Genomic DNA, 461,373 nt, shown 5'->3' with positions numbered 1-461,373 from the left:
TCTATGTTTTTTTCTGCTTGAACTTGTGCGTCTTCAGCTATGACAGCTGAGCTGCTAAATGCAAGTCCTACGGCGATAGCCAATGTATTTAAACGAAGTATTGTCATGTGTGTTGTTCGACCCTGTTGACTCTTCACCTGTTTACTCGATTGCAGTAATAAACAAGTAAATTCATAAAAGTTATAATTAGTGTAATGCAGCGTCATTTACATAATGACGCCTTGACGAACATCCTAGCAACATACACATATAAAAAGAAACATATTTAACTGCGACAATGGTCGATATATGCAAAAATTAGCTAAATTTTCTTCTATTTCATGTTTTTGATTGAATTTTAAACAAAAAAAAGCATGATTATTCAAATCATGCTGGTTGTTAAAACTATGTTTTCTAGCCTTCTTCTTCCCACAAAGCCAGTTTTTCATCTTCTAGCATCAATGCCATGGATGCAATGCCAGTAAGACTTTCATCTAATCCGGTATACAGTAGCGCAAAGCCTTCACTAAGTACCGCAGGTTCTGGATGCTCTTTGAGCGAATCTGGCCACATCGCAAAAGTGGCTAGTAAATTAAGCGTCGCTTCAAAGTTATCAATAAATAACTGTCCATCCGCCTGATTCTCAACGACCTGTTTATCAGCACTGAGTAAAAAGTTAAAGTCATGCTGCCATACTTCTTGATTCACCATATAAGCAGCTAAATAGCCTACACACCATTGTTGTAGTTGCTCACTCGGCGCTTTAGCATCTTTACCATGAGGATAAATACTTGCCAGTATATGCTGCTGCGCTACCTGAGCTTCGGTCACATTATCCAGCAGCGTGATCATTGCGTCATGCTCCGCTGAGCTTGTCATTAATTGGGTATAAATAGGGTCATTTTTATCAGCAATATAATTGGCAATTTCTGACTCGCCATAAAATTCCGAGCACGCCAATAACCCACTGATAAAACCAATCACGCTGTCAGTACTCACCACTTTTAGTTCAGGGTGCTGACTTAGATAATCCCTAAGAACCAATTCACTTTTTTCATTAAGCATTATTCACCCTCAAGTTATTATAAAATTCATACCTACACTAACCAACAATTGGCTAATTTAAAAGCAAATTATTACTTAACCTAACTCTGGTTAAATAGTTTTTGCCTGAGTTAAGGTCGCTCACTCAACACTGGAAATATACATCGCACACATGTACCTATATTTACGGTGCTCTCAATTTCAATTTTTCCCTGATGATCATTAACCATAGTGTACACTAATGGCATGCCCATACCGGTCCCCCTGCCAACTGGTTTAGTAGTAAAAAATGGATCAAAAACTTTTGCAAGCACTTGCTCACTCATGCCACAACCATTGTCATTAACACTAATAATTATTTGCTGGTCGTCGCTATCAACTTGCACGTGAATATGTGCTTGTCTATCAATTAATGCTTCGCAACTATGTGAAGCATTAATAAGTATGTTAACCATTATTTGATTGATGGTTGCCAAATCACAATAACTCAGCGGCAATGTCGTTATTGATGTGGTTAACTGACAACCTTTTAATTGGTTTTTAAGCAATTTAAGCGCATTTTTCACAGCATCTGTCATATCAGCCAATTGTTTCTTGTTAGTTGTTGGTCGCGCAAAATTAAGCAAATTACTCACGATTTGATTAATGCGCCTTAAGCCTTCTGCACTATCGGCCACTAGTTGATGAATATCTTGCTGCAGTTCAGCAAATGATTGCTGCTCACTAAGTGATGCTAACTGTTGTTGAAAATTTGTTTCACTAATCCTCTTGGCTAAATATTGCTGGTTTAAATCAAGTAACTCACAAAAGCCATGCATGCTCTGTTGCAAACTTTCTACATTACTCATTGCATAAGCTAAGGGATTATTAATTTCATGGGCAACCCCGGCACATAAGGTACCTAAAGTGGCCATTTTTTCTGCTTGAATAAATAACTGCTGTTGATACTCAAGATCAGCTACTTTTTTTATTAACTCTTCATTTAGTGCATATAAAACGCGACTTTTATCTTCAATCAGCTGCTCAGCCTTTAAACGCGCGGTACGTTCACGAAAATAAGCTTGCTTGTAGTCTTCATCTATCGCATCCATCTTAATTAACCAGCAATTAAAAACGATTATCTTGTCATTAAAATTAGCACAATTGATGCCAATGACACGGTTTAATTAGAAAAACCATAGCAGACAGGCTATGGTTAATAATATTGTTTATCCATAGGTACAATCGTGAGTCAATCAGCAGACCTACCAACCATGCAAGTATTATGCGTTGACGATGATGAGATTGTACTACGTTCTTTATCGCGGCTGTTCAAAACGCAGCAACTTACGGTACTTACCAGTGATTCACCTATAGATGCACTAAAATTAATCAAACAGTATGAATTTGATGTAATTATTAGCGATATGCGGATGCCAAAAATGAATGGCGCTGAATTTTTTCAACAAGCGCAAAAATTAGCACCTGATACTCAGCGTATTTTACTTACTGGTTATGCAGATATCGAAATCACCTTAGCAGCTGTTAATCAAGGCAAGATCCATGGCTATATCCAAAAACCATGGCAAAATGACTTATTACTACGTTCCATCACCGACAGTATTGAAAAATATCAACTTAAAAAACAAAACCTGAAACTCCAACAACAAATTAATCGCCATAATGAAGTCCTCAAAGAACTTAATAGTTCCCTTGAACAGCGCGTTGAAAAAAGAACCAAACAAATAAAACAAGTACTTAAAAAACTCGAAATTGCCAACGCCCATGAAAAACACGAACATAGTTCAACAGTTGAGTTGCTCTATAATTTCATTAATGCCAATCCATATTTAGATGGCACCAAAGCGCAGAACATTGCCAATACCTGTACGCAAATAGCAAAACAGTTGCAGCTACCGCCAAAAAATATAGAAATGGCGGCAATGGCTGGTTACTTAGCTCAGATAGGGCTGTTAGCAATGGATCCCGCACTTTATGAAAAACCCGTGCATGCGCTTAATGAACAGCAACGCAAAAGTTATTATACGCATCCAAGTACAGCACAATTGATGTTAATGCCTGCGACTCATCTGCATGAAGTGTCTGACGCCATTTATCACCAGTACGAACGCTATAACGGTAATGGCCTACCTAAAGGATTAAAAGGTAATGATATTCCTCTTAGTGCAATGATACTCGCGCTTGCACGTGACTATTGGGATGCATTTGAACAAAGTAATTTAAAAGATGAAGAAAAGCACCAACATGCACTCGAAACAGTAAAAATGTACAGCGGTAACTTTTACCATCCTAAATTAGTGCAAGCTTTGGAGGCTTGCCGAGTTAAATGTATTAAGCAGCAAGCAAAAGTAGGCTCGATGAAAATAATAACGGCCAAAGAGCTAGCCATCAATATGGTACTTAGCCATGCACTGCATAGTCACACGGGTATTATGTTGCTACCAAAGGGGCATATATTTAGTGCTAAATCCATTGAAAAGTTACAGCAACTAGAAGCTAAAAAACCGACTCCATTTAGGATCATGATCAAATCATTGTAAATCAGTGATCCTATTTACCCTTTCATTCGTTACAATAAGCTATTAATATTAATAGCATATATTCCATAACCGTCTATTTTGCTTTAGGAGCATTGCGTGTCGCGATTTTCAGCCGTTACCGATAACCCTCATGATCAGCGTTTTAATCAAAAAACAGGGATTTTACTGACCAACTTAGGCAGCCCCGATGCCCCAACAGCAAGTGCATTGCGTATTTACTTACGTGAGTTTTTGTCAGATCCTCGTATCGTAGAAATACCGCGTATTGTGTGGATGATCATCCTGCATGGCATCATTTTGCGTATTCGCCCAAAACGCTCAGCTAAACTATATAAAAGTATCTGGACTGAAAATGGCTCGCCACTGACCCATATTACACGCCAGCAAAGCCTTAAATTAAATGCCTTATTAAAACAGCATGGCTATACCAATACCGAAGTGGTTATGGCGATGCGCTACGGTAATCCATCAATCGAAGCGGGCCTTGAAGAGCTCAGAGATAAAGGCTTAACCCGCATTATTGTGTTGCCACTTTACCCACAATATTCAAGCCCAACGACAGGCTCAACATTTGATGCCGTGGCGAATGTATTAAAAAAATGGCGCTGGGTGCCAGAGCTTCACTTTATAAATGGGTATCACAAAAACCCAACCTACCTAGAGTCACTCGCTAACAGCATTAGCGAAGATTTAGAAAAACACGGTATGCCACAAAAAATGGTGTTTTCGTACCACGGTATGCCTAAACAGTTTTTAGATAATGGCGATCCCTATCACTGCCTATGCCAACAAACCACCCGTTTAGTGGTAGAAAAGCTAGGCCTAGACAAAGACAAAGTGATCACCACTTTCCAAAGCCGTTTTGGTAAAGCTGAGTGGTTAAAACCTTACACAGATGCAACCCTTGAGAGCTTACCAAGCGAAGGGATTAAAGACGTGGCTATTATCAGCCCTGCATTTAGCGCTGATTGCCTTGAGACACTTGAAGAATTAGAAGGTGAAAACCGAGAGATTTTTGAACAAGCTGGCGGTGAAAAATACCGTTATATAGCTGCGCTTAATGATAGAGACGATCATATTAACGCGTTATTTGAGGTGCTTAAACCAAACTTATAAATTAAACTTTAACACTGCCGCGCAGCGCTTTGGTATTACCATGTTTGGTTTTCTTATCCATGCGTCTGCGCTGTGAATTACGTGTTGGCTTAGTAGCACGACGAGCACGTTCAACCTTAGTGGCTGATAAAATAAGCTGTTTTAGTCGCTTTAACGCATCTTCCCTGTTTAGCTCTTGAGTTCGATGACTTTGCGCTTTGAGAACAATCACACCTTCTTTAGTGATACGACTATCATTGAACGCCAACAACCGCTCTTTATAAAACTCTGGTAACTTTGAGCGATTAATATCAAAGCGAAGGTGGATCGCACTGGCCACTTTATTAACATTTTGACCACCCGCTCCTTGTGAACGAATAGCTGACAGCTCGACTTCCCATTCATCGATTGTTACGGTATTTGAAATAATTAACATGAGGTTCAGCTACATCAGGCAAAAATGTAGTATATCATCTGATGTTAACAGACTAAAACCCTCTTTAATTTATAGCGGTTATCTAATTAATAGTCTTTAATGCAACTAACAATTGAATAAAGGTGCTCAACATGAAAAAAATAATTTTATCTCTTAGTTTGTTAGCAATGAGTTTTTCAAGCCTTGCGGCAGATATCACAGAAAAAGATTTACAAGGTTATATGAAAGCATTACCCGCGGTTGTTGATTGGTCACAAAGTCAAGATTCATTAAAAAGCATGGATTTGGGTAGTATGTTAGGTGGCTCTGAAGGGGGCTCGACTGCAATGGCATTAGGCGCCCTTGGTACAATCAAAGATAATGATTTATACAAAGAGTTTGCAGCCCTTACCAATAAATATGGTTTCACCCCTGAACAACTAATTACTATGGGTTCTGAAGTCTCAATGGCTTACCTTGAAAACATCAAAGGTAATTTATCGCCAGAAAACAAAGATAAAGTAAATCAGTTAATGGGCGGTTTGCAAAGTATGGGCGGCTCGAAAAATAACAGCGCTAGTTCAATGATGGGCACACTTGGTAACTCAGCTAATGCTGCTAATACAGGTGCGCCGGTTGTTAGCGAAAGTAATTTAAAACTAATTAAAGAATATATGCCGCAACTACAAAAACTGTTTGCCAAAGTGCAATAGGTTTTTATAAAAAAGCGACCTTTGGGTCGCTTTTTTATTGGTTGTAACTCCCCCAGCTGAAACTTATACTGGCTGCAATCATTAGCGACTTTAATTATTGATTTTATGCCATTAAGTACTTTGCCGCCCGCCACAACTGATAACGACCAAAAACAACTGTGTGTATTACTTGCACTGATAATAAGTGGCTCATCGCATGGCTATGAGAACTCTGTTCAACAGCTCACTAAACGTCTTTATAGTCACATTAAAAATGGCTATTCATTTTCTCAAGCTGAAGTCGCTAAATACACTAAACAACTCGAATCTAAAGATTTAATTTGGAAGCTCCCCTACGGACCAAACTTTCGTATATCAGTTAGCGCAGTTGCTTATGTAGCTATTAATGCGATAAAACATCAGCCAGTTTTATTGCATGCTTTCTTAACCGAAGCTACAAAAAGCTATTATTACCACGATAAAGCAGTGCACTTTCTGCACCTGCTATTTAATGATCTTGACCGCGCAAAAAGCGGAAAAAAACCGCTCCCTGGTGATTTATCACTTGAGCTTGATAGCGGCTTTGTTAATTTGCTCGCGCAATCACCATACAGCGAGCAACTGTGGCAATGCCTACCTGAGCAATGGCAACAGCTTTGCTTAGATAACTTTATCCGCGGTCAATTTTTCAATCTCACCAGTGAGCGTGCATGGCCGACTCTGATTGCCAAAGCGCTCCCAACAACAGAGCTGAGAAAACGTATTTATCTGAATGAGAATTTAGCCATATTATTACAAGAAGATAATTTTGCTGAATTGCTAGATGATAAAAGAGACCGTGTTTTAGCCACTTTTTATGAAGCAAATACCAATGCCATCAAGGGTGAGTTTATTGATATTGCTTTGATACAGTATAAAAGCGCTTTAACAGCGTTTAGAAAAAACTTTGGCAAAGGCATCTATCCGACCGAGATCACCGGATTACTTTACACTATATGCCTATTTATCAGTGCAACCGCAGCAGATATTAAACAACTAAATACCTGTCGAAAATGGTATCAAAAAAATCTTGGGGAATTAAGCCACCCAAGCCAAGCGATTGATTATTTGCTGGAAGAGGATTTAGCTAACTATCAAAACCATCGTTTAAGCAACAGCTTAAGTCATCTACTTGGTAACCCGAATGCATTAGCGCCATTATTTTGCTTATTACTGGCAATTATTAAAAACGCCACAGACGAACAGGTAAATCATCTAAGGGGTGATACTGAACTGTTAGAACAGCTCAATAGCGCAATTAATGCGCATCAACACTGGTTAGCTGAGCAATGCCAGCACTTAGTTAATTGGCTTAGCGATGACACACCATTACCCAATACTGGTTTATTACAGCACTTTACCCGCGTCCCACAATGGCAGCGTTGGCTTAATGATATTAGCCAAATTGATACGCCCACTGCGCAGCAACGAATTATATGGCAACTGGATTTAACCCATTTAGATTTACCGCTCATACAAGCCAAAGTACAGCAACTCAATGCCAAAGGCGAATGGACCAAAGGTCGTAAAGTAAACGCCCAAGAACTTGCTTATAACCAGTATCAAGATGCATTAACCAGCGCCGATCATAACTTAGTACAAGTGCTCAACAACCATGCCGGTTTTGGTTATCACGAGATACACGCAACGGCCGCGGTATTACAAGCATTAATAGGGTTTAAAGGGCTTGAAGATCACAATGGACAGCCACTTACGCTGATCAAAGGCGAGTTTGTCATTGAAATTGCACAAGACAGCAATGATTGCTATCGCCTGGTAATGCAACCGAGTATCAGCGATCCGGACTGTGACTTTTTACTTATCCACAGTCACGCAAATTGTTACCAAGTATTCGCCATTGATGACAAACAGCTCAAATTACTGCAATTATTTGAGCAACAACCCAATAATTTAACCGAAGAAAAACTGCCACAACTAAATGCCGCATTACAAGTACTGGCTAACGAGCATCATATTAGCAGCCAGCGTACCGAGTTTGCTCATATCAACAACGTACGCCAAGGCTTGTGTGAATTTGCCGCAGTGATCGCTCTTACCCAATTAGGTATCAACATTAACTTTTATGCCATGCCAAATGGCGTAGATGGCCCTTGGGTTGAGCCCGGCATTGGTGCTTTGACACTCGCACATACTGATGATGAGCAAACCGACAGCATTGTTATTAAACGTGATTTAAAAGCAGAGCAAAAAGCGTTTAGAAATTTACTGAAAAATATGGCCGGATTATTTGCTGATCGGCAATCACCGCAACATAATCAAATTCAACAGCAGTTTTATTTACCTGAAGATATTAGCCAAGCAATTGAGTTACTTGAAGCTGCGCAAAAAGCACAGTCTCTGGTATTAAGTTGGGACGAAACGAGCCAAGGCATGAAAGTTGCGAAAAGCCAGCACCTTTCTCTTAACTTAAATGATGATAACGATTGGTTAAGCGTCAGTGGTAAAATCTCACTCCCTAGCGGCCAAATATACGAATTACAAACCCTGCTTAAAGCCCCGCGCCGTGGCAGCATTTTAGAGTTTTCGGAAGGCAATTCATTATTATTGGATCAGCGTTTAACTAACTTATTAAATCGCTTAGAAGGGATGCAAAATATTGATAAGCACAACCCAAGTGATGAACTACGGATTGCCAACGCGCGTGCATTGCCTTTACACCAAAGCATTGCCGACTTAGGTGATGTCACATTTGGTGACAGCTGGAAAACGCGTTTAGCTAAATTTGAGCAAACTATCGACCCTACCTTACCTGCACATTTAGTCCATATTTTACGAGACTATCAAGTAGTCGGGGTTAAATGGCTAATGCAACTGGCCAACTGGGGACTCAATGCTTGTTTAGCCGATGACATGGGGCTAGGTAAAACCTTACAAACCTTAACCGTGTTACAAATGCGCAGTAGTTTAGGTGCCAGTGTAGTGGTTGCGCCAAAATCTGTGTGTCATAACTGGCAAGTTGAAACCGAGCGATTCGCGCCGGCTTTGCATGTAAAAATCATTGAAAACGCCACTGCATGCGCTGATATTCTGGCAACGGCTGGTAAACACGATTTAGTGATCGTCAGTTATGGTTTACTGCCACTAATTGGTGAACAACTGGCGCAATTTTCTTTTGCTAATATTGTCTTTGACGAAGCACAAGCAATTAAAAACCCCTTGAGTTTAAGAGCTAAAGCCGCATTTGCACTCAATGGTCAATTTAAAATTGCCCTGTCAGGCACGCCAATCGAAAACCATTTAGGTGAACTGTGGAGCTTGTTTAACTTTTTAATGCCAGGCTTTTTACATACCCTGCCAGTATTTAAAAAGCGCTTTGGTAACGCCGATAAAAACCAACAACAAGCCGATACCCTGAAAACCCTCATTGCTCCATTTATCCTGCGTCGGACCAAACAAACGGTATTGACCGAGTTACCTGAAAAAACCGAAATAAACTTAACCTTTGCATTAAGTGAAAAAGAGCAAGCACTGTACGAAGCAACTCGTTTAAACGCACTTGAACAAGCAAATCAGGAAGACAGCCAATACATTACTATCTTGGCGTCATTAACTAAATTACGCCGCGCTTGTATTGCCCCGCAGTTGTTACTGGAAAATAGTAAGTTGCCATCGAGTAAACTCGACACCGCAGAAGCAATTATTGAAGAATTACTAGAAAACAACCACCAAGCGCTGATCTTCAGCCAATTTGTCGATGTGTTAAAACTGGTTGAAAAGCGCTTACAAAAACGCGGCATCGATTATTGTTATCTTGACGGCAGCATGAGTACTAACAAACGCAAACAACAAGTTGATAAATTTCAAGCAGGTCATGCACCACTGTTTTTGATCAGCTTAAAAGCAGGCGGCACGGGGCTTAATTTAACGGCGGCTGATTATGTACTGCATCTCGATCCGTGGTGGAATCCCGCGGTTGAACAACAAGCATCAGATCGCGCGCATCGCCTAGGGCAAACACGCCCCGTTACTGTGTACCGACTGATAGCACAAAATACCATTGAAGAAAAAATCCTGCAATTGCACGAACATAAACAAGCACTCGCAGATAAAGTACTCGCCGGCAGTGGTGATGCTGGGCAAATGTCTAAAGATCAACTACTGGCGCTGTTAAGTAACAGCGAAATGTAGCTCAGACCTGTTTATCTTTCGAGATTATTACAGTAGCCCATGTGGTTTTTAGGCAGGTCTATGTAGCGCGGTTATTCTTGGTGTGCCAAAGTAACCGCAAAGGCACTGGCATCTTCTAATGTCGAAATCATCGCTGGAGTAGGCAGACAGATATCCTGAACAAAATGCAGTACATGGGGCTGTGGCTCACCAAAAAGAATATCCAGCGCTAAGCGGTCTTTACCGTATAAACCACGGTGGATCATATTTGCCGAGAAAATTAATAAATCCCCTGCTTGCATTTCTATCACATGGCCGGTGGCTAAATCATCGCTGGTGTTGTTGTGATCAATAGCCAACCGAGTTGCCAGCTCATCAGGGGTATCCCAACGTCGATGCGTACCTGGTACTAACTCAATACCTGGCTCATCCTCAAGCGCAACCCGACAATGTATCACTTCAGGACCCGATAGCGCAGCTTGCTGCTCCGCCAAGCTTAAATGGTATTGCATATCACGATGCCAATAATTTTCTTGCTCAGGATTAACCGGATTAAAAAACAACTGGGTATTCATAAAGGCCGCTGATTCAAGTATCGAATCAACTTGAGCCATTAACTTATGGCTGGCAATAAACTTAAATAATACTAAGCGCTGGGCCTCATCTAAATAGGTATTTGCAGTTAAATAGGCACTATTAACCGCCTTGGTTTGATAAAACTGTTGATTATCTGCGATCCATTGCTGATGAAAACAATTGATCACTTCGCGCTCATGCACAAGTTCACGTTCAGTGTAAAAACCTTTTACATGAAAAAAACCATACTGCTCAAATTGGGTATTGATCATCAAACTAATCATCCTCACATTGCAAAATTGCTTGAATAGTTTGCGCCAACTGTGGCACCACATCACGCTCAAACCAAGGGTTTTTAGTTAGCCAAATATTATTACGCGGACTCGGGTGCGGCAATGGCAAAACATCTGGCCAATACTCACGCCATGATTTTACTAACTCAGTGAGGGGTAAATGTTTTGTGTGTGGTAAATGGTACGCTTGGGCATATTTACCCAGCACTATGGTTAACTTAATATTGGGCAGTGCCGCTAAAAGCTGGGAACGCCATGCAGGTGCGCATTCTTTACGCGGCGCTAAATCGCCTGACTTACCTTTACCTGGATAACAAAAGCCCATCGGCAAAATAGCAACCTTAGTTACATCATAAAAATCGCATGGCTTAAGCCCTAACCACTCGCGCAGCCGCTTACCACTGGCATCATCAAATGGAATGCCACTTTGGTGTACTTTAAGCCCCGGCGCTTGCCCTGCAATTAAAATACGCGCACTGGGATTAAATTGCAGCACCGGACGTGCCCCAAGCGCCAGCTCAGATTCACAGATCACGCATTGACTAACTTGCTTTAACAAGGTGCTAGCCATCATCACTGCTTTGCCCTATTCGCCACAGCACACCACTTGGATCATAAATAACAAAATCAATCATTTGCCACGCTTGCAAGCTTGGCTCAGTAATTTTTATATTATATTTTTGCGCCAACCCCACATCTGTTAATTTATCATGCCATGCTGTCACATCTGCAACTAATAAGTGCATCATAAAATTTTTAGCGTGCTCTGGATTATAAAAATTTTGCAGTAAAAAACTACAGTCTCCGTGGTAAAAGTACGCCATATCTGGGGTTTCCCACGCGATTTGAAAGCCCATATGCTGATAAAACGCACAACTAAGCGCAAAATCTTTTGCTGGTACAAATGCTTTAATTTCTTCGCAACTCAAATCTGTCATTCAATTCATTTCCTTGAGTTAGTAAAATTATGATCTATTTTTGCGTTCAATTATGTTCTGACCACACTGCAAATTCATTGCCACTGGGCTCGGTAAAATGGAATCGGCAGCCCCCTGGAAAATCAAAAATTGGTTTTATAATACTCCCGCCATATTGCTCTACTTTAGCCTGTGTTTGCGCAATATTCTCGCTATAAAATACTAACAAAGCTGCGCCATGTTGCGTTAATGAGCTAAGTGGAGCTTGATAAAAACCGCCATCAAGCCCAGCTGTATCAGCACTAAATGACGTATATTCAGGGCCATAATCAATAAACTGCCAATCAAAAACCGCACTAAAAAATGCCTTAGTGGCGATTAAATCTGCTGCGGCAAATTCAACATAATTAAGTTTTTTGTGTGCTGACATAGTACTCCCTAAAAAATTAATGTAACGGCTTATAGCCTTCCAATCACTAAGCATACAAGCAGTTGAAAAATTTGCGAACTTTTCAATTAAAACAGCAAATGATAAAAGCAGATCATCATTTTACTAAGTAAATATACTGAGTATTATTGCGCTGTCGTCGCGACAAACAACAAAGAAAATACGAATCACTATCTTTTCTGTATCTAGAATATATAATACCCCCTTTATTCGCCCCCATTTGGGACTTTGAGGGATCATCATGCACGCTCAATCTATCAAAAACAGCCAAACACTCTCTATAAGATCTAAATTAAGCCAAGCTTATCAAGCCCATGCTTACCGTTTTGCTGTTATCTCACGCTTTTTTGCCGCCATTGTTGGTGGTTATACCTTTACTGCCGTGTTTACCGCGTTACTGAGTATTATTTTACCGCTGAAAAAATCAGATGCTGTACTGCTTAGTATCAGCCTGACTATTTTAGTGTACAGCTGCGTGTTTATTTGGGTGTTTGCAGTTAAGTCATTACCTAAAATATGGATCACTATTTTACTAACTACTTCAGGGTGTGCTCTGATCTTATCATTACTAAAGGGTTGGCTATGAAAGAGAGTTTTTTCCGCTCCATGACCTGGATGCATACCTGGGTTGGATTATTAGTATGCTGGCTACTCTATTTAATATTTTTTGCCGGCACGGTGAGTTTTTTTCGGGACGAAATAACGCTATGGAATCAACCAGCACTGCACAATGTACAAGCGCCTGAACAGCGTGTAGCGCAACAGCGTAGCCAAATTATCAGTGGTATTAATTACCTACAAAATGCAGGCCCGGAGTCTACGCGTTGGGGAATTTACTTGCCCACAGAGCGAAAACCGCAGCTTAACTATGCTTATGAAAAGCCTCGTCCTGAAGGGAAGCGTTTTGGTGGTTGGCAAGAGCACAATATCAACCCACAAACAGGCGACGAAATAGCACAAACAAGAGACACCAGAGGTGGTAACTTTTTTTATCGACTGCATTTTGACCTACATTACATTGATGTACGCACAGCCCGTTGGATTGTCTGCTTTGCGAGCTTATTTATGTTGGTAGCGCTGATATCTGGGGTGGTGATCCACAAACGTATTTTTAAAGATATGTTTAGCTTTCGTGCCAATAAAGGCAGCCGCAGTTGGTTAGATGGTCATAATGTATCGTCAGTATTGGCGTTACCTTTTCATATTATGATCACCTATACAGGCCTAATCACGCTAATATTTATGTTATTCCCCTATCCAGCAATGACCGCATACGAAGATGGTATTCGTGGTTTATTTAACGATGTGTCACCCACTAATGTGCGCACCAAAACTAGCCCAGATAGCGCCCCATTAATAGCCATCGATACTATTTTAGATCAAGTTTATACTAACTGGCCTGATGCTGACTTAACACAAATATCAATTCGTGATCCAAATAAAGCCTCAGCCACAATTACAGTCCGTGCAGATACCGCTAGCCTAGTTCGCGACCAAACACCCACCTTATTATTTAACGGTGTAGATGGCAGCTTAATAGCTAAAACTGCTGCCCAATTAACCAATACTGAAGTGTTCTATGACTCGCTAACAGCCCTACACACAGGCCGTTTAGCTAACCCATTATTACGCTGGTTATACTTTTTATGCGGCGTAGCTGGCTGTGTAATGATAGCAACTGGCTGTATTATGTGGGCTAAGCGTATTCGCGAACGCATGAAAAAAGACCAACCTGCTACAATTGGCTTAAAGTTGGTAGAAGGGTTAAACCTTGCCACATTAATGGGCTTACCACTTGCAACCTGCGCATTTTTTATTGCCAACCGGTTACTGCCTATGACAACCCCTGAGCGCGCTGATAAAGAAATACTTGCATTCTTTGTGACTTGGCTAGCCGTTGCTTTGTTTGCGCTATTTAAACGCGCAAGGCCGCAGTGGATTTTACTCGCGTGGATAAACGGTATCGCCTGTCTCAGCGTGCCTGTTATTAATGCTCTTACCACCAATGGCAATCTAATAAGCTACTTGCTAAACGGCCAATGGGCGTTGTTTAGTTTTGATTTAATGTGCTTAATATTTGCAGCCTTATTTGTAATTCAGGCCAAAAAAATACCAACTCACACTCCGGCTAAAACACCGCAACAACGGGCGCGCCGTTCAGCAAAAACTAAGTTACAGGAGCAACCATAATGCATGAATTACTGCAATTGAGCCTATGTTTACTGGCATTTAATTGTTTTGCTTTGGCTAAATTTAATCATTACCGTGATGTATTTAAAACCCGCCCTAGCGACAAACTCAGTAAACAGTTTTTGATCGCTGCTTGGATCAGTATTTTACTAAGCTTAGTACTGAGTGTTGTACAACATAACGGCTACGGCGCTTTACTATTTTGTGGTTACATGGCGCTAAGTGTCTTAATATTAATGATTTTTTATAGCTTCAAAGCATCTTGGGTAAAAATAATGACTGCTTTAAATATCACCGTTGTAATGCTCAGTGGGCTGTTTTTAACTGTTTTTTAAGCTTAGTTAGTAAAAATATGATCTGAGCAAAAAAAAAGGCAAACTAACTTAGTTTGCCTATATCCAAATGATTTGGTTATAAATAGTAGGGGGATACTCATGTCACAAATAGCTTGATTGAAGCTATTGCCAATCAATCTATGTGGAATATGATATCCCTCTAATGTGTCATATTTATTACCTAGTAATTACTTTTTAATATAAAACATATCAAACCTATTACTGTGTAGCAGTAGACCAATCTAATTGCATGTCCCACACATAACGGTTTTGTTCTTCAAGTGGTGCTTGTGAGTCGTCAACTGTTTGCAGTACATTTTTAGCTTTTAATAGTGTTGCATCGCGGCCAAATAAGTAGCTCTGCTCTTTCATGATCGTAAAGTAGGCTTTATTAAGCTTAGTTGCGCGTTCTTTAGAGGGCGTAATTAACTCATATAAATTTTTTGCCTGCTTCACTCTTTGCTTATTCACAGTGCCATCTTGATTAAACCAACGCATGAGCATTTCTTGATTTTGACGAAATTCATCCCCGCCACCAACACGTTCAAAATAAGTTAAAAACTCCCCTTGCTGCTCACCTTTATTTGGTACATCGGTCATGGCTTTTAAATCAATATAACCCCAGCCATCACGCCCTTGTACTTTACGCGGAAATGAAAAGCTTTGATCATAAGTTGATCCCACCGTTTTATGACAGCCATTACAAAATGCCAGCTCTTGTTTATGTTGAGGCCTCAGATCACCTTGAGCATCTTCGATATAACCGTTTATAGTCCAACCAAACATATTGTTTATGCCTTTATCGCCTAGATAACGAGTTTGTGGCAGATTTTCAAAGTGCTTTTCTTTCGCTTCTTTATAATACGAGGAGGCCAGCAATTGCTTAGATTTAAAGCGATGCTTTTTCATGTAGCGGACTTCTTTCATGCGTGGTGCATTGTAGACTTGACCATCCTCATCGACACCAATGTAACGTACCGTATGTAAAAACTCAGTATCTTGTGGGTATAACTGATAACTTAACTCTATGTCTTTTGCATCCCCTACATAATTGGGCTGCTTAGTTATATTACTTACCAATGCCGATAACCTGCCATCGTTATTTAGATCCTGACCAATACGCCGCTCTGAAATATCTGGTGTACTTATCTGCGCTAAATCTTTTATCGCCATTTCAACCAGACTTAAGTTAGCGATATAAACATCCTGATTGTAGATGCCGTCACGCTCACGAAATTCTTTTCCAAGGCGGATCATTACATCACCGGTTGAACCGTTGGTTGGCCAAAAAGTACTTGGAAAAGGTTTATAGTTAAAGGCAACCCAATGGCTGCCATCTTTAGCAAAACCTTTTTCATCAAATGCCTGAGCTGGATAAGCTAAATTTTTAACTTCAGCTATTTCTCCTTGCCAATCAGGATTAGCTTTGAGTTTTTTAATAAAGCTGCCGTAATTATCTTGGTTTACCCAACTATTTATTTGAGCGTCTGAAATACCCGCAATTAAATCGGTTCTATCAATGAAAAGATTCTTCCAGTGGTTTTTAAGTCCAAGATCTGAAAACTCGTACACACCTTGTAAATGCCCATCATTCATTGTATTTGGGCGATTTTTATCTTGCTTGTCTGTTTGATGGCAGGCATAACAAGGATTATTTTTGCCCTGGGTTTTGGTATAACACTGCGGTGGAATAACCGATTCCGGATTATATTCTTCATCATATTGCATATACGCAAGCGCGGGAATATCATCGCCCTCTTTATAAGGCGCTGAATATAGTGAGGTAGATGATGAGGTTTGTTGAACATACGTAACGTCGCTCATTGGCATCTCATTATCAAAACACCCAGTGAGTAAAACAACGTTCAGTAATATAAAGGGGGTTAAATACTTCATTTTTATGACTCTATTTTTTTCTAAAAAATGGGTAAACACAGGGTTTACCCACCTAAAAACGCTTTATCTAACGCTTAAATTACTTAGACTGTGGATCGTACATCCACAACGTATTGTTTTCTTGGAAGCCATCTTCACCAATAATGATACGACCATCACGCATAACAATCACATTGTCTGGTTGTGAAAGTTGTTCAACATCACAACGCTCAGCGCCAGTCAGGCTTGAACGATATGTACCGCCCATAATCACCGGTTCAATGCGAGTTAAGCTGTAACTTGTATCAATGTGCGCACGGTATACACCACCGCAGTCTTTTACTCGTCTTGATAGTTGAATATCGCCTTCGTCATCAACCATGGTGTTATCGAGATCTGAAATACCGATATACATGTACGCTTTTGTAACAACTTCATTTGCAATAACATCTTGCCCAGTGATCGCTTCGAGTACACGATCATGATTGATGCTAATACCTTCAAGCTTACGCCATTCGGCGGTAGCACCTTTCATTTTAGCCGCTTGGCGAGACTCTAAAAATGCTGCACGGTTATCCATCGGTTTGCCTGCTGTAACAGGGCTACCACCTTCGGCCTCGCTAGGGTATGTCGCTTTACCATCTGCCCATGCTTGTACATCAGCCAGTGACATATAACTTGTTTTACCGGCAACATAATCGCTGGTATTAATACCATCGTATTGTGCAATCCAGGTTTCAATATCAACATTGCTGCCACTGGCAAGCTCAACCCACTGCACATCAAAACCAGTGACAGTTGGCTCGTTTAAGCCGGCATCTTGGGTTAGTTTTGCACCATATAAAGTACCTGCGGATAAATCTTCTGGTTGGTCGGCAATAAATTTAAATAATACCCCACCGGTATCATCTTGTGATGAATATACGGTACGACGATCTGGCATAACTACCGAGTTTTCATGCTCATAACGACCAATGGTGTAATGCTTTACCACTTCTGGCGCATCGGTCATTGGTTTTTGAATTTCCGCGATATAACCATAACGGTAAGGATTTGGGAAATCAGGAGTAACAAGTGCTTCGATACCATCTGTACCTGTATCACTCGGATCATTCCATGATGCATCTGTGGTTGAGTTAACCGTTGAATTAACGATCCACTCTTCTGAAGTTAGCGGGGTGCCCCACGGAGAAACTGACCCAAAACAGTTAGCAGCCGTCCCCTTCACTGCGTCAAAGTTGATCATCATAGCATCGGTCACAGACCAAGCACCTTCTGCACTTTTTGACATTTTTAATCGGCTTACGCCACCAGGGTAAGATTCCCAGTTAGTAAAGAGGTAGCCTTCGTTTTCGCCTGCAGCAATAAAACCATTAAAATCTGGATTATTATTTTCGATGATTTTTTGATTATTATTAATACCGTAGTGCACACCTAAACCACCAGCCAGACCACTGTCACCTAACTCAGCATAAGTATCACCGGTTTGACCAAGAATTTGATATTCACCAAGCGCTGCAATCACAGTTTGGCGTTCAAACTCACTTTCTGGTACTGGCGAATTGATAATATTACGCGGTAAATTATTAAAGTTTACCCCACGTAATACGCCAACAGTGCCTCGATCAATAACTTTACCATTAACTGAATCTTTTGCCGTATTCGTGTCTGACGGATGCTGAACGTTGAAAAACAAGTCACCGCCATCACTTAAAAAAATGCCTGTGACTTCAGCCCCCGCTGGCACAGTCGCTAACCGTGTTAAGCCACTGCCACCATTTTTTCCATCAACACCATTAGCACCATCAACACCATTTGTGCCATCGCTGCCATTCGTGCCGTTAGCTCCATCCGAACCATTCACACCGTTGCTGCCATCTACACCAGCTTCACCGACAGGACCTTGTGAACCGGTCTCGCCCTGTTTTCCGTCGTCTCCGTTACACGCTGTTAATGCTAAAGTGACGGCTCCAGCAATTAAAGATAATGCTACACGCTTCATTACTTACTCCTTGAAATTGGCCTGTTAAAAGTTTCAACCGAGCCTGATTATTGTTAGAAAAATTTCAAGAATAAGTGTGACCAGAAGTTGTTTCAGTTCTCTTACATATAAATGATGTTTTAGGGACGTAACTTTGACTAATGAATTACATCTTCTTAGTTATATTTACTAAAAAGGCGTATGAATTGTTGAAAGCTAAAAAATGGCACCCTTTAGTGCCATCGATTCACTGTAAAGGGGATTTACAGTCATGGTGTACTGTTCTGTTTAACCATAATCAGGTTGTCAGTATCAAAGCCTTTTTGCTGCGCAAGCACTTTAAAGTCAGCTAAGCGTTGCTCACTCACAGTGGGGGTACGCGATAATAGCCACAAATAATCGTTATTGTAGCCAGATACGTACGCATATTGGTAATTTTGTTGGTCTAACTTAAATACAATATAAGAGCTGTAAAAAGGACCAAAAAACGATACTTTTAAATGACCAACATCATTGCTATCAACAAATTTCGCAGTACCTTGAGCCTCACTCCATTTGTTTTCCTCGCTATTAAAACCACGGTTTAGCACAGTTACAGAGCCATCATCGTTAATTGTATAATCCGCTGTTATATTATCTAAACCCCGCTCAAAAGAGTGATCTAATCGGGCTATTTCATACCACTTACCTTGGTACTGTTCGATGGAAAAAGGACTCACTGGTGCAACCTTATCGGGCATGCCAGTACAGCCAAGCAGTAAACTACTGACGAACAGAGTAAGAGTGATAAATAATTGATTTTTCATCGTTGATTCCTTGATAGTTAATTAGGCCACCAACGCAGTAAAGCATAAAAAGTTCACTTAATACTAGTTGTTCTAAAAGCCTTAGGTTAGGATCATTTTTTTACTAACTATTAGAAGTTAACAATGAAGATATGGGTTGATGCTGACGCCTGTCCAGTGGTGATCAAAGAAATTTTGTTTCGTGCCGCAGAGCGTACGCAAACTGAAACAATTTTAGTCGCTAATCATGCAATGCGTATTCCGCCTTCAAAATACATTAGCCGGTTGCAGGTCTCATCAGGATTTGATGTGGCTGATGACGAAATAGTCAAACGTATTGCAGCCAATGATTTAGTGATCACCGGTGATATTCCGCTAGCATCAGAAGTAATCGATAATGGCGGCCAAGCGCTAAATCCTCGCGGCGAACTGTATACCAGTGAAAATATTCGCTCGTTACTAAATGTGCGCGATTTTATGGATACTATGCGTTCAAGTGGCGTTGAAATGAACGGCGGACCGCCACCGCTTAGCCAAAGTGATCGTCAAAACTTTGCTAATAATCTAGACCGCATTCTAGCTAAAAATAAATGAGTAAGGCTGCAAGTAATATAGGCTTTGGTGACCCAGCTTTTACAGTCGCTGTGTATGTAGCGAATGTACCACCGATGCCACAGTACACCAACCTAAGTACAGTGACTTCATGTGTGGATGGACAAATTGCCAGCATCAACCAAGCCTGTGGTAATGGCTGGCGTAAAGTATTTAATGTATATGCTAAAGTGTTATTTGCACTGCCTAGCGAGTATTACCAATTCGCCAAACTCGCCCCGACTTGGCAACACTATCGTGATGAACAACTGCTGCAGCTTAATAGTCAAACTGCCTTACTTTTTAGCCCTCCGGTTTTAAATAACAATAATACCTTGCATATTATTGCCGGACGCACCTATGCTAAAGCGCTGCTGCAGCAAGGACACTTACAGTGCCAATTACAGTGGTTAGATGAAGAATTTGCTATCGATAAAGTAAACAAGTTGATTGTGTGTCCATACTTTGATTACCGCCAACTTAGCAATATAAAAATAGCGCGACTTAGTCAGCTAGTTGCCCAGTGTTTTGTGGCAGAGTAAGACTTTGTTAACTAACCTTAAGGTAATTTGAATATTATGGACAATTTAACTTTATGAAAATCCTCGTCGTTGACGATATGCCTTTGATGCGCCATGTATTAATAAATATGTTAAGAAAACTAAATTATCACGATATTGTTGAAGCGACTGATGGAATACAAGCATTAAGTTTATTACAAAACCAAGGCTATGATTTAGTTATCACCGACTTGCATATGCCAAAAATGGATGGCAAAACTTTACTCAATCGTATTCGTGATGACCAAGAGTTAGCCGAAATCCCGGTGTTAATGATCACCTGCGAAGACAGCTCCACAGCAATCAAAGAAATTATCGCCGCGAAAGTGTCAGGCTTTATTGTAAAACCATTTAATTTAAATGTGTTAGATAGCCAGTTAAAGAAAGTTATGAAGTTATGAAGTTATGAAGTTATGAAGTTAGAAAGTTAGAAAGTTAGAAAGTTAGAAAGTTAGAAAGTTAGAAAGTTAGTCAATCTCAACGCTATATTACTTTAAACATTGTTTAAGTGCGTCATCATCTTGCTGAAATCTAGATAATAACCAAGCTTGAAAAGCGATTACCTTTGGCCAATTAAAATGCTCCTTAGGGCCCACTAAATAATATTTATAGTGGCAGTTATATTCAAAATTTGGGTAAACTTCTAACTGCCCGAATTTGATATGGGACTCAATTAAACGTCGCCTCACTAACGCAATTCCTTGACCTGCCAATAAGCTGATCACCAATATTCAGCAAGCAATCGCAGAGCAGCCCTGCTTACAAGGTGAAATTGTATCGCTCGGTAATTAATTTGCGCAGCCAAACTCTGCTATTAAATCGCCACTGTCAGTTTGCTTTGCTTCACACCACAACCAGGTTTCACTCATCAGACAACTCATACAAGCCGCACACAAGTTTATTAACTAATTCGCTTTTGCGTGATCGCTACTGTAGTATCATAAATGAGGAATTTATAACCAATACAGATTTTTTACCATGTTCATAAATGCTAAATTACACAATGCGAACAGCTAAACGATTACGTAATATATGCAACGCGAGTCTGTTACTACTGTTGTGTGTAAGTAACGCCACTAAAGCAGTACCGACAGCGCGAAGTATTGACTCAACGACAATTCAACTTAGCGCAGGTGAATGGCCGCCTTTTCTCAGTGAATCGCTGCCCTACCAAGGTGTAGTAGCGCATTTAATTCGCGATATATTTGCTGAAGCAGGCATTACCGTTAACTTTACATTTTTACCTTGGTCACGTGCATATCACGATACCGAAAATAACAAATATGCCGCTACTGCGGTATGGATGTTCAGTGACGAAAGAGCAACGGCTTACTTATATAGCGAACCGGTACTCAGTGAACGATTTGTGTTTTTTTATCAAAAGCAGCGCCATTTTGATTGGCAAAATATTGCAGATTTAAAAGGCCTATTGCTCGGTGGTGGGCTTGGCTATAGTTATGGCCCAGAGTTTGATAAAGCCCTTGCCGAAGGCTCTTTTGAAATGTCGCGGGTAGGTAATACCGAGCAAAACTTCCGCCGTTTAGCACTAGGGCGTATCGACGCCTTTGCCGAAGAGCAAAGTGTTGGCTACTTTACCCTCAAACACCAACTACCCGATCTTGTTAATGTTATTAGCCACCACCCCAAACCCCTGTTAATTAATAAAAGCTTCTTACTATTTCCAAAAAATAGCAGCGAAAGTGAAAAACTGCTTAACACCTTTAATCAGTACTTATTACAGTTTAAGCAAAACGGCCGTTATCAAGCTTACTTTAGAGGTTTAGAGCAAGGTGATTATCAGCCCCAAGCCAAGCTACAGCAACGAGTTAACCCGTAGTTCATGCTTTACGTGACAATAAGCCTAACCTAACCCGGCGTTTACTTAGAGCGACCTTTTGCACTTTAATCAGATGCTGGCGTTGAAAATATTATTCGCCTCATTAGATGAGTTAGAAAGAGTTAAGTTGGCGGGCTAACAGAGAGAAGCTGTAAAATGCACTACCGCTGAAATTTAAATAATCGCCCTTCGTAGCAGCGATTTTATATCGCGACTTGTTTTGCACTTAATCTTTAAACCAGCGGTAAGCGCCAAAAACGCCCATAAAGGCAAGACAACCAACAGCCACTAATTGCCAAACTTTGTAGTTATAGCCTTCTTTTTCCAAAGCAACTGTATTCAAACGGGTATCAGCTTTTGACACTGGGATTAGCGTCATCGAATGTGTAATTGTGGGTATTGCAGTAGTGTTTTGTTGAGATAAAACAACCGTTGGCTGTTTAACATTCGCGCTTGCTTTGCTTGGTGCTTGCCACTGGGCTTCAAATTTTGCACGCTGCTCAGCTCGATTTTCACTGCACCAAACAAAGTCAGTTTGTTGCATTTCTTTAGCACGGCAGCGCTCAGGGTATTGGTAAAAACTACTCCACGCGAGTCGTTTGCTATCACTGTCGTATGTTTTACTATAGACCGTTGAATCATGAACTTTTTTATTTAATAAATCATTAGCAGATGAGCGAGTATAAGTTCGTGAACCTGAACTGTGGCTCCTCCCATTAGTTGGGCTTATGCAGTGACGACCCAATATTTCAAACAACTCAGTTGAGCGCCTGCGTAAACGCTCACCTTCAGCTGCCTTATACCCTGCCCTCATTCTATCCTGAACTTTTTCTCGCTCGGCTTTAATAACATCACACCGTGATTGCGAATACTGCTCTGCGGCCAATGTGCTATTGCTTGAAATCACGCAGATAGCCAATAAAATCCTTTTAATCATATATACATCACTGTCGTTAAATTAGGGATAGCGTAGCATTTTTTACGCTAGCAGCAAGACTTTCAGTTTAAAATATCAGCCTCTCGCTTTATTCGCCTCATTAGATGAGTTTTCAAGTTGCGACGGCCCCGTAACAGTGATTTTATATTGCGTCTAAACTCATAGAGTATAGCTCTCAACCTCCGCAATTATTCTTGTTGCTTGAGCCTGTTCAGACTAAGGCATTTGGCTTGCGACAGTAAATTATCGATACCAGCATATCGGCCATCATCACCTCGGCCTGTTTGTGTATTTAACTTAAAAAAATTACAAATAATGGGGTTGTCTTCTAAACTGTCAATAAACACTTAAGCTTCAGAAGTCATCGTTAATCACCTGAGTTTTATTGCTTTTACCCTGTCTTGCATTATAACCCCCCACATCCGCGGCTAGCTCGTTAATTTCATCCAGCAACGAGCCTTGCAATTGAAGAATAACGAGAGCTTCAAACAATATATCGCTTTTTACTACCTCACCTTCTTCAAGCTTTTGTACCGTGTAGCGAGATACACCAACCATCTTAGCGAACGTGCTTTGGGTATAAAGTAAAGTACGATGCTGGCGCGATTTGATATAGCATTCCTCTAAAGCGCAGCGCCTCTTAATCTCTGTGGTGAATACATCACTTAAAACCATGTTTGCACAAAGAGAAGACAATGAGGGTAAATAAGAATACAACGCAACGGGCTTTGAGCTACGGGCTGCGAGCTGGTGCAAACCCTAGTGTTACCAGCAATGCAAAAATGATCCACTTCAACAATTGAAATCTGATCCAGTTAACTTAACACTGGTGCTTTTGGATAAGCACCATGATTTCAAAAGAAGAGTTCATGAAAATAAAAGTCTTAGCCATGCAAGGCATGTCTCAACGAGCCATCGCTAAACAATTGGGCATATCGCGCAACACCGTTAAAAAATACCTTCAAGGTGACTTTGACGAGCCGCATTATGCTACTCGTAAAACGGGTATTTCAAAATTAGAGGCATTTAAACCGTATTTACATTCTCGATTAGCTAAAGCCGCTCCAATACATTTATCAGCCGTTGTTTTACTCAGAGAAATTAAAGAGCAAGGCTATACCGGAGAAATATCGTTACTACGCCAGTACTTGTATCAATATCGAGGTAGCGTTGAACCCCAACCCATTATTCGCTTTGAAACAGAAGCGGGCAAACAAATGCAAGTTGATTGGGGCCAAATGCGAGGTGGGAAATCACCACTGCACGCCTTTGTCGCTGTTTTAGGCTTCAGCCGTGCATTGTTTGTCGCAATCACTGATAACATGCGCTATGAAACACTCGAAGCGTGTCATCGCCAAGCCTTTGAGTATTTCCAAGGCATTCCACAGCAAGTGTGGTATGACAATATGAAAACAGTGGTAATAGAGCGTGATGCTTACGGTGAAGGCAAACATCGCTTTAATCAATGCTTTTATCAATTTAGTAAAGAAATGGGGTTCATTCCAAAGCTCTGTAAACCCTACCGCCCACAAACAAAAGGGAAAGTAGAGCGAATGGTGCGCTATGTGCGCGATAACTTTTATCAGCCATTAGCCACTAAATTATTTGCCCTTGAACTTACTTTGGACGTTGAAACAGCCAATGTTGAAGTCATTAACTGGTTGAACACAGTGGCTAACCAGCGCATTCACGACACAATAAAAGTAAAGCCCGCAGATAGATTAAAAGAAGAGCAAGCGTACCTACAACCTTTACCCCCGCTCCAACCTGTTGCACCACCACAGCCGGCAGAAGTGGCTATACCTGTATTTGATATGTCCTTCGAGACTCACCCGTTACATCATGACTTAAACATTTACGCGCAATTCTCGGAGGCACTATGAACTTGCAACTCGCACGCTTACATGAACTAACGGAGGAGCTGCAACTCGCCGGTGTTGAAACAAATGCAACAGCGCTAGCGCAGCAAGCAGCAAAAGAGGAATGGGATTATTTACAGTTCTTAGAGCGCGTACTGCAAGGTGAGCAGGCGTACCGGCACCAACGTAAACAGGTTATGTTTACGCGTATGGCTGGATTTGCGTCATTAAAATCGCTTGAGGAGTTTGACTTTACGTTTGCCACCGGTGTGCCCAAAAAACAAGTTAACGAGCTTGCCACACTCTCGTTTATTGAACGAAAAGAAAACGTCGTTCTGCTCGGGCCATCAGGTGTAGGCAAAACACATATTGCCAGTGCGCTAGGTTACAAGGCAGTGCAAGCAGGCTTAAAAACCCGCTTTATTAGCGCGTCTGATTTAATATTGCAATTAACCACAGCGCAACGTCAAGATAAGTATAAACAAGTGATGCAGCGCTCAGTTCTGGCACCCAGGCTACTAATAATTGATGAAATAGGCTATTTACCGTTTAGTGCTCAGGAATCTAAATTATTGTTTGATGTCATTGCAAAGCGTTATGAAAAAGGAGCGGTCATACTCACCAGTAACCTCCCATTTGGACAATGGGGGAGCATTTTTGCGAATGACACAGCGTTAACATCAGCGATGTTAGATAGAATTTTACACCACTCACATATTGTTCAAATTAAGGGGGAAAGTTATAGGATCAAAGAAAAGAAACAAGCCGGATTAATGGAAAACCTTAATAAATAGTGGATCATTATTCAAATGGTGGAGTGGATCACTTTTCGGTTGTTGTTGACATTTGGATAATCAAGCTACTTTAAAACCCATAACTGATCAAATAAGCGAAGTCTGCGGTATTAAATTTTAAATTCCCTTGTCAGCGACTAGACTGTTTATTATAGTCTCTGATACGTTCATGTGGTCACAAGTCTAATGCCAGCAAAGATTTTTTCTAATGCAAAAATACTTATAGTTGAAGAGCAGCCTCTTGCTCAAAGCTATATGAAACAGTCGCTCGAAAAACTTGGCTTTCGACAGCTGCGCTTTGCTGAACATGCAAATTCAGCGAAAGAGCAGTGCACCAGTGAACAGTTTGATCTGATTGTTTGCTCTTTTAATTTGAGTAAGCACCAAGATGGCTATCAGCTATATGAAGAGTTACGCGTTAAGCGTTTAATAAAAAACTCTACAGGATTCATTTTTATTTCAGCTGAAACCAGTGGTTCTTTGGTACACAGCGTGCTTGAACTACAACCCGATGACTTTTTGGTCAAGCCATTCACAATACATGACCTTAAAACGCGTATAGAACGAATTTTACTGCGTAAAAATCATTTACAAGCAATATATAATTTCATTGACGATGGTAATGATTCTAAAGCACTAAAAGCAATCAATGCCGCGCTTGATAAAAAAGGCAATGCTTATAGTGCAATATTATTGCGTTTAAAAGGTGACGCCCTACTTCGCTTAAAACGAGTAGATACTGCAAAAGCATTCTTTAAATCAGTTCTTGATATTCAAAAATTCACATGGGCAAAGGTAGGTTTAGTTGAAGCATTAATTGCTAATAATGAGCATATTCTTGCGCAAAGAATGCTGAAAACGATGCTGCAACGTCATGAAACACGATTAGTCGCACTCGATTTACTTGGTAAACTGGAGATTAAATTAAACCAATTTGAATTAGCGCAAGATTTTTTAAGCCAAGCTGTTGATATTGCTCCACGCAATATCGAACGCCAAAAATCACTTAGCCATGTATCGCTGGTAAATCATGATTATGAAAAAAATTATCTAACACAAAAAGATATCGCCAACTTTGCCAAACATTCGATTCACGATCATCCTGACGTATATTTAAATGCTGCACGTGCTGGTATCGATTTTGCTTTAACAACAGATCAGAGCGATCAGATTCAAAGGATTTCAAGACAAACTAATCAATACTTAACTGATTTAAAAAGCCAATTTCCAAATAGTCACAATCAGGCGCAAATAGATGTTTTAAATGCCCGTCTACACTATCTAAAAGACGAACATCAAAAAGCGAAAAAGTTGATTGAGCAGCTCGACGATGACGATAGCCATATTCGCTCTGTAGACGGCGCACTTGATAAAGCAAAGGCATTTCATGAGCTAGGGTTTCATCACAAAGCACAATCGTTATTTAACCAAATTATCAGTCATTGTGAACGTCATCCAACAGTCAGTGATGCTGTTTATTTACGTTATATTCAACAACAACAAAGTGAACGCCGTGATATAAAAATGGGCCCTAAAGAGCTGAATAACCATGCAGTTACACAGTTTAATCGTGGTCAATTAAATACCGCTCTTGAAGCATTCACACAAGCATTTAGAGTAATGCCTCGTAATCCTAGTATTGCTTTAAATTTATTGCAGTGTCTATTTGATAATTCCAAGCAAAATGGCCAAACCTTAAACCTAATGATGGCAAAAAAATGCTATGCGTTACTCAATACGACACCATTAGACAACGAGCAGCAACAACGCTTTAATAAAATAGTACAACAAGCAACGAGTATGGGGCTAACACTTGCTAATCTAGAAGAGCCTGGCAAAACCAAATAGAATAATAAATATTATTCAGCAAAGAGCAGGCTAAATAAATAGTTTAGATAAGGTGTTGTTTATAAGAATGAGGAATACGAAATTAAAAATATCGCTGATAAGCGGTGATATGACTTTTAAAATCCAGCCTTACTGGAATCGTATCATGTAAATTCAGTAAGGCATTGGTTATTGTCAATTACGAGCTAATAAATTACACCTTCTTCAATGAGACCGCGTTTATACAATAACGCAAACCACTTGGCATTGGCCCATCAGGGAATACATGACCTAAGTGTGCATCACATACATTACACACAGTTTCTATTCTTTGCATACCATGGGTCTTGTCACCATTATAAGCAATCGAGTTTAGTTGCGCGGGTTGAGTAAATGATGGCCAGCCAGTGCCACTATCAAATTTTTCATCACCATCAAATAATAAGTTATCACAACATACACAGGCGTACTTACCAGGTTCAAACAAGGTGCAGCTATCTGAGCTGTGCGGGCGCTCTGTGCCTTTATTACGAGTCACATAAAAGGCTTCTTCGGTTAATTGTTCACGCCATTGCTGCTCGGTTTTTACTACTTTACGGCTCGGCTCAGGATTGCCTTTATTGGCAAAGTTTAGAATATCATTCCAATTCAACATAACTGACCTCATTGAGTAAGATAGGTTAATTTACTGCTATCCACATTATCATGGTATCGCGCTAATAACATTGTCAGCTCTGGATTTATCCGCACTGCACAAAATGGTTTTGTAGGGGTTGAAAAATAATAATTTCGATACTGGCTAGGGGAATGTTTAAACTCACTGGCTAATAATATTTGCGTAATCAAAGCTAAATCTTATCGCTTCAGTACACTAATGGCAGCTCACTCCTAAGCCTATTTGCTGTTGCATACTATATTTCATACCCACTATGCTTTTTAAGGCGCTGACATATATACCGTGTTGCTCACTATTTAGTTTCATTCAATTGTAATTAATTTCTTTTCATTTTTAGTCAATAGTGCATTAAAGTATTGTATTAGCTCCGCTTTAGTTGCCGGTAAGCCTATTGAGCATTGATGCTGCTCGCTGAAGATAATTAAAAATTGGTCATCATGACACTGTATTTTCTTGATACTATTTATAGGCAGCCATTGCGGGCCGTGAGTGCGGTCAAAAAAACCTGAAAGGGAAAATAACAAAAGGTGCTGTTGTTCGCGTCGAATAAACTTATCTAGGCCATTACGTGCTTTAAATAGTGGTGTTAGCCGATAACAGCATGAGCTAAATACAAATAGCCACAGAGCAATTAGAAATACAAACCACGCTTGCTGAAATAACATGGTAAATACACTCAACAATAATAACACGATACCGAAACAGCCGACTATCAGCGCCAGTAATTGATTAATTTTACGCATCAAAGACTCCTTGCAACGTTAACCTAAATTACTTACTTGAACTTTTTTCATCGGTTTCAGGATCGGGCCAATCATTAAAAAACACCGTTAAATAACGACTTTTTGCTAAATATAATAATACCCACAATACCGTCACCATTTGCAGCGCTAAAAACATCGAAAACTGATAATAACTATGGGCGGCTTGAATAATCAGCCAGCTTAAATCTATCGCTGCACATACTAATAATGGCCAACGCATAAAACGCCACACTCGCGCTAACCATGCTGCACTGTCTGCGCTTTTTTGTGGCCTGCGCAAACAAAAAATTACGGCAGGAATAATGGCTATTGCACCAATAGCCAACGCACTGAAAAAGTCAGCTTTAGATCTAAACACTAATGACATTAAATCAAGCTCAGGACGCCTGCTCAGTGCCGCAATGATCCAAATAAAGTAGGCACGAAGTAATACCAATAAACTCAAATGAAACGCGATTGGAGTGCGATAGGTGCCATATTTGTCCCAATACTCTGGTCCATAACGCTTCATAACTGGTTTTTCCTCTCGGCTACTACGCCAAGTAATATAAATGCAGCCACGGCTGTAACACCTAACCAGCGCACACCAAAAAACATCAGTAACTGGCTTAGTAATGGAGTGACAAATACTACTAATAAGCCAAAACCAAACCCGGTTACTAGTACAAATGCACATACTCTGAGTATAAAGTGGCGCCTTGCTACAAAGCGTTTCGTGGTTTTAATAATCTCATTTGCATACAAAGACACCAAACACACCACCAGTAACAATGCGATATTATATAAGTAAGGCTTTAGCCACTGACCAAAGGTCAGTGCTAAATCCTGAAAAAGCGTAATAATGCTATCCATTATGTTGCGCCAGTAATGCAATTAAATCATCTTCGGTCAGTATTTCAATGCCTAAATCTTGTGCTTTTGTGAGCTTAGAACCGGCTTTTTCACCCGCTATTAACGCATCGGTTTTAGCTGATACACTACCTGAAACTTTCGCCCCTAACTGCTGCAAGCGTGCTTTTGCATCATTTCGATTAAGCTCGTTCAAAGTACCCGTTAACACATAGGTTAAGCCTGCTAACGGTTGTGAGTCTTCACTTGGCGGCGTGAGTTCTGGCCAATGAATACCCTGCTCCAGCAAGGCAGTTACGACATCTAAATTATGTTGCTCAGCAAAAAAACCACGCACATGCTTGGCTACAATTTCCCCAACATCACTAACTTCGACTAACGCTTCAGTTGTTGCCGCAGTTACTTTATCTAGCGTTAAAAAGTGATTAGCTAAATTTTGCGCCGTCGCTTCACCGACTTCACGAATACCTAATGAGTATAAAAACTTAGCCAACGTCGTTTGTTTTGCATCATCAAGTGCAGCTACTAGGTTTTTCGCCGATTTTGGCCCCATGCGCTCAAGCGATTCAAAATGTCCTTGTTTAAGTATGAATAAGTCTGCTGGCGTTTTAATGAGCTCTCTGTCCACCAGCTGTTCAACAATTTTATCGCCAAGGCCATCGATATCGAGTGCTTTGCGTGAAGCAAAGTGTTTGATCGCTTCTTTACGCTGTGCTTGGCACACCAGGCCTCCTGTACAGCGCGCTACGGCTTCACCTTCAATGCGTTCAACATGGGAGTCACAAATTGGACAAGTAGCCGGAAACTCAATCTCTTTGGCATCTGTTGGACGGCGCTCTAATACCACTTGAGTAATCTGTGGGATCACATCACCAGCACGGCGAATGATCACAGTATCGCCAATTTTTACACCCAAACGCTCTATTTCATCACGATTGTGTAACGTTGCATTTGAAACCGTGACACCACCAACAAATACCGGCTCTAAACGAGCCACAGGGGTAATTGCGCCAGTGCGCCCTACCTGAAATTCAACATCCAGTAGCTGAGTGATTTCTTCTTGCGCAGGAAACTTATACGCAATCGCCCAACGCGGAGCTCGCGCTACAAAACCTAACCGCTCTTGTAGTGCTTTGTTATTTATTTTGATCACCACACCATCAATTTCATACTTCAAGCTGCTGCGGCGCTCAAGTATATCTTGATAGTAATCCAAAGCAGCTTGCTGACCTTCGACTAACTTTGTTTCCGGGCAAAGTGGTAACCCCCAGTCAGTTAGCTTAGCCAATTGCTGGTAATGATCACTTGGTAATTCGCCATTTGTAACAACACCAATACTGTAGGCATAAAACATCAAAGGTCGCTTGGCGGTGATTTTTGAATCGAGTTGACGCAAGCTGCCTGCGGCTGCATTACGTGGATTAACAAATACTTTGTCGCCACGCTTTTCGGCTTCAGCATTAAGTTTGTCAAATCCGGCGCTATCCATGAACACTTCACCACGAATTTCAATTTCCTCAGGAAAGTCATCGCCACGTAATTTAAGCGGTATATTACGAATCGTTTTAACGTTAGTGGTAATATTTTCGCCGGTGTGCCCGTCGCCACGTGTTGCCGCCTGCACTAACACACCATTACGGTATAAAATCGACACCGCTAAACCGTCAAGTTTTGGTTCACAGCAAAAGGTCAGCTCATTGTTATCCATCAAACGTTCTTTAATGCGGCGATTAAAAGCGCTGAACTCTTCTTCACTGAAAGCGTTATCAAGTGACAACATCGGCACTTGATGAGTGACTTGCTCAAACTTAGCAAGCGCCGCACCACCTACTTTCTGGGTCGGTGAATCAGTACTCAAGTACTCAGGGTTTGCTACCTCAAGCGCACTTAATTGTTGTAATAAACGATCATACTCTGCATCAGGAATACTTGGGTTATCAAGTACATAATAATTATGATTGTGATCTTCTAACTGCTGACGAAGTTGCGTTATTTGCGCTAACACTAAAGTGGACATACTGACCTCAAAAAACATAAAAAAGCCACTTAAACGAGTTATCGCCAAGTGGCTTATAAAATTCTTAATTAATTAACTGTATATTGCAGGTGATTAAGCTGAAAAGCGTCTCACTTTTTCAACATAATTACGCACACTGTCAACGGTCATTTCTTCTCGTTGTGAGTCTAAAATAACGGCGCCAAATTCATCTGCTAATTTTTTAGCCGCACTGTGCAACATGTTAAATGCAGCAAGCCCGTCACCATCGCACGGCAAGGTCATAAACAAGCTAATCCCACCTGTACTAAATTGTTCCATATTATCTATATCGAAAGTACCAGGGTTGTACATGTTCACTAACCGAAACAGCACTGGACCATGGCCAGCTGGATCTAAATGACGATTAAAAAAGCCTTCTTCAGAGTACTTAAAGCCAAGTGTATTTACTGCTGGCAATAATTTGCTGCCTTCCATATTCAAGCCTTCAGGCATTTGAATATGCACAATGATAAAGTCACTTGCAGCTGGTTGCTCAGCTTCATCCTCTTCGCTTGCATCTGTTGCAGTAGTCACATCATCAACCTCAGCGGCAAGTTCGTCATCTGACGCTGCAAAAGTGTGTGGATGTTTTTCATCAGCACTAAAGCTTAAATCCCCAAACTGCGGTTCATCACGCTCAGTAAGAGATGCTGGCTCAGCTTCGCTTTGACGCTCAGTAAACGCCTGATCTGCAGGCTCAACCCGCTCATCATTAGTCGCAACGGGTGCGTCTTTTTTACGAACTGACCATAGGCCATGTATTAATAATCCACCAATGACAATTACACTGATAATGATTAAAACCCATCTTAATTGTTCGGCCATCCCCTCACCTTTATTATTTATCTACTCAAATATTAATATTTATGCATGTGCCATTTGCACCGCTTGTTCAATATCTACAGCGACCACACGCGAAACGCCCGGTTCAGCCATTGTTACACCCGTCAACCTGCCAGCCATTTCCATGGCAATTTTATTATGACTGATATAAATAAATTGCACCGATTGTGACATTTCTTCCACTAATCGGCAAAATCGCCCAACATTCGCATCATCCAATGGTGCATCAACTTCATCCAGCATACAGAACGGAGCTGGATTGAGCCTGAATATTGAAAATACCAATGATAATGCGGTCAGCGCTTTTTCTCCACCACTTAAAAGGTGAATTGTTGAATTTTTCTTGCCCGGTGGGCGTGCCATTATACTAACACCACTTTCCAGTAAGTCATCACTGGTTAATTCAAGATATGCACTGCCGCCGCCAAATACTTTAGGAAATAACTGACCAAAATCGAGATTCACTTGATCAAAAGTCATTTTAAAACGCGTTTTGGTTTCGCGATCAATTTTTCCAATTGCACCTTCAAGTGTCGTTAATGCTTTGCTTAAATCCTCGACTTGACGATCTAAATACTGGCTACGCTGCTGCGCTTGTTCAAACTCATCAATCGCCGCTAAGTTTACCGCGCCCAAGTCACTTAAACTTTGTCCTACTTTATTAAGCTGTCCTTGATAAGTGTTTATATTGGCGTTTTCAGGGAGCTGTGCCAATACTTCTTTCAAGTTTTGCTGTAACTCACCCAGAGGTTCAAGAGCTGCCTGTGCTTTAATTAATAAGCTCTGCTCTTCGAGGGCAAGTTGTTGTAATTGTTCTTGTAAAAGTACCAGCTCCCCCTGCGACGCTTTAAGCGTTGTTTGTTTATCTACAAAAGCTGTTTTAGCTTCCGTCAATGCACTTTGCAAATTTTTGAGTTCAATGTCACTTTGTTGATGTTGCTCCAACAATAATATTATTTGCTCTGCGACCTCTTCTAATGGGATCACCAACTCTTCAATTTGCGCGGTTAACTCACTGACAGCTTCACTGGCGGTTTCGCTGGCGGTCGTTGCATGCTGTAATTTAGTGTCACTGAGTTGGCATTCACTGCGCGCTTTTTGCTCACTTAGCGTCGCCTGATGGGCAAGCGTTTTATACTGTTCAAGCTGAGCGTTTGCCTGTTTATATTGCTCATCAGTGTGTTGCTGCTGCACTTGAGCATCATTAAGCGCAACACTTATTTCATCACGCTGTTTTACCACACTTGCTATATGTTGCTGTTGTTCAGCCACTTTATTCTCTATGCTCGTGTGTTCAACGTTTAACTGCTGTAGCTTTGCTTGTAATTTATGTTGTTGATTCTGAAACTGCTGTAATTGCTCTTTGAGCATATCGCGACGAGTGCTTCCTGAGGCCACTTGTTGAGCAAGCTGATGTACCGCTGCTTTTAACTCTTCGCTTTGTGCCTTCAATTGCTCACAGACTTGCTGTTGTTCTGTAAGCTTCTTGCTTTGTATAGCTAGTTCGTCACTGAGTTGAGATGCTAACTGGGTTGCTTCGGCCAACTGTTTATGTTTGATCAGCAACGAATTTTCCGCACTTTTACTGGCTTGTTGATACCAATTGCGGCCCTGAATATTACCTTGGCGATCAATCACTGCAAGCCAATACTCATCCGCTAAATCGTTATGAGCAAAATCATTTTTATACTTAATGCGATGTAATAAATCAGGGTAAACCCCTTGCTCTATAAACACCGCTAATGAGCTTTGCGGTGCGGTGTCGGTAGTTGGCCATACTCCGTTAGGTGTTGCTGTAGATGTCACATTTAATTGTTCAAGCCCTTGTAATGCTTGTTCAACCACATGCTCAAATCCAGTACGTACAACTAACTGTGCCAAAACATCGCCACTACTTTGCGCTGGAGTATCTGCGAGTATTGTATTCAAGCCTGCTATTTTGGCTTTATTCTCGTTTTGTTGTTGTGCTAGTGTTTGATGTGCATCTTGGCAGGTGCGTAACACGGTTTGAGCTTGTTGATGATTACTATTTACTTTGTTTAAGGCAGTTTGTTTTGCTGCTAACTCTTGCGTTAGTGACGGCATTAACTGCTGCTGCTGCGCTACTTGTTCAGCAATTGGATTTTCTGCCAGCTCTATTAATTCGCTTTCTAATGCCGTTTGCTGGTTTTTAATATAGTGCAAATTTTGCAGCTGTTGTTCGGCTATATTTTGTTGCTTGCTATATTGCGTATTAATAGCCTGAAACTGCTCATTAACTCGTTGCCAATCCGAAGCACTGCGCTGCTTGGCACTTTGCAACTGTGCCGCCGCGTCGGCCATCTCAGTGACTTGCTCTGTACATATTAAAGTATGTTCAATTGCCTCTTGTAACGCATTTTGTAACTCATCAGTATGGTCTTTTTGTTGTTGTTGCAGCTGCTGATTTTGTAACTGCAACTGTTGTTGTTTGATCAGGTTGTGACTAAACGCTTGTTGTTGTTGTTTTAAGTTTATTTGCTGTTGCTCAGCACGAGTCAATTCAGTGTGCGTTTGGTGCTGGGCTTGCTGCGCATCATTGAGTTTTTCAAGTTGCAATTGCACTTGGTTTTCAAGACTTGCTAGTACATCGTCATGACCTGAATGAGCGGTTTTAAAAAAACTAATTTGCTCATTCAGCTTGGCCATTTTGTCGGCTTTAGTCACTTGTTGCTGATGTAGCTTTTGCCATTTTAAGACCGCTAGTTGCCCTTTTAAAGTGCGCTCTTGGGTTTTTAACTCGCGGTATTTTTTTGCTTCAACTGACTGTACTGCCAGTTTATCAACTTGTGCTTGCAGCTCTTGGCGAACATCGAGTAAGCGTTCAAGGTTTTCGCGGGTACTTTTGATCCGGGTTTGCGTTTCACGACGGCGCTCTTTGTATTTTGAAACGCCTGCAGCTTCTTCTAAAAACACCCGTAAATCTGCCGGTTTACTCTCAATTAAACGCGAGATCATGCCCTGCTCGATAATCGCATAACTACGCGGACCAAGACCTGTGCCTAAAAATATATCGGTAATATCTCGTTTGCGGCATTTACTGCCATTGAGAAAATACAGCGATTGCCCGTCGCGTGTTACCAAACGTTTAATTGCCACTTGGTTTCGATCGGCAAAAGTATTCGGTAAGTGCCCTTGGGTATTATCAAAAATCAACTCTACCGACGCTTGAGAAATAGGTTTGCGATTGGTTGAGCCATTAAAAATAACATCGATCATGGCATCGCCACGCAGATTTTTAGCAGAGCTTTCGCCAAGCACCCAACGCACAGCATCGATGACATTAGACTTACCGCAGCCGTTTGGGCCAACGACACAGGTCATTTGATCTGGGAATGGAATTTTAGTGGGCTCTACAAAAGATTTAAAACCCGCTAATTTTATGGTGCTCAAACGCATCTAATTGGTTTACCGATTGTTATTGTTATAGCTTGAGTATTTAATTTAACCGTTCTTGACGATAAAAGTAAGTACAGAGATTAAGCTTGGCGTTTAAAATTATCTAAAATAATACCCGTTGCCATGGCTACATTGAGAGATTCTGCACCACCAAAAGCGGGGATGGTTATCTTATCTGTTACCAATGCTGCGCAAGCTTGACGTATTCCATGAGACTCACTACCCATTAACAAAACACCTTGACCTGTAAATTGAGTTTTATGCACGCTTTTTCCATCTAAAAAAGCGCCATAAATAGGTAAGTTTAAACCACTTAAATACGCAGGCAACTCAACTTGGCTCACTGAGACTCTAACAAACGAGCCCATAGTGGCGCTAATAGTTTTAGGGTTGTAAGCATCGGCACTATCTGTGCTGGTGACAATATGCTTGATCCCATACCAATCAGCTACTCTGATAATGGTACCTAAATTGCCCGGATCAGATACACCATCAAGGGCTAAGATTAAACCGCTTGCCTGCGGTGCACTCGCTGTTGGCATGTCAACTATAGCTATAGCGGCATTATTACTCACTAAAGTACTTGCTTTAGTTAACACATCTTCATCCGCTGCAATTAAGTTAACGTGTTGATACTTATCTTGATAGCTATCGATGAAGCTTTGCGTTGCAAAAACGTCTTTGGCTTTTAATGGACTATTTAGTAACTCTAATACGTTTTTTTCACCTTGAACAAGATATTGACTATATTGTTTACGGTACTTTTTTTGGCCAAGCTGGCGAATAAGTTTGAGTTGGTTTTTTGAAATCATAATAGCCCCATTAAATTATCTGCTCAGTATACCAGAGATGATTTAAAGTGCAGCCCTACAAACATTAAAACCAATAAAATCACACTACAAACAACAAGCTAGGATAATGATAAAGATTGTTTTCATTACCAAAAAAAGGTAAATTTACAAAAAACAGCATGGATATATTTTTTAATGGAATCAACACACCCAACCCCAGACGAGCCTAACAAAACAAACACCCAAAGTGCATCGCCAATTTTTAGCGGGAAAGTACAATTTAAGGGTAAAGCTGCTGAGTATTTTGGTATTTGGATTGTCAATATTTTACTCAGCGTTATTACACTCGGTATTTACTCAGCATGGGCAAAAGTACGCACATACCGCTACTTTTATGGTCACACACGTATAGACGGACACGGCTTTGACTACTTAGCAACACCGATGCAAATTTTAAAAGGCCGTATTTTAGCGGTGGCGGTTTTTTTAATTTATACCTTTGCCACCAGCTTCTTACCTATTATTGGTTTATTGTTTGCTATTGGATTTCTATTTCTAATGCCATGGATTATTAACCAAGGCCTACGGTTTAATATGCGTATGACTCGCCACCGAAATGTGTGTTTTTCGTTTCAAGGTAATTATGGCGAAGCCTTTGTTAACTTTATCCTACTGCCGATTGCAAGCATATTTACTTTATATTTATTAATGCCTTATGTTTTAAAGCGTATCGACAGCTATATTCACAGTAACATTAGCTACGGCGACAAACCACTGACGGTGAACTTAAAAGGTGAAACCTATTACCTCACAGCACTTATTTGTTTTGTAGTTAGTTCTATCACTATGGTGATATTTATGGCCATTTTAGGTTTTTTTGGTCTCGATTTACTAAACGCAGAAAACCAACAAAATATACAAGACCCATCTGCGATGATAATTATGTTTGCTGCTTTAATGGCCGCTTATGTGTTTATGATTACTATAGTAACTGCTGTGTGGAAAGCTGCTATCCGTAACCATATTATTGATAATAGCCAGTTTGAAGGTGTAGCAACGTTTAAGTCAGAACTAAAACCTGTACCTTTTGCTATGTTACTTTTAACAAACATGCTCGCTATTGTATTTTCTTTAGGACTTGCTTACCCGTGGACAAAAGTACGTACATCAAAAATGCTCGCTGATGTAACTACGGTGAATATTTATTCTGGCGCATTAAACTTAATCGATACTCAACAAGCACAGCAATCATCTTTCGCTGAAGAAGCTGCAAATGTATTTGATATAGACCTTTCATTAACTTAAGAGCTCATCATGCATGTAAAAGGACATTACTTTCCTAAGGCATCGAGTAATTATCAAGAGTGTGTCGCAAGTATTAGCGACACACATATTGACATAAAACACGATGAATACATTATAACTCGCCACGCCATTACTGAACTTAATTTAAATTCAGGTATGGCTGGTCTTGCCGACGAGTTAAGCTTTACCGATGGCAGTCGATTTATTCCACTAGATGTAAATTACAGGTGGCCATTTAAATCAAATAATCATCAGATAATGGAACGCCTAGAAAAAAGTAAATGGGCTATTTTAGCTGCCGTTATACTTACACCAATGTTTATGTGGCTAGCGCTTTACAAAGCAGTGCCAGCAATTGCGGTTTATAGCATAGATACACTGCCGCATAATGTGATTAATCAAATGGGTGAACAAAGCTTTACGGTGATTAAAAAGTTAGCGCTCGATGATAGCGAATTGCCGGTTGAACAACAAACTAAGATACAACAACATTTTAATACCATGCTTGAGCAACTATCACTTGATAAATCGATATATCGATTATCTTTTTATAAATCTGAACATTTTGGCGCTAATGCATTTGCACTACCGCATGGACGTATTGTGATAACAGATGAGCTTGTTAATTTACTTGTCGATCAACCCAATGCCCTAAAAGCAGTATTACTACACGAAATAGGCCATATAGTACACCAGCATAGTGTGCGCATTACTGCGCAATCAGCTGCAAGTACAATTGTATTAGCGGTAATATTTGGTGACTTAGAAGGTATTGCAGAAGTTGCTCTGGGGACTGGCGCGTCATTTGCACAGCAAGGTTTTTCAAGGGATATGGAACGCGAGGCCGACAGTTTTGCGTTAACGCAATTGGAGTATTTAGGGTACTCAAGTAACGACTTTGCCGATGCAATAGAGACACTCCAATATAGCCATACCAGTGAAAACGAGCACCTTAAAAAAGTGAATAATTTACTCGAGTATTTATCTAGCCACCCAAGTGCACAAGAGCGAATAGATAATGCCAGAGAATAACCTACTTTATATGCAACTTGCCCGCGGTGTAGTAGCATTAACATGGATATATCATGGTTTTTTCCCAAAGCTTTATCATATAGCGCCTCTTGAAAAGCTTATGACCGGCAGTGCGGGTTTTTCAACTGAGGTGTCTGATTTTATTACCCGCTCAGCAGGTGTTGGAGAAATTATTTTTGGCCTGTGTTTAGCTTTATTTTATAAAAATAAATACTTAGTTATTTTAAACATTTTAGCGCTTAGTGGACTCTTGCTTGCTGTGATAATAATGCAACCACAACTACTTATTGAAGCGTTTAACCCTGTTACAACTAACGTACCACTTATTGTGTTAAGTATTATTTGGTTAAAAGAAATAACTATTACAAATAATACGAGCCTGTAAAACAAAAGGGTATGCGTTGGCATACCCTTTGTTGTAAAACTCTATTTATAACATCAATACTTATGCTTTAATGCCCACAAATGCAGTAGCTCACTAGCAATAGTGGCTGCAGCAATCGCAGTAAGCTCACTTTGGTCGTACGAAGGTGATACTTCAACAACATCCATACCAATCATATTAATGCCTTTAAGGGCACGTAATATCTTAAGTACTTTATCTGATGTTAATCCACCACATACCGGTGTTCCAGTACCAGGGGCAAACGCCGGATCTAAGCAATCAATGTCAAAAGTGATATACACAGGTAAATCACCTACTCTCGCTTTAATCTGCTCAGCAATCGTTTGCGCCGATAAATCATTGGCGGCCATCGCATCAATCACTGCAAACTCGTGTTTGCTTTGATCAAAATCAGTACGAATACCAATTTGGATACTATGATCAACATCAATCAGCCCTTCCATCGGCGCATGGTAAAACATGGTGCCGTGGTCGTAGCGTGAGCCATTACTATAAGTATCAGTATGGGCATCAAAATGCACCAACGCCATTTTACCAAAGCGCTTAGCGTGAGCACGTAACAACGGTAAAGTTACAAAGTGATCGCCCCCTAAACCTAAAATTGCTTTACCTTGGCTTAAAATACCCGTCGCAGCTTGTTCAAGCTTAGCGGTAAAGTATTCAGCGTCACCGACAGGGTAAGTAAAATCTCCAGCATCAGCCAGTTTTAGGCGTTCGAACAATTTGAACGTCCATGGGTATTTTGTTTCTTCCCATGCTAAATGCACTGATGCACGACGAATCGCATCAGGGCCTAAACGCGCACCTGGACGTCCTGAGGTTGCCATATCAAATGGCAAACCTAAGACCACAACATCAGCATTGATGTCAGTAATATTTTGTACCATTGGCTGACGTAAGAACGTCATGCCATTGGAATACAATGAGTGATCTGGATGATCAAACAAAGTGGTCATATTAAAGCTCTTCTAAATAAGTATAACCGTCTAAACCTGCTTGCAATTCATCAAGCACACTTTGCTGCTCATCTGCTGGTAATTTTGCAGCCACTAGCTGTGCGTACGATGATTGAAAACCTTCTACATCAAGATGAACATAGCGCATCATGTCAGCTACAGTGTCACCTTGGTTTATTTCTACAATGCTTGCGTCGCCTTGCTCATCCATGTGTACCATTGCACTGTGGGTGTCGCCAAATAGGTTATGCATGTCACCTAAAATTTCTTGGTATGCCCCCACTAAGAAAAAGCCCATTAAATAGGGTTTTTCAGCACTAAATGCCGGCACTGGTAAGGTACTCTCAATGCCTTGCCCATCAACGTAATGATCTAGTGCACCGTCAGAGTCACAGGTAATATCTAACAATACTGCGCGTCTTTGTGGTGCCTCAGTTAAGCCACTTAATGGCAATACCGGAAATACTTGGTCGATTCCCCACGCATCAGGCAATGACTGAAACAATGAGAAATTAACAAAAAACTTATCCGCTAAACGGGCATTAAGTTCATCTATTATCGGGCGATGAAAACGGTTTTTGTTATCCATGTGTTTATTAAGCTCATAACACACACGTAAATTTATTTGCTCAGCCCAGGCGCGTTGAGTTAAATCTAATAATCCCATCGCAAACTGGTTATGTGCTTCAGCTAAATCACCTTGGCTATCATGATATATCTCTATTAATGCACGGTCGTCTGTCAGCACATGAAGTTGCTGCCACGACAGCCACATGTTATTGAGCAATAATGGCGCGTCATCTGCTGGCGCTTGAATTTCTTCAGGCTCATAACTTTCAGTGCCAATCACATTAGAGATAAGCACTGCATGATGCGCTGTTAATGCACGCCCAGACTCAGAAATAATAGTCGGGAATGGTTGCTCGTACTGCTTACAAATATCACCAATGGTGTAGACAATATTATTTGCATACTCAGCTAAGCTATAGTTCATCGAGTTGTGAGACTGGCTCCGTGTACCGTCGTAATCAACCGCTAAACCGCCACCGACATCTAAACATTCAATTTGTGCACCGAGTTTGCGTAGTTCACAATAAAAACGCGCCGCTTCGCTAACACCTAAACGCACATCGCGAATATTCGCCATTTGCGAGCCTAAGTGAAAATGCACCAACTGAACTAAATCAAGTTGATCAGTCTCTTTTAAACGATTAACAACATGTAATACTTGTGAAGCGGATAAACCAAATTTTGATTTTTCACCGCCGCTAGCTTGCCATTTTCCTTTACCCTGCGACGCTAAGCGCACGCGAATACCAATACGCGGTTTTACGTTCAGCTCTTTAGCTTGGCTTAGTACCATGTCCAGCTCAGACAGTTTCTCAAGTACGATGTACACTTTATGGCCTAACTTTTCGCCAATTAATGCTAAGCGCACATATTCTTTGTCTTTGTAGCCATTACACACAATCACTGCACTGGTTTTTTCAGCTAATGCCAATACTGTTAATAGCTCAGGCTTACTGCCCGCCTCTAAACCGAGTTGTTTCTTTTCTACGTTCGCTTGGCTTGCAACAATTTCTTCGACCACTTCGCGCTGTTGGTTTACTTTAATTGGATAAACAAGCAAGTAATCTTTTGGATAACCATAGCTTTCAATCGCAGTATTAAATGCAGCACATAAGCTGTGCACGCGGTGATGCAAAATTTGTGGAAAACGAACCAACGCAGGTAAACTCAAGCCTTTATCTTCAAGTTGTTTTGCAATATCAATAAGTGCGATGGTTTGCTCTGGGGCATCAGCCTTGGGCGCAACATACACATCACCTTGATCATTAATACCAAAAAAACCTTGGCTCCAATGACGAACATTGTAACTCGTGCGAGCTTGTTCTAGTGATGTTGTCTCTTTCATTTATCTTTCTCTTTTATTTGATGAATGCCTTGCGGCTGTTGCGCGCATTAAAGGAAAAATAGCTTATCAAGTCCAACAAGTATTTTTGCTCGTAACGAGTGAGTTTTAGTGTTGATAACAACGGCCCTTTTATTTGTTGGGCACTGGAGTATTTAGTATAAAAAATAGAAGGCTTAAAAGGGAATATATATATAAAAGTTAGCCGAAAACGTGACTCTCAATGATAAAAGTGGCGCTGACCAAGGCCATTTAAGCATATAAATGTCGACTTATATCCGTGTATAAGCCGTAGTTGTGTAGGAGATTAAATCGATGAAGTACTCAAAAACTAAAACACAAAGCGTAGACAGTTTCTAGCCACTAATCAGCCTTATTGACTGAGCCCTAACTCCATAAACAAGCTATGTGGATTATCGGTATAATTACCAAAACTTGCACAGCGTTTAAAACCTAAATTTTCATACAGACTAATCGATTCAGCCTGTTTCGGGCCTGTTTCTAACCGGATCAAAGGGATCTCTTCTTCGCCAGCATGATGCAATAAAATTTGCATTATACGCCGAGACAAGCCTTTACCACGATGACTTGGTTTGACATATAGACGGCGTATTTCACCATAAGGTACTGTGTCGAACTGTCTGACAATCGCACCACATGCAACAATACCCTCCTCGCTTTTTAAGCCAATGGCGTACACATTAGCTTGACCAAGCTCACTCACCGACAGCGATTGCGCCGTGGCTACTGGGTACAGAGAATTTATAAGCCTATCGATATCAGAAAAAACATTAATCACATCCGGATCATCAGGGGTTAAGTCGACTAACTGCATAAAAGCTCTAATTATATTTATTGTTTGATAACAAACTATACCGAATTGTTGCAAATGAACAACCCAGAACTATGGATTTTTCATTTATTTGCTGTCTTATTAGTCACGACTTTGTCGTATGTCAAAATAACAGCATTTAGCTATTTTCTAAAAAGTAGCAAACACGTCAAGATAATAGTTTGCTGTGGTGTTAAACGTTAGCGACTTTTATAAAAATACGGGTTAAAAAATAAATTAACGACTAAAGCTTTAACGCCCTGCGTCGATAAATAGCTAAGTTAACGTTAAAGGAATAACAATGAAACTCCCCAATCTTGGTCAAGCGCAGCAAATAGCTTTGCAAACGGTGTCGGCCAATCGCGCCACGGAGTTTAAAGCCGCCGCTTCTCTTGTCGAACCACAAGATCACTTTTCAACGCTCGAAGACGCAGCAATTACGCCCCTTTATGATCCATTTAAAGGCCGCAAACTTAATCAAGATTACACCCCCTCTTCTTATATTGGTATGAACCGTTATAGAGTCACCTCTAGCACCACCATTAACATAGGTGAACCGATTAAAGAGCCGACCTATCGCTATGGTGACTTTACAGATCCCGATGATATAAATGCTTTTTTAGATCAAGTAGACCGACTTGAAGGTGAACATAAATTTATGTTCCAACACCTAAAACCAACACAAGAACTACTTGATTTGGTGCAAAAAATGAGTGATGAAGAGCTTGCTGTATTTAGTCAATTTGTTGTTACAACATCTAGCTATCACTTTGGCACAGAAAACAACAACAACAGTGCACAGTTAATTTCATCTTTAAGCAAACTGTCAGATGATGCCTTGAGCAGTACCCTCGCAACAATGGATAAATTATTACAACAAGGGAATGATTATAAGAAGCCGGTGTCACCATTAGGTGAAAATGAGCATGGTAATGAAAGAGTCGAAATGATCAGTATGCCTGAAACCATAAACTGGTTTAAATCAAACTATAAGGCTAACAGTGCAAAATATGAATTGGCAAATGACTACACCAATTTATTAATAGAAAAAAACCTCAGCGAAGATCAACTTATGCAGTTAAATGACCACTTATCTGACAGTACGCTTACACAAAGCAGTGGTATCATCGACATGATGAGCTTAGTTAAAAACCATCAAACGGATGATGTATTGGCAATGCTCAATGAAGTTGATAAAGACCGTGAACCTAACTTATTTAGTTACCTTGCACAGCAAACTAATTATCAAGCCAATAAGCAGTATTACCAAATGGATAATGGTAAGTTTGTTGCACAGCAAGATAATATTAGCTCTGACTCTAATAGACGTGAGCTTTATAGCAATATCTTAAACGCCTATAACGACATTGGCATGGGCTGGATAAACGATACGCTAGAGCAATTCACAGGGAGTCCAGCACAGATCCAAAACGAATTATGGCAAACACTACTTGATGATAAAGAAAAAATGCCAGAGCAGTTTACTCGCTCAGATTCGGTTGAGGCATGGGCAATAAATAATATTGATCGGATAGAAGGTGCATTTCACGTAAAACAAATGAATAAAATTTATGATTATAATAGCGAGCGACTAGTTCCTAATTTAATCGCCAAACTCAGTTTTTTTAGTAGTGGTAATATTCACAGTTCAGCTGATAGTAAAGAGCCCAAAACTGACTAATTCTAAATCAATCAACTGTAGTCAAAGAACTTGCGATGCTCTGCTCCGGCTAAGTTGGCATTCACCTTATTAGGGTGTTTATACTCACGCCAGTTTGCCACATTACGGCCAACATTTAATTTCGCAAAGTCAGTATCGCCCTCAGGCGACATTCCCAAAAACTGTTTTAGCTTCAACAGGCCGCCAGGTTCGCTCACATCAAGAGATAAAAAATCATCACGGCCTTTGAAATAATGAAACACTGCGTGTTGATGTTTAGTATAACAATCGGCTAACTCGCGCTCACTCAACGGGTAAATAGAGGGAAACGTTTGATGAAAGCTGCGCTTTAGAACCGGACTAAAGTGCCCTGTTTTAAGATCAAGATGTGGCGCCATTTTTTCAAGCAGCATCGTGATGGATGGCAACCATGCTTTTAGGTCTCGGTTTAAATAAATAAACTTAGCACCAGGAAATAACCCATCTAAATGCATATAGTCACTAAAACACGGTGCGTCAGATATAGCATCAGCCATTTCAAACGCTTTTTTAGTAAACGCGGTATGCGCAACCAACAAACCCATTTCTAACAACGCAACACTGATGCTCGTGGTGCCGGTTCGAGGTAGACCGATAATAAAAATCTTAGACATCCAACGTTACTCATTTTTAAAAGGCCGCTAGTATATACCAAGCGTGTTAGGATTCAGACATTGATACAGACTATTCATCCATAAAATACAATTTCATTCGTCTTTACTAAATAAATATAATTGTAGGATGGGAATGAGGTCTATTATTAATTTAGTAACTGCATCGTATGTTTGATTTAATAGTACCCAACCATCTGTGCCCATAATTTCAATTGATATTATAGTTAGTGCATTAACATTTAAAGTATCCCATAAACCTGAAATACGAAAAATCCCAAACTCGGTATCTATACGAGTAATGTTAAATGATTCCAAAATACCCTCTTTTATAAATGCATTAAAATCAGAAAATGACATTTCCTGAATGTTTTACTTACAAGGCGAGCATAGCTGAGTCATTATTCTGATTCAATTAGTTAATACATCATTGCTAACTGTTGTTCTTAGTCCTCAATTAACCTCCTTAACTGTCGCACTTCTCTTGAAAAGCTTCAAATATTAAACACTTTGTTACGCAAAAATACTGTTCAAAATATCTGAGCAATTTATACTGAGGGCAATGTCGATATGATCAGAGGTTTTAGCGTGCAGTTTACACAAGGTATGGAATATTTTTTTTCGGGCTTCAAATTAATTACCCAAAAAGGCTTGAAGCGATTTGTATTTATTCCTTTATTAATCAATATAGTGCTTTTTGGTAGCTCATTATTCTTTTTATATGGCTGGCTTACCGATGGGTTTGCTTATTTAAATGATCTATTACCAACGTGGTTAAGTTGGCTGGAGTGGCTGATGTGGCCTATTGCAGTATTAGTGATTTTATTTAGCTACAGTATGCTGTTTTCGGTGATCACTAATTTCATTGCCGCGCCCTTTAATGGCTTACTCAGTGAAAAAGTAGAGCTGCACTTAACGGGGCAAAAAATTAATGATGATGGCTTAGCGGAGATAGTGAAAGATGTGCCACGAATGCTTGGCCGCGAGTGGACTAAGTTGTGCTATTACCTACCACGTGCCATTGGCTTTTTTATCTTGCTATGGATATTACCTGTTATCGGCCAAGTGTTATGGGTGATGTTTACCTGTTGGATGTATGCAGTGCAATACAAAGATTATCCGTTTGATAATCACAAAATTTGCTTTAAAGAAATGAAAGAAGACTTAAAACAAAAACAAACTCTCTCGTATGGATTCGGCTTAGCAGTATTGTTGCTTACAGCCATTCCTATCGTGAATTTAATTGTTATGCCTGTCGCTGTGTGCGGCGCAACTCGCTTATGGGTTGATCAATACCGCCCTAACTACCGCGAATAAAAAGCTCAGAGGGGACGACAATATAAGCCATTATTAAGTCCCCTATTTGCAGCACTATTTACACTAAAACTTGCCGTGTATTAGCAATGAAATGATGCACTTCGCGCTCAATTTTAGGATCAACTGGCTGCTCTGGAGCGCGATCATTTGGGCATGGCATCCTTGGAGTTGTGCCAAACAAACGACAAATTAATGGCCGTTCATCATATACAGTGCATCCCTTTGGACCTAAGTGTACACAATTAAATTCATTTAATGCCGCTTCGTGCTCTGCATCGCTTTTTACCGGTAATCGCGACATTTCTTCAGATGATGTTGTCACTGGACCGCAGCAATCATGGCAACCTTCAACACATTCAAACGATGGAATGTTAGCGCGTAATCGCAAGATTACTTTTTGGTTTTTGTACATTTATATTTACCTTTTATTATGCTGTGCATTCATGCCGCAACTTAACTAATTCTCCATAAACCCTATATTACGCGTTATGTGCAGTAACTTGCAATGCTATGTTAGTGTAGACTTACGCCATAACGTAAAAAGCACAGCTAATGCTGTGCTTTTATATATCTAAACTTTACAAGCTTATTAACTATATAGACTTTGTGGCACTTTCGTGACGTTCAAATGAACAGTTACTTCTTCCCTATCGTGATAAAGATGCTTAGCTTGTAATTCATAGCTTATACCGTATTTATTAAGCTCTTCTTTGATCATCGTTAAGCACTCATAAACACTGTCAAAGCGCTTTTTCATTGGCAGCTTTAAGTTAAAGATAAGTTCTTTCGCGTATGCGTTGACCGCCCAATCAATCATAAGACTGGTTACTTTGGTTGGTTTTTCTACCATATCGCATACTAACCAAGTAATATTTCTTTTCTCAGGGCGGTATTTAAAACCATCAACACGAAAGTGCTTAACTTGACCTGTTTGCATTAAATCATCATTCATTGGGCCGTTATCAATGGCGCTAACAAACATACCGCGACGCACTAGTTGATACGTCCAACCACCTGGGCAGGCACCTAAGTCAACACTGCGCATACCGGCTTGAACTCGCGCTTCACGATCTTTTTCCGCAATAAACACATTAAACGCTTCATCCAGTTTTAAGGTCGAGCGACTCGGTGCATCACTTGGCATTCTTAGTCGTAATATTCCCATAAAAAATGGGGAATTATTATAACTATATGAATGACCAACAAACGCGGTGTTATTAGTTAAAAACATGATGTGCATTACGGGGCGATTGGCTTTAGGTTCGCGTAACACGGTGTTTTGTTTCTCTAAAGCCTTTTTAAGTGGGGTAGAGATTTTTTTGCAGAAAGTTAACAGCTCCTTGCCTTCATTGGTATCAGGTGTTTCTACCCGTAGCTCTGAGCAAAGTGGAAAATCGACCGCTGCTTTTACTATTTCGCCAACACGGTCTTCGACGGGCATGTTTTCAAGTAAAGTGCCGGCAAACCACTGACGGGCAAATACCATATTTTTGAAATCAACCTTTTTGATGATTTCATCACTATGCTGCGCTTCAAAACATTCGTAAATAACATAGCCGGTATTTGGCTTTGCTTTTACATACCCAGCAAAACCTTGCTCTGCGGCATGAAATGTTATTTCTGCAGCTGCATCATTTTCAAAACCACTACGGCAGTAAATCACTACACTTGACATAAAAACCCTTTAATTGCTCTTTTGAGCGATATTCTCTATTAAAATTTAAACCGTGCTACTTGCACTAATAAAATAGTCCAACCAATAATAAAACATAAACCACCAACGGGTGTGATGGGGCCAAGCCACTTATAACCGGTGATTGCTAATAAATATAAACTGCCACTAAACAACAAAATACCAGCAATAATAAACCAACCAGCCGATGTGAGATTAATTCCCCATTTTATTAAAATGGCAATCGCAATTAACGCAAGGCCATGCACCATCTGATACTCTGCCGCAGTTTTAAATACGCCAATAGCATATTCAGAAACACGGCTTTTTAAACCATGAGCCGCAAAGGCGCCCAACACCACTGATAGCATGCAAAATAAACTGCCAGTCATTAAAAATAGTTTAATCATGATTTTTTTCCTGCTAAAGATGCCTTTAAATATGCTGTTTGATAAAACTAGCCGCGTGCTCAGCGGCAGTTTGCACATTACCTAACTCTGTAAAGCCACTGCGTTTGCGTGGTTTTAAGGAATGATCGCCATCAGCTAGCCACACAAACTCTGGGCGTTTATCCAGTTGTAGCTGTGTTAATTCGTCACGGGTACCAAATGTATCGCGCTCGCCTTGGAGCACCATAAACGGGCATGGTATTTTACCAAAATGATCAATGCGTAATTTATCAGGCTTGCCTGGTGGATGAAATGGATAGCCAAATGCCAATACGCCTGAAATTGTTGGCATTGTTACTCGCTCTTCACTGACAAGCATTGATGCCATCCGCCCGCCCATTGACTTGCCACCAATAAATAACGGTAAGCTTGGCTGTACAAAGGTTAATATATGCTCAAAGTATTGCAGTAATTTAGGCGCACGATCTGGCGGGCGACGCTTATTGGTTTGCTTGGCTATTTGCATATATTTAAAGTCAAATAAGCCAACATCAATACCTTGCTCTGCCAGCAAGCTTGCCATTTTCTGCATAAATTCTGAATCACTAGCGGCTCCAGCACCATGGGCAAAAATAAATTGTGCCAAAGCGGGTTGTTGGTCACTTTTAATCCATTCGATAGTCATATTAATACTCTTGCTCTTGTTCGACTAAACTCAGCATCCACTGCTTAAACGATACTATTTTGCCTAATTCAGATTGCGTTTCACGACTTACTAAATAGTACGCATTTTTACTTTCTAAACTGTGGTTAAACGGAATAACTAAACGTCCTGCATCAATATCAGGTTTAGCAAGCACACTGTTACCAATAGCAACCCCTTGACCATGCACAGCTGCTTGCAGCACCATTGATGAGTGACTGAATATTGGTCCTTGGTTTACTTGCACATTACGTACACCGGCGGTTTTCATCCACGTTTTCCAGTTCTTACGGGTGGTATCGTGTAATAAAGTATGGTTTGCCAAATCACTTGGCTGATCCAGCGGCTTTGGCCCTGTTAATAGCATAGGGCTACACAAAGGTACTAAGTATTCGGTATGCAGTTTATGCGTTTGCACGCCACTCCAATGACCACGGCCATAATAAATAGCCACATCAACATCATCGGTGAGTGAGTTTTCGTCTTGATCTTGGGCTTTTATTCGTACATCTATCTCAGGGTGCAGTTCGTTAAATAAGCTCAAGCGTGGCACTAACCATTGAATAGCAAAGCTGGGCGTTAAACTCACGGTTAATGAGCCTTTTGCACCACGGGCTAATAGCTTTTCGGTAGCATCAATTAGCTGAGTAAATATTTCTTTAATATCTAAAAAGTAACCTTGGCCTTCTTCGGTGAGTAATAAAGAACGGTTTTTTCGCAAAAATAGTTTTAAGCCAAGATGCTCTTCTAAAGTTTTTATTTGATGACTTACCGCCGCCTGTGTGACGTATAACTCTTCAGCCGCTTTAGTAAAACTCAAATGGCGAGCAGCAGCTTCAAATGCTTTTAATGCGTTTAGTGGCGGAACACGTCGAGACATAGTGATCAAACTTAGAATTAGTTTTTCTTATGGATAAGATTATATACACATGCCAAGGAAGTGTATATTCAAGACATAAAAAAAGCGACTTTCGTCGCTTTTCTTATCACGCTTTGCGATTACAAGTCGCTGGCGCTGGTATCCAATGGGCCAAAGCTTTTAACTAAATCATCCACGGCTTTCATTTGACTTAAATAACCTTCCAACTTACTTAATGCAAGTGCACATGGGCCATCACATTTAGCTTCATTAGGATTAGGATGCGCTTCAATAAATAAACCCGCTAACCCTAATGCCATGCCGCTGCGAGCAAGTTCTGCCGCTTGTGCACGACGACCATCGGCAGAATCACTGCGCCCACCTGGACGTTGTAAAGCATGAGTGGCATCAAAAATAACCGGAGCCATTGGTTTCATGTCATCCATACCCAGCATATCAACGACTAAGTTATTATAACCAAAGCTTGAGCCACGCTCGCACAATACAACATTGTTATTACCCGCTTCATTAAATTTAGTAATGATGTGGCGCATTTCGTGCGGGGCTAAAAATTGTGGCTTTTTAACATTAATAATTGCGCCCGTTTTCGCCATTGCGACCACTAAATCTGTTTGGCGCGCCAAAAATGCTGGTAATTGGATCACATCAACCACTTCTGCCACAGGCGCTGCTTGATGCGGCTCATGGACGTCAGTGATCAAAGGAACATTAAACGTTTTTTTAATTTCTTCAAAAATCCTTAAGCCTTCTTCCATGCCAGGACCACGGTATGAATTAATTGATGAACGGTTTGCTTTATCAAATGACGCTTTAAACACATAAGGAATATTAAGCTTAGTGGTCACTTCTACATAATGCTCGGCGATACGCATTGCTAAATCACGAGACTCAAGTACATTCATGCCACCGAACAATACAAACGGTTTTTCGTTTGCCAGTTCAATATCATTAATTTTAATTAAATGGTTGTTCATTTTTATTCCTTAAGGTGCAACTGCTTGCATCATTAAACCACAAATATATGCCATATACGTGCCTACGCCATAGCCCAGAACGGCTAATAATACCCCAACTGGCGCAAGCGATGGGTGAAATGCCGAAGCAACCACAGGTGCCGATGCCGCACCGCCCACATTCGCTTGTGAGCCAACGGCCATATAAAATAGCGGCGCTTTAATTATTTTTGCCACAATTAACATTAAACTGGCGTGGGTAAGCATCCAAATTAAGCCAATGACGAAATACATAGGCGATTCAAATATAGCCGTAATATTCATATGAAGGCCAATTGATGCTACTAAAATATACAAAAAGCTGGAGGCTACTTTAGATGCGCCAAAGGCTTCAATATGACGTACTTTAGTAAACGACAATGCAATACCTATGGTCGTCGAAATAACAATTAACCAAAAGAACTTGCTGTTTAAGCTATATTCTTGTGCCCATGGAAAATTAGCGCCAAAGTAAGGTCCTAAAAAGTCTGCACAAAAATGCGCAAGACCGGTAATACCAAATGCAATTGCAATGATCAGCATATAATCATTGAGTGTTGGCAGACGTGCGTGCTCGGCTTGGTATTTTTCAACGCGATTTTTTAACTCTTCAATCGCGCTAGTATCCGCGCCTGTTTTCGCATCAATGGCTTTATGGTTGGCAGCCATTAACAGTAATACTGCCATCCATAAATTAGCGACAATCACATCTACCGTAACCATTGCTGAGAATATATCTCCGCCAACTTCAAACATTTCTTTCATCGATGCTTGGTTTGCACCACCACCAATCCAGCTTCCAGCAATCGTGGTCATGCCACGCCATACTGCATCAGGGCCATGACCACCGACTGCTTCTGGATACACTGCGCTCATGATCAAAATGGCCAACGGGCCGCCGATCACAATACCCGCAGTACCAGTTAAAAACATAATTAATGCTTTCGGACCAAGATTAATAATGGCACGTAAATCAATACTAATGGTCAGTAAAATTAAGCACGCCGGAAGCAAGTAACGTGATGCTACAAAGTACACATTAGATGAATGACCATCAACAATGCCAAAAGTATTCAATAGTGAAGGTAAAAAATAGCACAGTAATAATGCTGGGACATATTTGTAAAACTTTTTCAGTGCGCTATTTTGACTGTTCGATGTTTTAAAAATAAAGCCTAATATTACTGCTAATAAACCAAAGACAACCGCGTCATTGGTGATCAGGGCAGTATGGGCGTCAGCCATGTAAATTCCTTAAAAGTTAATGGTGAGTTTTGTGATTATCTTCAAGTTCTTCAAGTTGATGCTGAATAATATCAATTGCAGGATCATCTGGACACTCATCGATAAAAAATTGTAAGTCGTCACGTGCCATTTTCGGACAATCAAGCTGGTTAAGTAAATAGCCTCTGTCGCGTCTTTCGTACGGGTCATCGCCTATTAGCTCCATCAGCATCTCAACACAGCTCAAAGCATGACCAAATTTATTACTGCTAATAAAGGCCCACTTTTGTTGTGCTAGATAAAGCTTATACACTTCTTCGTCAAAAATGAGCTCAAGCGGCTCTTGCTCATCACCATTTTCTTCACTGGCGTTTTCAGGAATAATATACCAACTTTGTTGACCTGAACTCGGCTCAAGTAAATAACCTTCCTCATCGCTAATAGCAACATGGACATTTATTTCACTATTATTAATCGTTACATTTGCATCAAAACCAGCATGGTTCAGCAAATGGCATAATAAAATACCCAGTGTTATTTCAGAACCACTGCGCATACTCAGCATATAGCTAAAGCTATTTAAGGTGTATTCTGGGACTTTTAAACTGGATACGCTAAATAACCACTGAGTAAAAAACATATCAACTAACGCATCAAACCGTTCGTGAATATCAGGGTATTGTTGGCATAGTTCGGTGACTTGATTTTCAAAGTCGCTCAGTGTGGCAAAGCTATCACTTAAATCAGCTTGAGGATCCCACTTCGCTTCAGCGCTTATACAACGATACAACGCTTGGGGAACGAATGTGTCAAAAGCCTCATCTTGATAGGATTCATTTTGATCTTCAAACCAAGGGGTGGTCATTAATACGGCAACATCTTTAATAGAAAATGAATGACTAGTTTACCTATTTTTTTACACAGATACCAACGTAGCACGTTAGATTAACGTTCAAAGACTGTTTAGTGCAGCCTTTGAACACCTTTAGTTACAAAATAAACGCTGTTTTGGCAACCGCTAGCTTACCAATGAAGGCAATGACCACAGTCGTAACAACTAAAAACACAATTTTTATACTGGTTTTTTGCTGTTTACTGGCAATAATACCCAGTGCAATATACGCCACTACAAGAATAATCTTTTCAAGCAGCCAAGTTTGTTCTAGTGGATTAATTTTTGCAATAGCCATCAGCGCGAAGGCTGAAATAAGTAAAAACGTATCGGTTGCGTGACTACCAATAAATACCAATTTATTTTTAGCGATTGCACCACTGCCGAGGCGAGAAAATGAACGTACATAAAATAGAACAATGCTTAAAACTGCAATTGCCATGTGTGTGTGTTTGACTGCTAAATAATCCATATGCCCCTAACTACTCATTAATGTTAAAAAAGAAATTGTACCAATGTTATTAAACATGCCTATTCTAATGCGTTAAATAACTCACCAGTTCAATGCACTGGGTATTATTTTTTAATCTGGAAAACGCGTTAAAATTTCTTCAAGCTCCGCTAGGTTGTCGTTAAATGCATCGACTAGTTTAGGCTCAAAGTGTTTGCCTTTTTGCTGATTGATTTCATTAACGACATCATCAAGCGTCCACGCTTCTTTGTAACAGCGTTTATGGCGCAGCGCATCGTACACATCTGCAAGCGCCACTATACGGCCAAAAATATGAATGTCTTCTCCTTGGATCCCTTGTGGGTAACCTGAACCATCCCATTTTTCATGGTGATCACGTGCAATTTGAGCACCCGCATTAACGATTTCACGACGAGAACCTTGTAATATAAGGTAACCTTTTTGAGTGTGCGTTTTCATGATTTCCCACTCTTCGCAGGTCAATTTACCCGGCTTATTTAAAATAGCGTCAGGAATACCGACCTTACCAACATCATGAAGTGGCGACGCTAAACGAACTAAGTCAGCCTCACGTTTCGATAAACCATACGCCAGTGCTAAAGTATTACATATATGCGAGACCCGCTTAACATGATTGCCCGTTTCGGTTGAACGCTGCTCCAGAGCTTCGCTTAAACGAAGCACTAACTCTTGCTGAGTTGCTTCGACCTCTGATTGTAATTGCACATTCTCATACGCTAACTGTACATTTTGCGAAAATATTTCAATCAAATGGCGCTGTGTATCCGATAAGTCGTGCGGAATACCGGATATAAAAAGCATTGAATTATGATTATGTTCGCTGCAACAGTATGCAAACAAATAATTGTCTTTATAAACAATGTTTTTATCTCTAAATGCTTGTTTACATGCTGATAGCTGCTCGGTATTCAAGACCTCTTCAATTGCTTTACCTTCGCTGCGTTCAAAATCGCCTCGCCCAGAAAACACCACTAATTTATGCTGATTATCTTGTGGGTTACCTGCCACTAAACTGGTGGCGTACATTGCTTGATCAACAGTGCCGAGCAACGATGTTAATTGTTGCATCACCCCTTCAATGAAATGATCAAGTGAGTGCGCTGAAAAAATATCTCGAGATGCTTTAATGATTTTTTCAAGCCCTTGACGAGATTGTTCAATCGATAAAATATCGCGATAAGAACGTAAGCTCGACATCACTACAGTAAATAGTTTTTGTGCGGTAAGTTCAGTTTTTGATTTGTAGTCATTGATATCATAATTAACAATAACTTGGCGCTCTGGCGCTTGGCCGGGTTGACCTGTACGAAGGATAATACGGATATGATTATTTTTAGCGACTTCACGAATATATTGCGCGACTTTTAAGCCTGCATCGTCGGTTTCCATCACTACATCGAGCAGTACGATTGCAGCATCGGGATTATTATCTATTTGTACTTTAGCCTCAGCCCCTGAGTATGCACTAATAAACTCTAAACGTTTGTCTTGAAACTCAAAATCACTTAATGCCAGTTTCGTGACAGCATGAACCTCAGGCTCATCATCAACAATGATGACTTTCCATGTCCCCTTAACTACTTCACTTTCTACTTCTTGTGGTTCATCCGAAAACAAAAAATCATCCATCATACTGAGTCCTCAAAGGCGTTTATTTTGCTCTCGCACTGTAATTTTTATAATTATCCCGGCCACTGTGCGAGCGTTACACGATCGTTATTTGCTAAGTCTTTAACTGTAAGTATATTTGTATACGCCATTTGTGCAAAAAAACTATGCACTTTAGTACTTTGTTGATAACCATGCTCAATGACAAGGTAACCATTTGACGTTAAAAAATTGCGTGCTTGAGTAATAATATACTTTATATCAGCCATACCGTCATCATCGGCAACTAACGCAGAAAGTGGTTCAAAACGTACGTCACCTTGATGTAAGTGAATATCATCATATTCGATATACGGCGGATTACTAACTATTAGATCAAACTGTTGTGCTGTAACTTGGCTAAACCAATCACTTTGCACAAAGTCTACATTAATAAAGCCTAACCGCTGCTTATTTGTATTCGCAAGCGCCACAGCATCAGCAACCCTATCAACCCCTGTGATTTGCCAAAGTGGCATTTCGCTGGCAAGTGCAAGCGCAATTGCACCAGTCCCAGTGCCTAAATCAAGCACTTTAGCGGCCACAGGTAAAGGCAAACTGAGCGTATATTCAACCAGTGTTTCGGTATCTGGACGGGGGATCAGCGTAGTGGGATTAACCTGCAGTGGCAAACTCCAAAATTCACGCGTGCCCGTTATATGAGCCACTGGCTCACCTGTTAAGCGACGTTGGCAATAACTTTCAAAGAGCTGTTGTTGTTGCGGTGTTAACTTTTGTTCTGGCCAGCTAAATAAGTAGCTACGTGGTTTTTGTAATACGTCGAGCAATAATACTTGAGCGTCTAATTTGGCACTATCGCTGCTACTTTGCAGCAGCAAAGTAGCACGCGAAACAGCACTTTCAATCGTGTCGGTCACGATTACTCATCACCCATAGCGGCTAGTAAATCAGCCTGATGCTCTTGCATTAGCGGCTCAATCACACAACCTAAGTCGCCGGCAACTACCTCATTTAAACGGTATAAAGTGAGATTGATACGGTGATCTGTAATACGTCCTTGCGGATAGTTATAAGTACGAATACGTTCTGAACGGTCACCGCTACCGACTAAGTTACGACGCTCTGATGCTTCAGCCGCGTGACGTTTTTCATCTTCCGCTTGTTGTAAACGTGCAGCAAGCACTGACATCGCTTTCGCGCGATTTTTATGCTGTGAACGTTCATCTTGGCACTCAACCACTACACCTGTTGGTAAGTGGGTAATACGAATTGCCGAGTCAGTTTTATTAACGTGCTGACCACCGGCACCTGAGGCACGGAACGTATCAACTTTAATATCAGCGGTATTAATTTGAATCGCTTCAGCTTCTGGCACTTCAGCCATTACCGCAACAGTACACGCAGAGGTATGTACTCGTCCTTGCGATTCAGTTTCTGGCACACGTTGTACCCGGTGAGCACCAGATTCAAACTTCAATTGCCCGTACACGCCTTCACCACTAATGTTAGCAATGACTTCTTTGTAACCACCGTGCTCACCTTCATTGGTGCTCACAATCTCTACTTTCCACTTTTTAGTTTCAGCATAACGGGTATACATACGGAATAAATCACCAGCAAAAATGGCTGCTTCATCGCCCCCCGTGCCGGCACGTACTTCTAAAAACACATTATTATTGTCGCGCGGATCTTTTGGTAGCATCAACACTTGTATTTGATCTTCGATAGCAAGGATTTGCGCTTTGGCTTCTTTGTATTCTTCTTGCGCCATCTCACGCATATCAGGATCCGAATCCTTTAGCATTTCTTCTGCTGTAGCAACATCATCTTGTGTTTGCTGATAGCCTAAAAATGCTTTAACAATTTCTTCCAACTCAGAATATTCTTTTGAAAGCGCACGAAAACGATTTTGGTCGCTAATAACTGACGGATCACTTAGCAGCGCTTGTACTTCTTCATAACGCTCTACTAAGGTTTCTAACTTACGATAAACGGACTCTTTCATGTAACTGCTATTCCTGATCAATACCTAACATTTTCTTTAATTGGCTTAACTGAGCAACTTCACCTTTTTTAGCCGCATCTTGAATTGCACGGGTAGGCGCGTGCATTAGGCGGTTGGTTAACTTGTTGGCCAGCTCTAAAATAATTTTTTCTGCGTCTTTACCGGTGTTTAATTGGCTTATTGCCTTATCAACCAGCTCAGACTTAATATCGTGTACATCTTGGCGATAAGAGCGGATCAGATCGACAGAGTCGAGTGAACGCATCCACATCACAAATTCCGCACAGCGCTGGGTAATAATCACTTGCGCTTCATCGGCGGCTTGTTCTCTTGAAGCGATATTTTCGCTTACTATTGCCTGTAAGTCATCAACCGAATACAAATAGGCCGCATCTAATTCACCTACTTGGCTTTCAATATCGCGCGGTACTGCAATATCAATAAATAACATTGGCTTATTACGGCGTTGTTTTAGCGCTTGTTCAACTACCCCTTTACCAATAATTGGCAAAGTACTTGCTGTCGAACTGATCACTATATCCGCCTGATGTAAGCGTTCAGGTAACTGCGCTAACGCAATAACGTCGGCATTAACATCTTCTGCCAGAAGGCGTGCACGCTCTATGGTGCGATTCGCCACGGTGATCTGTTGTGGTTCATTTTGATATAAATGTTTCGCTACCAGCTCAATTGTTTCCCCGGCACCAATTAATAGCACTTTGGTTTTATCTAACTTGCCATATATATGTTTAGCTAAATTAACCGCAGCATAAGCAACAGACACCGCACTGGCGCCTATATCGGTTTCCGTTCTTACTTGTTTTGCTACCGAAAAGGTTTTTTGAAATAACCGGTCAAATACCACACTCACCGAATTGTGATTTTTGGCGCTATTATAAGCTTGCTTTATTTGACCAAGAATTTGCGGTTCACCTAGCACCAAAGAATCTAGGCCACATGACACACGCATTAAATGATTGATAGCATCATTATCTTGATGACAATATACATTACTGCTCAGTTCGTATTCATCCAAACCGTGGAAACTAGCTAACCATTGCAACAGTATTTGGGAATTTTGCTGAGCGAGGCTACAATAGATTTCTGTTCGGTTACATGTGGACACAATAACCGCTTCATTAAACTGATCGTGATCGCTCAGTTGCTGTAATGCTTCTGACAATTGCTCAGGCGAAAAGGCAACCTTTTCGCGTAATTCTACAGATGCGGTTTTATGATTAATACCAAGTGCTACTATGGTCATATGTGCCAAATATTGCTAAGCCGTGCTCGAAAGACGATAATTTTACCAAAAATCAGCGGAATATGGAAAGTAAGGAACGACATTTGATTCGACTATATTTGATTTTACTCATATTTTTTTTATTTTTAAGTGGTTGTGCGCAGCAAATTAGCCCTCAAACAGCTCTTTATGACGATTGGAAGTCGCAATTATCACAACAAACCAATTGGCAAGTTGAAGGAAAACTGGCTTTTATTAGTCCAGATGAACGCCAATCAGCAAACTTAAATTGGCAACAACAAGAACAGTTAAACCAACTTATTTTAACGAGTTTTATCGGTACCCGTGTTTTAGCATTAACACAAAATACTAACGGCGCTGAACTTGAATACGATGATCACATTTACCATGACATTAATGCATCGCGCCTGCTTGCTAGGCTCACTGGTTTTAATATACCGATGGACAGCGCCGATAATTGGTTAAAAGGCACTGTTGACGATCCAAGTTTGCAAGTTGATGAACTAGGCCGAGCGAAAAATGTAACTTGGCACGCACCCGATGGCGATCAATGGCAAATAAGCTACGCTGATTACCAACAATACGCCGGATTTTGGTTACCTAAAAAGCTCACGTTAAAACACCAAGATATTAAAATAAAAATTCAACTTTACGAGTGGCACTTTAACTAACATGACTACGCACACTATGACTTCATTTTCGTTATTGGCTCCTGCCAAGCTCAATTTATTTTTACACATTAATGGCCGTCGTGAAGATGGCTATCATGAACTGGAAACCTTATTTACTTTTTTAAATTATGGCGATCAACTCACATTTACTTTGACTGAAACAACTGAAATTGAAGTCACTGGTGACACCACCGATATCCCCCTAAAAGATAATTTGATCTATAAAGCGGCCGTTTTATTACAAAAACACACAAATTCCCTTTTTGGCGCAAAAATAAATTTAACTAAAATATTACCCATGGGAGGCGGCGTTGGTGGTGGTTCTTCAGATGCGGCCAGCACACTTTTAGCGCTTAATAAATTATGGCAATGCCAGTTATCACTGTCTGAATTAGCAGCGCTTGGCGTGCAGTTAGGCGCAGATGTGCCGGTGTTCATTAACGGCAAAAGCGCCCTAGCTCAAGGCATTGGCGAGAAGTTAGTGAATGTAGAGCTGCCGTCAAAATGGTATTGTGTAGTGCATCCAAGTGAACATGTCAGCACCGCGAAAATTTTTACTCACCCAGATTTAAAACGCAATACACCGAAGCTAAAAGGCCACTGGCAGCAACAAACATTAGCCAACGATTGCGAGCCTTTAGTTAAAAAGCTCTGCCCTGAGGTTGAAAAGACCCTCCAGTGGTTGCTAAAATACGCTCCGTCGAAGATGACTGGCACAGGTTCATGCTGTTTTGTTGAATTTGCCACGCAAAAAGAAGCGCAACATGTTCTTGAAAATCTCCCCCATAACTGGGACGGTTTTATTGCCAGCAGCGTTAATATCTCTCCTGCTCATACGCAGTTGGACGCTATACATTGAAGCAATGAAGTAACGTACAAGTAAATAAAGTTTAAGTTAATAAGCTATACTTTTTTTATCGCTTATTAGTCCAAAAATTCAGTGCCTGAGGAACCCTACCGTGCCTGACATGAAGCTCTTCGCTGGTAACGCAACACCTGAGTTAGCTCAAAAAGTTGCAAAACGTTTATATATTGAAGTTGGCGATGCTGTTGTTGGCCGTTTTAGCGACGGTGAGATCAGTGTTCAAATTAATGAAAATGTTCGTGGCTCGGATGTTTTTATTGTGCAATCAACCTGTGCCCCTACTAACGATAACTTGATGGAGCTTATTGTAATGGTTGATGCCTTACGTCGTGCATCTGCAGGTCGTATAACAGCCGTCATTCCTTATTTTGGTTATGCACGTCAAGATCGCCGCGTGCGCTCTGCTCGCGTACCAATCACAGCAAAAGTTGTTGCCGATTTCTTATCAAGTGTAGGTGTTGACCGAGTTCTAACGGTTGATTTACACGCTGAGCAAATCCAAGGCTTCTTTGATGTACCAGTTGATAATGTGTTCGGTAGCCCAGTGCTACTTGAAGATATGAAAGAGCGTCAATTTGATGATGTTGTTGTTGTATCACCTGATATCGGCGGTGTAGTTCGTGCCCGTGCTATTGCTAAGTTATTAAACGATACCGATCTTGCCATTATTGATAAGCGTCGCCCACAAGCGAATGTTTCTCAAGTAATGCACATTATTGGTGACGTTGAAGGCCGTGACTGTATCATCGTTGATGATATGATCGATACTGGCGGTACCTTATGTAAAGCAGCTGAAGCACTTAAAGAACACGGTGCTAAGCGAGTATTCGCTTACGCTACTCACCCTGTACTTTCTGGCCAAGCATTAGAAAACATTCGTAACTCAGTAATTGATGAAGTGATTGTAACTGACTCAATTCCACTGTCTGCTGAATTAAAAGCAATTGATAAAATTAAAGTGTTAACACTTGCAGACATGCTAGCTGAAACAATTCGCCGTATCAGCAATGAAGAATCTATTTCAGCGATGTTCGAACACTAAACTTGGTTTAGTTAAAATATCCTGATGTAATAAAGCGCCTCGTTGGCGCTTTTTTTATGTATCGTGTTTCTTTTAATTAGTCGCGGTGGTATGATAGCGCGCCTTTTGGCTAGGGACCTTGGTCGCAAAGGCCCTACACTATTTAATTATTGGAGACATCATGTCTAACGAAACATATACATTTAATGCAGAATTACGCACAGCTACGGGTACAGGTGCGAGCCGCCGCCTACGTCGTGAAGATAAAATCCCTGCGATCCTTTACGGTGCTGACAAAGAAGCTGCATCACTTACTTTTGAACACAAAGATATTATCAAAGCACAAGAAAGTGAAGGTTTTTACACTCACATCCTTACTCTTGATATCGCTGGTGAAAAAGTTGAAGCTATCCTTAAAGATATCCAACGTCACCCGTTCAAGCCTAAAATCACTCACCTTGATTTCCAACGTGTAGATGCTACTCACAAACTTAACACTAAAGTACCAGTTCACTTCATCGGTGAAGAAGCGGTAACTAAAGCGGGTAACACTGTAGTTCACCAATTAACAGAAATCGAAATCACGTGTCTTCCTAAGTCACTTCCTGAATTCGTAGAAGTTGACGTAGCTGGCCTAGTTGCTGGTGACTCAATACACATCTCTGACGTTAAACTTCCAGCAGGTGTTTCATCTGTTGATTTAGCGAAAGGTGCTGATCACGACCAGTCTATCGTAACTATCAAAGCTAACAAAGCTGCGCCAGTTGAAGACGAAGCTGCAGAATAATTTTTAAGGTTTGCACCTTGAATTCTATTCAAATGCTTGTGGGCCTGGCTAATCCAGGCCCCGAATACGCAAACACACGCCACAATGCAGGTGCTTGGTTCATCGAGCAACTCGCTGCACGCTACAACTGTACGCTAAAACACGATCCTAAGTATCACGGCCTTACCGGCAAAGTGATCATCCAAGGTCAAGAATTCAAATTACTGATCCCTACTACTTATATGAATTTAAGTGGTAAAGCTGTCGGTAGTTTAGCCAACTTTTTCAAAATTCCCGTTGAGAGCATTCTAGTTGCCCATGACGAAATGGATTTAGAACCCGGTGTTGCCAAATTAAAAAAAGGTGGCGGACACGGTGGCCATAATGGTTTAAAAGACATTATTGCAAAGATGGCAAATCAAAAAGATTTCATGCGTTTGCGCGTTGGCATAGGTCATCCAGGACACCGTGAAATGGTGACCGGATGGGTGCTTGGAAAAGCAGCCAAAGAAGACCAAGAGAAAATGGATGCCGCAGTAGATGAAGCAGTTCGTTGTATGGAAATACTTGCAAAAGACGGTGTGTTAAAAGCACAAAACAGACTACATTCGTTTAAGCCATAATTGGTTAAGCGGATCTAAACAAGGTATCTTAACTATGGGTTTCAAATGTGGCATCGTCGGTTTGCCTAATGTTGGTAAATCAACACTTTTCAATGCATTAACCAAAGCGGGTATTGAAGCCGCTAACTTTCCTTTTTGTACCATCGAGCCAAATACGGGCGTGGTACCGGTGCCAGATCCTCGTCTAGACGAACTTGCAAAGATTGTAAAACCACAACGTATTCTTACAACGAGTATGGAATTTGTGGATATTGCGGGTCTTGTAAAAGGCGCATCGAAAGGGGAAGGTCTTGGTAACCAGTTTTTAGCTAACATTCGTGAAACCGATGCAATTGGCCACGTAGTGCGCTGCTTTGAAGATGACAACATCATTCACGTTGCAGGTACCATTGATCCTGCTGATGATATTGATGTGATCAACACCGAGTTAGTACTTGCTGATATGGATAGCGCTGAAAAAGCCCTTTTCCGTAACGCGAAAAAAGCCAAAGGTGGCGATAAAGACGCAAAAGAACAAAATGCCGTACTTGAAAAAGTAAAAGTACACCTTGATGAAGGCTTAACTTTACGTTCTTTAGCATTAACTAAAGAAGAAAAAGCGGCTATTAGCTCTGTTAACTTCTTAACAATCAAACCAACTATGTATATTGCTAACGTAGCTGAAGATGGTTTTGAAAATAACCCATATCTTGACCGTGTACGCGAAATTGCTGCTGCTGAAGATGCTGTTGTTGTGCCTGTATGTGCCGCGATTGAATCTGAGCTTTCGGAACTAGATGAAGAAGATAAACTTGAGTTTATGGCCGATCTTGGTCTGGATGAGCCAGGTTTGAATCTAGTGATCCGTGGTGGTTATGAGTTACTTCATTTACAAACCTACTTTACTGCAGGTGTAAAAGAAGTACGTGCATGGACAATCCCAGTAGGTGCAACTGCGCCACAAGCTGCTGGTAAAATCCACACTGACTTTGAGCGCGGCTTTATCCGTGCACAGACCATCGCTTTTGATGACTACATCGCCTATAAAGGTGAAAGTGGTGCAAAAGAAGCAGGTAAGATGCGCCAAGAAGGCAAAGAATACATAGTTAAAGATGGCGATGTAATGAACTTCTTGTTCAATGTTTAACACCATCCCAGTGTGACCTATCACCTTTAGTGATTTTTAAAGGCTCGTTTTTACGAGCCTTTTTTATTTTTGCACTATCATTAAATATCAGCTGTTGTGAATAAGTCACAATAAAGCAGTTAAAAAAACACCATTTTTATTAAAATTTAGCCTGTTAGCCTATTTTTCCCGCAAACAAACCAAGATACGTGTTTTTTTGCAAAAAAGGTGTTGACGGATTTGGGTCATATCAGCATAATACGCCCCGCACTCAGCGATGAAGTGCTAACAAAAAAGATGGCTAAGTAGCTCAGCTGGTTAGAGCACATCACTCATAATGATGGGGTCACAGGTTCAAATCCCGTCTTAGCCACCATTATTTTTTGTTGCTCAATGAAGAGTTTAAAATAACTACCTAGTGTTTTATTACACAACGTATGCGGGAGTGGCGGAATTGGTAGACGCGCTGGATTTAGGTTCCAGTATCTTAGGATGTGAGAGTTCAAGTCTCTCCTTCCGCACCATGTTCTTGATAAGAATTAAAATTATCAATTGTTATTGTTGGGATATCGCCAAGCGGTAAGGCACCAGGTTTTGATCCTGGCATTCCCAGGTTCAAATCCTGGTATCCCAGCCAACAATGGCTAAGTAGCTCAGCTGGTTAGAGCACATCACTCATAATGATGGGGTCACAGGTTCAAATCCCGTCTTAGCCACCATTTATTTTGAAATGGCTCTGTAGGAGTATAAACTACACTCAATAAAGAGTTTAAAATAACTACCTAGTGTTTTATTACACAAAGTATGCAGGAGTAGCGGAATTAGCAGTTGTCTTGAATTAGGCGCTGGATTTAGGTTCCAATACATTGTTACCTGTATGTTCGATGCGGGAGTGGCGGAATTGGTAGACGCGCTGGATTTAGGTTCCAGTATCTTAGGATGTGAGAGTTCAAGTCTCTCCTTCCGCACCATGTTCTTGATAAGAACTAAAACTATCAATTGATTCTTTGTTGGGATATCGCCAAGCGGTAAGGCACCAGGTTTTGATCCTGGCATTCCCAGGTTCAAATCCTGGTATCCCAGCCAACTTCTTCTACCAAAGAATGTTGTTAAAGAATAACTCTAGCTACGAGTATAAACAGCAAAAACGTATATAATTATACGAACTATGCGGGAGTGGCGGAATTGGTAGACGCGCTGGATTTAGGTTCCAGTATCTTAGGATGTGAGAGTTCAAGTCTCTCCTTCCGCACCATGATTCTTGATAAGAATCAAAACTATCAACTGTTTCTTTGTTGGGATATCGCCAAGCGGTAAGGCACCAGGTTTTGATCCTGGCATTCCCAGGTTCAAATCCTGGTATCCCAGCCAACTTCTTTTACCAAAGAATGTTGTTAAAGAATAACTCTAGCTACGAGTATAAACAGCAAAAACGTATATAATTATACAGACTATGCGGGAGTGGCGGAATTGGTAGACGCGCTGGATTTAGGTTCCAGTATCTTAGGATGTGAGAGTTCAAGTCTCTCCTTCCGCACCATGTTCTTACCTAGAACTAAAACTAATAAAATTTAAAGTTGGGATATCGCCAAGCGGTAAGGCACCAGGTTTTGATCCTGGCATTCCCAGGTTCAAATCCTGGTATCCCAGCCAATTTTATAAGTACCCTTCTCTATCTTTTATCTTTTATCTTTTATCTTTTATCTTTTATCTTTTATCTTTTATCTTTTATCAAAAAATTATATGAGTGAGCTTTCGCCCACCCTAGCCATTCTATTAATACCAATCACATTAAATTAGTTAGCTATTTAATTCGCTATGATAATCATATTTTTAATAAAATGAGAATTCTTAACTGATTTCACCGCTAATCGCATATTTTAATACCCAATGCTTTACCGGTCCGGTTTTATTTGCCATTTTCAAAAACTGACTGCGTGCCCACTGCAATGGAGTTAGTTGATTAGAAAAACCAAAATAACAAGCGTCCATCATACTCATCATTAACAAATTTGCTTTGCGTCTAGTTTGCTCATATTGTTTAAGATATTGTGCAGCACCTATATCGTCTGCATTTTTTAATATATCAGCAAGCGCTACGACATCTTGAAAACCTAAGTTAACCCCTTGCCCAGCGAGCGGATTAATCGTATGCGCTGCATCACCAACCAACACGATACGGCCATCTGAATAGCTGTTGGCATGTTGGCGGGCTAACGGAAAAACAGCATGCTCTATGATATCAAAGTCCCCAGCTAAGGGCGGGAAATGTGCAAGCAGTTGCTGTTTTAATTCGCTTGCTGAGAGTTGCTGCCATTGCTTTAACTGCTTTGCATCGTGGTAACAAATTAAATTGGCGTATGGCGCCTGCATAGGTAAAAAAGCTACCGGACCTGTGGGCTTAAACTGCTGCCATGTTTTTACTTGTTGCGCAGCGTCTAGTTTTATTAATACTCCCATACAATGCTGACCATATTGCCAACCCGTAACACCAATACCTGCCTGTTGACGTAATAACGATTGCCCACCATCTGCAGCAACAACTAAATCAGCTGTATATTGCTGCTCACCATAATGCAATGTCACTTGCTGTTCGCTTTGCTCAATTGCGGACAATGATTGAGGTGTTTCAATCACTTCGATATTGTGCTGTGCAAACTGTTGCCAGATACTCGCTTGAATTAAATTATTTTCAATTAAGTGGCCTAAATGAGTGGTATTAATATCGTGACAATCAAACAAAAGGTTATCGCCCGTTCGTTCAAACGCTTCGAGCTGTTGATATGGGGCATGTCGATGCACTCGTAAAATAGGCATAGCGCCTAAGTCATCTAATAAGTTTTCTGAAAAACGATTGATAGCAGATACACGAATATCAACTTTTTCACTTGCCAATACAGCATCAGCATCAATTATCTGCTGCTCAATCACTGTTACTTGGCATCCTTGTTTAGCGAGTTTAACTGCTGTAGCTGCACCAACCATGCCGCCGCCAACAACAATAACCTTGTTTTTCATCATTTTTAGTCACTAATTTGGTTATTTTCAGTGCGCTTGATTGTATCGTACTTCTGTTTACAAGTGCGAGTGAGTTTCATCTTAATCAACCATAAAACGCACTTTGTTTGACTTCAATTCACAAACATAAAAACTATACTTGGATCTAGACGGGTATCCAGCTAAAATACGCGTCCTTTAAGTAAGCGAAAGTGCCGCTTATCCTGTTTAGCGCACAACCGTGCCACTACCGAATTGAAAACGAGGCTATATTTCAATGAGTAAAAAGCTGCATATTAAAACCTGGGGTTGTCAGATGAATGAATACGACTCTCAGAAAATGGCTGATCTTCTCGATGCAACCAACGGCTACCAGTTAACTGATGAAGCTGGGGATGCAGATGTTATCCTACTCAATACCTGTTCAATTCGCGAAAAAGCGCAGGAAAAAGTATTCCATCAACTAGGCCGTTGGAAATTACTCAAAGATGACAAACCCGATCTGATCATCGGTGTTGGTGGCTGTGTTGCGTCACAAGAAGGCGATTCAATTCGCCAACGCGCACCATTTGTTGACGTTATTTTTGGCCCTCAAACATTGCACCGTTTACCTGAAATGATCAAACAAGTGCAAGGTAACAAAGGCAGCTCTGTGGTTGATATTTCATTCCCAGAGATTGAAAAGTTTGACCGTTTACCAGAGCCAAAAGCAGGCGGTCCTTCTGCATTTGTATCTATTATGGAAGGGTGCTCTAAATACTGTACCTTCTGCGTAGTACCTTACACGCGCGGTGAAGAAGTCAGCCGCCCGCTTGATGATGTATTATTAGAAATTGCTCAACTTGCAGAGCAAAATGTTCGTGAAGTAAACCTACTAGGTCAAAACGTAAATGCTTATCGCGGCGAAACTCACGATGGTGAAATTTGTTACTTCTCAGATTTAATTCGTTATGTTGCAGCTATCGACGGGATTGACCGTATTCGCTACACCACGTCGCACCCGGTAGAGTTTACACCAGACATCATTGACGCTTATGCCGACGTACCTGAATTAGTCGATCACTTACATTTACCAGTACAAAGCGGTTCGGATCGTATTCTTAATTTAATGAAACGTGGTCACACTGCTATTGAGTACAAATCAACGATTCGTAAATTACGTAAAATTCGCCCTAATTTAAGTATGTCGTCAGATTTTATTATTGGTTTCCCAGGTGAAAGCGCCGCTGACTTTGAAGCGACGATGAACCTTATCAATGATATTGGTTTCGATATGAGCTTTAGCTTTATCTACAGCGCACGCCCGGGTACGCCAGCGGCTGATTTGCCTGATGATGTCAGCGAGCAAGAAAAGAAAGAGCGTTTATACCTACTACAAAACCGTATTACTCAAATGGCGCAACAGATCAGTCGTCAAATGTTTGATACTGAACAACGCATCCTAGTTGAAGGTCCATCCAAGAAAAATCCGATGGAGCTACGTGGCCGTACTGAAAACAACCGCGTAGTAAACTTTATTGGCCCACACACAGTGATCGGTCAGTTTGTTGATGTACGTATAACTGAGGCACTGCCAAACTCTTTACGCGGTGACTTAATTCGTACAGAATCCCAAATGAACTTACGCCGTGCGGTTGCTCCTGCTGATATTTTAAGTAAAGCAGCACAACCAGAGCCGCAAGCCACCCCTGATGAATTAGGTGTTGCAACTTTCGTTCCTTAGGCGAAACTTACTGTGCCAGCCTCGCTGGCACATCAAAACAGGAAGCAATTTTGAGTAATCAATTAAAAAAATTAGAGATTTATTTAGAACCCTCCGACAACAAACGTCTTTCATCTTTATGTGGCCCGTTTGACGAAAACATCAAACACATTGAACGCCGCTTAGGTGTTGAAATTACTCATCGCGATAACTATTTTAAAATCACCGGTAAAACCACCAGCGCGTTTGCAGCGATGGAAATCCTCAAAGACTTATATGTCGAAACTCAGCCAGTACGCGGTGTTATTACTGAAATTGAAGCAAATACCGTACATTTAGCCATTAGTGAGTCAAATGCATTAGAGCAAGATGAGCTAAACGAATATGGCAAAGAGGTGATGATCAAAACTCGTCGTGGCGTAATAAAACCACGTAACGACAATCAAGGTCATTATGTATCGAATATATTTCGTCACGATATCACCTTTGGTATAGGGCCTGCTGGCACAGGTAAAACCTACCTAGCTGTCGCCGCAGCAGTTGATGCTTTAGAGCGTCAAGAAATACGGCGTATTTTATTGACCCGCCCTGCTGTTGAAGCCGGTGAAAAACTGGGTTTTTTACCAGGTGATTTAAGTCAGAAAATCGACCCATACCTGCGCCCATTGTACGATGCCTTATTTGAAATGCTCGGCTTTGAAAAAGTCGAAAAGCTGATGGAACAAAATGTCATTGAAGTCGCTCCACTTGCCTTTATGCGTGGTCGCACACTTAACGATGCCTTTATTATTTTAGATGAAAGCCAAAATACCACGGTTGAACAAATGAAAATGTTCTTAACCCGAATTGGTTTTAATTCAAAAGCAGTGATCACTGGCGACATTACCCAAGTAGATTTACCCCGTGGTGCGCGCTCAGGGCTTCGTCACGCCATTGAAGTACTTAGCGATGTAGACGAAATAAGCTTTAACTTCTTCCAATCACAGGACGTGGTACGCCACCCTGTCGTGGCACGTATTGTTGAAGCCTACGAACGTAACGATGAAGCAGAACGACTCAAACGCGCGGAAAAACAACGTGCTAAAGACTTGCTCGCAAACCAAGAGCAAGCGCAACCTTCGACTAAAGAGTGATGCCGTGAACACTGAACTTGATTTACAAATAGCCTGCGAGTTTGATAACTTGCCTAGTCTTGAGCAGTTTGCGCTGTGGGCTAATAAAGTGCTTAGTCAATACCGTGATGAATCAGAGCTGAGTATTGTTATTGCTGATGAAGAGCAAAGCCAACAACTCAATAATGACTACCGTGGTAAAGATAAACCAACCAATGTGTTGTCGTTTGAATTTGAAGCGCCAGCAGGTATAGAGCTACCTTTGGTGGGTGATTTAGTTATTTGCCCAGCCATAGTGTTAGCTGAATCAATAGAGCAAGAAAAGTCATTTCATGACCACTTTGCCCATATGGTGATCCACGGATGCTTGCATTTACTTGGATTTGACCATATAAAGGATGAAGATGCGACAGAAATGGAAAGCATTGAAAAGCAATTGCTTGCCGAATTAGGCATAGCAGACCCATATCGGGACGATATTTAAATTTACGGAGCAAGTAGACGCAATGAGCGACGATAACTCGCAGACTAGCCAGGGTTCTTCTGGCAAGACCTGGTTGGGTAGAATTACCCAAATGTTGCAAGGGGAACCCCAGAATAGAGAAGAGCTGGCTGAAGTAATTGCCGATGCGCAAGTTCGGGATGTCATTGATCCTGAAACCAAAGAGATGATCGAAGGTGTGCTCGGTGTGTCAGAGTTAAAAGTGCGAGATATTATGATCCCGCGCTCACAAATGATCACGCTCGAAGTGGAAGCGCCACTAGAAGAACTCATTCCAATGATGGTCGATTCAACGCATTCACGTTTTCCAGTGGTGTGTGAAGATAAAGACCACATTGAAGGCATTTTACTAGCAAAAGATCTATTACCACTGATCCTCAATAAAGATGATCTACTGCCATCATTACGTGATTATTTACGCCCAGCCGTTGTTGTGCCTGAAAGTAAGCGTGTTGATACGCTACTTAATGAGTTTCGCCAACAGCGTTACCATATGGCGTTAGTAATTGATGAATACGGCGGTGTATCTGGCTTAGTAACCATAGAAGATATTCTTGAGCTCATCGTCGGTGAAATTGAAGATGAACACGACGAAGAAGAGCAACTAGATATTCGTCAACTTGCAAAGCATGTGTTTGTTGTTCAAGCACTTACTCCTGTTGATGATTTTAACGAATATTTTAAAACTGGCTACAGCACGCAAGACGCTGATACCATCGGTGGTACTGTTTTACACGCCTTTGGGCATATGCCTGGCCGTGGTGAAATAATTGATATAGATGGCTTACAATTTAAAGTAACCAATGCCGATAATCGTCGATTATTGCAATTACAGGTTACAGTGCCAAAGGCTGATGATAACGACAGTGAAGACACTTCTGACTAACTGCCTGCATTTAGCAAAAGATAAAAAAGCATGGCTCGCACTGGTTGCGGGCCTCTTTTTAACCTTGTGTTATGCCCCTTTTGAGATTTGGCCCCTCACGTTCGCCTGTTTAGCATTAGCGATATACAGTACCCACACACATAATTCTGGGCAGCAATATGGCAAACTAGCCAGTAAACGCGCCGCCAAATATGGTTTTATATTTGGCCTCGGTTGGTTTGGCGCAGGTATCAGTTGGGTGCATGTCTCCATTGCCACCTTCGGCGGTATGCCACTGGTAGCCTCAGTGTTACTGATGGTGCTGTTATGTGCTTATTTAGCTATCTACCCGGCTTTAGCCTTTATGTTTGCCACACGCTTTGCCAGCGGCCCTAGTAGCTACGGTTTATTATTACTCTCAGGCTTTGCTGTCACCGAATACTTACGCGGTGTGGTACTCACCGGCTTCCCTTGGCTAAGCTTTGGTTATACTCAAACCGATAGCCCACTTAACTTTTTAGCGCCGCTGATCGGTGAATTTGGCTTAACGTTAGTGTGCATAGCCATCGCATTTGCACTCTATAGGCTTATTATTGCAAAAGACTTTAAACTAACGATAGCAACCGCAGCTATCATCGCTGTTATCAGCGGTATGGGTGTTGTTAGCCGCAGCAATCAATACAGCGAAACAACCATTAGTGCTTTATTAGTGCAAGGTAATATCAAACAAAGCCTGCGTTTTGAGCCTAGTGAGTTTTGGACCACTATGAGTAAATATCAAGACATGACTCGCCCCCACTGGGATGCAGACTTGATCGTCTGGCCCGAGGCAGCTATTCCTGAAATTGAAGCCCTCGCCGACAGCTTTTTGGCCGGCCTCGATAGCGCAGCGTCATTTAACAACACCGCACTTATCACCGGTATTGTTGATTACCAACTCGACACCAAAACTATTTTTAACACCCTTATTGTACTTGGCAATAAAGAGCACAGCGACGAGCACGGTCATTATCAATACTTAGGTAAAAATCGTTATCAAAAACATCAATTACTACCCATTGGTGAGTTTGTGCCATTCGAAGATATATTGCGCCCAATCGCGCCATTATTTGACCTACCCATGTCATCGTTCACTCGCGGCGACCAAGTTCAAAATAACTTACGTGCTAATGGCTTAAATATATTACCGGCCATTTGCTACGAAATCGCTTTTGCTGATTTAGTGCGTGGTAATTACCACAATGATTCGGATATTTTATTTACTGTAAGTAATGATGCCTGGTTTGGTGCCTCCCACGGTCCCCACCAGCACATGCAAATAGCCCGTATGCGTGCCCTTGAATTACAACGCCCGCTTATTCGTGTGACCAACAATGGCATCAGCGGCGTATACGACCCAATCAGCCAAATCCAAGTCAGCATGCCTCAGTTTGAAGCTGACACCCTTAAAGTTAATATCAAGCTCATTCAAGGCGATAGCATTTATAGCCAATATGGTAATTTGCCAGTGTGGATTGTAGTGGTGTTGATGGGAGTTATGGGGATTGCTATAAGTCGTAAGCGGTAAGCGGTAAGCGGTAACGAGTTTATTCGTAGGTTGGGTTGAGTGCAACGAAACCCAACAATTTAAGAATAGATTTATTTTGAGCAGGTCATTTATACTACCCATGATTATTAAAAGTGTATAAGTATTTTAGCTACGATTCAAAAGGCTATTACTTCATGCTTATAGCTCGTTCAACTACTTTTAATGCATCTTTTTTTATCCCATCAAAACCTTCTGTACTCATAGTAGGCTTTCTCTCCGCCAATTTATTTAAACACGCACTAACATCATTAAAGTCCGTGTTTTCAAATAATATTTTCGTTACATTAAGTGTTTCATTACTAAGATTTAAAATCAGATCTAACACCTCAGCAGTATCTACTGTAAATAAATTTAATAAAATAGCTACGCTGAGTGGGTCTTCAGAATTTACCAAACGCATAACAAAACAGTTCATTGGAGTTTTATATTTGACTGTTGAACTTCCGAAACGGCCAAATGAACTAAATTTGCTATAAATATGTAAAAGCGCAAATAAAGTTCCATAAGTAAAGGCATGACGCTCATTAAACATGTCTTCAATTATTTCATCTGAAAAAAGATAAGCCATCAATATGCTATCTTCCTTTATTGAATAATCCCTAGGGGAAAATCCTACCATTAGTTCTAATGATGCCCTTGAGTTGTTTAAATTTACTGCATTTTTAAATAACGACTTTACAGTCTTTTGAGATCTAATTTCATTATAAAACATGCTCCAACCATAGAGCTTTATAGCATCAAGCCAAAATTTAGACGTTTCTTGGTTTTTTACTGCATTACATAGCTCTATAATTGCACTTTCATCACCTAAAACGATTTTGTTTAGATTATTAAAAACATCCCTTTGCCTAAATCTCTCGTTCGTAAGCCTTCCCTCAATTATAGAATTCAAAATATGCGGATATGTATTGAAAGATAAAACATGTTCAGATAATAGATCTTTAGATATTTCTATACTTTGACCTGAGCGTTCTTTATCAGATGAAAATACTCTGCTGCTGATAAAGCCGAAATACCGTAAGCTTTCTTCTACGATATGTTTTTCAAAATCAGAACTCTCTAAAAAGTTGCTTTCAAAAAAATCAACAAAAAGCTGACTCTTAAAACTTGTATCATGAAATAATTTTATCAATACATCATAAATATAAGGATAATTACCTTTTAATGCTTCAAGTAACATTAAATCATACAATAAAACCTCCCCGTTTAAATACTTCCAAACAGCTTTAACCTGTATTTCAAAGGTATTAAATGCTCTAAACGAAGGTAATAATTTATCTATCAGGGTTTGGCACTGCGGTAAATCATCTCTAACTAGTACTTTTTTATAATATTCCTTTGTGTCACTATCTAATAATTTAATTTCTAACTGATTAATCTCACTGAATAAATTTGGCACAGAGAAATCAAAACGTATTGGGCAAATTCGTAAAAGAGTAGCTGAAAAATCAGTTGTATTTTCGCCTGCAAAAATATAATCAATACCTTTTAACTTCTCTAACCTATCAAGGAGACCTGCAAGAGCGTGAAGGCTGTCTACCGCCTTTTGATTACGGTCGAGATCTTGTATTGTTATTAATAATCTCAAGTTTGCTGCACTAATTACATCACTTAAGTTTTTTAAAAGTGCATCTGGGGAAGTTGGTTTATGTACAAACGCAGCAAATATTTTAAAAGGTGTGTTACCAGCATTCATAGCTGAAATGTAATGTGAAGGCAAAGAACGGAATTTACACATATCGACTTCTGTACCCAAGGCTATTAATACTTCATCTAATACATATTGGATAATAGATTCTGTCTCAACACCCCATAGGTCAATATTGCAATGAATAAATTTTGGTAGCCCTTTTTTATTTTTTAGTTTATCTACTGCTAAATTTATAGCTGTTGTTTTCCCTACACCAAACTTGCCAAGAACGGCTATTCGTATGCTGTTATTATCAGAGTTAGTACTTGAAAGGGCTTTTTCAATTTCAGTAGCTACATGTTTAGTTGAGCTGTGCCAATCGTGTTCATTGATAGGTGTATTAACATTACGGCTTATAATGATATTTTTTAATGTGTGGAGTAGTGGCAAAAAAGAAAAACCAATTAAAAGCCATAAATTTGCTAGGAGAAAGTCAAAAGGATTTTGCCGCCCACCATCAAAATTGAGTATTGTCCAAAATACAATTACAAATATGACTGAGAGCATTAGAGATGGATAGCGATAATTAAACTGCCAAGGCCTTTTTTCATGATAAATTGAAAAATCACTAGCAATTTTAGTTATCATAACCCCTGTTATAAAAAGTAAAATTGAATAACCTGAAAACAAAAAATTATCATTGCCATTGTGAGCATCAAATACTTTGAGTAGATGCTGGGACCACCAATTCCATAGCTTTTCAAAGGTGGTTAGAGTCGTAAGAAATGAAAAAAGAAGATAAGTAACAACACTGTAAACTGCTAATGACATATAACGAGAAAAATTTATAAACTTCATCCGTGATCCAAATTAGTATTTCTTGATAGTTTCTGATGACTTTTTTAAGCTCATATTTTATTCATTAGCTTGAAAAGCTTACTTAGACTAAAACACATAACCTTATAACAATACATGTTATTTAATGCGCGATGACAACTTTTTATACACTGCATCTTTATCTCGTTTGCCGATAGCGAGTACATATACTACAACTTCATCATCAATCACTTCATAGGCAAGCCTGTAGCCTGCTGTGCGCAATTTTATTTTATATACACTATCAAAACCCCTCAGTTTCGATGCTGGTACATGAGGATTTTCTAGACGCTCTATGAGTTTCTTTTTAAACTGACTTTTTATAGGAGGAGCAAGCTTGTTCCACTCTTTTTGCGCTGCGGGTAAAAATTTGAGCTTATAAGTCATCAATATTAACTTCAACAGCCTCTGATAAGTCTGCTCTGCGACTTTCGACAATTTTTGCTAATTCAATATCGTCGATCAGTTCCATTAGGAACTCATACGTTTGCGCAGGTACTAAATAAGCTGCTGGTTTATTGTGATTTAAAATAGCTATCGCTGAACCATCAGCTTCATTTAATAACGCTGTCGGATTTTTCTTTAATTCTGAAATACTTGCTGAACAGTCTGCTAATATTTGTCTCATAACTCACCAAAAAGACCATAAATATGAGCTAACTTTAGACCTTTTTTAGTTTTATAGCTAGCGATTTTTGTAGCCTTTTATTTCCTATACACACTATTTAGTAAATAACTTTTCAAACAATCGTTCTGCGTGTTTTAAGCCATCATCCGTAAGGATGACTGATTTGGCTTTACCTACCGGGTCGCCTATTAGGCCTTTTTCATGCAGCCGATTGGTTACGTCCCAATCAATTTGTTTCCATACACGGCAATGGTCGTGCAAGGTTAAATACATCAGCGCTAATGCGGCTTCATCTATTTTATCTTCATCGATTTGAGTTTCAGTACTCATAATCAGCTCCTAATTTGATAGTTTTATTAAGCTTATAGATAACTCTATATTTTTCAATCAAAGCGCTCTTTCGCCATAAATGGCGACCTACAACTTATCGTCATAGACCATGCTTTAATCAAAGCAGAACTAAAATACTCACTAAAGTGGTTTTTAACTTATTCCTTAATCGCGTCTTCTATCGTTTGCGTAGTAACAGGCTGATTTAAGCTACCTTTAATAACCACAGTTGCTGAGATTTTATCTTGAATGGCTTGGCGGTTCGGATCCCAATAAACTTGTAAAAAACCTAGTAACCCAGTTGCAAACCCTGCGCCGTAGCCACCGTATCGGCCAAACGCATCCCATAAACTTAAATCTTCGCCACTAAGTGCGACAACACGGATATTGCATACTTTTTTACCCGGTGTTTGGCCACGCCAAAGCAGCGAAAATAATGTAAAATATACAGCAGCCCAACCAAAGCCAAGACCTAAATCTTGAATGATTCCTTTGCCCCACTGTAAAATACTATTCACAGGTGCAGCTTTAACAGGTGCGTCTTCAGGTGCAGCAGTCTGCTCATCAGCTTCAACCATTACTTTCAATAATAATCGGGCAACCTGATCGTTATCAAATTCATCTATTTCAGCCAATTGTGGCACTTGAGTAACTAAATTAGCAAGCGCATTGCTTTGACAAGCCTGATCGCAATTTTGACTTGGTGCTGTTTGCATTAAATAAGTATTTATCTGTTGTTTTTCCTCTGCATTTAATGGTGTTTCACGCTTAATTCTTATCCCTTGAATCGCGGTATCCTCCTCAAAAAAATCGATTGCGATTGCAAGCACTGAGAGTGAACTTATAAATAATATACTAGTAGCTGTTATTTTTAATACTCTTCGCCAAACAGTCGACATTGTTGGTAAGTATTTTTGCGCTGTGCCTTTATAAAAAGCCATTGCAGCTACAAATGCGATTACAGCAGCACTGATCTTAGCCGCGAGAAAAATTAGCGCTACATCGATTACCATCGCGAGCGCGCGGCGAGTCGGTGAAGCAAGTGGTAGTCCCAATAACGCTTGATCTATTTTAAATGCATAGGGCGTAATAACTTCCTTAGTTTCAGCAGCTGTTAATGCTAATTGTTCTATCTGTTTCGCTTTCATTTACGCCTTTATCCTTAAAATTAAATAAGCATCTTTATTTAGATTGTTATTGAGAGCAGCTTATAGCTCAAACCATCAAGGCTAGATTATCTATAAATGGTTTATTTTCTTCATTTATCACACGAATTATTTCTTTGTGTAAACGTTTTTTGTGCTCAGCAAAAATGGCGCGCTTTTTATCAAATGTAGCGGCAAACGCCATTGCGTCCGCTAATAGGCTATCTTGGTCTGTTGAGGCTTTTTCTATAATGTGATCAATTGCAAGCTCTGATCCAGAAACGCGACGCCCTGTCAGTTTCATTTCGTTAAAGCGATAGTAAGGGATCGCTTTTTTCACAAAGGCGATCATGCCAGGTAAAAATGGGATTGATAAATCCACTTCAGGGAAGCAAAAAAAGCCGCGATCGCCGCGCATAAATCTAAAGTCACACGCGCACGCTAAAATTGCACCGTTACCAAAAGCATGACCATTAATGGCAGCGATCACTGGCATAGGAAAAAGCAGTAAGGTTTTAAATACATCGTCCATGTCGTACATAAAACCACGTATTTCATCGGCCTTTTTTGCTTGCATAGCAGGTAACAACCAATCAGTATCAATGCCTAAACTCCAACACTTATCATCATTTGAGGTGATGACTAGCGCTTTGTGGTTTTGGTTTTCAACAACCTCTGCTAACGCTTGTTTTAGTTGATGTGCAAAATGTGGATTTTGGCGGTTTTCGCCGTTTGTTAAGGTTAACACCGCAACTGTATTGTGGGTGGCTAACGTCATCATTGTCATCAGGAGGCCTTTCATTGTAGAGAGTCACGGTGCGCACTTTGTATTATTTTTTTACAACGTGATAAATAAGTTAAATATATAATGCCATGCTTAGCGCTTAAATAACTAGAATAACTGTTTAAAAAATAAGTATTACTATTAATCTTGTGTTCTTTGTTATGAATAATCTAAAAGGTTGTTATACAAGTAACGATCCATAACAATGGTTACAACATACTTTGGCTATTTGCTAGGGCTATCAAAGGAGAATGTATGAGTAATGTAGCTATTGTTGTCGGTGCAACTGGCTTAGTGGGCAGTCACTTAGTTGAAGAATTAATTGTGGCAACTCATATCAGTAAAGTTATCACCCTAACGCGTCGCCCTATTAGTTATAACAGTGACAAAGTCGTTAATCATGTAGTGGACTTTAACCATTTAGCTCAACACGCTGCGCTTTTTAAAGCGGATATATTATTTTCATGTTTAGGCACGACAAAAAAAGCAGCTGGCTCTATAGCCGCTCAGCGTAAGGTTGATTTTTATTATCAGTTAAAAGTCGCTGAACTTGCTGCAAAACACGAAGTACACCATTACTTGCTAGTATCCTCCAGTGGTGCAAATGCCAATAGTGGTAACGCATATTTACAAATGAAAGGTGAACTTGAAAATACTGTCAAAGAACTGCCATTTAAACGCATTAGTATTATTCAGCCATCGTTATTACTTGGCGAGCGTAATAACGAATTTCGTATTGGTGAAAAGCTTGGCAGTGTATTGTTACCAATTTTATGTATGCTGCCTGGTTTAAGAAAGTATCGCCCTATCACGGGCAAACAAGTTGCCATAAAAATGTGTAATATCAGTAAACAATCAGGTGATGGTGTTGAATATTTTAGATTAGATGAACTATTTAACAGTTAAAATTCAGTACGTATCTTATACGTTCCTTTTCACCATAAATGGCGACCGACAAATTTAAATACGAACTTCAGCGCAAAAAGCTATAAAAAAGCCAGCAAATGCTGGCTCAGTTTTTAATACCTATTAACCTTACTACTTACCAAACTCTGTTGGAGCTGGCGGCACAATCAAGGGTTTTTTCGGGTTTGCCTTAAGCTCTTTTAACAGCTCTTTTACGGCACGCTCAATCGACGGATCTTGCCCAGCTTGAATAAGCTCTGGACGGTCAATCACTTCGATATCTGGGCTTACGCCTTCATTTTCGATGATCCAGTTACCGTCATTGTCGAGTATTCTAAAGGTGGCAGCAATAACTGAACCACCATCCACAAGCCCTGGGTTACCAGAGATACCTATTAACCCACCCCAAGTGCGAGTGCCAATTAGTTTACCTAAACCTGCTTGGCGGAAGTAATACGGTAGTGCGTCACCACCTGAACTGGAGTAGCCGTTGATCAGCATGGCTTTTGGTCCATCATGGGCAAACTGTGGTGTTTTAGTTGGCTCAACGCCACGACGCTTCCAGTAGTTAAGCGGTTTACGTGCCAGCCAAGTGATCATATGCTCTGGGATAAAACCACCGCCATTGTAGCGATCATCTATGATCATTGCTTCTTTGCTAGTTTGCGGTAAAAAGTTTTTAAATAACGAACGATTACCTTCGTAATGTGTGTTTGGCAAATGTACATAACCAATACGACCGTCGGATAGTTTATTTACATATTCAGCACGGCTATGCGTCCATTGTAAATAACGTAAGCCGGTTTCACTTGCGATTGGTTTAACTGTTACCTTCCAACTTTTTTTCAGGCTCGGGGATTTACTAAGCAATAACTCAACCGATTTACCTTGGGTGTTTTCAAGTAATTCATAAAAGTTAACCACATCTTTTACTGAACGACCATTTACCTCAACAATATAGTCACCAACGCTTGCGTTAACGCCCGGCTCGTTGAGTGGTGAGCGGAAGTTCTCGTGCCAGTTTTCGCCTTTAAAGATATTTTCGATTTTTACAAAACCGGATTTATGCGCGCTAATTTCTACGCCTAATAAACCATGCTGTAAACGTGTTGCAGTTGGCATATCGCCAGAGTTGACATAAATATGCCCGGAGTTAATCTCGCCGGCAATTTCGCTTAGCACATAGTCAAGGTCGGCGCGATGTGCGATTGCATCAGCCATTGGTTGGTAGCGTTTTAAAATAGCATCCCAATCTTGGCCGTGGTGATTTTCATCGTAGAACCAATCACGTAATGTCCGCCAGCCTTCACGATACATTTGCGCCCACTCTATTTGCGGGTCAATTTTTAGTATCATATTTTGCAAGTCTAACTGGGTGGCTTTTAAATCTTGCTCAGCGGCTGGCTTAATTACACTGTAATTATCACCTGAGCGAGCAATGATATGCTGCGCATTCGCTGATATTTTATAGCTATTAACCCCCTTCGCTACGGTGGCAATTTCGCCATCGACGGCAATAGGTATTAATTTTAGCTCACCCGCAGAGAGTGTTAATACGCCATCTTTTACAGCAGTTAAAGCACTGTAATTTCCGGCCAGAGCATTTAGAGCGACAACGCGATCCATAAAACCATCACTTTCAATATAAGTGCTTAACGGTTTAGCTGACTTGTCATCGTCTTTATCCGCTTTCGAGTCAACAATACTTATTTCATCAGTCAGTGGCGTATTCAGCGGTTTGATTTTGCTATTGACAGCAACAGCATAAATTCGCGTGGCATTATTAAACATGTAGTCAAATTCATAACTACTAAAAGTTAAGTTAAAGTCGCGCTCTGAAGTAAAATACAATTGCTGACCATCAGGAGAAAACGCCGGATTTCGTTCACTGCTCATATCGTCGGTCAGACGTGTAACTTGTTTATCTTTTAAATTATAATGCCATAATGAGGCATAACGATTTTCGTTATTTTTAACAAATACAACATCTTCACTATTAGGTGACCAAATATACGTAGTTAAGCCGTCTTCTTCATACTTGGCGGTATCAATTTTATGCTGCTTGCCGGTTTTTATATCAAGCCACCATAAGGTGTGATTTAGATCTGCAAACAATAGCTTTTTATTGTCCGGAGACCAAACAGGGTCAAAACGCCAAATAGTGCCATTAGTTGTCAGTTGTTTAACCTTGTTGTTATTAGCTCGGTCTTGGATATAAATTTCGTACTCACCACTTTCATCACTCATATACGCAATATATCGGCCATTTGGTGACCACGAAGCGGCAATTTCACGCCCTTTAGGCGTATAGCTTAAATTGCGTGTTGGGCCATTTTTAACGGGTACTGAAAACAGCTCTCCACGGGCACTAAAAACCACGCGCTTACCATCATGGGATACATCCATCGAATCAATAAAACCAGCCACATTTTTGCTATAAGGCATGGTATATTCACGATTTCCCTGTACGTTAATAGTCAGCTTTTCTTCACGCTGCGTTGCATCGTCAAAACGGTATAAATAACCACCATTCTCATACACTATGGCATCTGGGCCTGCCGATGGCCAAAGCACATCAAAATCCGTGTGATTGGTCACTTTCACTGGTGCTTTGCCGTCTTGATGCTTATATAAGTTTAAGGTGTATGCTCTGTCTGACACATAATAAATATTGTCATGCACCCAAGTAGGCTGCTGATCAGTGGCTCTATCGGTAGTTAACTGCGTAGACTTGTTGTGCTCTAAATCATAGATCCATACATCTTGTGCGCGGCCCCCTCGCGTGCGCTTCCAGGTACGAAACTCGCGATCAATTGGTGTATATACGTATTGCTTACCATCAGGCGATAACATGCCGCCACCCGTTTCAGGTATGGCCAATGGCTGCTCTAAGCCACCATCGGCAGGGACCATGTAAGGACGTCCCACACGCTTACCATAAGGTGTACGGTTTGCTCGAAACACTATATGTTTACCATCAGGCGTCCAATCAAGGACACGATAATCATAGCCACCACGAGGCGGCATCACACCAACATCGTTATAGTAAGTCAGCTGCTTTAGATCACTGCCATCGCGATTCATTACATATATTTGGCGGCTACCATTGTACTGTGCTGAAAAAGCGATTCTTTTCCCATCTGGAGAAAACTTAGGGAATGTTTCAAAACCAATGTGATCTGTTAAGCGCGTGCTTTTACCCGTTTTGATATTTGCTATATAAATATCACCGGCATAAACAAAAGTAACCGACTCTTTATGAATATCAGGGAAACGCAATAATCGCGTATCTTGAGTATCATAAGCCGCGGCCATGGGTGAGAATGTAGGCGCAACCGCAACCGCAATCGCTATTGCGGTTAAAAAAGTACGTAATTTCAACTTAACCATCCTTATGTTGTTATTTTATATCATCATAACAACATAAAAATGGATTGCAGCTTTGTTCGGCGAATAACTGTAACAGAGTGTAAATAATCACCACAATAATAGACTAAACATTTATATATTTGCCATGAACTTAAAAATGATTGAACAATTCTCTCAACCACACGTATTAAATAGCCTATCGTTAAAGTTTTAAGGAATACACGTGAAAATAACCCATATTGCATCCGCTGTAGCAGTTAGTTTGTTGTTACCTTCAGGTTTGCTTAACGCCGCGCAAAGTTGGTACATCATTAATGACTCAGTAATGGGCGGTTTATCGACCAGCCAAGCTTATGAGAAGGACAATAGCTTAATTTTTACAGGCAACGTTTCTCTTGAAAATAATGGAGGCTTTGCTTCAATACGCACAACAATAAACACTAATAAAGAAAACGCCAATCTCATATCTTTACGGTTCAAAGGAGATGGTAAAACGTATCAACTTCGCTTAAGAACGAGTCAGTACCTAGACGGACCAGCGTATACAACCTCATTTGAAACGATAAAAGATCAATGGCAAGTCGTTACATTCTCACCAACTGACTTTAGTCTCACTTACCGTGGTAAAACCTTAGAGCAGCAACCAGAGTTAACGTTCAAAGATGTACAACAATTGGGCCTTATGATCGCCAAAAAGCAGCAAGGTAATTTTAAACTTGAATTAGCGCATATTAAATTTGAGCATAAATAGCGTAAATTAAGGGCTATATTGGAAATATTAAAATTATTTTTTAAAATCATATTCTTCGTTATCTCGCTTTTTAAGCTCTGTGATAACCATTTCTATCATCTGTTTCTTTATTTCTGCGTGGTTGGACTTTAGCTCATTAAGTTGCTGAACTAATATATCAATTTGCTCTTGCTGTTGAGAATCTCGGTATTTTTTCGCACCAGTATGCTCAGGATCTATTTTTAAATTTTGCGCTTCGGTATTTTTTTCCAGCTGTATAAAGTTGCTATTGTGGCTTTCAAGCTTGAGATTTCGCTGAATTGGATCTTGTTTTAATTTATTAATTTGTTCTTGTAGCACGATGATCTTTTGAGCGAAATCTTCATACACTTTTTGTAAATTGTTATACTGTTCAGCAAAATTCACATCATCTTCGCTATACTCTTGCGCTTTAGCATCTAAAAACTCAGACAAAATATATTCAGGCTGTTCTGTTTGCGCTGCTTGTTCTTCAAGTCGTTTTTCGTATTTACTTTGAAACCCATGAGCTTCAGGAATAGTAATAACAGGTAAGATCTTCATATTTCATCCTTAAAATTATCCTGGTAATAATATCGGCACAAAATAATAAGACTTTAGCTTTCTTTTGCAAAAACATTACCCTTGGTTATTACCCAAAGGCTAGGAAGCTACTAATGGTTAAGCACCTAAGCGCCGGTATTAAACTCACTGGCAAAGGAGTTTTACCGTTAGATTCCAAGCAACAATTAAACACACTTGCTTTGCAAACTGTAAATTAGCTTTTGCTATACTATTGCTCCATGAAAACCCAGCGGTAAATGATAGGGTAATTGCATTGAAGCCAACGGCCCTTGACCTATTTTCTCCGCATCAAAAACAGCAACACCACTTTTAGCCGATCCATAATCCAACCACGTATTAATGATATAACCTTGCCCTTCTCTATTACTATTTGTTTTGGCTACAAATAAAGGCTCTTCAACATGGGCTGTATCACCAAAACTATAACTTTGACTTTGGCCTGATTGCGTGTTCAATCTTGTGATTGCATTAAACTCTTTATGTGGATTATTTTTGCTTATTCCTACGCCATACTGCAAAGCCGATGACTTAGCAGCGAAACGCTTATCAAATTGCAAAAATTCCATATATGGTTCAGCCCAGTTAATCGATACCTTGTTAGTAACAAGATTAAGCCTAAGCTGCGCTGCTTTAGCTGGTTCATGCGCAATACGATTTTGGTGATTGTCTATATTAGCCATTACATCAGTCATTACAGTTGCATCTGGATACAGACATAAGTTAACAACTAGTTCATTATTTTGTTGCCAACTATTTCCAAAATGAAAAACAAATCCAGCTTCAAGCTCCATCTGGTTAACTACTTGCAAACTATGCTTATCAACCACTAATACCCGACTGCCTAATTGTTTTTGCCATTTAAATCGTTCTATATAAGTTTCTCCCAGTTGCTGTAACATGGGTGGCAAATAAAATATTAAATACTGCTCTGTCACTGCAAAATCATGAATATAACTATGATGTGGCAGTGGTAAAAGTTTATAGCGTTTTATGCCTCCTTGCGCCGTCAGTTGATACACTACAATGCAAGGTTTACCTGTAAAAGAAATATCACCAAAGTTCCAAATCGTACCATCGGTATCAGCATGAGGATGAGCTGAAAAAGGAACCCCATTTAATTCAGACCCAAAATCAACCTGTCCTTTGGTTGCGAGTGTTTCTTGATCAAGGCGATACGGCGTACCCGCTTCCCACATAGCCCAAAGCTCACCGGCCATTGGTAACAATGCCGTATTTGCAGTATTGAATACTTGGGTATTTTTTGCCGGTTTTGCATTAGTAATTATTGAGCCTGCACCATTATATAAAAACCTTCCTGCTTTACTCTCTTCGACAAACTTCTGTGTTTGTGTAAATTTTCCTTGATGAGTGACACCGTGCTGTGAAAATTTAAATTGATTAACAAACCCATCGCCATCAAACCAATGGCTGTAACGCTGCCCTGCCCGCTCTTGCATACCCGGGCCATTGCGGAAAAATGTTATACCTTGTAACTGAACGGGTAGCTCACCTTGCCAAGGTTCAAAATGTGGATCAATATTATCCGTTACCCCTTGCCAACCTAAAAAAGAAGACTGTATATCAGAAGAATGACTTGGCTGTGGCTTTGCATTTGCTCCAAATACCGCAGGGCATTGGCTAGCGATGATTGCGCATGTGCTTAAGTATGTTGATTTTTTTAAAAATTCACGACGTAACATAGCAATATCCTTAATCAATCGAAATTTGAATAGTGTGATCAACATCACCGACAGCAAAGCGTAATTTGTCAAAACTTGGCGGCCCCATTAAACGAGGATTATTACTAAAACCATATGGCTCATTAGGAATACCAATCATATTACGATTGAGCTTTTGATTATTATCTAAATCTTGGTAAGCCAAAATGGCGTAATCACCGGCGCTTAAATCGCTAAATGTTACTGTAGTCTGTAACTTAGTCACGGCCCCTTTATATGCTAGCGTGGCTTTATTTGACTCCATAGCAGAGACTGAGTCATAAAGCACCACATATATATCACCTTCAAGCTGTGTGATCCCCGCAATATCGACCGTTAATTCGGCAGCTTGTGCAGCTAAGCTACTGATTGCAAATGCACTGGTAAAAACTAATTTTTTAAACATAACAAGCTCTTTCTAATGTGGCTTAACACCTATTGCTAAGCTGATGTAGCTACTGTAGAAAAGTCCCACATATAATACAGGTGCCAAAAGTCATGTTTTTTGAAATTAGTTTGTTTATGTCTTAGTATTAAGCAAATTTATTAACATCGCGTTTAAAAACCCGCATACTGTTTTATTGATTTAAATTAATGAGTCATTGCGGTTTTATTGCTATTTAAAGACAAGCTAACGTAAACTAAAGCACTTTGTTTTTTTGCTGGAAGCGAAATGCAGTCGCCCTCTTTATTGACACTAAAAAAACCTATTAACTGGCAACTAACATTAGCGGGCTTACTAGGCTGCGCCACAGTTATGGCGCTTACTTTAGTAACTAGTCAAGCCACATCGCTATTAAGCAGTTTTCTCGCTTATATGCTGTATATACTAAGCTTTTTAGTGATTACACTGACAAATGGTGTAAACCAAAATCCTCGCAGTTTAAGCTGTTTTATATTTTTACAAATACTGGCAACTTTAATATTAGGCTGGATATTACACACCCCATTAATTTATATTTTATTGGTGATTATAGCAGGGCAACTGCCTTTCATTTTTAGCTCGAGATACGCTTTAGTCCCGATGGTTGCTGCTCATAGCTCACTTGTGCTGGTGCTCTTTTTTAGTAAAGAAAATGCTATTTCTCTGTGGCATGAATTAACACTAAGTAGTGTCTACTTGGCTTTTGAGATTTTTTCGTTTGCCGCCAGTAAAGTTGCCGTCAAAGAAGCTGCAACAAATAAAGCATTAACACTGATGAATGCACACCTTGCTTCTACACGAAGTTTACTAACCGATAGTATTCGTCATGGTGAGCGCCTTGAGATCAGTCGTGACCTGCATGATATTTGTGGCCATCAACTTACCGCATTAATTTTAAATTTAGAGTTTGCCGCACAGCAAACAGCCAACTCAAATGATGACTCTTCTCATGCTACATTGATCCAATCACGCGACTTAGCAAAAGCATTACTGAGTGAGATCCGCAACATGGTTCGCAGTATTCGTACCGACGGTGATATTGATATAAAAACAGCACTCAATGAAATTGCAGATCGGTTACCTGGTTACAATTTTGCTGTTAACATCGACAATGCGCTGCAGATCCATTCCCATAAGCAAGCCGAATGTATATTAAGAGTGTGTCAAGAAGCAATTACCAATGCGATTAAGCATAGCCAATTTAAACACATTGAAGTGCGACTATCACAGACCAACAAAATGTTAGCCTTAGATATTATTAATCAGCAATCCCAACAAAGTGATTTGAATTTCGGCTGTGGTTTAAACTCAATCAAAGAGCGGGTAAGTGAATATCAAGGCTGTATGGAAATCAAGCAAACGCCAGAGCGTTTTTGCTTACATGTCACCCTCCCCCTTAAGGACACATTATGATCAGACTAGCCATTGCCGACGACCAAGCACTGATCCGCGAGGGGATCGCCAATTTACTCTCTTTAGCGGACGAATTTACCGTCTGTTGGCAACTCGACTCAGGCATCAAAGTATGCGAGCAGCTATCCTCTGATCCCATTGATGTACTATTAATGGATATTAGGATGCCTGGCGTCAATGGTATCGAAGCACTAACCCAACTTCGCAAACAGCATTTTGATTGCAAGGTAATTATCTTAACAACTTTTGATGATCCGCAGTTATTTGTCGATGCAATGCAAGCAGGAGCTAATGGATTCTTACTCAAAGATGTCGACACCGAAAAGCTTCATCATGCAGTCCATCGTGTGTACAACGGACAAACCTTAGCAGAGCCAGTGTTATTAAATCAGCTAAATGCAGCACAGCTGTCGACCTTTGGGGATAATGAAATTGAACCGCTGAGTGAACGCGAAACTGATATTTTAAAACTGATCGCAGCTGGACTATCTAATAAAGAAATAGCTCAAGCCATTTTTTTAGCTGAAGGAACCGTTAAGAATCATGTATCAAGCTTACTGGCAAAGCTCAATACCCGCGATAGAACCCGCGCAGTACTTAAAGCATTGAGCGCGAAAATTATATGAATTATCTTACACAAGCTTTTTAAGTACATGTTTATTTTACAGTATTACCAATAAACAAACGATATAACTTATATTTCTACTTTAGATATAACATCTACAAACTCAGCCATTCAATCAAAATACTAAATCTGCGCTCAGGTTACTTTAGCTTCCTAGCCTTTGTTATTACCCAAAGGCTAGGAAGCTACTAATGGTTAAACGGCCAGTTGATGGATTACTAGATAGTCCTAAATCAGGATTAATATTACCAGAATGCAAGGCATTACTTGGATATACAATAAGCCTATTCGGTTTCGCCTCTAGTGAGGCTATTTGCTCAAACAATGTTGTATCACTGGAAATATAACTAGGACGTTCGTGGAGCCTTTGAGCAATGGCTTGCTGTTTGATCATTGCACGATACGGTGCGAGTCGCTGCTGTGTTATACGTTCAAAGCCAGATGCTTTATGCCGATACAAGGACGTTCCACCATATGCTTTTGCACATAAAAAATGCACAGCAGCAAGCTGGTTAACACTAGGAGTATCAAAGTGAGGCAACATTTGAATGGGCCTTAATTTTGTTACCGGTGTTGTGGCAATTGAAAACGCAGAAAAAACCACTTTCATGCCATTGCTATCGATAAAATTGAACGACGATTTTAAGATAGGGAGTAACTCTTTAAGTTGCTCACTATAGTTAGCCGGTGATGGTTTGCGAACCCCTGGGTATAAATCTCCATTAGATGCAGTAAATGCCGAGCTATGATTAACGTTTTCACAAGCACAGGCGATGAGTTCATTATAGTTTAAACTTAAATCATCAATCACTAAAACAGGTATGCGCTCATTACCAACAACTAAGCGTGTAACTTTCATTGCCGGGTTTAAAAAAGTAGCACTAGTCATGTACACTAACTAACTGCTGATTTTTACGTTCAATAAGTGGATACAGTTGACCCAATGAATTGATCATCGTGTAGATTGGTTTAAGCTGTTGTGCTTTATGTAAACGCCCTATTTGTTCAGGACCTAGTGCCGCTACTTTCTCTTCACTTACCGTATATAGACCGTTTAAACGTGAACTTTGCTTATTGCAAAAGGTAACGTCAAGGGAAAGAGGCTGCACTAAATTAAGTGCTAACAATGTGTCGATCAGTGCTTTATTTTCTATTTCGCCTTGCAATAAATACCCTAAGCATTGTTTCATTTTAACAAAATAATCACTATCTTCACCGCTGTCAGTAAATAATACCTGGATGTCATTGACGTTATTTTGCGCTGAGTCGCGAACTATCGATGGGCTGTCTAAGTTTATACAAACCGCATAATCTCCCGCTTCTTCAGCTTGTATATCACCGACAAAAAATGGCTGCCTTTGTAACTGTAATGGTATGTAAACTCCTTGCCATTGACCGTCTTTCGAAAATAAATTTTCATGTTGCTCAAAACCTAATAATGCCGTTAAGGTAAATTCGCCTGTTTCACCACTCTTTGCAAGTACGATCGGATGTTGCACAGATACTTGGCTAAATTCAGCAACCACAACGGGAAGCATATTTTGCGTGGCACTGTGTTCTTGAGTTTTCGCGGTATCAATTTTTAAATGTTTGTGAGCACTGTAATTAATTGCAACTAAATTAGTCATATTGTTCTCTTTATTCTTTATATTTCACAGCACAATTAAATTGCACTAAGCCCATGCAGCTTAATTTTATCAAGTAACTCTCTGTTACTAGGTAATGTTGAAACTGCTTGCTGAATCATATGTTTATTTTTAGCAAATTGACTCTGTGCAAATGTTTTATCATTTAATAAGTGAGGTGAGTTGCTGTAATCACTTTTAAAGCCCATTCCATACAAGACATACTGATAGCTTGCAGCAGGAAACACTTCATTATTACTCGCAAAATCATAATCAGCAGGAGCGCGATATTGCCAAAGTTGCATTAAATCTTGCAAGCTTTGTGGGATCGTTTGTGGATCGCGATTATCTATCCAAAACGCATTATCGGTGCGCTTACTCAAAATATAGTGCAGCTTTAAAAAGTCGATTATTTTCCCCCAGCGGTAGAGAAATGTATCGTTAAAGCGTTTCGCTGTAATGTCCATTACCTCGCGAGTCGGTGGCAATTGCTCGCTAATCATTTGCGCTGACATCTCAACTAACACAAGAGCAGACGCTTCAAGTGGCTCTAAAAAGCCAGCAGACAATCCAACAGCAACACAATTATTTTGCCAAAAGTGACTGCGATGGCCACTTTCTATCGGAATTTTTCTGATTGTCAGTGAATCAATCTTATCGCCTATATAGTCGGCAAGTCTTGCCCTTGCTTGCGATTCAGTACTGTGTTTGCTCGAATACACATAACCAACACCACGGCGATGTTGTAAACCTATGTCCCAGATCCAACCTGCTTCTTGCGCCGTCGAGATGGTATGTGAAGCGATTGGGCTACTGTCATTTTCATAGGGTACCTGTACTGCTAAAGCCGTATCTATGAATAAAACATCACGATAGGATTTGAACGGCACTTGATAATGACCTCCGAGCAATAACGATGAAAAACCACTGCAATCAACAAATAAATCGCCACTTATATTTCCGGCCTGCTTTGTTGTTAGACTACCTATATCACCATTTTCGATGCTGTTAACTTTAGTAACATCAGCTAAAATATGGGTTACACCTAAATTTTCGATGCAGTGTTTTTGTAAAAACACTGCAAATTTAGCTGAATCTAGATGATAAGCGTAATTGGCGACAGCGCCATATTCAGGCGTTCTGATCGTCTTTGGCGCAAGACCTTGCTCGCAAAGTGCTTCTTGAAAACATACCGCATTAGAAAACGATGATGATTGCTCGCCATCGTTTAACCAATATCCTGCCATATCTGTTTTAGTGAATCCTTGCGGTAAAACCAATGGGTGATAATAATAATCATCTTCGCCACCATCCACCCATTGTGCAAACTTAGCACCTTGTTTAAAACTAGCGTCACACTCACGGATAAAGTCGGTTTCACTAATACCCAAAGCGATTAAAGTGCTGCGCATTGTTGGCCAAGTACCTTCACCAACGCCAATAATTGGTACGTTTGGCGATTCGACTAACGTGACCTTGACGCCAACGTCCGTATTACTCTTATGCTCTGCAGCCAATCGCCCCGCAGTTAACCAACCCGCAATACCACCACCCACGACAATCACTGTGTTTATGCTTTTTTCTTGTTGTTTCATTTTAATACTCGCGTGGATTACAATTAAAAGTGACTTTTAATCAATACATAAAAGTCACTTTATTTACCCGATTAATACCTAGAAATTACCGCGAATACCGAACATGAAACGTCGACCGCTGTCTTCAATTTGTAGCATTTGATTAGCAAAACGACTTCGTTTGTGAACATACTCTTGAGTTAGATTAATGCCTTCAATAAAGACTGTGACGTGTTCTGTTAAATCATAACTAATGTTCGCATCAAGCTGTGCATAGTCTTCTACAATAGTTACACCATCACCATTAAGTTGACTTAACGATTGCACAAAGCTGTCTCGCCAGTTGTAAGCTAAGCGAGCTTGAAAAGAATCATTTTCATAAAAACCTACCACATTATATGAATCACTTAAGCCTGTAAGAGCAAACACTTGAGTAATATCTGCAGCATCTAACTCTTTGTTACTATCTACAATAGTGGCATTAACCATAAAACCAAAGCCACTGTCGAAAGTATGCTGTAGAGCAACCTCCCACCCATCAACAATTGCTGATTCACTGTTATTTGGTATGGTATTGGTAAACACCGCCGTGGTGTCTGCTGGATCTGGACTATCAACATCATTACCTGTGGAAGGATCAGTAAGTAGACCGCCACCGGGCAGTTCAAAGGTTAAGTCTTCAGTGGTATTGATAATAAAATTAGCAACATTTTTTCTAAAATAACCTGCCGATACATAACTTGCATTGCCGTAGTACCATTCAAGAGATAGATCTAAGTTATCAGAAGTAAAAGGAGCTAACGCTGGATTACCAGAGCTGGATGTTAAATTGCCACCTTGCCGCGTTGTTTCTATCACTGTTACCGGTGACATACTATCGAGCGTCGGCCGAGTGATTGTTTGTGATACCGCAGCACGGGCAATTAAGTCATCATTGATTTCGAGCTTAAGACTAAAATTAGGTAAAATGGCTTCATAGTCAGAATTAGCTGAAATAGATTGAACATTGCCATAATTAGCTAACATTTCTGTTTTATCTAAAATTGACAATGAGTTAACTGGTTCATCGCTTCCGTTCACTTCAACATCAGTCGTTTCATACCTAAACCCAGCTGAGGCAAACAAGGGCATACCCGCAAGCTCTGATTCAAAATCAAATTCGCTATACAAAGCAATTGTGTCTTCTGTTATTTCAAATGACTTATTACGCTTTACTGCATCAAAGCTAATTGGCTGCCCATTTGCAGCGGCATATTGCTCAAGATAAGCAAAGTTTGCTTCACCATCATGTGCAAGCCAAGATGTTGGCATACGACCACTGCCACTGACGTTATCTAAAAAGTCATCGCCGGCATCAAATACAAACTGTGCGAGTCCGTCCATACTAGGCATATCTGGGTAACCACAGAAAGTACAATGTATACCTACACCTTCATTATCCCAACGTTCAAGACTTTTAGTTTCGGATGAATACATTGCGCCAAATTTTACGGCTACAAGACCCGTATAACCATCGTTGTACCATGTACTATCCCAACGAAATTGATCAACGGTATCTTCGACCGCCCAGCCACGACGCAACATAACATGAGCTCGGCTATTTGCCGGATCTAAATGATTTGAGACCCCATCAGGGCTAATTGCCGGGTTATATGCGCTGCCATCTAGCTCCTGTTGACCACTGTAAATACTGTCATCAGCCGATGCAAACTCACTCGCATAAGGTAAGATCCCTTGATCAACTTGAAAGCGCACACGGTTTGCATAACCAATCAAAGATAACTGATCACCTCGGCCATTATTTGCTTCACGCTCAGCCTTTGAATGGCTTAAATCAAAATTCATTTTTAAATTATCGTTTACGTGCCATTGTAAATTAAGCCCAAGCGCACTGGAGTTTGTTAAACGATCGAATTTTTTAGCGTGCATATCCGTTGCAAGCCCGACTTCTTGATAAAGATCAATCACCGTGCCATTTTCGTCAACAGTTGGTCCATCAGCATTACCAAACCCTTCTAAATTGGGTGCAGTAAACCAGTGTCCATAAGACGTTGTATCGGCTTCAACATCAAAATCAGAATACAGTGCATCGCCAGTAATCACTACATCATCAGACGGGGCATATTGAATAACTAAATTAGCATTGGTGCGAGTGCGCGTCTCTGTGGTTACTTTATGATCATAATTACGGGGAGAAAAAATATTGCCAGTATAAGCTTGTCCGCTTTGTGTTTGCGGCTTAGGCACGCCAACATTTTCTAACCAGCCATCTACTTGTGCTTGATTTAACCGGGTTCTACGTTCTTGACGTGAAACAGCGAATAACAAACCTAGGGTATCGTCATTAAATGTATTACTAATTAATCCTGATACCTCTGGCGTTGTTTCTTCACTATTGTCGTCATAAATACCTTTTATGCTGCCGGCTACTTTAAAGCCATTAATAGCAAATGGACGAGCGGTATTTACATTGATTGTTGAGCCTATACCGCCTGACTGCTTTGTTGCGGTTGATGTTTTAAATACATCTAAACTCTTTACCAGCTCCGACGCGATAGTATCAAAACTAAATGCTCGGCTTTGGTTTTCAGATGCCATTTGGCGGCCATTGACTAACACGGTATTAAATTGCGGGCCGAATCCCCGTACCGTGATTAATTGCCCTTCCCCGCCGGAACGGTCAATCGAAACACCGGTGATACGTTGCAATGACTCAGCTAAGTTAGTATCTGGGAATTTACCAATATCTTCTGCTGAAATAGAATCGACGACTCCACCCGCTTCACGTTTAGCATCCATTGCGCGTCCAAGTGATCCTCTTATTCCTCTTACTTCAATTATTTCAGGTCCTTGTTCTGCGGTATCGGCTACTGCAGGTAGTGTAACGCTACTAAGCACTGCGAGTACGGCACTCGCCACCCCGTTTTTTTTATAATTAGTCATGTTGTCATTTCTCTCGAAGCGTGGATCTATCGAAATAGATATTTGCCCATCTTCGCTGACATGTGATTGCAAGCCTGTCCCTGCAAGTAAACTATTTAATGCAGTTATTATTGAATACTCACCAGTAATATTATTAGTCTGCAACTGTTGGATTTTATCCAACGGAAACAACAAGGTAATATCAGCTTGCTCTGCAAAATTAATCAGCGATAGATCAGCCCTTTGTCTTGGAATATCAAACATAATCTTGCCATTTTTGGTATTTGCTTGAGCCTCTGTATTAAACAAAGTAAAAACCAAAACCAGTACACAAAAATGAAGCTGAGATGTTTGATATTTCATGTGCATGGTTTTTCGCCATACACAAAACAAAGACGAGTGAGTTTTTATTTTCCCCCATAAATATTTTCGATTATTTACAAATAATATATATTTTTGACTAGTCATACTGAAAATTGCTAAGCCTTTTTGTTTTTATTATTACTAAAATACAACGGCGAAATATTCAATTTTGAATAATGTTTCGCTTGCAAAGTAATTGCTGTTTTTATCCGCTAAACCCATTTCTAAAATTGCTGCATATCGTCAATTAGAACAAGTAATTAAAAAGTTTAAATCGTATTTAAAGTATCTATTTGGGTGTAAATATCTAAGTACTTAGTGATGTAAATTAAGATAATTTTTACGCTGTTTTTTTAACAACCAAAGAAGCACCATACGATGCTAAGTAGCTTAGCGCCTAGACCCGAACTCTTGATTGCTAAAAACTGTAGTACAATTAACACTATAATTACAAGCTTTAAGCAAAACGAGAAATGGACCGGTAAAGGGCAATGGGTAACGTTATATTAAAAAAATGCGATTAAATAGTTTTTGCCTAGTGGATTTTTTTATCTCAATCGTCTTACTAAGTATTGGCATAAAAATAATAACAGCAGAGCTAAATCCGATGAGAAAACGTTAATGACGAAAGACACACTACTTCACAAGGCTTATTTAGTCTCAAGAAAAAGCATTTCACGAGTTGTGGCTAAAATTGTGCCACCTCATGAAATTGAAGATATTGTGCAAGAAACGTATGTGCGCATATGCAAAATTGAAAACAGCGACAATATTAACTCTCCCAAGTCATTTATCTATAAAACTGCGCGTAATTTAGCATTAGATTATCAAAAACAGGCCAAGATACGCTTGGTCGACGGTATTGATAATATGGAAGCGCTTGAGCAACTTCTGTGTGAACAATACAAAGATGAGATGTATGAGAGCACACTTACCGATAATGAATTTTCGAATTTTTGTGAAGCCGTAAGATTGCTTCCGATACAGTGTCGAAAAGTATTTGTATTAAAAAAAGTGTATGGCTATTCGCAACGTGAAATAGCTGCACAATTGGAGCTTAGTGAAAGTACCGTGGAAAAGCATATTGCAACAGGCATGAAAAGATGTACGCTGTTTATGCGTCAATCAAATAAAAGCACCTATAATGAGCCAGCCCCTTCAGCAAACCTCAGTGCAGGAGGCAAATATGAGTAACATTCATCAGATCCATCAATCTTCCCAAGATAGTAATCAAGTTGAAGATGAACGCTTAGATCAAGCGAGTGAGTGGCTAGCCAAACTTGACCGAAACCTTAGCAGCGATGAAAAAGAAGCACTTAAAGCTTGGCTTGGAGATTCTTACAAAAATGTTGAGGTTCTGCTAGAAGTTGCACAATTGTGGGATAAAATGAGTGAGTTAAGTCGTTTATCAGACTTATTTCCACAAGCATCAAAACAACAACAAAAACTCCCTGTGTGGTTAGGCGCAATAGCAGCATCCATTTTATTGGCTGTTGCGCTTAGCTTTTTTCAAGAAACATTTAATTTTTCGCTGTTTAACCAAGCGAATAAATCTGCGGTAGTAGCAAAACAATTAAACTTTCAAACTGCGATTGGAGAAAGTAAAGATATTATTTTGCCTGACCAAAGTAAAATAACACTCAATACAAATAGTTTTGTCCATATTAAATACACTCCATCAGCCCGAGTAATCAATCTTCTTCGTGGTGAGATCCATATTGATGTCGCACATGATACCTCACGGCCTTTGAGTGTCGTCACTGGTAATAAAATAATCCAAGCCGTTGGAACTGCGTTTAATGTAGAGGTAAACAATAAACAAATAGAACTTATTGTTACCGATGGAAAAGTATTAGTTGCTCAGCAGTATACAACCGCTGTACCTAACCTCTCAAATAATGGCACTTCTAGAGTTGCAAAAGATGTATCGCTGCATTCCACGCCGGTATCAAAGGGTGAGAAACTCAATTTAGACTTTAAGGGTGAAATTACCAAAAAAGTTGAAAAAATTGACGCGATTGATGTGGCAGCAAACTTATCTTGGCGTCAAGGGAGTATCATTTTCAGAGGCGAATCACTTAGCGACGCAATGACCGAAATTAGCCGCTATACCAATATTAACTTTGAGCTTGCTGATGACGAACGTTTGAAGCAAGTACACGTTGCAGGCATGTTCAAAACTGGCGACGTTAAAGGTCTACTCGAAGTGCTTAATAATAACTTTAATATTAGTTATGAAAGAGTCAGCCCCGATAAAATCATGTTAAAATATGCGTCGCCTCACACTACTATATAATTCGTTACAACAATAACCAGGTATATCACCATGACAACACCTTTATCGTCGGGCAAGATTAATAGCCCGAATCACTCTTTATCAACAAACACCGATTCTCTACTTTACGTTATATTTATATCTGGCGTTGCAGCAATTGGTGGCTTTTTATTTGGCTTTGACTCCGGGGTTATCAACGGAACTGTGTCGGCGCTTGGCAAAACATTTAACTCAAGCAGCGTCGCAACAGGGTTTAATGTTGCGTCGGTTTTACTGGGTTGTGCTCTTGGTGCGCTGATTGCGGGCCCGCTTGCTGATAAATTTGGCCGCCGCTCAATTATGATCATCACTGCAGTAATATTTGCCATTAGCGCGTTTGGTTCAGGCATTGCAGACAGCTCCGCTGAATTTATTTTTTATCGTCTATTTGGTGGTCTCGGTATTGGCGCTGCATCTGTATTGGCACCCGCTTACATTGCTGAAGTCGCACCTGCGGCTTTGCGTGGACGATTAGCAACACTGCAACAATTAGCGATTGTACTTGGCTTATTTGCTGCTTTTTTAAGTAACTACCTGATCGCTTCGGCGGCAAACGGCGCTGAAGGTATTTTTATTCTTGAGCTGGCGGCTTGGCGCTGGATGTTTTGGGCAGAACTTGTACCTGCAGGATTATTTCTGTTGGGAGTATTATTTATACCAGAGTCGCCGCGTTATTTAGTTGCCCAAGGCCAATTAGAAAAAGCCAAAGCTGTATTTAAAAAAATATCTAATGATGATGCCCAATCACAAATAAACGATGTTAAGCAGTCACTTCATGGCGATAAAAAACCAAGTATTCGTGACTTATTTATTGACGGTAAAAAGAAAATACACCCAATTGTATGGGTTGGTATCGCTTTGTCTGTTTTTCAGCAATTTGTAGGCATTAATGTGGTCTTTTATTACGGCTCTGAGCTTTGGCAAGCAGCGGGTTTTGATGAATCACAATCTTTATTCATCAATGTATTAGCGGGTACTACCAATATTTTATCTACTTTTATAGCAATTGCGCTTATCGATAAAGTAGGCAGAAAACCATTATTACTAGTAGGTAGTATTGGTATGTTTATTAGTTTAAGTGCATTAACTTATACCTTTGGTAGCGCAGGCCTCGATGCGGCAGGTAAACTTGCATTAACTGACAGTATGGGCACGTTTGCACTTATCATGGCTAATCTCTTTGTGGTATTTTTTGGCTTAAGCTGGGGACCTGTTGTATGGGTACTATTAGGCGAAATGTTCAATAATCGTATTCGAGGGGCTGCTTTAGCTGTTGCAGCAAGTGCGCAATGGCTTGCCAACTTTACAATTACCATGACCTTCCCGATTATGCTCGGTAGTATTGGTTTAGCTGGTGCCTATGGGTTTTATGCTATTTCGGCCTTTATTAGCGTATTTTTTATTGTTAAATATATAAAAGAAACACGTGGTATCAAGCTAGAAGCCATGTAAAAGTTGTTTAAAATGGCGAATGTATTTATTTCGCCATTTTTTCAACTAAGACTCTACTTTAAGTAATTCAACTTCAAATATAAGTAAAGAGGCTGGAGGAATACTGCCAACACGTTTTTCACCGTAAGCTAATTGATGAGGGATATAAAAGGTGTATTTATCGCCTTCACTCATCAGTTGCAAGCCTTCAGTCCAGCCTTTTATTACCTGATTTAAACCAAAACTGATTGGGCTATTACGCTCAACAGAACTGTCAAATACACTGCCATCTAGCAAAGTACCGTGATAATGCACATTCACCATGCTAGTTGGGCTTGGTCTTGCCTCACTACCACTGCTGCTAACAACTTTATATTGCAGACCAGATGCGGTCTCAATAACCCCTTCAACCTTGCTGTTTGCCACTAAAAAGTCGGCTTCGATTTGCGCATTAGCGACCGCTTGTTGCTTTACTTTTTTGCTATTTTGAAAAATCAAAAAGCATAAAATGGCGATGATAATCGCCAAAATAATGTTGATCATGATTATTCTTTCTCGTGTTCTTTTTCGTCGTTATCGCCATTAACGATATCTGCAATTTCACTTAAACGGGCTAAGGCAATGCCGTTAACTGAGTTTTCAGGATATTGCCCGTCGCTCAACTCGCCTGCTGCAATATCCATCAGTAAATTAAGCGCTTGGTCAACCGTTTCAACTGCATAAATATGAAACTTGCCAAGCTCTACTGCATTGAGGATCTCGTCATCAAGCACTAAGTTTACTTGATTTGATTTAGGAATTATTACTCCTTGCGCAGACGTTAAACCACGCATTTTGCAAAGCTTAAAAAACCCTTCAATTTTTTCGTTTACACCGCCAATGGCTTGCACGTCACCGTGCTGGTTAATTGAACCAGTCAGTGCAATTGACTGGCTAATAGGTAAGCTAGTAATTGCAGAAATAAGCGCACACAACTCAGCTAATGACGCACTGTCGCCATCAATGTAGCCATAACTTTGTTCAATGGCGATATTAGCACTGAGCGTTAAACTAAATTGCTGCGCATATTTATTACCTAAATAGCCAGTCAGTAGCATGACACCTTTGGAGTGAATGGCTTTACCCAGCTCAGCTTCGCGCTCAACGTCAATTACCCCATCCGCACCAGCGTAAACCGTGGCGGTGATCCGTGCCGGAGTACCAAAAGAAGTATCGCCAATGTGTAATACTGTTAAACCGTTTACTTTACCTACAGCATGACCGTCGGTGGCAATTAAGGTATGCCCTTCTTTGATATCGCTGAGCATATTTTCGCTAATTTGCCCAGTACGATATTGCTTGCCTTCAATCGCTTCATCAATATGATGGGCATCAATTAAAGTTAAGTTATCTTGCTTGGTATAAAAGCTGGCTTCTGCCACTAGCTCTAACACATCAGCAAAACGAGCTGAAAGCTTATTGTGATGTTCTGCTTGGCGGTAGCTAAATTTCAGTAATCGTGCCATCGCTGACTCAGTTAGACTACACTTTAGCGTCTGCTCACAGTACTCAATCACTTTAGTGATAAATTGATACTGTAATTTATCACTGCTTGGCAGGTAATAATCAAAATCGGCTAACACTCTAAACAGCTCAGCAAACTCTTCGTCATATTCACCGATGGTGTAATACAACTCACGCGAGCCGAGTAAAATAATTTTTACATCAAGCGGGATCAACTGTGGACGCAAGGTAAAGCTACTGCCAACAGCACTATCTTGATACGGTAAATCATTTTTGATTTGATGAGTTTTTAATGACAGCTTTAAACCATCCCACACTTGTGGATTAGCCATCACTTTTTCAGCGTCCATAATCAAATAACCACCGTTAGCGCGATGCAGTGCCCCCGGCTGAATCGATCGATAACTGGTGATCAATGAGCCTTGTGAAGTAGCATATTCAATTTTGCCAAAAATATTACCAAAGGTAGGATTTGGCTCATACACCACAGGGGCAGCATCACCTTCTTTAAATTCAACTAAAATATTAGGTGCAAAAAAGTCGGTAAGCATCCCTTTACGGTCAAAATCTTCTTTGTTTTCGTCGCTAACATCTTCATCATCGAGCCACTCAAGTACCGCATCAATAATTTCCACGCGGATGTCTTTTAGATAGCGTAATACTCCAATGTGCGCAGCATATTTATGTTCAAGATCTTTTAGTAATGGCTTAGTAGCCAGCTCTGCGGTGGATTTTTTTAAATTACGGAGTTTTTCAGATGATTCACGTTTCCAACGAGGCAACTCAATCAGTGCCTCAATTAGTGCATCTTCGAGTTTTTCAATTACTTCATAAAATTGTTCACGCAATTCATCATCAAGCTCAGCAAATTCAGCATCGCTTAGTTGTTTGCCATCAATCAGCGGGGCAAATCCAACCACACTTTTTTCTTCAATTAAGGCAACACTTTGCTCAAGCGCGGCAATTTCCACAGCAGTAATTGCGCTATCGTAAGCGTCGTTAAATTCACGGTCGATTTTTTTCTTTTTACGCTGGTACGCTGGGTTATCAAACGCTGCAGGAAAGGTGTCGAGTACTTCATCAATAAATGAGTCAATATCATCAGCTAACTGTTTACTTTGACCTGCTTGTAAAAACATTGCGATAGGCTCGCGGTGGTCGTCATAATTATTAACGTATAACCACTCATTTGGTGTTGGCCGGCCTTTGCTGTGTGCTTGAAGTTTATCTTTGACTAAGGTAAACCGACCATGCGCGGCCTCCCCCATTACATACACATTGTAACCAGGTAATTCCATCCCTAACGAGAAATCAAGCGCACTTTGCGCCCGCTGTTGACCGATGAAAGTCAAGGTTTCAGGGTATGGATTGTTCATGCACGTTTGTACATGATTAAGTGAAATTGTCGGCGCAAGGGCCGACACAGATAAAGGCAGCAGTTTCTTCGTCATTCTAACTTCTTTTTATACCAACATATTCGTTGATTTTGTAAGGTGGCATCAGTGCACTAAAAGGCACTGTTCACTAACTATTTAAGGTTGTAGTGCCTTGCGGCTAAAGTAGATACCATCACATTGCGAACACGCTGTAATTTGCGTAGCGTGGTAAATATCATAACTATATTGGCAATTCTTACATACTAATGTGCCCATGGCTATCCATTCGCCTTGGTGATATACCCCATTGTGCTTAAAATCTTGATTTAATGCTTGCCACTCAAGTTGAGTTTTGTCTTCGATATGTGAAAGTTCAAACCACAAAGACTCTTTAAGCTCTTGCCATGCAAGGGAACCATAGTGTTGATCGTGCTCTTGGATGTGCTCAATATCGCGCTTTAAATATTCACTGTATAAAGTTAATTTTTCTTGTCCTAAATCTTTTAGCGCTTGTTCAGATTCAATAAACTTATCCATCGCATCTTTTAGCTCATGATCTTTTACGTCTTTTAACCATGTGCTCAAATCTGTTAACCACATCTTATAATCAGCCATTGTTTACTCCTTCAGAACTGTGTTTAGCGAACCTATACCTTACACAAGTATAGGTTAACCTGCCCTGAAAACTAATTTCATATAAAATCCACTGATTTGACGCTGTGATTAGTGCTTTTTTTGGGGTATCCTAAAGGCAATTTTTTATTAGTTTGCAAGAAGTCTGGAACCGTAGATGCAAGAGCAATATAACCCGCAAGACATAGAGTCAAAAGTCCAAGCCTACTGGGAAGAAAACCAAGTATTTAAAGCCACTGAAGACGAGAGCAAAGAAAAGTATTATTGCCTTTCTATGTTCCCTTACCCAAGCGGCCGACTCCACATGGGTCATGTGCGTAACTACACGATTGGTGATGTTGTTTCTCGTTTCCAACGCTTGCAAGGCAAAAACGTAATGCAACCTATGGGTTGGGACGCGTTTGGTCTACCGGCTGAAAATGCGGCAATTAAAAATAAAACTGCGCCAGCAAAATGGACCTACGAGAACATCGATTACATGCGTACCCAACTTAAGCAATTAGGTTTTGGTTATGACTGGGATCGTGAGATCGCAACTTGCCATCCAGAATATTACAAATGGGAACAGTGGTTCTTCACTAAGCTTTACGAAAAAGGCCTAGTGTACAAAAAAATGTCAACGGTAAACTGGGATCCAGTAGACCAAACAGTACTTGCTAACGAGCAAGTTATTGATGGTCGCGGTTGGCGTTCAGGTGCTGTAGTTGAACAAAAAGAAATTCCACAGTGGTTTATTAAAATCACTGACTACGCGCAAGAGCTACTTGACGACTTAGACAAGTTAGAAGATTGGCCAGAGCAAGTTAAAACCATGCAGCGCAACTGGATTGGTCGCTCTGAAGGGTTAGATATTGAGTTTAAACGCACCGATAACAACGAAACATTCAGCGTTTATACCACTCGCCCTGATACCTTTATGGGTGTGACTTATGTTGCTGTTGCAGGCGGACACCCTATCGCACAAGAAGCAGCTAAAAATAGCGACGCTGTGGCACGCTTTGTTGATGAATGCAAAAACACCAAAGTAGCTGAAGCTGATATGGCGACGATGGAGAAAAAAGGCATCGCAACGGGCTTTTTTGCTACTCACCCACTTACCGGTGAGCAAGTACCAATTTGGGTTGCCAACTTTGTATTAATGCATTATGGCTCAGGTGCTGTAATGGCCGTACCCGCGCACGACCAACGGGACTTTGAATTTGCTACCGCTTACGGTTTAGACATCAAACAAGTCATTGCACCTGTCGCAGGTTCAGATCTTGAAGTAAACCTAAATGAAGCGGCATTCACTGAAAAAGGTGTGCTGGTAAATTCAGCTGAATTTGATGGCCTTGATTTTGATGGCGCATTTAAGGCTATTGCTGACAAACTTGAAGCACTGGGTGTTGGTGAGCGTAAAGTAAACTTCCGTTTACGTGATTGGGGTGTTAGCCGTCAGCGTTATTGGGGTTCACCAATCCCAATGTTAAGCGATGAAAACGGTAACGAACTTGCTGCGACTGAAGATATGCTGCCGGTGCGCTTACCAGAAGACGTGGTAATGAACGGTGTAACATCGCCAATCAAAGCAGATCCACAATGGGCTAAAACCACAGTTAATGGCGCACCTGCGTTTCATGAAACTGACACTTTTGATACGTTTATGGAATCATCTTGGTACTACGCACGTTACTGTAGTCCACGCCATGACAAAGGTATGCTAGATCCAGCTGCGGCAAACTACTGGTTACCAGTAAACCAATACATTGGTGGTATTGAGCACGCTATTTTACATTTATTGTATTCGCGCTTTTTCCATAAATTATTACGTGATTTTGGCTTAGTTAATTCAGATGAGCCATTTGACCGCTTATTATGCCAAGGCATGGTACTTGCCGAAACATTTTATCGTAAAGATGAAAAAGGTGGCGACATTTGGATTTCCCCTAGTGATGTAAATACTGAAACAGACGACAAAGGCCGCGTGACTAAAGCATGGCATAAAGTTGACGGCGAGCCAGTATTCTCATCAGGCATGAGCAAAATGTCTAAATCAAAAAATAACGGTATCGACCCGCAACAAGTTATCGCTCAATACGGCGCTGATACGGTACGTTTATTTATGATGTTTACCGCACCGCCAGAGCAAACGCTTGAATGGTCTGATTCAGGTGTTGAAGGGGCACATCGTTTCATTAAACGTGTATGGAAATATGCGGTTGATGTAAACACTGTTGGTTTCCAAGCATTAGACAAATCAGCATTAAATAACGAGCAAAAAGTGCTTCGTCGTGAGCTGCACAAAGCAATTGCAAAAGTGACTGATGATGTTGAACGTCGTCAAACATTCAACACTGCCATTGCGGCAATCATGGAAATCTCAAACAAATTGTTAAAAGCACCTTTAGCTGACAAACAAGATGTAGCGATTGCCAACGAAGCGCTTGAAGCGCTGCTAATTATGCTTGCACCAATTACGCCGCATTTGTCACATCAATTGTGGCAAGAACTGGGTAAAGAAGGCGATATTTTAGATGCGTCTTGGCCCGTGGTTGATGAGTCTGCCCTTGTTGAAGATGAAAAACTGATCATCGTGCAAGTTAACGGTAAACTACGCGCAAAATTAACGGTGCCAGCTGATGCTACTAAAGAGCAAGTAGAAGCACTAGCATTTGCTGAACCTAACGTATCTAAGTTCACAGATGGCGTAACAATCCGTAAGGTTATTTACGTACCTGGTAAACTACTTAACGTGGTTGCTAACTAATTATGGCTGCTATTCATGCCATTAAAAACGGACTAGCCTTAGCGCTAGTCTGTTTTTTGTTATCTAGCTGCGGCTTTCACCTTAAAAAAGCCTCAAGTCTGCCTGATGACTTGGCCACCTTAACTTTAAACGGTGATGATGAAAAATCAGCGTTATTTGCGATGCTTGGCAAAGAACTCACATTGAGCAAAGTTGAGTTACTCGACACGCCTAAGAAAAACGTCGCTCAGCTGTATTTATATAAAGATCGTCTTGAACGCCAAACCTTATCATTATTTAAAAATGGTCAGGTTGCCGAGTACGAGTTAGCTTATAGTGTTCGCTACTTACTCAAGCGCCCAGGCAAAGAAGCAATTGAACAACGTTTTGAGCTTTATCGTAATTATCAAGACGACCCAGATAACGCTTTAGCAAAAGCAAAAGAGTTAGAGTTGCTACTGAATGAAATTCGCATGCAAGCTAGTCGTCGTATTGTTAGAGAGCTGTCGCAACTATAATGCGCTGTTATGCGAATCAATTACCCAATGAATTAAAAAAAGGCTTACAGCCTTTTTATTTAGTATTTGGTGAAGAACCCTTTCAAGTAGCACAATGCGCTCAACAAATTCGTCAGATTGCGAAACAGCAAGGTTTTGATGAGGTTGTTAAATTTACCTTAATGCCCGGTTTTGATTGGCAAGAGCTAATAGCGCAATATCAAAGTATGTCGTTATTTAGTGCTCGCACTTTAATCGAGCTAGATCTTAATTTTCAAAAGCCAGGTATTGTTGGTAGCCAAACGTTTAAACAGCTCGTAGCACTAAATAACCCCGACACGGTACTTATTGTAAAAGGGGCCAAGGCCAGTCAAGATATTCAGCGCAGTGCTTGGTTTAAGTCGTTAGATAAACTGGGCGTATTTGTACCCTGCTACCCCCTGACCGGCAATCATTTAAGCCGTTGGCTTGATGAGCAGTGCCAGCGCTTAAAAATCAATATGCAAGCAGATGCCAAACGCACCCTAATTGATGCTACTGAAGGTAATTTGTTAGCGTGTTTTCAAGAGCTCGAAAAACTGTCGTTATTGCATGGCACTGCTATGATCGATCAACAGCAGGTTTTACAAGGCCTACTTAATCAAGCCAAGTTTGATATTTTTGATTTAAGTGATGCACTGCTACAAGGTAATAGTCGCCAAGCAATTAAAGTATTAAATAAACTCGCTGGCGATAACACTGAAGCTGTGAGTATCTTATGGACCATTACTAAAGAAGCAAATACCTTACTAAGCCTACAATTAGGCTTACAACAAGGTGAACAACTGGCAACGCTATTTAAACAAAAAGCCATCTGGAAAAATCAGCAAGGGCCGATTCAACAAGCACTTAATCGTTTGTCGATACATACTTTAGAGCAAATCACCCAGTTGCTCGCACAATTTGATGCCAGCTATAAACAAGGTAACTTAATCAAGCCTTATCAAGCTTTGGCACATATTTGTTTGGTGTTTTGTCAGCCATTGGTGATCCCACTGCCTGCGCACCCACTTAACTAATTATTAGGCGTTTATAATGATTGCACTGTTTGGTGGCACCTTCGACCCCGTTCACTTAGGCCATATAAATATGGCGAAGCACTGTGTAAAACACTTTAATTTAGCGACTTTATACTTTATGCCTTGTGCTATTCCAGCTCATAAGACTGCACCTGGGATAAGTACGCAGCATCGCATCGCAATGCTCAATGCAGCGATTGCACCTTACCCATATTTTCAACTCGATTTACGCGAACTCAATCGCAGTGGCCCGTCATATTCATTATTAAGCCTGCAAGAGATCCGCACACAATTTCCAGATCAACCATTATTATTTTTAATTGGCATGGATTCGTTTAATAACTTAGATAAATGGTTTGAGTGGCAAACAATTACTCAGCTTTGTCATATTGTGGTATTTCAACGCCCGGGCCTAAAATGCACTGCCCATGGCGAGTTACTCGCATACCAACAAGCCGCAGAATGTAGTAATAGCGCAGAGCTTACAACGCAAGCTGGTGGAAAATTATATTTTTTAGCTGGCGAAGAAATGGCTATTGCCTCAAGCGATATTCGCAAGGCGATTAAAAATGCCATAGATTACAATGAACTTCTTCCTACTGGCGTGAGTCAGTATATTCAATCACAGCAACTTTATCTAAGTGATGAATAAATACCAGTTGCGTGATAAAATAACAGCTATTCACTTTTAAATGAGATAACACCTTGGATACGAAACAACTACTCGCCTTTGCAATAGACAAAATTGACGATATGAAAGCACGTGATGTGGTTAATATTGATGTAAGCGCAAGCTCAGACATCACCGATTTTATGGTCGTGTGCTCTGGAACTTCGAAACGTCATGTATTGTCAATTGCTGATCATTTAGCAAAAGAAGCTCGTCACGCAGGTCAAGAGCCTCTAGGTTATGAAGGCCAAAGCGATGGTGAATGGGCACTGGTTGATTTAGGCGATGTAATCGTACACGTAATGCAAGATCAAGCACGTAGCTATTACGACCTCGAAAAACTATGGAGCTAATTGCTCACTAATTTTACTAGAGCTTGGATGTAACACGTGAAAATACAGATGATTGCCGTAGGCACCAAAATGCCAGCGTGGGTAGAAACGGGTTTTGCACAATATCAGCGCCGCTTTCCAAAAGATATGGCGCTGGAGTTAATTGAAATTCCCGCAGGTAAACGTGGTAAAAATACAGATATTAAACGTATTTTGCATATTGAAGGCGAAAAAACCTTAGCCGCTATCCCTAAAGGCAATCGTATTGTTACGCTTGAGGTAACAGGCAAAGCGCTTGATACTCACCAATTAGCAAAAGACATGGAGAAGTGGCAACTGGATGGCCGCGATGTAAGTTTGCTAATTGGCGGCCCTGAAGGCTTAGCACCAGAATGTATTGCTGCCTCAGAGCAAAAATGGTCATTATCAAATTTGACCCTACCACATCCATTGGTGCGTATTATTGTTGCTGAAAGTCTATATAGAGGCTGGAGCTTAAACAATAACCACCCGTATCATCGCGAGTAACATTTACTCATGCGCAAACACAGACCCACAATTAGAGACCACTCAGCAGAAGCTAACCTATTTGCTCGTCGCGCCTTTGTGGGGTTTGTATTTGTTACTATTTTAGTCGCGGTTTTACTTTCCAATTTATATACCATTCAAGTTGATGATCACCAAGATTATCAAACACGTTCTAACGACAATCGCATTAAAGTTATTCCTATTGCTCCTAACCGAGGCCTTATTTATGACCGCAATGGTGTGTTGCTTGCTGAAAATAAACCGGTTTATAATTTAGAAGTCATTCCTGAAGAAGTTGACGATCTTGATGCATCACTGTCAGCACTGACACAATTTATTGATATCTCAGAGCAACAAAAAAACGATTTTCTTGATGATATAAAGCATAACCGTCGCTTTAAGAGCCAAGTATTAAAAGCACGTTTAAACGAACAAGAAGTAGCGCGTTTTTCAGTTAATCAGTATAAATTCCCTGGGTTTAGTATCGAAGCACGTTTGGCACGCTACTACCCGTTTGCAGACACCCTAACTCATTCGTTAGGTTACGTCGCTAAACTCAATAAAAAAGAACTGGCTCAGCTCGAATCACAAGAGCAAGGTACTAATTACCGTGCAACCCATGATATTGGTAAACTCGGTATTGAGAAATATTATGAACAACTGCTGCATGGCCAAGTAGGCTCGCAGCGGGTTGAAGTCAATAATCGTGGTCGTGTCATTCGTACCTTAAGCATGACTCCTCCGCAACCAGGTAATGATTTAGTGCTCACCCTTGATGTTGGCTTGCAGCAGATTGCCCAACATGCACTTAAAGATATGCGTGGCGCTGTAGTCGTCATGGACGCTAAAGACGGTGGCGTGTTAGCGCTGTATTCTAATCCCAGTTATGATCCGAACTTATTTGTTCACGGTATTAGCAGTAAAAACTATAAAGCCCTATTAAACCCTGACCGACCTCTTATAAATAGAACCACACAAGGACGTTATGCACCAGCATCGACGGTAAAACCTCACATGGCAGTTCTTGCTCTTGAAGAAGGTCTCGTTACCGAGCAAACGTCAATGTGGGATCCTGGCTTCTTTCAAATTCCGAATGTTGATCATAAATGGCGAGATTGGAAACGTTGGGGCCATGGTCATGTTGATGTTTACAAAGCCATTGAAGAGTCGTGCGATACCTACTTTTATGATGTCTCTTATCGATTAGGGATCACAAAAATCAGTGATTTTATGGCACAGTTTGGCTACGGTGATTTAACCGGCATTGATATTCATGAAGAAACCACGGCTATTTTGCCCTCAAAAGAATGGAAAGAAGGCCGTTTTAAAGAATCATGGTGGCGTGGCGATACAATCTCAGTTGGCATTGGCCAAGGTTATTGGACCGCAACCCCCCTACAAATCGCAAACGCGATGAATATATTAGTGAACCGTGGAATTAACCACCCACCACACTTAGTACAAGTTGTGAAAAAAGACGATGAAGTTACACAAATCAATAATGAAGAAAAACCCCCGATTTTTTTAAAAGAACCTCACCATTGGCAAATCGCTTTAGATGCTATGCATAACACAGTACAAAAAGCCTCTGGTACCGCTCACAAAGCATTTAAAGGAACAAATTACGATTCAGCAGGTAAAACAGGCACCGCACAAATAGTCAGTATTGCTCAAGGTGAACGCTACGATGCAAAATCCCTCAAAGAGCGTCAACGTGATAACACTATCTATGTAGGCTTTGCACCTTATGAGGATCCCAGAATCGTTGTTTCTGTTGTTCTAGAAAACAATCATGGCGGTGTGCAAATTGCTCGCCAACTAATGGATTACTACTTTGCTGCAAATCCCGTTAATCTTGCCAGGAATAACACACCATGACTACTCTACATGATGGTCGTTCAATCTGGGTGCGTATGCATCTTGACTTGCCGCTACTACTGGCATTGCTATTAATGATGGCAGGCAGTGTAACCGTTGTTTATAGCGCCAGTGGTCAAGACCCGGCAATGATGATCCGCCATATTACCAGGATGGGCGGCGCAATTTTAGGCATGCTTATTTTGGCGCAATTTTCACCAGCGACCTTAAAGCGTTTAGTTATTCCTTTATATTGTGCTGGGTTACTGATGCTAGTTGCGGTGCTGTTATTTGGCGTCAGCTCCAAAGGCGCTCAGCGCTGGTTAGATTTAGGTATTACCCGTTTTCAACCTGCTGAATTAATGAAAATAGCCGTGCCTATGATGGTGGCTTGGTATATTGGCCGTAATCATTTACCGCCTAGAGCACTACACTTAGTTGTTGGTTTTACCATTGTTATGGTTCCCACACTCCTGATCAAAGAGCAGCCCGACTTAGGCACATCTATCTTAATCGCCAGTTCAGGGATATTTGTATTATTTTTGTCTGGTCTAAGCTGGCGATTAATCGGCTTTTTGAGCGCTTTGGTTGCTTTAGCTGCGTGGCCTTTTTGGCATTACGGTATGCATGACTATCAAAAACAGCGGGTACTAACTTTGTTCAATCCAGAAAGCGATCCTCTTGGCTCTGGTTACCATATTATTCAATCAAAAATAGCAATTGGCTCCGGTGGTATTGAAGGTAAAGGTTGGTTGCAAGGCACCCAATCACAATTAGAATTTTTACCCGAACGCCATACTGATTTTATCTTCTCTGTACTTAGTGAGGAGTTTGGTCTTTTTGGTGTATGTGTTTTATTATGCATGTATCTATTCATCATTGGTCGCGGTTTATATATCGCGGTTAATGCCCAAGATGCATTTGGTAAATTACTGGCAGGTGCACTGACCCTGACTTTTTTTGTTTATGTATTTGTAAATATTGGCATGGTATCAGGGTTACTGCCTGTAGTGGGTGTACCATTGCCATTAATAAGTTATGGCGGTACATCGATGGTTACCTTAATGGCTGGATTTGGCATTATTATGTCTATCGCAACTGATAAAAGGATGCTATTAAAGTAATGCGTTACTGTCTAAAGTTGTTCAGTTGTTCATGGTTAATGATTGTTTTAAGCGCTTGTAGTTCCTCAGGCATAAATCACAGTGACCGGTATAGTATGCGCCACGATTCTGCACCACTTCGCGCGCCAACTGAATTAGAAATGCAAGATGCCATAGTCACTAAAGTTACCAAAAGTGCCAGTGCTGGCCGCGCTTACACCGTTAATGGCAAAAACTATACTCCGATGCTGGATGAAACTGGCTATAGCGAAGAAGGTATCGCCTCATGGTATGGGCGCAAATTTCATGGTTACCACACCTCAAATGGCGAAATATATGATATGTTCGCGATGACTGCCGCTCATAAAACGTTACCCTTACCAAGCTTTGTAAAAGTAACCAACACCAGTAATGGCAAGTCTGTGATTGTCCGTGTAAATGATCGTGGCCCATTTCATGATGACCGCTTAATCGATTTATCCTATGCAGCAGCGTATAAACTTGGTTACTATCATCATGGTACAGCCAAGGTTAAGCTTGAGGCTATCACAATGCCCGATTCGACTGCGCGTTTGAGTTATATTCAAGTCGCTGCAGGCAGTACCTTAGAAAATATTGAAGCATTAGCGTACACCCTACGCCAGCAATATCAATTACCCACTAATATTGTGGAAAAAGATGCTATTTATAGGCTGCGTTTAGGGCCAATTAAAAATGCTGAGCAAGCTCAGCAAGTACTTGAAAAATTAAAACAGGATCAATTTCAAAACGCGTTCTTGCTTTATAGTGAATAACACCTTTAGAATGAGGTAAACGCGAATCTTTAACTTTAACCATTAATGAGTATGATGAAATCTATTAAATCCAAAATTATTAGCGGTGTGTGTAGCGTTGTTTGCTCTGCTGCCGTTTTTTCTGCGACCGCCCAAATCATCCCAGCCCCACCTCAAGTTAATGCAAAAGGTTATTTTCTTGTTGATTTTACTACAGGTAAAATTATAGCTGAAGGTGAACCTGATACTCGCCTAGCACCTGCCAGTTTAACTAAAATGATGACCAGCTATGTCATTGGTACCGAAATCAAAGCGGGTAACATTGCCCCAACCGATATGGTCACAGTGAGCGAAAAAGCGTGGGCTAAAAACTTTCCTGAATCATCAAAAATGTTTATCGAAGTCGGTAAGCAGGTCACTGTCGATGATTTAAACCACGGTATAATTATTCAATCAGGTAATGATGCCTGTGTGGCTATGGCAGAACATATTGCCGGTAGCGAAAGCGCATTTGCAGACTTAATGAATGCCCATGCTGAGAAATTAGGTATGAGTAACAGCCACTTCATTAACAGCCATGGCTTAGATACCAACGAACACTTCACAACCCCTCGAGATATGGCCACCTTAGGTGCAGCACTTATTCGTGATGTGCCTGACGAGTATGCAGTTTACGCACAAAAATCATTTACTTTTAACGGCATTAAGCAATACAACCGTAACTCACTGTTATGGGATGAAAGCTTAAACGTTGATGGTATAAAAACCGGTCATACATCGGAAGCCGGTTACAGCTTAGTAAGTTCAGCGACTAAAGATGATATGCGTTTAATCGCCGTGGTTATGGGTACTTCGAGTGAACGTGCACGTAAAGTAGAAAGTAAAAAATTACTTAACTATGGTTTTCGTTTTTTTGAAACAATCACACCTTACAAAGCCGGCGACAGTTTTGCCGAGCAACGTATTTGGATGGGTAACAAAGAAAATGTATCGTTAGGCATTTTAGTTGATACGCCGATCACTATTCCGCGTGGCCAACGTAAAAATTTAAAAGCCGACTTTAAACTTGATAAAGTTTTAGAGGCGCCATTAGCGAAAGGCTCTACCGTAGGTACTTTATCTTTACAACTTGAAGGCGAAGTAATTGCTCAGTATCCTCTGGTAACGCTTGAAGAAGTTGAAGAAGGTAGCTTCTTTAGTAAAATTTATGATTACCTACGTTTACAAATAATGTAAAACGCTACCAAATAATATAAGCGCCTTGCAAAGCAAGGCGTTTTTTTTTGCTTTAAAGATGGTAGAATGCGCCCCATATCTAACCCGCAAATAACCAGAATACCAATTGTCTTACGTAAGCGATTAATTCAATTGCTATAAAGGTCGAGAACAGGTTATCTAATCGGTTTATTGTTTAGTAAAATAGTACTAAACGCACATAAGTATGAGGAGTCAACGTCGTGGCTACACCGGTAAAAAATACTAAATTTGATGAATATTTAGAATACCCTTGCCCTTTTACATTTAGAGTAATGGGGTTGGCAAACGTCAACTTAACTGACCAAATTCTAACTAAGTTACAACCTATTGCCCCTGGCGATTACGCGCCAAAAGTTAAACCTAGCAGCAAAGGTAATTATGAGTCAGTTAGCTTAGTCGTTACCGTGACCAGCGGCACTCATATTGAAGAAATTTATAACGTGATAAGTGCGATTGATGACGTACGACACATGCTTTAAACGCTAAGCGGAGTAAGCTGTGAGCGAAAATACCTTAATCGTCCGTCAACTTGGTAAACAGCGTTACATGCCAATTTGGCAACAAATGCAAAACTATACTGATGTTCGAACTGAGCATGATGCGGATGAAATATGGCTCGTTGAACATGAGCCAGTATTCACGCAAGGCCAAGCAGGTAAAGATGAACACCTACTTGCCCCTGGCGACATTGAAGTGATCAAGGTTGACCGAGGTGGTCAAGTAACCTATCACGGACCGGGCCAGCAAATGATGTACGTATTATTTAACTTACGTCGCTTGAAAATTGGCGTACGAGAATTGGTCACATGGCTTGAAGAGTGTATTATCGATACACTCAATGATTACGGTATTAAAGCCTACGCAAAAGCAGATGCCCCAGGGGTTTATGTTAACGATAGCAAAATAGCATCATTAGGACTTCGTGTTCGCCGTGGCTGCTCTTTTCATGGTCTAGCATTGAATGTAAACATGGACATGAGTCCGTTTTTACGTATCAACCCATGTGGTTACGCCGGTATGAACATGGTGCAAACAACCGACTTGAACGGCCCAGAAAACCTTGCGCAAGCAGGTGCTGGTCTCGTAAAACATATGATTAAAAAACTTAATGCGACACAGGTTAAGTATACTGAAGGGTTTGAAAACGAATGAATAAACCAGTCAAGATGGAACCAGGGGTAAAACTACGCGACGCTGAAAAAATGGCGTTGATCCCAGTAAAAGTATTACCCACTGAAAAAAACGAAATGTTACGCAAGCCAGAGTGGCTAAAAATTCGCTTACCTAAATCAACCGAGCGGATCGACGGCATTAAACAAGCCATGCGTAAGCACGGACTGCATTCAGTGTGTGAAGAAGCCTCTTGCCCTAACTTATCAGAATGCTTTAATCACGGTACAGCAACTTTTATGATTTTAGGCGCAATTTGTACTCGTCGTTGCCCATTTTGTGATGTTGCCCATGGCCGTCCGTTAACACCAGACGCCGCAGAGCCTGAAAAGTTGGCTCTTACTATTCGCGATATGAAATTAAGCTATGTAGTGATCACCTCAGTGGATCGAGATGATTTACGTGATGGCGGCGCACAACATTTTGCTGATTGTATTCGTGAAATTCGTAAGTATAACCCAAAAATCACCATCGAAATTTTAGTGCCTGATTTTCGTGGTCGCATGGACCGAGCGCTTGAAATCTTAATAGAAACGCCACCAGATGTATTCAATCATAACCTTGAAACTGCACCGCGTTTATATAAACTTGCGCGCCCAGGTGCTGACTACAAATGGTCATTAGAATTACTGCGTCGCTTTAAAGAAGCACACCCTGAAGTGAAAACTAAATCAGGTCTAATGGTTGGTCTTGGCGAAGAAATTAGCGAAATCGAAGAAGTACTGCGTGATTTACGCGCGCATAATGTCGATATGCTAACGGTTGGCCAATACCTACAGCCATCAAAGCATCACTTACCTGTAAAACGCTACGTGCCACCAGCAGAGTTTGACGCGCTTAAAGAGTACGCTGATGAAATTGGCTTTACTCATGCCGCATCAGGTCCATTTGTTCGTTCAAGCTACCATGCTGATCAACAAGCTGCGGGTAAAGAAGTGAAGTAATCATTTTTACAAAATTGAAAAAGCCGTTAGTAATGGATTAAATCACTAACGGCTTTTTGTTTTCTTAATCACGTGCAATTTATATCGATACCGACACTCATCTCGCATGTCTTTAATTACTAAAGCTAGGATTATATTGATAAACGGCTTGTGATTTAGTCAGCCCCCCTGTGAGGTTCCAACTACTTAAACTATTCATACCATCGAACGCAATCAAAGCTCGTTGCACTACTTTTTGCGTATAATTAGCCATGAAGTCTTCATATTTAAACGATGGCTGCGCGATGATTAGCTGTTGACCAGCCGAGGGAATACCGCTGTACCATAGTGTTACACTGACTTGTGCATCAATTGAGCCTAAGTCAATTTGTGCTCCTTTATAAACACGCTCGTAAATAGTTAAGTTGCCGACTTGTGCCAGCATCAAATTATCATTAAAACTAAACTCTGATTCAAAGCCAGAGTCATGCGTATTTATATCTTTAAAGTCATTGATTGTACGAGTATTTGGTGCTTTAGTTGAATGACTATAAACTACTTGGTAATCAGAATTGGTTATTCCTCAGTCAGCCTCTAGCTTAGTCTTGGTGCCGTTAGTCGCTGATGATAAATCTTCGAAATTAGCGATATAGCGATCCCGACTGCGAAATTTCAATGTCACTTCTGAATTACCATTTTCGATTGGTTCACGAAACGAATAACCTAAATTTTGCAGCTGACAGCTACCTAGAGTATCGAAAAACTTAACTGTACGGTTCTTATCAAGTGATAATGAGCCATTTACATCGTAAGATTGCCGCCTCTACTATGGCTTTAAATGCACTAAAATAACTGTCTACGTTAGCCGACTCATTACTATAAGTTAGTTTGCTAGGCTCGAGTAAACCCTTATACTATCGAGAAATCACATCAGGATTATCGGCACTAACAGCGCTACAAATTAATAATAATGACAAACCACTGACAAATTCGCTTTTATGTTTCATCACTAACCTTTATAAATTGTAATAAAAAAAGCCGACGTGAATCGGCTTGAATTCATTATGATTATTGAATAGGTGATAAATCCAGACCATCAACTATATACAAGGTATTACCATCAACGACAGTATTATTAGTATCTAAATACTTTTGCCCTAACGGCCCTCCAATAGTGGCTTCAGACCAAGTAGCAAAGTCATCATCATTAATCACCCCCAAACGCGTATTATCGATAAGCCATAAACCTTCCATCTTGTCATGTGGGTAAGAAACTTCGTTAACCATATCAACAACTGGCGATGTGCTTTTTGTCACTGGTAAGATATTCTTTGCAGCTAGTTCAGCCCAACCTGCATCATAATCAACTGCATCATTTATAACTTGCTCTATTGTTTTACCTGCAATGATTAAACCTAAATTGCTATTTTGTTCAATATCCCCCATTGCTGCAACTGCTTCTAAATCGGTCGCACCGCTGATATCAATCTTATAAACATGCTTTTGTGCTGTCTCATCACCTTTGTTATAAAAAGCACCGTCACGTTCAAGTACTAAGAAGCTCGTGTTGCTCAGCGCTTTAATTGCTGAGTTAGAATTCGACCCTTTAACCTGTCGATACAAATATTGCGAAATATTGCCAGTTTCTAAATCAACAGTGACAATACGAGTTAAATCTGTACGGTTTTTACTCGGATTATCCAAGCTTGATTGCATAATGCCGACTAATGTTTTCTGATCAGGTGTGATCGCTAACCCCTCCATACCACGGTTAGCCCATCGATTAGCAAACTCTGCTGGTAAGTTAATCTTCAAACCGTAATCAGTATTAATAGCATCTGTACGTATGTCTGCGGTAAATGCATTAATACGGCCAATTTCTTTACCGTTAGCATCATAATGCACCATGTGTGGACCATACTCATCGCTAACCCAGAAAGTACCATCTTTTAAAGCAGCTAAACCTTCGGCATCCAAACCATAATCATCATAAACTGCAGGGTTAGTAACTTCGTCATACGGCTGCGTCATATCTGCGCGAATAACTTCGCCATCAGTCGTATACGGTACTTCACCTGTTCCACCTAATGCAGCTGAATTTGGTAGGCCACTAATATTGTTACCATCACGATCTTTGAGCAAAATATCTTTAATCTTAGCGATATCACCCGTTGACTGAACTGCAAATAAACCAATACGCGGCGTGTAGTCAGGTGTTGGGAACTTCTTACCATTACCGTGAGGTGCGCCCTCTTGAGAGGTTCGATAATTAGAATTAGGACCACGATCAGTTAAAGCATAAAATTGTGTCGTATTCATCGGGTGACCATCCATATCAGAGCCGTAACCACCATTGCGTACCTCAAAAGTAGATCCTGGGTAATAATAATTTTCTAGTTCGTTGCGCATTACGGTATAAGATAGACGCTCACCGGTAGTCCCAAAATTATCAGGGTTACAAAGAAAGGACGTACTTGTAACCTCTGTTGTGGCTAAAGCACCATTGCGGTCGGCATCCAAACCCGAATCAATTTTTATGCCGCCCATCCAACAGTTGCTATCGCCCATATTCAACTCTGTTTGCATAACTAAGCTGTTTAATCCAACAGCACCGTCTATACCGCCATTACCATTCGTGCCATCTGTCCCATTAGCACCGTCTTTACCATCACTACATGCGCCTAGTAATACTGTTACTAAAACGAACGATAGGTTTAGTTTAAATTTTTTCACAACAACTCCATTTATACTTTTTATAATTAGAGTGGTCATAGTAAGCAGTAAAAATGACAGCAATTAATGCCTAATAATTACTAACTTGAACTTTCAATGAAACTTGCATGACAAATTCATAGTTGATTATGAATAAACATCAAATAAAGAGGCTCTTCAATCGATTACAAGTAACTAACGGACTTATTTAAGCGCTGAGCAGCTTAAGCACATTCGCTTCCTCACGCTGCATTGCCTGACGTTCATGGGCATACAACTGCGCTAATTTAATCTCTGACAATGGCGTTTTAGCACTTACCAGAGTTAGCTCTAAATTAGGCTGCACATGACTAAATACATAATGAACTCGCGCAATATGAAATTCTGAACTGACTAAAATGGCCGCGGTTATATGTTCCGCTATAAGTATTGGCTTAGTGAGTAACACATCCTCAAAGGTAAAGCGGCTTAGTGCCACCGGTAAAAAAGCAGATTCGGGTATGCCAAGTTCAATTAAGTAACTTTTAGTATATTCACCATGGGCGTGGTTAGTGGTATTAAAATGTGCGCCAAACCCGCCGGTGCACAATACCTTAACAGAGGGGTTTGCTTGGTATATTTGATAAGCTCGCTGACAACGGCTTTTTGCTATTACTGATAAACTACCATCGTTGTTATTTGGCCCACCTAAAACAATCAGTGCCGTTTTAATTTCGCTATTCGTCGCTGCTCTCATTACGCGATTCTCAATTGTTTTTTATTCTTTGGCTATCAGCTTAAAACTATTTTTGCGGTTTGCAATTAATCATTAGGTCAAACGGCTTTTCCTTGAGACAATCCACACTGTTATTTTTAAAACATGGTTCTTTATGAAACTATTAGTTAGAAACTTATCACGTACTATCACTGAACATGAGATCCGCGTACTTTTTACTGAACACGGTAAAGTAGCCGATTGTAATTTAGTACTAGATAAAGAAACCGGCCAATCGAAAGGCTTTGCCTTTGTAGAAATGCCAAACGATGCAGAAGCTGCTGTAGCAATAAAAGCATTGAATCAAAGTACTGTTGATAAAAGCAAGATCCGCGTAAAGAAAGCTGACGCTTAAACGTGTTATTTTGTTGCAAAAGGCCAGCACTCTTCGCTGGCTTTTAGCTTTTCCCCACACAACTTCTGCGCCAGTCCCTTTCACCCAACGAAATTTAATTCAATCACTAAATCATAGTACCCAAAATCAACTAATTGTATTTTATAAAAATATCTGCGCTTCATGGCAAAAAACTAGACAGCAAAACCGACACCCCATATAGTCACAGTATGTATCCTTAAAAACCTGCAATTATGTCTCCTCTTTTTAAATCGCTCAGTATAACTTTATTATTGGGCTTAATTGGCTGTTCAGAGCCTGCTCAAGAACAGGCAACGCTTGACAATACAACCAGTGTAAATTTAAGCAATATTAAACAACATATTAAAACCCTTGCCTCAGACGAATTTGAAGGACGCGGTCCATTAACGCGCGGTGAAGTAAAAACTGTGGGTTACTTAAGTGACCAATACCAAGCGCTTGGATTAACTGGCGCATATAATAATAAGTTTTTACAGCCGGTAAAAATGGCGATGGTAACCGCTGATCAAAACATGCAATTAAAAATTGGCGACTTGAGCTTTACCGCTGGAAAAGATTTTACGGCGCGAACGAAACAATTACAGCCACTTATTGATGTTCGTAATTCAGAGGTAGTATTTGTTGGTTATGGCATTAATGCGCCCGAGTATAATTGGAATGATTATAAAAATATTGATGTAACGGGTAAAACGGTTGTTGTGTTAGTAAATGATCCTGGGTTTGCTACGCAAAACGATGCGCTATTTACCGGCAACGCCATGACCTACTACGGTCGCTGGACTTACAAATACGAAGAAGCCGCTCGCCAAGGCGCAGCCGCAGTATTTATTGTGCACGAAACAGCGCCAGCTGCATATCCTTGGGGCGTAGTTGAAAGCTCAAATACAGGCACAAAATATACCTTGATGGATAACAACCTAAACGCATCAGAACTACCGGTAATGGGTTGGCTAACACTCGATGCAACCGAGCAGCTATTTAAATCAGCAAACTTGAGCTATCAACAATTAAAGCAACAAGCACTTAACGACGACTTTAAAGCTACTGCGCTTAATTTAACAGCAAACCTTGCATTTAAAAACGAAGTGTCACACGCTAAATCACACAATGTTGTTGCGCAATTAACGGGCAGTGAAGCGCCTGATGAATATATTGTGGTCAGCGCACATTGGGACCATTTTGGCACTAAGCAAACTGATAGCGGGCCAAAAATTTATAATGGTGCAGTTGATAATGCCTCAGGCAGTGCTGCCACAATTGAAATCGCTCGTATATTAAGTAACATGCATAAACAAAAACCGTTTAAGCGCTCGATTATTTTTGCAAACTTTACCGCCGAAGAAACAGGGTTAATTGGCTCAGAGCAATTTGCCAGTGGCGAACTTATCCCTACCAAGCAGATGGTCGCTCTGTTAAATATTGATGGTATGAATGTGCTAGATGGCACCGATTACATACTGCAATACGGTAAAGGTTTATCACAAATGGAAGACTACCTTAGCAAAGCCGCAAGCAAACAAGGCCGTCATGTAAAAATGGATCCCGTGCCACAAAACGGCCTATTCTTCCGATCAGATCACTTCTCACTAGCTAAACAAGGCGTACCTGGTTTACTGTTTATGAGTTTAGGTGATACAGATCCAGATTATATTGCTCATAAATACCATAAAGAAGCTGATGATTACTCTGCTCAGTGGTCATTAGGTGGTGTAAAACAAGACATCGAGTTAATTGTTGATATCGCATCACAACTGGCAAACAACGGTGATTGGCCAAAATGGCAAGCAGATTCAGATTTTAAAACTCGTCGCGCCCAAGACCGCGCAGAATAAATTAAGTTGAGTTGGGGTAGGCATTCATCGCCTACCCCATTTTTATTAATGCCCTTTCTTATTGCGTTGTGCGCTCAATAATAAGGTTTCGGCTTTTGCCCCTAAATACACATAAATAGCCAACGCAATCAATAGCCCTACAACCGCCAACATCATATAAATTGCCGGTAATAAATACTGCAACTGCCCCAGCGCTGCCTTAAACATCGTTAATAACGCTTCAATAGACACTGCAATTAAAATAGTTGAAATAAACCGTGTGATAGTGCGCCGCGTTGAACTGTGCCTAAAGATATCTTTATGCATTAAAATTTCTTCTTCGAGAATCGTTTTACCTAAATCAAATATTGCTAACGCGAGGGTGATAAAAATGATGATCGTAAACGGTTCGAGCGGATCATTTTCTATAGAGCGGACAAACAGTAAGCTATAAATATCACCAAACACCCTACCAAGTAAAAATAACACTAAGATAAATAAGCAACTGACAATAATGCCATAACCCGCTTTAAAAAATGGCGTCATCGTGGCGCGAGTACGATCCCCCATAATAAATTCGATTAATTGCGTTAGACATACATCAATCACTAAATAGCGATTTTCGCCATATGAAGCATGTAACGATTTTATTGCTGAAATACATAAGTGATTGGTCGCGATCGAAATATAGGGCGGCGTAAAACGAGTATGTTGCTGCTGTTGGATACCTTGAAAATACGGCCGTTCACTCAAATCCTGTGAATCGCCACGATTATTTAAGGTTTTCATATACTGACGTTTAAAGCAGACATTATTACCTAGCTGCACGCCATTTTTATCTAAACAGTATTGTAATTCTAAAAATGGGTATTGAGCGATTAAGTAACGATTATCTTGTTGTTTTTTAACACCGTCTTCTAAGCTTGCTAGCACTGAGTCAAGTAAGTCGTGGATCACGGTTTGGTATTCTTGGTAACGTTCGACGCTACTGATATAACTCATTCTTGCCATGTGTTTGCTCCTAACTGCATAATTAAAAGTAATAGCAATTACAGAACCAACTTTACAAAAACTTATAAATCAATTAGTTGTATTATTTAAATAAAATAAATAATCTATTTCGCACCAACCAGGTGCAAAATAAAGTGCTGGACTTACTTTTTTGCAAGCACAAAAAATGGGCTACTTAGCCCATTTTTTCATTAAATCAATTACTTTTAAATTTCATCATCAGAGTCTTGCACTTGACGTTGTGCAGCTCTAGCAATGATTTCAACATAAAACGACTCTAAGCCTTGTTTTTCAATTTCGCTGATTGAGTTGCTAATTTCAGCAACGTGCACCACTTGGGCATCTTCAGCAGTGTTACCAAATTTACAATCAAATGCCCAGTAATCAGCATCAATTGGCAACGTTTTGTTACGCTCTCTTTTCAAATACTTTTTTACTTCATGCTTTGCAGCATCTACCATGCGAGGGTATTTGATTTTCTCGTGATTCAGCGTGAATGTTTTCTTCATTACGTTCCTAATTACCTTGATTTAATGATGATGGCAATAATACCAAGTAAATTGGAAATGCCATTTGGGGTCATTATAGCAATTGCATTTAGTTTGTGGATGCTTTTTTTACACTAAAATAAATAAAATATTTTTACCGATAATTATTACAGCTTAATATCACGCTTGGGCAAGGTGTAAGGGTTGATGAAGCTCAGCATTATTAAGGCTATCGTAAAATGCAGCCGCATCCATTTGCGGATGATCCAGCTGTGTTTCTTTATCTAAATGACGCTTTCGCACGACAAGTTCGCAATTATCAATCACCATTAGTGGAATATGGTTTTTATCATCTCTGATCACTAATGGTTCCGGCGCAAGGCACGAGCGTAAACGAATATCTGCCATGCTGCCTTGTTGTAATAGCTGTGCATTATGTTGGCCAATGAGCATATCAAATTCATCTGGAGCCAATGCTTGCTCAGGCCCTGCCCCTAATTGTTCACGTAATTGCGCTTCAGTTGGTGTTGAAGCATGTGCATCAAATGGGGTTTTAGGGAGATGAAATTGACTAAAATCTAACACGTCATGAGAAAGCATTGCCAATAATAATGCAAACTCGCCACGACGGTGTTCTGAGACACTTTTGGCAAGACGATTGTTAAGTTGACTCTCTGTGATTAACAAATCATCGATTGGCATAGACTTTAGCCGATTGCAGTTAGTAATAGATATTTATCGGCTTTATTTAATATTTCTTTAGCTTTTTTCTTTACTTAAATGCTCACTTTGCTATTATCAGCGCCGTTGCATTGGAGGGGTTCCCGAGCGGCCAAAGGGATCAGACTGTAAATCTGACGGCTCAGCCTTCGCTGGTTCGAATCCAGCTCCCTCCACCACTTTTCTTACCGCTAAGTTAAGTGGGGCCAAATGCGACAAAATTAGTGTGGAGGGGTTCCCGAGCGGCCAAAGGGATCAGACTGTAAATCTGACGGCTCAGCCTTCGCTGGTTCGAATCCAGCTCCCTCCACCACTTTTCTTATCTATCAGCAAAACTTCATTCTTCGAACTTTATTCTCGCTAACTTTATTCTCGCTAACTTTATTCTCGCTAACTTTATTCTCGGTAACTTTATCCTCGGTAACTTTATCCTCGGTAACTTTATCCTCGCTAACTTTATCCTCGCTAACTTTACCCTCGCTAACTTTACCCTCGGTAACTTTATCCTCGCTAACTTTATCCTCGGTAACTTTATCCTCGGTAACTTTATCCTCGCTAACTTTACCCTCGCTAACTTTACCCTCGGTAACTTTATCCTCGCTAACTCATTCGACTACCCATTGTAAACTCGCACCGTGTTGCCTTAACCATTTTGTTGCTTGCTTATAATCAGGATAAAACTCACTGACGCGCTGCCAAAATGCGGCACTGTGATTTAAATATTTCAAGTGAGCTAGTTCATGCACAATTACATAATCAATAATACTCTGCGGCGCACTGGCTAATAACAAATTAAAGGTCAATTCTCGTCGTCGATTACAACTGCCCCAACGACGCTTATAAGTATGAATGCGAATACTGCTAGGTAAAGCCTCTGCCATTTTTAGGCAATAAGCATGTACACGCATTTCAATATAATTTTCTAATTGCTCATGTAAAAAACTTTCGAGCAAGGTTTGGTACATTGGCTGCTGATGCTTAACCCGTCCAGAAAGATTTAGCTGTAACACATTCCCCAGCTGATTTTTTACTAGCTGCCATGCGCTGCGCGAGCTGACACCATAAGTCAGTATCATAGGTTGTGAAAAAACCAGTACGCGATTATCTTGTAATGGGTATTGGCGAGTATCAAGCATTTGACTTTGCTTATTAATTTGCGCATTGATCCAGTCAGTTTTACTTAGCAGCCAGCTTTCAAGTTCCTTTTTAGCAACCCCAACAGGCGCATAAACTGTGACACTTTGTTGCTGGACTTTGATAGCGACAGTTTTGCGGCGGCGACTACGTTTTAATGTATATTCAAACAAACCTAACTCTTGTAATTGACCGACAGTCATTGAACTAATTAACAGGTCACTATAATACCTTGCAAAATAACTGCTAATCTATAACTAAGTAGAATTAAATAAAGCGATATCAAACATGCCTGATAAGCCTTGTTGTCGTTATACCTCTCCCGATGGCCATCATTGTCAAGAAACAGACATGGGCTCAGGTTTTTGTTTTTGGCATGATGCCAAATTTGATAAGTCAGGCTTAGATCTGACCCAAAAATTAGAGCGCTATGCAAAAAAGGGAGGATTATTACAGGGATTGCAATTAAAACGCGCTAACCTCAATGGGCTTAATTTGATAAAACAAGATGATGAGGATGGTTTTGATTTATCTTACAGTAATTTTTATCGTGCAACGCTCACCAACGCTCACCTGTTTAATAATAAAATAGCCCACAGTTCACTGATGAAAGCCAACTTGCACGAAGCAAGCCTGCATTACTGCAACCTACAAGATACAAATTTATTGGGTATAAAACTAAACAACACCCGTATTGATAACATTGAGCTAGGCGCTGAACTATTACAGGAAAAACAAGCTAAAGCAGCGCTTAAACATACAGATAAAAGCGCAGCCCTTGACTTATTTGAACAATCAGAAGAAATATTTCGCAATTTACGTAAAGCATCAGAACAACAAGGCTTATTTGAACTGGCGGGTAATTTCACGTACAAAGAACTGCGGATGCGTCACGCACAATATCCACGGGGTTCAAAAAAACGATTAGCCTCGAGCTGTATTGATATGTTGTGCGGGTATGGTGAAAAGCCTGAAAATGTGATCCGTTTTAGTTTGTCACTGATCATCTGCTGCGCCCTGTGTTATTTTATTTTTGGGGTGATGGATGCTGGTCGTATTATGCAGTTCAATCCGGCGGCAACATTAAGTGATAATTTATTAGCCCTACTTAATAGCTTCTATTTTAGCGTGGTTACTTTTACAACCTTAGGATATGGCGATATTACTCCGGTTGGTTTCTCCCGATTCGTTGCTGCAGTTGAAGCGTTTTGCGGGAGTTTCTCTCTGGCACTATTCGTAGTCGTATTTGTCAAACGTATGACCCGATAATTACCGATTACTTTATCTGCGAAAATAAATAGTTCAGCTAAATACCTGCTATAAAACTGGTTATAAATGATGCTATCATTACGCACAATGAAACTTAGCGAATTGATTTTAAAAAGTTTTTGATTTTGTTAAATTTTGCAGCTAAATATGTAAACAAATAACAGGCATTTGCGCAAAATTAATTAATTGTCTTAACATATATTTCAGGTGATATTAGTTATTACTGAAATAACAGTGTATTGAGCCGTTATGCTTACCGCTTTTTTTATTACCGATCACGATCCGAGCCTTCTTATTAATGGTGTTTATGACCCATTTTTAGTCGCTCTGTCTGTTTTAACGGCTATTTTCTCTGCATTTTTTGCAACTTACATGATCGATCTGGCCAAAGAAACACGCTTCAAAAGTTATCAAAAATTAGCCAACTCAACGGCTTCCTTGGTACTTTCTGGCGGTATTTGGAGTATGCATTTTATTGGTATGTTGGCATTTTCACTGTGTACAAATATCAGCTACGACCCAACACTCACCTTTTTATCTTTCATTCCAGCATTTTTAGCCTGCCTAACTGGCGTGTCATTATTAGTAAAAAATAACGCCACTATTTTCAGTTTAATACTGCCCTCGGTACTACTCGGCGCAGGTATCGGCACTATGCATTACAGTGGTATGGCAGCAATGGAATTGAGCCCGCTGCTACGCTACGATCCATTGATGTTTGGGTTGTCAATTATCGTTGCCGTTGTACTGGCGTTTATATCTTTATATGCTCGCTTTAATATTAAAAAGCACCTCCCAACACTAAATTCTTTGCAGACGCGGTTGATCAGCGCAATCATTTTGGGTTTTGCTGTTGCAGGTATGCATTACATGGGAATGGCGGCAACACGGTTTGTTGCAACCTCGCCATTAATTGGTAATGACAGCGCCAGCTCAGAACTTACATTTGTTGCTATTAGCGTAGTGTTCGCCACCATTATTCTAACCGCGATAGTTGCTATCATTAACGGTATGGTACGCTATCGCATGTTACTTGAAGAAAAAACAGGGAATGAATCTCGCTTAGAGGCTATTTTATCGACCGCTATAGATGGCATAGTAACAATTAACAATCGCGGTATTATCTTAAGCTTTAATAACGCTGCAGAGAATATTTTCGGCTGGCATAGCACTGATGTAAAGGGTAAAAACATAAAAATGCTGATGGCAGATGATATCGCAGCCGAGCATGATGAATATCTATTAAAGGCACATCACATCGATTTAGGTAAAGTTATTGGCGTCAATCGTGATGTTCTTGCTAAACATAAACAAGGTCACCTATTTCCTATTCGCTTAGGTATTGGTGAAGCAAACCAGCCAGGACAAGAGTCAATATTTGTTGGCTTTATTACTGACTTGACTGAGCAACGCAAACTACAACAAAACCTCATAGCGAAAGAACAACAATACCGCTCGCTGATGAATAATATGCCTGGCGTGGTATTTCGCTGCCAGTTGGATAAAAGCTGGAGCATGATTTTTATTAGCCCTAGCATTAATGAAGTAACTGGCTATGTCCCATCGGAATTTATCAATCAGCATATTCAGTTTAGTGATTTGATTTTTAAAGATGATAACAAACGCATCAATAAATCGGTCGAGCAAGCGATCGCTGCTAAATCGCAATACTCAATTGAATACCGACTACGTCATCGAAGTGGCAAGCTAATTTGGGTGCTTGAGAAAGGTAGCTTTGAGTTCAACAAGCAAGGTGAAGCGATTTGGATCGACGGCGTTATTATCGATATTAGTGAACGTCGTGAATACGAAGATAAATTAAAGTTGGCGAAAATAGCCGCCGAAGATGCAGCTCAAGCCAAACAGTCATTTATGGCGAATATGAGTCACGAAATTCGCACACCGATGAATTCGATTATTGGCTTTAGTGATTTATTGATGGATACCCCACTTGATCAAGACCAACAAAAGCACTTAATTATCGTAAATAATGCGGCTCGCTCGCTGTTACGGCTATTAAATGAAATATTGGATTCTGCAAAACTTGAAAAAGGTAAGCTGACCATTGAATTAGTGCATTTTAATCTTCAAGCGGTGCTTGATAGTATTATTTCTACATTTTGGTTAGAAGCAAAAAAGAAAGATCTAGAACTAACACTTACCATCAAAGAGTCTGTTCACCCTACTTATTACGGTGATCCAGACCGAATTCGCCAAGTTTTAACAAATTTAATTGGTAATGCAGTTAAATTTACAGCTCAGGGCTCAGTGAATGTCACTGTCAGTACGACACAAAATAATTACTTATTTTTTGAAGTACAAGATACCGGTATTGGTATTGCTAAAGATCGTCTTAAAGCGGTATTTCAGCCTTTTGAACAAGCTGACGGGACTACTACACGTCGTTTTGGTGGCACTGGACTTGGTACTACTATCAGTAAGCAACTCGTTGAGCTGATGGGTGGCATAATCAACGTAGTCAGTGAAGAAGATAAAGGCAGCTGCTTTTATTTTTCATTGCCTTTAGAGGTCGGTGATGAAACCCAAGTCAATTACTTTGATAAGTTGCATACGCAATTACCTAAGCTGCGCATTTTAGTCGTTGATGACATAGCACAAAATGTTGAGCTACTACAGTTATTATTGTCGCGAGATCAGCATACGATTAGCTCTGCAAGCAACGGCTTAGAAGCGATCGCTATTTTTGAAAAACAAGATTTTGATGTCATTTTAATGGATATCCATATGCCTGAATGTGACGGTATTGCCGCGACCGAAAAAATTCGTGAAATTGAGCAACAACGACAGCTAAAAAAGACTCCGATCATTGCGCTCACCGCCAGTGTCTTACAGCAAGATAAATTAACGGCTAAAAAAGCGGGTATGAATGGCTTCGCCAATAAGCCTGTTGATATCAATCAATTGAATCAAGAGATTGCGCAAGTGCTTGGCTTTGGTTTAAATATAGAAACGCAAATTGCTCACATTGATCCCGCAGCACAGCATATTGATTTTAAAAAAGGACAGCAACTTTGGGGCAGTAAGTGTAAACAGCTGAGCGAAATACACCGTTTTTTTAAAGAGCAGCAGGCTACATGTGACATTATCTTTAATGATGGACTAAATGCCTTAAAAGATATTAATGGCACATTACATACCCTTAAAGGCTTATCTGGTAATTTAGGTTTACCGACTATGATGGCTCTGCTTTCAACCTTAGAAAACAGCCAAGCCCCTGAGCAGCAGGCGCAAATAATTCAGCAATTGCAGATAGAGTTTAATGCGGTCAATGAGTTGTTAGCTAGAAAAACGAGCAGCTGTATAGCAGTGCAAAGCAGCGAAAAAAATACCCAAGTACTATCGCTCAGCGAATTTAAAATACTGTGTGAACAACTGCGTAAAGACGCAGAAAATGCAGAGCTCAATGATGAGTTGTTAGCAACATTAGCAGACAATGCCCCCGCTACTTATCAAAGTGATGTGGATGCATTAATCGAATATTTCGACCAGTTTGACTTTGACAATGCCCAGAGTACTCTTATTGCATTAATAGAGCTGCTCAATCAGGCAGCAAATTTGGAAACACACTGATGGACTTAATAACCGAACGCCCACGAATTCTTATTGTTGATGATGAACCCGCCAACCTTAAAGTCATGCGCGAAGTATTAGGGAATCAATATCGCCTCTCTTTTGCTAAATCGGGTGATGCCGCGCTCGCGTTAGTTGAAAAAGAGCCACCCAAACTCATTCTACTCGATATTATGATGCCAAATATGAGTGGTTTTGAAGTATGTCAGCTGCTTAAACAAAACCCTGCTACTGAGCATATTCCAGTCATTTTTGTGACTGCACTTGCGGATGAAAGTGATGAGTTTAAAGGTTTTGAAATTGGCGCGGTAGATTACATAACCAAGCCTATTAGTCCTGCAATCGTAAGAGCGCGTGTTAAAACTCATTTATCCCTAGTTCAGGCTGAGCAGCTAAAGTTGGCTCACGTTGATTTAGTCCATCGTTTAGGGTGCGCAGCCGAGTATAAAGACACCGATACTGGCGAGCATATTGTGCGCATGAGTAAATACAGTAAAATTTTAGCACTAGCCTATGGAATGAATGAACAACATGCTGAGCTTCTCAAACAAGCAGCGCCGATGCATGACATTGGTAAAATCGGCATTCCCGATGCAATCTTGCTTAAACCAGGGAAATTAACAGCCGAAGAATTTGAACACATGAAACAGCATGCCAAAATCGGCGCTAAAATTTTAGCAAACTCGTCATCGCCGTTATTGCAGCTCGCCTATATACTTGCGATGGAGCATCATGAAAAATGGGATGGATCAGGTTATCCAAACGGTCTTAAAGGTGAGGAAATTTCGATTGAAGGACGTATTGTGGCAATCGCCGATGTATTCGATGCACTTACCTCTAAACGTCCCTATAAGCAAGCTTGGAGCGTTGATGAAGCCATAAGTCATATGCGCGAGCAAGCTGGTAAACACTTTGATCCTCAGCTTATCGCACTTTTTGAAGGCCAGCTAGATGCTGTTTTAGCTGTGTACTCTGCCTACCAAGGCTAACCATATGCTAGATGTTGGCCGAGATATATGCATAGTCATGAGAGGTGATTTCATGACTATTACCACTTAAATCCTGAAAATAAACAGAGTATGTAACTTTGTGATCAGCAACCACGGTTTTAATATTTAAGTCAGCCAAATGCTTAAGCCAAGCGATAAACTGCTCTCCAGATGCGCCAAATGCAATCCCTTTACTACTGCCCTCTCGCTCAAATAACGCTAAGCGAATAGTTGCCGCAGGATCTTCTAGTGTTAAAGGCCCAGTACCCTCATCCCAAAAAGCAAGCTCTGGCACAATATTAAATCCAAGGACTGTTTTGTACCACGTGACGGCTTGCGCAAGGTTAGTCACATTTAAATGGCAATGATCGACACCAGATAAAGTAGGCATTGCCATTAGCCAATCTCCGACTTAAGTTGTTCAATAAATACCTGCATATATTCAGTACGACGCACCGCTTCTGCTTTTGCTGAAGGTGTATTCATACTCTGTGCAATATGTAATAGCTTGATGAAGAAGTGATCTAATGTATACAAGCTGTCATCCGGGCTGCGGTGGGCGCAAAATGGATCGTCAGGGTGATATAAATTGCGTCCGATTGAGCCCCCTACTTTCATACAGCGGCTGACACCAATTGCTCCTAAGGCATCCATACGATCAGCATCTTGAACGATTTGTGCTTCCACACTTTCAATTGCAATGTTAGCGCTAAAACTATGGGCTACAATAGCATGATGAATGGCATCAAAATATTGCGCGTCATACCCTATTGACGCTAAAAATGAAATTGCTTTATCTGCGGCCATTGTTGAAGCTTTAGCGCGATCCGGGTGGTTTTTAGCCACTGCAACACAGTCATGCAACCATGCTGCGGGTAACACCACGTCCATCGAAGCATCTTCAGCAAAGCAGAGCTGTTTTGCAACACGCACGACTCGTTCAATATGGGTAATATCGTGGGCGACATCAGCACTCACTAACGACAAAATAAAAGCACGGCAATGATTTTCTAGCTGTTGCAACGGCTCAGATAATACTAAAACGGGCAAACGTTGTTCCATAAATCCTGTAATTTCAAATTAATGCATTGAATTACTGTTACTTTACCGCGGTTATAGGCTGTTGTGCAAAACATTCATTGTATGTTCGAGCCTGCTTCACTAAAATACGCTCTTAATTTATCCGTAATGAGAAGCCTAATGTCATCTGTCGTATACCTAGAAGCTGGTCGTGAAAAATCACTAAAAAGAAAACACCCATGGTTGTTTTCAAAAGCCATCAAAAAAATAAAAGGTAAGCCAGGTTTAGGTGACACAGTGACCATTCACGATAGTAATGGTAAATTTTTAGCTACAGCGGCTTACAGTCCGCACTCACAGATCCGCGCGCGTGTTTGGAGCTTTGATGAAACAGAAATCATCGACCAAGCTTTTTTTGAACGTCGCTTACGTCGTGCCTTTGCGGCACGCGAGCAAGTAATTACTGAAGGTGGCTTAACGGGATTTCGGTTATGTGCCGCCGAGTCTGATTTTTTACCAGGTGTAACCATTGATAAATTTGACAACTTTTTAGTGTGTCAGTTATTAAGTGCCGGTGCTGAGCGCCATAAAGGTGAAATAGTTGGCGCTTTAATCGCTATTTTCCCAGGCTGTAACGTGTATGAGCGCTCTGATGTCGATGTGCGCACCAAAGAAGGCTTAGAGCCGACTATGGGCGTGTTATGGGGTAATAAGCCTGAGCAGCCAGTATTAATTGAAGAAAATGGTTTTAAAATTGAAGTAGACATTCTCGAAGGTCATAAAACCGGTTTCTACCTTGATCAACGTGATAGCCGTGCTGCATTAGAGCGTTTTTCAAAAGATAAAAGAGTACTTAACTGTTTTAGCTACACAGGTACCTTTTCATTGTATGCACTGCGTGGCGGCTGCGAGCATGTTACTAACGTTGACGTATCGCAACCCGCGCTTGATACCGCAAAACGTAATGTCGAGCACAATAATCTTGATTTAGATAAAGTTGACTTCATAAAACAAGATGTATTTAAATTACTACGCCAATACCGTGAAGATGGGGTGTTATTCGATACTATCGTTATGGACCCACCTAAATTTGCTGATAACAAAGCACAACTAACGGGTGCGTGTCGTGGCTATAAAGATATCAATATGATTGCCATGCAAATTCTTAAACCAGGTGGTACGTTGCTTACGTTCTCATGTTCAGGTTTAATGGAGCAAAATTTATTTCAAAAAGTGGTTGCTGATGCAGCCCTTGATGCTGGTAAGGATTTGTTGATCATGGAGCGTTTAAACCAAGCTGCTGATCATCCAATCGCAGGCAGTTACCCTGAAGGTTTTTACCTAAAAGGCCTGATCTGTAAAGTTTACTAAACTGACTGCAACTAATTAACCTGAGTTCATCAGGTTAATTAAACTGCATTATTTCTAGCCCAGCGGTTACCGTGCCATCACTTTCTTTGCTGGCACGAACGACTTTTGCTGTTGCATCAAGTGGTGCAATGGCAGGGCTGGTCGAATCAATATTCACCTTCACAATGGTGCCCAGTTCAAGTAATTCATCCAACTGCAGTGACAACCCAGTTGCACTTAAATCGACACATACAGCATCAAAATGTTGATCAGCGACTGGCTCAAGTGTGGTTAATTTTGCCTGTGCATTTAATTGCATACGTCTAAAATTACGTTTATCTTCATTTAGCATAATAACTCCTAAACAACCGTATTGATTTTTTCTAATAACCCCACGACCGAAAAAGGCTTCACCACATAGGCATCGCAACCGGCATCAAAACCAGCTTGTTGTTCCTGTACGGATTCTAAGCCTGACACCATAACAACAGGAATATTACGAGTTTCAGGGGTGTTCTTCAACATTCGACACGTGTCGTAACCATCTAGGCCGGGCATACATACATCGAGTAAAATCGCATCCGGTGGATTTGCAATAGCCGACGATAAACAGCTCTTACCTGATTCAGCATAACTGAGCTCAAAATCCGCTGATAAAGCGACTTTGAGCATTTCAAAATTAAAGTACTCGTCATCTACAACTAGTAAACGCGGGTGTGTATTAGCGGATGAGCGCATGGTTAATATCAGTTCCTTCTCATCTAACAAATATTTCCTTCCAAGGTATTCGATGTTTACTAAATACCAAACTCAATCAATTTCTTTCAGAGCATTCAATACACGCTTAGCTGAAATCGGATACGGTGTCCCTAACGTTTGCGCAAACAAGGATACTCTAAGCTCTTGTTGCATCCAAAAAATATCCTGCAATTGTTGCGGAGCAGGCATTCCAGGCGGCACTTTTTTCAGCTGTTTTTGATACTCTTGAGCAACCTTTTCTAACTCAAGTACACATAATCTGTCACGATTTGGATCAACTGGCAACTTTTCTAAGCGTTTTTCTATTGCTTTTAAGTAACGAATTAAATCACTAAGTTTGTCTGCGCCATGATTTGAAACAAAGCCTTTGAATACCAAAGATCCCAGTTGGCTTTTTATATCTCCATGTGCAGTGATCATGGTTAAATCAACTCGCCCTTTCATTTTTTTATGTAACGCATGCGCAATACTCAACACTTGCTCAACTTGGGTTGCAATAGCAACAACCGCATCGCCGAGCTCACCGCGCACGTGCTCTTTTACTTGCTCAAACGCTTGTTCGGTGCGTACATCGCCTAATTTTACCAATAAACTGTCAACGCCTGCGGCAATACAGTCATCAATTAAATCAGCAACCTTACCAAACGGATTAAAATATAGACCTAATTTAGCCTTATTGGGTAAGTTTTGTTGCAAATATTTTATCGGCGAAGGTACATTCAGTAATACCAAACGGCGTAACCCCTGCTGATGGGCAGTTTGCGCTTTAACTTCGTTATCAAATAGCTCCACTGCCGCCGATGATTTTTTATCTACCAGCGCAGGGTACGCTTTGATTTCATACTGGCCTTGTTTTTTCACATAGGATACCGGTAACTTGCCAAAATCCCATTGCAATAGGTCAGCTTTTTCAATGCCTTTATCTGCCACTTTAGACAGCGTTTGCGTCACTTTACCCTGCAATTGCGCTTTGAGTTTCGCTAAATCCATACCTCGGGCAAGTACATTATCTTTTTCATCACGAACTTCAAACTGCAGTCTTAAGTGAGTCGCAAGGGTGGTTAAATCCCAGGCCTCTGGATCAACTTTTACACCTGTCATACGTAATAAACGCGTACTGAGTGCCTCAATGAAGTTACCTTGCATAGGCTCGATTGCTGCAAGAACCGCATCTGCGTAATTTGGCGCAGGCACAAAATTACGACGTAGTGATTTAGGTAAAGATTTAATTAAACCGGTGATCAACTCATGACGAAATGCCGGAATATGCCAGTCAAAGCCAGCCTCTTTTACTTGGTTTAGTAAGGCCACCGGAATATGCACTGCAACCCCATCGACCGCTTGGCCTGGATCAAAATGATAGCTCAACGGCAACATTAAATTGCCTTGTTGCCATACATCGGGGTAATCAAACTCAGTAACACTATCAGCACCGTGTTGCATTAAATCATCACGTGTCATTTGCAAGTAATGTTTATCCTGCTGCTTTTGCGTTTTATACCATTTATTAAATGCTGCACGACTGTTTATTTGAGCAGGAATTTTCTTATCGTAAAACTCATATAAGGTTTGCTCATCAACTAAAATATCACGACGGCGGCTTTTATTTTCTAGAGTTTGAATATCTTCAATCAGTTCGCGATTAAACTGCAAAAACCCTTCATTTTGACCTAAATCTTGCTCTACTAAGGCACTGCGAATAAACAACTGGCGGCTAACTTTCGGGTCAATGTTACTGTACACACAGCGACGCTTTGACACTATGATCAGCCCGTATAATACCTGCTGTTCGAAAGCGATCACTGCGCCGGGCTTTTTCTCCCAATGCGGCTCACTGTAACTGCGTTTTACTAAGTGTTGTGCTAATGGTTCAACCCAATCGATGTTAATTTTGGCATTAATACGTGCATATAATTTACTGGTTTCAACCAGCTCTGCCGACATCAACCATTTTGGGCTTTTCTTAAATAATCCAGAGCCTGGGAATACATGAAACTGACTGTTGCGAGCGCCTTTATATACTTGCTTTTCATCTTTAAAACCAATGTGACTGAGCATGCCACTCAATAGCGCTTGATGGATTTTATCGCCATCGGCAACATTGCTGGTCGCTTTCATGCCCATTTCATTGCACACAGTACTGAGCTGATAAACGATATCTTGCCACTCACGAATTCGCATATAAGCGAGCATATCCTTTTGGCACAGCTTTCTGAATTGGCTGTTACTTAGCTCACTTTGCTGCTCTTCTAAGTAATTCCATAAATTTAAAAAGGCGATGAAATCTGAATCAGGATCGTCAAAACGGCCATGCTTTTCGTTTGCAGCAGCGCGTTTTTCTTGCGGGCGCTCGCGTGGATCTTGAATCGATAACGCCGCCACAATAATAATCACTTCACGCAGCGCACCCAGCTTTTGTGCTGTTAGTACCATTTTAGCTAAACGCGGGTCAACCGGTAAGCGGCTCAGTTCAATACCCGATTTAGTAAGCTGTGTATTGCTATTATGACGAGTGGGTTTAACCGCTTCAAGTTCCTCTAGTAACGTTAAGCCATCGTTGATATTACGGCTATCTGGTGCTTGTACAAATGGGAACTCGGCCATATCGCCCAACCCTAAGCCAAGCATTTTTAAAATAACGGAGGCTAAGTTAGTACGTAGTATTTCTGGATCAGTAAACTCTGGGCGCGAATTAAAATCATCTTCAGCATATAAACGAATACAAATACCCGCTTCCACACGGCCACAGCGGCCTTTTCGCTGATTGGCACTGGCTTGTGATATTGGCTCAATCGGTAAACGCTGCACTTTAGTACGATAACTATAACGGCTAATGCGCGCGGTACCAGGATCAATAACGTATCGAATACCCGGCACAGTAAGTGAGGTTTCAGCAACGTTGGTCGATAAAATAATATGACGACGACTATGGGGAGCAAAAATACGGTTTTGTTCTGCGTTAGAAAGGCGCGAATACAAAGGTAAAACATCCGCTCCTTTTAAATTACGTTTACTAAGGGCATCAGCAGTATCGCGTATTTCCCGTTCACCATTTAAGAAGATTAAAATATCGCCTGGGCCTTCTTGGCACAGCTCATCAACGGCATCAAAAATACCTTGCAGCTGGTCGCCTTCAGCCTCCATATCATTTTTATCAATTTCAACCAAAGGACGATAACGCACATCCACCGGAAATGTTCGTCCTGACACTTCAATAATCGGTGCATCATTAAAATGCTTTGAGAATCGCTCTGGATCAATGGTCGCAGAGGTAATAATTATTTTTAAATCAGGACGCTTTGGTAATAGGTTTTTCAAATAACCTAAAATAAAATCAATGTTTAAACTACGTTCATGAGCTTCATCAATAATAATGGTGTCATACTGGTTTAAAAATCGGTCTTGTTGAATTTCCGCCAGTAAAATACCGTCAGTCATCAACTTTATATAGCTGTTATTTGATACTTGATCGCTAAAACGAATTTTAAAACCCACTTGCTGGCCAAGTTCACATTGCATTTCATGAGCAATCCGATCCGCGACACTGCGCGCAGCCAAACGTCTTGGTTGGGTGTGACCGATATAACCATCAACGCCACGGCCAAGTTCTAAACACATTTTAGGAATTTGCGTGGTTTTACCTGAGCCGGTTTCACCCGCGATAATAACCACTTGGTTATTGGCGATAGCCTCTTTAATGTCGTCTTTTTTCTGACTGACGGGGAGCTGCTCAGGGTAAGTTACTTTAGGTAACTGAGCTAAGCGCACCTCTCGCAATTGTTGGCTACGTGCTATATCTGCAGTGATTTTTTCAATCACGGCTGCTTGTTTTGTTTCATCGGTTATTTTTTTTATGCCGTGAAGGCGTTTTTTAAAGATGAATTGATCTTTTCTTAAACACGTTTTTAGTTCACCAAACAATTGACCTAGGTTAACCACCCGCGACTACCTTATAAAATTTGAGTAAAGACGAGCGATTGTAGCAAACTTCGCCGCAGGGGTTAACTTTGCTGCGATATAAAATGTAATAACCAAAGCTTAAAACAATAAAAAAGGCGCTAATTAAGCGCCTTTCATGTTCTTTGGGCAGAACAATTGCTGTGTTTTATTTATAGAGCAGCGAAAACTTCATCTGTTTTGGCAGCGCAAATAAAATCATTTTTGTGTAAGCCTTTAATTGAATGGCTCCACCACGTTACCGTTACTTTGCCCCACTCTGTTAGCAAGCCCGGGTGATGGCCTTCATCTTCAGCCATATCACCTACTTTATTAGTAAAAGCGATGGCTTGTTTAAAGTTTTTAAATTTATAAACACGCTCTAATTGCATAATACCGTCGCGTACTTCAGGCACCCAATCTGGGATCATTTTAATTAATTCAGCTAACTCGATATCTGATACTTGTGGAGCGTCTACGTGACAGGCTTCACATTTTTGTGCGCTTAATGATGACATCTTAAATCCTTAACTTGCTAATTTTTCTTTAGGAGGAAATTTTGGGTCATGTAACCCTAATTCTTTTGCTTGCGCAACTAACGCCATAATATCCAGCTGTGAAATATCAAATAAATCATGGATAGAATTAATGGTGTAGTACAAAGGCTGCATAATATCAATTCGGTACGGCGTGCGTAATACATCCAATACATTCATCGGGTTGATCTCGGGCTTATCTGAATACACGTATTGTGTTTCACCTGGACTTGATAAAATACCGCCACCATAAATACGCAGGCCATCATCTGTTTGCATTAGGCCAAACTCAACCGTAAACCAATACATACGGGCAAGGTAAACCCGATCTTTTTTCTCGGCAGCGTAACCTAACTGGCCATATTTATGCGTAAACTTGGCAAAATCAGGATTAGTAAGCATTGCACAATGACCAAATATTTCATGAAAAATATCAGGTTCTTGCAGGTAATCAAACTCTTCACGGCTACGAATAAAGGTTGCGACTGGAAATTGCTTATTTGCTAATAAACGAAAGAATTCATCAAAGTCGATTAAAGCTGGCACAGGCGTAACTTGCCAGCCGGTAGTCGCTAGTAATACTTCATTAAGCTCACTTAACTGCGGAATACGGTCATGAGGCAGGTTTATTTTTTCAAGCCCTTCCATGTATTCATTGCAAGCTTTGCCTGCAATACATTTTAGTTGGCGTGCGACTAGTTCTGACCATATTTTATTTTCTGCTTCGCTCCAATGGATAACGCCATTTTCATCTGGTGTCTTGGAGGTGTATTTACTTGCTTTAGCCATAATAACCTTCTTAGTGTTAAACCGATATCGGTGTCAACCTGTTAAGGAGATACTAAGCAAATGTAAGGCAAAGTTTAATAGCTGAGACAATATCAGCTATTAGCACCAAACCGCCTTTTGTACACCAAACATTACACTTTAAGATCAAAAAGTTTACAGTGCTATTTTTAAAGGGCTAGAAGCAATGTAAATTGTAAGGTTAAATTTACAGCCTATACAATAAAAGTAAAAGCGCGGTTAAGGTCGTTAATTATATCGTTAACATCTTCAAGGCCAACAGATAGTCTGATCAGACCATCGCTAATACCCGCAGCTGCTCTTTCTTCGGGTGAATACGGTGAATGAGTCATCGATGCCGGATGTTGAATGAGTGTTTCGGCGTCTCCTAAACTCACGGCGAGTGTGCACAATTGGGTATTATTAATAAACTGCTCGCCATCTTTTAGGCTGCCTTTTAATTCAAAGGCAATAACGCCACCAGCCGCTTTCATTTGCTTACCGATAAACTTAAACCCTGGGTGAGATGCAAGTCCGGGGTAATAAACGGTATTAACTTGGGGATGCTGCTCTAAAAATTCAGCAATAATTTGCGCACTTTCACAATGACGCTGCATTCGTATCGCTAAGGTTTTTAAACCACGATTAATAAGCCATGCATCGTGTGGACTGATTGTTGCACCAATATCTTTAAGTACGGTCATTTTAATTAATGTAATGTGCTCTTGACTGCCACACACCAAACCAGCCACAACATCACCGTGACCATTTAAATATTTAGTAGCACTGTGAACAATTAAATCAATGCCATAATCAATTGGCTTTTGCAGTAACGGCGTGAGAAAGGTGTTATCTATTACACTGATCAAATTGTGTTGTTTTGCCACTTGTCCTATTAACGCTAAATCAATTACCGCCATAGTTGGATTAACTGGGGTTTCGGCAAAAATCATTTTTGAATTTGGTTTAATTGCATCGCGTAATTGCTGCTCATCGGTCATATCTACAAACGTCACTTCAATCCCCCAACGCGGCAACATATGTGCGAAGAAAGCAAACGTACAGCCATACAAAGCGCTTGATGCGACTAAATGATCGCCTTGCGATAAAAAACTTAATACCGATGCAGAAACCGCGCCCATTCCTGTGGCTGTTGCTGCAGCGGCTTCGCAACTTTCAAGTTGTGCGACTTTTTGTTCAAGCTCTGTCGTCGTCGGGTTACCTAAACGGGTATAAATATAGCCCGGTTCTTCACCAGCAAAACGTGCTGCACCTTGCGCGGCACTGCTAAAATGAAACGTTGAAGTTTGGTATAAAGGAGCAGTAAGTGCACCATGCGGATCATTGGCTTTTTCTGGTCCATGGATACATTGGCTGTCGATGTGGAGTTTGTTCATTGTCTGATCTTTTTTGATTATTATTGATTTCATAATCAAAACGTATCGCAGGATAAAGCACAAGCATGCCAGATGCTCAGATGGCTATAAATTTGGATGTAGTTAGTACAGTGGCCGTTCACCACTGTACAGATTTATTGTCAGCTCGTTTCTTTCGTGCCAGCTCCTGACGGCGAAGCTTTGCGGCTCATAATTTTGCTGGCAATCAATTGCGCAGTACCTTTAAGCAAGCTGCGCTTATGCTCAAGTCGTGGTAAAGGACGGCTTAGTTCCATCGCTTTATAACCAATGCGTGCGGTAAATATACCCGCGCTTAAGCCTTGTGCTGCACGTCCTGATAATTTACCTAGTAATTCAGCACTGAGCGCTGTAGCAGCTAAATCCGATACTAACTCAGCACTGCCAACAAACATCACTTGCTTGATCAACATACGATAGAGCTTGATCCGGCTAGCATAACCAAATCCGATACCGTAAATCTTACCTATTTGCTCAATCAGTTTTGTGCCCCGCCAAAGCACTGCCATCATATCCACCAGCGCTAATGGACTTAATGCCACTAACAAGCCTGATTCAGTGGCAAAACGGTTGATCAGCTTTTTAGCTTGAGTATCTTGTTTCACTAACAAACTATCGGCGTACAAGGTCATGATCTCTTTATCGCTATGATGGCTATCAATGCTTGCTTTAAACTCATCAAAGCCGGTTAACTGCTGATGTTTATTGAGTTTTTCAAGCCAAGGTAGTGCCCCACCAACCTGTTCGCTATTGAGCAAGCGATCCGCTTCATGACGATGTAATTGATTGCGCTTTAAGCTGCGCAACATTCTATATTCGCGCCATAACAAGCGCCCCAATAACAACACGCCACTGAGCACTGCAATTAAATATACGCTGCCTAAGATGATGGATTGCTGAAATGTCACAACCATAGAAAATATAAATTCAGCTAACACTAAAGTTATAAAGCTAATCGCAAACACCCCTTTCAAAGTTTGCCATTTTGACTTTTTATAAACAGGGGTTAAATCAATCTCTTCATCTTGGGGCTCATCGATAACGTGCTCATATTCATACTCCCCTTGATCGATCACTTTAGCTGGGGTCAAGGTAAGTTCATTGTCTATTGGCTGTTCACTAGTATCAATACGTCTGCCGGCTTGAAAGCCTGAAGCGGTCTTGCTCATGTTAGTTTGTCTCCTAAAAGGTACTGCATGACATGATCTAAACGAATGTGTTTTAGTTGCTTGTCTGGACTTGGCATTGGTGCAAACGATAAAAACTCAAAACCATGGCTTGGCCACTCATCTTTATTGAGCATGCGCATTGGTGGCTGCGGTGGTAAGTAGGTCAACCATTGCGACTCTGATAACGGCTTACCATAAATACAATTGAGGGTTTTACCTTGCTCAACCACTTGTTTTGGCATGGTTGCCGTAATAGATGACATCGCCATAGTTTCTATTTTAACGCCATCAAATTTTAAGTGATTACTTTGCTCGTGCACTAATGAGTCCAACAACAGCGCTAAATCTTTATGGTGTGCACTACTAATATGATCTGACTTATTCGCAGCAAACAATAGTTTATCTATATTGGGTTTAAACAAGCGTTTTAAAAAGCCAGTTTCGCCATAGTTAAAATGCGCAAGTAATTGTTTGATCACATCTCCTTGCTCTTGCAGCGTCTCAGGCCCTTCATTGAGCGCACTGAGCACATCAACAAGCACTATTTGCCGATCAAAGTTGCGAAAGTGTTGTGTATAAAATGGCTTAACCACTTCTTTCACATAAGCATTAAAGCGCTTTTGCAAGTGCGCCAAGTTAGACCCTGCAACCATCTCATCATTAGCCTGCGCAACTGGGAAAAACAGTAATAACGGTGCACCTTGTAATTCACCTGGCATCAGCATGCGTCCAGGTTGTAGCATCGCCAATTTAGTGTCTTTTTTAAGACTCACTAACAGTGTTTGATAGTGCGTAGCAATCGCGCTTAGCGCACTTTCATCTACTGGTGCTGTTAAATCAAGCTCGCTCAGTGCAGTTAAAAATGCCTGCGACTTTTCAACCCGAGGCGAGCGTTGTAGTAATGCATATTGCTGCTCACTCCACTGTTGATAGCTTTGCTCTAGCATGGGTAAATCAAGCAGCCACTCACCGGGGTAATCAATAATGTCTAAATACAAGGTTGATTGCGGTGCAAAGTGACCACGTAAGCCTGCGTCACTCCGGTATTTAATTGCTAGACGTAAAGTATTTATGCGCTCGGTTGATGCAGGCCAGTGTGGTTGCCCTTCAAGCGGCAATAAAGCACTCAGGGCTTTAGGGTAATCAAATGTAGGAATGGTCAGCGCTTGTTGTGGCACTATTTTTGTGGCGATATGGCGCTGTTGCTGCATAACATCAAAAAACGGTAAGTTTTTGTCTGTTGCTTGGCTGGTTAAATGCTTTACTAAAGCGGTAATAAAAGCGGTTTTACCACTGCCACTGAGGCCAGTTACCGCTAATTTTACGTGTTGATCTAAACTACGGTGAACAGCTTTTTCAGCCTTACCTTTGAGTTTATTAAAGGCGTTTTTTGCAGATGAAGTGTTTATCATAATGAGCTAGCACTTCAGCGCCATTATAAATTAGGTGGCTAAAGTGCTATTAAGTCCTTTACAGCTTATTGATTTCACGGCTAACCGTAAACTCGGTTGAAGTAACATAACGTTCCATATCTTGTAAACGTATATCAACACGTCCCAAACGGTCTTTTAAATCTTGTAAAGCACGACGTGGTGGCTCACCTTTTTGCCATACTTTAAATTTTACTTCAAGAGGATCTTCGTGTTTTGCCGCATCAGTTTTGCTTTGTGCATTGGCAGGTTTTTTATCTAAAATAAACCACGCTGCGATGTAAGCCACAACAAACAACGGGCCACCAGCTAGTAACACTGCCGTTACTACGATAATACGTACTAACCACAATTCCATATTGAAATAATCACTGAGCCCTGCACATACACCGGCTATTTTACCACGTGCTGGATCTCTTAGCAGTTCACGTTTAGCACTCATACCTTACGCCTCCACTGTGGGGCCTCTTGATCAAGTAGTGCTTCTAAAGTTTCTACTCGGTCAGCCATTTTATCTGCTTTTTGAGCAAGCTCAAGTAACTGGCGGTGTTCGTGTTCGCTCAAGCCTTGGCTTACTTGCTTTTTACTTCGGTAATGTAAAATTAACCAAAGGGGTGCTACCACAACCATAAAAATGATAATTGGAGCAACAAACACTTCTGCATCAAACATAACCCTCTCCTACACATCCATTAATTTATCAAGCATAGGGGGATGACTCCCCCTTTATTTATTATCTTTATTTATCAGCAAGCTTCTTTTTAAGTGCTGCTAATTCATCATCGATTTTTTCGTTTTGCTGTAACTCAGCAATTTCATCAGCCAATGACTTTTTGCCTAAGTCGTACGATTCTACTTGTGATTCTAGTCCATCAATCTTAGTTTCGTAGCGCTCAAAGCGATTTAATGCATCTTCAACTTTAGAGCTGTCTAATGCTTTTTTCACCTCTAGGCGTGACTCAGCTGAGCGTTGACGTAAAATAATCGCTTTTTGACGTGCTTTTGCATCCGCTAACTTGTCTTGTAGCGTACTTACTTCCTGTTGCAGCTTATCAATGTGAGATTCTATGTGACTGAGTTCATCTTCAACAGCAGCAACCGCTTGTGCTGACTTTTGCTTTTCAAGCAATGCAGCACGGGCTAGATCATCACGGTCTTTGCTCAATGCCAGCTCGGCTTTATCTTGCCATTGAGCGACTTGCTCTTTTAATGTATCGACACGACGTACTAATTCTTTTTTCTCTGCTAATGTTTTCGCAGAGGTTGAACGTACTTCAACTAATGTGTCTTCCATCTCTTGGATGATCAGACGTACCATTTTTTCAGGATCTTCTGCTTTATCTAAAATGGCATTGATATTAGAATTAACAATATCTGCAAAACGCGAAAAAATTCCCATAACATTTACCTCTGTAGTGTTTAACTTAATTGGTCTGCTGTTACTGTTACAATATGCTTGCCAACTTTATAAAACATAAAATACAGTAATATTTTCATAATGTTAAACTAAAAATACAAATTCCTTTAGTTCTCCCTAATTATGAAATACACTAACTGTTAGTAAAAATGACTAAGAGTTAGGGAATATGAGCCAATTTCGCCAACAAGATAATTTACTCGGCCAATCAGACAGCTTTTTAGCGGTACTTGATCAAGTTTCACAGCTGGCAAGTTTAGATAAACCAGTACTGATTATTGGTGAACGTGGCACAGGTAAAGAACTGATCGCCGCCCGTTTACACTTTTTATCAAAGCGCTGGGAGCAAAGCTACATCAAGCTCAACTGCGCGGCACTTAACGAAAACTTGCTTGAAAGCGAATTGTTTGGCCATGAAAGTGGTGCCTTTACCGGCGCAAGTAAACGCCACGAAGGACGCTTTGAACGTGCCAATGCCGGTACGCTATTTTTAGACGAACTAGCAAATACCTCTGCCATGGTGCAAGAAAAACTATTACGGGTAATTGAATACGGTGAATTTGAGCGAGTCGGTGGTAAACAAACCGTCAAGGTCGATACTCGCTTAGTCTGCGCAACCAATGAAGACCTTCCTTATTTAGCCGAGCAAGGTGAATTTAGAAGCGATTTACTCGACAGGCTCGCATTTGATGTAATCACTTTACCGCCACTGCGCGAACGTCAGGAAGACATCATGTTACTCGCTGAGCAATTTGCGATGAATATGGCCCGTGATTTGGACTGGCAACTATTCAGTGGTTTCACCCGCAGTGCAGTGGAAATACTGCAAGGGCATGATTGGCCAGGTAATATACGTGAACTTAAAAATGTCGTGGAACGAAGTTTATATCGCCATGGCAGTGAACATATTCCCGTTCACCAGATTATTTTAGACCCATTTGAAAGCCGCTTTAGACCCAAGCAACGAATTAAAAAACTCCCCACTACAGCCGTAGAAGCAGCTCCTGTTGCAGTTGTCGCCAATGAACCGATAGTTGCAACAAGTACCCCGCAATTTCAGTTTCCATGTAGCTTAAAAGACCTCTCAAATGAATTTGAAATTGATTTAATAAAAAAAGCGCTTGAATATAGTCAATTTAATCAAAAGAAAACTGCAGAAGTACTTGGTTTAACGTATCATCAACTACGAGGCTATTTGAAAAAATACAACTTGTTAGATCAACAATAATAGTCAGAGGCTAAACGAGTGTATAAATTATTACTTGGTATCTTAACGGTATGCCTAACGGGTTGCTTAGATACCAAAGAAAAAACACTAGAAGAAAAGAATCAGGGCTTAGTTTATTGCGCTGAGGCTAACCCTGTGTCGTTCAATCCCCAAGTGACGACCACAGGTTCGACGATCGATATTATTGCAAATCAATTGTATGACCGTTTGATCAGTATCGATCCCGTGACCGCTGAATTTAAAAGTGAACTGGCCACTGACTGGAAAATAAGTAAAGACGGCAAGTCAGTTACCTTTACCTTGCGCAAAGGAGTGAAGTTTCATACTACTGCATACTTTACCCCAAGCAGAGAGTTTAACGCTGATGATGTAATCTTTACCTTTAGCCGTTTATTCGATGTGTATAATCCTTATCACTTTGTTGGGGATGCCAATTACCCTTATTTTCAAAGTGTCGGCATTAACCAGCTAATTCGGCAAATTGTTCGCGTGTCCGACTACCAAGTGCGCTTTGAATTATTTAATGCCGAAAGCAGCTTTTTAGCCAATATGGCAACTGATTTTGCAGTGGTTTTGTCTCGCGAATATGCCATGCAATTAAAACAGCGCGACCAAGTTAATCTTTTTGATCAATACCCTGTTGGTACTGGCCCCTATGTTTATAAAGAGTATCGTCGCGATCACTTAGTACGCTATTATCGTAATCCTGACTATTGGAAACACCATGTAGTGCTGGAGCAGTTGGTTTACGACATCACCCCAAATGGCACCACCCGAATTGCAAAAATGCTCACTAAAGAGTGCGATGTAACCGCACACCCAAGTAGCGCACAGTTAAGTATTTTAGCCCAACGCGACGACATTAACGTACAAAAAGAAACCAATCTTAATGTAGGTTATTGGGCGTTTAATACCGAGCGCCCACCATTTGACGATTTAAGAGTACGTCAAGCACTGGCCCATGCCATTGACGTTGAAAAAATCATGCAAGCAGTTTATTACGGCAACGGTATTCGTGCGCAATCGTTATTACCGCCAACATCATGGGCATATCAACCACAAGCTAAACTACCCGGATTTAACCCTGATCTAGCTAAAAAACTGCTGATTGAGGCTGGCCTTCCTAATGGCTTTGATATGACCATTTGGGCTATGCCAGTGAGCCGAATTTATAATCCTAACGCACGTAAAATGGCCGAGCTAATGCAAAGCGATTTACGAAAAATTGGTGTAAACGTCAGTATCGTTGAGTATGAGTGGAACACCTTTATTCAACGAATAGGTGAACACCGCCATGACAGCGTGTTATTAGGTTGGGCTGCAGATACACCGGATCCAGATAACTTTTTTAGCCCGCTACTCAGTTGCACCGCGGCATTTAGTGGTAAAAACCCTGCGAATTGGTGTGATCCTGAGTTTGACTTACTCTTGACACAAGCGCTTGATACCACCGATTTAGCCAAACGAAAAGCCTATTATCAACAAGCACAAGCGATGATAGTGCGTGAACTACCTTTATTACCACTTGCCCACGGTATGCGTTTTCAAGCAAGTAGTGCCGATGTAGAAGGTATTCCACTTGGCCCATTTGGCGCAATTTCCTTAGCCAACGCGAGGAAAAAATAATGGTGTTAAATTATATTTTACGCCGTTTAGGCTTACTGTTATTTATGATGTTTACCTTGAGTGTATTTACATTTTCACTCAGTTATTTATTTCCCGGCGATCCGCTTAGTAATTTAAGTGGTATCAGTAATACCAGTTTTTCACAAACCAGTGAACTACAAGAAAAATATCACTTTAACGATAATTATTTAATGCAATATTTTGCTTTTATTGCGCGTATTGTGCAAGGCGACTGGGGCGTGTCGTTCGCTTCGGGCGACAGCGTATTTACTCATATTATCGAGCTATTCCCAGCCACGTTAGAGCTGAGTATTTATGCGTTAATTATTTCTGTTGTGGTTGGCGTTCCGGCAGGTATCTTGGCGGCGGCCTATCATCGGCGCTGGCCAGATAAACTGGTTAACTCCACAACGTTAGTGGGCTACTCAATGCCGGTATTTTGGTTAGCTTTGCTGCTGATCATGGTGTTCTCATTACAACTAGGTTGGTTCCCGATGTCAGGGCGAATGGGCTTACTGTACGAGATCCCCTCCCAAACTGGCTTTATTTTGATTGATATTGTATTAGCAGACTTTCCTTATTCTGGTCTGGCTATGCTTGATGCTCTGCATCATTTAACCCTGCCGACCATTGTTCTGGCAATGTACCCAACCACTGTATTAGTGCGCTTTACACGAGAGTCAATGTTGCATGTGCTTGAGCAAAGTTTTATTAAAACTGCCCGAGCCAAAGGCTTAAACCGTGCCCAATTAATTATGCATCATGCCTTACGTAATGCCTTATTACCGGTTATAAAACAAATTGGTTTGCAGTTTAGTACCTTGATCACTCTGGCGATGATCACCGAGGTGATTTTTTCATGGCCAGGTGTTGGCCGTTGGTTAATTGATAGTATTTATCAACGAGACTACCCTGCTATTCAAGGTGGCTTATTAGCGGTATCGATGTTTGTAATTCTGGCGACTATTATTGCAGAATTAACCTATACCTTGTTCGACCCGCTGTCACGGAATCAAGCGCATGGCAAAGTTTAATTTATTTTCAGAAGAGTCAAACAAATCGCCATTAGCGCGATTTTGGCGCAAATTTAAATCCAATCATCCTGCCTTAGTGGGGTTATGGATTTTTATCGCCTTTGCTATTTTAGCTGCGGCTGCACCACTGATTGCACCATATGGGGTAAACCAGCAACACAGTGATGCGTTACTTATTCCTCCATCGTGGCATGAAATGGGCGATGTACGTTTTATACTCGGTACTGACGACTTAGGTCGCGATGTACTCTCACGGCTTATGAATGGCGCAACTTATACCTTTGGCTTATCAGTCATTGCTGCGCTGATCACCACCATCATAGGTGTGTTAGTAGGCACATTTGCCGGCATTAGCCGAGGTATTCGCTCAAGCTTTTTAAATCATCTACTTGATATAACCTTATCAATACCGTCTTTATTATTAGCGATTATTATTATTGCGATATTAGGCCCAGGCCTGATGAATACCGTGTGGGCAATTATTTTAGCGCTATTACCGCAATTTATTCACTCGGTGCGCAACCTCATCGTCACTGAGCTTAATAAAGATTACATTACTGCATTTAAACTTGATGGCGCATCGAACTGGCATATTCTCTCCAGAGGGATTTTTCCAAATATCTATGAGCATATTGTGGTTATTTTTACTATGGCATTATCAACCGCTATTTTAGATATTTCCGCTTTGGGCTTTTTAAAACTAGGGGCACAACCACCAACCACAGAGTGGGGTGCAATTTTAGCTGAAAATCTGGGTTTAATTTATTTAGCACCTTGGACCGTTGGCTTGCCTGGGGTATTACTCTTTTTAGCCGTGCTGTCGACCAACTTAGTGGGCGACGGGCTACGCCAAGTGCTCAAAGCACGTAAGGCTGACTAAATGCAATTACTTGATATACGAAATCTGACCATAGAGCTGCGCACCTCTGATACCGTTATTCGCGCCGTAGATAGAGTGAACTTGAGCCTCAAAGAAGGTGAAGTACATGCATTAGTGGGCGAATCTGGCTCAGGTAAAAGCTTAATTGCTAAAGCCATTGTGGGTGTATTAAATAAACGCTGGCACATCACCGCCGACCGTATGCATTGGCGCGGTGTGGATCTAATGCGCTTATCAAGCGAACAACGGCGTAAAATTGTAGGCAGTGACATCGCAATGATTTATCAAGATCCTAGTCGTTGTCTTGATCCTACCGCAAAAATATTTGAGCAAATAGCCGAAACGCTCCCAGAAATAACAGGCTCCGGGTTTTTCTTAAAGCGAAACCGTGAACGTAAGGACCGAGTAAAAGCGCTGATCCACAAAGTGGGCATTAAAGATCACGAAAAAGTACTATCGAGCTATCCTCACGAGCTCTCAGAAGGCGTTTGTCAAAAGGTCATGATTGCTATGGCCATTGCTCGTACACCTAAGTTACTGATTGCCGATGAGCCAACTACAGCTCTTGAAAGTACCACACGAGCACAGGTATTCCGGTTATTAAAAAGTTTAAATCAACTTAAAAACATGTCAATTTTAATGATCTCCCATGAACTTGAAGAAATCATTAATTGGTCTCATTGCATGCATGTACTTTACTGCGGGCAAATGGTTGAAGCAGGTCCAACCCAGCGTATTTTTGCCCAGCCTCGCCACCCTTATACACAAGCATTATTAAAAAGCTTACCGGATTATGAGCAAGGGCTTGCCCATAAAGAACCTTTTTATGCACTAAAAGGGACAATCCCAACCTTACAGCATTTACCTATAGGCTGTCGCCTTGGTCCTCGCTGTCCGCAGGCACAAAAAGCTTGTGTGGTAACACCGCCTTTAACTAAACAACATGGTCATAGTTATGCGTGTCATTTCCCTCTCATTAAGGTGATGAAATAATGCAACCTCTGTTAAAAGTGCAAGCCTTGTCAAAAAGCTTTAACCTGCGTGCAGGGTTATTTTCACGTAAGCGTTTTGAGGTATTAAAAAACATCTCGTTTTGTTTAGAGCAAGGTGAAACACTGGCTATTATTGGCGAAACTGGCTCAGGTAAAAGTACCCTAGCAAAATTACTCGCTGGAGCAGACAGCGCAGATGCTGGGCAAATCCTACTCGATGGCAACATCATCGAAAACAAAGGCGTTCGCGATCAGCAATGCCGCCATATTAGAATGATTTTTCAAGACTCCGAAGCCTCGCTAAACCCTGGTTTAACGATCGGCGATATGCTCGACGATTGCCTGCAATATAATACTTCTTTGGATAAAGTAACTCGCGCTGAAAAAATCACCGCAACACTGTCTAAAGTAGGTTTATTAAACGACCATCAGTATTACTACCCACATATGTTTAGTGGCGGCCAGCTGCAACGTGTCGCTCTAGCACGTGCATTAATACTCGACCCTAAGGTTGTAGTACTTGATGAAGCATTATCATCTCTGGACCCTTCTGTACGCGCACAAACCGTCAACCTGCTACTCAAGCTTCAACAGGACACGGGTCTCAGTTATATCTTGATCACTCACCACTTAAGTTTAGTACGCCACATCAGCGATCAACTTGTAGTACTCGATCACGGTGAAATTGTTGAATACGGTAGAACAGAGGATGTATTCCAAAAGCCACAATCAAAAGTCACTCAGAAGTTGCTAAGTTGCTGAAGGTAGAACTTTAAGCGGTAAGTTTTAGCGAAAAGAATTGTATAGGTGCTAGATTCTAGGAAAAGCCAGAGTAGCTCGGCATTAAATTTATCGCGTTGGTTGGCTTGATAGCAACGAAACCCAAACTGCTAAAAGCGAACATATAACAAGTCACTTTAATGCCCGTTCATGGCACAAAAATGTCTAATCTCTAACTCTTTTGTGAGTATTTAATATCTTCTTCTAAGCGTAACGTTTCTTAACCTCTTTGTGAATAATTAAAACAACCGACAATGCAAAGTTTTGATATATAGCAATAAAATATTTTTATGCCGTTACTCAATGGTATAAGCGCGAGATGTCCCGCGCAGAAACAGAAATATACCCGTTAAGCCGGTTGAATTAATGATTCAACAATTTTTAACGCTTTAATTTCATTTTCATCGGTAATACCATCAGCTTCAATGACTTGTTTAAGCAGCTCTAATACAAACTCCCTCATGGATTGATCGACAATATGTGTCATTCGATGCTGAATAAATGACTCGATGTCACCACTTTGCACTGCCAAAACACATTTGCTTGTCATATCAATTATATAGTTATCAAGAGCAATGACAGAATTCCACTCAATTTTATGTGCCCAGGTTTCGACGACTCTCAACTCTTCTTGTGCAATAGAGCCATCAACAGCGACAAATAATAACGCAAGGTCTAACAGTGATTCTTTTTGTAACTGTTCAACACAGATACCCATATCAAAGTTATTTAATAACTGCTCGAATTTCATGATGTTCCCTTAATAATATAGAGGTAATGCTATTGAGCTTATACTAAGTCTGCTAAAAAGTAATCAAAATAGGTTCGGTAGATTGGGGGGGGAATTTATTTATACTTGAACTCAGATATCTGCCTGTTAAAAAATAAAAAAAGGCGCCAATGGCGCCTTTTCATTATTTAATTAAGCATTACTCTGTGGCGGCTTGCGCTTTAGGTAAGTTTAATTCTGCATTTGCTTTTAAAGCTTCAATGAATACCATGTAGTTTTTGTTAACTTGGGCCATAGTAATATTTTGCTTAAGCTGTGCGTCAATTTCGCCTTCAACAGTAGCGTTAGTCACTGTTTTAAGTGCTACGATTGCCGCGTCACCGTTGTTTAGGTCAACTTTTTCAACTACTGGTGTGTCAGTTGGGTGTGCCATTTTAAAGGCATGTTGAACGATTGCAGGCGAAACAGTGTAAGCTTGACGGGTTAGTGCCGCTTCTTGACGAAGTTCTAAACTTTGCTCAGTTACTAGGTCATTTAAGCTCTTGCCAGCTTCAATCTCAGCATACAGCGTTGTTGCTTTTTCTTTCGCAAGCTCTGATGCTTTTTCACTAACTAAACGTGCTTTAATTTGCTCTGATACATCAGCAAGTGCTTTTGTTGCAGCTGGTACATGCTCTTTAACACGCACTAACACAACATGCTCATCGCCCACTTCGATAACCTCAGAGTTCATTTTATCTTCAAGCACATCTGGTGAGAAGATTGCAGCTAATACCGCTGGTGTATTAAGCGGCGTAGGTAGAGAATTACGGTCAACTAATGCTGTTGTTTGTACTTCAACACCGGCAACTTCTGCAGCATCAACTAAGGTATCTGAAATTTCAAATGCAATAGCGCCCATTTCTGTTTGCTTTTCATAGAATGCATTTACTTTTTCAGTACGCTCAAGCTCAGCACGTAAATCAGCTTTAACAGTGTCATACGCTTTTACTTGTTGGCTCTGAATATCAGTTAACTGAATAATATGGTAACCAAACTCAGATTGTACAACGTCTGAAAAATCCCCTTTGTTTGCCAATGCGAATGCCGCATCTTCAAAAGCAGGATCCATCATGTCACGTTCGATCCAATCTAAATCACCGCCCATTTCAGCACTAACGATATCATCAGATGATGATTCTGCTAACGCTGCAAAGTCAACGCCTTGTTGTAATTGTGCTAACAAGTCTTCTGCTTTGGCTTTTGCTGCATCATCGTCTTCACTGTTATCAATTAAGATATGCGACACACGGCGTTTTTCAGGTTCGGCGTATTGTGCTTTGTTTTGATCATAATATGCTTTAACGTCAGCTTCGCTAACATGAGTTTCAAGTGTTAGGTTAGCTGCATTTAAATCAATGTAGTTTACTGATACTTGCTCAGGCGCTAAAAACTGCGACATATTTAGGTCATAGTAATCGGCAATTTCTTGCTCTGTTACCGTCACGTTTTGCTGTAAAGACTCTTTGCTGATCACGACATAGTCAATACTACGCGTTTGCTGTTGTAGCGCAACGGCATTAGCCAATTCGCTATTTAGAGCGAAATCGGTGCCTGCAACCGCTGAAATTAGCTGGCTTCGGGTCATTTCTTCACGTAAATATTCACGAAATGCGTCAGGTTGGAAGTTCATTTGACGGATAACTTGTAAGTAACGATCGTTGTTAAATTGCCCACCAATTTGGAAGTATGGCAATTCTAAAATCGCTTTACGAACACTGTCGTCACTAACACGTAAACCAAGTTCAGCCGCTAGTTGAGTTTGCAATTCTTGTTGTACTAGACGGTCAACGACGCCTTGACGAATTTGTGCCATGTAATTTGGATCAGCAGCAATTTGTGCAAAGTATTCGCCAAATTGTTGCTCTAAACGTGCACGTTCATTTTGGAACGCACGGCTAAACTCGGTTTGGCTAATTTTAACTCCATTTACTTCAGCTACGGGCTGCTCTGTGGTTTGACCTAAGTAACCACCGATCCCTGCTAAGGCAAAAGATAAAATCACCGCGCCTAAAATAATTTTAGCTACCGGTCCTTGTGAACCTTCTCTGATTTTCTCAAGCATTTATTTATCTCTATTCTATTCGAGGCAGAAATCGCCTTGCTTATGTAAAAAAAGCGTATCTTACCAGATACGCTTTTTTACTTGAAGCAGTTGGCGAGAAAGAACGTTAATTAAGCTGTAAAAGCGATTAACTTCTTACACTACCAAACTAACTCACTAAAGAGCAGTGATTAGCTGTTACATGCATCTTTAAGCGCTTTACCTGCTTTAAAAGCTGGGATAGTCGCTGCAGCGATTTGAATTGTTTCGCCTGTTTGTGGGTTACGGCCTGAACGTGCAGCACGTTCACGTACTGAGAAAGTACCGAAACCAACCAATGCTACTGAATCGCCATCTTTAAGAGCGCCAGAAACAGCCTCGATGAATGAATCAAGTGCACGACCCGCAGCCGCTTTAGAAATGTCAGCATCAGCTGCGATTTGATCGATTAATTGAGATTTATTCACAATATCATCCTCTTTCATTGTTATTATCAAGAGCGATTGTTTTTTAAACTAACATCACTATTTTGAAAATTTTAGAGCAAACTTTTTCATGCTCATACGATTGTAATTTTTCTTCAGCCTAGGCCACATAAGGCCTCGGCTTGAAAACCAGTGCTTAACTTATCATACCATCTAGATTTGAAAAGCCCTTTAAAGCACTTTTTTTCGCTTTTTTACTGGTTTTTTGATGTTTCGACTGAAAAACTCTCAACTGGGTGTACTAAAGCCAGTTTTAAAACCTCATCAATCCACGTAACTGGGTGAATATCAAGTCCTGCCAATACATTGTCAGGGATCTCTTTTAAATCACGTTCGTTAATTTTTGGAATAATGACCGTTTTAATTCCACCGCGATGAGCGGCTAATAGTTTCTCTTTTAAGCCACCAATTGGTAATACTTCACCACGTAAGGTGATTTCACCCGTCATCGCCACATCAGCACGTACCGGGTTACCTGTAAGACTTGATACCAAACCTGTTACCATCGCGGCGCCAGCACTTGGTCCATCTTTTGGAGTTGCCCCCTCAGGTACGTGAACATGAATATCACGTTTTTCGTAAAAATCACTGTTAATACGAAATGCATCAGCGCGATTACGTACAACTGTCATAGCTGCTTGAATCGACTCTTGCATTACATCGCCTAGTGACCCGGTGTAGCTTAGTTTACCTTTGCCTGGTACTGCGGCACATTCGATGGTCAGCAAATCACCGCCCACTTCAGTCCACGCTAAACCTGTAACTTGGCCAATGCGATCGCCGTCTTCAGCTTTACCATAATCATAGCGCTGCACACCTAAGAAATCTTCAAGGTTGTCAGCGTTAATAGTGACTGTTTTAGTGCCTTTTTCAAGCAAGATATTCTTCACCGCTTTACGGCATAACTTAGATATTTCGCGTTCTAAGTTACGTACGCCCGCTTCACGGGTGTAATAACGAATAATGCCGATGATTGCACTGTCTTCGATGATTAATTCGCCATCTTTTAAGCCATTGCGTTTAACTTGTTTAACAATTAAATGCTCTTTGGCAATATTCAGCTTTTCATCTTCGGTATAACCCGATAACCGGATCACTTCCATCCGATCCAATAACGGACCAGGAATGTTAAAGCTGTTTGATGTAGCAACAAACATTACGTCAGATAAGTCATAATCGACTTCTAAGTAATGATCCGCAAAATGGCTATTTTGCTCAGGATCAAGTACTTCAAGCAGTGCCGATGCAGGATCGCCACGCATATCTGATGACATTTTATCGATTTCATCTAACAAGAATAATGGATTTTTAACGCCCACTTTACTCATGTTTTGAATCAACTTACCTGGCATTGAACCTATGTAAGTACGACGGTGGCCACGAATTTCTGCTTCATCACGTACACCACCTAGTGCCATACGAATATACTTACGCCCTGTAGAGCGAGCAATCGATTGACCTAATGACGTTTTACCAACACCCGGTGGACCCACAAGGCACAAAATTGGCCCTTTGAGTTTATTGGTACGCTGTTGCACAGCGAGATATTCAATGATTCGTTCTTTGACTTTATCAAGACCGTGATGGTCGCTGTCTAAAATCTTTTGTGCGCCCGCTAAGTCTTTTTTCACTTTCGAACGTTTTTTCCATGGCACATTAATTAATGTGTCTATGTATGAACGCACAACCGTGGCTTCTGCCGACATCGGCGACATCATTTTAAGCTTAGCAAGTTCAGAGTTCGCTTTTTCTTGCGCGTCATTGCTCATACCTGATTCTTCAATGCGCTTTTTCAGTGCTTCGAATTCATCTGGTACGTCGTCAAGCTCGCCTAATTCTTTTTGAATGGCTTTCATTTGCTCATTAAGATAATACTCACGTTGCGACTTTTCCATCTGCTTTTTAACGCGGGTACGAATTTTTTTCTCAACTTGCAATAAATCGATTTCACCTTCCATCAACGCCATTAAATATTCAAGACGTTCTGTAACATTGGTGATTTCGAGTACTTTTTGCTTTTCAGGCACTTTCAGCGGCATGTGCGCTGCCATCGTATCGGCAAGGCGCGGCGCTTCATCAATGCCACTGACCGAGGTTAACACCTCTGGTGGTATTTTTTTATTTAGCTTTACATAGCCTTCAAACTGACTGATGGCACTGCGAATAAATACATCTTGCTCTTGCTCATCGATTTCTTCTGAACCAATAAACTGCGCATTAGCAACAAAAAAGTCTTCATTATCAATAAAGCTTTCTAGTTTTGCTCGCTGTGTGCCTTCAACCAGTACTTTGACTGTGCCATCAGGAAGTTTAAGCAATTGTAATACCGTGGCTATGGTACCAACACGGTAAATATCATCTTGCTCTGGCTCATCCACGGTCGCGTCTTTTTGCGCAACAAGGAAAATTTGTTTGTCTTTATCCATTGCCGCTTCAAGGCATTTTATTGATTTTTCACGGCCTACAAAAAGCGGGATCACCATGTGCGGATATACCACGACATCGCGCAGTGCTAGCACCGGGATTTCGACTCGATCTGTTCTCTCAAGCGTCATTATTTTTCTCTTCGCTCTTCATTTATTTTAAAGATTACTCAAGTATATGGGGATAACCTAAGTAAAGTTCAACAATTTAACGCAACTGGATTAAATAAATTATAAAAAAAGGAGCACTAGGCTCCTTTTTATTATCAAAATGAGTAAATTTTACTCAGACGCTGCTTTATCTTGGCTAGCGCTTTGATAAATCAAAATAGGATCTGATTCACCTTTGATCACGGTTTCGTCAATCACGACTTTACTGACATTTTCCATTGAAGGAAGTTCGTACATAGTATCGAGTAACACCGCTTCAACGATTGAACGAAGACCACGGGCACCTGTTTTACGCTCCATCGCTTTATGAGCGATAGCACGCAGTGCATCATCACGGAATTCAAGTTCAACGTCTTCCATACCAAATAATGCGCCGTACTGTTTCGTTAAGGCGTTTTTAGGCTCATTTAATATTTGCACTAAAGCCGACTCATCGAGTTCAGTTAAGGTTGCCACAACAGGTAAACGACCGATGAATTCTGGGATCAAACCATATTTCACTAAATCTTCTGGCTCAACATCTTTAAATGTTTCACTTAAAGAACGGCTCGCCGCAGATTCTTTTACGTTAACCCCAAAACCGATACCGGTATTTTTATGGCTACGCTGCTCAATCACTTTATCAAGACCAGAAAATGCGCCACCACAGATGAATAAGATTTTAGAGGTGTCTACCTGTAAAAACTCTTGCTGTGGGTGTTTACGTCCGCCTTGTGGTGGCACAGATGCCACAGTACCTTCAATTAGTTTAAGCAGTGCTTGTTGCACGCCCTCACCAGATACATCACGAGTGATCGACGGGTTATCAGATTTACGTGAAATTTTGTCAATCTCATCAATGTAAACAATACCGCGTTGCGCTTTTTCTACATCGTAATCACATTTTTGTAGCAACTTTTGGATGATGTTTTCAACATCTTCGCCCACATAACCAGCTTCAGTTAGTGTGGTTGCATCGGCCATTGTAAACGGCACATCTAATAAACGCGCTAATGTTTCAGCTAATAATGTTTTACCACTGCCGGTTGGGCCAATAAGTAAGATATTACTTTTGCCTAACTCAATATCCGTTTTACCGGTTTGATTACGCAAACGTTTGTAGTGATTGTAAACCGCTACTGACAGTACTTTTTTGGCGTGATCTTGACCAATAACATAATCATCTAAATGATTACGAATTTCTTTTGGTGCAGGCAGTTTATCAGAGGTATTGTGCTTTGGCGCAATGTCTTTGATCTCTTCCCTGATAATGTCGTTGCATAGCTCAACACATTCATCACAAATGTATACTGAAGGGCCAGCAATTAACTTACGAACTTCATGCTGGCTTTTGCCACAAAAAGAGCAGTATAACAATTTATTACTTTTGTCGCCGTCTGTAGGAGTGTCAGACATTCAGCTACCTCATCTTATTCGTTGGCTGCCAAACTACTTAGCAGCTATTTTAATACGCTTAACTATACCAAAAAATATTGGTTTTCACAGTGTAAACAGCTCAAGCTAGTACTGTTAGTTACCAGCTTGTATTTGTTACTTGCTGTCGCGACTAGTAAATACCGCATCAACTAAACCATAATCAACAGCTTGGCTGGCGCTCATGAAGTTATCACGGTCTGTATCTTTTGAAATCACATCTAATGGTTGGCCGGTATGCTCTGCCATTAAACGGTTTAGTTTATCTTTAATAGACAAAATTTCTTTGGCGTGTATTTCAAAATCAGATGCTTGACCTTGGAAACCGCCTAATGGTTGGTGGATCATCACGCGTGAATTAGGTAAACAATAACGTTTGCCTTTTGCACCAGCAGTCAATAAAAATGCTCCCATGCTCGCCGCTTGGCCAACACAAATAGTGCTTACATCTGGTTTAATGAAATTCATAGTGTCATAAATCGCCATACCCGCAGTCACTGAACCGCCTGGCGAATTAATATATAAAAAGATATCTTTTTCTGGGTTTTCTGATTCTAAAAATAGCATTTGCGCTAAGATCAGATTAGCCATGTTGTCTTCAACTTGACCTGTTAAAAAAATGATTCGCTCTTTTAATAGTCTCGAATAAATATCATACGAGCGCTCGCCTTTCGCTGTTTGTTCAACAACCATAGGTACTAATGCATTGAGTGGATCTGTAATACCAGTGTTCATATTTATCTAATTCCTTATGCGCTTATACTTATCCTTATTATAAGGAAGCATAGTTATTTTTTGGCGAAATTGAAGGCCACAAACTAAAATGGCTCGGGCACACTGCATAATACAGAGTAACACGAGCCATTTAATCGTTAGCGAGGGCTTAAGTCAATGACTTATTAAGCACCTTGCTGTGGATTCATGATGTCATCAAATGCTTTTTCAACGTCAGTTACATTTGCTTTAGCTAAAATAGCTTCAACAGCTTGCTCTTCCATTGCTACATTACGCATTTGTTGCATAAGTTGATCATTTGCTTTGTAGTATTCTACAACTTCAGTTGGATCTTCGTATGCAGAAGCCACTGTTGCAATTAATGCTTCAACTTTTGAATCATCAACTTTGATCTCGTTCGCTTTAATTACTTCACCTAATAATAGGCCAGTCTTAACGCGTGTTACTGCTTGTTCATGGAACAACTCTGCTGGAAGCTCAGGCATGTTTTTAGCGTCGCCACCAAAACGTTGTGCAGCTTGTTGACGTAGTGCATCAATTTCTTGATCTACTAGCGCTTTAGGCACATCGATTTCGTTGTTAGCTAAAAGACCTTTAATTGCTTGGTCTTTCACGTTAGCTTTAACCGCTTGGTCAAGTTCACGTGTCATGTTCTTTTTAACTTCTTCTTTAAGAGCGTCAACACCGCCTTCAGTTACACCAAACTTAGTTGCGAATTCTTCGCTAAGTTCAGGTAGCTCTTGCGCTTCAACTTTCTTCACTGTGATAGTGAATTGAGCTGCTTTGCCTTTAAGATTTTCAGCATGGTAATCTTCAGGGAAAGTTACGTCAGAAACAACTTCCTCGCCTGCTTTTTTACCTACGATGTTATCTTCAAAACCTGGGATCATACGACCTTGACCAAGTTCTAATGGGAAGTCTTCAGCTTTTCCGCCTTCGAATACTTCACCGTCGATAGTACCTACGAAATCAACCGTTACACGGTCTTTTTCGCCAGCAGCCACATCAACTTCAGCCCATGATGCATGTTGCTTACGAAGTGTTTCTAGCATGTTTGCTAAATCTTCATCAGTAACTGATACAGCTGGTTTTTCTACAGTAATTTTATCTAAACCTTGAACTTCAACTTCAGGGTAAACTTCAAATGTTGCTGAGAACTCTAAATCTTTACCCGCTTCAAGTGCTTTAGGAGCAAATGTTGGTGCGCCAGCTGGGTTAATTTTTTCAGAAACGATTGCTTCGATGTAATTACGTTGCATTAATTCACCAGCAACTTCCTGACGAACTGCGCCACCGTAACGTTTGTTGATTACAGACGTTGGTACTTTACCAGGACGGAAACCATCAATACGCTGGGTTTTAGACAGTTGTTGTAAGCGTTTTTTTACTTCGGTCTCAACGTTCTCTGCAGGAACGGTGATGGTCAGACGGCGCTCAAGGCCTTGAGTCGTCTCAACAGAAACTTGCATGATATACCTCAATCTTCAATTTTGGCGACTGTTCGCCTTCCTTACAAACACGGTAATCACTATGCGTTTTGGCACGTTTAAAGTCATTTAAGCGACTTATCAACCCCATCTTCACTATAAGATACCAATGCTGCTCTGCCCTTCGGGCACTATGTTAAACAATAGACGCGGCATTATAACCTAATATTTATGATAGTCGAGTCTAGGGGGCAATTATTTGGTCAGATAGCGGATTAAGCAAGCATAGCGAATGAAAAGTAGGCGTTTTAGCTATCAGCTATCAGCTATCAACTATCAACTATCAGCTATCAGCTATCAGCTATCAGCTATCAGGAAGAGAATAAATGAAATTTTAAGTTAATAAATAATTTTTAGAATTTTTATAGATATTAAGAAAGTGGTCGGCGATGCAGGATTTGAACCTGCGACCCCTTGGACCCAAACCAAGTGCGCTACCAAACTGCGCTAATCGCCGATATTGAAGTATTAAACCTCGTTTTCATTGAACACTCAAACTTTGTATTTGAGACCACTTTTTGAGAAAGTGGTCGGCGATGCAGGATTTGAACCTGCGACCCCTTGGACCCAAACCAAGTGCGCTACCAAACTGCGCTAATCGCCGATATTCTTTTGTAAATGGGGTGACTGATGGGGCTCGAACCCACGACAACCGGAATCACAATCCGGGGCTCTACCAACTGAGCTACAACCACCGCTATATTTACATGTTTTCAAATGGTGCACCCAGAAGGATTCGAACCTTCGACCGACGCCTTAGAAGGGCGTTGCTCTATCCAGCTGAGCTATGGGCGCATCGAAAACTTCATAGTTTACCAATAAGCCAATCTATTATAATAGAAAGTGGTCTGCTTTTCAGCATTTAACCTGTGACTGCATGGGACATACCCAAACCAATCATTACCATTCTTTATAATTGAGAAAGTGGTCGGCGATGCAGGATTTGAACCTGCGACCCCTTGGACCCAAACCAAGTGCGCTACCAAACTGCGCTAATCGCCGATGCTTACTATTGTTAGCGAGTGACCTCGTTGACAACGGGGTGCATAATAGTGATTTGACCGTGTCAGGTCAAACCTTTTTTTAAGAAAATAAATCAATCGGTCATTTTTAGTTCATAATGGTTAAATATTGTGAGGATCAGCTAAAATTTCAACTGTTTTATATAATTAGCGGGTATATCAGAAAAGCAACTTGGCGCATTAGCGCTTTTCTGCGAAAATAGTAAGCATATTAAAAACGAATAATAAAGAACGTGTTCTTTATTAGCATTATATTACCCCTATTTCTGTATGCATTCGTTTTTAAAGTATCGGTATTAAGTTAACTAACCCCAATTAAAGGTCACCCATGACGGCAAACATCATCGATGGTAAGGCAATAGCTAAACAAGTACGCAGTGCAGTAGCACAAAGAGTAAGTGAACGTGTTGCAAACGGTTTGCGCGCACCTGGACTTGCAGTTGTACTTGTAGGGCAAGATCCTGCAAGCCAAGTTTATGTAGGTTCAAAACGTAAAGCCTGTGAAGAAGTTGGCTTTATTTCTAAATCATTTGATTTACCAGCAGATACAAACGAGCAAGCATTATTAGATTTAATTGATGAGCTCAATAACGATGCACAAGTTGATGGTATTTTAGTACAACTTCCTCTTCCCGCTGGTCTTGATGTTGAAAGAATCCTTGAACATATCACTCCACTCAAAGATGTTGACGGCTTTCATCCTTATAACATTGGCCGTTTAGCACAGCGTATGCCTGCTCTTCGCCCTTGTACGCCAAAAGGTATTATTACACTGCTTGATTCGACCGGTGTAAAATACAAAGGCATGCATGCAGTTGTTGTTGGCGCTTCAAATATTGTTGGTCGTCCTATGGCATTGGAACTATTACTTGCTGGTTGTACAACCACTGTGTGTCATAAATTTACGCAAGATTTAGAAACTCATGTACGCCGTGCTGATCTGTTAGTTGTTGCAGTTGGTAAACCTGAGTTTATTCCTGGGGATTGGGTTAAAGAAGGTGCAATTGTGATCGATGTAGGCATTAATCGTTTAGATAGCGGCAAATTAGTCGGTGACGTACAGTATGATATCGCTGAACAAAAAGCACATTTCATCACGCCAGTACCTGGCGGCGTTGGCCCAATGACAGTAGCAAGCTTGATTGAAAATACTCTTGAGGCCTGTGAAAAATACCATAGCTAATTAGCCTCTAACGTCGCATCAAGAATTAACAAGGGTTGCTGTTTAGCAACCCTTTATTGTTATTTGTTAGACTATTTTAGCTGAGCGCTGGCGCCGTGTTAGCTTTAACAATTGCGGCAGCACAGAGAAGAAAATCATTAAAACCATTATCGTATATTGCCAAACTTGATAGTGCTCACTTAGTAATACAACGGCGCAAATAATACCTGCGATCGGATTAGCAATCGTACCGAAAGTAAACTCAACCACCGTCATGCGGCCAAGTAACCAAACATACAAGATATACGCAAGCGCTGTATTTGGCACAATTAACCAAAATAATGCAAGCCACTGTATTGAACTGACACCATTAGCAAGTACTTGATATTGTTGTGGATCAAAGTAAATAGCTTGAGTCATTGCTACTAATGATAACAATGATCCGCCAATGATCAGCTGCCATGTTAATACCGTCCACCAATGAGTGTGGGTAGACATTTTTTGCACTAAAGTACTACCAACAACAATTGTTAACAACGCACCAATTAAAGCGAATACTCCTAAGGCATTAATCGTGACATGCTGGGGATCAAATAATCGCCAAGCCAAAATCACTAATATAAGTGCGCACACCGATTGCAAAAACGCTGGACGCTGCTTTTTAAAAACCCACGCATAAATCAACGCAACCACAGGCACAGAGACCATACCAACACCGGCAATTGCCGCTGGTAAATTAACCGCCATAATAAAAATAAAACTAAAAAACAGGGCAATATTAACCACAGCTAATAATACTAAACCGCGCCACTGTTTTGCTTTAGGCCATGATGGTTTAAGCACAAATAACAGTAAACCCGCAGGTAATGCTCGCAACGCGCCAAGTAATATTGGCGGCCAATCTGGGGTGGCATATTTAGTGACCGCATAGGTGGTGCCCCATAAAAAAGCAGGGATCATGGCAAGAAAAATATTCATTTCATTCCTTTCAAAATAACTAAGAAACGCAAAGGTAAAACCTAAGGTTAAGTTGAGGTCAAGCTAGAAAAAATAAAAAGGCTGCCAAATTGGCAACCCTTTGTAATACTTACTAATACAATACTTACTAAAATACGTCTTATTCAGCAATGCCTATTTGACTGGCACTAGTAAGGTAATTAATTACGCTTTACGCCATGTAGTTTTACCTGCAGAGTCTTCCAGTATCACCCCAAGTGCATTTAAAGCATCACGCGCTTCATCAGCCGCAGCCCAATCTTTACTCGCGCGCGCTTTATTACGCTTAACTATTAACGCTTCTATTTGGGCAACTTCGTCATCTGCTTGGCCACCTTGTAAAAATGCCTCTGGTGCTTGTTGAGCAACCCCTAACACTTCCCCAAGACTGCGCAGTACAAATGCTAACTTACCCGCTTGCTCAGCATCAACGTCTTTTACACGGTTTAGCTCTTTGGCTAATTCAAATAACACCGGTAATGCTTCTGGTGTATTAAAGTCGTCATCCATTGCTTTTCTAAATTTAGCCACATGTTCATTTGTTGCTAAATCACAACTGATAGGCTCAACACCACGAAGTGCCGTATAAATACGCTCAAGCGACGAACGTGCTTGATCTAAGTTCTCTTGCGAGTAATTTAACTGGCTGCGGTAATGACCAGAAATTAAAAAATAACGAACCGATTCAGCATCATATTCTTTAAGTACATCACGAACAGTAAAGAAGTTGTCTAATGATTTTGACATCTTCTCTTTATTTACTTGTACCATACCCGTATGGATCCAGGTATTGACGTACTTGCCGTTATTTGCACAGCATGATTGCGCAATCTCATTTTCATGGTGTGGAAACTGTAAGTCTGAACCACCGCCATGAATATCAAAATGCTCACCTAAATGCTTTGAGCTCATTGCCGAACATTCAATATGCCAACCTGGACGACCTTCGCCCCACGGTGATATCCATGATGGTTCACCCGTTTTGGCTTTTTTCCATAACACAAAATCAAGTGGATCATCTTTATCTTGTGCTACTTCAACACGCGAACCGGCTTGTAGCATAGTTAAATCTTGCTGTGACAATGCACCGTATTGCTCAAACGTTGAGACGTCGAATAAAACATCGCCGTCGGCTGCAACATAGGCGTGGCCTTTAGTAACTAGTCGTTCAACCATTTCGATAATTTCGTCCATATGACCTGTGACTGTAGGTTCAATGTCTGGACGCAACATGTTTAGACTATCAAAATCTTCATGCATTGCTTTTGTCATACGCACAGTTAAGTCATTAATCGCTTCGCCATTTTCATTCGCACGCTTAATGATTTTGTCATCAACATCGGTGATATTGCGTACATACTTTAAATCATAACCAATGTGACGAAGATAACGTACGATCACGTCAAAGCTAACAAATGTGCGGGCATGACCAATGTGACAATAATCATAAATGGTGATACCACACACATACATGTCGATCTTGCCGTCGACCATAGGTTTAAATTGCTCTTTTTGACGCGTGAGTGTGTTGTATATATTTACCATTTATTTTAAGTCCTTGACTATTTACTTGAATCGCTATGTTAACACTTGAAAAGCCCCTGCTCTAGCGCTTTATCAATTGAATAAGCACTTTGTTAATCTTAGCTAACTAAGATAAAATAGCGGCAAATAAATCAGCTAATAGGAAACCACATGGTTGTTCTACACACAAATTTTGGTGATATCACCATTAACATGCTCAAAGAAGATGCGCCAAACACAGTTAAAAACTTTTTACAGTATGCTAACGCAGGCTTTTACGACGGCACTATTTTTCACCGTGTAATTGATGGTTTCATGGTACAAGGCGGTGGTTTTGAACCAGGTATGACACAAAAAGAAGTGCATGATCCTATTCAAAATGAAGCAAACAATGGCCTTTCTAATAAGATTGGTACACTTGCTATGGCACGTACTCCTGATCCACATTCAGCAACAGCACAGTTTTTCATTAACGTGAATAACAATGACTTCTTAAACTTCAGCAGCGAAACATCTCAAGGCTGGGGTTACTGTGTATTTGCTGAAGTTGTTGAAGGCATGGACGTAGTAGAAAAAATTAAAGCCGTTGCTACAGGTAGCACAGGCTTTCATCAAGACGTACCTCTTGATGACGTTATCATCACAAGCGTAACTGTAAACTAATAGTACGCTTACCCACGTAACGTGGCGTTTTAGCGGGTATCTATGCTATACGTATATGCCCGCTTTATTTATTTTTAAAAGACTTACCTATGACTCGCCAAACCTACTTTATTGCCGACCTCCATTTAAGTGAAAATCGCCCAGATATCAGTGCAGCTTTTTATCAGTTTTTAGATACGCATATTATTAATAAGGATGTAGACGCGCTATATATACTTGGTGACTTTTTTGAAGTATGGGTTGGTGATGACTATGTAACTGCACTCTCAACTGAAGTTGCAAAGCATTTAAAAGTAGTGAGTGATAACGGCACCCCAGTATATTTTGTGCATGGCAATCGTGATTTCATTATGCGCGATAAATACGCCAAACAAGCAGGAATGACTTTATTACCCGAACAGCTGGTAATTGACTTATATGGCACTCCCACTGTCATTTTGCATGGCGATGAAATGTGCACACAAGATATTGAATATCAAAAGTTTCGTAAAAAAGGCCGCAGTTGGTGGTGGCCAAGATTAATGCTTGCTATGCCACTTTGGTATCGTCGTAAAGTTGCGCAAAATGCCAGAGAAAAATCAAAGCAAAATCAAACCGGTAAAGCGCTTGAAATATTAGATGTTACTGAACAAGCGGTACTAGCAACATTTGCAAAACACCAAGTAAAACATATGATCCATGGCCATACCCATCGCCCTAATGTGCATCATTATGAAGTAGATAAGCAAACACTCACTCGCACAGTGCTGGGTGATTGGTATACTCAAGGCTCTTATTTAGTTGTTACCGCACAGACACAAGAACTAGTGAGTGAACCATTCGCACAAATATAAAATATTGTCTACGCTTACGATATTGATCGTTTTTAGTACTGGTCGTAATGCTTAAATTATTTTTCATACTTATTTGTTTATTTTACGCAGGCCATACATACAGCCAAGATAAATGGCTTTTTGTTACCGAGCCTTTTCCCCCGTATTTTTCAGAGCAACTGCCGCAACAAGGTTGGTTAGCTGATATTATTATTACTGCATTAGCAAGCCAAGATATTGAAGCTAGCATTGAGTTTACAACTTGGGCTCGTGCACTAAGATTACTTGAAAAAAATAAGCGAACAGCTCTTTTAGGGGCTTATTATAGCGCCGAGCGAGAAAAAACATTCCACTATTCACGACCATTAGCAAAGTCATTTACTGGATTATTTAAACGAAAAAGTAGCAAAATAAATTACGATGGCAGTTTAACGTCATTACAGCCATACAGCATAAGTAAAGGTAGTAATTATATAGTTAGCGAGGGTTTTAGTAGTGAACATAATTTAGCTGTTACAGCGACTAATGACTTGATCAGCAGCTTACGCGTGTTACAGCTTGGCCGCGTTGATTTAGTAGCTGGTACCAAAGAAGTCGGTGAGTACTGGTTAAACAATCATCCACAATTACAAACAGGACAGTCAATCGTATATATCCCTCCTCATTTAGCGTCCCACTACCTATATATTATTTTTTCCAAATCTGCTGTGCAAAGTAAGCAACAATTAATACAATTAGAAAACGGTTTCAACACCATTGTAAATAATGGTGAGGCCGCACAAGTTCTCCTACGCCATGGCTTTTCAGAAGCTAAGACTGAGCAATACCTACAATTTTTAAAACGTTAAAACACAAATGCTTATATGACTATCACTCCAAGCAACGAATTCTGCATCTTAAGATAGTTTGGGTATAGTAATAGTAAACTCAGTTTTAAAGCGCTCTGTAGAGTGTGGATTGGACTGTAGTTTAATTTCCCCCTGCAAAATTTGTGTAACCCATTGGTGCACCATATATAAGCCAAGCCCAGTATTGCCAATACCACGAGCCGAGGTATAAAAAGGCTCAAATATGAACTGTTGAGAATCCTCTTTAATCCCAACACCACTATCTGAAATGGTTAATTTAATGGATTGACTAGCCGCTTGTGCTATTTTTATTTCAATTTCACCAACTTGATTTTTTGCAAACCCGTGGGTTAATGCATTCATTATCAGGTTTTCTATCACTTGGGAAATAATTCCTGGTCGGCTTTTTATATCTTGGTCAGTATCAACTAAGGTTTTCACTTTTACGTTTGAGTTTTTTAATCTTGAATTAAGGGAGATCAGTAAATCTTCAGTTATTTTTCTTATATTACATGTGATGACATCATCATTATGACGGTCTATCGCCATTTTTTTAAAACTTTTAACTAATACCGCTGCCTTATTTAAATTAATTTTAGCTAACCCTAAATTTTCCTCAATGCTCTGTGTGCTTTTATCTAATTGCGATTTAGTTAATCCGGTTTTTATCGCGTCACTCAACTTATTAATAACCACATTCGCGTTAGACACAGAGATAATAGCACCACCGATGGGTGTATTCATCTCATGAGCAACCCCCGCCACCAACAACCCTAAAGACGATAGTTTTCGAGCTTCGAGTAAGCTTGTTTGTAATTGCTGCTGCTGCCTTATAGTTAAATCGAGCTGTTTGTTGACGCTATCTAACTCTACTTTTTCACGCTGTAGTTTATAAGATAAAGTAATTAGTTGCTGTTGGAATAAATATTCACGGTAACTAAAACCAAAACCGCAAATACATAAAACAACACTACACAGAGCAGCATATTGAAAAGCAGTCATTTTTGCATTATACAGCAGCTCTTTAGGGCTACCGATAAGTATAATAATCTCTTTATCTGAATCTGCGGTTCTTTGTGTTGATTCACGTAGTGAAACAATAGAGAATCGCCTGAAAGTATATAAACTGTCATGAAAAATACGTGAGGTGCTTTGTACGTCATGTTTAATGATATGTTGCCAAAGCGCTGGAGAGTTATTTGCTAGCGAGTTATTAACTTGATTATACATAAACCCAAACTGTAATGCGGGATCCTTATTATACAACCAATAACCATCATGATTTAGAATATTTACTTGGGTGTTTTTTTCATCATATTGTCGAATATTACTAAATAAATAATCCAGATTAAAATTCACTACTAACAAGCCATCTATTAAATAATCACCACCTTGCGTTCTGTAAGTCACCCTAATTGTTGGCTCATGCGGGACAACAACTTTTCCACGCTCAATATTTAAATCAATTTCTGAAATAAATGTATTCGGTGGTGCAACTAACATCCCTTCTTTAAAATAATAACGATTTTTCTTATTTTGTAATTGTGATACCTCAACAATTTCGCTTTTTTTATTGCTGAAATTAATTCTATAACGTTCTTTACCACTGCGTTCAAGCCAACGTATTTGTGAGATATTGGTTGATACAGAAGCAAAATTTAAAAAATAATCATTTATGAGCTTGTCGCTTTGTTGAGCGCTCAATGTATTTAAACCTGTATTACTTTTTAATACTTGGCCATTTGCTAACAGCTGAGTGAGTTTTTTAATACTGCTTAGCTCTTTAGATAAATCAGTACTCACAAGCACTAGTTTTTCATCTTGGCGCTCTTTTATTATGGTTACTTTTGACTGATAAACTTGCTCGTACACCAGCCAGCCAATTAATATCGCAACAAATAAAATAAACAGCGACTTTATGAGTACGCCTTTTTTGTCGCTATAAAATGAGTTACTTTTTTTAGTCATTTACATTATCAAACTGTGCTAACCAGATCAGTAAATCATCATAAAATAGCGGTTTTGAAAAAAAGTAACCTTGGGCCATTTCACAACCAGCTTGTTTTAACCATTGCACCTCAAACTCGTTTTCAACACCCTCAGCTATAATTTTAAAATCAAATTGCTTTGCGAGACTAATGATCATTTTTATCATGTATTGATTATTTATATTATGCTCAAGGTTACTGACAAAGTAGCGATCAATTTTTATCGCATTCGACGGTATTTCATTTATATGCGCTAACGACGAGTAACCCGTACCAAAGTCATCAATACTTACTTTAATACCCAAGTCCATAAACCGTAATAAAGCCTCTTTAATGAAATTGTAATTACTGATCGCTTGCGTTTCTGTCACTTCAAGTTCCAGCATCGAGGGAGATACTTTATATTCCTCAATCCGACTTTTGATAGACTCAAAGTAAGAAGGCTCGATCAAGTCATAAGATGATGCGTTAAATGCAATGGGTAAGTTTATGCCACAGCTTTTTAGTTGATTAATAGTTTGTAGTATTTTTTCAAAAATAACATTATCAAGCTCATTAATTAAACCAGCGGTTTCAGCAAGCTCTATAAATTCTTCTGGATTTACAAAGCTGCCATCAGCCAACTGCCATCTAGCTAGCGCTTCAAAACCAATTGGTTTTAATGTTTTCAGGCACATTTTTGGCTGTAAAGCGACACGCAATTCTTTGGTACTAATAGCCGTCCTAAGGCGCGCCATCAACTCATAACGCCTTGTTATTGCGACTGTCTTTTCATCAGTATGCAAAATAAACTTCGTTTGAGTTACTTGCATGTAATTTAAACTCGACTCTGCTAGGCTAATTACTTTTTCGGGAGTAATATTTGATGCGCAACTTAACTTTAACTCCAATACTCTTACGTCAATAAATTGCTTAACATTTTCAATTTCGTACTTTTGTTTATTATGAAAATGAGTAATATCATCGGCAATATCAAAATCAACATTGATGAGCATGCCAAAACTACGATTACTAATAATCGCAATTCTGGGGTCATACATTGAAAAAACATCTACAATACTTTTATGAACGAGTTTTATGATTTTTTTACAAAAATCGTAACCAAAGGTAAAAGCTTTTTCATCAAACTGGTAAATATCAAAAATAATCAAACGCATTTTTGATTGCTCATATACGTTCATATTTTTAATTTCGCGAGTTAACCAGTTTCTATTCTGTAAATTTAATGAAACATCAGTATAGGCAAGCTCGGTTAATCTATTTAATAATGAAATATTAGCAAACCCGCTACTTACGTTTTCACTAAATACTTTTAATAAATATTCATTTTCTTCACTAATGGGGTTATCTGATTTTACCAGGGTAATATAGTGAGTGCCTTCAGCAATGGTTGCTTCAAAGAAAAATATACTATGCTGATTTGAAAAAACATGACGTTTTTCTTGAATAGCTAGCTGGAAGTCATCGTACATATCGGCCAGTAAATTGCTATCTACTTTTTGCCCTTTCATACCATTAAAGCAGCCGTTAGTAGTCAGAATTACAGCACCAGCATCTTTGTCTAGATTACTTGAGCAAAGGATGCCGCCTCCCTCTGATATTTTTAAAATATTACTTAGCTCTTGCAGCACCGCAGCAGAGTATGAGCCCATATCATGTTTGCTATTAATGCTCCTTGATGCATCTAGCACAAGTTGCAAACCTTGTTTAGCTGCTTTTATTTGCGAAATATATTGCCAAGTTCGCATATTACTATTAACGATTGATTCAAGCTTTTGTGCAGAAATGTCAGACTTATTCCAGTACTCATCAATATCGAGCATTTTCATCACATCGGTTTCAGGGGCGAAACCGGGCTGCCCTGTTAGTAACACGATACGCATTTCAGCGTTGCCAATCACTTCTCTGATGGTATTAACCAAACGCAGTCCGGAGTCATCTTCTTCCATAACCACATCGATAAAAACAAGTGCTATATCTGGGTGCATACTTAAAGCAAGCGCAGCTTCTGGTACTGAGTTGGCCGCTAATAACTCATATTTGTAGCCTTCTTTGGCCTTTAATTCTTTTAAGCTATTAATTAATGCGTGTTGATAATCGAGATCATCCTCAACAGTTAAAATTTTCCATACTTTAAGGTCGGTATTTACTAACTCTTCCTCAGCAGAAAATACAAATAATCCCTCATTCTCATCCATATATACCCACCAAAATAATAATAGCAATGGCCTTTCATTTACAATGCATTGCAAAGCAATAAAATAACTGATAAATAAAAATTTAACTTGCTTTAAATATTAGGTGAGAGTTTTTGATGTGTCTAATTTAAAAACACTTTTGATAATAAAGTATGTGCTACAGCATGATTTGAAAAGCTGTTGCACATGTTGGTGCTCGTTAAGCGCTTTTATTTACCGGCGTACCACTGTGAAACTTAAAATCGTCATCACAAGATGTAATTAACTGCGCTTCAATTTCACCAAACTCTTTAACCCGCTCGGTAATATCAAAACCAGCAATTTCTTGGGCAAGAGTTAAATAGTCTTGGTAATGGCGTGCCTCAGAGCGCAATAACGAAATATAAAAATCACCTAAACGCTTATCTACATGGGGTGCAAGCGCGGCAAAACGCTCGCACGAACGAGCTTCGATGTAAGCACCGACTATGAGCTTATCGACCAGTGCATCTGGCTCAAAGGTTTTTACATGTCTTAGCATACCCTTAGCATAACGACACGGCGTAATAATTTGATACTCAATACCGTACTCATCCATGATCTCTAATACTTGATAAAAGTGGTGCAGCTCTTCTTTGATCAACATCACCATTTTATCAACCAAATCTTGCCCATAAGCTGAATCAGATTTTGGGATCACTGCTTTAGTCAGTTTGTTTTTAGCCGCAAGATCGCGCCAATTCCCTTCACGTTTGTATATCAGCGTTTCAAACGGCTTTAGCCACTCAAGCAAGGCATCGCTGCTTTGTTTATCCACGGCATATTTACGAATTAAAAACATCGCAGATTGCGCGGCTTTAAGCTCACAGATGAGATGATCAATTAAAATAACCGCTAGGTTTTCTTTTTTAGTGGCTTCATCAATCCACCCTAAAGGGGTTTCACAACGTAAAAATTGCTTAATCGGTTCTAAAAGTTTGCTATGTGGCACGAAGGGAGTTGCTCATTAGTATCTATCATTAAGAAAATGATTTTATCATGAAAAATGACTGATAATAAAACAAAGCTGGGGGTTTGATTAATTAAATAACCCGAACTCTAGTTAAATATATCCCCGCTGATTTTTTTGCTTTCGTCTCTCATTGGTGTTTCTTGACAAGACCCCATTACTGAACCATAACTTAATACAAGCTGTATAAAAATAAAACAGCGAACTAATTCCTTTTCATGGGGCACACAATTATGATACTAAACCATCTTTGGGGCATATATGCCCATCCACTCGAAGAGTGGCAAACAATAGATAACCGCCACGAGAGCTTAACATATAGCCTATCACATATATTACTTATAGCGTTGTTTCCATCTGCAATGGGTTATTACTCATCGGTTTATTTAGGCTGGAGTATCGGGGCTGGTAATCCGGTATTTTTAACCCACGATAGTGCAATACTGATTGCTGCAGCTATGTATGGCGCTTTAATTGTGGGTGTGTTTGCGCTGGCTTATTTAGCACATTGGATGGCTGTTACTTTTGGTGCAGAACCAACCTTTACCCAAACCTTAGAACTTGCAGCGTATACTTCAACACCAGTATTTATGTCTGCACTAGCGGCATTTTGGCCAGAACTATGGTTTGTTGTATGTGTGGGTTTGGTCGCTTTAGGCTATTCGGTCTACTTACTGTATACCGGTGTGCCCATTTTGATGCATATACCGCAAGAGCGTGGCTTTATTTACGCAAGCTCTGTGGTAACTTGCGGACTAATTTTACTGGTGATTATTTTAGCTGTCACCGCCATATTGTGGACCAACGGTATCGTAAGTCCAACCTTTACATGATACCTAGTTCAACGTTAGAAGCTGTAAAATGTAGTATAAAGTAGTGTTATTATTTTCTTTCCTTCGCAAAAAAGGAGCTAAATTTAGCTCCTTTTTTATTTCGCTAGGCAGAGATTAATCTGAGCCGTTTTCTTCTTGATTATGTAACTCTAAACCAGAAGACATGGCACTTTCACGACTACTTTTTGCCGAATCATTACGCAGCTGTTCAATACGATTCAAATAATTCTGATCGATACCACCGGTAATATATTGGCCATCAAATACTGATGTTTCAAATCGTGTAATTTCTGGGTTTTCCTGCGCTACGGCAGCAATCAAATCAGGTAACGATTGGAAAATCAAACCATCTGAGCCAATGCTTGCATTGATATCTTCAACTTCACGTCCATGGGCAATCAACTCAGCCGCAGATGGCATATCAATACCATACACGTTCGGAAAGCGAATTTCAGGTGCAGCAGAAGCAAAGTAAACGTTTTTAGCACCAGACTCACGCGCCATTTCAACAATTTGTGCTGAAGTAGTGCCACGTACAATCGAGTCATCAACTAGTAATACGTTTTTACCTTTAAACTCACGGTCAATTGCATTGAGCTTTTGACGTACTGACTTTTTACGCATTTCCTGACCAGGCATGATAAACGTACGACCAATGTAACGGTTTTTAACAAACCCTTGGCGATATGGCAGATTAAGTACGCGGGCGATTTCCAATGCCACATCACATGATGTTTCTGGGATTGGAATAACAACATCAATATCTTTATCAGCCCATTCGCGAGCAATTTTTTCGCCAAGCTTAGTGCCCATATTTACACGTGTAGCGTAAACAGACATGCGATCGATATTTGAGTCTGGACGTGCAAAGTAAACAAATTCAAAGATACATGGCGAATAAGATACTTTATCTGCGCATGTTTGTGAGTAAAACTCACCGCCTTCAGTAACATATATCGCTTCACCAGGAGCGACATCACGCACAAATTCAAAACCATCAGTTTTTAACGCAACGCTTTCAGAGGCAAACATATACTCGGTGCCATTTGCAGTTTCACGTTTACCAAACACTAATGGACGAATACCATTTGGGTCACGAAACGCGATAATACCATGGCCAATTACCATAGCGATGGTGGCATAACCGCCTTGAACTTTATTTATAACTTCGGTGATACCGTTAAAAATATCTTCAGGGTCAAGATGTAGTTTATTTGGTTTACTTAATTCATGAGCCATGATGTTAAGTAAAATTTCAGAATCTGAGGTTGTGTTAACGTGGCGACGTGCTTCACAGAACAATTGCTCTTTAAGCTGCTCTGCATTGGTTAAGTTACCGTTGTGTGCTAAAGCAATACCGAACGGTGAGTTAACATAGAACGGCTGCGCTTCAGACGAGCTAGAAGAACCTGCTGTCGGATAGCGTACATGGCCGATACCAATAGTGCCTTGTAAACGCTTCATATGACGGGTGTGAAATACATCTTTCACTAAGCCATTTGCTTTGCGTAAACTAAAGGTGTTGTTTTCAATGGTAATGATGCCCGCGGCATCTTGGCCACGGTGTTGCAAAACAGTTAAGCCATCATAAATCGCCTGATTTACAGGAGATGTTCCGACTATTCCAACGATACCACACATGAAATTTTTCCTCGCCGATTAACGGTTGACCGAATTTAAAAAGCTAGAGTTATTTTCGAGGTATGAAAAAAACCACTCAACAACAAAGCCAAATTCTGGGATCAAAATAGAGTTACCCCACCAGTGCGTATTGGGTGCACCAGTAAAAGCATCAAGAAAGAAGAGTAACGCGCTCACGACCAACACGCCACGAAGTGCACCAAAGACAATGCCGAAGACACGGTCTGTGCCAGACAAACCAGTACGTTGTACAAGTTCACCTAGAAGGTAGTTTAACAATCCGCCTAACAATAGCGTCGCAAAGAATAATATGGCAATGGCCGCTGCATTTCTTAAAAGGGGTTCAGAAATACTTGTTAGGAATGATGCTAAATATTGGTAAAACAAGCTAGATATGATAAATGCGCCAGCCCACACAGCCAAAGACATTGCTTCTTTTATAAAGCCACGAATTAAACCGATAATAGTAGACAGTGCAATAATGCCAAAGATGGCGTAATCAACCCAGATCATATGAACCAACTAGTCGTTAATTTGGGGCGCATTCTATAAGAGGTCAGCACTAAATGCCAGATCATTTTGCTACTTCAAATTGGGTAACTTTTCCGTTAAGTTTAGTAAGTGCTTTTAATTCAGGGAGTTTGCTCTCAAGCTGGGCTTTATCAAGCGACGGACCCACAAATACTTTGGTTAAAGTACCATTTGGTGTTTTAACTGGACGGGTAAAGGTTTTAAACCCTTTGTCACTTAGTTTAGCTTGTAGCGATTTTACATTCGCACTATGCGAAAAGCTCCCCAACTGAATTACATATGCCATTTTCGATAAATTTTCTTCAGGCTTACGTGATGGCTCAGACTTTTTTTCAACAGGTTGTGCTGTAGTCGTTGCTACAGTAGTTTGCTCAGTCGATGCTTCAACCATTTTTTTCGCTACTAGCGTCGTCTCTTCAACCGCATCAGAGGAACTTGAGAGTAGGTCATCATCTGGCAATATATCTTCCTCAGGCTCTTCGTTTGGCTGTTGTGCGTTAGCCACTTGATCATCTATTGAATCTTGCAAGTCAATAGTTGTGAACTCAGGACGTTCCGGAATGGCTTTAAAGCCTTCTTTGTAATGTACTTTTTCGCCATCAAGAATATTAGGAATAAACACGATAGCTGCAATCACCACAATAGTTGTGCCGACTAAACGATTTATAAAGCCTGAGTTCACCTGATTCCTCTCTATTTTTTCCAATAATTGATAGCAGCTGCAACAGTTAAGAAGGAGCCAAATATGATTAACACCGTCTTCTCATCAAGCTGTGGCAACACACCATCAAGTGCGTCTGCAACTGTTTGATATTTTTCAATTGGCGCGCTTGTATGCACATTATCCATGGATTTAGCTAAATTCTCTACTTTATCGCCACGAAAGCAATTAAGTCCGGCTAAACACCACGCATCAACTACCGGGCTAACTTCATTTAATACAGCGACTTTGTCTTTATCAGCCAGCATAGCGACTAACGCATGAACTTTAAAGCCTTGATCTTGCAGGTTAGCTAACTTTTTAGCTAAATAGCGTGCAGATTCAGCATTATGTGCCACATCAGTATAGACCATAGGTTTGCTGCTTAGTTGCTGAAAACGCCCTTCAACAACTAAATTAGCTAAACAATCACGGATCACTGCCTCACTAGGTAATAAATCTAACACGGCTAATGTGGTTAGTGCCGTTGCCGCGTTTTGGCATGGGATTGATGGTTTAGCAAACTCAAAGTGATGGGCTTGATATTGCCAACTAAAACTTTGCGCATGCTCTTTAAATATAAAGTCTCGCCCAGATAAATGCATCACCGCGTTAATTTCATGACCGTAGTCGGTGACTGTGAGCGGTATATTTAAATCGCCGACAATGGCAGGTGTGCCAGTACGGAATATCCCTGCTTTATCATAACCCACAAGCTCTCGCGTATCACCAAGGTACTCTTTATGATCTAGATCTATGGTGGTGATCACACTGGCAAATGGAGTAACAATATTGGTAGCATCGAAACGCCCACCTAAACCCACTTCTAACAGCACATAATCAACGCTATGGCGTTTAAAAATAGCCAGTGCGCCTAAGGTGCCATACTCAAAATAAGTCAGTGGCGTGTCACCGCGGCCTTGCTCGAGCAAGTCAAACGCATCAACATGAAATTGATCATCAAGCTCAGCGCCATTAATGCGCACTCGCTCGTTATAATGAATTAAATGAGGAGATGCATAGGTACCAACCGAATAACCTTGGGCAAGCAGCAGTGATTCTAAACATCGGGCAGTGGTGCCTTTGCCATTGGTGCCGGCTATTAGAATAATTTTACTTGGGCTATCTAGTAAACCAATGGTATTGGCAACTTTGGCAACGCGTTCTAAACCCATGGCAATATTTGCTGGGTGAACACTTTCTAAATAACAAAGCCAATCATCAAGGCTTGATGATTGGCTAGGAAGATTTTTTGTCATAGCGTGTAATCAGTAAAGCTGAAATTTACGCTACTCTATGCTCTTGTTCCGTAGAAGGCAAGTTCATAAATTTAGCTAGTATGCGGGCAAGTGTGTCACGCATTTCACGGCGATCAATAATCATATCGATGGCACCATGCTCGAGTAAAAATTCACTGCGTTGGAAGCCTTCAGGTAAGGTTTCGCGCACAGTTTGTTCAATTACACGAGGACCCGCAAAGCCGATTAATGCTTTTGGCTCCGCCACGTTGATATCACCTAGCATAGCTAATGATGCTGATACACCGCCCATAGTTGGGTCAGTCATTACTGAGATAAACGGTAAGCCTTGTTCGCTCATCTTAGCAAGTGCAGCACTGGTTTTAGCCATTTGCATAAGCGACATAAGTGCCTCTTGCATACGTGCGCCACCTGAAGCTGAGAAGCAAATTAGCGGCATGTTATGCTCTAAACACTGATCAACAGCATCCACAAAACGTGCGCCAACAACCGATGCCATTGACCCACCCATAAATGAGAATTCAAATGCGACGGCGGCCACTGGAATGCCTTTTAAGCGTCCCTTCATCGCGACTAATGCGTCTTTTTCGCCACTTGATTTTTGTGCGGCGGCGATACGATCTGAATATTTTTTCGAGTCTTTAAACTTTAAAATATCTTTTGGTTCGTGCTGTGTGCCAAGTTCTTGGCGGTCGCCATCATCCAAAAAGTGCTCAAGGCGTTTACGGCCACTCACACGCATGTGGTGATTGCATTTAGGACATACATTGAGTGATTTTTCTAATTCAGCTTTATATAAAATCGAATCACAATCTGTACACTTTGCCCAAACACCTTCAGGGATCTCTTTACGAGCCGAAGACTTTGTTGTTTTAGGTAGGATTTTTTCTAACCAACTCATTTGCAACTCTCTTAATACTATTCTGTGCTTTGCTGCGTTCCTGCCAAATCATTATTGACAGACAAATTTTTTCAATTAAAACATGAATTCCACACAGGCGGTATAAAAAACTGGTCTTAGTAGTGAAATGCCTGCAAGGTTATGTTTAATTTATCACCAATTAACCCTTCACATCCGTTAAGAATAAAGGGCCAAGTGGTGTCGACGGAATTTCAAACCGCGCCGGATAGTCAACATCAACTAAGTATAAACCTGCCGCCTTTGCCGTCGCACTGGCTTTGGCTCGCTCTTTTAAATCAAGTAACTCTTTTAGCCACACAGGTTGCTGCTTATGAATACCAATATCGGTTAAGCAACCGGTAATGTTACGCACCATGTGGTGTAAAAATGCATTAGCCTTAATATCAATAATCACATAACTGCCTTGACGCTCAACCGACAAGTGATGAATAGTACGTGTAGCAGTATTCGCTTGACAATGCAAAGCTCTGAATGACGTAAAATCATGCTCACCTAATAGATATTGACATGCTTCTTGCATTTTAGTTTCATCAAGTGGGTGATGAAAATGCGTAACGCCTTCATTTAATATTGCTCCTCGAAAGGCGTTATTGTAAATAACATAACGATAACGACGAGCAGTAGCACTAAAACGTGCATGAAAATCATCACTCACCGGTTTTGCATAGCGAATAGCAATATCTTTCGGTAGCAAGGTATTCATACCCATAGTAAATGCAACCATATCGCGTTCAGCATCGGTATCAAAATGCACCACTTGCCCAGTGCCATGCACGCCGGCATCAGTGCGTCCAGCACAGACTATTTCAACTGGATGATTACAAATACGCGAAAGCGCGGTTTCTACTTCTTGTTGTACGCTATTTACATGCGATTGACGTTGCCAACCACTATAACGGGCGCCGTTGTACTCAACTCCAAGTGCTACTCGCATAATTACTGCTTTACCTACTGTGCTAATGAACGGGGCATTTTATGCTATCTGACGCTGCAATAAAAGTGACTCTATACAAATTAAGCGCACAGCAGCCAAGCGACCTTTTTTCTATTGCTAAAAAAACGGGGAGTAAACTAAATTTACTCCCCGTTTTAACTATAAATGCAGAAACAACTTACAGTAATTTTGCTTTTAAGCTTTGTGCTTCTTCTTGTACTTCTTCGGGACCATTTGCTATTACTTCGTCAATAGCGTCAAGGGCTGCATCCATATCCCCTATTTCAATATAAGCACGTGCTAAATCAAGTTTTGCAGAATAACCGCCACTTTCAGCATCAACATCAGTTGGGTTATCTCCAGCAAGTAAGGCATCAAACTCACTTAATCCGACATCCATATTTACATCATCATAAGGTTCATAATCTAAGCTTGTATCATCACTTTGTTCAATCAAAGCATCAATATCGACGAATTCATCCGCAACGATGTCCTCATTTGTTGATGCATTCACGTCTTCACTTAATTGCTCAGCCGACGGCATATCATCAGGTACTGAAAGCTCTTCAAGTGTAGCAAGATCTTCACTAAGTAACGCATTGAAATCAACTTCAAACTCGCTGCTATCATCTATTTCTAAAGACTCAGGTTCAGCCAACTCACTAAGCAATGCATCAAAATCTGTTTGGGTGAGATCAGCCATAAAATCATCATCAAGCTGATCATCTGACAACGATTGTTCCAGTGGATCTTCAAGTTCAGTCGCGAAATCACTACGATATTCATCTTCTAACGCATCTGTAAGTTCATCTTCAACAACTGGTTCATCTTCAGCAACTAGTTCGTCTTCAACAACTGGCTCGTCTTCAATAACCAGTTCGTCTTCAACAACCAGCTCGTCTTCAACAACTGGCTCGTCTTCAACAACTGGCTCGTCTTCAACAACTGGTTCGTCTTCAACAACTGGTTCGTCTTCAACAACTGGTTCGTCTTCAACAACTGGTTCGTCTTCAACAACTGGTTCGTCTTCAACAACTGGTTCGTCTTCAACAACTGGTTCGTCTTCAACAACTGGCTCGTCTTCAACAACTGGTTCGTCTTCAACAACTGGCTCATCTTCAGCAACTAGCTCGTCTTCAACAACTAGCTCGTCTTCAACAACTGGCTCGTTTTCAGCAACTAGTTCGTCTTCAACAACTGGCTCGTCTTCAGCAATTAGCTCTTCTTCAGCAACTAGTTCGTCTTCAGCAACTGGCTCATCTTCAACAACCGGCTCATCTTCAGCAACTAGTTCGTCTTCACTACCTAGCTCATCTTCAACAACCAGCTCGTCTTCAACAACTGGCTCATCTTCAATAACCAGTTCGTCTTCAACAACCAGCTCGTCTTCAACAACTGGCTCGTCTTCAACAACTGGTTCGTCTTCAACAACTGGCTCATCTTCAGCAACTAGCTCGTCTTCAGCAACTAGCTCGTCTTCAACAACTGGCTCATCTTCAATAACCAGTTCGTCTTCAACGACCAGCTCGTCTTCAACAACTGGCTCGTTTTCAGCAACTAGCTCGTCTTCAGCAATTAGCTCTTCTTCAGCAACTAGTTCGTCTTCAGCAACTGGCTCATCTTCAACAACCGGCTCATCTTCAGCAACTAGTTCGTCTTCACTACCTAGCTCATCTTCAATAACCAGTTCGTCTTCAACAACTGTTTCGTCTTCAGCAACCGGCTCGTCTTCAGTAATCAGCTCATCTTCGATTAATAATTCATCATCAAAATCTTGCTCTAAACTATCTAAATCGTGGCCTCCCGCCATTGCATTAGCAAGATCTTGCTCAGCTTGACTAAGCTTCAGCTCTGGAGTACCTGGTTCTGACGTTTCCAGCTCAGTCTCATCGGCTAATTCTGCGTCACTATCAATCTCTTCATCATCGAGTTCAAGGTCTGGATAATCATCAAGCTCTAAACTTGGCGTTACTGTATCATTGCTAAGAGGTTCGTCTTCCAGTGCTAAATCAAATTCATCACCGAGTTCTTCATCTGCAAGCGGATCATCTCCCAGATCTATTTCAACTTCTTCGATATCATCGTTGAGCTCATCAACATCAGACCATTGTGGAGGCTCTACGTAATCATCTTCTTGCTGCAGCTCATTGAGTAAATCATCAACACTTTTTAGTGAAGGATCATTATATTCTTCGAGTAAATCATCTTCATCAAGTAAATCGTCGCTTGATTCTTCACTCGTTTGTGCAAATAAATCATCATCTAAACCTTCAAACTCTGATTCAAGTTCATCTAAAAGCTCTGGCTCTGCTACAAGCTCAGGCACTTTTTCAAGCTCTGGCTCTGCTTCAAGCTCTGGTTCTTCTACAAGTTCAGGTTCTTCTTCAAGCTCTGGCTCTGCTTCAAGCTCTGGTTCTTCTACAAGTTCAGGTTCTTCTTCAAGCTCTGGCTCTGCAACAAGCCCAGGCTCTTCTACAAGCTCAGGTTCTTCTTCAAGCTCTGGCTCTTGTTCAATAGTTACTTCTGATTCGTCAACTAAACTTGATGCAATAGATTCAACGTCTTCGACGTCTAGTTCATCTTCTACATTCGATAACTCTTCCATCGAATCAGAAAGAGCTTCATCTAGCTGCGTGGTATGCGCTTGATCAGTTAAACTTTCAATATCACAGAAGTCAAATTCATCGTCTTCTTCAAGAAGTGCAGATCCCGCTTCTGGTTCCGATTTTTCCTCAGTAGCATCCTCTAATAAACTATCAATATCACCTAAATCAAATCCATCATCTTCTTCAGCAATTACAGACTCTGCCGCTTCTTGATCGCTAGCTTCATCAATTAAACTATCAATGTCATCTAAATCAAATTCATCTTCTTCAGCCAGCTCCGGTTCAGCAGCTACTTGGTCGCTAGCTTCATCGATTAGGCTGTCAACATCGTCTAAATCAAATTCATCGTCTTCTTCAGCCAGATCATGCTCTGCAGTTACTTTATCGCCAGTCTCATCAATTAGACTGTCAATATCGTCTAAATCAAATTCGTCTTCTTCAGCCAACTCCGGCTCTGCAGTCGCTTTATCGCCAGTTTCATCAATTAGACTGTCAATATCGTCTAAATCAAATTCGTCTTCTTCAGCCAACTCCGGCTCTGCAGTCGCTTTATCGCCAGTTTCATCAATTAGACTGTCAATATCGTCTAAATCAAATTCGTCTTCTTCAGCCAGCTCCGGCTCTGCAGTCGCTTTATCGCCAGTTTCATCAATTAGACTGTCAATATCGTCTAAATCAAATTCGTCTTCTTCAGCCAGCTCCGGCTCTACAGTCGCTTTATCGCCAGCTTCATCAATTAGACTGTCAATATCGTCTAAATCAAATTCGTCTTCTTCAGCCAGCTCCGGCTCTGCAGTCGCTTTATCGCCAGCTTCATCAATTAGACTGTCAATATCGTCTAAATCAAATTCGTCTTCTTCAGCCAGCTCCGGCTCTGCAGTCGCTTTATCGCCAGCTTCATCAATAAGGCTGTCAATATCGTCTAGATCAAATTCGTCTTCTTCAGCCAGATTCGGCTCTGCAGTCGCTTTATCGCCAGCTTCATCAATAAGGCTGTCAATATCGTCTAAATCAAATTCGTCGTTATCGCCGTCATTCTTATCTGTCGGTTGATTACTGCTTTGTTCATCAATCAATGCATCAATATCAAAGTCATCATCTTCATCTGCTAACTCTTCACTGAGTGCTGCTAAGTCATCATCTGAGTCAAGCGAGTCATCTGATTCAGCAGTCGGTTCATCGTTGTCATTAGCAAATAAATCATCTAGATCTGATGCACTTAGAATATCGCCATCATTGTTGTCGGCTTTAATATCTAAATCAATGTCGTCGCCTAAGCTATCATCATCTGCTTGATCAAAATCTTGCTGCATGAAGATATCAAGTTCATCATCTTCTTCTTTAGCCTCGTCGCTTTCATCATCAAATACAATGTCGTCGCTCAGTAAACCATCTAGCTCGTCTTGATTTAATAAACTGTCACCATCTTCAAACGCATCATCAATATTGTCATCAAAAATAATATCGTCGTCATCAGGTAAAATATCGTTCTCAAGATCATCAAGCTGAATACTTACATCATCGTCTTCTTGAACTGGATCTGGAATAATTGGATCAAGTGATGGTCCTAAGTCAACATCATCCTCTGTTGTATAACTAGGGCTTTGTGGTAAAAATTCGTCATCATCAGTGCTTTCATCTTCTTTGTTGTTACGTTTACGTAAAAACATCACGATTGCAAAGATGATCAATAACGCTGGAATTGTCATTAATAGAATGAGAACTAGTGGATTGGCTAATAGCCCAGCAAAGTCAAACTCACTAGTCTCTTCGAGCTTTTTTGCTTGTTGTTGCTCTATAATTTCGTTCTGTTTTGCAATCAATTCAGAAAGTTGGCGTTGAATTTCACTGTCTTTACCAAGTTGCTCACGAATATTTTCAAGCTCTTTAGACACACCAGTTAACTGTTGCTTTAATTTATTGTTTTCAACTAAAATTTCTTCGACATTATCAACTGACGACTTGAACTGCTTTTGTAATTCAACAAGCTGACTGCCCTGTTGGGTTTTAATGCTGTTGATTTCTTGTTTTAATTCTTGCTTAGCTTCATCAACATCCACTTTGCGTGCTTGAGTTACTTTGGTTTGTGAAGCAGTAATTTCGCTGTTCGTAAGCGTGCCATTTTTCTTTTTTTCCCATAGCTCATCATCTTGCTCTGAACGCTGTTTGGCAAGCTCCGGGCTTACTGCGCGGATATCAGCTAAGGTAGGGATTTTTAAATACGCACCATCGCGCATATGATTGAGATTTTGATCTAAAAATGATTGCGGATTTTTTTCATACAGAGCCTGCATAACTTGATAAATACTGACCGAGTTATCAGGTCGCACTTTTGCAGCAATACGCCATAGTGTATCGGTTGGCTTTATTGGCCCAATAGAACGCCCTTGAACGCCATAATCAACGCCTTTAGGCCCTTTAAGTTGGCTGCCGTCTTGGGAGTATATCGGTGTTACCACCAATGCAGACGCTAATAAGAGGAGTGTAGCTAAACCGCGCATGCTGATCCTTTAATGTTTAAATGTTAACGCAGCGCCATTAAATTAGACGCTTAAACATTGATTATTTCTTGCAGAAATAACGTACATAAATAAATAGTTAATTAAGTCTTTCCTGCAAGCTCTATTCCAGTTGCAAACTATAAACCAGTTGCGGCTTAATATCCATCGCAACACTTTGAAACGTAATAGCTTAAACTTTATTAGCCGGAAGAGTTTTTTATCGTTAAGATTAAGTTTATACGCTTTTAGCAGCTATGCGGCAATTATTTGGCAGTTAAAAAATAAAAAAGCGACAAACTGCCGCTTTTCTTGCTTTTAATTAAAGATAGTTCGCTATCAACTCTTCAGCTATTTGCACGCTGTTCGTTGCGGCCCCTTTACGGGTATTATCACTTACAACCCACATATTTAAACCATGCGGATGTGAGATATCTTGACGTAAGCGCCCTACATACACAATGTCATTACCACTTGCATCTGTAACCGGGGTTGGGTAATCCCCTTCGTCTTCTATAAGTTCAAGCCCTGGCGCGTCATTAAGTAATTGTTTTACATGTTCAAAGTCGTACGGCATACGTGTTTCAATGTTAATCGCTTCTGAGTGACCAAAAAATACCGGAACTCGTACACATGTCGGATTAACAGCAATTGTGGTATCACCCAGAATTTTATGGGTTTCGTTAACCATCTTCATTTCTTCACGGGTGTAACCGTTATCTTCAAAAACATCAATTTGTGGGATAACATTAAACGCCATCTGCTTTGGAAATATTTCGCTATCTACAGGGCGTGCATTCATTAAATTAGCAGTTTGTTTTGCAAGTTCATCAACCGCTTTTTTGCCTGCACCCGATACTGCTTGATAAGTAGATACATTAATACGATCGATGCCGTATGCATCATAAATAGGTTTTAATGCCACCATCATTTGAATAGTTGAGCAATTAGGATTAGCAATGATATTGCGATTTCTAAAATCAGCAAGGCTTGCTGCATTTACTTCTGGCACAACCAGTGGTATTTCAAAATCATTTCTAAAGTGCGAAGTGTTATCAATTACTACACATCCTGCATCAGCGGCAATAGGTGCGTATTTTTCTGACACACTGCCACCGGCAGAAAATAAACCAATATGCGCTTGGCTAAAGTCAAACCCTTCAACGTCCTGCACTTCAATAGTTTCACCACGAAACTTAATATCTTCACCAGCGCTGCGACTACTTGCCAATAAAAATAATTGATCAACAGGAAACTTACGATCTTCTAACGTTTCAATAATTTGGCGACCAACAAGACCTGTAGCGCCAAGTACGGCAACATTATATTTTTGTGACATGTGTATTCCTCGTTTAACAGCCGCCATTGTGGCCGCTGTTTAAATTTTAAGTTATTCGACTACGAAACCAAGCCCTTGCAGCAAAGGCGAATATGCGCCTGCACCTAGCACTTTGACTGTGCTAAATTCACGTCGAATGGGGTAGTTTTTACGTAAGCTATCAAACCCTTCACTTGCTAAGTTGCATCGCAAAATACCATCATCACGACGCACATCGTAAACCAGATGGATCAACTGACCTAAATCAGCTTCGCTAAAGGTTTCTTGTAATGTAACTTGGGTAAACGCGGGCACTGGTAAAAAATCAGCTAATGCTTTGCCTGTTTGCAAACCTTTAAGCTCGCACAACTTTTCATAGAGCATTTGCGTGCCACGTGCTTTACCCTCTAAGGTATGGCCTGCGATATGGACACTGGCATAACGCACAAACTCAAGCAATTCAGTTAATATAGAAGGTTCGTTTTCCCATACATCTAATACCACATCGAGCTTGGCACCACCGCGCATAATTTCCAGTAGAGCATGATTATCGACCACATCGCCGCGACTGGCATTAATCAAAATAGTGCCAGGTTTAAGCGCTGCTAAACGCGCTTTGTTCATTAAATGCAAGGTACTATGTTTACCGGTCGTTACTAACGGCACATGGAAAGTGACGATATCCGCTTTACTCAACAACTCATCAATATCTGTATGCTCGGCTAATTGTCCCGCTTCATGCTTAGGTGGATCGCATACTAATACAGTGACATTAAGCGCGGCTAATTTATCTCGCAAACAGCTACCAATACTGCCCACTCCGACAATCCCAATGGTTTTGTGTTCCAAGGTGCAGGCATTTTCTTGGCACAGTGCAAACAAGCTACTGATCACATATTCAGCCACAGCAACGGCATTACAACCAGGTGCGCTCGTAAATGCAATATCACGTTGTTTGAGTAAATCAGTATCAATATGATCAACGCCGATTGTCGCCGTACCTACGTAGCGTAATTTATTAGCATGTATTAACAGTGCTTCATTTACTGAGGTTACCGAGCGAGTTAATAATACATCAACATCAATGAGCTGTTCGCTTTGTAATGTACGACCATCAAAACGCGTTACTTCACCAAAATCAGCAAAATATTGCTCAACAAGTGGCATGTTTTGGTCTGCAAGAATTTTCATTAACAAGTCCAGTAAGCACTAAGAGCCGCTATTGTAACGAACATAGCCGACTTTGAAAACGAAAAAGCCGAGCAAGTTGCTCGGCTTTAATTGTAATTTGGCTTTTTAATTAGCCTTTATATTTACTCATCACTAACGTGGCGTTAGTACCACCAAAACCAAAACTGTTAGACATAACAGTATTTAGTTCAATGTCTTTACGCTCAGTGATAATGTTTAAGCCTGCAGCTTGTTCATCTAGCTCATCAATATTGATTGAAGGCGCAACAAAGCTATGCTCTAACATCAATAGTGAGAAAATAGCTTCATGCACACCAGCGGCGCCCAGTGCATGGCCTGTCATTGCTTTAGTCGCGCTGATCATCGGTGAATTACCACCAAATACTTCTTGAATTGCTCCTAACTCTTTTACATCACCTACTGGTGTAGATGTACCGTGAGTGTTTAGATAATCAATGCTGTCAACGCCTTGCATTGCTTGACGCATACAACGTGCAGCACCTTCACCTGATGGTGCAACCATGTCATAGCCATCAGATGTTGCGCCATAGCCAACAACTTCAGCATAAATGTGTGCACCACGTGCAAGCGCATGTTCAAGTTCTTCAACAACAACAATACCGCCACCACCAGAGATAACAAATCCATCGCGGTTAGCATCATAAGTACGAGAGGCTTTTTCAGGTGTTTCATTATATTTGGTAGACAGTGCGCCCATTGCGTCAAATTCCATTGCCAATGTCCAGTGAAGCTCTTCACCGCCACCGGCAAAAACAACGTCTTGTTTGCCTAATTGGATTTGCTCAACTGCGTTACCAATACAGTGTGCAGATGTTGCACATGCTGAACTGATTGAGTAGTTAACACCTTTAATTTTAAATGGTGTTGCTAAGCATGCCGATGTTGTGCTCGCCATGGTGCGCGGAACCATATAAGGACCTACACGTTTTACGCCTTTTTCACGTAAAATGTCAGCCGCTTCAACCTGCCATTTAGATGAACCACCACCGGAACCCACAATGATACCCGTGCGCTCATTTGATACTTGATCATCAGACAAACCAGAATCTGCAATTGCTTGTGCCATTGAAATATACGAATACGCAGCGGCATCGCCCATAAAGCGCATTGCTTTACGATCAACAAACTCTTTAACGTCAATATCAATTTTGCCGGATACGTTACTACGTAACTTATATTCAGCAAATTCTGGGTTAAAAGCGATTCCGCTCTTACCTGTTTTTAACGATTCTAATACTTCTTCTTTGTTGTTACCGATGCTTGATACAACACCGATGCCCGTAATAACGGCTCTTCTCATGGGTAATTACCTTAGCTTGATACTAAATTGTGTTCTATTTTACGCTGAAACTTACAACGAAGTGGTCAGCTTTCTAGCGTACACTTGTACTCTGAACCTCTAGCTTATAAATAACGCCAGACTATTTCAAAGAAAACACGTAAAATAATGAAAAAAGTACTCATTAATTGCATGCCATGATTAAAAACGCTGAAATTCACTTTAATAACTTAGGTACACCCGTTGCAGACAACTTTAACGATGTCTACTTTTCGAACGATGATGGCCAAGCTGAGTCTGATTATGTGTTCTACCAGCAAAATAATATGTCTCATCGATTACAAAATCATGACCGTGCACATTTCGTTATCGCTGAAACTGGTTTTGGTACTGGGCTTAATTTTTTAAATACATGGCAACAATTTAAAAATCATCTAACCAGTAGGCAACATCAAAGCCAAGAAGTTCACAACTCAGCACAACAGAATGTGCAGCGCTTACATTTTATGTCTTTTGAAAAGTATCCGATTAAAACAGACGATCTGCAAAAGGCATTGCAAGTATGGCCTAGTTTAGCACCATTGAGTAAACAGTTACTCGCTAAGTACCCGATTAATTTAGCTGGTTGCCATCGTCTTGAATTTGACAATGGTCAAATTATACTCGATTTATATTTTGGCGATGTGCAAGAATCACTCGCAGCTATAAGCTACCCGCAAACAGGTATTATCGATGCGTGGTATCTAGATGGCTTTGCACCGAGTAAAAATCCAGAAATGTGGCAGCCAGCCTTATTTAATTCAATGGTGGATATTTCTCGTAGTAATGCCACGTTTGCAACCTTTACGGTTGCAGGTGTTGTACGTAGAGGTCTTGCTGATGCAGGGTTTGCGGTACAAAAAATCAAAGGTCATGGCAAAAAAAATGAAATGCTGATTGGTTCTTTAGCCCATGCTAACCAAGCACAATCGGCGCCACCTTATCTGGCTCATCAGCAAAGTTCACTTAAAAACGTTGCTGTCATTGGCGGAGGGATAGCCAGCAGCGCTATTTTATATAGCTTGGCGAAACGTGGGGTTAACAGCCAACTTTTTTGCCAAGATCCCCAACTCGCGATGGGCGCATCTCATAATGTGCAAGGTGCGATTTATCCGCACTTACAAGCAAAAAACTCCCCGCAGAGTGAGCTTTTTGCGCACAGTTTTTTATATGCGAAACGACTTTATCAGCAACTCACTGAGAATGGCTTTCACTATGATCATCAATGGTGCGGCGTATTACAACACGCGATCAAACAACCCTTAGTTGAGCGCCATCAAAATATTGAACATAAACAGCTGTGGCCAGATGAACTCATGCACGGCGTAACGCCTGAGCAAGGTGATGAAATTGCCGGTGTAAGTACAGGCTACTCTGGCGTATATTTCCCGTTAGGTGGATGGGTTAACCCACCACAATTAGTGAGCGCTCTGTTCCAACAAGCCCATAAACTCAAACCAATTAAAAGCCATTTTAATTGTGATATCGAACAGCTTGAGAAAACCCCGCAAGGCTGGCTGTTATTGAGCCAAGGGCAACAGTTTGGCCCATTTAGTGACGTTATTGTATGTGCTGGTGAGCACAGCGACCGTTTTGTACAAACTCAGGCTCTGCCAATTGTTGGCGTGCGTGGTCAAGTATCCCATGTACAAGCAAGTCCTGCATCACGTAAACTAAAAACCGTGCTATGTCATAAAGGCTACTTTACTCCTGCTTATTTAGACCATCACTGTATGGGCGCAACATTCGAGAAGAACTCAAAAAGCCGCGCAGTCAAAGACCAAGACAATCAAACAAATCGCGAGCAACTGCTTCACTTTTATGGACAAACCGACTTTGCCAGTAGTCTAGGTGAGATCACGGCAGCTAAAGCCGCTGTACGTTGTAGTTTTATTGATCACCTCCCTATGGCCGGAGAATGGCCGCAGCAAAGTGATTATATTCACGCGTTTGCCAATTTACGCGCAGGGAAACGCTATCAATATCAATCCTTACAAAAACCACAACAAGGACTACACATACTCACAGGCTTTGGGGCTCGTGGCTTATGCAGTGCGCCCCTGTGTGCAGAACAATTAGTTGCTGCACTTAACAATGAACCACAGCCTTTGAGTGAACGAGTAAGCCAAGCGATTCACCCAGCCCGCTTTATTGTAAGAGATTTAATTCGAAATAAAATTTAACTTAGCAAAAATAGCGTGTAGGAACCGATGTGATAAAAATAATAACACCACTGATGTTAGCAATAAGCCTAACCTCAGTGACTTGCGCTGCAAATTTAGACAGCGTTCCGCTACCAGCTGATTTTAAGTACTCATTACAAATTGCCGATGACTACCCACTGATACAAACTGGCTATGTTGCTCAGTCGATTACAAAAGTGAGTGCTTTTTATCAACAAGCTTTAGGTAAGTCTGAGCTTATTATCGGTGATAATAAACGCCGAACGTTGTTTTATACCATCGACAAGAAAACCGTGCGGATCAGCTTATATGCTCGTGACTACCGAACCGAAATAGCGATTATGATCACGCAACCATAATCGCTTGACGGCGAACTGATCTGAATACGTATGCATAAAACAAACTGTTGAGCTTATAGCAAAAGCACCGTAGTTTATTATTAACACAATAATAACAACACGGTCTTTAATGCGCTATTTACTTTATATATTGATTCTCTGCGGCAGTAACTATTGCAACGCCGCAGCAATCAAATTACAAAGCTACTCCGGTGATACCTCCTTACCACACAAACTATTACTAACCGCATTAGCGAGGCAAAACCTTGCATATATACATCCTTACGAAAGTGATAAAGACATTTCAAATGCACGTATTTTAAATGATGTAAAAAATGGTCAGTTAGATGTGATGTGGAGCATGACTTCTGAGCAGCTTGAGCAAGACTATCAAGCAATTTATATCCCTTTATTTCGTGGTTTGTTGGGTATGCGCTTGGCGATGGTCACTCAACAAAATCAGCATATATTTAAACATGTAAACTCTATTAAAGACCTCTATCAATTTAGCGCCGGACAAGGCAAAACGTGGCCCGATACCGCTATACTCAAAGCGAATGGCTTAAAGGTGATCACTACCTTAAAATACCCTAATTTATTTCCGATGTTAGAAGGTAATCGCTTTGATTACTTTCCCCGTGGCGTAAACGAACCATGGGATGAAATAGCTAATAACAGTGAGTTAAACCTGACCGTTGATCCTTACATTTTACTAAAATATACCGCGCCGTTATATTTCTTTGTCGCTAAGGATAACCACACTCTCGCCAGCCAGCTTAATTCTGCGCTACAAGATATGATTGCCGATGGCACTTTTACCACCATGTTCTTTAACGACAGCCAAGTAAAAATGGTACTAGCTAAAGCTAACTTAGCAACACGAAAGGTGATCCCATTACAGAACCCTAGCCTGTCATCACGCACTCCACTATTACAACACGCACTGTGGTTTGATCCACTTAACGAGAGCAACACGCAATGAAATCATTACAAAGAAAAATAATCACAGCGCTTAGTATTTGTTTACTCGTCACTTTTAGCTTTGTAATTGGGGTAAACTACGTATTACTAAAAAATGATGAAACCAAACAATGGCATAAAAATGTTGATGCGATAAAGCAACAATTAACGGTTATTTTAGCCGAGCCAGTATTCTCATATGATAAACCCCTGATCGCGCAAATATTGCAGGCATTTGCTAAAAATCCAGATATTCAACAACTGCATGTTATTGATCATCGTGGTATCGAACTTGGTCGACTTGATAAACCCAGCAATACAACAAAGCAATTGCTCAAGCAGCAAATTGATCTAACATTCTCAGAACAACCAATTGGTACTATCCATATCAGCTTTAGCCAAGATGAATTAAACCATGGCATCAACAAAGCATTAAGTACCATGGTTATCACCCTTGCCATTTCATTTGCCTTGTTAGGCATTATTATTCTTAGCGTATGCCGCATACTGATCATCAAACCGATTGTCAGTGTCAATCAATTGGTGGATGAACTTGCCCGTGGCTCTGGCGATTTAACTCAGCGAATAAACTATCAATCTACGGATGAAATTGGCCATTTAGTTGCGGGCTTTAACCGCTTTATTAATGAAGTGCAGCAAATAATCTCAAGTCTGGGGCAAACAGCTACCGAGCTTGAAGTGATTGCCGCAACAGTAAACGAAGCAACAGTGCGTTCAAAATATGAAGCCGAGCAAGAATATCAATTAACCGATGCGGCAACCTCCTCTCTGAGTCAATTAACCCAAGCGACTAAAGAAATTGCCCTTGGAGCGACGCAAACAGCGGATAAAACAATGCAAGTACAAGGACTTTGCCAAGACGGCGAGCTATCGATGAGTCATAACAGTAGTTTGATAAACGACCTTGAAAATCAATTAGATCACACATCAACGGTGGTAGAGCAACTTGATAGTCGCAGTAGTGAGATAAGCCAAGTTCTTGATGTGATTAAAAGTATCGCCGAACAAACCAACTTATTGGCGCTTAATGCAGCAATTGAAGCTGCACGTGCTGGAGAGTCTGGCCGAGGCTTTGCCGTAGTTGCTGATGAAGTTCGCGCACTTGCGAGTAAAACCTACCATTCCACATCAGAAATCGAAAATATCATTACTGCACTACAAACCAACGCCAGTGAATGTGTAGCCGCCACACAAAAAAGCAAACAAGTGAGTACCGACGTTACTAGCGCGAACGAGCAAAGCCAACGCGTTTTTCATAATATCGCTCAACAAGTTGATGAGATGAACTTAATGAATGAACGCATTGCAGCCAGTTCAGAAGAACAAACCTCGGTTACGCAAGGAGTATTAGCCACTATGGAAAAAATCAATCATGGCGCAAAGTCGCTTGCCCAAGAAGCGGATCATCTTGATAAGACAGTTAAGCAGCTCAATGATCTTGAAAAAGGCATTGTGGCTAAACTTGGGTTGTTTAAGTATTAAATGCAAAAACGGCTAGAAGGCTAGCCGTTTTATTTACGCTTTAATGACTCCTAAAATTGATATTGGAACCCTAGCGCCCATTCATTTACATCATTTTCTCTTAGCTTATAATGGCTATAGTTAATTGAAACATCTGTATTTTCAAGCACTGGATAAGCTAATTGCCCGCCAAAATAAGGGCGTGTATTGGTGTCACTATATGTAATTTTTTGCCCCGTAGATGAGCGGCTATCGATTGAATAATGATAATGGAAAGCCCCTACAAAAACCTTACTCTTAACTTGGCCCAACAGCGGGAATACATAAGCTGTTTGTATCGCAGGTCCTTGTGACAATAGCGGCACGGTTTGTGATACATTCAATTGCGCATTACTTGGATCAAGCGTATCTCCAACAAAGGTCATACTACCTTCACCTAAGTTGATATAGCGTACGCCAAATTGCCAATTAGTCGCTAACGAATAAATCCCGCCTATTGACCAACTAATATCGGTATCATCGTATTCAGTATTCGCTAATTCGACTGATTGATCAGTTGTGGTGGAGCCTGCAACGGCCGCATAACCAATCGTGCCATCCATAGACCACTCACCAGCTAGTACAGGCTGACTGACTACCACAGCCGTAGCGAGTAAAGCCCATGGCGTCAGTTTTGATTGGCGACGTATAAAGACTAACCCAATCATTAACAACACCATGGTGCTGCCTAAACTACCTGATGAGCTATTTTTAACCGTGGTGGTTGTATAAGCTTTTACGGTCACTTTTACTTCTCCTTTTGCTTCAGCACCTTTACTGTCAGAAACTGTATACTCAATAAAATCAACACCTTCAAAACCTGCTTTGGGCTGGTAATTCAATGTGCCATCGTTATTTATAGTGACTGTGCCTTGCGTAGCTTGCGCGCTTATTAAACTAAGTGCGTCGCCATCCGCATCGCTATCATTGGAGAGCACATCAATAACTATTTGCGTGCGGTCATTGGTGCTTGCAGTATCACCAATAGTTGTTGGGGCACTGTTTACTACCACACTAACAGTCGCTGTACCAAAGGCTGTTCCACCTTTACCATCAGACACACTGTAGTTGATCGTTGCAGTACCAATAAAATCAAGTAATGGTTGATAACTAAGTTGATTATTAACGATTGCTACCTCACCAAAATCAACACTTGCACTGGTGAGCGTCAGTACATCATTATCTGCATCGCTATCATTACTAAGCACATCAATAACAATACTATTACCTAGTGCAATAGTTACTTGATCTGATTGTGTAACAGGCGCGCTGTTATTACTACTCATAACGCTAACGCCGCCTGGATCAACAATTTGACCATTCGCTATGCCATCAGCATCATTGATACCACCATCAGTTATGCGTAATTGTACACACCAGTCACCTTCTTTAAGCCCTTCTTGCCACAGCTGACTATTTGGTGAAGGGCAATACCCTTGCTCACCTTGAGTAGAATAGACCTTATCGCCGTTGCTGGTATTAAAGTCAATCCACTCATTATTGATAAGCTTTCTATAAATCGCCCCCGCTGGTATTGGCATTCTTTGCGGAAGCACTATGTGGTAGTTTTCACCTTTTTGCTCCATGGCGGTTACTATAAAGCTAAAGTAACCACCAGAGTTATCCATCCCAACATCTGCAGGCAATTCATTTTCAAACAATTGTGCTGCGCCACTGCTATTTTGTATGCTTGAGAATGCTTTTCTTAAACATGCTCCCGCATCCCCCTCGACAAGAAACTGCGCGGACTCATTTACTTGCTCAGGTAATACATTACATTCATTAATATTATCCAAATAATCAGGAATACCATCACGGTCATTATCTTGTAGACCTTCGATATTGTCTGGTATTAAGTCATTATCAGTATCGGCAGTTGTTAACTCAGGTAACTGAGCTACCACTTCAACATAACTGGTCACTGTAGTTGATAAGCTATCCACAGCGTCATCTGTTGCGGTTACTGCTATTTCATAAATACCAATATCGAGTTCAGCTGTAGAGAACACAAATGTATCAGCCGCATTACCTAGATCAACAATCCGTTCATCTGCTGCTTGCCAACTAAATGAAATATTATCTCCAGGGTTATTATCTGTTGCCAACGCTGTAATTGTTACGAGATCGTCACTAGCTAAAACAAATGGCCGAGGCTGATTATTTTGCTCCGTTATCGTAACTAAGCTTGGTGCTATATTACTCTCTGAAATAGTCATAATATTAGAGGCTTGCGCGCCAGTATTAAGGCTATCGTCAAGCGTTATAACAATTGTTTCATCCGCTTCAATCTCACTATCTGCAAAGACTCTAAAGTTGATCTCACCAACGAGGCCTTGTTCAATAACCACTTCACCGCTGATTAAATCATGATCATCTGATGTTGCGGTTCCAGATACGCTGTAAGGTACAGTGACAGGATAACTTGCCGCTGGTCCATTCAAGTAAACCCGAGTGGTATAACTTTGATCCTCAGCAACAACTTTATTTTTACCTAGTGATATTTGCGGGTGAACCATTACTTGCTGGCTAGCAGTTGTGGTTTTACCATTACTGTCTATCGCTTGCCAATACACTTGATGTACGCCTGGCGTAAACAACATACTTTGATTGATAGTAGTAACAGGTAGAGGGTTTTGCTCGCTATCAAACGCAAGAGCTGTACCCAACTTAACTCGAGTAAACAATCCTGTTGCATCAACATTCACAGCAGCTGGAGGTGTAATGGTTGGTGCATCCGCTTGGCTATCAGTAAAGTTAATATAAGCAAACCCTGTGCTTTGTGCTTGCGCTGGGTCGGCAATAATATACTCAACTTTAATAGTGCCTTGGGTACTTGCGCTAAATTGATAGACAAGCTGCTGGTCAACAATACTCACTGTACCCACTGACGCCCTAGCACCAATAATTGTTATTACATCACCATCAACATCAGTGTCATTCGCCAATACATCAAGTATATAACGGCCGCTTTCAGTTCGCGCTAAGTCAAAGGTATCTTCCACAGCGACCGGTTGATCGTTTACTGACTCAACAGTAATTAACGCCATAGCTACAGCTGAACTTGCTTTACCATCAGTCACTAAATAGCTAAAGGTGTCGCTACCATGATAATCAGCCTGTGGCTGATAACTAAATACCGTTCCTTGCACCGTTAAGCTACCAAACTGTGGTTGAGTGACCACTTCTATAACTAAATTGTCGTTATCACTGTCGCTAACCTGAGCACTAACACTGAGGTTATTATCTTCTTTAACGCGCATTACCATATCATTAGCAACAGGCGGCGCATTTACATACGTTACATCAATACTAAATGGGTTAAGCGTACTGCTTAACTGCCCATCGCTTACGGTGATCAAAATATTACTATATAGACCAACGTCATCTCGTGTCGGTATACCACTTAATGTACCACTTGTGCTATCAAACGTTGCCCAACTCGGCTTGTTCGAAATCGTCAATGATAAACTGGTATTATCAATATCTGACACAATTGGCGTAAATGAGTAACCTGTATCTTGCGCGATTGATGTTGCAGGTGAACCGCTGATTGTTGGTGCATCGTTAACATTCACTACTGTCAGTGTAAATGGGGTTAAACTTTGGCTTGCAATCCCATCCGTTACACTCACCGTGATGCCTGCATAACTTCCTACATCTGCATTGCTTGGTCTGCCTGATAGCTCCCCTGTGGTGGTATCAAAGTTCAACCAACTTGGTTTATTTTCAATACTGAAGCTGAGGTTATCGCCATCATTATCTGTCGCTAGTGGTACAAAGCTATATAAGTCATTTTCATTAATAGCTAAGCTTGGTACTCCAGTAATCACTGGCAAATCGTTAATACTATTAATCGTTACTGACACTGTGCTTGGTGCTGAATCAAGTAATCCATCATTCGCTATATAGCTAAACTGATCGTCACCAAAGTAATTTGCACTGCCTTGATAAGTAACTTGCTCACCTGAGATAGTCGCAGCGCCATGAGTTGGTTGACTAACGATTGTATAAGTTAATCTATCACCATCAACATCACTACCGAGTAAGTTCATAACGACTGGCATGTCTTCATCAGTAACGCCAGTTTGTAGACCCACAATTGGCGCGTCATTAACTGCGGTGATAACTAACGATACCGGGGTTGTTGTTGAATCTAACTGTCCATCATTAACAACAAAACTAAAGCCATCACTGCCGTTATAATTAGCGTTTGGCGTATATAACCAACTATCATTACTTTGCTGCACAAGCGAGCCATGTAATGCGCCTTCATCAAGACGATAGCTTAGATCATCGTTCTCAATATCTGAGCCAACTAAGGTGATCAAGACGCTATTATCTTCAGCAAGTATTAAACTTTGCGGAATACCTAAAGGTGCATCATTGACTGGGTTCACAGTCATGGTGACAGTAGCAAGGTTAGATATCTCGCCATTGCTGTCTTTAACTGTGTAAGTAAAGCTGTCGTCACCATAGTAATCTGCATTGGCGGTGTAAATGATTGCCCCCGTTGCTGTTACTTGAGTTTGCCCATTGCTTGGTGCACTGACAACCGTCACACTGCTCACATCTAAGCTGTCGCCGATATCGACATCACTGTCGTTACCCAATACGTTGACTTCAAATGAACCTTCTTCTTGCAGTTGGGCGGTGTTATCTAGCGCCACTGGTGCATCGTTCACTGCATTAATGGTCAGTGTGACGGTCGCTGGGGTTGAGCTTAAGCCTTCGCTGTCTGTTAATGTGTAGGTGAAACTAAATACCCCATTCACATCTTGGCTTGGCACGATAGCTAAACTACCATCGAGGTTAACACTGACTGTCGCAAAGTCGTACATGCCCGCCCCCGAGCCTTGGTTTTCAAGGCTTACGTTGGCAGCATTAAAGCCACTGTCTTCTACGTCTGAGTCGTTTGCTAAAATAGCTAACGTCGTTGCGGTATCTTCATCAGTCGTCACTGCATCATTAGCAACAACTGGGCGGTCATTCACTGCACCAATATTTACCGTAACGGTTCCTGGCAGTGACACTCCGCCTTCGCTGTCAGTAATGGTGTAGGTGAAACTGTCTTGCCCTGTAACGTTCGCATCTGGGGTATACACAAAGGTACCCGCGGCTTGGTCAAACACCACTTGCCCTGAGCTTGGCGCTCTGACTAAGTTAATCGTGCCCGTTGGGATGGTGTCTTCCACATCACTGGCCAGTGAACGCACATTGGTCACTGCTGATGCGGTGTCTTCATCCACACTTAAGCTGATAGCTTGTACCTCAGGGAGGTCGTTCACTGGGGTAATGGTGACTGTCACTGTCGCCGCTGTCGAGGTATTCAGTGCCGCATCTTTTACCGTATAAGTAAAAGTGTCTGTCCCCGTTACATTGCTATTCGGTGTATACGTGGCAATGCCATTGGTGATACTTACCGTGCCTTTACTCGCGGGTAATACGATGGCCGCTGAAGCGACCACTAGGTCATTTTCTGCATCACTGTCATTCGCTACCAAGCTAAAGTTCACTGGCGTGTCTTCTGCGGTAGTGGCACTGTCATCCATGGCAACCGGTGCATCAGCAACCGGCGTTACCGTAAGTGTTACTGTCTGTACCGCCGATAACGCACCGGCGCTATCACGAACTTGGAAGGTGAAGCTGTCGCCGTGGTTTTCACTGCCGTCATGTTGATAACTAAAGCTACCATCACTGTTTAAGCTGACACTACCAAATTGTGGTTGACTGACCAGCTCTGCGCTGAGTGTGTCGCCTTCATCATCATCGCTGGCGTTACTTAATAACCCGTTTGCAAGTGCCACGGTTAAAGTCGCGGCTTCATCGAGGTTAAACGCGAAGTTTTGCCCTACCGGCGCATCATTGGTGTTGGTTACCTCTAATGTAAATGGCGTTAAACTGGCGCTATCTGTGCCATCGTTAACACTGATAGTAATAGCCGCGTAGCTGCCCACATCCTCGTTCTGTGGCGTGCCCGCTAATTCGCCCGTGCTGGTGTCAAAGCTTGCCCAGCTTGGCTTGTTAATGATGCTGAAACTCAGGCTATCACCATCAATATCACGCACTGATGGCGTAAACTGATACTGACTGTCTTCGCTTACCGTGGTGTTCGGTGTACCACTGATTGTCGGTGCATCGTTAACGTTTTTAACTGTGAGATTAAAGCTACTCAGTGCTGTAGTAATCGCGCCGTCTGATACTGAAATAATAATGTTGTTATTTACGCCTACATCATCATTACTTGGCGTACCTGACAACTGCCCAGTGCTGCTATCAAAGTTTGCCCAGCTCGGCTTGTTGCTAATACTAAAGGTTAAGCTGTCGCCATCAATATCGCTGGCTGTTGGGGTAAAGCTATAAGGCGTATCTTGATCAACATTTAATGCAGGAACACCACCAATCGTTGGTGCGTCATTGACGTTGATCACCGTTAAGTTAAATGCTGGTAAGCTCACCGTATCCATGCCATCGCTGACACTGATCACAATATTACTGTACACACCCACATCGCTGTTACCAGCAATACCACTGAGCAACCCGGTGCTGCTATCAAAACTCAACCAACTTGGTTTATTACTGATGCTAAAGGTTAAGTTATCGCCCTCGGTGTCAGTTGCCGTTGGCGCAAAACTATAAGCGATTTTTTCACTCACTGACACAGTCGGTGAACCGCTGATCACTGGCACATCATTGACACTGCTCACAGTCACTATGATCACCGCTGGTGCTGAATCCACGCTACCATCGTTAGCAACAAAGCTAAAGCTATCGGTGCCAAAGAAGTCACTCTCACCTTGGTATATTGCTTGCGAGCCAGTCAATGTAACACGGCCATTTTGTGGCTGACTGCTGATTTGATACGTTAAGGTATCGCCTTCGATATCGCTGGCGGTAAGGTTGATAGTCAGTGGCGTATCTTCATTTACTGACACCGCTGCTGCGCTGGCAACAGGGGCATCATTTACAGCATTAACGGTTAAGTTAACACTAACAGGAGCTGAATCTAACGCACCATCATTGGCTACAAACGTGAAACTATCACTGCCGTTATAATCTGCCGCAGCTGAATACAACCAACTATCACTGCTTTGTTGAACTAGCGTTCCGTGTGCGACATCAGTATCAATGCGATAAGTTAAGCTGTCATTTTCGATGTCTGTCGCAAGCAATGTGATCAATAAGCTTGCATCTTCATCAAGGCTAAGGGTTTGCGTTTGTGCCACCGGCGCATCATTGACTGGGTTCACGGTCATGGTGACAGTAGCAAGGTTAGATATCGCGCCATTGCTATCTTTAACTGTGTAAGTAAAGCTGTCGTCACCATAGTAATCTGCATTGGCGGTATAAATGATTGCCCCCGTTGCTGTTACTTGAGTTTGCCCGTTGCTTGGTGCACTGACAACCGTCACACTGCTCACATCTAAGCTGTCGCCGATATCAACATCACTGTCGTTACCCAATACGTTGACTTCAAATGAACCTTCTTCTTGCAGTTGGGCGGTGTTATCTAACGCCACTGGTGCGTCATTCACGGCATTAATGGTCAATGTGACGGTCGCTGGGGTTGAGCTTAAGCCTTCGCTGTCTGTTAATGTGTAGGCAAAACTAAATACCCCATTCACATCTTGGCTTGGCACGATAGCTAAACTACCATCTAGGTTAACACTGACTGTCGCAAAGTCGTACATGCCCGCCCCCGTGCCTTGGTTTTCAAGGCTTACGTTGGCAGCATTAAAGCCACTGTCTTCTACGTCTGAGTCGTTTGCTAAAATAGCTAACGTTGTTGCGGTATCTTCATCAGTCGTCACTGCATCATTAGCAACAACTGGACGGTCATTCACCGCACCTATATTTACCGTAACGGTTCCTGGCAGTGACACTCCGCCTTCGCTGTCAGTAATGGTGTAGGTGAAACTGTCTTGCCCTGTAACGTTCGCATCTGGGGTATACACAAAGGTACCCGCGGCTTGGTCAAACACCACTTGCCCTGAGCTTGGCGCTCTGACTAAGTTAATCGTGCCCGTTGGGATGGTGTCTTCCACATCACTGGCCAGTGAACGCACATTGGTCACTGCTGATGCGGTGTCTTCATCCACACTTAAGCTGATAGCTTGTACCTCAGGGAGGTCGTTCACTGGGGTAATGGTGACTGTCACTGTCGCCGCTGTCGAGGTATTCAGTGCCGCATCTTTTACCGTATAAGTAAAAGTGTCTGTCCCCGTTACATTGCTATTCGGTGTATACGTGGCAATGCCATTGGTGATACTTACCGTGCCTTTACTCGCGGGTAATACGATGGCCGCTGAAGCGACCACTAGGTCATTTTCTGCATCACTGTCATTCGCTACCAAGCTAAAGTTCACTGGCGTGTCTTCTGCGGTAGTGGCACTGTCATCCATGGCAACCGGTGCATCAGCAACCGGCGTTACCGTAAGTGTTACTGTCTGTACCGCCGATAACGCACCGGCGCTATCACGAACTTGGAAGGTGAAGCTGTCGCCGTGGTTTTCACTGCCGTCATGTTGATAACTAAAGCTACCATCACTGTTTAAGCTGACACTACCAAATTGTGGTTGACTGACCAGCTCTGCGCTGAGTGTGTCGCCTTCATCATCATCGCTGGCGTTACTTAATAACCCGTTTGCAAGTGCCACGGTTAAAGTCGCGGCTTCATCGAGGTTAAACGCGAAGTTTTGCCCTACCGGCGCATCATTGGTGTTGGTTACCTCTAATGTAAATGGCGTTAAACTGGCGCTATCTGTGCCATCGTTAACACTGATAGTAATAGCCGCGTAGCTGCCCACATCCTCGTTCTGTGGCGTGCCCGCTAATTCGCCCGTGCTGGTGTCAAAGCTTGCCCAACTTGGCTTATTAATGATGCTAAAAGTATGGGTATCTTGCGTATCGCTGTCTGTAAGGGTGGGTATAAAACTATACGCTGCATCTTCAGCTGTAGTTGTACTTGGTGAACCACTTAACACCGGTACGACATTATATTTTTTAGTTACTGTGGCAGTTACTGCTGCGCTGGCATTGCCTGCGGTGTCTGTAACTATTGCTGAGAACGTTAACACTCCCTCAGCCAATGTTGTAACATCGATACCTGTAATTTGCTGCGTAACAGCACTAATCGTTGCGTTACCAGTAACAGCATTACTGCCATCACTTACCTGGTAACTAAGCGAACCACTTCCTTCAAGCCCAGTAAAACTAACACTCATTGCAGATTCGTTATCCGCATTAATTAAGCTTTGATCAACGCTAACTGCATGCCCAGTTGGGGTGGTATTATCTAAAGTAATTGAGCTGGTCGCCGCAGGTGAAGTATTCCCTGCACTGTCAGTTTGCGTTACCGATACTGTTAAAGTGCCGTTATTAAGTGCACTTATATCTAACTCATTGCCGCTAAGCGTCCAATTTCCACCACTACCAGCTGTAACCGTGGCATTTACACCGCCAATATCAACATTAACTGCAGCGCCTGATTCTGCCCCAGAGCCGGTTATCAATACACTATCATCTTCACTAGCGTTAACTATGCCATCGACTTCGATTGGCGTATTAATAGTAACAACTGACGGTGCACTGTTATCCAAGGTTATCGTCGTCGTTGCCGCTGGAGAAATATTACCCGCGCTGTCAGTTTGCGTTGCTGATACCGTTAATGTGCCATTATTTAATGCACTGATATCTAACTCATTACCACTGAGAGTCCAATTACCGCTGCTATCAGCAGTCACGGTGGCATTTACACCGCCAACATCAACCTTAACTGCAGCGCCTGATTCTGCCCCAGATCCTACAATTAATAACGCATTATCTTCAGCAGCATTCACAATGCCATCAACAGCGATAGGCGTTGTGATAGCCAATGCATTTGGCGCAACATTATCTAAGGTTATAGTGGTTGTAGCTGCAGATGAAATATTTCCTGCGCTATCGGTTTGCGTTGCAGATACTGTTAATGTGCCATTATTTAACGCGCTAATGTCTAATTCACTGCCATTAAGTGTCCAGTTACCGCTGCTATCAGCTATCACAGTGGCATTTATGCCGCTAATACCCACTGTCACTGTTGCGCTAGCTTCTGCACCTGACCCTGTGATCAACACAGCATTGTCTTCAGCCGCATTTACAATACCATCTACTGCAATCGGCGTTGTAATAGCCACCGCATTTGGTGCGATGTTATCTAATGTAATTGAAGTTGATGCGGCCGTTGATATATTGCCCGCATCGTCGGTTTGTGTTGCCGAAACTGTCAATATGCCATTATTTAGAGCGCTGATATCCAGCTCATTACCTGATAATGTCCAATTACCACTTGAGTCTGCGGTAGTCGTTTTAGTCACCCCACCGATACTCACAGTGACTGTTGCGCCTGACTCTGCTCCCCCGCCTTGGACTAATACATCATTATCCTCCGCAGCGTTAACTTTACCATCCCCCTCAATAGGCGTAATAAAAGTTGGTGCGTTTGGTGCTTGGTTATCCAACGTTATTGTTGTAGTTGCAGCTATTGAGACATTACCTGCGCTATCGGCCTGAGTTGCCGAGACCGTCAGCGTACCATTATTCAGCGCACTGATATCCAGCTCGTTGCCTGATAATGTCCAATTACCACTTGAATCTGCAGTGGTGGTTTTAGATATACCATCAACATTTACTGTAACTGTTGCACCTGACTCTGCGCCAGATCCTTGCACTAGTACATCGTTATCTTCAACAGCATTAACTTTGCCGTCGCCTTCAATTGGCGTAGTAATCGTCAATGCATTTGGCGCTTGATTATCCAACGTAATTACTGTGGTTGCCGTAGTCGAGGTGTTACCCGCCGCATCACTTTGTGTGGCGCTGACGGTGAGTGTGCCATTATTAAAGCTGCTGACATCAAACTCACTACCACTGATAGTCCATGCCCCAGAGCCATCAGCCGTTACGGTACGTGATAAGTTATTCGCGCCATCGCTGATAGTCACACTGACACTGGCATTGGCTTCTGCGCCAGAGCCGGTGATCAATACACTGCCATCTTCTACAGCATTGATCCGGCCATCAACCTCAATAGGGGTGGCAATCGTTAAGGCATTCGGTGCTGTATTATCTAAAACCACCGCGGTGCTGACTGCGCTGGAGGTGTTACCCGCCGCATCACTTTGTGTCGCGCTGAGGGTTAGTGTGCCGTTATTAAAGCTGCTGACATCAAACTCACTACCACTGATAGTCCATGTCCCAGAGCCATCGGCCGTCACGGTACGTGATAAGTTATTCGCGCCATCGCTGATAGTTACACTGACACTGGCATTGGCTTCTGCGCCAGAGCCGGTGATCAATACACTGCCATCTTCTACAGCATTGATCCGGCCATCAACCTCAATCGGGGTGGCAATCGTCAAGGCATTCGGTGCTGCGTTATCTAAAATCACTGAGGTGCTGGCTGCACTGGAGGTGTTACCCGCCGCATCACTTTGTGTGGCGCTGACGGTGAGCGTGCCGTTATTAAAGCTGCTGACATCAAACTCACTACCACTGATAGTCCATGCCCCAGAGCCATCGGCCGTCACGGTACGTGATAAGTTATTCGCGCCATCGCTGATAGTTACACTGACACTGGCATTGGCTTCTGCCCCGGAGCCGGTGATCAATACACTGCCATCTTCTACAGCATTGATCCGGCCATCAACCTCAATCGGGGTGCTTATCGTCAAGGCATTCGGTGCTGCGTTATCTAAAATCACTGAGGTGCTGGCTGCACTGGAGGTGTTACCCGCCGCATCACTTTGTGTGGCGCTGACGGTGAGTGTGCCGTTATTAAAGCTGCTGACATCAAACTCACTACCACTGATAGTCCATGCCCCAGAGCCATCAGCCGTCACAGTACGTGATAAGTTATTCGCGCCATCGCTGATGGTCACATTAACCGTAGCGCCAGAGTCAGCGCCGCTACCTTGTATAAGCACATGCGCATCTTCCACAGCATTGATCCGACCATCTACTTCAATCGGGGTGTTAATACTCGGTGCACTCACGTTAGTATCAATGGTTATTGTAGTACTCGTTCCATTGGTAATATTACCAGCAGAGTCCGTCGCGCGTGCCACAATCGTATGCGAGCCACTCGTCATTGCTGAGCCTACGGTGATACTCCACACCCCACCACTAACAACAGCACTGCCTATTGAGCCATCAACACTTGAAATAAGAGTTATAGTGTCGCCTGTGGTGCCTGTACCTGTAAAAGTGGGTGTTGTATTGTTGGTTATATTATCTGTACTCGAAGAGCCACTATCACTGGCTGCAGTTAGATCGGCTGCGCTCGGTGCGCTCGGCGCGGTTGTGTCAATTGTCACTGTAAGTGCGCTTGAGCTACTACTTACATTACTTGCTGAGTCTGTTGCTTTTGCTGAAATAGCATGGTCTAAACCGGCAGTTAAAGTGCTAGTGGTAATTTGCCAATTGCCATCGGTCGCTATGCCAGACCCGATTACAGTTGCTCCAGCACCAACTTGGTCGCTGTAAAGACTAACTGTTGAACCACTCTCAGCAGTGCCACTAAATGTTGGCGTGGTATCGTTGGTAATATTATCCGTAGTAGACAACCCTGAATCAGCAGCCGCATTTAAATCAGGGGTAGATGGCGCACTTGGCGCAACATTATCATTTACCGTTATAGTAAACGCTTTTTGAAAAGTTGTTGTTACATCGTTACTTTGTACGCACACAATGTAACTTCCTGCACTAAGTGCAGCTTGCGTCTGAATTAAGGTGCCACGGATCTGAAAACTGCTATTGTTAGTGTCAGCGCTACATGTACCGTTTACACTTGCGCCTGAGCTTACAAACGTATAACTATGACTGTCGGTGGTATCTACATCTGAGGTAGTGAGCGCCCCTATATTAGCACCAGGTCCAGTTGATGATTGATTTATACTTGCCGATGAAAGTGAAATATCCGTTGGGGCATCATTTTGCCCAGTAATATTCACTATCGCTTGATTTGTACCCGCGCTATTTGCTATCCCATCATTAAAGACATAATCCAAAGTCACTGATGATGGAGATTCGGAACTATTTTGATAGGTAATGCTTTGTAAAACTGAGTCAACAATTGCAGATGTAGCATTAGCATTAAAGGTCAGTACCAAGGTACCTGAGGAGTTAGTCGTTACCGTTCCGACTGTGGTCGAATTATAAGTAAACGTATTACCCTCAATTAGCGCGCCCAATAAGTTATTGTTCGCAAAAACATCTTCAGTACTTGCCCCACCGTTTCGACTAATAGTTAAACTGGCATTATTATAATTACCAATTGCGCCATTAAGGGCATCGAGCTCAGTATCAGCGATAGTCACATCAGAGTCGATAACAATTGCAGAGCCATTTTCAGTAAAGGTTGCACCGCCATTCAAACCACTAAATACGGGGGCGCTATTTGGCTCAACAAAAGTTATTATGGTATCGCTACCACTTTCAGCAACGCTAAAAGCTAAACTTGAGCCTGGTGAATTACTTAATGAGAGCGTAAGCTCAGAAATATTAAAATCGGTGGCATCTGTATCAACTTCTAATGTGCTAGTGCCATTAAATCGCACATTTGCACTTGAAAGCCCTGTCACGCCAGTAATCGTCAAGGTATCACCTACGGCTAGATCGGTGATGGTATCCCCTGATAATTGTGATGCACTGCCGACAAAATTATCGTTACCTGCATTCCCGGTCATCGAATCAGTACCACCGCCAGGGCGGATGGTATCTGCGCCGCTACCGCCAACAATAGTATCATCGCCATTGAAATTGCTGGCTGTAATCGTCAACATGTCACTGGCAAAGGCTGAAGCATTTATTGATAGGGCTGCTGTAATTTCACCGCCACTCGCATTTGACACTGATACTGCTTGACCATTGGCATTAAAGTTGTCAGTCAAGGTTATCGTGGCATTATTGTCAGTTCCTATTGCCACGCCTTCAACAGCAGACACTGAGGTACTAGTGAAATCAAACGCCCCACCATCCATCAGTTTCAGTGTTTCAGTGCCCGCACTACCCGTTATAGCAGTGCTAAAATTACCAATATTAGCGGCATCAATAGCCACTGTTGCGCCACTAGCTAACGAAAGAGTGCCTATATTTAAAAATCCACCGCCGCTAATGTCTGCACCATCAGTTACTTGTACTTGGTCGGCAACACTATTCTCGCCAATTAACGTGCCCGTGTATGCACTGTTACCAATTGCAAAAATTATGGCGTCGGTTGATGAACCAGCCGTAACATTAGTGGTCCCTGTTGATACGGTGATTGTTCTGGTATTTGTACTGTCATCAGCTACATCGTAGCTTTCAATACCAGTTAAGGTTGTGAAATCACCATCACCGGTGATAGTAATCGTTTCTGAACCTGGCGCTGTTATGGTGCCCGTAAAACTACTATGCTGGCTGGCCGTCATCGATACTGACGCACCCGAAGCAAGTGTTAAATTAGTCACATTACTAATCGTGGCATTACTAATGTTTGCGCCGCTACTCATAGACAATGTATCAGCAACACTATTTTCGCCGGTAATTGTTCCCGTATAAGCTAGTGTGCCAATATCAAACGTAATGGCATCAGTTACCGAGCTAGCTGTTACTGAGTGCCCCGCGGCACTAATAGATACTGTACGCGCGTTCGTGCTATCGTCATTTAATGTGTAGCTTTCAATTGCTGATACTGTAGCGAAATTACCATCACCTAAAATATCTAGCGTCTCATTACCACTGCCTGAGACAGTGCCTGAGAACAATGCTAGCTGTGATGCAGCAATACTTGCTGAACCGCCACTTGCTACCGTCAAGTTTTCAAAGCCGCTAATCGTGGCGCCAGAAATACTGCCACCACTACCAATAGATAACGTATCAGTGCCGGTGTTGCCCGCTAAAATACCGGTTGCGCTAACTGAGCCAATATTGAGAGTATCGTCGCCGCTGCTACCAGTAAAATTTTGCCCTGCAGCGCCAAGGGTGAATGCATTTGGTGCAGATAAAACATACGTTTCAATCGCACTGTTGCCTGTTAGTCCATCCGTTGCTGAGCTAATAGTTATCGTTTCTGTGCCTGGTGCTGTAAACGTTGTAAAACTATCGTGCTGCGCCTCAGTCATCAATACACTCGCACCACTGGCAAGTGTTAATGATTCAAAGGCAGATATTGTTGCACCGCTGAGATCAGCACCAGAGTCGGCCTGTAATATGTCGTTACCTGCAGCGCCATTCAATGTACCTGTTACCGTGAAGGCATTAATATTAACGGTATCATCTGCGCTACTGCCGGTTACATTTTGCGCTGCACTACCAAGCGTAAAGGTCATCGCTGTGCCAAGCACATAGGTTTCAATATCAGTGTCGCCAGTGAGCGCTTGATCGCCATTGGCACTAGCGATAGTAAATTGATTTGTACCATTGCCATTTATAGTAGTGAAACTGTCATGCTGCGTTTCACTTAATGTCAATGAACCATTGTTATATGGCGTTAAGGTTTCAAAACCCGTTAAGCTTGTGAACCCAGTTAAGTCGCTCCCGGTAACGACACTGATTGTATCGGTACCGCCGCCGCCATCAGCCGTTGACCCTGTAATATGCGCTGCATTGTTAATATTTAATGTTTCATTATCGTCACTAAATGTAATAGCTGGGCTTAAATTTATACCGTTTAAGGTACTAAATCCAGCAGCGGCAGAACTCGCTGAAGTAATATTAGCAACCGAAATTGTCGCTGTACGACTTACACTATTTACAGTGCCATCATTAATTACCACTGTCACCGTTCTAGCGGTTTCATTAGGTGAGCTAGAGGTATTGTTATAGGTTACCGCCTGAAGGAAACTTGCTACTTCAGCAGCGGTGGCCGTTGCCCCTGTAATGGAAATGGTGTCATTCAACGTAATATCTGCAGCACCAGAACCACTTAGCGCATTTTGCGCCGCAGCCGATACATTTAGCCCCTCCAATGCGCCATCTTGGTCATTGGTAAGATTAACAGTTATCGTCGTGATGGTATCGCTGTCCGATTCAGTTACTGCAGCATTTGAGGCTATGTTAACCGCACCATTACCTTCAGAAAAAGAAAGGCTATTGTCATTACCACCTGTACCTGAATCTAAATCAACCTCAGGCGCAGTATTCACGGTGGCAAAGTTAAAGGTAGTATCGTCGCTAATGCCGGCAAAACTATTGCCAGCGGTATCCTCTACCGCTGTTGCATCAATGCGAATGGCGTAGTTGCGGTTGCCGCTTAAGTTATTGGTTGGGTTAATGTAAATTTTATCATTTGTAATACCAATACGACCTGCACTTGGGCTAGTCGTCGTACCGTCGCTTTCTGTCGCGACATCAAACACTTCAAAATCACTACTACCACTGACGTCACGGATAGTAATGTTACCAGTTCCAAGGGCTATATTTTCGTTAAAGTCAATAGTAATATTACTACTTCCCGAGACCCCTGTCGCATTGTCATTCGGTGTTGAGTTTCCGCCATCGAACGTAGGTGCAACCTCATCGATATCTGTAACCGTAATGGTAATATTTTGTGTAGCCGTGTTGTTGCTACTTCCACCGTCATTGGCAGTAACCGTAATATTGTAAATATTGTCGCCGCCGTTGTCTCCCGGCGATTCATAATCCGGTGCAGTCTTAAACGTGATGACACCAGAGCTTGAGTTAATAGTGAACTGCGAAGCATCTGTACCAGATAAAGAGTAAGTGATCCCTGAGTCATTGCTACCGCCATCACCATTGTCAGCATTAACATCAAGCACTGTGCCCGTGTCATTTTCTGCAAAGTTAGTAGATGCGCTGCTGTTGAAGGATGGAGGATTATTACTAGGCGGAGCCCCCCAAGTACATGTTCCAAACGGAAGGTTATACAAACAGTCAAACTCGTTAGTAAAACTACTACACAGAGGATCAGAGCCTGTACATTGCGACAGAAATTCCAGCCGCCCCCAACTTGGATCGCGCGTGACCGTAACAGGTTTGGAAGTCAGCTTTGACTGTACATAGTCAAGCGCTTGCTGATTGACCGTTGTATGAGTCACTACGTCCTTTAATGTCTCTGTATTTGCTAGCGGTGATGAAGCCACTGCCACAGGCAACTGAATAGCAGCACTGCATAGCAATGCGGCCTTAATATGGGTTTGTAGTTTACTGTACGTAAATACCATTGCGCTGTTATATTCTGTATCCATAGTTTTATCCACATTTTATACCCAGAAGCTCACTTCCAAGGTAGGAACGACCTTTATCCAACTTGTTGTGTTATAAGTAGCTAAAACAGCCGTTTAATTACTTTACTTACTCTGGTTGTCCAACATTAAACCAGACACTTGAGCCAGCTTTTGCTTGATTTTACTTGCCGGTAATTCAGGTTCAGCGGCCAACAGCAGTGCAATCATGCCCGTGCAATATGCCGCTGCGTAAGAAGTACCACCAAAACCACTGTATGCATTATTTTTCGCGGTTACCTTGGCGCTGTAACCTGGCATCCAAGCACTTACCGATTTACCAAAGTTACTGAAGCTTGCCGGCATACCGCCACTATTCATTGCGCCCACCACCACCGCAGACGCAATACTCGCCTCTGTGCTATTTGCTTTAATCATGTTTCCGCTGTTCCCGGCGGCTATAACTACCAGCGCACCTTTACCGCCTCGGCCGGTTTGTGCTAAGCCATCAATGGCATCTTTTATTGGTTCTAGTAGCAACTGCGTTTGCCAACTCATGTTAACAATGTCGGCTTGCGCCAGTTGCGCGATATGTAATGACTCCAATGTATGGCTTGTCCAGCTTTTTGTTTGTCTAATTGCAATAAGCTCGGCGTCGATTGCAAGGCCCGCCATTTCAGCTGGCAAAGCGTCATTTGCTCTGGCAAAAATCACTCCGACTACCTTAGTACCATGGATATCAAAACCGCTTTGCGGCTGTACGTCCTTGACTCTTCTTTCAATATCGTAGGTGAGTAATACCTTAGTTTTACTTAAGGCCTCATGTTTTAAATCAAAGCCATCATCGATAACAACTATTTTTACTCCTTCACCTTGAGTCGATTGTTGTAGTTGTTTTTGCCATTTCTCTAACTGAAATAAACGAAAAGGTAAGCTTTTCATAGAACCTGATTTCGACAAGGTTTTTGTTAACCATTGCGCAGCGTTATGATTTTCAACTTCGAGCTTACTTTTTATTTGTAAAATATCTGGTTGAGCATATATTACCCCCTCCAAACCACTGGCAATCGCTAGTGCACCAGTTAAGCGCTTTGCGGACGCGTCTTTTAGCGATACCACCATAAACTCGTGCTCTGCAAATGGCCCAAAGGTGGCTAGCTGACCAACATCTATTTTTTGTTTTAAAGCGTTTGCAACGTCACCGCCTATCCCAGCCTGTATTTTTATGATTATTCTGTTATTCAGCTCTACCAATTGTTCTGAATTAGCAAACTTATACACACTCTTAGGTTCAGCGCTGCTCTGTTCAAGCTTTATCTTATTGCCAAAATTAACAAACTCAATTCCCTGTGCATTCGTCGTACCAATAGATAAAACAACAAATATAAAGCACAGCACCAGCTTTAATCTTGTTAGATAAAAAAGCTGACAAACCTCTTTTTTACACATTGGTTACCACTCTTACAAACACCACAGTAAGTTACTAACTTAAAAGCTATAATAACACTCAATTACAGCCGTAAAATATAAGTATTAGTAAGGACCAGCACCAACAACAAGCCAATCTCTTACCAATACTTTGCGCCTTACGAAGCTAGTTCCTTGGTGGAAATGTACCATCTAGTGCCAATGCAAACTGAATCGCCAAAAATGGTTGGCGGTTTTCATGCCCAGCATTTGCCATGCCATTAGTACCAAGCGCAGCATAATCCATCGCTATCTGATCTTGCGCATTAGGTTCGTTGTCATAAGCAGTAAAGCCTGTAGACTGAGCGAGTAGATTCCCCTGCGCCGTATCAACCGTTCCGGCTAATGAAGTCGTACCATAAAAAGTATGGGTATGAGCAGGTAAGTTCGACTCATATAGCACAACTTCATTTTCGCCTTGCTTTTCGGTTAACATATTCGGTGTCAGGCCTGGACCTGTCCCCGTCCCCATCGGAACTCTACATTGTAAATTTGGCACCCCCATGGTGGTGCGACAATCACCACCAAAGTTACAGCCTATTACCGCAAAAAGTGCTGAATTTTGCGATATAGGTAGTAGTTGTCCTTCACAACTGGTCCACCACTCAGGTGTAAAATTGCAAACAAACATTCGAACTTCACCTAAAAAACAATCAGCCATTATTCTTCTCCTTAATTTCTAGGTGGATATATGCCATTTAGGCATATGATAAAATTAACCCCAAGGCTAGGCATTTTGTTTTCATGAGCATGATTGCTTCCCTTGGAGGCAATGATGCCGTCATACATAGCTGAAGGACCATCATTATACTGGGCCGTTGCTGGTTCACAGTACATATCAGCTTTACCCAACACTTGCCCACCAGGGCTTGTACCCGTAGCGGTGTTGTTACTTACCTGAAAATTATGGCTATGCGATGGTATTTGACTGATATCTAAGGTGACCGTTTCTACCCCTTTCATTGTTCCTATCTGTGTTGGCGTTAATCCGCGACCACTGCCGAACCCCATAGGTAATCGACCTCGCATATCAGGAAACCCAAAACTACTTCTACCATCTCCACCATAAGTATTCCCAAGCAAAGAGAATAATGCTTCATTCCCTGTAATTGCAGTGATCTGCCCGTAGCAAAACGCCCATTTAAATGGCGAGTAATTGCCGGCAAACATCGTTATCTGTCCAATAAACCCTTCCATTTACGACCTCCTTAGTTTCGGCTCGGATAAATGCCAGTGAGTGCAATGGCAAAGTTAAGGGATAAGCTGGGCTGCATATTATTGTGGCTCTGACCGCTACCAATGCTTGATACCGTGGAGTCTGAGGTATTTACCAAATTCGATGCTGCAGCATATATAGGCTCTGCCGTCTGCGTCGCCATTTGGTTTGGTCCCGGAACGTTAGCAAGCGTAAAGTTAGCCGTTTTCGTACTTGCTTGCATGGTGTGGGTGTGTGCAATATTTGCTAAGGTTAACGTTACGTTTTCAGCGCCACCAGCATTGCCTCTATCGTAACTAGCGTTTCCTAAGTCACCAAGCCCCACCGGCACTCTGCCACGAAAGTCTGGTAAACCAAAGGTTGTTCTACCATCACCACCATACGCGGTGCCGGTGAGAGAATAAAGCGCTGGATTTTGGCTAATTTGAATTAGCTGACCGTTACATAAAGACCAATTTTTAGGTGCCCAATTGTAGCCATAGAGGGTAACCTGTCCAATATAGGGTTCTGACATTATTAAACTCCTTTATGCTTCTTTTTTTATGCTGATAATTATTTGATACTTGTCTTTTTCGTATGCAGATAAAAACAGTGGCATTTCACCCAGCTTTTGATGCTTTAATGTATACGTATCATCAGTAAGCGGAAAATTTGATTTGGCAGTTAACGTTACAGAAAATCCTTCAAATTCATTACTGTTTAGCTTGCACTCATCAATAGCATCAACTTGCAACTCGTTTAGCTTATGCTTGCCATCGGCCGTAAAAACTTCAACATCCTGACCGATTAAGTCTTCAAATAAACTACTAGTTAGTTTCACAACACTTGCTCCTTTGCTCATTAAGTTAGACTCGCTCTTGTTAACTAAAAAACAGTTATTAATACCAATGATCAAGCGAGGCGCTTTATTACCTTTCGTTCATTACCCCTCTTTTTAAATTAACCTAAAGCTATATTCCTAAAAGCTGGCGGATACCAAATTAGTAACTCATAAGGAGCCTTAATTGATTCAATTTTAAAGCCTAGCTTTTGATATAAACGCTTTGCAGCAAAATTATGTTGCTCAACGGTCAGTGTTAAAGGTGCACCAGATTGTAATGCGGCACTTTGAAACGATTGAATTATCGCTGAGCCAAAACCATGCCCTCTCGCACTTGGTAAAAAGCCAATATCGACGATACGAATTTCATTTGGGCCAAAATCAATGGTTGCCTTACCGATTGCTTCATGATGTTTTTCAATAATAAAGTACATTGCATTGGGGAACTTATCGCCATACCCTTGGGTTTGAGCTTTAAACTGCATTTCCACAATTGACTCTACAAAATCTTTTTCGCCATCAATTAACTGTAAGTCTTGTCGCATTAAACTATGCAGCTTTTCTAAAAAAGGCTTATCGTTTGCATTTGACGGTCTTATATTTAAGCCCTTAGGAATATTAAGTTTCATTACCTCTTTAGCTCCTTAGCTTACTTTTTTTACTACAATATGTTTTTTCTTTAGAGTTCATAATTAAATCCAACAACCACTCATTAACATTACAGTCTATGACAAGGTTGATTCTTGGTGTATCACCAGTATTTATTACAGAATGTTCCGCATCGGCATTTATATACCAACAGCTGCTCTGACTTATTGGAACTTTTAAATCATCCACTAAAAATTCAACATGTTCAGATGTCTCTAAAGAAATATGAATACGTGCCTGGGCTGATAGCTCAATACTCAATCCAAGGTCTCGGTGGGGTTTAATCAAAGAGTTGGGGGAAAGGCGCATAAGCCGTGCAGATAAAATATTACATTTAAATTGTGACAATAACTCACTAATAGAAGGTAAATATTGAAGGTGATCGCCATCAATAAAACTTGAGCTAGACTCAATTGCGAAAGATTGCAGAATCACATGCTTATCAGCATGTTCAACAGGCACTCTTAAAGGCAATACATCCCAATCGCCCTGATAACACTGGGTATTAACATGTCTAACCCATTCTAATTTTTTTGCTACAAGCAAATCGGCAGACATCTTTTTTACATTATAAAAAATTTCAAGTTTGGCAAACGAAATGACTGGAGAGACTATATTCTCACCAGCATTAACAACTTCAGGAATAAGTATGTCATCATTCATTATTTGTTCTCAAACGAAGAGAATGAATGAGCAAGTATTTAATCTTAAAACAAAGTGTATACAGGATGGGGGTGAAATCGATTTCTGTATGTATATTGTTGCGGTATGTTGAGCTACTTTCACTCACTATAACGGCTTTAGCACATGACTCTAATTGCATTTTAAGTAAAGACTTTAAATAACAAATTATTGGTTTTGCGCGCCGTAAACGCTTTGTAAGCTGTGAACTTTGTGCTTCCATACTGAAGTATTCCTTTGATATCCAATTATCGCGCTAAATTCTATTAGGGAATTAATACTACATTCAGTTAAGAGCTTAGTTTAAAAGCTATAGGGTACAACTTTAATTTTCATTTATTTTATGTAGCTTTAATTTATTTGATTTATATCAAACATCATAAAAAACCATAAAAAATAAAAGGCTTAGTAAATGCAGCTTAATTTAAATTATCTTGAGCATGGCACAGGAGTGTTATAAAAAACATTACACGTTATTACATGGCATCATTGTTATTCTTATAAATAACTGCAGGCTTGATTTTGCTTAGCTTTATAATGAGCTCATATTTATATATTGCACAATTCGAGGACTATTCGTCCTATTTGGACAACTACCATGCGGCAGTGTATGTTGCCAAACAATTAAACTGCCCGCTTTTGCAGGCAAAGGCGTACTGTGCCATTGTTGGCAATTAAAATGATGTGGATTGGTGTTTTTAGGTAAGCTAGCAAGCCAGCCGTCTATTTTTTTATGAAAACCAGGAACACAACTAAACGCACCTTGATCAGCGGTAACGTCAGTAAGGTACAGTAACCCTTGCGTTGCAAAGGTGAGCGGTTTATTAAAATTAATATCCCAGTGCAGATTTGGCCCGGGAAACTGCCAACTCAATGTCTCTGGCGGGTTAAAACCAACCCTATCAGTACTTACAGTTAAATTACTTTTACCCCACAGTTGCTCAAAAACATCCCGCACCTGAGGCTGCTTCCGAATAGCTTGCATTGTTATATCATTAAAAATTTGTACCATAACTCCTTGTTTAAGATCATGATTTCGGTACCATGAGGCAGGATTGTTTTTATCCATATTCAAACGTTCATAAATCATATTACAAACGTTTTCACATAGCGTTTTTTCCACCAACTCAGGAATAATAACGTAACCATTATCATCCCAGCTTTGCCACTGCTGTGACGTTAAAACATAATGACGAGGCTGATTTAGTAATATTTTTTGTTGTTTTGGGTCTTTTTTCTGAAAAAATGCTGCTACCTTTTCATTTAACTTACTTTTAACTGTATTTGAAATAGCTATGCCATAACGCTGTTCTACCCAGTTTTCGAACGTTAAAAAACTATCCGATGAAAAAATGAATTCTATCGTCGGTGTGAGCCCTAAGCCTAAAGTATCCATGATCATGACATCAAGCGACCATTCGCCTTCTATTATTTTTTTATCCGCACAGCCTTGTTTTTGTAATTGCGCTTTGTGCCACATTCGTTTTAATTGAAATAAACCTAAACGCCCAGTTTCGTTATAACAAGGTAGTATGCTCTGCGCTGTTGTGTGCAGAGATGGCACTTTTGCTATCAATTCATTTTGCATAATAACTCCTTTTTCTTGCCTGATTTTAGACAAGCAAAACACCTTAAATTGATTTATTAACGCTAACTAAACTTAGTTAGAATAGAGTGCTATATTACTGTAAGCAACAATTGTAATTGCTAAATACAGGGAGTGGTATGAACACTGAGATTGAAAAAATTCTCGCCTTTCTTACTCATATTGGAATAAAGCACCGGTATGAAACGTTAAACGAAAAGACTTTTTTGCCGGGAATTAAAGTAGCTCAGGGAACTTTACTACTTGATTTAGAAAAATGCCTCTACCCTGGTGACATCCTTCATGAAGCTGGGCATATTGCAGTAACCTCAGAGACAAACAGAACCTGTTTAACCGGCGATATGAAAAACCATGATCACCAAGCCGCTGAAGAAATGACCGCGATTGCATGGTCATGGGCCGCAGCCTGTTACTTAAATATTGCACCCGATGTTTTATTTCATCAACACGGTTATAAAGGCAGTTCAGCTAGCTTAATAACCGCTTTTAGCAATAATACTGGCTTTGGCTATCCGCTGTTGTATTCATGGTTTATGTGCGAACAACCTGATCACCCCAACGGTTATCCAAACATGTTAAGGTGGCTTAGAGATGACGCCTACACACAAGCTCAACTAAAAAAATTACAATAAATACGATAAGGAACATACGTGCTTGATAATAACTTTTCCTCAGAGCAGCTTACTTTACTATGTGCTGACTTAGCTCAACTAAGATTAATAGCCGATTTAACACTTGCGCCTACTATGCCTTACTTTGCTGAAAAACCTTATCCAATTGGCCGCTGTAGAGAAATAAGAGACGAGGTATTTACATTACTACAAGCACAACTGCCGCACACAAACAAACCTGGGCTTAGCTTATTAAAAGGTCTTATTGCACAGGGCAATCCTTTACAAAAAGCATGGGGTTCACTGCGGGATGAGTATTTTCAAAACGCATTTATTATTGGTCCTTGGTATATTGATGTTTCTAACGACACCGTGAATGCCAATAAACCCAGAGTAGAGATTTTGCCTTTAGCGACATCAAACTTTACCCCAATTAAAGATTTTACTCAGTTTGTAAAAATAGCCCGTAACTATTGGAAAGTTGAGGTGTATAGAAATGATGTATGCCCAGCACTTGCGCCTTATATGCCACTTTTATGCGTTGGCGATAACGGTACTAGCTGGCTAGGAGCTGCAAACGACGACATGCTAAACATCGCAATAAACAGCCAATTTACCCAATCAAAAGCAATATTAAAAGTTCTGCCAAGCCCACCAAAAGAAATAATACAGCGCTGGCAATCGCTGTTATTAAACTTCACTCACGACCCTTTATTGATAACAAAAGGAGATGCAATCATCTTTTGTGATGAATACAGTAAAAAGTTACAGCACCCCGATCTAGCACACAGGGATGCCGCTGTGATTGCCTATTCATCGTTACCAAAGTCAGTGTGATTTAGAATATCAGTGCAACACTCATTGTAATGATGTGTAATAGAAAAGCCTGCCCTTGTCCCTGTACTCCTTAGAATTTATAAAGCGCTATGACACCTAGACTTATAGCGCTTTAACAAATTGTTAGCTAAAACGCTTGTAACCCCTGCCATGCCAATTGCAGCGCAAGTAAGGTTAAAACAACCCGAAAAATACGTTTAAACTTAGCCGCAGAAATCCGCTGTAATAACTGTAAACCAAGCCACGTGCCAAGCGCACCACTGATGATCATTGCCGCAACTAAAGGCAACCACTGCCAAAACGAAAAACCTACAAAGCCATACAAAATAGCTTTAAAAGTATGTTGCACACTCATACAAGCGGAAAAAGTAGCGGTATATCTTAGCTTTTCATAATTATTAACATACAAACAACTGCCCACTAACGGGCCACTTGCGCCAACAAACATCGATAAAAATGTTGTCACAGCACCAGCTGTACTGCGCCATAAAGCTGAGGTTTCACGCAACTTTGGCGTCACTCCCCATAATAAATAAAGTACAAACCCTGCCACGACAATTTTCATCAATTCAAGTGGAATACGGGTCACAATAGACGACGCAGCAAACGCACCAATAAGCCCACCGAGTGAAAAGTACGCAAACATACTTTTATCAAGGTGTTTAAAAGTCAGCATAAACCTATTGGCATTTGAGCCCAGCTGCACTAACCCATGCACCGGAATAACAATACTCATAGGCAATAACGACGCCATCACCACCAACAACATCAACCCGCCACCAGCACCAAAAGCCGCCGAAATCATCGACGTTACAGCCGATAATATAATAAGCCCAATCACGCTGAGCGGCGTTAATAAATCGCCAGCTAAAAATTCCATCTAAGACCACTTGGCAAGTAAAAGAGAATAATGACGTTAGCATGAGTAAAAATAAGATGCGAGTACCTAAAGCACCAGTAAAATGAAGCGCTTATTTCAATAAAATAAAAATAAGCGATGAGCTATTAAAACAATAAAACACCTCGCCTTAAACATAAAAAAACCCGCAAAATTGATTACTCAAATTGGTGGGTTTTTTAGGGTTTTTAAATCAACGAATTTAAAAACCGATATTGGTGGAGCTGGGGGGATTTGAACCCCCGTCCGAAAAGCCTCGATTGTTATAGGTAACTAATGAAAACAACAAGTTGCATTAAAATCAAAATGTTATTTACTTATAGAATCTAGTACGCTCTTGCGTAATCAATTGGTTTTGGGCAGTATATGGACACTAAAATTGAATATATCACTTAACTGATGTATATTTAGATATACTTAATTAGTAGAAAAACTTAAAATAAACAATAATTAATCCCTTAGTTAGGGGATCTCACTATCTATTAATCAATCATTTTGAATGTGTAAAGGATATATGCTTCCAAATCAGTTATTTTACCAAACTTGCGAGCAAGAAGGTGGTTATCAACAAGTCTATGATAACTCTCCATTCATAAGTGAGGACAACCCAAGGCAATGGCTTTCCCAAGGCTATTATTTTTGGATTGAAGATAAAGAGTTAGCTGTTATTTGGGGGGAAAAGGCTAAAAACAATATTTATTCAATTGTGGAGTTTGAACTTGATTTATCGGAATCAGGACAGATACTTGATCTTATAGGCAGCCCTAACGCTATAAATTACTTTAAACAATTAATTCATGATTACCTTGATAAAGTTCATAAAAACAAACAAAAAGGTAATCCATTAAGAGACATTTCTGTATCAGATATAATTAGACATTACAGAGCCGAAGCAGCTAAGGGAGAAATCATCTTCCCTTGGGCTGGAATAAAGTGTTGTGACATTGACACAAGACTTAAGCTCAAGTTCAGAAGAAATAAGCAAGAATTATTAGCACTTAATAACCGTCACCAACTTTGTTTGTTTGATATCAATGAAAAAGTTATTAGCAGAAAAAGATTAATACACCCAGTAGAGTGGGTTGCTTAAGGAGGTTTTATGGATATATTTGAAGAAAGCTTACAATCAATCAAAAAGCATTTGGATAAAGTCTCAGTTGAAGAATTTCAGGAAGAAGCTCTCAAACATGCTCGTTTTTCTGGAGTTAGTGCCGCTGACGTTATCGGATACTCAGATAATAATAACTTAGTTATAGAACATTACGATATTGTATTTCAATCACAGCAAGCAGTTGGAATTAATTTCAAAGGAACAGGCCCAAAATTTATGTTATTTGGAACAGCTTGTAATGAAGAACAATTAGAGAAGGCGGCATAATGTCAATTCAATTTAATGGTGGAAGAATGACTCTTCTCGAGATTCATGCTTCTCCTAGTATTTTCTCGGATTTTTCTAATTCCAAGGATAGTGAATCAGGAGTCGAAGAGTTTAGTGTATCTTCGGCTTTTTCTGATGAAGATGAGCACCATTATCAAGTTGAGTTTAGAATGAAAATTGTTTCTTCCGATGGCGCTTTAATTAATCTTAAGTATCTAGCTAATTTCTCTCGAGAAGAAGGCATTGATGATGAGTTTAAAAAATCACCATTTTTGTTTGTAAACTCCCCAGCAATTGCTTACCCATACCTTAGAGCGTCTGTCAGCTCGGTATTAATTAACTCTGGCTTAGAAAATATAATACTCCCTACAATAAATTTTCAAGCGATGTACAACGAAGAGATAAAACCGAATTTAGAATAGTATTCAATATATTGCGGGCCCAAACTTTATAGCATCCTCTAAATGACTTGGTGCAAAGTGCGCGTAAACCATAGTTTGCTCAATCTTTGCATGACCAAGTATCTGCTGTAATACTAAAATATTACCTCCGTTCATCATAAAGTGACTAGCGAAAGTATGCCTTAAAACATGGCTACATTGCCCTTTAGGTAAATTAATATCCGTTTTATTGACAGCCCTTTCAAACGCCTTTCGACAGTCAGCAAATAATGGCCCTGATTTTTTAGGGATCTCATTAAACAGCTTTTCACTAATTGGTACAGTTCGGTTCTTTTTACCCTTGGTATTAATAAAGGTGATGCGATAGCTATCGCCTGATTTTATAACCTGAGAACCTTTTAAATTACAAGCTTCACTTATCCTACAACCTGTTGCCAAACAAATTTTAGACACGATTAAAATATGCGGATTAGTAGAGCGCTTTAACTCATTTAGTAGTGTAATTATTTCGTCTTCCATCAAAAATGAAAGCTCAGTTTGTTGCAGTTTGAAAGGCTTAATTTCAGCTAAGGGATTCGGATATTTTAACTCCCCTACTTCAATTAACTTATTGAACATACTCTTAATTAATACAAGGTCGTTGTTCGCGGTTTTTGGGCTTATTGGTGTTTCACCCGACATACGTTCACCACGCCATTTAACAAAATCTTTAGCTTGTAAATTCATAGCAATTGGATTGTTCAGCGCTTCACAAATCATTTCTAATTTAGCTAAAGCACGTTGAGGGGAAGCATAAGTTTGACCATGTACTTTGTACCAAAGCTGGACTAAATCAGATAAGTGACGGCCATCAATTTTCTCTTGTTTCCAAGGCTTATCTTCCGCCTCCGCAATAGTATGATTTACAAATCGTTGCGCCTCGCCACGTGTAGGAAAAACCTTTCTAATCCTACGGCCATCAGCACCCCACGGGCGAATATCAACTTTATAACCACCATTAACTTTTTTTATTGTCATTTAATTTCTCATTTGTATGTAATGGTCAATAAAATTTGGCCATTATTTTAAACCTTTTTCTCTTTGTGTGATTCAATCTCTTTGACCAGCTTTTCATGCATGAATTTTTTTTGTAAATCGTCTGTCATATAAAGGTCTTTAATTTGACTATGGATAATGTCTGCTATCTGAGTTATTTCAACACCTTTCTGAGGAGTTATTAGTTCATATACAGTTGCGTTGAATACGCCGTTTATAAGCCCTTTTTCAAATTCAACACTCTTCTCCTCAACTGTTTTTTCTACTTCTTCAATACCAAATATCAAATAATCAATTCGAACCTTTTTATCAATCGCCACTTTCAAACATACATCCCAAGGAATAATCTCCTTTAATCTGCAGTTTGATGCCCAATTAGTTTTGTATCCAAACTCTAATGATAATTCTTTTAAAGTCCTTAAATTACAAGCCTCTAAGAGCCTTTCAAAAATATCTGTAACATTTACTTTCATATAAAACCCCAAAAAATTCTAAATTCAGCTTGAATACCCATAAAAACGATCGTAACATTAAAATATAGGTATTTAATTATGTAAAACCTAAAATATAACGCAAGAAGTGAATTGGCCATGTCATTTACACTAAGCTAACGCTATGCGTTTACATTACAACGAATTATATCTCTTAAGTGGGATATATAAAAACCAATCACTTGAATAGAGATAGCAATTATGAATAAACAACTTATTTTATCTATTCCAGCACCTATCCTGACATACCAAGAGTATGCACGCTTACAGGGGCTAACAGTGAAAGACGTTGTTAATGCCGTTTTTGCAGGAAGATTGCCAACTTATACACCTCCATGCTCGCCAAGTGAAAATCCAGCAAGAGTAAAAAAATATATCAACATGATTGCGCTTTATGCCGAAGCAGCAAAAGCAGCAAATATTGATCTTGCTATAACGTCGAAAGCCTAAATATGAAATTCTATCTTCAATACGTTTCAGGCACAGAAGAATACGCATTAGGTTTCAATAAAATTGAACACCCGCTTATGTATTCGTCACGTTCAGAAGCAATGGCTTTTTGCATTGACTACTGTAACGGTGAACCGTTTGAGATAATTGATGTAGATGATAAAAACTGGCAAGAGCTTTTTGATTCTGGAGTGTTCGACTATGAACCAGAATTCTAAAAATCCAGTTCAGAACCTAACAAAAATCGATTACTTAACTATCGTTTTCTCTCCTAACGAGGTTGCCCGTTGCCGTTTTGATGCAAAATTAGCCTTTGGTAACGGGGACTTTTCTTCATATAAAGAAGCTTATAACGCTATGTTATGCGCTGAACTTTTTGAAAATAATGCTACAGACGACTTTGCTGCGGATGCTGAACAATCAAACTTTGATATACAAAACAATACCGCAACTGATGATTTAGAAGTTGATGTAAGCGAATCGGTTATTTTTAACTCTGATTATTTCTATAACGAGCTATTTGAAAGTAACTTAGCTGGTTCTTCAAAATACCGTAAATACAAGTCTATTAAAGAAATCCCAGAGGAAGATAGAAAGCACTTCCTTAAAAATATAGTAAGAAAAACAAAACGCTATAAAACACTTACCTCACTAATTGAAGGTGATATTTCTAAATTTATGCACCTTTTAAATACTGAAGTAGCAACCGCTGCTGATCGTTTAACCAGTGACACATTGAGCTGGTCTTACCGTGATAACTCGGGTGGCATGTTTACATATGAAAAATCAGCAACGCTTTATCGTCACGATGTAAATTCAGGTGTTATTGCATGGGGGGCTAATAATGGCGGTGTAATGATTTCCTTTACGGGCACTGGTTGTGCTGGTTTAGATATTCCCAAATTACATTCTATGATTCAAAAAATGCCCAATGTAAAAATCACTCGTTTAGATATTGCTTACGATGATTATGAAGGTAATAGAACCATACAAGATTACTTTCAAAACTTAGAAGAAGGTGCGTTCTGTAAAACCAACCAAAAGCCTAAATGGTCACTCATTAAAACTGGCGAATTACAAAAAATAAGCCCTGAAGAACAAGGTTTATGGAGAAAAAAACACGGTTGGCAAAAACGCTATGACTGTGTGGCCAATGGCGGAAATACACTTTACGTAGGAAGTCGGAAAAATGGAAAAATGGCGCGTATGTATGAAAAAGGTAAGCAAATGGAAAGTGAATCTCAACCTAATTGGGTTCGGGCTGAGCTTGAGCTTAGGAGTATTGACCGTGTTATCTCCTTGGATGCACTTCTCAATACCGATGCCGTTTTTGCTGCTGCCTATCCCGCTTTTGCTTTTATTACTGCTGAACGTCTTGAAATCAGAACTACCAGTAGAGAGAGAATAAATAACGGACTTTTAGTCGCTGACCGTTTACAACGTTACTGTAAGCAGTCTTACGGGAAGCTATTAAATTTTTTACGTCATATAAAAGAGCTATCAGATAAAGACATAATCGATCAACTAACTAAAGGGTTAGATTCTTCGGATGTTCCAGATTCGATTAACCAAGATGGTATTACTCCTGAATATCTAATTTTTTTGCGGCATGCAAAAGAGCTATCAGATAAAGACATAATCGATAAATTAACTAAAGGCTTAAACCCTTGGGATATACCCAAGTCAATAATTGAAGCCACAATTACACCACCTAATCAAATGGAGTTTTTAACATGAAAGTAATTTTATTATCTGCGGCAATGGGTCGTGGTGTGTCTAGTAAATCAGGTGCAGCTAAACCCTACTCTTTTTCGTCTATCTCTTACTTAGTTCCTGAGCAAGACTACATTCAAGGTGACCACAATATTCAAAAATGTGGCTTTGAACCTAAGAGCGTAGAAATGATGGAAGACCAAACCTTGTATAACAAATTCAAAGCTATAACTGATGAGCATGGTATCTGTGAAGTTGATTTAGTTTTACAGCCAGACCCTAGAAATATGTCACGCAATATTGTTGCTGATGTTCAGTTGGTTTAATAAGTATGAGTTCAAAGCCATCACTAGACAAAATACTTTTTTACCATCTTATTGAATTTGCTCTAAGTAAAGATCCTGAGTTTTATAAATTTATAAATTCTAATTATTCTTTGATCATTTCACATATAGAGCTTGATGCTCTACTTAAACAGCATAAATTAGATTTAAGAAATGAAGAATATAAAAACCTAAAGGTTAATAAGTAGTGTCTCAATGTGTCGCTATCCAACCAGACCAAACACTAAAAATTTCTAACGGTGTTTGTGATTTTGTGATTGTTACACATGCTGAGTTTGAACAAATTCAGCAACACGGATTAGTAAACGTTCTGAATGAATTGTTTGCTTTTGACTTGGCCACCTTTGGCCTAATAAACACAGCGGCTTTAGTCGCTTTTATAACTGCTCATTGTATCGGTCGTGTAGTCCGAGTAATGGGCAAAACTTAACTCCTATAAGGAATATCAACATGAAAAAACTTAAAAACATCTTAGCTACAAAACGTGCAAAAGCAGGCCTTTTGCTAACTTCTACTCTTGGTTCTGCATCCGCTTTTGCTGCTGATCATACTGAAACAATTAATGCTGCTGTTGCTGATGGAACAACTAACTACACGGCAATTATTACAGGTGTAATTACTGTTGCAGCCGTTGGCTTTGCTATTGGCATGATTATTCGCCAGTTCAACCGTTAACAGTGGTTACTTCAATTGGCCTTGCTTGCTTTCTTGTTTGGTGCTTTGTAGAGGGCTTTTCAAGCGGTGTAAGAGCTAGTTAACAATGGCGGGTAAAACCGCCATATCCTAACGTCATTTCACACTGTTTTGACTAACAATTAAATACCAACTTATTTGCATCATGGTTGCTTTTATACGAATTGTGTCTGCTTTTATGTTTGTTAAAAAAAACTTGGAATATATATATGACTGACTCAAATGAAGATTTCATTCAAAAAGAACTTGATGATTACGCTATACGTCATAAAAAACGATTGATTCTCCGTGAAAATTCACAATCTCATGAGCGATTTAATAAACCTTATATGAGTTTCATTATTTACTTTATGGTTTTGATATCACTTAGTATTTTTTCTTTTGTTTTTTATGACGTTCTTACTAATGGAGTTTAGCTTTATTAACGTCATTTCACACTGTTGGTAATATTAATGAAACTATTAATTAAAATGCTAGCGCTTAATTGCGCTTTTTTTTGCTTCAAATCTTACTCAGTTGATAAAATTCCAGCAATCAATGAAGGTATATATACCTATGAGTGTGATTATGAAGATAGCACTTTCAGGGTAACTGAAAATAATTTTTCAGAATGTGAAGCTGTAATAAAGGATGGGATCTTAGTCTATGGTTATTTTCCATCAGTGCGGGAAGGTTTTACGCAATATCAGCCAACCTCAGCACCAACCTGTAAGTACAGAGATTTACTTAATGATGGTAGTAATTATTTTGTTACTTGCTCAGGTTCTTTTGAGTCATCCCCTCTAGACCCCGAATCCACCGAAAACCCAAAACGATGGACTAGTGAAGTTATAGGTAAACTATCTGATAGGCAGCAAGACTCAGAATCTTTTTTATGCCCTGACCCAAACTACCCTAACGGCCCTACTGAATACAACCATGAAATGTGGTGTTATGAACTAGAGCAAGAATTAGATCCTGATTGCCCAGCCCCTACAGATTCAGACCCTTTTGTATTTGGTACAGGCTCTGGACAAACTAGCATATGTTTTCCTGTTTCAGATGGTCGTCAATGTGAGATTAAAACCGATGTTAATGGAGGTTATTATATTCCTGTTTCTTTTGGCTCTATTGAACCAGTTCCGTGCACACCAGACCCTGAACCTACCCCAGACCCTGAACCAGAACCAGAACCAGACCCTGAACCAACAGAGCCTCCAGATACAAGGCCTCCGCCAGAAGATACCGACCCAACTGTAAGCCCCGATACAATAGGTGCTTTAAACAAAGTAAATAAAAACTTAGATTCTATAAACAAAAATATGATTAGTGGATATGAATCAAATGATGAACGCCTAGATCGTTTAGCTAAAGAGACTCAAAACTCAAATGAACTACTTTCATCAATTAAAAAAAACACATTAGAAGATAATGACACTTTAACTGATATAAAAACAGGTCAAGCCAACGCCAACAACTTACTTGAAAAAATAGAAAAAAATACTGCACCTGAGAGCTTTATTTTTTCAGCTACTCGCAAGCAAGGCGGCTTAAACGATATTTTTACTGATGAAGATATACAGCAAATAAAAACTGAGATTGAAGAAAAACAGACTGAATTTAATGAATATATTGAAACCATAAAATCAGAGTCTTCTAGTCTTTTTACGTTAGATACTTCTATTGCTGGCGGTTACCAAGAGCACAAAATAGTTGTTAAAGGTGTAGAAATCGAAACGGGTATTTCTCGTTTTTCTGACTTCTTTAAACTTATTTCAGGTGCAATTTTACTTGTTGCAACACTAACCGCTCTTTATATATTGCTAGGGAGAAATGGCTAATGAAAAACCTTATTTTATTAATTTTCTTTTTATTACCTCTATTTACTTTTGCTGATACCTACGAGGGTGCAGCTGGTGCAGCAAAATCATTTGGTGATTACATTACTGATTTCTGGGATTTCTTTGATAATGATGTACCAAGTTTTTTTGATAGGGCATTAGCTTTTATCGTTGAAAAAGTAACGTTAATTAGAATAACCATGGAAATACAAACAATGAAATTAGCATGGACTACAGCTAAGGCCATCATGGAAAACTTTCAAATCGCATCAAAACTAGCAAGCGCTATAAGTGTTTTGCCTCAAGATGTAAAAGGCGCTTTAGTAGATTTAAGGATTTTAGACGGTGTAAATATTGTTCTTCAAGCATATGTAGCTAGATACGTATTAAGGTTTTTATAATGGCTTCCTCAATTTTTCATGGTGCACCAGGTTCTTTTAAATCTGCTAGCGCTACTTGGTTTGAAGTTCTTCCAGCTTTAAGAAAAGGCCGCTTAGTCGTTACGAATATAGAGGGTATTTTACCGCTCGATGAAATTGAAACTGAGTTACAAGAAACCTTTCCTGAAACTGCCCAACTTTGGCGTTTATCATCACAAAATGAAGAAGGCCAGCACCTTTGGCGTAATTGGTATCATTGGATGCCTACTGGCGCACTCGTTTTAATAGATGAAGTGCAAGACGTTTACCCAACTGAATCAACGTTCAAGCCAGAATCTTGTAACTATAAGCACATTGATAATTACAAAGATTTGATACCCGAACATTGGTATTTATACCATTATGAGCAACTAGAAAACTTTAAACCTGAAAGCTTAACTAGTGGTGATACTGACGATTTAGGAAAGGAGTTATTTAACGAACATGGCCATATTATTTACCCCAAAACACTCAAAGAGTGTTACATGCGACACCGCAAATACAACTGGGACATTATCGTCTGTACGCCTGACATTACCAGCGTCCACAAATACATTCGGAACGTCAGCCAGTATGCCTATGCGCACAAATATTTTGACGGACTCGCAAAAATCCCTTACTACTACAGACGGCCAAGAATATTTGAGCACAACCCAAAACTTGACGGTAAAACACCAACCAAAGGAACAATCCTCACTTGGAAAAAAATCCCAGTCGAAGTGCACAAATGCTACAAGTCGACCGCTACCGGCGGTATTACAAAAGGACAAGGTAAGAATTTCTTATTCAGTCCTATTTTTGCCTTTCCAGTTACTATTGTCTTTTTGTGCCTATTGTTTTGGGTATGGTATTTTTCCAGTGCTGAAACAAGTGTGGAAACTAACCAAGTCACCACTAATCAAAGCTTTGAAAGTGTTAAAAAAGATATTGGTTCTAATAGTCGTAATGTTAATAGTCAGATTTCTATTAGTGAGCCTGTTTTTGTAAATTTACCGTACGGTGCAACTGATATTTTTGTTACTGGTATACAAGAAGTGAAGCGGCCAGACCGAACACATCGAGAATATATTTTTGAATTTATAACTGAAAAATATGGTGTATTTAGTATCGACTCATACGAGCTAGCTAGTATGGGTTTTAGTATTCAATATTTTAGTTCGTGTAATGTTCTTATCAAAAATAGTGCTATTGCTTATCGTGCACTATGCAGCCCAAACCCTTATGAACAACCAAAGCAAGAAAATGACGATTTAGAAACACCTTCTTTATTTTCATCTTTATAGACAGTCAAAAACAAGCCGCCAAGCGAAGCCTGAGCGTAGCGGCTTGATATCATGCACTTAACTCATCACTTAATAAATCATACTAATTATTACAATCAAACAGCTAGCTTATTCGAACCGATGAAACTTTGTTTCATGAAAGGCCACACACCAATGCTATTATTCCTTAAATGTCTGCTGGCCGAATCCAAGCGAAGCGCTAACCAGCTATTTAGTCACTCAGTACCCGCGCTTGCGCCCTTGATAAACCAATACGGATTTTCGAGTAATGATGATGCCAAGAAAAACACCCCTCCCCCCATATACTAATAGGGGGGGAGCGGAATTTAAACACAAAGCCTAATTGAGCCTTATTTTTAAAATAATCCTATCTTAGATCTTTATGTTTAATACTTTGATAAAACCAATGTGGGCACTAAGTGGACAAGTGCTATAGAAATAAAAAAGCCAGTTAAAGCATAATGCTCTAACTGGCTGTTTTGTATCACTTTAAAGTGGTGGAGCTGGGGGGATTTGAACCCCCGTCCGAAAAGCCTCGACCGTCGGTACTACATGTTTAGTATTGTCATTTAATTAACCTTTAAGTCCCGGACAAACACGGTAAATAAAGGCGAGGCCGCTTAGTTTTAGCGCTTCAACCCCGGCCAGGGTTTCCGTCGCGATCAGGTGTTAGGGTGACACTCCAAAATCCAGTCCACAAGAATACATGGAAGGAGCGCTAGCCAGCCTAAGCTGCTAGAGAGTAGTTATCGTCGTTTGCGATTACTTTAAATTGCGGCTTTTTAACGAGGCAAACCGCACCTCGACATGCACCTTGGGCTTCTTGAATTCCGTCGAATCCTAATCAGCCCCTGAATTAGTAAACTCATTCAGAGTGTGCAGCCAGTATAACCGAGTAACGCGCTGATACTCAAGGCCCTTTTATGCTTTATTTTATATTGCTATGGCGTTGCTGATTAAATATGCAAATATATGTTAATCCTCTTCATTGCACCAAACAATAAAATAACATTTACTTAACATTGCTTAGGGGTTATGCTCAGCAGCGTGTTAGTTTGAAAATACCCAAAAACGGTTTAGTCGAGCAGCATGTAAATTAAAGCATCTAAATAAAAATAATAAAAACAGGCATATTACATAGGAAATCGATAAATGTCGTTGTTTATACATAACCCTGTAACGGGTTTTGTGTCACTGCTTGAGCACCCTAAAAATAGTGGTTTCCCAGTGACTAGCGCGCAACTTATTGAGTTAATCGAACAGTCCCCGTTCGCTGATTTCGATATAGTCAGTGCAAATATTGGTAAGTTATTCTCACCGAGCAAAAACTATCAGGATGATTCTTTAATTGTTGCTCGTGCACTCGATGCGTCGATATTCATTCAGGTTGATGAAAAAAATATGGTCGCTGAAGCCACATTAACCACTGCTAAAGGTGGGGCCTTAATGTCGATTGACAAGGCTCGCGAAGCACTGGTTGATGCTGGCGTATTACATGGCATTAGCACTCGTGCTCTGGACAATTTTTTAGGTCAGCAATTTGACAAGCCTGCGGGTGTTTCCTATAGAGCGATTGTTGCTCATGGTCGTAGACCAAAAGAAGGCAGCGACGCTAAATTTGTACGTTTGTGCGCTACAGCACAAGATCGTGTATTGAGTCCACAAGCAAAAGAAGGTGGTAAGGTCGATATGCGCAATTTAGGCGCGATCATCACTGTAAAACCGGGCACTCCTCTAATGCAGCGTGTTGCTGCAACTCCTGGGGAAGATGGTTATACGGTATTTGGTGATGTGCTGCCCGCCATACCAGGTAAAGATCTACCATTACAACCATTTGAAGGCACTAAACTCGATCCAACTAATCCCAATGTACTGATTGCAGATTGTAAAGGTGTGCCTGTCGCCCTCCCTCGTGGCATGCGCGTTGATGACGTGTTGTGTTTTGATAATGTTGATATTGGCACCGGTCATGTTGATTTTGACGGCAGCGTAATTATCAGTGGCGATATAAAAGATGGTATGCACGTGCGTGCCAGTGGTGATATCACGGTATTGGGATTTGTTGAATCAGGCCAGATCGAAAGTGCCAGTGCGGTCACAATTATGCTCGGTGCAATTGGTCGTAAGCGTGAAAATGACGAAGCGTTTACTTGCAAAATTAAAGCCGCTCGGACTATTTCAATTGGCTATGCCCAGTATTGCCATATTCATAGCGAACAAGATCTCTTTATTGAACGACAAGCATTACATTGTGACTTGAGTGCTCGGCGGTTGATCCGCGTTGGTAAAGCAAATAATCCGCGCGGTAAAATTATTGGCGGCAATATTTTAGATGCCATGCGAATTGAAACCGGAGAGCTAGGTGCCCCATCGGGCACAAAAACCCGAGTTTTCATCGCGCAGTATTGGCATGACTTGAGACAAAAACAATTGCAAATTGCCGATTTTGAAAAACTGTTAGCCACTAAATCCGCAGCATTAAAGCAAGCACGTAAAAAAGCAGTTAAAATTCCAGCACCAGCAAAACGACAATTATTTTTAGACAAAATTAGTGCTAGCGAGCAACAAATTAATATTCGTATTGCCAACACCAAACGTAAAAAACACCTAGTAAAACAAAAAATAGCACAGCTTTTAGCTACTAGCCGTTTAAAAATTAATGAGTTAATGCATCCCGGTGTGGAGCTAAAAATCGCAAAAGATTCAAAACACTTTTCGCGTATTTATCCGCCCCACTTAGTTAAAATGAGCGAAGGTAAAATTACTCAGTCGTTTTAACGGCTGAGTCTTCGTTGTCACCAGCTTGCTCTGTATCTTCCGGCACTTCTGCAGCTAAAGGCCAGCCACCCAGCTGTTGCCAACGATTAACTATCAAACAATATAGCTCTGCCGTACGTTCGGTGTCATATAATGCTGAATGAGCCTGTTTGTTGTCAAATTCAATGCCAGCTGCACGACATGCTTTAGCAAGTACCGTTTGACCAAGTGCCAAACCCGCTAATGAGGTTGTGTCAAAACTAACAAACGGATGAAATGGCGTACGCTTAATATTATTACGTTCTATTGCTGCATTTAAAAAACCATGGTCGAACGCCGCATTATGAGCCACTATGACTGAACGTTGACAACCCGCAGCTTTTTGAGCTTTACGTACCACTTTACAAATTTCTTTGATCGCTTCCTCTTCAGATACTGCGCCACGTAATGGCGAGAAAGGATCAATACCATTAAAATCAATAGCGGCTTGTTCAATGTTTGCGCCTTCAAATGGCTCAACATGAAAATGCACAGTATGATCAATACTGAGTAGGCCTTCATCATCCATTTTTAATACTGACACCGCAATTTCTAACAGTGCATCGGTTACTTTATTAAAGCCTGCAGTTTCAACATCAATAACCACCGGGAAAAAGCCACGAAAGCGTTTTGCGAAAAGAGTTTGTTCAGTATTTGCCATAGTATTCTTGGTTTGCCAGAGTAAGCTGGCTATTATGTCAAAAATCATAGTGGCTAGGCTAGCGCTTTACAGATTAAATTAACACTTACATTTAGGCATATAACTTGCTTTACTTAACTAGAACTAGAGCTAGCTAACGACACCTTGATGACTGTTAGCCTCTGTAAATGCAGCTTTTGCCAAGATATTGGCGTAATAAATTGTTGGAGATCCCGTAATGAAGCTTTCAATGCTGTTTATCAGTCTAAGCATTGCAACTGCATGCCTTTCAGATACGGCCAGCGCTGCAATGCGCCAGTACACAGCCACGGCAGATAACTCACAATGGGAAGTTGTAAAAACAACTCGCTTACAATGCCAATTAAATCATGAAGTTCCATATTATGGCGAAGCTATTTTCAGCGCTACCGCGAGCAAAAATAAAGACCTGCTATTTAACTTGGATATGGTTGTCCGTCCTGACAATTACAGTATTGCTGGTTTAAAAGCAGTCCCGCCAATCTGGCGAGCAGGTTTACCAGCACGTGATATTGCTGACATGAAATTACTACGAAAATTTGACGGCGAACTGGGTAACAAAACGGCATGGGAAATGTTGACCGAGCTTGAAAAAGGCTACCAACCTACTTTTTATTACCAAGACTGGCAAAATAGTGCCGATAAAATTGCCGTTGGCTTATCGAACATTAATTTTAAACAAGCCTATTGGGCATTTTTACAATGCCGCGATGAATTACTGCCATACAGCTTTGAAGATATTTCCTTCACGATTATGAATTATCAACCAAATACCAGTAAACTTACTAAATCATCAAAACAACGTTTAGATAAAATTGCTGAGTATTTAAAGTACGATACGACGATTGCGGCTATTTCGATTGACTCATACACAGATAGCTACGGTGGTCGTTGGAACAACTTAGAGCTGTCTAAAAAACGAGCTCAAGCGATCAAAGAATATATGGTGAGCCTAGGAATTGATGAAACTAAAGTTGAAACGCAAGGCTTTGGTGAAAAACGTCACGTAGCGACTAACGATAATATTTTGGGCCGCGATAAAAACCGCCGCTTAGTGATACAAATTGAGAAAATGTAGCTAAAAGAAGTAATGCCTTTTAGCTACATGACGACTGTTGTTAAGGGTTAAGCTTTTTAAACGTGGCTCTTTTTTTCAACCAACCATCACCAAACTGAAACACCGCTAAGCTCAGTAATATGATGGCAGCGCCAATAAGTAATTGTTGATCAATTGCTTCATTATTTAACCAGCCCCCTAAGCCAATCGCAAAGCTTGGTGTGATCAAGGTGGTTAGCGCCACGGTACTAGCTGGTAATTTTTGTAACACATGAAAATAAGCAAGCGAACCAACCAATGAGCCAAACACGCCCAAATACACAATTGACCACAGTGATTTTACTGTCCACGTACTCGTATTGAGCTCACCATCGAACAACCACCAAGTAATAAAAAATAAGGGCGTAACAAATACTAATGCACCAAATGTGGTCGCCATTGGATGAATAGCAATTTTTATTCGCTTGATCATCACCCCACTTAAACTAAAAAAGCACACAGCCATAAATACGTAAGCTAAACCCTGCATTTGCATCAATGAGCCTTGCATGTGTTTTTCACTTACCAAAAATAACCCCAATAGCGCAAATGCTAACGCAATTAGTTTAACAACGCTGAATTTTGGCTCGTTGAGTAATCGCTGTGCTAATAAACCAGATAAAATTGGTGCCAGACCAAACATTAATGATATCAGCCCTGATGGAACTGTTTTAGCTGCCATATAACTCAACAGCATGCCACCATATATGCCGATACTCGAATAACCATACAAAAAACACGCACGACGGTGCCAAGGGACACGAATATTAGCAATCGCCACAACTAATGCAGCCAGCACTAATCCTATCGACATCCGTAACAATACCGCGAGCGTTGGTGTAACAGACTCACTGCTCCAAACAATTCCCAAAGGCGTTGTTGACCAAATTAAGACCATTAAAAAATATGATGCTTTAACGCTCACAAGCGGATCCTTTTAGCAAAGTGGCGATAACAAAGAGGAAGGAGATACAGCACTAACCGCTTTGAAATCGCGGTTAGTAAAAAACAACTTAACCGCAGCGCAGCAATGGGCGCACAACTGATAGATTCAGCCATGGGCGCATGGTTAGGGCTCGGTTAGCTTGTTGCATGTAAATAGTATTCTTAATAATAAATTGAATTTATAGAAATAGCAGAACTGGTTAATAAGTCAACTGCTAGAGTGGTTTTTATACCAAAAACTGACTTCACAATGATGGCTTGTAAATCATAAGTTACATTTAATTTCTTTGATTTGTAACAAAACTATTTAAGTTTGTGCCAACTAGTTATATCTTGCCTGCCTCTCACGATGTTTTAGGGGCAAAAAGTGCTTAAAAATAAAACAATAGGCAGCATGTTAATTGTTGCAGGTACCACTATCGGCGCAGGGATGTTGGCGCTACCAATCGCTTCTGCGGGACTTGGCTTTACAACCGCATTAGCATTAATTATTTCAATATGGGCGTTAATGACTTATACCGCATTATTAATGCTCGAATTACATCAACATGCTGATCGCGATGCCACGCTAAATACGTTAGCAAAATCATGGTTAGGTAAACGCGGCCAATATCTGGCTAATTTTTCGGTGATGTTTTTATTCTATGCGCTTTGCTCAGCTTACATTGCAGGTGGTGGTGCGCAACTACAAGAAAAAATAAATAACGGCTTTAGCCTCGATATTGCTCCGCAAGTAGGTTCAATCATTCTAGCGATTGTAATAGGCACAGTTGTTACCTTAGGCACCAGTAAGGTCGATAAGCTAAACCGAGTGTTATTTAGCATCAAAATTGTGGTACTGGCGAGCTTATTTTATATGTTAACCCCGTATGTTCATGGCCAACATTTACTCGAAATGCCCATTGAACAAGGCCTTATTTTATCAGCTATTCCGGTGGTATTTACCTCTTTTGGTTTTCATGGTTCGATCCCATCGATCGTTAAATATGTTGGTTTAGATATTAAAACCTTACGCCGTGTCATGATTGCCGGAGCAGCTTTACCGCTGGTTATTTACATTTTTTGGCAGTTGATCAGCCAAGGTATGATGAGTCAAGCTGAATTACTAAAAAGCTCTGGCTTACCAGGCTTTGTGGCAAGTATTGCCAGTATCGCTAATAACGCAGCTGTTGCCACTGCAGTTAACCTATTTGCAGACTTAGCACTGGCAACATCATTTTTAGGGGTGAGCCTAGGATTATTTGATTTCTTTGCTGATGCCTTTAAAAAAGGAGATGGTAATAAAGATCGGATAAAAACAGCCCTCATTACTTTTATCCCGCCATTAGGATTTGCATTGTTTTACCCACAAGGTTTTATTATGGCGCTTGGCTATGCAGCTATCGCTTTAGTCGTACTAGCAGTGTTTTTACCCGTAGCAATGGTTTATAAGCAGCGTAGCAGCGATAAAGGCGGCTATACAGTGCGTGGTGGTAATTTTGGTCTGGCAGTAGCGGCGCTTTGCGGCGTGCTTATTATCAGCGCCCAAGGGCTGCAGATGGCAGGTTTAATCCCCGCGATAGGTTAATGCAAAAAGGCACCTAAATGGTGCCTTTTGGTATTTTAACTAACTTGAGTTAGATTAAACATGTGTTTAACTCAATCATCAAGCTTTGCAAATAGCTTTGGCAAATCTTGCTCTGCTATAGGCGGGCTATAATAATAACCTTGCACTATAAAGCAGTTATTGTTTTGTAAAAACTCCACTTGCTCTATAGTCTCAACGCCTTCGGCTACCACATTCAATTTTAGCTTTTGTGCCATCGCTATAATTGCCGCAGTGATCTCCATGTCATTTGGATCATCCGGTATATCTTTAACAAACGAGCGATCAACTTTTAAAATATCAACCGGAAAACGTTTTAAGTAGCTCAATGACGAATAACCCGTGCCAAAGTCATCTATCGATATTGACACCCCAAGCGCTTTTAACTGATGTAATTGCGAAATTGCCGCTTCCACATTCCCCATTAGCATGCTTTCGGTTAATTCCAGGTGTAACTGCTTAGCCGGCACCTTGGTTTTCTTAATAATCGATGCCAACAACGGCACTAACTTAGCATCTTTAAACTGACGAGCAGAGAGGTTAATCGAAATATTATTTTCTCGCCCTTGCGCTGCTAATCTTGCTGCAAACTCACACGCTTCTTGTAGCACCCAAGCACCTAACTCAACTATTAAACCTGTTGCCTCAGCTATTGGGATAAACTTGGTAGGTGGGATCATCCCTTCAGTTGGGTGGAACCAGCGGATCAAGGCTTCATAACCGACCACATGCTGCGTGCGACTATCAACTTGTGGTTGATAAAAAATCACAAATTGCCGAGCTTTGATTGCTAAGCGCAGTTCATTTTCAATAAACAGCCGCTCATTCGCAGCGGCATCAAGTTCTTGACTATAAAAGTGATAAGTATTGCGCCCTTTAGCTTTGGCCTCATACATAGCTAAATCAGCGTGTTTTAATAACTGGTCTTCTTCTTGGCTATCGTATGGCGCCATTGTGATGCCAATACTAGCACTAATAATGACCTCGTTATTGCCAAGCATAATTGGCACATTCAATGTTTTTTGAATAGTGTTAGCAACATCCATTGCATGCTCTTGACGCTCAATACCACTAAGTAAAACTGCAAACTCATCGCCACCTAAACGGGCAATTGTATCTTCCGCACGCAGTCGTTTTTTCAAACGGTTAGCAACTTCAACTAATAGCTGATCACCGGCATCATGACCAAGTGTGTCGTTAATACGCTTAAACTCATCTAAATCAAAATAGAATAAAGCAAACGCATAATGGCCACGCTCTGCAAGCGCCATTGACTTACGTAATTGCATTCTAAAGAAAGTACGGTTAGCCAGCCCTGTTAAGGTGTCGAAATAAGCCAATTGCTCCATTTTTCGCTGGCTTTCTTTAACAAACGAAATATCCTGTGCTGAGGCAACATAACTGGTGATGCTGCCACCGTCTTCGCGAATTGGTGAGATACTGAGCGATACCCAGATTGGCTTTTTATCTAAACCTTGGATCAAAGTATCGCCACGCCAATAATTTCGGCTGCGTAAATCGATATCAATGTCATCAACCAAAATAGCCATTTCTTTGGCGATAATGCTTAATAGCGGTGACTGCATAAAATGGTTTTCTTCAAACCCAGTCATTTCTAACATTTTTGGATTGACGTATTCAATCACGAAGTTTTGATCGGTGATCACTACGCCCGTGCCTGAGAAAGCAACTGCTTTAGATAATCGGTTAGCGGCTTTTTCGGCAATTTCTTTTTCTGTAATACGCTGATTCAGACCATCAATAAGCTTACGAATTTCAATCGCCATATCGCGAAAAGAACCATTTAAAGTACCAATTTCGTCTTTATTTTCTTTTGGAAATTCAATTTGTAAGTGCCCTTTGCCAAAACTGGTTACCGCATAAACTAAAGAATGAATACGGCGTAAAACGAGTTGGTAAAGTGCTTGATGTAATAACAGTGCGACTAAAATGGCATATAAAATAAACAATCCAAAAAACTTCACCTTTAGCTCTTCAAGCGCTGAAAGTGCTGATGAACGTTTTTTGTAAATACCTATATACCAGTCTAAATTATCAACTTTACGAATATTAATGATGTGCGTTTCACCATCTTGTACAAAAGAGTCTGCGTATTCTGGTAAATGCATTTTGATAGTCTGATTGATCAGCTCTTGTAGATCGCCATTAACAAAATCATGAGTACGTAATGGTTTGCCTGCTTTACCGTAGGTTTCGTAAAGGTTTTTATTCAGATCAGGATGAGCAAGTAATTGCCCTTGGCTATCAAAAACAAATAAGTGCTGCTCCTTGTCACCGATCGGTAATTGCGAAATAAGCGTATCGAGTGCTAAATCGCTGCCAGTAACACCTAAAAATTCATTTTCAAGATAAACTGGCACCAGTAAACTCACCACCCATTTATGCCAAATTTTATCGTAGTAAACTTTAGACCACACAGCCGAACGGGTTGGATTAAGCGCTTCTTTAGCGTAATTAAAACTTTGATTATCAATAAACTGATGAGAGCCTGGAACATTCAGAGCCCAATTAGGTGGCGCAATACGGATAAAATTATCTTTGGTGATTAAATAAAAGTTAAAGAAATCTTGGATCAAGGTAGGCGCTACGATTTTCCATAACGATTCAGAATCATTAATGAGTTTTTTATAAAAAGGTGAGTACTTATCTTGTGGCATAAAAGCCGCAGATAAACCATCATCAGAGGCGCTGCGAATACTGCCATCGGGGTCAAAGCTGAGCTGCGCACTTTGGCTACTGAGCAATTGCGAGGAATTATAGAATAATTGGCTAGAGACGACGTTATTCGCTTGCTCCGCAATATTAATTTTGGTTTTCACCAGAGTATTAAACTGACGGATCAGACGTTCGCTGGAATGCTTGAGAACTTCATGTTCTTCAAATACCAATTGTTTTTCTTCTGATTTTAGCATCAACACCGCCGCACAGATCCCAGCAATTAAACAAATTGCCGAAATTAACAGCGAAAGCTTCATACTCAACGAATTTACACCAAAGCGTGATGGTGGGCGTCTATACACCACAGGACAACCTTATTTTTAATAATTATTTTTATTTAAATTCACCTAAATAAATATACCAGATCCCTATTTAGATTTATAAATTTTTCGTTGAAATTACTGAAAAAATCCCATATCAAAAATAAACTATCCTTTGGCGGCGATAAAACCCGCTAGAGTGTTGACTTTATAGCCCACTCTCCATACATTAAGAGTATGAATATAATATTTTCGCAATTACATTTTTCGTTTTTTAGCTTCTTTAGATAGAAGAGGCTTACCTGTTTGCGAGATTAAATCAACCGAATAGCAAAGCCTCCCAATTGGGAGGCTTTTTTGTTTTTATTACCCAAAAGGTAATTTTTTGGAATGAGGAACCCAAAAATGACTAATGATGTACTTAATTCACTTAGACACGATATCAATGAAATTGATTCTGACCTATTAGTGCTATTAGCAAAACGTCGCCGTATTAGCCACGGCGTTGTAGAATATAAGATTGCTAATAATAAACCGATACGTGATGAGGCCCGTGAACTTGCCTTGTTAGAAAAACTCATCGGTTATGGTAAGTCTCTTGGTTTGGACGCTTATTATGTGAATAACGTTTTCCAAACAATTTTAGAAGATTCAGTACTTAATCAACAAGCCATGTTACAGAAGAACTTAAACCCAGATGCTATGAGTGAAACACACCGTGTTGCTTATTTAGGTGGTCAGGGTTCATACAGCCAACTTGCTTGTCATAAATATTTTAGCCGTCGCCCAGGTAAACTTGTTGAAATGGGCTGCTCTAGCTTTGAGCAGATCACTGGTAAAGTTGAAAATGGTCAAGCAGATTTTGGCTTATTACCCATTGAAAACACCAGCTCAGGCAGTATTAACGAAGTGTTTGATTTACTGCAACACGCACAAGTCTCCATCGTTGGTGAAGTAACCCACAGTGTTGAACATTGTTTACTGGTCACACCGGGTACTGAGCTTAGTCAGATCAGTAAGATTTTTGCTCACCCGCAACCATTCGCTCAATGTAGTCGCTTTTTACAAGGCTTAGGTGATATTCAACATGAAACCTGCGATTCAACCTCAAGCGCTCTGCAATTAGCATTAGATACCCCTAATAGCGCAGCAATTGGTTCAGCTCAAGCGGGTAAAAATGTGGGTTTAGAAGTAATTAAATCAGGCCTTGCGAATCAACGTGAAAATCATAGCCGTTTTATTGTGGTTGCCCGTAAGCCTCTTTATGTATCAAAACAGATCCCGACTAAAACCAGTTTAATTATGGCAACCAAGCAACAAGCAGGTTCTTTGGCTGATGCATTGATGATTTTCAAAGAACACAATATCAACTTAGTAAAACTAGAATCACGCCCAGTCCCAGGCAACCCGTGGGAAGAAGTATTTTATGTGGATTTAGAAGCAAACCTGGTTGATAACCATGTTAAACAAGCCTTAGAAGAGCTAAAAGAGCACACCCAATATGTACGCGTACTGGGCTGTTACCAAAGTGAATCGCTGCAAGCTGTGAATATAGAAAGTTAAGCGCTAAGTAAAATATAAAAAAGGGCTAAAATTAGCCCTTTTTCATTATCTACTTTTCACACAGCGGTTATCAATCAAGTACTTTCGCATCATTGGCTTTGTTTAACAGGCTGCGACTTTGCGTTAAGAAATGCGCAGTAGCATCTGAAAAATATGCTTTTGCATCCGCAAATGAATCAATTAAAGCGGCCTTATCACCCGCTTTTAATTTGGCCAAGGTACTTGCAAACGTGTCTTGGTATTGTGCAAGTAATGGCTCTACGTTATCAAATTGCGCTAGCATGATGTCAGAATAAAGCTCTGGTGATTGTGCGAATAAGCGCCCTACCATCATCAACTCTAATTGGTAAATCGGTGACGAACAACTGCGGAGCTCTTCGAGGGTATGACCTTGTTTTGCTAAAAACTGGCCGTATACAAAGGTGGTTAAATGGCGCATAACCTGAATAATTTGCATAGCTTCATCGTGCTTTTGCGCATCGAGTTCAACAAGTTGACAGCCCCACACTTGCAGTTGCGATAATAAACCTTGGGCAATCTCATGGTTACGGCCTTCGCAAACCACCACTGTTTGCTTTACCCAATGAGAAATATCAGGACCAAACATTGGATGTAAACCGACTACAGGACCGCTATGCACTGCTTTTAATACTTTTAACGGTGCTTGCTTAACTGAAGTAATATCAACTAATAAACAATCATCATCGAGCTTAGGTAAGGCAGTGACCACTGTTTCTAAGGCATTAATTGGCACACTGATCATCACCAGTTTTGCACCCGCTAATATTTCTTGCGCGTTACTTTGCTGTTCTTTGTCGAGTATTCTAACTTCATACCCTGAGCGGATAAATTGCTGAGCAAACAATTGCCCCATAGCGCCTTGACCACCAACAATCACAATAGGTGATAACTGTGGCGCGCTACATGCTAATTTAGCCTGTTGATTTTGGTAAGCTTCGCGCATCATACGGCGTAGGATATCTTCCACCAATTCAGGATTAACACCTTGGTTAATCGCTTCTTGGCGACGGGCAGCTAATAAAGTAGCTTCACGGTCAGGCGCATGCAGTGGCGCACCCGTTTGTTGTTTGATTGCGCCTATCTGCTCGGTAATACTATTACGTCTAGCCAGCAGTGCAACCAACTGGGCATCACATTCATCGATCCCCTCTCTTAACTTATCTAACTCTTTTATATCCGCCACGCGACTACCACCTTAGAAACTGCAATTTCGTACATTTAAATTTACATAAAAGTAAACTAATCAATACGATAAATACTAACAGGATCGCTTAGTTGTTAAAAGGCTAAATAAGCAAAAGAATGGGATTTGAGTTTTAAGCACTAAGCCATAAGTTATAAGTTATAAGTTGGCCGAGTTGTATTTGATTTATGAGTAATTCTTGGATGGGTATTTTTTTACTGGACCTCTCTGTGCTCTAATCAAGTTATGGTGATCACTTTAACGTTGAGCAATCTTAATCTTTTAACTTTACCCTTTAACCTCACTAGCCTTCTAATTCGATAACTTTACCCTAACTAACTTACTATCTCTAAAAACCAAAACGGGTTGCAGCCCGAAGGTTGCAACCCGTTTTTTTGCGTTGATAAACAGCGCGTATTAGTTAAGTTTTTCTCTAATACGTGCAGATTTACCAGAACGCTCACGTAGATAGTAAAGTTTCGCACGGCGAACTGCACCGCGACGCTTAACTGCTACGCTATCGATAAGAGGGCTGTGCGTTTGGAATACACGCTCAACACCTTCACCGTTCGAAATTTTACGAACTGTGAATGCTGAGTGAAGACCACGGTTACGCTTAGCGATTACAACACCTTCAAAGGCCTGTAGACGCTCTTTAGCACCTTCTTTTACTTTTACCTGTACAACCACTGTATCACCAGGGCCAAATGCAGGTACGTCTGTTTTAAGCTGCTCATCTTCAAGCGCTTTAATAATATTTTGGTTTACTTTTGCCATTATGTTTCTCACTTTCCTAGGTGTAACTGTCTTCTAGCCACAAGCTTTTTGGTACTCTTGCTGAAATTTCGCGAGTAATACCGCTTGCTCCTCAGTCAGAGCTAGGTTATGCAACAAGTCAGGACGGCGTAACCAAGTTCTGCCTAATGACTGCATCAGCCGCCATTTTGCTATCTCTTGGTGGTTTCCGCTGAGTAATACAGCAGGCACCTGTTTGTCGTCCAATGTTTCTGGCCGTGTATAGTGAGGACAATCCAGCAAGCCATCCGAAAATGAGTCTTGCTCTGCTGACTGGTTGTGTCCTAATACGCCCGGCACTAATCGCGCTACTGCGTCAATTAATGTCATAGCTGGTAGTTCACCACCACTCAAAATAAAATCACCAATTGACCATTCTTCGTCAACGTATGATTCTATTATTCTCTCGTCTATACCTTCATAGCGACCGGCAATTAAAATCAGTTTTTTAGAGCTTGCGAGTTCGCTTGCCCCTTGCTGATCTAATTTGCGCCCTTGCGGGGACATATAAATTACTTTTGCACCATCGCCTGCCGCCTGTTTGGCGTCAAGAATGGCTTGCTTTAGTGGTTCAACCATCATTAACATACCTGGACCGCCCCCGTAAGGACGATCATCCACGGTCCTATGCTTATCAATAGCATAATCTCGTGGGTTCCAGCAGTTAAAGTCGATCAGACCATTTTTTACTGCTCGACCAGTTACACCTTGCGTTGTAATGGCATCAAACATGTCCGGGAAAAGGCTGATAACCCCTACCCACAACGAACTCGTTTGACTCATTAAAAGCCAGGATCCCAGTCTACTGTAATTTCTTTTACATCGTGCTTAATCTCTTTGATAACTGAATCAGTTAAAAACGGAATTAAACGCTCTGCTTGGCCAAATGCATCTTTATTGTTTGCTTTCACAACCAATACGTCATTTGAGCCTGTCTCCATCAGGTCATCAACTATGCCTAAGTCATAACCTTTATCGGTTACAACAGACATGCCAATGAGATCTCGCCAATAGAACTCACCTTGCGGGAGTTCTGGTAATTGCGCTGCATCCATTGAGATTTCTGCATGGGTATAAGCCATTGCTTCGTCTCGATCGTTTACTTGCGCAAATTTAGCGATAAAGCCTTTGTTGTGGCGACGCCAGTCGACCACTTCTAAGGTCTGCCATTTACCTTGCTGCCCTATCAACCACGGGCTGAAATCGAAGATCCCTATGGGATCATCAGTAAATGAATGTACCTTAAGCCAGCCCTTTATACCATATGGGGCACCGAGCTTTCCTACGACAATTATTGATGAGGTGTTCTCTTGACTCATGGTTACACTTACGCCTATTAAGCCGCTTTACGAGCGTCTTTAACTAACTTATTTACGCGATCTGAAAGAGATGCGCCCTGACCTACCCAGTGTTCTACACGAGATAAATCTAAACGTACTTTTTCTTCTTGACCACTAGCAATTGGGTTAAAAAAGCCTACTTTCTCGATGAAGCGACCGTCACGCGAGAAACGGCTATCCGCAACCACAATTTGATAGAAAGGGCGTTTTTTAGCGCCACCACGTTGCAAACGAATAGTTACCATACCGTCCTCTAAATAGATTGACTGTTTTCATTAATAAGATTTACTCCCCAGTATGGGGAGCTGGGGAATTGTACGAGTTTTTAGCAACAATGCAAGTAAGAAGTGACTCGAAATGACTGTTAAGTTGATTAAACTATGATCTACGCGTTAAATCAGGCTATATAGAACTTTCAACGCATAATTTATCTACAAAAAAAGAGGCTATTTGCCTCTCTTTTTAGTTAACTGAGTCGCTACATCTGCATGGCGTCAGTTAAAACATTAAAATTTAGGGCCACCGCCACCCATCATTCCTGGTGGTAACATGCCTTTCATGCCGCGCATCATTTTCATCATGCCGCCTTTACCTTTCATTTTTTTCATCATTTTTTGCATCTGCGTAAACTGTTTTAACAGCTTATTGATCTCTTGTACTTGCGTACCAGAGCCCGCTGCAATACGCTTTTTACGAGAGCCTTTAATGATCTCTGGACGTGCACGCTCTTTTTTCGTCATTGAGCTGATGATCGCTTCCATCTGAATAAAGGTTTTATCACCCATCTGACCTTTCACTGCATCAGGTAAGTTTTGCATACCAGGTAATTTATCAAGCATTGACATCATGCCGCCCATGCTTTTCATTTGCTTTAATTGATCAGCAAAATCATCAAGAGTAAAGCCATCACCTTTAAAAACTTTTTCAGCAACTTTTGCAGCTTGCTCTTTATCGACTTTCATTTCGACTTCTTCGATCAATGAAAGTACATCACCCATACCAAGTATACGCGATGCGATACGATCTGGATGGAAAGGCTCAAGCGCATCAGTGCGCTCACCAACACCCATAAACTTAATAGGTTTGCCGGTAATATGACGGATTGATAGTGCAGCACCACCGCGCGCATCACCATCGGTCTTGGTTAGTATCACACCGGTCAGAGGTAATGCTTCATCAAACGCTTTGGCAGTATTGGCAGCATCTTGACCTGTCATGGCATCAACCACAAACAAGGTTTCGATTGGGTTAATAGCATGATGAAGATTTTTAATCTCGTCCATCATGTCATTATCAACATGCAAACGACCTGCGGTATCAACTAATACAACATCGATAAATTTCTTTTTCGCATGAGAAATAGCTGCCTTTGCAATATCAACCGGCTGTTGTGAAATGTCACTTGGGAAAAACTCAACACCTACTTCATCGGCCAGTGTTTCCAACTGTTTAATAGCCGCAGGACGATAAACGTCGGCACTGACTACTAATACTGATTTCTTTTTACGTTCTTTTAAAAATTTGGCAAGCTTAGCAACACTGGTCGTTTTACCCGCACCTTGCAGACCCGCCATCATTACAACGGCTGGCGGTTGTGCGTTTAGGCTCAACTCTTCGTTTGCTTCACCCATGGCTTTTTCAAGCTCTTCGCGAACGATTTTAATGAACACTTGCCCAGGACTTAGGCTCTTAGTTACTTCAATACCTACCGCGCGCTCTTTAACTTGTTTAACAAACTCACGAACAACGGGTAAAGCGACGTCGGCTTCTAAAAAAGCCATACGCACTTCGCGTAGTGTATCTTTTATATTGTCTTCAGTAAGGCGTCCACGGCCGCTGATATTCTTTAAGGTTTTACCTAATCGTTCTTGGAGGTTCTCAAACATGTAAAGGTTCCGATCAAACGTGATATACCAATTTCCCAAACAACGTTATTGCCGCAAGTTTAGCACTTACTATTAATAGCGCTGATTTCATATAATCAGTATTAATAAAATTTTAATTAAAAACAGTATACCGTAAATGGTGGCGCACAATACAGTGTTCAAGTGAGCTGTTTGAGTTTCTTTTTACAAACTCTATGCATTTGCCTCACTATAAAATACAATGCCCTTACTCTAACAAGGAATATTTGACTCAAATTGAGTGGCCCAAGCACTATGCTGATTATTAGTTTAACTATTATTGCCAGTTTATTTTATATCTTCGCGACGTCTCACGTGCTGTCTCGGTTATTTCACCAACAAGGTCCGAGCCAAAAGCTGACGGTTATCCTCAGCACGGTGGCAATTTTAGCGCACATGTTATTACTGGTGAATTCAGTGTTTCGCGCCGATGGCCAAGATTTAAGTATTGTTAATGTATCACTATTAACCTGCTGGGTGATTGTGGTCTCTGTCACTACGGTGTCATTAAAATTCCCTGCCACATTATTACTGCCTGTTGTCTATGGCTTTGCTGCTTTGCTAACAATTGCCAGCTTATTTATCCCGCATCATATTTTATTGCAAAGTATTGATGTTGAAATAGGTTTAGTCACTCATATTTCGCTTTCCCTGCTTGCATACTGTGTGTTAATTATTGCCACTTTATATGGCGTACAGTTTTACTTTATTGATAAACGTTTAAAACGAAAAGACTTAGCGATTGTGCATAGCCATTTACCGCCATTAATGGTGGTTGAACGCCAACTCTATCACTTATTAACGCTAGGCACGGTTTTGTTAACCTTAGCGTTATTATCTGGTTTTATTTTTCTTGATGGCATGTTTGCTAGTGAATTTATTCATAAAACTGTTTTATCATTAATTGCTTGGGCTATGTTTGCAACGGTGACAATTGGTCACTTAAAGCAAGGCTGGCGTGGGAAACCGGTCGTACTAGCTATCATGGCTGCTGCTTTTGTTTTAACGCTGGCTTATTTTGGCAGTCGTTTTGTGCAAGAGGTGATCCTGAATAAGTTTTAACTTGACTCAGGCAGCTCACTCCCGCTTAATACGCATTGGTTAAATAAAAAAGGATCCTTCTTTGGACGACATCTCTACAAGTGTTTTGTTTATAATACTTGGAATACTCATACTTTGTTCTGCATATTTTTCTGGTTCTGAAACGGGCATTATGTCAATTAACAGAATCCGCTTACGCCACCTTGCTAAAGAAAATCACCGCGCAGCAAAGCGTGTCAACAAACTTTTGAGCCGTCCTGATAGACTTATTGGCCTTATCCTCATCGGTAATAACTTGGTGAATATTGCTGCCGCGCAGGTTGCAACCATTATCGGTATTCGTTTATATGGTGATTTAGGTATCGCTATTGCCACTGGCGCACTAACTTTAGTAGTGCTTATATTTGCAGAAGTAACGCCTAAAACGCTAGCTGCGCTTTACCCTGAAAAAGTTGCCTTTCCTAGTTCGGTGATACTCAAAGGGTTACTAAAAATTCTCTTTCCATTTGTCGTCGTCGTTAACTGGATGACCAATGGCATATTACGCCTATTTGGTATTAGTGCTGCACAAATAGATGAGCACAGCATGAGTAAAGAAGAATTAAAAACGGTGCTGAATGAATCGGGTGCGCTGATCCCCGCGCGTCACCAAAGTATGTTGACCTCCATTTTAGATTTAGAGCAAGTCACTGTCGAAGATATTATGATCCCGCGCAACGAAATTGTTGCCATTGATATCAATGATGACTGGAAACTAATTAGTAAACAGCTTACCCATGCACAACACACGCGAGTACTTTTATATCGTGACCAAATTGATGATGCGGTAGGCTTTATTCACTCACGGGATGCACTGCGGTTATTAACGAAAGAGCAATTTGATAAACCATCATTGCTTCGCGCAGTTCGTGAGATTTATTTTATTCCTGAAGGTACGTCGCTCAATACTCAGCTATTTAAATTTCAGCAATCAAAAGAGCGTATCGGTTTAGTAGTTGATGAATATGGTGATATTCAAGGATTAGTTACCCTCGAAGATATTCTTGAAGAAGTGGTCGGTGACTTTACCACTACGCAAACACGTACTCCAAGTGAAGAAGTTGTGTCACAAGATGATGGCTCATTTTTAGTTGATGGCGGTGCTAACGTACGCGATCTAAACAAAGAAATGGATTGGGAGTTCCCTCTTGATGGCCCGAAAACATTAAGTGGCTTAATTGTCGAATACTTAGAAGACATTCCTGATGCCAACTTGAGTTTGCGTATTGCAGGCTATCCGATTGAAGTTGTTGAAGTAAAAGAGAACATGATCAAACTGGTGCGCATTCAAGCGAACAAGCGCAAAATATAAGCAATATCTGTAGAGTAACCTATGGTTACTCTACTCCCTCAGCTCATCCCCGCAACAAATTTTTTGTTCATTATTCTCTATAAAGTGTTAATTATTAGGCTATTATATTTGTAACTTTATAGATGTGGAAAATGCAATGGAAGATATCTCTATCGAGACCCTGTACACCAAAGCGATTGAAATGCTAATGACCTATGGCCCTCGATTTTTATTGGCAATCTTTGTTTTAATTGTTGGTTGGTGGTTTGTTGGCCGTATTGCCAGTATGGCTGAAAAATCAATGGCAAAGGTAAAATTTGAAGCCGGATTAAGTCATTTTTTGGTCTCCTTCTTATCGGTTATTTTAAAGTTGCTATTACTGATCTCAGTCGCATCAATGATTGGTATAGAAACAACCTCGTTCATTGCTATGCTCGGTGCTGCAGGCTTAGCGGTCGGTATGGCATTACAAGGCAGCCTAGCGAATTTCGCCGGTGGTGTGCTGATCTTATTTTTTAAACCATTTAAAATTGGTGATGTCATTGAAGCCCAAGGCTATATGGGTAAAGTGGTTGAAATTCAAATATTTGTTACCGTACTACTCACTTATGATAATGAAAAAATTATTATCCCAAATGGTGCACTTTCTAATGGCTGTGTAAAAAACAAGTTTGCAGAACCAACTCGCCGCGTCGATATTGAGTTTGGTATTAGCTACAGTGATGATGTGCTTAAAGCGCGAGAAGTACTAATGGGCGTGTTAAATAGCTACGAGTTAGTACTCAAAGATGAAGCAAAACAACCGGTTGTGCATGTAAGTCAGCATGGCGATAGCCATATCGGCATGTTGGTCTGGGCATGGGTTGATTCTGAAAATTACTGGCCAGTGTATTTTGGTTTATACGAACGCGTTAAAATTGCCTTCGATAAAGAAAATATTACCATTCCATTCCCACAGCGCGATGTACATATTCATCAATTCCCAGGGAAATAAACTAATACTAAAAAGCCCGCTGTGCGGGCTTTTTAAAATCTTGAATCTTGTCAGATCAGCTAAATAACCTTTCTAACCACCCTTTATCTAAATCGTCTTCACAACGTTTAAGCTGAGCCGCATAGCGACTTGCACGATTTTTTACTTTATTAGCCACTGCCATTAACCACTTTTTATTTTTATAGGTGCCGCGTTTATAACCGCCCCAGCCTTCGTGGTAATTTAGGTATTGCGCGTAGGCATCCCATTTCGAGATGCCATTAACTTTATGAGTCTTATAAACAAACCAGCCCATAAAGTCGATAGCGTCATCAAAATCATCGCGATCGGCGCCGCTATTACCCGTTTCACGAATATAATCAGACCAGGTGGGAGTTTTTGCTTGTGAGTAGCCGTAAGCTGAACTTGCTCGCCCTGTGGGAATGACCCACAAAAAGTATTCCATTGGCGGTGCAGCATCGTGTTTAAAGGAGCTTTCTTGATACATCATGCTCATTAGTACATGTTTAGGTGAGCCCCATTTTTCTTGGGCATCTTTTGCGTCATAGTACCAATCGCTTTTTTCTTCAAAAATTTTACATATATCATTAGGTTGCTTTGGAGGGGCTGTTGCGCAACCAGTTAACAGAGCCCCCAGCGATAAAATAATTAAACTATTTTTCATTTTTTTGTTGCTCGCTGAACTTTTTATAAAAATATAAGTCATATTTTATGAATGCGCAGTTTAGCATTGTTTATCCCTGAAGAATCTTTACGCAGCCAACTTGGGCTGCGTTTTTTTGCCTGCTTACTTAGCTACAAACTTACTTAGTGGCAAAATAATCATCTAAAAATGCATTAAATGTTTGATTATCAGCGGCTTTCAACTCGCGTTCAGCAATAACTGACTGATCTGCTTGTTGTTTTAAATAGCTGTCTGAATACACTTTATATGGCGTACCTTGATGTTGTTGCTGGTAACTTTTTGCCAACGATAAGGCAAAATAACCATTATCAATACCAGACCCTTTCAGTTGACTAACGTAGCGCCCTGAGTATGTTAATTCAGGATCTGCTATCCATTGGCTTAATCGAGTAATCGTTTCGCTGTAATAGCTAACGCCGTAAGCATTATCCATGTAGGCTGCAACTTGTTGTAACTGTGCGAAGATCTCTGCTCCCCACGTTGCTAGACTGCATGAATTACCAGAGCGGTTTAACATCACTTCTAAAGCGCGACCTTGGCTTACAACCGTATCTAAATTTTCGGTGCTACGCTGTTGAGAATCCCAATCCATTGTTGGAGAATCTTTCAATAAGCAATAAGTCAGAAAAACATCTAGGAAATGAATTTGCTCAATATCAATTCCCGTTGCTGCAAATGGATTTACATCTAGAGCTCGGATTTCAATATACTCAATACCGCCACGTAACAGTGCGTCGGTCGGTGTTTCGCCACTTTTAGCATTGCGCTTAGGACGAATTGGCGAATAAAATTCGTTTTCAATCTGCAATACATTTTTATTCAATTGTTTAGGCTGGGCATCTTTATAATCAGCAAGCTGACCATAAATATCTGACGGTGAATGAATCGCACTTTTTAATCCTGCTACATATTCATCTAGTGAGTTATACAGTACTTTTAGTGATGACTGAGCACTGTTGGTATAACCCAAATTACCTAAGCGCAAAGCTGTACCCACTTCAAGATAAAGCGTGCCTTTACCTAGCTTTTTAAAAGGAAGATCCGTACTGCGCCCTTGTAAAAATGAATTACACAGCGCTGGCGATGCTCCAAATAAATAACTGATCAGCCATAGTTCTCGCTTGAAGTTACGGATCAGTCCTAAATAACCGGCCGAAATAAACTCTTGTAATGAGCCAGTATCGCCTTTAATCGTTTTTAAACTCTGCCAAAATGACTCTGGAAACGATATATTAAAGTGCACACCGGCAATCGCTTGCATCATGCTGCCATAACGATTTTTAAGACCTTCGCGGTACAAGGTTTTCATGCGTCCAATATTAGAATCACCAAATTGAGCTAATACAATGTCATCTTGGTGTTCTATAAAACACGGCATACTGATAGGCCATAATAATTCATCGCCCATCTGCGATAGGGTAAACTTTTGTAAGTCTTGTAGCTGATTTAACGTTTCTTCAGCAGATTCACTAACGGGTGTTATAAACTCCAGTAAAGACTCAGAAAAATCAGTGGTGATATGCCCGTTAGTTAACGCACAACCAACCCCTTTTGGATGACCTTGCTGTGAAATTACACCATTTGGCTTGATCCGCAACGCTTCTCTTTCAATACCGCGTTGAATGCCTTTAATTGCGTATTTATGCTGTTCTGGGGCTAGCGCTGCTAACGCTTTAGTTAAATCATGTGTAGTCAAAAATGCTTCCTCGAGCCACGTGGCCTAATCCTAAGTCAATGGGGGCAAATTGATAATACTCAAGGTTTAATAATGGCATAACTCTAATTTCCACTATTTACCAAGAAGGTCACCGTATGTTTGTAAAGCAAACTTGCTGCGGGCCGTTAAGCTAACACCCAAATTTTTACTAATCTTGCCATTGTAAGAGCTAATATACAATTGCTTTAATGACACCACTGTTATGCGAGATGCTGACTAATTAATTGTTTACTATCTGCAATCCATCTCTGAGACTTACCGACTTATCAAACTAGAACCATAATATCTATGTATATATTCAGCAATTACACGATTACGAATACAGCTTTTACAAGTTTCTTTGTTCTAGATCACTAAAAAGTTATTTAAGATCAATTTTGCACCTGTGAACACTGAACCTGCTATCATTACGTTTGTATGGACTTTATAATCATCACTAATAATAAAGCATGTTTAAGGACTACCTATGCGTCGGGGTCAGCAGTTAATAAACGAAGAAGTCACCTTTTCAGATCACCAGCAGCTCGTCTCTACTACAGATGTACGTGGAGTGATAACCTATGCGAATAAAGAATTTTGCAATATCGCTGGCTTCAACCTTGAAGAGCTCATTGGCAAAAATCATAATATTGTTCGCCACCCAGATATGCCCAAAGCGGCATTTAAAGAAATGTGGGAAAAACTTAAACAAGGCCATTCATGGCGCGGGATGGTAAAGAATCGCTGCAAGGATGGCCGCTATTATTGGGTTGATGCATTTGTTACTCCTATTTTTGAACATGGTCAACTCGTTGGCTATCAATCAGTACGAACAAAACCGAGCGAACAACTAAAACGACGAGCACAAAGCCTATACACTAAAATAAATGCCGGTAAATCGTTGTCTTCTTGGCGTGAATGGGTCGGTGTTCGCCAAAGTGCAGCCCTACTTATTGGCTTAATTGGTATAGTACTATTAGCAGCTTTTGTATCTATTTCTGTTGCACTGATAACCGCGCTATTTAGTTTACTAATTATGCTATTAAATTATGATGAATTAGTTTTCACACCAGCAGCACTGAAACAGCTCAAGGTAGATAATGATTCTGTATCCCGCTATGTCTATGTCGGCCATTATCCATTTAGTATTAGTGAATATAACCAGCAAATGCTTAATGCTAAATTACGTACCGTATTAGGACGAGTAAAAGATACGACTGTCACGTTTACCGGTATTGCGGCTAACCTAGACCAACAATCAGCATTAACTGAAAAAGGCATTGCCGCACAAGGACAACGCCTTGGCCAAATGGCCACCGCAATGTCACAAATGAGTGCAACCATAGGTGAAATATCGGGCAACACTCATCATACCGCTGAAAAAGTAAATATTACTTACCAAAGCTGCACTGATATAAAACTGCATATTGCAGACAATAGTGCCATGGTGTCTGACCTTGCTTTACAAGTTGAACAAGCGGCAAGTACTGCTAATTCCCTTGCAACCGAGGCGGATAAAATAGGTCAAGTAATGACTGAAATCGAAGGCATTGCAGAGCAAACCAATTTACTGGCATTAAATGCTGCAATTGAAGCCGCGCGTGCTGGTGAACATGGCCGAGGCTTTGCGGTAGTTGCCGATGAAGTGCGTGCATTATCTTCTCGTACTCAACGTGCTACTGCACAAATTCATAGCTCTATTAAAGAAATTCAAGATACCCTGTTTAGCTGGTCTACGGTCATGAAAAACACCAAGGCGCAAGCCGATGAATGTGTAAATACCACCGGACATACCCAAGTTGAACTGGATAGCATATTCGCGCAAATAAGTGAAATATCGCAACTAGCGACACAAATATCTGCTGCCGCCGAGCAACAACAAACTGTCAGCCTCGATATTAGCGACAACATTACACAAATAAAAGGTTACAGTGACGAGAACTTAACGTTGAGCTTTAATGTCGCTAAAGGTGCTGCACAGCTTGTCGAAGGCTCACGTAAAGTTAACGATATTTTACTGACTTTTAAGGTTTAATTAAGCGCGGCTAAATGATAGGGGTTTATCTTTAATAGTTACTTTATAACTTTTTATTAGCAGCGAGTTTAAGGCCAGCATATTCACTGGCCTTAAAACTCAGTTAATCAGTTAGCGTGATGAGAACACTAAACCATTTTCGTCAGCATCAATTACTATCATGTCACCACTTTGATATTCACCTGCGAGTAACTTCTGTGATAATGGATTTTCAATGGTATGTTGAATAGCCCGTTTGAGTGGTCGTGCACCATAAACCGGATCAAAACCACTGGCTGCAATTCGATCAAGAGCTGCATCACTTATTTGTAACAAGTAACCCATTCCTGTTAGGCGCTCACGTAACTTGCTTAACTGAATATCTGCAATCTCTTTGATATGTTCATTAGCAAGTGGGTGGAATACTACGGTTTCATCAATACGGTTAATAAATTCAGGTCTAAACTCATTAACCAAAACCCCCATCACTTTTTCTTTTAACGCTGAATAATCGTTGTTACCGGTTTGCTCTTGAATAATATCTGAGCCTAAATTTGAGGTCATGATGATCACCGTATTTTTAAAATCAACAGTACGACCTTGGCCATCCGTTAAACGGCCATCATCTAACACTTGCAGCAGAATATTAAAGACATCAGGATGTGCCTTTTCGATTTCATCAAGCAAAATTACAGAATATGGACGACGACGAACAGCTTCTGTTAAGTAGCCACCTTCTTCATAACCAACATAGCCCGGAGGCGCGCCAACTAAGCGAGCAACTGAGTGCTTTTCCATAAACTCAGACATATCAATTCGCACCATCGCGCTTTCAGTATCAAACATATATCCAGCTAACGCTTTAGTCAGCTCAGTTTTACCGACCCCGGTTGGGCCTAAAAATAAAAACGAACCGATTGGCCTATTTGGATCTGCAAGCCCTGCCCGTGAACGACGAATCGCATTCGCCACTGCCACTACCGCTTCGTCTTGACCGATCACTTTATGGTGTAAATGTTCTTCCATTTGCAGCAGTTTTTCACGCTCACCTTGAAGCATGCGCGATACAGGAATACCAGTCCAACGTGAAAGTATCTCAGCAATTTCATCTTCACCCACTTGGTTTTTAAGTAAGCTCATTTCTTGCATTTCAGCTTGTGAAGCTAAGTCGAGTTTACGTTCCAATTCTGGAATGCGGCCGTATTGCAGCTCTGACATACGTTGTAGATCAGTGGCACGGCGGGCAACATCTAAGTCTAATCGCGCTTGTTCAAGTTCAGCCTTAATTACTTGAGTACCTTGCAAAGAGGCTTTCTCAGCTGTCCATACTTCATCAAGTTCACGGTACTGGGCTTCAAGATCGGTGATCAGCTCCTGCATCTCAGAACGACGCTTTTGGCTGGCGTCATCTTTCTCTTTAGCAAGTGCATTATCTTCGAGTTTTAGCTGGATGATACGGCGCTCTAATTTATCTAATGATTCTGGTTTTGAATCGATTTGTAGGCGAATAGACGAACCCGCTTCATCAATTAAATCAATGGCTTTATCCGGTAGCTGGCGATCGCTAATGTAGCGGTGCGATAAATGCGCTGCGGCAACAATGGCTGGATCGGTAATTTCAACACAGTGATGTAACTCGTAACGCTCTTTCAAGCCTCGAAGAATCGCTATGGTATCTTCTACTGATGGTTCTTCAACAAGCACCTTTTGAAAACGACGTTCTAAAGCGGCATCTTTTTCAATATATTTACGATACTCATCAAGGGTTGTAGCACCGACACAATGCAGTTCACCTCGAGCCAATGCAGGTTTGAGCATATTACCCGCATCCATTGCACCATCAGATTTACCGGCGCCCACCATAGTATGAATTTCGTCAATAAACAAAATCACTTGGCCTTCTTCTTTAGCCAATTCATTAAGCACTGACTTTAAACGTTCTTCAAACTCACCACGGTATTTTGCACCGGCCACCAAGGCTCCTAAATCAAGCGATAACACACGTTTGTTTTTCAAGCCTTCAGGCACTTCGCCATTAATAATACGCTGCGCGAGCCCTTCAGCTATAGCGGTTTTACCGACACCGGGTTCGCCAATCAACACGGGGTTATTTTTAGTACGCCGTTGTAATACTTGGATCGTGCGGCGAATTTCATCATCGCGGCCAATAACAGGATCAAGTTTACCCTGCTCTGCACGCTCAGTTAAATCGATAGTAAACTTTTTCAGCGCTTGACGGGTATCTTCGGCATTCGGATCATCAACTTTTTGACCACCGCGAATAGCTTGTATTGCTGCTTCTATTTTAGTGCTGGTCATATTTAAAGCGCGGAAGATATCACCCAATGGCCCTTTATCATCACACGCTGCTAATACAAATAACTCACTGGAGATGTATTTATCTTTACGCTTTTGCGCGTACTTATCGCATAAGTTGATCAGTGAAACCATGTTATTTGACAACTGCACGTCGCCGCCAACACCTTCCACTTTAAATAGCTTTTCTATCTCTTGTGATAACTTGGTATTAAGTTCATCGGCACTCACACTGGCTTGGGCTAATAACGCACGCACACTTGAGCCACTTTGCTGCAAGAGTGAATACATTAAATGTACTGGTTCAATAAATTGATGATCACGACCAAGCGCTAATGACTGAGCGTCAGAGAGCGCAGATTGAAATTTACTGGTAAATCGATCTAAACGCATAAGGGGTTACCTATTAAAAAAACTAATTACTTAATTAATGGGTATGCTCGGCACTTTGATCAAGGCTTAGGAGAAAATATACTCACTGAATAGACTATTACTTGCGCCAGATCAAAGAAGCCATACGCCCTGTTTGACCATCTCGACGGTATGAGAAGAATTGTTCGCTATTGCTAACTGTACAGTACTCACCACCACTAATATTTCTTATGCCTAGATTAATAAGCTGTGTGGTTGCGAGCAGATAAATATCCGCTAAATATTTACCATCCGCCTGCGCCACAAATGCAGTGTGATGAGATGCTGATTGTTCACAGAAAAGCGCTTTTACTTCACTGCCAACCTCAAACTTTGCAGCACCTATGGCAGGACCTAACCACGCTATAATTTGTTCTGCAGGGCTGCTAAAGTGACGCAAAGTATTAGCGATAATACCCGCATGCAAACCGCGCCAGCCACCATGAATAGCAGCCACCTCATCACCACTTTCACTGGTAAGTAAAACCGGCAAGCAATCTGCTGTCATAATTGCCAGTGGTTGATTTTTTAATCGGGTATACAGCGCATCCGCATCATAATTAGCCTGTGGGTCAAAATACTCATCCACAACAACGACTTCACTGCTATGGATCTGATTAAGCCACACCGGTGCTTTAGGAAGCTGAGCAGCTAAAAGTGCGCGATTCGTTAATACCGCTTGCTGATCATCGCCCACATGTAGGCCTAAGTTTAAACTCATAAAAGGCGCATGCGATACACCGCCCTGACGAGTTGTACTGAGAGCCCCTACATTGGTTGGCGCTGTCCAATTAGGATAAAGCATTAAAGCAGCTTAAAAATCGATATTTGGATTAGCTTTGGTGTCTTCACGAAGTACGTGCGTCATGGCAACCATGTCATCAGGAATTGGCGCCTGCCAAGTCATCATTTCACCCGTAATTGGGTGTGCGATACTTAGCTTTACCGCGTGCAATGCTTGACGATTAAATTCACGTAACATTTGGAACAATTCAGGTGTTGCGCCTTTTGGTGGACGTGGACGACCGCCATAGGCTTTATCACCAATCAATGGATGATTAATAAATGCCATATGCACACGAATTTGGTGAGTTCGGCCAGTTTCTAAACGAAGACGTAATCGCGTATGCGCACGGAATTTTTCAGCAACACGAAAATGCGTAATTGCTGGTTTACCCTGCTCATGCACAGCCATGTGTGTACGCTGCGTAGGATGGCGACCAATTGGTTTTTCAACCATACCACCTGCGGTCATGGTGCCATTACAAATTGCTTCATATTCACGCGTGAAGTTTTCACGCTTCTGTAATGCTTTAACTAAATGTGTTTGCGCCTGAATTGTTTTAGCTACCACCATCAAACCGGTAGTATCTTTATCTAGACGATGCACAATACCTGCGCGCGGAACATTAATGATATCTGGATAATGATGCAACAATGCATTGAGCACTGTGCCATCAGGATTACCGGCACCAGGGTGCACAACTAAACCCATAGGTTTGTTGATAACCAAAATATCATCATCTTCATAAACGATGTTTAATTTGATATCTTGCGCTAAGTATTCACGTGGGGCTTCAATGCTAGTTTCAACATTGACTGTTTCACCTCCAAAGAGTTTCTCTCTCGGGGTGTTTAAAATTTCACCATCCACGGTGATTTTATCATCCAAAATCCACGTTTTTATACGTGAACGTGAATAATCAGGGAACAATTGTGCCAATACTTGGTCTAGACGTTTACCGCCTAACTCAGTTGGCACCTCGGCTTGAAGAGAAATTTGCTCTGACATTAGTAACTTTACCCAATTTACCAGTGCAAGCTGTGCTCGACTGGGTTAGAATCGCTTTTAATAAAAGCATTATATAATAAGCATAGTTTACTCGGTTTTACCCACTTGGCCTAGCCGAAGACATCGAAGGTAACAAATAAAATGATAAATAGAATAGGGAAACGTGCATTCGCCATTGTTTTTACAGTTTCATTACTTGGTTTAGGTGCCTGTTCGTCAGCACCTGATGCAGAAGATATCCAACGCGTTCCTAATAAATCAGCGCAAGCGTTGTATGATGATGCCAAACAAACACTTGATTCAGGCTTGTACGCGCGTGCAATTGAGCTTTTGAGTGCGATTGATTCACGCTATCCGTTTGGGCCTATGTCAAAACAAGTACAAATGGATTTAGTCTACGCCCATTACCAAGCGGGTAATACTGAACAAGCGCTTGCAACAATTGACCGTTTTATTCGCCTAAATCCAAACCACAAAGATTTAGACTATATGTACTACATGCGTGGTTTAGTAAATATTAAAGCCGATAAAAACGCATTCCAAGAGTATTTTGGTGTTGATAGAGCCGACCGTGATGCTAATCGTACCCGTGTTGCCTTTACTGATTTATCAACTTTAGTTAATCGCTTCCCTGACAGTGGCTATGCCCCTGAAGCAAAAAGACGTTTAGTTTGGTTACTCAACAAAATGGCACGTTATGAGTTGAAAGTTGCTGATTACTACTATGAACGTGAAGCTTACTTAGCAGCAGCAAATCGCGGTAAATACGTCGTAGAGCATTATTCTCAAAGTAGCTACTTAGATAATGCACTGGAAATGATGGAAAAAAGCTACAACAAGCTTGGTTTACCAGAATTAAGTAAACACGCTAAAATGACCCGTGAGTTAAATAAAAAGAAATAAATTAACATATACAAAAAAGGCGCTACTGATTGTTTATAAGTAGCGCCTTTTTTATGTCTGACTTTTAATCTCAGATAATAAATTAAATCGCGTCTTCATCTTCTTCAGCTGTACGAATACGTACCACACGCTCAACGTCAGTGACGAAAATCTTACCATCGCCAATTTTACCTGTCTGTGCTGTTTTAACGATCACTTCAATAGCACGGTCAACATCGTCATCACCAAGGACAATATCAAGCTTTACTTTTGGTAAAAAATCAACCATGTATTCAGCGCCACGATAAAGCTCAGTATGTCCTTTTTGACGGCCAAAACCTTTCACTTCACTGACGGTCATGCCAGTAATACCGACATCAGACAACGCTTCACGAACATCATCAAGTTTAAATGGTTTAATTATTGCTTCAATTTTCTTCATTATTAGTCGCTACTCTTATATTGCCAATTGAATCGATTTTAGACAATCCTGCACTTCATAGCAAACAAAGCAATTGAATTACGGTGATTTAATCGTCAGCAATGGTATGATTATATCAATTGGAACAATTATGTTTAAAATAAGTTCTTCAAAGTGCGCTGATTTACTCAGCGCACTCCAGTACCAGAGGTGAACATGAACAAACAACAACATGGCTTTACATTACTTGAGGTGATGGTCACCCTTGCGATAGTCGGAATTTTAGCCTCAATCGCTTTTTGGAATAGTAGCGACATGCTTGAAAATAACCGAGCTGAAAATTATTTGCTGGAGTTAAAACGTAACATCAACTTTGCTCGCGCAAAAGCCACGAGTACCGATTCATTGATCGTTGTGTGCAGTGGTAATACAACCAGAATAGAAAATGACAAAAAAGTGACCTGCTTAGATAGTTGGAATGACGGCTCTATAATCGTCTTTTATGATAGTAATAGTAATGGCGATCATAACCCACGCAGAGGAGACCGAATTCTCAGAGTTATGGAAGAAGTCCCTGACAATAATCAATTAACATTTTCAGGTGATAATTCATTGATATTTGATGCAAGTGGTCGTATTACCTCTAACCCAGGCACATTCATCTACTGTCCAAATAAAGATAACAAAAACAATAAAGCACTGACAATCAGCCAATCTGGTACGGCATTTTATAACGGAGATACGAGCGGCACCTGTGATTAAATTTCGCTCTATATTTGCATCTGATTTAGGGTCAACTAAGCTTAATCTACTTGTCATAATTGAGAACTTCAAGGATGAAGGATATAAACAACGGAGCAAAGCGACTAGGAACCACGTTGATTGAAACTATGGTAGTGTTAAGCATTATGTCAATAATGTGCCACTTAGTTTTATTTAATTATCAGCCATTACTCATAAATATCCGCCTTGACAACCATATCGCAAAAGTAAATCGAGCTATTGGCTTATCCCGTTTAAGCGCAGTATCTTATGGCGCAAACGTAACATTTTGCGCCCTTAAAAATAATCAATGCCATAGCGATAATTGGCACAAAGAACTTACTGTGTTTACTGATACTAACAAGGTGGGTAAATTTGATGGTAAAGATAAGGTTCTATTTTACATTGAACCAACACACTCTGAAGATATGCTCACCTACCCTAGGCCATTTATTACTTTTCGATATAACGGCACACCCATGGGCTTTCATAACGGTACATTTATATATTGTCCTAAGTATAAACAAGCAAGCCACAAAGGGCTTGCTATATCTATAAGCTATACTGGCAGAACGAAGATTAAAAATACCTCAAAATGCCAAGAGTAACCAAAAATAAAGCCATTACAAACTATTTACCCCAGCACATTGCAGAATTCGCTTTCGGTGTTGCGGTTTTTAGTCCTGCATCATCAATAACAAAGGTCTTACAGTCATCATCTTTTAATGGAGGACCAGCAACTGGAGTTGCTGTAAAGCTAAATGTCCCTGCATCGTTATCGACTTCAACCTCAATAGTATAAAAACCATGCTCAGTTGGTGTCGTTACACCAATATTTGCTAAATCATTTGTATATTCTCGATTATCAACAAAGAACTGCTCTTGCCGATTAGCCGCATCAAGTAATGACGTGATTGCTTCTGTGCGAGCAGTCCGTTTAACATGTTCAAAATAGCTTGGTAGAGCAATTGAGGCAATAATGCCTAATATTGCTACAGTGATCATGAGCTCAATTAATGTAAACCCTCGCTGCATGTTATTTTTGGTTGTCATTATTCTCTCGCTTATAGATAAAGGTTTGTTGAGTTTTAAAACCAAAGCCAATGGGCACCGCATCACTCACAAGCTTAATTTTGCCATCTTCATCAAACGTAATGCCTGGCCCTAGGATCTCTTTTGGTATAAATGGGTTTTTCGCACTAAATTCATCTTCAGTCGCTTTAGTTTGCTTTACTCCTGGTCCTAGTAATAAAAACTGGCTTTGTTCATTACATGCTTTACCATCACTGTCGCAAACTTCTGAGGTGCCAAAATAAAGTTGCGGTGTATCTGGTACATCATTGCTCGTGACATAACGCAATTGGTTATATACCTTGCTTCCGTAGTGCAAATGAAATGCATATAAACCGCCACTTCCTCCACTTAAAGAACATTGGTTAATCGTGGCATCTGCTGAAGCTGGTGTGAAACTTGTAAAATAAGCAACTCCTCCAACTACAGTTGCAGCTGCGAGCGACTTTTCACCACTGCGAGGAAGATCATAATACCAACCGCTTTTTTTACTAAGCTTCACTTCCTCTTCTGTAAACTGCTCAATATCATCTAGCGCATTTGCAAAAGGATCACTATTTACATTCATTAAATCACTAGGCGTAATAGTCTCAGGAATGTCATCTCCTATAAATGACATGGTCACAGTATTAATATCACGGATCATATACAATTGATCTTGTACCGTTGTTAGTGTTGGCTTTGGTCTATTACCACTACCAATTAATATTGCGTCAAATGGGGTATCCTCGCGGATTATACTTGTTTGATTATTGCTTGTGGTACTGGTTACCTTGCTAAACATTGTACGTGCTACGGTCGCCTTATAAAAAAAGCGCCTATCTTGACTAGAAATTGCTCCCCCCAATTTAGCAAGTTCGAAATGGGTCCAAGGGTTTTTACTGTCGGTCGGGTTTGCACTTGGCATATCTACACGCCAAATACTACCCGCAGTATCTGTTGCATATAAGCGATCTATAAAACCGTCATAATCTGAATCAAGTATCGAAACTGTTGCTGCAATACTATGTTTTCCTTTAAAGCCTGTTTTAGGCGTTAATTCCCAAACCAAGCTACCGTCTGATGCATTGACGATATATATACCGCGCCCTTTCGTATCATTACTGAGTGATACATTGTCTTTATTAGTATCAAAACCAGCACCAAAAATTAACACTGGCTCTTTCTTTCCCTTAATATATGACACAGTTGGAGCAGACCAAGTTTGTGCTAACTCTTTATAAACTCCACTGCCACCTTGAATTGTCCACATTAATTTTGGTACATCTGGATTAGTAATATCTAATGCATAATATTGGTTACCACCACGTCGCATACCGAAGAATGCCCACACGCGATCACCAGCTTCAACAACACCATCACGATCAGCATCATCAAAAAATACAGTAATTGGGCCGTCAACACCGTACACTTTGGTGTCTGCTTGATTATTACGTAATGGAGTTAAAATTTTATATAAACTACTTGGAATAAATGACCATGTTTCGCTAACATCCTTACCTTTATCTTGGAACATATGCAGAAAACCAGCATTAGTACCAATCAATATGCGAATGTCACCACTACCATAATCAATCGTAACTGGCTTTGAGTGTAATGGATCACCAAATATATCTTTTCGTTGATCACGCCGAGAGCTATCTTTATCTTCATCATCAACATCTACCCCTCTAGCCCATTCAATAGTTGAACCAACACTATTGATATCTGTGCCAAAGCTAGTAGCAACCTTAGCAAGACTACCGAATGCGGTTTGCAACGTTGAGCTTTGAAACTCAATCAATCCTCCTTTAGGGGAATCTGTATAAACAGTTCGCTCTGCTAAATTGGTAAGGTGTAAATTGACACCACCACTTTCTACCGAATTACCATCAGGTGGAGTGTTCTCGGGTAACCAAAATGTCGATGCGGTTGACTTAATCAACCCATCGTCGTTCAGTGCAGGGGTCGAATTGGCATCAACTATTTCAGTTCCTGACACTTTTAATTTTTTCAAATTACCACGCCAGCGAGCGCCGGTTTCAGGGTAAAACATAGCGTAATATATAGATTCTCGACTACGAGTTTGATCAACATTATTACTAGCTATGGAAGGTGAAGTAAAAGTATCGTTTACTTCACGGATATTGGTGATGAATTTTTTAAATGCATCAGCTAATTGCTCTGCAGTATCTGCATATTCGTATTGACCACCACCGAGTGTAGCGGTTTCCTCTAGTAGTTTTTTACCAGAGCTACTCATCCCCGATCCAAAGCCCACGGTATATACACGGCCGGTTTCGTGAATATCGGGAGTTTGAGGATACAAATCAACAACGACCTCTTCGATGTTAGCCTTTTTATTCGCGTCTACACCATGAATTACTTTCGCTAACTGATGTAAGTAGTTACTGTAGATGTAATCATTATTATTTAAATAACGACCGAAATATGACTTATATGCTTCACTTATCGCACCGTCACTATTATTATCACTTCCAGCAGATGGATCACCGTCCGTCATATAAATTATATTTACTGAGTTATCACAGCGCTTAGCTTCCTCTACACTATCTGCAAAAGGTGAAATATACGTGTAACTAAAATTATCTACCCATACATTTTTACAAACCCAAACCCAATGCCGACCTTTACGCTCCCAGTCACACTCTTCTACTTGTTTTCTATCATTAACCTTATTTTCAACACTAGTATCCCGATTTGACTCACTAACTTGCTCGCCATAGTGCAAACCTTTCCCTGTTATATACAAATATGCTTCCCAAAGAGTTTCAGCTAATGGAGTACCACCATCGGCGGGTAGGTTATCTATTGATGCTTTTATAGCATTATGTGAGCTACCAATACCATTCAATATATAACCGCCATCAGTACTGTTATAGCGCATAAGCCCAAAATCGATGTCAGGGTTACCGGTGATCAACTCAGTCATAGCATCTTTAGCCACTCCAAGTCGACTGTCATTACATACCTTCCAGCCACCATTATTATATTGACCACAATCTTTACCTGTTTTGGATGAAAACGCCATACTGCCAGAGGTATCAAAAATCAATAAAACTCGCGCTCTTTCGTCTATTTCTACATTATGGTTTACATATAATTCAATATCTTCCGCATAACATTGCATACTTAAAAGTACCGCGATACTAAGTGAAATATTCATAACTAACTTTTTAAACTTGATCATATTTACTCACTTAACCGCCAGTATTTAAGCTTGCCATTTCCTGAGCAATGCCTGATGTTACTGTTATAGTATGTCTGCTTTTTGAGCCAAACGTAATGGTACTGTTTACCTGCACCATATTGCACGAAATGCCCGCTGTAAAATTAAACTTTCGAGGACATGGTAAGTCTAGTGCACCATTATTTAAATTACTCATCGTACTTGTTGTATCATCTATCTGAGGCAGTTCAAGCGTGCCATTTGGTATTTGAGCTCGAGTATATAGAAAATGACTTGTGCCGCCCTTGTTAGCCTCACCTGCAATCAATTGTTGTACGTTACCCATTAATAAATTTTCAGCTTCTTCTCGCTCAAATGCAGCATTAGTAATTTTTATATCTACACTACTACTGCTCATAAGTGTCACCGCAATGCCAGTGACAGCGACCACCATAATCAAAGCAACGACCAACACAATTCCTTGCTGTTTGGCAGCTGGTTTTAAATACGCCATAAGTTAGCCCCCACATTATTTAAGCGAATAGTTGTTGTAAATAAAGCTCGACGAAACCTGTCATTAAACCTAAGCACTCGTTGACCTGCATCCTCACCTAAAGTATACGTTTGATTGAGCTGATTTAAGTCTGCATATTCTTGTAATGACCGCACCAGTATAAAAACTTGTACGGTTAATATTCCTCGGCGGTTTTCCCAATCTGTTGCTGTCATCATTCCTACGCTTCGATAAGCATCCACACGGCCGTCATTATTTGTATCTAGCCCAAATAAAAAACGCATGTTTTCAACACCTTCCATAATAGTCTCAGTAATCATTTGGTCTTTTCTGGCGCTAAGTCGGCGTCGCATTAGTACCGGCACATTGATATTTTGTCCATTGACTTGATAAGTTTGTTCATCAATGTAATAAACGTGGTGACGATAACGCCAAATCGTTGCATTGCCGTTTATAGTCCCAGCAGCTATTGGGCCTTTGCGAAATTCAGCTCGCTCTTGCTCAGCTATAAAGTAATAATTACTTGAACTGGTATCAGCAGGATCAATTTGCAGACCCTCTAGAAATTTCACCTGTAAGATATCTGTTGTATCGTTTGAATCTGTAATACAGTTCAACTGCGCGCCTCCAGTTGATTCAAGTGCAAATACCGAACGAAAATTACTATTTGCATTATTAACGGGGAAACTACCGTTATTAAGTCCAGAAAAACAATCACCAGTAGGGTTGGTTAGAGTTGTGGTATTTTCTTTCGAAAATGAATCTTCGTAGAATGTCCCCCAAAAACCGATTTGCTCTATATCGCGCTGCATAATATTTAATGCTAAACGACCCGTTTCTTGTAATTCACCAATTACCATAGTATCTCTGGTCGTTACTTTCATACTTATGTAAGTAAACATAACTCCGCCGAGCACTAAACCACCAATAAAAAGTGCGATCATCATTTCGACTAAAGTGAAACCTCGCTGCTTCATGCTAGCTCCTTGAATAAACATAGCTTTTTAGTACCATAACGCGGCGGGTATTACTTTCTTCGCCACATGTTATTTTTTTTGTCTCAGCATTAGCAGTGATCTCTTGACGTCCCCGCCAACTTACCACGACTTGAATATTAAACCCTCTGCCACCATTACCTGCCGCTACAGTATTTTCTATACACACAGTGGCGTCATCGAGCGCGCCAGTATTTTCACGGGCTTGTATGGCACGGATCCATTGTTGACGATCTAGAGCAGCTATTTGAGCTGAGCTACATGTATCGGTGTAACATGTTCGAGACTGTTCTAGTGCTGTGTTACTGGTGAATGTGCCATTATACTGAGTGATTGACGCAACTCGGTCATTTGCTCGTATCCGTTGAATAATGTCATTACCTAAAGCAACTGCTGCTGCTCGTTGCATAGAGTCGAAGCTGGCTTGTTTTGCTTTTGCTTGTAATGCGACCGCACCGAGTAGGCCAAAGCTTAAAATCACAAACGCAATTAAAACCTCTATTAACGTAAAACCATGTTGCGATGTATGCTTGATGGACCTCATATTACACCCAATATAAAACTACCTGATTATAAGGATATGCTAATAATATGTAGATACAAGATGGGTTAGGATGAACGGTTATATTTGTTGATGAATGGTTAACTATGCATTTTTGCTGCAAAATTTAATGTGCTTAAAGATGCTCTTTTACTGTTTTATAAGCGCGTCTACTTACTGGTAATAAACAACTGCAACCTTCTAATAAAACCACATGACTGCCATCTTCAGCTTTTTTTAGAGCGATTAGCCGGGACAGATTAATCACTATCTTGCGGTGAATTCGTAATAACTGTGTAGGATAATCCTGCTCGAGTTGTTTTAAGCTTTGATCAAGCAATGCCTCACCGTTAGTAAAAACTAAACGCGTGTATTTCTCTTCAGCTATAATATAACAAACATCCTCTAATGCCACACTGCGTGTCACCCCCGCAAGCTGATAACTGATTGCTGCTGGACGTTGCTTTTGTAGATGGGCGCGTGTTAAACGACCTAGTTGATCTATTGTTTTTGCTAGATTTTGCTCCGTCACAGGTTTTACTAAATAACCCGCGGCACTCAGTTGCAAAGCTTCTAAGGCATGCTCAGGATGAGCGGTGACGAAAATAATAGCCGGAGGGACAGACAACTTGTTCAATTGTGTTGCAACTTCTAAACCGCTCATAGCAGGCATATCAACATCCAGAAATACAATATCAGGAGCCTGCAGCTTCACTTGTTGCAAAGCCTCGTTGCCATTACTTGCTTGTGCTGCATGGTTATAGTCTGGGTAATGAGCAAGTAATCGCTGTAAGCGAGCACGTGCTAGTGGCTCATCATCAACTATGAGTACCTTCATGCTTGCTCCTTGGCATTATTAATAGCCAAAGGCAGTACTAACTTTACCCGAAAAATATCACCTCGTGTTGTCATTGTCAGCTTTGCATGACCTTGATAATAAAGATCTAACCGCTGGCGAATATTATTCAGCGCCATGCCATTACCTGAGCGTTTCTGCTGCTGCGACGAGATTGGATTTTCAACTAAAATGACTAACGAGCGTTTACTAATATGTAACTCGACGTAAATTATAGCACCAGTCAATGAAGGCTCAACACCGTGACAAACAGCATTCTCTAGCAGTGGTTGTAATGTTAAGCACGGAATAGTTATCTCTGGCAATTGCTCCGGTAATTGCCAGTTGACTTGTAAACGATCAGCAAACCGCCAACTTTCAAGCGCAATATATTGCTGAGTCAGTGCGATTTCATCACTTAGTGCAGTCTCTTTCCCCACTCGCATTGCCGCTTGAGATAATGCCGCGAGCGCTAAAATCGCTTGCTCTGCAGCTTGAGGATCATAATGAGTAAGCTCCGCTGCGGTATTGAGGCTGTTGTATAAAAAATGCGGACGAATACGTGCCTGTAAGGCATCTAGCTCTGCGCGAGCCAACGCATTAGTTTGCTGGTCTTTTTCAAAATGAATAGTTAAAAATTGAATAAATAATGCGGTGACTAAAAAAGCGACTAATAAGTTTCTTAAAATAAACTGATAAGTATGTTGTTGTGCAATAAAGTCGCCTCCATAGGTCACTAACAATCCGCTGAAAACCGCCGTTGTAAGTAGTAATGAAGCCATTAAAGCACTTAATTGCCAAGGCTGACCCAAGTTTGCAAGTGGTTTACGCAGTAAGTAAAGCCAAGTTAGACTAGACAAAAATGTGAGATGTAAAAACAGGCTGATCCCGCCGAGGCGGATCCAAATATCATCCGCAGTTGCAGGAGCGAAAGCTAGTATAGTGGCGATAACTTGCGCAACGACTAAAGTAGCAAGTACGCCGCGTTCTTTAAACAGCGCCGCAAAAAGCAAAGTATTGGTTTGCACCGACTTGCTCATTGCGCGCTCCTTAAAAATGTCCTGTCAGTACGCTAAGGTTAGCGTAGCTCAACGGGTACAGCAAATACGATATTCTCTACTTCGCCAGGGTTTTCAATAACCTGTTTACCGCCTAATTCTTTAAGGCGGTTAATCACTTGTTGTACAAGCACTTCAGGGGCTGATGCACCCGCGGTAACACCAACCGCATTGACATTAGCAAACCATTGATCTTCAACATTACTGGCGTCATCAATTAAGTAAGCAACAGTACCCATTTTATCAGCAAGTTCACGTAACCGATTTGAATTTGAGCTATTTTTAGCACCAACAACTAATAACACATCTACTTTATCAGCTAAGTCACGTACCGCATCTTGGCGATTTTGTGTGGCGTAACAAATATCGTCTTTACGTGGGCCATCAATCGCTGGAAACTTACTTCTTAAGCCATCTATAACATCTGCGGTATCATCTACCGATAATGTAGTTTGGCTACAATAAAATAAGTTATTTGGATTTTTCACGTTTAGTTTGGCAACATCTTCAGGCGTTTCAACTAAATAAATACCACCTTTAGCGTTATCGTATTGCCCCATGGTGCCTTCAACTTCAGGGTGACCATGATGACCAATTAAAATACACTCGATACCTTTACGACTAGCGCGGGTCACTTCCATATGCACTTTAGTGACCAATGGACATGTTGCATCAAATACTTTTAAATCTCGACGCTTAGCTTCACTGCGTACAGCTTGTGACACGCCATGGGCACTAAAAATAACAATGCTGTCGTCTGGCACTTGGTCCAATTCTTCAACAAACACCGCACCACGTTTTTTTAAACCATCTACCACGTAGCGGTTATGGACAACTTCATGGCGCACATAGATCGGTTTTTCAAAGATATCTAACGCACGTTCAACGATACTAATCGCGCGGTCGACTCCCGCACAAAAACCGCGCGGATTTGCCAATAAAATTTCCATTACCCGTTCACCTCTAAAATATCAACTTCAAAAGTTAAACGTTGACCTGCAAGCGGATGATTAAAATCGATGGTCACAGACTCACCCTGCACTTCACGAACAACTCCTGGTAATTCGGTACCATCAGGTTGAGTAAACGCAATAATAGAACCAATTTTTGCCGGCGTTTCTGGGCCAAACTTACTACGGTCTACATAGTAAATATTATCTGGGTTTGGTTGACCAAAAGCATCTTCAGGCTCAAGTTCAAATGACTTGCTGTCACCAGACGCTAAACCAAATAAGCATTTTTCAAAGTTAGCCGTTAGACTACCATCACCCATCGTTAATTTTGCAGGCTTATTATGCACTTTGGTTGAATCTGCCGCAGAGCCATCCGATAGCTTAATTGAGAAATGAAAAATAACCTCTGATTTTTCACCTATAACTGCTTGGCTCATGCTTTTTGCTCCTTAGGACTTTCGCCAGTAAAGGCATCAAATAATAATAATGCGGCACCAATACAAATCGCACTGTCGGCAATATTGAACGCAGGGAAATTCCAGCTTTCATAATAAAAGTGTAGAAAGTCAATCACATAACCATGGCTGATACGGTCATATAAGTTGCCAATTGCGCCCGCTAATACTAACGAATAAGCACTGCATAAAATTTTATTAGTGGCAGGTAAACGTTTTAGCCACCAGATCAATAATACGCTGATTGAAATAGCGATAACGCTTAAAAACCAACGTTGCCAACCACCCGCTTCACTTAAAAAACTAAAAGCTGCGCCATAGTTATGCACATAGGTTAAATTGAAAAATGGCAATATATCAATTGATTCGCGTAAATTCATGGTTTTAACAACCAGTGTTTTACTGGCAAAGTCTGCTACTAAAAGTAGCAAACTTAACCAAAGCCACACTAAACCACTTTTTTGGGCTAGTTTGCTCACTTCCTACTCCTATGCGAATTGGCGTGTTTCGCCTTCGCCATCTACATTGCTAACACAACGACCACAAATTTCTGGATGCGCAGGATTTGCACCTACATCATCACAGTAATGCCAACAACGTTCGCACTTTTGTGCATCAGTAGCTGATACGCTGATGTATAAGCCTTCAATTTCAGTTGTTTGAGTTGCATCTGGTTGTGTATCAACAGCTGTAACAGTAACGTTAGATGTTAAGAATACAAAGCGAAGCTCATCACCCAAAGCTGCTAATTTAGCTGCAAGCTCTGCATTGGCAAAAATATTCACATTAGCTTGGAGTGTCGCACCGATCACGTCTTCTTTACGTGCACCTTCTAACACACGGTTTACTTCATCACGCACAGTAAGAATCGTTAACCAATCGTCATTACTAAACTGGCCTTCGCCAACCGCTTTTAAGCCATCATACCAAACTGAAGTAAACACATATTGGTCACGTTCACCTGGCAGTGCTTGCCAAATCTCTTGTGCGGTAAAGCTCATGATTGGCGCCATCCAGCGAGTCATAGCTTCGGCAATATGATATAGAGCTGTTTGACATGAACGACGGGCATGACTATCACTTTTCGCTGTGTATTGACGGTCTTTGATCACATCTAAATAGAATGAACCAAGCTCACCAGTACAGAAATTCATTAGCTTTTGCGTTACTTGGAGCATTTGGTAACTTTCGTAAGCCGCCAAAATTTCATCTTGTAATTGCGCCGCACGGCCAACAATCCAACGATCAAGTTCAACCATGTCATCAATAGCTACTTGGTCAGTTTTAGGATCAAAACCACTTAAGTTAGCGAGTAAGTAACGGCTAGTGTTACGAATACGACGGTAGCGATCCGCAGAACGGTTGAAGATTTCATCTGATACGGTCATTTCTGCAGTGTAATCAGTTGAAGCAACCCACAAGCGTAAAATATCTGCACCGAGTTTATTCATCACATTCTGTGGTGAAATAACGTTACCTAGCGATTTTGACATCTTACGGCCGTTTTCATCAACAGTGAAACCGTGAGTTAGCACTTGACGATATGGTGCATGACCATTAATTGCCACTGACGTCATCATTGATGACATAAACCAACCGCGGTGTTGATCTGAGCCTTCTAAGTATAAATCAGCTGGACCAACTAAATCTTCGCGAGCATCAACCACACAGGCGTGCGTTACACCAGAATCAAACCATACATCTAATGTATCTTGCACTTTCATGTATTGCTGAGCATCAGCTTCACCAAGTAAAGTTGCAGGCTCTAAGTCATACCATGCTTGAATACCGGATTTTTCAACCAGCAGGGCTGCTTTTTCAATCAAAGCTTGAGTATCAGGATGAAGAGCACCGGTGTCTTTATCAACAAACAGTGCAATTGGAACACCCCAGGTACGTTGACGCGAAATACACCAATCCGGGCGACCTTCAACCATGTTTGCTATGCGGCTTTCGCCCCATTCTGGCAACCACTGAGTGTTTTTAATCTCTTTTAATGAATCTTGGCGCAAATTAGCTTGATCCATACTAATGAACCACTGCGGCGTTGCACGGAAAATAATTGGCGTTTTATGACGCCAGCAATGCGGGTAACTGTGCGTTAAGGCATGGTGATGCATAAGCGCATTACGCTCAGTCAGCACATCAACTACACTCGCATTGGCTTTGAATACATGTTGACCTGCAAAAAGCTCAGTGTCAGGTAAATAAACACCATTTGCACCAACCGGGTTAGCCACCTCTAAGCCGTATTGTAGACCTGCCACGAAATCTTCTTGACCGTGGCCAGGTGCTGTATGCACGATACCCGTACCAGAATCAGTAGTAACATGATCGGCCACAATCACTGGTACATTAAAATCATAAAATGGATGCGCCACTTGTAAATTTTCAAGTGCTGAACCCGTTACATAACCTAATACGTGAAAGTGCTTAAAGCCGTAGCGATCCATTGCATCTTTAACTAGCTCTGACCCTATAATCAAACGCTGCTGCGCGCCTTCATCATCAACTTGCACTAAGGCATATTCTAGTTCAGCATGTACGGCAACCGCACGGTTAGCTGGCAGTGTCCATGGTGTAGTTGTCCAGATCACTGTACTGACTGTACCTTTACCTTCATGATCGGCTTTTAAATCAAAGGCACTAACAACGGCCGCTTGATCAACAAACTCAAAACGCACATCAATCGCTGGTGATTGCTTATCTTGATATTCAACCTCAGCCTCGGCCAAAGCAGAACCACAATCAGTACACCAATGCACAGGCTTTGCGCCTTTGTGTAAATGGCCTTTTTCGATGATACGTCCAAGCACACGAATTGCGTTTGCTTCGAAGTCAAAATTCATGGTTAAGTAAGGCTTATCCCAATCAGCAAATACGCCTAAACGTTTAAAATCAACTTTTTGGCCTTCAACTTGTTTTTTAGCGTATTCACGACATTTCTCACGGAATTCTGCAGCCGTGACTTTCACGCCTGGCTTACCCACTTTTTTCTCTACCATTAATTCAATCGGTAGACCATGGCAATCCCAACCAGGTACGTAAGGCGCATCAAAATCAGATAAGGTTTTTGATTTAACAATAATATCTTTTAGAATTTTATTTACTGAATGACCTAAATGGATATCGCCGTTCGCATACGGAGGGCCGTCATGCAAAATAAAGGTTTTTTTACCTTTCTTAGCGTTGCGAATTTGACCGTACAGGTCGTCTTCATACCATGTCTTAAGCATTTTTGGCTCACGTTGTGCCAAATTGCCGCGCATTGGAAACGTCGTTTCCGGTAAATTCAAAGTATGCTTGTAGTCGCTCATTAATCCTAGTTTCCGTATCGGCTACCTAATTTAAACCAAAACACTGTTTAGCGGCAGCAACATCAGTTGCTATTTGTGCCGTCAATTGTGTTAATGTCTCGAATTTTTTCTCATCGCGAAGCTTTTTAATTAACTCCACGTGCATAAACTGTCCATAAATATCTTGCGCAAAGTCGAACAGATGAACTTCTAATAATGCGCGTGTTCCATTAAATGTGGGTTTGTTGCCAATATTTGCAACCCCATACACTGTTTTATCGTTTAACGTTACTTGTACCGCAAACACCCCATTTACAGGGCATACTTGCCGCTTTAACGCAATATTTGCAGTTCTAAAACCTAATTCACGACCGCGTTTCCAGCCATGGATCACTCGCCCTGATATTGCGTAATCATGACCTAGCATCGCTTTGGCTTGCGCTAACTGACCTTCAGCTAATGCTTGGCGGATCAAGGTGCTGCTTACTCTAGCATTTAATTGCCGAAAACTCGCGGTGCTTTTTACATCCATATGAGCCGCGAGGCCCATTTTTTTTAGTAAATTAAAGTCACCTTGGCGTCTTTTACCAAAGCGAAAATCATCACCTACGGTTAGCGCTTTGACACCCAACTTGTTGATCAGTATTTCTGTCACAAATTGCTCAGCTTGCATATTGGCAAATTGCTGATTAAAACTAATACAAATTACCCGTTCAACGCCTAACTTTGCTAACAGACCTAGCTTATCGCGTAACCGCGTTAATCGAGCTGGCGCATTATCTCTGGCAAAAAACTCTTGTGGCTGAGGCTCAAATAACATTACCGTACTCGGTAAGTTATATTTTTTAGCGTCATTGAGTAATCCATTGAGTACTTCACCATGACCTAAGTGCACACCATCAAAATTACCAATGGTCAACACACAACCATAATGCTGTGTGCGAATATTGTGGATACCTCTAATTAACTCCATGCCACCTAATGCCTTTGTAAGCGTTATGTACCGAGTAAAATTTCACTTGGGTTACAGAATCACCGATTATACCCAAACCACCTCAAGATGCGAGTTTCAGTTGATTTTTTTAGTCTGATTGAGCACTAACAACGTTTTTTATGGTATTTAGTCTTACCCCGAGTAAAAACAACACTAAAAAGTACACCCCCCCTGCCAGAGCGAGTAAACCTATCAATAAAACAACTTGCTCACTAAAATGCCACTGACGCCATAAAAACTGTGTCGCAGCGTACCAAACTACAGCCCCCATCAATAAGGCGGCGAGCAAACATTTGCAGGTAAACAATAAACTAAAACGCGAAAACTGATAAACCTGCTCTTTGCTTAATTGACGATAAAGCAGGTACGCATTACAACTGGCCGACATTGAAGTCGCAAGCGCCAATCCTAAGTAACCTATAAACGGTGCTAACATAATATTAAAGACCATGTTCAACACCAGCGTAATAATGCCAATACGCACCGGAGTTTTAGTGTCTTGACGTGCATAAAATCCCGGCGCTAAAACTTTGATCAACATAAAACTGACAAGCCCAACAGAGTAAGCCATCACCCCTAAACTCACGGCCTGAACATGATCGACATCCCCTTGACTAAACGCGCCATGATCAAATAATACAGAGATGATTAACGGGCTAATGATCATCAAACCAATCATCGCAGGTAAGCCTAAAAAGATCACAAACCGCACTCCCCAATCTAAGGTGTGCTGAAAATCGCTGCTTTTTTCGCTGCTATGTAATTTAGATAGCGCAGGTAAAATAACCGTCGCGATACCAATGCCAAATAACCCCAGTGGAAATTCGATTAGGCGGTCAGAATAATATAACCAAGCAATTGACCCTGTCATTAACAATGACGCAATCATGGTATCAAGCAGTAGATTAATTTGACTAATAGATACCCCAAACAACGCCGGTAACATTAACTTACGGACTTTTTTTACATTTTCGTCCTGCCAGGCCCAACGTGGTTTACTGAGCATTTTCGCTCGGTACAGAAACGGCAATTGAAACAATAACTGCACCACGCCACCGACAAACACACCAATAGCTAGCGAATAAGCACCAACCGAGAATTTATCGTGTAATAAGATTGCACAGGCAATAATCGAAATATTCAACAGCACTGGCGTAAAGGCCGCAACAGCAAAACGATTATAAACATTCATCACCGCGCCACTGAGTGCAACAAGACTTACAAAAAATAAATAAGGGAACGTTAGCTTAAGTAAACTACTGGCTAATACAAATTTTTCACCGTCTGGGCCACCTTGCCACCACTCAATAAACCACCCAGTACCAAATAGTGCTGCAATAACTGGCGATGCAATTACACCGATAATAGTTACAACCAGTAAAATAGTACCAAGTGTGCCAGCAGCTTGAGCAACAAACAGCCTGACTTTGTCGTCCCCTTGTTGCTGTTTGATTTCCGACAAAACTGGCACAAATGCTTGCGCAAATGCCCCTTCAGCAAATAAGCGGCGCAAAAAGTTGGGAATACGATTAGCGAATAAAAAAACGTCGGCGGCAGCACCTGCGCCAAGTAAATTTGCGACAACAGCATCTCGCACTAATCCTAAAACACGCGATATCATTGTCATTGCACTTACAATCATACCGGAACGAAATAATCCTTTTGCCACACTAAACCTGCTTTAAAACCAACGATAAAACCAATTATGCCACAGTCTTTTTTATAAATCGCTCTAAAGCACTAGGCTGAACTCACCGCCTTTGTTACAATAGCGGTATTAACTGTGCTAGAGCGGCAAATTGATGTTCGTTATATAGGAGCAGTTTTTCTTGGTATGTCAAATTTTTATTGACATTCACGATTAAAAAAGGCATATTCCACGGCCTTTAAATTAAGCTTATTTTAAGATTGTTAGGAGCAAACCTTGGCTAACATCAAGTCTGCAAAAAAACGCGCTATCACTAGCGAAAAAAACCGTCAGCATAACGCAAGCCGTCGTTCAATGATGCGTACATACTTCAAAAAAGTAGTTGTTGCTATTGAAGCGGGCGACAAGGAAGCTGCACAGCAAGCTTTCGCAGTTGCTACACCTATTTTAGACCGTTATGCAACTAAAGGTCTAATTCACAAAAACAAAGCAGCTCGTCATAAGAGCCGCATAGCAGCTAAGATCAAAGCGCTATAATTTGTTTTTGCTAGAATATAAAAAACCGGTCTTGACCGGTTTTTTTATATCTATCATTTAACGCTTAAAATTATTTAAACACTGTTGTTGCGTTAAACAACGTCTAATTCTGGATAAAACTTTTTCAACATTGCCGCTATTTTCTTCGGTGTAAATGGTTTTACCACAAATCCTTTAGCCCCTTTATCGATTGCATCTTTAACATTCTCAACCGTTGAGTGAGCCGATACCATAACGACATTAGTTTGTGGGTTTATTTCATTGATCTGCGCGATAATCTCTTTACCATCACCGTCTGGCAACTCAATATCTAAAAAAATAATATTATAATCGGCCGCTTGGCAAGCACTTATACATTGCGCAGCTGTCGACGCTTCTCTAACATTTTCAATACCTAAGTGCATTAATGTTTGATGGAGAAAGCTGCGCACTGTTCCAACATCATCCACTATTAAAATTGAAAGCTGCGTATTCATTGTTGATCCCCGTAGGTTATGAACTAGGTTTAAGTTATTATGCTTAATAACTTTTCTAATTTAATAATCTCATTATAGAGAGCTCTGCTTAAAAGGCCAGATTTGCTTTATGTCAAATAATATAAAAAAACAATCCTTGCTAGGAAAAACGCCTCAACGAAAAAAACCAACGGCACCAACTAACAAGCGAAAAGCGCCTGCTCAGGCAAACGTCACGCAAGCACAAACACAAACTGCTAGTAGTGAATTAGCTGAAACAAAAAAAAGCCGCACAGGCATTATTGTAGCGGGTGTTATTGTGTTTGCTATTTTAGTTATCCCCAAACCACAGTTATTAACCTATGAAAAATTAGGATTAGTAACGCAAAGTGTATATTGGCCGGGACTGTTTGGTTATGGCGCCATGTTATTTGACTCAAATTTGCAGCCAAATGCCGATTTAGCGCGTAATAGCCTTTATTTATGTCAAAACAATAAGCAACCAGATACTTGTCAAAAATATCGAGTAACCGAACAAGCCGGCTTTTTTTCTGCATTACAAAAATTAATTTTGGATTAAAAAAAATAATCTGAAAATATAAAATTACTTGGTTGAAAGGTGCGCAAAATATCAACATAATGGCGCTCCTTTTTTCAACACTTGAACAACGATACAACCATGCTAAACGAGCTAGATTGGCTTTTAAATATTATCCTGTTAGCCCTAGGATTAGGGGCGTTTTTTATCAATCAATTAACAATACTGCGTGTAGCGGCGATCAGCGCCTGTGCTTTACTGTTTTTGTCATTTAGCTTGGATTTAATGTCGTCGAGTGTTATTTCAAACATGAGTTTAGTGTTGATAAACACGTTTTACTTGTTCAAGGTTTATACCTTTGGGCAATTAAATGTGCCGCAAAATTAATATCTCTCCCTAGATAATTTTATGTACCCTACCGGGCTTTGCTCGGTAGGGTATTTTTTTGCGCGAATAGAACTTGGGCAGCAAAATGAACTAAGTTAAAATCATCGGCGTATTATGCTACTTTGGGTATCACTATGCCTTTAACTGACTCTGATTTATTTTTAACGTCTATGGAAGACGTTGTTCGCCTAGATCACGATACGATCGAACCATCACAACACTTAACTGGCCCCTCTTTAGCCCAGCAACAAAAACGCAAAGCCGCAGAATTAAATTTAAACATCGATGAAAATTATCTACGTAGTGAATTAGTCGAGCTATTAGAGCCTAATGCACTATTGAGTTATAAAAATGCGGGAGTGCAAGATGCTGTATTTAAAAATCTTCGATTAGCTAAGTATCAGCTTGATGCGACACTTGACTTACATGGCCAAACACTAAAAAACGCACGCCAAGCCTTATTTGAATTTATAACTGATTGCCAAAAAAGTAATATTCGTGTGGTAGTGATCCGCCACGGCACTGGTATCAAAAACAAAAAGACCCCTGGGGTGTTAAAAAGTTATACCAATAAATGGCTACAAGAAATTGACTGCGTATTAGCCTTTCATAGTGCACTTAGGCATCATGGTGGCAGTGGTGCAAGCTATGTGTTAATTAAAAAAAGTGATGAGAAGAAGAGTGAGAACCGGGAGCGTCATAGTAAACGCTAACCCGGCTTCGTTATCAATTGTTGGTTCTATTTATTCTGTTTGGCTTTGTAAAACGGGGGCTTGTTCACTTGCATTAGCTTGATTAAACCATGCAGACACACCCATTAAGACCACTGAAATAACGATAATACTAAATTTAACGCCTGTTTGATGCTGTTTCATTGTACACCTTATTATTATTGTTAGTGTTTTTTGAGTTAACTAGACTAACTAAAATTACAGATGTTAACAAGATGTACTACGCTATTGTCGCTGAACTTTTAATAACCTTTTGTTCTATCAACCTGATTATTTAATTTAAGGCCTGTTTTCATACGTTGTACATTATTAGCAATCTGCTGCGTTACAGTTTCCAGATCAGACAATGCCGCGCAATGGGGAGTCATTGTAACCGCTGACTGATGCCAAAAAGGATGCTCTGCAGCTAATGGCTCTTGTGCAAAAACATCCAATGTTGCTCCTCTTATAATTTGATTATCTAATGCCCAAAGTAAATCGTCTGCAACGACGTGCTGGCCTCGCGCTACATTGATGAGCACGGCATGACTTGGTAGCTGCATTAATAAGTTGCGATTAATAAAGCCCTTCGTTTGCGTGGTTAGTGGTAATAAACACACGAGATAATCAGCCTGTGCTAACAAACTTGGTAACTCACTTACTTGATGAATACAATTTACTTCGGGTATATTTTTAGGGCTTTGTGAAAATGCACTTACGGTAAAATTATTAGCCAGTAAACGTTTAGCGCAGCTTTGTCCTAACTCACCAAAACCTAAAATCACAACATGATTATGACTATAAGCGCGTTTTGGCAGCCATTGTCGTTGTTGTTGCTTAATCACATAGTCTTTAAGCCTTAACTTATGCGCTAAAATATGGGTAAGCACATACTCTGCCATATCATGAGCTAAATTTTCATCAACGATGCGTGTCACAACGACATTGTCAGGGAGTAAGTTTAAATCAATGCTATCGACCCCTGCGCCAAATGAAGAAACTACTTTTAAATTCGGTAGTTGTGCCCACATATCTGCAGGTGCCAGCCAAGCAAGCACAAATTCAACATCCTCTAAGTTATCACAGTCTGGCCACTGTGAAATTTTTACACCTGGTAATTTAGTCGCTAACGCAGTAATAATTTTACTGCAATCACGTCCACTAATCGCAACGTGTACGCTCATGTTATGCCTATAGAGTTGTTGATTTGCAAAGAGTATAACCTTTGTTAAAACATTTAATCTAATCGAATTACTGCTCGGCTCTTTAAAAAGTCACACAACTGCAACCTAATTGTCATGGCAAGCTTTTACTCTGGCGATATATTGATCACCATATGCAAACGAGGTAATTATGATCAGTGTTGATAAAGTAATCGCAGCAAATCTACCACAATTAGAAAACTCACCTAAAGTAAAAAGTTTAGTTAAAAAAGGGTTAGGTTATTTGCTTCACGAACAAGAATTTGTTGCATTTGGTGATGCCTACCCGCACTTACAAGGCATTGAGTTTGTTGAGCAAGTGTTGGATGAACTAGATTTTGATACTCGCTACAAGCCAAAGCAGATTGAGAATATTCCTAGTGAGGGTAAGTTAGTTATTGTTGCTAACCACCCTATTGGCTCTTTAGATGCACTGGCATTAATTAAAGTATTATCAAGTGTTCGTAAGGATTTAAAGGTCGTTGCCAATCGCATGTTAATGTCAGTTACGCCAATGCACTCATTATTACTGCCGGTCGATAATTTATCGGGTGACAGTAAAAAGCAAGAACTCAATAATATCCACCAGCACCTTAAAGAAGCTGGGGCCATTCTCATTTTCCCAGCAGGTGAAGTGTCGCGTTTAAGCCCTACCGGAATTAAAGATTGCAAGTGGAATAGTGGTTTTTTACGGATCGCAAAAAAAGCCAATGCGCCAATTTTACCGATTTTTATTAAAGCCAAAAATAGCCCACTTTTTTATGGCACATCGATGATTTACAAGCCTTTAGCGAGTTTATTACTGGTTAAAGAAATGTTTAAACAACGACAAAAATCATTAGAGTTTGAAATTGGCGCATCGATACCTCCAGAGTCTTATTTAATTGAAAACCTTAAAGACAAAGAAGTAGTCAATCTGATCCGTAAGCAGCTTTATGCACTTACCTCAAAGAAAACCTTACCGCTTAAAACACAAGCACCCATCGCCTCCTCAGAATGCCGCAAGGAACTAAAAAAAGCCATCGAACAGTGTGAGCTATTAGGCACAACTCAAGACGGCATGCAGATATACCTTTATCAATATCAAGGCAGCTCAGCGATTTTCAGAGAGCTTGGCCGGTTACGAGAGATTTCGTTTCGCACTGTTGGTGAAGGCAGTGGTAAGCGTCGTGATATTGATAAGTACGATATGGATTATCAGCACTTGGTTTTATGGGACGGCTCACAACTTGAATTGGTTGGCGCATACCGACTTGCTTGTGCTCAAGCTATTATTGATAAACACGGCCGCAAAGGTTTATATACTGATAGCTTATTTTCTTACAGTGATGCAATGACTCCTTACTTTGCTGCAGGTATTGAACTGGGTCGCAGCTTTGTACAACCTAAATACTGGGGTCGTAAAAGTCTTGATTATTTATGGTATGGGATTGGCGCGTTTGTGAAAAATTATCCTCAGTATCGCTACCTCTATGGCGCAGTCAGTGTCTCTAACGCGTTGCCAGAACCAGCCAAAGCCATGTTAGTTCATTATTATCAGCATTATTACGGCGCTAAGCAGGTTATAGCTACACCTAATAATGAGTTCAAACTCACAGAGCAGCAACTCATACAGTGCGCAAATCTATTTAGCGGTGATGATGTCAAAGAAGACTTTGTTGAGCTCAAACATGTGCTCGCAAACATGGGTGCCCAAGTACCCACTTTATTTAAACAATACACCGAACTATGTGAGCCTGGCGGCGTACAGTTTTTAAGTTTTAGTGTTGATCCTGATTTCAATAATTGTATTGATGGCTTAGTGCTTGTTGATCTTGAAAAAGTAAAAGAAGGCAAAGCAAAAAGATATTTAGGAAAGAACTAAGAACGCAAAGGTGTATAAAATAAGGACGACCAGCCATCTAGCTTATTTACTATACCCAAGCCACCTCAAGATACAGAATTCAGCGTTTCACAGGGGCTTAATATCAAGGTGTTACTTTGCAAGAATGGCAATCCCTTTTAAGAAACAACGATGAGAGTAAGTCCCTGTGAAACGCCCAACGGGTTGGTTTAAAAGCGATTTATACTGCGTTATTGATTTTAACAATAGAACCACTATTACTTGCAATCAATGCCTTGCCTAAATCGCTTTTAATTCCAACTAAAACTCGCATCTTGATGTGGTTTGGGTATATATCCGTAACGTGAATTTGCGTTCGCTGTATGCTATCAAAAGTAGTTTTTATGTGCAGATATGATAAAGTGGTTGTACACAAATTGTTGACAGAACAGCTATGAAAAGGTCCCTGCTATTTTTATCTTTTATCATTATTTTTTCGGTAGTTAGCATTCAATTATTGGTGATACCTCATTTTGAAAGTAACGTCAGGTACCCTACTGAAAAATGGGCTTTAGAGTTTTTAACATCAGGCTCTACGGATCTTCTTGCACAACAATTACAATCCATACCTAAACACCAGAGAATGGCCTACTTACAAAACATACAAGCTAATTTTGGCTTTGAACTTACTTTACAAGACTATCAACAAAGTGATTTTTCAAGTGAGCAACAATCTTGGCTCGCAGAGGATAAAATTTGGGGTGATCCGCAAACAGATTTAGCATATCGAAAAATAGATGACGAACAGCTATTAGTAATTGTAAAACCCAATACGGTTCCTAAGCATCTGATCAACGAAGCGCAACGTTGGATGATGGGCTCTTTTTACCTACTGAATAATATGCTGATGCAACACCCACAGCAGAGCTGGCCGTCGATAATTGATTCGCTCAGTGATGATTTTACATATCCCGTTGCACTGATGACATTGAGTGAGTTAACTTACACAGAGCAACAAATAGCCCAATTAAAAACAGGAGCTATTGTGACCATATCAACTGCGGATTCTGATTTTATTGGCTATCCCGCCGACATTGCCGTACAGCGCATCAAAAATAGCGATAAAGTAATTGTACTTGGCCCTTTTAGCCCTCAACTAAAGGGCAAAGTGGTGTACATGTTAAGTATCTTTTATTTTATATTCGGCTTTTTTCTGCTTATACCAATTATAATATGGTTAATTCCTGGCTGGCGCTCTATGTTATCGCTCAATAAAGTGGCGATATTACTTGGACAAGGTAAATTTGATGCTCGCGCTAAGCTAATTCGTTTTAGCCATCTAAACCACTTGTCCAAAACGTTTAATACCATGGCCGAAAAAATACAACGCCTTATCTCTTCTCATAAAACTCTGATCAATGCTGTATCACATGAATTGCGAACTCCCATCGCACGCATTGAATTCAATGTTGAATTACTTAGAAATAGTACAACCAATGACTATCAACTAGGGCAACTAGAGCGGATTGAATTATCTTTGAATGAACTAAATTCATTAGTGTCAGAAATGCTTACACATGCTCGATTTGAGCGCGAAATACCCACTCTTACATTTGCAACCGTTGAACTTAATCATTGGATAAAACAAGAGTTAATCTGTTGGCAAGAAGCCAACCCTGATACTGAGATTGTTTTACTTGAACAAGGCGCTTGCCATGCAATGATTGATAAGTTTTATATGAGCCGTGCATTAAGTAATTTAATGCGCAATGCCATAGCGTATGGAAGAAACCATATTCAAGTAAGCTATGAACAAACCGCAAAAGGCTGGCTGATTTGTGTTGCTGATAACGGTGATGGTATTCCTTTACCCTGTGCTGAGAAGGTATTTGAACCATTCTATCGAGAAGATCAAAGTCGTAATTTGCAAGTCGGTGGAACCGGACTAGGCCTTGCAATCGTTAAACAAATTTTAGGCTGGCATGAAGGAACCGCGAGTGTTGAGCCATCCAGCTTAGGTGGTGCATGTTTCATACTAAATTGGCCAGCCAAACGCACACATCGATAATCCACATAGAGAACAAGAAATGAAAACAAAGATTTTAGTGGTAGAAGATGATTTACCGCTTGCTGAGTCAATTCAAGAGTATTTAACGATTGAAGGCTATCAGGTTGAAATAGAATCAAATGGCGAGCATGCGGTCTCCCGTATTCTTCAGTGGCAGCCAGCTCTGGTGCTGCTTGACGTTATGTTACCGAACAAGGATGGCTTAACGGTATGCCGCGAAGTAAGGCAGTCATACAGCGGCTATATTTTGATGTTTACTGCACGAGAAGAAGAAATTGATCAGGTTGTAGGGCTTGAAATTGGTGCCGACGATTATTTACTAAAGCCGGTGAAACCTCGCTTACTACTGGCAAAAATTAAAGCTTTTTTAAGACGTGGACATCCCACAGATCCACTCGCCATAAAGCCACAAACGAAAGAGTCTATAACGTTTGGGCAATTAATCATTAATACGCACAACCGAACTGTCTCTTTAGCAACGCAACATATCCAGCTCACAGACGGCGAATATGACCTACTGCTACTGCTTGCTAAAAATGCAGGAGTTATTCTGTCACGTAGTGACATTGTTGAAAAAATAAAAGGTTATCACTATGATGGAATTGAACGTGGTGTTGATAATCATATTAGCCAGTTACGCAAGAAGCTCGGTGATAATGCGCGTAACCCAATAAAAATTAAGACTATCCGTTCCAAAGGCTACTTATTTGTAGTTAGTGAGTGGTAGTTCTAGGTGGATATGGCGCTATATCTCCAACATGGGAGTAGCGCCTTTTAAAGACTTGAACTGTGGATAATACATCTATCTCAGCAACTATTTCACACTAACCAGAGGAGTTTTAATCTAAAGTTATTCTTCAGCCATTACTCGTTTACCATTACTATCGACAACTAATAAATATGAAGCGCCAAAATTACCCGTACATAAATCGATAGCCTGATTGGCAACTTTTAGGCCATTAGCACAATTACTCACCGCTAAGAACGCTGTGACACTGCCCTTTTTTGTAGTTAATACTTTTTTATCATCAATTGACACATCATACTCGCCGTTGGCAAATAAACGCACATTAAATACATCTGCAGTATTGTTTTGTTTTTTATCAATGACAGACAAAGCCCGCTTACCTGAAGATTGCCAAGCAATTACCCATAAATCGTCGTTATTACTCAAGGTTGTATTTATGCGTTCCTCTTTATTCGCATTGATACTATCTTTAACTCCCAAGTTAATCATGTTATTGATTACTTTATAACTGTAGTTATAGCGACTACCCACAGCATTGGCCTCTACATCGCCCGCAGCGATATTATCACTATCGAATAAACCACTGTAGCCGGTGCTAATACTCCTTTTTTTGACATGAAAGTCAGCCATATAATCCAATGAATTTATGAAAGACATATTTGCTTGATGGGTTAATTTATCATCTAATTCATCCGTGCTTTCACCACATCCACTTAAAGCAGCTGCCACACCAAACAACAGTGCAATACTAAATCCTTTATTACTGGTGCTCATAACAATCTCCATAATGTTTAATTTTATCAACGCTAAAAACCGCACTAAACGCTGTTATTACTTTAATAATTTTTTATTAATCAATTACTAAGTATTTTATTTCGAATAGCGAAATTTACTGAAAAAATGTTAGCATATCCTTTACGAGACATCTCTCAGCGCTTGTCGGACATTGTCAGAAATTGTCTGTTTATAATGAACAGTTTAATGATGGCCTTGCGTTATAGTCAGCTGATACGGCTAAATACCTGCTCTAAAAGCTGTGTATATATTTTCTCAATTTTTAGTAAGTCATTAATAGGCACATGCTCGTTAACTTGGTGGATGGTATTATTTCGTACCCCGCATTCAATCACTTGGGTGTAATCATTGGCAAAAAACCGCCCATCAGAAGTTCCGCCACTGGTACTTAATAAAGGATAACTGCCTGTCACATTAAAAATAGCTTGTTCAACTTGAGTCAATAAACAGCGACGCGTTTGATGACTCGTATAAAAAGGCTCACACGGACGCTCCCATTCCACACTCAGCAAAGCTTGTAAATCGTCTAACGCGAATTGAATCTCATTTTTTATATCACTGCTTTTATAACCATGGCTATAACGAATATTAAATGTCATTTCACATAGTGCTGGCACCATGTTATCGACAACATTAGCAATATTAATCCCGGTTATTTGCAAGCTCGTATGTGAACTTGGCTCGTCACGCTGCCAAGTTATGCTAGTCAAGCGCTTGATTACTTCTGCACTAAGATGAGCTGCATTGATGGTGTTTTCTGGATAAGCAACATGCCCTGCTTTGCCGTTGATCACTAACCGCGCAGACAGTGCACCTCGACGGCCATTTTTGATTGTATCACCAACATGCAAATGACTGGTTGGCTCGCCGACAATGCAGCCGTCAAGTTGGATGCCCTGTTGCGCTAAACGCTCGGCAATCAGTAGTGAACCATATTCCGCTTCCCCTTCTTCATCAGAGGTGATCAACCAGTAAAAAGTACCTTTTTTTGCAGCTACGTTAGCCAGTAATGCACGACTGGCACATAACATGGCGGCAACGCCCCCTTTCATATCAGCAGCGCCTCGGCCATAAATCGCGCCATCAATAATATCACCTGAAAATGGTTCTGCTCGCCACGCTCCTCCAGATGCGGGGACCACATCAATATGCCCCGAAAAAGCATAGCGTGGCCCATCACCAAAGCTTACTTTAGCTATTAAATTAGTAACATTATTAAAGGTAAACTGTTCACAGTTAAAGCCAAGGTCTGTTAACTGCTTTGCTAACCAGTCTATTGCCCCGGCTTGCTGTGGCGTAACAGATTTAAATTGGATCAGCTTTTGAAGGTAACTGACCACAGTATCAGTGTGGATTGCATCATTCGTGGTGTGAGATTGGATAGCTAAAGTCATAATTAACACCCTTATTAAGAGAGAGTGTATTCATTACAACCTGAATTTATGACCGCTTTATGAAACACGGATTATACTAATCGTTTTAAGTTACTGACCATTTATAGCGACAGAAAAATACAGTGATAACAAGGCAGAGATTTTGACATGTAGTTGTTCTCGGCAATTGCTCCTGCATTGCTCTACCTCTTGCATCCATGCAGTCGTACATGAAAAATTACTAACGCAGTTAGCGCTTTATTTAGCGCGCTAGAATGGTTAAATATTTAAGTCGATTGGTATTAGTGTGCACCTTCTTCGATGAATGCTTCTTGGCTGACTTTAGCGATATCTTTATCATCTTTGGTCAATTTTGTTTGTTGCCAACGACCACGACAAAACCACAAATACGATAGCGATGCGACGATCACATTGGTGACAGCAAACGAGTACCAAATGCCGTGATCGCCCAGATGTGTGTGTTTTGACAAAATATACGCCACCGGAAACTGTACTACGCATTGAGAAAACAGCGCCAACAACATCGCATTAAGCATGTTCCCTGATGCTCTAAATGCAGCCACCACACATAATTGCACGCCTATTCCGCCCCAAGTTAAGCACATAACACGAATAAACTGTGCGCCTTTGGCTATCACACCTTGATCATCGGGGATAAAAAATGCCACTAGGTAAGGTGCAAATATAAATGCAATCGCCCCAATAAAAGACAAACCACATAATCCCCAAAGTACCGCCAACTTAGTAATTTGCTCTGCTCGTTGCGGGTTACCTGCGCCCATGTTTTGTCCGACCAAGGTCGACACAGCCATCGAGAGTCCCATAGCCGGGATCATCACCATCTGTAATATATTTGAACCAACACCATAAGAAGCAATGGTTTGAGTGCCAAAACTAGCCACTAAAAAAGACATGATAATCAAACCAAATGCACGCGCTGACAACTCCACAGAGCCTGGTGCACCTAAATAAAACGCTTGTTTGATATAACTGTAATCAGGAATGAAACTTGATAATTTTAGCTTAATACCATGGCGACCACGCATAAAAATAACAATGCCAGCAATGGCTGCCAAACTTTGTGTCACCAATGTAGCCAGCGCTGCCCCCATCACCCCAAGACCTGTAAAGCTGCCATAACCAAAAATAAATAATGGATCGAGTACAAAGTTTAGCAACACGGTTACGGAAACAATGATCAGTGGCACCTTGGTTTGGCCAATACCCCGCATTAAGGCTTGAAACATGGCATAAATAAATACAAATACCACACCCACAAATGACACATGCATAAATTTTAAAGCATCGTTATAAACGGCATCTTCAACACCCAGTAAATGTAAAAAGTAAGGAGATAGCAAATAACCGATAATTCCTAAACAAATGGCCGTCACAGTCACCATTAACACTGTTTGTGCGGCCACATGGTTTACTTTATCTTGCTGGCCAGCCCCCATATATTGCGCTGACAAAATAGCCCCCGCCATCGCAAGTCCAGAGCCAATCGCAATCACTAAAAAAGTCACTGGCATACTTACTGACACCGCTGCAACTTGTGCCGCCCCTAGACGACCAACCCAGAACGCATCGGTTAATTGATAGGCAGATTGTAAAATATTGATAAGAATAATAGGAACTGCAAGTTTTAACAGTGCTTTGCTAATAGAGCCAGACAGAAAAAGATGGTTGGTTTCGTTCATTGTATACCCTTGCTTTAAGCAGCAATTATAACTTATTTTCCTGACCTATTGATGAATAGCAATAAAAAAGAGTGCACTGTCAATCGATTTTAAACGTCAATTAAGTAAACCTTAATCTAAATCAAACAAACGCTGCGCCGTTTTATACGCTGTTATAAAGCTTGATCTAGAACAGTTTTTTATTTTTTTTTTGGCTGATAATAACGCCAATTCAAAAAGTAGTTCTCGGAGAACAGCATGAAAAAACAACTTAGCGCAGCGTTACTCACCTCACTTTTAATCGCATCTCCTTTCGCCAGTGCAAACTTAAGCGTTAATGTCGGTGCTATTAATGTTAACCCTGACAATAGCAGCTCAGCGATCAATGAAGATCCAAGTTTAGGCTTAAAAGGTAGCTCGGATACACAACTGGGTATTACAGTTGACTATGCATTTAACGATCAGTGGGTTCTAGAATTGGTTGCTGCAACACCCTTTTCTCATGAAGTTAATGGCACCGGTGGTTTAGCTGGCAATAAAATAGCTGATATTAAGCAATTACCGCCGTCACTAATCGCTCAGTACCACTTTTTAGAAAGTACTTCAGCATTTCGCCCATTCGTTGGTGTAGGTATTAACTACACAGTGTTTTTTGATGAGCAACCTTCTACAGCGCTAAAAACAGTACTGGGCACCAACGACGTTGAAGTAAAGCTTGATAACTCATTTGGTTTTGTAGCTCAAGCAGGCTTTAACTATATGCTAGATCAAAACTGGGGCGTACATGCGATGGTATCAATCATGGATATTGAAACCGATGCAACTGTTTATGCCGATGGTAAACAAGCTCTTACTTCAACAGTAAAAATTGATCCTGTAGTTGCCATGTTAGGGGTTAAATACGCTTTTTAAACATACTCTAAAAAGGCCTAACGACCTTTTATCAGTGTATGTAAATTCAACTGGGAAGATTTGTTATTTTTTTCTGCTCTAACATTTCTTTCCAGTGCATAATTTCCGTAGGTAATATAGGCACAACACCATCAAAGTTTACCGCCTCTAGCATTTCTTCTACGCTGACGACACCTCGCTTGCGCTTAAACACACCTCTTACATAGGCGATCGCATGCAAGCCACGCTCGGAATGAAATTTTTGCTCAATATAAAAATACTTATGATCCCAACCCACTAAGCGCGTGCTAATGGTATAGCGTTGCATTGGCTTAATATCACGAATATAAGTAATGGCCGTGGCGTTAACGATAGGAAACCAACGTTTTTTCATAATCGTTTCAAGCAAGCCAACTCGCTCAGTCATCCAAGTGCGAGCTAAATCCATCATTGCTAAATAACGAGAGTTAGTAAGATGTAAATTAATATCACAATCACTTGGCAGCGCTTTGTAATCTATATCCACAGTGTCTAACAATGATTGATAATCACGGTTACGTTTGATTTTAAAAAATAATAATAAAAGACGAAAATATAAGTTCACAATAAAGGTCTTACCAGTTAACAGTTTTGTGAGTGTAGCATAGCGTATTGCATTGGAGAATATTCTGCTCTACTCTGAAATTCTCTGATTATAAATAATAGTAGAAAAATGATGAAAAAATCAGTTTCTTATTTGAGTATGGTATTTGCATTGATGAGTACCAGCGCGATGGCCGACTTTAACTATCCTGGCGAAGGAGACGTACGTTATCCAACTGGGGTTGAAAAGCCGTTTCAATTTGGGTTTGCTTGGCAGCAACAAAATAGCAAGTTTACTATAGGTAAAAAAAGCTATGATATGCAATTACCTGAATCCTATTCCATTGCTATTACTTTAGCAAAAGACGACCAACAAGTGTGGGTGCAAGAATTTAATAATGGCTTTATTGAAGGATTCAGCTGGGAAATTGGCGAACACACAATCAAACTTGAAAAACGTCAATATAAAGGCGCGGTAAAAGGGGATTATGTTATCAGTTTAGATAACAAAGATTACTTTTTTGCCCGTAATAACATCAGTATCTTAATTAAGTTCACCGCTGAGGGTATCGATACTGTCGCTATTGACGGTGTAACCAAAGATATGGGTACTAAGCAATAGTACCCAATACTGTTGATTTGAGTCAGTTTACACTTTTACAGTTTTACGATTAATGCCGTAATCACGTAGCTTATTTGCAACTGCGGTATGACTTAACCCTAAACGCTTAGCCAATTGTCTCGAACTTGGGTAAGCAGGGTACAACTTACGTAATAATGTAGCCTCAAAACGCTTTACAGCTTGGTCGAGCGAGCCCTCAAAATCAGACTCCAAGTACCCTAAATCATGGGTAAATGCTGGTAATTGTAAATGCTCAACACGCAGCTCGTTATCATCTAATAACGAGACCGCACGGTATATCGCATTTTCTAATTGGCGGACATTGCCCGGCCAAGGATAATCTTGTAAAAACGACAAACACTCTGCAGATAGTTCCGGAATTGCATGACCATTTTGCTGCGCATATTTTTGAATAAAATGTTCTGCAAGTGGCCCTACATCAGCTTTACGATCACGTAGTGGAGCAATTTCTAAAGTCAGTACATTGATCCGATAGTATAAATCTTCTCTAAACGTACCCTCTTGTACCATCGCGGGTAAATCTTTTTGCGTGGCGGCGATAATGCGTACATTTACTTTTACTTCGTTCTCATCGCCAACTTTGCGAAATGTACCATCTTGTAAAAAGCGCAGTAACTTAGTTTGAAGTTGGGTAGACATTTCACCCACTTCATCTAAAAATACCGTGCCACCATCCGCTTGCTCTAATACGCCGCGTTTTGGCGCTGCATTTTCTTCATAACCGGCATAACCAAATAATTCAGACTCAGCAACATCATCAGGCAGTGAAGCGCACGATAAAGCGATAAAAGGTTTTACAGAACGATTAGATGCATAGTGACAAGCGCGTGCCAGTAACTCTTTGCCGGTACCGGTTTCACCAGTGATAAGTATCGGAGCTTCAAGTTGTGCCATTTTACGCGCTTCACGAACCACACGACGCATCGCAGTGCTAAAGTTGTGAATAGTTGCAAAGCTTTCTTGACCATAACGACGAAACGCACTTACCTGCTGACCTAAACGGCTTTGTGATTTAATGTTGATCACCGCACCGGCTAATACATCACCTTCATTGCCTTGTGGTACTGCGATTGGCAAGATATCCGCGATAAAATCTTCACCAGCCACCTCAACCCGGGTTGTTTGTCCCAGTACTTCTTTGCCTTCTAACCAACGGGTAAAGTTAAAGCCTTTCAATAGATTATTAATATTTGAACCAATAACTTCTTTTTCAGTTAACTGTAAATCTTTACATGCAGCATCGTTGCAAAGCCTTACCCAACCTTTGGCATCAATTGAGATCACACCATCTGGTAGCGCACGCAACAATGTGTTGAGCTCATTATGCTCACGCTCAGAAGGTAAAAAAGCGGTGGTACGTACATCCTGTACACCATCAATTAATCGAATTGAGGGCATGATTTTTTGAAACTGCTCAAATTCAATCGGTGGAAAACTCACATACATACGACAGTTAATTGAATCAACTTCAATACCTTTTAAATCAACGCGATAGTTGACTAAAATATTGAGTATTTCTTGAGCAATACCGATGCGGTCTGCACAATGGATATCTAAACGCATTTCACCCTCAAAAAGAGAAAACCTACTATGTCGCAAATAATACGCTAACTACCCATCGCTGGGTAGTCTATTGTAAAGATTTTTGGACAAATGATACTAACCATTATTGCAAAGACTTTTTATGGCAACTGACTATAATTTAGTATGAATGATATTAGAAAAATTCAAATACTTGGCTAATATCATTTCCACAAAAAATCCGTATAATGAAAACGTATTAAAAAATGTAACTACAGTGATAACGAGGCTTGTTTGAAAATTAAAAAATATAAACTCTTTTCTATTCTCTGCTTAGCCCTAATTATCGCTGGCTGTAAGGTTGAAGACCCCTATGATACAGGCGAAACACAAGCCCAAAAGAGCGATGCACAACTGCGCGATGATTATTTAAAAAAAACGTTTAATGGTGTAATCACAATAACCGATCAGCAAGCTAATAGTGTGGCTGGCATCATGGTTGAGTTTGCAGGACAGCAGTATCAAACAAATGCCAGTGGGCAAATTAATTACTCAGGTATTACAACAGGTAACCATCGGTTAATGATCGCTGATGAAAGTTACTTCCCTGCTGTCGCTACAGTCAAAATTACTGCTGATAACACTCAGCAACAGCTGACCCTAACAGCTAAGAGTAGTAACTCGGTTAGCCTGCTATTTGCTGGCGATACTATGTTTGCACGACGCTTTTTAGATCCCTCTTTGGCAACTATGACGGCTGCGATCCCTGATGTCGCAGGGGCACTTATTCGTCCAGCAACAGCCAGTGAAAATGCTCAAGCATTAACACATTTTGTCGCACCATTTTTTCAAGCTGCTGATTTTTCATCAGTAAACTTAGAGACACCGATAACAAGTAGTCCTGAAGCAGCACATCCAACAAAAGAGTTTAGCTTTTTTTCATTACCTGAGACGCTAGATGGGATCAAAGCCATTGGTATTGATTACGTCGCACTAGGAAATAATCATGTGTATGACTTTTTAGAAGATGGCCTCAATGATACTTTGCTTGAAGTAGATAGCGCTGGCCTTGCTCACAGTGGCGCAGGGAAAAACATAGCCAGTGCTTACCAAGCAAAGTTCATGGATGTGGGAACACTCACGTTAGGACTTTTTTCAGCGACCTCCATTACAGGTAAAGAACATGCAATTACCTATGTTACCGATGCCACAAAAGGCGGTGCCGCAGATTTAACAGAAACAGAATTAGTCTCCAACTATCTTAATGATGCAGTGCAAAATAGTGATTATGTAATTGCCCAAATGCATGGTGGTGATGAATACACTTATCAACCCAGCGGTTACATTAAAGGCAGGTTTAATTCTTTATCCAAACAACAAACCAATTTATTAGTTGCTCATCATCCGCATATTGCCCAAGGCTTTGCAGTTTTTAATGGCGTACCTGCCATTTTAGGCTTAGGCAATTTTGTGTTTGACCAAGACCGCTTAGAAACGCTGCTTGGCGTTGCGGTGTTAGTAAATGTAGACAAAGATGCATCTCCTATGACGAAGCGCGCTTTTGCTTACCCTGTTTATGTTGAAGGGTATCAGCCTAAATTTACCAATGGTTTTTTGAGTGATTATTTATTACGACGTCTGGCTGAGTTTTCTGATAATAACATTACCTTGATCCCACGAGATGGTTATGCCGATGTATTTTTCACCGCAGATCAAGCGACTGTTTCTCAGCACACGGAAACAGTTACAGTTACCCCAAATCAAAGCATTCTAGATTTACGCAACTTTGCTCCATCAACAAAAGCATTTTTATCTAAACTTGAAATCATTGACGGATCGCCAAGTGATGTCACTTTAGGGCGCGATTTAATGATTTTCGGTGACTTTGAAGATTGGGATAACGATGATGAACAACTAGAAGTTGCTCGTTGGGATCACACCGGCGACAGCGTAACGCCTTGCTTAAGTGGTGCTCGTTCAGGCGCGCAAGGCTTATGCTCTGCTCGCACCCAGTTTGATAACACGCCATCGCTGCTCCCATTTAGACAAACCATTCGTGCAATGGAATTACCTAATGATGATGGCTCAATTGATGTCTTCAAGGAGTTTAGTTTGTTTGGTTACAGTAAAGCTGAAAACGCCGGAAAACTAGACGCAAAAATAGTTTATACCACCGCTGAGGATGGCCTTGAATTTTCTACTCAATTGGTCGATATTGAACCGGCTGGTAACCATGACTGGCAAGCCTTAAACTATGACTTTTCACTGCCTTCTGACGACTTAACACTTGGCCCAGAAAAGTTACCACCGCGCGGTATTAAAGTTACCTTGCGTCACTTTGCGCCAAATAGTGGCGAAGCAAGCTTGGCGTTGGATGATATGGCAATGATTTCATGGCAACAAAAAGTAAACTTCACTGATACGATGTGGCGCACGGATAAAATCCATGGATTTGACTTTTTACGTTTAAATGCAACGTCTTCTGTTACGTTTAAACTAACGTATAGCACCTTTAATTAATCTCTATTCTATTTTGGAGCTAATCGTGGCTTTTAAACAACAGTTTTTTTTACTTAAACGCCAGCGTTCTTTTTGGCTTACTATTTGCCTGTTTATCATTGTGGTGATCTCAAATTCATTATCACTGTTTAATTCATCAAATGCCTTTTTCTATAGCCGTTTAGCAAATCTTACACAAAGCCAGCAAAGCAATGTTGTGATCATTGAAAGTGAGCATTTAAGTCGCGAACATAATGAACTAGTACAACAACTATTAAGCTATCAACCAAAAGCAGTATTGGTTTTTGCTAATGAACAACTAACAGTAAATAAAACCTTGACGGACATGGCACAAAACACTGTTTTTTACCCACACCCTAAAAATGACTACTGCCTACCACATATAAACGATTGGTCTGGCTACAATGTTGAATTAGCCGCTATGGCTGACAGCTCATGTCTGGCAATTTGGCCGGCACTGTTTAACGACCTTGATAGTAGCAAAAGTGTATTGCTTAACTTCGCTTTAGCCCCTTCTGCACTGCCAAAGTTTTCAGCTGAACGGCTGATGACAATGGACATTATGGCCAGCCAGTTACAAAACAAAATCATTATTCTCGGTCAACATAATGCTGGTTTAGGGGTAAAACTTAATGCGCCTAAATTAACCCAGACATCAAACTATTTATTACTTACTGCTTATATTGCCGATACACTTGATAAGCAAAGCAGCATATCGCTACTGACACTATGGCAAAGCACCCTACTGCTGCTTAGTATTTCTTTACTACTGCTGTTCGCTTTTCAAAAATTATCAATTAGTTACAGTATCGTAATTGCAGTGCTAACAAGTATATGTTGGTTTGGCTTAGGGTATTTTATTTTAGTGTTTCAGCATTTATTTTTACCCGTTGGCCAGATGACCATTTTTACCTTTATTACACTAGTGTGGGTAATATTGGTTAGAAAACTCAACGAAGACAGGGAGCTCACTAGCCTAATTGGGAATATTCAACAGAAAATGGCTGGGCGCTATTTACCAAAGTCATTTATTTCTCAAAGCTCGCCTTGGGATGCGATTATTCGCCTGGTAACTCAACAACTTGCTTTGAATAAATCGATATTTTTAGCGCGTAAAGAAGGCGATCACCGACTAACCGAAATAAGAGCCGTCAATTGCCACCTTAGTGATATTAAAGAAATGCGCCGCGATTATAAGCGCGCGCCATATTCAGATGCTTTAAAAGAATTTGGTGTTGTGCCAATTTTGCGCCCATTTTTTAATGAGCTAAGTGACGGTGAGCTGCAATATATCGTGCCATTGATCTATGCCGGTGATGTGCGTGGTTTTTGGGCAATGACAGTAATGCCTGATGCACAATTTAACAAACAAGCATTTGAGCGCAATGTAAATGCCTTTGCCGGACAAGTGGGTGAATTACTGTTCCATTATCGAATTATTGAATCACAAAATAATGCTAATGATAGCGCCCTATCTCAACTACTCACTTTGAAATTACAAGAACCGCTCAGCCAGCAAGTGAAAACGTCGATAGCGGAAATGGAACAAAAGCTAACGACCTTAGAGCATGTGTTTAATAATGTTCGCTCTGCGACTGTATTATTTAATTTATTTGGTCAAGTGGTGCAAATAAACAAATCGTTAGAAAAACTAGCTGCGCAGCATCAATTCTCTATTTTTGATATGACAGCATTGGATTTGCTCTGCTTAGTTACTGATTTAGATACTGAAACCGCGAAAGGTAAATTACGCTTTATCACCTTACAAAAAGGCGATATTTATCTTCAAGCTAAGCTTGATGAAAATACCTATATACTCAATGTTCGAGCAATGGATGCAAGTCATCTACAAAATGCATCTGGCGAGCCATTTCAGGTTTCAGGTATTTTATTTGAGTTTATTGATATTGCGTTTTTTATTGAGCAAATGCCCAACAGCAAACAACTGTGTGATTCATTATGCAAACAACAGCAATTTTACGCTCAAAACTTGATGGAGCCATCAACTAGTGGGTGATTTTATTTTACAATTGTTTCCAGCAGGTGGTGGCTTAGGTCAATCGGTGATCACCACTGTATGGATAGGCATTACTGTTGTTTGTTTGTTAAATTTACGATTTGGTTTTCCGCTTACTGGGCTTGTTGTGCCTGGTTATTTAGTGCCACTACTTATTGTTAGCCCAACCTCAGCCGCCGTTATCTTAATTGAAGCGGTAGTAGTGTATGGCCTAATGCTCTTTAGCGCTAAGTACGTAATGCAAAGATTTGGCTACGCCGAGATGTTTGGTCGTGACCGCTTTTTTGCCATTATCTTGATCAGTATTTTAGTGCGTGTAGTCATGGATACTTCGTTTTGGCCATTGATTGCTAACGTGCTCAGCGGTTGGGATATAACCTTTGATTATTCATCACAGCTTTATTCCCTGGGGTTAGTTATTATCGCCCTCACTGCCAACGTGATGTGGAATGGTGGCTTTAAGTACGGCATGAAAGTTACCATTGTTCAGCTACTAATTACTTTCTTATTAGTTCGTTTTGCACTCATGCCAATGACTAACTTTAGCATCGCCAATTTAGCAATTATGTATGAAGCGGTTGCCGCATCAATTATAGCGGCACCAAAAGCCTATATTATTTTGGTGATCACTGCGTTTATTGCGTCGCGTGCCAATATTAAATATGGCTGGGAATTTAATGGCATTATGCTGCCCGCATTATTGGCGCTGCAGCTTATGCAGCCAACTAAATTGCTCACATCCTTTGCAGAAACAGCCATTATACTGATCATTGGTGCTTCGCTATTAAACTTTACGCGGTTACGTAATGCCAATATTGAAGGTGCAAGATTATTGCTATTTTTCTTCAATATCGGTTTTATCTATAAGTTATTTTTAAATTATTTTGTGGTGCACTACTACCCTGAAATAAAAGTTACCGATACCTTTGCTTTTGGTTATATGCTGTCTACGCTTTTAGCATTAAAAATATATCAAAAAAGCGCACTAGGCTTAGTGATCCGAGCCACCTTTCAAACTTCAATCCTAGGCGGTGCGTTAGCCATTGTGATCGGCTTTATTATCATGTTTATCCCTTCTTTATTTGTTACAACTGACATTAAAGAATTGCAAAGCACAAACAAAGTCAGCGCTCTTGGTCAACAGATCAGTGAATATAAAAGCTACCTTTATACGAGCAATAAAGGACAACTAGACATCAGCAGTTATCAAGCTAGTCAGGACAAAAATAACTTTAAACAAGCGATTTATGAAATTAATAAAGCCCCTAATTCAATAGAAAACTTACTGCTGAATAAACAGCGCTTAGCTAAACTTGATTTTCAATTGCAATTTGATGATAGTTATATTTACATTCGTGATGCTAGAAAAACCTCGCAACGCGGGTTATTTGTTATTTCTCGAAAACCAAGCGCAGATTTCATAGTCACGGTACCATTTCCCACTTCAGAAAGTTTAGCGAGCGACTCTGCGGGGCTTATATTTTCACACTTTGACAGTCGTGCCTTAGTATTTGGTACCAGTGCTACACCAACGACGGAATTAACTCATAATAATAAACAAAGTCCTTATTATTTAGCATTTATTGAAGCGCTGGGGCTTGAGCAACTATTTCAAGTACGGGAAGTTAACAATCGCACAAATCGTTTATTAATCAAAACCCCTGTCGGCGCAACAAGTCAGTATTGGATTTACAATCAGTTACCAAGCTCACTCAGCCAACGTTTGATCCAACAGCTATTAGGACATCAAGAGACTTTTTTTGGTCAAGCAACCAATAGTTCTTTACCTGCAGCAAACTTTAATGGCCAGCTGTTTGAAGTGTTTTTAAATAGTGATAACTACACTACGTTATTAGCTAACATATCTCGTGATGAAAGTAATAACGAGGACAACGCAATTAGCTATGCAACGCAGAGCCTGAATGAAGTGATTGAGCTATTTGCTGACAACATTACCGCTAAAGGCAGTGGCGCTTATAAACCATTAACGGCAAATCAAGCCGCCTTGTGGGAATTTGAAATATTACACCCTCTATACCGTTTAAAAACTAAGCTGACGGATCAAGATGTAGATGAGAATATAATCAATCAACTAAATCAAATTAATGCCACAGCCAGACTAATGGGCTATCAGCTAACATTACTCAATAACGCGCAAGGTCGCTTTTTACTTATCGCCCCTTTCGTTGATGGGGCTGCAATAGCCTATGGTCAAGGTTTCTATGTCATCAATCTGACATCAAGTACCCAACTTAATATTGAAGTACCGCGACCATTATTTGAAAGTAATACCTTAAAGTTTGCCACTGAACTATTTGTAAATAGCAGGGCAGAGCATTTACTGATCGCCGGTGCCCATCCTTATGCGCATCCACAAGCGAATGTATTATTACCCAATAACGTTGATTCATTATTTAATGTGGTTCATCAAAGCTATTTACGGTTTGCACAAAATAATGCCATTTTAAACTTACAAATTCGTAGTCACAGTGCACCATCATGGATCAGACCCACCGCCCTAGCTTTTGAATATACGCAATCAAATAACGCCCACCAGCATCTTTTACAAACACTTAATCACAGTTTGCAAGATTTGGCTGTTGATTACCAAGTTGTGCAAGGCCAAACCGCGACAAGAGGTTTAGAGCTTGGTACGTCGCCGCAATCTGGCTATCAAATATTTGCTCCCCACAGCGAACTAGCAACCCTGTGGCTTGCATCTGATTTTAAACAGCAATTTTCTGTTAACCAGCAAAGTCTTTTACAACGCTTGCTCGCGATTTCAGCGCAACCAACAATTAAAGTAATGAATATAACCACATTATCGCCTGCCAATTGGCAAGCTGTAAGTTCACAGCAGCAAAGTCATTTTTTAAAAACGATTGAGCATTATGCCAGCACGCAACGCTTGACGGCACTGGCACAACTATGTAAACCATTCGCTAACTGTGAATTACAAACAATTGAATTTGAAGGCCGCCAAGAGTATGCCCTCGCGATCAGACAAAAAGGTAAGCTGTTGGCAATTTTTAATCCGATAACAAACCGTCTCACTGACCAAAACCGTTTTAACACTATGATGATTGAGGGATCGTATGCAATTTATTAAACGACTCTTAAAAATACTCATATTGCTCCTAATACTTACTGGGCTTAGTTTTGCGCTGTTTAGTTTTTATCTGTGGATACAGTCAGCTGAACCTATAACTAGCCGTTCGGATGAAGAGACACGCTCTAACGTTCAATGGCTAAGCACTGAAAAACCATTGATTTTTTCGTTTTCTAGCACTAGAACACACTCGATCCGAGTATTATCAAATGCGATATTTTCTGAACCACAGGATTTAGATAAACCGATAAACTATGCCATTGAATACGCATTCTTAAATGAAAAAAAACAAGTAATTAGTAGTCATGTCTATCACCATGCGTCAAAACTAACACCTCCCGACAATGAGCAACAAATAAAGCAAATTATTGAAAATCGGCAAGCTTTACAGGTCTCATCTGGGCAATCTTTTTATATCAGCCCAGAACAATTAAAGAACGTTACCAGCGTATCATTAAAGTTAATTAGCGAAGATAGCCAAGTTATGGGAGTTGTAGTGCGAGTCCATGCTAAAACACATAACGATAATGATGATAAATACAGCGCGTGGCTCAAGTTACCATTAGAGCGAAGAGAGCGAAGCAGCGCATATCACAGTATTGGGGTTAATGCGTTATCAACCACAGAAATAAACAATGCAGTTACCTATTCATGGCTAAAACTTGCTCCACAAGGTATTCCTGGGATCGACTTTAAAGCCGACATTTTATATGAAACGCTGCCCTACAATGTTGTTACTTATGACTTTGCGCAGCAACAACTTAATTTAAATGACTATTACACCGATGCGACACTGTGTGCGAGCATTGAACTAAAACAGCCAGATTCGCTTATTTTCAGTCTGGACAAATCAGCTGAAATCAATTTAACTTGGTATGATTTAAGTCAGTTTATTGCACCACATACTGTGCTTTATCGCGCAAATACAGCGCAGCCACTGAGCTTTATTACCGAGCCATTAGATATTGGTTTAGTAACTATATGCAGCACCGAGCCACTGTTAAGTAATTGGTCTTTTAGCTCACTACAACCGTTAACGACCGCACAAGATGGTTACTATCAAATAAGTAACTTATTAAATGCTCGCTTCACACTTGAAGGAAGTAGCGATATTAACATCGATCTCAGATCATCTAGTCGAGGTCATGCTACTGTGATTGTTTATGATCAAAATAATCAGCCAATTGATACCTTTACTATTTCTTATGACGATGAATTATCTGAATTTGATCGAGTTATTCTAGATTCCACACAACGAGAAAAAATCCCTAAAGCAAATAGCTTTTATTTACGTCTTAACGAACGTGCAGCGGCATTGGTAATTACAACTGAGCAACCGACTCTTGTACGTGTCAAATCACGTAATAGCCAGTTTAACTATCAACGTACGGTATGCCATACGAAATGTATTGAAGATCCAAACTTTCATGATATTGCCGCTTGGTATGAGCAACAAGCTGATAACCATTACGACTTTACTGAACAAGATAGTTACGTCAATATCCGAGTTTTCCAAGAGCCACCAGAGATCCTAATTAAAGACAGTTTCTATCAATCAAGAGAGCTGTTTAAACAATTACCGATCTCTAATGTCGCATTGGTCAATAGCCCAACAAAATATTTTACCCCAGTTACTGAGCCCAGCCCTTATAACTTTGCACCATTGCAAAATAAGCATCTGCTGCAAGCGGCGACTAATGCGCCAAGTACAGATCCAGGCAGTGTGGTTTATCAACTAAACAACAAAACAGCCAGAGAAGTAAATTTAGTAGACACTGACTTTGAACAACTGGCAAGTATTGAAAAAAATGCCCAACAAATTTATCAAAACTGGCAAGGGCAACGCCCGTGGCTTAAACAACGGTTGTATAAACTTACGGCAAATACGCCACTAAAATTAGCATATCCAACGCAACGCCCGTACAGTGTGGTATTAAAAGCGTACAGCCATTATGCTGAGCAGAGCATTATCCTCGATATTGCTCAACGTGCTAAATACCAAAGTGGCTTAACCCATGATTATAGTATTGCAAACAAGCGCTATGGACTTCAGCCGAGCCGCTTAAGTGATGCCTTTTTGATCCATCCAAAAGACAGTCAACTATTTGCTTACCCGGCAATTACTCAACAGCTCAATGCTGATGTTCGTGCGCTCAACAGTTTAACCATTACAAGCAATAAAACCGTCTGGATCGCAGTATTAGAAGAGTACGCTAACGAAGAAGTAAAAATAAGGTGGTGGAATGATGATGCAAGCTAAACGGTTACTTGCGATAATATTACTGTTATTAACTAGCGCAAGTTACGCTAGTTCGTCATCACAAAATGGTGCCTATGCGGTTACAAAAGCCCAACTAGCGCAATGGCTGAGCACGCAAACAAACTTGGCGCAAGGCAACGAACTAACATCAGCGTTAACTTTAGTAACGAAAGATGAACACGTTATAGCAGGAGAAATAAAATACCAGTCGAGTGGCAGTCAGTGTATTGCCTATGCTCCGCACCGCTATTTTGACAAACACAGCTACCCTATTGCGATGGCTCTATTTACTGAATGCCAGGTTTTCTTAGCCAATACCATACATCGCAATACACTTGCAGCTGATGGACAAAAAAGTGATCTAGGTAAATACCACTACAGTGTTACCAATGCGTTTATTCAAAGCTACGCCAACACAGTCGATCAGTTCGTTATTTATCAGATACACGGCTTTGATCCAAAAAAACGACACACTAAAAAAGCACGCAATAGTGATGTAATAATCAGTCATGGTGCCAAGCCAGCTACAGCTAAATTACAGCAAATAAGCCAGTGTTTAACTGACAAATTACAACTTGCCAGTTATGTATATCCGTTAGAAGTTACAGAGCTTGGCGGCACAAAAAATATTTTAAATAAAATTCTGCCAAGCAATGGCGAATTTTTCCATATTGAATTAAGTGATACATTACGCGCGCAACTTGTTCAACAGCCTACTTTGATGAGTCAATTTAAAATATGCATTACGCTATAACTGCTATTATTTTCAGCCTATTGCTTACTTTGAGCCCACACGGCTTAGCCAGTAATGACAATATTTTGAGTTCGCCTATGTGGCTAAATGTGACACCTAACGTGCATTTAGATAAATCTCAGCAAGCGATGTATTTTGAAGCTAAACAAAGTCGTTATCTTTGGCTGGCAAAAGGTCAATGGCTGGAGCTGGATAGTACAACATTTAATTCGTTTATTTACAGCTCGGGGACCAGTCACCTTGCCCAGCAGAGACTCAATGTGAGTCGCGATTTTATCTGTGAACAAGCCAAGTGTCAGTTACCTATTGCATCATATAACCGCATTTTAAAAATCACCAATCACCTTGATGAAGGTGTAACCTTAACGGCAATGGTCGGTGAAACAAACCGTCACCGTGATAGCTTCCGTCGCGCCGTAAAGCTACCACGAGCGGTAACTCGTTTACAATATGGTCAAAATATTGAGCATTATTATCACTTTAAAGCGGGCGAAAAAGTAAAACTGTACTTTCAACACGCTAAAAAATTAAAACTAACTGTGCGCAAAGATTTACTAAATAAAGATATTAACGGCAAAGTCTATACCTATGTAAATGAGCAACCGATCAGTGTGCTCGGTGTTATTGCCAGTCGCGCCAGCGAGTATAGTGACCAACACATTGGTTTGGCCAATACCGATTACTTAGCAATAGATAAAGGTGAATACCTAACTATACGTAGTGAAACAGACGCTTATATTAAACTTGAGCAAAATCACAGAGCAATTTTTGATGATCAAGCAATGGATAAGCAACAAGAACGTTTGTTTCAACCATATTGGGTTAATAATTTAGACAACACGCTGCGTGCTATCTACTCGCAACACGACTTATCACAGCTAAACAATTCACCTTATCAAAGTGGTGAATTACTTTCGCAACGTCGTTATCAAGATTTACTTAGCACAATTTCATCTCGCGATTTTCTTGTTCCGAAGTCGCAGGATAAAGCGTACTTTAATAGTCAATTTAAGCAGTTTGATAGCTTTAGCGGACTGCGGATGGTTGATGATACTGGCTATCCTGTACTATCAGAGCACTATGCGCAAATACATCAATTAGGCCAGCAACAGCATCAATTTTCTCTAAACAATAAACAGCGCGTGAGAACGACGATAACACTGCATGCGCGCAGCAGTGTCGATAGCCAATTGTTAGTTCGCAGTGGTAACTTAAAATGGCATTTAACCTTGCTAAAAAGCGAAAATTTTGCCGCTTTTGAGTTAAACGTGCCTTTAACAACAACTCAATTAAGCATTCAGAATCTTCAGCAACAGCGCCAACCAATTGAATACGTAATGCAAAGTGATCAATTACTAGATTTACCAAATAATGAATTGCTCTATGCACAAGCAGGTACGCTAAAAGAAAAAAGTAATCTTATTCATAACTTATTGGCCCAGCAAATTAGCCAAATCGGTGATGAGTTTACTGCCGCACTGCTCCCTTATAAACCACTGAAAACAAAAACTGCGGCAATAACTTCCACTGATACTATGCATTGGCAACATCAACTCGGTGAAGCTGAGTATTTAATGGCAGAGCATCCACTTCAGGCACTGCAATTAATTAAAAAATTAGTCAACGTGCCCAATACAGATATTGCAATTAAAGCGTGGCAATTGCGTCTCACTATTTTGATGGCGCAAGGGCGCGACGCTTTAGCCAAAAGCTACCTTGAAGGGCTCTACAAAAGCAGCCAAGAAGTGGCTATCAAATCCTATGCTGGCAATCAGTTGATACAACAATATCAAGCATTAGAGCAAGACTATAAACTGCAAGGTTTATGTGCCAATGCTTTAGATTTATTAGCGCCATGTAGGAACATTTTGATTGCGCTTGCAATCAAACAACAAAAAAACTTACTCGCATTGTGGTTAAGTCATGACTTACCTAATCAAGCGGCATTGCAAACAAGCTTTGCAAAATTAAATTGGCGCGATTACAGCGAAGCAGATATTCAACAGCCCAGCTACGAACTTGATTACCCAGGCACGCAAACGCTTGCCAGCCCAACGGGGTTAATACAAGCACTGGTGGTTAATAAAAGCCAAGCGGTAACATTCAAAGCGCAAAGCCAACCACTCACAATTGCCCTAAGAGCGCGCAGTACCAGTGTTCAAAATGGTCAATATAAAATGAGCTGGTTGTTTGCACAACAGACATCGCAATCATCAAAATCAGCGCAACACACTGTACTGCCAATTTTTTCTGATATTAACTCGCAAACCCTATTACGCAATGATGCTCAACCGCTGTCGATCTCCAGTGACGCGTTGATCACATTACAAGCAGGTGAGTCAGTTCGCTTATATAGTGATCAACAAACATTTATTTCCTATAAAATACTCTCGCAGCCATTGACGACGACGTATAATTATCAAAATATGGCAACCCGCTATTTTTGGCAAACACCATTTATGGCGTTGCTATATGACACCGATATCAACATGCAGACGTTATTGAATAATACCTTATTTAAGTTGGCGGATAAAACGCTAACCACCAATGAGTACACGCAAGTTTTAGCGAAAGTAAATGCCCTGAGCTTACCTCCACAACTCGCGCAGTTATTTTCACGTATACAAAGTTATGGCCAGTGGGTTCCTCTACAAGACTATACTGACTTTGCTGGCACGCAACTCATTGCTGTGGATTCTCAAGATGAGAGTAGCTATAGCGACCAATTACTGCGTACCAGTAGCCAAGGCGGTTTTACGCAAGGATTAGTCTTACGCCCACATCATGATTTACATATTGACTTGAGCCAAACCCGCTCAGAACAAATTCGTTTAAACTTTCATTTTTCGGTCGCAGAGTTATCTGCAGCGGCTGACTTATCCCAAGGGAATGTCGCGAACGTTGCAATAAAATTAGCCACATCGGAAAAAGTTTGGTCAATACAACCTGATAAACCAACTGCATTTGGTTTTAATAAAACTGAGCTAACCGATAATGTGCTCTCGTTGCAATGGCTTAATCCTTATTTATCACAAATGATGACAATCAGCGCACAAGAGTACCGTAATGGTCGCTGGTATGACTTACCGCTTAGCAATAACTTGTTATTTTACACTGTTCTGCCAGAGCGGCATTTAATCGCACAATTACCAGCCGATCGCTTAGTTAAGCTCGAGCAAATGCTCCCAAGCAGTATTGTTGGTGAATTTGAACAACGCCTTGAACGCAGCTTTTTCCACCCAGCAGGTAAAATAGAAGTCAGCACCGACAGCATCAAGCACGTTCGCTTATATACTTGGCAATTGAGTGAAAGCAATCATAAAATATCTAATTTTGAAGCCGAGCAAAACAGCTTCGCAAACACCGTAATTTACCAACTGCCCGTTGCTCAGCGTGCCCTGCAAACTGAGGTCGCACAGTTTCATCCAGACGACTTAAGCTGGCAAGCATTTATTAATTATGACCGCCGAGGTATTTTTGAATCTAGCGAAAACGTCCCTATTCGTCATAGTATGGATGTTGGCGCTAGGTTTCGATTAAGTGACGATGAGAATTGGTATCGTCTTGATCTTACTTACTCTTTGAGCGAACAAGATAGCGAACTATTTTCGATTGATGGCTATCATTCTTGGCAAGATCATGACAGTCCTTGGTACGTCGACAGCGCCTTGCAAACCACATGGCAACCAAGTCAAGCAGACACTGACAGCCAATATGCATTTAATACCTATGTGCAGATTGGTCAGATCTGGCGCATTGATGAAAGTCATCGTCATCAATGGCAAATAAGTCCATTCTACAGCTACAGCAGTGCTAATATTGAAGACTTTTTATTTGATCCTAAACTCAATTCAGACATTTATAATTTTTATCGCGAAGATCACCCGCATGGTTGGCGAGGCGAATATCAATATCGCTATCAACCGTGGGTTGATAGTTACTTTAATTTTCTCGCCGGCAGCACGTCCAATGCCGATTGGACAAGCCTAGATATTTTGCGTTTTGGCGCATCTTGGCATCAATATTATCAAGGGCAAATCTTCCAAGCCGGATTAACCAGTTACTATAAGTTTGCTGATAAACATCGCCCTAATAGCACATGGCAATACATCACCAGTGTAGGTTGGCGAAAACAGCTGCCATTAGGTAACTTTTCACAAGGGTGGATCAAAGTACGTTGGGACCAAGATTGGTTTAGAAATGACCATAACATCAGTCTCGAGTTTTCGACTGGCAATATAGCTGACACCGGTTTTGGTGTTTTCTCTCACGACGAAATTATTTTTGAGTCACTGCAACTCAATCACTTTTTAGAGCAGAATTAATATGGCAAACACCAAGAAAGTTACTCCCTCTAGCGAATTAAAAGATCGCTTAGAACATCTATTGTTTGCTGATATTGCTAATTTTTGGCTGGACCTTTATCGCCAAAAATACCGTCAACTTGTTGATGAACTAGCGCAGTGGGAATTGCTGCAAAATATGCCCGATGGCGAAGATCAGGATATTTGGCTATTGCGCCAAGCAATTGCTTTTTTACGTCATCGCGTAGAACATAAACAGCAAAGTTTACAAAAGTTGGATGCCGGTTATCTGCTTTTTATTGAAAGACTCAGTCATGCAGAAATCAGCGCCGAACGTGAATTCCATATTTTAGATTACGCTCAGCAACTAGGCGCCACGTCTGAACAATTACGCCAAGATAAACTTGCCTTTAATCGTTGGTTTGACGAAGGTGCTGTGATCAACCGTTACCAAGATATAGTCGCTGATATTGAACAAACTCTTAAATTTTTAATTGGAAAGCTTGGCGACTTAAGTAATCGCTATTTAAAAAAATCTTCAAACGATATAGCAAAAGCGTGGCAAACTCTGGACTTAGAGAGCTTCTTTTTACAATTATTAACCAAGACCGATAATGAACATGTAAGAAATGCGCTATACCGTGCCTTGGCGAATCAAGTACAACTGATGCATAACCATGATGGCGATCCAGAGCTAAGTGCAAATTTAATTGAAACCTTAGTATTAGCATTAGAAGAGGTGAATACACCGCATTTAGCCCGTTTGGATATATTAGAAATTTTGATCCATCAACGGCCAACCTACATTCGTGCATTTATGCAGCAGCTGATCCAACAAACTGATCAGTGCCAACTTAATGCTGAAGAACGGTTATTTATTTTAGCTGCGTTACCAAAAATTTTAACCAGCCAGAACACATTGAGCCACTTATGTGAAAACCTGTTAATGCAGTTAGCCGAACACAGTTATCCACGAGTAAGGCAAAGTGTTATAGAGCAAGCTGGTAATTTTTCTGTCAGTTTTTTACAAAATTTATTAACCGAACGATTAAAAATAGAAACCGTTGATGCCGTGCGCTTTACGTTAGTTAAACAACTAAGTAGCCCGCGTATAGATACCGACAACTTTGCATTCAAACTCTGGTGGCAACTATTAAGTGGTAATGAAAGCTTTGCCATTAAACGTTTAACGTTAGAGCTCACTGCTCGTATGATGCTCAATCAACAATTAGAGACAAACCAACCAAATAGCGTTTTCACAACTTATATCAATTGTTTAAATGAACGATTGCAGAGCGAGCCGGTGCTGGCTATTCGCCGTTTTATCAGCCGTACCAGAGAGCAATTAGTTGCATTTGAGCATCAAAATTTAATGGCTGAGTTAGAGCAAGTATTACCAAACTCTGCAACCCTATCTCAGCTCGATAAAGAATTAGATGAAGAGTTACTTGGTCGCTTACTCAGTCGTAAAGCTCAGCAAAGCGAAGGCTACAATGTTAGTAAAAATAAATTAACATGGCAGATCCGCAGTGGTTATCGTTATGCGTTTAGGTTGTGGCGTTTTATACATGAATGGCGCAACCCAAGCACAGACAAACGCCAAAGCTTTAATCATAGCAAAGCCCGAAAACCATCTGCCTTTATGCATGTTCCTAGTTGCTCTGTAGCGGAGATAAGCACTACCAATGTTCCTGGCGAACCGTTATTTGATACTGATGAATACTCAGCGCGGCCACATTTACCGTTACCTGATTTCTTACTCTCGGTACTGAGCCAAGACAATTTAAAACAGCCAGCAAAAACCTATACGCCAGATGGTATTTTATTAGTTACCCCGCCAAAGTCATTATTTCAGCGAATTAGCAGTTATATTTGGCTAAGTATTAATATTGATAGTTTAGATACGCAACGTAAAGGTAACGAAATAGAGCAAAACAATTACCTGACAGCACTCAATAAGCACGGTTTTAGTTTTGAATTTAAAGCCTATGGTGAACAACTCGGTTGTACGTTTGATGTAGAGCCAAATATTAGTAAGCTTTATAACAAGCTAAGTTTTTCTCCACTACTGGTAAATATTTGGCTGAATTTTAAAGAGTATCTTTACTCAATCTATCAAAACAGTATTGGTCAGCTTATCTTTTTTGTAGTTGGTTTTATGGTTTATTTTTGGGGACGTCATATTCGCATAAGCCGACGTATAAAAACCGACCGTCAAGCAATTCCAGTCAGTATTGGTGGTTGGGGCACCCGAGGTAAATCTGGCACTGAACGCTTAAAAGCCGCGCTGTTCAGCAGTCTTGCGTTAAAAGTAATAACGAAAACAACGGGCTGCGAAGCAACCCTTATTTATGCTCGCTCCAATGGTGAACAATTTGAAGTGCCTTTATTCCGCCCATTTGATAAAGCCAGTATTTGGGAGCAAAGTGATGTTTTACATTTTGCTAAAAATGTCAAAGCAGATGTCTTTTTATGGGAGTGCATGGGCTTAACACCTCGCTACGTCAAAATACTCAGGCAGTGGATGCAAGATAACTTTTCAACTATTACCAATGCCTATCCTGATCATGAAGATATATTAGGACCAACAGGTATTGATGTGGCTAAAGAAATGGCAAACTTTATCGCCCCCAAAAGTCAGGTTTTTACTAGCGAACAAACCATGTTCCCTATTTTAGATAAAGACGCTACACAAAAAAGCAGTACCTTAATTCAGGCACATTGGGGCGATGGTTATCAAATCACACCCGACATTAGAGCACTTTACCCATATGAAGAGCACCCGGATAATATTGCTTTAGTATGTAAGATGGCAGCCTACATTGGCCTGGAAAAAGACTTTGTATTTAAAGAAACAGCACAGCGTATAGTACCTGACATTGGTGTTTTACAACACTTTAGCCCTGTACCTTTTACACATTTTAGCATGTCATTCGTTAATAGTATGTCAGCCAATGAACGCTTAGCGACCATAGAGAACTGGCGACGCTTAGATTTATTTGGCCTAAGCAAGGATCCAAGTAAACAAACCATCGCCTTGATTAACAACCGAAATGACCGTGTAGCACGTTCAAAAGTGTTTGCCCAGATGCTCGTCGAAGATTTACCGTTTGATAAAATGGTTGTCATTGGTACCAATGTTGATGGCTTTTATAGCTATTACTTGCACGCTTTTGCTGAGCGCTTTGAACGAATAATTAGTAATAATGATTTACAGGAATTAGAATTGTTGTGCTCTCAGCTACACTGCATTAAAGAAGCAGATACAGTTGCCGAAATAATGAATAAAGCACTTGAAGGTAGCTACCAGGCAAAAGAATTTACCGCCTTGAATAATGCAGAGCAATTTACTGATTGGCTCAATGGACAGGCACAAACATTAAGTGAACAGCAGCGAATAAGTTTGCAAGATGTTTTTAATCACTATTTAAGCTATCAACAGATGCGGCCTTTGTTGAGTGATTTAAAAAAGAATCAACATAATTTACAAACAATATTATTGGAATTAGTCAAAAGTAAATGCATATTAATTACTAACTCCAAGGTCACCCCCGATCAATTAACGATCATGCTAACTGCACTTGCGAGGCCTCACTGTCACCAAGTCATCATTGGTATGCAAAACATTAAAGGAGCTGGCTTAGGCTATGTTTATGGCTGGCAACAATGGCAAAAGATTTACGATAGCATAAGTATGCTTTTAGATAACAATTGCTCAGCTGAACAGTTTAAAAAAACCTTAACGCGCTTATCACTGATCAGTACATTTAGTCAGCTTGAGCATGCTTATTTAAGCAGTGCGTTATTAGAGATAAAAAAAATGCATCATGCGCAAAATGAATACAGCCAAGCAGAGCTTGTGCATATTAATGAACGTTTGAATAAACATCAGCAACAGCTAGACAATAAAACCGACAGCCAGCAACAAGGCCCATTAAAAAGATTTGCCATACAAGTGGCTGAATCATTTTTAGATGCTGGGGCTGCTGTTAAACGCAAAAAAATTGCCAACCAAGTTTATAAAGATATCGCAACCCAGCGTATTACTCTTGAAAAAGCTATTACGGTCTTAGGAAAGCTAAATCGCAATCAAAAGCCCGGCTGGTTAACATTTTCAAATAAAGATAATAGCTAAGTTAATCATACCGTAAAAACCTACAAAGCCTTAATTACTAATTAAGGCATACCGACCTAAACAAATGTATTAACTTAATTTTCAGCTAAAATTTTAGTTATAAAATAAGTAAAATATTTTCAAAGTAATTACATTCAGCAAGTCACTGTTTGCAAATGAATTATTTAAAAAAGACAAATAAAGCAGTGAATTATTGCGAAAACGCTCATGTTCAACATTTGACCGAACCCAATATTTATAGCAAAATAGTACCATAAATTGTTAATAAAAATGTTAACAAAAACAAAATGAATTACTTGGTAGGAAAAGTACTATGAAAAACTCATTGTTTAAGCTTGCAACATTACCTTTATTGATCGCTTCAGGCTTTGCAGCAGCATCAACGAACCTAGTAGCAAATGGTTCTTTTGAAAACACTGCAACAATTTCTGGAACATGGGGATTATTAAATCAAGTCTCAGGTTGGCAACGTTCAAACAATGCTAAGTTTGAAATCCAAACCAATAAGCTTGGCCTTATCAAAGCTCAAGATGGCAGCCAGTATTTAGAGTTAGATTCGACAGCTAATTATAGCGTTTCGCAAACATTGAATACTGATGTTGATCATAACTATGAAGTAAGCTTTTATTATTCAGCACGTGTAAGTGGTGATGCAAATACTAATAAAGCAGAAGTATATTGGGATGGTGAGTTACTCGATACGTTAAATTCAACCACCAAAGACTGGCAAAAGTTTACGTACACTGTAAAAGCAAGTTCAGCAGCAACCGAACTTAAATTTATCGGCGCAGGTAAATCTGATTCATTAGGTGCGTTTATTGATGATGTTAAAGTAACTAGCCAATGTGCATCTGGCTTATACGGTATTAATAACTTCGGTACGAATGAAGAAGGATTTGTTTACTTTTTCAATACTGACACAAACACATACTCTAAAGTAACGGGTTTAAGTAACACGGCATCAAATATTGCATCACATAATGGTGTTTTATATTTCATGGAGCAATTAGATAGCTCGACTAAAGTCTCGCAAATTTTATCACTTGACCTTGCTACGAATGAGCAGGCATTGGTTACATCTGCAACTTCGTACCCGATTTACCGCTCTGCAATGAACGCTGATGGCACAACATTACGTACCACAAGCAAAACATACATGTACGATTTTGACCTAGCTACAGGTGATAAAACAGTACTTGGTAAATTAACTTTCCCTGGTGATTCGTTCGCTGATGGTGATATTGCTTATTCAGCTGATAATAATGTTCTTTACGTTCTTACCGGTAAAGCACTTTATACTATTGACCAAGGTTCAATGGAGTTGTCTTTAATTGGTGAGCATGGTGTTGATCAAGCATCTGGTATCGCAATTGCTGCAGATGGCACAATTTATGTGTCAGGACGTGTAAAAGGCGAGAACGCTAAAATTTACCGATTAGATCAAAATACTGCGGCGGCAACATTCATTATGGATGGCCCTTCACATGTTAATGATTTAACGTTTGTTGATAGTAACTACTGTAACTAATTTACACTGTTAATAAGTCTTTATTTAAAGGCCGAGTAATTTATTACTCGGCCTTTAGTATTTGTTACGCATTGTGTAACAGCTCCTCAATGCCACCTTATTTACCCGCTATACAAAAAATGAGCAAGTGTCATTTCATTACGCTTATTACCGCAAAGCCCCTTAGTGCCTTACGCTGACGCTTTAAAGCCATCAGTAATCTAACTATCGCAAGCACTTCCCCTGCACTGCCCGTGTATGTATACTTAGGCGCAATTGTAGCTAGGATAAGGGTGTGACTCTTACCCACTAAGCAATCTTAGTGAGCAAACCATTACCTTAGCTGCATTAAAAATAATATTCATGGCCACCCGTTCTGTTTGTGTTGAAAGCACATGAACGACCAAAGCAAAAAATATAAGGCCGCAATAATTAACGTTGAGTTAGGAAGTAAATATGAGTTCATTACCTAAAGCAGGTGATTTTTTAGGGCATCCTAAAGGATTATTTCTGTTGTTCGGCACAGAAATGTGGGAACGATTTGGTTATTACGGCATGCGTGCCATTTTAGTACTTTATCTTGTTGCTATTGTCCAAGACGGTGGTTTTGGTTGGAGTAATGCAGACGCACTAAGCCTTTATGGTACGTTCACAATGGCGGTTTATATCACTCCATTATTTGGTGGTTGGTTAGCTGATAACGTACTTGGTCAACGAAAAGCTATTATCATCGGCGGTCTACTAATGGCTGCTGGCCATTTTACTATGGGTATCCCCCACGATATGTTAGCCGGCCAACAGGAAAACGTATTTTATATCGGTCTTGCTTTATTATGTATGGGTAACGGTTTATTTAAACCTAACATCTCAACTATGGTTGGCGACTTGTATAAAGAGGGTGATCAACGTCGTGATGGCGCCTTCACAATCTTCTATATGGGTATCAACTTAGGTGGTGCGCTTGGTCCACTTGTTGCGGGTTTCGCAGCTGCATCTATGGGTTGGCAATATGGCTTCGTTGTTGCTGGTATTGGTATGCTAATTTCGGTAGCGATGCAAGTAGTACTTAGTAATAAGTACTTAGGTGATATTGGTGTTGTTCCTGCCGCTAAATTAGCGCAATCACAATCAACTTCAAATACCAAAGAGCCGCTCACAAAAGTGGAAACTGACCGTATAAAAGTTATTTTCACTATGAGTGTATTTAGTATCATATTTTGGATGGGTTTTGAGCAAGCCGGTGGCTTGATGAATTTATTCGCTAATGATTACACTGATCGTATGTTGTTCAACTTTGAAATTCCAGCGTCTTGGTTCCAATCATTAAACTCAATCTTCATCATTATTTTTGCGCCTATGGTTGCCATAGTATGGTTGAAACTTGATAAACGAGAGCCTAATTCTCCAGTTAAATTTGCCATTGCGTTGATATTCTTAGCGCTTGGCTTTATCACTATGATTTTAGCACTTATGACCCAAGGTCAAGGTGAGCCACTACAGATCAGCATGATGTGGTTAGTATTATTTTACTTATTCCATACCTTGGGTGAATTATGTTTATCGCCGATCGGCTTATCAATGGTGAGTAAACTAGCACCACTGCGTTTAGCATCAATGCTAATGGGAATTTGGTTCCTATGTACTGCTGTTGCGAATAAGATTGCTGGTTTCGTAGGTTCATTCTTAGGTGAAGGCGAAGAAGCGCTTGATAACGCATTGGGCATTTTTATTGGTTTAGGCGCTACTGCTGTTCTCTCTGCTGTGATCATGTACTTACTAAGCGACAAGCTTGTTAAATGGATGCACGGTGCTGAAGGTCAACACGAGCCACAAACACAAGAGCACATTTTAGCTGAAGAGCTTGAAGTAGTTGCTGAAAAACCGTAACTCTGTGTTTATTATCTCCCCACAAGCTATGCCGCTTGTGGGGATTTTAGTTGCTCTATTTATATCGCCATGATTAATTCCTGCCAACCAAACGTCGATTTAAGTTACGATATTAATAAGGCTGACTTCAAAGCGCGTAACAAAAGATTATAAATTACTTTTCAACAGCTTCATTAAACACATCTGATAGGCCACCACGCACGTTCAACGAAACGCTGTAGCACTGCTAGCAAAATGCCCCAGCCATTACTAGTGACCTTAGCTTAGCGCAGAAGAGTTAGTTTTTTAACAAATACGGCTCTAGCGTAAACAATTTATTACACCACGTATATTTAATAAGGGGTGAATAGTTCCTTTATTTGATTATTCACCCCCTTAAATAAGAATAAATTAATTTTATTTATCAATAAGTTAACAAAAGTTTAAGTTACTTAATACAAGGCCTTTCAATACAAATCTCAAAACCAAGCATTAATGCTTATGCATTTTAAAATGATCGTCCCATTTAATTTACAAAGAGCCGTTTGCCTAAATAGCTATCGGCTCTTCCCCTGCTGCCAATTATGGTTAATTATCTGCGCATCAGACACAACAAGACGCAGTGTTTATTGCGGGAGAATTATAATGAGTGAAGTAACTAACCCTTTAGGTTTGGTAGGTATCGAGTTTACTGAATACGCTACACCTGATGCAGATTATATGGATAAAGTATTTACCGATTTTGGTTTTTCAAAGCTCAAAACATTTAAAGGTAAAGACATTGTTTATTACAACCAAAACGATATTCACTTTTTACTAAATAATGAACGTGATGGTTTCTCTGCAGAATTTGCAAAAAGTCATGGTCCTGCAATTTGTTCTATGGGTTGGCGTGTAGAGAATGCTCAACAGGCATTTGACACCGCAGTAGCGCGTGGTGCAAAACCCGCGACTGATTCAACTCATAAAGACCTACCATACCCGGCAATTTACGGTATTGGTGACAGCTTAATTTATTTTATTGAGCAATTTGGTGACAAAGGTTCAATCTATGAGCAAGACTTTGAAGACTTAAGCGAACAAAACATTGTTGATGATAAAGGCTTTATTCGCATCGACCATTTAACTAATAACGTTTATAAAGGCACTATGGAAACATGGGCTAACTTTTATAAAGACGTATTTGGTTTTACTGAAGTTCGTTACTTTGATATCAAAGGCCAAAAAACAGCCTTGATCTCTTATGCTCTTAAATCACCGTGCGGCACCTTCTCGATTCCAATCAATGAAGGTAAAGGCAACGATAACAACCAAATCGATGAATACCTTGGTGAATACAATGGCCCAGGCGTGCAGCATTTAGCATTCTTAACAGATGACCTAGTAAGCTCACTAGATAAGCTTGATAAATCAACCATTGCCACGCTTGATATTATCCCTGAATACTACGATACAATTTTCGATCGTGTACCTTGGGTTGCAGAAGATAAAGAAAAGATCCGTGAACATCAGATCTTAGTCGATAGCCAAAGTGAAAATTGCTACTTATTGCAAATTTTCTCGAAAAACTTATTTGGCCCAATCTTTATCGAGATGATCCAACGTGTTGATGACGGCGGTTTTGGTGAAGGTAACTTCCAAGCACTGTTTGAATCAATCGAGCGCGACCAAGAGCGCCGCGGCGTTTTATAAGCACCGTATTGTAAATTTAAAAAGCAGCGTACTTCGCTGCTTTTTGTCGTTTCATCAATATTATAAATGACAATCTGAATTTCACTGTTTAAATCGCGCTATTCATCACCATATCCACTGTAAAGCGCGACTGACTAAACCAAAGGAAATGTAATGAGTTTAATTAACGAAACCCATGATATAAATTTAACTAGCTGGGTTGCCTCAGCGAACGTTGCAAATTGTGACTTCCCAATTCAAAACCTACCATTTGCAGAAGTACGTCGTAAGAACTCTGACGAAGCTTTTCGTGGTGCTGTTGCCATTGGCGACCAAGTTATCGACCTTGCCAAAGTAAACGAGTTAGCTATTTTCTCAGGCGATGCACAAACAGCCATAGCAGCAGCAAGCCAAGCAACATTAAATGAATTTATGGGTCTTGGTCAGCAATATTGGTCAGCGCTACGTTTAGCATTATCTAAAGCATTACGCGAAGGCGCCGCTGAACAAGCTAAGTTAAGCGACGCATTAATTGCCCAAGCAGACATTGAGTTTGCATTGCCATGTCGTATTGGCGATTACACTGACTTTTACACATCTATCTATCATGCAACAGCAGTCGGTAGCTTATTCCGTCCTGACAACCCGTTACTGCCTAACTATAAATGGGTACCCATTGGTTACCATGGCCGTTCTTCATCAATTGATGTGTCAGGTCAAACCTTTCATCGCCCAAATGGTCAAACTAAGGCGCCAGACGCTGAAGTACCATCGCTTGGTCCGTGTAAACGTTTAGATTATGAGTTAGAGCTAGGCATTTATTTAGGTAAAGGTAATGAATTAGGTGATGCCATTGCTATCGAAAACGCTGAAAACCATGTATTTGGTTTTTGTGTATTCAATGACTGGTCAGCACGTGACTTACAGGCATGGGAATACCAACCATTAGGTCCATTCCTTGCGAAAAACTTTGCTTCAACTGTATCACCGTGGATTGTAACCACCGAAGCATTAGCACCTTATAAAACATCATGGACTCGTGATGAAAATGACCCACAACCATTAGATTATTTAGAATCAAGCCAAAACCGTGAGCTTGGCGCCTTTGATATAAAAATGGACGTGCAAATTGAGACCGCTAAAATGCGTGAACAAGGTGCTGCACCTTCATTAGTATCTAAATCAAGTTTCAAACATTCATACTGGACAGTGGCACAAATGGTGACTCATCACACAGTAAATGGTTGTAACTTTATGCCAGGTGATATGCTGGGCTCAGGTACGCAATCAGGTCCGACTCATGAAGAAGCCGGTTCATTACTTGAACTGTCTCGTGGTGGTAAAGAAAAAATCACCCTTAATAACGGTGAACAACGCAGCTTTTTAGAAGATGGCGACAACGTTATTATGCGTGGTTGGTGTGAAAAAGCCGGTTTTGCTCGTATCGGTTTTGGCTGCGTAGAAGGAACGGTTCTTCCTGCTAAGTAACTAAGTTGTAAACATTTATTAAATGTATTTATTATAAGGAGGCGACCAACGCCTCCTTTTTTAAGATTAATTACAATTTTTTACTGGCTTTTTCAGCTCAGATTGCTATCTTAATTCGGTTAATAGCCAGTGTTTATAAGCCATGTCAGCATTTATTAAGTCTTTTTATCACAAATTATTCCCAGCTAGACAGCTGTTGATCCGCCAAAATGGTGAGGTTAAACATGTGATATTAGCACCTTGGTTACAAATATCAGCCGTAGCTATTATTTTAATTGCTTTAATTTGGTTGGCTGTTTCGACCCTGCGAATATACTCTCAAACCAACAAGATTTCCGATATCGAACAAAGCCAATTATCAAAACAACAACAGTGGCAGCAACAAAGTAAAGAACAACAAGCACAATACGATAAACAGTTAGCCCAGCTTGCGGTGCTAGAGCAAAAGCATGCTTTATTGCAGAGCATGATCGATTCTTTACCTGAGTCGATGAGTAATCCCACACTGCCAGCAGCGCCGCCAGAAGGTGAACTCGGCGAACAACAAGAAGAGTTCCACGAACCATTAGTTGATGAAAACCCTAACAGCGCACACACTCTTTCACTATCTGACTCTGTTAATATCGAGCAACGTTTTGCACTACTCGATAGCCAATACCAACACAGCTTTTTACAAATAGAGCAACAAATAGAACGCCGCCAGCACGATATTTTAGCGATGCTCAAAGGTGCAGGACTTGATACCGCCTTGGCGCGTCGTCTAGATGGTGATATGACAGAAACCGCGCAAGGTGGTCCGCTGGATTTATTTGATGAATCAAAGATCCCAGCTGAATTTTTAGTCATCGCAGATAAACTATTGGCGTTGAATAAGCTTGAAAATTTACTCAGTGAGTTACCGCAAACTCTGCCTGCAGCAAATTACTACATTTCGAGTAGTTTTGGCCTGCGTAAAGATCCAGTGAATAACCGTCATGCTTATCATAAAGGTGTTGATTTAGCAGGTTGGCATAAAACCGAAATATTCGCCCCCGCTGATGGCACTGTATTACGCGCAGGACGCAACGGTGGTTATGGTAATTTTATCGAACTGCAACATAAAAACGGCTTTGTAACTCGGTTTGGTCACTTAAATAAAATCAACGTTAAAAAAGGCCAAACGGTAACCAAAAATGATGTTATCGGATTAATGGGCAGCACTGGCAGAAGTACTGGCACTCACCTACACTATGAAGTATTACTTAACGACAAACATGTCAATCCAGTCAAAATAACAAAGGCGCTTTCTCGTGTTCGGTAAAAAAAAATCAACAGTAAGTAGTTCTGCAAATTCTCAACTAAAAAGAACTAGCCACACTCCTTCGATCATTTCTGAAGATGTTCGCTTAACGGGCAGCCTAGTGAGTCAAGGTGAAGTACAGCTTGATGGTCGCATAGATGGTGATGTTCGTGTTAACCATTTAGTTATTGGTAATACCGGTTGTGTTGAAGGCTCGGTGGTCGCTGAAAGCGTGATTGTAAAAGGTAAAGTAATCGGCTCACTCAACGCCAGCAAAGTAGTTATTGAACGTTCAGCGCAAGTGCACGGGGATGTTTATCAAGATACTTTAAGTATTGATGCTGGTGCAATTATTGAAGGTAACTTAAAACAACGCCATGAAGCTGAAACGGTTGAATTAATTACCAATAACGCAGAATCAAAGCCGGAGCTTACATCTGCGCTCAGTGAAGGTGATAATGACTTGTCGTTTTTCAACAAACAAGCCGCTGAGAAAAAGTAATCGCTTTATTATTCTTTTACTTTTTCTTAGTAACGTACATTGTAATATCAGCAGTGAAGACCAATTCACTGCGAGTATTGTAAAGCTTCACTGGCACCACTAAATCCTCTTTATCTAGCCATTGTCTTGGCATTGCAATTTCTGCCACAGCTGTGACATCAGTATCAACCTTCGCTAAGTACTGCACCGTCATTCCTTTAGGGATCCAGCGATGAGTTTTATATGGCACGGTAGCATCAACCATCACACCGGCACATAACTCAGCTAAATTACACTGCGCAATAGCATGGATAGTCCCAATATGATTGTGCACACTCCGTCGGTTTTTAACCATTGCGCTGCAATGTCCGTCACGTAAATCTAAAACAGTGGGTTTCATGGAGCCAAAATAAGGGGCTTTAAAACACACTACTTTAGTAAATAACCAATTGCCAAATGGTAGACGCTTAAAACTATGCCATGCTGTTAAAACTGCAGATTTATTACTCATTATTATTTTCCATTGAATGTCGCTATTGCAAAATTAGCACATCAGACCAGTTAGCAAAAGTGCATTTATACTTATAATCTTATTGATAGATGGGTCATATGCCCTTTCTTTTTTATCTTTGCAGACCTAAAATACGCGGCAAAAGGAGCACTCATGCCAACAACCGATCGCCGCAATCATCTTAGTGTTATTTTAATTCTCGCTCTTCTGGTTATATTCTGCCCATTAGCGATTGATATTTACTTACCCGCATTTCCTGATATTGCGCAAGCATTGGCTATTGATGAGCAGCAAGTGCAACTTACCGTCGCTATTTTTATGCTGACGGTTGGCTTAGGTCAGCTTATAGCAGGTCCTTTAGCCGACAAGTTTGGCCGCCGTCCAGTCGCACTATTTGGCATCACACTGTATGGATTTGCTGGGATGTTGGCTTTTTTAGCACCTAGCTTTAGCATTCTGATGCTTGCACGTGCACTGCAAGGTTTTGGGGCTTGTGCCACTTTTGTGGTTGCATTTGCGATTGTTCGTGATACCTACGGCAGTGCTAAAAGCGGCCAAATGATCACTTACCTAAATGGTATTGTGTGTTTTATTCCGGCGTTAGCGCCTATTTTAGGCGCTTGGCTGACTGTGCAATTTGGCTGGCGGATGAACTTTTTATTTTTGGCGGGGTTTGCTTGTGTTGGACTAATGATCACTGCCATATATTTTAAAGAAACACGCCCTGCGGATAGCCACTATGAGGGCCACATACTCGATTTACGTCGTTTTATACCAATCATTAGCACGCCTATTTTTCTTTTTAATAGCCTAATTTGTATGGTGGCAATGTCGGCTATTTTAGCTTTTGTAACATTAGCACCGGGATGGATCATGACCGAGTTAGGTGGATCGGTCAGCGATTTTACTTTTTGGTTTACTCTCAATGCCATTGTTAGCATTGTAGCTAGCTTTATTGCACCATTGTATATCAAACGCCATAGTCAAAAAGCGTTACGCATAGGTATGAGTTTATTAATTTTCTCTGGTGTACTGATTTTAATTCTCGGCCAGTTTAAAAGTGCCTTTGCTTTTATGCTGCCAGTGTTGATTGCTGCGCTAGGCTTTGCACTTAGCTTAGGCTCAGCGGCTGGAATGGCATTGTCACATTTTGCTAAACAAGCAGGTACTGCATCTGCGTTAATCGGTTTAATGCAAATGAGCGGCGCTGGAGCATTGGTTATGCTCACCCAAGTGCTCCCTTTCAATGCGCCCGAGTTTATTGCTTTTCACTTATTATTATTGCTGCCACTGTGGGTTATACTGCTCAGTAATAAAGCACACGCTTATCACCCTAAAAACACATAAAAACAATGATCAATTTTGAATTTTTACTGTCATTTTTAGCCGCGAGTTTTTTAATCGCTGTTGCACCAGGTCCTTCCAATGCTTTTTTAATGGCGCAAACTTTTGCCAATGGCCGCGCAGCAGGCTTACAAAGCGCATTTGGTTTTGCTTTAGGCGGAGTGGCGCATACTTTATTTGCCGTTGTCGGTCTTACGGCTATCCTAAAAGCCTCAGAAGTGGCTTATACCAGCGTACAATACGCTGGTGCTGCCTACTTATGTTATTTAGGTTTTATGATGTTTAAAAGCACATTTATCCAGTCAGAGTGCAGTAGCGAAGATAAACCCCATGTAAGCACCAAGAAAAAAACTAATATTATGTTTCAGGCTATGATGACTGAAGTGCTCAACCCTAAAGTAGCGTTATTTTTTATTGCGTTTATTCCGCAGTTTGTTGATCCAACCCTGTCATCATCAACTACATTTCAATTAGCTTTCTTTGGCTTACTGTATCCACTTTTTGCGTTTCCGATTGACTGCACGTATATTTACTTTGGCGATAAAATTGCAGGCTACTTTCGAGAGCACCCGCTAAGCCAAATTTGGATTGATCGTATAACAGGTGTAGTATTTGTAGTTCTTGCGGTTAATCTACTCATCTAAAAAGAAAAAGAGTCAACATGGAACAAAAACAGCAAACCCTTCCAGCGCAAAAAAATATTGCTTTAGTTGCACACGATGGTAAAAAAGCAGCCTTGCTAGCCTGGTGTAATAAACATCGCGATAACCTCAGTAAGCACACTTTATATGGCACAGGCACCACAGGTCATTTAATTGAGCGAAATACTGGACTTGAAGTTATCAAACTACTTAGTGGCCCTATGGGGGGCGATCAGCAGTTAGGCGCTAAAATTGCGGAGCATGAAATTCATGTGTTGATTTTCTTTTGGGACCCCCTTGCATCTCAACCTCATGATCCGGATGTTAAAGCATTATTACGCTTAGCTGCGGTATGGAATATTCCAGTGGCGTGTAATGAAGTCAGCGCAGATATGATTTTAAGCTCGCCTTTGATGCATAACGAGCTTGAACGGTCATTGCCAGATTACGAGAAATACCTCGCAACCCGACAAGTCATTCTATAAGCACCCTTTAACGATAAAGCATACTTGCCCATTTAGTGAGTCCGGCGGTTACACTACCAAAGTGATCGCCGTTTACCATTTTAATATCACCTAAGTGCTCAACTAATGCAGCTTTTATTAGTGGCGATTGCGCGCTGCCACCGGTAAGGTAAATCACATCAGGAACGGTCCCTGCATCTTTAATCGCTTGTTTTGCTAAACTTACTATTTGCATAATCGAATCATCAACCGCCACAGCTAAATCAGCTCGTGATAGCACTTTATGTAATTGCGGTGCTAAAAACCCTAATTCACAGTCATACCCAGTCACTGACGAAAGCGCAATTTTTGCCGCCTCCCCTTGCTGTACCAGCTGATGACCTTGCTTATTTTGCTGCAAATCGATCAGTCGTTGAAATAACTCAGGTGCTTGTACTTCACGTAACTGCGTAAGTAATTCTCGGTGATGGCTTTGACTATAAAACTGGCTTTGTAAGTTCACATCGTTAATTTTACATGCTTGCCAAAATGCTTGATTAGGCAGTGGTAAACCTGATTTAAACTGACTGCCTAAACCAAGCAATGGCATTAATGCGTGATAGCTTAAAGCAATGTCTAAATCATTACCGCCAACACGTTTACCTGTATGCGCTAAAAAGTCATTATCACGGTCACTACTATCACGAAAGCTAGGTCCCATTTGCACAAATGAGCAGTCACTGGTACCACCACCAATATCAATAACCAATACTTTTTGATCGTTATTTAAGTCACTTTCATAATCAATTCCTGCTGCGAGTGGTTCATATAAAAAAGCCACATCTTTAAAGCCAGCTCGTTTTGCTGCACGCTCTAAAATACCAATTGCTTGTTGGTTTGATTGCTCTCCACCCACGGCTTGGAAATTTACCGGGCGGCCAATAACCGTTTGTGTTAACTCTTTTTGTAGTGATTTTTCAGCTCGCTGTTTGATTTTTAAAATCATCGCGGTGGCAATATCTTCAAAGAAGTTAATTTGCCCTTGCTTTAAGCCTATTGCCCCAAAAAACGATTTAGGGGATTTAACAAAATAGCCTTCTTCAGGAAATTGCACATATTCGTTAATTGCTTCACGGCCAATAAAAAGACTTTCATCACCGGGGGCTAGATCTAAGTCAGACTTGATCCGCACCATACTATTGAGCAGGGCTTGGCGCTGGGTTTTAAAATCAGTTTCATAATTTGTACCTGTTAGATGCTGAGCAACAAAATCGACAACTAAAGCACTGTGATGTGTGTATAAGGTTGAAGGGAGGTAAAACTTACCTTGCTCTAGGGGCACCAGCTCAACAGTATTTTGAGCATTCATTACACCCATTGCGCAATTAGAACTACCATAATCAAAACCAACTACCATTACTTCACCACAACTAACATCAAAAGGCCGCGCAATTTAGCATACTTACGGCTTTTTTTAAATGTTAATCAGGATCGCGTTGACGTAAAAAACTGGCAAACCGTGGTAAACCGTTTTTAGTAAAACCATGGTATCGGTATGTCACCGTCGCTCCTATTGCGGGTGGATTTTGGCGCTGTGCGTTACTAAAGCCAGTACCAATTGAAAACTCTTTTCCTTGTGGTGTAACTACTTTTAACGCCCCTAGCATGCCAGTAAATTTGCCTTTTCCTGGAAGATGAGCAATGACGACCGCTTCACTATCAAAATAAGGTTTTAACTTTAACAGCGCATCAGAACGGCCACTTTTATGCATTGCCGAGGCTAAATGCAGCATTACACCTTCACCACCTTGCTGAGTTACTTTATCAAAGTACGCAGATAATGCCTGCTCTGTAGTAAATTGATACTGCTGTACTGCTTGGATGTGAGGCTTATTTAATGTTTTTACTAAACGTAGATAATTTTCATAGCGTACTGCAAAGGGATTATGTTGATCTGGCATGTCAAATATCTGATAGGTGACTTTTTGCCAGTCACTATCCAACGGCTGTAAAGTGCGCACAATACCACTGAGGTCTGCAAAATCACCGCGCTTGGTCCACAACTCACCGTCTAACCTCAAATTAGGTAAATCAGCAATAAACCAGCCTGGCGCATTAATGGCATTGCCATTACGGGTTATCAACTGTGTTCCCGTCCAAATCGCACGGACCCCATCAAACTTCTCACTAACGAGATAGTTTTCAATGGCAAGCGCTTGATCTTGTGGGTAAACCTTGGCAAGTTGGGCATCAGCGGTGATCTGTGTATCAGTTGCTAAGCAAGTAAAAGTACTGATCAGCAACCATAATACTGTTAGTCCTTTAAGCATATCGGTCTCCTTGTTTATCACCAAGCAGACTAAACTATAGCTTAGTTTGTACCCATTGCCATAGCTGCTGTAAATTATCCATGCGAGAAACAGCTAAACTTAAATCGTGGCCTAGGGTGTGTTTATTCGGTATTGCAACCACAGGTACGTTTGCATTAGTTGCTGCTGTAACGCCGGTGTGTGTATCTTCAACAGCAATTGCTTGCTCTGCTGAAATCCCTAATGTTGTCAGTGCAAGTAAATAAGGGTCTCCCGCAGGTTTTGGATTTTGCACGTCGTCTTTAGTCACTACGCAGTCAAACCATTCATAAAAGCCATAGCCTTTTAAGATAGGTAAGGCCTCATGGCGTGAACTACCCGTCACTAATGCCATTTTAAGATCGCTTTGCTTCACTGCCTCTAATACCTCTTCGGCAAAAGGCATTAAAGGAGGTAAGTTAGTGGTAACAAATTGCTCGAATGCATCATATTTAGCCTGCGCTAACCACTGCGGTGAAACCGATAAGTTATATTGCTCAACCACTTCAATTGCCGCATCTAAGGTCGGTCGACCTGAAAAACGTTGGCAAAAATCATCTTCTTCATAGCGCACGCCAAACGGTGCTAAAACATCATTCCAACAGTTAAAGTGGACACTTTCTGAATCAACTAAAGTGCCATCCATATCAAATAATACTGCTTTTAATGTCATCCTCATTCCTTTATTTTCAGCAACAAAAAAGGCGCTCATAGCACCTTTTTGGTTTAATACTTATGCTGTTAAACCTGCTGGCGGCTCTGCAAATGCTTCTTCACCCGTTTCAACATCTACCAACTCGTAGCCACGTTCTTTTCTAACAACTTTTAGTACAGGTTTTTCAAATGCTGTTTTTAAACGCTCTGCGTCATCTCGTAACGCATCTAAGGTGTTGCCAAAAGGCGCTGCGCCCGTTTCTGACCAATTCGTTACTTTACCATTTAGGTTATATTCAACCTCATGTATTTGATATTGCGCCGCTTCATCTTTAGTTGCTTCACAAAAAATCACTCGGTAGTTCCAAAATCCAGCCATTGCTCTTCTCTTATTAAATTTAATTGTCGCTACTTTAGCAGTTATAAATCAGGTTTTACAATACAAAAGCCCGCAACATGTGCGGGCTTTTAATATTAGCAATTATAAAGTCTACTTAGAAAAAGTTAACTTTAAATTCAGCGCCAATGAAGCGAGGCTCATTAACAATTGCAGAGTTATTGCTAAAATCTACACCACCGATGAATACTTGCTCATTGGTTATATTACGTGCAAATGCCGCAACTTCGTATTCGTAGTTATTATCAAACCACTTATAACCCGCGCGTAAGCCACCTTCTAATAATGCTTCACCAGTAAACTCCACTGATTCATATAAAAAGAAATCAATTTCACTACGGTATGACCAATCTGTAAACGCATAAAACTCACCATCGCCAAGCTCTTTAGTATAGCGTAGAGTAAAGTTAGCAATCCACTCCGGCGCATGTGGCAGGCTATTACCGTCTAAACTATAACCCTGGTTTGTATGCGGATCAGTAATCGTACAAGCAAAACAGCCTTGCGAATATAAATCATCATCTTGCAGCTCAGTATTGTTATAACTGAAGTTAAAAGTTGCATCAAATTCATCAGTCAATACCCATTGAGTATCAACTTCAAAACCGTAGCCAACAGTTTTATCAGCATTCAATAAACGCGCTGAATTTCCCGAGTCACCACCAACAGCTGTTAACTGTTGATCATCCATTTGATAATAGAAAACAGTAGCATTGATACGTCCGCGACCATCAAGTACGTCTGATTTAATACCTGTTTCAATTGAGTTAATTGTTTCAGAATCAGCAACCGTTACATCATCACTAAATAAAATACGACCTTGCACACTCGGTGCACGGAAACCATTGGCTGCACGAACGAATAAATTTATATCATCAGAATATTTATACGCAGCAGCTAAATCCCATGATACATGGCTATCTTCTGGTGCAACTGACTTAGTTAAATTAGCAACTGCCGACTCTGGAGATGCGTAACGTGACGCTGTAAAGTCACGTTTATCATCTGAGTAACGTAAACCAGCAGTGATTTCTAACTTCTCAGTTAATTGATATTCACTCGATGCAAATACAGCCCATGCTGTTGTGTCTTGATCTTGGCGAACATAGCCAGTTAAGAAGTTTGCACCTAACCCATCGTAACCGTAAGTCTCAATGACTTGCTCTTCATTATAATAAAAAGCACCAACTTGGTAATTAAAGTCACCAGCAAAATCACTTGCTAAACGTAGTTCTTGTGTATATTGATTGTGATCTGGAAGGGCATCAGCGGTTTCAGACGCTAAGAAAATAAAACCAGGTCCCATTTCTGGTGTTGGGCAACCAGGAACAAAAGTATTACCACAACCAAAACCACCATCTACATCAGCACGAGAGAAAATTTCTGCACTTTCCCAGCCAGTGATCGATGTCAACGTGTAATCAGCAAAACTGTACTCTAGCTTTAAGCTAGCACCTTGGCTATTTACATTCTGTGTAGCAAATTGCACAGTATCTTGATATATCACTTCAGGATCAAAGCCCGGGCGCGGGTTATTTGTGCCTGTTTCAATTGCATTTGCATGAAATACAATTGGCTTACCATTTAAGTCACGAGTGTGGTAATTCAATAATGCACTGAAATCATCTTTCTCATATAAGAATTGGATACGCGCGGCCGTTTCTTGATAACCTCCTGTTACGTCATCAATCTCATTGCCTGCTAAGCGATTATCAATATAATCATCGCGCTCTTGACGTAATAGAGAAACACGTGCTGATAAGTTATCAGTTAAGCCACCACTTACAGCCCCTTCGAAGTCAATTGAATTGAACGAACCATATGATAAGGCTGCATAACCTTCAAAATCTTGACTTGGGCGAGCTGAATCAATTTTAACTAAACCAGCTGGGGTATTACGACCGAATAAGGTGCCTTGTGGTCCACGGAGAACTTCTACCCGGCCCGTGTCAAATATAGGAAAACCTTTTAAAATAGGGCTTTCTTGAACAATTTCATCAACCACTAGAGATACTGGTTGTGATGAATTCAAATCGAAATCTGAATTACCAAGACCACGAACATAAAAGCGTGGGAATGAGCGACCAAATGAAGATTCTACAGTTAAGCTTGGAATTTTTGCATTTAAAAAACGAATATCCATGCCGGCAGAACTGGCAGCATCAAGGCTATCACCTTGTAAAGCAGAAGCAGCGACAGGTACTTCCTGTGCGTTTTCTACACGTTTACGTGCAGTGATTTGAATAACTTCTAATTGTTTGCTTTTTGCAACTGGAGCTTGTTCATCAGCAGCAAGAGTTATAAATGAAGTACCTGCTACGGCAGAGAACAACGTTGCATTGATTAGGGTTGCTAACGTAGATCTTTTCATTGCTTTCATGTCGGGGTTTAACCTTTTTAGTGCACTCTTATTCAACGGTTGATGTGTTGCGCCAAATTCACTCGGCGGGTTCGGCCAATTTTTCGCGCCTTAAGTTAAGCTGCGCGGACCTCTTTGTCGAGAGTGCAAAACGAAGTAAAGAGGCTGAACGAACGCTGAAGATTATAGCACTGTGTGACACTTTTACTGCATTAATATGTACAAAAATATAAACTTTTTACAACATATGGCGACATGATAGAAGAATTTTAGAAAAATTATGCAAATATATTTATTTCATACGGACATTTGTCCTGTTAATTTCAATGATAAAACTGTATCAGCTTTATGTAATCATCTATAGATATGTCTTTATAAACCAACTACACAAACTAACAATTTCACCCGCTAACTCGAGCAAATTCAGGATTCGCTAATTGACAATTATGCTCATTGAGTAAGCCTAGAATAGCTAAATTTAACTCTTCGATTATTTCCATATACTCGGAAAAATCAGTTGTTACTACATAACTCAATAAATCAATTTGTAATGCCCATGGCGTAAAGCCTTTAAAACGAACTCGACATGGCGTGTCATCAATCTTTCCGTGCTTATCAAGTAAGTTTTTACATGCGGCCATAAAAGCTAATAGATCATGTTGTTTAGTTTTGGCACTGAGCATTAAGTTAGGGCGATAGGAAATTCTTTCTCGCTCTGAAATGTTCTCTAACTGCATATCAACAAATTTTGCATTTGCGACGTATATAACAGATCGATCTAAAGTACGTATTCGGGTAGCACGTAAGCCTATTTCTTCGATGGTTCCCATACTTGAACCAAATTTACATAAGTTACCTATTTTCACTGGCGAAGAGATATATAAAGTAATTGCCCCTATTATATTTTCTACCGTTTTTTGCGCTGCCAATGCAATGGCTAATCCACCAATACCTAAGCCTGCAAGTAAGGTGGTGGCATTAAAACCTAAATTTTCAAACCACAATAATACGGCCACAATCACGACCAGAGTTTTTAGCACATTACTTGCTGGACGCAACAAAAATACAGCTTGTGGTTTTTTTTGCTCAATAAAGCGATCTGATAGGCGATGTTTAATAATATCAACGCAACGTAAAAACACCCAAGTCCATGCAACTAATAATACTGTTGCGCCTTGAGCAAGCGCAACGACTGTAATAGTAACATTGGAAATATCATAAAGTGAACGCGATAAAAGTACAGCCAACAATAAGCAGATAGGCCCTTTAATAAGCGCGAGTACATCGTCAGGTGTTTGCACTATAAAACGATGTAAGATCGCTGCAAAAATTCGTGTAATTAATATCGCAAGCAAAAAGAACGCAAAAAACGACCCGATAAAATAAACCCACTGCCATACCATTACTCCCAACAACTGTGTTTTGGGTAAATTATTATAAAGCCACTCGCCAAGCACGTTATAACCAAATTCATCAATTAAAAATGGGATATTACTAACTGTTGCATTCGATATTTTCCAAACTTTATTATTTCCTTTTTCATCAGGAACACGTTGTAATAATATTTGTACAGGCCCTCGCGACGTCGTTATCTCAGCAACTAAATCTCGATAACTAGGTACTGGTTCATTTTTCTTTCCTTCAGGTTTGTTACTTAATGTATCGATATCAATCCATAGCGTGCGATCAAAAACCAGTGACAGTTGCTCAGCCAGTAACTCTGGTGCAATTGCTTTAACTTCAGGTGGTAAATTTCGATAATCTAAATAATTTGTTGCTAGGGCATAATCGCGTTGGTTTACAGCACGTAAATAAGCCCGCATTGTAGTACTAGGAGTAATACGGTGGAATTCATCATAGGGCAAAGAATCAATATCAATTTCTTTGCCGGTTTCCGCGGAAGTAATTACCGTTGCTTGTAATGACTGTTCGACCTCTGAATTAGGGTTACTTTGACTATCTTCTTTGTTCTCATTATCAAACAGAGATTTTACCGTTATCTCTGGCTGTGCGAATAAACTGAAACTCAAAGAAAATAATATGGACAAGCCAATTAGTTTTAATAATGTTATGAAGTACTTATCCATAAATCAATTCCTTGAGCTGTTTTAATTTAGCACCTTACCTGTTATTAACTATAAAAGCGTTAACACTTATTTAAAAGTTAAAAACAGTATACTTCACTAGAAACTTCGCTCTAGGGCGTATTTATCTTTCTAGGTTACTATTACAGCAATATATTTGGTTTTTAGGTAAGACAAAGCTATATAGTGTGGTTATTTCCCATAAGTAAGCAATAACGCTGCATGTGATTAGGACGTAAAACAAAAAGAAAGTGGCATATCAAATTTAAAGCTAATAGCATCAAGAGACGTCGGTTTCTCTCATTTTTAACCTTAGCCAAACACATCATTAAGCTATTTAAGAAACGTATTACAAAACGACGTGGAAAAGTCTCAAAAACTTTATTTTGAATGAATAAAAGCGCTCATTAGGTAAAATCAGGGTCTATTAGCTCGAACGGTTTTGCCTAGGACGTTTAATTTTTTGTTGCCCGCATAGATGTAGATTAGAAACATGGGAAGATGCACAAACTTTGCTCTATTTTCACTTAGCCCACGTAGGTTACAAATCTAGCGTCATGATCTACTCGCCCCTAAAATGGAATGAATTTTAGCTCCCAAAGGTCAAAATGCCCCAACGCTATACACATAACGTGGAGTTTGACCTAAGTACCTACACAAGCTAACGTATATGCAGTATTTATGCTGTTAAATATAATTTTAGCGCTGTCATTAAGGAATAGAATGGATCTAACCACCACACTTTCAAAAAACTGGTCAGTACTGTTAGTACGCGGCCTCATTGCAATTATTTTTGGCGTTATTACTTGGTTAGCACCCAATGCATCTCTGAGTATTATGTTGTTATTTTTTGCGGGCTATTTTTTATTTGATGGCATGCTAAGAACATGGGTTGCTTGGAACTCTAAGCAACACAATCCCTATTGGCGCTGGTTATTGGCCGGTGGGGTGTTATCAATCATCGCAGGACTAGTTACCCTATTTGCACCAAACGTTACCGCGATACTATTACTTTATTATGTCGCTGCGTGGGCCATAGCGATTGGCGCTGTTGAAATTTTAATTGCGCTTAAATTAAGAGCGGAAATATCTAATGAGTGGATATTAATTATTACTGGGGCAATATCAGTATTATTTGGTTTATATTTAATCTTTAATCCTAGCGCAGGGATCCATACTTTACTTTGGTTAGTCGCCACTTACGCCGTACTATTTGGTGCTTTAATTGTATTATTTTCATTAAAGCTAAAAAAGATGGTGCAACAGCAATAACTCATCAATAAAAACGAAGTAATTTGCTACTCGTTGCAGCAAATTACTTCTGCAAGACTATACCGGTACCGCTGGATTTATTTCGTTGCTCGTCCCCGCCTTAATGCAATTTCACCATCAATATGTATATCGCGTTGTGGGAAAGAAATAACGACATTATGCTCAGCAAATATTTTATATACGCTAAAACGAATATCACTGCGGACTTGGCGCAACATGGTTTCTGATTCAGCACAAACCCAAAAAATAGCATTGAACACTAAAGAGCTTTCAGCAAAATCATCAAATAACACTGAAGATGCCGGCGTCGGGAGTATTGCAGGATGTTCGCTCAACACTTGTTTGATCAGTTTTTCAACTAACAATACATCTGATCCATATGCCACACCAACACTGACAGACGAACGAGCATTGCGGTCAATCAAGGTCCAATTCGTCACTGTGTTTTCGAGTAGTTGACTGTTTGGTATAAGCATGTGCACACCATCGTTACGACGAATGCGCGTGGAGCGGGTATTAATCGTTTCAACCACCCCTTTAGCGTTGCCCACTTCTAAGAAATCTCCAATACGAATTGGCCGCTCCCACATTAAAATCCAGCCACTAATAAAGTTATTAATGATATTTTGTGCCCCGAATCCTACACCAATAGCTATAGCGCCAGAAACAAAGGCAAATGCTGTTAACGGAATATTTAACACTTCAAGGGAGGTAAATATTAAAATTGCGATACTTAACACTAAATAAATACGGGTAAATAAATGCACCGCATCAGGGTTCATTTTACGTGCGAGCAGAGTTTTTCGTATTAATCGACCAATCCATGTAACCACAAACCACATGGCAAAGAGTATCAAAGGCACTTGAATAACTTTAGCTACAGTAATTTCGATATTGTTATAACTAAAAATTACATACGATAAATAATGAGAGATTGACTCTAACGTCATACTTTTTCCAAAATTAATAAAACAAATAGCTATTCAGGGTTAAGTAAGTTTAGCACGCCATAATGGCATTTACGGAGAAGTTAAAGTTCAATATGTTTTTTATGAACAAATCATTAACATTTTCTTACAGGTAATGCTATATAAGTACTGTAAGCTTAAATAAAGCACGAGGAACGAATGATGTCACAACTGACCTTAAATCAAAAATTAGCCACGCTACAACCTTTAGTTGATTTGCAACTGTTTGAATCAAGTATTGAATACCGCAATAAAATTTTGTCTGTGCTTGCAGAGCAAGAACATACTCTTAATTGCATTAATAAAGAGTTTGGTCACCAGCAACCGGCAAGTTTTGGTAGCGAAAAAAAGTTTGTTTTAGGTTACAACTAATTTTGCTACTTCGCGCATGCAATATAAACCAAAATTCTCAATTAAGTACCAACCTGTAGTAGCTTTAATACGTCCTACTGTTTAAGGCTACTATTTCTCGATTTGCACTATTTTTACCTAAAAACACGTTTTTTGCGCTTAATCCCCACCTTAAACCGATAAACTTAGTTGTATATACATGAAAATTTGCTAAGTTATGGGTGTTTTATGTCTCGCCTGTTTTTCAAGGCTCACCTATTTTATGGAGTTCTCATGCGTAAGACCCTTATAGCAACTACAATTGCTAGTGCATTATTATTATCTGCTTGTAGTTCGCAAAACGATGCTGATACAAAAGAGCAAACGACTCAAGTACAAACAGTCAATGTAGACAACGTATTGATGAAACCAAGCCCATTACAATATATGGCACCAGAATTTGATAAATTTGGTACCAGTGATTATGAACCGGCATTTGATGCAGGTATTGCCCAGCAAAAAGCGCAAATCACGGCTATCGCAAACAACCCAGCTCCAGCTACATTTAAAAACACCTTAGTTGAATTAGAACTATCGGGCGAATTGCTTGATCGCGTTTCAACCGCTTTCTATAACTTATCTGGTTTGATCTCTAATGATGAGTATCAACGTATTGCAGCAAAAATGGCCCCAGTGTTATCTGCGCATTCTGATGATATTTATCTTAACAAAGCATTATTTTCACGTGTTGAAACCATTAATGGCAATAAAGCGAAGTTAAATGCCGAAGATCAGCGTTTAGTTGAGTTTTACTACACTAAGTTTGTTAACGCTGGTGCAAAATTAGATGAAGCACAAAAAGCCAAAATGCGTGAAATCAACGCTGAGCTTGCTAAGTTATCAACAGCCTTCTCGCAAAACGTATTAAAATCGTTTAAAGAGGACGTAGTATTAGTAACCGATAAAAGCGAACTTGCTGGCCTTTCTGACGCTGAAATAGCAAGCCTTGCCGCTGCCGCTAAAAAAGCAGGTAAAGAAGGCTACATGATCACGTTAGTGAACACCACGCAACAGCCGATTCTCAGCAGCCTAAAAAACCGTAAGTTACGTGAACGTATTTTTAAAGCATCAGCGACTCGTGCGCAAAATACCAATGGCCCTATCATTATCAAAGAAACCAATTTGCGCGCTCAAAAAGCAGCACTACTTGGCTATAAAGATTGGGCTTCATATGTAATGACCACACGTATGGCTAAAACCACTGAAAACGTTTATGGCATATTAGATGACTTGGCACCTAAAGCTGTAAATAAAGCAAAAGCTGAAGCTGCTGAAATTCAAAAAGTAATTGATGCATCAGGCGAAACGTTTGCCTTACAACCATGGGACTGGGCATTCTATTCTGAAAAAGTGCGCCAAGCTAAGTACGACCTAGATCCTGCTTTAGTTAAGCCATACTTTGAAATGCAATCAGTGATCCATAACGGTTTATTTTTTGCGATGGAAAAACTGTACGGCATTACTTTCAAAGAGCGTAAAGATTTACCACTTTATCACGAAGATGTAATGGCGTTTGAAGTGTTCAACGCCGATGGTAGTGCTATTGGTTTATTCTACATGGACCCTTATGCTCGTGAAGGTAAACGTGGTGGTGCTTGGATGAGTGCATATGTTAGCCAAAGTGGCTTAAAGGGCACAAAACCTGTAATTTATAACGCACAAAACATCCCTAAACCTGCAGACGGTCAGCCAACACTGATGACCTTCTCTGAAGTTACGACTATGTTCCATGAATTTGGTCATGCGGCACACGGTTTGTTCTCAGACGTAAAATACCCAAGCCTTGCAGGCACTGCAACAGCTCGTGACTTTGTTGAATTCCCGTCACAAGCGAACGAAGATTGGAACATCGAACCAACTGTACTTGCTAACTACGCGAAGCATTACAAAACAGGTGAACCAATTCCTAAAGAATTACTCGACAAAGTACTTGAGTCACAAAACTTCAATCAAGGTTTTGGTACCACTGAGTATTTAGCTGCAGCATTACTTGATATGGAATGGCATTCATTTGGTGTTGATAAGAAAATAACTGATGTACAAAAATTTGAGCATGATGCGTTAGAGAAACACGGCATTGCTTACTACCCAGTACCACCGCGTTATAAGTCTTGTTACTTTAGCCACACCTTTGCTGGTGGCTATTCAGCAGGTTACTATGCATACCTTTGGACTGAAGTATTTGCAGCTGATGCCTTTGCACATATGACAAAGCAAGGCGGCTTAACTCGTGACAACGGTGATAGCTTCCGCAAAGAGATTTTATCAAAAGGTAACAGCCGCGACTTAATGCAAAGCTATATTGAGTTCCGTGGTCAAAAGCCAACTACCGACGCCCTACTTAAGCGCCGTGGTTTAGTTAAGTAAACCAAAATGATTATAATGGGAGTCCGTAATGGACTCTCATTTTTTATCGCCATTATTCATCCTAACTTTGTTACCTTCTAACTCAAATCAACACCTTACAGAAGATATATATGCTAATCTAAATAAAAAATTTAGAGTTACACAATGCAAAATATACTTTTATTTTCAACTTGCTTACTACTGACTGCATGTGCCACAGAGCCAACTGAACACGCCGATATAGTGATCGCTAATGCGACGATCATCGACGTAACAACCGGACAACTCAGCGTTGAACAATCCCTTGCTATTCGCGATGGTGTGATCATAAAGCGCGCTAACAACTCACTAAAAAATAACTACATTACTGAGAATTACATTGATGCTAATGATCAATTTTTAATGCCAGGCCTTTGGGATATGCATGTCCATTTTGGCGGCGGTGAAGCGCTTATAGCCGAAAACAAAGCCCTGTTACCACTTTACCTCGCGTATGGCATTACTACAGTACGTGATGCTGCTGCTGATTTAAGTGAGTCAGTTTTAAGCTGGCGAGAGCAAATTAATAATAACCAATTAGTTGGCCCGACCATTTATACATCAGGGCCCAAACTCGAAGGTAAAGACTCTATTTGGCCTGGCGACTTAGAAGTTGAAACTGTCGAGGAAATGAATGCTGCTATTGATACGCTTGATGCTATGAATGTGGATTTTGTGAAAATCACCGATAGTGCATTAACACCTGAACTTTATTTAAAAGCAGTTAAAGAAGTGAAAAAGCGTGGCTACCAAATATCTGGTCATATTCCGTTTTCGCTATCAGTTACAGATGTATCAAATGCAGGGTTAGATGCCATTGAGCATATGACCTACTTGTTAAAAGCCGCAGCAATTAATGAACCTGAAATATCAGCAAAAGTGGCTTCAGGTGAACTGAGTTACCGCAGTGCTTTGCCAATTGTTACAGCAAATATTGATAACCAAACAGCTTTAAATAAATACGCCGTGTTAGCTCAAAATAACACGGCCGTAGTACCTACTTTAATTGGTGGTCAAATCACCGCTTATATTGATGAAGATAACCATCAAGATGATGAGTTTTTAAATTATTTAGGTAAAGGTCTTAAAGCCACTTACCAATGGCGTGTAGACAGAGCCAATAAAGATACCCAAGATCAAATCAAACAACGTAAAGAACGCTTTGTTAAAACAGCTCAATTACTACCTTTAGCACAACAGGCTGGCGTATCAATTATTGCTGGGACCGATGCTGGATTTTTAAATTCGTATATTTACCCAGGTTTATCTCTTCATCAAGAGCTGGCTATTTTTAGTGATTATGGCTTAACGCCATTACAAACATTGCAATCAGCAACACTTGCTGGACCACAGTTTTTAGGTAAAACGGCGCAGTTTGGAGAACTTACAGAAGGCAAAACCGCCGATATCATTTTCTTAACTGATAACCCATTAATTGATGTACGTAACACGCAAAAGCTCACTGGGGTTATTTCTCATAGTCGTTATTACAATAAAGCAGCACTTGAACAGCTAAAAGTAGATGCCAAGCAATTCGTTAGTTCACAACAGTAAATTAATCACTGGGCTCAGGTTACTTCACTGAGCCACTCCCTTTAATACTCGTTGTAGTATACACTCGCGCTTTTAGTTTGGAGTAAGCACTATGGGCTACTTATTTGCCGTCACTCTATTATGGGCGTTTTCATTTAGTTTAATTGGCGTATATTTAGCAGGTCAAGTTGATGCTTGGTTTAGTGTATTAATTCGCGTAGCCCTAGCCACACTGCTATTTTTACCGTTTTTAAAACGAACACCTCCCCAACTTGCTTGCAAACTCATGCTGATAGGCGCAGTACAACTCGGTATTATGTATAGCTTTTATTACCACTCATTTTTGTTCTTAAGTGTGCCTGAAGTACTGCTATTTACTGTAATGACCCCGCTTTACATCACGTTATTAAACGATGCGTGCAACAAGTATTTTAACCCACAGTTTTTTATAGTCGCTTTTATTGCCGTGCTGGGTGCAATTACTATTCGCTATGAAAACTTAGACAGTAACTTCTTAGTCGGATTATTACTGGTACAAGGCGCTAATATTAGTTTTGCTGTAGGACAAGTAACCTACAAACGTTTAATGCTAGGTAAGCAGCTTGATGATAAAACTGTATTTGGCTGGTTTTTTATTGGTGCACTGATTGTTGCAAGTAGCTGTTATGTCTTATTTGGTAACTCAAACAAATTACCGAGCACCTCAACACAATGGGGCATATTGATTTATTTAGGAGTTGTGGCATCTGGTGTTGGCTATTTTATGTGGAATAAAGGCGCCACGCTTGTCAATGTGGGCGCACTGGCGGTGATGAACAACTTGCTTATTCCTGCAGGCATTGTTGTTAATGTACTTATTTGGAATAGAGACGCGGACATACTCAGATTAAGTATTGGCGCGGGGGTTATGCTATTTGCCTTAGTGGTAAACCAAATAATGGCTAAAAGAGTAAATTAATTACTCTGTAGTTAAACTGTCACTAATAATTAGTAAGGTAGCTTCCACTCTGATTTTTAAGGAAAAATAATGAAGCTCACACCTTTACTGACTAGTTGTTTATTATTAATTACACTAGCTGGCTGCGATGACGATGTAGAAATAGTCGAAAAAGAAGTGGTTGTTACCAACACTGAAGTTGAAATTGTTAAAGTTCCTACCCCGGTTATTGTTGAAGTAGCGCAAGGTACGAATATTCAACTCGGTGCTCGCCCCGACTACTTAATTGACGATATGGCCACCAGCGCACTAAAAACAAAATTAGAATCGTGCAAAGACGGCCCTTTTTATCGTACTGATTTTTCAATTGGTCACCGCGGTGCACCTATGCAATACCCAGAGCACACTAAAGAATCTTACATTGCAGCAGCTCGTATGGGCGCTGGCATTGTCGAGTGCGATGTGACGTTTACAAATGATAAAGAGCTGGTATGCCGCCATTCACAATGCGATTTACATACCACCACTAATATTTTAGCGATCCCAGAACTTGCCGCTAAATGCAGCGTGCCATTTACGCCAGCGGATCCTAACAGTGGTACACCCGCTGCAGCTAAATGTTGCACCACCGATATTAGCCTGGCGGAATTTTTAACCCTTGAGGGTAAAATGGATGGCGCGAACACCAATGCCACCAATGTTAACGATTATATGAATGGAACACCGAGTTGGCGCACTGATTTATACGCCACCTCAGGTACACTCATGACCCATAAACAAAGTATTGCGCTATTTAAAGAGCTGGGTGTAAAAATGACCCCAGAGCTGAAATCGCCTCAAGTGAGCATGCCTTTTAATGGTATGACTCAAGCGCAATATGCACAAAAAATGCTGGATGAATACACGCAAATGGACGTACCCGCAAACCATGTTTATCCGCAATCATTTAACCTAGCCGACGTAGAATATTGGATTAGCACTAATCCTGAATTTGCAGCGCAAAGTGTGTATTTGGATGGTCGCGACAGCAATGCAGGGTTTGATCCTAATAACGCAGCAACATGGCAGCCAAGCATGGCAGAGCTAGCTACTGATGGCGTTAAAATTATAGCGCCCCCTATTTGGATGCTGCTAACCATAGATAACGACAGTAATATTGTACCCTCACAGTACGCTATAGATGCTAAGGCCGCAGGGCTTAATATTATTGCATGGAGCCTTGAACGCTCTGGCCCTCTAAATGAAGGCGGCGGTTATTATTATCAATCTATTAGTGATGTTATAGATAACGATGGCGACATGTTAACTGTGGTTGATGTTTTAGCACAAGAAGTGGGGGTCATGGGGATATTTTCCGATTGGCCAGCAACCGTAAGTTACTATGCTAGCTGTAATAAAATGCCTGCAAGTATTTAAACTTTAAGGCGTGTTTATTTTATCGCGCTCAGTTACCATATATTTTATATTATTTAACTGAGCGCTTTTATGATCATCCAACACCACCATGCAGACTTGCCTACCCCAACAGGTTTAATGCGCACCACGGTTTACCGCCCCGAAATGTCAGGGCAATTTCCCGCGATTATTTTTTATTCTGAAATATTTCAGCAAACCGCGCCTATTGCTCGCAGCGCTGCACTTTTAGCAAGCCATGGTTTTGTAGTACTTGTGCCAGAAGTGTTTCATGAGCTAAACCCTATCGGGACAGTGCTTGCTTATGATGATGCGGGTAAAGATAAAGGTAATAACGATAAGTGGGCAAAATCACTTGAATCCCACGATAGCGATACCCAAGCGTTGCTCGACTTTGTACAAACACAAGATTATTGCACCGGCTCTGTAGGTACTATGGGTGTCTGTATTGGCGGTCACTTAGCTTATAGAGCCGCATTAAACACACACATAAAAGCCGCATTTTGCTTATATGCCACCGACATTCATAGCGATACACTCCCCGCACAAGCCGGTAATAACTCGTTTGAACGCATGGCTGATATACAAGGTGAGATTCACTTTATTTGGGGAAAGCAAGACCCCCATGTGCCACAACAAGGTCGCGACAAAATTTATCAACAAGCTGTTAGTATGGGTATTAATTACCAATGGCAAGAAGTTAACGCCCAACATGCCTTTATGCGTGATGAGGGTGAGCGATACGACGGCGCACTAGCAATCACCATGTACCAGCAAGCCGTTGCATTATTTAACCGTACTTTGTAAGCCATAAATTAGACATTTTTAAGCATACCCAATGCGGTATGCCTTTTTATAAAATAATCTTTTAAATAATCGATAAATAAGCGCAGCTTCTTAGAATCGGCGCCGCCGGGTGGAAATACGCCGTAAAGTTCTATATCTTTACTTTTATAGTCATCGAGTACAATTTCCAATAGCCCAGCTTGAACTTTTGGCCATGCATCGTAAAGTGGAATACGCCCGATACCATGGCCTGCTTCAACAAAAGCAGTTCGCGCCGCAGCGTTATTAGTCCTTAAACCACCTTGCATAGTTAAGTTATGCTTTTTACCATCTTTTTGTAGCGTTAATGTTTTACTGCCGAGCTGATACACCACCCATTGATGTTCGCTTAATTGCGCTGGAGTTTTAGGTTTACCGTAATGGGCAAAATAATCTGGCGAGCCACAAATACAGGTACTCATAGTAGTGAGTTTAGTCGCTTGTAAATTGGAGTCACTAAGCGCCACACCGCGAATTGCAAAATCAAAGCCATTTTTAATAATATCAATCACTTCGTCACTTAACTGTAAATCAATATCGATTTTGGGATACTGACGTTTAAAATCATTGATTGCAGGCACAACTAACTGCATACCGACATTCACCGGGCAGCTAATTTTAAGTAAGCCTTGTGGTTCGCTTTTTATATTTTCTATTTGCTGTTTAGCCGCATTAGCTTGCTCAGTAATAATTCTGCAGCGCTCATAATAAGCAATCCCCGCTTCGGTCAGTGCCATAGTTCGCGTTGAACGATTAAGCAGCGTCACTTCCAGTTGGGTTTCTAATTTTTTTAAGTGATAACTTGCCACTGCACGAGTAAATCCCAATTGTTTGGCGGCCGCCGTTAAACTGCCCTGCTCTACAATTTGTGCAAATACCACCATACTTTTGAGTTGCTCAAACGATACCTTCATAAGATCTCCTATACTGACTTACTTTATTGTATCAATTATTAAACCAATAAAGTTGAATTTATCATCGTTGTTTAAAGTGACCTTAGTGCATATAGTGGTTAGTAAGATAAATTAAAAATTTAAATCATCAGAAGGAATATGGTTATGGCTAAAAAAATACTTATGGTTCTTACCTCTCATGCAGAGCTTGGCAATACAGGTCATAAAACGGGCTTTTGGGTCGAAGAATTTGCGGCTCCTTATTATGCATTTATTGATGCCGGTGCTGAGGTTACACTCGCATCAGTAAAAGGCGGGCAACCACCGATTGATCCAAATAGCGCCGCACCTGATGCCGCAACAGATGCTACAAAACGTTTTGATAACGACAGTGCAGCACAAACATTGATGGCCAATACAAAAGCGCTTGGTGATGTAAATGCCAGCGACTTTGACGCCGTATTTTACCCAGGCGGCCATGGCCCATTATGGGACTTAGTTGATAATACAGACTCAATTTCATTGATTGAAGACTTTATCAAAACAGAAAAGCCTGTTGCAGCTGTTTGCCACGCAAGTGCCGTGTTTTTAAATGCTAAAAATTCAGATGGCAGTGCATTGGTTGCAGGTAAGAAAGTAACTGGCTTTAGCAACAGTGAAGAAGCCGCAGTGCAACTTACTGACATTGTTCCATTGTTGGTAGAAGATGAGCTGATCAAAAAAGGCGGTGATTACCAAAAAACGGATGATTGGGGTGTGCTCGCATTAGTCGATGGCTTATTGATCACCGGTCAAAATCCTGCCAGCTCTGAGCTTGCAGCGCAAAAACTGCTGACCCAATTAGGCTAATTCTTTAATATTGTAACTAAAGCCTTGCTTAACCCAGCAAGGCTTTTCAATTAAGCATCAGGATAGGTATACTCAGTCAAACATATTTAAAATTAAGTGATGTATGGCAAACCCAAAAAGCTCTTTGAGCATTCCTCCTCTAGTCAGTAAACGCTTTACGCTTATTGGTATTATTTTATTGTGTGTTTTACTGCAAATTATTAATAGCTTACCAGGCGTTAACTTAAATGGATTAGGTATTTACCCTCGCAGTCTAAGTGGCTTAACGGGTATTTTTTTCGCGCCTTTTTTACATGGCGGCTGGGCACATTTGCTTAGTAACTTAATCCCATTTGCAGTGCTTGGCTGGCTAGTCTGCCAATATAGCGTCAAACGGTTTTGGGCTGTATTTATCTTTACTGCTGTGGTTGGAGGATTACTGGTTTGGCTATTTGGTCGCGCTAATATTCACGTTGGCCTGAGCGGTGTACTTTATGGCTTGTGGGGCTTTTTAATTTGCTACGGCATTATGCATCGGTCATTTAAGGCCATTGCTATTAGTGTCGCGGTGGTATTTTTATATAGTGGTTTAATTTGGGGTGTTTTGCCACAGCGTCCCCATGTGTCATTTGAAAGCCACCTGTTTGGCGCACTCGCTGGTATTCTTATTGGCTATTATTTAGCAAAACAAGATAAGAAAAGCGCAAGTTATAAGCTTTAAAGTTAGCAAGGTTAAAGATAAAATATTAACCGTCATTATCTCGGATTAAATAAATTTGCGCTTTCTCTATTTCGGTTAGCGCTTTATACCCTCGTGGATAAGGCCATCCATGACCTCATCTAAATGATCTTCATATTACCAATGAAAGTTATCTTTGCTTCCCTTGCTCTAAATGATCAACTAGGATGGGTTGTTCGTAACCTTAATTAAAGTAACCAACGTTTAAGGAGTTTTGATGAGTAACAGCGAAAACTATACCCCGCCTAAAGTATGGCTGTGGGACGCGGAAAGTGGCGGTGACTGGGCAAAAATAAATCGACCAATTGCAGGCGCTACGCACCAGCAAGATTTACCCGTTGGTGAGCACCCTCTTCAGCTTTACTCACTGGCAACCCCTAATGGCCAAAAAGTCACCATCATGCTTGAAGAACTATTAGAGCTTGGTATCACTGAAGCCGAATATGATGCGTTTTTAATTAAAATCGGCGATGGCGATCAATTTGGCTCAGGCTTTGTGAGTGTTAACCCTAATTCAAAAATTCCAGCGCTGATGGATCACAGTACGACCCCTATAACGCGGGTGTTTGAATCAGGTGCTATTTTACAATACTTAGCAGAGAAGTTTGATGCGCTAGTGCCAAGCGACCACACCAGTAAAACCGAATGCCGTAACTGGTTATTTTGGCAAATGGGATCAGCACCTTATTTAGGCGGTGGTTTTGGTCATTTCTATGCCTATGCACCACACAAAATGCAATATCCTATTGACCGATTTACGATGGAAGTTAAACGCCAGCTAGATGTATTAAACCGCCATTTAAGTGATCATGATTACATGGCTGGTAGTGACTATTCAATCGCAGATATTGCTATTTGGCCATGGTATGGCTCGCTGGTATTGGGATATTTATACGACGCCGCCGAGTTTTTAGATGTTGAATCATATACCCACGTTATGCGCTGGGCAAAACAGATTGAACGCCGCCCTGCAGTAAAGCGTGGTCGCAGAGTTAACCGGACTTGGGGCCCAGAAGATGAGCAACTAGCCGAGCGCCACAGTAAAAGCGACTTTTAACGAAAACCTAACAGCGCGATTAGTATGACTAACCGCGCTGTTACTTATGCTGGCTGTAAATCTATTTGGTTATTTCGCGCCTGCAGGATCTGTAAGCCGCGAGCTAAGAATATGCCACTTAAAATACCGTAAATCGCGCTGACAATAACCATAAATTCTGTACTTTGCGTAACTGCTAGTTGTATTGCCAACATCACTCCAACACAATATTTAGTAAAGAAAATGGCCATTATTAGTATAAATGGTACTTTGCTACCAGGTATATGAAACACATGCTGCTCACTTATGTAGCGCACTCCCTTTGGCAAACCGAATTGACGAGCGACTCCCCAACCAAGTACTAAACACACAAACCAAACTGCTAATGCAATTACACCAGAAAATGCGGAGTACACCCCAAAAACTGACAGGCCAGCCATTGCGACAGGTAACACACAAACACTGCGTAACGTGACCTCTCTTGCTCGGGTTTGTTTGACACCAAGCACAATCAGGCCGGCAAATAACGCGAACACCCACAGCGGTGTATGTTTAATTATATCAATCACTAAACTTCCTTTTTATTGTTGTTATTGCTTATTGTATTAGTGCCTTGAGCTTAATCTTATTTAAATAATTAATAAAGTTACAATTACATTTTTTTAACCTTTATATACGTAGCAAGCTTAATGGGCCATCTCGATGCTAACTTAGAGAATAGTAAAAGGCGACGACAAACAAATATCGCAGAGTGTAATCGCCATCATTTCAGTCGTAGCAAAACAACAGCGCAATTTGATAACCAAAAACCACTCAGCAGCAAACTAAAACATTCTCTTAAATCGAATGGTTAAGCCATTAAATTGCATTGTTAATTTGTAATATAAAAGGATATGCTCTTATTAGTAATTTACAATTAAAGGAACGGCTATGAAGAACGTATTATTAATCAACTCATCACTCAACGGTGAAAACGGTAATTCACATCAGCTTAGTGAGCAGTTCATTGCTGAGCTTACACAAAAAACTGACATTACAGTGACTCGTCGTGATGTTGCCGAAAACTCATTACCACACCTAACTCAAGCTGAAATGGGCGCATGGATGACAGAGCCTTCACAACGCAGCGATGAGCAAAACAAACTGGCTGCTATTTCTGATGAGTTGGTCACTGAGCTGCAAAATAATAAGCTCATCGTGATGGGCGTCCCTATGTATAACTTTGGTATTCCATCTACATTAAAAGCGTGGATCGATCGTGTTGCTCGCGCTGGCATTACGTTTAAATACACTGAAACAGGCCCAGTTGGGTTAGTTGAAAACACTAAAGTAGTTATTCTTGCTGCTCGTGGCGGTATGTACTTAGGTACTGATATGGATACGCAAACTAAGTATCTAAAAGACTTTTTTGCATTTTTAGGTATCAACGATGTGGACTTTATTTATGCTGAAGGCCTAAATATGCCAGGTGGTGATGACAGCAAAAACGCCGCTAGTAAAGAAATTTCAGATTACGTATCGGCACTTTAATTTTTTGATAAACAAGCGGTCAGTAAGGACCGCTTTTTAGTTAGCCATGCTGATTTCATTTATTACACATTCTTATCGTCAGTGGATCCGTGTAACTCAACATTCAATACTTTTGTAAACTTGGTGCTTATGTTGCAACACTCTCTATAAACCGCCCATTTCGCTATGCAAAGGTGAAATCTTTTCACAGTTAGCGAAATTATTACAAAGGAGATGAGTATGACGATTAAGAAATCTGCACAATCACATTGGTCTGGCGATATTAAATCTGGTAAAGGTCAAATTAGCACCGAAAGCGGCGCTTTAGATAATCAGCCCTATGGTTTTAATACGCGCTTTGAAGATAAAGCGGGCACTAACCCAGAAGAACTAATAGCTGCGGCGCACAGTGCTTGCTTTAGTATGGCGCTATCACTTGCGTTAACTGAAGCAAATTACGTTGCTGATGATATCACCACCAGTGCAGTGGTTAGTTTAGATGAAGTGGATGATGGCTTTGAGGTTAGTCATATAGCCTTAAGTGTAGAGGCAAAAATTGCCGGTATTGCTGAATCAGAATTTAAAAAACTGTGCGAGCAAACCAAACAAGGCTGCCCTATCTCAAAATTAATGAATGCTGAGATATCTCTCACTATGGCACTCAACTAAGCTAAAAAATTAACCGTATATAAGCCAAGTAATTATTACTTGGCTTTTTACTGCACGGTTTTTACTATACGTAAAAGGTATAAACGTAAAATTTCAGCTAAATCTCTGGCCTAGCCAAGCTAAATAAATCATGCGTTGTCGTAAAGTAATCTCCGCCCATTTTACCAACGGTATTTAAAGCTCTTGGGTCAATATAGCCGTTAACAAGTACACTTTCATCAATATAAATACCAACTACATTTAATAACATCATTTGCCCGCCACCTGCTTGTTCAGAAATAGTGACCACGTCACGTAAGCTACATTCATAACGAACCTTAGCTGCTGCCACCCCCAATGGAGTTACTGATTGACTTGCACATGATGCGATCCCCACAGCCGTAAATTCACTAGTTTGCGAAGAAAAATTACCGCAACTTTGATTCATTTGCTCCACCAGATTATGACTGACCACATTGATAACGCACTCTTTTGTGGCCAGTAAATTGTTTAAGGTATCCTTGTTTTGATTCTCAGCTGGATTTACCTGAGTCACACTCAACACTGGCGGGTTTACACTTGCCACGGTAAAAAATGAATACGGCGCAATATTCGCCACGCCATCACTACTTAACGTGCTTATCCATGCGATAGGCCTTGGCGTGATCCCACCAACCAATTTACTGTATGCCCCTTTTTGCTCGTCAGGATCAGTTAAATCAAAATACATCATCACCTCATTAAATTTAAACTCATTAAACTAAACGCCTTTTCACTTTGTTACGTATTAAAGACAAAGTAAATGAAAAAAACGCTTTATTACTATGACACACTCTTTGTACTGGTTTACTAACGATTTACGACTAAGCGATAACGCACTAATCTCTCTTGCTGCAAAGCAAGATACAGCACTTAGCTTTATATATTGTGTTGACCCTCAATGGTTTAAAAGCAATCACCATGATTGCCAATCAATGGGACAACATCGCTGGCAGTTTTTAGCGCAATCTTTACAACAGTTAAACAATACTCTGAAAGACTATGGGCAACATTTAGTGATCTACCATCAAGCTGCTCATGAGGTGATTGAACATTATTATCACCATCACAACGTGCGTACTCTATATTGCAGTGAACAAATTGGTTACGATGAGCAGCAAACGCTACTCAATGTAGCGAAAAATCATGGTGATCTTGTTATTAAACAAGCTAATACATTTACCTTATATGACAACCAGCAACTTCCTTTTACTATTAATGAACTGCCAGCAACATTTAGCCAATTCAGAAAGCTAATTGAGCAAACAACGCCCACTATAAATACACTTTTAGATCCTCCAGTGTACATAGCCAGACCTTTAATTGCTCCAATGCCTTGGCCAACTACATTGCCTAATGTCAGTAAAGAACGAACGTTATTCGCAGGTGGTGAACAAAGTGCGACTGATCATCTAGCTGATTACTTTTCAAGTGCTAATCCATCTACCTACAAAGAAACTCGCAACGCTTTAGCTGGTATTGAAAACTCAACCAAGTTTTCTCCTTGGCTTGCTAATGGCTGCATTAGTGCTCGGCAAATAGTCAACGCTTTGCGTAATTATGAGCACATTCATGGCGCAAACGACTCAACTTACTGGATTTATTTTGAATTACTGTGGCGTGAATACTTTCAACTATACAGCCTGCGTTATGGCAATAAGTTATTTTCTTTTGCCGGAATTACAAAGCGTAAGCCACTAACCAGTTTTTACCCACAGCGATTTAAGCAATGGTGCACAGGCACAACACCGTATCCCATTGTCAATGCATGTATGAAACAGCTGAATAAAACCGGCTATATGTCAAATCGTGGCCGGCAATTAGTTGCAAGCTGCTTGGTAAACGAGCTCAAGCTAGATTGGCGCTTTGGCGCTGCTTATTTTGAACAACAACTGATTGATTACGACGTGGCATCTAATTGGGGAAATTGGCAATACCTTGCAGGTGTTGGCGCGGATCCTCGCTCGGGTAGGCATTTCAATTTAGTAAAGCAAACCCAAACCTACGATGCTAATAATCAATTTATTAATCACTGGCAAGGTGATGAGGTACACGCCATAGACTCGTTAGATGCCGCAGATTGGCCGTTAAGCAGTTAATAATGCTTAAAGAATAGCGGTGGTGAGAATAAAAGTTGTAGCACACAAAACCGAGCCTTTAAGACTCGGTTTTGTGCATTTTAGCAAGGTGCCACATTATTAAATGTTCTAATTTTTGTTTTTAAATCAAATGCTGCATAACCAGCCACAATAATAAAACAGCCTGCTGGCACAATATAAGAAAAAGCGACACTGAAGGTATCAATAAATACAGCCTGTACCACGGGTACTATCGCTCCACCTAAAATAGCCATTACTAATCCGGCAGCACCTAGCTTTGCATCATCGCCTAAACCATGTAATGAAATTGCGTAAATAGTGGGAAACATTAACGATAAACAAGCCGATATACAAACTAAAGCCCAAACCCCACTTATAGTTGGCATTTGCACCATATATAAACATAGTAGCGTCGCAATTACAGAGGTTGCCATTAATAGTTTTGCTGGTCTAATAAATCCCATAAGCCATGTCATCACAAACCGAGAGAACAGAAAAGTGATCATACTGTATTGCAAAAACGTTCCACCGGTCACTTCGTTTGTATCAAGTGCTTCCATAACGTATTGAATGGTAAAGGTCCATACACAGGTTTGCGCTGCAACATTAAAAAACTGCGCAATAACGCCAAAGCGATAATGTGTATTTTTAAATAATCGTTTAAAGGTTGCACGAAAATCGACATGCTTAGATACCTTTTTTTGCTTGCAAAAGTTAGGTGTTTTAGTAAATGCAATTGCCAGCCAAATAAGCACAAGTACGCAAGCCATACCCACATAAGGCACCATAACCGCATCTAGTTCTGCTTTTATTACCTGAGTTAGTTGCTCAGCGCTCATAGCTGCACGCTCATCTGAGGAAGCTATATTTAGGCTAGGTAAAATAAGGGTTGCGGCTAAAAACACACCGATATTAGTACCAACAGGATTGAAAGATTGCGCTAAATTTAATCTACGGGTTGCACTTTGCTGATTTCCCATTCCCATCACATAGGGGTTTGCTGAAGTTTCTAAAATAGATAGACCACCAGCTAACACAAATAAAGCGGCTAAAAAAAAGCCGTAAGTCATTGCTTGGCTTGCGGGATAAAACATAAATGCCCCTATCGCAGCCATGCCTAAGCCTGTCAATACTCCCGTTTTGTAAGAAAAGCGTTTATTTATATAAGCGGCAGGAATGGCTAAGCAAAAGTAGGCGCCATAGTAGCTAAACTGTACAAGTGCCGATTGCACTGAAGACATAGTAAATATTTTACTAAATACTTTAACTAACGGATCAGTCATATTTGCTGCAGCACCCCATGCTGCAAAGCAAAGTACAAGCAAAATAAAGGGAACCACCATCTCCTTAGAGACAAGAGGTGTTTTTGTATGTGTGTGTGTGGTCATTGCCATGTCTCAGTTGTTAACTTTGAGTAAAGCATTTAAACAGGTAAATATCACCTCGTCAATAAATCAACTATAGTTATTTATTACATTTAACAATACTTAATTGTACTCTGTCGTTAATTTAATATTAAATGATCAGCACAGTAATAAAACCAATGCTGTCGCCAAGTATGTCCGCTCAGTGTACAATTAGTTAAGTTATTCAAGACAATAACAGATTAGACAGGAATCATTATCAAAGCTAAAAACCCTCGACTCGTCTCACAAGAAGGCCGAAGCCAATCTGGCTTGCGTGCTCACAATGAACGTCGAATTATGTCTTTAATTCGTCAACAAGGGAGTGCGCCAAAAGCCGAGATAGCACAAAAAACGGGTCTTTCTGCACAAGCCGTTACAGTTATTATCAATAGCTTAGAAGCCGAGTCGTTATTAATAAGAAAAGAGCCACAGCGTGGCCGTGTTGGCCAACCCACTATTCCGTTTGCCTTAAATCCTGATGGTGCTTTTGGCATCGGCTTAAAAGTTGGTCGCCGAAGTTATGATTTAACCTTAATTGACTTGGTCGGAAATATACGCGCAACCTTAAATGAGTACTGTGCCTACCCTACTGTAAATAGTCTGCTCACTTTTCTTGAAAAAGGTATCAGCGTACTTAAAATGAGCTTAAGTGACGAGTTAGCCGAGCGTATTCTAGGTATTGGTGTTGCAACTCCTTTTGAAATTTGGAATTGGACTGAAGAAGCTGGCGCACCAAAGAAAGTAATGAATGAGTGGAAGTCTTTCGATTTTAAACAAAGAATCAATCAGATCATCTCTCTTCCTGTCTATGTATGTAATGATGATACCGCAGCATGCTCAGCAGAGCTGAGCTTTGGCAACCCAGCTCGCTTTACTGATTTTTTATACATTTTTATTGGCACTTTTATTGGTGGTGGAGTCGTTATAAATGAAACCTTATTTACTGGTAAAAAAGGTAATGCGGGAGCTATTGGCTCATTACCAAGGCCTGTACTCAATAGTGAAGGCCAACTAACATCGCAACAGCTGATCATGCAGTCTTCGCTGTATATACTTGAAAAAATGCTTAAAGATGATGGTTACAATACCGACATAGTGTGGAGTTCAAAAGAATATTGGGGAGATTTAGGCCCTGTTTTAGATAAATGGATAGATCAAGTTGCAGATGGCCTTGCCTATGCAGCACTGTGCTCACTGGCTATTTTTGATTTTGAAGCCATTGTGATTGATGGTGCAATCCCTATCAATGTAAGAGAAAAAATAGTATTAGCAACAAAGTTAAAATTAAGCCAAGCCGATCATCGTGGCATATATCGCTGTGCCGTACAAAGCGGCTCTATTGGTGCTAAAGCTCAATCAATAGGTTGCGCTAACCTACCGTTAATTATAAATTTTTCTCAAGATAACGTCAGCCTTTCCCACAACTAGCTTCCAATAAATTTATCAAGCAGCCGGCGCTATTCGCCGGCGCTTTGATATTCTGGATTACCCGCAAATAAATTCAATTAAATAACTCCATAAACTTGTACAAAAAAATAAGTAATAATAGTTGATTTATTTCTTTTAGTTCTCTACATTCTATTTACAAATTTGCCCAAACTGGTGAGGCGGGCTGATAAAACAGCAAGTTTGTAATCACACGCAACAAAAAGCAAAAAATGGTTTAGGATTTGGGCACATAATCGTAACGGGCACATCTGGTCAAAAAAGAGTGAATCTATCAATGCCATTAACCCAGCTAAGTTAGCTGGCTTGATTCGAGAAGATACATAAAGCGACGTATTTTTTGACACCAAAATCAATAACTGTCTTGGTGGTCAAGGCTTAGATTTAACCAAAGGTATCGTTTAAAACGAGACGATACCCTGACAATTTTTATAGGAATAACGTAATGGAAGTAGTTGCAATTGGTGAAGCCTTAATTGATTTACTCTCAAATGATTGTATAGATAAAACAGTATTAAGCAGCGAGCTAGGATTCACTCAATTTGCAGGAGGTGCGCCCGCAAATGTAGCTGTCGCCGTAGCAAAGTTAGGCGGTTTGAGCTCATTGCTTGGTAGGGTAGGCGATGATCCGTTTGGTCGTTTTTTAATAAAGGCACTCGATACACATAATGTTAAAACATCACATGTTAGCTTTTCTAAAAAAGGTAAAACTGCACTAGCCTTTGTCTCATTAGATGAAAGCGGTGAACGTACATTTGATTTTTACGATAAAGACGCCGCGCATTATGATTTGCAGATTTCCGATTTAACCCCCTCTTTATTTGCAGCCCCTAAAATAGTGAGTTTTTGCTCAGGCTCTTTAGCTAAGGCTCACATATTAAATACGACGTTAAATGCACTAAAACACTTTAAAGAAGCAGACTCGGTTACATGCTTTGATATTAATTTTCGACCTGCCTTTTGGGATGAACCACTTACAGCCCCATCCATTATTAATGATATAGCTAAAACGGTTGATGTTATTAAAGCAAGTAAAGATGAGCTGATAGCCCTGTATGGCATTGAGCATATTGAAACCACAATAAAAAGCTGGGTAGACAATGGCGTGTCATTGGTTTTAATGACTGATGGTGGCGAGCCAATTACATTTTCCTCATGCTCATTTAGTGGTACATATCCTTGTCCACCAGCGAATGTCGTAGATACCACAGCTGCCGGTGATGCTTTTGTAGGCGGTTTTTTATACCAAGTAGCTTCGCTAGTAAGTGATAAAAACGAATTTACCGATTGGGCCAATAATTTTAAAAACGTATTAAAAGCAATCAACTTTGCAACTAAGTGTGGCGCCTCAACTGTCGCAAAGTTTGGTGCATTCGACGCTTTACCAACGCAGCAAGACCTGTCTGCCTGAGCACTTACAATCAACCAGCCTATTTGTAACCTCTATACTAACGACTAAAACTCATATTTTTAGTTTTAGTCGTCTAACAAAATCGCTTTTAAACTACTTTTACATTTAATACGTATAAAACCATTTATGCCTAATTATTTATAAACGATACGGTTTTGATATCACCAGTATGAAAGAAAAAATAAACATAGTCTGGTTTAAACGTGACTTACGCCTAAGCGATCATCAGCCTTTAAAAAATGCGTTTAGTAATGGCCTGCCCACACTATTAATTTATAACTTTGAACCTTTACTGCTTGACGATGGGCATTACAACGAGCGGCATTGGCGCTTTGTCTATCAATCAATTGTTGATTTAAATACCCAACTAGCTCGCTTTAATAGCCGCGTGTATATATTTAATGAAGACATGCAAACCCTGCTTGAATCGCTTCACTCGCAGTTTGCAATCACAAACATGTTTAGCCATCAAGAAATAGGGCTAAACAACACTTTTGAACGTGATAAAACCATTAAAACATGGTGCCAACACCATCATATTAACTGGTTAGAGTCGCCAACCGGGGCTGTGATACGTGGCAAAAAAAATCGCCACAATTGGAACGAACGCTGGCAACAAACCATGCAAGCACCTATTGCTATACCTAATTGGAAGCAAATAAAGCCACTCCCCCTTGCTGACTATAAAACCCCCAAGCTGCCTAGTTCCTATACGCAAGATAATGAACATTTTCAGCATGGGGGCCCACGACTTGCCCGTGAAGTAATGCAAAGCTTTTTTGCTGAACGCGGTAAGGGTTATCAAAAAGGAATATCTAGCCCTAGTTTAAGCCGTACTCATTGCTCTAGGCTATCGCCCTATTTAGCGTGGGGAAATATCAGCCTGAGGCAAGTGTATCAAATGGCGATTGACGCATACCATAGCACTCATGCTGATAAAAAAGGTTGGCAGCGCCCGCTTGCTGCATTTGTATCTCGCCTGCATTGGCATTGCCATTTTATGCAAAAGTTTGAAAGCGAATGCAGCATGGAATTTAAAGCATTAAATCCGGGGTACCATGCATTTCCATATCGTGATGACGCACAAGTTACTAGCGATATTGAACGCTGGGCACAGGGGCAAACCGGTATTCCTATTATTGATGCCTGTATGCGCTGTTTAAAAGCCACCGGTTATATTAATTTTAGAATGCGCGCTATGTTAGTTAGTTTTGTTACGCATCATTTAAACATCAGCTGGCAACATGCAAGCCTGCCGTTGGCTAACTATTTTTTAGACTTTGAACCGGGGATCCACTACCCGCAAATACAAATGCAAGCATCGGTTACGGGCATTAATACTATTAGACATTACAACCCGATTAAACAATCTGAGGATCAAGACCCGAACGGTGAATTTATAAAAAAATGGTGCCCAGAGCTTGAAAAGCTGCCTGTAGAATACTTGCATGAACCTTGGGAGCAAACACCCATGGAAGCATTATTTAACGACTTTAAACTAGGTGACGATTACCCTGCACCGATGATTGATTTAACCAAAGCGTCTAAAGAAGCGAGAGAACGGCTTTGGCAATATCGCGAACGTATTGAGGTTAAGCGCGCTATTCCTGCGATTTTAAAAAAGCATGTAAGCATCGCCCCTAGATCAAAAAGTACCAAGACAAACCATCACAATGGCTCATAAAAAACTAACTTTACCGCAAAAAACTTGCCCCACTTGCAAACGTGATTTTGCTTGGCGTAAAAAATGGCAGCGCGACTGGGATAACGTTATTTACTGCTCAGAGCGCTGTAAACGCAGTAAAAACGAAGAGTCAACGCGCTAGCTAAAATTTGCAGTTAAACAGAACAAAGCTTTGTTATTGATTCTAAAAATACGGTAACATCATTGTTATTATTAATAATAAATAGCAATAATTATCCTAACGGTGGTTTTTCAGGGTAAGTAAAATAAATTAAGGGATACTATGAATTGTACTAATTGTGGTAAAGGTTTACTTAAACCTAGTTTTATTGAAGGTCAATTTCGTTCGCACACATGCACGCACTGTAATGGCCACTGGATACTAATCGAAGACTTTGCAGCTTGGAAAGAGCGTAACCCAAACTTTGCATTTGCTGACAATATCTCATTCGAAGCCGACGCTAAAGACACTAAAAAAGCGTTAATTTGCCCAGTATCGGGGGTCATTATGCGTAAGTTTCGTATTTCATCATCAACTGACCACCGTATTGATTACAGCGCACCAGTAGGTGGGATCTGGTTAGATGCAGGTGAGTGGGAATTACTAAAAGAAGAAGGCTTAGCTGGTACATTGAATGCAGTAGTAACACAGCAATGGCAAAACCAAATTAGAGAGCAAAGTACCAAACAAAACTTTAGCGATATTTACGCTGATAAGTTTGGCACTGACACTTATGCAAAAGTTAAAGAACTCAGAACATGGCTTAATGCACAACCACAAAAAGCCGATTTAAGAGCCTACCTAATGGCTGAAGACCCATATTCTGCAGAAAAGTAAGCTGCTAAAAAAGTGGGACTCGCTGTATCGAGTCCTTTTATCACAAAAAATACCACAGTCATTGTACTTGTTTAATTTTCTTATTGCTGTGTTAACCGCATGCGCCACTGTTTTACTGTTATACTCAAACGCTAATACGCAGAAGCCAATCGCGGCTATGTCATATTTACTTTCAACTTGTCATTCTATGCAAGTTAACCACCTGATTTAAAACCGCTTTACATTAAAAATACTAATTTAGTAAATAACAAAACCCTTTACTGAGACCATTGTTTACAGTCAAGTGTTTCGCTTGCCTGTAAAACAGCCCACAGTTTGTTGGCGAAGTAGCATCATTCGTTTATGAACTCAGCATACTTTAAACAAGGCGATAGCATGAGTGAATTAACTATTGGCGTAATTGGTACGTCACGCAAGACAGATGAACGACGTTACCCTATCCACCCAGACCACCTTAAGCGCATTCCAGAACAACTTAGAAAACAACTGATCTTTGAACAAGGCTACGGCGAAGCTTTTAATGTGAGCGATGCGCAAATAGCCGCATTAACCGGTGGTGTTGCAAGTCGCAGTGATATTTTAACCAAAATAGGCACCGTGATCATCGCCAAACCGGTGCTTGCTGATTTACAGGAGCTACGTGAAGGTGGAACCCTTTGGGGCTACGTACATTGCGTACAACAACGCGAAATAACCCAAGCTGCACTTGATAGAAAACTCACTCTCATTGCGTTTGAAGATATGTTTGTATGGTCGCCACAAGGCAATGTTGGCCGTCATACTTTTTATAAAAATAACGAAATGGCCGGCTACTGTGCGGTGTTACATGCACTGCAGCTCAAAGGTATTGATGGACATTATGGTGATCAGCGTAAAACCATCATCTTTAGTTTTGGTGCTGTTAGTCGCGGGGCAATTTATGCACTCAAAGCCCATGGTTTTAGAGATATTACGATTTGCATCCAGCGCCCCGATCACGAAGTACGCGAAGAGATCCTCGACTGCCATTACGTTAAAGTTCGCCAAGGCCAACACGATGAAGCACGGATGATGGTGGTTGAACACGATGGGACGCAACGTCCACTAACGGAGCTCATTAGCGAAGCCGATATTATCGTCAATGGCACTTTTCAAGAAACTGCAAACCCAGTTAATTTTGTTATTGAATCTGAAGCGGACTGCCTAAAAGCAAACAGTTTAATTATAGATGTAAGCTGTGACGAAGGTATGGGGTTCTTTTTTGCTAAACCCACCACATTTGCAAATCCGATGTTTCGCTATGAAACCGTTGATTATTACGCGGTTGATCATACACCTAGTTATTTATGGGAAAGCGCAACACGTTCAATCTCAGCCGCCATGATTGTATACTTACCTACAGTATTAGCAGGCAAGGCACAATGGCAAAAAGATGAAACTATCCGTCGTGCGATTAATATTGAAGACGGTATAATCAAAAATACTGCGATTCTAGCGTTTCAAAAGCGCCAATTAAACCCGCCTTATAATGCACTTTAGTTAATAAACATAATTAGTTTTTCAAACATCAATAAACACGCCGAGCAGTTAATCCTGCTCGACGAGTTCAACTGTAAGAGTCATTGTTCTGATGTTGTTTGCTCACCAGCGACTTTTTCTCTCAGTTGCATCACCACTTGCTCTGATATAGCTAAATCTCCTTGCTTGGCACTAAAGCTATGAACAACCCCGGCAGTGGTAGCAACCACTTCCAACACCACTTTATCAAAATCAACATCAAATAAAGTTTGGTCTCGTACTACGGCATCCCCCTCATTAACGTAAATTGCCGAAATCGTAGCCTTACCCATCATTCCTTGTAGTTCAGGTACTTTGATATCCATATTGCTTCCTTTGTGGTTAATTTAAATGCTATTTCGCGCCCCATGCAGCAATCAATTTTTCAAACTGAGCCTGCACATTGTTATTATTGATACCTTGAGTTTGTTGGTTAATTGCATTAACAAGCTCAGTAAATGACGTTTGGTTATTGTTACTGGTAACCGCTGCAGTTAGCGCATTCACAGCCTCTTTATTATCAAGGGCTGCAAGTTGCTCAATTAACGCCTGCAAGTGTGGCTGACAGTTATTACCAGCTATAGCACGGCTTAATTGCTCTAAACTTGCCATATAAGGCGTTTGCACAAAACCATTATCAAGCGATTGCGCTATGCTACTAATTGCTTGTTTATTATCTAAACCTTGAATATTCACACCAACACTTTGCAATAACTGGCTGTAATCGTGGCTTAGGTTGTTTTTACTAAGTTTACCGGCAATCTCTTCCAGTGATTGATGCAAATAACCCATTTGCTCCACCGCCATCATCACCGGACTGCCGGCGCCATCAAGTTTATTTAAACGTACAAAGTCACCTTTAATTTGACTAAAGCGCTGCTGCTGTTCTGCGCTTAAGGTGCCACGCAGTTCACCGAGTTTAAGTAAGTTCTCTTCAGAGCCTTTACTGAGTGTTTGCGCTTCACCACGATAATGGTCACAAATCAAGTTTTCTAGCTCTTCGTCATTCATGGCAGCAACGACTTTTTCTGCCATTTTATTCATATTACGGTAGCTGCCTTGCAATTTAAATGGCGGCTCTGTGCGGTAATTATTATCTTGCGCGGCTGAGGCAATATACTGTGCGTTCACTTTTAGTACGGTATTACGAATAGTGATTAGTCGCATCAGTACCGCTTTAATTTCGTTAACTTCCGCTTGTGAATAGCCGTGTTCAAGCTCATTTAATGAAATGTCTTCGCCTTGACACATCCGCACTAACTTATATAAATCTTCCATGTTGCGGTTAGCCAATGGCGCTAATACTGCATTAGATGTTAGCGCATTTTCTATAAAGCTCATGGCAAACTCTTGCTCACACCCGGCTAAGGTATCGCCAAGATTATAAATATCGGCGCGGTTTGCCAACATATCAGGAATTTTAAAGCTCTCACCAGATTCTGTATACGGGTTACCTGCCATCACTACGGCAAACTTTTTACCGCGTAAATCATAGGTTTTACTTTTACCGTTCCACACCCCGTCAATACGTCTTGAGCCATCACACAAAGAAATAAACTTTTGTAAAAACTCAGGGTTAGTATGCTGAATATCATCTAAATACAGCATCACGTTATTGCCCATTTCAAAGCTCTGATTGATTTTTGCAATCTCTTTTTCAGCAGTAGCATTAATGGCTTGAGCAGGATCGAGTGACACCTGATCGTGCCCTATCGACGGGCAATTTACTTTTACAAAAGTCAGCCCTAAACGGTTAGCAACGTATTCAACTAAGGTGGTTTTACCGTAACCTGGCGGCGAGATAAGTAATAGCATGCCCATTAAATCAGTGCGTTTGTTTTTACCTGCTGAGCCAATTTGTTTTGCTAAGTTATCACCAATAATTGGGAAGTACACTTTATTGATCAGCTGATTACGTACAAACGAGCTAAGTGGCCTGGCTTTAAATTCATCAAGTTGCAGACGCTCTTTTTGCGCCGCTAAAATATCACTGCGCAGTGCATGATACTGCTCAAAAGCCGGTACTTGCTCAGTGATGTATTTACGAGTTCTGGCATAAAACTCTGCATAATCAACATGTAAAGTTTGCTCTTGCACGCGTTTATGTTGCCCCATTAAACGCTCAACTTGGGTGTTTGGGGTGACGTCCAACACAGTGTATTTTAATGTTGTGGTGGCACTGAGATGCAAGTAGTTAGCCGCTTCCGCCTGCACCATCGCCGACACTTTAGGATTTTGCATACAGTACGCATTAAGCCAACTTAAAAATAATAATGCCCGCTCATCGGTTTGCTTTACGTTTTCACAGGCCTGAGCAAGCTCGTTGCTATAACCTTTGGCTTTAGCGTCACTGCTAAACTGTTCAGCTAAATTTTTAGCTTGTTGAGAAACGATAAATAGCTGTTGCTCTGCCGTTTTTTGTTGCGCTAATTGTTGCACTAAATAAGCTGCGGCCAAGTCACTGGATAAATCAGCAAAACGTGCAGATAATTTGCTAACTTGAGTTAAAAAGACATTGATCTGTTCACTTAACTGCGCGGTTAACGTGCTGATAAAACTGGTCGCAGCAAAGTGTTTATCCATCAAAATAGCATTGCTCGCTTGATGGAAATATTCGTTCAGTTGTGCAGATGACAATTGCGCACTAAATAACTGCGCAATAATACGACAACTAGCTGGATAAATAAGTAAATCCAGACTATTTTTTTGCGTCAATAAGGTGTCAATAATTGCCCATGCATCGTGGTCATGAATGCCTTTTTCATAGCCTTCTTGATAGCGCGGTTCAGCAAATTTTTGCACCAGCTGCAATAATTGTTTATCTCGTTGTGCCTGCTCTAATTGTGCAAAAGTCAGCGAATGCTCACTGTTTTCACAAGCGAGTAATATTTGTGCAGCTAAATACTCACCACGATAAACCACCTCACTTTCAGAAACTAATGTTTGTTGCCACAAATGACGGCTTTGCTGTAACGTTTGTAAGCTTTTCTCATCTGTTATTGGCTCAAAATAATCAGTACCCGTTAAGTGCAGCATCAGCTGCTCGTCACGCGGCAATAAGGTTAAATCGAGTAATTGCTTATTAACACTAAAAGCGTGCTTACCAATACTGACTGTATTGCCGCCGTCAGTGAAAATATCTTGTTTATCACGTAACGAACGTATGCCCTGATCTTTACTGGCTTTTAGCTTTGATTGGATATCATCGGCACGAATTTCATCGCCTAACTCTTTAAGCTCACTAGTCAATGCACGAAGCTTGCTGATCATAGGATCAGCGGCAAAATAAGTATTTAATGCATCAAGCTCAGTAAAGCTTTGCGCACGGCGGTTAACGCCTTGCAATATACGCTCGGCGGCATTGGCTAAATTCAATGCGCGGCGCTGACGGGTATCAATTAAGCTTTGTTTATGCGCTTCAAAGCTTTCGTATACGTCATCACGTTTGGCAATGATCTCTGTCAGGTATTCGTCAAAATCACTAAATTGCGATTCCAGCTCTTCAAGCTGAATAAGCAAACGTGAAAGTTGCTCGTCACACGCCTCTGGGGTTTTAGCATTATTTAGTGCGTTGGTAATACTTTGCGAAAAAAGCTTAAAGCGTGCGGCAAATTCAGCTTTAGCTTCAACACTGCCAAGGCTCTTTTGACGGATTTCAATGCTCGCTTTAGCACGATTAACCAACGCATAAACAGCACTGATATCTTCGAGGATTTGCGTGCGCACACGGCTGTCGTCGATGTCTAAATCAAGCATAGTGTGGTTAAGTAAATCCAGCTCTACACTTTGCGCATCTAACTGTGCGATATAGGTCTTCAGCTCGCTAACGCTTTCGCTTTTACTGCTTAGCTCTTCAAGCTCTTTAAGTTTTTCGTGGTACGGCGCCAGCGCGCTGTCTTGTTGTAAAAACGCGGCAGTTGCTTGGCTTACTTCCACCAGCCGTGTATCAATTTCACTTTGTAAGTTATTCAGTGCAGCAATATCTATATATTTAATATCTTCAAGGCTTATTACTTGCCCTTTGAGCATTTTTAATGCATCAATACCTTGCACAAATTGCGGTGCGACTTTAAAGCTATCAGGACGTACTTCTCGGGTTACATCAGTGTATTGCTTATTAATATCCACCAAGGCTTGCTTGGCTTTGTTTTGAATCTCGGTGACTTTTTCAAACTCATCAAGCACTTGCTCAGCGGTTTCATTGATGCTGTGTAGGTTTTGTGCGATTTTCGCAAATTCGCTTTCGTTAAGCCAATGGTAACGGTCAAAGATATTCCGGCTAAGGGCAATTAAATCTTCGTAATGAAATAAAGTCGGGCTTTGCTCGCTAATGGCTTTACAGACACTGTATAAATCAGAAATACCGCGAACTAAATCGGGGTTACCTATTTTACCAAAAAAGCTAGTAAGTGGCGGCGCATTGGCTGCAAATTCAGCCGATACAAACGGGCTTTGCCAAATTTGAATCGGGTGTACTCGCTCCGCTTGGTCTTTATCGGCTTTAAAAGTCAGCGTTATACCATCGTTGTAAATAGCATAACCGTGACAATAAATTGGATTTTGCAGGTTTTTATCAATAATATTATAGGCAAATAGCGCGTAACGGCCTTCACTTGGCTCGTAAAACACGTATAAAACATCTTCGCCGTTTGGTGACTTTATATGTCGGTGAAATTCTAAATCTTCTATTTGCTCTTCAAACGAGCGTGCTTGCCCTGATTGTAAGTAGTAACCGCCAGGGAAAATAATGCCGTGATCTTCAGGTAAAGTAACACATGCACTGCCGATTGCATCTTGGCGCATGACCTGCTGAGTGCGGGTGTTATAAATAAAGTAACGCCATGTTTTTTCACGGTATGGGAGAATTTTTAGCAGCACTAAGTCGCCTACCAGCGCGTACTCAACTTCGCTGTCAGCAAGGGATTGGTTTTTATCATCAACAGCTTCTTGATAAATCCCTTCACCGGTGTCAGTGCTGTTTTCTATTTTAATGGTCAGTGAACCGCCAATGGTTTCAACAAACACTTGGTCCGCGATGTTGATATGAGCGTGGCGCCCTTCTATGTGGTTACTTCGGTCAGTTTTGAGCCATTCAAAATCATAGTCATGTGCGTGTTGAATATCACGCTCACCGCGGTTATCGATATAATTAATGGTGTTGTCTGGGTGAATTTCCCAGCGAAAAACCCGCACATCCGATAACTTGTCACCGATTTGGAATAGAGCAAATAGCTTGCCATTTTGTTGATATAAATGCTGTAGGCTGGTTTGTTTGTAGTAGGTATACAGTTCTTCAAAATCACGAATAAAACGACTATCGGTTAAAAAACGCGTTGTCTCTGGGTAAGGCTCAATTTCGTAATGGTCGTCTTGCTCCACCAACTTTTGTACACTAAATACATCACTGATTGCGGTTTCTTTTTTTAATCCCAAAAATACGTTGTAAGCAAAGATAACTTTATCGCCAATAATCACGATATCGCGCGGGGTACAATTTTGCTCCGTACGAACGCGAACACGCCCTTTTACTTGTAGATCAGTGCTACCAAACTCGTTAATACGCTGTGTATTTACATCATCTATTTGCGTTTTTAAACTAGCACCAAAATTATTTAAGCGGCGTTTAATTAAATCGTACGAGCCTTGTTCTAGCGCTTGTTGAGTTGCGTCCGTCATGAAACCTATCCTGAAATTTAATAGAAGTTAGCCGCAATAGTTAAACTATTGCGGCTACAACGAGAGAACTTAGAAATTAAGCTAGTCTTTTGGATCTAGTTTAATTTTCTCATCTAACCCACCACCTAAGTTACCGCCTAACATGCTTAGTAATTGGCTTTTTTCAGCCGCAGAGGTATTACTTAACTGCTTTAATAACTTACTCATGTTGAAGTTTTTAAGTGTTTCGGCTGAGCCATTCGCCCCAGCTAACACCCCTTTTAGGTCTTCAATTAAATTACGATCACCATTTAAGTGATCTTTAAATACGGTTTGTACGGTTTTACTTTCATCAACTAAGCCATCAATTGATTTACCTAAACTAATTGCACTCATAAATTGATTAAAGAACTGACCATCGCCGCCCATAATATTAATATCAGCATTACCTAAGGCTTTCGCCATAATATGTGCTTGGTGCTCAGCAATGTCTTTGCTGGCCGAAATTTTTGCCAATACGAGCTCTTTTTGCTGGTTAAGCTGCAGCGTAAAGCTTTCGTAATCGCGAGCATCTTGATCCATTGCGTTCAAGGCTTGTAGCTTCTCTTCAAGGCCTTTTGCTTCGGCGCGCATCTTACGCTCTAGGTTAATCGCTTCCACTTCACCTTGTTTCTCATTCGCATCAGCCATGGCTGTTTGTACTTGCGCCTGAGATAAACCAATTTCACGATTACCTTGTGCTTCAGCTTCAAGTTTTTGACGCATTACTTTAGCATCAGTTTCACCTTGAATTGCATTTGCTTGCGCCTTCGCTTTAATAACATCTGCTTCAGCAAGCCCTTTAGCAGCTGTTTCAACTTGTTGCGCATGCGCCAAAATCTTTTTCGACTCAGCTTGTTGATTAGCAATTCTAAGCTCTGCATTGGCCATTGTTTCAAGCTCACGAGCTTTATATTCTGCGGCTTGCTCTTGCGCTTTTGCAGCTTCGATATCTTTTACTAATGACTGTTCGGCTTCGGCTTTGGCACGAATGATCATCGCACTCTTCTCGCGTTCTGCACCTGCGAGTACCTTCACATCTTTAATGCGCTCTTCTTCTTCAGCCACTGATTTTTCAACAATCACGCGATCACGCACTACATCGGCAATTTCTTTACGTTCTACTTCCAGTGCTTTTTCTTTATTGATGCGCAGGATTTCGGTTTCTCTTTCACGTTCGATCACTTCAATTTCACGTGAACGAGCAACTTTCTCTTCTTCAATACCCAAAACGCGTAATCGGTTTTGTTCGGCAATATCAAGCTCACGTTGCTTATTTTGCTCGCTAATGCCAATCGCTTCTTCTGTTTGAATGCGGGCTTGCTCTGATTTTAAGCGCTCTTCTTGGCGTACTTTTTCAGCTTCGGCATATTCGCGGGCTTTCACGGTTTCAATTTCGCGCACTTGACGTGACATGGCATCTTGCTTTTGACGCTCAATTTCCAGTGACTTTTCGGTGGCTTCTTGATTTTGGATCTCAATTTTAGCGCGTTCATCACACTTCAATTGATTGGTAGATACATTTTGTACTACTGTCATTTCAGTGATGCGGCGAATACCTTCGGCATCGAGAATATTTTGCGGATCGAGCTTATCAATTGACGTTTGTTCAAGGTAATCAATAGCAACATCTTCAAGTGAATAACCCGATAAATCTTGGCCAATCACTTCTTTAATATTATCGCGAAATTCATTTCGGTGAGTAAATAACTCAACAAAATCCATTCGCTTACCAACAGTTTTAAGTGCTTCTGAGAATTTCGCTTCAAACAATTCTTGCAATGTGGCGTGCTCTGATGCACGGGCGCAACCGACTTGCTTAGCAACGCGTAAAATATCTTCTTTGTTTTCGTTAACACGAATATAAAAAGTAATGGCGATATCGGCGCGAATATTATCTTTACAGATCAAACCGCCTTTATCTTTACGCTCAAGCACCATGCGCTTGGTTGAAATGTCCATCACTTCCATTTTATGGATCACAGGATAAACAATTCCGCCCGTAGTGGTGACATCGGGCTCGTTCTTCATTTTATTAATGATCAGTGCTTGGCCTTGCTCTACCTTGCGATAAAACTTGCCGATAATTAGCAAAATAGCAAAAATAACAGCGATTGCTATACCTACAAATGTCAATATAGGTATGAGATTATCTAAAAATTCCATGTTATGTCCTAACGTGATTATCGATTTATTATGTGTTACTTACCCCTAAATAAACTAGGGTATTACCAAGGTTTGGCGGTAATAATGTAACAGTGTTGCTCTTTGAGGTGTTCAAGCAACACCGCTGTGTCACCTGATGTAAATTGCTCGTCATTTTCAGCTCTAACTTCAAGTAACTGCTCAGTACCTTGAAATTTAACCCGTGCTTGGCCAAATGTATTAGTTACTTTGCCAGTAACAACAACACATTCTAAACCCAGTAAATCTGAACTTTGCGAGGTTTGTGCGCTGCTAAAAAAGCGCTGTAATGGCCGAGAAATAATGGCCGCAATTGGCATAGCAATCAGCAAACAAACGCCCAGCATTAGCACGCCAAAAATATAAAACCACATACCATCGCCTAACAGGTAGGCAAAAAACTTATGGGCATAGATGCTGATCAACCAGCTACTCATCACTACGAGACTAATAGATACAGTAATTGGGATGCCACCAAACCCCATGCTAAACCATGAACTCAAGCCTGAGCTTTGCGACGCATCGGCTTCAATTTCTAGATCTGATTCAAACATGTCAATATCAGCAAAGCCAATAAGGGTTATTAGCCAAAACAACATCACAACTAACAACAGGGCTGAAAAAATAACGGTGGGGAAAGTAAGCGCTAAGTTTAAAAATTCCATCATTACAACTATCCATTTATTTTAAACGCAGTAGGCGATAAAACTTTTTATCATTTAGTCGCGTAAATGTTAAGTGTTTTATGGAAAATCAACGTTGTTAATATAAAAAATTGTAAATGAACGACTACTTTGAAACGTTAACTTAGCTTAATTAACGACTTAGAAGTAAAAAAACGCCGCAATTTAGCGGCGTTTTACTTTGTGTGTATGACGACCTAAGTTACATATTACCCAGCTTTATCATCATTGCTGTATACATTTTAAGATTGAGCTTAAGTTGTTCAACTGTAATAAACTCATGCTCTGAGTGACCGGTGTAGCGCTTGCCTGGCATTGATGGCCCAAACGATACCGCATTATCAAATAACTTGGCATTGGTGCCACCACCAATAGATACAAACCCAGCCTCTTGATCACCGGTAAAATGTTTAAAAATATCTAACAATGCTTGTGCATGAGGTGCGCTGTCGAGCAACATTGGCGTGCCAATCACCACATCAACACCAGATAACTTTACGTTATTTCTCACTTGCCAATTACTCAGTGCGGTATCAATTTGCGTACGCAATACCGCTTCATCTTTACCCATTGGGCGACGTAAATTCACAGCGAGTGTGAGTTCATTACCATTACGTTCAATAAGCGTTGGTGCTACTGTCATAGGTCCCATAAAGTCATGTTTATAAGCAATATCACCAAACTGTTTGCCATGTATATCAAGACCAATTAGCTGATTAATAAACGCAATTACTTGGCCATCACTGTTATTCTCAAGCTCAACACCTTTAAAAACTTCTGCTAAGTAAGCAATGGCGTTAACCCCAGATTCTGGCTCTGATGAATGAGCAGACAACCCTTTTACGCTGATAACAACACCATCAGCTTGCTCGCTAAAGTTAAATTCCACAGCGTTAAGCGCACTCGCTGCATGTTTAAGTTTGCTGACTAACGCAGTATCGGCGTTATGTAACACCACACTCGCATCTTCTGGTATTTGGCTTTTAAAAGCGCCGCCAGTAAGTTCACTTACATACACTCCTGTTTGTGCTGAGGTAGCATTAAACGTTGGTGCAATTAAGCTCCAACCTTTTTCCGCGACAACCACCGGGTATGACGCATCAATAGTAACCGCATATTTAGGCTGCTGATAGCTTTTCATAAACTCTTCAAGCGGACCCCAATCAGATTCTTCAGCTAAGTAAATCATCAACTCAATACGATTATTAAGTGTGATCTTTTGATCTTTTATAGCTTTCATTGCATATAAAGCGGTTGCGATAGCACCTTTATCATCTTCTGTTCCACGCGCAATTAATTTACCTGGCTCTGAGGTACTATCTATTTCAAACGGGCTTTTTTTCCACTTACTTGCGTTGGCAGGTTGCACATCGCCATGGGTTACTATGGTTACTTTATCTGTTTGTTGACCCATACCAATTAAGACTGTGTAACCTAAATCTTGGTAATCAAAACCAAGTTCAGCAGCTTTCATTTTTAACAAAGCTTTAAAGCCAATAAAGTCTGGATTATCAGGAGTATTGATGCCGTCTTTATTAACCGTCGGGAATGATACTAAATTAGCTAAGGTATGAATTTGCGCACTTTGGTAGGTATTTACAGCATAATCAGCAACGCTGTCATTAATCTTATTTAATTTTGCATGTGCGTTAAAGGCCAATAAAGCGATACTAGCTAAAGCTAATTTTTTCAAAACAAGTCCCATTCAATTAACAACTAAGAATCACAATTATAACGCTCTGGCTTAATAACGAACAATGCTTTGCGATAGACCGACAACTTATTATTAATAAAACATAGAGCAAAGCAGCTAGGTAAATAATAGGCTGTAAGAAACTTAAGGTTTCATCTGATCAACCATTTCAACAAAACGTTTAACCCCTTGCGTAATTTCACTTAACCCTTGAGATACTTCTAAAATACTTTCTTGCCCTTCGTTTGCAATACCAGCGACAGATCCTAATAGTTCATCCATTTGACTTATCAACGCTTGAGTTTGCTCAACGACACGGCCTATCTCTGCGGTCGATTCTGCGGTATTACTTGCAAGTGTGCGCACCTCATCAGCAACGACAGCAAAGCCACGTCCAGCTTCACCAGCTCGAGCAGCTTCAATTGCAGCATTAAGTGCAAGTAAGTTTGTTTGATCTGCAATAGTTCGAATAGTAACCACAATATCAACTATACTTTTAGACTGTATTTTAAGCTCTTTCCCTGTTGCCGTTGCATTATTAACTCGTTCAGCAATGTTTTTTGATGTTTCAACAGCTAAGCCTAAAATATTTACTGCATTGGAAGTTACTTGACTGGTTTCCTCTGAAATAGTCGCAGCTTGATCAATCGTGTTAAATGCTAAGTTAACGCGCTCTGTTATGTCTGATGCAAACTTAATAACTTTATATACCTTACCGTTTTCATCAAAGATTGGATTGTAAGTTGCCTCAAGCCACAAAATGCGACCATCTTTGCTAAATCTCTTAAAACGACCTGAATTAAATCGTCCCTTACTAAGGCTCTGCCAAAACTCTGGATTTTTAAGATAAAACTCTTTATCACAAAATATTTTATGATGTTTTCCTTTTACTTCTTCAAGTGAATAATGAACGGTTGATAAAAAGTTTTCATTAGCATCTAAAATATTTCCTTGTGTATCAAACTCAATGACTGCTAACGATAGATCTAGCGCATTAAGAATTGCATCTTTGTTCTTCAACACATTATTTATAGTCGTGATGTCATTGGCAATTTTAATAACTTTACTTACGCTGCCATCATCTTCTACAACTGGAAAATAATTTGCTTCTAAATAAATAGGAACCTTAGTTTTTGTAAAACGTAAAAAAGTACCACCAAATGATTTACCCGCACTTAAATCTTGCCAGAAATGGCGATAGTCCTCAGAATTTACATAGTCTGAATCACAAAATATTTTATGATGTTGGCCAACAATCTCACTAAGCTTAAACCCCATTACATCTAAAAAATGTTTATTAGCATCAACAATGATGCCATCCACTGTAAAACTAATAAAAGCTATATTAGATTTAATTGCATTTAGCTCTTTTTGAGCCTGAGAGGTCATTGGGTCAGTTTGTTTATGTTTATCTAAAACAGCATTCTTTGACTTAAAAAACATCATTTTATCCTTTGACTGTATCATTCTTATTAGCTATTTAAATCATAGAATTAACAACACTACTCTTTAACAGCCACACTTTAATTGTGACTACTATTCACTACCATTTAGTAACAAAAATCAATAATATCTAATAGTTGAGAATTTTAAAAAGAGCAAGATTAGTCATCAAATTAGTAAGGGGTATTACAGAAAACGCAGGAGATATAAACGATAATATTATAGGGATAGTTGAGTTTCTAAAATAAATGAGCTATCAGTAAATCTTGTTACTTTTGAGCAACTAAATTTTTAATGTGTTAGAGCATTTAAAATGCCCACATAACAAACATTTTATAAATTTATTAGTCATATTTGCATACAACGAAGTATAATGCGCATCTTAAAATTATGGGGTCGATCATGAATCGCAGAAAGAAAATCGTTACAAAGTTTAATAACAAAGATAAGCGCGCAAATGCAAAATTACATAAAAGTAATAAGCCTGCTTATGTGTCTAAAGCTGAACGTGAAAGATTGGCACTACTCGCTCAAGAACAGCAAATAGACACTTTAAACGATGAAGCGTGTTGATAAATCAATAAAAACAAAAGCTTGAGACGAAGTGAAATAAAAGTTAATAAATAGTTGCAAATTGCACATCTAACTGTAATATTGAATATTCAGCAACAATGCTGAAACACACCAATAATCACTTAGGAGGCATAAATGAACAAATTATTTATTATCGCTCCTAGTGCTCCTCAAGAATGTTCTGTCAACTATCATTTAAGTGAATGGTTCGACGAATAAAAAAACCTGAATAATTTAAAAGCAATAATGCCTCGCAGTAGGAAGGCTTCTATGTAATTAAAATTCAGGTAACAATAATGAAAAGAAAACTCTCAATTCTTAATGGATCACTAGCCGCGTGCATGTTTTTTTCGTTTGCAAGCAATGCTTGCTTAACAAACGAAGTTGAATCAAACGACACTGAAAGCAATGCAAATACCCAACTTTGTAGTAATACCACCGTTGCAGGCTCGTTGAGCCGCAATGATACTGATTGGTTTAGCTTTGAAGTAACTCAAGTCGGGCCTATTGAGGTCAGCCTTGAGCACAACACTAACGATGATTTTGACTGGGCATTATACCAAGAAACAGGATCTGCTGTTGCCGAAGGGGCAACTAGCAATGTACCAGAAACAGGCAGTTATAGTGCACAATCAACGGGTACTTATTATGTAAAAGTAACGCGTTACTCCGGTACAGGTTGGTACGATTTAACGGTCAATTTTGGTGAAGGTAGTAACACCGGTGGCGGAAGTGGCAGCGGTGATTGTGGCTATAGCTCTCGCCCTGCAAAGCCAGGTTCATTACAAGCATATTTACAAGGTGGCAGTGCTGATTCATGCAACACATTAACAGCTGATCAAGGTGCTGTATTACTTATGGGCGGTGGCAGCGATGTTGATCAAGCATTTAGTAATCGCGTTGCTAACCATGTTGGCAGCGGTGCCGATGTTGTTGTGCTTAGAACCTCTGGTACTGACGCTTATAACGATTATTTACTGAACTTAATGAATGCCGACTCAGTAGAAACACTGATCATTGATACTCGCAACAAAGCGAATGATGACTATGTTGACTGGGCTATCCGCAGTGCCGAATTTGTATGGATTGCAGGCGGTGACCAATCTGATTATCTTAATCAATGGCAAGGTACAAAAGTACAAACCGCTGTGCAACACGTTTTTGATAAGGGCGGTGTCGTTGGCGGAACGTCTGCAGGCATGGCATTAATGGCAAACAGCGTGTACGATCCAGATGGCGTTGCTGGCGCAGTATCAGATGAAGTAGTCACTGACTTTTGCCACGAAACACTTAACTTCAGCAGTCGATTTATTGATGTGCCTGTATTAAACAACAGCTTAACCGATACACACTTCCAAGAACGTGACAGAATGGGGCGTGCCATCGTGTCTTTAGGCCATCACAGCAATCAGTATTTTTCTATTGCAGCCAGTGAGGCAACCTCACTGTTCATCGATGCCTCTGGTACAGGTGTTGTTGACGGCAGCAATGAAGTTTACATCTTTAAAGAAACGGCTAATACGCAAAGAGTGACATTGCAATGTGGGAGCCCAGTAAACTATCAAAATATTAATAGAGTAAAGCTACTACCTGGTGATAATTACAATGTGGTTAGCCACGCTCATAATGGTATGCAACTAGACGTGAGCATTAATGGTAATAACAATAACTTCTACTCCCCTATCAATCCTTATTAATTCCCCCAGTTAAGAGCCCTTTGGGCTCTTTTTTATTTAAAAAGCAACTTGAGCAATTTCAATCAGGCAGGCATTCTCTTACTTTGTCACACTGACGCCACTTCTGAATAAAAGTATAACGAGTAACTATGAAAAACACGCACCTACAGCGCATCCATCATGTCTGTGATTATATAAACCACCATATTGATGAGCCACTTACATTAGATAGTTTAAGTGCCGTTGCCTGTTGTTCTAAATTTCATTTTCATCGTTTATTTATCTCAATAATGGGGGTAAGCGTTACTAAGTACACGCAATTTGCTCGCTTAAAGCGCGCCTCTTATCGGCTTGCTTTTGAGCATCACAAACGCATTATTGATATTGCATTAGAGGCAAGTTTTGAAAGTCCTGAAGCTTTTAGTCGTGCTTTCAAACGTGTTTTTGCTCAATCCCCAACTCAGTTCAGAAGCACACCAAACTGGCCACATTGGCATGCGCAGTTTGACTTTAAAATACCTGAATTAAAGGTTAGTAATATGAAAGTAGAAATTGTTCACTTTGCACCGCAAGCTGTTGCGTTGCTTACCCACAACGGTTCGGCCACTAAGCTTATGGAAACAGCCGCACAGTTTATTAAATGGCGAAAAGAGTCAGGCTTATCACCGGTAAAAACCAGTGATACTTATGGCATCCCTTATAGCGATCCTGCGGTGACTGACGACAACGATTTTCGCTTTGACTTCGCCGGCAGCGTCAAGCAACCAATTAGCGATAATCAATACGGCGTAAAAAATGGTGAGATCCCGGCAGGTCGCTGCGCTTTAGTCAGGCACTTTGGCAGTCATGACACTATCAGCGACACTGTTTATTATCTATATCGTCAATGGTTACCAAACAGTGCTGAAGAAGTTAGAGATTTTCCGTGCTTCTTTCATTACTTAAATCTCATTCATGAAGTAGATGAGTGTGATTTAATAACTGATATTTACTTGCCGCTAAAATAATAATTAACCGCAGAGGCAAAATCTCATTATTGCCTCTTCGTTCTGTATTCAAACTATTACAATTTCACACCCTCAAGCCGTTTAAAGCCAAGGAACTAAAATAATGCGTATAACGGATCGCTACATAGCCAACCACAGCGCTTGCTACTAGCAATTCAACTACCGCTAAATGATGTATTTGGTTTATAAACTGTACATCAACATTCATAGTTAGCATCCAATCCGCGAGTTTAAATAACGCCGTAGCACCAATGACCATGGGAAAGGTAAATGCAGCAAACCCAGGGCAAAACCTGCGGCGTAGTAATTTAAAAAATGCCGTATAAATAATTAATGTCATTAGTATGGCAATACCAAATAACCCCCCAATTATCACTGGCGACGGCTGGGTCACTACAGTGAAATACCCCGCCAACGATAAGCTTGCCGGCGCCGCTAATATAGCTAATGTGGGCTGTGCAGCATCAGGAATTTGCTCAGCAAATATTATCCGGTAAATCATTAACGGCAACATAACTGCGTACATTAACATGCCAAAATAAAGTGCTGCTTGTGCTAAAAACAACAGTGCTGGGTTACCCGAGAACGCTACATCGGCAACAATAATACCCACAGGTGGTACAAACCAACTTGGCACCATGTGTTCAATTTTAAATTCACGAACACGATGAATAACAAAGCTCAATAAAAATCCTAAGTGCAATAAAAATGCGCCTACCCAAAGCACATCCCCTGCTAATGGATTAACGTGCCCTAACGAATTAGATACCACCAACGTTGCCATAGCAAAAGTAGGCACAACGCTACCTACAACAGGGTGCGCTAAATCGGCTTTTAGTAATTGCGGGTGCAGTAAAAATTTTAAGCCAAGTATTAATAATAATACGCTCGCAATTGCCGCCCCAGTGTATTGCGCTGCGCCATTTGCATTAAACATGTTTTCCCAAGCCCAACCAAGGCTGGCTATGCCTAATGCTAATCCACCCATTGGGGTAGGTGCGGTTATTACTTTGGCTTTTATATAATTAAACATGTTTATACTCCACACTCACTGTTTATCTTATACAGAAGTTTAACCTTGCATTTTGTTTAGTTAAATCTAATTATATAGAACACATGTTCATAAAAACTAAACATAAAACTCATGAATATTTCTCTTAAACAACTTAAAGTGTTTGTAGGTATTACTCAGCATGCAACACTTACCGCAGCCTCAGAGCGGCTTTATCTATCTAAAGCGGCAGTCAGTATGGCGCTTAGCGAGCTTGAAAAGCAGTTAGGTCACCCACTGTTTGACCGAGTAAATCATCGCTTAATTTTAAATCAAGAAGGGCAAAAATTACTGCCCTTGGCCGATGAATTACTGCACAGAGCAAATGATATTAATACGCTTTTTTCGCCCCAAGCAAAAGCCAGCGGCACCTTAAGAATAGGTGCCAGCGATACCATTGGTAATCATGTGTTGCCCTTTATACTCAGTGGATTTCGCCAACAACAGCAGCATTATTCACAGCAAGTTTTTATTTCAAATTCTGAGCTTATTTGCCAAAAACTGCGCGATTTTGAGCTCGACATTGCACTAATAGAAGGCCAAGCCCAGCAAAGCGACTTAGTCTCAACCGTGTTTAGCCAAGACTCTATGTGTATTATTGCACCGCTATCCCACCCTTTAGCTGCAAAATTACAGCTTAGTTTTAATGATTTAACAAACAGCGAATGGGTATTAAGGGAAGCTGGCTCTGGTTCACGCTCATTCTTTTTACAAAACCTCGCTACGCATATCGATAATTGGAGCCAAAGTTTTGAACTCAACACGACAGAGGCACTGATCAACAGCGTTGCTGAAGGGTTAGGGCTGGGGTGTTTATCGTCACTCGCGGCACAGTACGCTTTACAAGATGGCCGCGTTACGCAGCTTAACTTAAACCACCCCATGCAAAGGCAGTTTTGGTTGGTGATGCATAAAGACAAATACAAAAATCCGTTGTTAACGCAGTTTATAGATTTTTGTGATCAGCTGTAATTTAGCCATGCTAAACATCATGGCTACATTTAGGTAATTTACTTAAAATGCGTAGCTGATACCGGCATTAACCGAGCGACCTTGTCCTGCTAATTGGCTGAAGCCTTCGCTCATATCTGTTTTAAAATCAGCAATACTGACTCCGCCTAACGGCTGTTGATAATACTGATCAAGTAAATTAGTAATTGCTAACTTAACTGTTAGCTTATCCCATCTCGCCTTGGTTGCTAAATTCACTAAGCTATAGTTGGCTGATAGATTTTCAATACGACGCGGATCTACACGCGTTTTACTATCTACCCACTGCCAGCTTAATGAGTTTTGCCATTTACCGAGTTGTTGCTCAAGGGCTATTTTGCTGTGCAGTGGCATTATTTGATATAACGGCTCATCACTGTCATCACGCTCGCCATGGGTGCTAGTAAGCGCGGCGGTTAAATCCCATGTGCCTGCATTTTTACTATCAACAACACGGATAATACCTTCAAGCTTAGTGCCATAAAGTGTGGCGTCTAAATTGGTAAATTGCAGGGTATTACGCTCAGTTAATACCTTATCTGTGCGGTTAGTACTGCCAACAACAGTAACATCAATATAATCATTTACTTGGGTATACCAAGCGTTAGCTGTTATTTGCCACTGTCCATCTTTTGCCGATTTAGTGTAACTGGTGCTGATGGTATGCGCGGTTTCGGCTACTAAGTCTGGGTTACCAATATAACCATTACCATCACCAAACCAACCAATCATACTGGTCGACATTGTGCTGACACCCCAGCTATAACGTTCATATAAATTAGGCGCACGATTTTTACGTGCTAAGCCAAATTGTAGTTCATCTTCATTAGTAATTTGGTAGCGTAATAATAGGCTGGCATCCACAAGCGTGTCACTGCGCGCGCGATCCATGGCATTAAACTCTTTTGCAGCATCTTTATTTGGATCTGCCATATTCATTGCTGGCATACTTCCCATACCTGACATTCCATTCATGCCATCACCCATGTCTGAATATGGCTGCACTTCACCGGTATCCGTTTGCACATATTCAATACGCGTACCAGCAGAGACCCACCACTTGTTATTTAGCTGCTTTTGCAGCTCAGCAAAACCGGTGTAGCGGTCGCGTTCACCGTCATTAATATTTACATAGTCGTTAGGCCCCATCATCATTGAGCCTTCAATCGCAGGCCACCAATCATCAATGCGGTAACCATAGTATTCTTGGCCGAGCAGTAATACAGTGTCAGCATCAAAGTCTAAACGCCAATTAAGTTGATAACTGATATCTTGCGCGTCGGTATTCATCGGCATCATGCCGGTTTTTTCAGCGCTGAAAAAACCCATTTCGTGCTTTATATCATTAAAGTTTATTTGCGCTCGAAACTCACCACTTTCAAGCTGGCGTTTATACTGAGTGACTATGCCATAACTGGTGTTATCCGTCATATCCATATATTGATTAGCAAAGCCCTGAAAGGGTATTTTTTGATGCGTTAATTTAACCACTAGCTGTTGTTTTTCATCTCGCAGCGCTGCAGTTAATGCATGATTTTGCACACGATATAGAGTATCTAATACTAAATCACCATTACCATCGTCATAACTATCAGCGTCTTCAAAGGCACCTTGATAATTTAAACTCAAGCTGCCACTGGCAAGTCGTGCGCCAACACCTACCGCTTGCGCATTATTTACACTGCGATACTGCGCCGACACATAACCTGAATGCCACGCTAACGTATCACTCTCACCATATTGCGCAGCAATGGTGTTTACTACAATAACGCCGGCAATGTTATCGCCACCAGCGCTTACTGGCGAAATACCTGCAATCACTTGATAAGACGATAGCTGATTAGCCGAAATATAAGATAATGGTGGGTTCATCTGATTGCCACAGGCCGCAGTAATATCTGCGCCATCGACCAGTACTTTAACTCTATCGCCCATCATGCCATTTAATATAGGTAAACTAGAAACGCCACCTGCCGCAGAGAAATCCACCCCCAACTCAGTTAAAAGCTGTTCTGCAGAACCTAAATTTGCATGGCTGTTAACGTTTTGGCCTTGTACCTCAATCACTTCAATTGAATCATCAGCAAGAACGTAAGGAGAAACTAAACTCGCGATGCAAAGTGCTAACGGAGAAAGTGCATAACGTGAATTGATAAGTGGATTGTGGTTGCTCATTTTATTCTTTAATTACAGCAGGTTTAAGATGAACAAAGTATATAGTGTGCGACGTTGCCTGAACACGTGACAAATTGTCGCACCCCAAGCTCTGACTCGATGTTTATTGTTCTTATTTTAAACACGCTAATAACTTTTAAAAGGCTGTTAGAACACTAAAAACATAAAATAGCCACAACCACTGAAAATTTATTTTTCATCAGCATGCCGCTTAATAACCAAGGTGAATATATCAAGTCATTGAAAATTAGAACGTTCCTATTCAGCCAAAAACACTGCAATCTAAAATCGTATTTTCTGCTCTAAATACACTGTTTTTAGTGCAAGACGCTGACTTATTTTTATCATACAATCGCGGTTTAATTGGTTCTTCAAAATTGCAGTTTCCTGCTTTTTATTAAATAAATCATTCATATTTTTTCGTCAGTCTTTTTACAAGGGTTATCTATGTCACCTGAACCTAGCGTCGTGAACAATACGCTAAGCACTACCGCTATTTTGTTAGTACTTGCACTGGGTACTTTTATTTTAGGATTATCGGAATTTTCGATGATGCCAATGCTGCCATTGTTCAGCGAAACATTTGCCTCAACACCAGCACAAAGCGGTTATACCATTAGCGCCTATGCGATTGGCGTAGTGATCGGTGCACCGTTTTTTATGATCACCACGGCAAATATGCGCAAGCGTAATGCCTTGCTATTATTTGTGTCGATGATGTTTATATTTAACGGCTTAAGCGCATTTGCTAATTCGTTAGAGCAGCTTATATTATTTCGCTTTTTAAGTGGTTTACCCCACGGAGCTTATTTTGCTGTTGCCATTTTATTAGCCGCAGATATAGCACCTGCCAATAAACGCGCCAGCTTTATGTCTAAAGTATTTATGGGCCTTACCATAGCAACGATTGTTGGCGTGCCTATGGTTACTTTAGTCGGTCAAAATTTTAGTTGGCGTTATTGTTTAGCGGGCACCGCAGTGCTGGCACTTGTTGCGTTAATTCTAATTGTAAAGTTCATACCAAACACAAAAAATTCAGCCCCTTCGTCGTTATTAAGCGAGTTGAGCGTACTAAAAAATAAGCTGGTTTGGTCAATTTTAGGGATCATTATTGTTGGCTTTGGCGGGGTGTTTTGCATTTATACTTATATTGCCGATACAATTTTAGTGGTCACCCACACACCAGCCTACACTATATCAATTGCGATGGTTATGTTCGGTATTGGTTGTACGCTGGGCAACTATATTTTAGGTAAGGCAGCGGATCATTCGCCCCTTAAAACCACCGGTATAGCACTTGTTGGCGCAATCATTTTTGCTACAACTTATGTAATGGCAAGCCATAACATTTGGTTACTTTATGCGGTTATATTTTTTATTGGTTTTAGTGTCGGACTTGGCACAGTTATTCAAACTATGTTGATGGATGTATCTCCGCATGGGCACGCAATGATTGGCGCACTTGTACAATGCGCATTCAATACTGCAAATGCAATTGGTCCTTGGGTTGGCGGCTTAGCAATTGCACAAGGCGCGCAACCTAATCAAACCGGCTATGTCGCCGCAGTGTTATTTGCTGGTGGATTTATTATGTGGTTACTGAGTGCATTGCAAATGGGTAAACAAAAACCGCAACTAGTTGCCCCATAAACAGCACTGCACTCTGCGTACTTTAAGCACGCAGAGTGTAGAATTTATACCTCTTCATCTTGAAAGATATCTTCAATTTTTAATTTAAATAAACGAGCTGCTTTAAACGCTAATGGTAAACTAGGATCGAACTTGCCTTTTTCGATAGCATTCACCGTTTGCCTTGATACATCAAGTAGCTCTGCTAATTTTGCCTGAGTAAGGTCATGCTCCGCGCGCAATACTTTAAGGCGGTTTTTCATTCTTCGTCCTCAGCGCCAAGTTGTTTATTCATCACTACGACAGACACTAAATAAGTTATTCCCATAAACATCACTAAATGGGAAATCCCTTGTCGAAACGAAATTACCCCGCTCGTTTGTAATACTGAGTATGCTAAACCAAATACTAAACTCCCTCCTAAGGTAATCGCCATCGCATTTAAATGTAACCGTTGCTGCAATTCATCTAAACCAGCTAAATGGCGTTTATTTGCCATAATCATCATAATACCTGCGAAAACATTAACCATAATTGCCACTATACTAAGTAGCGTGTTCTGCTCGCCCCACAGCAACAATGGCCCGAATGACGCAAGCGCCAAAGTTAAAACCCACGCCAGAGTCCACTTTGCTAAATAAACTGTGTTTAGTTTGTTACGTTGTTTGAATGTTAATCCTGTTTGTTGTTTCATGTTCTCACCTTTTTAGTCAAGTAAACTTGACTAAGTATTATTGAAGAATACATTTAAGTCAAGCAAGCTTTACATAAAGTAATGTAGATTAGACATAATCTATACTATAACTGTTTAATTAAGATTCTTAACGTTTGACTCAGAATATTGTATTAACTTATTGCTTGCAGTAGGATAAAAAAACCTGTTGAAGTAACCTCAATTTTAACAATAACAATGATGAGCCCTGCATGAGTAAATCCGTTTTCTTTGTCGGCGAATGGCAAGTAACAGCTACCACCAATAGTTTAATACGAGGCGCGCAAATCAAACAACTTGAGCCCAAAGCGATGGATGTTTTATTGTTATTATGCGAAAAACAAGGAGAGTTAGTTAGCAGTGAAGAGATCCTTAACCACTGTTGGCGCACAGTTGCAGTGGGCGATAATCCCCTGCATAAAGTCATCACGCAATTGCGTAAAGCATTTGACGATAAAGCCAGTGATCCGCAATACATAGAGACAATCCGCAAGCGCGGCTATCGCGTTATCGCCAAAATAGAGCTCCCTCTTGATGATGAGCAAAAAGCCAGCCATAGTAAGTGGCAAGGTGATTCGCCATTTGTTGGGTTAAGCGCGTTCACCCCCAATGAAGCCGCGGTGTTTTTTGGCCGCAGCAAGCAAATAAACACACTATTACAGCGGGTATCTGCGCAAATTAATTATGGCCGCGCATTTTGCTTATTGCTCGGCTCAAGTGGCTCAGGTAAGTCATCACTGGTCAATGCAGGTGTATTACCAGCACTAATGAGTGAAGCAGGCTTTGATGGCTTTCGAATTGAGTCATACTGCTTGCTCGACTTTGCAGACGTAAGTAAAGGTCGGCTATTTCTCGATCTAGCCTCTACTTTACTTGATTTAGAAATCAACGATGCGCCAGTTTTAACAAATATCAGTGCCGACTCCCTCAGTGAGTTATTACTCTCAACGCCTGAGCAAGTTATTGAGCGTTGCCAAATGGCTTTAAAGCAAGGGCAAACAACCCATATAAAACCGTATTTATTTTTATTTATCGACCGCCTTGAAGTATTGCTGTCGTCGCCAGTATTTAGCGAGCAAGAGCGCAGCCAGTTTTTAACAATTATAGAGTTACTGGCCACCAGTAACTGCATTATTATATTTAGCGCCTGTCGAAATGACTTTTACCCCCAAGTGGTTAATCAACCCAGTTTAATGGCTGGTAAAGCCAATGGCGCGCATTTTGACTTGCTACCGCCAACGCGTTCTGAATTAAAACAGATGATCCGCCTGCCAGCTTTAGCCGCAGGGCTTAGTTGGCAGCTTGACCCTGAGCACCAAACACCACTGGATGAAATGCTCTGTAACGACACCGCCAATAACCCCGACGCCCTGCCAATGCTGCAATACACTTTGCAACAACTGTACTTACAGCGCAGCGAAAACGATGAGCTATTAGTCTCTGAATACCAAGCATTGGGCGGTATTGAAGGCGCGATTGGCCAAAAAGCTGAGCACGTTTTTACACAACTGCCCAAGCAACAACAAGCCCAGCTGAGCTTGGTATTATCAAAACTAATTACCCTGCACGCTGATGGCGAAACCCTCACCAGCCGCGCAGCCCGTTGGGATGAACTCACCACCCCTGCACAAACACAACTTGCACAAGCGATGGTCGATAGCCGCTTATTTGTGTCGCACCTTAAAAACGAGCAAGCCTGTTTTAGTTTGGCACACGAAGCACTACTACGTCAGTGGCAACGCGCCATAGACTGGATAAACCAACACCAACAAAGCTTAGCCATTAAAAGTCGCTTACAAATCGCCACCGAGCGTTGGTTAAACGAGCAAAAACATGCCGACTTTTTATTAGCGCAGGGCAAGCCGTTACAAGAAGCACAAAGCCTTATAAATAACCCGATGTTTAGCCTCAGTGCTGCTGAACTGAGTTTAATTAAAGCATCAAACCGCAGGGCAAAACGTAAAAAAAGAGTGTTACAAGCCACCGCGGTTGCACTTATTTTACTCAGTTTTATAGCCACCTTTATGAGCGTACGCAGCTACCACGCCGAGCAAGTCGCGCAGCAAAAACGCTTAGAAGCCGAAAGCCTACTTGGTTTTATGGTGGGTGAATTTGCCGATAAACTGCGTAGCGTTAAACGTATGGATTTGCTCGATGGCATTAGCAATAAAGCGCTGGAGTATTTTACTAATCAAGCTGATGAGGACAACTCTCTCTTTCGCTTTACAGACCAAAAAACCGAATTTAACAACCGCTTTCAATATGCACAAACCCTTGAGGCAATGGGGGAAGTGGCCTATTCCCGCGGTAAAACCGACGAAGCATTTACCGCGTTTGAGAGCGCCCGCACCCGACTTGAGGGATTATTAAAAACCCAACCTAGCAACTTAGAGTTACTTACGCTTGCGGGTGCCAATGCCTTTTGGTTAGGGCAACTTCATTATGATAAAAGTGATTACGCTGCCACAGAGCCAATGTTTAAAAAATACCAAGCCTATAGTGAAACAATGTACTCCCTAGCACCCAATGATTTTAACTCCATTATGGAGTTGTCATATTCACATAATTCATTGGGGTCTTTGTATTTAAAGCAATTTAACTACACTGGCGCGAAACAACGCTTTACAGAGTCGCTAGCCCTTAAAAACAAAGCCCTTGAGCTTAAACCCAACAACAAAGATTTATTACGCGATAAAGCCGATACTTTAAGTTGGCTCGCCAGTACTGAAGAGAATTTAGGCCACTTTAATGCTGCATTAGCCATGTTAGAAAGTGTATCTAAAGAATTAAGAGAATTACTGATACAATATCCTCATGATGCCAGCTTGTTAAATGATTTAGCTAATACCTATCATCAACATAGCTATTTACTCCGCTTTTTTTCAGATAAACAGCATTCTTATATAAAAGCACAATTAGCCTTTGAGACAATAGATATGGCTAGACTACAAGACCCAAAAAATAAAAATTTTCAGCGTATGTATCATCAATTTCTAGCGAATAAATTATTACTATCTAATAGTACAAATGAGAACGAAGAAATTGAAAATATTATTAATTTTATAGAGCATGAAAAATTTTCTGATAAAAAAATAGTGAACACACAAATTAGTCTCATTAACTACTTCGTTAAAAAAAACGCTTGGAAAAAAGTAAAAAAGTTTTTACACCAACTTGAAGGTAAGACAGAAAACAAAGTAATTTTAACAAAAATAAATTTAATAAAAGCAAAGTTAGCGGGAAATATAAAAGATCGAATCAACTATTGTAAACAAGCACAAGTTACTATGTCCGAAATGGAAAGAACAACCCAAAGCGTAAACATAACTTACCCACTTATGCAGGCATACACTTGCTTAAATAGAGCAAACGAGATACCCAGAATAAAATCACGCCTAGTTAAACTAGGCATTACCAACTTTCAACTATAACTATGAATACAAAAGGAATAATATGAATAACACTCAAGAACAAATTCACTTTACAGTTAAAATTGTACTAGGCAGTGACGACGAAGCTAACTTTACATACTTTATAGATAAAAAAGAAGTGACAGGCGGCGGAGTTGTAAGAACCGAAACCGCGGGCATTTATAGTTTAGATGAAGCAACGCTTACTAAAGGCTTTTTATTTACTGGCGCCACTATCACCGATATCAATAAAGAAACGCCTTGCGCCCAAGACTTCAGCTTTAAAGTAAACGATAACGGCCGTACAATTACCATTATCGACACTGATGAAAACCTAGGCACAGCCTGTTTAGTTTTTAACGTTGAGTGCAATGGCAAAGCCTATGAAAGCGCTGATCCGCAAGTTAAAAATGAAGACGTAGTTTAATTAAAATTATTTTTATTTTCTAAATTGCACAGGGCTGATTTATTCCTGTGCAATTTTTTTATAAGCCAGACACCTTAACGCTAACACATACGAAGCAGCATTATTAATAATCACCTTTTATTATTACTCTATAATAAAAACCTAAACTTTCAATTGCTTATTAATTTAATATACGAAACAATCTTCTAATAGATTGATTTATAGATCAAAAAACAACATAAAATAAGGATTGTATAATTTATGTATATTAAAAAAACGCTGCTAAGCAGCTGCCTACTCGGTGCATTTAGCAGCCTAGCTGCAGATAACTTAACCAATAGCGACCCACTAACGCCTTACCAATGGCATTTAAATAACACGGGTCAAAATAGCTTTACTACAGACACGGTTGCTGGCAAAGATTTAAATTTACTTAATACCGATATGCAAGGTATTAGAGGTGATGGCGTTACTGTCACTATCATAGACAGCGGGATCGAGCTTAGTCACCCTGATTTAGTCAATAATGTCACCGCAGGCTCACTTAATTTATTAACCAGCACTGCGACCCCAACCGATAACACCGGTCACGGTACCGCTGTGGCTGGTATTATTGCCGCGCAAGCAAATAATAATATCGGTGGGCGTGGTGTTGCGCCGCAGGCGAACATAGTCGGTTTTAATTACCTTGATGCACAATCTACAAGTAATTGGCTGCAATCTCATGGTATGCCATTAACCGGCTCTGCAAACTCTCGCGTTTACAACCAAAGCTATAGTAGCAAACCGGCATTATTTACCAATGTTGATGCAGAGCACGCCCTTAGCCTACAATTAAAAGAGCGCGTAATGCAGCAAGTGAGCTTAAACAGTAACAACAGTTTAGGTGCATTATTTGTAAAGTCGGCGGGTAATGCGTTTTACCAATACACTACTTTTATTGGCGATACACAATTTCAGGTATTCCCGTATGAGCAGCAACAACAATTTAATAACGCGGGCTTACCATTTCATAACGCTAATTTAAGTGCGGATAACGCCAGTTTTTGGAATATGCTGGTATCGGCCTATAACGCTAACGGTAAATTAGCGTCGTATTCTTCTGTAGGTGCTAATGTATTTTTAACCGCCCCCGGTGGTGAAAACGCTCAAAGCCAAGCGGGTATTGTTACCACAGATATTAGCGGCTGTAATGCTGGTTTTAATACCATCGACAGCACAACGGACAACCCCCTTCAAAACACCGGGCTAGATAGCCACTGCGATGCCACCGCAGCAATGTATGGCACCTCTGCGGCAGCTGCCAATACATCGGGCGCTATTGCGCTTGTTATGTCGGCTAACCCGCAACTCGATGCCAGAACCATTAAACATATACTCGCCAGTACAGCGCGTAAGCTGGATGCCAATAATACCGGTGTTGATATTAATTTTACTGATAATTATGGTGATGCAACCCGCTACAATGCCATCCCTGGTTGGCAGCAAAATGCGGCGGGATACAACTTTCACACTTTTTATGGCTTAGGCGCAATCGATGTTGATGCTGCTGTAACGATGGCTCAAAACACCACATCGTCATTACCGGCATTACACATATCAAACTGGCATAGTAAAAACACACCGCTCACTATACCCGATGCTAACGTAAACGGTGTGCAAGATACTCTAGCAATCACTGATAATCTAACCATTGAGGCTGTGCAGTTAAAGCTATCTATTGACCATGCACGTATGCGTGACCTTGCCATTGAGCTTATTTCTCCATCAGGTACTCGCAGTGTCCTATTAAGCCCACGCACAGGGTTAATAAACGCGGCCGATACCCCAGTGCAAAACGCACTATTATTAAGCCAACATTTTTATGGTGAATCGGCAGCCGGACAGTGGAAAATTCGCTTAATTGATACCGACAATGGCACTAGCCAAACCTTACTTTACAGTGAGCAAACGGGCTTACTCAGCATGAACGAAACCAATAATAGTGTAGATGGCACGCTGCTATCTTGGTCTCTGCGTTTTTACGGCCACTAATAAAGGAATTTTTATGAAAACGAATATTTTTATTACAGTACTTACCCTTGCCGTGAGCATAACCTCACTGGCACACGCACACGGTTCAACAGCAGATATAACACCCGGCGCTTCGATACTCGCCAGCTTAGCCAATCAACCCAACAACGCAAATAGCTTACAGCTTGGCGATATTATTACTGATAGCCAAAGCGGTACTGGCCTGCAACTCACCGGCGAAGTGTTACTACAATTAACGACAGATGCCGACTTTACCAACCTGGCATCACGTTATGACTTGCAGCTAAAACACCGCGTAGGCGATATTGTTGTTGTAACAACTGCCGCTGATAATCTTCAGCAACGAGTGCAACAGTTAGCGCAAGAGCCAACAGTAAAACAAGCAAGGTTTGACCTGCGTGAGTTAGGCTTAAGCGCCGATCCTCAAGTTATAAATGAAAAAGAAAATTAATTAACAACGCTTAATTATTGATTTTTAAATTGCACAGGGCTGATTTATTCCTGTGCAATTTTTTTATAAGCCAGACACCTTAACGCCAATCATTACTAAATAACGTTATATAGGGAGGAACTTATTTTACCAACCTGGCAACACGTTATGACTTGCAGCTAAAACACCACGTAGGCGATATTGTTGTTGTAACAACTACCGCTGATAATCTTCAGCAACGAGTGCAACAGTTAGCGCAAGAGCCAACAGTAAAACAAGCAAGGTTTGACCTGCGAGAGTTGGGCTTAAGCCCGGATCCACAAGTTGAAAATAACAGAGAACCGGACTAAAACGGGCTAATAACGCCTGAATATTTTGCACAGGTTAGTTAAAAATCTGTGCAAATTAAAAAATAAAACAATAAAAATCAACACTTTAAAACCAGAAGGTTACCAGAAGGTTTATTTGCACTTTTTTAAGTAAATTTATAGACACCAAAAACGTATAGCAAAGCGTAGGGATCAAACGTGTCTAAGCAAACAAATACTAACAACCATACACTTAATGCAAATAAGCAATCAGCTGCTATTGGCAAAACCCTTTCTGCCTGTCTTTCTCACTTACAGTTTGGTGCCTTGATTGAACTGTTTAATGGTACCGCCGAAGGCATTTTTGTTATCGATGAGCAAGGCACGTTTGAGTTTGTTAACCCGATGGCGGCGCAGCTTTTAGGTGACTCTCAGCAGTCGCTGATTGGGCAAAGCTTGCTACAATTTTTACACGAAACTGATCGTGATAAATACATGTATACGTTACTAAACTGGTTAGATATAAAAGATACTCGCCTTAACTTTGGTCCTAATGAAGTAAAAATAAATAAAGCGGATGGCAATATAATTGAGGCCGACTTATCTATTTCTAATATGCCTTCAAGCATTGCGTCAGCGCAAAAACTTTATGTATGCATATTACATGATTTAAGTATTCACAAAGCAATATATAATAAATTAAAAGTACAAGCATCAACAGATCATTTAACTGGGCTTGCTAATCGCTTCACGCTAGATGAATCATTAAAACAATACTGGCAAGAAAGTATTCAAAGCCACCAGCCATTAACTAGTATATTAATTGATGTCGATCATTTTAAGAGGTTCAACGATACCTACGGCCATATTAAAGGCGATAAGTGCTTACAAAAAATAGCCAAGGTTATTTTGCAATGTATACCATCAAGAGATTGTTTAGCCGCTCGCTATGGCGGTGAAGAATTTGCTGTTATTCTGCCACGTTGCAACCATGATAGTGCTGCTGTTGTTGCCAGACATATTCAGCAACAAATTAATGCGATGTCATTTACTGATATTGGCCTACCGCCAGAAGTTAAAGTAAGTGTGAGCCAAGGTATTGCCTGCGAATTTGATAACCAATACCGCACCTGCGAAGCGCTAATATGTGCCGCTGATACGGCTTTATATAGAGCAAAATCTGACGGCAGAAATAAAATTAGTATTAGTGCTTAATACGCTATAACGGTCAATCATTTGTCTATAAGTTACAGCTCGCTATTACTTTTTGCAGACAGAACCGTAAACTGCAACTTGTAAATAAAACATACTAACAGTTACATAAGAAGCAAAATATTAACAATTAAGGTACATTGCTACTATGGTATTCTGATCTATTCTTTGTTGAGTAAACATTTTATTAGTAAAATGTTGTTGGTTAAAATCAACATACTCAAGGGATTACTATATGGCTAACTTAAAAAAACTGCCCCTACATTTAGCAATATGCAGTACATTTGCTTTTCAAGTAAGTGCCATTGCAGCAGAGCAACCAACTAGCGAAAACGAAGTAAAAGATATTGAAGTTATTTCGGTCACTGGCACACGTCGTAGTTTACGCAGCCTGTCGGAAAGTACAGTTCCTGTAGACTTGCTAACCAGTCGTGATCTAGCAACCACAGGCCAACTAGAAATAAGCCAAGTGCTTGCAGCCCAATTACCTAGCTTTAACTACCCAAGTGCAACCCTAGCTGATGGTACTGACCATGCAAAACCTGCAGTATTAAGAGGCCTAGCTCCCGATCACACCTTAGTACTTGTCAATGGTAAACGCCGTCACTCAGGTGCTTTATTGAATTTAGGTGGCACAGTTGGCCGCGGCTCTACGGCTGTTGATTTAAATAATATTCCAACCTCTGCGATTAAGCGCGTCGAAGTATTACGTGATGGTGCAGCGGCTCAATATGGCTCAGATGCCATTGCTGGTGTGATTAATATTGTACTCAAAGATGCCGATGAAGGCGGTAGTGTAAGCTACACTTACGGTCAATATGATTCGCAAATGGCAGGCTCTGCACAGTTAAAAGAAACAATCATCGACTCGCAAGGTAAGCTTGGTTTTGTTAAAGGTGATGACCGCCGCGTTAACGATGGTATTACCCGAACTGCAAGTGCCAATGCGGGCTTTTCACTTAGCGAGAATGGCTTTATCAATATCTCAATTGAAACCCGTAACAACGAGCCAACTAACCGCTCAGGTATTGATGAGCGAGAACAATATAATCGTGATGAAAACGGCGCGCTTGATCCAAAAGAGCTGACGTTTGACCGTTATAATCACCGCTTTGGTAAAGCCGATGTTGAAGATATCGCGCTATTTTATAATCTTGGCTACGACTTTAGTGATGACTTATCACTTTACTCTTTTGCCAGTTATTCAAATCGCAAAGGTAACTCAGGTGGTTTCTATCGTCGTGCCAAAGACAACCGTAATGTGCCAAGCGTTTATCCAGATGGGTTTTTACCAAACATCGACACTGATGTTGACGACTATTCGTTTGCTATCGGTTTAAATGGGGTTAGTAATGATTGGACATGGGATATCAGCACTAATTATGGTCGCAATGATTTTGCCTTAGGTGTTAGCAATAGCATCAATACCTCTATGGGTGCTAACAGTCCGACAGAGTTTGATAATGGCGCATTAGTGTATGAACAATTCCTTGTTAACATGGATGCCAGCAATAGCTTTGACTTAGGCTTGCCTGATGACGTGTTTGTTACCATTGGTACTGAATATCGCCATGAAAACTACCAAATCAAAGCCGGTGAACAAGCTTCTTATTTAACGGTGCTTGATGCACAAGGCGTGCCTGTTGCCGCCGGTGGCGCACAAGTTTTATCAGGTTTTTCACCGGATAGTGCAACTGATAAAAGCCGCCATAACATTGCCCTATTTGCTGAATTTGATACCTACCTCACTGAGAATTGGAATGCTGTGCTAGCGGGTCGATTTGAAGACTATAGTGACTTTGGCAGTACTTTTACAGCGAAACTTGCCAGCCGCTATAGCATTACTCCTTCATTATCGTTACGTGGTGCTATCAGTAGTGGTTTTAGAGCTCCGTCTCTTGCACAAACATCTTATAAATCAGTCAGCACTGTATTTGAAAATGGTGTACCTAGAGAAGTCGGATTACTTCCAAGTAGTGAGCCTGCTGCCAAAGCGCTTGGCGCAAAAGATTTAGACGCTGAAGAGTCTGTCAATATGACCGCTGGCTTTATCTTCACAGAAGGTAATTTTAGCTTCACGCTTGATGCTTATCGTATCGATATTGATGATCGCATTGTGCTTTCTGAAAACTTAGAAGGCCCTGCTGTTGAAGCTATTTTACAACAAGCAGCTGAGCTCAATACTCAAAGTGTGCGCTACTTTACCAATGCTATCGATTCGCGTACTCAAGGGGTTGATATTGTTGCCACCTATTTACTCGGTTTAGCTGATTATGGTGACTTACGCTTAAGTGCCGCTGTAAACTTTAACGATACAGAAGTTACTCATGTGAAAGACAATCCACCAGAACTCGAAGCGTTAGGTGATGGATATCAATACTTTGCACGACGTGAAATTTCTCGATTCGAAAAAGGCACACCAGCAGATAAATGGAACCTGTCTGCAACATGGGATTATGAAAATATACAGGCCACGCTTCGTGCAACTCGCTATGGTGAAGTAGTTGATACCTCAAGTAGTGCTGAGGGTGATGAGCTTCTTAAGGCGAAGTGGCTCACTGATATTGAAGTAGCGTATCGCCCAACCGAGCAATGGAAACTTGCTTTAGGTGCTAACAATCTATTTGATCAGTACCCGCAAGATACGGTAAGTAATATTGGTTATAGTGATTTCAACCAAATTTTCACTTACAGCGGGTTCACGCCATATAGTTTAGATGGTCGCTTTGTTTACGGTAGTATTAGCTACAACTTTTAAGTAGTTTGGCGGTGACAGGTTTGCTGTCACCGGTTTTTTCATAATTCCCCCGTACTCAGGTTAAGTCGCCCTCATATAAGCGAACACATCACTAATATAATAATTAACCTGTAGTAGCGTATATCTTCCACTCTTGAATTCAAGTATTAAGCTCAAACGTAACACATCAAAGTGAGATTCAGCCTCTCACCAAATTAACAATAAACCGCCAAATAATAAAACTAAATATACTTGGTCGGCCACACTTTTTAAACTAACCTCAGTACTCTATAAATTAAAGCTTGCATTGAGTGAACCCTGACTTATACAGTTTAGCTGCCGCATCCCTCATGAATTCTTGTGTTTTTACATCGACAGGCGCTATAACGGAGTTATCAAATTCAACAGCTGGTGTTTCCAAAATACTTTGCGCTAATACAATAGCAGTAAGGTATGCTCCATTTTCATTAGCATGATTACCATCCATATCATGTAACCCCAACTTATGTGACAATAAAAAATGATCCCATACGAGGCCTACAGGCGCCAAGCAAGCGCCGGATTCATTGGCAATACCCGCATAGATGTCATGTACATACTGTCCTTCCCATTGACGCCCTCTTTGCCCCCACTCTGGAAATAAAATAGCTTGACTACCCTGCTCTTTTGCAAGCGACACAAGCTTTTTTGCCTCTTTAGTGGAGTACAACTTCCTACGGCTTTGTGAATATTTTTGCGCTTGCAGAACAACGTGAGTTATCTTTTTATCTTTAAGCATTTTACGACTCGGTCCATGATTCCAGCGCTGATCTAAAAATAGAATCCCAGGTGCTATTAGGGAGTTCACTTTCACGTCAGGCTTGGCCGCTTCCACTATCGCTTTAACGTACTCAGGAACATTATGCCTTTTAGTATGGCTATTCCCCATATATAAAATATTTAGTTGTGATTTTTCCATGATTTTGCTGTTTTCTTCCTCGATAGATTTTGCTCTTATTGGGGCTACTAAAGTAGCCATTAAGGTCACAGCTATGACCGTTACGTATAATACTCTCATCTCTCTATCCCTTGAGTTTTAGCGCTCATCTTATTTAGCAAACTATCTATAAGCTCTGCTTGCTGGTGATGAATAAAAAAATGTTCGCCTTCGATTGCATGTAATTGCGCCGCAGGCAAAAGTTCTTGCCAACCTGATACTTCTTTACTTCCCACATCCTTATCACCTGTACCATAAATCAAGGTCGCTGGTAACGCACTTAGGCAATGCTCAGGCTCAGTATGCATATACTCGTGACCAAGGCGAAAGTCACTCCTGAGCATAGGTGATAGCAAATCCAGCAGCTGCTGATCCGCTAACAAAGCCTCAGGTGTACCGCCTAAGTCACGCAGAGCTTGGCGGAATGCAGAATCAGACAGCAAATGTAATGGCTCACGGCAATATCGCTTCCTTGGTGCTGCTTTAGCTCCGATAAACAAATGTTTACAGTTATGAAGCCGGCCTGCCTTTGCTAACTGACTGGCTAATTCGTAAGCATATAATCCTCCATTGCTGTGTCCATATAGATAAAATGGTCTATTAAAAAGATCGTCGAACTCACTTAGCACCTTGGTTACAGCATCTTCGATACTGACATCAAATGGATCTGCAAAACGGGCACCTCTACCAGGTAAGTTAATCGCAACTACTTCAATATTATGCGGTAGAAAGTACTTTGCCCAATTGTAGTAGATGCTACTGGTCCCTCCAGCGTACGGGAAACAGAAAATCCGAGCTCGAGGGTTCATTAACGGCTCTGGTGTAAAATAGTATTGTTTATCTAGCATTGTTTATAACCATCCACTCTCTTGATCATCTAATCGTTCGTCTACTTCTTTTGCCATGTTCGCAATATCACCTAACTCGAATAGATCCGCCACATTAAGCACCAGATCAAAGTTCTCATTGATGTTTGCTATTAGCTGCATTGCCATTAACGAATGCCCCCCGAGATCAAAGAAATTACTGGTAGTACTTATTCTCTCCAGTTTAAACATCGCAGCCCAAATGTCTGCTAGCTGCTTTTCAGTGCCTGTTTCAGGTGCTGTATACTGCTGTTGAGGACATTCTTTCACAAGCATAGCCCGTAATGCCTTATCATCACGTTTACCATTAAAGTTTACTGGCATTGTAGGTAATAACGCAAAGTGACTCGGCACCATGTAACTAGGTAGTTCTTTACGGATCTGTTGCCACGCCTGCATTAAGCTTGAATCGTCCCCCCCTGTTTGTAAACATAAGTAGGCACATAACGTAGGCTGAGCCTGTGCCTCCTGGTTTACCAACACCGCAGCTTGGCGCACATCAGGATGCTGCTCAAACTGACGTTCTATTTCTTGCAATTCGACTCTAAATCCACGCAATTTTACCTGGGAGTCTTTTCGTCCTTTGAAATAAATTTGGTTATCCATACCCATGCGAGCTATATCACCGCTTCGGTAATAGCGAACTTGGTTCGTTTGATCATAAACAAATGCGCTGGCTGTGGCCTCTACATCATTTTGATACCCTTCAGCAAGGTTGTGCCCATGCCAACAAAGCTCACCAATAAATCCAGGCGGTAGTAGTTTACCCATGGCATTTCGGATACTACACTGCGTTCCGACAACGGGCTGACCGATGGCAATCTCTCGCTCTGCTGATATGTTTCTCGGTACCTTGTAGAAGCTTGAGACAACAGCATTTTCTGTCGGACCGTAGAGGTTGTAAACTTGAACATCTGGGTCAAGCTCAAATAGACGCCTTACAGCATTATTAGGGAATGCATCGCCCCCTATTAATAAGTTTTGGATACCACATGAACCAGTCAGCTGCTCACACCAAGGTTCATATAGAGCAGGCGTAATCAACATGGTATTGATTTCATTGTCGACAATAACCTTATGGAGCTTATCGATTGCAACGTGTCGGTCTGGGTAGAACACGACTGCACCACCGTGCACCAATGGTGCCCAAGTTTCCAATACAGCAGCATCAAATGCCAAAGATAGCAGCTGCAACATTCTCGTATTACTATCAAAAGAACCAAAGGTAACCTGTGATAACATAGAGTAAACCGCTTTATGACTCACCTTCACGCCTTTCGGACGACCAGTAGTACCGGAGGTATAAACAATATATGCTAAATCATCACTTAGGCTGAGGTTAACAATATCAGTATGCTCGGTTGGGCTTGGCAATTGCGCTAAAGTGAAACACTGTTTTGATAGCGATAAGTCCAGCGTTTCAGATTTGAGTACAAAACGACATTGTGCATCCGACACAATGTATTCCAAGCGTTCTTTCGGTGCTGTTGGATCAAGTGGCACATAGGTGCCACCCACTTGCATTATAGCCAGCTGAGCAACCAGTAAATCCAATGAGCGATCAAATAACACCGCCACTGTATCGCCTCGACCAACGCATAACTTGACAAGCTGCTTTGCCAGTTTCTGTGATCTTGCACACAACTGTGTATAGCTTAATGATTGATCACCACAAACTACGGCGGTACGGTCGCTTTCTTGTGCAGCAACGGCTTGAATAGCCGTCACTATGGTCTGGCTTTTAAGGTCATTACTGACAGCTGGTTGCACTACTATTTCGTCACTCAAATGGTGCTCGAAAATCCCGAGTTCCGGCTCTGCAACAATTGCTTCTAATAATTTATTGAAAGCTTTAGCTGCAACTTCAATACTTTGCTGTTTGAACAGATCGCGGCAATATCCCCATGTAAAATAAAGCCCTGACTCTGACTCATATGCGGTCAAAGACAAGTCAAATTTAACATCAGAATCAACTGAGCGCTGCACGTCTGTTACTATTATATCGCCAAGATTATGGTTTACCTCTTGATTATTCTGTAACACAAAAAGAGTTTGGAACAACGGATGATACGCAGTACTTCTCTCTGGCTGCAGCTGCTCAACCAACAATTCAAATGGCATATCTTGATGCGACTGTGCATCTAAGTGCATCTGCTTGCTAGCATTAAGCGCCTCAACGAAGCTAGGATTATCGGAGAACTGGTTACGTAACACCAAGGTATTTACAAAGAAACCGATTAAGTCCTCGACGTCTCTGTGTGTACGATTCGCCACAACCGTTCCCATAACGATATCGTCTTCATTACTCCAAGCACTTAGCAACGCAGAAAATGCCGTTTGCAGTGTCATAAAGAGAGTTACACCTTGCTGCTGAGAAAGCCTCTTAAGTGCCTGTAACGTCTGTTTATCCACTTCACTGCCAATAAAGTGGCCACGGTGTGACTGCTTTTTCGGCCTCGGGTAGTCCAGCGGAATACTGTGCACCGCAGGACTATCTTGCAGTTGTGCTCGCCAGTATTGACTGTGCTGTTCGAGGTTATCACCACTGAGCCACTCTCGCTGCCAAACGGCATAGTCTCGGTACTGTACAACCAGAGCCGGCAACTGCGGTATGCCTTGGTTGCTAATTGCTCGGTATATTTCGCTTAGCTCTTGCCAGAATCGAGAGATAGACCAACCGTCACAGATCACATGATGGAATACAAAGTTGACTAAGTGATGATCATCACCAAGTTTGGCTAAATGCACTCTAAAAGGCATATCACTATTTAAGTCAAATAGAGCCGTTGAAGTAGCTGTCAACCATTGCGCTTTAGCACTTTCATTTTTACCAGTGAGATCGACTTGATCAATAACTATCTCGCTATCTTCAGCGTAATACTGCAACAAAGTACTGCCCAAAATGAACCGAGTTCTTAGACTTCGTTGGCGTTGCACCAACACATTCAGCGCTTGCTGTAACACACTGATATTTAGCGTTCCAGTTAATTCGTAAGGATACGGCATGTTATATAAGCTTGAGTCAGGGTTTGTCTTGGCAATAAACAATAGTCGTTGCTGAGCATACGACACCAGTGAAGGATTACTGTGTGCCAGCACTGTAATAGCGCTCATCTGAGGCTTTCCTGACAAATGCGCGACCTTAGTACTAAATTGTTCAAGGGTTGACGCTTCAAAGATAGCGCGCACCGGTACTTCTAGTTCATGCTCATCGCGAAGTCTTGATACTAACTGGATCGCCAACAACGAATGACCACCAAGCGCAAAAAAGTTATCGTCTAAACCCACTTTGTCCAGCATTAGTAAAGCTTGCCAAATTTTAGCCATTTGCTTTTGCATCACGGTCTCTGGCGATCGATATACCGATGCTGACTGCCAACAGGGTTGCGGTAGTGCTTTGCGGTCAATTTTACCGCTTATATTCTGCGGTAACTGCTGCAATAACATCCACGTTTGGGGAACCATGTACCCAGGTAAACGCGCCGCGATATGTGCCTGCAACTGAGCTTCATCTATTCCAGAACTTGTACAATAATAGCCGATGAGGATAGCTTGTCCTTGTGGATCTTGCTTCAATACCACACAGCTTTGGGTCACTTCATCAAGCTGCTGCAGACAAGACTCTATCTCAGCGGTTTCAATACGATAGCCATTGAGCTTAATTTGACCATCATTTCGTCCATAGTACATAACCGTACCATCATTTAACCAACGTACTAGATCGCCCGTACGGTACATGAGTTGACCTGGATTACCATACTCAGATAGATAACGCTGTTGAGTTTGTTCACTTGAAGCGCCCAAGTAACCTAAGGATACTCCTGCACCAGCAATATATAACTCACCAACGGCACCAACTGGTGCGAGCGCTAAATGCTCATCCAACACATAAAGTCGAGTATTACTTATTGGTCTACCCAATGGGAGTGCAGACCCCTTAGGCTTTGTGGTGACATCATTGAAACAACAACCTATTGTAGTTTCTGTTGGGCCATAGTGATTATATATTCTCGCATTTGGCAGTAGCCGCTTAATTTGTTCATAAGTCTGGATAGTAAACTCTTCTCCTCCCATCATCAGTGTGTGCTGCTGTTCAAGTGGATACTTCAGCTGTGACAACACAACCCCGATTTGCGTCGGTGTCACCTTAAGGTAAAGCGGCGCTGGACTTTCGGTGAGTATTTGTGCTGCACTAAAATATAAATTGTCATTGTCCGCGAGATAGACAGTTTTGCCACTTAGTAATGGTAAATAAATATTGGGTATAGTGCCGTCAAAACTTACTGAGCTCATTAAAACTGAACCCTGTAAGTCAGTAGTGAAATAACTATCCAATGCTTGTGCTAAGTAGTTTGCAATATTGCCGTGACTTACCATTACACCTTTTGGCTGCCCCGTAGATCCTGATGTGTAAATCACATAGGCAGGCATCAGGCTTGAAACGTCCACTACGGGAGCATTTATAGCCATCTGCGCCAATTGTTGCTGTAATAACGCGCTGTCAATAAAGCAGCAAGGATAGGAGGTAAATTTGTCGCCATCGCTCTCAGAGGTAATGACGCACAACGCTCCAGAATCTTGAATTAAATAGTCAATGCGAGATTGTGGATTTTCAAGATCAATAGGCAAATAGGCCCCCCCCGCTCGCAATACTGCTAACATACAGGTAATAAGCTCAATTGACTTTTCTAGACTGATAGCAACAATATCCCCAGGTTTTACCCCTTTATCAATCAGTAAATGAGCCCACTGATTAACTCGCTGATCTAAATCCCGGTAGCTAATACTCTGGCTACCTTGCACGATTGCAAGGAACTCTGGTGTTTGCTTAGCTTGTTGAGCAAACCAATCTATAAAAGGAGTTGAGCGCGTAATGGGGACTTGGGTGTCATTCCAAAGCTGCAGTGCATTTAGATCAACCGGAGCGATGATATTGAGTTTATCAAGCGGCGCTTCGGGCTCTGCCAGAACAGCTTTAGTAAGCATTTCATAGCTGCGTGCAATGCGGCTGATGCTGTGTTTATCGAACAGCTCACAATTGTATTCCCAAGCTAGAACGATACCTCCTGTAGGCTTTTCAATGGTTGATAACTTGAGATCAAACTTACTGGTATCTCGGTCATATCCCATTGGATCGATCGTTAAGTCCTTAACACTGAGTTCATCGAACTCATTGTTCTGTAGCGCAAATAAAATTTGAAACAGCGGCGAATGGTTCAAGCTTCGCTCAGGCCTTAAAACCTCAACTAAACGCTCAAATGGCATCGCTTGATGTTCAAAGGCATCGAGGATCATACTACTTTGTTGTACTAGGTTCGGGGCAAAACCTTCTTGCAGTGATAAGCGATTGCGTAATACCAGAGTGTTCACAAAGAAACCAACTAACGGCTCAACCTCTTCACGGTCTCGACCAGCTACAGGAGTACCAATCATTATATCTTCAGTACCACTATACCGTGCAACGAGCACTGCAAAGAGTGACTCCAAGACCATAAATATCGAGCACCCGTGTTGTTTAGCAACCATGTTAAGTGCGTCACTTATCTGTGCATTTAGCTCGGTTATCACCCGATCTCCCTTAAAGGATTGCACAGCCGGACGGGGCCTATCTAAAGGTAAACTATGCAACTTGGGCGCGCCTTCCAACTCTACTTTCCAATAGTGTTCAGCTAGTTGTGATGCTTCTTGCTGCTCACTCTGATGCTGCCAAACCGCATAGTCTTTATACTGAATAACGAGCTCAGGCAAAACCAAGGGTCGCGCTTCACAAAGCTGCTGATAGAGAGCAAAGAGCTCACGCTCAATAATCGCAAATGACCATCCATCAACAGCAATATGATGGATCACTATAGCTAACACATGCTCAGTTTCTCCAAGCTTAAAGAGCGTAGCTTTCACTGGCAAATCACTATCTAGTCTAAACTGTGTTGCAGCCAATTCATTTAATGACTGAGTAAGTCGGTTTTCGCGGTCAGCTTGACTGCTAAAGTCTCTAAGCGTTAGTGCAGCGAACTCAGTAAGCACTACTTGCATTGGACCTTGTGGCTTATTCTGATACACCGTACGCAAAATTTGATGGCGCTTGCTCAACTCCAAAAATGCTTGTTGTAGCACGCTGATATTAAGCTCTCCTTTGATCCTGTAATTGGCAGGCACATTATAGTTGCGGCTGCTCTGTTCCATTTGGTCTATAAACCATAGACGGCTTTGGGCGTATGAGAGTGGGTAACTATTATCATTTTGGTTGACCACACGTATTTGAGACTGCTGGTGTTGTGCCGCTGCCTCTATAGCTTTGGCAAGCGCCGCTAATACAGGGGTTTCAAAAACTTGTTTTACACCAATTTCAATCGTAAACCTCTGCTTTAATTGCGTCACTAAACGCATTGCTAGCAAGGAGTGCCCGCCAAGTGTAAAAAAGTTATCCTGTTTGCCAACCGCCTCTAACGATAAGAGTTGCTGCCATAACTCTGCGACTACCCGTTCCGTGTCTGTTTCCGGCGCAATAAATACTTGCTCTGTCTCAGTATCTGGCTGCGGTAATTTTCTTCTATCTACTTTACCATTGTCCGTCAACGGCATCTGTTCTAGATGGTAGAATATACTCGGACACATGTAATCAGGCAGTCTTGCTTGCAAATATTGCTGCAAGCTGTCATCACAAGCTTGTGCCGCAACATAGTAAGCAACCAACTGACTATTCTGATAAATATTAACTACAGCCTCACTGGCCTGAGGGTGTTGATTTAGAATAGTTTCTATTTCCCCAAGTTCTATCCTAAAGCCACGTAACTTGACTTGATTATCGGCACGCATCACATACAGCAACTGGCCATGTTGATCAAGCTGGACCAAGTCTCCAGTGCGATACCATAACTGATCAGCTAAAATACCACTGCCTTGAATAAAGCGCTCCGCAGTCAGATCTACGTTATTCAAATAACCCAAAGCAACGTTAGTTCCGCTGAGGTAGAGCTCACCAATGCAACCTGGTAATACTGGGTTTCGATATTGGTCTAATAGTAGCGCTTGGTTTCCGGGCACTAACTTGCCAATAGGTGGTAGTTGCGGCCACAGCTGACTGTCTTGTGACAACACATACTCTGTGATCACATGAGTTTCTGACGGACCATAATGGTTTACTAACACACACATTGGGTGATGCGCGAAGAATGATCTGAGTTCTTTGCTACTTTGTAACTGCTCTCCGGCTGTCACAATTTGCTTAAGATGAGACAATGTTTTATGGCTGCCAACCGCTTCGCCACAGAGCACAGATAACACCGCAAATGGCACGAAAAGACGAGCAATTTGTTGCTCATCAATAATGTCGATCAACGCCGCCATGTCCGTTCGAGTTGCTTGATCGACAACATAGAGATCACCGCCTGTAGTGAGTGCCGTGCATACCTCTTGCAGAGACACATCAAAGTTCAAAGATGCAAACTGCAGTGTTTTAGCTTTCGTTGCCAGCGCACTACCTTCTCGACGTTGGAATTTCAACAAATTCGCGAGCGTGCGGTGCGCCACAACTACGCCCTTCGGCTTGCCTGTCGAGCCTGATGTGTGGATCACATAAGCAGGATCATCTAATTGGTTTTCCCATGGCGTTACAATCTGAGGGATTGTCAATGTGGTTAATTGCTCAATATAAAGCAGCTGAGCCACTTTAGGTCGACTAGCTTGGTGCGTATTTTCACTGACAACAGCAAACTTGACCTGATTATCATGGCAAATCGTATCAATACGAGCACTTGGCCATTCACCGTCCACTGGCATATACACAGCACCAATATGCCATAACGCAAAGATGGCCAGAACAGCGTCAACACCTCTTGGCAGCATTACCACCACTTCATCATGCTGCCTGACTCCCATATGATACAAAGCAGAGCTAAGCTGCGTGATGCGCTCCTCTATTTGGCTATAGCTCAAGCTGACACTCATGTCACTCAAAGCGACAGAATTTGCAAAACGCTTCGTCGCATTTGCAAACAACGGCATCACCAGATCGCTCGAATCAAGTGTCACAACATCATTGCCAATATAAGGCGCCGTATTCGAAACTACCTGAAACTTAGCCACTTCTAGTTGCGGTGCTTGCACGATTTGGGACAATATTAGATGCAGGGCTTCATCAAAAAGTACTATGCGCTGCGCATCAAATAAGTCAGTGTTATATTCCCAAGATAACCCAAGCCCCTTGTCATTTTCAATCACACTCAGAGTGATATCAAACTTCGCCAACGCCGCTTTACTGCGCTCGATATCAATGCATAAAGCGTTACTTTCTACATCCACCGATTGGTTGTTATGTAACACCAACATAATTTGAAACAGCGGACTGTAAGCTAGGCTTCTTTCTGGTGCGAGACTTTCCACTAAGGCTTCAAATGGTACATCTTGATGTGTTTGCGCCTCCAACATATAAGCCTTGCTTTGTGACAAGATATCATAAAAGGTATCTGAGCCGTTGAACTTAGTTCGCATTACCAAAGTGTTTACAAAGAAGCCAACTAGATCTATTAACTCTTCTCTGCGTCGGTTTGCCACTGGGGTACCAATAACGATGTCATTTTGATGACTTAATTTATGTAACAGCAAGCTAAATGCAGACTGTAATACCATATACAAGGTAGTTTCCGTATGACTGGCAAGCTGTTGTAACTTCGCTAACTGAGCTTTATCCAGTTGCGAATCATACCAGGCTCCCCGATAGGTTTGCTTCGCAGGTCTAGGTCGGTTAGTTGGTAACTCATGAACAGCAGGGATACCAGCAAGTGCTTGCTGCCAGAAGCCAACTTGACGCTCAAGTTGTTCCCCTTGTAACCATTTACGTTGCCACATAGCAAAATCAGCATATTGAATAGGTAACGCTGGGAACGGGCATTCATCCCCAGTTATCAGAGCGCTATACAGTCGAATAAATTCATTAGTAATAAGTCCCATTGACCAACCGTCAGCGACAATATGATGGACAGTCAAGAGTAGTTTAAACTTACACGACTGCTCCTTGATCACTGTAACATGCAGCATAGGATCACAACTAATGTCTATTGATAAGGTCGCGGCTTGAGTTATAGCTAATTGTAATTGCTGATTTTTCTGAGTTTCAGGTAAAGTACTAAGGTCTTTAAGTGCAACAGTAAAGTTATCTTCATCATATGCAATTTGACGGCCTTCACCTTGATAGTTTACAAACCGGCTACGGAGAACTTCATGTCTTGCCAGAAGCATTTTAAACGCTTGTTCTATAAGCTTAACATCAACATCTGAATTAATCACATACACCATAGGGATGTTGTAGTTACCGCTATTTCCTTCGAGCTGATTAATAAACCACATACGCTGCTGTGCGAACGACAGTGGCGCGCCTTGTGCGGGTCGAGCCTGTACTTTCGGTTGCGCGCTTTGTTCAAGCTGTTCACTGCTATCGATTAACTTAGCTTGCTTGGCGATGGTATTGGCAGTAAACACTGACTTAACCGGTAACTCTACATTAAACTCGGCGATAATGGCAGTTACCAGCCTAGTTGCGAGTAATGAATGCCCTCCCAAATGGAAGAAATTATCGCTGATACTAACCGCATCTTTTTGTAACAGTTGTTGCCAGATCTGCTGCAGACGTTTCTCAATGTCTGTCGTAGCAGCGACAAAGTCATTTTGCACGACCTGCTCAAACACAGGTAGGCGACTACGATCGACTTTGCCGTTTGGTCGATAGTTAAAGTGGTCCACGCACATGTACGTTTCTGGTAACATGTAATCAGGTAACTTCTGACCCAGTAAACCGCGAAGCTCTTCCAATAACGCAGCATGTTTAGAGCTCGCTACTTGAGTCAGAATATAGGCGAGCAATCGCTGTTGTGTTTGCTCAAACACGACGATGGCATTTTGAACCTGAGAATGACGACTTAGCTGAGCTTCAATCTCGCCAATTTCGATGCGATAGCCACGAATTTTGATTTGATAGTCTTTACGCCCCAAACAGTGGAGACGACCCCCTTCATCCATTCGACCGAGGTCGCCCGTAGCATAGGCTCTACCTATCGATGTTTCAATAAAAGCCGCTGCAGTTTGCTGTTGACGGTTGAAATAACCAGCAGCAAGACCATGCCCAGCGATCACAATTTCGCCAACTGCGCCTTGAGGCACTGGATTACGGTTATTATCAAGTAGCACGACTTGAGTATTAGCAATTGCATGACCAATCGGAACGTATAGCGTATCTGTTAGTGTGCGTTCTGTGATCAAATAATGTGTTACATCTGACATCACCTCAGTTGAACCGTAGAGGTTAATAAGTTGTGTACCCCCCAGTGCCGCCAATGCTTGCTGAGCAAGATTGGTGGTTAGCGGCTCGCCACTGACAAACCAGTACTTCAGGTATGGTAGTTTAAACCCAGTTTGCGCCATGTATTCAATTGCAATATTGAGCAAAGAAGGAGCCGTCACTACTCGGTTAATTTTCTGCTGTTGCAAGGTTTTAAGCAACTCCGGCACTTGTTTTACCAGCTCTCGCTCAACCAAGTGCATGGTAACGCCTTGTAGTAAAGGTGTGAACAGCTCCCATACAGCCCGAATGAATGCCATAGAGGTAATATGACATGTCTGCTCATCACTTTTAAATGGGTATTTAGTTGTCATCCAGTTTACCCGATTCAAGGTTGCGCCATGGGTACCTAGCACTCCTTTTGGATTTCCTGTCGAGCCCGAAGTAAAGATAATGTGGGCTCCATCGGCTGGTTTTATTGTCGCCTCAAATACAGGTGTTTTTGGCTGACTTAAAATATCATCAACGATTTGCTCACTATCTAGCAGCTTAATTTGAGTATTGATTTGCCAGTTAATTGCCGAACTGTCAACATTACTTAATACTAACTTGCAGCCGACCTCATCTATCATGAACTGACATCTTTGCTGAGGCAATTCAGTAGAGATAGGGACATAGATAGCACCCAGCTTTATCACTGCGATAATCGCCACCACCCTAGATAAGGATCTGGACATACACACGGCAACTCTGTCACCTTGCACTATTCCCTGTGAACTGAGGTAATTAGCAAGCTGAGTAGCTTGCTCGTCTAATTCAAGATAACTGAGACGTTGATCGCCATCGACCACTGCATCAATATTTGCGCAACGTGCTACAACTTGTTGCCACTGCGATACAATAGTTGCTGAGCTTGACCACGCTGATAGCGGTTCTGGTAACTTAGCTGTATTACTCCAGGAGTGCGATAATATAGCACTATCAGGCTGTTTACAGCTGACAATGAGTAAATGCTCAAACTCATTAGCAATCATGGCAATCGTTGTTGCTTTGAACAAACGGGCATCATAAGCCCAAGTAAGTGCATAACCTTCAGTGCGGCGCGACAAATATAAAGTCAAATCATATTTATTGTCGAACTCACCAAGATCTAAACCAGCCACATCAAGTCCATGCACATCCAGTTCAGGCTGTTCATGACCGTCATAGTTAAGCATTACTTGGAATAGAGGTGCATGCTGCAAATTTCGTTCAGGGTTTAGCACTTCAACTAAACGCTCAAATGGTAGATTTGCGTGTTCGTGTGCAGCTAAATGATTGCGTCTGGCCTGCTGTAAAAGTGCTCGTAAACTTGGGGACGAACTTAAATCAAGGCGCAGTACGACTGAATTTAAGAATAACCCCATAACGTTTTGTAGTGCAGCATCATGACGATTAGAAACCGGCGTACCGACCACGATATCATATTCGTTACTCCAGCGCGCTAACAGAGCAGTAAACACACTGTGCAATAGCATGAATGAAGAAGCTTGCTCGGATGCGGATAGCTCATCTATCTGAGCACTTAAACTAGCTGGTAACAGCTGTTGATGAAAGCCACCTTTAAAGGGTTGCTGGCTATCACGTGGGTGATCCAGTGGGATGCTATGCACAGTAGGTACACCATCGAGCTGAGCTTGCCAGTAACGCTCACTATCGCTTAGTGCAACGATATTTTCTGGCTCGCGCTGCCACTTAGCAAAGTCGCGGTACTGTACCTCTAATGATGTAGTTTCTGCGTGTTCCTCACTTACCAATTGATTGTATTGGTCAAACAACGACTGCTCGAAAAGACCATACGAACCACCATCAGTGACTATATGATGCATACATATCATCAAAATATGCTTTTCCGGTGCAACACGACATAACTCAACACGAATGACTTCACCTGCTTGTAAGTCGAACTTACGCGCATTAAAGGCATTAAAATGAGTTTGGATCTGGTCTTCACCAATGCTTACCTGAGTCAACTGAAATGGAGTTTCAGCTAGAGGCAAACTGCGCTGCCACACCTGCTGCTCAGTTCCTTGTTCCACTACATTAAACTGACTGCGCAGACTCGCTTGCGTGGTAATTACATTTTCAAGCGCCTTTGTCAGTGCATCAATACAAAGCTCTCCGCCTAAAACGTACCCCGCTGGCATATGATAGCTGGACGATTCAGGGTTTAGCTGCTGCATAAACCACAACCGTTCCTGGGCAAAACTTAACACGCTCCATTGTCCCTCTGCCACCTTAGCAATTAATTTTAGCCCTTGATCTTGCTCTTGGCCCTGTGATTCATCGATTAACTTAGCAAGCTCCATGATAGTGCTATGGCTAAAAATAACTTTAAGCGGTAGCTGCAAGCCATACGCTTTTTCAATAGCAATTAACAAACGTGTAGCGAGTAGCGAATGTCCACCCAACCTAAAGAAGTTACAATCGATACTAATTTGATCCTCTGTAATCTTTAATAGCTTAGACCAAACTTCGACTAAGAAAGCCTCGGTTGCAGTAGTTGCACTAATTTTTTTATTATTTTCCACAGCGACATTTTTAAGCTGAGACAAGGCTTTTGACTTGTCTAACTTACCGTTTCGAGTCAGGGGTAAGGTATCAAAAAATGCAAATAAGTCCGGCACCATATAGCTAGGTAGCGCCTTAACTAGTTTCTGAGTTAAGTTATTTTGCCACTCACTCTGCACAGCCTCACCGTGACCAACCACAACGGCAGCTAACTGCTGCTGACCCTGACTGTCAGTAAAGGTAAAACAGCGTGCTTGAGAGACAAACTCACAAGCCTGGATGGCTAAGTCAATCTCATTGAGTTCAACTCTAAAACCTCGAATTTTAACCTGTTCGTCGTTTCTACCTAAGTATTCGAGCTTTCCATTGCCGTTCAACCTAACTCTATCGCCAGTGCGATAGTAACAATTGCCGTCAGCAGCAACCGAGAATTGCTCCGCGGTTAATTCCTCGCGGCCGAGATAACCCAATGCTAGCTGTGGCCCGCTGACATACAATTCTCCCACCGCTCCTCTTGGCACTGGCTGGCCGTTAGTATCGATAATTTGTAAATTACATTCCCCGACAGCTTGCCCAATAAAAGCGTACCCTATTTGCGAGAAGTCAGTAATGCATTCAGCACAAGCAACATGCGTTTCAGTTGGGCCATAGTGATTCCAAAGCGTTATAGCGTGCTTAGTACACCAAGCACTTATAGCGCTAGACAAAAATAACGCTTCTCCCGCTACGATAACCTCTTGCAAGTTACAAGCGTGATCCGGTTCTCCCCCTTCTTCCGTAATGATTTGTAGCACTGCAGGTGGGCAAAATAGCCGCTCGATGTTTCTTTGTGATAACAATTGCGATAACTGCGCTAAGTTGTCTTTTTGTTGCTCGTCAATCGTAATTATTGTGCTTGCAGTATACCAACTGGTAACCAACTCTTGCACCGAGACATCAAACGTCAGCGGGGTAAATTGTAACGTTCTCAATGCATCCACCAACCCGTTACCATTTTGTTGCGCCACAACTAAGTGACAAATTGTTCGGTGCGTTTGTACCACCCCTTTCGGCTCTCCTGTGGTCCCTGAGGTATAAATCACATAAGCCGGATCATCACCGGAAATTGCAACGGTGGGCGTAAATGTACTAGCGTCGTATTGGCTTAGTTGAGTTGCCAGTTGTGGCCATGGCAATGCAATATTAGGTAACGCCAATTCGCTAGATAGCTCTTTTAGGCTACACTCGTCAGCAGTCTCTATCAGATGTTGCGCGCCACTATTTTGCAGTATGAAGCGCAGTCGTTGCCGTGGCAGCTTAATATCGAGTGGCAAATAAGCGGCCCCCAATATAAGAACCGCAGCTATCGTTAAGTAGGTAGTTGGTGAACGTGCACTAGTCAGCGCAACAATCTGATGCTGACGGACCCCCTGCTGGTAAAGCAGTCTAGCCAACTGATTAGCTTGAGTAACAAAAGTATGATAATCCCAACTATATGAACCAAAATCAAAAGCCGTTGTTTCGGAGTGATCACTAGCAGTGCATTGCAAAATATCAGCAATAGAACAGGGATAGCATAGTTTGCTATCTTTTGCCGGAGACAATAAAGGTGCTGGATCAGACGCTAACTCTGATAATGTATTTTCAGGATGAGCTAGCGCCTCCTCACATAGGCGCACAAAGGTATCAGCAATAGAGCGGATAGTGACCTCTTCAAACAGGTCACTATTATACTCCCAATCAAGATGGATCTGTCCTGTTTGTTCTATCACCGATAGGGTTAAATCAAATTTACTTTGTTCAAACTCGACTGCATGTTCTAGTAGATCAATGCCATTAATTTGCCAAGCTTGGGAGTGCTGGCTCTGTACCACTAATAGTATTTGGAATAATGGATTAAAGCGATTACTTCGCTCCAGCTGCAAATCAGCAACCAAAGTTTCAAAAGACACATTTTGATTATCAAAAGCAGCTAAGGCTATCGCTTTACTATTGGCCAGCAGCTGTGAAAAAGACTGTTGCAAATCAGTTTCCATGCGCAGCACTACGGTATTGGCAAAGAAGCCCAGCATATTTTGAGTTTCAACCATCTCACGATTCGCCACCGGTGTACCAATGACGATATCACGACTGCCACTAAACTTGCTTAATACGGCACTGAACAGGGCGTGCATAGCCATAAACACACTACTACCACTTCGCTCACAATAAGCTTTTAGTGCAGCGGTACTAGACTTGCTTAACTTATTGAAGACCACTTGTCCTTTATGAGATATAGTCTCAGGCCTTGGGTTATCTAGTGGTAAATCATGTACTGCTGACAAATCCGCTAATTGTGTATGCCAATATTCACGTTGTGAGTCAAGTTGACTTTGATCAACTTGGCTTTGCTCCCATACAGCGTAATCCGCGTATTGCAATGGTGCGGGTGTTAAGCGACTAGAATCGCCAGCATGTTTATATAAATCACGGAGCTCGCTCATAAATAGTTCAATCCCAGAACCATCCATAGCAATGTGATGAAAGTTAAATAACAAAGTGTAGTGATCAGCGCCGCGAACAAACGCATAAGCTCTAAATAATATTTGCTGATCTAATTTAAATGATTCGATTGCCAACCGAGCCAAATGATTATTTAACTCAGTTATGGTTTTATTCACCACATCATGTCTCTTAAGTGAAAATAACTCGCTTTCTAGTATCTTTTGGTACGGGCCTTGCTCATCTTGACAAAGACAGGTGCGCAACACTTCGTGGCGTTCAACTAACGTTTTTAGTGATTGCTCAAGAATATCTAAATCAAGCGCACCACGATAATCGAATGCAAATGGCATATTATATTGCGCACTTTGCCCCTCCATTTGATTAACCAACCATAGCCGCTGCTGTGCATCACTTAAGGGCAAACGCTCTGGCCGTGGCAGTACTTCCAATTTAAGCTGTTCAGTATTTTGGTTATTTGCTGCAAGCTGTTGCGCCAACAGTCGTATAGTTGGAAACTTAAATACCGTCGATACATTGATTGAGTAGGTATACTTTTGTTTTATTCGCGCAACCAGTTTACTCGCTGCTAATGAGTGACCGCCGAGCATAAAAAAGTTTGCTTCGACACTAATTTGCTCTTCATCTAAGCATAATATTTCAGCCCATAGCTGCTGTAACAATTGCTCAACCGAATTAGCCGGTGCAACATATTGCACTTGTGACAAAGTAAGTTCTGGTAAAATTTGGTAATTGATCTTACCGCTAGCTTTGTATGGAACTTGATCAATACGCATATAATGGCTTGGATGCATATACTGCGGCAAGTAAGCTTGAGTAAGCTGTTTGAGTAATTGAACAATACGTTCATCTTGGTTGATGCTACAACCATCTATCGCAACGAAGAAAGCCACTAAGCTCGACTGCTGCACCATTAGTACCACTTGAGATACTAACTCGCATTGATTGAGCACGGCCTCTATCTCGCCTAATTCAATTCGAAATCCTCGCAGTTTCACTTGATGATCAACGCGACCCAAGTACTCTAACAGGCCATCGTGATTCCAACGTACTAGGTCACCAGAACGATACAATGTGCCTTTATGGATCGGGTTATCTAAAAACACTTTTGCTGTTTGTTGTGGGTTATTCAAATAACCGCTAGTGACGCTTTGACCCGCAATATAAAGCTCCCCTATAGACCCAATAGGTAAACAGCGTTGATGTTCGTCTAATACATACAACTGCGTATTAGCCATCGCACTTCCTAGATGAGGATTGTCAGACAGCACTTTAGTTTGCGTGACCTGAACGGTTGCCTCGGTAGGACCATAGGCATTATAGAAAACCACCTTCTGAGTTCTGCTGTAAGCTGCGAGTTGCTGCCAGAGTCGTTGATTTAACGCTTCACCGCCGAGCATTAGGCTTGGCATTTGTAGGGCTCCACTCTCCAGCATTTGTTCGGCAAATGAAGGAGTGGCAAACGAGAAGTTTATCTTATATTGCTGACAAAAACGCATATAAACGTAAGGATCTCTTGCTGTTTCATCATCAGCAATAATCAACCTTCCGCCACTGGCTAGCACCGCCAAACCAAACAGCGACGCATCAAATACTAAGGGTGCTCGCCATCCCCATCGCACGGTAGACAAACAAATATCCGCGAAACTCGCATGTATCCAACTGGCGATAAACTGAGCTAAATTATGTTGGCTAACACAAACACCTTTAGGCTCGCCAGTAGAACCAGAGGTAAACAACAAGTAAGCAATATCAACCTGTGATTCAAGCGCCTCATAATGATGGTCAGACTCAACATTATTGATATCAACTACCGTGACTTGAGGCTCAAATATCGAGGCTAATGCCACATCTTTGGCCAATAAAATATGGATTTTTGCTTGCTGACAGATTTTTTCTATACGCGCTTTCGGATAATCTTCCGCCAAAGGAACAAACGCGGCACCACAAAGCTGGGCCGCATAGATGGCAACAACAGCGTCTATGCTACGTGGCAAAAAGAGTCCAAGGTTGTCTTTTGGTTTTAATCCTAGGTGCTGTAGATAGGCAGCAAGTATCGCAGCACGCTGATGCAGTTGCAGATAACTAATTGCAGCACTGCCCTGCTCAATCGCAATTTTTTCTGGCGTTTGTTCTGCTCGCTTCATAAGCAATGAAACGAAATCATCAACAACGTTTAGTGCAGGGCCAGCGCCTAAAGCAATCATCGCTCTTTGCTGCTCTGAGCTAATTAAATCAGGTAACGTCTTTAAGGGTTTGTCACTATTTTCTAGTAACAGAGTGATACCATTACTTAGTTGCGTCAATATTGTCTGTGCTGTAGCTGCCCTGAAAATATCTATGCTGTAGTCTATTTCTATCAGTAGCTCACCAGATTGCTGCTCTGTCGCACTAAGAGTTAAATCAAACTTAGCATAACTGCTTTGTTCGGGCATCGTCTCACACTGCAAGTCGCCGATATTAATATTTTCACTGTGCTCCGCGGTCAGATAGCTAAACATAATTTGAAATAGCGGATGAATATTGGCAGCTCGCTCAGGGTTTAACTCCTCCACCAAAGTCTCAAAAGGATAGGCTTGATGTTCATAAGCCTCAAGAAAGACACTGTTCTGCTGAGCGACAAATTCCGCAAAACTTTGGTTTTGCGTAACTTGAGAGCGAAGCACGACACTATTTACGAAATAGCCAATCATCTGTTCACAATGATCTTGTTGACGATTTGCCATGGGTGTAGCCATGACAATATCTTGCTCCTGACTAAGCGTAGCCAGTACCCAAGAGAAAACACTTTGCAACACAACAAATGGCGTAGTTTGCTGGGAGATTGCAAACTCTCGGATCAGCTTGGCTTGTGTTGAGTCTAATCTAGTCGACAGCGTATTTGCTTGGTAACTTGGGTCTATTGGTCGCGGCTTATCAAGTGGCAATGCATGTTGTACTGGTAGCTCTGTGAGTTGTGTACGCCAATAGCTCAAAAGTTTTTTGCTGTAGTCAGGTTTAGACAACTGCTGCGCCTGCCAGCGGGCATAATCATGGTAAAGTGGTCCATATTGACGTTGTGTGTTCTCACCTCGATAAAGACTATCTAGTTGCTCGGTAATAAGACCCATTGACCACCCATCAGCGGCAATATGATGGATACATATGGCTAACACATACTGCTCATCAGGTAGTGTAATCAGCATAGCACGAAGCATTGAAGGGCTTTTTGGCGTTAAGCCTTGATGCAACTTGACGAAGCTTTGCTGTAAAAGATCATCCACATCAGTTACGTCTGCTGTGGATAGATCTTGCTGATAAACCACCTCTTTTGGTACATCATTAAGCTGCGCTTTAAGCTCTTGCTGCTGCAAAATTGAAGTACGCAGCACTGGATTTTGTTTCAGCAATAAATGAACAGCTTGTTGTAAGCGAGTAATGTCAGGTTTCTTACTAAGCTTTAAATATAGCGGAATATAGTAGCCAGCTTGGTCTCCACTCATTTCACATACTAACCACATTTGTCGCTGCGCAACAGATAAGCACGGTTCAAATTGCTCAGCACACTCAATAACTTGTACCTGCTTAGTAGTTGATTGCTGCTCCACTAGTTTCGCCTGTGCCCGCACTGTAGCGTACTTAAAAATAAGAGCTAATGTCCAATCAGCAGAAAATGCTTTATTGATAAGCATGATCAGTTTGGCAGCCAACAGCGAGTGTCCACCAAGTGCAAAAAAGTTGGCATCTACACTAATTTTTTTTGGTGAATGTGGTAACACTTGACTCCAAAGTTCGACTAACTTGGCTTCGATATGGTTATCAGGCCCTTGGTAATGCTCTTGTTTGACTTGCGGTATCGGGAGCCTACGTTTATCGACTTTCCCGCTAACAAGCAAAGGCATATCGGCCAATTCAATCACATGTTCAGGTATCATGTAATCTGGCAGTTTGTCTCTTAACAACTGGTTCAAATGCTGAATGGGCTCGTGATTACTCCCCTTTTTACTTATAAAGTAAGCAACTAATTGTTGCGCAATAACGGCAACATGGCATTGCTTAACTAGACCACTGTCTTGTATTATCCTGTTGATCTCACCCAACTCGACTCTCAAGCCTCGGAGTTTCACTTGCTCATCAAGACGGCCAAGATAGATCAGTCTGCCTGACTCATCCCAACGAACTAGATCTCCGGTACGATAAAGCTTGCTAGTAGATAATGGATTATCTAGATAGCTTCCCTTTGTTAACTCCGGTTTTTCCAAGTAGCCGGGGGTGACACCTTCCCCTGCGATATAGAGCTCCCCTTTTGCCCCCATAGGCACCAATCGTTGGAACTCATCCAGTATATATAACTGAGTGTTAACCACTGCTTCACCTAAGTGTGGCAATGCTCCAGTTATTTCAGTGTAAGTAACATAGACAGTGGTTTCCGTTGGACCATAAACATTGTAGCTGAGATGGTTTTTCGCTCTTAGAGCCACTAACTTATCCCATAATGGCTTTTCAATGGCTTCACCACCCAGAATTAAATTAGGCAGTTTGACGTCTTTGGGCCAAGCATCAAGCATTAACTCACAAAATGAAGGGGTTGCGAAAGTATAGTTGATACCACTTTGACGGACAAAATCGATGTAGCGATTTGGATCGCGACTTGATTCTCTGTCGCAAACCCATAACTGTCCCCCTAGAGCTAAAGCGGCTAACCCCACCATTGCAGCATCAAAAACCAACGGTGCTCTCCAGCCCCAGTGAATCTGCTGCAGTGATTGCTTAGCAAAGATAGTTTCTCCTGCGACGGTAATAAAATGTGCCAGATTCCTATGATTAACCTCAACTCCTTTGGGTTCCCCTGTTGAGCCCGAAGTAAACAAAATATAGGCCAAATCTTGCTCAGCAACTTCAACTGGCCGATATTCTTCTTTTATCTCATGCAACTGCTCTATCAATAGAAGTGGCGTCGAACCTTGATAGTTTACAGCCAACTTTTGGCAGCTAACTATGACGCGGGGCTTTGCTTGTTCACAGATATTAGCAACACGCTGACTAGGGTAGCTTTCATCAAGCGGAACAAATGCAGCTCCACACAGATGAATGGCGTGCAGCATAACCACGGTATGCGCTTTACGCTGCAACAAAATTGCAACCCTATCCCCTTGTTTTACACCATTAGCTTGCAGACATGCTGCGTAATTATATGCCAGCTTATGAAACTCACGAAAACTAAATTGGCTGCTCAAGTCACTTAATGCCAATATGTCACTTTGAGAATCTGCCAACTTACTCAACCTTACTGGCATCAACTCTAACTCAGACTGACTGAATTTCGCTTTCTGCGATTTAGACAAAACGTGTTTGGCTTGCTCCGGTGCTATCAATGCTATTTCAGCTAATGGCGTATTCGCTTTTTCCAAGCATATATTCAACGTATGTAGAAGTTGATCTAAGAAGCTCTCAATAAACGACTGCGCAAATAGCGCTTTCGCATAATCCAGTTCAATAAGTAGCGATCCAGAACTTGCTTCAATAGCATTAACTGTTAAATCAAATTTCGCTGCAGCTTGCTCAGGCTTAAGAGCAGAGGCTTCGACTTCAGGTAGCTGTAAAGAGCTAAATTGCTCATCATGAGTGAGATAATTAAACATAATTTGAAAAAGAGGGTGACATCCGCTTACGCGCTGCGGGTTCAGTATTTCAACCAATTGTTCAAATGGCATCTCTTGATGCTCGTAAGCCTGCAGTACCAGCCGCTGTTGTTTTTTAAGCATCTCAACAAAAGTATTTGACCAATCAACCTGACTAAGTAGTACTACTGAGTTAACAAAGTAGCCCAGCATCTCCTGAGTGTCTTGATGACTACGGTTAGCCATAGTAGTACCCAGAACCACATCTTGTTCATTACTGAACTGAACTATCACTAGACTTAGAGCACTTTGCAAAAGTACAAATGGCGTAACATTATATTGGTTAGCCAACCCCTTTAGATTGGCGTAATCATCCTGACCTATTATCCGCTTACAGGTATTGGCAATATGGCTCTCGCTGGTTCGCTCCAATGTAGGTAAACTATGTATGGTCGGCAGATCAACCAATTGATGTTGCCAATACTGCTTAAGTTGCGACAAATAGTCACTATTGGAGAATTGTTGACGTTGCCAGGCCGCATAGTCACTATACTGTGTGAGTGTCTCAACCTTAGAGTTGGGATCGATATATAGCTTGGAGAGTTCAGTTCCTAAGAGTTCGATTGACCAACCATCTGCGGCAATATGGTGGCACCACAACCTTAATTCATAATGCTTGGCCGCAACTTTTAGTAATACAGCTCTGAGCATAGTGGCAGCAGTTGGTGTAAGCTCAACATTGATCTGCTGGGTCAGCTTAGCTACTCTTTGCTGCTGCTCTGCTGACGAGTAACTGGTCATATCAATGTATTCTAGCGCACAAGATGGTACAGGGTTGACTCGAGTGCTCATCCCCTGCTGGTTTTTTACAATGCAAGTACGTAAAACACGATGGCGATGCAGCAGCTCAACCAATGCAGAATTTAAACGCTTATAATCTACTTCTCCATGCAGAGCTAAATGAAGAGGCAGCAAATATCCTGCTTGGTTATCACTGATCTCACAGGCCAGCCACATCTGTTGCTGGGCAAAGGATAGCTCAGTGGCTGTTTCTATATCAACCACGATGGCTGATGTATGCATCTCAGACTCTGATTTCGGAGCGTCAAATAAGCAAGCTAATTGTAAAATCGTAGGGTTGGCGAACAACTCAGTCATGGTCAACGGATAGTTAAACTCTTTTCTCATAACACTAATTAGCCGTGTTGCTAAAAGAGAGTGCCCACCTAAAGCAAAGAAGTTATCGTTACAACTAATCCTCTGTGAAGGTAATCCTAGAATATCACTCCAAATTACTGTTAGCCGATGTTCTTTAGCATTGCTCGGTGCAATATAGAGCCTCGTATCATCAAGTCCAGGTTTGGGTAAAGCACGCATATTGACTTTACCATTAACCGTAATTGGCAACTCCGTCAAAATGATCATTTGACTCGGCACCATATAACTAGGCAGTTTAGTGATTAACATTTGTTTTAGTGAAGACTTTAGTTCATATTCAGTGCTGCTGTCTTTACTTACTAGATAGGCAATAAGTTGTTCATTATAGACTGTCACTACAGCTTGGTTAACTGCATGATGCTGCATCATCACCGCTTCAATCTCAGCAGGTTCGATACGGTAGCCCCGTAATTTTAGCTGCTCATCAACTCTGCCCATAAACTCGAGCTTACCGTCACAATTCCAGCGAGCTAAATCGCCAGTTTTGAATAACCGTTGATTAGGCAAAAATGGACTTGAAATGAATTTCTCTGCGGTTAATTCGGTTTGATTGATGTAACCGTCTGTAACACCTAAGCCTGCAACCCATAACTCTCCTTTAGCGCCCCTTGGTAACAACTGCCCACCCTCGTCCACCAAATATACTTGGCTGTTCGCAGCGGCATGACCAATACTTGGCTTAGTTGACTGATTTACATTACAAATTGTTATATATACGGTCGTTTCGGTTGGTCCATAGTAATTGAGTGTTGTTTGACTCGAAGAAACTGAAATGCCGCTTAGTCGCTCCCACAGTGGTAGCGAAATACGCTCGCCGCCGATTGCTAAGTTTGGTATCTTTGCTGGGTCAGTCCAGTGATCTAAAAATAATTCACAAAATGATGGGGTGAGACAGCAGTGCGTGATCTGTTGTTGGCGACAAAACTCTGCATATGCTTGCGGATCTTGGCATGTGCTCTGCTCAGCCAGCACCACAGTAGCGCCTGCAGCAATCGCACCCAACCCAAGTAATGAACCATCAAAAATAAACGCTAAGCGCCATCCCCAACGAACATCGTCAAGCCTAGTTTTTGGTAGTCCTTCTTTACTAAAAGCAGTTAAGAAATAGCTTAAATTGCGCTGAGTAACTGCTACCCCTTTCGGTTTACCTGTAGAACCTGAGGTGAAAAGCAAATAAGCGATATCGTCGGGGTTCACTAGCACTTGCTGACATGGCTTTTGCTGTGCTATCGCCCGCCCAACTTCAACTACCAGACAGTCAAAATCATTACACACAGATGTTTTACTAAAAGTAATTAGCACTGTAATACTAGCTTGTTCAATAATGTTATTAACACGATCTGTAGGGTAATCCAGATCAATAGGAACAAACGTGGCTCCCACCAAATGACAAGCATAAACGGCAACCACATACTCGACTTTTCTTGGCATCATGATAGCAACCGCGTCGCCTGGCTTAACTCCCTGATATTGCAAAAAGCCAGCCAATGCATGAGATTGTTCTCGTAGCATTCGGTAATTTAATGCCGTAGTTGTATCGATCAGTACATCACGGTCATCTCCGCCTTGCCCTAGACATTCAAGCCTTTCGACTAGAGTGCCGCCAAGCTCTAAATCCTCACCTTGTCCGAGCTTAATGATACGACTCTGTTGGTCTTGATCTAGAATCTTAGGTAACTCAGATAGGTGCTTTGAAGACATATTCAACCAGTTGTCTAAACCATCACAAAACTGTGTAAGAATTTGTTCAGCAGTGTCATGTTCAAATAGACTACTATTGTAATAAAAGCTGGCAGTAAGTTCGCCATTCATGCCTTGCCAAACATCGAGTGTTAAGTCAAATTTGGCATGTTTATCTTGTTCAGATAACACATTAGCCTGCACCTCACCTAGAGCAAAAGATTCTCGTTGCGACACTTTTCCAAGGTAGTTGAACAATATCTGAAAGACTGGATGGACATGTTCTTGACGAGGGAGTTTTAAGGTGTCTAACAAACAGCTAAATGGCATTGCTTGGTGCGCCATAGCAGCCATTATGGTATTGTGTTGAAGAGCAATAAACTGGCTCAGTGTATTATTAACATCTACACTACTGCGAACCGCTACGGGGTTAACGAAATAACCTATCATCTCTTGAGTAACGGCTGGTTCACGATTTGCCATGGGACAACCAATGACCACTTCGTCTTCACGACTAAATTGGTTTACCACCAAAGTAAATATACTTTGTAAGACTACAAACTCAGAAGTGCCATGCTGTTGTGCAAAAGCTCGAACCTTGCTCCCGGTATCCGCTGATAAAGTTTGGCGAACCATCCCAGCTTGCGCATCTTGATCATTTAGACTTGCTCTAGAATAATCAAGTGCGATGCCATGAATTTGAGGGATATCCGTTAATTGCTGCTGCCAATACTGTTGTAATTGATGGTATTCTTCATTTCCGCACCACTGCTGTTGTTGCCAACGAGCATAATCTGAATATTGCACACGTTTAAGTTCAGCCACATGCTGTTCACTGCCATATAACTCCATTAATTGGCTGCAAAATAAGTTAATAGACCAATCATCGATGGCAATATGATGAAAAACAAGGCAAAGAATATGACTGTTTTGGGCTAGGGTAATTAATACCGCATCAAACATGACTTCACTTTGTGGAGTTAGGTTACCTCCCAAATTAGAACGAATACTTGCCACTTCCAGCTCTTGCAATTCAACATCAATATCACTCAAATCAATTTGCTTCAATGGCCGCGGCGTTATTGCGGAAACGGTTGCATTTAGCTGGCCTTCTTCATCGGTACAAATACGAGTTCTTAATACCTCATTCTGAAGTACTAATGTATCTAAAGCTTTTTGTAATTGTGGGATATTCAACTCACCCGTTAACTCCAGCGTTAAGGGGACTAGGTAGCTGCTTTGATGCTGTCCACTTTGACAAGCCAACCACATTTGTTGCTGCGCAAAAGATACGGCTAATTGGCCATCGCCAGCTTCCATAAAAGTCAATTGGGAGGTGGCCGAATCATGGTTTGACGCCAACTTAAGATCAGCATCGATTAATTCAGCCTGAGCCAAGATACTGGAATGTTTTAACAAAGATTCAAAGGTGAGATTGACATCCCACTCTTCGCGAACCATAGCCAAGATCCTTAGACTAATTAACGAGTGACCACCTAAACTAAAAAAGCTTTCTTCACAACAAAGCGTCTGTGCGTCCACTTCAAAGGCATTTGCCCACACTTCTCTCAGTTTTGCTTGGAGTGCATTCTGTGGTGCTACTTTTTGCGCTTTAGGTTCCTCAGGCAATGAATACTTTCGTAATGTCCCTCTATCTATTTTATCGTTAGGTAACAAAGGTAATTCTGCTAATGCCACAAAATGGTTAGGCACCATATGACTTGGTAAACGTTGAGCCGCATATGTTCTGAGATCTTGACTCTTAAGTAGCTCGTCTTGGCTAACGTAAAATGCCACCAATTGAACATTATTAGCTACTTTAACATCAACCACGGCTAAACTAATGATGCTGCTGTGACCTAAAAGCTGGTTATCGATTTCACCCAACTCAACACGAAACCCTCTTACTTTAACTTGATCATCGATTCGGCCTAGAAAATAAAATTCATCATCATGGCCTTGTCTCACTAGATCGCCTGTGCGATACCAACGAGTATTCCTATATTCAATAAAACTCTGCTGATTCTCATCTTCTCGATTGAGATAACCATTCGATAGACAAGGACCTGATAGCCACAACTCACCCACCGCGCCGTTAGGTTGCTCATTCCCGTTACGGTCAATGACCAGCGCATTTCTTGGCCCACATAGCTTTCCTATTGGGACACTTACACGTTCTAGATCAGTGACGCTGACTTCATGCCAGGTTGCCGTAATAGTAGCCTCTGTCGGCCCATAGGCATTAATAAGCCTACAGTGGTTAAACAAATTTAGTTCAGACCAGCGTTTAACAATTTGTGGATTGAGTGTCTCACCACCTAATACAATTGTGTGCAGTTTAGCTGCGTACCAAAAGTCATCTAATTTAGTCTGTTTTGCAAGCAGCTCTACCATCAATGCAGGTGGTAGATCTGTGCAACTTATATCGTGATCTAAAATATACGAAGTTAGCTGCTGATGATGCCACAACTTATTATCCTTGATATGAACAGCTGCACCTGATGTTAGCGCAACCCAGATTTGCTCCAGTGCTGTATCAACATTAAGTGAGGAAAATGAAAGAACACGATCGTCACAACCCAAGTTCAAATGAGCATTCATCGCCAGGATATGGCTGGCAAAAGCTTGATGACTAATAGCGACCCCTTTTGGTAGCCCTGTTGTCCCTGATGTGTAAATGACATAAGCGGGCAAATACGACACCATAAGTTGAGTTTTTTCAAACAACAAGCACTCTTCAGCCAATAACTTTGTGAAGTTGAAGAGTGTCACATCTCGGATTGGTAATTCGATATTGTTATCTTCTGAGATGATGTAATCGATTTCGGCATCGTTAATAATATGATGTAATCGCTCACTTGGATAAGCAGGATCCAGCGGCACGTAAGTTGCGCCTAAACGCCACACCGCCATTTGACAAACCAAGGCAGACACTGAGCCCGGTAGCATAACTCCAACTCTACTTCCTATATTTACCGTGGCTTGTAAGGCTGCCGCAATCTGTTCAGAACGTTCTTTTAGTTGTTGATAATTAAGAGATTCGTTAGCATCAACTAAGGCTACCGCAGAAGCATTTAGATTTGCATGAATATCAAAACGTTCAACGATAGTATTTACATCTACAACATCAAAATGATGCAGTTCAGAATGTACCAATTGAATTGTATTAATGACTTGTTTTGGATTCGCTGAACAATAATGAATAATCCGCTCAAAGCACTCAGATAATATCACAACGGTTTGTTCATCAAGGAGATAGTCATCGTATAGCCAATCAACTTTGCATGTTTCTTGACAACACACACTCAAGATCAATGGAGCATGATCCATAGTTAATTCTGGAATATCGCAACTGGTATAACGAAAACGGGGAAGATTAGCGAAAGAGTTTAAAGATACAATAGTGCCGAGCGAACGGTCTAGATTTGGCGCTAAACATTCGAGTGATTCTTGCAATGTCCAACTGTCTTCCAACCTAGATTCTATAAGGTGATGACGAAACAATTGCTCTTCAATATTGTAATGCTCATGAACAATGGCAACCGACTGTTCTTGATAGTACCGTGTGTAGGCTATACTAAAGCAGCCAAATAGTAACTGCTCTATATTTGTATTGAGCTCAGTGGCAATTCGACCAATTTCATCAGGACACAGGGCTGATTGAGCCATACTTTTATATTTCCTTACATTTCTCACACCAGCTCTATCGACTATCACTTTTTCTATCTCCCAATTATTAAAATATTTCTTGGTTTTAAAATATGAAATCAAAAACTCTCTTACAATCAAATAAGAAGAGAGTAAATATAAATTATTAAAATATTACATAATGATTTCATATACCGAAAACCCGATTTATGAATAGTTTTTTTAAATACCCCTACTATCTGAACATCAAAATATGAAGTACATAAAAAGACAAATAAATAATACAAAACCGCAACTTAAAACAAATAACTCATTTAAAAAAAGCCAAGTAAACAAACAAAAAACACAAAAACATTAACTTGACAAAATTAAACAGCCAGATAATATAATCCTAAATTTACGAAAATGTACACAAAAAAATAACAAGAATAAACAAAAAAAACAAAACCATAACAAAAAAACAAGTGCAACAATAACAATAATAACAACACTCACATCTCTAAAATACTCAAGGAGGATGTATGGATATTCAAAGTTTGATCAAAGAGGCTAACTCGGTTGGTATTTCTTTATTTATTAAAAATGGAAAACTGGGATATAAAACTTATGAGAAACTTTCTGACCGGTCGATTTTAGGGAAGATATCTAACCAAAAGTCGAATATCATCTCTTATCTTGAACAACAAAACACAGAAGTTACCAGTGAAGTTCCTGTGTCACTCCCGCAAAGGCGTATCTGGCTTGCAGAATTATTTAAATCTGAAGATGGATTACATAACATTCCTATCCGGCTTAGACTTTCAAACCATTGGGATTTTAAACGACTTGAACAAGCGATAGCCTCGCTTGTTGTAAAACATGAAATCCTAAGAACCTGTTATTACGAAAAAAATAATGAAGTTTATCAAAAGGTTGAGGCAGATCCGCAACTACATATCGAACATCACGATTGTTTTGTACTTGATGAAAATGAGGTCGAAAGACAGGTAGCAGATTTTTTTAACTACAGCTTTTCATTGCAAGACCAACTACCTATTCGGGTTGGTTTTTTTAAAACCTGTCAACAATTTGAACTATGCCTGCTATTCCATCATATCGCGTTAGACGATACAGCATGCCAAATTTTCATGAAGCAGATGTTTGATATATATCAGGGTAACACGCAACAACCGTTGCAATACCAATATCGCGATTATGCCATATGGCAGATACAACACATTCAAAGTGCAGATTTTCAACATCATGCTAAAACTCTATGCAACCGCTTACAAGGCGCACCACAGCTTCACCGACTGCAGCTGCTAAAGCCTCATAATCAAGACACTCGCAGTTTAGCTAAAAACTTACCAATTGAAATTCCGCTTCGGCTGTCACGAGAAATTAAAGACCATTGTCAAACTGCGAGGATTACTGAATTTTCTTTTTATCACACAACCCTTGCGCTTTTAATCGGCCATTGGAGTAAAACTGATGAAGTAATGCTAGGCACGCCTATTATTCATCGCCCCACCGCATCTATGACAAAGGTGTTAGGTTGCTTTTTAAATTTGATGCCCATTCGGCACCAATTTGATGACTCCACAAATTTTACTGAGCTTTCCTCCTACATTCAAGAAAAACAAAACGAGGTGATGCGCTATCAAGATGTACCATTTGAGTATCTGCTAAAGCAACTGAAGCCCAGTAGGCAACCTTACGTCAATCCATTATTCCAGATTTTCGTTTCCAGCCATACTGCTGATGATCTCCAAGATGAAAATGAACAAGATTATCTGTTAGTCAATTCTTCACAGTGTACATCGAAATACGATCTAACATTGAAAATTGTCATCCATCCTAAGAACACGACTATATTGTGGCAATATCGTGAAGACTTATTCTCTGCTGAGTACATGAAAATGATGAGTGAGAGTTTTGTCCCTATGCTCCAATCATTGCTGGAGAATAAAGAGCAGAGTATCAATACCGCACTATCCAGTATTCAGTATCCACGGCTAGCTCAACTCAAGTCTTCATGCTCGAAGTCGGCAGATAATCTATTAACTTGTATTGCCAACCATGCTCAGACGCAACCAAACCGAGTAGCCATACGCTGCCAGCAGCAACAACTGAACTATCAAAGTGTACAAACAAAACTAGAAGCGCTATCACAACATATGGTGCTCCTTGGACTCAAGTCAGGCGATCGCCTTGGTTTAATGCTAACGAGAAATTGCAATATGGTTATTGCCATGCTGGCAGCGTTGAGATTAGGCCTAGTATACATTCCAATGGACCCTGAATACCCGAAAAAAAGATTGAAGTACATTGCTGAGAAAGCTCAATGTAAGCTTATTTTAAAAGATGATGATTTTACTCTTGATAATCAGATGACTCATCAGACACTAAGTGAGCAAATGCTACGTCAACCTATGCCCTCACAGATATTACCTGATGCGCCGAGCTCAAATGATTTGGCTTATGCCATTTTTACCTCCGGCTCTACAGGTCAACCTAAAGGCGTAATGATTAATCAGCATAACCTGGCTAACTTTTTAACTAGTATGGTCACTCAGCTTAATATTACTAGCGATGATGCATTACTTGCGATAACACCAATCTCTTTTGATATCTCGGTTCTGGAATTGTTTGTGCCACTGATGGCTGGTGGTGAAGTGGTGATTGCGCCACAACAGCAAAGAGATGGCTTGAGCCTAAAACAACAGTTAAATACTAACAATATAACCATAATGCAAGCCACTCCAGCTGGTTGGCAATCATTGCTTGATGCAGGATGGAACGGTAGCAAGACGCTAAAAGCACTTTCTGGAGGAGAACGACTACCGACCACACTAGCCACTGAATTAAATGGCAAAGTCAAATGCTTATGGAATATGTATGGACCGACAGAGGCAACAGTATGGGCAACTAGCTATTTAGTTGAGCCTAAACAACATCTGGAAATACCGTTAGGACAGCCAATAAATAATTCTTCAATTCATATACTTGACGAACTTGGCAAGCATTGTCCACCACAAATGCGAGGAGAGATCGTAATTGTTGGTGACTGTGTTGGCCAGGGCTATATTGATCTTGCAGATGAAACGGCGACACGTTTTATCACCCTCTTAACAGAAGATGGCCCAAAGCGCGCTTATCGTACTGGTGACATCGGCTACATTGATTGTAACAACACACTATTTTGTTTAGGTCGAAATGATCACCAAGTCAAGGTCCGTGGCTTTCGCATTGAACTGCAGGAAATTGAAAAACAGTTACAGCAATTAGCAAACTTGGGTAAGGTCTGCGTAGTTGTGCATCTTATGCCCAATGGTAGTCAAAAGTTAATAGCTTACTGTGCCACTCATAATGCAGAGTTAAACAGCGAGGAACTTTTGTATCAACTGCGTAATATACTACCGCCTTACATGGTTCCTGACTTTATTGTCTCTCTTGACAATCTGCCGCTCACTTTAAGTGGAAAAATTGATCGCAACTATTTAGCTATGTTGCCGCCACAAAACGCATCTGAGACCTTACAACCACCGACTAACGAGCAAGAGTATCAACTTGTTGAGATGTGGCAAGCGCTACTGAATGTATCAGAAATAGGAATAAACTGTAATTTCTTTTCGTTAGGTGGTGACTCTATCAGTGCAATTAAACTTGCCAGTCAGCTTCAAAAGCAAGGGTTTAACGTTAGTAGCGTAATGATATTTCAACATCAAACAATTAAAGATCTAGCAAAAAGTTTAATCCAAAGCTCTGCATCAACCACTGACCTGATTAATGAACAAAACTTGCTCGGTGTTGAAGTAGTCGGTGATGCCATTTCAGAAGCAGATCTGAAGTCTTTACTCGAAGAATTCACATCTTAACAATAAAAAATATAACAAGATAAGGAATATATATGAGTTCTGTTAAAGAAATCCAAGCAGTGTATCCACTTTCAGCGACGCAGCGCGGCATGTTGTTTTACCTCGTTAACGCTTCAGATTCGGATGAAAATTATCGCGAACAACTCAATTTTATTGTTAGCAAAGCTATCTCAGTTGAGTCGATAAAGCAGGCTTGGCAGGCGGTAATAAACCACAACCCAGTGCTACGTTCTATATATAGTTGGGAGAATAAAGCGCAACCCTTGCAAGCTGTTCTGACCCATTCAACATTAGAGTGGAATGAGTATGATTATAGTAAGTTTAGTGATGACGAAGCACAACACCTACTTACACAACAATCTCAGCAGAGCAGAACCAGACCGCTTGAGATAGGTGCAAAACCGGCTGTCTGGCTTGATTTTTTTTCGTTGCCTTCAGACAACCTAATGACTCTTAATTTCACCCACCTGCAACTTGATGGTTGGTCAATGGCATTAATCACCAATCAACTTGAGCTTGCACTACAGCAAGTTAAACAAGATCAACCTATCGTCCTGCCACAAAGTGGTGATTACAAGGACTATATAAAATGGCTACTGGTACAAGACACGAAACAATCATTGGGCTTTTGGTTTAATCACCTTAGCGATGCCAAGCCTAGTACACCTCTGTGTTTACAAGGTTTCTCAGAAACAGCATCAGAACTAGGAGCGAATGGCCAGGCTAAGCTAACATTTAGCGATACTGAGTTTGCTAAACTAACCCAGTTTTGTAAGCGCAATGGAGCCACACTAAATGCGCTTATGCTTGGTTGTTTTGGCTTATTTGAAACGCAGGTAGCTAGGCGCGACGATGCTGTTATTGGATCAGTCGTCGCAGGTAGGCCGCACCAAGTAACCAATATGGAAAGCATCGCTGGCTTCTTTAGTACCCCACTACCAATTAGGATCGCGAACGATAACTCACACAGCTTCGCTCAATGGTTGAAACAATTCCAAACCAGTTTGGCTGAATCTTGGGAACATTCTCATGTATCCCTTGAGCAAATCAAGCAAACTGTGAAAATGCCTATTACAGAGGCTTTGTTCTCAACGCTATTTATTTTCCAAAACTTTCCAAAGCGTTTGGTCTCTGATGAACGCATCCCAGAGCAACCAACTTTACAGAAGATAGTTGGCTATGAGCAAAGCCATTACCCTTTGACCCTATATATTATGGCTTCCGGCGCATTAAGCATTCACGCCAGTTATCAGCGCGCCCATTACAGCGAAAATCACATTGACGCCTTGCTTAAATACTACAAAATCTTCTTATTGGCTTGTGTTGAATACGTTGACCAGCCAATTACAAAAATTGCACCGTACTCTAAAAGGGTACTAAAACACAATCCGGCCGCCAACAAACCTGAAGCGACACCTATACTCAGTGACTATTTAACTAAAATAGGGGAGTTTGGCGATAATATCGCTGTCGTGAGTGATAAACAGCAGGTCACCTTCAATGAACTCAATGAACTGGTCAATGGTTTTGCACAGCAGCTAAAAGTACAAGGCGTTAAATCCGGCCATCGCGTTGCCATTTCTCTGGATCGCGGACTTCCTTTTATTGTGGCAATACAGTCAATCCTTCGTCTGGGCGCTAGCTACATTCCAATCGATCCAAAAATGCCTAGTAGTCGTCTTGAGTTTATCTGCGAAGACGCGAACCCAACTTTACTCATTGCTGAGCAGATAATAAAAGCCTCATTGCCAATAATAACAACTGAACAAGTGATTGCGACTCGTGCAACTGAAATTGTCGCAACTGAGATAACCGACGATAATGAAGCCTATGTGATTTATACCTCAGGCTCAACAGGCACACCTAAAGGTGTTAGCGTGTCACGAAAATCGTTATTAAACCACACTCTATCTGCCATAGAGTGCTATCAGGTAAATAGGCAAAGCTGTTTGCTACAGTTTTCATCAGTCAGTTTTGATACTGCAGTAGAAGAAATATATCCGGCACTGTTTAGCAGCGCCAAATTAGTACTCAGAACTGACGCTATGTTAGCAGATCAACACTATTTCTTTGACATCATAACTCAGCACAATATCAGCATCTTAAACTTCCCTACTGCATTTTTTAATGCTTGGGTCCATGAGCTTGAAGAGAAGATCTCTAACAGTATTAAAACTATCATTGTAGGTGGTGAAGAGTTGGCACAGCGAAGCTACCAAATTTGGTTAGCGTACTGTCACAAACACAAACTAACGGTAGACTTATTCAATACTTACGGCCCAACTGAGGCAACTGTTGTATCGACCCGTATCAAGCTTGACGAGTCTCATACGTATGAACAGCGCCTCCCTATTGGGCAAGCTATTGATAACACTGCCTGTCATATATTAAGCAGTTCTTTACACTGTCTCCCTGAAGGGTTCCTAGGTGAAATTGCTATTTCTGGTGCTGGACTTGCGAACGGATACCTCAACCAAACCGAAAAAACCGACACCGCATTTCGCAGCCATCCCGACCTAGGTCGTTGCTACATGAGCGGCGATTTAGGGTTTATGAAAAATGGCATTCTGTATTATGTTGGGCGTATCGACCACCAAGTAAAAATAAGAGGGTACAGAGTCGAGCTGGGAGAGGTTGAACACTCCCTGACACAACTCAATAACGTTTTAGAAGTGGTGGTAACAGTAGTCGAAAATCAAAACGATGCCCAAGAATTAGTTGCTTACTACACTGCATCAGCTCCCTGTTCAAGTGAACATTTAAGAAGTGAACTAGCTAAATTATTACCTGAATACATGATCCCTATGCACTGGGTTGCGTTAGACAGTTTGCCAAAAACAATTACCGGTAAATATGACCGTAAACAATTACCTTCATTAGAGCGAAAAATCGTTAAAATCAATTTTGAAGAGCATTATCTCCGCTCTCTTGCGACCATCTGGCAACAATTACTGTCTCCTGAGCATCTCGACGAGCATAGTCACTTTTTCCATCTTGGTGGACATTCCATCTTAACCATTAAGTTATTAGCCAAAATAAAGGAAGTATTTGACGTCAAGCTTAACTTTAATGATATTTTTGACTATCCCACTTTGCAAGCTCAGAGTAATCTCATAGCCAAGCAGGCTCGTAGTAGTAATGTTGAAACCCATAACCTACCGAGCTTGAAGCATCACTCAAATCTAACTCGTTATCCACTATCGTTTCAACAAGAACGCGTTTGGTTTTTGCAACAGTTACAAAAAACAAATACTGCATACAACTTCCAAATGACTTTCTATCTTGATGGCCCCTTAAATATTAATTACTTGGAACAAACCCTAGAAGAAATAGTTTCACGTCATGCACTTTGGTTCAGCACTTTCCATGAAGATGACGGCGTTCCATACCAGCGTATTGAACAACCATTTAAAGTAGACTTAACCCCATTAGATTTGAGCCACCTGAGCGAAAGTGAACAACAAGCGCAGCTCAATGAAATCTTGCCTAGATTGACACAAAGGCCGTTTGATATAACCGAACTGCCTTTGATCCGCTGGCAGCTAATTAAATTAGCTGACAACTATTATTGCCTGTTACAGGTCGAGCACCACCTGATCCATGATGGATGGTCGGTGGGAATATTCACTAAAGAGCTCCACGCAATTTATGAAGCCAAACTGGCAAACAAAAAACACGATCTATCTCCGTTAAAATTTACATACGCTGATTTCTGCTTATGGCAAAGAGAAGTTATGTCAGGTAGCTACTATCAAGAAATGGAACAGTATTGGTTAGAAAAGCTCGCCAATCTGCCGGTTAATCTAGAGCTACCCTATGACTACCCGAGGCCGCTAGAACCCTCATTCCGCGGTGATTCTTTGATGTTCAATCTTGACTATGACCTGTATGAATCACTGCGTAGTTTTTCACGCGAGAACGGCTTTACCCTCTATATGACAATGATCGCCGCTTATTATGTACTACTGCATAAATATAGCGGCCAAACCGACATAAACATCGGTGCGGGGACTGCCTCAAGGACTGCACCAGAACTACACCCTATTATGGGGATGATGGTCAATAGTGTTGTGTTACGCACTACTTTGGAGGGCAACCCGACTTTCTTTGAGTTGTTACAACGAGTACGTAAAACTTGTTTAGAAGCTTATGCCTACCAAGATATGCCTTTTGAAAAATTAGTACAAAAGCTCAGCCCTGAACGTATGGGGCAAGCAAACCCATTATTTCAAACCATGTTCAGTTTCCACGATGCAGAAGTGCCTGAGCCTGATTTTGGAGGCCTAGAGGTCAATGGTCTGGTTAATACCAATAAATCAGCTAAGTTAGATCTCAATGTCATTGTTGCTCCTCATGCAGAGCAACGTGTTGGTCAAGAAACCTCTCGTCGTGCAGCTGCTGTAATGACTTGGGAATATAGCACAGACTTATTCGCGAAAGAGACTATGGAGGAAATGGTTGCAAACTTCCTTCATTTGTTAGCCAACCTAACTCAAAATCCAGAGTTACCAATTGATCAGCTTACCGCTATTAATGCCAGCTCTGCTACCAGCTTACTGATGGATGGCAAAACTGCTCCTGCACTCTCGCCATCTATTGTCGCTGCATTTGACAACCAATCGGTCCTACATCCAGAACACACGGCTGTCATTAATGGTGACAAAACTGCTTATTCTTATCTTGCACTGCAACAAAAATCCAATGATATTGCATTAACTCTAGCTAAGCAGGTAAAAGCTGGCGATACAATTGGACTGGTTATATCTCCAAGCTTTGATTTATATGCGGCAATGCTAGCAGCTGCGAGATTAGGTGCCAGCTACATGCCAATCGATTTGCATAGCGGAGAGATTCGTAAAGAAACAATGCTTGAAAACCTCGCGCAGCTGAGCAGCAACCCGGTAGTACTTACCAACCACAATGATTTACAACTTGCAAATAGCTTCACCATTGTGCACATGTCAGAAATTACTAATCATGATGGACAAGCATTACTTGACCAAGGGGGTCAACAATCCACTGCTTATATTATGTATACTTCAGGTTCTTCAGGTAAACCTAAAGGGACTCGCATCAGTCAAGCTGGTATATTGCGACTCGTAGAACAGCCTAATTATATTTCATTAAGTCATCACGATAAATGGTTGCAGCACTCGTCACCATTCTTTGACGCTTCTACATTAGAGATCTATGCACCGCTTCTCAACGGCGGAACTCTTGTGGTACCTACTGAGCAGCGCTTATCTCTGGCCCAATATCAAAATTATCTTCGTGAATATCAAATTAGTCATTTGTGGTTGACCGCAGGCTTATTCCATCAGTTGCTTGAAACCCAGCAAGCAGTTATGCCGGATAATTTGAAATATCTACTTGCCGGTGGCGACGTGTTGTCTCGCGATAAGGTGCAACGCTTTGTGGAGCTTAACCCAGGCTGTGAACTTATCAATGGCTATGGCCCCACTGAGAACACTACGTTCTCCTACTGTCAGCGAGTGACACTGCAACTACTCGATCAGACGAAACAGTCTCGGACAGTGCCCATCGGCGTTCCTGTTAGTGGAACTCAAGGCTATATTTTAGATGCTGCAATGCAGTGCGTACCTCAAGGAGGTATTGGTGAACTTTATTTGGCTGGAACTGGTCTAGCAAAGGGCTATTTAGACCAACAACTTAACCAACAAAAGTTTGTAGAGCATACGATTAAATTACATGGTATTGAGCGCAAACTACAACTATACCGCACTGGTGATATAGTGCGTAAAAATGCACAAGGCTTACTTGAGTTTATTGGCCGCAACGATAATCAGGTCAAAATCCGAGGCTTCCGTGTTGAGCTCAACGAAATCGAAGAAGTCATCAACCATCATCCTCACGTAAAAGACGTTTACATAACAGTTTGTGGTGATGAGAACAATTACTTAGTTGCATATTATCAAGCGGAAAAACAATTCGATAGTGAACTATTGAACTATTGCCAAAAGGCACTAATGGGCTTCCAGATCCCTGACTTTTTTGTGAAAGTGATTGACTTCCCACTAACTAGCAACGGTAAGTTAGATAGGAAAGCTATCATCACCGAAAACCCAGTTGATGTTAAAAGCAAGCTTAACCAATACGTGGAGCCACAGACACAGCAGGAAAAAATGCTGTGTGATATTTTCGCCGAAGCTTTGAATATTGACAAAATTGGCTGTCATGACAACTTTTTCATGCTCGGGGGACATTCTCTTGTGGCCGTCAAAGTGATAGCGAGTATTGAAGAAAAGTTCAATCTTCAGCTATCTCTAGTAGATATATTCACCGCGCCTACAGTTGCACAATTGGTTACCAAGTTAGAAGACTTAGCTACCGCAACTCAGAGGCCTGTGAAACAAGCTAATATCGAGCAAACAGTTATTGATGAGCAACTCTCTGATCAAGAGCTAGACGAACTTTTAGCAGCTATGGACAGTGAGGAAAACTAGTATGTCTGCAAACACCTTAAGCCGAGCTGATAAGTTAGCTCGGTTAAAGCAACTACAACAAGGAAAGACCGAGCTGGCACTATTTGAGTTAACAGATAAGCAAAAGCGCTTTTGGTTTACTCACCAACGGCAACCGAGTAGTGGGTTAAATAATATTTTCCGTGCCTACAGCTTTACTGGTAGACCGAATATTACAATATTAAAAAATGCTATAACCGCGGTAATGGAACAACACCCCGCACTTACAAGCAAAATTGTGACTGTCAAGAATGAGCCAAAACAGTTCAGCCAAACCTTGACTAAAATCCCCTTTACTGAGCTGACGGAATCAGATACAAACAAAGTGAGGCTACTTGTCGAGCAAGAAGCACTGGCACCATTCGAACTAGCTCAAAGTTACCCTTGTCGTTTCAAACTATTTGCCAACAGGGAAAACCCTGACGAGTTCATTTTTACAATGTGTTTTCATCATATTGCGCTAGATGGACTTTCAGTAGTAATGGTGGAGCAAGCTATCTTGCAACACTACAAACAGCCAGAGCAACCACAATCAGCTAAAAGCTACACATTTAATCAACTGATCGCCAGCCAAACTAGCGCTCAACAAACCATGGAACAATATTGGTTAGCGCGATTGGCTAATACCGAGCATATCCTTACTTTATCGTTGCAGGTCCAACAAGAAGATCGTGAGGATCAGCGAGGCGAATACGTAAACTTTAGCTTTGACACCATTACAAGTCAGCGGATAACAGCTAAATGTCAGAGCTTAGGGATAACTCCGTCAGTATTTTTCTTAGCTGCGTATCAGTTGCTGCTCGGTAAACTGTCAGGCCAAAATAACTTTATTGTTAGCATGCCTGAGCTTGGCCGCAGCACTCAACAACAGCGTAGCATGGTAGGCAACTTTGCCAATACCATACTGTTCCCTGCGCAGATTGACGCTAGCTCTACACTGACAAGCTTTATTGAAAAACTACAGCGCAACTTTTATCAAGATTTGGCGAACAATCAAGTTACCGTGGAAAAACTCGTTGAGTTGTTAGGCGTAGAACGCAATAGTAACAATAATCCTTTATTTCAGGTTATGTATTCTTTTAATAACCTCGAACAAACAGAGGCTATGCCAGAGAACCAAAAAGTTTGGAGTCAATACCCAGTACAAAGACACTACAGTAAACTTGATGTCACACTTGAAATTAAACAGAATCAAGACGCTTACAGTGGATATTTTGAATACCGCGCTGCACTTTTTCCGAAGCAACAAATCAGGTTATGGCGTGAACAACTCGCGACTATCATTGAAACGATACTTGAAAAGCCAACACTTACTATCAAAGAGTTGTCGAGTTTCTCGTCATCACAGCAGTATAGTATGATAAATCAGGATATCGATACGCCCGAGGCAGAATGTTTTAGTAAGCGTTTGCTTCGACTGGCAGAAGCACAGAGTAATCAACCTGCATTGACCGCACCACAACAAGATATTTGTTTGAGCTATGCTCAATTAATGATAGATGTTAAGGATATCGCAGATACCATTTCTGCAACGCTAGTACCCGGGCAAACTATCGTAATCTCATGTACTCAAAGGCTGCATTGTGTGTTAGCCGTATTCGCAGCACACCTCACAAATTGCCCGTTTGTGGTGCTAGACCAAGCACTACCAAAACAAAGACAGCAGTTTATCCTTGTAGATTCTGATGCAGCCGCAATACTCAGCGATGACCATGGCAACCTGAGTCTAAATCTATTAAACAGTGAAGCCAGCGCTGATCCAAAGCTAGGCTACTTGATTTATACCTCTGGATCGACAGGTAACCCAAAAGGCGTCAGGATCACACGTCAAGCGCTGAGCAATCACTGTAACGCTGTGGCGAAATGTTACCAGCTCAACAATGAGACCAAAGCACTACAGTTTTCTATACTTTCCTTTGATCTAGCATTGGAAGAATTATTCCCAATTTTATATCACGGCGGTCATGTTATATTACGTCCAGGTATTGAAACGCCCTCATTTACAGAGCTTAATGATCTTATAAACCAGTATCAGTTAAATCACCTGAGTTTACCAACAGGCTACTTGAGTAGTTGGTTAGAGCAATTAAGAGAGACAGAACACCGAGTCCCAGCCTCGTTAAGATTGGTAGTCACCGGTACAGAACAGCTACAAAACAGAGTCGTCGAAAACTGGTTTACCCAAGGTGATATAACACAGCAGAGACTCATTAACGCTTATGGTCCGAGTGAAGCAACTATAAGTTGTACCGCTCATGAGGTAAACCAGCTAGACATTAGCCGTCATCCTATTCCTATTGGTTCACCTTTACCTTATAGCCGAGCCTATTTGTTGGACAATGATGGTCATGCGGTTGCTCCCTATGTATTAGCACAGCTCTACATCGGTGGCAGAAACTTGGCTCAGGGATATCAAAATTCTGAAGCTATAAGCCAAGAAAAGTTTTCTATTCACCCTCAACTTAAGCAAAGACTATATGCCACAGGAGATCTCGCGTACTACGATGAACAAGGGCTAATTTATTTTAAAGGCCGTGCTGACGATCAGGTTAAATTCCGTGGTTATAGAATCGAACTGGAAGAAATCACACGCCAATTAAACCAAGTTACCGGTGTATTGACCAGCACCTGTGTTTTGCAAGGGCCAGCGCTGGTAGCGTATGTTGTTAGTCGAGCCAAACTTCAACAAGACAAACTCAACTACCTACTGTCCAAAACCCTGCCTGAATACATGCTACCTGATCATATTGTACAAATTGACGAGCTACCACTAACAGCTCGAGGCAAAGTAGATCGTAAAGCACTACCAGCAGTCAATGCGGTAGCTCATCAAATGCTAAGAGTCACTCCGAAGACTCATTTAGAACGTTTGCTATTAGAAATCTGGCAAGATGTGTTGAACAAGCCCCAAGTGTGTTGTCAAACAAGTTTCTTTGCTCAAGGTGGACACTCTCTAACAGCACTCAAAGTACTCAGTCAACTATCTAAAAAAACCGGCAAAGAGTTAACCCTGAAGCAATTCTTTACCGCGCCAAGTATTTCGCTACAATCGAAACTGCTCAGTCAACAACAAACTCGACAGTCCATGAATGAGTTGGTTCGCGTCGCTAGAGACAAGCCTATTTCACTGACTCACAGCCAACAGCAGATGTATATTTTGGACGCCTATGCAGGTAGTGCAAGTCTATACAACATGCCATTACTGTTACAGTTTGATGGACCATTTACGCAAGCCTTATTGGAGCAGGCACTAAATCATTTGAGCACAAGGCATGAAGCCTTTAGAACGATATTCACAAGTGTACAAGGTGAAAATAAACAACAAGTATTGGACAGCGTAGTGGTTGAGCTGAAACAATACCGCTTAACTCAAACTAAGGCCAAACATCATTTTCAAGAACTACTAAAACAGCGCTTCGATTTATCTCAACCGGCCTATAAATGGGTAAGTTATGACCTAGGCAATAACCAACACTGGCTGGGCCTGGTCATCCACCACATATTATGTGACGGTGCTTCATTGGATATTTTGACCAAAGAGTTAAGTAACTGCTACTCCTACTTATTGCAACAACAACCTTGGCAACCCGACCCTTTGCCACTTCAGGTATTTGACTACGCTCATTGGCAACATACCGAGCAAGGTCAACAATATTTAGCGAAGAGTAAAGGTTATTGGTTATCTGAACTAAAAGATATGCCTCACCGCTTGGAGCTCCCCTTAGACAAACCTCGACCTACTAGACCCAGTTTCGCTGGGCAACGTATGGCGTTAACCGTTGCTAAAGAGCTAAGCGAACAGCTGGAAGCAAAAGCTAATGCACTAGGCGTATCTTTATATACGTTGTCGTTATCAGCCTTTGCTATTTTGTTGCATGAGCAGTCGAGGCAGCAAGACTTCGCCATCGGTATTCCTGTTTCAGGTCGACCCGGCCATAATTTGGATAGTACAGTTGGACTGTTCGTCAACTCCTTACCCATTAGAATGACGCTCAGCCCTGATGATAAGGTCAGTACACTACTAAACCAAACACAAGACCGCATTTTATCTGGCTTCGAGCAACAAAGCTTGCCATTACACACTTTAGTACAATTACTTGATGTCGAGCGAGCACTAAACTATAACCCGCTATTCCAAGTATTTTTCAACTTCTTAACAAGCACAGGGGAAGACTCGCACCCGATAACCGATGAACTAACCTTATCGCTGCCAGAAACCCCCAACGAAACAGCACGATTTGATCTGACTTTAACGTTGTTAGCATCACCCAACGGGATCAATGGTCATTTCGAATTTGCCACCGAGTTGTTTGATGGTGACTCTATAGAAATACTACGCGACAGATATCTTGATATTTTATTAATGTTGGCCGGCAGCGGCGTAGACACTTTGCTAGAGGTAGAAACTGCGCCATTGACTCATAGCCAGTTGGCGCATACCTTAGGTCCTCAAACTGACTCGGAAAAGCAGCTTGACCTACTTACGAAAATTGAACAACATCGGCGCCATAGTCCTACTCAGATTGCCATTAACTGTGGTGAAAACTGTTGGGATTATCAACGCTTATTCTTGAGTATACAAACCCGTGCGGCGCAATTGCAATATTATGGCGTGAAAGCTGGTGATCTGGTCGCCGTATCTTTACCAAGAAATGGGGAACTCGTAATAAACCTACTTGCCATTATGCAATGCGGTGCCGCATATCTCCCTCTGGACCCAAATTATCCACCCGATAGATTAAGCTTTATTGCTGATGATGCAAAAGCGCAGTTCCTACTCAGTGATGGCCAAAGTGCGGCATTCCAGCTTCCCACACAATGCAAACAGCTAAACTACCTTAAATTTGAAACGCTGCAAGATGAAGTGATGCTAAATCCTATCAAACCGCAGCAGCAAGCCTATTGTATCTACACATCAGGTTCGACGGGAAAACCAAAAGGTGTAGATATTAGCCATGCTAACTTAGCCAACTTTCTCTACTCCATGGCCGAAAGACCAGGCTGTGATCAAACTGATTCAGTATTGGCTACTACCCCCTACTCCTTTGACATCTCGGTACTAGAAATGTTTTTACCGTTATACTGTGGTGCAACTTTGATTGTTGCAAATGAAAACCAAAGTAAAAATGGTACCGAGCTAGCTCAGATAATTAAATCGCATAACATTACGCTGATGCAAGGTACTCCGGCTTCATGGCGCTTGCTTTATAGTGCTGGCTGGCAGGGGAAACAAGATCTAACTTGTTTAGTCGGTGGTGAAGCTTTACCACAACAACTGGCCCAACAACTAGTACAGGATCATTATGCGCTATGGAATATGTATGGCCCAACTGAAACAACTATTTGGTCGAGTTTAAAACAAATCCAAAGCGATGGTCGTATCACCATTGGAAAACCCATCCATAACACTCAAATGTTGGTACTCAACGACAATAATCAGTTAGCTCGGTTCGGCGCCAAAGGTCAACTAGCTATCGCAGGTGAAGGTCTGGCACTGGGTTACCGATATAGACCAGAGCTCAATCAAGAGAAGTTTATCTCATTACAAGTGGGCAGTACTATAACTCGTGCATACCTAACTGGCGATCTGGTTCGCCAACTCGGCAATGGTGAATATAGCTATTTACAGCGCATCGACGATCAAGTAAAGCTCAGAGGCTATCGTATCGAGTTACAAGAAATTGAGGCAACACTCGATCGCGTAGTCAAGCTAAATAATGTGGCTGTAGTGATAAATCAAAGTCAGATCGAGCCACTACTAGTTGCTTTTTATATCGATAACAGCGACACCTACGATGAAAATTCGCTACTTCAGGTACTTACAAAACAACTGCCACAGTTTATGCTACCGACGAGGTTTATTAAGCTGCCAACGCTCCCTCTTTCACCGAGTGGTAAAGTCGATAAAAAATCGCTTAGTCAATATCAGCTAACGCAAAATACACACTATCAAGCACCGCAAAGCGAGACCGAGAAAATACTGTGTCAACTATGGCAACAAATTCTCGGGCACAGCAAGATTGGAATTGCAGACAACTTCTTCAAGCTGGGGGGTAATTCCATTTTGGCGATGCGATTAGTATCACAGCTCAATGAGGCATTTGGCTTGAGCTGCTTGACCATTGCTGATGTGCTTGCCCACCAGTCAATCACCTTACTCAGTGAGCATATAGAACAAGTTCAATTGAACGAAGTGGATGATGCAGATCTAGCGCAACTATTAATGGAACTAGAACAAGAATAATTAGAGGCATTATGGATATTCAAGAAAAACTCAAAAAGCTTAGTCCTGAAAAAAGAGCTAAGTTACTAAAACAATTAGCAACAAAAAGTAAAACAGCTAAAGCAGCTGATAATAATTTCCCTATTGTGGATAAAGCACCACAGCAGCGCTTTCCACTTTCTCATGAGCAGCAACGGATTTGGTTTTTGTCACGTTATGAACCAGAAAGCCCTGAGTATAATATCCCACAGCTATATCAGAGCACTGCACCTATTAACAGTGACTATCTGACACAAGCATTAGAGCGCACAATATCAGATCATGACATTTTACGTTGTCGCTTTGATGAAGAACAAGGAGAAGCCTACCAAACGATTCTCAGTCTAGATGAGCTTAAGGCGCAAGAAAAATATCGTGTTTTGCCTATAGTTGATTTTTCTGAGCGCAGCCTAGAGCAAGGTAAACAAGATGCCCTGAGAGAAATTGATGATGATTGTGAGCGTGCATTCGATCTTACCAAAGAAGGAATCTTCCGCACTCGTTTGTTTAAGCTTGCAGAAGATCATTACATTTGGTATGTCAACGTACATCATATTGGTTTTGATGCCTGGTCTCATAATTTATTTATACGCTACATCAATGAGAATTATAACAAACTAAAGGGTAATTCAAGTGCTATCGCTAAGCCACAAGCAAGTTATATAGACTATGCTTGTTGGCAACGCATGCCTCAACAAGAAGAAGCATTAAAGCAAAAATTAAAATATTGGTTAGATCAACTTGAAGGCGTTCCACCTATAGAGCTTTATTGTGACCGCCCACGCCCTGCTGAACGAACTTTTAATGGTGATTCATACTCGCTTCCTTTGGCGGAAGAGCTCGCTGCTAAAGCGCGTGCTTTCTGTGAGCAAAAAGGGATCACAACATATAATCTACTTTTGAGTGCACTACGTGTCTTGTTGTACAAATACACTAGGCAAACCGACTTCGCTATTGGTACTTTGATCGCAAACCGTGAAAAGTCAGCTCTGGCACAAGCTTTTGGTTTCTTTACCAATACTTTAGCATTTCGTACTAAAGTAGAACCGAATTTAGACTTTAATCAAATGTTGGAGTTGGAAAAGAAAACTTTGCTTGATGCCTATTCCAATCAAGATGTATCATTCGAAAAACTTGTAGATGAACTGAATCCTACCAGAGATCTCAGCCGAGCAGCTATTTTTCAAGTTATGTTAATCTTGGATAATACATCATCGTCGATGGAGTCAGAGTCAACTACAGCAGAAAAGAAACAACCTCTATTTACCGCGATCCGCTCTGACAATAAGACCTCCAAATTGGATCTCACTTTTTACTTTAGCCAGTCACAACAACTAAGCGGGTTCATTGAGTTTAATACAGATTTATTTGACACAGCCACAGTTAAGTACCTAGCAGAGCATTTCACATTATTACTTGAACAGCTCATTAGTAGCCCTGAGCAGCGCATTGATTCATATTCTTTACTTTGCAATAAACAGTATCAGCAGATAAAACAATCTTGGCAAAATGGTCCAAAAAACTTTTTTGAGCACCAACCACTACATCAGCTAGTGAGTGCGCAAGTGGCTCAACATAGCAATCGCTGTGCTTTGGTTGATGGTGATTTATCAATGACCTATCAGCAACTTGAAAATCGTGCCAATGAATTGGCCAATGAGCTCTATCATAAAGGCGTTAGACCCGGTGATTTCGTAGCCATGGCAAGTCAGCGCAATGTTTCAATGGTGGTGGCTATGCTCGCCATTTTAAAAACCGGTGCTGCATATATTCCATTAGACACTGATTATCCTGAAGAGCGGATACGTTACATGTTGGGTAATGCTCAAACTCAATTTGTTATAACAAACCAAAGCTTAGTAACTAAGTTTGAAGATTACCTTGGTCTTACGGTGATTGGCTGTGATGGTAAGTTACCCTCTAGCCAATGCCACCAAGATAAGGTTGAATTAACATTTACTCCTTCCAACAACTTAGATGCCTTAGCGTACGTAATATTTACATCGGGCTCAACGGGCAATCCTAAAGGAGTTATGATCCCCCACCGCAGCGTTAGTAACTTCTTGTATGCGATGCAACAAGCACCAGGTATGCAGGTCGGTGAAAAGTTATTAGCTTGTACAACAATTTGCTTCGATATTGCAGTGCTGGAAATATTCTTACCCTTAATAAGTGGAGCAACCGTTGTACTAGCCCAACGAGAGCAAGTATTAGATCCTGCACAACTCATAAACCTCATCAATCATCATGATATTGACGTTATGCAGGCAACTCCCTCAACTTGGCGGATGATGCTAGAACTCGATTGGAATGGAAAAAGGGACATGCGAGTTCTCTGTGGTGGTGAAGCCCTGCCCCCTGAATTGTCAGAAGATTTACTATTAAAGTCATCATCTTTTTGGAATCTATATGGCCCCACAGAGGCAACAGTATGGTGTTCTCGCCATAGAATTGAAAGTGGTGATGGCGAAACGGGTGCTGTGACTATTGGCAACCCTATTGAGAATGTTTCCATGCTCATTTTAGATAGCCAAATGCAACCAGTCCCAGCTGGAGTGCCTGGCGAGCTTTACATTACAGGAGACTGTTTAGCCGCAGGTTATCTAAACCGTCCTGAGCTTACTGATGAAACATTTATTAAATGTGAGATAGCAGGGGAAAAACAAAGACTTTATCGCACCAAAGATCTCGCCAAGTATGACCTATGTGGCAAGATCATATTCTTAGGTCGCGCCGATGACCAAGTTAAAGTTCGTGGATATCGTATTGAGCTTGGTGAAATAGAGAGCATACTCAATTTATTACCACAGCTTGAGCAAGCAGTCTGTCAAGTGCATACCTTTGGTAATGATAAAAAGATAGTAGCCTACTACAGCAGTAATGACGGTGAACTAGAGCAAGAACTGATAGTCCGCCATCTGAAAAAGAAATTACCTGAATACATGGTGCCCAGCTTATTCCTCTATCTCAAACAAATTCCACTGACACCCAATGGTAAAATTAATCGCCGTGCTTTACCTATTCCAGATATTGAATCGTTGACCAGTAATGTACCATATTGTGCACCTGAAGGCCTCACTCAAACTGCTTTATGCCGGTTATTCTGCGAGGTATTAAAAGCACAAAAGGTCGGTATTGATGATGACTTCTTTAATCTTGGTGGCGATTCCCTACTGGTGATCCGCTTAGTGGCCAAAGCCAAAAAAGACAATATTGATATTACTCCAAAACAAGTGTTCCAAAACAAAACTGTGAGAGCGCTGGCTGAAGCTTCACTCACAACTCAAATACTACGTCAAACAAAGCCTGTGGTAGGCCCTGTTGCAATGACGCCTGCTCAAAAACACTTTTTAGAGTTAAATCATAGCAACCCGCAGTTTCACACTCTAGGTGTATTTTTACTACCAAGAGATAATAACTTTGATATCTCAGCAATTGAACAATCGTTGCTATATATTATGGACGAACATGACACACTGCGAATGCGTCTAACTAAGGATGCAAATGGTCGTTACCAACTCATTGGTGATGCACAGCCAAGTTCAGCTCCACTTACTATCACTGAGCTCGAACCTACCGAAACACGGAGCATCGCTCAGCAAATCAATTATCATATTTATGATACAGCCACGACTCTAAATTTATCTGAAGGTCCACTGTTTAGAGCCATCCTATATCCCGGTCATGATCAAGAAAAGCCGATGTTATTTTTGATTGGACATTTCATGTTAGCTGATATCGGTAGTTGGCACATTATCATCGATGACTTTGAAACCTGCTACCGTCAAATCAACCGTGACGAGCCACTACAGCTACCAGTGAAAGGCACATCATTTGCTCAGTGGGTTGACAAGTTAACTCAATGGAGTAAGTCAGAAGTAGCGCAGAAAGAGCGAAGCTACTGGCTATTAGATGATAGAAAACATGCTGCTGACCTCACGAAGGACTTTCCAGAGGGTATCAACAGTATGGACTCTTCACAAAGCGTCTACATCAACTTTAATGAAGAGCAAACTGAACGCTTAACAACCCACGTGCCTAGAGTTACAGGAGCACAAATCGACAGTGTGTTGCTTACTAGTATTGTATATGCATTTATGCGCGAATGTCACTCTAATTGTTTGATGATTGACCTACTTGGCCATGGCCGTGAGGCGCTATTTGATGACGTTGACCTATCCCGCACCGTGGGATGGTTTAACACTATCTACCCCGCTTTTCTCAGCTATGGTGACAACCAAACCCCAGTGGCGGCTATGAAATACATCAATGAGCAACTACGAGCCATTCCAAACGGCGGTATTGGTTACGGCGTATTGCGTTATTTGGCTGAAGACGAGGCCTTGATTAATCACTTTAACAATATTCCAGAGCCTCAGGTGTTCTTCAACTACTTTGGCCATGACAGCACGGCTGATCTTAGAGTGTTACATCGTGAAGACGGCTTTGGTGGTTACGGACTAGATAAGGTAACCAAACGTTTAAGACCGCTGGCTGTAGGCGTTTATATAAAGAACAACCAACTCAGTGTACGTTGGGAGTTTAGTAACAACCAGTTTAAAGAAGAACACATAGCACAGCTCGCAAAACACTGCAAAGCCTGCTTGAACGAAATACTTGCAACTTATAACCAACTTTAATTAAGAGATTTTCCATGTTAGAAACAATAAAAAATTCAAGTAGTGGGATGAAAACCTACTATCTAATGTGGCTTGGACAGATGGTGTCTGTACTAGGCTCAGGGATTACCAGTTTTGCCCTCGGCATTTGGCTACTTGGTGAAACTGACTCTGTCACCAGCTTTACCATGGTGGCGGTAATTACCGGCCTACCAGCTATTATATTTTCTCCTATCATCGGAGTCTTAGTTGACCGATATGATCGCAAGTTAATTCTAATACTAGCAGATACGCTAAGTGCACTAGTCACTCTCGGATTGGCTACTTGTTTTTACTTAGACATGCTAAATATTTGGATTATTTTTGCAGGTGTTGCGGTTTCAGCCATTGCAACAGCCTTTCAAGGTCCAGCAAACATTGCAGCAATCACCACTTTAATTGAGCGTAAAGATTATGGTCGTGTGTCAGGGCTGATGCAAATGATCGGCTCAATCTCAATGATCGCCGGTCCATTAATCGCCGGTGCTCTACTTAGCTTTGTCGATTTATTTACAATTTTTATTATTGACTTGGTTACCTACTTGTTCGCGTTTTGTACACTCATTTTGGTCAAAATACCGAAGCCAGAGCCCCATGAAGGCGAAGAAGAAGACTCAAGCATGTGGCAAGAAATCAAATATGCATGGGACTACCTATTCAAACAAAAAGATCTAGTTTATCTCCTGCTCTTTTTCTGCCTTGTTAACTTTGTTGTGAGTATAGGCACTATTTCTATTGTCCCTATGATTAACTTTACTGCCGAAAGCTGGGAAACCGGCTTAGTACTATCTGTTGGTGGGATCGGTTCGTTAGCGGGCGCCATGTACTTAGCCTGGAGTGGTGGTCCTACGCGTAAGATAAATGGTATCTTGTTTGGTGGACTAGCGATGGGTTTTTGTCTATTTATCATGGGTTTGAGCAATATAATTTGGGTGGTGATGATTGGTTTATTTTTATTCCAATTTTGCGTACCAACCATTAATGGTAGTAGTCAAGTCATTTGGCAAACTCGCATCCCGCCAAAAATGCAAGGGCGTGTCTTTGCACTAAGAAGGATGTTCGCACAATTTACTATTCCCTTGGGTGACTTTTTGGCAGGTCCACTAGCAGACTTCGTCTTTGAGCCTGTGATGCGAAGTGAGAACGCCGTTTCAGACTTTTTTGGGCCGCTCATTGGTGTTGGTCCCGGCAGAGGGATAGGTTTAATGTTGATCCTCCTCGCGGCACTACCCGTGCTGTTTGCTGTGCTTGGCTTTATGAATAAACACATTCGTAGTATTGATGAAGCGAATACTGGCGATGAAACCAGCACCAAAGAAGCAAAAAAACAAACCGCTTAACAATGTTTCAGGTTCGATAACAGAACCTGACAATTTCATTAAGGATAAAAAATGGATGTAGTTAAACACAAAGGTAAAAAGCAATCGAAAAATCGATACTTAATGATAGGTGCCGCCTTAATCTGTGTTTCGATCCTAGGTTGGATTTCGTTAAAGCCCGAAAATGAGCGTAAGGTTGCGCGAAATGACATTGTCATAACAAAAGTCCAACGCGGTACTTTACAAGCAGAAATCAGCGGATATGGCGTATTACGCTCCAATAGCCAAAAGCTCATCACTGCGCGCTACCCTGCGACAATTGATAGAGTAGTGCTCAAACCTGGAGCAAAAGTTAAGCCTGACTCTGTCATTTTGCGCATGAGTAATCCAGAGATGGAACAAGAGCTAGAGCGCTCTTTAATGACTCTATTTAAAGAAGAAGCAAATTTAAAAAGACAGGTCTTAGACAACAAACGAGAACTGCTTACTGAGTCCTCAAAGATCAGTGAATTACGCTCAGCCTATAAAAAACAGTCGCTCAGAAAGATAGCTGAAAGTGAGTTAGTCGAGAAAGGGATCGTATCGCGTCTCACCTATAACACTACAGTACTGGAGTATGAGCAACTAAAAGAATCTATCGATATCCAAAAAAATAGGATGTCGCAGTTAAAATTGGTCCATGAACAAGCTTATGCTATTCAACAGGGACAATTAGAACAACAAAAGGCTATGCATGAAGCAATTAAAAAGCGAGTAGAGCGCTTAACTGTTCGCGCAGGTATGAATGGTATTTTACAGCGCTCACCAGTTGAATTAGGTCAAAGCGTGATTGCTGGTCAAGAGTTAGCCCTAGTAGGTAGTGAGGATGATCTAGTTGGGCTAATTAAAGTTTCACAGTCACAAGCTGAACGCGTGCAAATAGGTCAAGCAGCAGAGGTTAAAATCCGCAACGATCTTGTAGCTGCAAAAATACAACGGATCACCCCCGAAGTTCAAGATGGTATGGTCGAAGTTGAAGTCGCTTTTGTAGAACAATTGCCTAGTTCGGCTCGTCCAGAGCTTAGTGTTGATGCCAAAATATTCACCAGCTCATTGGAAAATTCACTATATATTGAGCGCCCAGTCAATGTGAGAAACCAATCAACACAAACATTGTTTAAGTTATATGGAAATGGCGAAGCGGCTATTCAAACCAGAGTTACCTTTGGCGAGGATGCTGGTCGCTACTTACAAATTATCTCGGGAGCCAAAATTGGCGACACTTTCATTTTATCAGATATGTCCAGTTTCAAAGAGTCAAAAACAATAAGCATTATTAACTAGAACTTGGGAGAAAAGTTATGTCGAAATCAATTATAAAACTTGAAGAAATCAAAAAAATATACGCGACGGAAGAAATGGAAACCCATGCATTACGAGGCGTAAACTTAGAAATAAAACAAGGCGACTTCGTCTCCATTTGCGGGCCGTCAGGCTGTGGTAAGTCAACTTTACTGTCTATTTTGGGTCTCTTGGACACCCCCTCTGAAGGGACTTACACACTTGACGGTATGGATGTTAGCAGTTTATCGATAAAACAAGCTGCATCGGTTCGAAATAAAAAAATAGGCTTTATATTTCAGTCATTTAATTTAATCGATGAACTAAGTGTATACGATAATGTTGCATTGCCGCTTGACTACTCTGATAAAAAAATCAGCGATGAAGAGGTTCGTATTAGGGTGGAAAAGTGCTTAGAAACTGTTGATATGCTCAATCGAGCTGGACATAAGCCAAATCAACTATCAGGTGGTCAACAACAGCGGGTTGCAATTGCACGAGCTCTTGTTTGTGAGCCTGCGTTATTACTCGTAGATGAGGCAACTGGTAACTTGGACTCAAAAAATGGTGATGCAGTAATGACCATGCTCAGAAGCTTGAACGACAGCGGCACCACAATATGCCTAGTCACCCACGATCCCCGATATGCGAACCATGCAGACAAACAATTCCGTCTAAACGAAGGCTTGATCGAAACATATCTAGAGTCCGTTGCGGAGGCCGTTTAAAATGTTGTTCAATAAAAATTTACGCAATGCAGCTAAAAACTTGATGCTTGCGCCTGGTTATTTGATAACCATTGTGCTGACCTTGGGGTTGACGCTGGGCGCGCTATCTTCAATATTTAACTTAAACTACTTGCTAAACTTTGAGCCACTTCCATATCCGGATCAGTCTCGTTTGGTTATCAGTAACTGGCGCCATACAGATGATGGTAAACTAAAGTTTGCCAATGCACAGAACTACCCTGGGCTCAGAGAAATGGCAAAATCAGCTGACTTGTTTGAGCAATATACTTTTATCAAGTATGGAGAGGAAATTCTGCAAAATGATCCCAGTAAAAGTAAGCTAAAAGCCGCCTATACAGGGCCTGAGTTTATGCAACTTTTAGCAGCTGAGTATGAGTTAGGTAGAGGTTTCCAAGAGTCTGAAAAAATAGACTCTCATAATCCAGTCGCTGTGATCAGTTATGATTTTTGGCAAGGCCATTATGCTGGTAACCGTGATGTTATTGGCAAAACACTAGAAATTCAAGATACCAAGTTTTCTATAATCGGCGTAACCAGTAAACATTTCGTTGAACCGCAGTTGATGTCTATCGATAACAAAACTCAAGCATGGATGCCTTGGGACTTCGTCCCAGAAACAGAAAAAGATTATCACGACTGGGGGCTGTTTTTTATTGACATATTTATGGTCGCGAAACTAAAAACCGACCAACCATCAAAACAAGCCGATTTACTACTTAGTAACGCCATAAATGAAAAATTCCACGCTGAAAATACTGGTGTTGCTTACTTTGAGTCACGCCAAATTGAAGTCAGCTTAAAAAAGTTTGAGACGGTTATCCTCGGCGATACACAATCACAGACTTTACTTATGCTAGCGGGCATGGTTATTTTGTTATTAATTGCCGCTGTAAATGTTACCAACTTAGTACTAGCTAGAGCTGCTAACAATCACCGTAAATTCTGTATAAAAGCAGCGCTTGGTGCAAATAAATGGCATATATTCTCTGCTGTCCTTGCTGAAATTAGCATCGTCATGACTACTGCTGCAGTTTTTTCCATAATGGTCGCCGCCATTGCTAATAATTTGCTTGCTAATTTTGCACAAGACCATATTCCTCGGGTTGCTGAGCTTCAGCTTAACCTCGTAACTGTTGCATTCTCTTTCTCGGTGGCTTGGTTACTCGCACTGGCATTCGCAACAATTACAACTCAACAAGTCAAATATAAAGCTTTAGCAGGTGCTATACAAACCAGTGGTAAAGGCAGTGGTTTACAGATATCTAAATTATTACGTACTACTTTAATGACAACTCAGGTGACATTGAGTGCACTGCTGGTAACTTGTAACGCTTACGTGTTAAGCAAAGCTTTAGACAACATTCAAAAACCACTCGGCTTTGATTCAGAACAAGTGGCCTATGTCGCGTTAGAATTAGGTGGCGTAAACTTAGAAACTCGGGAACAGTGGATGAGTTTAGTTCAAGATCTAAAAACCAGTATCGCTAACCATCCGTCAGTTGCTGCCGTGAGCATAGGTTCAAATGCACCGATGGCGCGCACCAAGAATATGGAATGGACTATTGCTGTTACCACAGAACAAGGAGGTGGGGATAGAATTAGCCCAGGTGTCGCATTGATTGACGAACAATATGTGCCATTGATTGGCTTACCAATCCAGCAAGGCAGAAACGTCACAGCAGAAGACGTAGCAAATCGAAATAAGGTGGCTATCATCAATCGAACCATGGCCAAACAAATCGACCCCAGCGGTGATGTGCTTAACCGTCCAGTCTATCTTCCGCGTCAAAAAGATCCATATATCATCGTCGGTATTGTAGAGGATATACAGGTTCCTGAACAAGAAAATAGCCCTAGGTTTTACATTCCCAGTATTTCGGCTGCTAGCTTTATGGTGAAATATAAGCCTAATGTCACAATAAGCCCGGTTGAATTTAATCAACTTGCAGAAAAAGTACATTCACAAATTTATTTATATGATACTTACAACATGGATGAGATCCACGGTCAGAAGCTCTCTTTAGATAAAGTCTTTGCTTGGATCTCTGCTTCATTAGGCATACTTTCTATTTCACTGGCTGCTATCGGCTTGTATGGTATGTTTAGCTACAGTGTCACCTTGCGTAAATTTGAGTTAGGAGTTCGTATGGCAATTGGAGCTGCACCAAATCACATCATTTCTCTATTGCTAAAAGATGCCTTAGTACCTTTACTTTTAGGGAGTGCTATATCATTAGTAAGTCTTATAGGAATCTACCATTATTTAAGCACCAGTAGCCTTTTTCTGGTTGAACTGGATATTACTAGCATCTTAATATCACTTTTAATCATTGTTGCCATCTCTATACTTTCCGCAATATATGCAAGCAATCCACTAATAAGAAACCGTGTTATTTATTCACTACGAGGCGATAACTAACCTCATCTAATAGCCACTAGCTTCAGCCTAGTGGCTATTTAAATCATATAATGACAACCAGAGCAAAGTTAAAATTCAGCAACACCATTATGAATACATTGTATCAAATAGTGCTCACTTTCTTCTCCTAGATTGTTATTAGCATCAACATTGCTAACAATATCTAAGCTTAATCTAGCTACTCACTTTTAATTATTTAAATTAGCTCCTAACAGCTAGGGTCACCACTATATCTTCACCGAGCAAATTATCTATCTTTACATTTTGACCCTTACCACAGAAAAGGTAATGTTTAAACTTATTTGACTTTATTCATACGTTTTTATTTGGCGCCTTTTCTAAAATTTTAAGTTATTACTAAAGTAGTAATAAACTACCTAACCCTAAGAAAGTGACAAAACCAACGATATCGGTCACTGTTGTCAAGATTACTGAACCTGACAGTGCGGGATCGATTTTCATTTTATCTAAAATAGAAGGGATCACCACGCCAGACAAAGAGGCTGCAATTAAATTAAGCAAAATAGCCACTGTAATGGTAATACTGAGCATTACATCACTAAACCAAAAATAGGTGAGCACACCAATTACCATAGCCCACACACAGCCATTTACGGCACCTACCCTAAGCTCTTTTTTAAGTAGCGCCTTACGGTTTGAGTCAGTCACCTGACCAAGCGCTAAACCGCGCACGATTACGGTTAACGTTTGGCTCCCTGCTATACCGCCCATTGACGCAACTACCGGCATTAATACTGCCAATGCAACCACTTGCTCAATGGTTGCGCCAAATAAGCCAATAAACCAGGATGCTAAAAATGCGGTTGCTAAATTAATGCCTAACCAAATACCACGGTTCTTCGCACTTTTTCGTACGCTGGCAAATAGATCTTCGTCTTCACGTAAACCACCCGCTTTTGCCGCTGCTTCATCGGTGACCTCTTGTCGTAATTCGTAAGCTGAGGTAACTTTTAATCGCCCCAGTAACTTATTATCGACATTGACAACGGGCATTGCCATTTTTTCACTGTGGATCACCACTTCAGCTGCTTCGTATAAATCATCGTCGGCATGCAGTGAAGTTATATCGTGATCAGCAAAACTTAATAAGGTGTCTGAGTCCTTAGCTTTAAATAACGTGTTAACCGATACCTCACCAATTAGCGTGCCTTTGCGGCTCACTAAATAAATAACCTCGGTATATTGCGGTAAGCCTTTTTGCAGGATTTTTCGTGCGCCACCGACCGTTAGTTTGTCTGAAACCTTAAGTGAATCAAAATCAAGCCAGTGACCAAGTTGCTCTGGCAGATACTGCTGCGCTAATTCATATTGCTTGGTTTGTACTTCATCAAGTTGACGGCGAGCGTATTCAACAAAGCGCTCAGGGATCACTTCTTCAAGTTCAAGTAACTCAGCAACGCTTACTTCATCAAGTAATTTAAAACCGTCATCTTCATCGAGTGTTTGTAATAACCAACGACAGCTATCGGCGCCTAAATTAATGAATATTTCATGCTGGGTGTCTTCATCTAATAACTGCCAAATATCTATACGCTGATCTTTTGGTAAGGCTTCAAATAATAACGATAAATGTTCTGTCGAAAGTATTTCTTTGGCGTCAGCTAACAGCTTATTTTTACGCTCTGTGGTATCACATTGTAAAAGCTCATCAATAAGCTGTGGGAGTTGATCAATCGGGTATTCAATCATGTTGAAGCCTTTGAATTTAACTACTTTGTGTTTAGTTTACCTCAGCTTGAAAAAATAGTTTGAGAAATTTTCGTAACAATACCCACAGCTCAAAAAGCTGCGGGTATTTATTATTTACTTAAACCAGCTTTGTGCTCGCTCCATCAGCAAGTAATTAACTGGTACTAGCAACAAGGTAATAAAGGTCGCAAAAATAATCCCAAAGCCTAAACTTACAGCCATTGGGATTAAAAATTGCGCTTGAGTGGCTTTTTCAAACAGCAACGGCATTAAGCCTATAAAGGTGGTTAAACTGGTTAACATTACAGGGCGAAAACGTGACGCGCCAGCCAGTTTTACCGCTTCCAGTAATTCGCCGCCTTCACTGCGTTTTTTATTTATAAAATCAACTAATACTAGCGAGTCATTAACCACAACACCGATCAGGGCCAACATCCCAAGTAGGCTCATAATGGTTAATTCCATTCCCATAATCCAGTGTCCTACCACGGCACCTATCATACCAAACGGGATCACACTCATGACGATCAGCGGCTGTAAGTAAGATTTAAACGGAATAGCTAATAACGCATAGATAATGAAAAATACAAATACCAACGCCCAAGCAAGCGAGCCGAACGATTCACGTTGTTCTTTCGCCTCACCTTCAAGAGAGTGACTAACGCCAGGATATTGCTGCACCAACTCATCAAGGTAAATTTTTAAATCGGCTTGCAGCACTGTCATATTGGTGTTTTCTTTTTCGATATCTGCCGTAACATTCAGAGTCCGATAGCGGTCGATACGATTAATCGTTGAAGGACTTTGCCCAGGCACTAGTTTAGCTACATGTGATAACGGTACTTTGCCACCGGTTGGGGTGTTAATAAGGATATCTTTTAAGTCAGCCACCGAGCGACGTTCATCAAGAGGTAAACGCACCATAACTCTGACGTCATCACGACCACGTTGAATACGCTGTGCTTGAGCACCAAAAAACGAGTTACGTACTTGCTGTGATACATCAACCCGATTTAAACCCAGTGCTAAGCCTTGCTCTGTTAGCTCAATTTGCAGCTCTTCTTTACCATCAGACATGCTATCAGCAATATCAAATACTGTTGGGTAAGTCGCCAAACGCGCTTTGACCTGCTCAGCCACTTCTTGCAAGGTTGATAGCGAGGTTGCTGTAAGCTGGACATCAATTGGATCTGAACTGCGACCTATTTCAGCCCTAAAAGTTAAGCTTTCAGCGCCAGGGATCACACCTATTAAATCGCGCCATTCACTGGCAAGCTCCCGCGAGCCTATATTAGAGTCACGTTTTTCAGCAGGGGTGATTTCAAAGCGTACACTCCCTGAGTTTGATGCACCACCACGACCACCCGTGGTGGCTAAAATGTTTAAAATAACACTTTCGCCTGTATTTTCATCACGGTACTTATCTTGTAATTGACGTGCTTTATCCGACATATCAATCACGTATTTATTAGTCACTTCAAATGGAGTACCTGTCGGTAATGTTAAGCTAACACGCACCGTTTCGCTCGGAATACGAGGGAAGAAAATAAACTTAGTCCACCCACTGGTAACCATAGTTAAAATAATTAAAAAGATCCCCACAAACAAGCTTACCGTAGCTAGCTTATGGCGTAAGGCCAAGTTTAATAACGGTTGATAATACTTTAAAATTGCATGCTCAAAACCATCAGCAAAACGCTGTTGAAATTTATCAAACTTAGAAGGTTCGCCTTTTTGATGGCGTAACTTTATATATTTTAGGTGCGCAGGTAATACAAATTTAGATTCAATCAGTGAGAATAATAATACCGGGATCACAACTACAGGGATCTGTGCAAACAGAGCACCACGACTACCTTCTATAAATGCTAACGGTAAAAATGCCGCAACCGTGGTTAAAACACCAAAAGTCACAGGGGTAGCAACTTCTTGGGTGCCACGAATAGCTGCCTGCTCGCCAGATTCAGCGGTTTTTAAATGGGTATAAACGTTCTCACCGGTAACGATTGCATCATCAACCACAATCCCTAGCACTAAGATGAAGCCAAACAAGCTCATAATATTTAGCGTTACCCCAAACAATGGCATGGCTAAAAATGCGCCCATAAATGATACTGGAATACCAATGAATACCCAAAAAGCGATGGCGGGACGTAAAAATAGCGTCAATAACGCCAGTACCAAAATACCACCTTGTAAAGCATTGGTGGTGAGTGTGGCAATACGACTTTTAACCAGCTCTGAATCATCATCCCAGTAACTTAAATCAAACCCTTGTGGTAATTTATTTTGCTGGCCTTCAATATATTCTTTTACTTCATCGGCTACTGTTATGGCACTTTGTGGACCAATACGATATACATCGATAAAGGCCGCTTGCTTACCATTAAACCGAGTCCGCACTGGGGTTTCTTCAAAGTCATCGCGGATAGTAGCAATATCACCTAGACGAATAATAGTACCATCTCTTTGATTTTTAACTGCAATGCGAGCAAACTCGTCTTTGCGATATGCTTGCCCTTTAGAGCGAATAAGTACATCTCCCCCTTGGGTTTTTAAATTCCCCGCTGAAATATCAGTACTTGAGTTTGATATCGCCCGTGAAATATCACTTAAGCTCAAACTGTATTGACGCAATGTATCTTGGCTTACTTCAATTGCTAATTCGTAATCACGCACACCACTGAGTTCAACTTGAGTAACACTGGGTAAGCGCAGTAATTGGTCGCGCACTTGCTCTGCATATTCACGGGTTTCTTTTTCACCGTAGTCACTGGCAACGGTAACCGCAATAACCTCACGTTTACGCTCAGCTAAGGCAACAACTGGCTTTTCAGCATCTGCTGGGAAGGTATTAATTGCATCGACTCGGCTTTTTATATCGGCCAATAACTCTCGAGGATCGTAACCGCTGTCGACCTCAATACTCACTGACGCTGACCCCTCAGATGAGCGACTCGATATTTGTTTGATGCCTTCTAAATCTTGTACTGCCTCTTCAATGCGAATGGTCACCCCTTGCTCTACATCTTCAGGAGTTGAGCCTCGCAAGGAAACACTGACGCTAATACGATCGGTTTCAAAAGACGGGAAAACTTCTAAAGGAATTTGCGTGGTAAGGCTAAATAAACCCGCAAAAACAATGCTGATCAGCAATAAATTAGCTGCAACATGGTTTTTAGTAAACCAAGCTATCATGGCTTATCTCCTTGCGAGCGAGCAGCTTTACGCTTTTGCATCAGCTCTTCAACAGTGATCCCTTGTTTTTTAGCCATCGCTGCTAACTGTTCACGTGACGGTCTTTTGCCAGTAGGCTGACTGCCCTCTTTATCAGCTTCACCAATAACTTTAACAGCAGTACCTGAACTAACTTGACCAAGTGGTGTAAGCACTAACTTATCACCCATGTTCAAACCATCGGCAATAATTGCTTGCGTGGCATTTTGCCACGCTAAGCGGATATTTTTACGCTGTAATACACCTTGATCAACAATATATACATAAGTACCTTGGTAAATAGCACTGTTTGGAATAACCAAGACATCAGCGACTAATTTGCCACTGATCTGCGCTTTAATATATTGACCAATCTTAATCGGGTATTGGTTTTGAGCAGTTGCTTTGTAAGGATCATTGATTTGGGCAACAACATAAAGCTGCTGAGCATTTTCATCGATGGCCCCTTCAGTTCTGGCAACTTGTCCTTGCCACTTTTGCATACCAACTAGGTCAGAGCTAAATTCGACAGTTGAGCCATTGGCATTTTTCATACCATCTCGAAATTGCTCTGGCAAATCAATAAAAGGTAAGTCTTTGTTTTTAATTGGCAACCGTATTTCAACACTATCTATGGCGTAAATAGTTGCCAATTGTGTATTGTTACTCACCACTTGACCAAGATCCACACTGCGACTTAATACTCGCCCTGCATAAGGGGCTGTTATCTTTGTGCGCTCTAAGTTTAAATTCGCTTTTTCAAGTTTTGCTTGTGCTGAAAGTACTTGCGCTTGAGCTGCGGCTAGTTGCGGTTCTCGCAGTACTAAATTACTTGCCTGCTCACCATTACCTAAACGCTGCCAATCGATAATAGCCTGACGACTACGTGCTTGTTCTTCTTGAAAGCCTTGCTGCGCAGTGAGTAAATTAGCTTGCGCTTCTTTCACTTCAGCGCGGTGATCTCTGTCATCAAGCTGTAAGAGTACATCGCCTTTATCAAAAAAGCCCCCCTCTCTAAATTGCTCACTGCTGGCGATGATCTGTCCTGAAGCTTGAGCGACCAAGATACTTTGAGTGCGCGGCTTTACAGTACCAAAACTGTCAACCATCACTTGATACGGCTGTAGCTGTAAAGTTTGCACCGCCACACTTATTTGCGCTTTAGGTGGTGAGCCAAAACGCTTTGCTTCTGGTGGGTTTGAGCTAATAAACATTACTAACAAGGCAGTAGCTGCGATTATAGCCGCAGGGATAATAATTTTGGTTTGTTTAATATTCATAATTATTGCTCAGTTGACTCGTTGGTTGGCTGTGAAAAATCGCCACCAAGGGCAATATGGAGATTAATTCGGTTAATAATTAATTGGTTCTTAATTTCAATGACAGAGCTTTGTGCGTCAAAGGACCTATCTTGCGCATCGAGTACCGTAGTGTAAGTTACTAAGCCACTTTGATATTGCTCAAAAGAAAGTTGCTCTGCTGCAATGGCATTTTCTTGTGCCTTAAGTGTAGCTAAGTAGCGAATTTGCAAAGATTGCTCTTGCGAAATAGCTGTTTCCACCTCATTAAATGCATCATATAAACTGGCTAAATATACTTGCTCCTGACGTAACACAGCTAAACGGGCAGCTTCTTCATCAGCACTTAGCCTACCAGCATCAAAAAGTGGCGAAGAAATACTACCCACTAATGACCATGCTAAGTTTGATGGTGAAAATAAATCACTGACACGATCAGCACTGTCACCTAACGTAGCGCTCAGATTTAAACTTGGAAAACGCTGCTTGTGAGCATAAGCTAAATTAGCATCAGTACTTAATAATTGATACCAGCTCGCCATTAAACTTGGTTTACGTGTGATAAGCTCTGACGGTAAACCTAAAGGGATAGATTTATTTAATAGAGGTAAGAGCCTCAACACTTAAAGCACCGCGCGGGTAGTCGCCAGTTAAACGCTCTAAAGCGCGAATTGCTTGACTGAGAGTGGCTTTTTGACCAGCAATACGTGAACGCTCATTGTTTAACTCATTACGCGTTAAATAAACATCTAAGGCATCATTTATACCTTGACGATAACCCGACTCAATAATTGCTAGGTTCTGCTCTGCGTTTTTTTCTCGTTGCTGGTACAGCGCCAATAATTTTTGCGCCGTTATTACATTAAACCAACCACTGACCACATCACCTACTAAGCGTTGTTTTGCTTGTTGAAAATTTGCCTGCTGCGCTAGAAAATCAAGGTTTGCCTGGCGCTGCGCATCAGAAAGCTTGCCCCATAAATCAACTTCATAATTAAGTGTTAAATTTGCTGAACTGACATTGCTATAACTAACTGGACGATTGTTTTTACTGCGATTAGTTCGCGCAGATAAATCTAAACTCGGCCAAAGAGCCGCGCCCGACGCAATTAATTGCTGCTGTTTAATTGCAACATCATACCCAGATTGTAAAATCTCTTGGTTACTTGCTAATGCTTGTTCAACCAATGCAAATACCTGTGGGTTTTCTAATTGTTGAAGCCAATTATCTTCAACCTTAAATGCTGACGCCTTTGCTTGTTGCCATTGCTCAGGAGCATTTGCTGTATGTTGCACTCGTTCAGTTGGATTTAGCTGATTGCTGCATGCACTGAGCAGCAAGGCACTGACTACCACTAAACTCGGCTTAAGTTGCCAAATCATATAAAAACCTGAATTACTTATATTTATGAGTGTAATTCAAGCACCAGTTCACAGATAGCTCAACTGACTTTACATAACATTACAAATATCACAATAAAGAGTCGTTTTTGAGGGTTGAGTTTGCCAATTTATATTTACTAGTGGGAAATGCAAGCCGGTGTTTACGTTTAGAAAGTCAAGCTTGCCTTAATACCAATCGTTTTAAGTTACTGACCATTTGATAACAAGGCATAAATTTTGACATCTAGTTGTTCTGCATGAAAAATTTATAACACAGTTAGCGCTTTGTTTAGCTCGCTAGAATAGTTAAATATTTAAGTCGATTGGTATAAATTATAAGAGCGCTAGTTTGCACGTTATTTATAAAAGGCGCGAGTTTTTGAGATTAAAGATTACAAATTAAAGAATGGTATTGTACAAGAGTCAGAATTGACGCTGTTTTTCTTCGTAAACTGCTAGCTTAGTTTATTTCAGATACAAAAAAGCCCTGCAAATGCAGGGCTTTGATATAAATGGTGCCTCGACCCGGAATCGAACCAGGGACACGAGGATTTTCAATCCTCTGCTCTACCAACTGAGCTATCGAGGCACATAAACTGTGCAAATTAATTGTTAAATTAAACACTTAATCTAAATAAATGGTCCGACTAACCGAGTCGAACTGATAACCTGAACGAATTACTGATTACAAGTCAGTTGCTCTTTCAAATTATCTAAATAAATGGTGCCGACTAACCGAGTCGAACGGTTGACCTACTGATTACAAGTCAGTTGCTCTACCAGCTGAGCTAAGTCGGCACACTAAACTGTGTGCTAAGGCACGTTTCAATTTTAAAGATTGATAACTTTTAATAAATGGTGCCTCGACCCGGAATCGAACCAGGGACACGAGGATTTTCAATCCTCTGCTCTACCAACTGAGCTATCGAGGCACATTAACTGTGCAGATTAGTTGTTAAATTAAACACTTAATCTAAATAAATGGTGCCGACTAACCGAGTCGAACGGTTGACCTACTGATTACAAGTCAGTTGCTCTACCAGCTGAGCTAAGTCGGCACACTAAACTGTGTGCTAAGGCACGCGTAATAATGTTTTAATCATTTGATTTAAACACCACTACTTAAATAATGGTGCCCAGAGGCGGAATCGAACCACCGACACGAGGATTTTCAATCCTCTGCTCTACCGACTGAGCTATCTGGGCAATTTCAGTTTTAATAAAAAATTATAAAGTGTTTTTATACACTTTCCGCTTAGCTCTACTGACTGAGCTATCTGCGTGTGCGGCGTATTAAACTGGTTTTGCCCTTTCAAGTCAACTTTTTTTTTATTCTTTATAACTGTTTGCACGGTTTTTCAACAAACTGTTTAATAAACGTAAAAAACGCTGTTTATTACAACAGCTGTTTGTAGTTTAACGTAACTGTCTATTAATTTAGGCTCCTTGTAAACAACAGCACTAAAAACGTAGTGAATTATTTCTGGTAAATGGTAGGATTGATTTCCAGTACACAAGCGACTGTTTAGATTGCGGTTGATAATAGATTAAGTTGGATAATAAATGCAGAGTAAATTTTCTTCTCCTGTAAAAGGGCTGTTACCTCTTTTTATACTAATAAACTTAGCCGTAACAGCACTCGCTGTGGTTGCTTATTCTTTTTACCCTAGTAACACTGAAGACTCAAAAGCACCACCAAGTTCACTAAGCTTAATAACGTTAGCTGAGCAATTAGACACACCTTTGGTTAATGCATTGACTCGAACAGGACAAGATAATGCCACTCAACTACTAAATTTAAGCGCTTCGCTAAATAATCAATTTGATTACTACTTATATAGATATACACCTACTGCTCAAACACAATTGGTTTTTGCCAGTAATAAACCAGCAATTGCACCGCTAAAACTTGATCAACATTTAGCTGAGCAAGGTATTATCCATCATCAATTAAATTTAAATGATCAACCCGTTGGTGAATTAATCATTAAACAAAAAATCACTGCCCCCCCTCTACTGCCAAATTATTCCATCGTGCTTGCATTGGCTATTGCAGGAGTTGCTGGAGTAAGTTTATTTTTACTAGCGCTGTTTTTTAACGTTTATCTTAATACGCGGATCCGCAAAAGTAGTGACACTCTTGCACATGAATTAGAGAGCATCACTAAATCTGGCAGTTACAATACACATATCGACGAACAATTAGATATCGGCCTTGGCGTTGTAGCTAAAAATATCAATCAACTATTACAGCAAGTACAAGATGCTATCAATAGTAATGACGTAGCCCAAAAAGATTTGCAAAAACTGCAAAGCAGTCTGGAAACTGAAGTGCAAAACCGCACTTTAGCGCTTGAAAAAGCGAGCCATAGAGCTGAGCAAGCTAGCGAAGCCAAAACCACGTTTTTAGCAACTATGAGCCATGAAATACGCACCCCAATGAATGGCGTTATTGGCACCATTGATTTACTAAGACAAACAGATCTCAATGGCGCTCAGCATCGCCTAAGTACAATTATTCGTGAATCAGCCTTTTCACTATTGGGGATTCTGGATGATATTTTAGATTTTTCGAAAATTGAAGCGGGTAAACTAAATATCGACCCAACTCCTTTTTCGGTCTCGGATACTATTGAGGAAGTTGCCAGAGTATTATCATCGGTTGCAAAAAAACGTCAGCTTGATTTAGAGCTAGCTATAGCACCTGATATACCAGTTAATTTAATTGGTGATACTGTTCGCGTTCGCCAAGTACTTTATAACTTATGTAGTAATGCAATTAAATTTACTAGCACCGATGAAAATCGTCTAGGTCAGGTACGCATTGCTGTAGAAGTGGCACAAAATACTGCTGACCATTTTACTCTGCGTTTTAGCGTCAGCGACAATGGTAAAGGTATGAGCCAAGCTCAACTGCGTGAAATATTCAATCCATTTATTCAAGCTGAAGGATCAATTACCCGTGAGTACGGTGGCACAGGCCTAGGTTTATCTATTTGTAAAAGTTTAACCGAGTTAATGTTAGGGTCCATTAGTGTTACCAGCGATATAGGTATTGGTAGTGACTTTGTGGTGGAATTGCCATTTAGTACTGAAAACACCATAAAGTATGCCCATAAAGGTGCGTTGAAAGATCATTCTGTAATACTCATCACTGAGCATCAAAGCAGAAAACAAACGCTTTCTCGTTATTTATCATTTATGGGGGCAAACACAATTACGGCGCAAACGGTGCAAGAAATTGAACAATCTCAAGATAACCTTGGCGTTATCTGGGTGCTTGATGGGATCGATTCAATGGATAGCATTAATTACTTATTACGCCGTTTACTGTACACCCTTGAAGATAATAACCAACAGGTGATCGTACTTAGTAAATTAGATGAAGCCGCAATAAATCATAAAAACATCTTCTATCTCAATGCGTCGCCATTGTGTAAGTCAAACTTTATGATGTCGTTATTGGTTGCTGCGGGGCTGCATACACCAAAACAAGTTAAACCTGTTAAAACCCTTAATAATTATTTAAATATTGAACAAGCACGTGAAGAAAACAAACTCGTGCTACTTGTTGAAGACAATGTTTTGAATCAACAAGTACTTACCGATCAACTACATTTACTTGGGTTTGGCGTTGAAGTTGCTGATAACGGCGAGCAAGGTTTAAAAATGTGGCAAAGCGGCCGTTACCCGTTAATTTTAACTGATTTACATATGCCTAAAATGTCAGGTTACGACATGGTTGAAAAAATTCGCGACGAAGCTGCACAACTTGAAGACATCAACGCTCAGCCTTATGTTATTGCAATAACAGCAAATGCCTTAAAGGGTGAAAAAGAACGCTGTTTAAATGCTGGTATTAACGATTTCATTACTAAACCAGTTGAATTAAATACGCTAGAGGCAACTCTTAATAGTTGGAGTGAAAGCAAGCAAGGACCGATTACGGCTTCTCCTAATAAGCCGTCAGCACCAATTAACTTTGAAATGCTCGCTAAATACATAAACAATGATGAAGCAAAGCAGTTACGATTCTTTAAAATGTACTTAGAGCAAAGCCATACGTTAGCTAAAGACATTAACACAGGGGTAATGACCAGTGATAAAGAAATAATAATTGCAGCTTGCCACCAACTTAAATCTATATCAAAAACAATTGGCGCAGAAAAAGTAGCTGAGCTAGCTGCTGACTTTGAAGATAACTGTAAAGAACAAGACTTAACCAGTGATCAACTAATTGAACTGCGTGACAATTTAGAGATTGAGTACTCCCGTGTTGCGCAGTTTTTAAAAGAACAAGTTAGTAATGCCCAAGAGCAAGATAATCTGATTTAATTCAAGCAGTAAAAAAGGGCTTATTGCCCTTTTTATTCGCATGTGAAAATTATTTTTCTGGCGGACGGTAGCCTTCGATTTCTACATCTTTATCTTCGAACAAAAAGCCAACCATTTGCTCTTCTAAAAAAGTACGATGCTCTGGGTCCATCATATTTAAATGTTTTTCATTGATCAGCATTGTTTGCTTGTGCTGCCACTGTGCAAATGCTTCTTTAGAAATATTATTAAAAATCCTTTCACCCAACTCACCTGGGTAAAGTTGGAAACCAAGCCCTTCGGCTTCTTTTTGTAACTTTTGACAAAATACAGTACGTGCCATGATTGCTCTCTTGTGCTCTTCGAAACGATATCAGTTAGTGTAAACTATTGTAGCAATTTGTTTAACTAGCTTTTTAGTTGGGGCGGCTAAACCAACCTCTATTGACTGGTCCAACGGGTACCAAACTAGTTGTCGCTCATTCACCACATCAGGCACTTTATGCAAAGTGAGTACATGCGGATTAATAGTTAATTCAAAGTGCGAAAATATATGCGTAAAAGGCTCAATTGGCACAGTTGTAACAGCAAGCCCTTGCTGCGCTAAAAAAGTATCTAACTGAGATTTTTGCTCAAATTCAAAAAAACTAAATAAACCGCCCCATATTCCTGAGTTAGGCCTTTTTTCCATCAATACTTGATCATTACATTGAATAATTAATTGATGGCACACTTTCTTTGGCACTGCTTTTTTAGGTTTTGAATGAGGGAACTGTTTTACCTGCTCAGTCTTATACGCTCCACAACGCGAACGCAACGGGCAAGGTTGGCAGTCAAACTTGCTACGTGAGCAAAGGCTTGCTCCTAAATCCATCATTGCTTGGTTAAACTCAGTCACTTGTTTTGCTGGAGTTAACTGCTCTGATAGTTGCCATAATTGGTTTTCAACTTTTTTGACTCCGTACCAACCTTCAATCATAAAAAATCTGGCAAGCACACGTTTTACATTACCATCTAATATAGGATGATGTTGGCCAAGAGAAAGCGATAAAACAGCTCCTGCAGTCGAGCGCCCAATTCCTGGCAAAGCGACAACCTCGTCTAACGTTGTTGGAAACTCACCTTTGTATTGATCTCGAATTATCTTTGCGGTTTTATGTAAATTGCGAGCTCGAGCATAATAGCCCAATCCGGTCCAGTGATGCAGCACGTGATCTTCATCTGCATTTGCTAAAGCGATAATATCTGGAAAACTTTGCATAAACTTTTCAAAGTAAGGAATAACTGTGACTACCTGAGTTTGTTGCAACATCACCTCAGACACCCACACCTTGTAAGGTGTTTTATTTAATTGCCAAGGTAAGGTTTTACGCCCATGTAATTCATACCAATCGACTACTTGCTGAGAAAACCAGCTTGCTTCACTGTTGTTTAACTTCAAAATAATTACTTTTTAAACCCGACTCTTAATGGCGCTCAGTCTATTGCAGTGAGTTAAAATATCAAGTTATAAACATACACAAAAGATAAGGCCTTGTGATCAACGCCGTGGTCAGGGATAATACGCCACCATTTTAAGACATGTTGTTTTCATCAGGCCAAAATATATGAGTGATTCAAGTAACGATAACCTTGAGCAAGCGATGCAAGAAGGTAAATATATTCGTACCATTCGCAGTTTTGTTAAGCGCGAAGGTCGTTTAACCAAAGGACAAGCTGCGGCAATTGAAAAATGCTGGCCAACCATGGGGCTTGAACATCAACAAGGCATGCTTGATCTAGCCCAAGTATTTGGTAATGACAACGACGTTGTTTTAGAAATTGGTTTTGGCATGGGTAAATCATTGGTCGAAATGGCCAAGAGCGCACCACACCTTAACTTTATTGGTATTGAAGTACACCGCCCAGGTGTTGGCGCATGTTTAATGGATGCTGATGAAGCAGGCATTACAAACTTACGTATTTTTGAGCATGACGCTGTTGAAGTATTTGCTGATTGTATTGCAGAGGGCAGCATTACTACGGTGCAACTATTCTTCCCTGACCCATGGCATAAAAAACGCCACCATAAGCGTCGTATTGTGCAACCTGCATTTGTAGAGAGCTTGCGTAGCAAATTAAAAATTGGCGGTGTATTCCATATGGCAACAGATTGGGAAAACTACGCTGAACATATGCTTGAAGTAATGCAAGCAGCGGAGCATTTTAAAAACCAATCTGAGACTAACGATTATGTACCACGTCCTGATTTACGTCCCTTGACGAAATTTGAGCAACGCGGCCATCGTTTAGGTCATGGCGTTTGGGATTTAATGTTCGAGCGTATTAGCTAAATTAATCAAAACAACTTTAAGGCAAAGCCATTTATGAGCGCATTAACTAATCCAAGTTCACTTTTACTACGCAATAGTGCAAACCTAATGGCGGACTCTATTTTAGTAGTTAATTTTGTGCAAGATGGCTTTTTGTCACAACTGCGCCAGTTAAATCCAAACAGCAAGATCAGCGCTTTTAGTTACAACCATGCTAATGGTGAGTTTGCTAAAAATATCAACAGTATTGATGTTTGTGTTAGCCATGAGATAGCCGGTCAACACTTTGACCTCGTTATTTATTATTACCCAAAAGCAAAACCTGAAGCATTGATGACGTTGGACAATATTCGCGCGGTTATCAACCCAGACGCTGAGTTACTGGTGGTTGGTGAAAATAAAAGTGGTGTGAAATCGATTGAAAAGCAATTTAGTAGCCACTGTGAATACAGCAATAAAATCGATAGTGCCCGCCATTGTGCTTTGTATTTATTCACCGAGATAAAAACCTTAGCTGAGTTTGTTATTACTCGTTACCATAAGCAATTTAATGTTGATGTTGCTGGCGTTAGTTTTAATGCCATCAGCGTACCTGGTGTATTTAATCACGGTGAACTTGATGGCGGTACTAAAATACTGTTAGAGAATGCACCTGTAATTAAATCTGGCAATGTACTGGATTTTGGCTGTGGCGCGGGTCTTATTGCGACCTTCTTAGGTTTAAAAAATCCAGCTTTGAATTTTACCTGTACGGATGTTAGTGCTCTTGCAGCTTATGCAACCTCGCAAACATTGGCACTTAACGGTGTTAACGGTAGCACTTTACTAAGTGATGGGTTAGCAAATGTAACTGGAAAATTTGAGCTTATTATTTCAAATCCACCATTTCATACCGGTATTGCCACTGATTATACTGTTGCTGAACAGTTTTTAAGTGGTGCTAAACAGCACTTGACTAAGCAAGGCAAGTTAACCATTGTTGCAAACTGCTTCTTGAAATACCCGCCAATTCTAGAAGCTCAGTTCGGTAGTTATCAAGTAGTACACAAAACCAATAAGTTTTCAGTGTATAGCAGTTAATTGCTGCTATAACCTCACAAACGCTGCCAAATAATATAAATGGCAGCTTTTCAACAAAGTTATTATATTTTTTAGTCACTTTGATAGGTCTTTGCTAGACTTACAGCAACTAGATAAAAATTAAATAACTTGGCCTTCATTACAATAATGTCTAAATCAACATCGCCAACAAGTATTCGCAAAGCACTGATAAGCGCAGTCATGCTTGTTACTGCCTTGTGTTTATCGTTATCTATTTCTATTTCAACCTACCTAGATGTCAAAGAGCAAAAGCAATTAATTGTCAACAAGCTCAATATTCTCGCTGAAATAATCGCTTTTAATGCACAAGTAAGTGTACTGTTTGATGATAGGAAAACCGAAGAGCAACGCCTTAAATCTTTCGAAAAAATTCCACTCATTAAAAACATACATATTTATGCAATCGACGAAATATCAAATAAAGCAGTATTTTTTACCAGTTTCAATGCACGAAAAACCCCACCAGTGCCACTTCGAGTTGATAGTATTGAGCAACTTCAAGAACCTAGAATCACTGAAGACTACATAGAGCTAATCAAACCAATTACTTACGAAGGTGATATTAAGGGTTATGTGTATATTCGTGGTGGCTTAGAGCGCCTTAACGCCTATATTAACCAAAAAATTCTTATTGATATCCTTTTAACGCTATTCGTTTTAATACTGGTTTATTTTGTCGCAAAACGAATTCAAAAGCGTATTGCCGACCCCATTGACCAATTAAGTACGTTGCTGCAAGATGTTTCGAAAAATCATAATTATAGCGCCCGAGCTCCGAAAACTAATATTACCGAAGTCAATATGCTTTCGAATAGTTTAAATATCATGCTAACTCGCACACAAAATCAAATAGAGCGTCATAAGAATGATAAGCAAGAAATTAAACAGTTAAACCAAAGCCTAGAAGAAAAAGTAAATCAACGTACAATCGCACTCCGAGAGGCAAATCAAGAGTTGCTAACAACCCTTGAGCGAATGCATCAATACCAAAACCAAATTGTTGAAAGTGAAAAAATGGCCTCTTTAGGGCAGATGGTTGCAGGTGTTGCACATGAAGTAAATACACCGATTGGTTTAGGGATCACTGGTTCTACCCTGCTTCGCGATAAACTGGCAGAAATAAGTCTAGGGTTTGAGCAAAAAACCTTAACCTCAAACCAATTGAAGCGCTTTATCGACAATGGCATAGAAAACTTAGACCTTATCTATCGAAATTTAAATCGTGCTGCGGAACTGGTATCCAGCTTTAAAAAAGTAGCAGTAAACCAAGATGGTGAGCTTAATTCGCTGATCAATATGCATGATCTTATAACTAACGTAATGCTTTCTATGCGTACTGAACTAGAGATCAAGGCTCCTAAAATCGTTATTCATTGTTCTGAACAATTGATGATCGAAAGTAAAGCGGGTCCCCTACAACAGGTATTACAGCAATTATTAAGTAACTCGATAATCCACGGCTTTAAAGATAATAAAAATAACGAAATAGAAGTCACAGTGGAACGTAACGAAAGTAGCTTGATCATCAACTATTACGATAATGGTATCGGAGTTGATAAAAGCGTTAAAAAACGCATTTTTGATCCCTTTGTTACCACTAAGCGCGGCGAAGGTGGCAGTGGTTTAGGTATGCATTTAGTTTACAATTTAGTCACACAAGCCTTAGGAGGCAGTGTTTACTTTGATGATCAAAATATAGAAGGTACGCGCTTTATAATTACCTTGCCATTAACAGAGGCAAGTAAAGTATGAGATTAACAGGTTTATTACTGGCTCTGATGCTGCTGTTTCCTACCTTTTTACAGGCCAAATCCCCTGAACAAGTCAAATCGGCGTTCCTATTTCAGATTGCAAAATTCGTCGAGTTCCCTAAAGTTAACAATAAACAGGCTGTGACTTTTTGTTTTTATGACGTTGAACATGGGATTGGTGAGCTATTAAAGGATAATTCGAATCTTAAAATTAACGATATACCGATTGAAACCGTATTAATTAATAAAAAACAGCAAATTTCTGAACTTTCTCGCTTTTGTGATATCACATACATTGATGAAACAATGGAAGATGATATAATTCCACTTTGGATCGATACCATTTCATTAAGTACCTTAACAGTTGGTGAGAGTATCAGTTTTTTAGAAAAAGGAGGCGTTGTCTCTTTGGTCCAAGAAGGGAATAAAATCCGACTGTATATCAATAAGCAGCAGTTGTTG

General features: G+C 40.8%; 340 protein-coding genes, 22 tRNA genes, 1 other RNA gene and 3 pseudogenes (2 of these 366 running past the window's edge). 177 read left to right on the top strand and 189 right to left on the bottom strand.

Going from position 1 to position 461,373, the window contains the following annotated elements; genetic code table 11:
- From PVK79_RS07170 to PVK79_RS07160, 3 genes are all read right to left on the bottom strand, one after another.
- Positions 1 to 107, bottom strand: partial view of a TonB-dependent receptor plug domain-containing protein gene (locus PVK79_RS07170; RefSeq protein WP_257326754.1) — the 5' end (the start) only. Its footprint begins 2,431 nt before the window's first position; 107 of the gene's 2,538 nt are visible here — the first part of the coding sequence; its start codon is at positions 105 to 107; its stop codon lies off the left edge, out of view.
- Positions 108 to 393: 286 nt separating this feature from the next.
- Positions 394 to 1,044: a UPF0149 family protein gene (locus PVK79_RS07165; protein WP_257326753.1), complete on the bottom strand. Its 651-nt coding sequence runs from the start codon at positions 1,042 to 1,044 to the stop codon at positions 394 to 396.
- 110 nt (positions 1,045 to 1,154) lie between these two features.
- Positions 1,155 to 2,114 (bottom strand): sensor histidine kinase, encoded by a 960-nt coding sequence (locus PVK79_RS07160; protein WP_257326752.1) that lies wholly within the window; start codon positions 2,112 to 2,114, stop codon positions 1,155 to 1,157.
- A 162-nt stretch (positions 2,115 to 2,276) separates the two neighbouring features.
- Here PVK79_RS07160 and nosR point away from each other — a divergent pair, with 162 nt between their 5' ends.
- Positions 2,277 to 3,563, top strand: a complete 1,287-nt coding sequence (gene nosR / locus PVK79_RS07155) for a response regulator c-di-GMP phosphodiesterase, NosR family (RefSeq protein WP_149982010.1) — start codon at positions 2,277 to 2,279, stop codon at positions 3,561 to 3,563.
- Between the two features lie 96 nt (positions 3,564 to 3,659).
- Complete coding sequence (gene hemH, locus PVK79_RS07150) at positions 3,660 to 4,679, top strand: ferrochelatase (RefSeq protein WP_145239845.1); 1,020 nt, start codon at positions 3,660 to 3,662, stop codon at positions 4,677 to 4,679.
- A gap of 1 nt (position 4,680) precedes the next feature.
- On the opposite strand, the gene arfB is transcribed toward hemH, so the two are convergent.
- A complete protein-coding gene (gene arfB, locus PVK79_RS07145; protein ID WP_145239847.1) occupies positions 4,681 to 5,094 on the bottom strand; it encodes an alternative ribosome rescue aminoacyl-tRNA hydrolase ArfB in 414 nt (137 codons plus the stop codon).
- A gap of 131 nt (positions 5,095 to 5,225) precedes the next feature.
- Here arfB and PVK79_RS07140 point away from each other — a divergent pair, with 131 nt between their 5' ends.
- Positions 5,226 to 5,786, top strand: coding sequence for a short-chain dehydrogenase (locus PVK79_RS07140; protein ID WP_257326750.1), 561 nt, complete (start codon positions 5,226 to 5,228; stop codon positions 5,784 to 5,786).
- 105 nt (positions 5,787 to 5,891) lie between these two features.
- Positions 5,892 to 9,953 carry a DEAD/DEAH box helicase gene (locus PVK79_RS07135; RefSeq protein WP_257326749.1) on the top strand — a complete coding sequence of 1,354 codons (4,062 nt, stop codon included), beginning with the start codon at positions 5,892 to 5,894 and terminating at the stop codon, positions 9,951 to 9,953.
- A gap of 71 nt (positions 9,954 to 10,024) precedes the next feature.
- Here the strand turns inward: PVK79_RS07135 and PVK79_RS07130 are convergent, their stop codons facing one another.
- From PVK79_RS07130 to PVK79_RS07115, 4 genes are read right to left on the bottom strand one after another with little or no spacing between them, the layout of a single operon-like run.
- Positions 10,025 to 10,780, bottom strand: a complete 756-nt coding sequence (locus PVK79_RS07130) for a phytanoyl-CoA dioxygenase family protein (protein ID WP_182760091.1) — start codon at positions 10,778 to 10,780, stop codon at positions 10,025 to 10,027.
- Between the two features lie 4 nt (positions 10,781 to 10,784).
- The gene (locus PVK79_RS07125) at positions 10,785 to 11,375 is read right to left on the bottom strand and encodes a uracil-DNA glycosylase family protein (RefSeq protein WP_182735314.1); all 591 of its coding nucleotides are present in this window, start codon (positions 11,373 to 11,375) and stop codon (positions 10,785 to 10,787) included.
- Positions 11,365 to 11,739, bottom strand: a complete 375-nt coding sequence (locus PVK79_RS07120; RefSeq protein ID WP_182735315.1) for a VOC family protein — start codon at positions 11,737 to 11,739, stop codon at positions 11,365 to 11,367. Before PVK79_RS07120 ends, PVK79_RS07125 begins: the two co-directional genes overlap by 11 nt.
- Positions 11,740 to 11,785: 46 nt before the next feature.
- Entirely contained in the window at positions 11,786 to 12,148 is a 363-nt protein-coding gene (locus PVK79_RS07115) for a VOC family protein (protein ID WP_145239859.1), read from the bottom strand.
- A 259-nt stretch (positions 12,149 to 12,407) separates the two neighbouring features.
- On the opposite strand from PVK79_RS07115, the gene PVK79_RS07110 reads away from it, so the two are divergent.
- From PVK79_RS07110 to PVK79_RS07100, 3 genes are read left to right on the top strand one after another with little or no spacing between them, the layout of a single operon-like run.
- Positions 12,408 to 12,752 (top strand): hypothetical protein, encoded by a 345-nt coding sequence (locus PVK79_RS07110; protein WP_145239861.1) that lies wholly within the window; start codon positions 12,408 to 12,410, stop codon positions 12,750 to 12,752.
- A complete protein-coding gene (locus PVK79_RS07105; RefSeq protein ID WP_145239863.1) occupies positions 12,749 to 14,356 on the top strand; it encodes a PepSY-associated TM helix domain-containing protein in 1,608 nt (535 codons plus the stop codon). The genes PVK79_RS07110 and PVK79_RS07105 overlap by 4 nt, the downstream gene beginning before the upstream one ends.
- A complete protein-coding gene (locus PVK79_RS07100; RefSeq protein WP_145239865.1) occupies positions 14,356 to 14,691 on the top strand; it encodes a DUF3325 domain-containing protein in 336 nt (111 codons plus the stop codon). The genes PVK79_RS07105 and PVK79_RS07100 overlap by 1 nt, the downstream gene beginning before the upstream one ends.
- 219 nt (positions 14,692 to 14,910) lie before the next feature.
- Here the strand turns inward: PVK79_RS07100 and PVK79_RS07095 are convergent, their stop codons facing one another.
- The 3 genes from PVK79_RS07095 to PVK79_RS07085 all read right to left on the bottom strand — a co-directional run bounded on the left by PVK79_RS07095 (position 14,911) and on the right by PVK79_RS07085 (position 19,353).
- Entirely contained in the window at positions 14,911 to 16,587 is a 1,677-nt protein-coding gene (locus PVK79_RS07095) for a hypothetical protein (protein WP_425607879.1), read from the bottom strand.
- 79 nt (positions 16,588 to 16,666) lie between these two features.
- A complete protein-coding gene (locus PVK79_RS07090) occupies positions 16,667 to 18,568 on the bottom strand; it encodes an alkaline phosphatase PhoX (protein ID WP_257326748.1) in 1,902 nt (633 codons plus the stop codon).
- A gap of 248 nt (positions 18,569 to 18,816) precedes the next feature.
- Positions 18,817 to 19,353 carry a lipocalin family protein gene (locus tag PVK79_RS07085; protein WP_149981969.1) on the bottom strand — a complete coding sequence of 179 codons (537 nt, stop codon included), beginning with the start codon at positions 19,351 to 19,353 and terminating at the stop codon, positions 18,817 to 18,819.
- Positions 19,354 to 19,476: 123 nt separating this feature from the next.
- Here PVK79_RS07085 and PVK79_RS07080 point away from each other — a divergent pair, with 123 nt between their 5' ends.
- The 4 genes from PVK79_RS07080 (at position 19,477) to PVK79_RS07065 (ending at position 22,320) form a co-directional block, all read left to right on the top strand.
- Complete coding sequence (locus PVK79_RS07080; RefSeq protein WP_145239874.1) at positions 19,477 to 19,926, top strand: YaiI/YqxD family protein; 450 nt, start codon at positions 19,477 to 19,479, stop codon at positions 19,924 to 19,926.
- Positions 19,923 to 20,465, top strand: a complete 543-nt coding sequence (locus PVK79_RS07075; protein WP_182732135.1) for a DUF6942 family protein — start codon at positions 19,923 to 19,925, stop codon at positions 20,463 to 20,465. The genes PVK79_RS07080 and PVK79_RS07075 overlap by 4 nt, the downstream gene beginning before the upstream one ends.
- A 53-nt stretch (positions 20,466 to 20,518) precedes the next feature.
- On the top strand, positions 20,519 to 20,884 hold the full coding sequence (locus tag PVK79_RS07070) for a response regulator (protein ID WP_257326746.1): 366 nt from the start codon (positions 20,519 to 20,521) through the stop codon (positions 20,882 to 20,884).
- Between the two features lie 587 nt (positions 20,885 to 21,471).
- The gene (locus PVK79_RS07065) at positions 21,472 to 22,320 is read left to right on the top strand and encodes a substrate-binding periplasmic protein (protein ID WP_257326745.1); all 849 of its coding nucleotides are present in this window, start codon (positions 21,472 to 21,474) and stop codon (positions 22,318 to 22,320) included.
- Between the two features lie 226 nt (positions 22,321 to 22,546).
- Here the strand turns inward: PVK79_RS07065 and PVK79_RS07060 are convergent, their stop codons facing one another.
- Together PVK79_RS07060 and PVK79_RS07055 are read right to left on the bottom strand one after the other, a co-directional pair.
- Positions 22,547 to 23,257 (bottom strand): hypothetical protein, encoded by a 711-nt coding sequence (locus PVK79_RS07060; protein ID WP_257326744.1) that lies wholly within the window; start codon positions 23,255 to 23,257, stop codon positions 22,547 to 22,549.
- Between the two features lie 354 nt (positions 23,258 to 23,611).
- Complete coding sequence (locus PVK79_RS07055) at positions 23,612 to 23,932, bottom strand: XRE family transcriptional regulator (protein WP_257326743.1); 321 nt, start codon at positions 23,930 to 23,932, stop codon at positions 23,612 to 23,614.
- 173 nt (positions 23,933 to 24,105) lie between these two features.
- Between PVK79_RS07055 and istA the strand changes: the two genes are divergently transcribed.
- The 3 genes from istA to PVK79_RS07040 all read left to right on the top strand — a co-directional run bounded on the left by istA (position 24,106) and on the right by PVK79_RS07040 (position 27,758).
- Entirely contained in the window at positions 24,106 to 25,140 is a 1,035-nt protein-coding gene (istA, locus tag PVK79_RS07050; protein ID WP_182762801.1) for an IS21 family transposase, read from the top strand.
- Positions 25,137 to 25,910 (top strand): IS21-like element helper ATPase IstB, encoded by a 774-nt coding sequence (gene istB / locus PVK79_RS07045; RefSeq protein WP_182762799.1) that lies wholly within the window; start codon positions 25,137 to 25,139, stop codon positions 25,908 to 25,910. The genes istA and istB overlap by 4 nt, the downstream gene beginning before the upstream one ends.
- Before the next feature lie 186 nt (positions 25,911 to 26,096).
- Positions 26,097 to 27,758: a tetratricopeptide repeat-containing response regulator gene (locus tag PVK79_RS07040; protein WP_145240699.1), complete on the top strand. Its 1,662-nt coding sequence runs from the start codon at positions 26,097 to 26,099 to the stop codon at positions 27,756 to 27,758.
- 193 nt (positions 27,759 to 27,951) lie between these two features.
- Here PVK79_RS07040 and msrB read toward each other — a convergent pair whose 3' ends face one another.
- The 8 genes from msrB to PVK79_RS07000 form a co-directional block, all read right to left on the bottom strand.
- Positions 27,952 to 28,392 carry a peptide-methionine (R)-S-oxide reductase MsrB gene (gene msrB, locus PVK79_RS07035; protein ID WP_145240697.1) on the bottom strand — a complete coding sequence of 147 codons (441 nt, stop codon included), beginning with the start codon at positions 28,390 to 28,392 and terminating at the stop codon, positions 27,952 to 27,954.
- A 323-nt stretch (positions 28,393 to 28,715) separates the two neighbouring features.
- On the bottom strand, positions 28,716 to 29,156 hold the full coding sequence (locus tag PVK79_RS07030; protein ID WP_182732419.1) for a hypothetical protein: 441 nt from the start codon (positions 29,154 to 29,156) through the stop codon (positions 28,716 to 28,718).
- A 28-nt stretch (positions 29,157 to 29,184) separates the two neighbouring features.
- The gene (locus PVK79_RS07025; protein WP_182732420.1) at positions 29,185 to 29,688 is read right to left on the bottom strand and encodes a DUF2919 domain-containing protein; all 504 of its coding nucleotides are present in this window, start codon (positions 29,686 to 29,688) and stop codon (positions 29,185 to 29,187) included.
- Positions 29,685 to 30,029, bottom strand: a complete 345-nt coding sequence (locus PVK79_RS07020; RefSeq protein ID WP_145240691.1) for a DUF3392 family protein — start codon at positions 30,027 to 30,029, stop codon at positions 29,685 to 29,687. The genes PVK79_RS07025 and PVK79_RS07020 overlap by 4 nt, the downstream gene beginning before the upstream one ends.
- On the bottom strand, positions 30,022 to 32,043 hold the full coding sequence (ligA, locus tag PVK79_RS07015; protein ID WP_145240689.1) for an NAD-dependent DNA ligase LigA: 2,022 nt from the start codon (positions 32,041 to 32,043) through the stop codon (positions 30,022 to 30,024). Before ligA ends, PVK79_RS07020 begins: the two co-directional genes overlap by 8 nt.
- Before the next feature lie 93 nt (positions 32,044 to 32,136).
- A complete protein-coding gene (zipA, locus tag PVK79_RS07010) occupies positions 32,137 to 32,889 on the bottom strand; it encodes a cell division protein ZipA (RefSeq protein ID WP_182732421.1) in 753 nt (250 codons plus the stop codon).
- A 39-nt stretch (positions 32,890 to 32,928) separates the two neighbouring features.
- Positions 32,929 to 36,324: a chromosome segregation SMC family protein gene (locus PVK79_RS07005; protein ID WP_257325569.1), complete on the bottom strand. Its 3,396-nt coding sequence runs from the start codon at positions 36,322 to 36,324 to the stop codon at positions 32,929 to 32,931.
- Positions 36,325 to 36,404: 80 nt separating this feature from the next.
- A complete protein-coding gene (locus PVK79_RS07000) occupies positions 36,405 to 37,136 on the bottom strand; it encodes an RNA methyltransferase (RefSeq protein WP_145240683.1) in 732 nt (243 codons plus the stop codon).
- A 174-nt stretch (positions 37,137 to 37,310) separates the two neighbouring features.
- On the opposite strand from PVK79_RS07000, the gene PVK79_RS06995 reads away from it, so the two are divergent.
- Genes PVK79_RS06995 through PVK79_RS06985 form a run of 3 tightly spaced genes read left to right on the top strand, consistent with a single transcriptional unit; the run spans position 37,311 to position 39,837 of the window.
- Positions 37,311 to 38,420, top strand: coding sequence for a YjgN family protein (locus tag PVK79_RS06995; protein ID WP_182732423.1), 1,110 nt, complete (start codon positions 37,311 to 37,313; stop codon positions 38,418 to 38,420).
- A 9-nt stretch (positions 38,421 to 38,429) separates the two neighbouring features.
- Positions 38,430 to 39,452 carry a M48 family metallopeptidase gene (locus PVK79_RS06990; RefSeq protein WP_257325568.1) on the top strand — a complete coding sequence of 341 codons (1,023 nt, stop codon included), beginning with the start codon at positions 38,430 to 38,432 and terminating at the stop codon, positions 39,450 to 39,452.
- Complete coding sequence (locus tag PVK79_RS06985; RefSeq protein ID WP_145240671.1) at positions 39,439 to 39,837, top strand: DoxX-like family protein; 399 nt, start codon at positions 39,439 to 39,441, stop codon at positions 39,835 to 39,837. The genes PVK79_RS06990 and PVK79_RS06985 overlap by 14 nt, the downstream gene beginning before the upstream one ends.
- Before the next feature lie 53 nt (positions 39,838 to 39,890).
- Here PVK79_RS06985 and speB read toward each other — a convergent pair whose 3' ends face one another.
- The 3 genes from speB to PVK79_RS06970 form a co-directional block, all read right to left on the bottom strand.
- Entirely contained in the window at positions 39,891 to 40,814 is a 924-nt protein-coding gene (gene speB, locus PVK79_RS06980) for an agmatinase (protein ID WP_145240669.1), read from the bottom strand.
- Position 40,815: 1 nt separating this feature from the next.
- Positions 40,816 to 42,729 (bottom strand): biosynthetic arginine decarboxylase, encoded by a 1,914-nt coding sequence (gene speA / locus PVK79_RS06975; RefSeq protein ID WP_145240667.1) that lies wholly within the window; start codon positions 42,727 to 42,729, stop codon positions 40,816 to 40,818.
- A 370-nt stretch (positions 42,730 to 43,099) separates the two neighbouring features.
- Positions 43,100 to 43,561 (bottom strand): GNAT family N-acetyltransferase, encoded by a 462-nt coding sequence (locus PVK79_RS06970; protein WP_145240665.1) that lies wholly within the window; start codon positions 43,559 to 43,561, stop codon positions 43,100 to 43,102.
- A gap of 298 nt (positions 43,562 to 43,859) precedes the next feature.
- Here PVK79_RS06970 and PVK79_RS06965 point away from each other — a divergent pair, with 298 nt between their 5' ends.
- Positions 43,860 to 45,239, top strand: coding sequence for a hypothetical protein (locus PVK79_RS06965; protein ID WP_257325567.1), 1,380 nt, complete (start codon positions 43,860 to 43,862; stop codon positions 45,237 to 45,239).
- An 11-nt stretch (positions 45,240 to 45,250) separates the two neighbouring features.
- Here the strand turns inward: PVK79_RS06965 and PVK79_RS06960 are convergent.
- Positions 45,251 to 45,865 (bottom strand): annotated as a pseudogene (locus tag PVK79_RS06960) (sulfotransferase); the annotation flags it as partial.
- 99 nt (positions 45,866 to 45,964) lie between these two features.
- On the bottom strand, positions 45,965 to 46,228 hold the full coding sequence (locus PVK79_RS06955) for a hypothetical protein (protein ID WP_257325566.1): 264 nt from the start codon (positions 46,226 to 46,228) through the stop codon (positions 45,965 to 45,967).
- A gap of 246 nt (positions 46,229 to 46,474) precedes the next feature.
- On the opposite strand from PVK79_RS06955, the gene cysZ reads away from it, so the two are divergent.
- Complete coding sequence (gene cysZ, locus PVK79_RS06950; RefSeq protein WP_425607890.1) at positions 46,475 to 47,185, top strand: sulfate transporter CysZ; 711 nt, start codon at positions 46,475 to 46,477, stop codon at positions 47,183 to 47,185.
- 58 nt (positions 47,186 to 47,243) lie between these two features.
- Here cysZ and PVK79_RS06945 read toward each other — a convergent pair whose 3' ends face one another.
- The 13 genes from PVK79_RS06945 to hemA all read right to left on the bottom strand — a co-directional run bounded on the left by PVK79_RS06945 (position 47,244) and on the right by hemA (position 59,307).
- Positions 47,244 to 47,597 (bottom strand): YkgJ family cysteine cluster protein, encoded by a 354-nt coding sequence (locus PVK79_RS06945; protein WP_145240659.1) that lies wholly within the window; start codon positions 47,595 to 47,597, stop codon positions 47,244 to 47,246.
- A 177-nt stretch (positions 47,598 to 47,774) separates the two neighbouring features.
- A complete protein-coding gene (rlmM, locus tag PVK79_RS06940) occupies positions 47,775 to 48,860 on the bottom strand; it encodes a 23S rRNA (cytidine(2498)-2'-O)-methyltransferase RlmM (protein WP_145240657.1) in 1,086 nt (361 codons plus the stop codon).
- A gap of 38 nt (positions 48,861 to 48,898) precedes the next feature.
- The gene (locus tag PVK79_RS06935; protein WP_179959144.1) at positions 48,899 to 49,267 is read right to left on the bottom strand and encodes a DUF423 domain-containing protein; all 369 of its coding nucleotides are present in this window, start codon (positions 49,265 to 49,267) and stop codon (positions 48,899 to 48,901) included.
- 25 nt (positions 49,268 to 49,292) lie between these two features.
- Positions 49,293 to 49,931, bottom strand: coding sequence for an alpha/beta family hydrolase (locus PVK79_RS06930; RefSeq protein ID WP_257325564.1), 639 nt, complete (start codon positions 49,929 to 49,931; stop codon positions 49,293 to 49,295).
- A 1-nt stretch (position 49,932) separates the two neighbouring features.
- Positions 49,933 to 50,829 (bottom strand): transcriptional regulator GcvA, encoded by an 897-nt coding sequence (locus PVK79_RS06925; RefSeq protein ID WP_145240653.1) that lies wholly within the window; start codon positions 50,827 to 50,829, stop codon positions 49,933 to 49,935.
- A gap of 119 nt (positions 50,830 to 50,948) precedes the next feature.
- On the bottom strand, positions 50,949 to 51,803 hold the full coding sequence (kdsA, locus tag PVK79_RS06920) for a 3-deoxy-8-phosphooctulonate synthase (protein ID WP_145240651.1): 855 nt from the start codon (positions 51,801 to 51,803) through the stop codon (positions 50,949 to 50,951).
- A gap of 9 nt (positions 51,804 to 51,812) precedes the next feature.
- Positions 51,813 to 53,066: a DUF819 family protein gene (locus tag PVK79_RS06915; RefSeq protein WP_145240649.1), complete on the bottom strand. Its 1,254-nt coding sequence runs from the start codon at positions 53,064 to 53,066 to the stop codon at positions 51,813 to 51,815.
- Between the two features lie 16 nt (positions 53,067 to 53,082).
- A complete protein-coding gene (locus tag PVK79_RS06910; RefSeq protein ID WP_257325563.1) occupies positions 53,083 to 53,910 on the bottom strand; it encodes a tetratricopeptide repeat protein in 828 nt (275 codons plus the stop codon).
- Between the two features lie 124 nt (positions 53,911 to 54,034).
- Positions 54,035 to 54,409 carry a SirB2 family protein gene (locus PVK79_RS06905; RefSeq protein ID WP_149980711.1) on the bottom strand — a complete coding sequence of 125 codons (375 nt, stop codon included), beginning with the start codon at positions 54,407 to 54,409 and terminating at the stop codon, positions 54,035 to 54,037.
- Between the two features lie 111 nt (positions 54,410 to 54,520).
- A complete protein-coding gene (locus tag PVK79_RS06900) occupies positions 54,521 to 56,062 on the bottom strand; it encodes a response regulator (protein ID WP_257325562.1) in 1,542 nt (513 codons plus the stop codon).
- Between the two features lie 50 nt (positions 56,063 to 56,112).
- A complete protein-coding gene (gene prmC / locus PVK79_RS06895; RefSeq protein ID WP_257325561.1) occupies positions 56,113 to 56,955 on the bottom strand; it encodes a peptide chain release factor N(5)-glutamine methyltransferase in 843 nt (280 codons plus the stop codon).
- A 2-nt stretch (positions 56,956 to 56,957) separates the two neighbouring features.
- The gene (gene prfA, locus PVK79_RS06890; RefSeq protein ID WP_145240641.1) at positions 56,958 to 58,043 is read right to left on the bottom strand and encodes a peptide chain release factor 1; all 1,086 of its coding nucleotides are present in this window, start codon (positions 58,041 to 58,043) and stop codon (positions 56,958 to 56,960) included.
- Positions 58,044 to 58,050: 7 nt separating this feature from the next.
- The gene (hemA, locus tag PVK79_RS06885; RefSeq protein ID WP_182719176.1) at positions 58,051 to 59,307 is read right to left on the bottom strand and encodes a glutamyl-tRNA reductase; all 1,257 of its coding nucleotides are present in this window, start codon (positions 59,305 to 59,307) and stop codon (positions 58,051 to 58,053) included.
- Between the two features lie 83 nt (positions 59,308 to 59,390).
- Between hemA and lolB the strand changes: the two genes are divergently transcribed.
- The 16 genes from lolB (at position 59,391) to PVK79_RS06805 (ending at position 66,011) form a co-directional block, all read left to right on the top strand.
- Entirely contained in the window at positions 59,391 to 59,978 is a 588-nt protein-coding gene (gene lolB / locus PVK79_RS06880) for a lipoprotein insertase outer membrane protein LolB (protein ID WP_149980714.1), read from the top strand.
- Between the two features lies 1 nt (position 59,979).
- On the top strand, positions 59,980 to 60,837 hold the full coding sequence (gene ispE, locus PVK79_RS06875; RefSeq protein ID WP_257325560.1) for a 4-(cytidine 5'-diphospho)-2-C-methyl-D-erythritol kinase: 858 nt from the start codon (positions 59,980 to 59,982) through the stop codon (positions 60,835 to 60,837).
- Positions 60,838 to 60,937: 100 nt separating this feature from the next.
- Positions 60,938 to 61,885 (top strand): ribose-phosphate pyrophosphokinase, encoded by a 948-nt coding sequence (locus PVK79_RS06870; RefSeq protein ID WP_145240635.1) that lies wholly within the window; start codon positions 60,938 to 60,940, stop codon positions 61,883 to 61,885.
- A 160-nt stretch (positions 61,886 to 62,045) separates the two neighbouring features.
- A complete protein-coding gene (locus PVK79_RS06865) occupies positions 62,046 to 62,651 on the top strand; it encodes a 50S ribosomal protein L25/general stress protein Ctc (RefSeq protein WP_145240633.1) in 606 nt (201 codons plus the stop codon).
- A gap of 17 nt (positions 62,652 to 62,668) precedes the next feature.
- Positions 62,669 to 63,253 (top strand): aminoacyl-tRNA hydrolase, encoded by a 585-nt coding sequence (gene pth, locus PVK79_RS06860; RefSeq protein ID WP_145240631.1) that lies wholly within the window; start codon positions 62,669 to 62,671, stop codon positions 63,251 to 63,253.
- 34 nt (positions 63,254 to 63,287) lie between these two features.
- A complete protein-coding gene (ychF, locus tag PVK79_RS06855) occupies positions 63,288 to 64,379 on the top strand; it encodes a redox-regulated ATPase YchF (protein ID WP_145240629.1) in 1,092 nt (363 codons plus the stop codon).
- A 278-nt stretch (positions 64,380 to 64,657) separates the two neighbouring features.
- Positions 64,658 to 64,734 (top strand) — tRNA-Met (locus PVK79_RS06850).
- A 63-nt stretch (positions 64,735 to 64,797) separates the two neighbouring features.
- Positions 64,798 to 64,882: transfer RNA gene (locus tag PVK79_RS06845), tRNA-Leu, on the top strand.
- 38 nt (positions 64,883 to 64,920) lie between these two features.
- Positions 64,921 to 64,995, top strand: a tRNA-Gln gene (locus tag PVK79_RS06840).
- A gap of 5 nt (positions 64,996 to 65,000) precedes the next feature.
- A tRNA-Met gene (locus PVK79_RS06835) sits at positions 65,001 to 65,077 on the top strand.
- 167 nt (positions 65,078 to 65,244) lie between these two features.
- Positions 65,245 to 65,329 (top strand) — tRNA-Leu (locus tag PVK79_RS06830).
- Positions 65,330 to 65,369: 40 nt separating this feature from the next.
- Positions 65,370 to 65,444 (top strand) — tRNA-Gln (locus PVK79_RS06825).
- Positions 65,445 to 65,528: 84 nt separating this feature from the next.
- A tRNA-Leu gene (locus tag PVK79_RS06820) sits at positions 65,529 to 65,613 on the top strand.
- Between the two features lie 41 nt (positions 65,614 to 65,654).
- A tRNA-Gln gene (locus PVK79_RS06815) sits at positions 65,655 to 65,729 on the top strand.
- 84 nt (positions 65,730 to 65,813) lie between these two features.
- Positions 65,814 to 65,898 (top strand) — tRNA-Leu (locus PVK79_RS06810).
- Between the two features lie 38 nt (positions 65,899 to 65,936).
- Positions 65,937 to 66,011: transfer RNA gene (locus PVK79_RS06805), tRNA-Gln, on the top strand.
- A 198-nt stretch (positions 66,012 to 66,209) separates the two neighbouring features.
- Here the strand turns inward: PVK79_RS06805 and PVK79_RS06800 are convergent.
- Entirely contained in the window at positions 66,210 to 67,379 is a 1,170-nt protein-coding gene (locus PVK79_RS06800; protein WP_182735560.1) for an FAD-dependent oxidoreductase, read from the bottom strand.
- 253 nt (positions 67,380 to 67,632) lie between these two features.
- On the opposite strand from PVK79_RS06800, the gene miaB reads away from it, so the two are divergent.
- From miaB to lnt, 5 genes are read left to right on the top strand one after another with little or no spacing between them, the layout of a single operon-like run.
- Positions 67,633 to 69,078: a tRNA (N6-isopentenyl adenosine(37)-C2)-methylthiotransferase MiaB gene (miaB, locus tag PVK79_RS06795; protein ID WP_257325559.1), complete on the top strand. Its 1,446-nt coding sequence runs from the start codon at positions 67,633 to 67,635 to the stop codon at positions 69,076 to 69,078.
- Between the two features lie 50 nt (positions 69,079 to 69,128).
- Positions 69,129 to 70,190 (top strand): PhoH family protein, encoded by a 1,062-nt coding sequence (locus PVK79_RS06790; RefSeq protein WP_145240623.1) that lies wholly within the window; start codon positions 69,129 to 69,131, stop codon positions 70,188 to 70,190.
- A 4-nt stretch (positions 70,191 to 70,194) separates the two neighbouring features.
- On the top strand, positions 70,195 to 70,653 hold the full coding sequence (gene ybeY / locus PVK79_RS06785; RefSeq protein WP_145240621.1) for an rRNA maturation RNase YbeY: 459 nt from the start codon (positions 70,195 to 70,197) through the stop codon (positions 70,651 to 70,653).
- A 22-nt stretch (positions 70,654 to 70,675) separates the two neighbouring features.
- On the top strand, positions 70,676 to 71,557 hold the full coding sequence (gene corC, locus PVK79_RS06780; RefSeq protein WP_149980717.1) for a CNNM family magnesium/cobalt transport protein CorC: 882 nt from the start codon (positions 70,676 to 70,678) through the stop codon (positions 71,555 to 71,557).
- Positions 71,538 to 73,103 (top strand): apolipoprotein N-acyltransferase, encoded by a 1,566-nt coding sequence (gene lnt, locus PVK79_RS06775; protein WP_257325558.1) that lies wholly within the window; start codon positions 71,538 to 71,540, stop codon positions 73,101 to 73,103. The genes corC and lnt overlap by 20 nt, the downstream gene beginning before the upstream one ends.
- 148 nt (positions 73,104 to 73,251) lie before the next feature.
- Here the strand turns inward: lnt and PVK79_RS06770 are convergent, their stop codons facing one another.
- The 6 genes from PVK79_RS06770 to PVK79_RS06745 all read right to left on the bottom strand — a co-directional run bounded on the left by PVK79_RS06770 (position 73,252) and on the right by PVK79_RS06745 (position 78,520).
- Positions 73,252 to 75,612, bottom strand: coding sequence for a P-loop NTPase fold protein (locus PVK79_RS06770; protein ID WP_257325557.1), 2,361 nt, complete (start codon positions 75,610 to 75,612; stop codon positions 73,252 to 73,254).
- A 117-nt stretch (positions 75,613 to 75,729) separates the two neighbouring features.
- On the bottom strand, positions 75,730 to 76,017 hold the full coding sequence (locus PVK79_RS06765; protein ID WP_257325556.1) for a type II toxin-antitoxin system RelE family toxin: 288 nt from the start codon (positions 76,015 to 76,017) through the stop codon (positions 75,730 to 75,732).
- Positions 76,007 to 76,258: a type II toxin-antitoxin system Phd/YefM family antitoxin gene (locus PVK79_RS06760; protein WP_016707918.1), complete on the bottom strand. Its 252-nt coding sequence runs from the start codon at positions 76,256 to 76,258 to the stop codon at positions 76,007 to 76,009. Before PVK79_RS06760 ends, PVK79_RS06765 begins: the two co-directional genes overlap by 11 nt.
- 93 nt (positions 76,259 to 76,351) lie before the next feature.
- A complete protein-coding gene (locus PVK79_RS06755; protein WP_257325555.1) occupies positions 76,352 to 76,588 on the bottom strand; it encodes a DUF6429 family protein in 237 nt (78 codons plus the stop codon).
- Positions 76,589 to 76,746: 158 nt separating this feature from the next.
- The gene (locus PVK79_RS06750; protein WP_257325554.1) at positions 76,747 to 77,736 is read right to left on the bottom strand and encodes an RDD family protein; all 990 of its coding nucleotides are present in this window, start codon (positions 77,734 to 77,736) and stop codon (positions 76,747 to 76,749) included.
- A 67-nt stretch (positions 77,737 to 77,803) separates the two neighbouring features.
- A complete protein-coding gene (locus PVK79_RS06745) occupies positions 77,804 to 78,520 on the bottom strand; it encodes an enoyl-CoA hydratase/isomerase family protein (RefSeq protein WP_257325553.1) in 717 nt (238 codons plus the stop codon).
- 252 nt (positions 78,521 to 78,772) lie between these two features.
- Here PVK79_RS06745 and PVK79_RS06740 point away from each other — a divergent pair, with 252 nt between their 5' ends.
- Positions 78,773 to 79,423, top strand: coding sequence for an NAD-dependent epimerase/dehydratase family protein (locus tag PVK79_RS06740; protein ID WP_257325552.1), 651 nt, complete (start codon positions 78,773 to 78,775; stop codon positions 79,421 to 79,423).
- Between the two features lie 132 nt (positions 79,424 to 79,555).
- Here the strand turns inward: PVK79_RS06740 and PVK79_RS06735 are convergent, their stop codons facing one another.
- A complete protein-coding gene (locus PVK79_RS06735) occupies positions 79,556 to 82,813 on the bottom strand; it encodes a S41 family peptidase (protein WP_425607878.1) in 3,258 nt (1,085 codons plus the stop codon).
- Positions 82,814 to 83,015: 202 nt separating this feature from the next.
- On the opposite strand from PVK79_RS06735, the gene PVK79_RS06730 reads away from it, so the two are divergent.
- Complete coding sequence (locus PVK79_RS06730) at positions 83,016 to 83,543, top strand: CIA30 family protein (RefSeq protein ID WP_257325550.1); 528 nt, start codon at positions 83,016 to 83,018, stop codon at positions 83,541 to 83,543.
- Positions 83,544 to 83,576: 33 nt separating this feature from the next.
- Here the strand turns inward: PVK79_RS06730 and PVK79_RS06725 are convergent, their stop codons facing one another.
- The 3 genes from PVK79_RS06725 to PVK79_RS06715 form a co-directional block, all read right to left on the bottom strand.
- Positions 83,577 to 84,104, bottom strand: coding sequence for a hypothetical protein (locus tag PVK79_RS06725; protein ID WP_182758052.1), 528 nt, complete (start codon positions 84,102 to 84,104; stop codon positions 83,577 to 83,579).
- 224 nt (positions 84,105 to 84,328) lie between these two features.
- Entirely contained in the window at positions 84,329 to 85,825 is a 1,497-nt protein-coding gene (locus PVK79_RS06720; RefSeq protein WP_257325549.1) for a carotenoid oxygenase family protein, read from the bottom strand.
- Positions 85,826 to 85,835: 10 nt separating this feature from the next.
- Positions 85,836 to 86,249: a DUF2141 domain-containing protein gene (locus PVK79_RS06715; protein ID WP_145240580.1), complete on the bottom strand. Its 414-nt coding sequence runs from the start codon at positions 86,247 to 86,249 to the stop codon at positions 85,836 to 85,838.
- Positions 86,250 to 86,516: 267 nt separating this feature from the next.
- Here PVK79_RS06715 and PVK79_RS06710 point away from each other — a divergent pair, with 267 nt between their 5' ends.
- Entirely contained in the window at positions 86,517 to 87,680 is a 1,164-nt protein-coding gene (locus PVK79_RS06710) for a sensor histidine kinase (RefSeq protein ID WP_257325548.1), read from the top strand.
- Positions 87,677 to 88,306, top strand: coding sequence for a response regulator (locus PVK79_RS06705; protein ID WP_257325547.1), 630 nt, complete (start codon positions 87,677 to 87,679; stop codon positions 88,304 to 88,306). Before PVK79_RS06710 ends, PVK79_RS06705 begins: the two co-directional genes overlap by 4 nt.
- 165 nt (positions 88,307 to 88,471) lie before the next feature.
- Here PVK79_RS06705 and PVK79_RS06700 read toward each other — a convergent pair whose 3' ends face one another.
- The 4 genes from PVK79_RS06700 to PVK79_RS06685 form a co-directional block, all read right to left on the bottom strand.
- On the bottom strand, positions 88,472 to 89,194 hold the full coding sequence (locus PVK79_RS06700; protein WP_257325546.1) for a DUF6445 family protein: 723 nt from the start codon (positions 89,192 to 89,194) through the stop codon (positions 88,472 to 88,474).
- A complete protein-coding gene (locus tag PVK79_RS06695; RefSeq protein ID WP_257325545.1) occupies positions 89,187 to 89,933 on the bottom strand; it encodes a SapC family protein in 747 nt (248 codons plus the stop codon). Before PVK79_RS06695 ends, PVK79_RS06700 begins: the two co-directional genes overlap by 8 nt.
- 35 nt (positions 89,934 to 89,968) lie before the next feature.
- Positions 89,969 to 91,525, bottom strand: a complete 1,557-nt coding sequence (locus PVK79_RS06690; RefSeq protein ID WP_145240572.1) for a tryptophan halogenase family protein — start codon at positions 91,523 to 91,525, stop codon at positions 89,969 to 89,971.
- A gap of 78 nt (positions 91,526 to 91,603) precedes the next feature.
- A complete protein-coding gene (locus tag PVK79_RS06685) occupies positions 91,604 to 94,894 on the bottom strand; it encodes a TonB-dependent receptor (protein ID WP_257325544.1) in 3,291 nt (1,096 codons plus the stop codon).
- Between the two features lie 516 nt (positions 94,895 to 95,410).
- On the opposite strand from PVK79_RS06685, the gene PVK79_RS06680 reads away from it, so the two are divergent.
- From PVK79_RS06680 to PVK79_RS06670, 3 genes are read left to right on the top strand one after another with little or no spacing between them, the layout of a single operon-like run.
- Positions 95,411 to 95,983, top strand: a complete 573-nt coding sequence (locus tag PVK79_RS06680) for an RNA polymerase sigma factor (protein ID WP_257325543.1) — start codon at positions 95,411 to 95,413, stop codon at positions 95,981 to 95,983.
- Entirely contained in the window at positions 95,976 to 97,085 is a 1,110-nt protein-coding gene (locus PVK79_RS06675) for a FecR family protein (RefSeq protein ID WP_145240565.1), read from the top strand. Before PVK79_RS06680 ends, PVK79_RS06675 begins: the two co-directional genes overlap by 8 nt.
- 30 nt (positions 97,086 to 97,115) lie before the next feature.
- Entirely contained in the window at positions 97,116 to 98,555 is a 1,440-nt protein-coding gene (locus tag PVK79_RS06670; protein WP_220491345.1) for a sugar porter family MFS transporter, read from the top strand.
- Between the two features lie 45 nt (positions 98,556 to 98,600).
- Here PVK79_RS06670 and bamJ read toward each other — a convergent pair whose 3' ends face one another.
- From bamJ to PVK79_RS06655, 3 genes are all read right to left on the bottom strand, one after another.
- On the bottom strand, positions 98,601 to 99,077 hold the full coding sequence (gene bamJ / locus PVK79_RS06665; RefSeq protein WP_149980730.1) for a BamJ family beta-barrel-assembly machinery protein: 477 nt from the start codon (positions 99,075 to 99,077) through the stop codon (positions 98,601 to 98,603).
- Positions 99,078 to 99,079: 2 nt separating this feature from the next.
- Complete coding sequence (locus PVK79_RS06660; RefSeq protein ID WP_145240561.1) at positions 99,080 to 101,488, bottom strand: Lon protease family protein; 2,409 nt, start codon at positions 101,486 to 101,488, stop codon at positions 99,080 to 99,082.
- Positions 101,489 to 101,569: 81 nt separating this feature from the next.
- The gene (locus tag PVK79_RS06655; protein ID WP_257325541.1) at positions 101,570 to 102,028 is read right to left on the bottom strand and encodes a zinc ribbon-containing protein; all 459 of its coding nucleotides are present in this window, start codon (positions 102,026 to 102,028) and stop codon (positions 101,570 to 101,572) included.
- Positions 102,029 to 102,203: 175 nt separating this feature from the next.
- Between PVK79_RS06655 and leuS the strand changes: the two genes are divergently transcribed.
- The 13 genes from leuS (at position 102,204) to lipA (ending at position 114,960) form a co-directional block, all read left to right on the top strand.
- Positions 102,204 to 104,792 (top strand): leucine--tRNA ligase, encoded by a 2,589-nt coding sequence (leuS, locus tag PVK79_RS06650; RefSeq protein WP_145240556.1) that lies wholly within the window; start codon positions 102,204 to 102,206, stop codon positions 104,790 to 104,792.
- A gap of 2 nt (positions 104,793 to 104,794) precedes the next feature.
- Positions 104,795 to 105,289: an LPS-assembly lipoprotein LptE gene (locus PVK79_RS06645; RefSeq protein ID WP_145240554.1), complete on the top strand. Its 495-nt coding sequence runs from the start codon at positions 104,795 to 104,797 to the stop codon at positions 105,287 to 105,289.
- Positions 105,289 to 106,326 (top strand): DNA polymerase III subunit delta, encoded by a 1,038-nt coding sequence (gene holA / locus PVK79_RS06640; protein ID WP_145240552.1) that lies wholly within the window; start codon positions 105,289 to 105,291, stop codon positions 106,324 to 106,326. The genes PVK79_RS06645 and holA overlap by 1 nt, the downstream gene beginning before the upstream one ends.
- Before the next feature lie 16 nt (positions 106,327 to 106,342).
- Entirely contained in the window at positions 106,343 to 106,978 is a 636-nt protein-coding gene (gene nadD / locus PVK79_RS06635; RefSeq protein WP_149980732.1) for a nicotinate-nucleotide adenylyltransferase, read from the top strand.
- 53 nt (positions 106,979 to 107,031) lie between these two features.
- The gene (gene rsfS, locus PVK79_RS06630; protein WP_145240548.1) at positions 107,032 to 107,349 is read left to right on the top strand and encodes a ribosome silencing factor; all 318 of its coding nucleotides are present in this window, start codon (positions 107,032 to 107,034) and stop codon (positions 107,347 to 107,349) included.
- Between the two features lie 36 nt (positions 107,350 to 107,385).
- Positions 107,386 to 107,856: a 23S rRNA (pseudouridine(1915)-N(3))-methyltransferase RlmH gene (gene rlmH / locus PVK79_RS06625; protein WP_257325539.1), complete on the top strand. Its 471-nt coding sequence runs from the start codon at positions 107,386 to 107,388 to the stop codon at positions 107,854 to 107,856.
- Positions 107,857 to 107,865: 9 nt separating this feature from the next.
- On the top strand, positions 107,866 to 109,734 hold the full coding sequence (gene mrdA / locus PVK79_RS06620; RefSeq protein WP_257325538.1) for a penicillin-binding protein 2: 1,869 nt from the start codon (positions 107,866 to 107,868) through the stop codon (positions 109,732 to 109,734).
- Positions 109,731 to 110,837 carry a rod shape-determining protein RodA gene (gene rodA, locus PVK79_RS06615; RefSeq protein ID WP_145240543.1) on the top strand — a complete coding sequence of 369 codons (1,107 nt, stop codon included), beginning with the start codon at positions 109,731 to 109,733 and terminating at the stop codon, positions 110,835 to 110,837. The genes mrdA and rodA overlap by 4 nt, the downstream gene beginning before the upstream one ends.
- Entirely contained in the window at positions 110,837 to 111,610 is a 774-nt protein-coding gene (locus PVK79_RS06610) for a septal ring lytic transglycosylase RlpA family protein (protein ID WP_145240541.1), read from the top strand. The genes rodA and PVK79_RS06610 overlap by 1 nt, the downstream gene beginning before the upstream one ends.
- A gap of 54 nt (positions 111,611 to 111,664) precedes the next feature.
- On the top strand, positions 111,665 to 112,825 hold the full coding sequence (locus PVK79_RS06605; protein WP_145240539.1) for a serine hydrolase: 1,161 nt from the start codon (positions 111,665 to 111,667) through the stop codon (positions 112,823 to 112,825).
- A gap of 221 nt (positions 112,826 to 113,046) precedes the next feature.
- Positions 113,047 to 113,325, top strand: coding sequence for a DUF493 family protein YbeD (gene ybeD, locus PVK79_RS06600; protein WP_145240537.1), 279 nt, complete (start codon positions 113,047 to 113,049; stop codon positions 113,323 to 113,325).
- Positions 113,326 to 113,344: 19 nt separating this feature from the next.
- Positions 113,345 to 113,998: a lipoyl(octanoyl) transferase LipB gene (gene lipB, locus PVK79_RS06595; RefSeq protein WP_145240535.1), complete on the top strand. Its 654-nt coding sequence runs from the start codon at positions 113,345 to 113,347 to the stop codon at positions 113,996 to 113,998.
- On the top strand, positions 113,995 to 114,960 hold the full coding sequence (gene lipA / locus PVK79_RS06590; protein WP_145240533.1) for a lipoyl synthase: 966 nt from the start codon (positions 113,995 to 113,997) through the stop codon (positions 114,958 to 114,960). The genes lipB and lipA overlap by 4 nt, the downstream gene beginning before the upstream one ends.
- 112 nt (positions 114,961 to 115,072) lie before the next feature.
- On the opposite strand, the gene PVK79_RS06585 is transcribed toward lipA, so the two are convergent.
- From PVK79_RS06585 to PVK79_RS06575, 3 genes are all read right to left on the bottom strand, one after another.
- Positions 115,073 to 115,384, bottom strand: a complete 312-nt coding sequence (locus tag PVK79_RS06585; RefSeq protein WP_220493532.1) for a hypothetical protein — start codon at positions 115,382 to 115,384, stop codon at positions 115,073 to 115,075.
- A gap of 623 nt (positions 115,385 to 116,007) precedes the next feature.
- Positions 116,008 to 117,672, bottom strand: coding sequence for an esterase-like activity of phytase family protein (locus tag PVK79_RS06580; protein ID WP_257325537.1), 1,665 nt, complete (start codon positions 117,670 to 117,672; stop codon positions 116,008 to 116,010).
- 187 nt (positions 117,673 to 117,859) lie between these two features.
- Positions 117,860 to 118,387, bottom strand: a complete 528-nt coding sequence (locus PVK79_RS06575) for a YdcF family protein (RefSeq protein ID WP_257325536.1) — start codon at positions 118,385 to 118,387, stop codon at positions 117,860 to 117,862.
- A 133-nt stretch (positions 118,388 to 118,520) separates the two neighbouring features.
- On the opposite strand from PVK79_RS06575, the gene PVK79_RS06570 reads away from it, so the two are divergent.
- Positions 118,521 to 118,760 carry an RNA recognition motif domain-containing protein gene (locus PVK79_RS06570; protein WP_145241401.1) on the top strand — a complete coding sequence of 80 codons (240 nt, stop codon included), beginning with the start codon at positions 118,521 to 118,523 and terminating at the stop codon, positions 118,758 to 118,760.
- Positions 118,761 to 118,993: 233 nt separating this feature from the next.
- A complete protein-coding gene (locus PVK79_RS06565) occupies positions 118,994 to 120,613 on the top strand; it encodes a M28 family metallopeptidase (protein ID WP_425607877.1) in 1,620 nt (539 codons plus the stop codon).
- 45 nt (positions 120,614 to 120,658) lie between these two features.
- Here PVK79_RS06565 and PVK79_RS06560 read toward each other — a convergent pair whose 3' ends face one another.
- The 3 genes from PVK79_RS06560 to PVK79_RS06550 all read right to left on the bottom strand — a co-directional run bounded on the left by PVK79_RS06560 (position 120,659) and on the right by PVK79_RS06550 (position 122,793).
- On the bottom strand, positions 120,659 to 121,603 hold the full coding sequence (locus PVK79_RS06560) for a PDC sensor domain-containing protein (protein ID WP_257325535.1): 945 nt from the start codon (positions 121,601 to 121,603) through the stop codon (positions 120,659 to 120,661).
- A 206-nt stretch (positions 121,604 to 121,809) separates the two neighbouring features.
- Positions 121,810 to 122,112, bottom strand: coding sequence for a DUF6172 family protein (locus tag PVK79_RS06555; protein ID WP_145241408.1), 303 nt, complete (start codon positions 122,110 to 122,112; stop codon positions 121,810 to 121,812).
- 159 nt (positions 122,113 to 122,271) lie between these two features.
- Positions 122,272 to 122,793: a VC2046/SO_2500 family protein gene (locus tag PVK79_RS06550; RefSeq protein ID WP_257325534.1), complete on the bottom strand. Its 522-nt coding sequence runs from the start codon at positions 122,791 to 122,793 to the stop codon at positions 122,272 to 122,274.
- Between the two features lie 112 nt (positions 122,794 to 122,905).
- On the opposite strand from PVK79_RS06550, the gene PVK79_RS06545 reads away from it, so the two are divergent.
- Positions 122,906 to 122,990, top strand: a tRNA-Tyr gene (locus PVK79_RS06545).
- 49 nt (positions 122,991 to 123,039) lie between these two features.
- Positions 123,040 to 123,124, top strand: a tRNA-Tyr gene (locus tag PVK79_RS06540).
- 292 nt (positions 123,125 to 123,416) lie between these two features.
- Here PVK79_RS06540 and PVK79_RS06535 read toward each other — a convergent pair.
- Positions 123,417 to 124,148, bottom strand: coding sequence for a M48 family metallopeptidase (locus PVK79_RS06535; RefSeq protein ID WP_257325533.1), 732 nt, complete (start codon positions 124,146 to 124,148; stop codon positions 123,417 to 123,419).
- A gap of 85 nt (positions 124,149 to 124,233) precedes the next feature.
- On the opposite strand from PVK79_RS06535, the gene PVK79_RS06530 reads away from it, so the two are divergent.
- From PVK79_RS06530 to PVK79_RS06520, 3 genes are all read left to right on the top strand, one after another.
- On the top strand, positions 124,234 to 125,214 hold the full coding sequence (locus PVK79_RS06530) for an ion channel (RefSeq protein ID WP_145241414.1): 981 nt from the start codon (positions 124,234 to 124,236) through the stop codon (positions 125,212 to 125,214).
- Positions 125,215 to 125,463: 249 nt separating this feature from the next.
- Complete coding sequence (locus PVK79_RS06525) at positions 125,464 to 128,805, top strand: MHYT domain-containing protein (protein ID WP_182735741.1); 3,342 nt, start codon at positions 125,464 to 125,466, stop codon at positions 128,803 to 128,805.
- On the top strand, positions 128,805 to 129,794 hold the full coding sequence (locus tag PVK79_RS06520; protein WP_149980744.1) for a response regulator: 990 nt from the start codon (positions 128,805 to 128,807) through the stop codon (positions 129,792 to 129,794). Before PVK79_RS06525 ends, PVK79_RS06520 begins: the two co-directional genes overlap by 1 nt.
- A 7-nt stretch (positions 129,795 to 129,801) precedes the next feature.
- On the opposite strand, the gene PVK79_RS06515 is transcribed toward PVK79_RS06520, so the two are convergent.
- Positions 129,802 to 130,191 carry a VOC family protein gene (locus tag PVK79_RS06515; protein ID WP_145241420.1) on the bottom strand — a complete coding sequence of 130 codons (390 nt, stop codon included), beginning with the start codon at positions 130,189 to 130,191 and terminating at the stop codon, positions 129,802 to 129,804.
- Entirely contained in the window at positions 130,191 to 130,856 is a 666-nt protein-coding gene (locus PVK79_RS06510; RefSeq protein ID WP_145241422.1) for an HD domain-containing protein, read from the bottom strand. Before PVK79_RS06510 ends, PVK79_RS06515 begins: the two co-directional genes overlap by 1 nt.
- Positions 130,857 to 130,994: 138 nt before the next feature.
- Here PVK79_RS06510 and PVK79_RS06505 point away from each other — a divergent pair, with 138 nt between their 5' ends.
- On the top strand, positions 130,995 to 132,185 hold the full coding sequence (locus PVK79_RS06505; protein WP_145241424.1) for a class I SAM-dependent methyltransferase: 1,191 nt from the start codon (positions 130,995 to 130,997) through the stop codon (positions 132,183 to 132,185).
- A 34-nt stretch (positions 132,186 to 132,219) separates the two neighbouring features.
- Here the strand turns inward: PVK79_RS06505 and PVK79_RS06500 are convergent, their stop codons facing one another.
- The 11 genes from PVK79_RS06500 to pspA form a co-directional block, all read right to left on the bottom strand.
- Positions 132,220 to 132,516: a PilZ domain-containing protein gene (locus PVK79_RS06500; protein WP_145241426.1), complete on the bottom strand. Its 297-nt coding sequence runs from the start codon at positions 132,514 to 132,516 to the stop codon at positions 132,220 to 132,222.
- 8 nt (positions 132,517 to 132,524) lie between these two features.
- Positions 132,525 to 132,902 carry a response regulator gene (locus PVK79_RS06495; protein WP_145241521.1) on the bottom strand — a complete coding sequence of 126 codons (378 nt, stop codon included), beginning with the start codon at positions 132,900 to 132,902 and terminating at the stop codon, positions 132,525 to 132,527.
- Between the two features lie 72 nt (positions 132,903 to 132,974).
- The gene (gene hrpA / locus PVK79_RS06490) at positions 132,975 to 136,862 is read right to left on the bottom strand and encodes an ATP-dependent RNA helicase HrpA (RefSeq protein WP_257325532.1); all 3,888 of its coding nucleotides are present in this window, start codon (positions 136,860 to 136,862) and stop codon (positions 132,975 to 132,977) included.
- A 170-nt stretch (positions 136,863 to 137,032) separates the two neighbouring features.
- On the bottom strand, positions 137,033 to 137,377 hold the full coding sequence (locus PVK79_RS06485) for a 4a-hydroxytetrahydrobiopterin dehydratase (protein ID WP_145241430.1): 345 nt from the start codon (positions 137,375 to 137,377) through the stop codon (positions 137,033 to 137,035).
- 9 nt (positions 137,378 to 137,386) lie between these two features.
- Positions 137,387 to 138,184 carry a phenylalanine 4-monooxygenase gene (phhA, locus tag PVK79_RS06480; protein WP_145241432.1) on the bottom strand — a complete coding sequence of 266 codons (798 nt, stop codon included), beginning with the start codon at positions 138,182 to 138,184 and terminating at the stop codon, positions 137,387 to 137,389.
- A gap of 212 nt (positions 138,185 to 138,396) precedes the next feature.
- On the bottom strand, positions 138,397 to 139,578 hold the full coding sequence (gene megL, locus PVK79_RS06475; RefSeq protein WP_182735743.1) for a methionine gamma-lyase: 1,182 nt from the start codon (positions 139,576 to 139,578) through the stop codon (positions 138,397 to 138,399).
- A gap of 140 nt (positions 139,579 to 139,718) precedes the next feature.
- The gene (locus tag PVK79_RS06470; RefSeq protein WP_182718140.1) at positions 139,719 to 140,765 is read right to left on the bottom strand and encodes a TIGR01620 family protein; all 1,047 of its coding nucleotides are present in this window, start codon (positions 140,763 to 140,765) and stop codon (positions 139,719 to 139,721) included.
- Positions 140,762 to 142,177, bottom strand: coding sequence for a YcjX family GTP-binding protein (locus tag PVK79_RS06465; protein ID WP_220491307.1), 1,416 nt, complete (start codon positions 142,175 to 142,177; stop codon positions 140,762 to 140,764). Before PVK79_RS06465 ends, PVK79_RS06470 begins: the two co-directional genes overlap by 4 nt.
- Before the next feature lie 58 nt (positions 142,178 to 142,235).
- Positions 142,236 to 142,637, bottom strand: coding sequence for an envelope stress response membrane protein PspC (pspC, locus tag PVK79_RS06460; RefSeq protein WP_145241438.1), 402 nt, complete (start codon positions 142,635 to 142,637; stop codon positions 142,236 to 142,238).
- Positions 142,634 to 142,867 (bottom strand): envelope stress response membrane protein PspB, encoded by a 234-nt coding sequence (pspB, locus tag PVK79_RS06455; protein ID WP_145241440.1) that lies wholly within the window; start codon positions 142,865 to 142,867, stop codon positions 142,634 to 142,636. The genes pspC and pspB overlap by 4 nt, the downstream gene beginning before the upstream one ends.
- Before the next feature lie 67 nt (positions 142,868 to 142,934).
- Positions 142,935 to 143,594, bottom strand: a complete 660-nt coding sequence (gene pspA / locus PVK79_RS06450; RefSeq protein ID WP_145241442.1) for a phage shock protein PspA — start codon at positions 143,592 to 143,594, stop codon at positions 142,935 to 142,937.
- 187 nt (positions 143,595 to 143,781) lie between these two features.
- Between pspA and pspF the strand changes: the two genes are divergently transcribed.
- From pspF to PVK79_RS06420, 6 genes are read left to right on the top strand one after another with little or no spacing between them, the layout of a single operon-like run.
- On the top strand, positions 143,782 to 144,840 hold the full coding sequence (pspF, locus tag PVK79_RS06445) for a phage shock protein operon transcriptional activator (RefSeq protein ID WP_182760496.1): 1,059 nt from the start codon (positions 143,782 to 143,784) through the stop codon (positions 144,838 to 144,840).
- 18 nt (positions 144,841 to 144,858) lie between these two features.
- Complete coding sequence (locus PVK79_RS06440) at positions 144,859 to 146,466, top strand: ABC transporter substrate-binding protein (protein WP_257325531.1); 1,608 nt, start codon at positions 144,859 to 144,861, stop codon at positions 146,464 to 146,466.
- The gene (locus PVK79_RS06435; protein ID WP_145241448.1) at positions 146,466 to 147,500 is read left to right on the top strand and encodes an ABC transporter permease; all 1,035 of its coding nucleotides are present in this window, start codon (positions 146,466 to 146,468) and stop codon (positions 147,498 to 147,500) included. The genes PVK79_RS06440 and PVK79_RS06435 overlap by 1 nt, the downstream gene beginning before the upstream one ends.
- Positions 147,487 to 148,380, top strand: a complete 894-nt coding sequence (locus tag PVK79_RS06430) for an ABC transporter permease subunit (RefSeq protein ID WP_145241450.1) — start codon at positions 147,487 to 147,489, stop codon at positions 148,378 to 148,380. The genes PVK79_RS06435 and PVK79_RS06430 overlap by 14 nt, the downstream gene beginning before the upstream one ends.
- Positions 148,381 to 149,373, top strand: coding sequence for a peptide ABC transporter ATP-binding protein (locus PVK79_RS06425; RefSeq protein WP_145241453.1), 993 nt, complete (start codon positions 148,381 to 148,383; stop codon positions 149,371 to 149,373).
- The gene (locus PVK79_RS06420; RefSeq protein ID WP_145241455.1) at positions 149,373 to 150,134 is read left to right on the top strand and encodes an ATP-binding cassette domain-containing protein; all 762 of its coding nucleotides are present in this window, start codon (positions 149,373 to 149,375) and stop codon (positions 150,132 to 150,134) included. Before PVK79_RS06425 ends, PVK79_RS06420 begins: the two co-directional genes overlap by 1 nt.
- Before the next feature lie 367 nt (positions 150,135 to 150,501).
- Here the strand turns inward: PVK79_RS06420 and PVK79_RS06415 are convergent, their stop codons facing one another.
- The 12 genes from PVK79_RS06415 to PVK79_RS06360 all read right to left on the bottom strand — a co-directional run bounded on the left by PVK79_RS06415 (position 150,502) and on the right by PVK79_RS06360 (position 160,681).
- Positions 150,502 to 150,903, bottom strand: coding sequence for a hypothetical protein (locus tag PVK79_RS06415; protein WP_145241457.1), 402 nt, complete (start codon positions 150,901 to 150,903; stop codon positions 150,502 to 150,504).
- A gap of 178 nt (positions 150,904 to 151,081) precedes the next feature.
- Positions 151,082 to 152,986 (bottom strand): peptidylprolyl isomerase, encoded by a 1,905-nt coding sequence (ppiD, locus tag PVK79_RS06410; RefSeq protein WP_257325530.1) that lies wholly within the window; start codon positions 152,984 to 152,986, stop codon positions 151,082 to 151,084.
- Positions 152,987 to 153,156: 170 nt separating this feature from the next.
- A complete protein-coding gene (locus tag PVK79_RS06405; RefSeq protein ID WP_029216268.1) occupies positions 153,157 to 153,432 on the bottom strand; it encodes an HU family DNA-binding protein in 276 nt (91 codons plus the stop codon).
- Between the two features lie 212 nt (positions 153,433 to 153,644).
- The gene (lon, locus tag PVK79_RS06400) at positions 153,645 to 156,005 is read right to left on the bottom strand and encodes an endopeptidase La (protein WP_145241462.1); all 2,361 of its coding nucleotides are present in this window, start codon (positions 156,003 to 156,005) and stop codon (positions 153,645 to 153,647) included.
- Between the two features lie 150 nt (positions 156,006 to 156,155).
- Positions 156,156 to 157,439: an ATP-dependent protease ATP-binding subunit ClpX gene (gene clpX, locus PVK79_RS06395; RefSeq protein WP_145241464.1), complete on the bottom strand. Its 1,284-nt coding sequence runs from the start codon at positions 157,437 to 157,439 to the stop codon at positions 156,156 to 156,158.
- 135 nt (positions 157,440 to 157,574) lie between these two features.
- Positions 157,575 to 158,192 (bottom strand): ATP-dependent Clp endopeptidase proteolytic subunit ClpP, encoded by a 618-nt coding sequence (gene clpP, locus PVK79_RS06390; RefSeq protein WP_145241466.1) that lies wholly within the window; start codon positions 158,190 to 158,192, stop codon positions 157,575 to 157,577.
- 164 nt (positions 158,193 to 158,356) lie between these two features.
- Entirely contained in the window at positions 158,357 to 159,661 is a 1,305-nt protein-coding gene (gene tig / locus PVK79_RS06385) for a trigger factor (protein ID WP_257325529.1), read from the bottom strand.
- A gap of 398 nt (positions 159,662 to 160,059) precedes the next feature.
- Positions 160,060 to 160,136 (bottom strand) — tRNA-Pro (locus PVK79_RS06380).
- Between the two features lie 70 nt (positions 160,137 to 160,206).
- A tRNA-Pro gene (locus PVK79_RS06375) sits at positions 160,207 to 160,283 on the bottom strand.
- A 15-nt stretch (positions 160,284 to 160,298) separates the two neighbouring features.
- Positions 160,299 to 160,374 (bottom strand) — tRNA-His (locus PVK79_RS06370).
- Positions 160,375 to 160,397: 23 nt separating this feature from the next.
- A tRNA-Arg gene (locus PVK79_RS06365) sits at positions 160,398 to 160,474 on the bottom strand.
- Between the two features lie 130 nt (positions 160,475 to 160,604).
- Positions 160,605 to 160,681, bottom strand: a tRNA-Pro gene (locus PVK79_RS06360).
- 348 nt (positions 160,682 to 161,029) lie between these two features.
- Here PVK79_RS06360 and folD point away from each other — a divergent pair.
- Positions 161,030 to 161,884 carry a bifunctional methylenetetrahydrofolate dehydrogenase/methenyltetrahydrofolate cyclohydrolase FolD gene (gene folD, locus PVK79_RS06355; RefSeq protein WP_145241470.1) on the top strand — a complete coding sequence of 285 codons (855 nt, stop codon included), beginning with the start codon at positions 161,030 to 161,032 and terminating at the stop codon, positions 161,882 to 161,884.
- Between the two features lie 66 nt (positions 161,885 to 161,950).
- On the opposite strand, the gene PVK79_RS06350 is transcribed toward folD, so the two are convergent.
- Together PVK79_RS06350 and cysS are read right to left on the bottom strand one after the other, a co-directional pair.
- Positions 161,951 to 162,841, bottom strand: a complete 891-nt coding sequence (locus tag PVK79_RS06350; protein WP_182732579.1) for a DMT family transporter — start codon at positions 162,839 to 162,841, stop codon at positions 161,951 to 161,953.
- Between the two features lie 183 nt (positions 162,842 to 163,024).
- Positions 163,025 to 164,404, bottom strand: coding sequence for a cysteine--tRNA ligase (gene cysS, locus PVK79_RS06345; RefSeq protein ID WP_257325528.1), 1,380 nt, complete (start codon positions 164,402 to 164,404; stop codon positions 163,025 to 163,027).
- A gap of 150 nt (positions 164,405 to 164,554) precedes the next feature.
- Here cysS and PVK79_RS06340 point away from each other — a divergent pair, with 150 nt between their 5' ends.
- The 3 genes from PVK79_RS06340 (at position 164,555) to PVK79_RS06330 (ending at position 166,706) form a co-directional block, all read left to right on the top strand.
- A complete protein-coding gene (locus PVK79_RS06340) occupies positions 164,555 to 165,046 on the top strand; it encodes a peptidylprolyl isomerase (RefSeq protein ID WP_145241476.1) in 492 nt (163 codons plus the stop codon).
- Positions 165,047 to 165,135: 89 nt separating this feature from the next.
- Complete coding sequence (locus tag PVK79_RS06335) at positions 165,136 to 165,879, top strand: UDP-2,3-diacylglucosamine diphosphatase (protein ID WP_182718149.1); 744 nt, start codon at positions 165,136 to 165,138, stop codon at positions 165,877 to 165,879.
- A 47-nt stretch (positions 165,880 to 165,926) separates the two neighbouring features.
- Positions 165,927 to 166,706: a substrate-binding periplasmic protein gene (locus tag PVK79_RS06330; protein ID WP_257325527.1), complete on the top strand. Its 780-nt coding sequence runs from the start codon at positions 165,927 to 165,929 to the stop codon at positions 166,704 to 166,706.
- Between the two features lie 48 nt (positions 166,707 to 166,754).
- On the opposite strand, the gene PVK79_RS06325 is transcribed toward PVK79_RS06330, so the two are convergent.
- The 3 genes from PVK79_RS06325 to miaE all read right to left on the bottom strand — a co-directional run bounded on the left by PVK79_RS06325 (position 166,755) and on the right by miaE (position 171,862).
- Positions 166,755 to 168,674, bottom strand: a complete 1,920-nt coding sequence (locus tag PVK79_RS06325) for a sensor histidine kinase (protein ID WP_257325526.1) — start codon at positions 168,672 to 168,674, stop codon at positions 166,755 to 166,757.
- A complete protein-coding gene (locus tag PVK79_RS06320; protein WP_182779374.1) occupies positions 168,667 to 170,892 on the bottom strand; it encodes an EAL domain-containing response regulator in 2,226 nt (741 codons plus the stop codon). The genes PVK79_RS06325 and PVK79_RS06320 overlap by 8 nt, the downstream gene beginning before the upstream one ends.
- 199 nt (positions 170,893 to 171,091) lie before the next feature.
- A complete protein-coding gene (miaE, locus tag PVK79_RS06315) occupies positions 171,092 to 171,862 on the bottom strand; it encodes a tRNA isopentenyl-2-thiomethyl-A-37 hydroxylase MiaE (protein ID WP_257325525.1) in 771 nt (256 codons plus the stop codon).
- Positions 171,863 to 172,113: 251 nt separating this feature from the next.
- Between miaE and PVK79_RS06310 the strand changes: the two genes are divergently transcribed.
- The gene (locus tag PVK79_RS06310; RefSeq protein ID WP_145241488.1) at positions 172,114 to 172,713 is read left to right on the top strand and encodes a Yip1 family protein; all 600 of its coding nucleotides are present in this window, start codon (positions 172,114 to 172,116) and stop codon (positions 172,711 to 172,713) included.
- 114 nt (positions 172,714 to 172,827) lie between these two features.
- Here PVK79_RS06310 and purF read toward each other — a convergent pair whose 3' ends face one another.
- The 10 genes from purF to fabB all read right to left on the bottom strand — a co-directional run bounded on the left by purF (position 172,828) and on the right by fabB (position 187,634).
- Positions 172,828 to 174,354 (bottom strand): amidophosphoribosyltransferase, encoded by a 1,527-nt coding sequence (gene purF, locus PVK79_RS06305; protein ID WP_145241490.1) that lies wholly within the window; start codon positions 174,352 to 174,354, stop codon positions 172,828 to 172,830.
- 18 nt (positions 174,355 to 174,372) lie between these two features.
- Positions 174,373 to 174,867, bottom strand: a complete 495-nt coding sequence (locus tag PVK79_RS06300) for a CvpA family protein (RefSeq protein ID WP_054206292.1) — start codon at positions 174,865 to 174,867, stop codon at positions 174,373 to 174,375.
- 61 nt (positions 174,868 to 174,928) lie between these two features.
- Complete coding sequence (locus PVK79_RS06295; RefSeq protein ID WP_149980767.1) at positions 174,929 to 175,567, bottom strand: SPOR domain-containing protein; 639 nt, start codon at positions 175,565 to 175,567, stop codon at positions 174,929 to 174,931.
- Positions 175,568 to 175,578: 11 nt separating this feature from the next.
- Positions 175,579 to 176,844 (bottom strand): bifunctional tetrahydrofolate synthase/dihydrofolate synthase, encoded by a 1,266-nt coding sequence (folC, locus tag PVK79_RS06290; protein ID WP_257325524.1) that lies wholly within the window; start codon positions 176,842 to 176,844, stop codon positions 175,579 to 175,581.
- Positions 176,845 to 176,869: 25 nt separating this feature from the next.
- Positions 176,870 to 177,745, bottom strand: a complete 876-nt coding sequence (gene accD, locus PVK79_RS06285; RefSeq protein ID WP_145241496.1) for an acetyl-CoA carboxylase, carboxyltransferase subunit beta — start codon at positions 177,743 to 177,745, stop codon at positions 176,870 to 176,872.
- 160 nt (positions 177,746 to 177,905) lie between these two features.
- Positions 177,906 to 178,700, bottom strand: coding sequence for a tRNA pseudouridine(38-40) synthase TruA (gene truA / locus PVK79_RS06280; protein ID WP_149980769.1), 795 nt, complete (start codon positions 178,698 to 178,700; stop codon positions 177,906 to 177,908).
- Between the two features lie 178 nt (positions 178,701 to 178,878).
- Positions 178,879 to 183,807: a FimV/HubP family polar landmark protein gene (locus PVK79_RS06275; protein WP_257325523.1), complete on the bottom strand. Its 4,929-nt coding sequence runs from the start codon at positions 183,805 to 183,807 to the stop codon at positions 178,879 to 178,881.
- A gap of 319 nt (positions 183,808 to 184,126) precedes the next feature.
- Positions 184,127 to 185,143 (bottom strand): aspartate-semialdehyde dehydrogenase, encoded by a 1,017-nt coding sequence (locus tag PVK79_RS06270; RefSeq protein ID WP_145241502.1) that lies wholly within the window; start codon positions 185,141 to 185,143, stop codon positions 184,127 to 184,129.
- A gap of 51 nt (positions 185,144 to 185,194) precedes the next feature.
- The gene (locus PVK79_RS06265; RefSeq protein WP_145241504.1) at positions 185,195 to 186,313 is read right to left on the bottom strand and encodes a 4-phosphoerythronate dehydrogenase; all 1,119 of its coding nucleotides are present in this window, start codon (positions 186,311 to 186,313) and stop codon (positions 185,195 to 185,197) included.
- A 109-nt stretch (positions 186,314 to 186,422) separates the two neighbouring features.
- The gene (gene fabB / locus PVK79_RS06260) at positions 186,423 to 187,634 is read right to left on the bottom strand and encodes a beta-ketoacyl-ACP synthase I (protein WP_257325521.1); all 1,212 of its coding nucleotides are present in this window, start codon (positions 187,632 to 187,634) and stop codon (positions 186,423 to 186,425) included.
- A gap of 176 nt (positions 187,635 to 187,810) precedes the next feature.
- Between fabB and mnmC the strand changes: the two genes are divergently transcribed.
- From mnmC to PVK79_RS06240, 4 genes are all read left to right on the top strand, one after another.
- Positions 187,811 to 189,835: a bifunctional tRNA (5-methylaminomethyl-2-thiouridine)(34)-methyltransferase MnmC2/FAD-dependent 5-carboxymethylaminomethyl-2-thiouridine(34) oxidoreductase MnmC1 gene (gene mnmC / locus PVK79_RS06255; protein ID WP_257325520.1), complete on the top strand. Its 2,025-nt coding sequence runs from the start codon at positions 187,811 to 187,813 to the stop codon at positions 189,833 to 189,835.
- Between the two features lie 29 nt (positions 189,836 to 189,864).
- The gene (locus PVK79_RS06250) at positions 189,865 to 190,194 is read left to right on the top strand and encodes a hypothetical protein (protein ID WP_145241510.1); all 330 of its coding nucleotides are present in this window, start codon (positions 189,865 to 189,867) and stop codon (positions 190,192 to 190,194) included.
- A gap of 109 nt (positions 190,195 to 190,303) precedes the next feature.
- Positions 190,304 to 191,155 carry a type 2 periplasmic-binding domain-containing protein gene (locus PVK79_RS06245; protein WP_145241513.1) on the top strand — a complete coding sequence of 284 codons (852 nt, stop codon included), beginning with the start codon at positions 190,304 to 190,306 and terminating at the stop codon, positions 191,153 to 191,155.
- Positions 191,152 to 192,636, top strand: coding sequence for a methyl-accepting chemotaxis protein (locus PVK79_RS06240; protein WP_145241515.1), 1,485 nt, complete (start codon positions 191,152 to 191,154; stop codon positions 192,634 to 192,636). Before PVK79_RS06245 ends, PVK79_RS06240 begins: the two co-directional genes overlap by 4 nt.
- Positions 192,637 to 192,686: 50 nt before the next feature.
- Here the strand turns inward: PVK79_RS06240 and PVK79_RS06235 are convergent, their stop codons facing one another.
- From PVK79_RS06235 to PVK79_RS06195, 9 genes are all read right to left on the bottom strand, one after another.
- The gene (locus PVK79_RS06235) at positions 192,687 to 209,876 is read right to left on the bottom strand and encodes a tandem-95 repeat protein (RefSeq protein WP_257325519.1); all 17,190 of its coding nucleotides are present in this window, start codon (positions 209,874 to 209,876) and stop codon (positions 192,687 to 192,689) included.
- 102 nt (positions 209,877 to 209,978) lie between these two features.
- Positions 209,979 to 211,301, bottom strand: a complete 1,323-nt coding sequence (locus PVK79_RS06230; protein ID WP_257325518.1) for a S8 family peptidase — start codon at positions 211,299 to 211,301, stop codon at positions 209,979 to 209,981.
- A 145-nt stretch (positions 211,302 to 211,446) separates the two neighbouring features.
- Positions 211,447 to 211,980 (bottom strand): phage tail protein, encoded by a 534-nt coding sequence (locus PVK79_RS06225; RefSeq protein ID WP_257325517.1) that lies wholly within the window; start codon positions 211,978 to 211,980, stop codon positions 211,447 to 211,449.
- An 11-nt stretch (positions 211,981 to 211,991) separates the two neighbouring features.
- Entirely contained in the window at positions 211,992 to 212,516 is a 525-nt protein-coding gene (locus PVK79_RS06220) for a phage tail protein (RefSeq protein ID WP_257325516.1), read from the bottom strand.
- 11 nt (positions 212,517 to 212,527) lie between these two features.
- Entirely contained in the window at positions 212,528 to 213,049 is a 522-nt protein-coding gene (locus tag PVK79_RS06215) for a phage tail protein (protein ID WP_099028543.1), read from the bottom strand.
- A 12-nt stretch (positions 213,050 to 213,061) separates the two neighbouring features.
- Positions 213,062 to 213,355 (bottom strand): DUF6916 family protein, encoded by a 294-nt coding sequence (locus PVK79_RS06210; protein ID WP_223192109.1) that lies wholly within the window; start codon positions 213,353 to 213,355, stop codon positions 213,062 to 213,064.
- Positions 213,356 to 213,474: 119 nt separating this feature from the next.
- Positions 213,475 to 213,984, bottom strand: a complete 510-nt coding sequence (locus PVK79_RS06205; protein WP_182731105.1) for a GNAT family N-acetyltransferase — start codon at positions 213,982 to 213,984, stop codon at positions 213,475 to 213,477.
- A gap of 7 nt (positions 213,985 to 213,991) precedes the next feature.
- Positions 213,992 to 214,666, bottom strand: a complete 675-nt coding sequence (locus PVK79_RS06200) for an aspartyl/asparaginyl beta-hydroxylase domain-containing protein (RefSeq protein WP_145242937.1) — start codon at positions 214,664 to 214,666, stop codon at positions 213,992 to 213,994.
- A gap of 550 nt (positions 214,667 to 215,216) precedes the next feature.
- Positions 215,217 to 216,272, bottom strand: a complete 1,056-nt coding sequence (locus tag PVK79_RS06195) for a phytanoyl-CoA dioxygenase family protein (RefSeq protein ID WP_257325515.1) — start codon at positions 216,270 to 216,272, stop codon at positions 215,217 to 215,219.
- A gap of 137 nt (positions 216,273 to 216,409) precedes the next feature.
- Here PVK79_RS06195 and PVK79_RS06190 point away from each other — a divergent pair, with 137 nt between their 5' ends.
- On the top strand, positions 216,410 to 216,922 hold the full coding sequence (locus PVK79_RS06190; RefSeq protein WP_257325513.1) for a hypothetical protein: 513 nt from the start codon (positions 216,410 to 216,412) through the stop codon (positions 216,920 to 216,922).
- 18 nt (positions 216,923 to 216,940) lie between these two features.
- Positions 216,941 to 217,738: a hypothetical protein gene (locus tag PVK79_RS06185; RefSeq protein WP_145242932.1), complete on the top strand. Its 798-nt coding sequence runs from the start codon at positions 216,941 to 216,943 to the stop codon at positions 217,736 to 217,738.
- A 127-nt stretch (positions 217,739 to 217,865) separates the two neighbouring features.
- Here PVK79_RS06185 and PVK79_RS06180 read toward each other — a convergent pair whose 3' ends face one another.
- A complete protein-coding gene (locus PVK79_RS06180) occupies positions 217,866 to 218,618 on the bottom strand; it encodes a sulfite exporter TauE/SafE family protein (protein WP_182734375.1) in 753 nt (250 codons plus the stop codon).
- A 532-nt stretch (positions 218,619 to 219,150) separates the two neighbouring features.
- Here PVK79_RS06180 and PVK79_RS06175 point away from each other — a divergent pair.
- The 3 genes from PVK79_RS06175 to PVK79_RS06165 are packed head-to-tail and all read left to right on the top strand — an operon-like array spanning position 219,151 to position 220,436.
- On the top strand, positions 219,151 to 219,726 hold the full coding sequence (locus PVK79_RS06175) for a hypothetical protein (RefSeq protein WP_274804070.1): 576 nt from the start codon (positions 219,151 to 219,153) through the stop codon (positions 219,724 to 219,726).
- A gap of 9 nt (positions 219,727 to 219,735) precedes the next feature.
- A complete protein-coding gene (locus PVK79_RS06170) occupies positions 219,736 to 220,014 on the top strand; it encodes a hypothetical protein (RefSeq protein ID WP_274804069.1) in 279 nt (92 codons plus the stop codon).
- Positions 220,014 to 220,436 carry a protein-export chaperone SecB gene (locus PVK79_RS06165; RefSeq protein ID WP_274804068.1) on the top strand — a complete coding sequence of 141 codons (423 nt, stop codon included), beginning with the start codon at positions 220,014 to 220,016 and terminating at the stop codon, positions 220,434 to 220,436. Before PVK79_RS06170 ends, PVK79_RS06165 begins: the two co-directional genes overlap by 1 nt.
- 3 nt (positions 220,437 to 220,439) lie before the next feature.
- Here the strand turns inward: PVK79_RS06165 and PVK79_RS06160 are convergent, their stop codons facing one another.
- A complete protein-coding gene (locus tag PVK79_RS06160; protein WP_274804067.1) occupies positions 220,440 to 221,432 on the bottom strand; it encodes a phage integrase in 993 nt (330 codons plus the stop codon).
- A 47-nt stretch (positions 221,433 to 221,479) separates the two neighbouring features.
- Positions 221,480 to 221,923, bottom strand: a complete 444-nt coding sequence (locus PVK79_RS06155) for a hypothetical protein (RefSeq protein WP_274804066.1) — start codon at positions 221,921 to 221,923, stop codon at positions 221,480 to 221,482.
- 219 nt (positions 221,924 to 222,142) lie between these two features.
- Here PVK79_RS06155 and PVK79_RS06150 point away from each other — a divergent pair, with 219 nt between their 5' ends.
- The 9 genes from PVK79_RS06150 (at position 222,143) to PVK79_RS06110 (ending at position 228,663) form a co-directional block, all read left to right on the top strand.
- Positions 222,143 to 222,391: a DNA-binding protein gene (locus PVK79_RS06150; RefSeq protein WP_274804065.1), complete on the top strand. Its 249-nt coding sequence runs from the start codon at positions 222,143 to 222,145 to the stop codon at positions 222,389 to 222,391.
- A gap of 2 nt (positions 222,392 to 222,393) precedes the next feature.
- Positions 222,394 to 222,609 carry a hypothetical protein gene (locus tag PVK79_RS06145; protein ID WP_274804064.1) on the top strand — a complete coding sequence of 72 codons (216 nt, stop codon included), beginning with the start codon at positions 222,394 to 222,396 and terminating at the stop codon, positions 222,607 to 222,609.
- Positions 222,593 to 224,128, top strand: coding sequence for a replication initiation factor domain-containing protein (locus tag PVK79_RS06140; protein WP_274804063.1), 1,536 nt, complete (start codon positions 222,593 to 222,595; stop codon positions 224,126 to 224,128). Before PVK79_RS06145 ends, PVK79_RS06140 begins: the two co-directional genes overlap by 17 nt.
- Positions 224,125 to 224,430, top strand: a complete 306-nt coding sequence (locus tag PVK79_RS06135) for a hypothetical protein (RefSeq protein WP_274804062.1) — start codon at positions 224,125 to 224,127, stop codon at positions 224,428 to 224,430. Before PVK79_RS06140 ends, PVK79_RS06135 begins: the two co-directional genes overlap by 4 nt.
- 205 nt (positions 224,431 to 224,635) lie before the next feature.
- On the top strand, positions 224,636 to 224,878 hold the full coding sequence (locus PVK79_RS06130; protein WP_274804061.1) for a hypothetical protein: 243 nt from the start codon (positions 224,636 to 224,638) through the stop codon (positions 224,876 to 224,878).
- Between the two features lie 20 nt (positions 224,879 to 224,898).
- Complete coding sequence (locus PVK79_RS06125; protein WP_274804060.1) at positions 224,899 to 225,123, top strand: hypothetical protein; 225 nt, start codon at positions 224,899 to 224,901, stop codon at positions 225,121 to 225,123.
- A gap of 470 nt (positions 225,124 to 225,593) precedes the next feature.
- Entirely contained in the window at positions 225,594 to 226,961 is a 1,368-nt protein-coding gene (locus tag PVK79_RS06120; RefSeq protein WP_274804059.1) for a hypothetical protein, read from the top strand.
- On the top strand, positions 226,961 to 227,362 hold the full coding sequence (locus tag PVK79_RS06115) for a DUF2523 family protein (protein ID WP_274804058.1): 402 nt from the start codon (positions 226,961 to 226,963) through the stop codon (positions 227,360 to 227,362). The genes PVK79_RS06120 and PVK79_RS06115 overlap by 1 nt, the downstream gene beginning before the upstream one ends.
- The gene (locus tag PVK79_RS06110) at positions 227,362 to 228,663 is read left to right on the top strand and encodes a zonular occludens toxin domain-containing protein (protein WP_274804057.1); all 1,302 of its coding nucleotides are present in this window, start codon (positions 227,362 to 227,364) and stop codon (positions 228,661 to 228,663) included. The genes PVK79_RS06115 and PVK79_RS06110 overlap by 1 nt, the downstream gene beginning before the upstream one ends.
- Positions 228,664 to 229,158: 495 nt before the next feature.
- Here the strand turns inward: PVK79_RS06110 and ssrA are convergent.
- Positions 229,159 to 229,515, bottom strand: a transfer-messenger RNA (tmRNA) gene (gene ssrA / locus PVK79_RS06105).
- Positions 229,516 to 229,815: 300 nt separating this feature from the next.
- On the opposite strand from ssrA, the gene PVK79_RS06100 reads away from it, so the two are divergent.
- The gene (locus PVK79_RS06100; RefSeq protein ID WP_145237159.1) at positions 229,816 to 231,441 is read left to right on the top strand and encodes a flagellar assembly protein A; all 1,626 of its coding nucleotides are present in this window, start codon (positions 229,816 to 229,818) and stop codon (positions 231,439 to 231,441) included.
- Here PVK79_RS06100 and rnt read toward each other — a convergent pair.
- A complete protein-coding gene (gene rnt, locus PVK79_RS06095) occupies positions 231,425 to 232,120 on the bottom strand; it encodes a ribonuclease T (protein ID WP_257325496.1) in 696 nt (231 codons plus the stop codon). The two genes, PVK79_RS06100 and rnt, sit on opposite strands and share 17 nt — an antisense overlap.
- A gap of 217 nt (positions 232,121 to 232,337) precedes the next feature.
- Between rnt and PVK79_RS06090 the strand changes: the two genes are divergently transcribed.
- Positions 232,338 to 233,216, top strand: coding sequence for a flagellar protein MotY (locus tag PVK79_RS06090; RefSeq protein WP_145237165.1), 879 nt, complete (start codon positions 232,338 to 232,340; stop codon positions 233,214 to 233,216).
- Positions 233,217 to 233,256: 40 nt separating this feature from the next.
- Here the strand turns inward: PVK79_RS06090 and PVK79_RS06085 are convergent, their stop codons facing one another.
- Positions 233,257 to 234,159 (bottom strand): DMT family transporter, encoded by a 903-nt coding sequence (locus tag PVK79_RS06085; protein WP_145237168.1) that lies wholly within the window; start codon positions 234,157 to 234,159, stop codon positions 233,257 to 233,259.
- 387 nt (positions 234,160 to 234,546) lie between these two features.
- On the opposite strand from PVK79_RS06085, the gene PVK79_RS06080 reads away from it, so the two are divergent.
- On the top strand, positions 234,547 to 235,746 hold the full coding sequence (locus PVK79_RS06080) for an aromatic amino acid transport family protein (protein WP_145237171.1): 1,200 nt from the start codon (positions 234,547 to 234,549) through the stop codon (positions 235,744 to 235,746).
- Positions 235,747 to 235,817: 71 nt separating this feature from the next.
- Here the strand turns inward: PVK79_RS06080 and PVK79_RS06075 are convergent, their stop codons facing one another.
- Positions 235,818 to 238,808, bottom strand: coding sequence for a bifunctional diguanylate cyclase/phosphodiesterase (locus tag PVK79_RS06075; RefSeq protein ID WP_145237174.1), 2,991 nt, complete (start codon positions 238,806 to 238,808; stop codon positions 235,818 to 235,820).
- A gap of 360 nt (positions 238,809 to 239,168) precedes the next feature.
- On the opposite strand from PVK79_RS06075, the gene PVK79_RS06070 reads away from it, so the two are divergent.
- Positions 239,169 to 240,326, top strand: coding sequence for a chorismate mutase (locus tag PVK79_RS06070; RefSeq protein WP_145237178.1), 1,158 nt, complete (start codon positions 239,169 to 239,171; stop codon positions 240,324 to 240,326).
- A 70-nt stretch (positions 240,327 to 240,396) separates the two neighbouring features.
- Here the strand turns inward: PVK79_RS06070 and tyrA are convergent, their stop codons facing one another.
- The 6 genes from tyrA to ffh form a co-directional block, all read right to left on the bottom strand.
- On the bottom strand, positions 240,397 to 241,530 hold the full coding sequence (tyrA, locus tag PVK79_RS06065) for a bifunctional chorismate mutase/prephenate dehydrogenase (RefSeq protein ID WP_145237181.1): 1,134 nt from the start codon (positions 241,528 to 241,530) through the stop codon (positions 240,397 to 240,399).
- 417 nt (positions 241,531 to 241,947) lie between these two features.
- Positions 241,948 to 242,307, bottom strand: coding sequence for a 50S ribosomal protein L19 (gene rplS / locus PVK79_RS06060; RefSeq protein WP_002962189.1), 360 nt, complete (start codon positions 242,305 to 242,307; stop codon positions 241,948 to 241,950).
- A gap of 33 nt (positions 242,308 to 242,340) precedes the next feature.
- Positions 242,341 to 243,108 (bottom strand): tRNA (guanosine(37)-N1)-methyltransferase TrmD, encoded by a 768-nt coding sequence (gene trmD, locus PVK79_RS06055; protein ID WP_145237185.1) that lies wholly within the window; start codon positions 243,106 to 243,108, stop codon positions 242,341 to 242,343.
- The gene (gene rimM, locus PVK79_RS06050; protein WP_145237188.1) at positions 243,108 to 243,644 is read right to left on the bottom strand and encodes a ribosome maturation factor RimM; all 537 of its coding nucleotides are present in this window, start codon (positions 243,642 to 243,644) and stop codon (positions 243,108 to 243,110) included. The genes trmD and rimM overlap by 1 nt, the downstream gene beginning before the upstream one ends.
- A gap of 17 nt (positions 243,645 to 243,661) precedes the next feature.
- Positions 243,662 to 243,910, bottom strand: coding sequence for a 30S ribosomal protein S16 (rpsP, locus tag PVK79_RS06045; RefSeq protein WP_145237191.1), 249 nt, complete (start codon positions 243,908 to 243,910; stop codon positions 243,662 to 243,664).
- A 261-nt stretch (positions 243,911 to 244,171) separates the two neighbouring features.
- On the bottom strand, positions 244,172 to 245,551 hold the full coding sequence (gene ffh, locus PVK79_RS06040; protein ID WP_145237194.1) for a signal recognition particle protein: 1,380 nt from the start codon (positions 245,549 to 245,551) through the stop codon (positions 244,172 to 244,174).
- A 273-nt stretch (positions 245,552 to 245,824) separates the two neighbouring features.
- Here ffh and PVK79_RS06035 point away from each other — a divergent pair, with 273 nt between their 5' ends.
- The 3 genes from PVK79_RS06035 to PVK79_RS06025 all read left to right on the top strand — a co-directional run bounded on the left by PVK79_RS06035 (position 245,825) and on the right by PVK79_RS06025 (position 248,934).
- Positions 245,825 to 246,631: a cytochrome C assembly family protein gene (locus PVK79_RS06035; RefSeq protein ID WP_145237197.1), complete on the top strand. Its 807-nt coding sequence runs from the start codon at positions 245,825 to 245,827 to the stop codon at positions 246,629 to 246,631.
- 61 nt (positions 246,632 to 246,692) lie between these two features.
- The gene (locus PVK79_RS06030) at positions 246,693 to 247,961 is read left to right on the top strand and encodes an HlyC/CorC family transporter (RefSeq protein ID WP_145237200.1); all 1,269 of its coding nucleotides are present in this window, start codon (positions 246,693 to 246,695) and stop codon (positions 247,959 to 247,961) included.
- 136 nt (positions 247,962 to 248,097) lie between these two features.
- Positions 248,098 to 248,934, top strand: a complete 837-nt coding sequence (locus tag PVK79_RS06025) for a mechanosensitive ion channel family protein (protein WP_145237203.1) — start codon at positions 248,098 to 248,100, stop codon at positions 248,932 to 248,934.
- A gap of 55 nt (positions 248,935 to 248,989) precedes the next feature.
- Here PVK79_RS06025 and PVK79_RS06020 read toward each other — a convergent pair whose 3' ends face one another.
- Positions 248,990 to 249,598, bottom strand: a complete 609-nt coding sequence (locus PVK79_RS06020) for a transglycosylase SLT domain-containing protein (RefSeq protein ID WP_145237206.1) — start codon at positions 249,596 to 249,598, stop codon at positions 248,990 to 248,992.
- A gap of 139 nt (positions 249,599 to 249,737) precedes the next feature.
- Positions 249,738 to 251,315 (bottom strand): glutamate--cysteine ligase, encoded by a 1,578-nt coding sequence (gene gshA / locus PVK79_RS06015; RefSeq protein ID WP_257325495.1) that lies wholly within the window; start codon positions 251,313 to 251,315, stop codon positions 249,738 to 249,740.
- A gap of 487 nt (positions 251,316 to 251,802) precedes the next feature.
- On the opposite strand from gshA, the gene PVK79_RS06010 reads away from it, so the two are divergent.
- Positions 251,803 to 253,350 carry a methyl-accepting chemotaxis protein gene (locus PVK79_RS06010; protein ID WP_257325494.1) on the top strand — a complete coding sequence of 516 codons (1,548 nt, stop codon included), beginning with the start codon at positions 251,803 to 251,805 and terminating at the stop codon, positions 253,348 to 253,350.
- Positions 253,351 to 253,461: 111 nt separating this feature from the next.
- Here the strand turns inward: PVK79_RS06010 and clpB are convergent, their stop codons facing one another.
- The 3 genes from clpB to rluD form a co-directional block, all read right to left on the bottom strand.
- Positions 253,462 to 256,038: an ATP-dependent chaperone ClpB gene (gene clpB / locus PVK79_RS06005; protein WP_257325493.1), complete on the bottom strand. Its 2,577-nt coding sequence runs from the start codon at positions 256,036 to 256,038 to the stop codon at positions 253,462 to 253,464.
- 97 nt (positions 256,039 to 256,135) lie between these two features.
- Positions 256,136 to 256,861 carry a peptidoglycan editing factor PgeF gene (gene pgeF, locus PVK79_RS06000; RefSeq protein ID WP_145237218.1) on the bottom strand — a complete coding sequence of 242 codons (726 nt, stop codon included), beginning with the start codon at positions 256,859 to 256,861 and terminating at the stop codon, positions 256,136 to 256,138.
- A gap of 9 nt (positions 256,862 to 256,870) precedes the next feature.
- Positions 256,871 to 257,848, bottom strand: coding sequence for a 23S rRNA pseudouridine(1911/1915/1917) synthase RluD (gene rluD / locus PVK79_RS05995; RefSeq protein WP_145237221.1), 978 nt, complete (start codon positions 257,846 to 257,848; stop codon positions 256,871 to 256,873).
- 141 nt (positions 257,849 to 257,989) lie between these two features.
- Between rluD and PVK79_RS05990 the strand changes: the two genes are divergently transcribed.
- A complete protein-coding gene (locus PVK79_RS05990) occupies positions 257,990 to 258,751 on the top strand; it encodes an outer membrane protein assembly factor BamD (RefSeq protein WP_149980797.1) in 762 nt (253 codons plus the stop codon).
- A gap of 82 nt (positions 258,752 to 258,833) precedes the next feature.
- On the opposite strand, the gene glnB is transcribed toward PVK79_RS05990, so the two are convergent.
- Positions 258,834 to 259,172 (bottom strand): nitrogen regulatory protein P-II, encoded by a 339-nt coding sequence (glnB, locus tag PVK79_RS05985; RefSeq protein WP_145237227.1) that lies wholly within the window; start codon positions 259,170 to 259,172, stop codon positions 258,834 to 258,836.
- Between the two features lie 195 nt (positions 259,173 to 259,367).
- Between glnB and PVK79_RS05980 the strand changes: the two genes are divergently transcribed.
- The gene (locus PVK79_RS05980) at positions 259,368 to 259,913 is read left to right on the top strand and encodes a GspH/FimT family pseudopilin (RefSeq protein ID WP_149980933.1); all 546 of its coding nucleotides are present in this window, start codon (positions 259,368 to 259,370) and stop codon (positions 259,911 to 259,913) included.
- Positions 259,914 to 260,029: 116 nt separating this feature from the next.
- The gene (locus tag PVK79_RS05975; RefSeq protein WP_182731097.1) at positions 260,030 to 260,521 is read left to right on the top strand and encodes a GspH/FimT family pseudopilin; all 492 of its coding nucleotides are present in this window, start codon (positions 260,030 to 260,032) and stop codon (positions 260,519 to 260,521) included.
- 22 nt (positions 260,522 to 260,543) lie between these two features.
- Here the strand turns inward: PVK79_RS05975 and PVK79_RS05970 are convergent, their stop codons facing one another.
- From PVK79_RS05970 to murJ, 13 genes are all read right to left on the bottom strand, one after another.
- Positions 260,544 to 260,966 carry a type IV pilin protein gene (locus PVK79_RS05970; protein WP_145237238.1) on the bottom strand — a complete coding sequence of 141 codons (423 nt, stop codon included), beginning with the start codon at positions 260,964 to 260,966 and terminating at the stop codon, positions 260,544 to 260,546.
- A complete protein-coding gene (locus tag PVK79_RS05965) occupies positions 260,950 to 264,174 on the bottom strand; it encodes a PilC/PilY family type IV pilus protein (RefSeq protein ID WP_182778215.1) in 3,225 nt (1,074 codons plus the stop codon). Before PVK79_RS05965 ends, PVK79_RS05970 begins: the two co-directional genes overlap by 17 nt.
- Before the next feature lie 10 nt (positions 264,175 to 264,184).
- Positions 264,185 to 264,667 (bottom strand): pilus assembly PilX family protein, encoded by a 483-nt coding sequence (locus PVK79_RS05960; protein ID WP_145237244.1) that lies wholly within the window; start codon positions 264,665 to 264,667, stop codon positions 264,185 to 264,187.
- Complete coding sequence (locus PVK79_RS05955; protein ID WP_145237247.1) at positions 264,655 to 265,644, bottom strand: PilW family protein; 990 nt, start codon at positions 265,642 to 265,644, stop codon at positions 264,655 to 264,657. Before PVK79_RS05955 ends, PVK79_RS05960 begins: the two co-directional genes overlap by 13 nt.
- 1 nt (position 265,645) lies before the next feature.
- A complete protein-coding gene (gene pilV, locus PVK79_RS05950) occupies positions 265,646 to 266,206 on the bottom strand; it encodes a type IV pilus modification protein PilV (protein ID WP_145237250.1) in 561 nt (186 codons plus the stop codon).
- 133 nt (positions 266,207 to 266,339) lie between these two features.
- Entirely contained in the window at positions 266,340 to 267,041 is a 702-nt protein-coding gene (locus PVK79_RS05945; protein ID WP_145237253.1) for a LytR/AlgR family response regulator transcription factor, read from the bottom strand.
- Entirely contained in the window at positions 267,038 to 268,078 is a 1,041-nt protein-coding gene (locus tag PVK79_RS05940) for a sensor histidine kinase (RefSeq protein WP_145237256.1), read from the bottom strand. The genes PVK79_RS05945 and PVK79_RS05940 overlap by 4 nt, the downstream gene beginning before the upstream one ends.
- Positions 268,079 to 268,116: 38 nt before the next feature.
- The gene (ispH, locus tag PVK79_RS05935; protein WP_182734408.1) at positions 268,117 to 269,046 is read right to left on the bottom strand and encodes a 4-hydroxy-3-methylbut-2-enyl diphosphate reductase; all 930 of its coding nucleotides are present in this window, start codon (positions 269,044 to 269,046) and stop codon (positions 268,117 to 268,119) included.
- Positions 269,046 to 269,486: an FKBP-type peptidyl-prolyl cis-trans isomerase gene (gene fkpB / locus PVK79_RS05930; RefSeq protein WP_145237262.1), complete on the bottom strand. Its 441-nt coding sequence runs from the start codon at positions 269,484 to 269,486 to the stop codon at positions 269,046 to 269,048. Before fkpB ends, ispH begins: the two co-directional genes overlap by 1 nt.
- Positions 269,483 to 269,983, bottom strand: coding sequence for a signal peptidase II (lspA, locus tag PVK79_RS05925; RefSeq protein WP_145237265.1), 501 nt, complete (start codon positions 269,981 to 269,983; stop codon positions 269,483 to 269,485). Before lspA ends, fkpB begins: the two co-directional genes overlap by 4 nt.
- Positions 269,984 to 269,992: 9 nt before the next feature.
- Positions 269,993 to 272,821: an isoleucine--tRNA ligase gene (gene ileS, locus PVK79_RS05920; protein ID WP_145237269.1), complete on the bottom strand. Its 2,829-nt coding sequence runs from the start codon at positions 272,819 to 272,821 to the stop codon at positions 269,993 to 269,995.
- A gap of 25 nt (positions 272,822 to 272,846) precedes the next feature.
- Positions 272,847 to 273,773, bottom strand: coding sequence for a bifunctional riboflavin kinase/FAD synthetase (gene ribF, locus PVK79_RS05915; RefSeq protein ID WP_145237272.1), 927 nt, complete (start codon positions 273,771 to 273,773; stop codon positions 272,847 to 272,849).
- A 109-nt stretch (positions 273,774 to 273,882) separates the two neighbouring features.
- Positions 273,883 to 275,421 (bottom strand): murein biosynthesis integral membrane protein MurJ, encoded by a 1,539-nt coding sequence (gene murJ, locus PVK79_RS05910; RefSeq protein ID WP_338052649.1) that lies wholly within the window; start codon positions 275,419 to 275,421, stop codon positions 273,883 to 273,885.
- Between the two features lie 297 nt (positions 275,422 to 275,718).
- Here murJ and rpsT point away from each other — a divergent pair, with 297 nt between their 5' ends.
- On the top strand, positions 275,719 to 275,979 hold the full coding sequence (gene rpsT, locus PVK79_RS05905) for a 30S ribosomal protein S20 (protein WP_145237275.1): 261 nt from the start codon (positions 275,719 to 275,721) through the stop codon (positions 275,977 to 275,979).
- A gap of 92 nt (positions 275,980 to 276,071) precedes the next feature.
- On the opposite strand, the gene PVK79_RS05900 is transcribed toward rpsT, so the two are convergent.
- Positions 276,072 to 276,455, bottom strand: coding sequence for a response regulator (locus PVK79_RS05900; protein ID WP_145237278.1), 384 nt, complete (start codon positions 276,453 to 276,455; stop codon positions 276,072 to 276,074).
- A 109-nt stretch (positions 276,456 to 276,564) separates the two neighbouring features.
- Here PVK79_RS05900 and PVK79_RS05895 point away from each other — a divergent pair, with 109 nt between their 5' ends.
- From PVK79_RS05895 to smrA, 3 genes are all read left to right on the top strand, one after another.
- A complete protein-coding gene (locus PVK79_RS05895) occupies positions 276,565 to 277,014 on the top strand; it encodes a hypothetical protein (protein ID WP_182717079.1) in 450 nt (149 codons plus the stop codon).
- Between the two features lie 99 nt (positions 277,015 to 277,113).
- On the top strand, positions 277,114 to 277,359 hold the full coding sequence (locus PVK79_RS05890; protein WP_145237284.1) for a hypothetical protein: 246 nt from the start codon (positions 277,114 to 277,116) through the stop codon (positions 277,357 to 277,359).
- A gap of 134 nt (positions 277,360 to 277,493) precedes the next feature.
- On the top strand, positions 277,494 to 278,072 hold the full coding sequence (gene smrA / locus PVK79_RS05885; protein WP_257325491.1) for a DNA endonuclease SmrA: 579 nt from the start codon (positions 277,494 to 277,496) through the stop codon (positions 278,070 to 278,072).
- A gap of 30 nt (positions 278,073 to 278,102) precedes the next feature.
- Here smrA and PVK79_RS05880 read toward each other — a convergent pair whose 3' ends face one another.
- Positions 278,103 to 278,234 carry a hypothetical protein gene (locus tag PVK79_RS05880; RefSeq protein WP_257325490.1) on the bottom strand — a complete coding sequence of 44 codons (132 nt, stop codon included), beginning with the start codon at positions 278,232 to 278,234 and terminating at the stop codon, positions 278,103 to 278,105.
- Positions 278,235 to 278,332: 98 nt separating this feature from the next.
- On the bottom strand, positions 278,333 to 279,253 hold the full coding sequence (locus PVK79_RS05875; protein WP_257325489.1) for a 2-hydroxyacid dehydrogenase: 921 nt from the start codon (positions 279,251 to 279,253) through the stop codon (positions 278,333 to 278,335).
- Between the two features lie 169 nt (positions 279,254 to 279,422).
- Between PVK79_RS05875 and olsF the strand changes: the two genes are divergently transcribed.
- The 3 genes from olsF to PVK79_RS05860 all read left to right on the top strand — a co-directional run bounded on the left by olsF (position 279,423) and on the right by PVK79_RS05860 (position 283,888).
- Positions 279,423 to 281,135, top strand: a complete 1,713-nt coding sequence (gene olsF, locus PVK79_RS05870; protein WP_145237294.1) for a bifunctional ornithine lipid synthase OlsF — start codon at positions 279,423 to 279,425, stop codon at positions 281,133 to 281,135.
- A gap of 601 nt (positions 281,136 to 281,736) precedes the next feature.
- Complete coding sequence (locus tag PVK79_RS05865; RefSeq protein WP_257325488.1) at positions 281,737 to 283,161, top strand: ATP-binding protein; 1,425 nt, start codon at positions 281,737 to 281,739, stop codon at positions 283,159 to 283,161.
- A gap of 19 nt (positions 283,162 to 283,180) precedes the next feature.
- Positions 283,181 to 283,888: a response regulator gene (locus tag PVK79_RS05860; RefSeq protein ID WP_257325487.1), complete on the top strand. Its 708-nt coding sequence runs from the start codon at positions 283,181 to 283,183 to the stop codon at positions 283,886 to 283,888.
- Positions 283,889 to 284,011: 123 nt separating this feature from the next.
- Here PVK79_RS05860 and PVK79_RS05855 read toward each other — a convergent pair whose 3' ends face one another.
- From PVK79_RS05855 to PVK79_RS05845, 3 genes are all read right to left on the bottom strand, one after another.
- Positions 284,012 to 284,683 (bottom strand): hypothetical protein, encoded by a 672-nt coding sequence (locus PVK79_RS05855; protein ID WP_257325486.1) that lies wholly within the window; start codon positions 284,681 to 284,683, stop codon positions 284,012 to 284,014.
- 227 nt (positions 284,684 to 284,910) lie between these two features.
- Positions 284,911 to 286,098, bottom strand: a complete 1,188-nt coding sequence (gene dapE, locus PVK79_RS05850) for a succinyl-diaminopimelate desuccinylase (protein WP_257325485.1) — start codon at positions 286,096 to 286,098, stop codon at positions 284,911 to 284,913.
- A 281-nt stretch (positions 286,099 to 286,379) separates the two neighbouring features.
- The gene (locus PVK79_RS05845) at positions 286,380 to 287,798 is read right to left on the bottom strand and encodes an MATE family efflux transporter (RefSeq protein ID WP_145237310.1); all 1,419 of its coding nucleotides are present in this window, start codon (positions 287,796 to 287,798) and stop codon (positions 286,380 to 286,382) included.
- A 237-nt stretch (positions 287,799 to 288,035) separates the two neighbouring features.
- Between PVK79_RS05845 and PVK79_RS05840 the strand changes: the two genes are divergently transcribed.
- Positions 288,036 to 288,689, top strand: coding sequence for an OmpW/AlkL family protein (locus PVK79_RS05840; protein WP_145237312.1), 654 nt, complete (start codon positions 288,036 to 288,038; stop codon positions 288,687 to 288,689).
- 46 nt (positions 288,690 to 288,735) lie between these two features.
- On the opposite strand, the gene PVK79_RS05835 is transcribed toward PVK79_RS05840, so the two are convergent.
- A complete protein-coding gene (locus PVK79_RS05835) occupies positions 288,736 to 289,272 on the bottom strand; it encodes a thioesterase family protein (RefSeq protein WP_257325484.1) in 537 nt (178 codons plus the stop codon).
- 111 nt (positions 289,273 to 289,383) lie between these two features.
- Here PVK79_RS05835 and PVK79_RS05830 point away from each other — a divergent pair, with 111 nt between their 5' ends.
- Entirely contained in the window at positions 289,384 to 289,872 is a 489-nt protein-coding gene (locus PVK79_RS05830) for a hypothetical protein (RefSeq protein ID WP_145237744.1), read from the top strand.
- A gap of 27 nt (positions 289,873 to 289,899) precedes the next feature.
- Here the strand turns inward: PVK79_RS05830 and tyrR are convergent, their stop codons facing one another.
- Complete coding sequence (gene tyrR, locus PVK79_RS05825) at positions 289,900 to 291,456, bottom strand: transcriptional regulator TyrR (protein ID WP_145237318.1); 1,557 nt, start codon at positions 291,454 to 291,456, stop codon at positions 289,900 to 289,902.
- 252 nt (positions 291,457 to 291,708) lie between these two features.
- On the opposite strand from tyrR, the gene PVK79_RS05820 reads away from it, so the two are divergent.
- From PVK79_RS05820 to PVK79_RS05760, 13 genes are all read left to right on the top strand, one after another.
- Positions 291,709 to 293,934 (top strand): CapA family protein, encoded by a 2,226-nt coding sequence (locus PVK79_RS05820; protein ID WP_220491207.1) that lies wholly within the window; start codon positions 291,709 to 291,711, stop codon positions 293,932 to 293,934.
- 25 nt (positions 293,935 to 293,959) lie between these two features.
- Positions 293,960 to 295,951, top strand: a complete 1,992-nt coding sequence (locus PVK79_RS05815) for a hypothetical protein (RefSeq protein WP_145237321.1) — start codon at positions 293,960 to 293,962, stop codon at positions 295,949 to 295,951.
- The gene (locus tag PVK79_RS05810; protein WP_257325482.1) at positions 295,944 to 299,060 is read left to right on the top strand and encodes a poly-gamma-glutamate biosynthesis protein PgsC/CapC; all 3,117 of its coding nucleotides are present in this window, start codon (positions 295,944 to 295,946) and stop codon (positions 299,058 to 299,060) included. The genes PVK79_RS05815 and PVK79_RS05810 overlap by 8 nt, the downstream gene beginning before the upstream one ends.
- A complete protein-coding gene (locus PVK79_RS05805) occupies positions 299,047 to 301,320 on the top strand; it encodes a hypothetical protein (RefSeq protein ID WP_182794077.1) in 2,274 nt (757 codons plus the stop codon). The genes PVK79_RS05810 and PVK79_RS05805 overlap by 14 nt, the downstream gene beginning before the upstream one ends.
- The gene (locus PVK79_RS05800; protein WP_257325481.1) at positions 301,304 to 302,074 is read left to right on the top strand and encodes a hypothetical protein; all 771 of its coding nucleotides are present in this window, start codon (positions 301,304 to 301,306) and stop codon (positions 302,072 to 302,074) included. The genes PVK79_RS05805 and PVK79_RS05800 overlap by 17 nt, the downstream gene beginning before the upstream one ends.
- Positions 302,059 to 306,399 (top strand): autotransporter outer membrane beta-barrel domain-containing protein, encoded by a 4,341-nt coding sequence (locus tag PVK79_RS05795; protein WP_257325480.1) that lies wholly within the window; start codon positions 302,059 to 302,061, stop codon positions 306,397 to 306,399. The genes PVK79_RS05800 and PVK79_RS05795 overlap by 16 nt, the downstream gene beginning before the upstream one ends.
- Before the next feature lies 1 nt (position 306,400).
- On the top strand, positions 306,401 to 310,513 hold the full coding sequence (locus PVK79_RS05790; RefSeq protein ID WP_182759860.1) for a poly-gamma-glutamate synthase PgsB: 4,113 nt from the start codon (positions 306,401 to 306,403) through the stop codon (positions 310,511 to 310,513).
- A gap of 313 nt (positions 310,514 to 310,826) precedes the next feature.
- Complete coding sequence (locus tag PVK79_RS05785; protein WP_182731084.1) at positions 310,827 to 312,041, top strand: hemolysin-type calcium-binding protein; 1,215 nt, start codon at positions 310,827 to 310,829, stop codon at positions 312,039 to 312,041.
- Between the two features lie 435 nt (positions 312,042 to 312,476).
- A complete protein-coding gene (locus PVK79_RS05780; protein ID WP_145237342.1) occupies positions 312,477 to 313,907 on the top strand; it encodes a peptide MFS transporter in 1,431 nt (476 codons plus the stop codon).
- A gap of 624 nt (positions 313,908 to 314,531) precedes the next feature.
- Positions 314,532 to 315,578, top strand: a complete 1,047-nt coding sequence (gene hppD, locus PVK79_RS05775) for a 4-hydroxyphenylpyruvate dioxygenase (protein ID WP_145237345.1) — start codon at positions 314,532 to 314,534, stop codon at positions 315,576 to 315,578.
- 153 nt (positions 315,579 to 315,731) lie between these two features.
- A complete protein-coding gene (gene fahA, locus PVK79_RS05770) occupies positions 315,732 to 317,045 on the top strand; it encodes a fumarylacetoacetase (protein WP_145237348.1) in 1,314 nt (437 codons plus the stop codon).
- A gap of 142 nt (positions 317,046 to 317,187) precedes the next feature.
- Positions 317,188 to 318,345, top strand: a complete 1,158-nt coding sequence (locus PVK79_RS05765; protein ID WP_182717061.1) for a M23 family metallopeptidase — start codon at positions 317,188 to 317,190, stop codon at positions 318,343 to 318,345.
- Positions 318,335 to 318,826 (top strand): bactofilin family protein, encoded by a 492-nt coding sequence (locus tag PVK79_RS05760; RefSeq protein WP_145237352.1) that lies wholly within the window; start codon positions 318,335 to 318,337, stop codon positions 318,824 to 318,826. Before PVK79_RS05765 ends, PVK79_RS05760 begins: the two co-directional genes overlap by 11 nt.
- 16 nt (positions 318,827 to 318,842) lie before the next feature.
- Here the strand turns inward: PVK79_RS05760 and PVK79_RS05755 are convergent, their stop codons facing one another.
- Complete coding sequence (locus PVK79_RS05755; RefSeq protein ID WP_145237355.1) at positions 318,843 to 319,316, bottom strand: hotdog fold domain-containing protein; 474 nt, start codon at positions 319,314 to 319,316, stop codon at positions 318,843 to 318,845.
- 153 nt (positions 319,317 to 319,469) lie between these two features.
- On the opposite strand from PVK79_RS05755, the gene PVK79_RS05750 reads away from it, so the two are divergent.
- Genes PVK79_RS05750 through PVK79_RS05740 form a run of 3 tightly spaced genes read left to right on the top strand, consistent with a single transcriptional unit; the run spans position 319,470 to position 321,786 of the window.
- Complete coding sequence (locus PVK79_RS05750; protein WP_145237358.1) at positions 319,470 to 320,663, top strand: multidrug effflux MFS transporter; 1,194 nt, start codon at positions 319,470 to 319,472, stop codon at positions 320,661 to 320,663.
- A gap of 5 nt (positions 320,664 to 320,668) precedes the next feature.
- Positions 320,669 to 321,304, top strand: coding sequence for a LysE family translocator (locus tag PVK79_RS05745; RefSeq protein WP_257325479.1), 636 nt, complete (start codon positions 320,669 to 320,671; stop codon positions 321,302 to 321,304).
- A gap of 17 nt (positions 321,305 to 321,321) precedes the next feature.
- Positions 321,322 to 321,786 carry a methylglyoxal synthase gene (locus PVK79_RS05740; protein WP_145237363.1) on the top strand — a complete coding sequence of 155 codons (465 nt, stop codon included), beginning with the start codon at positions 321,322 to 321,324 and terminating at the stop codon, positions 321,784 to 321,786.
- A 7-nt stretch (positions 321,787 to 321,793) separates the two neighbouring features.
- Here PVK79_RS05740 and yegD read toward each other — a convergent pair whose 3' ends face one another.
- The 6 genes from yegD to PVK79_RS05710 form a co-directional block, all read right to left on the bottom strand.
- Positions 321,794 to 323,161, bottom strand: a complete 1,368-nt coding sequence (gene yegD, locus PVK79_RS05735) for a molecular chaperone (protein ID WP_257325478.1) — start codon at positions 323,159 to 323,161, stop codon at positions 321,794 to 321,796.
- A gap of 64 nt (positions 323,162 to 323,225) precedes the next feature.
- On the bottom strand, positions 323,226 to 324,074 hold the full coding sequence (locus tag PVK79_RS05730) for a DNA ligase (protein ID WP_182734430.1): 849 nt from the start codon (positions 324,072 to 324,074) through the stop codon (positions 323,226 to 323,228).
- Positions 324,075 to 324,108: 34 nt separating this feature from the next.
- Positions 324,109 to 324,765, bottom strand: a complete 657-nt coding sequence (locus PVK79_RS05725) for an HAD family hydrolase (protein WP_149980836.1) — start codon at positions 324,763 to 324,765, stop codon at positions 324,109 to 324,111.
- A 60-nt stretch (positions 324,766 to 324,825) separates the two neighbouring features.
- Complete coding sequence (locus PVK79_RS05720) at positions 324,826 to 325,125, bottom strand: hypothetical protein (RefSeq protein ID WP_145237374.1); 300 nt, start codon at positions 325,123 to 325,125, stop codon at positions 324,826 to 324,828.
- A 115-nt stretch (positions 325,126 to 325,240) separates the two neighbouring features.
- Positions 325,241 to 327,523, bottom strand: coding sequence for a TonB-dependent receptor (locus PVK79_RS05715; RefSeq protein ID WP_182759005.1), 2,283 nt, complete (start codon positions 327,521 to 327,523; stop codon positions 325,241 to 325,243).
- A gap of 380 nt (positions 327,524 to 327,903) precedes the next feature.
- Positions 327,904 to 329,589, bottom strand: a complete 1,686-nt coding sequence (locus PVK79_RS05710; RefSeq protein WP_257325477.1) for a mechanosensitive ion channel family protein — start codon at positions 329,587 to 329,589, stop codon at positions 327,904 to 327,906.
- Positions 329,590 to 330,309: 720 nt separating this feature from the next.
- Here PVK79_RS05710 and PVK79_RS05705 point away from each other — a divergent pair.
- Positions 330,310 to 330,858 (top strand): HdeD family acid-resistance protein, encoded by a 549-nt coding sequence (locus PVK79_RS05705; RefSeq protein ID WP_145237379.1) that lies wholly within the window; start codon positions 330,310 to 330,312, stop codon positions 330,856 to 330,858.
- 77 nt (positions 330,859 to 330,935) lie between these two features.
- Here the strand turns inward: PVK79_RS05705 and PVK79_RS05700 are convergent, their stop codons facing one another.
- Entirely contained in the window at positions 330,936 to 331,808 is an 873-nt protein-coding gene (locus PVK79_RS05700) for a mechanosensitive ion channel family protein (protein WP_145237382.1), read from the bottom strand.
- Positions 331,809 to 331,988: 180 nt separating this feature from the next.
- On the opposite strand from PVK79_RS05700, the gene PVK79_RS05695 reads away from it, so the two are divergent.
- The 6 genes from PVK79_RS05695 (at position 331,989) to PVK79_RS05670 (ending at position 339,291) form a co-directional block, all read left to right on the top strand.
- Entirely contained in the window at positions 331,989 to 332,198 is a 210-nt protein-coding gene (locus tag PVK79_RS05695; protein WP_145237750.1) for a hypothetical protein, read from the top strand.
- Between the two features lie 252 nt (positions 332,199 to 332,450).
- Positions 332,451 to 334,583: a M3 family metallopeptidase gene (locus PVK79_RS05690; protein ID WP_257325476.1), complete on the top strand. Its 2,133-nt coding sequence runs from the start codon at positions 332,451 to 332,453 to the stop codon at positions 334,581 to 334,583.
- Positions 334,584 to 334,727: 144 nt separating this feature from the next.
- On the top strand, positions 334,728 to 336,155 hold the full coding sequence (locus tag PVK79_RS05685) for an amidohydrolase family protein (RefSeq protein WP_182759851.1): 1,428 nt from the start codon (positions 334,728 to 334,730) through the stop codon (positions 336,153 to 336,155).
- 91 nt (positions 336,156 to 336,246) lie between these two features.
- Positions 336,247 to 337,092, top strand: coding sequence for a carboxylate/amino acid/amine transporter (locus PVK79_RS05680; protein ID WP_182759850.1), 846 nt, complete (start codon positions 336,247 to 336,249; stop codon positions 337,090 to 337,092).
- Positions 337,093 to 337,161: 69 nt separating this feature from the next.
- Complete coding sequence (locus PVK79_RS05675; protein WP_257325475.1) at positions 337,162 to 338,487, top strand: glycerophosphodiester phosphodiesterase family protein; 1,326 nt, start codon at positions 337,162 to 337,164, stop codon at positions 338,485 to 338,487.
- Between the two features lie 69 nt (positions 338,488 to 338,556).
- Positions 338,557 to 339,291: a dienelactone hydrolase family protein gene (locus PVK79_RS05670; protein WP_182731073.1), complete on the top strand. Its 735-nt coding sequence runs from the start codon at positions 338,557 to 338,559 to the stop codon at positions 339,289 to 339,291.
- 8 nt (positions 339,292 to 339,299) lie between these two features.
- On the opposite strand, the gene PVK79_RS05665 is transcribed toward PVK79_RS05670, so the two are convergent.
- Positions 339,300 to 340,223, bottom strand: coding sequence for a LysR family transcriptional regulator (locus PVK79_RS05665; protein WP_149980844.1), 924 nt, complete (start codon positions 340,221 to 340,223; stop codon positions 339,300 to 339,302).
- A gap of 144 nt (positions 340,224 to 340,367) precedes the next feature.
- Here PVK79_RS05665 and PVK79_RS05660 point away from each other — a divergent pair, with 144 nt between their 5' ends.
- From PVK79_RS05660 to yghU, 3 genes are all read left to right on the top strand, one after another.
- Complete coding sequence (locus PVK79_RS05660) at positions 340,368 to 341,051, top strand: type 1 glutamine amidotransferase domain-containing protein (RefSeq protein WP_149980845.1); 684 nt, start codon at positions 340,368 to 340,370, stop codon at positions 341,049 to 341,051.
- A gap of 103 nt (positions 341,052 to 341,154) precedes the next feature.
- A complete protein-coding gene (locus PVK79_RS05655; protein WP_145237407.1) occupies positions 341,155 to 341,751 on the top strand; it encodes a rhomboid family intramembrane serine protease in 597 nt (198 codons plus the stop codon).
- 235 nt (positions 341,752 to 341,986) lie between these two features.
- A complete protein-coding gene (gene yghU / locus PVK79_RS05650; protein ID WP_145237410.1) occupies positions 341,987 to 342,826 on the top strand; it encodes a glutathione-dependent disulfide-bond oxidoreductase in 840 nt (279 codons plus the stop codon).
- 44 nt (positions 342,827 to 342,870) lie between these two features.
- On the opposite strand, the gene PVK79_RS05645 is transcribed toward yghU, so the two are convergent.
- On the bottom strand, positions 342,871 to 343,374 hold the full coding sequence (locus PVK79_RS05645; RefSeq protein WP_182731071.1) for a DUF6622 family protein: 504 nt from the start codon (positions 343,372 to 343,374) through the stop codon (positions 342,871 to 342,873).
- A gap of 361 nt (positions 343,375 to 343,735) precedes the next feature.
- Here PVK79_RS05645 and PVK79_RS05640 point away from each other — a divergent pair, with 361 nt between their 5' ends.
- Both PVK79_RS05640 and PVK79_RS05635 read left to right on the top strand, forming a co-directional pair.
- Positions 343,736 to 344,335, top strand: coding sequence for an FMN-dependent NADH-azoreductase (locus PVK79_RS05640; RefSeq protein ID WP_182731070.1), 600 nt, complete (start codon positions 343,736 to 343,738; stop codon positions 344,333 to 344,335).
- Positions 344,336 to 344,554: 219 nt separating this feature from the next.
- Positions 344,555 to 344,983, top strand: coding sequence for an OsmC family protein (locus PVK79_RS05635; protein WP_145237444.1), 429 nt, complete (start codon positions 344,555 to 344,557; stop codon positions 344,981 to 344,983).
- A 97-nt stretch (positions 344,984 to 345,080) separates the two neighbouring features.
- On the opposite strand, the gene PVK79_RS05630 is transcribed toward PVK79_RS05635, so the two are convergent.
- Complete coding sequence (locus PVK79_RS05630) at positions 345,081 to 345,692, bottom strand: flavin reductase family protein (protein ID WP_145237753.1); 612 nt, start codon at positions 345,690 to 345,692, stop codon at positions 345,081 to 345,083.
- Between the two features lie 94 nt (positions 345,693 to 345,786).
- On the opposite strand from PVK79_RS05630, the gene PVK79_RS05625 reads away from it, so the two are divergent.
- Complete coding sequence (locus PVK79_RS05625) at positions 345,787 to 347,100, top strand: DASH family cryptochrome (RefSeq protein WP_145237447.1); 1,314 nt, start codon at positions 345,787 to 345,789, stop codon at positions 347,098 to 347,100.
- Positions 347,101 to 347,180: 80 nt separating this feature from the next.
- Here the strand turns inward: PVK79_RS05625 and fucP are convergent, their stop codons facing one another.
- A complete protein-coding gene (gene fucP, locus PVK79_RS05620) occupies positions 347,181 to 348,488 on the bottom strand; it encodes an L-fucose:H+ symporter permease (protein WP_182734443.1) in 1,308 nt (435 codons plus the stop codon).
- Between the two features lie 315 nt (positions 348,489 to 348,803).
- On the opposite strand from fucP, the gene PVK79_RS05615 reads away from it, so the two are divergent.
- The 6 genes from PVK79_RS05615 (at position 348,804) to PVK79_RS05590 (ending at position 355,403) form a co-directional block, all read left to right on the top strand.
- Positions 348,804 to 349,934: an ROK family transcriptional regulator gene (locus tag PVK79_RS05615; RefSeq protein ID WP_274804056.1), complete on the top strand. Its 1,131-nt coding sequence runs from the start codon at positions 348,804 to 348,806 to the stop codon at positions 349,932 to 349,934.
- Between the two features lie 463 nt (positions 349,935 to 350,397).
- The gene (locus tag PVK79_RS05610) at positions 350,398 to 351,363 is read left to right on the top strand and encodes a carbohydrate kinase family protein (protein ID WP_257325474.1); all 966 of its coding nucleotides are present in this window, start codon (positions 350,398 to 350,400) and stop codon (positions 351,361 to 351,363) included.
- 169 nt (positions 351,364 to 351,532) lie between these two features.
- Positions 351,533 to 353,047 carry a cryptochrome/deoxyribodipyrimidine photo-lyase family protein gene (locus tag PVK79_RS05605; protein ID WP_257325473.1) on the top strand — a complete coding sequence of 505 codons (1,515 nt, stop codon included), beginning with the start codon at positions 351,533 to 351,535 and terminating at the stop codon, positions 353,045 to 353,047.
- A complete protein-coding gene (locus PVK79_RS05600) occupies positions 353,037 to 353,189 on the top strand; it encodes a DUF2256 domain-containing protein (protein WP_084448133.1) in 153 nt (50 codons plus the stop codon). Before PVK79_RS05605 ends, PVK79_RS05600 begins: the two co-directional genes overlap by 11 nt.
- Positions 353,190 to 353,330: 141 nt before the next feature.
- Positions 353,331 to 353,885, top strand: coding sequence for a TFIIB-type zinc ribbon-containing protein (locus tag PVK79_RS05595; RefSeq protein ID WP_182767530.1), 555 nt, complete (start codon positions 353,331 to 353,333; stop codon positions 353,883 to 353,885).
- A gap of 375 nt (positions 353,886 to 354,260) precedes the next feature.
- Positions 354,261 to 355,403, top strand: coding sequence for a N(5)-(carboxyethyl)ornithine synthase (locus PVK79_RS05590; protein ID WP_145237471.1), 1,143 nt, complete (start codon positions 354,261 to 354,263; stop codon positions 355,401 to 355,403).
- Positions 355,404 to 355,483: 80 nt separating this feature from the next.
- Here PVK79_RS05590 and PVK79_RS05585 read toward each other — a convergent pair whose 3' ends face one another.
- The 6 genes and pseudogenes from PVK79_RS05585 to PVK79_RS05560 form a co-directional block, all read right to left on the bottom strand.
- The gene (locus PVK79_RS05585; protein WP_257325472.1) at positions 355,484 to 355,747 is read right to left on the bottom strand and encodes a biotin/lipoyl-containing protein; all 264 of its coding nucleotides are present in this window, start codon (positions 355,745 to 355,747) and stop codon (positions 355,484 to 355,486) included.
- 28 nt (positions 355,748 to 355,775) lie between these two features.
- On the bottom strand, positions 355,776 to 361,097 hold the full coding sequence (locus PVK79_RS05580; protein WP_257325471.1) for a DNA repair ATPase: 5,322 nt from the start codon (positions 361,095 to 361,097) through the stop codon (positions 355,776 to 355,778).
- A gap of 81 nt (positions 361,098 to 361,178) precedes the next feature.
- Positions 361,179 to 363,281, bottom strand: a complete 2,103-nt coding sequence (locus PVK79_RS05575) for an SPFH domain-containing protein (RefSeq protein WP_257325470.1) — start codon at positions 363,279 to 363,281, stop codon at positions 361,179 to 361,181.
- Positions 363,282 to 363,343: 62 nt separating this feature from the next.
- Positions 363,344 to 363,967 (bottom strand): YqiJ family protein, encoded by a 624-nt coding sequence (locus PVK79_RS05570; protein ID WP_257325469.1) that lies wholly within the window; start codon positions 363,965 to 363,967, stop codon positions 363,344 to 363,346.
- Positions 363,968 to 364,184: 217 nt separating this feature from the next.
- Entirely contained in the window at positions 364,185 to 365,675 is a 1,491-nt protein-coding gene (locus PVK79_RS05565) for a dipeptidase (protein WP_257325468.1), read from the bottom strand.
- A 144-nt stretch (positions 365,676 to 365,819) separates the two neighbouring features.
- Positions 365,820 to 367,049, bottom strand: a pseudogene (locus tag PVK79_RS05560) (methyl-accepting chemotaxis protein); the annotation flags it as partial.
- A 471-nt stretch (positions 367,050 to 367,520) separates the two neighbouring features.
- Here PVK79_RS05560 and PVK79_RS05555 point away from each other — a divergent pair.
- The 3 genes from PVK79_RS05555 to PVK79_RS05545 all read left to right on the top strand — a co-directional run bounded on the left by PVK79_RS05555 (position 367,521) and on the right by PVK79_RS05545 (position 370,374).
- Positions 367,521 to 367,691, top strand: a complete 171-nt coding sequence (locus tag PVK79_RS05555) for a DUF2986 domain-containing protein (protein WP_169020566.1) — start codon at positions 367,521 to 367,523, stop codon at positions 367,689 to 367,691.
- Positions 367,692 to 367,987: 296 nt separating this feature from the next.
- Entirely contained in the window at positions 367,988 to 369,388 is a 1,401-nt protein-coding gene (locus tag PVK79_RS05550; RefSeq protein WP_182734451.1) for a pre-peptidase C-terminal domain-containing protein, read from the top strand.
- A gap of 128 nt (positions 369,389 to 369,516) precedes the next feature.
- Positions 369,517 to 370,374 carry an AraC family transcriptional regulator gene (locus PVK79_RS05545; protein ID WP_145237492.1) on the top strand — a complete coding sequence of 286 codons (858 nt, stop codon included), beginning with the start codon at positions 369,517 to 369,519 and terminating at the stop codon, positions 370,372 to 370,374.
- Positions 370,375 to 370,438: 64 nt separating this feature from the next.
- Here the strand turns inward: PVK79_RS05545 and PVK79_RS05540 are convergent, their stop codons facing one another.
- On the bottom strand, positions 370,439 to 371,407 hold the full coding sequence (locus PVK79_RS05540; protein WP_182731060.1) for a TDT family transporter: 969 nt from the start codon (positions 371,405 to 371,407) through the stop codon (positions 370,439 to 370,441).
- Positions 371,408 to 371,518: 111 nt separating this feature from the next.
- Between PVK79_RS05540 and PVK79_RS05535 the strand changes: the two genes are divergently transcribed.
- Positions 371,519 to 372,397, top strand: coding sequence for a LysR family transcriptional regulator (locus PVK79_RS05535; RefSeq protein ID WP_145237498.1), 879 nt, complete (start codon positions 371,519 to 371,521; stop codon positions 372,395 to 372,397).
- Positions 372,398 to 372,439: 42 nt separating this feature from the next.
- On the opposite strand, the gene PVK79_RS05530 is transcribed toward PVK79_RS05535, so the two are convergent.
- On the bottom strand, positions 372,440 to 374,590 hold the full coding sequence (locus PVK79_RS05530) for a TonB-dependent receptor (protein WP_257325467.1): 2,151 nt from the start codon (positions 374,588 to 374,590) through the stop codon (positions 372,440 to 372,442).
- Positions 374,591 to 375,037: 447 nt separating this feature from the next.
- On the opposite strand from PVK79_RS05530, the gene PVK79_RS05525 reads away from it, so the two are divergent.
- Entirely contained in the window at positions 375,038 to 376,240 is a 1,203-nt protein-coding gene (locus tag PVK79_RS05525) for an MFS transporter (RefSeq protein WP_145237506.1), read from the top strand.
- 44 nt (positions 376,241 to 376,284) lie between these two features.
- Here the strand turns inward: PVK79_RS05525 and PVK79_RS05520 are convergent, their stop codons facing one another.
- Together PVK79_RS05520 and PVK79_RS05515 are read right to left on the bottom strand one after the other, a co-directional pair.
- Positions 376,285 to 376,482: a helix-turn-helix transcriptional regulator gene (locus PVK79_RS05520; RefSeq protein WP_145237509.1), complete on the bottom strand. Its 198-nt coding sequence runs from the start codon at positions 376,480 to 376,482 to the stop codon at positions 376,285 to 376,287.
- The gene (locus tag PVK79_RS05515; protein WP_145237512.1) at positions 376,479 to 376,913 is read right to left on the bottom strand and encodes a hypothetical protein; all 435 of its coding nucleotides are present in this window, start codon (positions 376,911 to 376,913) and stop codon (positions 376,479 to 376,481) included. Before PVK79_RS05515 ends, PVK79_RS05520 begins: the two co-directional genes overlap by 4 nt.
- A 230-nt stretch (positions 376,914 to 377,143) precedes the next feature.
- On the opposite strand from PVK79_RS05515, the gene PVK79_RS05510 reads away from it, so the two are divergent.
- The 7 genes from PVK79_RS05510 (at position 377,144) to PVK79_RS05480 (ending at position 387,489) form a co-directional block, all read left to right on the top strand.
- Positions 377,144 to 380,362 (top strand): nSTAND1 domain-containing NTPase, encoded by a 3,219-nt coding sequence (locus tag PVK79_RS05510; RefSeq protein WP_257325466.1) that lies wholly within the window; start codon positions 377,144 to 377,146, stop codon positions 380,360 to 380,362.
- Positions 380,363 to 380,384: 22 nt separating this feature from the next.
- Positions 380,385 to 380,768, top strand: coding sequence for a DP-EP family protein (locus tag PVK79_RS05505; RefSeq protein ID WP_257325465.1), 384 nt, complete (start codon positions 380,385 to 380,387; stop codon positions 380,766 to 380,768).
- Between the two features lie 240 nt (positions 380,769 to 381,008).
- The gene (locus PVK79_RS05500) at positions 381,009 to 382,781 is read left to right on the top strand and encodes a S8 family serine peptidase (RefSeq protein WP_257325464.1); all 1,773 of its coding nucleotides are present in this window, start codon (positions 381,009 to 381,011) and stop codon (positions 382,779 to 382,781) included.
- A 13-nt stretch (positions 382,782 to 382,794) separates the two neighbouring features.
- On the top strand, positions 382,795 to 383,232 hold the full coding sequence (locus PVK79_RS05495) for a hypothetical protein (RefSeq protein WP_257325463.1): 438 nt from the start codon (positions 382,795 to 382,797) through the stop codon (positions 383,230 to 383,232).
- 152 nt (positions 383,233 to 383,384) lie between these two features.
- A complete protein-coding gene (locus tag PVK79_RS05490) occupies positions 383,385 to 383,561 on the top strand; it encodes a hypothetical protein (RefSeq protein WP_257325462.1) in 177 nt (58 codons plus the stop codon).
- A gap of 237 nt (positions 383,562 to 383,798) precedes the next feature.
- On the top strand, positions 383,799 to 384,734 hold the full coding sequence (locus tag PVK79_RS05485) for a GGDEF domain-containing protein (RefSeq protein WP_338052648.1): 936 nt from the start codon (positions 383,799 to 383,801) through the stop codon (positions 384,732 to 384,734).
- A gap of 232 nt (positions 384,735 to 384,966) precedes the next feature.
- A complete protein-coding gene (locus PVK79_RS05480) occupies positions 384,967 to 387,489 on the top strand; it encodes a TonB-dependent receptor plug domain-containing protein (protein ID WP_257325460.1) in 2,523 nt (840 codons plus the stop codon).
- 274 nt (positions 387,490 to 387,763) lie between these two features.
- On the opposite strand, the gene PVK79_RS05475 is transcribed toward PVK79_RS05480, so the two are convergent.
- From PVK79_RS05475 to PVK79_RS05465, 3 genes are read right to left on the bottom strand one after another with little or no spacing between them, the layout of a single operon-like run.
- Positions 387,764 to 388,525 carry a hypothetical protein gene (locus tag PVK79_RS05475; RefSeq protein WP_257325459.1) on the bottom strand — a complete coding sequence of 254 codons (762 nt, stop codon included), beginning with the start codon at positions 388,523 to 388,525 and terminating at the stop codon, positions 387,764 to 387,766.
- Positions 388,522 to 389,292 carry a thioesterase II family protein gene (locus tag PVK79_RS05470; RefSeq protein WP_257325458.1) on the bottom strand — a complete coding sequence of 257 codons (771 nt, stop codon included), beginning with the start codon at positions 389,290 to 389,292 and terminating at the stop codon, positions 388,522 to 388,524. The genes PVK79_RS05475 and PVK79_RS05470 overlap by 4 nt, the downstream gene beginning before the upstream one ends.
- 3 nt (positions 389,293 to 389,295) lie before the next feature.
- Positions 389,296 to 416,781, bottom strand: coding sequence for a non-ribosomal peptide synthetase (locus PVK79_RS05465; protein WP_257325457.1), 27,486 nt, complete (start codon positions 416,779 to 416,781; stop codon positions 389,296 to 389,298).
- Between the two features lie 500 nt (positions 416,782 to 417,281).
- Between PVK79_RS05465 and PVK79_RS05460 the strand changes: the two genes are divergently transcribed.
- Genes PVK79_RS05460 through PVK79_RS05425 form a run of 8 tightly spaced genes read left to right on the top strand, consistent with a single transcriptional unit; the run spans position 417,282 to position 443,826 of the window.
- Positions 417,282 to 420,617 (top strand): non-ribosomal peptide synthetase, encoded by a 3,336-nt coding sequence (locus PVK79_RS05460; protein ID WP_257325456.1) that lies wholly within the window; start codon positions 417,282 to 417,284, stop codon positions 420,615 to 420,617.
- 32 nt (positions 420,618 to 420,649) lie between these two features.
- Complete coding sequence (locus tag PVK79_RS05455) at positions 420,650 to 427,081, top strand: non-ribosomal peptide synthetase (RefSeq protein WP_257325455.1); 6,432 nt, start codon at positions 420,650 to 420,652, stop codon at positions 427,079 to 427,081.
- A gap of 1 nt (position 427,082) precedes the next feature.
- Entirely contained in the window at positions 427,083 to 433,343 is a 6,261-nt protein-coding gene (locus PVK79_RS05450; RefSeq protein ID WP_257325454.1) for a non-ribosomal peptide synthetase, read from the top strand.
- 11 nt (positions 433,344 to 433,354) lie between these two features.
- The gene (locus PVK79_RS05445; protein WP_257325453.1) at positions 433,355 to 438,001 is read left to right on the top strand and encodes a non-ribosomal peptide synthetase; all 4,647 of its coding nucleotides are present in this window, start codon (positions 433,355 to 433,357) and stop codon (positions 437,999 to 438,001) included.
- A 14-nt stretch (positions 438,002 to 438,015) separates the two neighbouring features.
- On the top strand, positions 438,016 to 439,359 hold the full coding sequence (locus PVK79_RS05440) for an MFS transporter (RefSeq protein WP_257325452.1): 1,344 nt from the start codon (positions 438,016 to 438,018) through the stop codon (positions 439,357 to 439,359).
- Between the two features lie 51 nt (positions 439,360 to 439,410).
- Entirely contained in the window at positions 439,411 to 440,661 is a 1,251-nt protein-coding gene (locus tag PVK79_RS05435) for an efflux RND transporter periplasmic adaptor subunit (protein WP_257325451.1), read from the top strand.
- 17 nt (positions 440,662 to 440,678) lie between these two features.
- The gene (locus PVK79_RS05430) at positions 440,679 to 441,386 is read left to right on the top strand and encodes an ABC transporter ATP-binding protein (protein WP_257325450.1); all 708 of its coding nucleotides are present in this window, start codon (positions 440,679 to 440,681) and stop codon (positions 441,384 to 441,386) included.
- 1 nt (position 441,387) lies between these two features.
- Positions 441,388 to 443,826: an ABC transporter permease gene (locus PVK79_RS05425; protein ID WP_257325449.1), complete on the top strand. Its 2,439-nt coding sequence runs from the start codon at positions 441,388 to 441,390 to the stop codon at positions 443,824 to 443,826.
- A 357-nt stretch (positions 443,827 to 444,183) separates the two neighbouring features.
- Here the strand turns inward: PVK79_RS05425 and PVK79_RS05420 are convergent, their stop codons facing one another.
- The 9 genes and pseudogenes from PVK79_RS05420 to PVK79_RS05380 all read right to left on the bottom strand — a co-directional run bounded on the left by PVK79_RS05420 (position 444,184) and on the right by PVK79_RS05380 (position 452,639).
- Complete coding sequence (locus PVK79_RS05420; RefSeq protein WP_182732439.1) at positions 444,184 to 445,536, bottom strand: magnesium transporter; 1,353 nt, start codon at positions 445,534 to 445,536, stop codon at positions 444,184 to 444,186.
- A gap of 114 nt (positions 445,537 to 445,650) precedes the next feature.
- Positions 445,651 to 448,734 carry an efflux RND transporter permease subunit gene (locus PVK79_RS05415; protein WP_257325448.1) on the bottom strand — a complete coding sequence of 1,028 codons (3,084 nt, stop codon included), beginning with the start codon at positions 448,732 to 448,734 and terminating at the stop codon, positions 445,651 to 445,653.
- On the bottom strand, positions 448,731 to 450,032 hold the full coding sequence (locus PVK79_RS05410) for an efflux RND transporter periplasmic adaptor subunit (protein ID WP_257325447.1): 1,302 nt from the start codon (positions 450,030 to 450,032) through the stop codon (positions 448,731 to 448,733). Before PVK79_RS05410 ends, PVK79_RS05415 begins: the two co-directional genes overlap by 4 nt.
- Positions 450,033 to 450,034: 2 nt before the next feature.
- Positions 450,035 to 451,433, bottom strand: a pseudogene (locus tag PVK79_RS05405) (efflux transporter outer membrane subunit).
- A 513-nt stretch (positions 451,434 to 451,946) separates the two neighbouring features.
- Positions 451,947 to 452,022, bottom strand: a tRNA-Phe gene (locus PVK79_RS05400).
- A gap of 133 nt (positions 452,023 to 452,155) precedes the next feature.
- Positions 452,156 to 452,231, bottom strand: a tRNA-Thr gene (locus PVK79_RS05395).
- 58 nt (positions 452,232 to 452,289) lie between these two features.
- A tRNA-Phe gene (locus PVK79_RS05390) sits at positions 452,290 to 452,365 on the bottom strand.
- A 50-nt stretch (positions 452,366 to 452,415) separates the two neighbouring features.
- Positions 452,416 to 452,491: transfer RNA gene (locus PVK79_RS05385), tRNA-Thr, on the bottom strand.
- A 72-nt stretch (positions 452,492 to 452,563) separates the two neighbouring features.
- A tRNA-Phe gene (locus tag PVK79_RS05380) sits at positions 452,564 to 452,639 on the bottom strand.
- 357 nt (positions 452,640 to 452,996) lie between these two features.
- Between PVK79_RS05380 and PVK79_RS05375 the strand changes: the two genes are divergently transcribed.
- Positions 452,997 to 455,768 (top strand): hybrid sensor histidine kinase/response regulator, encoded by a 2,772-nt coding sequence (locus PVK79_RS05375; RefSeq protein WP_257325446.1) that lies wholly within the window; start codon positions 452,997 to 452,999, stop codon positions 455,766 to 455,768.
- A gap of 49 nt (positions 455,769 to 455,817) precedes the next feature.
- On the opposite strand, the gene PVK79_RS05370 is transcribed toward PVK79_RS05375, so the two are convergent.
- On the bottom strand, positions 455,818 to 456,090 hold the full coding sequence (locus PVK79_RS05370; protein WP_145237543.1) for an oxidative damage protection protein: 273 nt from the start codon (positions 456,088 to 456,090) through the stop codon (positions 455,818 to 455,820).
- A 30-nt stretch (positions 456,091 to 456,120) separates the two neighbouring features.
- Positions 456,121 to 457,188: an A/G-specific adenine glycosylase gene (gene mutY, locus PVK79_RS05365; RefSeq protein WP_220493125.1), complete on the bottom strand. Its 1,068-nt coding sequence runs from the start codon at positions 457,186 to 457,188 to the stop codon at positions 456,121 to 456,123.
- Between the two features lie 166 nt (positions 457,189 to 457,354).
- Here mutY and trmB point away from each other — a divergent pair, with 166 nt between their 5' ends.
- From trmB to PVK79_RS05345, 4 genes are all read left to right on the top strand, one after another.
- Positions 457,355 to 458,080: a tRNA (guanosine(46)-N7)-methyltransferase TrmB gene (gene trmB, locus PVK79_RS05360; RefSeq protein WP_145237549.1), complete on the top strand. Its 726-nt coding sequence runs from the start codon at positions 457,355 to 457,357 to the stop codon at positions 458,078 to 458,080.
- A 33-nt stretch (positions 458,081 to 458,113) separates the two neighbouring features.
- On the top strand, positions 458,114 to 459,139 hold the full coding sequence (gene rsmC, locus PVK79_RS05355) for a 16S rRNA (guanine(1207)-N(2))-methyltransferase RsmC (protein ID WP_257325445.1): 1,026 nt from the start codon (positions 458,114 to 458,116) through the stop codon (positions 459,137 to 459,139).
- A gap of 147 nt (positions 459,140 to 459,286) precedes the next feature.
- Positions 459,287 to 460,912, top strand: coding sequence for a sensor histidine kinase (locus tag PVK79_RS05350; RefSeq protein WP_145237555.1), 1,626 nt, complete (start codon positions 459,287 to 459,289; stop codon positions 460,910 to 460,912).
- Positions 460,909 to 461,373 carry the 5' portion of a YfiR family protein gene (locus PVK79_RS05345; protein WP_145237558.1) on the top strand. Its footprint extends 60 nt past the window's final position, so 465 of the gene's 525 nt are visible here — the first part of the coding sequence; its start codon is at positions 460,909 to 460,911; its stop codon lies off the right edge, out of view. The genes PVK79_RS05350 and PVK79_RS05345 overlap by 4 nt, the downstream gene beginning before the upstream one ends.

The sequence above is a fragment of the Pseudoalteromonas rhizosphaerae genome (assembly GCF_028885455.1).
Taxonomy (GTDB): domain Bacteria; phylum Pseudomonadota; class Gammaproteobacteria; order Enterobacterales; family Alteromonadaceae; genus Pseudoalteromonas; species Pseudoalteromonas rhizosphaerae.
This window is presented reverse-complemented; position numbering and strand designations above follow the sequence as displayed.

Coding starts and splice junctions, on each gene's coding strand:
- PVK79_RS07165 (WP_257326753.1), bottom strand. CDS start 1,044: ATGCTTAATGAAAAAAGTGAATTGGTTCTTAGGGATTATCTAAGTCAG.
- PVK79_RS07160 (WP_257326752.1), bottom strand. CDS start 2,114: ATGGATGCGATAGATGAAGACTACAAGCAAGCTTATTTTCGTGAACGT.
- nosR (WP_149982010.1), top strand. CDS start 2,277: ATGCAAGTATTATGCGTTGACGATGATGAGATTGTACTACGTTCTTTA.
- arfB (WP_145239847.1), bottom strand. CDS start 5,094: ATGTTAATTATTTCAAATACCGTAACAATCGATGAATGGGAAGTCGAG.
- PVK79_RS07140 (WP_257326750.1), top strand. CDS start 5,226: ATGAAAAAAATAATTTTATCTCTTAGTTTGTTAGCAATGAGTTTTTCA.
- PVK79_RS07135 (WP_257326749.1), top strand. CDS start 5,892: ATGCCATTAAGTACTTTGCCGCCCGCCACAACTGATAACGACCAAAAA.
- PVK79_RS07130 (WP_182760091.1), bottom strand. CDS start 10,780: ATGATCAATACCCAATTTGAGCAGTATGGTTTTTTTCATGTAAAAGGT.
- PVK79_RS07125 (WP_182735314.1), bottom strand. CDS start 11,375: ATGATGGCTAGCACCTTGTTAAAGCAAGTTAGTCAATGCGTGATCTGT.
- PVK79_RS07120 (WP_182735315.1), bottom strand. CDS start 11,739: ATGACAGATTTGAGTTGCGAAGAAATTAAAGCATTTGTACCAGCAAAA.
- PVK79_RS07115 (WP_145239859.1), bottom strand. CDS start 12,148: ATGTCAGCACACAAAAAACTTAATTATGTTGAATTTGCCGCAGCAGAT.
- PVK79_RS07110 (WP_145239861.1), top strand. CDS start 12,408: ATGCACGCTCAATCTATCAAAAACAGCCAAACACTCTCTATAAGATCT.
- PVK79_RS07105 (WP_145239863.1), top strand. CDS start 12,749: ATGAAAGAGAGTTTTTTCCGCTCCATGACCTGGATGCATACCTGGGTT.
- PVK79_RS07100 (WP_145239865.1), top strand. CDS start 14,356: ATGCATGAATTACTGCAATTGAGCCTATGTTTACTGGCATTTAATTGT.
- PVK79_RS07095 (WP_425607879.1), bottom strand. CDS start 16,587: ATGAAGTATTTAACCCCCTTTATATTACTGAACGTTGTTTTACTCACT.
- PVK79_RS07090 (WP_257326748.1), bottom strand. CDS start 18,568: ATGAAGCGTGTAGCATTATCTTTAATTGCTGGAGCCGTCACTTTAGCA.
- PVK79_RS07085 (WP_149981969.1), bottom strand. CDS start 19,353: ATGAAAAATCAATTATTTATCACTCTTACTCTGTTCGTCAGTAGTTTA.
- PVK79_RS07080 (WP_145239874.1), top strand. CDS start 19,477: ATGAAGATATGGGTTGATGCTGACGCCTGTCCAGTGGTGATCAAAGAA.
- PVK79_RS07075 (WP_182732135.1), top strand. CDS start 19,923: ATGAGTAAGGCTGCAAGTAATATAGGCTTTGGTGACCCAGCTTTTACA.
- PVK79_RS07070 (WP_257326746.1), top strand. CDS start 20,519: ATGAAAATCCTCGTCGTTGACGATATGCCTTTGATGCGCCATGTATTA.
- PVK79_RS07065 (WP_257326745.1), top strand. CDS start 21,472: ATGCTAAATTACACAATGCGAACAGCTAAACGATTACGTAATATATGC.
- PVK79_RS07060 (WP_257326744.1), bottom strand. CDS start 23,257: ATGATTAAAAGGATTTTATTGGCTATCTGCGTGATTTCAAGCAATAGC.
- PVK79_RS07055 (WP_257326743.1), bottom strand. CDS start 23,932: ATGGTTTTAAGTGATGTATTCACCACAGAGATTAAGAGGCGCTGCGCT.
- istA (WP_182762801.1), top strand. CDS start 24,106: ATGATTTCAAAAGAAGAGTTCATGAAAATAAAAGTCTTAGCCATGCAA.
- istB (WP_182762799.1), top strand. CDS start 25,137: ATGAACTTGCAACTCGCACGCTTACATGAACTAACGGAGGAGCTGCAA.
- PVK79_RS07040 (WP_145240699.1), top strand. CDS start 26,097: ATGCCAGCAAAGATTTTTTCTAATGCAAAAATACTTATAGTTGAAGAG.
- msrB (WP_145240697.1), bottom strand. CDS start 28,392: ATGTTGAATTGGAATGATATTCTAAACTTTGCCAATAAAGGCAATCCT.
- PVK79_RS07030 (WP_182732419.1), bottom strand. CDS start 29,156: ATGCGTAAAATTAATCAATTACTGGCGCTGATAGTCGGCTGTTTCGGT.
- PVK79_RS07025 (WP_182732420.1), bottom strand. CDS start 29,688: ATGAAGCGTTATGGACCAGAGTATTGGGACAAATATGGCACCTATCGC.
- PVK79_RS07020 (WP_145240691.1), bottom strand. CDS start 30,029: ATGGATAGCATTATTACGCTTTTTCAGGATTTAGCACTGACCTTTGGT.
- ligA (WP_145240689.1), bottom strand. CDS start 32,043: ATGTCCACTTTAGTGTTAGCGCAAATAACGCAACTTCGTCAGCAGTTA.
- zipA (WP_182732421.1), bottom strand. CDS start 32,889: ATGGCCGAACAATTAAGATGGGTTTTAATCATTATCAGTGTAATTGTC.
- PVK79_RS07005 (WP_257325569.1), bottom strand. CDS start 36,324: ATGCGTTTGAGCACCATAAAATTAGCGGGTTTTAAATCTTTTGTAGAG.
- PVK79_RS07000 (WP_145240683.1), bottom strand. CDS start 37,136: ATGATTTCAAAAAACCAACTCAAACTTATTCGCCAGCTTGGCCAAAAA.
- PVK79_RS06995 (WP_182732423.1), top strand. CDS start 37,311: ATGGAATCAACACACCCAACCCCAGACGAGCCTAACAAAACAAACACC.
- PVK79_RS06990 (WP_257325568.1), top strand. CDS start 38,430: ATGCATGTAAAAGGACATTACTTTCCTAAGGCATCGAGTAATTATCAA.
- PVK79_RS06985 (WP_145240671.1), top strand. CDS start 39,439: ATGCCAGAGAATAACCTACTTTATATGCAACTTGCCCGCGGTGTAGTA.
- speB (WP_145240669.1), bottom strand. CDS start 40,814: ATGACCACTTTGTTTGATCATCCAGATCACTCATTGTATTCCAATGGC.
- speA (WP_145240667.1), bottom strand. CDS start 42,729: ATGAAAGAGACAACATCACTAGAACAAGCTCGCACGAGTTACAATGTT.
- PVK79_RS06970 (WP_145240665.1), bottom strand. CDS start 43,561: ATGCAGTTAGTCGACTTAACCCCTGATGATCCGGATGTGATTAATGTT.
- PVK79_RS06965 (WP_257325567.1), top strand. CDS start 43,860: ATGAAACTCCCCAATCTTGGTCAAGCGCAGCAAATAGCTTTGCAAACG.
- PVK79_RS06955 (WP_257325566.1), bottom strand. CDS start 46,228: ATGTCATTTTCTGATTTTAATGCATTTATAAAAGAGGGTATTTTGGAA.
- cysZ (WP_425607890.1), top strand. CDS start 46,475: ATGGAATATTTTTTTTCGGGCTTCAAATTAATTACCCAAAAAGGCTTG.
- PVK79_RS06945 (WP_145240659.1), bottom strand. CDS start 47,597: ATGTACAAAAACCAAAAAGTAATCTTGCGATTACGCGCTAACATTCCA.
- rlmM (WP_145240657.1), bottom strand. CDS start 48,860: ATGTCAAGTGTAGTGATTTACTGCCGTAGTGGTTTTGAAAATGATGCA.
- PVK79_RS06935 (WP_179959144.1), bottom strand. CDS start 49,267: ATGATTAAACTATTTTTAATGACTGGCAGTTTATTTTGCATGCTATCA.
- PVK79_RS06930 (WP_257325564.1), bottom strand. CDS start 49,931: ATGACTATCGAATGGATTAAAAGTGACCAACAACCCGCTTTGGCACAA.
- PVK79_RS06925 (WP_145240653.1), bottom strand. CDS start 50,829: ATGTCTCGACGTGTTCCGCCACTAAACGCATTAAAAGCATTTGAAGCT.
- kdsA (WP_145240651.1), bottom strand. CDS start 51,803: ATGAACAACCATTTAATTAAAATTAATGATATTGAACTGGCAAACGAA.
- PVK79_RS06915 (WP_145240649.1), bottom strand. CDS start 53,066: ATGGCTGACGCCCATACTGCCCTGATCACCAATGACGCGGTTGTCTTT.
- PVK79_RS06910 (WP_257325563.1), bottom strand. CDS start 53,910: ATGACCACCCCTTGGTTTGAAGATCAAAATGAATCCTATCAAGATGAG.
- PVK79_RS06905 (WP_149980711.1), bottom strand. CDS start 54,409: ATGGATTATTTAGCAGTCAAACACACACACATGGCAATTGCAGTTTTA.
- PVK79_RS06900 (WP_257325562.1), bottom strand. CDS start 56,062: ATGATGGATGATTTTTTGTTTTCGGATGAACCACAAGAAGTAGAAAGT.
- prfA (WP_145240641.1), bottom strand. CDS start 58,043: ATGAAAGAGTCCGTTTATCGTAAGTTAGAAACCTTAGTAGAGCGTTAT.
- hemA (WP_182719176.1), bottom strand. CDS start 59,307: ATGACCATAGTAGCACTTGGTATTAATCATAAAACCGCATCTGTAGAA.
- ispE (WP_257325560.1), top strand. CDS start 59,980: ATGACTACGCACACTATGACTTCATTTTCGTTATTGGCTCCTGCCAAG.
- PVK79_RS06865 (WP_145240633.1), top strand. CDS start 62,046: ATGTCTAACGAAACATATACATTTAATGCAGAATTACGCACAGCTACG.
- ychF (WP_145240629.1), top strand. CDS start 63,288: ATGGGTTTCAAATGTGGCATCGTCGGTTTGCCTAATGTTGGTAAATCA.
- PVK79_RS06800 (WP_182735560.1), bottom strand. CDS start 67,379: ATGATGAAAAACAAGGTTATTGTTGTTGGCGGCGGCATGGTTGGTGCA.
- miaB (WP_257325559.1), top strand. CDS start 67,633: ATGAGTAAAAAGCTGCATATTAAAACCTGGGGTTGTCAGATGAATGAA.
- corC (WP_149980717.1), top strand. CDS start 70,676: ATGAGCGACGATAACTCGCAGACTAGCCAGGGTTCTTCTGGCAAGACC.
- PVK79_RS06770 (WP_257325557.1), bottom strand. CDS start 75,612: ATGAAGTTTATAAATTTTTCTCGTTATATGTCATTAGCAGTTTACAGT.
- PVK79_RS06765 (WP_257325556.1), bottom strand. CDS start 76,017: ATGACTTATAAGCTCAAATTTTTACCCGCAGCGCAAAAAGAGTGGAAC.
- PVK79_RS06760 (WP_016707918.1), bottom strand. CDS start 76,258: ATGAGACAAATATTAGCAGACTGTTCAGCAAGTATTTCAGAATTAAAG.
- PVK79_RS06755 (WP_257325555.1), bottom strand. CDS start 76,588: ATGAGTACTGAAACTCAAATCGATGAAGATAAAATAGATGAAGCCGCA.
- PVK79_RS06750 (WP_257325554.1), bottom strand. CDS start 77,736: ATGAAAGCGAAACAGATAGAACAATTAGCATTAACAGCTGCTGAAACT.
- PVK79_RS06745 (WP_257325553.1), bottom strand. CDS start 78,520: ATGACAATGATGACGTTAGCCACCCACAATACAGTTGCGGTGTTAACC.
- PVK79_RS06740 (WP_257325552.1), top strand. CDS start 78,773: ATGAGTAATGTAGCTATTGTTGTCGGTGCAACTGGCTTAGTGGGCAGT.
- PVK79_RS06735 (WP_425607878.1), bottom strand. CDS start 82,813: ATGGTTAAGTTGAAATTACGTACTTTTTTAACCGCAATAGCGATTGCG.
- PVK79_RS06725 (WP_182758052.1), bottom strand. CDS start 84,104: ATGAAGATCTTACCTGTTATTACTATTCCTGAAGCTCATGGGTTTCAA.
- PVK79_RS06720 (WP_257325549.1), bottom strand. CDS start 85,825: ATGTTACGTCGTGAATTTTTAAAAAAATCAACATACTTAAGCACATGC.
- PVK79_RS06715 (WP_145240580.1), bottom strand. CDS start 86,249: ATGTTTAAAAAATTAGTTTTTACCAGTGCATTTGCAATCAGTAGCTTA.
- PVK79_RS06710 (WP_257325548.1), top strand. CDS start 86,517: ATGCAGTCGCCCTCTTTATTGACACTAAAAAAACCTATTAACTGGCAA.
- PVK79_RS06705 (WP_257325547.1), top strand. CDS start 87,677: ATGATCAGACTAGCCATTGCCGACGACCAAGCACTGATCCGCGAGGGG.
- PVK79_RS06700 (WP_257325546.1), bottom strand. CDS start 89,194: ATGACTAGTGCTACTTTTTTAAACCCGGCAATGAAAGTTACACGCTTA.
- PVK79_RS06695 (WP_257325545.1), bottom strand. CDS start 89,933: ATGACTAATTTAGTTGCAATTAATTACAGTGCTCACAAACATTTAAAA.
- PVK79_RS06690 (WP_145240572.1), bottom strand. CDS start 91,525: ATGAAACAACAAGAAAAAAGCATAAACACAGTGATTGTCGTGGGTGGT.
- PVK79_RS06685 (WP_257325544.1), bottom strand. CDS start 94,894: ATGACTAGTCAAAAATATATATTATTTGTAAATAATCGAAAATATTTA.
- PVK79_RS06680 (WP_257325543.1), top strand. CDS start 95,411: ATGACGAAAGACACACTACTTCACAAGGCTTATTTAGTCTCAAGAAAA.
- PVK79_RS06675 (WP_145240565.1), top strand. CDS start 95,976: ATGAGTAACATTCATCAGATCCATCAATCTTCCCAAGATAGTAATCAA.
- PVK79_RS06670 (WP_220491345.1), top strand. CDS start 97,116: ATGACAACACCTTTATCGTCGGGCAAGATTAATAGCCCGAATCACTCT.
- bamJ (WP_149980730.1), bottom strand. CDS start 99,077: ATGATCAACATTATTTTGGCGATTATCATCGCCATTTTATGCTTTTTG.
- PVK79_RS06660 (WP_145240561.1), bottom strand. CDS start 101,488: ATGACGAAGAAACTGCTGCCTTTATCTGTGTCGGCCCTTGCGCCGACA.
- PVK79_RS06655 (WP_257325541.1), bottom strand. CDS start 102,028: ATGGCTGATTATAAGATGTGGTTAACAGATTTGAGCACATGGTTAAAA.
- leuS (WP_145240556.1), top strand. CDS start 102,204: ATGCAAGAGCAATATAACCCGCAAGACATAGAGTCAAAAGTCCAAGCC.
- PVK79_RS06645 (WP_145240554.1), top strand. CDS start 104,795: ATGGCTGCTATTCATGCCATTAAAAACGGACTAGCCTTAGCGCTAGTC.
- holA (WP_145240552.1), top strand. CDS start 105,289: ATGCGCTGTTATGCGAATCAATTACCCAATGAATTAAAAAAAGGCTTA.
- nadD (WP_149980732.1), top strand. CDS start 106,343: ATGATTGCACTGTTTGGTGGCACCTTCGACCCCGTTCACTTAGGCCAT.
- mrdA (WP_257325538.1), top strand. CDS start 107,866: ATGCGCAAACACAGACCCACAATTAGAGACCACTCAGCAGAAGCTAAC.
- rodA (WP_145240543.1), top strand. CDS start 109,731: ATGACTACTCTACATGATGGTCGTTCAATCTGGGTGCGTATGCATCTT.
- PVK79_RS06610 (WP_145240541.1), top strand. CDS start 110,837: ATGCGTTACTGTCTAAAGTTGTTCAGTTGTTCATGGTTAATGATTGTT.
- PVK79_RS06605 (WP_145240539.1), top strand. CDS start 111,665: ATGAAATCTATTAAATCCAAAATTATTAGCGGTGTGTGTAGCGTTGTT.
- lipA (WP_145240533.1), top strand. CDS start 113,995: ATGAATAAACCAGTCAAGATGGAACCAGGGGTAAAACTACGCGACGCT.
- PVK79_RS06585 (WP_220493532.1), bottom strand. CDS start 115,384: ATGCTGGCACAAGTCGGCAACTTAACTATTTACGAGCGTGTTTATAAA.
- PVK79_RS06575 (WP_257325536.1), bottom strand. CDS start 118,387: ATGAGAGCAGCGACGAATAGCGAAATTAAAACGGCACTGATTGTTTTA.
- PVK79_RS06570 (WP_145241401.1), top strand. CDS start 118,521: ATGAAACTATTAGTTAGAAACTTATCACGTACTATCACTGAACATGAG.
- PVK79_RS06565 (WP_425607877.1), top strand. CDS start 118,994: ATGTCTCCTCTTTTTAAATCGCTCAGTATAACTTTATTATTGGGCTTA.
- PVK79_RS06560 (WP_257325535.1), bottom strand. CDS start 121,603: ATGGCAAGAATGAGTTATATCAGTAGCGTCGAACGTTACCAAGAATAC.
- PVK79_RS06555 (WP_145241408.1), bottom strand. CDS start 122,112: ATGAAGAAAACATTCACGCTGAATCACGAGAAAATCAAATACCCTCGC.
- PVK79_RS06550 (WP_257325534.1), bottom strand. CDS start 122,793: ATGCCAATCGATGATTTGTTAATCACAGAGAGTCAACTTAACAATCGT.
- PVK79_RS06535 (WP_257325533.1), bottom strand. CDS start 124,148: ATGACTGTCGGTCAATTACAAGAGTTAGGTTTGTTTGAATATACATTA.
- PVK79_RS06530 (WP_145241414.1), top strand. CDS start 124,234: ATGCCTGATAAGCCTTGTTGTCGTTATACCTCTCCCGATGGCCATCAT.
- PVK79_RS06525 (WP_182735741.1), top strand. CDS start 125,464: ATGCTTACCGCTTTTTTTATTACCGATCACGATCCGAGCCTTCTTATT.
- PVK79_RS06520 (WP_149980744.1), top strand. CDS start 128,805: ATGGACTTAATAACCGAACGCCCACGAATTCTTATTGTTGATGATGAA.
- PVK79_RS06515 (WP_145241420.1), bottom strand. CDS start 130,191: ATGGCAATGCCTACTTTATCTGGTGTCGATCATTGCCATTTAAATGTG.
- PVK79_RS06510 (WP_145241422.1), bottom strand. CDS start 130,856: ATGGAACAACGTTTGCCCGTTTTAGTATTATCTGAGCCGTTGCAACAG.
- PVK79_RS06505 (WP_145241424.1), top strand. CDS start 130,995: ATGTCATCTGTCGTATACCTAGAAGCTGGTCGTGAAAAATCACTAAAA.
- PVK79_RS06500 (WP_145241426.1), bottom strand. CDS start 132,516: ATGCTAAATGAAGATAAACGTAATTTTAGACGTATGCAATTAAATGCA.
- PVK79_RS06495 (WP_145241521.1), bottom strand. CDS start 132,902: ATGCGCTCATCCGCTAATACACACCCGCGTTTACTAGTTGTAGATGAC.
- PVK79_RS06485 (WP_145241430.1), bottom strand. CDS start 137,377: ATGTCATCATTAAGCGCACAAAAATGTGAAGCCTGTCACGTAGACGCT.
- phhA (WP_145241432.1), bottom strand. CDS start 138,184: ATGGCTAAAGCAAGTAAATACACCTCCAAGACACCAGATGAAAATGGC.
- megL (WP_182735743.1), bottom strand. CDS start 139,578: ATGAACAAACTCCACATCGACAGCCAATGTATCCATGGACCAGAAAAA.
- PVK79_RS06470 (WP_182718140.1), bottom strand. CDS start 140,765: ATGAGCAAGACCGCTTCAGGCTTTCAAGCCGGCAGACGTATTGATACT.
- PVK79_RS06465 (WP_220491307.1), bottom strand. CDS start 142,177: ATGATAAACACTTCATCTGCAAAAAACGCCTTTAATAAACTCAAAGGT.
- pspC (WP_145241438.1), bottom strand. CDS start 142,637: ATGAGTGCTAAACGTGAACTGCTAAGAGATCCAGCACGTGGTAAAATA.
- pspB (WP_145241440.1), bottom strand. CDS start 142,867: ATGTTTGATGCAGAAGTGTTTGTTGCTCCAATTATCATTTTTATGGTT.
- pspA (WP_145241442.1), bottom strand. CDS start 143,594: ATGGGAATTTTTTCGCGTTTTGCAGATATTGTTAATTCTAATATCAAT.
- pspF (WP_182760496.1), top strand. CDS start 143,782: ATGAGCCAATTTCGCCAACAAGATAATTTACTCGGCCAATCAGACAGC.
- PVK79_RS06435 (WP_145241448.1), top strand. CDS start 146,466: ATGGTGTTAAATTATATTTTACGCCGTTTAGGCTTACTGTTATTTATG.
- PVK79_RS06430 (WP_145241450.1), top strand. CDS start 147,487: ATGGCAAAGTTTAATTTATTTTCAGAAGAGTCAAACAAATCGCCATTA.
- PVK79_RS06425 (WP_145241453.1), top strand. CDS start 148,381: ATGCAATTACTTGATATACGAAATCTGACCATAGAGCTGCGCACCTCT.
- PVK79_RS06420 (WP_145241455.1), top strand. CDS start 149,373: ATGCAACCTCTGTTAAAAGTGCAAGCCTTGTCAAAAAGCTTTAACCTG.
- PVK79_RS06415 (WP_145241457.1), bottom strand. CDS start 150,903: ATGAAATTCGAGCAGTTATTAAATAACTTTGATATGGGTATCTGTGTT.
- ppiD (WP_257325530.1), bottom strand. CDS start 152,986: ATGCTTGAGAAAATCAGAGAAGGTTCACAAGGACCGGTAGCTAAAATT.
- lon (WP_145241462.1), bottom strand. CDS start 156,005: ATGACGCTTGAGAGAACAGATCGAGTCGAAATCCCGGTGCTAGCACTG.
- clpX (WP_145241464.1), bottom strand. CDS start 157,439: ATGTCTGACACTCCTACAGACGGCGACAAAAGTAATAAATTGTTATAC.
- clpP (WP_145241466.1), bottom strand. CDS start 158,192: ATGAACACTGGTATTACAGATCCACTCAATGCATTAGTACCTATGGTT.
- tig (WP_257325529.1), bottom strand. CDS start 159,661: ATGCAAGTTTCTGTTGAGACGACTCAAGGCCTTGAGCGCCGTCTGACC.
- folD (WP_145241470.1), top strand. CDS start 161,030: ATGACGGCAAACATCATCGATGGTAAGGCAATAGCTAAACAAGTACGC.
- PVK79_RS06350 (WP_182732579.1), bottom strand. CDS start 162,841: ATGAATATTTTTCTTGCCATGATCCCTGCTTTTTTATGGGGCACCACC.
- cysS (WP_257325528.1), bottom strand. CDS start 164,404: ATGGTAAATATATACAACACACTCACGCGTCAAAAAGAGCAATTTAAA.
- PVK79_RS06340 (WP_145241476.1), top strand. CDS start 164,555: ATGGTTGTTCTACACACAAATTTTGGTGATATCACCATTAACATGCTC.
- PVK79_RS06335 (WP_182718149.1), top strand. CDS start 165,136: ATGACTCGCCAAACCTACTTTATTGCCGACCTCCATTTAAGTGAAAAT.
- PVK79_RS06330 (WP_257325527.1), top strand. CDS start 165,927: ATGCTTAAATTATTTTTCATACTTATTTGTTTATTTTACGCAGGCCAT.
- PVK79_RS06325 (WP_257325526.1), bottom strand. CDS start 168,674: ATGACTAAAAAAAGTAACTCATTTTATAGCGACAAAAAAGGCGTACTC.
- PVK79_RS06320 (WP_182779374.1), bottom strand. CDS start 170,892: ATGGATGAGAATGAGGGATTATTTGTATTTTCTGCTGAGGAAGAGTTA.
- PVK79_RS06310 (WP_145241488.1), top strand. CDS start 172,114: ATGATACTAAACCATCTTTGGGGCATATATGCCCATCCACTCGAAGAG.
- purF (WP_145241490.1), bottom strand. CDS start 174,354: ATGTGTGGTATCGTTGGAATAGTCGGAACATCTCCTGTAAATCAGGCG.
- PVK79_RS06300 (WP_054206292.1), bottom strand. CDS start 174,867: ATGATCTGGGTTGATTACGCCATCTTTGGCATTATTGCACTGTCTACT.
- folC (WP_257325524.1), bottom strand. CDS start 176,844: ATGACAAAAAATCTTCCTAGCCAATCATCAAGCCTTGATGATTGGCTT.
- accD (WP_145241496.1), bottom strand. CDS start 177,745: ATGAGTTGGTTAGAAAAAATCCTACCTAAAACAACAAAGTCTTCGGCT.
- truA (WP_149980769.1), bottom strand. CDS start 178,700: ATGCGAGTAGCACTTGGAGTTGAGTACAACGGCGCCCGTTATAGTGGT.
- PVK79_RS06275 (WP_257325523.1), bottom strand. CDS start 183,807: ATGCGCGGTTTAGCTACACTCCTCTTATTAGCGTCTGCATTGGTGGTA.
- PVK79_RS06270 (WP_145241502.1), bottom strand. CDS start 185,143: ATGTCACAAAAATATAATGTTGCCGTACTTGGCGCTACAGGTCTTGTT.
- PVK79_RS06265 (WP_145241504.1), bottom strand. CDS start 186,313: ATGAAAATTCTTGCAGACCAAAACATGCCACTTGTTGAGCAATATTTT.
- fabB (WP_257325521.1), bottom strand. CDS start 187,634: ATGAGAAGAGCCGTTATTACGGGCATCGGTGTTGTATCAAGCATCGGT.
- mnmC (WP_257325520.1), top strand. CDS start 187,811: ATGATTAAAAACGCTGAAATTCACTTTAATAACTTAGGTACACCCGTT.
- PVK79_RS06245 (WP_145241513.1), top strand. CDS start 190,304: ATGCGCTATTTACTTTATATATTGATTCTCTGCGGCAGTAACTATTGC.
- PVK79_RS06240 (WP_145241515.1), top strand. CDS start 191,152: ATGAAATCATTACAAAGAAAAATAATCACAGCGCTTAGTATTTGTTTA.
- PVK79_RS06235 (WP_257325519.1), bottom strand. CDS start 209,876: ATGGATACAGAATATAACAGCGCAATGGTATTTACGTACAGTAAACTA.
- PVK79_RS06230 (WP_257325518.1), bottom strand. CDS start 211,301: ATGTGTAAAAAAGAGGTTTGTCAGCTTTTTTATCTAACAAGATTAAAG.
- PVK79_RS06225 (WP_257325517.1), bottom strand. CDS start 211,980: ATGGCTGATTGTTTTTTAGGTGAAGTTCGAATGTTTGTTTGCAATTTT.
- PVK79_RS06220 (WP_257325516.1), bottom strand. CDS start 212,516: ATGGAAGGGTTTATTGGACAGATAACGATGTTTGCCGGCAATTACTCG.
- PVK79_RS06215 (WP_099028543.1), bottom strand. CDS start 213,049: ATGTCAGAACCCTATATTGGACAGGTTACCCTCTATGGCTACAATTGG.
- PVK79_RS06205 (WP_182731105.1), bottom strand. CDS start 213,984: ATGAAACTTAATATTCCTAAGGGCTTAAATATAAGACCGTCAAATGCA.
- PVK79_RS06200 (WP_145242937.1), bottom strand. CDS start 214,666: ATGAATGATGACATACTTATTCCTGAAGTTGTTAATGCTGGTGAGAAT.
- PVK79_RS06195 (WP_257325515.1), bottom strand. CDS start 216,272: ATGCAAAATGAATTGATAGCAAAAGTGCCATCTCTGCACACAACAGCG.
- PVK79_RS06190 (WP_257325513.1), top strand. CDS start 216,410: ATGAACACTGAGATTGAAAAAATTCTCGCCTTTCTTACTCATATTGGA.
- PVK79_RS06180 (WP_182734375.1), bottom strand. CDS start 218,618: ATGGAATTTTTAGCTGGCGATTTATTAACGCCGCTCAGCGTGATTGGG.
- PVK79_RS06175 (WP_274804070.1), top strand. CDS start 219,151: ATGCTTCCAAATCAGTTATTTTACCAAACTTGCGAGCAAGAAGGTGGT.
- PVK79_RS06170 (WP_274804069.1), top strand. CDS start 219,736: ATGGATATATTTGAAGAAAGCTTACAATCAATCAAAAAGCATTTGGAT.
- PVK79_RS06165 (WP_274804068.1), top strand. CDS start 220,014: ATGTCAATTCAATTTAATGGTGGAAGAATGACTCTTCTCGAGATTCAT.
- PVK79_RS06160 (WP_274804067.1), bottom strand. CDS start 221,432: ATGACAATAAAAAAAGTTAATGGTGGTTATAAAGTTGATATTCGCCCG.
- PVK79_RS06155 (WP_274804066.1), bottom strand. CDS start 221,923: ATGAAAGTAAATGTTACAGATATTTTTGAAAGGCTCTTAGAGGCTTGT.
- PVK79_RS06150 (WP_274804065.1), top strand. CDS start 222,143: ATGAATAAACAACTTATTTTATCTATTCCAGCACCTATCCTGACATAC.
- PVK79_RS06145 (WP_274804064.1), top strand. CDS start 222,394: ATGAAATTCTATCTTCAATACGTTTCAGGCACAGAAGAATACGCATTA.
- PVK79_RS06140 (WP_274804063.1), top strand. CDS start 222,593: ATGAACCAGAATTCTAAAAATCCAGTTCAGAACCTAACAAAAATCGAT.
- PVK79_RS06135 (WP_274804062.1), top strand. CDS start 224,125: ATGAAAGTAATTTTATTATCTGCGGCAATGGGTCGTGGTGTGTCTAGT.
- PVK79_RS06125 (WP_274804060.1), top strand. CDS start 224,899: ATGAAAAAACTTAAAAACATCTTAGCTACAAAACGTGCAAAAGCAGGC.
- PVK79_RS06120 (WP_274804059.1), top strand. CDS start 225,594: ATGAAACTATTAATTAAAATGCTAGCGCTTAATTGCGCTTTTTTTTGC.
- PVK79_RS06115 (WP_274804058.1), top strand. CDS start 226,961: ATGAAAAACCTTATTTTATTAATTTTCTTTTTATTACCTCTATTTACT.
- PVK79_RS06110 (WP_274804057.1), top strand. CDS start 227,362: ATGGCTTCCTCAATTTTTCATGGTGCACCAGGTTCTTTTAAATCTGCT.
- PVK79_RS06100 (WP_145237159.1), top strand. CDS start 229,816: ATGTCGTTGTTTATACATAACCCTGTAACGGGTTTTGTGTCACTGCTT.
- rnt (WP_257325496.1), bottom strand. CDS start 232,120: ATGGCAAATACTGAACAAACTCTTTTCGCAAAACGCTTTCGTGGCTTT.
- PVK79_RS06090 (WP_145237165.1), top strand. CDS start 232,338: ATGAAGCTTTCAATGCTGTTTATCAGTCTAAGCATTGCAACTGCATGC.
- PVK79_RS06070 (WP_145237178.1), top strand. CDS start 239,169: ATGACTAATGATGTACTTAATTCACTTAGACACGATATCAATGAAATT.
- rplS (WP_002962189.1), bottom strand. CDS start 242,307: ATGGCAAAAGTAAACCAAAATATTATTAAAGCGCTTGAAGATGAGCAG.
- trmD (WP_145237185.1), bottom strand. CDS start 243,108: ATGAGTCAAACGAGTTCGTTGTGGGTAGGGGTTATCAGCCTTTTCCCG.
- rimM (WP_145237188.1), bottom strand. CDS start 243,644: ATGAGTCAAGAGAACACCTCATCAATAATTGTCGTAGGAAAGCTCGGT.
- rpsP (WP_145237191.1), bottom strand. CDS start 243,910: ATGGTAACTATTCGTTTGCAACGTGGTGGCGCTAAAAAACGCCCTTTC.
- ffh (WP_145237194.1), bottom strand. CDS start 245,551: ATGTTTGAGAACCTCCAAGAACGATTAGGTAAAACCTTAAAGAATATC.
- PVK79_RS06035 (WP_145237197.1), top strand. CDS start 245,825: ATGCTGATTATTAGTTTAACTATTATTGCCAGTTTATTTTATATCTTC.
- PVK79_RS06025 (WP_145237203.1), top strand. CDS start 248,098: ATGGAAGATATCTCTATCGAGACCCTGTACACCAAAGCGATTGAAATG.
- PVK79_RS06020 (WP_145237206.1), bottom strand. CDS start 249,598: ATGAAAAATAGTTTAATTATTTTATCGCTGGGGGCTCTGTTAACTGGT.
- PVK79_RS06010 (WP_257325494.1), top strand. CDS start 251,803: ATGCGTCGGGGTCAGCAGTTAATAAACGAAGAAGTCACCTTTTCAGAT.
- clpB (WP_257325493.1), bottom strand. CDS start 256,038: ATGCGTTTAGATCGATTTACCAGTAAATTTCAATCTGCGCTCTCTGAC.
- pgeF (WP_145237218.1), bottom strand. CDS start 256,861: ATGCTTTATCCTAATTGGACAGCGCCAACCAATGTAGGGGCTCTCAGT.
- rluD (WP_145237221.1), bottom strand. CDS start 257,848: ATGTCAGAGCAAATTTCTCTTCAAGCCGAGGTGCCAACTGAGTTAGGC.
- PVK79_RS05990 (WP_149980797.1), top strand. CDS start 257,990: ATGATAAATAGAATAGGGAAACGTGCATTCGCCATTGTTTTTACAGTT.
- glnB (WP_145237227.1), bottom strand. CDS start 259,172: ATGAAGAAAATTGAAGCAATAATTAAACCATTTAAACTTGATGATGTT.
- PVK79_RS05980 (WP_149980933.1), top strand. CDS start 259,368: ATGAACAAACAACAACATGGCTTTACATTACTTGAGGTGATGGTCACC.
- PVK79_RS05970 (WP_145237238.1), bottom strand. CDS start 260,966: ATGACAACCAAAAATAACATGCAGCGAGGGTTTACATTAATTGAGCTC.
- PVK79_RS05965 (WP_182778215.1), bottom strand. CDS start 264,174: ATGATCAAGTTTAAAAAGTTAGTTATGAATATTTCACTTAGTATCGCG.
- PVK79_RS05960 (WP_145237244.1), bottom strand. CDS start 264,667: ATGGCGTATTTAAAACCAGCTGCCAAACAGCAAGGAATTGTGTTGGTC.
- PVK79_RS05955 (WP_145237247.1), bottom strand. CDS start 265,644: ATGAAGCAGCGAGGTTTCACTTTAGTCGAAATGATGATCGCACTTTTT.
- pilV (WP_145237250.1), bottom strand. CDS start 266,206: ATGAGGTCCATCAAGCATACATCGCAACATGGTTTTACGTTAATAGAG.
- PVK79_RS05945 (WP_145237253.1), bottom strand. CDS start 267,041: ATGAAGGTACTCATAGTTGATGATGAGCCACTAGCACGTGCTCGCTTA.
- PVK79_RS05940 (WP_145237256.1), bottom strand. CDS start 268,078: ATGAGCAAGTCGGTGCAAACCAATACTTTGCTTTTTGCGGCGCTGTTT.
- ispH (WP_182734408.1), bottom strand. CDS start 269,046: ATGGAAATTTTATTGGCAAATCCGCGCGGTTTTTGTGCGGGAGTCGAC.
- fkpB (WP_145237262.1), bottom strand. CDS start 269,486: ATGAGCCAAGCAGTTATAGGTGAAAAATCAGAGGTTATTTTTCATTTC.
- ileS (WP_145237269.1), bottom strand. CDS start 272,821: ATGAGCGACTACAAGCATACTTTGAATTTACCGGAAACGACGTTTCCA.
- ribF (WP_145237272.1), bottom strand. CDS start 273,773: ATGGAGTTAATTAGAGGTATCCACAATATTCGCACACAGCATTATGGT.
- murJ (WP_338052649.1), bottom strand. CDS start 275,421: ATGACAATGATATCGCGTGTTTTAGGATTAGTGCGAGATGCTGTTGTC.
- PVK79_RS05900 (WP_145237278.1), bottom strand. CDS start 276,455: ATGAATACGCAGCTTTCAATTTTAATAGTGGATGATGTTGGAACAGTG.
- PVK79_RS05895 (WP_182717079.1), top strand. CDS start 276,565: ATGTCAAATAATATAAAAAAACAATCCTTGCTAGGAAAAACGCCTCAA.
- PVK79_RS05890 (WP_145237284.1), top strand. CDS start 277,114: ATGCTAAACGAGCTAGATTGGCTTTTAAATATTATCCTGTTAGCCCTA.
- smrA (WP_257325491.1), top strand. CDS start 277,494: ATGCCTTTAACTGACTCTGATTTATTTTTAACGTCTATGGAAGACGTT.
- PVK79_RS05880 (WP_257325490.1), bottom strand. CDS start 278,234: ATGAAACAGCATCAAACAGGCGTTAAATTTAGTATTATCGTTATTTCA.
- PVK79_RS05875 (WP_257325489.1), bottom strand. CDS start 279,253: ATGAGCGTACACGTTGCGATTAGTGGACGTGATTGCAGTAAAATTATT.
- olsF (WP_145237294.1), top strand. CDS start 279,423: ATGATCAGTGTTGATAAAGTAATCGCAGCAAATCTACCACAATTAGAA.
- PVK79_RS05865 (WP_257325488.1), top strand. CDS start 281,737: ATGGCCTACTTACAAAACATACAAGCTAATTTTGGCTTTGAACTTACT.
- PVK79_RS05860 (WP_257325487.1), top strand. CDS start 283,181: ATGAAAACAAAGATTTTAGTGGTAGAAGATGATTTACCGCTTGCTGAG.
- PVK79_RS05855 (WP_257325486.1), bottom strand. CDS start 284,683: ATGAGCACCAGTAATAAAGGATTTAGTATTGCACTGTTGTTTGGTGTG.
- dapE (WP_257325485.1), bottom strand. CDS start 286,098: ATGACTTTAGCTATCCAATCTCACACCACGAATGATGCAATCCACACT.
- PVK79_RS05845 (WP_145237310.1), bottom strand. CDS start 287,798: ATGAACGAAACCAACCATCTTTTTCTGTCTGGCTCTATTAGCAAAGCA.
- PVK79_RS05840 (WP_145237312.1), top strand. CDS start 288,036: ATGAAAAAACAACTTAGCGCAGCGTTACTCACCTCACTTTTAATCGCA.
- PVK79_RS05830 (WP_145237744.1), top strand. CDS start 289,384: ATGAAAAAATCAGTTTCTTATTTGAGTATGGTATTTGCATTGATGAGT.
- tyrR (WP_145237318.1), bottom strand. CDS start 291,456: ATGCGTTTAGATATCCATTGTGCAGACCGCATCGGTATTGCTCAAGAA.
- PVK79_RS05805 (WP_182794077.1), top strand. CDS start 299,047: ATGCAATTTATTAAACGACTCTTAAAAATACTCATATTGCTCCTAATA.
- PVK79_RS05800 (WP_257325481.1), top strand. CDS start 301,304: ATGATGATGCAAGCTAAACGGTTACTTGCGATAATATTACTGTTATTA.
- PVK79_RS05795 (WP_257325480.1), top strand. CDS start 302,059: ATGCATTACGCTATAACTGCTATTATTTTCAGCCTATTGCTTACTTTG.
- PVK79_RS05790 (WP_182759860.1), top strand. CDS start 306,401: ATGGCAAACACCAAGAAAGTTACTCCCTCTAGCGAATTAAAAGATCGC.
- PVK79_RS05785 (WP_182731084.1), top strand. CDS start 310,827: ATGAAAAACTCATTGTTTAAGCTTGCAACATTACCTTTATTGATCGCT.
- PVK79_RS05780 (WP_145237342.1), top strand. CDS start 312,477: ATGAGTTCATTACCTAAAGCAGGTGATTTTTTAGGGCATCCTAAAGGA.
- hppD (WP_145237345.1), top strand. CDS start 314,532: ATGAGTGAAGTAACTAACCCTTTAGGTTTGGTAGGTATCGAGTTTACT.
- fahA (WP_145237348.1), top strand. CDS start 315,732: ATGAGTTTAATTAACGAAACCCATGATATAAATTTAACTAGCTGGGTT.
- PVK79_RS05765 (WP_182717061.1), top strand. CDS start 317,188: ATGTCAGCATTTATTAAGTCTTTTTATCACAAATTATTCCCAGCTAGA.
- PVK79_RS05755 (WP_145237355.1), bottom strand. CDS start 319,316: ATGAGTAATAAATCTGCAGTTTTAACAGCATGGCATAGTTTTAAGCGT.
- PVK79_RS05750 (WP_145237358.1), top strand. CDS start 319,470: ATGCCAACAACCGATCGCCGCAATCATCTTAGTGTTATTTTAATTCTC.
- PVK79_RS05745 (WP_257325479.1), top strand. CDS start 320,669: ATGATCAATTTTGAATTTTTACTGTCATTTTTAGCCGCGAGTTTTTTA.
- PVK79_RS05740 (WP_145237363.1), top strand. CDS start 321,322: ATGGAACAAAAACAGCAAACCCTTCCAGCGCAAAAAAATATTGCTTTA.
- yegD (WP_257325478.1), bottom strand. CDS start 323,161: ATGGTAGTTGGTTTTGATTATGGTAGTTCTAATTGCGCAATGGGTGTA.
- PVK79_RS05730 (WP_182734430.1), bottom strand. CDS start 324,074: ATGCTTAAAGGACTAACAGTATTATGGTTGCTGATCAGTACTTTTACT.
- PVK79_RS05725 (WP_149980836.1), bottom strand. CDS start 324,765: ATGACATTAAAAGCAGTATTATTTGATATGGATGGCACTTTAGTTGAT.
- PVK79_RS05720 (WP_145237374.1), bottom strand. CDS start 325,125: ATGGCTGGATTTTGGAACTACCGAGTGATTTTTTGTGAAGCAACTAAA.
- PVK79_RS05715 (WP_182759005.1), bottom strand. CDS start 327,523: ATGAAAGCAATGAAAAGATCTACGTTAGCAACCCTAATCAATGCAACG.
- PVK79_RS05710 (WP_257325477.1), bottom strand. CDS start 329,589: ATGGATAAGTACTTCATAACATTATTAAAACTAATTGGCTTGTCCATA.
- PVK79_RS05705 (WP_145237379.1), top strand. CDS start 330,310: ATGGATCTAACCACCACACTTTCAAAAAACTGGTCAGTACTGTTAGTA.
- PVK79_RS05700 (WP_145237382.1), bottom strand. CDS start 331,808: ATGACGTTAGAGTCAATCTCTCATTATTTATCGTATGTAATTTTTAGT.
- PVK79_RS05695 (WP_145237750.1), top strand. CDS start 331,989: ATGTCACAACTGACCTTAAATCAAAAATTAGCCACGCTACAACCTTTA.
- PVK79_RS05690 (WP_257325476.1), top strand. CDS start 332,451: ATGCGTAAGACCCTTATAGCAACTACAATTGCTAGTGCATTATTATTA.
- PVK79_RS05685 (WP_182759851.1), top strand. CDS start 334,728: ATGCAAAATATACTTTTATTTTCAACTTGCTTACTACTGACTGCATGT.
- PVK79_RS05680 (WP_182759850.1), top strand. CDS start 336,247: ATGGGCTACTTATTTGCCGTCACTCTATTATGGGCGTTTTCATTTAGT.
- PVK79_RS05675 (WP_257325475.1), top strand. CDS start 337,162: ATGAAGCTCACACCTTTACTGACTAGTTGTTTATTATTAATTACACTA.
- PVK79_RS05670 (WP_182731073.1), top strand. CDS start 338,557: ATGATCATCCAACACCACCATGCAGACTTGCCTACCCCAACAGGTTTA.
- PVK79_RS05665 (WP_149980844.1), bottom strand. CDS start 340,223: ATGAAGGTATCGTTTGAGCAACTCAAAAGTATGGTGGTATTTGCACAA.
- PVK79_RS05660 (WP_149980845.1), top strand. CDS start 340,368: ATGGCTAAAAAAATACTTATGGTTCTTACCTCTCATGCAGAGCTTGGC.
- PVK79_RS05655 (WP_145237407.1), top strand. CDS start 341,155: ATGGCAAACCCAAAAAGCTCTTTGAGCATTCCTCCTCTAGTCAGTAAA.
- yghU (WP_145237410.1), top strand. CDS start 341,987: ATGAGTAACAGCGAAAACTATACCCCGCCTAAAGTATGGCTGTGGGAC.
- PVK79_RS05640 (WP_182731070.1), top strand. CDS start 343,736: ATGAAGAACGTATTATTAATCAACTCATCACTCAACGGTGAAAACGGT.
- PVK79_RS05635 (WP_145237444.1), top strand. CDS start 344,555: ATGACGATTAAGAAATCTGCACAATCACATTGGTCTGGCGATATTAAA.
- PVK79_RS05630 (WP_145237753.1), bottom strand. CDS start 345,692: ATGTATTTTGATTTAACTGATCCTGACGAGCAAAAAGGGGCATACAGT.
- PVK79_RS05625 (WP_145237447.1), top strand. CDS start 345,787: ATGACACACTCTTTGTACTGGTTTACTAACGATTTACGACTAAGCGAT.
- fucP (WP_182734443.1), bottom strand. CDS start 348,488: ATGACCACACACACACATACAAAAACACCTCTTGTCTCTAAGGAGATG.
- PVK79_RS05615 (WP_274804056.1), top strand. CDS start 348,804: ATGTCTTTAATTCGTCAACAAGGGAGTGCGCCAAAAGCCGAGATAGCA.
- PVK79_RS05610 (WP_257325474.1), top strand. CDS start 350,398: ATGGAAGTAGTTGCAATTGGTGAAGCCTTAATTGATTTACTCTCAAAT.
- PVK79_RS05605 (WP_257325473.1), top strand. CDS start 351,533: ATGAAAGAAAAAATAAACATAGTCTGGTTTAAACGTGACTTACGCCTA.
- PVK79_RS05600 (WP_084448133.1), top strand. CDS start 353,037: ATGGCTCATAAAAAACTAACTTTACCGCAAAAAACTTGCCCCACTTGC.
- PVK79_RS05595 (WP_182767530.1), top strand. CDS start 353,331: ATGAATTGTACTAATTGTGGTAAAGGTTTACTTAAACCTAGTTTTATT.
- PVK79_RS05590 (WP_145237471.1), top strand. CDS start 354,261: ATGAGTGAATTAACTATTGGCGTAATTGGTACGTCACGCAAGACAGAT.
- PVK79_RS05585 (WP_257325472.1), bottom strand. CDS start 355,747: ATGGATATCAAAGTACCTGAACTACAAGGAATGATGGGTAAGGCTACG.
- PVK79_RS05580 (WP_257325471.1), bottom strand. CDS start 361,097: ATGACGGACGCAACTCAACAAGCGCTAGAACAAGGCTCGTACGATTTA.
- PVK79_RS05575 (WP_257325470.1), bottom strand. CDS start 363,281: ATGGAATTTTTAGATAATCTCATACCTATATTGACATTTGTAGGTATA.
- PVK79_RS05570 (WP_257325469.1), bottom strand. CDS start 363,967: ATGATGGAATTTTTAAACTTAGCGCTTACTTTCCCCACCGTTATTTTT.
- PVK79_RS05555 (WP_169020566.1), top strand. CDS start 367,521: ATGAATCGCAGAAAGAAAATCGTTACAAAGTTTAATAACAAAGATAAG.
- PVK79_RS05550 (WP_182734451.1), top strand. CDS start 367,988: ATGAAAAGAAAACTCTCAATTCTTAATGGATCACTAGCCGCGTGCATG.
- PVK79_RS05545 (WP_145237492.1), top strand. CDS start 369,517: ATGAAAAACACGCACCTACAGCGCATCCATCATGTCTGTGATTATATA.
- PVK79_RS05540 (WP_182731060.1), bottom strand. CDS start 371,407: ATGTTTAATTATATAAAAGCCAAAGTAATAACCGCACCTACCCCAATG.
- PVK79_RS05535 (WP_145237498.1), top strand. CDS start 371,519: ATGAATATTTCTCTTAAACAACTTAAAGTGTTTGTAGGTATTACTCAG.
- PVK79_RS05530 (WP_257325467.1), bottom strand. CDS start 374,590: ATGAGCAACCACAATCCACTTATCAATTCACGTTATGCACTTTCTCCG.
- PVK79_RS05525 (WP_145237506.1), top strand. CDS start 375,038: ATGTCACCTGAACCTAGCGTCGTGAACAATACGCTAAGCACTACCGCT.
- PVK79_RS05520 (WP_145237509.1), bottom strand. CDS start 376,482: ATGAAAAACCGCCTTAAAGTATTGCGCGCGGAGCATGACCTTACTCAG.
- PVK79_RS05515 (WP_145237512.1), bottom strand. CDS start 376,913: ATGAAACAACAAACAGGATTAACATTCAAACAACGTAACAAACTAAAC.
- PVK79_RS05510 (WP_257325466.1), top strand. CDS start 377,144: ATGAGTAAATCCGTTTTCTTTGTCGGCGAATGGCAAGTAACAGCTACC.
- PVK79_RS05505 (WP_257325465.1), top strand. CDS start 380,385: ATGAATAACACTCAAGAACAAATTCACTTTACAGTTAAAATTGTACTA.
- PVK79_RS05500 (WP_257325464.1), top strand. CDS start 381,009: ATGTATATTAAAAAAACGCTGCTAAGCAGCTGCCTACTCGGTGCATTT.
- PVK79_RS05495 (WP_257325463.1), top strand. CDS start 382,795: ATGAAAACGAATATTTTTATTACAGTACTTACCCTTGCCGTGAGCATA.
- PVK79_RS05480 (WP_257325460.1), top strand. CDS start 384,967: ATGGCTAACTTAAAAAAACTGCCCCTACATTTAGCAATATGCAGTACA.
- PVK79_RS05475 (WP_257325459.1), bottom strand. CDS start 388,525: ATGAGAGTATTATACGTAACGGTCATAGCTGTGACCTTAATGGCTACT.
- PVK79_RS05470 (WP_257325458.1), bottom strand. CDS start 389,292: ATGCTAGATAAACAATACTATTTTACACCAGAGCCGTTAATGAACCCT.
- PVK79_RS05465 (WP_257325457.1), bottom strand. CDS start 416,781: ATGGCTCAATCAGCCCTGTGTCCTGATGAAATTGGTCGAATTGCCACT.
- PVK79_RS05460 (WP_257325456.1), top strand. CDS start 417,282: ATGGATATTCAAAGTTTGATCAAAGAGGCTAACTCGGTTGGTATTTCT.
- PVK79_RS05455 (WP_257325455.1), top strand. CDS start 420,650: ATGAGTTCTGTTAAAGAAATCCAAGCAGTGTATCCACTTTCAGCGACG.
- PVK79_RS05450 (WP_257325454.1), top strand. CDS start 427,083: ATGTCTGCAAACACCTTAAGCCGAGCTGATAAGTTAGCTCGGTTAAAG.
- PVK79_RS05445 (WP_257325453.1), top strand. CDS start 433,355: ATGGATATTCAAGAAAAACTCAAAAAGCTTAGTCCTGAAAAAAGAGCT.
- PVK79_RS05440 (WP_257325452.1), top strand. CDS start 438,016: ATGTTAGAAACAATAAAAAATTCAAGTAGTGGGATGAAAACCTACTAT.
- PVK79_RS05435 (WP_257325451.1), top strand. CDS start 439,411: ATGGATGTAGTTAAACACAAAGGTAAAAAGCAATCGAAAAATCGATAC.
- PVK79_RS05430 (WP_257325450.1), top strand. CDS start 440,679: ATGTCGAAATCAATTATAAAACTTGAAGAAATCAAAAAAATATACGCG.
- PVK79_RS05425 (WP_257325449.1), top strand. CDS start 441,388: ATGTTGTTCAATAAAAATTTACGCAATGCAGCTAAAAACTTGATGCTT.
- PVK79_RS05420 (WP_182732439.1), bottom strand. CDS start 445,536: ATGATTGAATACCCGATTGATCAACTCCCACAGCTTATTGATGAGCTT.
- PVK79_RS05415 (WP_257325448.1), bottom strand. CDS start 448,734: ATGATAGCTTGGTTTACTAAAAACCATGTTGCAGCTAATTTATTGCTG.
- PVK79_RS05410 (WP_257325447.1), bottom strand. CDS start 450,032: ATGAATATTAAACAAACCAAAATTATTATCCCTGCGGCTATAATCGCA.
- PVK79_RS05375 (WP_257325446.1), top strand. CDS start 452,997: ATGCAGAGTAAATTTTCTTCTCCTGTAAAAGGGCTGTTACCTCTTTTT.
- PVK79_RS05370 (WP_145237543.1), bottom strand. CDS start 456,090: ATGGCACGTACTGTATTTTGTCAAAAGTTACAAAAAGAAGCCGAAGGG.
- trmB (WP_145237549.1), top strand. CDS start 457,355: ATGAGTGATTCAAGTAACGATAACCTTGAGCAAGCGATGCAAGAAGGT.
- rsmC (WP_257325445.1), top strand. CDS start 458,114: ATGAGCGCATTAACTAATCCAAGTTCACTTTTACTACGCAATAGTGCA.
- PVK79_RS05350 (WP_145237555.1), top strand. CDS start 459,287: ATGTCTAAATCAACATCGCCAACAAGTATTCGCAAAGCACTGATAAGC.